Below are 449,599 nucleotides of genomic sequence, written 5' to 3' on the forward strand. Positions count from 1 at the left end.
CGTGGAAGACGCGCGCCGCATTCCACACCATGCCGCAAGCGACGAAGCCCACCGCATTGAGTGCGAGATAAAGGTGCGGGCCGAGCTTGTCGCCGGTCGCAGTCCACAGCGCGACGGAGGCCGCGCCGAGCAGATAGGCGGTGCCCCACCATTTCAGCGCGGGGCTGTTCTCCTGTCTGCCGAAAAACACCATCATGGCGCCGAGCAGTGCAGCGACCATCGTGGCGACCAAATAGAGCGTGATGCTATCGAGCGACATCATGTCGGCCCCCTCTTGAACATAGCAGTTACGCGATCGGCACATCCGATTTGCGCGCCCTTCCAGATGCGACGCTATGTCCCGCGAGTTCCATTCAGGTTTTCATCGGGGCCCAAGTTTTCGGGAAACTCGTCTTCAATTTGCGTACAAACGAACAACAAAAAGGGCGCTGAAATCAGCGCCCTTTTGCCTATCATTGAAGCTGCTTTCGCAGCGAATGTGACCGAAGCGATTAACGCTTCGAGAACTGGAAGGACCGGCGGGCCTTGGCCTTGCCGTACTTCTTACGCTCGACCACACGCGAGTCGCGGGTCAGGAAGCCGCCCTTCTTGAGCACGCTGCGCAGCTCGGGCTCGAAATAGGTGAGCGCCTTGGAGATGCCGTGGCGGACAGCACCGGCCTGACCGGACAGACCGCCGCCGGCGACGGTGCAGACGACGTCGTACTGGCCGGAACGCGCGGCCACGGAGAACGGCTGCTCGATCATCATGCGCAGCACGGGACGAGCGAAATAGACCTCGACCTCGCGCGAGTTGACCGTGACCTTGCCGGCGCCCGGCTTGATCCAGACGCGAGCGACCGCGTCCTTGCGCTTGCCGGTGGCATAGGCGCGGTTGAACTTGTCGACCTTCTTCTCGTGCTTGGGCGCATCGGGCGCCGCCGCGGTCTTGAGCTGCGAGAGCTGGTCGAGCGACTGAATGGATTCGGCCATGATTATGCGGCCCTCGTGTTCTTGCGGTTCAACTTGGCGATGTCGATCTTCTCAGGCGTCTGGGCCTCGTGCGGATGATCAGCGCCGCCATAGACGCGGAGGTTGCCCATCTGGACGCGGCCGAGCGGACCACGGGGGATCATGCGCTCGACGGCCTTCTCGAGCACGCGCTCGGGATGCTTGCCTTCAAGGATCTGGCGCGCGGTGCGCTCCTTGACGTGGCCGACATAGCCGGTGTGCTTGTAGTAGGTCTTCTGCTCGCGCTTGCGGCCGGTGAGGACAGCATGCTGGGCGTTGATGATGATGACGTTGTCGCCGCAATCAACGTGCGGGGTGTAGGTCGGGAGGTGCTTGCCGCGCAGACGCATGGCAACGATGGTGGCGAGACGGCCGACGACCAGACCCTTGGCGTCGATCAGCACCCACTTCTTCGTCACCTCGGCCGGCTTTGCCGAAAAGGTTTTCATGTCAGAGTTTCCGTGGACGGGGAATAGCGGCGCGAACACCGCACCGGACTGGGCGGGTTTCTAGAGAAGAGACATGCAACGGTCAATGCCCGGCAGCGTAAATTACATCAATAAAATCAGTTATTTAAAAATATGGTGTTATATTACCTGCGAAAAGCTCAAACGTTTGGAATGGAATAGGTCGATGTGACATGGGCGATCGGATCGGGCGACGTCCCCGAGAGGAGCTTGACCTCCCCGACCGCGAGGCGCTTGCCAAGCTTAAGCAGCCGAGCCTCCGCCAGCACGTCCTGTCCCGGCTGCCCCTTGCGCAGGAAGTTAATGTTCAGATTGGTGGTCACCGCGAGCCCGATCGGTCCGATCGCCGACAGCAGCACCACGTACATGGCGAAATCAGCCAGAGCCATCAGCGTGGGGCCGGACACGGTTCCACCCGGCCGCAGCATCCGCTCGCTGTAGCTCTGGCGCAAAAGGCACGTCTGGCCGTCCGCGCTCTCGATCGTGATGTCGTCGCCGCCGAACGCTTGGGGAAACTCGGCACGGAGAAACTGCTCGACCTCCGCCACGCTCATTTTCGCTAACGCCATGCTGTTCCCCACCCTCGCTTCACGTGACCTGTTACATTAGGTTATCTGCATCATCCAATTGCAATAATCCAACCGGAAACGCCTTGATGTCCACCCAGGCCGCCCGCGCCCCCTCCCCGCAACCGCCAATTCTGCTGCGCGAAATGGTCGGCCCCATCGCGGTGCTGACCCTCAACCGGCCGGCCGCGCGCAACAGCCTGTCGCGCGCGATGATCGCAAGCCTGCATGCCGCGCTCGATGACATCAGCAACGACAAGTCCATCCGCGGCGTCGTGCTTGCGGCCAACGGTCCCGCCTTCTCGGCCGGTCACGACCTGAAGGAGCTGACCGCGCGCCGCACCGACCCCGATCGCGGCCGCGCCTTCTTCGCCGAGACCATGAATGCCTGCAGCGCGGTGATGCAGGCGATCCTGCACCTGCCGAAGCCGGTGGTCGCTTCCGTCCAGGGCATCGCGACCGCGGCCGGCTGCCAGCTCGTGGCGAGCTGCGACCTTGCGATCGCCTCGGACGCGGCGAGCTTCGCCACCCCCGGCATCGACATCGGCCTGTTCTGCTCGACGCCGATGGTGGCGTTGTCGCGCAACGTGCCGCGCAAGCAGGCAATGGAGATGCTGCTCACCGGCGAGCCGGTCCCGGCTGTGCGGGCCCGCGAGATCGGCCTCGTCAATCGCGTGGTCGCAGCCGGTACCGAGCGTGACGCCGCGATCGCGCTGGCGCAACAGGTCGCGCTGAAGTCGGCCTACACCGTCAAGCTCGGCAAGGAGGCATTCTACCGCCAGGCCGAGATGAGCCTTGCGGATGCCTATCGCTATGCGGCAGAGGTGATGACCGAGAACATGATGGCCCGCGACGCCGAGGAAGGCATCGGCGCCTTCATCGAGAAGCGCACGCCGTCATGGCGGGATGAGTGACAACAAGAAAAGACGCCAGATGAACCACGACGCCTATCCCGACAATTACATCCGCAGCATCCTCAACAGCGTGAAGTCGATCGCGATGGTCGGCGCCTCGCCGGTCAATGTGCGGCCGAGCTATTTCGCGTTCAAATATCTGGCGCAGCGCGGCTACGACATGATCCCGGTCAATCCCGGTCACGTCGGCAAGGAGCTACTCGGAAAGCCCTTCGTCGCCTCGCTCCGCGACATCGGACGTCCCATCGACATGATCGACATCTTCCGCAATTCCAGCCACATCATGCCCGTCGTCGACGAAGCCCTCACGCTCGATCCGCTGCCGAAAGTGATCTGGATGCAGCTTGGCGCGCGTGACGATGCAGCGGCGGAAAAGGCCGAGGCCGCGGGCATCAAGGTCGTGATGAACCGCTGCCCCAAGATCGAATATGGCCGGCTGTCGTCCGAGATTTCCTGGATGGGCGTCAATTCGCGCACGCTCAGCTCCAAACGCCCGCCGGCGCCGACGCAGGGCATGCGTCTATCCCTCAATCGGATGAGTGTCGGCGGTGGCGACACCGCAGCCTCCGATCGCGCCGCGAAGAACAAGACCGAACAAAGCTGACGCAATACATTTCCATTGCACGAACGTGACAATGCGTAGCGCCGACGTGTGAAGCGGCAGCTTGACGGCAGCCGCGACGCCGATCAGCATGCCGCGCGATTTCAGACCACAAGAACAGGACGCCCCAATGAGCGATCGCCTTCCGGGATTTTCGACCCTCGCCGTGCATGCCGGTGCACAGCCCGATCCGACCACCGGTGCGCGCGCGACTCCGATTTATCAGACGACGTCGTTCGTCTTCAACGATGCCGACCACGCCGCCTCGCTGTTCGGCCTGCAGGCATTCGGCAACATCTATACCCGCATCGGAAATCCCACCAATGCGGTACTGGAAGAGCGCGTGGCCGCGCTCGAGGGCGGCACTGCCGCGCTTGCCGTGGCCTCGGGGCATGCTGCACAGGTCGTGGTGCTGCAGCAATTGCTCCAGCCCGGCGACGAATTCATCGCGGCGCGAAAACTCTATGGCGGCTCGATCAACCAGTTCGCGCATGCGTTCAAGAGTTTTGGCTGGAACGTGGTGTGGGCCGATCCCGATGACATCGCCAGCTTCGAGCGCGCGGTGACGCCGCGCACGAAGGCGATCTTCATCGAGTCCATCGCCAATCCCGCCGGCAGCATCACCGATATCGAAGCGATCTCGACGGTGGCGCGCAAGGCCGGCGTGCCCTTGATCGTCGACAACACGCTGGCTTCGCCCTACCTGATCCGCCCGATCGACCACGGCGCCGACATCGTCGTGCACTCACTGACAAAGTTTCTGGGCGGCCACGGCAATTCGCTCGGCGGCATCATCGTCGATGCCGGCACGTTCGACTGGTCGACCGGCGGCAAATATCCGATGCTGTCGGAGCCGCGGCCGGAATATCACGGCATCCGTCTCCAGGAGACGTTTGGCAATTTCGCCTTCGCCATCGCCTGCCGCGTTCTGGGCCTACGCGACCTCGGGCCTGCGCTGTCGCCGTTCAATGCCTTCATGATCCTCACCGGCATCGAGACGCTGCCGCTGCGCATGCAGAAGCACTGCGACAACGCCAAGGCGGTCGCCGAATTCCTCGCCGGCCACCCAGCGGTGTCCTCCGTGAACTATGCCGGTCTTGCCAGCGACAAGTACAACCAGCTCGCGCGCAAATACGCCCCGAAGGGCGCGGGCGCCGTGTTCACCTTCAGCCTGAAGGGCGGCTACGACGCCGGCGTCAGCCTGGTGTCGAAGCTGCAGCTGTTCTCGCATCTGGCCAATGTCGGCGACACCCGCTCGCTGGTCATCCACCCGGCCTCGACCACGCACAGCCAGCTCGACGACGCTGCCAAGGTCAAGTCCGGCGCCGGCCCCGACGTGGTCCGGCTCTCGATCGGCATCGAGGACAAGGAAGATTTGATCGCAGACCTGGAGCAGGCGCTGGCGTAGCGAACTCCAAACCATCCATCCGCACCGGGATCTGGCGCGGCGCCTTGGCGAAGGCTCCGCGCCAGCTTCCGCCGCTATCGTCGATCAACGCTCCTCGGACTCACCGAGCGTCATGATCGCGACTGCACAAGGATGGCCATGAATATCGCCGTGCCGGACATCGGAACGCTTTTCCCAATTCCCTCGCAAACAAGCGCTCACGATAAAAGGTTCTTGTTGCAGACCATCGCTCTCGCCAAGAGAGTTTTGGGGTCGTTTTCTTACGTCGAGATCGGCTCCTATCTCGGCGGCAGCCTGACCCCGTTTCTGCTGGATCCCGCCTGCAAGGCGGTGCTTTCAATTGATGAACGCGGGCGGCAACAGCCGGACGAGAGGGGCGCCAAATACGACTATTCCGGTATCACGCACCAGACCATGATCGACAATCTGGTGTCTCGTGGCATTCCGACGTCCAAGCTGACGACGTTCGACGGCTCGGTCGATTCGGTCCAGGGGGCGGAACACAGCTTCGATATCGCCTTCATCGACGGCGAGCACACCGACATCGCCTGCTTCAGGGACTTCCTGTGGACGCTTCCACTGGTGAAGAGCGACGCCATCGTGCTGTTTCACGACAGCACGCTGGTCTACAAGGCGCTCCGCATGATCGGCCTGTACATGAAGAAGTCGGGACAGAAGCATGTGTTCGCGAAGAACAATGACTCTGACGTCACGGCCCTCTTCCTCGGAAAATTCGCCGAGATCGATTTCGCCAGAGAGTTCGGTCAAGCCGCGAACTGGGATGAGTTTTTCGACAAGTCGGAAACAGAGGTCATCCAGCACGTTCTGAAGAACAGGGTGAGCATTCAATTCGACGCGGTCGTCACCCCCGTCAGGACGTTCCCTGCCTGATCAGGGAGTGCGTGAAAGCGCGCCCCTGAATGGTCGGCGGTTAACAGTCATTAACCACATCTGTCGCATACATCGTCTTTGGATCGCCCCTTTGATTCGGAGCCGACAATGCTGCGCTGGATGGTGCCTGCCCTGGCAGTGATGCTGACGGTTTCAGCCGCCGTTGCCGCCGACCTGCCTGCCACGCCGAAGCGGCGGCCCGCCGCGCCGCCTAAGGATCCTCCCCAAGTCTACGTCGAGACCGATCCGGACGCACTGATCTCGCCGGCCTATGGCATCGGCAGCTATATCAGCAACCTGCCGGGTACGCCGTTGCTGCCGGGCTCGCATACACTGCCGGGCTACTACGGCCGCCCGTGGGACTACGACTATCAGGGCGCGTATTACGGCGGGAAGCAGGTCGATTATTTCTGGCGCCTGCCCTACTCGTGCGGCATCTACGGCTATTGCTGATCATCAGCCGGGCTGATGGCAATCAGCCGGGCTGATGGCAATCAGCCGGGCTGACCGACCGGAATGACGCGCGACTGCACCTCGGCCGATTGCTTCGAAGCGAGCCGTTCCGCCTGCATCACCGCAAGCGTGAGCACCACGATCGCGACCGCCTGGTGCGAGAGCGCGAGATCGATCGGCACCTGGTTGAGCAGCGTGAGGATGCCGAGCACCGCCTGGACGCTCACGGCCGCGAACAGCCAGAGCGCACCGCTCGCCGCCGAGCCCGCGCGGGAACGCACCGCATCAAACGCATGCAGCGCCGCCAGCGTGAAAAGCAGGTAAGCCGTCATGCGATGCTCGAACTGCACCGTCAGCACATTGTCGAACATGTTGCGCCACCAGGGCGTCTCGAACCACAGCCGTTCCGCAGACGGAATGAAGGCGCCGTCGATCTGCGGCCAGGTGTTGTAGGCGCGTCCGGCGCGCAGGCCCGCGACCAGCGCACCGAAATAGATCTGGATGAAGGTCACGATCACCAGCACCGCGCTCGTGAACCGCAGCCGCGCCGGGACCGCTAGCTGCGGCCGATCCGCGAGCCGCCGCACCGTCCAGACGATGCCGGCAAAGATCAGCAGCGCCAGCACCAGATGCGTCGCCAGCCGATATTGCGACACCTCGACCCGCTCGGACAGCCCTGACGCCACCATCCACCAGCCGACGGCGCCCTGGAGACCGCCCAGCGCGAACAGCAGCCACAGCCGCCGCTTCAACTCGCCGGGCAGACCGCCGCGCCACAGAAAGAACAGGAACGGCAGCAGATAGGCGACGCCGATGAAGCGGCCGAGCAGCCGATGGCTCCATTCCCACCAGAAGATCTGCTTGAACTCGGACAGCGACATCCCGGCATTGAGCTCGCGATATTGCGGGATCTTCTTGTAGGCCTCGAAGGCGTCGGTCCATTGCGCCTCCGACAGCGGCGGAACGCTGCCGGTGACGGGCTTCCACTCGACGATCGAGAGACCGGATTCCGTCAGCCGCGTCGCGCCGCCGACCAGCACCATCAGCGCGATCAGGGCGGCCACGGAGATCAGCCACCAGCGTACGGCGCGATGCGGGTTCGTCGGGGCGGAAATCGTCGTCATTTCAGGGGTTAAAACCAAGACTTGAACCGGACTGCGTGCCCCTTATAGTCCCCCGCTCCCGCAGCGCAAGTTACGCGAAAGCCGCAAGTCTCCGCCATGACGATCCGTACCCGCAAGTTCCTCGGCGCCATCCTGCTCCTGGTGCTGGCCACGGTCTGGGCCCTGCTCGGCATGGCCGCGGCGCAGATGCCGTGGATCGCCGAGTCCGGCTGGCGTCAGGCGATCTACTACGTGGTGGTCGGCATGGGCTGGGTGCTGCCCGCCATGCCGATCGTGAGCTGGATGCAGCGGCCGGACCGCGCCAAGACTAGCTCGTAACGCTGCCCGTCGGTTTCACCGGCGCAAAGGCAACGCCGGACACCAGCGCGCGCATCATGCGCAACGAGCGCACCCGTCCGTCCCAGGAAATCCGCGGCAGTGCGCGCAGATTGGTCCGCCCTTCTGCGTCCACAATGCCCGGGATGGTCGATACCGCGCTGGCAAAGCCGGCCTCCTCCGCCATCACGACGTGACTGCGCCGGAACGAGGCGCGGTCGCCGAACGGAAACGCCAGATGCCGGATTTCGCGGCGGAACGACGCTTCGGCCACCGCCTTGCCCATCGTCATCTCACGCAGTGCGGCAGCGTCCTTCATGTTGGCGAGAACGGGATAGTTCACGGTCGCACTGCCGATCGTGACATGCGGATCGGCAGCCAACTTGGCCAGATCCTCCCAATCCATCGACGCCTCGCGCGAGAGTGCAGCGAGATCGATCCGGTGGCGCGTGCAGAGATCGGCGATCGCGGCTGATAGATCCGCCGGCGCCAGCGAGCGCAACCAATTCTCGAGATGCGAAAACAGCGCCTGCTTGCGGGCACGATCCGTGACGGTGAAGCGCTGCTCCTTGTCACCCATCATCAGATTGATGCGGCTCTCGCGCGCGATCACCTGCTCGAGCCCGAGCCACCACGCCTCGCCGACGCCATCGGGAAAGGCGGTGGGAACATAGAGCGTGAACGGCACGGCGTGGCGCGCCAACACCGGATAGGCAAAGCTGATGAAGTCCTTCGGCACACCGTCGAAGGTGAGCGCCACGAAGCGCCGCTTCTCCGGCAGCGTCACCGCGCGCCGGCAGACCTCGTCCATGCCGAGAAAATCATAATTCCAGCGCTTCAGCGCGCGAATGGTGCGATCGAGAAATTGCGGCGTGATCTCGTTCCGGCGCAGCGGCTGGAACGCGCCGCTCCGCCGCGGTCGCACACGTTCGAAACGCAGGATTGCACCTGCGCCACGGCTGCGCAGCAAGGGCTGCCCCGTGAACCAGGCCAGTTCGAGCCGCAACCGCCCCAGCCATCTGTCGTCGGATGCCAATATCCCACCTTCGCGTTCGCCGGCGGCCTGTTCCCTCAGCCATAGTCATTACCCTTTGTTGACATTTATTTGCAAAGGTCGGCCACGGGCCGAAATACGTATTTTTCGTTTTCTCGACAGGTTTCGCGAATGACCATGGCTGCGGCGATGCAAAGCCGGACGGCAGAATCGCCAGCGCGGTCGAAAGCGAGCCGTATCGCGCATGTCGACCTCATCAGCGATATCGCAGAGATCGAGGCGGTCTGGCGCGCCCTCGAGGAGCCCGGTCATCTCTTCACGCCCTATCAGCGGTTCGATCTTTTGGGCTCATGGGCACGATCGGTCGGAGAACGCGAAGGCGCCCGCCCACTCGTCGTGATCGCCCGCGACGCCGAACAGGCCCCGCTCGTGCTGCTTCCGCTCGCGCTGCGCCAGGCCCACGGTGTGCGCACGGCCTGCTTCATGGGCGGCAAGCACACGACGTTCAACATGGGGCTGTGGAACGCCGAGTTCGCTGCACAGGCAGTGACCGCCGATCTCGACGTGCTGTTCGCGCCCTTGCACGACCAGGTCGACGTGCTCGCGCTGACGCAGCAGCCGAAGCGCTGGCACGACCAGCAGAACCCGTTTGCGTTGCTGCCGCAGCAGAGCGCGATCAATGGCTGCCCGCTGCTGGCGATGGAGCCGGGCGGCGCGCCCGCATCCCGCATCAGCAACTCCTTCCGCCGCCGGCTGAAGAGCAAGGAAAAGAAACTCCAGACGCTCGCCGGCTATCGCTACCACCTTGCCACGACGGACGCGGACGTCACCCGCCTGCTCGACTGGTTCTTCCGCGTCAAGCCGGTCCGGATGGCGGAGCAGAAGCTGCCGAACGTCTTCGCCGAGCCAGGTGTCGAACAGTTCATCCGCAGCGCCTGCCTCGCCCCGCGCGGCGAAGGCCGTGTCATCGACATCCACGCGCTCGAATGCGACGACGAGGTGATCGCGATCTTCGCCGGCGTCGCCGACGGCCAGCGCTTCTCGACGATGTTCAACACCTACACGATGTCGGAGCACGCCCGCTACAGCCCGGGCCTGATCCTGATGCGCTACATCATCGACCGCTACGCCGAGCGCGGCTATCGCTCGCTCGACCTCGGCATCGGCACGGACGAGTACAAGCGCATGTTCTGCAAGGACGACGAGGACATCTTTGACAGCTTCGTGCCCCTGACCTCGCGCGGCAAGCTCGCAGCCATGGCAATGTCGTCGCTCAACCACGGCAAGCGCCTGGTCAAGCAGAACCAGATGCTGTTCGACCTGGCGCGACGGCTACGGCAGGCGTTCGGGTAAAATCCACCCACTCGCGAGATGCCGTTCCCTTCTCCTCTCCTCTTGCGGGAGATGAGCGGTGCCCAACCTCGAACTCAAATGCCGTAGGGTGGGCAAAGCGAAGCGTGCCCACCCCCGTCAGACGCAATCATTGAAAGGTGGTGAGCACGGCGCAAATGCGCCTTTGCCCACCCTACGATTCCGAACGCGTGGAGGGAGCAAGAAGTCTACGCCGCCACCACGCGCGGCGGCGTCTCGCCGGCATCGGATGGCTGCACCGGCCGGCTCAGCATTGTCACCTCGCTGAAGCCGACGGCCTTGAGCTGCTCGCACATCAGCATGCGGGCATCCGCGTCCATCGACGGATCCGGCACAACGACGGCGCGGGCATTCGCCGTCAGCAGCTCCGCAGGCAAGTCTTCGGCACTGCCGGCGTCCACGAGCACGTGGTCGTAGGCGCGAAGCAAGGCATCGATCGCCAGCGTCACTCGCGGTGACTGAAGCAGGCTGCGATCGAAGCCGGGCCGGCCGGCCATGACCAGGTGCAGCCGCGAGAGCTTGTCGCGCGTGATAATTTGGGCAAACGAGGCCTGCCCCTGCATCAACTCGGCAAGACCAGGCGCCGTCGGATCGACAGACACCGCGGCAATCGTCGGCGAGGATGCGGCAAGATCGACCACGACGACGCGCGCGTCGCGCGCCAGATGGCGGGCGAGCGTCAGCGTCGACAGCGTGATGGCGTCGCCCGATGCGGTGCCGAGCACGGTGACCTTCTTCGCCCCCGCTCCTGCGGCAATCAGGCTTTCGGCCAGCTGCCCGATCTCGGCGAACTCGCTGACATCGGCATTGGCCGTCATCGATGGCTGGAGCGGCGCCGGCTCGATCTCGACCTGATCGACAACCGGCTCCTGACGAACCACCGCCGGCGCGAGCGTGGCGATGGCGCGCGGCGCGGTTTGGCGCAAGAGCTCACCGGTGACGACGAGGCCGGACGAGAGCAGCAACGTTGCCAGCGTCGCGATCAGCACGATCGGCAGCTTCTTCGGATAGGCCGGCGTGTTGGAAACGATGGCACGCGAGATGATGCGGCCTTCCGCCGGCGCGGAATCGATGCTCTCGCGGGTGCTGGCCTCGCGATATTTGCCGAGATAGGTCTCGAGCAGGTCGCGCTGCGCCTTCGCCTCGCGCTCGAGCGCACGGAGCTGGACGTCCTGACCGTTGGTCGAGGTCGCCTGCTTCTTGAGCTGCTCGAGGCTGGCGGTCAGACCATCGACCCGGCCGCCCGCGATCCGCGCGTCATTTTCAAGCGAGCGCGAGATCTTGGCCGCCTCGTCGCGAATCTGACCATCGAGGTCGCCAAGCTGCGCCTTCAATTCCTTGATGCGCGGGTGATTGCCGAGCAGCGTGGACGACTGTTCGGCGAGCTGGGCGCGCAGCGTCACCCGCTGCTCCGACAAGCGCCGCATCAGCTCCGAGTTCACGACCTCCGAAGCCTCGATCGGCTTGCCGCTCTGGAGCATCTCGCGGATCAGCCGGGCCCTGGACTCGGCGTCAGCCTTCATGGCGCGCGCATTGTTGAGCTGGGTGTTGACCTCACCCATCTGCTGGTTCGACAGCGTGGTGTTGTTGGTACCGACGAACAGCGACGATTTGGAGCGGAAGTCCTCGACCTTGGCTTCGGCGTCAGAGACCTTCTTGCGCAGGTTCTCGATCTCGCCCGAAAGCCACTGGCTGGCGTTGCGGGCCTGGTCCTGCCGCGCGTTCTGCTGCAGCACGAGATAGCCGTCGGCGATCGAATTGGCGACGCGCACGGCGAGCTCGGGATCCTGCGACTGGAATTCGACGACGATCACGCGCGACTTGTCGACGGCGTAGGCCTGCAGGCGATCGTAATAGGCATCCAACACCCGCTCTTCCGGCGTCATCGAGAACGGGTCGCGACCGATGCCGAACATCGCCGCCAGCGATTTCAGCGGCGAAACGCCCTGCAGCACCGGATCGAACTCGGGACGCTCGGCCAGCTTGTTCTTCTTGATGATCTCGCGCGCGAGGTCGCGCGACAGCACGAGTTGCACCTGGCTGGTGACGGCCTCGGGGTCGAGTGCCTGCCGCTCCTCGGTGCTGCGGTCGCTGCTCGGCCGCAGGAAGACGTTCTCGCGACCGTCGATCAGGATGCGCGATTCGGACTTGAAGCGCGGCGTGATGAGATTGACGATGGCGACGGATGCGACGAGCGCCAGCACCGTCGGCACGATGATCCAGCCACGCTTGCGCGCGAGCGCGCCGCCAAGCGCGTGCAGATCGATGTCACCGGATTCGGCTGGCGCGGGTTGCGCAACGACCGGCGCGGGCCTGGCTTCAACCCTGGGCTTGGTCTCAGGCTTGGTCTCAGGCTTGGTCTCAGGCTTGGCTTCGTGCTTGGCCTTCGAAACGGCCCGCTCGATGACGGCCCTGTCCTTGCCGGCACGCCAGAACGCTAAACGCATCGAACACTCCCGCAGGGCAACGCCACTCGTGTACCTCAATGGGGCCGATTACACTCCATTAAGGTTGCCGCTGGGTTAATCGCACCGTCCCGCGGGCAGCGCACGCGCGCTCGTCACCGTTTGTTAACCACGAGGGCCCTTAATCCCTCTCGATATTTCGAGAACATTGTTCGGCATTCGCCGTCGAGCGCTGGTTGTGATCATGCCCCCCTCTCCCGACCAGCCGCTTCGCATCCTGCACGCCGTACGCGCGCCCGTCGGTGGCATTTTCCGGCACATCCTCGACCTCGCCAACGGTCAGGTCGATCGTGGCCATCATGTCGGGATTCTGGCCGACAGCCTCACCGGCGGCGAACGTGCGGACAAAGCGCTGGCCGAACTCGCGCCGCGGCTGAAGCTCGGCGTGCATCGGCTGGCGATCCGCCGCGAGCCCTCGCCGGAGGATTTTCTGGTGTGGCTGCGGATGCGCCGCCTGATCGCCGCACTCAAGCCCGACATCATGCATGGCCACGGCGCCAAGGCCGGCGCCTTCGTGCGCATGCGGCGACGCGCGGACGATACCATCCGCATCTACACCCCGCACGGCGGCTCGCTGCACTATCCCCTCAACACCCTGAAGGGCGAGTTTTACGCGCGGCTCGAGCGTACGCTGATGGAAGCGACGGACCTGTTCCTGTTCGAGAGTGCCTTTGCCCGCGACACCTATCAGCGCATCGTCGGCACGCCCAAGGGCGTGGTGCATTGCGTCTTCAACGGCGTGACGCCGGAGGAGTTCGAGCCCGTCGCCATCACGGACGACGCCACCGATCTCGCCTATGTCGGCGAGTTCCGGCACATCAAGGGCGCCGATCTGCTGATCGATGCGGTGGCCCGGCTGCATGAAGGCGGCAAGAAAGTCACGCTGACGCTCGGCGGCGACGGCGAGGAGACGGCGGCGTTGAAGGCGCAGGTCGAACGGCTGGGCCTGACGGACGCGATCCGCTTCATCGGCCACGTCAAGGCGCGTTACGGCTTTTCCAAGGGACGGCTGCTGGTCGTTCCCTCGCGCGGCGATTCCATGCCCTATGTCGTGATCGAGGCGGGCGCAGCCGGCATCCCCATGATCGCGGCGCGTGTCGGCGGCATTCCCGAGATCTTCGGATCCGAGAGCCCGGCCCTGTTCGCGGCGAGCAACGCCGAAGCCATGGCCGAAGCGATCGCGGCCGCGCTCGACAATCCGCAAGGAACCGCGCAACGCGCGACCTCGCTGCGCGAGCGCATCTCGGCGCATTTCTCCCAGCAGGCGATGGTCGACGGCGTGCTCGCGGGTTACCGCGACGCATTTGCAAATCATTAACTATCCTTAAGCCTGCTTTAGAGAATCTTCCGATTTGTCCGATAATCGAAGTGCCAGGGGATGCTTGCCCGGGGCGCAAAGTCGCGTCCACGGGTCTTTGGAATGGACGTGGACGCCCGTGGAACCGCTCAACGCACGCTCGATGCTCGATGCCGCGGCCAGCGCCGCGGCGAAGCCGGCTGACCAGCCCTTTATCGAACGCCGCCGCCGCCTGACGCCGGCCGCACTCGACGTCGTGAACCAGAAGGTTGCACGCGCCTATTCACCGATCGTGATCGCCGGCTTTGCGCGCGCGATCGATTTCGTGCTGCTGAGCGTGGTCGGCATCGCCGTGTATGTCGGCTACGTCATGCCGGTCGTCGGCTTCAGCTGGGTCTATCCCGCAGAGATCGTTGCCATCGCGGTCGCCGCCGTGGTCTGCTTCCAGGCCGCCGACATCTATCAGGTCCAACTGTTCCGCGGACAGCTTCGGCAGATGACGCGGATGATCTCGTCCTGGTCGTTCGTCTTCCTGGTGTTCATCGGCATTTCCTTCTTCGCCAAGTTCGGCAGCGAGATGTCGCGGCTCTGGCTCGCCGCCTTCTACTTTCTCGGGCTCGCCGCGCTCATCGCCGAACGGCTGGTGCTGCGCTCGCTGGTGCGTGCCTGGGCGCGCGAGGGCCGGCTCGACCGCCGCACCATCATCGTCGGCTCCGACAGCAATGGCGAGCAGCTCGTCGAGGCGCTGAAGGCACAGGAAGATTCCGACATCCACGTGCTCGGCGTGTTCGACGACCGCAACGACAGCCGTGCGCTCGACACCTGCGCCGGCGCGCGCAAGCTCGGCAAGGTCGACGACATCGTCGAATTCGCCCGCCGTACCCGGGTCGATCTGGTGCTGTTCGCACTGCCGATCTCGGCGGAGACGCGCATCCTGGAGATGTTGAAGAAGCTCTGGGTGCTGCCGGTGGACATCCGCCTCTCCGCGCACACCAACAAGCTGCGCTTCCGCCCCCGCTCCTATTCCTATCTCGGCGAGGTGCCGACACTCGACGTGTTCGAGGCGCCGATCACCGACTGGGATCTGGTGATGAAATGGCTGTTCGACCGCGTCGTGGGCAGCGTCGCGCTGCTCGTGGCGCTCCCGGTGATGGCGCTGGTGGCATTGGCCGTAAGGCTCGACAGCCCCGGCCCCGTCCTGTTTCGCCAGAAGCGGTTCGGCTTCAACAACGAGCGCATCGACGTCTACAAATTCCGCTCGATGTATCATCACCAGGCCGACCCGACGGCTTCAAAGGTCGTGACCAAGAACGATCCGCGCGTCACCCGCGTCGGCCGCTTCATCCGCAAGACCAGCCTCGACGAACTGCCGCAGCTGTTCAACGTGGTGTTCTCCGGCAATCTCTCGCTCGTCGGCCCGCGCCCGCATGCGGTGCAGGGCAAGCTCCAGAGCCGCCTGTTCGACGAAGCCGTCGACGGCTATTTCGCCCGCCACCGCGTCAAGCCCGGCATCACCGGCTGGGCCCAGATCAACGGCTGGCGCGGCGAGATCGACAACGAAGAAAAGATCCAGAAGCGCGTCGAATTCGACCTCTATTACATCGAGAACTGGTCGGTGCTGTTCGACCTCGCCATTCTCCTGAAGACGCCGCTCTCGCTGCTGACCAAGAACGAGAACGCGTATTGAGTTGGTGGTTTCGAGAACGCGCTGTCGTCGCCCGGCTTGACCGGGCGATCCAGCAAACGCCGGCGGCGAACGTCGCCACTGACAGCGCGGAGTACTGGATGCCCCGCCTTCGCGGGGCATGACGGCGGAAGTTGTGTGTGCGAGTAGCGTGAGCGTATAATGGCCTATGCGGTGACAGCCGGTGGAATGAAATTGGCCGCACCGGCCGCGCCCGGCGTGCTGGCGCTGCAGCGCGCGCTGGTATGGCTGGTCGGCGCGTCCGGCGCGATCGTCTTCATCGAGCCGAGCCCCTACGAGATCGCGACGCTGCTCGCCACCGTCGCCTTCTTCGCCACCGGCCTGCGGCTCAAGCTCGTGCTGATGCCGCTGGTGCTGGCCCTGGTCCTGCTCAATGTCGGCTACACCATCAGTGCGATTCCGCTGCTCGACCAGTCCGAGGTCGCAAGCTGGATCGCGACCTCCTGGTACATGGCGGTGACCGTGGTGTTCTTCGCCATGGTGACCTCCGAGGACACGTCAGCGCGGCTGGACATGCTGCGCCGCGGCCTCGTGGTTGGCGCGATGATCGCCTCGCTTTCGGCGATCGCCGGCTATTTCAACCTCGTTCCCGGCGGCCACGATCTCCTGACGCTCTACGAGCGCGCACGCGGCACCTTCAAGGACCCGAACGTGCTTGGCGCCTTCCTGATCCTGCCGGCGCTGTTCGCGCTCCAGAGCGTGGTCTCCGACAAGTTCGCCAAGGCGCTCCGCAACGTCGTCGCCTTCGGCATCATGTCGCTGGCGATCCTGCTCGCCTTCTCCCGCGCCGCCTGGGGCGGGCTGGTCCTGACCTCGGCCTTCATGCTGGCGCTGATGGTGCTGACCAGCCGCACCAACGCACAGCGCTCGCGCATCATCATCATGGCCATCGTTGCGGTGGTGCTGGGCCTCGCCCTGATCGCGGTGCTGCTGTCGTTCGATTCCGTCGCCGAGATGTTCAAGCAGCGCGCGAGCTTCGACCAGAGCTACGACGAAGGCCGCTTCGGCCGGTTCGGCCGGCACATTCTCGGCGCGGAGATGGCGCTCGACCTGCCGTTCGGCATCGGTCCTTTGCAATTCCACCGCTTCTTCCCCGAAGACACCCACAATTCCTATCTGAACGCCTTCATGTCCGGCGGCTGGCTCTCCGGCGTGTGCTATCCCGCGCTGGTCTTCACCACCGTCATCACGGGCTTCCGCCACATCTTCGTCCGCGTGCCCTGGCAGCGCGCTTATCTGGCGGTGTTCTCGGCCTTCGTCGGCACCGTCGGCGAAAGTTTCGTGATCGACACCGACCACTGGCGGCACTTCTGGATGATGCTGGGCGCGATGTGGGGCATGATCGCGGCCGCACAGGCCTACAAGATCAGGGACATGACCGTTCCGATGGAATCGGAACGGTAATGTCCTGATTCCATTCTGACGCGTTTTCTTGACGCGAACCGGTATCCACTTCGCTCGAAAATGCTTTAGCGAGGATGCTTCTTCAGCTTGAGCGCGGGCCGCTTCTCCGGCGGCGTATCGAGCAGGCCCTTCAGCGCAGCGGTCGCCGCGAGCACGCCTTTGTAACCCTCATTGGCAAAACGCAGCAGTAGGCGCAGTTCCTCGTCGGAATAGGCGTTCCAGACCTTCTCCATCGCCTGCTGCATCGGCACATAAAGCTCGCCGATTTTCATGGCCGTCTCCGGCACGACGGCGATGAAGACCTTGCGCCGATCGGCCTCGTCCCGCTCGCGGCGCACGAGGCCGGCTTTCTCGAGCCGATCGACCACGCCGGTGATGGCGCCGGTCGTGAGCCCCGTCACCTCGGCGAGCCGGCCCGCGGTCACGCGCCCCTCGAGGTAGAGGATGTCCATGCATTCGAGGTCGGAGTTGGCAATTCCGGCCACGTTCGCAACGGCTTGCCCATAGAGCACGCCCTGCGCCGACGACCGCCGCATCGCCTCTTCCAATTCTCCCAGCAGCGCCGCGCGCGCCTTCGCCCTTGACAAGGCTCACCTCATATCTTAGTCGATATATATCTTAGTCACTAAGAGATTTAGTGACCGTAATTTCTCCTAGCACCACGGAAACGTCGGGAGCAAGCCAATGCCTCATCGTCCCCGCAAAGCCCTGATCATCGGCGCCGGCATCGCCGGGCCCGTTGCCGCGATCCTGCTGCGCCGTGCCGGCATCGAATCCGCGATCTACGAAGCCTGGCCCTACTCCAAAGGCATCGGCGGCGGCCTCCAGATCGCGCCGAACGGCATGCAGGTGATGGACGAGATCGGGCTTGCGGGAGAGCTGATCAGCCGTGGCTCGGTCGCGGAGTCCTTCGACTTCTATTCGCAAGGGGGCGACAGGCTCGGCTCGATCAACCGCGACATGGCGCGCCGCTTCGGCCAGCCCGCGGTCAATGTCTGCCGCTCCACGCTGAACGAGATGCTGATCGACAAGGCCTGGTGCGCCTGCGTCTCGCTCTATTTCGACAAGCGCCTGATCAAGATCGAGGATCGCGGCGACCAGCCGATCATCGCCTATTTCGCCGACGGCACCACCGCCGAGGGCGATTTCCTGATCGGCGCCGACGGCGTGCACTCGATCACGCGACGCCAGGTGGTGCCCGACGGGCCAACGCCCTTCAACACGGGCCTGCTCGGGTTCGGCGGTTTCGTGCCCCACGCGATCCTCGACGGCCGAACGATCGGCCGGCATGTCGAAACGACGTTCGGGCAGAGCGGCTTCTTCGGCTATGGCTATTGCAGCCCCGACCCGAAGGACGGCGTGATGTGGTGGAGCACGCAGCCGGCACACGGCATGGATGCCGCGATGTTCCGCGCGCTCGACCAGCAGACGCTGAAGCAGCATCTGCGCGGCTTCCATCACGGCTGGCATGATCCGATCCCTGATATCATCGAGGCGGCCGAGAACATCGTAATCACCGACACGCTCGACGTCGCGACCTTGCCGACCTGGTCACGCAAGCGCTCGCTGCTGATCGGCGATGCCGCGCATGCAACCAGCCCCCATGCCGGCCAGGGCGCCTCGCTTGCGCTGGAGGATGCGATGCGGCTCGCCCGCCTGATGCAGGAGGGCCAGGAGCTGACCGCCACCTTCCAGGCCTTCGAGGCCGAACGGCGCCCCCGCGCCGAGAAGATCGTCGCCATCGCCCGCCGCAACGGCAACAACAAGCGCGAATTCAGCGCCACCGGTGCCTGGGTCCGCAATCAGATGATGAAATGGCTGTTGCCGCTGGGCTCGAAGAGCATGGATTTCATGTACGCGTATGACGCGCGGGCGGCGTAGCGACACGAGCAGTGCCGTAGGATGGGCAAAGGCGCGTTCTTCGCGCGTCGTGCCCACCATCTCTCTCGAATCGCGACAATGGTGGGCACGCTTCGCTTTGCCCACCCTACGGAAGCTATGCCTGGGCTTCGACCTCAAACCTCAGCCCGGCGTGATCGACCAACCGCTTGATCAGCTTGCCCTGCATCGCTGCGCCCGGCGTCCAGAGTCCGGCCGGCACGTCCTGCGCGTCGCGCAGCAGGCAGATCGCGCATTCGGAAATCATCTTCGCCGTTGACGCATAGCCGGGATCGAGATCGCCCTTCACGGCCGCGCGAACCTGACGGCCATCGGGTGCGATCGCGACGTAGAGCAGGTCGTAGTGACCGTTCTCCCGCTCCTCCTTCGACGGTCCTTCGCCCGGCTTGAGCGCCTCGGGGCCGGTCTTTTCGCTGTTGGCGGCCATCACGAGCCTGGCGTTGGCCTGGCCTTCATCCCCCGGTCCCGTCAGCACCATCTCGTCGTAGACAAAGTCCCTGCCATACGGAAATCCCATCAGCATGTTGGAGCGATGGACGTTGCGCGTATTGAGCGTCGCCATCGCGAACGGAGCGGACCAGGACTGCAGGTCTTCCTCGAAAACAGGCTTGTTGCCGCGTGGTTGCTTGGGCCCCTCGAAGCCGGGCGTGAAGGCGAAGGGGTTCTTGAGGATCGACACCAAGCTGAGATCCTGCGCCACTGCTGCGAAGGTGACCCGTGCGCTCGCCGAGGTGCCGCCGGAGAACTTCCAGCTGAGATCGCGGACCCGCCCCTTGACGCGGGGCGCCGGCGATCCGAACACGCGCCTGGCTTCCTCCTGAACAAAGAACGCACCCAGCTCGAACGGAATGGAATCGAAGCCGCAAGAGAATATGATGCGCGCGCCGCTCGCCTTGGCGGCCGCCTCATGCCTGTCGATCATCTGCTTCAGCCAGATCGGCTCGCCGCAGAGATCGATGTAGTCGGTGCCAGATGCGACGCAGGCGGCAAGCAGATCGGACCCGTAAAGCTGGTACGGACCGACGGTGGTGACGATCAGTTTCGCCTGATCGACCATCGCGCGTAACGATGCAGGATCGGCGGCGTCGGCCACAATGAGCGGCGTGTCCCTGGGTGCGCCGATCGCGTCGCGAACAGATGCGAGCTTGTCTCTGCCGCGCCCGGCCATCGCCCATGTCGGCGCCCCCTGACCGACATAGTGCGAGGCGAGGTACTCGGCCACGAGCTGGCCGGTGTAGCCCGTTGCGCCATAGAGGACGATATCGAACGTCGCCGACATGGATCACGCTCACTCAGGCGTCGCAGGCCTCATGCTTCCACGGCGAACGTCAGCCCCGCATTGTCTTGAAGCCGCTTGATCAGCTTGTGCTGCATCGCTGCGCCCGGCGTCCAGAAGCCGGCGGCGACGTCGGTGACGTCGCGCAGCATGCAGATCGCGCATTCGGAGATCATCTTCGAGGTCGAACCGTAGCCGGGATCGCGGTCGCCGGTGACACCGGCGCGGACCGCACGGCCGTCGGGCGCGATCGCGACATAGAGCAGATTGAAGAGCCCGTTCTCGCGCTCCTCCTTCGAGGGGCCCTCACCCGGCTTCGGCGCGCTCGGGCCGGTCTTCTCGGCGTTGGCCGCCATCACGCGCTTGGCGTTGGCCTCGCCCTTCTCGCCGGGGCCGGTCAAAACCATCTCGTCGTAGACGAAGTCCTGACCGTAGGGGAAGTCCATCAGCAGGTTGGAGCGATGGACATTGCGGGTGTTGATCAGCGCCATCATGAACGGCGCGGCCCAGGATTGCAGATCCTCCTCGAGCAGCGGCCTGTTGCCCTTCGGCTGCTTCGGGCCGGTGAAGCCCGGCGTGAGCGCGAACGGATCGCTCAGGATCGCGACGAGGCTCATGTCCTTGGCGACGGCGTCGAAGGTTGCCTTCGCGCTTGCCGCGGTGCCGCCCGAGAGCGTGCCGCGCATGTCGCGCACACGGCCCTTCACGCGCGCGGCGGGTGCGCCGAACACGCGCCTGGCCTCTTCCTGCACGAAGAACGTACCGAGCTCGAACGGCACGGAATCGAAGCCGCAGGAGAACACGATGCGCGCGCCGCTTTCCTTTGCAGCCGCCTCGTACTTGTCGATCATCTGCCGCATCCAGATCGGCTCGCCACAGAGATCGAAATAATCAGTGCCGGTGGCGACGCAGGCCGCCAGCAGCTCCTCGCCGTAGAGCTGGTACGGGCCGACCGTCGTGATCACCGACATCGTCCGCTCCGCCATCGCTTTCAGCGAGGCCGCATCGGAGGCATCGGCGACGATCAGCGGTGTGTCCGCGGATGCGCCGATCGCGTCGCGCACGGATTTCAGCTTGTCGAGGCTGCGACCCGCCATCGCCCATTTGAGCTGCTTGTCGTTCTTGTAATGCGCCGCCAGATATTCGGCGACGAGCTGACCGGTGAAACCGGTCGCGCCGTAGACGACGATGTCGAATTTCGCAGAGCTCATGACTGGCCTTTTTACTTCTTCGCGTAACTCACGCCCATGCCGGCACGGACGTCGCTTTGAATACCATAGGGCGGGATCGGATAGCGCAGGCCGTTCTTGGCCAGCGCCTTCATGCCCTCGATCGCCTTGGCGAGATCCGCAGGCCTCAAGGCCATCAGCATCTCCTCGTCCGGCACGCCGCCATAGCGCCGTTCGGCATAGCATGGCAAGGACAGGCTGGGCTCGCCACTTTTGAGCGCCCGCCCCCAGGAATCCGCGCACGCGGTCTCGCCGACCACGCCCCATTCGAACTTCTTGTAGCCGGTATATTGCAGCCCGTTGATCAGGATGATCATCTGCCCGGGCGTCGCATAAACGAGGCAGATGTCGGGCGGATCAAGCCGCCCGCTCGCCAGCGGGCTGACCGCGAGTGCCTGATATTGCCCGAACGGAACCACGTCCAGCGCCTCCTGGCGCTTGCGCGCGTCTTCGGCAGTGCCGTGCCAGACGCCGACATAATTTTCGCCGGCGAGCCATTTCTCGTCCTGCGGCGCGAGCCCAATCACCGCGCGGCACTGCGCGCCGACGAGATCATCGCCGGTAATACCGACGGTCCACCCCAGGCGCGAGGCCATGCTGACGATCTGGTCGGTGGTGTGGACTGCATTCGGCCGCCGGATCTTCGGGATCGCCTCCATGTCCGCGGCGTGGGCGAACAGCTTCATGCCGATCACCGTGGTCTTCAGCCGCAACAGGCTGTTGAGATCGGCCACGAGGCCGGCAAGATCGATCTTATCAGCGGCTGGCTGCTGCATGGCGTCCTCCCGGCGCGTCGTTACCGACGCCTATTGTTTGGCCTCTCGGGCCAGTTCTAGTCCTTGGCCGGCCCGGGAAGCAACTCGCTGGTCCTGCCCATCAGGCGGTAGGCCACGAGGCCGATCCATTCGCGCACAGCCACGTTGGTCCTTTCGAGCCCGTCTGCGCCATTGTTCGTGAAGGAGAGAACATCATCAGGCCCGCCGGTCCGCCAGTCTACGGGATAGGCCTCGACGTCGAAGCCCGCCTTGCGGAAGATTCCCATCGAGCGCGGCATGTGGAAGGCAGACGTGACCAGGAGCCACCGCTCGCCCGGTTTTGGCGCAACCAGCTTCTTCGTGAAGATCGCATTCTCCCAGGTGTTGCGGGAATCGCGCTCAAGGATCAGGCGCTCCTTGGATATGCCGAGGTTTTCCAGGATCGGCGCGGAATAGTCGGCCTCCTTGGCGTCGGTCGAGATCAGGTTCGACGTGCCGCCGGTGAAGACGACGCGCGCATTCGGATAGCGACGTGCAAGCTCGGCCGGCGCGAAAAAACGATCGGCCGCGTGCAAGACCACCGGCGTGTGATGTGCGGCCGACAGGTCGGTATCAACCGAGCCGCCCAGCACGATGATGCCGTCAGGCGCGCCGCGCGATGGATCCCACGCGGGAAAGCGTGCCTCCAGTGGATAGAGCAGCAGATTGTTGAGCGGCGAAAACGCGGCGAGCGCGAGCAGGATCAGCGTGGTCGCGGCCAGTTTCCGGCCGAGCCCGGCAAAGCGCGTTGCCATCAGCACGACCGAGATGATCCCGAGCTCGACCAGAAAATTGATCGGCACCACTGCGGCGCCAAACGTCTTGGAAAGAAAGAAGTACAGGGGAAGCCTCGCTGAAATGATCGTGGTGCCCGGGCTTGACCCGCCCGCCCATCTTCAGAAATCTTCTTGGGAGTGGATCGATTGCCGGGTCAAGCCCGGGCATAACAGATCCCATGACAAGTTCTGATGAAACCGATTGGACGCGGCAAATGACCCATCATCACCTGCATTCAAGTCCCGAAACCTGCCATTGGGGCTTCTTTGAAGCCGCGCTCAAGCCCGTGCTCACCGTCGCCAGTGGCGATGAGGTGACCGTCGACACCATCAGCGGCGGCCCGGACATGCTGCCCGACCGCAGCAAGTTTCACATTCCGCCGGAGATGTTCGAGGTTCATGCCAAGAACGAGCGCATGCTCCCCGGCCACATCCTGACGGGCCCGATCGCGGTCGAAGGGGCCGAGCCCGGCGATGTGCTCGCAGTCGAGATCCTCGACGTCCAGCTTCGCCAGGACTGGGGCTGGAACATGATCAAGCCGCTGTCCGGCACCCTGCCCGACGATTTCCACGAGACGCGGATCCTCAACATTCCCCTGGACCGGTCGCGGATGGTCGGCCGGATGCCGTGGGGCCTCGATTTGCCGCTCAAGCCGTTCTTCGGCGTGATGGGCGTTTCGCCGCCGCCGGCCTGGGGCCGAATCTCCTCGCTCGTTCCGCGCGCCATGGGCGGCAATCTCGACAACAAGGAGCTCGGCGCCGGCGCGACATTGTATCTGCCAGTGTTTGTCCCGGGCGCGATGTTCTCCTGCGGCGACGGTCACGGCGTTCAGGGCGACGGCGAGGTCTGCGTCACCGCGATCGAGACGGCATTGCAGGGCCGCTTCCGGCTGACGCTGCGCAAGGATTTGAGATTCGAATATCCGCGCGCGGAAACGCCGACCCACTACATGACCATGGCGATGGACCCCGACCTCGACCAATGCGCGGTGCGAGCACTGCGCGACATGATCGTGCTGCTTGGCGAGACGCGAAACCTGTCGCGCGAGGACGCCTATACACTGTGCAGTCTCGCGGCCGATCTGCGGGTGACCCAGACCGTCAACGGCTCCAAGGGCATCCATTGCATGATCGAAAAGGCGATCGTGCACGGCTGATCGCGCCGGCACCTCCTGACCGTTCCACGCTTCCCCACCGCCCGGACACTCCGGGCGGCGCGCTGAGTCACGCCTGATTTCCTTCACGATTCCAACGGATTAGGCGATGACCTCAGCCGGCATTTGACTTCTGCCCTCGAACCTAAATAGAGTCTTAATCGTTACTTTTATGTACCCGAGTAAGAGGCTAGCGTTCGGGCCATGGCCACCGAAAAAGCCGAGACTGACCGCATTCCCGTAACCTTGGCGCTCTCGACCATCACCTACCTGGAGAAGTTGGTGAGACAGGGCACCCACGGCACCAGCGTTCCCGGCGTCGCACGTACCTTGATCGAGGAAGGCATCCGTCTCGCCATCAAGGACGGGCTTTTGTCGATTCGCGACAATGGCAGGACGTGAGCACGCCAGGTACGTGAAGCGGACGGATCTCGCGAAGCGGATGGCCGACATCTGCAACCTGGGACCGTTACAATGCCTGTTCTCTCACCAACCTGGACCAACGAACGAATTGAACTTCTGAAGCTGCATTTCGAAGCCGGCCTCTCCTGCCGCGAGATCGCCGCCGACATCGGCGTCAGCCGCAACGCGGTGATTGGCAAGCTGTCGCGGCTCAATCTGACGCGCAGCCGCGCGGTCGAAGACCGCAGGCTCGAGCGCAGCCTCGCACCGCCGGCGCGCGCGACGCGAACTGTGCCGCGGCTGCAATACGCAATGCTCGCAACGATCTACGGCGAGACCGATGCGCCTGTGGTGGCAGGTCCAATTGATGACGCCAATCGTTGCTCGCTGATGGAGCTCGGCGAAAACCGCTGCCGCTGGCCGATCTCGACGCCCGGTGCAGAGGATTTCTGCTTCTGCGGCAACGCCGCCCACGACGGACAGCCCTATTGCGCCGGCCACAGCCGCCTCGCCTACCGGCCGAACTCGCGTGCGCGTGTCATGCGCGGCTGACACGCGCCATCCCTTGGACCCATAACCCGGCCCCACAACGAAAAACCTCCGGCAGGGCACTACCGGAGGTCTCTGGAGGCTTAGCGTGAAGCTAAGAGCCGTGATCTTTTGAAACCGGCTGACAGCTATATAGCTGAGCAGCTCAGGTAAGTAAATAAGTTTGGTAGCGATCGATACGCATAGCTCGTCTTCGCCGCGCGTGCAGGAGAGTTCGGTTTTTCGAAACCGCCATCACGGCAGAAAAAAGCCCCGGCGGTTTCCCGCCGGGGCTCTCTGATCGATTGACGCGACCGATCTTAGAAGTTGCGCTGAGCGCGCAGCATCATGGTCACCGAGTTCTGGTCCTTCAGCTCGTACACGGCGCCCGGCTTGGCGGCAGTCGAAATGGCCGGGGCAGTGATCGTGCCGGAGTACTTCTGGTCCAGACGCGACCAGCTCAGGTCGGCCGTGAACGCCAGGTTCTTGACCGGGGTCCAGACGGTGTTGACGCCGACGACGCCAAAGTTGAAGTCCGGGTTACAGGTCGCACCGGCCCCTGCGATCGAAGCGAAGTTGGCGCAGATCAGGGCCTTGCCCGTGGTACCGTACTTCAGCTGGGCATAACCGCCGTAGACGGCGCTCGACCAGTTCGGGCTCCAGTTGTGGGTATAGCCACCACGGACGCCCCAGGTCTTGACGGTATCGATGCTGCCGCCAGCGCCGAACACGCCGTCAGCAAGACCGGCAAAGCCGATGCTCTGGTACGCCGCGCTGCTACCGCTGAACATGAAGAAGCTCTGCGGGAACAGGCTCTGGAAGTTGTAGCGCGTTGCACCGTCGGTGTAGACGGCCTGCAAGTTGATAACGTCGCCAGCACCAGTCGGGATGTTCTTGATCGACAACGAACCCTGGACAGCCCAGCCCCACTTGTCCGACGGATGACCGCTGGATTCCGTGGTGCCGTAGTAGCCGGGATGCAGATCCTTCGCAGCAACCGACAGCTGGGCAAGACCCCAAGCCTGGTCGACACGAACCTGACCAATGATATCCGGCGTGCGCGTACCACCCCAGGCCTGGACGCCATAGTTGCCCTGGATCAGAGCAGCGGCAGCGTTTGCAGCAGCAGAGGTGGTGACGATGGCACCCGCGCCGTTAACAGCGCTGGAGGCCGTGAAACCGGTGACGTTCCACAGGTTCGACTGGCCGTTCGACGCCGTCGTTTCTTCTTCCAACGCCAGCGAACCGGTGATGCCCTGGCCGAAGTCAGCCGTATAAGCGAACTGGTTCACGCCGTTGACGTGGTTGGAGCCGCCCGGAATGGAATCGGGACCGCCAGCCGGATAGCTCTGCCACGGGGCGTCGAAGATCGAGACCGTGCGGCCCATGGTGAACCCAGCGAACTGGATGAACGCATGGTAGAGACCGAGCGCAGGCGTGCTGGACGAGATCGTCGACGGGCTGCTGCCGGTGACGTTGGACGTATCATAGGTGAAAACCATGTCGGCGTAGGTGCGAACAACGCCGTACTCGGTCGCCGTGCGGGTGTCGACGTTCAGGTCGAAACGGGCGCGGCTGTAGTAGTAGTTGGTGACGCGGTTGTTTGACCCACCGTTCACGGAGCTCGTGCTGTTATTGAAACCATAGTCGCCGGCGCCGCCAAGAATTGCGTCAGCGCGCAGGTAACCACCCAGCTTGATGCAGGTGTCGGTGCCCGGGATGTAGTAGAAACCCGCACCGTACAGCGAGCAGATCTTCACGTATTCGACCGCCTTGGCCTTAACCGGAAGATCAGCCGCCTGAGCTCCACCGACGGCGATCAGACCCGCCGCAGTGCCGAGCAAAAGGCTCTTCACCACTTTCATATAAAACCTCCAAGTTGCTCATTTAGCGGAGACCGGACCGTGAGGCCCCCCAGATCCCCGTCTCTTCAAATCCGCTCGGCCGCTTAGCGCTTTCGGACACACCCGCATTCGACGCGAGGGACGTGAGCGAACCACCTGCAACGGGACGATCGAGAACCCCCCACCGTCACGGATCAATATGCCTGCGCCGTTCCCTTAATCAAAATAGTTTATTAGCTCAGCTTTGTTGTTTCACTAACTCTGTGTCCGTAGCGCAACACCGGACCTGAGCCAAAATGCTGACCGGATCATATTTGTAATTTCCGTGACACAATTACCCTGCTCTGCACTTGCGTCAGGGCAGACTTGCGTGGACTATCGCCGCCGCGAACACCGGCCAGAAAGAAACCAGCTTGCGGGAGTGACGCTGTGTCAGCGACGAGGAAAGAAGGAGCGCGCCTCCGCTCCATCGGCAATCTGGATCTCATCAGGCGATTCACCTGGGAGATATCGTCGATCAACATGTATCTGGAGGAGCTGCGTCAGTTCTGGGCGAGGACGCTGGGCATCAGTGGCCCGCAATGGCTGATCCTGATGGCGATTTCCGACCTCGACAAGGACGACGGCGTCCCCGTCAACGTGGTCTCCAAGCTGCTTCACGTCGACCCGTCCTTCGTCACCACCCAGTCCAAGCTGCTGGAGAAGAAGGGCCTGCTGCGCCGCCGCCCCTCACCGACCGACGCCCGCGTGGTGCGGCTGTCGCTGGTGGAAAAGACGCAGAAGCACATCGCGAGCCTCAACGAGCAGTACAAGACGATTCGCGAATTCGTCTTCCAGGAGTTCGATGAGAACGAGTTGACCGAATTCACCGCCAAGCTGGCGACGCTGAAGACCCGGCTGGAAAAGGCCTGCGTCAGGATCTCCCTCGACTTCTGAGGCGCATCCGGATGTGAGCCAGGAAGCTGACCGCGCTCAGATCCGTTTGCCGACGGCCCCAAGTCGCGATTCGAGCCAATCGAAGATGTATTCGTTGGCAAGGCTCGGATTGTCGGCATGAGCCTGGGCCGCGCCGGTCTCTGCCGCGGTGAACACTTTCAGCACGATATCCGAGCTGCCGAGCTTGGATTTCTGCACGATCTGGCGCGCCCGGTCGGCCTTGAGCCAGCCGTCCTCGCCGAGCGTGATCAACACCGGACATTCGGCGCCGGAGGCCATCAGCGGCGCATGCGGCACCGGGACGATGCCGAGGTCGCTCACGGCAAAACGGCTTGCGAAGAACGACCGCTCGTGCAGGTCCCACAGGCCGCCGTCGCAGACGGCTGCAGCAAGACGCGGCTCCTGCAACACCGCGCGCGCCACGAACGAAGAGCCCCACCCGTCCGCCACGATCGCAACGCGATCGAAATCGACGTCGTCGCGCTGCTCCAGATAATCCATCGCGCAGCCAACCGAGCTTTCGAGATCCCGGCGCTGCATCAGCATGTCGGCGTAATCGTCGCGCTGATCGCCGAGCAGGTCCAGCGCGAGCATCGACAGCCCACGCTCGCGCGCATGGGGCGCGAGCTTGAACAGGAACTCTTCCTTGCGGTGGCCGGGCTCGCCGATGCAGATCACCGTCGGCGCGCGCCCGTTCCCCGCAGGCGCAGGCAGGAAGTACCCCTGCAACGAATGTCCTTCGACCCACGGGATCGTCACGACCTCGCCGGCCGGCCCGCGCGCGGTGAGGAAACGGCGGGCGCATTCCTGCATCGCCAATACCGCGACCCAGCGGCGCTCGTCGGCGGGATCGAGCGGCATCGCAGCCGCACCGTAGTAGTTCATCGCGCGCAGCCAGTTGCGCTGCGCCGTTGCCATATGGCCTTCCGCGAAGGCGGCCTCGGCACGATGCCGGTTGGCCTGGGCCAGCCTCTTCCACTCGCGATGCCAGGACTGCTCATCGTCGCGCTTCAGTTGCCGCGCGATCATGAGGCATTCAGCGATGGTGGCGCCGCCCTCTTGAGCCGCCGTCAGCAGCCGCGTGAATTCAGCAGAGATATCCTCTCTCTCCGGGCAGAGGATGAAGTCGTCGGAGAGGCATGCGGGTATCATCGGAGCTACGCTTTATGTGGCGCTAGCTTGATTCAGTAAACTATTTCAGTTCACTAACCAAGCAGCCGCGCGCCGAATGAGACCCGTTCGAGATCACCATCGCTTGAACGCACGTGATAAGTCGCATGCGTGACATGCCGTATCGTCATGAGAGGGCGAACGCGCGCGTGGGCAGGCAAATTACTTGGGTAAAATTGCCTGCGCACCTCTTGCAATGATGATCATCATACCCATTTTTGCGCGCTCGTTGACGGTCTCAGCCAAATGGAATCAGCCGAGCCGCCAGCCGACTTCCTGGGTGAAACTTTCGTAGAAGGCGCGGTCATAGGCCTGCTCGGGCGCCGCGCGCACGCGTTCGTCGAGCCGCTGGGCATCCTCGCCGACCAGGATGCGCCAGCGCTCCGCCTTCACGCCGTCGAGGATGATCCGGGCGGCCTGCGCCGCCGTCGTCGGGGCATCCTCGAGGAAGGTGCGGGCGCGTTCGGCGAACGCCGCCTGGATCTCCTCGTCCGATTTTTTGTCAGCATCTGGCACGCCCGCCGCAACCATGCGCTTGCGCGTCAGCTCCACCTCCTCGGCATTGAGACGCTCCGATCCGTCGCCGCTCTGCACCTTGCGTGAGTTGGAGACGATGGAGGTGCCGATATGGCCGGGCATCACCACCGAGCATTTGACGTGCGGGGCGTGCAAGCGCAGGTCGTTGATCAGCGCTTCGCTGAATCCCTTCACCGCGAACTTCGCCGAGCTGTAGGCGGTGTGCGCCTGGCCCATGCCGATCGAGGCCCAGAAGCCGTTGACGCTGGCGGTGTTGATGATGTGGGCTTCGTCGGCCTTGACCAGCATCGGCAGGAAGGTGCGGACGCCGAGATAGACGCCGCCCCAGCAGATGTTGAAGGTGCGCTCCCACTGCTCGCGCGTGTTGGTGAACAGGCTGCCGCCGCCGCCGATACCGGCGTTGTTGAACAGAAGATGGATCTTGTCCGTCTTCTGCTGCTCGGCGAGCTCATCGCGAAAACGCTTGAGATGATCCTCGATCGACACGTCGGCGACATGGGTCGTGACGCGCAGGCCCTGCGGCAGCTTCTCGACCTCGCAGAGCCGCTTGGTCTCCGCCATCGCGGCTTCCGAGACGTCGCACATGGCGACGTTGCAGCCTTCGGCAACAAGCTGCCGGGCGAGCTCGCGCCCCATGCCCGTGCCACCACCGGTGATGACGGCGATCTTTCCAGCAAATTCCTTCATGGGACTTCGGCCCCTCCCCTTATCGGCATGTTTCTTCGTCGTTGGCGCGCCGCGCGTGCGACGCGCGCAAAATGTAGCAGCGCCGCATCCGCAGGTAAAAGCGGATCGGCGCTGCTGTTCGACATCAGTTATTTCGGGCTACGGACTATTCGGCCGCCTCGACGCGCACGCCCTTCAACGCGCCGAGGGCCTCCAGCGCCTTGCGCGTCGCGGCCTGCTGCGCCGGCGAGGCCTCCGGCATCGGCGCACGCGGATAGGTTTTGGGCAGGCCCTGGAGGGTCTGCGCGTAGCGCGTACAGGCCGGCAGATTGTCGGCGATGACGGCGTTCCACAGCGTCAGCAGCTTCTTGTGCAGGTCGAGCGCACGCGGGTGATCGCCAGCCTTCACCGCATCCCACAACGCGACGGAGGCGTGCGGTGCCGCGGTCAGGATCGCGGCGATCGAGCCGTGCGCTCCCAACGTGTAGGACGGATACATCAGCGCATCGACCGCGCTGTAGATCAGCTTGTCCGGCGCCATCATCATGAGGTCCGCGAACAGTTTCAGATCGCCCGCGCTCTGCTTGACGCCGACGACCAGCGGCACCTCGGTCATGATCCGCGTCAGCAATGCCGGTGACAGATACGACCAGGGCACCACGTTGTAGATGATGATGGGCATGCCGGTTTCATCCGCCATGGCGCGAAAATGCGCCACCATCGCCTCGTCATCGGGCTTGAACAGGTAATGCACCGGCGTGACCTGGAGGGCTGCGACATTCATGTCGCGCACCAGCTTGCCGCGGCGGATCGCATCGCGCGTGGAATCGACGATGATGCCGGCGATGACGGGAATGCGTCCCTTCACCGCCTCCACCGTCGCCGCCATCAGGTCGCGATATTCCTCATGGTCGAGCGTGTGGCCCTCGCCGGTCGAGCCGCCGGCCGCGACGCCGTGCGCGCCGGCGCCAATCATCCAGTCGACCTGCGGCGCCACGAGCTTGGTGTCGATCTCGCCGTCTTTCCGGAACGGCGTCGTCATCGGCGGAATCACGCCGGTCGGTCGTACCTTCATGGTCTGCCCTCGCGTTTCCTTCGGTCCTGCGGCGGTCTCGCTCTTTTGACGAGTATCCGCACGCGTCGAAGCCTATCGGCTGCGCCGGCCTTGTGAAGGGCGGATCACGCGGCGCTGCCCCCACAATCGCTCATTCCTGCGCGTATTTGTTGGGGGTTCCCGTAGTTGTCCGGCTTCGGTTTAGGGGCAATTTTTTTACAATCCGAATCGTCAAATGAGGAACGCTGGGGCGAGCAGGCACAGCCGGCGTGTCGTTTCCGACACAGGCTGTGGCACTCGGCTTGCATCCTCCTCGTGGTCGAAACTACCGATGAGGTGACTGGAATGTTCATAACCGTCGTTGCCGTGCTCTGCCGGCTTGGCGCTGCTGCTTCAGGCAGCTGCGTCGAGGAAATCGTGACCGACAGCAACATGACGCCCGATATGTCGATGATGGCGTGTGCGGTCGGTGCGCAGGCACCGCTTGCAAAATGGATGGGCGAGCATCCGATCTATCACACCAACTGGCGCCTCGACCGCTACAAATGCGTGCCGGGTCACTACGAGATCAAGGGCCACGCCTAAGGCCCCGCAAAACTACTGATACCGAGGAAACGCCCGGGGGCCGCCCTTCCCCGCGCGAATTTGCAGCGCCAGACCCGTCACGGTGGCGCCTGCGTGACAACGATCACGCTTTCCCCTCAAGCCACCGCACCCAGAATATCCGCACGCGCCTGCCGCCCCTCGGGCGTCGGCATCAGCGCATAATTGTGCGGCTGGTCACGGAGCAGATGCAGCTCGACCGCCACGCCGGCCGCCCTCGCCCGCGCGGCAAGATCGACGCTATCGGGGTAGAGCAGATCGCGCGCGCCCGAAAAGATCGTCATCGGCGCGAGCGAACGGAAGGCACCGTTCAACGGGCTGACGAAGGGATGGCCGACATCGAGCTCGCCGGCATAGAGCCGCCCGACTTCGATGATTCCCGGAATGTCCTGGATCGGATCGCGCGCCGCGATCTCGACCTGCTCCGGACGGCTGATCGACGCATCGGCCGCCGGCGAGATCAGGATCAGCCGGCTCGGCTGCCGATGTCCGCGATCGCGCAGCCACTGGCATGCGGCGAGCGCGAGGCCCGCGCCGGCCGAATTGCCGACCACGGTGACCTTCGCGGACCCCGCATCCTCCAGCAGCATCCGCAGCAGCTCGGCCGTCCGCGGCACGACATCCTTCGCGGTCGCGCGCGGCGCCAGCGGATAGATCGGCACGACGCAGACCACGCCCGCCTTGCGCGTCATCTGGCCGACGAAGCGCCAATGCGCCGGCACGATCTCGTTGATATAGCCGCCGCCATGCAGGAACATCACGTGATTGCAGCCTTCGTGCCCCGATGACGGCGCCGTGTAATAGACCGGCCAGCCGCCCATCTTCGTCAGCGTCACCTCGACACTGCGGCCCAGATCCGGAGGCTCGAACGAGACCGGCTCCAACGCGAGCTTCTGCACATGCGCCTGCACGGCTTCGGCCGAGGCGAGCTGCTGCTTGTAGGGAAGCAGCCCGAGCAGCAGGTTGAAGGCGCGGCTCTGCAAGCTCGGCGCGGGATCGCTCGAGGACTTGGCCCACGCAAAAGGGCATTCGCACAGCCGCCCGACCGACAGCATCTTCGCAACGCTCATGCTCCTGCCCTCATTTTGCTGCGCCCGGCCGGCACCAACTTGCTTCTATCCATCGGCTGCCGACCCTGCCTATAATGCGAGCATTCACTCGCTTTTCCTACTCGCATTCGGAATGCAGGGATCATGGCGCGCAAGCCACCGACAAAACCCCGGAAAAATGCCCTGCAGGAGCGATCCCGCGCCACCGTCGACGCGCTGGTCGAGGCAACTGCTCGCATTCTGGTTCGCGAAGGTTTTGAGAAGACGAGCACCAACCGGATCGCCGAAATCGCCGGCGTCAGCGTCGGCTCGCTCTATCAGTATTTCCCGAGCAAGGAGGCGCTCGTTGCCGCCGTGATCGCGCGCCACAACGAGGAGATCATGGGCATCGTCCGCACCACGCTCACCGAGGTCATGGACATGCCGCTCGAGAAAGCCGTGCGCCGCCTCGTCACCGTCGCGATCGAGGCGCACCGCATCAACCCCGAGCTGCATCGCGTTCTCGCCGAGCAGATCCCGCGCGCGGGAAAGCTCGACGTCGAAGCCTCCAACCGCGAGATCCACGGTCGCGTCCGCGCCTATTTCGAGAGCCACCGCAAGGAAATGCGCAAGATCGACCTCGACGTCGCAACCTTCATCTGCGTCAGCACGATCGAAGCCGTCGCGCACAACACGGTGCTGAACCAGGCCGAGTTGCTGTCGGAGAAGATGGTGAGGACGCTGGTGGATGAGACGACGCGGATGGTGGTTGGGTTTTTGAGGCCAGCCACGTAGCACTCGTTGTTGGACGCCGCTCTGGCGCTGGACTTGATCGAATCAAAGCCGCAATCAGGTCGCGGCGATCAGTACGACACGCGTCACCTCGCTACAAAACCGTCGTGCTTCAAGAAGGCGTGCGCAAACCGTCCGAGGGGTTGAATCGTACGCAGCAGTACATACATGAGTAAGTCAAATGACTAATTCACCAGAATGGAAGGCGATCGCCATCGCAGTGACGGTTGCGTTCGTGTCGATATCCCTGTTGGCAGTCGACGCGGCGCTGGACCTGAACGTCAACGGGTTGGCCAAACGCCTGGAGAGCGCGCAAGCCTCGTTCGTCGACACGATGGGGCAGCACCAACTTGCCTTCGCCATTCCGACATGGGCCCGCGACAAGTCCCGCGCAGAAGAGAACTGTCAGGAAAGTCGGTGCTGACCGCCGGCCACTGACACCGAATCACTCGGAAGACAGGACATCGCCTGCCGATCCGTGATCGTGCAAACCGCTGGTCGATTTCAGAAGTAAAATGGTCGGAGCGAGAGGATTTGAACCTCCGACCCCTAGTCTCCCAGACTAGTGCGCTAACCGGGCTGCGCCACGCTCCGAACGTCGTTCCATTAGCTAGGATCGCTGCTTTGCGCAAGGCGACCGGCACCATTTTGGTGTCTTCGCCGAAAGCCCCGGGAACGGACCACAAAGTAGACGAAAAGGCCGGTCAGGCGTCCTTCATCGCCTGGTCGAGCATGTCCTTGCAGGCGACGAGGTCGGCAAGCACCCGTTCCAGCCGCTCCCGGTCCAGCGCGCTGGGGCCGGCCGGCGCGGCGGGGGCGCCGCCCTTGCGGAAGGTGGTGAGGATCTCTTCGTCGTCGACCTCCGTGAAGCGGAAGTCGATGCCCTCCTCTTCGTCGCCCTGGTAGTCGTCATCGTCGGCATCGGTGATGCCCTTGATGGGCGGCTCGTCGTCCGGCTCCATCAGGCTCGCGCCGATGGCGTCCTCGATCGCCCCGAACGAGACCGCAGCCGAGCCGTCGGCGAGGCCCTGCACCGACTTGACGCCGTGCTCTTTCAGGATCCGCTGCACCCCGCGGATGGTGTAACCCTCTCCGTAGAGCAGACGGCGGATGCCCTTGAGCAGATCGACGTCGTCGGGGCGGTAATAGCGGCGGCCACCGCTGCGCTTCATCGGCTTGATCTGGGAGAATCGCGTCTCCCAGAACCGCAGCACGTGCTGCGGAATGTCGAGTTCCTGCGCTACTTCGCTGATGGTTCGGAACGCATCCGGCGCCTTGTCCAAATGCCAAATCCTTTCCGAAGACGGTTAGGCCTCGGGTTGAGCCTTGCTGGCATCGCCATTGGTGCGGTGCTGGGAATTGATCCGCTGCTTCAGGATCGCCGACGGCTTGAACACCATCACCCGGCGCGGCGAGATCGGCACCTCGGTGCCGGTCTTCGGATTACGACCGATACGCTGACCCTTCTTCCGGACCATGAAGGAGCCGAACGAGGACAGTTTCACCGTCTCGCCCTTCTCAAGGCAGTCGGTGATCTCCTTCAGCACGAGTTCCACGAAGGCGGACGATTCCGTGCGCGACAGACCCACCTTCTGGTAGACGGCCTCGCAGAGATCAACACGCGTTACGGTTTTACTTGTATCGGTCATCGCCCTGCCCCACATCACGGCGAACAATTGTTGTCTGAAATTATGAGGTTACGATACGACGGTCAACAGCGCTCATCAATGCAGACGCATTGATAATCCGCGCTGATTCGGACAAAATTTTACCGACTGTGGCTTACCAGCGCACCAGCGCCGAGCCCCAGGTGAAGCCGCCGCCCATTGCCTCGAGCAGAACCATGTCGCCGCGCTTGATGCGGCCGTCCTTGCGCGCCACCGACAGCGCCAGCGGAATCGAGGCGGCGGAGGTATTGCCGTGACGATCGACCGTCAGCACCACCTTCTCCGGCGCGATATGGAGCTTGTGGGCGGAGGCGTCGATGATTCGCTTGTTGGCCTGGTGCGGCACGAACCAGTCGATGCTGTCGGCATTGAGCCCGGTTGCCTCGAAGGCGTCGACGATCACATCGGTGATCATGCCGACCGCATGCTTGAAGACCTCGCGGCCCTCCATGCGCAGATGGCCGACCGTCTGGGTCGAGGACGGCCCGCCGTCGACGAACAGCTTTGCCTTGTGGCGGCCGTCGGAGCGCAGATGCGAGGTCACGATGCCGCGGTCGGTTGCGGCCTGGCCCGGCTGCTCCTGCGCGTCCAGCACGACTGCGCCGGCGCCGTCGCCGAACAGCACGCAGGTGCCGCGGTCGTTCCAGTCGAGGATGCGCGAGAAGGTCTCGGCGCCGATCACCAGCGCACGCTTGTAGGCGCCGGTGCGCAGGAAATTATCGGCGGTCGCCAGCGCGAACACGAAGCCCGAGCACACGGCCTGGAGGTCGAAGGCCGCGCCGTGATTGATGCCGAGCGCGTGCTGCACGGCAACCGCGGTCGCAGGGAACGTGTTGTCCGGCGTCGAGGTTGCGAGCACGATCAGCTCGATCGACTGCGCATCAACGCCGGCGTCGGCGAGCGCGGCCTGTGCCGCCTTGATCGCAAGATGCGAGGTGAACTCGCCGTCGGCCGCAATGTGCCGCTCGCGAATGCCGGTGCGCTGCACGATCCACTCGTCGGAGGTGTCGATGCGCGCCGCCAACTGGGCATTGGTCACCACCTGCTCCGGCAAGTAAGAGCCGCAGCCCAGCACGACCGAACGAATCTTGGTCACGAAACATCCTCCGGCGCGGTTGGCGCGGAACTGAGCGCGCCCCCATCGCGGTTGAGCATCTGATTGATCTTGTTCAGAAGATCGAATTTGGCCATCTCATAACCAACATCGATCGCATAGGCAAAGCCTTCGGCGTTGATGCCGCCATGGCTCTTGACCACAAGCCCGTTCAGCCCGAGCAGCACGCCACCATTCGACTTGTTCGGGTCCATCTTGTCCCGCAGGGCCTGGAAGGCATTGCGGGCAAAGAGATAGCCGAGCCTGGACAGCCAGCTCCGCTGAATCTCGTCACGAAGTAAATCCGCCATCTGGCGCGCGGTTCCCTCGGCGGCCTTGAGCGCGATGTTGCCGCTGTACCCCTCGGTCACGATCACATCGGCCATTCCCTTGCCGATACCGTCGCCCTCGACGAAGCCGATATAGTCGAGCTCGGGCAGGTTCCGCGCACGCAGCATCTCGCCGGCTTCGCGTATCTCCTCGTGCCCCTTGACCTCCTCGGTCCCGATATTGAGCAGGCCGACCGTGGGGCGCTTCTTGTTGAACAGCACGCTCGCCTTGGCCGCGCCCATGACCGCCATCGACACCAGATGGTGCGCATCGCCGCCGATGGTGGCGCCGAGGTCGAGCACGACGGACGAGCCGCGCTTGGTCGGCCAGATCGCGGAGATGGCCGGCCGGTCGATGCCCGGCAGCGTGCGCAGATGGAATCGCGACATCGCCATCAGCGCGCCGGTGTTGCCGGCGGAGACCGCGACATCGGCCTCGCCTTTCTTCACGGCGTCGATGGCAAGCCACATCGAGGAGGTCTTGCGGCCGCGCCGCAGCGCCTGGCTCGGCTTGTCCGAGCCGCTGACGGCGATTTCGGTATGGATGATCCGGGAGGCGGCCTTGAGCCTGGGATGGCGATCGAGCTCGGGCTCGATTCTGGCGCGGTCCCCGACCAGCAGGAACTCGGTCTCGGGATGCCGGCCGAGCGAGATGGCCGCGCCTGGTATGACGACAGGGGCGCCGACGTCGCCCCCCATGGCGTCAAGCGCGATACGAACCTTGCTTGGCATCAAAATCCCGGAAACCTGGTCTGGCGCGGTCGTCGATCAGCGGGGCCGCGGAATGGGCTCGCCATGGACATGGCGACCGGCCGAGCGCCACGCCGCGCCCGAACCGGGCGGACAATAGCGTTTTGTTATCCCGAAACAACCTCTTGCCCCCAGCCTTTTGGATTAAGGGCGATCCGCCGGCGGATCCTCAAATTGGCAAGAAAACAATAGAAATCAAAGAGGTAAGACGGCCTTTCAAACCAGTCCCGCAAACACCTCACGCCCCATCACACAGCGGTCTTACGGGGAATGCCCAGCTATTTGCCTTTCTTCTTGCCCTGCTTGTTGTCCTGGAGTGCCTTCAGCGCCGCGAACGGATGATCCTCGGGATCGAGTGCGGTGACCTCCGCCTCGAACACGGCCCCCGGTTTGCGGGGGTAAGGGTCGATCGCCAGGAACACCGCGTCGGTTGCGATACGGCCGAGGTCGATGATCCCGTTGACGATGGCCTCCGGCGGATCGGCGACCTCCGGGGGTTCCTCGTTGTCCTCGCCTTCCTCGATCAGGTCAGCCAGCCGCCGCGCCTCGGCCTCGGGCGCAAAGGTCAGATCGACCTCCTCGTCGATGTCGCTCTCCATCGGATCGAGCGTGACCACGCAGGTCTGGCCGATCCGAGCGCGGACCCGGCCCGTGACCTGGAGCCGGCCGCCGCTCTTGGGCACGACGTCGAGGTCGGCATGGGCCGACAGGACCTCACGCACGCCCGCGAGATCGGCCATGGCCTGACGCTCGGCCGCCGATGCTTCGAGCTCACGATGCAAGCCGGTATCCGGAATATGCGCCACCATCACGGGCACGCGCCAGGGATCAGGTTCGGATCCGGTCATCGGTCGATTCATGACGTTCCATCCTCCCGAAGCGGTGCGGGAAATTTGAAGGATCCGCGCAGCAGCGCAGCATCTTCGGTCTGGCCGAGATCAGCATCCGCCGCCACCGCGTAGGCCGCCAGCCGCCGTGCGTGATCCATCCCGGCGCCATTCAAAATATTCTTGCAGATTGCCTGCGCCAGCGCCTCGGCGCCCGTATCGATTGCCTGGTCGTAAGCCTGGACGCGGCCGTAAAAGGCCTCGCCGAAGGCCCGCATCCGCTTCGGGACGGTCTGATCGCCGATGCCCATCTCGCGCAGATTGTCGTCCATGTCCTCGCAGAAGCGGTCGAACAGGGCCTGCGACAGCTCCACCCCGCCCTGGGCGACAGTCCGCAGCCGCCGCAGCAACAGCCAGAGGTGCAGCAGCAACAGGTCAAAACGGCCATTAACCGTATCAGGCACGCCCAAGTCCCGGTAAAATATGGGTTCTCGCGCCTGCGTCACGATCATGCCATAGATGGCCTCAATGGTGCCGGCCGGGGCTAGCCGGGGTTTCCTGAAGTGATTGAACGGCCAAAGCATTGTGGTTTCCGCAAGCGGGCGCGCGCGAGTTGCATTCAGAGCCTCCGCCCGGTACTTCAGCGCCTCGCGCGACGCAAGGGGACGGAATCAGTTCCACTATGACGATAACGAACCAGACCAGCCTGCGCGCAGACAAGCGGCGCGGCCTTCATGCACGCTGGCGCGGCTTGCGCATGCTCGCGGCCGTGGCTCTGGTCGGTGGCGCCCTTGCGGGATGCACCGGCGAGCAGTTCCAGAAGGGCTACATCCTGCCCCCCGGCGCGCTCGAGCAGATTCCGATCGGTGCGAGCCAGGATCAGGTGCTGATCGTGATGGGCACGCCCTCCACGGTCGCGACGCTGGACGGTGAGGTGTTCTACTACATCTCGCAGCGCTCGGAGCGCATGGTCGCCTTCATGAACCAGAAGGTGGTCGACCAGCGCGTCATCGCCGTCTATTTCGACAAGAACCGGCGCGTGCGCAGGCTTGCGAATTACGGCCTGCAGGACGGCAAGATCTTCGACTCCATCAGCCGGACCACGCCGACCTCGGGTCAGGAGATGAGCTACCTCGCGCCGCTGTTCAAGCTGCTCAGCTTTAACTGAGGCTCAACCCTGCGGCGTCGTGCCACCCTTGGCGCGGCACTTGCGGGCGCGCGCGACTTGCCGTTGCACGCCGGGTTCCATACGCTCTCTGCAAAACAAGAAGCAGGGAGTGGATTCGTGCCCAATCAACTTCAGAACAAGATTCTGTCCCGCCGCCGCGTGCTCGCCGGCGCCGCTGGCCTCTCGGCCGCAGCCATCCTGCCGCGATCGAGCCTTGCGGACTGGAAGCCGACCGAGAACATCCGTGTGATCGTGCCGGCTGCGGCCGGCGGCTCGACCGACGTCATGGGACGGTTGCTCGCAGCCCATCTCCAGTCCGCCTGGGGCCAGACCGCGGTCGTGGAGAATCGATCGGGCGGCGGCGGCACGATCGGCACGGCCGAAGTGGTTCGCTCCAAGGCCGACGGCCACACCATCCTGATCGGCAACCCCGGGCCGAACGCGATCGCCTACAGCATTTTCAAGAACCTCAGCTACAAGCCGGACCAGCTCCAGCCGGTCTCCAACATGATCCGGATTCCGAACATCGTCTCGGCGCACCCGAAGACCGGCATCAAGTCGGTCGCCGAGCTGATCGCGTATCTGAAGGCCAATCCGGACAAGCTCAGCTACGCCTCCTCCGGCGTCGGCCAGAGCCCTCACCTCACCGGCGCCTGGTTCCTCCAGCTCACCGGGCTGAAGATGACGCACATCCCGTTCCGCGGCGCCGGGCCCGCGCTTCAGGCCGCGCTTGCCGGCGACATCCAGATCCTGTTCGACAATCTCTATCCGAGCCTGCCGCAGGTTCAGAACGGCACGCTCAACGGCCTCTGCGTCACCACGACCGAGCGGAGCGATCTCGCGCCGAACCTGCCGACCATGCGCGAGAGCGCGCCGGAGCTTGCGAACTTCGATGTGTCGTCATGGTTCTCGGTGTTTCTGCCGAAGGCCGTCCCTGCTCCCGTGCTGGAAGCGCTCAATCTCCAGGTCAAGGCGATGCTCGAGCGCGACGACATGAAGAAGCAGATCGCCGCCATGGGCGCCCGCGCCGACTACGGCACGCCGCAGCAATTCGCGGACTTCGTGGACGCCGAGACGAAGAAATTCGCCGGCATCATCCAGAAGGAAGGCCTGCAGATGGATGTGCAGTAGGCGCCTCCTCCGTCATCGCGACTCGCAATGACACGGTGACCCGGCAAACAAAAACCCCGCGGCTCACGCCGCGGGGTTTTGTCTTGTGTCATCGACGGATCAGTGCGCCAGGATCGCCAGCAGCAGCAACGCCACGATGTTGGTGATCTTGATCATCGGGTTCACCGCGGGGCCTGCGGTGTCCTTGTAGGGATCGCCGACGGTGTCGCCGGTCACGGCCGACTTGTGGGCATCAGAGCCCTTGCCGCCGAAATGACCGTCCTCGATGTACTTCTTGGCGTTGTCCCAGGCGCCGCCGCCCGAGGTCATCGAGATCGCGACGAACAGGCCCGTCACGATCACGCCGAGCAGCATGGCGCCGACGGCCGAGAACGCCGCCGACTTGCCGGCCACGCCGCCGCCTGCGATGGCGTAGATCAGGAAGTAGACGACGATCGGCGACAGCACCGGCAGCAGCGAGGGGATGATCATCTCCTTGATCGCCGCCTTGGTGAGCAGGTCGACCGCCTTGCCGTAGTCCGGCTTGTCGGTGCCCTGCATGATGCCCGGCTTCTCGCGGAACTGACGACGTACCTCCTCGACGATCGCGCTGGCCGCACGGCCTACGGCCGTCATGCCCATCGCACCGAACAGGTACGGCAGCAGGCCGCCGAACAAGAGGCCCACCACGACGTAGGGATTGTTCAGCGAGAAGTCCGGATTGACCCCGGCGAAGTAGGGATGCTGCGCGGAATCCGCAACGAAGAACTTGAGGTCCTGGTTGTAGGCCGCGAACAGCACCAGGGCACCGAGACCGGCAGAGCCGATCGCATAGCCCTTGGTCACCGCCTTGGTGGTGTTGCCGACCGCGTCGAGTGCGTCGGTCGACTTGCGCACTTCTTTCGGCAGGCCCGCCATCTCGGCGATACCGCCGGCGTTGTCCGTCACCGGGCCGAACGCATCGAGGGCGACGACCATGCCGGCCAGCGCCAGCATGGTGGCGGTCGCGATCGCGATGCCGAACAGACCGGCCAGGCTATAGGTGACCAGGATGCCGGCGATGATCACGATGGCGGGCAGCGCGGTCGCTTCCATCGAGACGGCGAGACCCTGGATCACGTTGGTGCCGTGACCGGTCACCGAGGCCTGGGCGATCGACTTCACCGGACGATAGTCGGTACCGGTGTAGTATTCGGTGATCCAGATGATCAGGCCGGTGACGACGAGGCCGACGATGCCGCATTCGAACAGCGCCATGCCGGTGTAGTCGACGCCGTCGAGCTTGCCGAAGCCGATCAGATAGTAGATCACGCCGGCAACGCCGATCAGCGACAGGACTCCGGTGGCGATCAGGCCCTTGTAGAGCGCGCCCATGATCGACTGGCTCGGCCCGAGCTTCACGAAGAAGGTGCCGATGATCGAGGTGATGATGCAGATGCCGCCGATGGCGAGCGGCAGCGTCATCATGTTGGAGAGGATCGGCGTCTTGGCGAAGAAGATCGCCGCGAGCACCATGGTGGCGACCGCGGTCACCGCATAGGTCTCGAACAGATCGGCGGCCATGCCGGCGCAGTCGCCGACGTTGTCACCGACGTTGTCGGCGATCGTTGCCGGGTTGCGCGGATCGTCCTCCGGGATACCCGCTTCGACCTTGCCGACGAGATCGCCGCCGACGTCCGCACCCTTGGTGAAGATGCCGCCGCCGAGACGGGCGAAGATCGAGATCAGCGAGGCGCCGAAGCCGAGCGCCACCATGGCATCGACCACGGTGCGGCTATCGGGTGCGAGCTTCAGCGAGTGGACCAGGAAGCCGAAATAGAGGGTCACGCCAAGCAGCGCGAGACCCGCCACCAGCATGCCGGTGATCGCGCCCGCCTTGAAGGCGAGTTCGAGGCCGCCGGCGAGCGACGTCGTCGCAGCCTGGGCGGTACGCACGTTGGCGCGAACCGAGACGTTCATGCCGATGAAGCCGGCCGCCCCCGACAGGATGGCGCCGATCAAGAAGCCGATCGCGACATAAAGCCCAAGGAAATAGGCAAGCAGCACGAAGATGACGATGCCGACGATGCCGATCGTGGTGTACTGGCGCCGGAGATACGCTTGTGCGCCTTCACGCACAGCTCCCGCGATCTCCTGCATGCGCGGTGACCCCGCATCTGCACTCAACACCGAAGACGTCGCCCAAATCGCGTAGACGACGGAAAGCACTCCGCAGAGCACTATCAACCATAATGCTGTCATGTGATTTTTGCCTCAGATCCTTGATGTACGTACCCCCGGTGCCTTTTGTTTTTCCGTCAAGCGGTGCGGCACCCTTATGTTGAACAGGGCCGCCCCTTGCACGAAGGGGTGGCCCTAGTCGGTCACAAGCTTGCCAAAATCAAATTGAGGGTGCAACGCCGGATGAGGCCGAAAAAGCCGATCTCGGCAAGTATTTAGACCTAATCCCGAGCGGCTGGCCGCCGGCCTGGCGCATTTCCTAGAAGTGGCTGTAGGACAGCCGCTTCAAGGCCAGCTCCTGCCCCTGCCCGTCAAGGAAGCGCGGCCGCTCAAGGCCCGCGACGATGGTGCCGATCGCCGTGACGGCCAGACCCGCCGCCCGCCCCGCTTCCATCAGCGCATCGCTCTGTGCCGGCGGCACCGTGCACAGCACCTCGTAATCGTCGCCCCCGGCAAGCAGCGTCTCAACGCAAATGGCATTGCGGGCGACCAGGCCTGCCGCCGCGGCCGAGAGCGGCACGCTCGCCACGTTGACCGTGGCGGACACACCGGATGCTGCACAGAGTTTCGTCAGGTCGCCGGCGAGCCCGTCGGAGACGTCCATCGCCGCCGTCGCGTGATCACGCACGGCCTGCGCCAGCACGTTGCGCGGCTGAGGGATCCGATAGCGCGAGATCAGCGCTTCTCTTGCTGCCGGATCGGAGGTCAGCGCCGTGGCCGCCGCGCCGCCGGTCAGCATATCGAGGCCGAGCGCGGCATCGCCGATCGTCCCCGTCACGAGGATAACATCGCCCGGCTTGGCACCGGTGCGGCCGACCATCCGCCCCTTCGGCACACGGCCGAAGGCGGTGATCGAGATCATCTGCGGTCCCGGCGTCGACACCGTGTCACCGCCGAGCAGCGGGCAGGCAAAGGTCTTGGCGTCCTCGCCGAGCGCATCGGCGAACGGCCTGAGCCAGGCGTCTTCCTTGCTCCGTAGCGCCAGCGTCAGCACGAATCCGGCGGGCGCAGCTCCCTTGGCGGCGAGATCGGACAGGTTCACCCGCAGCGCCTTGCGCGCGATGGTGTCGGGGGGATCGGTGGCAAGATAATGCACGCCCTCGACCACGGCGTCGGTGGTGACGACGATATCGTCGCCCGACGAGGACAGGATCGCGGCATCGTCGACGAGGGCGAACGCGCCGGGATCAGTCGCCAGCGGCTTGAAATAGCGCGCGATCAGGGAGTCTTCGGCGGAGGCTTGGTTTTTGTCCTGCGTCACGATAGCAGACCCGTCATCCTGAGGTGCGAGCCCTTGCGAGCCTCGAAGGATGCACGGCCGAGGTGCAGCCCAGTGGCACGCCGCCGCCCTTCGAGGCCTCCGCTTCGCTCCGGCACCTCAGGGTGACGGCTACGGCGGAAGTCGTCGTCTCAATTACCCCCGCCCGAACTCATCACCGCGAAACTGGCGGCCGATCTGGTCGAGCACCGCGTTGACCATGCCGGTCTCCTCGCGGTCGACGAAGGCGTTGGCAACATCAACGTATTCCGAGACGACGACACGGCCCGGCACGTCCTTGCGGTGCTGGAGCTCATAGGCTCCTGCCCGCAGCACCGCGCGCAGGATCGCCTCGATCCGCTTCAGCGGCCATCCCTTCGACAACGCCTCGTCGATCAGAGGATCGAGCTTCTTCTGGTCGCGAACGACACCGGAGACGACGTCGCGGAAGAATGCCGCTTCCGCCGGCAGGTAAGTATCGCCTTCGACCTCGTTGCCGAGCCAGTGGCTCTCGAACTCCGCAAAGATGTCGTTGATGCCGGCACCGGCGATATCCATCTGGTAGAGCGCCTGGACGGCCGCGAGCCGCGCCGCACCGCGCCGGTTCGCTTTCTTCTCCGCAGGTCCCGCCGGTTTTTTCGCGTCAACCATGGCTCAGGCCCGCGCCAGACGGCGTTTGATGCGCAGCATCGCAAGTGCTGCGCGCGCGGCATCGCCGCCCTTGTTGAGCTCGCTGGCGCGTGCCCGCGCCCATGCCTGGTCCTCGTTGTTGACGGTGAGGATGCCGTTGCCGAGCGGCAGCTTGCGCGCCACCGCAAGATCCATCAGCGCGCGCGAGGATTCCTGCGAGACGATCTCGAAATGAATGGTGTCGCCGCGGATCACGCAGCCGAGCGCGATCACGGCGTCATAGGGCTTGCCGTTGGAAGCGGCCGCATCGACCGCGATCGCAATCGCCGCCGGAATCTCCAGCGCGCCGGGAACCGTGATGACGTCATGGGTCAGGCCGGCCGCCTTCAACTCGGTGACCGCGCCATCGAGAAGCGCGTCCTGGAGATCGTCATAGAACCGCGCCTCGACAATCAGCGCACGTGCGCCGGAGATGTCGGTCTGGTCCTTCAGGGGTGCGCGCCGCGCGTCTGCCATCGTCTCAATCCGTTTCGTGAAGTCGTCTTTTGGTCGGTTTCTTGGTCGGTCTCTTGGGTCGCCGCGTTATGTAGTCGCCGCAGGCGGGTAAGCCAAGTTTTAAACCGTCATTTCCGTCAGCCGCGCCGCATAGCGGGCCATCAAATCGACCTCGATATTAACCTCGGTCCCCGCCTTCCAGCCGCCGATCGTCGTGACATCAAGCGTATGCGGGATGATCAGCACCGAAAAGGTCACGTCCTTCACGGTATTGACCGTCAGCGAGACGCCGTCGAGCGTGATCGAGCCCTTGGTGGCGATGAAGCGCGCCAGCTCCCGCGTGGTGGAGAGCTCGAACCGCGCCATATCGGGCAGGTCCTCGCGGCTGACGATGGTTGCGATGCCGTCGGCATGGCCGGCGACGATGTGGCCGCCGAGTTCGTCGCCGATCTTGAGCGCACGCTCGAGATTGAGCTTCGTGCCCAGCTTCCAGTGCTTTGCCGTCGTCAGCGCCAGCGTCTCGGCCGCCGCATCGACGTCATACCAGGTTTTGCCGTCTGCGACGCCGGAAGCAACCACAGTCAGGCACACACCGTTGCTGGCGATCGAGGCGCCGTCGGCGATGGTGGTCTGATCGTAGCTGCAAGCGATACGCAGCCGGTGCAGCTGCCCCTGTGCCACGGGCTTGAAGCTGACGATCTCGCCGATATCGGTGACAATGCCGGTGAACATGTTAGGCGCGCTCGTAGATGGTGAGAGTATCGTGATCGAATGTCTCGCTAGCATGAACCTTGTAGGCCTGCGACTGCGTGATTTTCGACAGGGGCAATGCATCGAGCGCATCGACCCCCCCGGCGCCGACCTCTTCCGCTCCGCGGAACAGCCAGATCTCGTCGACGAGGTCGGCGGAGACGAACGATGCCGCCACACGGCTACCGCCCTCGACCATCAGGCGCGTGATGCCCTTCTCGGCGAGCGCATGCAGCACGGCGGGAAGATCGAGCCCGGATGCGCCTCCCGGTGGCATGCGCATGATTTGCGCACCGGCGGCGCCAAGCCGCGTGGCGGCCGCAGCCTCGGCGAGCTCCGAGCCGATCACCCAGACCGGCGTCTCGCGCGCGGAGCGCACGAGCTGGCTCGAGGCCGGGATGCGCAAATTCTGGTCGAGCACGACGCGCACCGGAGAACGCGCGTCCATACCCGGCAGGCGGCAGTTGAGCTGCGGATCATCCGCCAGCACCGTACCGATACCGACCAGGATGGCGTCGCTCGAGGCGCGGAACAGATGCACGCGGTTGCGCACGGCTTCGCCGGTAATTGCGAGCGGCTTGCCTCCGGCGGCGCCGATCTTGTCGTCGGGCGAGACCGCGAGCTTCAGGATCACATGCGGACGGTGATCGCGGATGCGGCGGAAATGGCCGGCGTGGTCGAACGCGGCCTCTGCCGCACACAGACCCACATCCACGGTGATGCCGGCCGCGCGCAAGCGCGCATGGCCCTGGCCTGCGACGTCCGGATTGGGATCCTCGATCGCTGCGACCACCCGCTTGATGCCGGCGGCGATCACCGCGTCGGCGCAAGGCGGCGACTTGCCGAAATGCGAGCAGGGTTCGAGCGTGACGTAGAGCGTCGCGCCGCGCGCGGCCTCACCAGCCCGTCGCAGTGCTTCAACTTCGGCATGCGGCCGTCCACCGGGCTGGGTCCAGCCGCGGCCGACGATCACTCCGTCCTTGACGATGACGGCACCGACGGCAGGATTGGGCCAGGTGCGCCCCTGCCCGCGCCGGCCCAACGCCAGCGCAAGCTGCATGAACCGGCGATCGGAATCCTTCGTCTCACGGATCTTCTGGGCGAACTGATCCTCCAGGATGCGGAAGATCATTTGCGGATCGCGGCGAGCCGCGCTTCCTCCTCACCGGAGAGCTCGCCGAGCACCTCGGCGAAATCCTTGGCCTCGCGAAAATTGCGATAGACGGAGGCGAAGCGCACATAGGCGACGTCGTCGAGCGTGCGCAGATGCTCCATCACGGTCTCGCCGATCACCTCGGAGGAGATCTCGGCCTCGCCGCCCGTCTCGAGCTCGCGCACGATGGTGGAGACCATCTTCTCCACCCGCTCCGGCTCGACCGGCCGCTTGCGCAGACTGATCGACACCGAGCGCATCAGCTTGTCGCGGTCGAACGGCACGCGGCGGCCGTTGCGCTTGATCACCGTGAGCTCGCGCAATTGCACGCGCTCGAAGGTGGTGAAGCGGAATTCGCAGGCGACGCATACGCGCCGCCTGCGAATGACGGAGGAATCCTCGGTCGGACGCGAGTCCTTTACCTGCGTATCGAGACTGTTGCAGTTCGGGCAGCGCATCCGTGTATCCAGACCTTACTGATAGATCGGGAACCGGTCGGTGAGCGCCTTGACCCGCTCCTTGATCGCGGCCTCGACCAGCGGCGCCTTGCCGTCGTCGGACTGCGCGATCGCGTTCAGGACCTCGGCGATCATGCCGCCAACCTGCTGGAATTCAGCGACACCGAAGCCGCGGGTCGTCGCCGCCGGCGTGCCCAGCCGAATTCCGGAGGTGACGAAAGGCGACTGCGGATCGAAGGGAATGCCGTTCTTGTTGCAGGTGATGGCGGCGCGGACCAGCGCCTTCTCCGAAACGTTGCCCTTCAGGCCCTTCGGCCTGAGGTCAACCAGCATGAGATGGTTATCGGTGCCACCGGAAACAATATCGAAGCCGTGGCTCTTCATCGCCTCGGCCAGCGCCTTGGCGTTCTCGACGACGTTCTTCGCGTAAACCTTGAAGTCCGGACGAAGCGCTTCGCCGAACGCAACCGCCTTCGCCGCGATCACGTGCATCAGCGGGCCGCCCTGCAGGCCCGGGAAGATCGCCGAGTTGAACTTCTTGGTCAGCGCCTCGTCGTTCCACAGCATCAGACCACCGCGCGGACCGCGCAGCGACTTGTGCGTGGTGGTCGTGGTGACGTGGGCATGCGGCACCGGCGAGGCATGCACGCCGCCGGCGACGAGGCCCGCGAAGTGCGCCATGTCGACCAGCAGATACGCACCGACCGAGTCCGCGATCTCGCGGAAACGCTTGAAGTCCCAGGCGCGCGAATAGGCCGAGCCGCCGGCAACGATCAGCTTCGGCTTGACCTCTTCGGCCTGCCTGGCAACCGCGTCCATGTCGATGAGCTGGTCCTCGCGGCGCACGGTGTAGTGCGCGGCCTTGAACCACTTGCCGCTCATGTTGACGGGCGAGCCGTGGGTGAGATGGCCGCCAGCCGCGAGGTCGAGACCCATGAAGGTGTCGCCGGGCTGCAGCAGCGCCAAAAACACCGCCTGGTTCATCTGGCTGCCGGAGTTCGGCTGCACGTTGGCGAAGTTGGCGCCGAACAGCTTCTTGGCGCGATCGATCGCGAGGTTCTCGGCGACGTCGACCCACTCACAACCGCCGTAGTAGCGCGCGCCCGGATAACCCTCTGCGTATTTGTTGGTCATGACCGAACCCTGCGCTTCCAGCACGGCCCGGCTGACGATGTTCTCGGAGGCAATCAGCTCGACCTCATGGCGCTGCCGGCCGAGCTCGCCCTTGATGGCGGCTGCGATTTCCGGGTCGGCCTGCTCGAGCGAGGCGGTGAAAAACGAATCGGGCGCAGAGGCGGACGCTGCAGAGTTCTTGGCGAGGGTCATCTTGCGAATATCTCCACCGCCGCAGCCTTTTGGCGGGCTACGGGGGTCTTGGTGTGGCGATCGGAAGCGGCGAGCGCGATCTACCACATCGCCCGCCCCCGGCCAAGTAGTTGCGGGTCGAGCCTGATATTTATGCAAGATATGGTGGGGATCGGAGGATTTTGGGGATGGAAGACACTCTAGGAACCGCCCCCGATCCAACCCTCCCTGAAGGGTCCGCTTCGGACCCTAAATGGCGCCCCCGGTGCCGGCCGAAATCCCCTACAGCCCGGTATACCCCGCCTTCACGGGGTCCACGCTGCCGTCGAGCTGGCGCAGATAGGTCAGGCCGCAGACCGTCAACCTGTGGGTGTCTTTCTCGCCTGCTTCCATCAACGTATTCAGATAGTTCGTGACCTTCAGGCGCGCCTCCTCGCTCGCCGCCGCCGTCCGGTTGGCGAGCAAGTCATAGGTCTGCATGATGCGGTCGATGGCAGCTTCCATGGCACCCTCTGGTCTTTCGGAATTTTGGGAGTCTTGATCAGGCAACCGCTCTCGCCTCGGCCTGCGCCTCGAAGCGCGCGATCGCCTTGTTGGCGAGCCTGATCTTGTTGAATTCGCCGTGCTGGAGCAGCTTGATGATGATCTCGAGCAGGCGTTCGTTGGTGACGAGCGTGTCGGGGATCGCGCCGGAACGACGGAGGTAGTTCGCGGCGATGGCATAAGCATCGCTCACGAGCTCGACGTTCATTGCCTGCAACCCGCGCTCGACCAGCATTGCATCCTCCGATCCCGAGGAGACAACTGCGACGCGAACAACTGGTTCCACCCGGCCGTCATATTTTTCGCAAGTGCGAAAACGACGACAAAACGCACCGGTCCGGGGCAAGCCGGGCCGGCGCGCTTGGGGAAGCAGGCACGTTCGGGAAGGCTTGCCGGTCTTGTTTTGGGCCGGCTTGGCCAAATCCCTCGGAAAACTCGGAAAACTCAGAGCCGATACAGGATCTGGTCGGTCCAGAACCGCTCGAGGCGGTGCAGCGACTTGTTGAGGGTCGAGAACTCCTCGCCCGAGATGCCGCCGACCTGTTCAACGGTCTTGACGTGCTTCTGGTAGAGGCTGTCGACGATGCGGCGGACTTCCTGGCCCTGCGGCGTCAGGCGAATGCGCACCGAGCGGCGGTCAACGCGCGAGCGCTGATGATCGAGGAAGCCGAGCTCGACGAGCTTCTTCAGATTGTAGGAGACGTTGGAGCCGAGATAGTAACCGCGCGTGCGCAGTTCGCCCGCGGTCAGCTCCTTGTCGCCGATGTTATAGAGCAGGAGCGCCTGCACGGAATTGATGTCGGCGCGGCCACGACGATCGAACTCGTCCTTGATCACGTCGAGGAGACGGCGATGCAGCCGCTCCACCAGAGTCAATGCTTCCAGATAGAGCGACTGCACCGAACCCTGCGGGCCCGAAACGCGCTCTGCGGTATCTGCCGCAGTTGCGACGGCTTTCATCATGACACTTCCCCTGTTGTCGTTTTTATCGACACTTATTCGACGAAACTTGTGTCCCGTCTGATAGGTGCAACTTAAGGGGGGCGTTTGAAGATCGGCTTAAATAAGAGAATAAAGAGATCATGAATTTAAGACAGTGAATTGCGGATTAAGCCTGTGCCACAAGGGCTTTTCGCAACCGTCTGTTGACCTTCGCAAGGTCCTGTTCACCCTCCGTGCGCCCATTCTGTCGCATTCCAGAACAGCCCCGCCCCGTTTCGAAACGCACGCGTAACAGCTGTGGCGGATACCGCTAGGTCAATGAAAAGTTACCTCGAATTTTACGCAACGAGTGGTCAACCAAACGCGCGTGAAATCGCCGGTGTCCCGGAGCTGAACAGATCGTGGGATGGGTACAGCGAAGCGAAACCCATGATCCTCGCGCGGTTGCATCGATGGGGTTCGCTTCGCTCTACCCACCCTGCAAGATGCCTGCGCGCGACCGCTATGGCGGCCGTTCGCGCGCGGCCATCCAGGCGAGTGCGAGATAGGCGGCGAGCATGAAGGCCTCGACGCCGACCACGATCAGGCTGCCGCCATAGATGCCGGGGAACATCAGCTCGATCACCGCCATCGACACCACGGTGGTGAGCCACACCACCGCGCCCCAGGGCGTGGCGAGCCAGAGGCCGACGGCGGCGACGAGCTCGATCACGGCGAAGTAGATGGTCGAGGCCTGCCAGGCCATCGACTGGTTCTCGAACGCCTCGTCCTCGCCGCCGACGAAGCCCGTCACCTGCGCCCAGTGATAGAGGCCCTTGAGGATCGACAGCAGCGCCATCACGCGCAGGAACAGCACCAGCCGCCGCGTCCAGACATTGTCGTCGGACTCGGGGCGCTCCGACGAGATCGCCGCCACCGACATCGCATTGTCGCGGGCGCTGTCTCTGACGGCATCTCTGGCATTGGCGCCGTCGCGGGCCGCATCGCGGGTGGAGATCTCGGACATGGCCCCCTTCTGGCCGGTTCGCCCCGCAAAATCAATCGGCAGCGCAAGCCGGTTCAATTCTGCCTTGCGGCAGGTCAAGCCGCGGTGGCGGGAACCATGCGAGCTGGTATAAGAATAATTCCAGCCGGAGGAAGACTAATGGCGATCAAATACGGACGTCCGATCGAACTGCGCGAGGTTGCGCGCGGGACGGGTGCAGCTGTGCCCCATGCCCTCGATCTGACCGTCCGCCCGCGCCGCAACCGCAAGGCCGAATGGGCCCGGCGGATGGTGCGCGAGAACGTGCTCACCACCGACGATCTGATCTGGCCGCTGTTCCTGATCGACGGCAGCAACAAGCGCGAGGCCATCGCCTCGATGCCCGGCGTCGAGCGCCTCAGCGTCGACCAGGCCGTGCGCGAGGCCGAGCGCGCCATGAAGCTGACGATCCCCTGCCTGGCGCTGTTTCCCTACACCGACCCGTCCTTGCGCGACGAGGAAGGCTCGGAAGCGACCAACCCGAACAATCTGGTCTGCCAGGCGGTGCGCGCGATCAAGAAGGAGTTTCCCGAGATCGGCATCCTCTGCGACGTCGCGCTCGATCCCTTCACCAGCCACGGCCATGATGGCCTGATCGTCGACGGCAAGATTTTGAATGACGAGACGGTCGCGGTGCTGGTGCGCCAGGCGCTGGTGCAGGCCGAGGCCGGCTGCGACATCATCGCGCCCTCCGACATGATGGACGGCCGCGTCGCGGCGATCCGCGAGGGGCTGGACCACTCAGGCCTGCTCGACGTGCAGATCATGGCCTATGCGGCCAAATACGCCTCCGCCTTCTACGGCCCGTTCCGCGACGCCATCGGCTCGGCCAAGACGCTGACCGGCGACAAGCGCACCTATCAGATGGACAGCGCCAATACCGACGAAGCGCTGCGCGAAGTCGAGCTCGACATCTCCGAAGGCGCCGACATGGTGATGGTGAAGCCCGGCATGCCCTATCTCGACGTGGTCCGCCGCGTGAAGGACACGTTTGCGATGCCGACCTTCGCCTACCAGGTCTCAGGCGAATACGCGATGATCGCAGCCGCCGCCAACAACGGCTGGCTCGACGGCGACCGCGCGATGATGGAGAGCCTGCTCGCGTTCAAGCGCGCGGGTGCCGACGGCGTGCTCAGCTATTTTGCGCCGAAGGCGGCGGAGAAGCTGCGCGCGCAGACGTAAGTATCGTAAGTATCGTAGGTGCCGTAGGGTGGGCAAAGGCGCATTTGCGCCGTGCCCACGATTGGTCGCGATCATTACTGGATGGTGGGCACGCTTCGCTTTGCCTACCCTACGAGACTTTCGCTCTCGACCTCCCCCGCCCCCGAATTGCCGGAATATTTCGGCTTGTTGACGCGCGCGCACCCTTGGCAGGGGAATAGCCTGTTCCCATGTCCTGCCACGGGAGTTTTCCCTGGGAGGACGGACAATGTCTTATGACTCGGGTAGTTCAGGCGCCTGGCGCAGTGATGGCGCGGCTCACGCCTACGACCCCTATCTGCATCCGGAACTGTTCCGCGGCGTCGCGACGCGGCGGGTATTCGCGTTCCTGATCGACATGGTCGTGATCTCCGTTCCCGTCATCCTCGGCTACATCTTCATCGCCCTGTTCGGCGTGGTGACGCTCGGCATCGGCTGGGCGCTGTTCTGGCTGGCTTGGCCCGCCTCCGTGATCTGGGCCATCGTCTATTACGGTGCCTGCATCGGCGGTCCCTCGTCCGCGACCATCGGGATGCGGATCATGGATCTTGAGTTGCGCACCTGGTACGGCGCGCCCGGCTACTTTGTCCTCGGCGCCACCCATGCCGTGCTGTTCTGGGTGACGGTCTCGTTCCTGTCGCCCTTCGTCGTGCTGGTCGGCCTGTTCAATGGCCGCCGGCGGCTGCTGCACGATTTCGTGCTGGGAACGGTCGTGATCAACAATTCCGTTCGGGCGCCCGTGCCGCAGACGGCAAGGACCTACTAACCAGGCTCCGCTAGACTGACTGACCTGACCTGCCAAGCGGACCGATTGACCGGGCGCTTTCGTAGCGCGATGCTGATACTCACTTCGGAGGCCCACGACGTCCCTTGACCCAGCACTCGCGCGACACCCCCCAATTTTACCTCACGGCGCCGTCCCCCTGCCCGTATCTGCCGGGCCGGCATGAGCGCAAGGTGTTTACGCACCTCGTGGGTGATCGCGCCGGCGACCTCAACGACCTCCTGACCCATGGCGGTTTCCGCCGCAGCCAGTCGATCGCCTACCGGCCGGCCTGTGACCAGTGCCGGGCCTGTGTCTCGGTGCGCGTGGTCGCCAACGAGTTCCGCCCCTCCCGCAACTTCCGCAAGGTGATGGCGCGCAATTCCGACATCATCGGCGAACAGCGCAGCGCGGTACCGACCTCCGAACAATATTCGGTGTTTCGGGCCTATCTCGACGCCCGCCACCGCCATGGCGGCATGGCCGACATGACCGTGCTCGACTACGCCATGATGGTCGAGGACAGCCATGTCGAAACCCGGATCATCGAGTATCGCAAGCGCGGTCCCGACAGCGGCATCACCGGCCGCGGTGAGGAGCTGATCGCGGTCGCGTTGACCGACGTGCTCAGCGACGGTCTGTCGATGGTCTATTCGTTCTTCGAGCCGAGTCAGGTCAGCCGCTCGATGGGCACCTTCATGATCCTCGACCACATTGCGCGCGCCCGTCGCCAGGGCCTGCCCTACGTCTATCTCGGCTACTGGATCGAGGGCTCCAAGAAGATGGACTACAAGGCCCGCTTCCTGCCGCAGCAGCGCCTCGCCCCCTCAGGCTGGCTGCGCATCGACGCGCAGGGCGATGCGGCGTCCGAGCCGCAGGACTAGCGCCCTCAACCGAACAGCGTATCCACCAACAGCTTCACGTTCAAAACCACGATGACGCCCGCGACGATCCACGCGGTCGCAGCGACATATGGTGCAATCGCAAACTGCCCCATCTTGCGGCGATCCGACACGAAGCGCACCAGCGGGATGACGGCGAACGGCAGTTGCATCGACAGCACGACCTGGCTGAACACCAGCAGGTCCGCGGTGCCGCGCTCGCCGTAGATCGCGGTGACGACGATCACCGGAATGATGGCGATGCCGCGCGTGACGAGGCGGCGCGCCCAGCTCGGCAGGCGCAAATCGAGAAAGCCTTCCATCACGATCTGCCCGGCGAGCGTCGCGGTGACCGTCGAGTTGAGGCCTGACGCCAGCAGCGCCACCGCGAACAACGTCGAGGCGATGCCGAGGCCCAGCAGCGGCGAGAGCAGCTCAAAGGCCTGGCCGATCTCCGCAACATCCGAGTGGCCGCTCTTGTGGAAGGTCGCGGCCGCCACGACGAGGATCGCGGCGTTGATGAACAGCGCCAGCATCAGCGCGACGGTCGAATCCGTCGTCGCCCATTTGATCGCCTCGCGACGGCCTTCGTCGTTGCGCTCATACGCACGCGTCTGCACGATCGAGGAATGCAGGTACAGATTATGCGGCATCACGGTTGCACCGATGATGCCGATCGCGATGTAAAGCATCTCGGAATTGGTGAAGATCTCGCTCTTCGGCACAAAGCCGTGCAGCACCTCGGCGACCGGCGGCGCGGCGGCGACGATCTGGACCGCGAAGCAGACCGCGATGACCGCAAGCAGCGCCATCACGAAGGCTTCGAGGAAGCGGAAGCCCCGGTTCATCAGCACGAGCAACAGGAACGCGTCGAGGGCTGCGAGCAGCGCGCCGCCGACCAGGGGAATGCCGAACAGCAGCTTCAGCGCGATCGCGGTGCCGATGACCTCGGCGAGATCGCAGGCGATGATCGCTGCCTCGCAAGCCAGCCAGAGCAGGAAGTTCACGGCCGGCGAATAGGTCGCGCGACAGGCCTGCGCGAGGTCGCGATCCGTGACGATGCCGAGCCGCGCCGCCAGCGACTGCAGCAGGATCGCCATCAGATTGGAAAGCAGGATGACCGAGAGCAGCGTGTAACCGAACCTGGATCCACCGGCGAGGTCGGTCGCCCAGTTGCCGGGGTCCATGTAGCCGACCGAGACCATGTAGCCTGGGCCGACGAAGGCCAGCAGCCGCCGCCACCACGCCCCCGCTGCGGGGATGGCGACCGTGGCGTTCACCTCGGCCAGGCTCTTCGTGGTCGGCGCGTCGGTGCGCCAGCCGGTACCGGCGGCTTGGGTCAGGTCCTGGGTCAAATCAGGCGATCGGGCATCCATGCTGGCAGAATACCGGGTTTGAGCCTTATTGCAACTAATTTGCAACTGCATCTAGCCGTATCAGTTCCATGCAGCCGGCCCATTTTGCCCGATCCTGTCGGGAAGCGGGTGGGTTTGGCCGTCCCCGGCGCGAATACTGGCCCCAATCCGACTTTGCAGGAAATGAGCCATGTCAAATCCGCCCCGCCTCCCCGAAACCTTCAACCGCCTCGCCTGGTCCAACCTCGCGGCGCAGTCGGCCGAACAGATCGCGCTGGCCGCAGCCCCCATCGTCGCCGTGCTGACGCTGGGCGTGGCGGAGGGCCAGACCGGCCTGCTCCAGACCGCTCTCACTCTGCCCTTCGTCCTGTTCGCCATTCCGGCTGGCCTGCTCGCCGACCGCATCTCCCGCCGCTCGCTGATGGCGGGGGCCGAGGCACTGCGTGCGGTGGCGCTCGCGACCATCGTGCTGCTGCTCGTGCTCGGCGCGCTCAATCTGTCGCTGCTGGCGCTGCTCGGCTTTGCCGCCGTCTGCGGCACCGTCGTCTACAGCGTGGCCGCGCCGGCCCTGGTGCCCTCGCTGGTGAGCGCGGAGCTGTTGCCGGCTGCGAATGCCCGCATCGAGCTCGCGCGCACCATTGCCTTCGCAAGCGGGCCTGCGCTCGGCGGTGCGCTGGTCGGCTGGTGGGGCGCAAGCCTCGCCTTTGGCTTTGCCGCGGCGCTCTCGGCCATCGCCGTCGTGCTGCTCTCCGGCATCTATGAGCCTGCGCGTGCGCCCGTGCCGCGCCGCCACCCGTTCCAGGATATCCGCGAAGGCGCGGCCTTCGTGTTTCACCATGCGCTGCTGCGGCCGGTGTTCATCACGCAGTTCATCTTCAACACCGGCTGGTTCTTGCAGATCGCGGTGTTCGTGCCGTACGCGGTGCGTCATCTCGGCCTGACCGCTGCCGGTGTCGGCACCGTGCTGACGATGTACGGCGTCGGCATGGTGATCGGTGCGCTGTTCGCCACGCGCGTGATGAAGCGCATCGCGTTCGGCACCGTGGTCGGCCTCGGCCCGGTCACCGGCTTCGTCGCCGCCGTCGTGATGGCGCTGACGGTGCTGGTGCCCTCGCCGTGGCTCGCGGGTCTCAGCTTCTTCCTGCTCGGCGTCGGGCCGATCCTGTGGGTGATCTCGACCACGACCTTGCGCCAGTCGGTGACGCCGCCGCGCCTGTTGGGCCGTGTCTCCGCCATCAACATCATGAGCTACGGCGCCCGCCCGCTCGGCTCGGCGCTGGGCGCCATCGTCGGCGGCCTCTACAGCGCGGAAGCGTGCCTCTATCTCGCGGCCGCCGTGTTCGGCGTGCAAGCGCTGATCATTTGGCTCTCGCCTGCGGTCGCGCTGGATCGGCAGCCGGCCATGGTGGGGGACGAAGCGGTGGCGCGTTGCTAGTTCGCCAGATACCGTTCGTAGCTGCCCGTCACCGGTTCGCTCGCGTCGACCTCGGGATCGAGCGTGTAGAGGTCCTGCGCGCGGCCGATGCCGCGCAGGGCATAGCGACCGGTGGAGACGAGATAGCGACGGCCGGCGGCATCCAGGCCCTTGTAAAACTCGGCTGACGCCAGCAGCTCGCGATCGACCGAGCGGCTCATCGAGGCGATCCGGCTGACCTCGTTGACGGTCGGCCCCACCACGGTGAAGTCGAGCCGGTCCTCGCTGCCGATATTGCCGTAGAAGACCTCGCCGACATGCAGGCCGATATAGGCCGACGTGGTCGGGCGGCCGTCGGCCTCGCGCCGCACGTTCAGCGCCGCGACGTTCTGGCGAAACAGGTGCTCGGCGCGCAGCGCGGCGCGGCGGGCATGGGCCATGTCCTCGCCGGTGAACATCGCGAGCACGCCGTCGCCAATCAGCTTCAGCACGTCACCGCCGGCCTCGTGGATCGCGTCGATCACGGCCTGCGCATAATCGTTGAGGAACGGGATGATCTCGTCGGGGCCGATGCTCTCGCTGATTCCGGTCGAGCCGCGCAAATCCGAATACCAGAGCACGGCGTTGATGCGCTCGGTAACGCCGCGCGAGATCCGTCCGCCCAGCACCTGTTCGGAGGCGCCGCGGCCGAGATAGACGCGCCCGAGCGTGCGGGCGATGTCGACCTGCTGCGCCGATTTGATCGCAAGCCCCAGCACCGGCACGAGATCGCGCAACGCGACGAGCTCCGGCTCGGAGAAGCCTTCATCGCGCCGCGTGGTCCAGCAGGAATAGAGGCAGTCCATCAGCCCAAGCGCGCCGTTCTCGCCGAAGCGATGCACGAAGGCGAGATAGTGCTTATGGCCCTTCTCGGCGAGATCGCCGATCTGCGAGAAATCCATCGAGGGCGCATCGGCCAGATCGATCACCATCTCGTCGTGGCCGTGCTCGAGCATGTGGAAGAACACCGAACGGCGCCAGTTCTTGGCGGCGTCGCCCTCGGCGGTCGAGCCGTATTCGAACACGTCCCTCTCGTTGCTGGCCCTGTCGTTCCAGAGGAAGCCGCGGCCCTCATAGATCGGATGCAGCGTGTCGATGACGACGAGCCCGCGCGAGAGTTCCAGCCCCTCGGCGCGGCAGCGCTCGCAAAAACCGCGCAGCAGCTCGTTCTCGGGAAGGCCGGTGAGGCCCTGACCGGTCAGCCAGTTCATCAGCGCAAGGCGGGAGGTGAGTTGCATACGCCATTATGGCGTGCATTCGTGACGAGCGAAAGGCCGCGCACAACCAAGGCTCCCACCCACCGCGGGTCGAATATGTCGCGGACGCTGTTGACGCGCGCGCGCCCCGGGCCGCAAATGCAACCAATGACACCGTCGACCAGAAACACTGGACTATGAGCCAGCGCCAGCTTCCGATCATCCTGGCGCTCGGCACGACGCAGACCCTGGCCTGGGCCTCCAGCTATTATTTGCCGGCCCTGATCGCCGACCCGATGGCGCACGACCTCGGCATCTCCACCAACTGGATCTTCGGCGCGTTCTCGGCCTCGCTGGTGATCTCGGCGATGCTGGGGCCGCGCATCGGCCGGCAGATCGACCTCGTCGGCGGGCGGCAGGTGCTGTCGGCCTCGAACCTGACGATCGCTGCAGGCCTCGTGCTGCTTGGCTTCTCGCAATCGGTCGCGGTGATGGCATTTGCCTGGCTCGTGCTCGGCATCGGCATGGCGATGGGGCTCTATGACGCCGCCTTCGCCGCGCTCGGCCGCATCTACGGCACGGAGGCGCGCGGCTCGATCACCGGCATCACGCTGATGGCGGGCTTTGCCTCGACCGTCGGCTGGCCCCTCACCGCCTGGGGGCTCGCCCATATCGGCTGGCGCGACACCTGTTTCGCCTGGGCCGCCGCCAATATCCTGATCGGCCTGCCGCTCAACTTCTTCATGCTGCCGGCGATCAAGGGGGCGAAGCAAGCCGCGGCAACGGCGGAGAAACCGCACGTCCCGCTCGACCGGACCATGATCCTGCTCGCCTTCGTCTTTGCGGCGGTCTGGACCGTCACCGGCGCCATGGCCGTACATTTCCCGCGCATCCTCGAGGCAACGGGCGCGACCCATGTCGAGGCGATCGCGGCCGGTGCGCTGATCGGCCCGGCGCAGGTGATCGCGCGCATTCTCGAAGCCAGCGTTCTCAGCCGCTTCCATCCGCTGTGGTCGACGCGGCTCGCGTGCCTCACCCACCCGATCGGAGCGGCCGTCGTCGCCATCTTCGGCGCGCCCGCCGCGAGCGCCTTTGCGCTGCTGCACGGCTCCGGCAACGGCATTTTGACGATTGCCCGCGGAACGCTGCCGCTCTCGATCTTCGGCCCGAAAGATTTCGGCTATCGCCTCGGCATCATCGGCGCGCCGGCGCGAATGGCGCAGGCGGTGGCGCCGCTGGCCTTCGGCCTCCTCATCGACGTCATGGGCGCCAAGGTGCTGATGGTCTCGTCCGCGCTCAGCCTGTCAGCGCTGGCTGCGCTGTTCCTGATCCGCGCCGAGAAGCGGGCCGATTGACCGTGCGGTCACTTTCGCGCACAAGCGCAGCATGACCGACGACAAAACCCCGCCTCGCACCTTCAAGGGCCTCCTGCGCTGGGCCATGACGCCGCCGCAGGCCTGGGGCGTCTATCTCCTCGCCATCTTGCTGGTGTGGTTGGTCTCGTTCTATGCCGGAACGCTGAAGCCGAAGAAGACGCCGGATACGAGCCCGCCGCCGGTCACCGCGCCGAAAAGCTAGGCCGGCTTCGGCTGGCTGGTTGCGATCCAGATGCCAGCGAACACGGCAACCAGCCCGATCAGCAGATTTGGCGTGATCGGCTCGCCGATCAGCAGTGCCGCCAGCAAGGTCGCCGCGATCGGATTGACCGTCATCGTATTGGCAACGCGGGTTGGCGTCGCGCGCGCCAGCGCCATGACCCAGAGGATGAAGGCGAGCGCGCCGCCGCCGGCGCCGAGATAGATCCCGGCAATCCATTGCGCCGTCGTGAAATGGTCGAGCGCGGCAAAGCTGCCCTTTGCAAGACCCACGAGCACCAGCACCGCAGCGCCCGCGCCCATGCCGACCGTCAGAAACCCGAGCGCGCTGGAGCGCTGCATCAGCGGCCGTGACAGCACGTTGTAGAAGGCCATGCAGAACACCGCGCCGGTCATGATCAGTTCGCCGCGCCAGGAACCGGGCGGGCTTTGTGCCAGCCCCACGGCCAACGCCGCGGCCACACCGAGCACGGCGATGCCGACGCCGACGATCTTGCGCGCCGTCAATCGTTCGACGCCAAGGATCGCTCCGACCACCATGGTGTGGAGCGGCAGCGTCGCCAGCGCGAGACTGGCACGGGCGGCGGTCGTGTAGGACACCGCGATGTTGTAGAGGATGAAGAATAGGCCGAAGAAGCAGATGCCGAGCGCCATCACGGCCGGCCAGTCCGCCCGCTGCGGCCAGCGGACGCGCAGCAGCAGCGCACACGGCAGCAGACACATGAAACCGATCCCCCAGCGCAGGATCGCCAGCAGGACCGGATCGGCGCCGACGACGAGGTAACGGGTGATCGCGGCAGCAGTGCCGCCGATGCTGCTCGACGCCAGAGCGATCGCGACCCCGAGCCATTCCCCCACAGCGGCCTCCTGATCGGGAGCTTCCGGAGGCGCCTAGCACAGCCCTGCTGCCATCATGGTGGCAACAGGGCGCCGGCGAAGCTAATCATAAAACTCCGGCGACATCTTCTGGCTGTCGCGCTGGGCCTTGTCGTGATTGATCCAGAGCTGCGCCTTCTCCTTGTCGAGCGTTTCGGCGATCTTCTGCATCGAGGCGACCGACTGGTCCTTGCTGACGTTGTTGACGGGAACGCGCCGGTTCTCCCAATTGCTCTTGAAGTGGGCGGCGTCACCGGAAAGCACGACCGCTCCGGTCCTCGGCAATTTCACCAGCAACGACTGGTGCCCCGGCGTGTGACCGGGCGTCGAGAGGATGGTGATGCTGCCATCGCCGAACACGTCCTTGTCGCCGCTGAGCAGCTCGACCGGATGCGCCGGCTTGAAGCGCGGCTCGTTGTTCGCGCCGGGCCAGTCATATTCGGCCTTCTGCACGTAGAGGGTTGCCTGTGGAAACATCTCGACATTGCCGATGTGATCGGGATGCGTATGCGAGACGCCCATGGCCTTGATGTCGGCGGGCTTGACGCCGATCTGCTCGAGTTGGGCGGCGAGCGTCTTCGGCCGCTTCCAGGTCACGGCCTTCGGATCGGCCGGCGCAAGCCCGTTAGGCATCGCCGCGACCGCGTCGGGGATGCCGGTATCCCACAGGAACCAGCCCTGGCTGTGCTTGATGAGATAGCAGGTGTCGACGAAATCCATCGACTGGCCTTCGTTCACCCCGGGCGACCAGCGCCCGATGTCGCCGGCAACCCCCTCCCCGCAATTCATGATGTAGAGTTTCTCGACGCCCGGCTTTTGCGCGAACGCAGCCTGGGCGGACAGCGCGAATGCCGCGACGGCGAGAGCGAGCGTGATCTTGCGTGTCATCCTTGGTCCTTCCCTGCAGCGCCGACTTGCTGCGACCGAGGATCAACCCCGCTTCCGCCGCAGAATTCCGCTTCCACTGAGGACTATAGGCGGCCACAGCATATCTTTCTAACGTTCAATGCGGATCAAACCAGCGATTGACAGTGTCGCGGAGTTTCGTTGTAATCAGCGCCATGGGGATTTGAGCGATCTCCCCACGAGGCGACATGCCCAAGTATCGCGTCCCGTTTGCTTTATGCGAGGACGCATCATGTCAACGTTCACGACCATATCATCCGACAAATTGGCGCGCCTGATCGGCACGGCCAATGCCCCTGCTCTGATCGATGTCCGGACGGAGGCCGATTTTGCCGCCGACCGGCGACTGATCCCCGGCTCTGTCAGGTTCAGCCACGAGACCGTTGCGGAATGGGGCGGCGCATTTGCCGGCCGTTCCGCCATCGTCTCCTGCCTGCGCGGCGGCAAGCTCGCACAGGGCACCGCAGCCTGGCTCCGCCAGCTCGGCGTGGAGGCCGAGACTCTCGACGGCGGCTTTGAGGGTTGGAAGGAAGCGAAGCTGCCATTGCTCGACACCCGCAAGCTACCGCCGCGCGATACCAAGGGACGCACCGTCTGGGTCACGCGGGCGCGGCCCAAGGTCGACCGCATCGCCTGCCCCTGGCTGATCCGCCGCTTCGTCGATCCCAACGCGGTGTTTCTGTATGTGGCACCGTCCGAAGTGGTCGCTGTCGGCGAGCGGTTCAATGCCGCGCCCTTCGACATCGAGAACGTGTTCTGGAGCCACCGCGGCGAGCTCTGCACCTTCGACGTCATGATCGAGGAGTTCGGCGTTGCGACGCCGGCGTTGCTGCGGCTGGCCACGCTGGTGCGCGGCGCCGACACCGCGCGGCCGGATCTCGCACCGGAAGCGCCCGGGCTGCTCGCCGCGTCTCTCGGGCTGTCGCGGATGTACGATGACGACCTCGAACAGCTCGAGGCCGGCATGCTGCTCTACGATTCCTTCTACCGCTGGTGCCGCGACGCCACGGGCGAGACCCACAACTGGCCGACCAACAAGGTGAAGGCGTGATGGATATCCGTAACGCCCAAGCAGGAGCTGATGCCGGTCACGGCATCAGCTTCGGTGAAGCCTTTCGCGTCTGGCTCCGGGTCGCCTGCCTCAGCTTCGGCGGGCCCGCGGGCCAGATCGCGGTGATGCACCGCATCCTGGTCGAGGAGAAGAACTGGATCTCCGAGGGACGTTTCCTGCATGCGCTGAATTACTGCATGCTGCTGCCGGGACCGGAGGCGCAGCAGCTCGCGACCTATGTCGGCTGGCTGATGCATCGCACCGCCGGCGGGCTGATGGCGGGCGGGCTGTTCGTCCTGCCCGGCATCATCGCCATCATGGGCCTGAGCTACATCTATGCGGCCTATGGCAATGTCAGCTTCGTCGAGGCGCTGTTCTTCGGACTGAAGGCCGCGGTGCTCGCCATCGTCATCGAGGCCGTTGTCCGCGTCGGCAAGCGGGCGCTGAAGAACCGCATCATGATCGCGCTGGCCGCAATCGCCTTTGTCGCAATCTTCTTCTTCGCGGTCCCCTTCCCGATCATCATCATTGCCGCCGGCGTGATCGGCTATGCCGGCGCCCGCGCCGGCCGGCCGGAATTTGCGCCTCCCGGTCACGGCCATGGCGGCAGCGGTGCCGTGATCGACAGCATGCTCGGCGAAGCCGTGCCCGAGCATGTCCGTCCCAACACGGCGCGCGCGATCCGCACCGCGGCGCTGTGGCTTTCGCTTTGGCTCGTGCCGGTGATCGCGCTGCTTGCGGTTCTGGGCCAAGCCAGCGTGTTCAGCCAGATCGCGCTGTTCTTCACCAAGATGGCGCTCGTCACCTTTGGTGGCGCCTACGCGGTGCTGGCCTATGTCGCCCAGCAGGCGGTCGAGCATTATCACTGGCTGAAGCCGCACGAGATGCTCGACGGGCTCGGCATGGCCGAGACCACGCCGGGCCCTCTCATCATGGTGCTCCAGTTCGTTGGCTTCATGGCTGCCTATCGCGACCCGAGCGGCCTGTCGCCGATGCTGGCGGCCATGCTCGGCGGCCTGCTTGCGACCTGGGTCACCTTCACGCCCTGCTTCCTCTGGATCTTCGTCGGTGGCCCCTATATCGAGCGGCTGCGCGGCAACACGGGGTTGGCCGGGGCCCTCAGCGCGATCACCGCCGCCGTCGTCGGCGTGATCCTCAACCTCTCGATCTGGTTCGCACTCCACACCCTGTTCCGCGAGACCGTGCCGGTGCATGCCTTCCTGCTGGATTTCGACAGGCCCGTGCTGACGAGCGTCGATATTCCCGCGCTCGTGCTGTCGATTGCGGCTGCGACCGCGATCTTCCGGTTCAAGCTGGGGATGTTGACGGTGCTCGCCGGCAGCTGCGCCGCCGGCGTGGCGTTGCGGCTGGTGGGGGTGATCTAGGACGTCGAGGCTGGAGAGGCGGCGGTGCTGCAATGCCTGCCGACCAGGACAGTCGCGGAACTCCGCGAGCCTTGACTTGGATCAGTACTGCCGACGGTCAGAGTGCCACCGGTGTGTTGGGCCAACGTGGAGGAAGCCACAATGCGCAAATTGGCTTTGACGATTTTGACAGTAGGTATCGCCCTGACAGCGGGGCACGCCCAGGCTCAAAGATATGATCCGGCTTTTCCCGTCTGCTTGTCCGTCGTCTCTTTCGGAACCAGCCCATACTACAGATGCAGCTATACGACGATGGACCAATGCAGGGCGTCGGCCAACGGTCAGATGTGCGTCCTCAATCCGTATTACGTTGGTACGAAGGCCAGAGGGAGCAATCGGCGCAATTCCCGCCAAACATACGCGCCGCCCAGGCCGCCGATCCACTCCCGGGCTGTGCCGTACAATCAATACAATGAACCCTATTATGGAGCTTCCCAAGGTTACGCACCGGGCGAGAAAGAGCGATTTCTCCAAAGCGTGAGACAATACATGTGAAGATGACGGGCCGACCGTGTTCGCGCGCGCATGTCACCTGGGCTGGGGGGCACTGTCTCGAAACGTCCGTCATTCCGAGCGGGTATGCCCCCCGCAGAGCTACCGCATCATCATCCGAGCGATCGCCTCGCCTATCACCACCGTCGTGAAGTGGGTGTTGGCACGGCAGTCGGACGGCATGATGGAGGCATCGGCGACGCGCAGGCCCGAGATGCCCTTCACGGTGCCATCAGGATTGACCACGCCATCGGCATCGTTGACGCCGGTCATGCGGCAACTGCCGGCGGCGTGCTGGATGTCGCCGGTTTCGCGGCGCAACAGCGCGTCGAGTTCATGATCCGGCAGCGCCGCCGCCTGCGGCAGCGTCAGATCGGTGTCGGCCAGCCTGATCCAGTCGGCGATACCGGCAAGCGCGGGCTGGGAGGTGATCACGGCCAGCCGTTTCACCGCATCCATCATGCGCTGCATGTCGCGGGGATCGGCAAGCATGTTCTCCTCGACGATGGGATCGACGGACGGATCGGTGGAGGCGAGCTTGAGCGTGCCGCGCGAATAGGCGTTGAACAGCCCGGCACCGATCGCGCCGGGCACGCCGATGCCGCGATGGTTGAACGCGATCAGGATCATGTCGCGCTTGCCGCCATTGGCAAGACCGGACGAATAGGTCACGCAGCAATTGGTGTGGCGGGTGTCGGGATCGGTGGGCCGCAGGTTTTCCTGCAGCTGGATCGTCGCGCGGAACAGCGGATGATCGAAGAAGTGGCGGCCGACCGGCAGGTCGCGCGCGACCGCGATCCCCATCGCCTTCAGCTCGTCGGCCGGCCCAATGCCCGAGCGCAGCAGGATCGCCGGGCTGTGGATGGCGCCGGCGCAAAGCACGATCTGGCGCGCGCTGATGTCGCTGGTGCCCTGCCCCTCGGTGTGAACGCGCAGACCCGTCGCACGGCCGTCGCTGATCAGAACGCGATCGACCAGCGTCTTGCCGCGGATCTCCAGATTGGCGCGGCCGCGCGCAGGCTCCAGATAGCCCTCATTGGTGGTGATGCGGCGACTGTCGCGGCTGTTGATGGGATAGCAGGCGACGCCCTCGCCGTCAGGGCCGTTGAGATCGGCGCACCAGGGATAGCCGCTTGCCAGCGCCGCATCGCGCAAGCCGCGATCGATCGGGCCCCATTTCTCCGGCGGCGCACGATAGACCGGCAACGGTCCGCCGCGGCCGTGACCTGCGGCATCGCCGAATTCGAGATCGTCCTCGATCACCGAGAACAGCGGCATCACCTCCCTGGCCGACCAGCCGGTGCAGCCATTGGCGGCCCATTCGTCGAACGCATCAGCGACGCCGCGAATGGCGATCTGGCCGTTCATCATCGACGAGCCGCCGAGCCCCTTGCCGCGCCAGTAGAAGCGCGGCTCCTGCCCCGCCACACGGCGCGTCAGGAGATCAGGCCACTGCCATTTCTCCTGATACTCGCGCTTGTGAATGATCGGGATCGGGTTTGGCGTCCTCACCTCCCAGGGCGCTTCATCAGCACGCCAGTCGAGGCCAGCCTCTAACAGCAGCACGCGACGTGCGGGATCCTCGGAGAGCCTCGCGGCCACGGCGGCGCCAGCCGAGCCGCCGCCGACAACAATGACATCGTACATCGCGTTACTTCTCAACGTTCCAGAACACCGGGATGGCGGACGGTATCAGACCGCGCAGAGTGGCGCGATAGGCGGCGGGCTGCGCGAACTGGCCCCACGGAATCGCGGGCGCCTGATCGTACATGACGCTCTGGATCTCGCCGGCAACTGCCTTGCGATCCGCTTCGGCAGGCGCTTTCGCAAAGGCTTCCATCAGCGGCGTGATGCGCGGATCGCACTGCCAGCCGGTGAAGTCGACGCAGTTGAAGGCGACCATAACGTTGGTCAGCGGCGAGCCGAGGTCAAAACCGCCGGCGTGAACGCCGTAGACGCTCCAGCCTTCCTTCTTGGCACGGCGCGCCAGCACGCTCGCCCAGTCCATCACCTGGAGATCGACGTTGAAGCCCGCCGCCTTCAGCCGCTCGGCCAACACCTGCGCCGACACGCGCGGGGCCTCGAGATCGTTGGCCTCCATCACGACCACCGGCTCGCCGGCATATTTCGTCGCCTTCAGCGCCACCTTCGCCGCTTCGATCGAGGGATTTGCCGCAGCCTCAATGCCGGCCTTGCTCTCATAGGCGGTGCCGCAAGTGAAGAACGTCGCACAAGGCGTGGCGTATTTGGCATCGAGCCCGAGCGCATCGAGCACCTCGCGCTGATCGACCAGCTTCCACAGCACGCGTCGGATCGCGGGATCGTCGAACGGTTTTGATGCGGCATTGAGGCGATAGGCGCCCGCGAACATGTTGCCGCCGGTGAAATTGACGACCTTCACGCGTGAGTTCTTCTCGAGCTGAGGCAGCAGATCGAACGGCGCATATTGCATGAAGTCGATTTCGCCGGCTTGCAGCGCGGACGCCGCCGTCGAGCCATCCGGAATAACGCGGATCTCGAGCGTGTCGATGTTGACGCGCTTGCCGCCGGCAAGGAAATCGGCGGGCTCAGGGCGCGGCACGTAGTCGGCGAATTTCTTCAGGATCATGCGGTCGCCGGTACGGTGATCGGCCTTGCTGTAGACAAACGGGCCGGAGCCGATGATCTCGGTGATGCGCTGATCGCCGGGCGTTTTCGCGATGCGCTCGGGCATCATGAAGGCGACGGGGCTGACGGGATTGCCGAGCGCGTCGATGACGAGCCCGGATGGCTCCTTCAGCGTCAGCACGAAGGTTTTTGCATCCGTCGGCTCCAGCGAAGCCGAGATCGCAAAAATGCGGCGGCCGAGCGCGCTGCGGGTGCCCCAGCGGCGCAGCGACGCGACGCAATCGGCCGCGGTGACTGGTTGGCCGTCATGCCATTTCAGGCCGTCACGCAGCGTGAATGTATAAGTCAAGCCGTCCGCGGAGACCTTCCAGTCCTGCACCATCTGCGGCTTGACGTCGCCCTTGGAGTCCTTCGCGAACAGCGTGTCGAACACCATGTAGCCGAAGGTGCGCGAAATATAGGCCGTGGAGAAATGCGGATCGAGCGTGACGATCTCCGCTTCAAGCACCGCGACGAGATTTCCTGCCGCGTGCACGGGCGCCGCAACGAGCGCCAGGCCGAACAGCGCCGGAATGAAGGACTTCAGTTTGAACATTGGTTTCTTTTTGCCTTTTGACTGACACGTTTGCAGTCATCTGGAAAAAGCAATGTTCGTGCCCATACGTATGCGCTCGTGGCTATCTGCCACGCGTTTGCGGAGATGCGCACTTTGAGTTGGAGCGCGATGCTCTCGCATCCCGTCATTGCGAGCGCAGCGAAGCAATCCAGTCTGCCGCCGCGGAAAAAGCCTGGATTGCTTCGCTGCGCTCGCAATGACGATGTGGAGGCAGCGCACCGCTCCACATTGTCATCTGCAGCGAGAGCCTACCCCTACTCGATCACCTTGCCGAACTTGTTCGACTTCGGGAATCCCTTCGGCGGCAGGCGGCCGGCGTCGGCGCGGGTGCCTTGCCACTCGGCAAGCTCCTTCATGGTCGCGGAGAATTCGCGACCGGCGGAATCCTTCCAGGTCAGGCCAGCCTTGGCCTCGAAGACGGCTACGTCCGACAGGCCGCCGTCCTTGTACTTCTGCAGGCGCACGCCGCGGCCGCGCGCCATCTCCGGCACCTGGTCGAGCGGGAAGATCAGCATCTTGCGATTGTCGCCAATGACAGCAACGGTGTCGCCGAGCACCTCGGTCACCGTGCGCGCCTCGTTCGGCATGTCAACGTTGAGGATCTGCTTGCCCTTCTTGGTGGTGCCAACGCAGTCGTCCTCGTTGACGACAAAGCCCTGGCCTTCACTGCTTGCGACCAGGAATTTGCGACCACCCTTGTTGACGAACAGAGCAACGGGCGCCGCTTCCTGTTCGAGTTCGATGAACAGGCGGATCGGCTCACCATGACCGCGACCGCCCGGGAGCTTCGCGACATCGAGCGAGTAAAACTTGCCGTTGGTGGCGAACAACAAGAGCTTCGAGGTCGTCTCCGCGAAGAACGCGAAGCCGAGCTTGTCGTCCTGCTTGAAGGCCAGCCCCGAGAGATCCTCGACATGGCCCTTCATGGTGCGGATCCAGCCCTTGTCGGAGACGACCACCGTCACCGGCTCGCGCTCGACGAGGGCCTCCTCCATCGCGGCGAGATCGTGCTCGGGCGCATCGGCGAAGGTGGTGCGGCGCTTGCCGAGCGGCGTCTTCGGTCCGAACATGTCGCGGACCTTGCCGACCTGCTCGCCGACCTTCTTCCACTGCTCGGGTTCCGAGGCGAGCACCGCGTTGATGCCCTTGAGCTCGGCGCGGAGGTTCTTGTCCTCGGTGCGGATCTCCATCTCTTCGAGCTTGCGCAAGGAGCGCAGGCGCATGTTGAGGATGGCTTCGGCCTGCACCTCGGTGAGCTTGAACGCCTTCATCAAGGCCGGCTTTGGCTCATCCTCGGTCCGGATAATCCTGATCACCTCGTCGAGATTCAGATAGGCGACCAGCAGGCCGCCGAGGACTTCCAGCCGGTGCTCGATCTGCGCCTTGCGGAAGTTGGTCCGCCGGATCAAGACATCGCGCAGATGGTCGAGCCACTCGCGCAGGCACTCCGCGAGCCCCACCACCTTGGGGATGCGGCCCTTGATCAACACGTTGAGGTTCAGCGGAATCTTGTTTTCGAGCTCGGTGAGCCGGAACAGCGATTCCATCATCAGGGCCGGGTCGACGTTCTTCGACTTCGGCTCGATCACGATACGGACGTCTTCGGCCGACTCGTCCCTGATGTCGCCGACCAGCGGCAGCTTCTTCTGGTCCAGCAGCTCGGCGACCTTCTCGATCAGCCGCGACTTCTGCACCAGGAAGGGAATCTCGGTGACGACGACGACCCAGGTGCCACGTGCGCCCTCTTCGTGCGACCACCTGGCGCGGACTCGGAACGAGCCGCGGCCGGTCGTGTAGGCTTCAGCGATGGCCTGCTTGGAATCAACGCAGATGCCGCCGGTCGGGAAATCGGGTCCCTTGACCCACTTCATCAGCGCCTTGGACTTCGCGTCGGGCTTCTCGATCAGATGCAGCGCGGCGTCACAGAGTTCGGCGGCGTTGTGCGGCGGGATCGAGGTCGCCATGCCGACCGCGATGCCCTGCGCACCATTGGCGAGCAGGTTCGGGAAGCCGCCGGGCAGCACGACCGGCTCTTTCGACTGGCCGTCGTAATTGGCGCGGAACTCGACGCCGTCCTCGTCGATGCCCTCGAGCAGAAGCCGCGCGACATCGGTCATGCGCGCTTCGGTGTAGCGGTAGGCGGCCGGATTATCGCCGTCGATATTGCCGAAATTGCCCTGGCCGTCGACCAGCGGATAGCGTGAGGAGAAATCCTGCGCGAGACGCACCATGGCGTCGTAGATCGCCTGATCGCCATGCGGATGGAACGAGCCCATCACGTCGCCGACGATCTTGGCGGACTTCTTGAAGGCCGTGCCGGGGTCGAGCCTGAGCAGGCGCATGCCGTAGAGGATGCGCCGATGGACCGGCTTCAGGCCGTCGCGCGCGTCGGGCAGCGCGCGATGCATGATGGTGGAGAGCGCATACGCGAGATAGCGCTCTTCCAGCGCGTCACGCAGCGGCACCTCATGAATTTCAGCCGGTTCTTCCGGAGGAACGATTCGTTTTCCCATGCCGCCCGGTTAAACCGTGGAAGCGAATCGGGCAAGGATGGATTGTTCCCTGTGGGCTGGCTACTGCCCTCCCCACCCGGCCGTTATGGTTGGCTGGACCTTGGTCGGGGCCGTCGCCGGCATATTGGCGACACAGCGGCGGGCGGCCTCGATTTCGGCTTCGGTGGCGCCGTGGGAGCGTGCCCATGTCTCTGCGGCCGCAGCGGAATATTTCGCCACATAGTACCGGACGACGGTACAGGAGGCCCGGCGAAACACGCCAGGTTGCGGCTCGCCGGCCGTTGCGTCAGGCACAAAAGCAAGCAGCGCCGCGGTCAGCGCAAAACCCCTGATCAACATTTGGGCTGTCCCCGTTGTGGAACCAGCCCGGCCAACGCAGCCAGCCGGACTTGGTTCCCAAGGGAACTTCATATTTTTCCGGCGATGCTGCGGCGCGATCAGCTCATGATGCTGGTCTTGTTGCCTTTTTTGGGTGCAGAAATCTTTAGGGTGCAGGAAGCGCCGCCCTGGCCTGCTGCCGCGTCAGGGCATTGATGAACCCGGCGCGCGCATCGGAATGGACCTGCCCCCGCGGCTCCAGCACATGGCGCAGCAGGAACAGGCCGGTCAGCCGAAAGCCGTCCTGGAGATCCTCGTCGGTGAGGTCGCTCGCGGCTTCGCCATGGCGCAGGAATGGCGGCAGCCGCAACAACCGATCGCGCCACGGCTCGCCCGCGCCGCGCGACACCGCGCCGCCGGATTTGGGCGATACGTAGATCAGATCTGTCGTCTCCCCCGTCACCGCGCAGTTTTCGAGCGCCAGCCCGAAGCCGAGCTCGGAGAGCATCGCCAGCTCGAAATGGATGAGGTGCACGGCAGCGCTGCCGATGTCGTCGAAATCGTCGAGCGAATGCTCGAGCAGCGAGAAGATCTCCTCGTGCGGATCCCGTTCGGGAAGAAGCCGTGCAATCGAGGCCAGATGGGTGACGCCATAGACGCCATGGGACGAGCCCAGCAGCGTTGCCGCCCGCAGCTTCAATCCCTCGATCGCGTAGGTGCCGAGATGCTCGTCGAGCCGCGCCCGCCACACCGCGCTGACGCTGTTGCCGGGCTGAAGCAGCGGCCGCAGCCGCGAGCTGGCACCGCCGCGCACGAGACCGAGATGCCGGCCGTGCTGGCGCGTCAGCAGTTCGACGATGGCGCTACTCTCGCCATGCCGCCGCACGCCCAGCACGATGCCTTCGTCGGTCCATTCCATGGGAGGAAGTCTAGCGGATTTCGAGGTGCCGTAGGGTGGGCAAAGCGAAGCGTGCCCACGATTTTGATCGTCACGCGTTGAACCAGCCCTGCGCGTCGCCCGTGAACGAGAAGTACAGCCCGAACATCGTCAACACGCAGGAGACGATCTCGATGACACTGTCGAGCTCGAGGCCCTTTTCGCCGATGATCTGACCGAGCGAGATCACGGACAGAACCAGCGCAGCCGCCAGCACCCAGCGCGGCCAGTTCTTGCGCCAATGGGCAGCCAGCCAGACGAAATAGACCAGCAGCAGGATCATCCCGCCGGCGAGCAGCGTTGCCGTCATGATCATCTGGTCGGTCATCTCGATGGTGGGCGTGCGGTCCTGCACCGCCACCGACACTGCATCCAGCATCAGCGATGCATAGAGCAACGCTTCAAAGCGCCGGACGTTCGTAGGCACGCTCATCAAATACCGATCTTTTCTTGCTTATTCCTTGGGAAATTCCAGGCCCATCTCGCGGTAACGATCGGGATCGTCACCCCAGTTCTCGCGCACCTTCACGAACAGAAACAGGTGCACCGGCACGCCGAGGATCTCGGCGAGCTCTTTGCGCGAGTCTGCGCCGATCGACTTGATGCTGGCGCCGCCCTTGCCGAGCACGATCTTGCGCTGGCTTTCGCGCTCCACGAAGATCGTCTGCTCGATGCGCACCGACTTGTCCTTGCGCTCCTCCCACTTGTCGGTCTCGACCGTGGACTGGTAGGGCAGTTCCTGGTGCAGCTTGCGATAGATCTTTTCGCGGGTGATCTCGGCCGCCAGATGTCGCATCGGCGCATCCGACATCTGGTCCTCGGGATAGAGGAACGGACCCGGCGCCACCATCTCGGCAAGCGTGCTGCGAATGTCGTCGACACCATCGCCCGAAATCGCCGAGACCATGAAGGTCTTGGTGAAGGGCATGCGCTCGTTGGCGGCCTGCGCCAGCGCCAGCAGCTTCTCGCGCTGGACCAGGTCGACCTTGTTGATCACCAGAATCTTGTCGTGATTGACGCTCGCTACCTTGGTGAGGATCGCCTCGGCCTCCTCGTCGATACCGCTCTTGGCATCGAGCAGCACGCAGACGAGGTCGGCATCATGCGCCCCGCTCCAGGCGGTCGAGACCATGGCGCGGTCGAGCCTGCGCTTGGGCAGGAAGATGCCGGGCGTGTCGACCAGGATGATCTGCGCGTTGTTCTCGATCACGATGCCGCGGATCAGTGCGCGCGTGGTCTGCACCTTGCGCGAGACGATCGTGACCTTGGCCCCGACCAGCGCATTGACCAGCGTGGACTTGCCGACGTTGGGCGCGCCGATCAGCGCGACAAAACCGCAGCGCGTCGTGGCAGGCGTCTCGCCGCTTGTTTCAGCCGTCATTGCCGCCGCCAACACCTTCACGTTCAATCATCACCGAAGCAGCCACCTTCTCGGCCGCGCGCTTGCTGCCGCCGATGCCTTCGGCCGGGGCGAGCCCTGGCAGGTCGACGGCAACGCGGAACTGCGGATCGTGGTGCGGGCCGGTGCGCTCGACCTCGCGATAGACAGGCGTCGGCAGCCCCTTCCCCTGCGCCCATTCCTGCAACACGGTCTTGGGATCGCGCAGCGGCCGCCGCGGCTTGTGCATGCGCTCGGTCCAGTTGCGCTTGACGAACTCGTCCGCCGCTGCATGGCCGCCGTCGAGGAAGATCGCGCCGATCACGGCTTCGCAGATGTCGCCGAGGATGGACTTGCGCAGGCGCGCATCGGCGCTGGAGCCGACCGAACCGAGCTTGATGTCGTCGAGCAGACCGAGCGACTTGGCGACGTCGGCGCAGCTTTCCTTGCGCACGAGCTCGGCAAGCCGCTTGGACAACTCGCCCTCATCGGCATTCGGGAAGGCATGATAGAGCATGTCGGAGACGACGAGCCCGAGCACGTGGTCGCCGAGGAACTCCAGCCGCTGATAGCTATCGCCGCGCTTGCGTCCGGACTTCAGCGCCGAAACGTGCGTGATCGCCTGCATCAGCAGGTTCGGATCAGCGAAGCTGTGGCCGATGCGCGCCTCGAGCGCCGCATTCGCGTCGGCGGCCGCCTTGGCCTTGTCCTTGGCCTTGCTGCTCCGCGTCCGCTTCTTCGCAGGCGTCTTGGTTTCAGCAGCTTTGGTTTCAGCAGTCTTGGTATCAGGCGTCTTGGTCGCAAGCGTCTTTGTTGCAGCTTCGCCCTCAGGAGCGGCTTGCGCCTCGATTGGTTGGGTCGCGATGTCCTTGGCTTCGTCTTTCATCGGACGATTTTGAAGAACCGATTCCAGCGCACCGCCCAGGGCCAGCGCCAGAACATCCAGGCATGCTCGCCTTCGGCGATCGAGAAGAAGATCATCTGGGCGCGGCCGATCAAATTCTCCTGCGGCACGTAGCCGACCTGACCGAGGAAACGGCTATCGGTGGAGTTGTCGCGGTTGTCGCCCATCATGAAGAAATGGCCGGGCGGCACGGTGTAGACGTTGGTGTTGTCCATGTAGCCGTTGTCGGCGCAATCGAGCGTCTCGTAGGAGACACCGTTCGGCAGCGTCTCCTTCCAGCGCTTCACGCGCGAGATGCCGCCGCCTTCGGAGCCGCAGGGATCCTCGCCGACATACTCGCTCATGCGCTGGCGCTCGACCGGGGTGTCGTTGATGTAGAGCAGACCGTCCTTCATCTGGATGTGGTCGCCGGGCAAGCCGATCACGCGCTTGATGTAATCGGTGGTGTCGTCCTTCGGCAGCCGGAACACGACGATGTCGCCGCGGTTCGGATCCGAGCCCCAGATCCGTCCCGAGAACAGCGGCGGCGAGAACGGGATCGAGTAGTGGCTGTAGCCGTAGGAATATTTCGAGACGAACAGGTAATCGCCGACCAGCAGCGTGGCCTTCATCGAGCCGGACGGGATGTTGAACGGCTGGAACAGGAAGGTGCGGATCACCAGCGCGATCAGGAGAGCATGGATTACGACCCGGATCGTTTCGCCGACGCCGCTTTCAGTTTTCGTTCCCGAAGTCACGCTCATTGCTCTCTCAATTCCGGCCGGCGATCACAGAACGCCCTCCTCCCGCGAACGGCCCACCGGTTCGCGGTCCAAGGAGATTGTCCTGATTCTGATAGTGAGGGCCAATTCCGGCGTAAAGCCGAATTCGCCCAGCCTGATTTGCGTCCGCGGACTTTTAGACGGTTGCCGCAGGCCACGCAATCAAGGATCGCATCAAAAACCCGTAAGGCGTTGAATTTCAACACGAATTATAAAATCGCCACCCCACCCAAGAGGAATCGGTCAGGGCTTGGCCAGCGGCACGGCGGAAATGATCACGAAGGCCTGCGCCAACGGCCAGTCGTCGGTGATCGACAGATCGATCTGGGCCTCGAATCCCTCCGGCGTCAGGGCCTGGAGCCGGGCCAGCGCCCCTCCGGTCAGCCGCATCGACGGCCGGCCCCCGGGCAGGTTGACGACCCCCATGTCGCGCCACCAGACGCCCTGCCTGATGCCGGTGCCGAGCGCCTTGGAGCAGGCTTCCTTGGCAGCAAAACGCTTGGCGTAGGTCGCCACCACCATCTTCTCGTTCTTGGCCCGCCGCTCCGCCTTGGCCCGCTCGGCCGCGGTGAAGATGCGGTCGAGGAAGCGCTCGCCGTGGCGCTCCATCACCTTGCCGACGCGGGTGATGTCGATGAGGTCGGAGCCGATGCCGATGATCATGCCCGGCTCCGTCCGACATCCATCGCCGCGCGCATCTTGCGCACCGTCTCGCCGAGACCAACGAAGAGCGCCTCGCCGATCATGTAGTAGCCGATGTTGAGCTCCATGATTTCAGGCAGCGCGGCAATCGTCTCGGCGGTCGCGTAGTCCAACCCGTGGCCGGCATGGACCTCGAGCCCGGCGTCCTTGGCGACCTTCACGCCCGCCACGATCCGCCGCCATTCGGCCTCGGCCTTGTCGGCGTGGCCGTCGACCACGGCGTCGCACCAGGCGCCGGTGTGGATCTCGATCACGGGCGCGCGCAGCCGCGCCGCCATCGCGATTTGCGCGGGGTCCGCAGCGATGAACAGCGAGACACGGATGCCGGCATCGTTGAGCCGCGCGATATAGGGCGCAAGCGCATTGTGCTGGCCGACAACGTCCAACCCGCCTTCGGTCGTCACCTCCTGGCGCCGCTCCGGCACCAGGCACACCGCATGCGGCTTGGTGGCGAGCGAGATGCGCATCATGTCGTCGGTCGCCGCCATCTCGAAATTCAGCGGCTTGGAGATCTCCGCCTTCAGCCGCGCCATGTCCTCGTCGCGGATATGGCGGCGGTCTTCGCGCAGATGCGCGGTGATGCCGTCGGCGCCGGCCTCGATCGCAAGCAGCGCCGCGCGGACCGGATCGGGATGGCGGCCGCCGCGTGCGTTACGGACGGTCGCGACGTGGTCGATATTGACGCCGAGGCGGAGCGGAGGTGCGGGCATTTCAGGACTCACGAGATCGGAGGAACAGGCGACGACAGAGGCCTATCCATTAACACGTTCGACACGGGCGACGACCGCCTTGGCGCGCAGCTGGGCCAGGATCGCGCTCAAATGCTTGAGATCGTAAACTTCGAGATCGATCGTCGTCTCCGTGAAGTCGGGCGAGCGGCGCTGCATGCTGATATTGTCGATATTGCCGTCGTGCTCGGCGATCACGGTCGCGATCTGCGCCAGCGCGCCGGGTTCGTTAACGTTCTCGACCTTGATGCGCGCCGGGAAGCGTTGCGGGGCGGAATCCTCGATGTCCCAGCGGGCGTCGAGCCAGCGCTCCGGCTCCTCCTCGAAATCCTTCAGCGCCGGCGACTGGATCGGATAGATCGTGATCCCCTCGCCCGGCGTGACGATGCCGACGATGCGATCGCCGGGCACGGCGCCGCCGTTCGGCGCGAACTTCACCGGCAGGTCGGAATTGTTTCCGCCAATAGGGATCGCAACCGGGCTGCGCGACGGCTCCAGCGACTTCTCCTTGAGCTTGGCGGCAAGCCCCTGCCCCTTCTTGACGCCGTAGCGCGCAACGCGCTCCTCCTTGTAGTCGGGATACATCGCGCGCGCGACGTGGGACGCCTTGATCTCGCCCCGGCCGACCGCCGCCATGACGTCCTCGATCGAGGTGCGCGCCAGCCGCGGCAGCGCGCCCTTGAGCTTGTCGTCGGCATATTCGATCTTGGCGCGCTCGAACAGGCGCTCGACGATGCGCCGGCCGAGGCCGACATATTGATCGCGCACGGCGGTGCGGGTGGCACGGCGGATCGCAGCGCGCGCCTTGCCGGTGACCGCGAGCGTCTCCCAGGCCGAGGGCGGCGCTGACTGCGCTTCCGAGGTCAGCACCTCGACCTCATCGCCGTTCTGGAGCTCGGACGACAGCGGCGCGAACTGGCCGTTGATCTTGCAGCCGACCGCGCTGTTGCCGACGTCGGTATGCACGGCATAGGCGAAGTCGATCACATTGGCGTGGCGCGGCAGCGCGATCAGCTTGCCCTTCGGAGTGAAGCAGAACACCTGGTCGTGGAACAGCTCGAGCTTGGTGTGCTCGAGGAATTCCTCGGGGTTGGCGCTCTCCGAGAGGATGCCGATGGTATGGCGCAGCCAGGCGAACGCGGTGGACTCGCGCTTGAGGAACTCGGTCGGCGAGCCCACGCCTTCTTTGTAAAACACGTGCGCGGCGATGCCACGCTCGGCGATCTGGTCCATCGCCTCGGTGCGGATCTGGAGCTCGACGCGCTGGTTGCCGGGGCCGATCACGGTGGTGTGGATCGAGCGGTAGTCGTTCTGCTTCGGCGTCGAGATGTAGTCCTTGAAACGCCCCGGCACGACCGGCCAGGTGGTGTGGACGATGCCGAGCGCGCGATAGCAGGCCTCGATGTCGTTGACGACGACACGGAAGCCGAAAATGTCGGACAGCTGCTCGAAGCCGACCGACTTCCGCTCCATCTTGGTCCAGATCGAAAACGGCTTCTTGCTGCGGCCATAGACCCGCGCACCAAGGCCCTTGTGGCGCAGATTGTTGGAAAGCTGCGCCTCGATCTCGCCGATCAGATTGCGATTGCGTTCGGCGAGCGCGTCGAGCCGCTGCATCACCACCGAATAAGCATCAGGATCGAGGGTGCGGAAGGACAGATCCTCGAGCTCCTCGCGCATCTGCTGCATGCCCATGCGTCCGGCCAACGGCGCATAGATGTCGAGCGTCTCCTCGGCAATGCGCCGGCGCGATTCGGTCGGCACGAAGTCGAGCGTGCGCATGTTGTGCAGGCGGTCGGCGAGCTTGACCAAGAGCACGCGAACATCGTCGGCAATGGCCAGCAACAATTTGCGCAGGTTCTCGGCCTGCTTCGCCTCGCGCGACACCAGCTCGAGTCGCTTCAGCTTGGTCAGGCCCTCGACCAGCGCGCCGATCTCGGGGCCGAACAGCTGGTCGATCTCCGCCCGCGTCGCCTCGGTGTCCTCGATCGTGTCGTGCAGCAGCGCGGCGACGATGGTGGCGTCGTCGAGCTTGAGGTCGGTGAGAATCGCCGCCACTTCGAGCGGGTGTGAGAAATACGGATCGCCCGAAGCGCGCGTCTGCGAGCCGTGCGCCTTCATGGCGTAGACATAGGCGCGGTTCAGCAGGTCTTCGTCGGTGTTGGGATTGTAGGATCGCACGCGTTCGACGAGGTCATATTGACGCATCATCCGCGCGCGCGGCTTCGCTGGCCGTGCCACCGGCGCAGTCGGGGCCACGGCAACCGATTCGGTTGCGCCCTGCATCTGCGTGGATCTGCGGCGTCGATACACCATTCCGTCCTGCCTTCAAACGGACCACGAAACGGCCCGTTGTATACATCCTAAGCTCCGATCGCGGGCGCGGCCGATCAATTCGATGACAGGCACACGGTGCAAACCGGCAACGCTATGGTAACCACGAAAACGCCAACAAAAGCAAAGGCCCGAACGCGGGTTCGGGCCTTTGATAAGATCACAAGAAGTCGACGATCGCGAGTAAGACGATTACTCGTCCTCCTCGGGCTGCTCTTCCGGCGGCGCGAGGCCTTCGAGGCCCTTCAGGAGCTCCTCTTCGGTCATGCGCTCAACAGCAACTTCGGTATCGTCGGCATCGACGCTGGCGCCGGCGGAACCGATCAACGGCACCGTATCCGGCTCGGGCTCGTCCACCTCGACGAACTTCTGGAGGGAGTGCACCAGCTCCTCGCGGAGATCCTCCGGCGAGATGGTCTCGTCGGCAATTTCGCGCAAAGATACAACAGGGTTCTTGTCGTTATCGCGGTCAACCGTTAGTTGTGAACCGGACGAAATCATGCGGGCACGGTGGGCGGCCAGCAGGACCAGGTCAAACCGGTTGTCGACCTTGTCGATACAATCTTCTACGGTGACGCGAGCCATAGACTGTCGCTCCGTTGTGGGTGGGACGAAATATGTGGATGATCGGGGCTAGTTATAGGGGCCGGGGCGGTTTCGCAAGGCAAATTTGTGATTTGGCCTCGCCAAACGCCTCTGATACCTCCACATTGGGGCTGGGACGGGTGGTTTCCCGGGTTGCCATTGAGGGCAGCGCCGGGTGTAGGAAAGTCCGCCATAACTATACCTTGATTGCCCCGACTTCTCCGGATTTGCGGTTTCGACGGGTTTCGGCAGCACTTTGAACTGCGCGGTAGGCTGCCGTCGCGCCAACAATAAAACGATCAATCACGAACACACTACGCGAGCAAACTGAATGTCACCTTCCCCTACCAACAAGATCGCGCTCTTCATCGACGGGGCCAATCTTTACGCAACGGCGAAAACTCTAGGCTTCGACATCGATTACAAGCGCCTTCTGAAGGAATTTCAGAGCCGGGGGACGCTGCTGCGGGCGTTCTACTACACCGCGATCATCGAGGATCAGGAATATTCGTCGATCCGTCCCCTGATCGACTGGCTCGACTACAACGGCTACACCGTCGTCACCAAGGCGACCAAGGAATTCATCGACGCCTCCGGCCGCCGCAAGGTCAAGGGCAACATGGACATCGAGCTCGCGGTCGATGCCATGGAGCTCGCCGAGCACATCGACCAGATGGTGCTGTTCTCGGGCGACGGCGACTTCCGCTCGCTGGTCGAGGCCGTGCAGCGCCGCGGCGTGCGGGTGACCGTGGTCTCCACCATCGCCAGCCAGCCGCCGATGATCGCCGACGAGCTGCGCCGCCAGGCCGACGTCTTCACCGATCTCGTCGAGTTGCAGTCCAAGCTTGGCCGCGACCCGTCCGAGCGCCCCGCCCCGCGTGATCGCGGCGAGCGCGAGGCACGCCACCACGCCCCGCAGTTCCTCCAGCGCGCGACCACGATGGCGCCGAGGGGCGATGACGACTTCGAGGAGTGAGGCGGCCCGGTCCAGCCGCCAGGCCCCCACCCTCGTTCCCGACCGTGACTGCCCGCTCTGTCCGCGCCTGGTCGCCTTTCGCGAGGCGAACCGCGCGCGCGAGCCGCTGTGGCACAACGCGCCGGTGCCGCCGTTCGGCGATATCAAGGCGCGCCTGTTGATCGTCGGCCTTGCACCGGGAATGCAGGGCGCCAACCGCACCGGCCGCCCGTTCACCGGCGATTATGCGGGCGACCTGCTCTACGCCACGCTGCTCGAATACGGTTTCGCCAAGGGCACCTATCAGGCGCGTCCCGACGACGGGCTGAAGCTTGTCGACTGCCGGATCGCCAATGCCGTGCATTGCGTTCCGCCACAGAACAAGCCGCTGCCGATCGAGATCAACACCTGTCGCCCGTTTCTCGTCGCCAACCTCGAGACGATGCCGAACTTGCGCGCGATCGTGGCGCTCGGACGCATTGCGCACGACACTGTGCTCAAGCCGCTGAAGCTGAAGGCCTCGCAAGCGCCCTTCGGCCACGGCGCCGAGCACCAGGCAGGCCGGTTCAAGCTCTACGACAGCTATCACTGCTCCCGCTACAACACGAACACGGGCGTGCTGACGACGGACATGTTCCGCAGCGTGTTCGCGAAGATAAAGGCCGACCTCGACTAGGTCTTTGCCGGAGTCTTTGCGGGATTGGCCTTCAGCCAGTCCAGCACATCGCCGGCGTTCCGATCGGGAGGGAACACCGGATAGAACACATGCGTGATCCTGGCGTCGTCGACGATCAGCGCGAGGCGCTTGATCAGCGTCAGGCCGGCGACCTCCATGGTCGGCAGATTCAGCGCGCGCGTGAGCGCAAGCTTCTCGTCCGAGAGCACCGGGAACGGCAGATGCAGCCGCGACGCCATCTCGGTCTGATAGGCGTTGCTCTGGGTCGAAAGGCCGTACACCTGGCCGGCGCCCGCGGCTTTCAGATCGGCAAACAGGTCGCGAAACGCACACGTCTGCGGCGTGCAGCCTCGCGCACCCGGGATCATGTCCCAATCGTCGACCAGCGCGATCTTGCCGGGCTCGCCGGTGCGCGGATAGGCGAACACCACGGTGCGGCCCGGAAGCGCCGACAGATCGACCGAATTGTCATCGGTCGCTCGCAGGCCGATCGCAGGCAGCGTCAGCCCCTTCAGATGCGCGGCACCGCCATCGTCGGCGGGTGCCGGGATCTGGCTCCAGTCGACCTCGAGCAGGTTTTTCTGAGACATCCCGTCCTCTACCCCCTCGCCCGCATCAGCCGGCCCTTCTCCCGGCTCCAGTCGCGCTTCTTCTCGCTCTCGCGCTTGTCGTGCAGCTTCTTGCCCTTTGCTACCGCGAGCTGCAGCTTGGCCCGCCCGCGCTCATTGAAATAGAGCTTGAGCGGGATCAGCGTCATGCCTTCACGGTCGACCGCGCCCATCAGCTTGTTGATCTGCCGTCGGTGCAGCAGCAGCTTTCGCGGCCGCTTGGGCTCGTGGTTGAAGCGGTTGCCCTGGAGATATTCGGGAATGGTGGCGTTGATCAGCCAGATCTCGCCGTCCTTGGAATCGGCGTAGGACTCCGCAATCGTGCTCTTGCCGTTGCGGATCGACTTCACCTCGGTTCCGGTCAGCGCAATGCCCGCCTCGATCGTATCCTCGATCGCATAGTTGAAGCGGGCCTTGCGATTTTCCGCCATGACCTTGATAGGACGTTCGTTCTTATCGGCCATGGCACAGAAACCTGATCGAGATACGCAGCGACGCTAACAGATTGGATGAAGCGCGCGCGTCACTTCTTGAGGAGATCGCGGATCTCGGTCAGCAGCGCGACTTCGGCCGACGGCTTCGCCGGCTCCGCGGGCTTGACCTCTTCCTTGCGCTTGAACTGGTTCATGGTGCGGATGACCATGAACAGCACGAAGGCGACGATGGCAAAGTTCACGACCAACGTGAAGAAGCTGCCGTAAGCCAACACGGCCCCCTGCTTCTTGGCATCGGCGAGATTGTGCTCCGTGACCTTGCTCGAGAGTCCGACGAAATAATTGGAGAAATCCAGGCCGCCGGTGATCGCGCCTATGATCGGCATGATGATGTCGTTGACCATCGACGTCACGATGGCGCCGAAGGCGGCGCCGATGATGACCGCAACGGCGAGATCGACGACATTGCCTTTCATTGCGAAATCGCGAAATTCCTTGAGCATGCGCATCCCCTATGTTTCGACGCCTTGCATTGAATTCGCTACGGCAGCCCCCGATGGCCTCAGTTGATCAGTCCGGCGTGCACCATGGCGCTGCGCACGGCAACGCGCGTCGGTTCGGACACCGGCACCATCGGCAGCCGCAGCGTCTCGTCGAACTTGCCGAGCAGCGACATCGCGTACTTGATCGGCGCCGGATTGCTCTCGATGAAAAGGTTGTTATGCAGCGGCATCAGCTTGTCATGGATCGCGAGCGCCGCCTTGGCGTCGCCCTTCTGCCAGGCGGCGTGGAACTCGGCGCACAGACGCGGCGCGACGTTCGAGGTCACCGAGATGCAGCCGTGGCCGCCATGCGCCATGTAGCCGATGATGGTGGCGTCTTCGCCAGAGAGCTGGTTGAAATCCTCGCCGAGTGCCGCGCGCTGTTGCGACACGCGCACCATGCTGGCGGTGGCGTCCTTGACGCCGGCAATGTTCTTCAGCTCCCACAGACGCTTCATGGTGTCGACCGACATGTCGATCACCGAGCGCGGCGGGATGTTGTAGATGATGATCGGAATCCCGATCGCATCGTTGATCGCCTTGAAGTGCTGATACATGCCTTCCTGGGTCGGCTTGTTGTAGTAAGGCGTCACCACCAGCACGGCGTTGGCGCCCGCCTTCTCGGCGTGCTGGGCCAGCTCGACTGCTTCCTTGGTGGAGTTGGAGCCGGCGCCGGCAATCACGGGCACCCGGCCCTTGGCTTCCTCGATGCACCATTCGACGACCTTCTTGTGCTCGTCGTGGGAAAGCGTCGGGCTCTCGCCGGTGGTGCCGACGGGGACCAGGCCGTTGGTGCCCTCGGAGATCTGCCAGTTGACCAGGGAGCGGAACGCCGCTTCGTCCAGCGAGCCGTTTTTGAAGGGCGTGACCAAGGCGGTGAACGACCCCCGGAATTTCGTCTTGGCTGCCATGGACTTCCTCCGTACGCGGCGAGATTTTAGAGCAAGCCCCATTCTTATCGGGTCTATCCGGCCGGTAAAAGACCTGCTGCCGACTGACGCACCGTTTAGGCCGCGATTTTGCCGCGGTAGTGGTGCAAACCGGGCGAAGGTAAGCGGCTGTTGGTATTTTGTCCGCATATTCAATCAAATACAGCCAGATCTTGTACAGACAGGTCTTGAGCCAATTGACTGATTCGGGGCGACGAACCTCCGTGACCTCCTTTCCGCGTGCCGCATGGCGATCCGCCGGTCTGGCCATAGGCCTGATGGCCGGCCTGTCGATCGGCTGCGTCGCCCTCGCCAAGTCGAATGAGACCGCCGACGACACCGCGAAGGAACCGGCCAAGCAGGCCGCCACGGGAACTAATAAGGGAACTGACAAGGGAACTGCGAAGCCGGCTGCCAAACCGCCCGCGAAGGACGCTTCGAAGCGATCGGCCAAGGAAACAGCCAAGGGCGCAAGCAAGGGAGCAGCGGCGCCCGCCCCGGCCAAGAATGGCGCGACGGAAGCGGCGAAGAAATCCGCCAAGGATTCCGGGAAGGATGCTGGCAAGACCGCCAGCAAGGATGCCGCGAAGGACAAGCCGAAGCCCGCCGCTGCAGCCACCGCGCCCAAATCACGTCCAGCCGCCAGTGCTCCCGCCTCCCACGCCGCGCCGGCGGTGACGGCCACCGTCAGACCTTCCGGGCCCGCCCCCGCCTCCGCGAGACCGGTCGCAGCGCCGGTGCTGGCACCGGCGACCCGCCAGCACGCCGCCCCGCGCAAGCCGGTGACGCCGGCCGCCGTTGCGGCGACATCGTCGACGTCGCAAGCCGATAAGGACACGCTGGAAAACGTCATTGAGCTCGTGCGCAAGCGCAAGCCGGGCGATGCCAGCAGTTACGCGGATTCGATTTCGGACCCCGTTGCGCGAAAGCTCGCGGAATGGATCATCCTGCGCAGCGAGGACAATGGCGCGAGCGTTGAGCGCTACCGCGCCTTCCTCTCGGCCAATCCGAGCTGGCCGTCGCAGACCTTCCTGCGCCGGCGCCTGGAGGCCGCGATGTGGGACGACAGGCGCGACGATTCCGTCGGCTGGTCGTGGTTCGAGAACGAATCCCCCGTTTCGGCCAAGGGCCGCTTCGTGCTGGCCAAGGCGATGCTGGCACGCGGCGACCGCGCCAATGCCGAGCGCCTCGTGCGCGAAGCCTGGCGCAGCGATCCGATGTCGGAGGATACCGAGAACAACGCGCTCGACCAGTTCGGCGCCCTGCTCACGCCGGGCGACCAGAAGGCGCGGATGGACACGCTGCTCTATGGCAGCGAGACCGAGGCAGCACTGCGCGCCGCGAGGCGCCTTGGCGCCGGCTATGTCGCGCTCGCCAAGGCCCGCATCGCCTCCTTCAAGAAGGCGCCGAACACGCGCGCTCTGCTCGAAGAGGTGCCGCGCGAGCTGCACAGCGATCCCGGTTTCATCTTCAGCAAGATCCAGCTGCTGCGCCGCGAAGAGAAGTTTCCTGAGGCGGCCCAGCTCATGCTGGCGGCGCCGAAGGATCCGAACCGGCTCTACAATCTCGACGAATGGTGGATCGAGCGGCGCCTCCTGGCGCGCAAGATGATCGACACCGAGGACTTCCGCAGCGCCTATCTGATCGCACGCGACGCGGCGCTCCCCTCACGCGACATCTACAAGACCGAGCAGGAATTCACGGCGGGCTGGATCGCGCTGCGCTTCCTCAATGATCCCGCGGCAGCCGCCCAGCACTTTGCCCGCATCGGCGTCGGCAGCGTCAATCCGACCACGCTGGCGCGTGCCGGTTACTGGCAGGGCCGCGCCGCGGAAGCCGCGGGCCGCCAGCAGGAGGCGCGCAACGCCTATGCCCGCGCCGCCGAGCAGTCGACGAGCTATTACGGCCAGCTCGCGCGTGCAAAGCTCGGCTTGCCGCAGATCGAGCTGAACAGCCAGCCACGCGGCCGCGGCGCCGAACGGCTGGAGATCGTGCGCGCGGCGCAACTGCTTTACGAACTCGACGAGCGCGAGATGGCGGTGCCGATGCTTGCCGATATGGGCGAGAACGGCGATCCCGAGGCGCTCACCGGCCTCGGCGAGCTCACCCAGCGCTACAGCGACGCGCGTGGCATGCTGCTGGTCGGCAAGGCCGCGCTCAACCGCGGCCTGCCGTTCGACTTCTACGCCTACCCCGTCAACGGCATTCCGCAGTTCACGCAGATCGGTCCCGAGGTCGAGCGCAGCATCGTCTACGCGATCGCGCGGCAGGAAAGCGCGTTCAATCCGGCCGTGGTCTCGCCCGCGCAGGCCTACGGCCTGATGCAGGTGACACCGGACGCCGCGCGTTACGTCTGCAAACGGCACGGCGCGACCTATGACCTGTCGCGGCTGAGGAACGATTCGTCCTACAACGCCACGCTCGGGGCAGCGGAGCTCGGCGGCCTGCTCGAGGATTATCGCGGCTCCTACATCATGACCTTTGCGGCCTACAACGCGGGCCGCGGCAGCGTGAAGAAATGGATCGACCGTTACGGTGACCCGCGCGAATCCAAGATCGACGCGGTCGACTGGGTCGAGCTGATCCCGTTCTCCGAAACACGCAATTACGTGCAGCGGATCATGGAGAACCTCCAAGTCTACCGCGCTCGCTTTGGCGGTGGCACGCGGCTCCAGATCGAGGCCGATTTGCGCCGCGGCGCCGGCAGCGTGGAATAACCGGCCTTCTCTCTCGCGCGTAAGAGGCTGCTCCCGCGACAACGGACGTGCGCCTCGCTCAGGCCGAAACGATCGTCGCCTTCGCAGCAACGAGGGTGAAGACCCGTGCCGCCGCACTCTTACCGCGCCTTAGCCTCCAGGCCTGCGAGCTCTCCAGAACGATCTCGAGATTCTCATCCTCGGACCGGCGCCGCCCGCCGGCTCGTGTCCGCCATGTCGAGCCGCTCGACTTGGGCTCTCTTGTTCGGTGTTTGAACCCGCTCGCTTGACTGACGCCGCGAGCCCACAATGGTGCCGGTTGATGGACCACGCTTGAAGGATAGACCTTCAGGCTTCCGAAACTCGCTCGACGACAGGCGAGTGTCGGACCAGGCTCTGCCCCAGGCACGCCACATCGCCCAACAGAAAAAGCCCCCGGCGGTTTCCCGCCGGGGGCTCTCTACCGATCGTTAGATCGATATTAGAAGGTGCGCTGAGCGCGGAGCAGCAGGGTCAGGGAGTTCTGATCCTTCAGCTCGTACGTCGCAGCCGGCTTCGCGAAGGCCGAGATGGCCGGGATCGCGATCGTGCCCGAGTACTTCTGATCCAGGCGCGACCAGCTCAGGTCAGCCGTGAAGGCCAGGTTCTTGACCGGGGTCCACACGGTGTTGACGCCGATAACGCCGAAGTTGAAGTCGGGGTTACAGGTTGCGGTGGCGGCACCGTAAGCGGCAACGAAGTTGGCGCAGATCAGAGCCTTGCCCGTATCACCGTACTTCAGCTGAGCGTAGCCACCGTAAATGGCGCTCGCCCAGTAGGGGCTCCAGTTGTGGGTGTAGCCACCACGAACGCCCCAGGTCTTGACGGTATCGATACCGGTACCGGCACCGAAGACGCCATCAGCAAGACCCGCGAAACCGAGGCTCTGATAGGCGCCGACGCCCGAGCCGCTGTACATCGAGAACTGCTGCGGGAACAGAACCTGGAAGTTCTGGCGCGTGTCGCCATCGGTGTAGACGGCCTGCAAGTTGATCGAGTCACCCGCACCAGTCGGGATGTTCTTGATCGACAACGAACCCTGGACAGCCCAACCCCACTTGTCGGAGGGATGACCGGTCGGTTCGGTGGTGCCGTAGTAGCCGGGATGCAGGTCATGCGCGGCGACCGAAATCTGGGCAAGACCCCAGGCCTGGTCAACACGAACAGCACCGACGATGTCGGGCGAGCGCGTGCCACCCCAAGCGTTGACACCGTACTGGCCCTGGACCAGCGCGTTGCCAGCGTTCGTAGCAGCCGAGGTCGTCACGATCGCGCCAGCGCCGCTAACAGCACTGGAGGCCACGAAGCCGTTGACGTTCCACAGGTTGCCCGCACCGTTGGACTGGGTGTCGGGGCTTTCCAACGCCAGCGAACCGGTGATGCCCTGACCGAAGTCCGCGGTGTAGGCGAACTGGTTGATACCGGTCACGTGGTTGGAGCCGCCCGGAATGGTGTCGGGACCGCCAGCCGGATAGCTGTTCCACGGAGCGTCGAAGATCGAGACGGTACGGCCCATGGTGAACCCAGCGAACTGGATGAACGCATGGTAGAGGCCGAGGCCGGGGTTGGTGCCGTTGAACGTCGCCGGGCTGCTGCCGGTGACCTGGCTCGTATCATAGCTGAAGATCATGTCAGCGTAGGTACGGACAACGCCGTATTCAGTCGCCGTGCGGGTATCGACGTTGAGGTCCATACGAGCGCGGGTGTAGTAGTAGTTCGTCAGACGGTTGTTCGAACCACCGTTCGCGGTCGACTGGCTGTTGTTGAAGCCGTAGTCGTTGGCGCCACCGGCAACCATGTCAGCACGGACGTAACCACCCAGCTTGATGCAGGTGTCGGTGCCCGGGATGTAGTAGAAACCCGCACCATACAGGGAGCAGATCTTCACGTATTCGACCGCCTTGGCCTTCACGGGGAGATCGGCTGCCTGAGCTCCGCCCACGGCGATCAGACCCGCCGCTGAGCCGAGCAAAAGGCTCTTAACCAACTTCATGTTAAACCTCCAAGTTGCTCTTCAGGGAAGGTCACTGACCCGAATGGCCAATTCCCCAACCCCCTTTAAATCCCCGCCTTGGTCACCTTCGCGTCTTCGGACACACCCGCATGAACGCGAGGGACTTAAGCGAAAGACCTAAACGGGACGACCTTGGGATGCCCCCCTCCGTCGCCCGATCACAATTACCGAACGTCCTTGCACACACAACAAGAGAACGCTCCGAAACGGCCCTACGACGTGTGTTTTCCGATGGGTGTTGCACAAATAACACGCAGATGTGATCGGAAGGCGCCTGCAACATATTGTTTTTACTATATTTTTTTGAGCGGTTCCATTTGCCGCCGAAATTCCCGATCCGAGGACGCGCGCGTCGGCTTACACACAGAGGCGGCTCTGACGCGCGCGAATCGTGGAATCGGGGCGCAGACTCAGGGGATGTGTAACGCGCCGTAACTCTCGGTGATCCCCGGCAGTTCAGCCCACTTTATGGTGCTGAAGTCACTTGGCCGATTGGGGAATCGGGCCGGCATCCCCGCTGGCGAAGACCAAAGGTTCGCCGTCGATGCCTTATATAAGTGACGAACGGCGCGGCGAGCCGGCCCCTTGCCTCGCAGCGCCGGCCGCCGCAGGAAACTTCGAGTGAATTCAATTGCTTGATGGCGCAGACGCGGCGTCGCCCGCCGACGCTGTCTCTGTCACCCCTGCTCAACGCTTTGGTCCTGCCCCCGCTCTTCCGGCGTGAAGTGTCTCGACCGGAAAGCAAACCATCGTTATCGGCGCGCAGCGCTGCGGAAATCGTTGGGAATTCGAGCAAAAACACACGCTTCGAAATTGACCGGCCCAAGCAATTAGATGCATAAGGCTCGCACCGGAGAGGTGGCCGAGTGGCTGAAGGCAACGCTTTGCTAAAGCGTCATACGGTCTCAAGCTGTATCGAGGGTTCGAATCCCTCCCTCTCCGCCACCCAGCAGAATCCAGATCCATTCATCTGAAAGCGATCGTCGCACGGCTGCGACAGCCTGGCGCAAGGCTTCGCGCAGCCGAGCCCAGCCCGATTCGCGCGCTCCTTATATATGTGTGCCCGCGCCTAGACGCCGGATCGCCAGATCCGCCAATGCGAGGGTGATATCAGCACGGCCTCGCCGGCCCAGACATAGAACCAGACGCCGGCCCTGCGCCGACACGGAAAGGTCAGCGGAAGAATGCCGGTCTTGTGCGGCCGTCCGAGTTCCAGATCGCAATCGTCGGGCGCGATCTGAATCGGCAGCCATTCGTCGTGCTTGTCGATGTCGCTCATGCCGCGGGTCTAGGCGGCGGCGCGACTCATTGGCTTGATCCAGCGCAATCGCGTCGACCCATGAAAACACGGGCCAGTTGCGCGATTAGATTGGCCCCAGTGCCCGCTCAGTGCGCGGACACCCACGCCCTCGCGTCACGCTGCGCGGCCGAGATCTCGGACTCCGACATCTGGCCGGCCACTTCCTGGCGCAGCGCGACGGCGTCCTTGCGGCCCTTCAGCGCAGCGAGGTTGAACCATTTGTGCGCGGCGACGAGGTCGACCAGGCCCGAGCGGCCGCTCGCCCAATAGATCCCACGCTCGAACAGAACGTCCGACAGCGCGCTTGCATCGATCGGCGTTGCCGCATCGAGATCGAAAGTACCCTGAAACATAACGCATCCCCTTTTTTCTTATGCCGCCTCGTTCCCCCGAGCGCGGCTCCCGTCCAACTCTGATTTGCCTGACCCCTTCTGGGATCGTGCGCTGTTCAACTCTTCCCCAATGCCGTTTGCCGGCTTGTTGGAGGCGATGATGGCGGGCAAATTTGAATGGCAGTTTAAGTATCGCGATGAAGCAGACGTAAACGGAAGCGCCTGCCGCGCGCGCAGGGAATTCAAGAAGTCCCTGATTTGCAGGCACTTCTGCGATTCGTCAGATTTGGTTTACCGTGCGATTTTTGGACATCGATAACCATCGCGCGCAGTGGCGCGTGTCCTGTGGTTACAATTTGTGGGAGCGGCGGCGCTGGCGTGACCGCAGCCGTCTGTCGTTCCCCGCGCAGGCGGGGTGATCCAAGCGGACTCCTACAAGGACTATGAGGCGCTGCGCCGGATCGGGCAGCTCCATGACGTAAAGGCCGCCATCACCGGCATGGCGGCTAACGGCGTGTGGCAGCTCGCCTGGAACACGCCGCCCCGATCCTCGCCGATCTCAAGAATGGTTCGAGGTGCAGCAGCGGCCGCTTTCCTCGAAGACCGCGCTCTACAAGGCGATTGGATATGCGGTGACGCCTTGGGATTCGCTCATCCTCCACGTCGCCGGCGGGCACGTCAGCATCGACAACAATTTGGCCGAACGGTCCCTGCGCGGGATCGCGCTCACCAGAAAGAATTTCCTGCTCCTGGCTCCGAGGGCGATGGCGATCGGACGGCCGTCCTGTACACCGTGCTGGAGACGGCGAAGCTCAACGGGCTCGCCCCGGAGGTCTATCTGGCCGATGTCATCGACCGCATGGCCAAGGGACATCCGATCAATCGGCCGGCGGAGCTTCTCCCCTGGAACTGGACGCAGCAGGCTGTAAAACTGGCGGCATGATAAACGGGCCGCCATAGCGCATCGCGTCCAATGGAAGGAGCGGTTCGATCTGCTCGTGAGGGATTTTGGAGCGCCGCGCGGTACAGCGGTTTGCACGAGTTACGAATCCATTCGACCCGTACATCGGCCAAATGCGTGAGGCCGGCTACACGTTCTCTTCCTTTGGCCCTGGAAGAGAGGGATATGAGTGTTCTTGCGCTGACTTGATTGAGGTCTTGAGCGAATGGGGTTGGTGCGGGGATGGTCCAGCCCCGATATGGATCGCCCCTGCAGACGCTGAAGGCGAAGCCTAATCTCCACCACCAAATCAGGTCTGTCCCGCTGACCGTGGACCCTGGCTGACGCTTGGCGTCATTGTCAGATCAGCAATGTAGGAAAAGGGAATGCCGGCAATACCCCGGCCTCAGGGAACGAGGGCGTCGGCGAACACGTCAGGACCAAATTCCAAATAAGCCCGAAGGCCGTCTGTGGAATTGCGGGGCCCTTGTTCAGGGAGCCGCACTGAACGAAGAAAACTTGTTTCTTCTGCCGGACCGGGCTTTGACGAGCGAGCCCGTGAAAGCTGACGATCCGACCGTTGACCTGATGTCTCGCCGACACCCTCTATCGTCGACCAGAACCTCTAGGAGGCGCTGATGACGTGCCGGCTGCGAGAGCCGGCAACTTCAGAAGCGAAGTTACTTCTTCTTCTTCGCGACCTTGCGGGTCTTCTTCGCAGTCTTCTTCACTGCGCTCTTCGCCTTCTTCGCCTTCTTCGCTTTCTTGGCCATGTTGCCCTCCGATGTGTGAGATGGCTTTAATCGCTGCGCGCATTCGGGGATCGAATGTGCACTCACCCCGAATACACCAACACGACGAAAAAAACATCTTCTCACTTAAGGAAGTGTTGACGACGCAGCGCGCGTGCGCCAGCCGCGCTTGATTTGCCGACGCGCAGAGACAAGCGTCTGCAGTTGCAAATGCTTCTCGCAACATCGACGTCGGCAACAGCCGCGATTGCAAGAATATCCTATGCAGCAAGTATTATTCTGCGCGCACACATCACGCGCGATCAACGTGATGACGTACGCTGCAATGCGCGCGAGCGCCTCGCGGAGGCGAGTCGCGGACTCTGAGTCGCGAATTTTGGCAACGAAATTATTTTCATGCTTAACGGCGGAAGCGCTCATCGGAGCGCGTGTAAGTCGCCGCTTTGTGCGAATCGCGCCCCCGCGATTCGCAACTGCATCGTGACCTCAACGGGGTGAAGTTTGCCATCTGCGATGCGTGCGCGCGTCTCGTCTCGACGTCGCGCGAGGTGACGGCGAGCGTCTCGCCGTCTCGTCCGAACGCGTGACGTCAGACGCCGAGCTTGGACTTGAGCAGCTCGTTGACCGCTTGCGGGTTCGCCTTGCCGCCGGATGACTTCATCACCTGGCCGACGAACCAGCCGAGCGACTGCGGCTTGTCCTTCACCTGCGCGGCCTTGTCGGGATTGGCCGCGATGATGTCGTCGACAACCTTTTCGATCGCCGAAAGATCCGTGACCTGCTTCATGCCGCGGCTTTCGACCAGCGCACGGGGATCGCCGCCCTCCTGCCAGACAATCTCGAACAGATCCTTGGCGATCTTGCCGCTGATCGTGCCCTCGCCGATCAGGTCGACGATTGCAGCAAGCTGCTCGGAGGTAACAGGAGAGCCCGTAATATCCCGGCCTTCCTTGTTGAGACGACCGAACAGCTCGTTGATCACCCAGTTCGCCGCCATCTTGCCGTCGCGGGCGCGGTTGGCGAGCCTGTCGAGCACAGTTTCGTAGAACACCGCGCTCTCACGCTCGGCGACCAGCACGCTCGCGTCATAGGCCGACAGGCCGAAGTCGGCGACGAAGCGCGTCTTCTTCTGATCCGGCAGCTCCGGCAGCTTCGCCTTCAGCTCGTCGACGAAGTCTTGCGAGAACTCCAGCGGCAGCAAATCCGGATCGGGGAAGTAGCGGTAGTCGTGCGCCTCTTCCTTCGAGCGCATCGAGCGCGTCTCGCCCTTGTTGGGGTCGTAGAGCCGCGTCTCCTGGTCGATCTGGCCGCCATCCTCGAGGATCTCGATCTGGCGGCGCGCTTCGTACTCGATCGCCTGGCCGATGAAGGTGATCGAGTTCATGTTCTTGATCTCGCAGCGGGTGCCGAGCGGCGCGCCCGGCTTGCGCACGGAGACGTTGACGTCGGCGCGCAAGGACCCCTTCTCCATGTCGCCGTCGCAGGTGCCGAGATAGCGCAGGATCGAGCGCAGCTTGGTCACGTAGGCCTTGGCCTGCTCGGCATCGCGGATGTCCGGTTTTGATACGATCTCCATCAGCGCCACGCCGGAGCGGTTGAGGTCGACATTCGACATCGTCGGCGACCGGTCGTGCAGCAACTTGCCGGCATCCTGCTCCAGATGCAGCCGCTCGATGCCGATGGAGACACTGCGGCCACCGTCGAGCTCGACGACCACTTCGCCCTCGCCCACCACGGGCGATTTGTACTGGCTGATCTGGTAGCCCTGCGGCAGGTCCGGATAGAAATAGTTTTTCCGATCGAACACCGAACGCAGGTTGATCCTTGCGTTGAGGCCAAGCCCGGTCCGGACAGCCTGCCTGACGCATTCCTCGTTGATCACGGGCAGCATGCCCGGCATCGCGGCATCGACCAGCGACACATGGCTGTTCGGCTCTCCGCCGAACGCCGTCGATGCGCCCGAGAACAGCTTCGAGTTCGACGTCACCTGGGCATGGATCTCCATGCCGATGACCATCTCCCAGTCGCCGGTCGAGCCCTTCAGAAGCTTGTGCGTGGCCGTGCTCATGTCTTGCTCCCGAGCAGCGTGGCAGCGATCCGCTCCCACTCCGCTTCCAATGAATCCTTTGCCGCAGGCTGGCCGGCCTGGCGGTACCAATAGCCGGCATTGCCGAGATCGCCTTCGACGCGGTGCAAGTATGCGTGCACCCAGGCGGCGTCGCGGCCATTGTCGTCCTGGACGATCTTGTGCGCCTCGTCCCAATCGCCCTTCGCCGCCCACCAGAGACCGGCGAGCGGCGCGCTCAGGCCAGGCGCGGGCGCCGCGCCGCCGAGGCTCGCGATGAAATCAGCGACATTCACCACCACCTCGCGGGCGTGAAGCGGCCGGCAGCCTGCTCGATCACCTCGCCGAGCGAGAACAGCGTCTCCTCGTCGAAGGGTCGGCCGATCAGCTGAAGGCCGAGCGGCAGGCCCTGCGCGTCCTTGCCGGCGGGCACCGCAATGCCCGGCAGGCCCGCCATGTTCACGGTCACCGTGAAGATGTCGTTGAGATACATCTCGACGGGATCGGCGCCGCCCTTCTCGCCGATGCCGAAGGCCGCCGACGGCGTCGCCGGCGTCAGGATCGCGTTGACGCCCTTGGCGAAGCAATCCTCAAAGTCCTTCTTGATCAGCGTGCGCACCTTCTGGGCGCGCAGATAATAGGCGTCGTAATAGCCGGCCGAGAGAACATAGGTGCCGATCATGACGCGGCGGCGCACCTCCGCGCCAAAACCTTCGGCGCGGGTGTTCTCATATTGCTCGATGATGTTCTTGCCCTGCTCGCGCAGGCCGTAGCGGACGCCGTCATAGCGCGCGAGGTTGGAGGACGCCTCCGCCGGCGCCACGATGTAATAGGCCGGCAGCGCGTACTTGGTGTGCGGCAGCGACACTTCGACGAGCTCGGCGCCGGCCGCCTTCAGCCAGGCCGCGCCCTCGCTCCAGAGTTTCTCGATCTCGGCCGGCATACCGTCGAGACGATACTCCTTGGGAATGCCGATCTTGAGACCCTTCACGGACCTGCCGATCGCAGCCTCGTAATCCGGCACGGCAACATCGACCGACGTCGTGTCCTTCGGATCGTGCCCGGCCATCGAGCGCAGCAGCATCGCGGCATCGCGCGTGGTGCGTGCGATCGGGCCGGCCTGGTCGAGCGAGGAGGCAAAGGCGACTATGCCCCAGCGCGAGCAGCGGCCATAGGTCGGCTTGATGCCGACGGTCGCGGTGAACGCGGCCGGCTGGCGGATCGAGCCGCCAGTGTCGGTCGCGGTCGCGCCCATGCACAGCAGCGCCGCCACGGCCGAGGCCGAGCCGCCGGACGAGCCGCCCGGCACCAGCGTCGTATTGCTGCCATCGCGCCGCCAGGGATTGCCGACGGGGCCGAAACACGAGGTCTCGTTCGCCGAGCCCATCGCGAACTCGTCATTGTTGAGCTTGCCAAGCATCACGGCACCGTCGCGCCAGAGCTGCGAGGTGATGGTGGACTCGTAGGTCGGCACGAAATTGCCGAGGATCTTCGAGCACGCCGTGGTGCGCACGCCCTTGGTCGCGAACAGATCCTTGACGCCGAGCGGGATGCCCGCGAGCGGGCCGCCCTCACCCTTGGCGATCTTCTCGTCCACGGCCTTCGCCATGGCGCGCGCCTGGTCGGGCGTCTCCATCACGAAGGCGTTGAGCACGCGCGCGGCTTCGATCGCGTTGAGATGCGCGTCGGTCAGCTCGAGCGACGTGAAAGTCTTGTCGGCGAGACCCTTGCGGGCCTCGGCGAGCGTCAGCGATGTCAAATCGGTCATTTATTGATCGGGCTGCAGAAGAACGGAGACAGGGTCTTGTCGGTGGCCGGGTCGTCTTTCTTGGCAGCGGCATTCGCGGCGGCCTGAAGCTCGTCGAGCACGGCATTGACGGCGACATTGGGGTCGGCAGCCTTGCCCTGCCGCTCCATCTTGTCGAGGTAGTTCATGTAGGCCTGATAGGCCTTCTCATCGTCGCAAAGCATGCACATCGGACAGCGTCCTGAGACTCTTTAGTTTGACGCGTTTTCTTTACGCGAACCGGTATCCACTTCGCTCGAAAACGCTCTGAAAACTATTCAACAACCTTGGGCACCAGGAAGAAGTGACCTTCGGTCGCAGGCGCGTTGGCAACGATATCGTCGGCGATCTCGCCGTCATTGACCACGTCTTGCCGCTTCTTCATCTGCATCGGGGTCACCGAGGTCATGGGCTCCACGCCCTCGACATTGACCTCCGAGAGCTGCTCGACAAAGGCGAGCATGGCGTTGAGCTCGCCCTGCAGATGCGGAACTTCGTCCTCAGACACCGCAATGCGCGCCAGATGCGCGATGCGGCGGACGGTAGTGGCGTCGACGGACATTATATAAGGCCTCTCACGGCAAAACCTATGTGCCGTATAGCAGAGGCCGGTTTTGCGCCGCAACCGGCGCTGGGACCTACCCCGCCATCTGGCGGAGGCGTGCCAAGGCCGATTTCGCGAGATCCCGGGTCAATTCGGCGGCGGGAAGCTCCCTCCCCATGCCAATGGCCTGTCCGGCCCAGAGATTGGTGAAATCCACCCTGCCCTGCTTTTCGGCAGCCGTCTTCAGCGGCCCCAGCGCGGTCGCCGCATGGGGAAATGGCGGCGCATCCGGCGAGATCGGGCCCGCCTCGCGCATCAGGCGGTTCTGGACGCCACGCGCCGGGCGGCCAGTCATGACATTGGTGATGACGGTGGAATCGTCCCGCGCCTCGGCAAGCGCCTTGCGGCCACCGGCGCTGACCTTGGACTCCGGACAGCGCAAATAGGCGCTGCCGATCTGCACGCCGGAGGCGCCGAGCGCGAAGGCGGCCGCAATGCCGCGCCCATCGGCGATGCCGCCGGCCGCGATCACCGGTACCTTCACGGCATCGGCGACCTGCGGCACCAGCGCAAACGTGCCGGGCTGCTCGGCAATCTTGTCGGTCAGGAACATGCCGCGATGGCCGCCGGCCTCGGCGCCTTGCGCGATGACGGCATCGGCGCCGCGCTGTTCGAGCCAGACCGCTTCCTTCACCGTGGTGGCCGACGAAATGACGAGACAGCCCGCCGCCTTGACGCGCTTGAGCAGCGCCGCCTCCGGCAGACCGAAATGGAAGCTGACGACCTCCGGCTTCAGCTCCTCGACGACCTCGCAGAAAGAGGCATCGAACGGCGCGCGGTTCGCCGCATTGATCGGTGCCGACGGATCGAGGCCATGCTCGGTATAGTAGCCCGTGAGCCGCTGCTTCCAGCGCGCTTCGGCTTCCGCCGTGAGCGCGATCGGCGTGTGGCAGAAGAAGTTCATGTTGACCGGCGCCTTCACACGCTGGCGAATGATGTTGACCTGCTCGCGCGCCTTCTCCGGCGACAGCATCGCACTCGGCAACGAGCCAAGTCCGCCGCCTTCCGCCACGGCGATCACCAGCTCCGCATCCATCACGCCGGCCATCGGCGCCAGCACGATCGGGAATTCGGTCTTGAAGAGATCGATCAGTCGACGGTCAGGCCACATGGTGTGTCTCTCCTGGTTCAGGCGAGCGATGCAATGGAGTTGCGCCGGCCGGCAAGCAACTGCTCGGCTTCGGTCGCAATCCGTTCGACGATCTCGGCCGCCGGTGGAATATCATGGATCAGGCCGACCGCTTCTCCCGCAAAGACGGCCGCGATTTCGAAATCGCCCGCCATTTTTGCCGAGGCATAGTCCTTGGCAATCTCGTCAGCGCGCTGCAGCAGCTCGACCTCGCGGCCGGTCCAGCTCTTGATATGGGTGTTGATCAGCGTGCGTGCGGTGAACGGCGCCGGCCAGAACAGTTTTCGCGACCAGTCGGGAACGACGCCACGCACCGTGTTGTTTGCATCGGCCGTGCGGATGCGCTCCTTCGCTTCCGCAGCGCCATTGGCCTCGACGCTTGCGTAGAAGCGCGTGCCGATCAGCACGCCGGATGCACCTAACATCATCATTGCGGCCAGGCCCCGGCCATCGGCAATGCCGCCGGCCGCGACGACCGGCACGCGCCCGGCGGCGAGATCGACGATCGCGGGCACGATATCGACGGTGGTGCGCGATGCGCCGTGGCCGCCGGCTTCCGTCCCCTGCGCGATCAAGATCTCCGCGCCGGCATCGAGCGCCTGTTTCGCCATGTCCTCGCTCTGCACCTGGCAGATCAATCGCGCGCCGCTCGCCTTGATGCGCGGCGCGAACGGCGCGGGATCGCCAAAGGACAGCATGACCGCCTGTGGGCGGGCATCGAGCGCGATGTCGAGAAGCTCGGGCTGCTTTGCCAGGCTCCAGGTGATGAATCCGATCCCGAACGGCGCAAAGCCCTTCAGCTCGGCCGCCTCGGCCTGAAGCCGGGTCCGGTCGCCGTAGCCGCCACCGAGAATCCCAAACCCCCCGGCCTCGCTGATGGCGCGCGTCAGCCGGCTGCCCGCGATCGTGTCCATGGGCGCCGACAGGATCGGATGCCTGGTCCCGAGAAGCTCCGTCAGCGGCGTGGTGATCGGCATGGGGTCTTCCACTCTGGACAGGAACATTAGGCGCAACTAGCATTCTCGAAAAATGAATTGTTGCGAACGCTGCCATCACAAAAGCGAAACGACGCCATGGAACTGAGCGACATCCAGACCTTTGCCGCGGTGGCCCGGACCGGCGGCATCACCCGCGCCGCCGAAGAGCTCAACACGGTGCAATCCAATGTCACCCAGCGCATCAAGGCCCTGGAGGCCGAGATCGGCACACCGCTGTTCGAGCGTCACAGCCGAGGCATGGCGCTGACCGGCGCCGGCAAGCGCCTTTTGCCTTACGCCCAGCGAATGGCCGCGCTGTCGCACGAGGCGGTGCTCGCGGCGCGAGACGATGGCGAACCCAAGGGGCCGCTGTCGATCGGCTCGATGGAGACGACGGCAGCCGTGCGGCTGCCGCCGCTGCTCGCCGACTTTCATCGCCGCTTCCCCGCCGTGCGGCTGAGCCTGCGCACGTCACCTACAGCCGATCTCGTCGCCGGCGTGCTCGAAGGCACGCTCGATGGTGCCTTTGTCGCAGGTCCCATCGCGCATGCCGATCTCAGCGCGACCAGCGCCTTCCGCGAAGAGCTGGTGCTGGTCAGCGCACGGCGCTGGGCCTCGCTCGCCGAGCTGCGCGCCGGCACGCCAGAGTCAGGCCCGACCGCGCTGGTGTTCCGCACCGGTTGCACCTATCGGCAGCGCCTCGAGCAGATCTTTGTCGAGTTCGGTTGGCCCTCGGCCGCGCGCTTCGAGCTCGGCACCCTCGACGGCATGATCGGCTGCGTCGCCGCCGACATGGGCGTGACGCTGTTGCCGCGCGCGGTGGTCGAGCGCAGCGCGATGAACGGCAGCGTGACGATGCACACGCTCAATCCGCTGCATGCACGCGTCGAGACGCTGTTCATCCAGCGGCGCGCCGGCCATCAAACCAGCGCGCTGAGTGGCTTCTTGTCGTGCCTGACCAAGGACGACGAAATCATAGCGGCCTGATCCACCATCGCCGCAGCGCAACCAAGGCCCAGATCGCCTCGACCAGACCGAACGGCCAGGCGCCCTGCAGGAAGCCGTAGGTCGAGCCGAGCGCGCAGGAGGCCGCGAACAGCAGCACGAACCAGTGACTGCGGTCTTCGAGAGCATAGCAGACCAGCATCGCGCTGACGGCAAACAAGCCGAATAACGTCAGTGCATCCATTGTTCCGGGTTCACTCCGCTGCGCGACGCGTGATATGCGCTACACCATGCCGGCTCTTATCCTGCCTCTCGTCGATGCTGCAACCCACTGGCCCGAACGCGGCGGGCTGATCGGCCTTGACCTCGGCACCAAGACCATCGGCGTTGCCGTATCCAATCCGGACCGCAGGCTCGCCACGGGCGTCGAGACCATCCAGCGCAAGCAGTTCAAGCAGGACGCCGCCCGCCTCCTTGCGATCGCCACGGAGCGCAAGGTCGTCGGCTTCGTGCTCGGCCTGCCCATCAACATGGACGGCAGCGAGGGCCCGCGCGCCCAGTCGACCCGCGCCTTCGCCCGCAATCTGGCCAATCTGACCGCGCTTCCCATCGGCCTCTGGGACGAGCGCCTCTCGACCGCCGCCGTCGAGCGCGAGCTGATCGGCATGGACGTCAGCCGCGCCAAGCGCGCCGAGGTGATCGACGAGCACGCCGCCATCTTCATCCTGCAGGGCGCACTCGACCGGCTCGCCAATCTTCGACAAGGCTGATTGGAAGCGACGAATGCAATTGCCGGCAAGAACAAGAATATCGATCGGCGCCCTTCTCCTTGCTCTGCTCGCCGTCCAGGCTTCCTTTGCCACGGAAGATCATGCCGCCTCGGAGCTCAAGGGCATCTGGTCCGGGACGTTCAATCAATATTCGCACGACATCAACGACAGCTTCGCCGTCAAAGTGACCATCGACGCGATCTCGGGCAATGAATTCACCGGCATGATGGAGTGGCCGACCTTCGACACGACGACAAAAGTGAAGGGAGCGGTCGAGGGCTCGCTGATCAAGTGGACCGAAACTGGATACATCAAGGGCGATGACGCCGTCCTCAATGGGCTCTATGTCGCCCACTTCACCGCCGCGGACGAGATCACCGGCGACTGGATGGACCCGAAGCACACCATCACGCCAAAGGGCCCCCGCTTCGGGACGCGCGGAGCCGATTTCGTGTTGAAAAAGGAATAGGCGCATGGCCGTCGTGATCGCGGCTCTGCTGCCGGTCTTCGTCCTCATCGTGCTCGGCGTGGTGCTGCGGCACAGCCTGATGCGGCTCGACACGCAATGGCACGGGCTGGAGCGGCTGACCTATTTCGTGCTGTTTCCGATGCTGCTGATCCAGACGCTGGTGAAGGCGGACCTCTCACAGGTGCCGGTCGCCGGCGTCGGCGGCGCGCTGCTGCTGTCGGCGCTCGCGATGTCGCTGCTCTGCCTCGCGCTCCGCCCTGCCCTGTCGCGACTGAACATCGACGGCCCCGCCTTCACCTCGATCTTCCAGGGCGCAACGCGCTGGCAGACCTATGTGGCGCTGTCCGTCTCCGCCAATTTGTATGGCGACGTCGGGCTGGCGCTGGCCTCGGTCGCGATGGTCGCGATCATCCCGCTGGTGAACGTGTTCAGCGTCGCCGTGCTGGCGCACTACGCTTCCCCCGAGAAGCAGTCCACGCGCGCGATCATCATGACGGTAGTCCGCAATCCCCTGATCTGGGCGTGCGTCATAGGTCTCGTCATCAATGTCATCCATCTGCCGCTGCCAAGGATCTGGCACGAGGTTGCGGACGCGCTCGGCCGCTCCTCGCTCGCCATCGGCCTGCTCGTCACCGGCGCCGGCCTCCAGCTCAAGGGCCTGCTTCGCCCGAGCCTCGGCGTAACCCTCGGCGTGGCGTTCAAACTGGCGCTGATGCCGGTGCTCGCGCTGGCGCTCGCCGTCTGGTTCGGGCTGACCGGCACCAACCTCGCGATCGTCGCGATCTGCGCCGCCGTGCCGACCTCGCCGAGCGCTTATGTGCTCGCCCGCCAGATGGGCGGCGACGCGCCGCTACTGGCACAGATCATCACGCTGCAGACGATTTTGGCGGCGATCACGATGCCGATCGCGATCGCGCTGGTGGCGACGGGAAGCTAGGTGTAAGGCCCGCCGAGGAAGACGATCGCCATGTTCATGCCCGAATGGAGCATGACGGTCAGCCAAGTCGAATTGGCTCGCAGGCGAAAATAGCCAAGCGTGAGACCGGTGACAAAAATCCAAGAGCGCTCATACCAGCCGTACTGCGTATGGTTGAGCGCCCACAGTGCCGCTGTCAGCACGATGGCACCGTACGGCCCCAGAAACGACTGAGACCACCCTCGAAACATAAATCCTCGGAAGAGGAACTCCTCCAGTACCGGCGCCCCAACGCACATTCCGATCGCGAAAGTGAGCAATCCTGCCGCCCCTCCAACGACGAGATCGGAACTGGTTTGTGGCCTCGCCAGACCGAGCTTGATCGTGACAAAAGCTTCGATGGTTATCAGAATGATCATGACGCCGAACCCGCAGACCACCACGTCGCGACTCGGCCAGTTCAGCGCCAGATAATCAGCGAAGCCTCTCCCGGCTATCCGGACGGCCGCCCACAGCACTGCGATCGCAGCTGGCGTTCCCAAGATGATGCCGGAGGCCTGCCAGCGGCCCTGCTCCCATACAGCCTGAAACTCGGCCGTCGTCAGGTTCTTCGTTCCACCATAGGCGGCGAGCAAGAGCATCAGCGCGACGCTACCCGTCAGCACGAATGCGCCGTCAGCAAGCAACGCGACAAACAGCGTCTCCATGAAATCCCAGGTGCGGGAATTCGGCGCTGAGCCAGCTGCCGGCGGGACGGCACTTTGGAGATCAGACATGCGGGCTTTCCGCGACAACGTCGCAGCGAAGGCGGGAGATGGTTCTACCTAACCTATCCGAGGATCATCAGGCCGGCAATTGCGACCGGCCTTGGCAGAAGCCTTCTCTAACCGTCGCCCTACTCTCCCAGCCACATCGTCAGCACCACCGCCGTCATGTTGTTCAGCGCGTGCAGCACGATGGTGAGCCAGAGCGAGTTGGCGCGATGGCGCATGTAGCCGAACCAGAGGCCGATGGAGAACACCTCGGCGAGGAAGTACAGATCGTATTGCAGATGCACCGCCGTCCACACCAGTGACGACAGGATGATCGCGCCGGGCACGCGCAGGAAGCTCGCCGACCAGCCGCGGAAAAGGAAGCCGCGCGCGAGCACCTCCTCCGACATCGGTGCCGCCACGCTGAAGGCGAACAGCAGCAACAGCGCCGCGCCCTTGTCGCGGCCCGATTTCAGGAGATCGGTCATGAAGCCCGGCGTGGCCTCGCGGCCGAGCGATCGCGAGACGATTTCCCAGGCCATCACGACCAGGATGAGGCCGGCGGCGCCGAGCAGGAGCTGCCTCCAGGCAGGCCAGCGCAGCGCGAGATAGTCGACGAAGGATGCTTTCTTGATGCGGATGGCGAGCCACACCGCAGCTAACGTCGCAGGCAGGCCCATGATGACGGACAGCGCCAGTGCCTGCGGCTCATGACCGACCGACTGGATCGAGGCCATGTCGAGCGGCAGGGCGCGCAGCGCGACCAGCAGCAGGATCGCCCCGACCTGACCAACGAACATCGCGACGAAGACGAGCAGGCCCCACAGCGCCGTGCCCCAGAACTTCCAGACGCGCAGCGGCGCCTGCTCCGCCGATGTTGCGGTGAGCGCCGGATGGACGGGATCGAGGGAATTGACGTCGTCGGTCGTGATCGCGGGCTCTGTCATGGTGCTTCCTGCGGCCGGAATCAGTTCCGCCGCGGCTGGATCGGGAAATCATAGGCCGCCCCGCCCGCCCCTGGCAGGGAAAAATGCCACCACTCCTTCGAATAGTTCACAAAGCCTTGCTTCGCCATCGCAGCCACCAGCCGCCTGCGCCAGGCGCGCTGATCCTGTGTGATCGACGGTGCTGCGGTATGCCCCATCGCATCGGTGCAATCATAGCCGGTGCCCATGTCGACGCTGCCTTCCGGCAACCGCGCCGCGACCGGCGCCGTGCAGTCGGCGTAGGATTTTGACGGATCGATCCTGGCGGAATTGTCGGCCTTGAGATCGACCAGTGTCAGATCCAGCGCCGCACCCGTAGAGTGCTGCGAGCGGCTCGCGATATAGCCGAGGCGAAACAGCTCGGTCTTGGCGATGCGCGGATTGTAGCGCCGGTCGGCGGCGGTCTCGTGGCCGTTCTGCGACCATTTCACCATATCGAGCGAGGCGCGCGCCGGCCGGTAGCAGTCGAACATCTTGAGCGACAGATTCTGTGCCGCCAGATCCTGCTGCACGGCTTTCAGCCGCAGCCCGACTTCGCGCTTCACCACGCATTCGCCTGCGCCGTAGCCGGCGATCGGGCGGCCGATGAAATTGTTGGAGCTCGCGTAGCGGATGTCCTGGATGATGGTGGGATCGACGTCGCGCAAATAGACGAAGCCGCCGGGAAGCGATTGGGCGTGGGCGAACGGGACTGCAATTGTTGCAATGGCCGCAATCAGGAGTGATCTCACAAGCTGCCTCCGCATCCGTCATGGCCGGGCTTGTCCCGGCCATCCACGTTCTTTTGCGTTAAATTCGATAGAAGATCGTGGATGCCCGGGACATGGGCTAGCGGAAGCGACGCCGTCCTTCGAACGGCTATGCCCGGGCATGACGGAGAGAGTGCGGCAGACATCAGGGGATAACTCCCCGCCCCGGCATTGGCCCTTGCTCCCCCCGCCATCCACGCCTATAGCTCTCGCTTTAATGACATCGAAATCGACCTTCGTCCTCGGCCACCGGCATTTGCTGGGCATCGAGGGCCTTTCCGCGGCCGACATCAGCGGCCTCCTCGACCTGTCCGAAGAATATGTCGAGCTCAACCGCCAGGTTGACAAGAAGCGCACCGTCCTGCGTGGACGGACGCAGGTAAACCTCTTCTTCGAGGCTTCGACCCGGACGCAGTCCTCGTTCGAGCTCGCCGGCAAACGCCTCGGCGCCGACGTCATGAACATGTCGGTGTCCTCCTCGTCCATCAAGAAGGGCGAGACGCTGGTCGACACCGCGATGACGCTGAACGCCATGCACCCGGATATATTGGTGGTGCGCCATCACGCCTCCGGTGCGGTGGAACTGCTGGCCCGCAAGGTTGACGGTTCCGTGATCAATGCCGGCGACGGCGCACACGAGCACCCGACCCAGGCTCTGCTCGACGCGCTCACCATCCGCCGCAACAAGGGCCGGATCGAGGGCCTCGTGGTCGCGATCTGCGGCGACGTGCTGCATTCGCGCGTCGCGCGCTCCAACATCATCCTGCTCAACACCATGGGCGCTCGCGTCCGCGTTGTCGGCCCCTCCACGCTGCTGCCGCCCGGCATCGAGCGGATGGGCGTCGAGGTCGCACGCGATATGCGCGAAGGGCTCAACGGCGCGGATATCGTCATGATGCTGCGGCTGCAGCGCGAGCGCATGAACGGCTCCTTCGTGCCGTCGACCTCCGAATATTTCCACTACTTCGGGCTCGACCAGAAGAAGCTCGGCTACGCCAAGCCGGATGCACTCGTGATGCATCCAGGCCCCATGAACCGCGGCGTCGAGATCGACACGGCCGTGGCCGACGGCGCGCAGTCCCTGATCCGCGAACAGGTGGAGATGGGCGTCGCCGTGCGCATGGCCGTGCTGGAAGCGCTCGCCCGTAACCTGCCGAACGCGTGATGCCCATGCTGACCGACCGCCGCCCGATCCTGCTCGCCAACGCCCGCGTCGTCGATCCCTCCCGCGATTTCGACGGAACCGGCGACGTCCTGATTGCCGACGGCATCATCCGCGAGACCCGCCGCGGCATTGGTGCGGCCGGCGTCCCCGAGGGCACCGACGTCGTCAACTGCTCCGGCAAGATCGTGGCCCCCGGCCTGATCGACATGCGCGCCTTCGTCGGCGAGCCCGGCTTCAGCCATCGCGAGACCTTTGCCTCCGCGAGCCAGGCGGCCGCGACAGGTGGCATCACCACCATCATCTGCCAGCCCGACACCTCGCCCGTCATCGACAACTCCGCCACCGTCGATTTCGTGATGCGCCGCGCGCGCGACACCGCGATCGTCAACATCCAGCCGATGGCGGCGCTCACGAAGGGCATGCGCGGCGAGGAGATGACCGAGTTCGGCCTGCTCAAGGCCGCCGGCGCCGTCGCCTTCAGCGACGGCGACCGCAGCGTCACCAATTCGCAGGTGATGCGGCGCGCGCTGACCTACGCGCGCGATTTCGACGCGCTGATCGTGCATCACACCGAGGACCCCGATCTCGTGGGCGAAGGCGTGATGAACGAGGGCGAGTTCGCCTCGCGCCTCGGCCTGATGGGCATCCCGAAGGCCGCCGAGGCCGTGATCCTCGAACGCGACATGCGTTTGGTCGCGCTGACCGGCGGCCGCTATCACGCCGCGGCGCTGTCCTGCATCGAGTCGCTCGAGATCCTGAAGCGCGCCCGCGACGCCGGCCTTGCCGTCAGCGCCTCGGTCTCGATCAATCATCTGGCGCTGAACGAGAACGATATCGGCCCCTACCGGTCCTTCCTGAAGGTGTCGCCGCCGCTGCGCACCGAGGACGATCGTCGCGCGCTGGTGGAGGCGGTGGCCTCGGCCCTCGTCGACGTCATCATGTCCGACCACAATCCGCAGGACGTCGAGGTCAAGCGCCTGCCGTTCGCGGAAGCAGCTCCCGGCGCGATCGGTCTGGAGACCATGCTGCCGGCAGGCCTGCGGCTGGTCCACAATGACGAGCTCGACCTCAAGACGCTGATCCGGGCGATGTCGACCCGGCCGGCCGAACTGCTCGGCCTGCCCGGCGGAACCCTGCGCACCGGCGCCCCGGCCGACGTCATCGTGATCGACCCGGACGTGCCTTGGGTGGTCGATCCCGCCGACCTCAAGTCGCCCTGCAAGAACACCCCGTTCGACGAAGCCCGCTTTACAGGCCGCGCTATCAGGACCATCGTTGGTGGGCGAACGGTTTTCGAGCATGTCTGACGTGCGGAGGGACAGACATGGGCGCTGGCTATGTCAGCCATGGAGACACCGCCATGGCGCTTGATGCATTCCTGCCGGTGGCCTTCGTCATCGGCTATCTGCTCGGCTCCGTCCCGTTCGGGCTGGTGCTGACCCGGCTTGCCGGCACCCAGGATCTGCGCTCGATCGGCTCCGGCAATATCGGCGCCACCAATGTGCTGCGCACCGGCCGCAAGGGCCTCGCCGCCGCCACCCTGCTGCTCGACGCGCTCAAGGGCACCGTAGCCGTGGTGATCGCAGGCTACATCGGCGGCCCCAATGCCGCGATGCTGGCCGGCCTCGGCGCCTTCCTCGGCCACCTCTTCCCGGTCTGGCTCAAGTTCAAGGGCGGCAAAGGTGTTGCGGTCTATATCGGCATCATGCTCGGCCTGTTCTGGCCCGGCGCGGTGGTGTTCTGCCTGATCTGGCTCGCGACCGCCTTCACCACCCGCTATTCCTCGCTCTCGGCGCTGGTGGCGGCCTTCATCACGCCGCTGTTCCTGTGGTGGTTCGGCCAGCTCGCGCTCGCAGCGCTCGGCGCGGTGCTGACCATGCTGCTGTTCTACATGCATCGCGAGAACATCAAGCGATTGCAATCGGGAAAAGAAGGCCGGATCGGCGAGAAGGCGTAATTCCGGAAAAAGTACGGATACCGCCGCAAGGCCTCCGCATTATATGCCAAATCCTGTTCGCAACTCGTCGCCGGCTCGCCGGCGATAGTGGCGAACGGGTTCCATGCCTGTCATCCTGACAGCGGAGATGGCGTTACGCGGTTGCTCAGAATGAGCGAGAAGATTGACGGCACGCATGACGACGGCGGCTCGCAGGGCACTGCGGCAAGCCGGCTGCTCTCGTCGACCAACATCTGGTCTGATGCGCCCTCGCCGCCGCCCACACCAAAACTGGTCGCCGTTTCGACGCCACCCGCGCCCGTCTCGCAGGCTCCTGTCCCGCTTGAGATCGTCACCGCCCCCGCGCATGCTGCGCCTGCTCAGCCGCACGCCGATCAATGGCCACCGCGACGATTGTCGCTGGCGCTTCAGGGCGGCGGGACTTTTGCCGCCTTCACCTGGGGCGTGCTGGAGCGGTTCCTGGAAGAGCCGTCCATTGAATTCGACACGATCAGCGGCGCCAGCGCCGGCGCCATCAACGCGCTGCTGCTCGCGGGCGGTCTTGCCGAAGGCGGCCGCGAAGCGGCACGCGCGCGGCTGAACCGGTTCTGGCTCCGGCTGATGCACGAGGCCTCGTTCCGCTCGCTGATGCTGATCGGCGGCTTTTCGCCGGCGGGAAGCTCGGTCGCGTTCGGGCCGACGCTGCGCTCCGGCCAGTTCGATCCGTTCGATCTCGATCCGCTGCGGCAGGCGCTGTCGCGCGACATCAATTTCGCCGGCTTGCGTGATGCCAAATGCCCAAGGCTTCTGATCGCGGCGACGCGGATCCGCGACGGCCAGCAGCTGATTTTTGGCAATGACGCGATCACTGCCGACGTCGCTCTCGCCTCGACCTGCCCGCCGCTGGTTCACTGCGCCGTCGAGATCGACGGTGAAGCCTATTGGGATGGCGGCCTTGGCGGCAATCCGCCGCTGATAGCACTGGCGCAGCAATCGACCACCGCCGACCTGCTGCTCGTCCAGGTCACGCCCACGCGCGACAGCTACGTGCCGATCACGCTCGCTGCGATCGATCGCCGCCTCGACCAGATCGCGTCCAACGCCGCGCTCAAAGCCGAGATCGCGGCGATCGCATGGGCGCAGTCGCACGCAGCCCCCGCGCTGAGGCTCTCGACGATCGCCGCGGAAGACTCGATCGAGGGCCTTGCACAGCGCTCATCGACCGATCTCGGCCGCGGCTTCATTCGCCTGCTGCACCGGAGCGGCCGCGAGGCTGCCGAGCGCTGGCTCGGGCAAGGCGCCGGCGTCTCGCAGCCGGCGCGCGCACGCGCCGCCGAGCCCGTGCTAGCCTGATTTCGCCAGCGCGTTCTCCAAGAACCACGCCGCCGCCAACGCAACGGGATCGTTGCCGAAGCGCGCGATCACCTGCACCCCGATCGGCAGGCCACCGACCTTCATCACCGGCACGTTGACGCAGGGATTGCCCATCAGCGTCCACAGCCGGTTGTAGCGGGGCGAGCCGGTCGAGGCGAGCTCCTTGGCCGGCGCTACGCCCGGCGCCGAATAGGTGAGCAGCACGTCGAAACCTTCGAACAGCTCGCCGAGCTCGCGACGGCCGCGGCGCGCGATCCGGCGCGCGTCGTCATATTCCTTCGGCGTCAGTCCGACGGTGGCATCGAGGCTTTCGCGCAGCATCGGCGCGATCTCGTCGTGATGCTGGTCGAATTCCCAGGCCAGCGCGCGATGCGCCTCGAAGTCCTGGATGATGGGATGGATGCGCCAGGCCTCCTTGACGGACTCGGGCAGATCGATGGTCTGCACGCTGGCGCCGGCCTTCTCGGCCGCCTTGATCGCGGCCTGCAAGCCCTCTTCGGCTGCCGGCTCCACGGCCTCGGCAAATTCCTGCCGGACCACGCCGATGCGCGGCGCCTTCGCGGGCGTAATGCCGTCGAATTCGGTGCGCCCGGTGATCCCCAAAAGTCCGCGCGCGAGATCCTCCGCGCGGGATCCGAACAGGCCGACCGTGTCGAGCGCCCACGAATAGCATTTCACGCCGATGGTCGGCAGCATCCGGAACGACGGCTTGATCGCAGCAGCGCCGCAATAGGCGGCGGGCCGGATCACCGAGCCGCCGGTCTGGGTGCCGAGCGCCAGCGGGATCATGCCGGCGCCGACGGCCGCCGCCGAACCCGAGGACGAGCCGCCCGGCGTATGGCCCAGATTATGCGGATTAAGCGTCGGCGTGGGATCGCGCGAGGCGAACGCCGTGGTCGTGGTCTTGCCGATGATAGTGGCGCCTGCCCGCTTCAGCATCATCACGACCGGCGCGTCCGCGCGCGGCTGCCAGCCGCGATAGATCTCCGAGCCCATCTCGGTCGGCATATTGGCGGTGTCGATGATGTCCTTGATGCCGACCGCGATGCCCCGCAACGGGCCGGTGGCCTGGGCTTTCGCCGACTTGTCGTGACGGACGAAGGCACGGACGTCCTTCTCGCGTGCCTCGATCGCCGCGTGCGACTGGGCGACCGCGTCATCCGGCGAAAGCTCGCCGCTCGCGATGCGGCGCTGGAGGTCGGCAAGTGAGATCATGGCAAAATCCTTCTTATTGGGACCGCTTTTAGCATCGCGACGAGGCCGTGCAAGCGCACGCTGCTGTTGCCCACGCCCTCAGGTTGTTCCATGCTGGCGCCACAAGGAGACGCCGTGGACGCCATCAACCAAAGCGTGGAGCTGACCGAGGCTGAACGGATCGACCACCTGCGGCTGATCCGCTCCGACAATGTCGGGCCGCGCACCTTCCGTTCGCTGGTCGATCACTTCGGCAACGTCCGCGCCGCGCTGGAGCGGCTGCCGGATCTGGCGCGCCGCGGCGGTGCGTCGCGATCCGGGCGCATCTGCAGTGTGGACGAAGCAAGCACCGAGCTCGCCGCGAGCCGCAAGTTCGGCATCGCCTGGCGCGCGCCCGGCGAGGACGGCTATCCGGCACGGCTCGCGACACTCGACGATGCGCCGCCGCTGCTCGCCGTGCGCGGCGACAACGCAACGCTGATGCGCCCGATGATCGCCATCGTCGGCTCGCGCAATGCCTCCGGCGCCGGCTTGAAATTCGCCGGCCAGCTCGCGCGCGAGCTTGGAGAGGCCGGCTTCATCATCATCTCGGGACTTGCCCGCGGCGTCGATCAGGCCGCGCATCGTGCCAGCGTCGAAAGCGGCACGATCGCGGTGCTCGCCGGCGGACATGATTGCATCTATCCGCCCGAACATGGCGATCTGCTCACCGCGATCCTCGACCACCAGGGCGCGGCGATCTCCGAAATGCCGCTCGGCCACGAGCCGCGCGCCCGCGACTTCCCTCGCCGCAACCGGCTGATCTCGGGTGCTTCGCTCGGCGTCGTCATCGTGGAGGCCGCGCACCGCTCGGGCTCGCTGATCACCGCGCGCATGGCGGCCGAACAGGGCCGCGAAGTGTTCGCCGTCCCCGGCTCGCCGCTCGATCCGCGCGCCGCCGGCACCAACGATCTGATCAAGCAGGGCGCGACCCTCGTGACCGAGGCGGCCGACATCGTCAACGCCGTCGCACCGATCATGGAGCGGCCGCTGATGCATCCGATCAGCGAGCCGGACAGCGAGCCGTTCGAGAACGATCCGCAAGGCCACGACCGCGACCAGATCACGGGCCTGCTCGGTCCCACGCCGATCTCGATCGACGATCTCGTGCGGATGTCCGGCGCCTCGCCCGCGATCGTGCGCACGGTGCTGCTGGAGCTCGAGCTCGCCGGCCGGCTCGAACGCCACGGCGGCGGTCTCGTCTCGTTGCTCTAGCCGCCGTTGCGCTCGTCGAAGCGCGTGCGTGCAGCCTCAATTTGCATCAGATGGCCCATCGCCCACTCGCCGAGTGCCTTCACCGGCTCCTGGAGTCCACGGCCGAGATCGGTCAGCTCGTAATCGACGCGCGGCGGAATGGTCGGGAAGATCGTGCGCGTGACGAGGCCGTCGCGCTCCAGCCCGCGTAACGTCAGGGTCAGCATCCGCTGCGAGATGCCGTTGATCATCCGCTTCAGCTCATTGAAGCGCTTCGGTCCGTCGCTCAAGTTCATGATGACGAACACGCTCCATTTGTCGCCGACACGCGACAGCACCGAGGCCACGCCGCGGCAGTCGGAATGGTCGGGATTCGGCCTCCGTTCGGCAGGCAAATCAGTGTGTGCAGGTCTCAAAGATGTGCCCATGGCTCAAAAAAGTGCGTTCTTGCGGGGGTTTTGATAGTCACTCATGTAGTGCGGGTTACAAATCTATACCATGGGTGACCCCAAATGAAACTCCTCCATATCGACTCCAGCGTGCTCGGCCCCCACTCCGTCTCCCGGCAGGTATCCGCCGCCATCGTCGACCGGCTCAGACAGGCGACGCCCTCGCTCGAAGTGGTCTACCGCGATGTGACCCAGGTCCCGCTCGCCCACCTCTCAGGACCTCACCTGGCCGTCGCACAGGGCGCTCCCGCGCCTGCCGAACTCGGCCCTGACCTCGCTGCCGGCGCTGCCGCGCTGGACGAGTTCCTGGCGGCCGACATCGTCGTGATCGGCGCGCCCATGTACAATTTTACGATTCCGAGCCAGCTCAAGGCGTGGATCGACCGTGCCGTCGTCGTCGCAGGAAAGACGTTCAGCTATGGCGCGAACGGACCGCAGGGCCTTGCCGGCGGCAAGCGCGTGATCCTGGCGATCTCACGCGGCGGCTACTATGGCGCGGATACGCCGATGGCCGCGCTCGAGCATCTCGAAACCTATCTGCGTGGGGTGTTCGGCTTCATCGGCATCAATCCTGAATTCATCGTCGCAGACGGAATCCAGGTCGGTCCCGATCATCGCGAAAAGGCGCTGGCCGGCGCGCTCCAGGCGGCCACCAGCTTGCGCGCGGCGTAAGGTAACGCCGACGACAGCCGCTGCCGGACTCCGGCGGCGGCTGACAGTTCGAATGGACTAAAACCAGGCGCCCTGCACGCCCAGGATCACGGCGAGAAGCGAAATGAAAAGCCCGATGCCGGAGAAGATGGCGACCCCGATGAACTCGGACGTGTCGGAGTGCTTGGCGGGAACTGCTGAACGTTCTGTGTAAATACGCGGTGCTGAAATCGGAGAATAAATGCGTGCTGCTTTTGGCATAACGGGCTCCCTTAAATGGGTCTTATGACCCTGCCCGTAAAAAGGTCTTGGCAACCTGCGCGAAGGTTCAACGCATCACGCAAGCTTCAGAAAATACGTCTCGCAAGATGTGGGAACCGGCCGACGCAACCGCACCTCGCGCGCCGGCCGATTCAATTTTCGCAAACGTCGATCAACCGCGATAGATCGGTGCGCCGCTCGGCGACGCAACCGCGCCGCCATCGACGAAGATCTCCTGGCCCTGAATGTGACCGGCATCGTCGGAGGCGAGGAACAACACCGTCTTCGAAATGTGATCCGGTTCACCAATTCGCCCGAGCGGCGTCGACAGCCCGATGCGCTTCTCGAAGGCCTTCTCCGCTTCGGGCGTCGCGATCGCAGCGCCCCAGATCGGCGTGCGGATCGCACCGGGCGCAACGACATTCACGCGGATGCCGCGCGGCGACAGTTCCGAGGCCATGATCCGCGCCATCGCCCGCACGCCGGCCTTCGCCGCGCCGTAAGCCGAATAGCCGGGAATGCCGAGCACGGAGATCACCGAGCCGTTGAGGATGATCGAGGCGTTGTCGTTGAGATAAGGCAGCGCCGACTGCACGGTGAAGAATACGCCGGTGAGATTGGTGCTGATGACTTTCTCGAACACATCGAGCGTCGCCGATCCCAGCGGCGTGCCGCCGGGAATGCCGGCATTGGCAAACAGGATGTCGAGCTTGCCGAACTTTTCGGTGCCCTGCTTGATCGCGGCCTCGGTCGCGGCGATGTCGGTGGCATCGGCAACGAGTGCGATCGCATTCGGGCCGAGTTCCTTCGCTGCGGCCTCCAGCGTCTCCTTGTTGCGCCCGGTGATGATGACCTTGGCGCCCTCGGCCACGAACAGCTTTGCCGTCGCCAGTCCAATGCCGCTGTTGCCGCCGGTAATCAGCGCCGTCTTGTTCTTCAGCCTCATGGTCGTCTCCAGTGGTTGCATTATGAAACTATGTTGCCATCTAGGCCAAATGGTTTTATGATGCAACCACACAAGCGCGTGATCGGCGCCGAAATCGGGCGAACGCGACAGGACCAGGACGATGGTGAAACGAACGAGTTTTGAGGGCGACGGTTGCCCGGTCGCGCGGTCGCTGGAGGTGATCGGCGACTGGTGGACGCTCCTGATCATCCGCGAAGCGATGCTGGGCCTGCGCCGCTTCGGCGAGTTTCAGAGCAAGCTCGGCATGGCCAAGAACATCCTGTCGGTGCGGCTGCGATCGATGCTCGACCACGGCATCCTGGCGATGACCCCCGCCTCCGACGGCAGCGCCTATCAAGAGTACGTGCTGACGCCGAAGGGACGCGGCCTCTTCCCGATCCTGGTCGCGCTCCGGCAGTGGAGCGAGGAGTTCGACGACAGCCCCGAGGAGATCGACACCATCATGGTCGATCGCGCCAAGGGCCGTCCGGTGAAGAAGCTCGAACTGCACGCCGAGGACGGCCGCTTGCTCAGCCTGGCCGACATCACCTTGAAGCCGCGACCAGCACCGCGGCGTCGGTCGGCGTAACGAAGGCAAAGTGCTCGCAGTGACGACGCGGAGGGACTTGTACAAAAGATAGACGGCGTCGAAGATGACCCGACACCCAAAGTGGCGCCACCATGCCCCTGCTCGCCGTCGTCTACTTCTCCATCTCCGGCACCACCGAGAAGCTGGCGCATGCAGTGGCGCACGGCGCGAACGGGATGGCGGAGGTCGCGCTGTGTCGGATCGCCGGCGACGACATCGTGTCGGGCCGCTTCCGGAATGGTCGATTGCTGGAGACGATCGACCGCGCCGACGCGGTCGCGTTTGGCAGCCCGACCTACATGGGCGGACCATCGGCGCAGTTCAAAGCCTTCGCGGACGCTTCAAGCGATCGATGGAGCGAGCAGCGATGGGCCAACAAGATCGCAGGCGGCTTCACGACGGGCGCATGTGCAAGCGGCGATCAACTGCACACGCTGACGTATTTTTCCATTCTGGCGGCCCAGCACGGCATGCTCTGGTGCGGGCTGGATGTCCCGGGCGGAGAGGATCCGGGCGGTCGCAATCGCCTCGGCAGCCAGCTCGGACTGGCGACGCATTTGATCGACGATGCCTTGCCGCAGAGTGATGTGAGCACGGCCGAATACCTCGGCCAGCGCTTGGCCAGGATGGCTGGGCGCAACGGCTAATCCCACTCCGTCATTGCGAGCGGTGCGCTCAACTCCATCCCCGTCATCCTGAGGTGCTCGCCTCTTCGGCGAGCCTCGAAGGACGACGGCCCGGCTGTTGCGGCGGGGAGAGCGCCGAAGCATCTCGGCCACGCATCCTTCGAGGCTCCCCATGGGACGCGATGCGTCCCATGCCTCGCGCCTCAGGATGACGGGTCTGATAAAAGCACCAGCCCCTCACGACAGCTTGCGCTTGCTCCGCAGCCGCAAATGCTCGTCGGCCTCGAGCTTGGTCATCCCCAGGAGATAATGCAGCACGTCGAGCTTGTGCCGCTCGGCGAGCTTGCGCAATGCGCCCACCTGCTCGGCGATGAAGCCCACGGCCTCATCGACCCCGCCCTCCCCCGGTTCCTCGTTGCGCGAGCCTCCCCGCACGCCCGTTGCGGCGCGCGCCCGTTTCTTTCCTGGCTTTGCCACCAGCCCCACCCGAATCCATGCCCCGCGGAAACATTACGCCGACACCGGCCACAACTCCAAGGTGGTATTTCGCAACTTTCTCGATATGAAACTTTTCCCATTTGGCGGGCTTTCAACACCCTTCGATTTGACAGCGAGGGCCTCACCACCCATGTTCGGGTCGAAAGGGCCGATCCGAATCTCGTCGATTTCGGCCCCATATTTCCCCGTAAGTTACTGGAACTACATGAATATCGTCATTGTGGAGTCGCCGGCGAAAGCCAAGACGATCAACAAGTATTTGGGCTCGTCCTACGAGGTTCTGGCCTCATTCGGGCATGTCCGCGACCTGCCGGCGAAGAACGGTTCCGTCGATCCCGAGGCCAATTTCAAGATGATCTGGGAGGTCGACCCCAAGGCGGCCTCCAGGCTCAACGATATCGCCAAGTCCCTGAAGGGTGCCGACCGCCTGATTCTGGCGACCGACCCTGATCGCGAGGGCGAAGCCATCTCCTGGCACGTGCTGGAGGTGATGAAAGAGAAGCGCGCGCTGAAGGATCAGAAGATCGAGCGCGTGGTGTTCAACGCTATCACCAAGCAGGCCGTCACGGACGCTATGAAGCATCCGCGCGAGATCGACGGTGCGCTGGTCGACGCCTATATGGCGCGCCGCGCACTCGACTATCTGGTCGGCTTCACCCTCTCCCCCGTGCTGTGGCGCAAGCTGCCGGGCGCCCGCTCGGCCGGCCGCGTGCAGTCGGTCGCGCTGCGGCTGGTCTGCGACCGCGAGCTCGAGATCGAGAAATTCGTCCCGCGCGAATATTGGTCGCTGATTGCAACGCTGCTGACGCCGCGCGGCGACGCCTTCGAGGCGCGTCTGGTCGGCGCCGACGGCAAGAAGATCCAGCGCCTCGACATCGGTACCGGCGCGGAAGCCGAAGACTTCAAGAAGGCCCTGGAACTCGCGACCTACGCGGTGACGTCGGTCGACGCAAAGCCCGCGCGCCGCAATCCGCAGGCGCCCTTCACCACCTCGACCTTGCAGCAGGAAGCCAGCCGCAAATACGGCTTTGCGCCCGCGCACACCATGCGCATCGCCCAGCGCCTGTATGAAGGCATCGACATCGGCGGCGAGACCACCGGACTCATTACTTATATGCGTACCGACGGCGTGCAGATCGCCCCCGAGGCGATCACCCAGGCGCGCAAGGTGATCGGCGAGGATTACGGCAACGCCTACGTGCCGGACGCGCCGCGCCAGTACCAGGCCAAGGCCAAGAACGCCCAGGAAGCGCACGAAGCGATCCGCCCGACCGACATGTCGCGGCGCCCCGACAGCATGAGCCGCAAGCTCGATGCCGATCAGGCGCGGCTCTATGAACTGATCTGGAAGCGCACCATCGCCAGCCAGATGGAATCGGCCGAGCTGGAGCGCACCACCGTCGACATCACGGCGAAGGCAGGTGCGCGCACGCTAGAGCTGCGCGCCACGGGCCAGGTCGTCAAGTTCGACGGTTTCCTCGCGCTCTACCAGGAAGGCCGTGACGACGAGGAGGACGAGGATTCCCGCCGTCTGCCCGCCATGAGCCAGGGCGAGACGATCAAGCGGGACTCGCTCTCCGTCACCCAGCATTTCACCGAGCCGCCGCCGCGCTTCTCCGAAGCGTCGCTGGTCAAACGCATGGAAGAGCTCGGCATCGGCCGGCCCTCCACCTATGCCTCGATCCTCCAGGTGCTGAAGGACCGCGGCTACGTCAAGCTGGAGAAGAAGCGCCTGCACGGCGAAGACAAGGGCCGCGTCGTCGTCGCGTTCCTCGAAAGCTTCTTCAACCGCTACGTCGAATACGATTTCACGGCCAATCTGGAGGAGCAGCTCGACCGCATCTCCAACAACGAGATCTCCTGGCAGCAGGTGCTGAAGGATTTCTGGACCGGCTTCATCGGCGCCGTCGACGAGATCAAGGATCTGCGCGTCGCCCAGGTGCTGGACGTGCTCGACGACATGCTGGGCCAGCACATCTATCCGCCGCGCGCCGATGGCGGCGACATCAGGCAGTGCCCGAGCTGCGGCAATGGCCGGCTGAACCTCAAGGCCGGCAAGTTCGGCGCCTTCGTCGGCTGCTCGAACTATCCGGAATGCCGCTACACCCGTCAGCTCGCCGCCGACAGCGAGACCACCGCGGACCGTTCGCTCGGCCAGGACCCCGATACGGGTCGCGATGTCTGGGTCAAGGCCGGCCGCTTTGGCCCCTACATCCAGCTCGGCGAGCAGAAGGATTATGAGGAAGGCGAGAAGCCGAAGCGCGCGGGCATCCCGAAGGGCACCTCGCCCAGCGATGTCGAGCTCGAGCTTGCGCTGAAGCTGTTGTCGCTCCCGCGCGAGATCGGCAAGCATCCCGAGACCGGTGAGCCGATCACCGCGGGCCTCGGCCGCTTCGGGCCGTTCGTGAAGCACGAGAAGACCTATGCCAGCCTCGAGGCCGGCGACGAGGTCTTCGACATCGGCCTCAATCGCGCCGTGACGCTGATTGCCGAGAAGGTCGCCAAGGGGCCGAGCCGCCGCTTCGGCGCCGATCCCGGCAAGGCGCTGGGCGATCATCCGACGCTCGGCACCGTCACCGTGAAGAGCGGCCGCTACGGCGCCTATGTCACCGCCGGCGGCGTCAACGCGACCATTCCCGCAGAGTTCGAAAAGGACACCGTGACGATTGCACAGGCGATCGCGCTGATCGACGAGCGCGCGGCCAAGGGCGGCGGCAAGACCAAGGCGAAGAAGGCGGCGAAGCCGGCCAAGGCCAAGAAGGCCGCGGTGAAGGCCGCCGACGGCGACGACGCGCCGAAGAAGAAACCGGCCGCGAAGAAAGCGGCCAAGACCAAATCCCATTCCACCAGCAAGGCACGCGCAGCCGTGTCGTCGACCGCCAAGACTTCAGCAGTCAAGACGTCGCCGACCAAGGCGTCCGCCGCCAAAGCTCCGGCCAAGAAGAGTGCCGGCACGACTTAAGAGGTTAAGTGAAACGCAAGAATGACCATGGCTTTCCCGACAGGCAAGCCATCGTCGCCTTCATCAAGGCACATCCAGGAAAGGTCGGGACCCGCGACATCGCGCGCGAGTTCGGCCTGAAGAACGCCGATCGCATCGAGCTCAAGCGCCTGCTGCGCGAGCTCGCCGACGACGGCACCATCAAGAAAAAACGCCACACGGTCTCGGAGCCGGACGCTCTCCCGGCGACGCTGGTCGCCGACATTACCGGTCGCGACGCCGACGGCGAGCTGATCGCCTCTCCTGCCGAATGGGACGAGGTCGAGAGCGGCGAGCCGCCGAAGATCCTCATCACCCTACCGCGCCGGCCGAAGCCCGGCACCGCAGCCGGCGTCGGCGACCGCGCGCTGCTGCGGGTCGAGCCGACCAACGAGAGCGAAGGCCCGGCCTATCGCGGCCACATCATCAAGGTCTTCGACAAGACCAAGAGCCGCATCCTCGGCGTGTTCCGTGAGCTGCCCGACGGCGGCGGACGGCTGATCCCGGTCGACAAGAAGTCTGCCGACCGCGAGCTGAACATCGCCGCCGCCGATACGAAAGGCGCGCAGGACGGCGACCTCGTCAGCGTCGACATCGTCCGCACCCGCAGCTTTGGCCTCGCTTCAGGCCGGGTGAAAGAGAAGCTCGGCTCGGTCAAGTCCGAGAAGGCGATCAGCCTGATCGCGATCTACGCCCACGACATCCCGCTGCAATTCTCCTCCGCCGCCGAGCGCGAAGCGGAGGCCGCAGAGCCGGCGAACCTCAGGGGTCGCGAAGACTGGCGCGACGTCCCCCTCGTCACCATCGATCCGCCGGATGCGAAGGATCACGACGACGCGGTGCACGCGCAGCCGGATCCCGACCCGAACAACAAGGGTGGCTTCATCGTCGATGTCGCGATCGCCGATGTGAGCTTCTACGTCCAGCCAGGCACCGCGCTCGACCGCGCCGCGCTCGACCGCGGCAACTCGGTCTACTTCCCCGACCGCGTCGTGCCGATGCTGCCCGAGCGCATCTCCAACAATCTCTGCTCGCTGGTGCCGGGCGAGCCGCGCGGCGCGCTCGCGGTGCGGATGATCATTGCCCCGGACGGGCGCAAGCGTTCGCACTCGTTCCATCGCATCCTGATGCGCTCGGCCGCCAAGCTGAGCTACGCCCAGGCGCAGGCCGCGATCGACGGACGGCCGGATGACACCACCGGCCCTCTGCTCGATCCGATCCTGAAGCCGCTCTATGCAGCCTACGCCTGCGTCAAGCGCGCCCGCGACGAGCGCGATCCGCTCAATCTCGATTTGCCCGAGCGCAAGATCCTCCTGAAGAGCGACGGCACCGTCGATCGTGTCGTCATTCCGGAAAGGCTCGATGCGCACAAGCTGATCGAGGAGTTCATGATCCTCGCCAACGTCGCGGCGGCCGAGATGCTGGAGAAGAAGTCGCTCCCGCTGATCTACCGCGTGCACGACGAGCCGACGCTGGAGAAGGTCCACGCGCTCCAGGAATTTCTGAAGACGCTCGACGTCCCCTTCGCGAAGGGCGGCGCACTGCGCCCCGCGCTGTTCAATCGCGTGCTGGCCCAGCTCGAAGGCCACGACCACTTCCCGCTGGTCAGCGAAGTCGTGCTGCGCGCGCAGGCGCAGGCCGAATATTCGTCGGAGAATTACGGGCATTTCGGCCTGAATCTGCGCCGCTACGCGCATTTCACCTCGCCGATCCGCCGCTATGCCGACCTCGTCGTGCATCGCGCGCTGGTCCGCGCGCTCGGGCTTGGCGAAGGCGCCCTGCCCGACAGCGAGACGGCGGAAACCCTCGGCGAAGTCGCCGCCCATATTTCGCTGACCGAGCGGCGCGCGATGAAGGCCGAGCGCGAGACGGTCGACCGCCTGATCGCGCATCACCTCGCCGACCGCATCGGCGCGAGTTTCCAGGGCCGCGTCTCCGGCGTCACCCGCGCCGGTCTGTTCGTGAAGCTGAGCGAGACCGGTGCCGACGGCTTGATTCCGATCCGATCCCTCGGCACGGAATATTTCAACTATGACGAGGGCCGTCACGCGCTGGTCGGCACGCGCAGCCGCACCATGTACCAGCTCGGCGATGTCGTCGACGTCCGCCTGATCGAAGCGGCCCCCGTCGCGGGTGCGCTTCGTTTTGAGCTGCTGTCGTCGGATAGCGCAACTGCGCCGCGCGACCGCAGGCAGGCTGGCCCGCAACGCCGTCCCTCGCTCAAGGCGCACCCCGGACGCAGCCCGGACAGAAAACGCAAGCCGCCGAAGCCAAAATCCGGCAAGGCGAAGAAGGGCAAAGGCAAGAACAAGGGCAAGAGCAAGAAGGGCAAGGCATGGTGACCATGAGCACAGCCCCGAAGATCTGGACGCGCGAGACCGGCCTCGTCGAGAAGCGCGATGTCTGGGCAGCGATGAAGCGCGGTTTTCGCAGCCGCTGCCCGCGCTGCGGTGAAGGCAAACTGTTCCGCGCCTTCCTGAAGACCGCGGACAACTGTGCGACATGCGGCCTCGACTTCACGCCGCATCGCGCCGACGATCTCCCGGCCTATCTCGTGATCGTCATCGTCGGCCACATCACCGTGCCTGCGATCCTCTGGATCGAGACCAATTACACGACGCCGGGCTGGCTGACCTTTGCGGCCTATCTGCCCTTCACCTTCTTCGCCTCCCTCGGACTGTTGCAGCCGGTGAAGGGAGCTGTGGTCGGCTTGCAATGGGCTCTGCGCATGCACGGGTTTGACGAGAACCCGCCGGATGGTATTCCGCCTGTGTAAGCAAAATAAGCAAAAAGCGGTTTGGGTGAGGATATGAGCGATACGGCGCAGACGGCCGAGAAGGCCAAGGTCCACGAGGAAAAGGAAGCCGACCACCATCCCTATTTCCGTCCCCGGGATGCGGCGACACTGATCCTGGTCGATCGCAGCGGCGCCGTTCCGAAGGTGCTGGTCGGCAAACGCCACGACAAGGTGGTGTTCATGCCCGGCAAGTTCGTCTTCCCCGGCGGCCGCGTCGACAAGGACGATTATCGCGTGCCGGTTGCAGCCCCGATCACCACGGAGCTGGAGGCCAATCTCGCCAAGGGCAGCCCGAAGACCCCGGCCTCGCGCGCGAAATCGCTGGCGATCGCCGCAATCCGCGAGGCCTGCGAGGAAACCGGTCTCTGCCTCGGGCGCAAGTCGGAGGGAAAGGCCAGGCTCGAAGGCCCCTGGAAGCCGTTCGCGGACGCAGGCCTCTTGCCTGATCCCTCCAGCCTGTTCCTGATCGCGCGCGCGATCACGCCGCCCGGCCGCGTCAAGCGGTTCGATACGCGCTTCTTCACCGCGGATGCATCCGCGATCACCCATCACGTCGAGGGCGTGATCCATGCCGATGCGGAGCTGGTCGAACTGGTCTGGGTCGAGCTCGGCTCAAAGCCGCTCGCCGATCTGCATCCCATGACGCGGAATGTGCTCAACGAGCTCGACACCCGCCTTGCCACCGGCCCCTTACGCCACGACGCACCGGTTCCGTTCTTCCATTTCTATGGCGGCAAGATGCAGAAGGATATTTTGAGCTGACGTCGCAGCACGCCGCCATCAATTCCCGTCTGACGCGATGAGGACGCTCAGCGCAGCGCCTCTGAAGGCACGGTCTTCGCGGCCCCCTTGTCCGTGGCCAATCGCCCAATGCCGGGGCCATGACAGCTGCTCCAGCCCCTGCGCCGTCGCAGAGGTGAAGGACGACCAGCGCGCGGAGTCGTGACGGCGATACAACAAACCGCCCGGACCCATGTCCGGGTACATCGTGACGGAAATATCGAAGTCCTCGCCCGGCGAAAGATCCGGTCCGAACCAATAGGTCGGGCTTCGCCCCGGCTGACGACCCACGATGGCTGTCAGCGTTTGCCGCGGTCCGCGCGTGCCAAGCCAGAACGGCGCGATCGAGCCGGGTTCGAAAGCCGTGAAGATCGTCTGCGCCGTTGCAACATCGGCCGCAGCGCTTTGCCCCATGAGCCTCAGCTCGATCCGGCGCCCGCTTTTCACCTCGCCGCTGAAAGGCGCTTCGACATTTCCGGGCTGTAGCTCTCTCCACCCGGCGGGATCAGCATCGGGCAGCGGCCATTCCAGCCTCTCCCTGACGACGCCGTCGGTATCAAGCACCTGGTAGCGCAGGCCTTCGTCGTCGAGCGCGGCCTGAATGCAGTGCAGATACTCCACGCCTTCCGGCATCCTGTGCGCCGTTCCCGCGCCTGCAGTACAAATCTGGAGAACGCCGCGATGTGCCTGCACGTCGAAGGCGAGGATGTGGCTGCACAGATAGGCCAGCACATTTTCGTTCACGAGGATGTCCCAGAACGGGCGGGAATATTCGTGGCCGATCTCGCGCTGATACGTCCCGGTAAAGCCATTGATGGGAAACACCGGATGATGGCCCAGAACGAGCTTATGCCGGGCATCGCGATGGTCTCGAAGCGTGGCCTCGAGCCACGCGAGTTCGACATGGCCCTCACCGCCAAGGCCGCTCCAGAGCGTGTGGACGAACACCATCAGGAGGTCGCCACGCCGCACGAAGTACGAAAGACCGGTCTGCCCCGGTGGCCCATTGTCCGGCAGGTCGAGCACGTCGCGAAACATCGCCTCGCTCATCACATCGTAGGTCGTGTGATTGCCGGTGGTGTGCCACATCGGAATGGCGGCACGGTCGAGCCAGGCCATTTCCGTGTCCAGCCAATATCGCCACTGCGCACGCAGGGCGTCCGGATCAGGCGTAAGTCCGATGATCTCGTCGCCCGGAAAGAGAATGAAGTCAGGCTGCGGCCTCAGGCGCTGTACGACTGCGTTGACCGAGGCGAAGGTCTTTTCGTGCAAGGCGCCAGGCACGCCCGAACAGGCATCGCCGTACAACAAAAACTGGTGGCCCTTGCCGCGCGGCAGCAGCGCGGAAATGAAATTTTTGGCGGAGGTCATGGTCTTCCATCGCGGATTCTGCCGCGAGGATGACAATTTTCGGAATGGGTCGCAACCCGGCCTTGATCACTCCGCGTCCGGCTCGGTGCCGACATAGTCGCGCGCCGGCAGTTTTAAGACGCGGCCGATCTCGCTCGCGAGCTTGTCCGCCTCCTCGCGCTTGGTAAAACTCTGAAGCGTGATCGGCTCGGTGCCCTTGTTGCCGCAGAGATTGACGTCGTAGGTCGTCAGCTCGGGATCGTAGTCGTCGGTGATGCTGATGAAGTGATAGTCGGCGAGATCGCGCTGCTTGCGAATATTCAGCGGCCCGAACTGCCGCGTGATGACGATCTGGCGCAGCGCCTCGTTGAGCATGACGTAGGTCCGGAACGTGAGCAGGATCACGCCGGGGATGCCGACGAGCAGCCCGAGCCCCGTGAACACCAGCACCGGCACGAGGTCGTCGGCGAGCCTGCCGAATCCGGAGAAATCCTGGCGCAGGCCGAGCCCGACATTCCACAGCAGATAGGCGCTCGCCGCCAGCAGCGGCAGCGACAGCAGCCGGCCGAACCAGGGCATCGGCCGGTCGATCCGGACGATGCCGTCCACGGTCATTGCAACTGCCATTGAAGTCTCCTCACGGGTCATGGCTTGGTCGGGCTGAGCGGCGGGATGGTTCGACCGCCACCGCCGCACGCCGCCCCGGAATGACGCGATTGTGCTGAGCCTGTCGCGAAAAACAAAAAATTCTTCCCGCCTCCCCCGATGGCGGAGTTCCCCAGCGTGCCTATGTCTTTGTCCAACGACACCAGAACGGGATTTTGGGCGCGATGGCACAACGGCAACTCAAGCTCGGCGCGTTCATGCGCCCGATCAGCATCCATACCGGCGCCTGGCGCTATCCCGGGGCCTGGCCCGACGCCAATTTCAACTTCGGCCACATCAAGACGCTGATCCAGAAGCTCGAGGCCGGCAAGTTCGACGCCTTCTTCATGGCCGATCACCTCGCCGTGCTGAACATGCCGGTCAACGCGCTCAAGCGCAGCCACACCGTGACTTCGTTCGAGCCGTTCACGCTGCTGTCGGCGCTGTCCGCCGTCACCGAGCGCATCGGCCTGATCGCGACGGGATCGACCACGTTCGACGAGCCCTATCACGTCGCCCGCCGCTTCGCTTCCCTCGACCATCTCAGCGGCGGTCGCGCGGGCTGGAACATCGTCACCACCTCGAACCCGGATGCGGCGCTGAATTTCGGCCTCGACGACCATATGGAGCACGCCGAGCGCTACAAGCGCGCCCGCGAGTTCTACGACGTCGTTACGGGCCTGTGGGATTCCTTCGCCGATGACGCCTTCGTCCGCGACGTCGAGAGCGGCTTGTTCTTCGATCCCGCGAAGATGCATGTGCTCGACCACAACGGCAAATATCTGAAGGTCCGGGGCCCCCTCAACATTGCCCGCCCCGTTCAGGGCTGGCCGCTGATCGTGCAGGCCGGCGCCTCCGAGGACGGCAGGCAGCTCGCCGCCGAGACCGCGGAAGCCGTCTTCACCGGCGGCGGCAGCCTCGCCGACGGACAAAAGCTCTATGCCGACATCAAGGGCCGCATGGAGAAGGTCGGCCGCGATCCCGAGCACCTGAAGATCCTGCCCGGCGCCTTCGTCGTGGTCGGCGACAGCGTCGATGAGGCCAAGGAGAAGCGCGCCCTCCTCGACAGCCGCGTGCATTACGACAGCGCCATCGCCTCGCTCTCGGTGATCCTCGGCACCGACGCCTCCGGCTTCGATCCGGATGGACAGCTGCCTGACATCCCCGAGACCAACGCCAGCAAGAGCGGCCGGCAGCGCATGGTCGACCTCGCCAAACGCGACAAGCTCACCGTGCGCCAGCTCGCCCAGCGCGTCGGAGGCTATGGTGGGCTGTCCTTCGTCGGCACCGCCAAAACCATCGCCGACCAGATGGAGGAATGGCTGGTCGGCCGCGGCTCGGACGGATTCAACATCATGTTCCCGTTCCTGCCGGCCGGGCTCGATGATTTCGTCGACAAGGTCGTCCCGGAGCTGCAGCGGCGCGGGATTTTCCGGAAAGAGTATGAAGGGGCCACTTTGAGGGAGAATCTGGGCCTTCCCCGGCCGAAAAACCGCTTCTTCGAGGCCTGATGAGCCCGATTTGAGTGGTTTTCAGGGTGTAAAACCTTGACATCAGGCGGTTTCTGGCTAGGTTGCCGGCCAACGCGGGCCGTTTGGCCGGCTCCAGATTCCCCAATATTCTGAGGTTCAGAACATGGCCAAAGCGGTCACCATCAAGGTCAAGCTCGTGTCCTCGGCCGACACCGGCTTCTACTACGTCGCCAAGAAGAATTCGCGCACCATGACCGACAAGCTGGTCAAGAAGAAGTACGACCCGGTCGCGCGCAAGCACGTCGAATTCAAGGAAGCCAAGATCAAGTAAGATCTCGGTACACTGAAGACTTTTGCGGGGCCCTCTGGGCCCCGTTTTCGTTTGGGCCCCTCTCTCTCCACGCCGTCATTCCGAGGAGCTCTCCGCGCGCTGCGGGCTCGACGACGCACCGCCGTCAGCCTCGCGAAATCCTGGCGTGGTTAGAGGGAAGAGCCTCGCTGGCTTCAATTGCGAGGTTGCCTCGGATCAATCCCCAGCCGTTCATGAATCTCAGAGAGCGCCCCGCCGCGGCCACACCATCCGGACAGGTGACGCCCGCCGCGCTGTGCCAGGCGGGCCTCGCACATCTTCAATCGGGACGGATCGCCGAGGCCGAGCTGTGCTGCCAGCAGGCGCTGACGCTGGACGAGCAGCACCCGGATGCCCTCCACCTGCTCGGCATGCTGTGTCTTCACGCGCAGCAGCCCGACGCCGCCGTGGAATGGATCGGGCGCGCCGTCCAGCAGTCGCCGAAGGCAGAATACCTCCTGAGCCTCGCCACGGTGCTGGAGCGGCAAGGTAAGCTCGAGGACGCACGGCAGCATTACGCCCAGGCGTTGAGCCTCAGGCCAGATGATGCGGTCCTCCAAAATCACCTCGGCAATCTGCTCTGGCAACTGGGGCAGAACGACGAGGCCGTGCTGCACTACCAGCAGGCCCTGAAACTCGATCCGCAATATTGGGAGCCGGCGCAAAACTGCGGCATGCTGCTGCTTGAGCTCGGCCGGCATGCGGAAGCCCTGGAATGCTTCGACATCGCCGAGCGGCTCAATCGAAATTCCGCAGCCCTGTACCAGATGCGGGCCGTCTGCCTCTCGAAGGTCGACCGCTTCGAGGACGCGCAAGTCGACTACGAAAAATCCATCGCGCTGGACCCGAGCCTCGCCGAGACGCACAACAATCTCGGCCTGCTGCATTGGCGATTTGGCCGATTGGAGCAGGCCTTTGCCTGCTTCGATTCCGCGCTGGCGCTTCGCCCCGATTTTCATGCCGTGCTCAACAACAAGGCCGTGGTGTTGCTGCATCTGCAATTGCTGGATGAAGCGTTCGCGACCCTGCACAGGTCGCTCGCGGCCGCTCCCAACGACGCGCAGACGCTGTTCTATCTGGCGACGCTGCAGCTCTTGACCGGCGACTTCGCGCGCGGCTGGCTCGCGCGCGAGGCGCGGTGGCGGCTTGCCTCGGTCGGCCTGGTCGATCGCGGCTTTTCAAAACCGCTCTGGCGTGGCGACCTGCCGATCGCAGGCAAGACCATTTTGTTGCACTCCGACGAGGGACTGGGCGATGCGATCCAGTTCGCGCGCTACGTGCCGATGGTCGCGGCGCTCGGCGCCAAGGTCATCCTGGAGGTCGAGCCGCCGATCCAGCAGTGCCTCGGCGGCATCATCGGGGTCGCAGAGTGTATCGGCCGATCGTCGACGCCGGCGTTCGACCTGCACTGCCCTCTGGGAACGCTGCCGTTGGCGTTCGGGACCCGGCTCGATACGATCCCTTATGCGCACGGCTATGTGCCTGCGCCCCCGGCGGCGCGCGTGAAGGCGTGGCAAGAGCGGCTTGAAGATCGGCTTGGCCCTCGCCCCCGCTTCCTCGTCGGCCTGGTCTGGGCGGGCAATCCCGATCACAAGAACGACCACAACCGATCGATGGCGCTGCGCACGCTTGCGCCGCTGCTCGATTGCGACGTCCAGTTCGTCTCCTTGCAAAAAGGCGTCCGGGATCAGGACCGGGCCTTCCTCAGCGAACGCCCCGACATCGTCGACCTCACGCAACATCTGACGGATTTCAGCGAAACGGCCGCGCTGATGTCGTGCCTCGATCTGGTGATCTCGGTCGACACCAGCGTTGCCCACCTCGCCGGCGCGCTTGCAGCGCCCGTCTGGACGCTGGTGCCGTTCAATCCGGACTGGCGCTGGCTGCTCAATCGCGACGACAGCCCGTGGTACCGGTCAATGCGGCTGTTCAGGCAACCCGAGCGCGGCGACTGGGCCAGCGTCGTGGACGACGTTCGCGTCGAACTCGAGAAGCAGGTCGCCGCGTGGCGGGCCAGGCAGGATCGATCGTCGCTCCTGACAGCCTGATCCGGATGCGGGCTGCGCTCGTGTCCCGGACGCGCTGCAGCGTGCAACGCTGCTGCGCAGAGCAAAACGGCGCTGCGCCGCGGTATTATGGCGCAAAAGCCACCTCGCGGGCTTAGCTCTCTCTAGATGATGAAATGCTGCCGTTCATTCCAGAAGAAGGAATGAACGATGGGGGAAACCCCGGATTGCATACATTCAAGGTTGCTAGATCTAGGATACGGTGCATAGGAAAGGATGGCCCATGCGCGAATGGATCAAGGCACTCCCTCTTGGCTTAGGACTTCCGGTCCTGATCGGGGCAGCCTCGGTCAAGCCAGAAGATGCGGCCTCCAACATCGCTGCGTGGGCAGAAATATTTGGCTTCCACAATCTGCCACATTGGCTAACCAGCCCCAACGCGGACCTGCACGTAATCGCCGCCACATGCTTTGCCGCAGCCGTCTATTCTTTCGCAGCCTGGGGACCAATTAGGAAACGGAGAATGGGCATGCATTTGTGGGGTCCATGGGTTTTGATAATTGGAGGCCCTCTTTTAGGGATTGTCTGGCTCGTTCTTGTGCCTCAGTTCGAGTTAGCACCAGCGAAACCAAAGGTAGCCGAGGTTTCTGCCGGGGCCCCGATGGCCGAGCCAGCTAATGGAAAAATTGATCAGGCCTCACCGCCTGAAAAAACGGAGACCGGACACGTCTCCGAAGTATCACCAAAACCGCCCGACAAAGGCGGAAACGAAGCTCCAGCAGCTATTGATATCGACGATTCCAAATTAAAGTTCAGCGGGAACACTGTTCTTGGCAACATCGACAGGGTTGTTCGGGCGCGGAATAAAGCTGACGCCATCGTCGAAAACAATGTTTTCGCGCGTTCGGACGCCGTTGTCGATTTGCCTTCTCCTACCGGAGATTTCTCCAACCTTTCCAACGCCCAGCTGCGCGCCAAATGTCTGGCGACAATCCGCGTTCTAGAATCTCAACAGAGATTCTCTGATGATCAGTGGCGCCGAATTAGAGGGGAGGCACTTTCCTTGAGCAGCGAGATAGGAAAGCGAGCTAAGGAGTCAATTACGGTACCGGCCGATCCTGAATACTTTGTCTTCCGTTATGGGCGTAATGTCGTCGTTACTGGAAATCAGATGGGCGCTTCCGCCCCCCAAGCTGCGGCTAGTTACATGAAATTCCTGCTCTCAAAGCTAGGTACTTAAATTCAGAAGTTGGATTTCTTCCAACGCACCCCCTTCCAGCTCCAACGCTGCGATGCTCGCAACGAAGAATGGTTCATTTGCGCGAGGATCGAGCCAGCTCGTAGGAAGGGCTGAGCCTTCGAACCCATCATGCTTCGCCATCGCCGCACGGATTGATGGGTTTCGCTTACGCTCTACCCATCCTACGAACTGCAGCCTTCTCGGTTGAAGGCAGTTTTTTAAGAATAGGCAACAGAGACACTTCTGGGATTATCTGACATGAAGTCACTTCAGAGAGAAGACATCAGATCACGCGAAAAGTTCGCCCTGACTTCTGCGATGAACCTGAGCAGTCTTTACGTCCAGGGTCGACCAGATCGACAAGGACACCGTCAACTTCTCATCGATCGAGTAATCTTGCCCTATCTAGCTGCTGGGCCTGTGTTAGTGGCTGAATTGGCCAATTTCGAGAGTATGAACGGCGGCGGCGAGAATTTTTTGACGAACGACCTTGCCTATGCTCGAAGCAAAGGAATTTGTTTCGATCTGAACGAGATATATTCGGAAGAGGAGTTAGACGGTGGCAGACGTGCACCTCTAAATCAAACTATGGAGGTTGGTCAGCTGAACGAGCTATTTCAAACAGCAGATTTCAATGCCTGCGCGATGGCCGCCGAGGCGATAATTCGGACTGATTGCAAAGACCTCTCAGATGCTGATTGGGGTCGACGGTGGATCGAACAGCTCAGGCTCGTATCCACGCAATTTGGTTTGCGGGAATATGTAGTCAAAACCCCGATGACGAGTTTGCGAAAAATGACCGACGATCAAATTCTGATGCTCCATAATCGGGCAAGGATGCACACAACCGCATTTCAACTTGAATCTGAGCGCCGGGCGCTCTTAGCGCTAGGCAAAAGACCGATTGCTACTCACCTCGATCTTGATTTACCGGGCCTAATCGATGGTGCGCCTGAGATCAAAATCATTGAGATAGCCATCCCCGAGGTTGTTATTCCAAGGTTAAGCACCATCAAAGATCTTATCGATTTCGTCAGCCGAGATGAGTATGCCGCCCCCATAAGAAGGCTTCGAGCTCACGTGCAGGATTTGGCTACGAGCACGAAGAGTATCGCTGAAATCAGCGAAGAAATGTTTGACGACTTACACGAGCTTGACCGGCAAGTTCAAAAGGAGAAACTGGAAAGATATTTCGGAATTTGCCAATTTGTATTCGGGACCGCGTTTGGACTCGTCGAAGACATTTTAAAAGTCCGCCTGGAGAGCGCCGCTAAACGGCCGTTCGAAATCGGCGAGAAGATTGCTGAGCAGCGGTTCTACGCCCCGTCGTACGGAAAAGATCCGCTATTCATGGTTTGGGCGGTAAACGACAAATATGGCCCACCAAGATGATCAAGAATCGCGAAGCACGAATAGTTGTCGCTAATCGACTCGGCTATGACTCGTTTGCCGCTTAACATCAGATAGATGATGGCGCCCCCACGCCGCCTGGATGTCTGACTTGGGTCACAAGCAGCCCATTGCGGCCAAGCAGGTGGCGTCCGGTGTACCCTCCTCAGCGGGCGCTCGAAGGCTACGTGTGGCTACGCCGCCTTCAACACCGGCGTCGGCGGCTGCGCCGGCCGGATCAGTGCGAAGGCGACCTGGATGATGCCGCCGGCAAGACCGAGCGCGACGCCGATGCGCCAGGCCATATTGTACGAGCCGAGTGCGTCGTAGATCACCCCGCCGCCATAGGCGCCGAGGAAGCTGCCGATCTGGTGGCTCATGAAGGCGAGGCCCTGGATCATGGCCTGCCAGCGCAGGCCGAACATCTCGGCGACAGCGCCGGCGACCAGCGGGCCGACGCCCATCCAGAGGAAGCCCATGATGGCGCCGAACAGCAGCGTCGAGAATGGCGTTGCCGGCAGCATGAAGTACCAGGCCAGCGCGAGCGAGCGCAGGATGTAGATGCCGCCGAGCAGCGCGAGCTTGTTCCAGCGCTGGCCGGCCCATCCGAAGAACAGCGAGCCCAGCACGTTGAAGCCGCCGATCATGCCGAGCGTCTGCGCGCTCAGCATCGGATCGAGGCCGCAGATCGCCAGGTATGACGGCAGATGCGTGGTGAGGAACACCAGCTGCATGCCGCAGACGAGATAGGCACAGGTCATCACCACGAAGGAGGCATTGCCGAATGCTGCCTTTGTCACGGACGCGGCCGTGGCGTCGCCGATGTCGTCGGCGGCCGGCTTCGGCAGCGGAACGGCGTCGACGCGGCCGGCATACCATGCGGCCGGAATCATCAGCACCGACATGACGACGAAGCCGGCGAGCCCGATGCGCCAGCCAAAGCCCTCGTTGAGCATCTGCCCGATCGGCGCCGACAGCAGCGCGCCGAGCGAGCCCGCGCCGGAGACGATGCCGAGCACGGTGGAGCGCACCGTTGCCGGCACCGCACGCGCCGCCACCGACATCGCGATCGCGGCCGCGGTACAGGCCAGCGAGGTGCCGATCAGCACGCCGGCGCCGATCATGATGCTGACGAGCCCGTTCGCGGTCGCCATCAGGATGAGGCCGACGATATACATCAGCGCGCCCACGATCATGATGGGACGGAAGCCGTAACGGACCGTCATCGCGCCGGCGAGCGGCTGCAGAAAGCCCCAGGCGAGGTTTTGGACGGCCAGCGCCAGCGTGAAGTCCGACACCGAGAGGTGGATGTCGTGCGTCAGCGGCTGCATGAAGATGCCGAGCGATTGCCGCAGGCCCATGCTCAGCGTCAGCATGATCGAGGCGCCGATCAGGATCGGCAATGTCGGGCGCAGGACCTGCAACAGGGGCATTTTTCTTCTCCCTCATGGGCGCTGGACGCGCGCCGGCATCTGCAATTGACGTTGATTTTGATTACACAGACCTGTGTAATTAGTCTATAGATGGCGGACGCTGTCAAGCCGAGAGAACGTAAAGAGGATGTTCGTCGCCGCATGGCTCCCCCGCCCGCCCCACAGACGATGAAAGAGCGGATCCTTCAGACCGCCGACAAGCTGTTCTATCTGCAGGGCATTCGCGCCATCGGCGTCGACACCATCGCGGCCGAGATCGGCATCTCCAAGCGGACGCTCTACAACCACTTCCCGTCCAAGGACGCACTGATCGCGGCCTATCTTGAGCGCCGCTTCGTGCATGCCCGCCCCTCCGACAAGCCGCCGGCCGAGCAGATTCTCGGCACCTTCGATTCGCTGGAGCGGCGCTTTGCAGCGAAGGATTTTCGCGGCTGCCCGTTCGTCAATGCCATCGCCGAACTCGGGCCGACCGACCGCGCGGTGAAGAAGATCGCCATCGCCTTCAAGGAAAGCCGCCGCGTCTGGTTTCGCGAGCGGCTGACCGAGCTCGGCGTCACGGAAGCGGACGCGCTCGCCACACAGCTCGTGCTGCTGGTCGACGGCTCGATCGCGCAGGATCTCGTCCGCGACGACCCCGCGATGGCGCGCGCGGCGAAGGAAGCGGCGAAGGTGCTGCTGCGGAATGCGGGGGTCGATGTGGAAGGTGATGCGAAGCCGATGAAAGGCAAACCGCCGCGGCAATCATAATTGTCGTCCCGGCGAAGGCCGGGACCCATACGCCGCAGCAACAGTTTGGCGAAGACTTGGAGTTACCACTTCGCGCGATATTGCGCCCAATGGTTATGGGTCCCCGCGTTCGCGGGGAATGACAGCCGAGTGAGTGCAATAGTGCATCGTGTCGCGATGGGCCGCCTGGGGGGCGCGTTTAACGCTACGCCAGCAAGCCGAAAGTCCTTGACGCAACAGAAGAGCGTCGATTTGGATCAGTCGGGAGACCTTGATTGGTCGATAGACGGAGCCGACCCGTGAGATTTTTACTGAGAATTGTGCTCGCAACCGCTCTCGTGAACATTGCTCCAGCCGTCGCTCAGGCGCCAAAGAAAGCCGTCGCTTCTCCTGCCTTGCAAAAGGAATTCGATGGCTTCATCGAGAAGTTTCGCGCGGCGCTGAAAGCAAATGATTCCGCCGCCGTCGCTAGTATGAGCCGATTGCCGTTCATGAACGACAAGGAAATTCGCGACGCCGCGCAATTTCGCGCCAAGATCTATCAGACCGACTTCACGGCAAAAAATCGCGCGTGTATCCAGCGTGGCAAAGCGGTCTACGATCGCGATCAAGAGAACAACGACAATTACGGCATCTTCTGCGGCGACACCATCTTCGTCTTTACCAAGACGCCGGCGGGATTCCTCTTTACGGACATCGGCGTGAATGACTGATCGGGCGGCTATGCACTGACGCCGCATGTATGGAAAGCTTTCGCGTGAAAGCGGGGTGACGCGAAGCCGACGCCGATGAAAGGCAAACGCTCGCCTAACCCGGAACTGTCGTCCCGGCGAAGGCCGGGACCCATACGCCGCAGCAGCAGTTTTGCGAAGACTCGGAGTTACCACGTCACGCAATAACTGCGCTATGTGGTTATGGGTCCCGGCCTTCGCCGGGACGACGGCTGAATATGAGGCGCAATCAGCGCGCCAGCCTCACGCCGCCTGCGACACCACGCGATTGCGTCCGTCGTGCTTGGCGCGGTAGAGCGCGGTGTCGGCGCGCTTGAGGACGTCGGCCACCGCCTCGCCCTTCTGCTCCAGCGTGGTGAGCCCGATCGAGATCGTGACCTCGATGCGCTTGGTGCCCTTGTGGACGGCGAACGGCTCGCCCGCGATCGAGCGGCGCAAACGCTCGGCGACCATGCCGGCGACGTGCAGATCGGTCTCCGGCATCACGATCACGAACTCCTCGCCGCCGTAGCGGCAGGCGAGATCGATGCCACGGATCGACTTGCGGACGCGCACGGCGAACTCGCGCAGCACGTCGTCGCCGGCATCATGCCCGTAATTGTCGTTGATCGACTTGAAATAGTCGATGTCCAGAATCATCAGCGCCAACGGCTTGCCCCGCGTCGAGGCCTGTTCGGCGAGCGTTGCCAGATGGCTCTCCATGTAGCGGCGATTGTGCAGGCCGGTGAGCGCATCGGTGATCGCCATCTCGATCGAGTTCTGCACGTTGTCGCGCAGATGATCGGTGTAGCGGCGGCGGCGGATCTGGGTGCGGGCGCGCGCCAGGAGCTCGGTCCTGTCGATCGGGCGCAGCAGGTAGTCGTTGACGCCGATCTCGAGGCCGCGCAGCAGCCGTGTGGCGTTTTCCGCTTCCGCGATCGCCAGGATCGGAACGTGGCGCGTGCGCTCCAGCGAGCGCGCCTGGCTGCAGAGCCGCAAGCCATCGAAATTGTTCAAATCGAGCGAGACGATCAGCAGATCGTAATTGCCCTCGGCGGCGTGGAACAGCGCTTCGGTCGGATTCGGCTCGACGTCGATGGTGTGCTCGGCGGCGAGGATCGTCGCCAGCCGCTCGTAGGACGATGGCCGGTCGTCGACCAGCAGGATGCGGCCGCCCTTGCCCGCATCGGCGATGGCGCTGCGCTCGGGCGCCTGCATGCCGATCTCGAGCGAGGTGATGGCGCGCATGCGCAGCTCGTCCGTCATCATCTTCAGCCGCGTCAGCGAGCGCACGCGCGCGATCAGCACGACGTCGGAGACGGGTTTTGTCAGGAAATCATCGGCGCCGGCTTCCAGTCCGCGATTGCGGTCTGACGGGCTGTCGAGCGCGGTGACCATCACGACGGGAATGTGGTGCGTGGCCGGATCGGTCTTGAGGCGGCGGCAGACTTCAAAGCCGTCCATGTCGGGCATCATCACGTCGAGCAGGATGATGTCGCATTCGGCGCGGCTGGCCAGCGCCAGCGCCTCGGTGCCGTTCGAAGCGGTCATCACGTCGAAATATTCGGCGGAGAGACGGGCCTCTAACAGTTTGACGTTGGCGGGAACGTCATCGACAACCAGGATACGCGCGGACACTGTGAACTCACTTCCTATCCGATAAAACGCCGGACCGTCTCAATGAATTTTCCGACCGAGATCGGCTTGGACAAATAGGCTTCGCAGCCGCCCTCGCGGATGCGCTCTTCGTCGCCCTTCATCGCGAAGGCCGTGACCGCGACGACGGGAATGGCGCGCAACTCCGGATCGTCCTTGATCCAGCGCGTCACCTCCAGGCCAGAGACCTGCGGCAATTGGATGTCCATCAGCACGAGGTCAGGCCGCATCTTGCGCACGAGGTCGAGCGCCTCGTAGCCGTTGCTGGTTCCCGAGGTCTGGTAGCCGTGCGCCTCCAACAGGTCGCGGAAGAGCTTCATGTTGAGCTCGTTGTCTTCCACGATCAGGACGGTCTTAGCCATCCCGCCCTCCTGTTTGGTCCTGAAGACCGATGCATGTGACGCCTGAGGCGCCGCTTTCCGGCGCTTCGAAAACTGGATTCAAACTAGCCTCAGATTCGCTCTAGTTTCGTTAAACCCGAGGGGCCACTTTCTGCGATGTGGTTTCCAGTTGCTTGTCCGGGGCCGCAAGATTCAAGCCCAAAACTCGATCCAAGACTCAATCGAAGACTCAGTCCCAAGACTCGGGCATATTCCAAAGTAGACACCGAAAGTTAACGGAAAGGCAAACCGGGCCCGTGAAAAAGCCTGTTCACAACCCTCGCGAAGTCGCTGAAATCGTTGCGATTCAGGCGCTCTCCTTCGTGGCCGGCGAGCCTGAGCGGCTGGGCCTGTTCCTGGCTGAGACAGGGGTCGGCCCGGAGACGCTCCGGAACGCCGCCTCGAACCCGAATTTCCTGCTCAGCGTGCTCGATTTCGTGCTGCGCGATGACGACACCGTGAAGGCTTTTGCCAAGGTTTCGGAACTGCACCCGACCAACGTTGCCGCAGCGCGGCAGGTGCTGGGCGATGCGCTCGGCGACCGGACCTGGGAGCGCGACGTGCCGTGAGCGCCGCCGACCCGGCCGGGCCCCGCTGCTTCTGCCGGGATTGTCTGGCCGACCTGGATGTGGCCGTGCGGCGCTGTTCCGCCTGCGGCTCCCCTCGCCTTGTCCGCCATCGCGCGCTCGCGAACCTGACCATCGCCCATGTCGATTGCGACGCCTTCTATGCGACGGTCGAGAAGCGCGACAACCCTGATATCGCCGACAAGCCCGTCATCATCGGCGGCGGCAAGCGCGGCGTGGTGTCGGCGGCCTGCTACATCGCACGCACCTATGGCGTGCGCTCGGCGATGCCGATGTTCAAAGCGCTGGAGGCCTGCCCGCACGCGACCGTGATCCCGCCTGACATGGCGAAATATGTCCGGGTCGGCCGCGAGGTGCGCCAGGCCATGCAGGCGCTGACGCCGCTGGTCGAGCCGCTCTCGATCGACGAGGCCTTTCTCGATCTCTCCGGCACCGAGCGCGTGCACGGCATGATCCCGGCAAAGGTGCTGGCGCGCTTTGCGCGCAACGTCGAGCGCGACGTCGGTATCTCCGTCTCGGTCGGGCTGTCCTGCAACAAGTTTCTGGCCAAGATCGCCTCCGATCTCGACAAGCCGCGCGGCTTTGCGGCGCTCGATCAGGAGGAAGCGCGCGAGATGCTGGCTTCGAGACCGGTCGGCTTCATTTTTGGCGTCGGACCTGCAACGCAGGAGCGCCTCATGCAGCGCGGCTTCCGCATCATCGCCGATTTGCAAAAGGCCGATGAGATCGAGCTGATGCGGCAATTTCCGAGCGACGGCCGCCGGCTGTGGCGGCTCGCCCGCGGCATCGACGACCGCCGTGTCGAGGCCGATCGCGGCGCCAAGACGATTTCGAGCGAGACCACGTTCGAGACCGACATCCGCGATTTCGCGTCGCTGGAGAAGATCTTGTGGCGGCTGTGCGAGAAGACGTCGTCGCGGCTCAAGAGCAGCGAGCTCGCCGGCTCGACCGTGACGCTGAAGCTGAAGACCGCGGACTTCCGCCAGCGCACCCGCTCGCAATCGATCGCGGCTCCGACGCAGCTTGCAGCAAAAATCTTCTCGATCTGCCGCGAGATGCTGGCGAAGGAAATCGACGGCACCGCCTTCCGCCTGATGGGCGCCGGCGTCAGCGCGCTGCGCGACGGCTCCCCCGCCGACGACACCGACATGCTCGACCGCCGCGCCGCCCATGCCGAGCGTGCCGTGGACACCCTGCGCAAGAAGTTCGGCAGCGCCGCCGTGATCCGTGGCATCGCCTATGAGGGGCCGGAGAAGGCCGAGGAGTGATGGCCTCCTGCTCAAGTCAGTCGCGTTCGAAGATCAGCGCACCTGGATAGGCGCGCCGGGCATATTGAACGACCAACTGGCGATCCTGAGTTTCGAGGAACGGAGTCCGGATATGACAGGACCCGACGACGAGGTGCCACAAGCCGTTGAGCTTTCGAATGACGACGTTCATTTGAGCTTCCTCGCAGTGACCCGCGTGGACTCAGATTGTCAGAATCTCCCGCCGTCGCTCAATTGTACCAGCGTAAGATCAGCGCATCAGAAGGATTACAGAGGATATACAAAGGTATGTTGCTTCTCGCTTCAACGGCCGCTGGCGCCAATGGCTTCGCAGGGGCTCAAACGATCTTGCCGATCTGGAGGCTGGCACCGTGACGGGCGAACGCGATCTCGACGCGCTGCTGAACACCATGAAGCCGGAGCTGCAGCCGGGCACATTCGTCTTCTGCTCGATCGCGCCGAACGCCCCCATTGCCGCAGCACTCAATCCGCGGCTGACGTTCCGCGAGCAGGAAGGGACGACGCTGGTCGTTCTGCGTGAAGAAGCCGAAGCGGCCGGATTGCCTTACGCATTCCCCTCCAGACTGATCACGCTCACGGTTCACTCCGCACTCGATGCCGTGGGATTTCTAGCGGCGATCACGGCGCGCCTGGCCAAGGCCGGCATCAGCGTGAATGCGGTTTCGGCGTTCCATCACGACCATCTCTTCGTGCCCGTGGATCGCGCCGACGAGGCGATGACCATTCTGCAAGCGATATCCGGGAACGCTTCGTAGCCCGGGTTCTCACCGCTTTCGGAAAAATGCCAGCATGACATCATGCCCCTGTTTTGCCCGACGCGTCAAATAGAATTCGCCAAACACGAAATCCGCGCCGGACCGCGCCTCTACTGTGCATGGGGTTGTTTTCCAGTTTTTGCTGGAGCGGAGGCTACGGGGCCGGCCGCGCGCACAGCGGGAGCAGCTTGTCGCGTGTCAGCGGTGCGAGCTTGACCGATCCCGGCGCGTTGGGGTCCAGCCAGAGAATTTCCTCGATCTCCGCGCCGGGATTGACCGACCGCGCGATGGCGATGCGAAAGATTTCCGCATCGACCAACCGGCCAGGCTCGTGCGCGGCAGGCGCGGAATATCGTCCGACATAGGTCATCTCGCTCGGATCGACCTCGATCCCGAGCTCCTCGGACAATTCCCGCCTGAGCGCGGCCTGCGGATGCTCGCCGGCCTCGATCTTTCCACCCGGCTGCATGAAGCTTTCCGTGGCACGCTTCCTGACCAGCAGGACATGCCCATCGCTCCGGCTCATCAGCGCTGCCGCGATCCGGATGGAATCTTTCGACGTCATGGTCTTCCCACTCAATCCGCGACTGCGATCGCCTCGATCTCGATCAGCCACTCCGGCGCCGCAAGCGCGGAGACGCCGACGAGCGTCGAGGCCGGCGGCTCCATGCCTTCGAAGAAGACCGAGCGGGCCTTGCCGATGATCGGGCGCAGCTCCGGCTTGTAGCCGACGACGAAGGTCGTGATCTTCACGATGTTGGCATAGCTCGCGCCGGCCGCCTTCAATGCATGACCGAGATTCTGCATCACCTGCGTGGTCTGCGCGGCGATATCGCCCTCGCCGACGATCCGCCCCTCCTCGTCCACCGACACCTGGCCGGAGATGTAGATCGTGCGCGCGCCGGACGCGGTGACGACGTGGGAGTAAGCGGGATTGTGGTGCAGGCCGCTGGGGCGGAGATGGTCGAGCTTCGGCATGGGCTGGCTCCCTGAGTTTGTCGTTAGGGGGAGCGTAGCTGGAGACGCTGTCGAGGGCTAGCCTCGGCGCTCAATTGCAGGGCTTGCTGTCCTTGACGTCGAACTTGCCCATCGCACCGGAAATGACGAAATCGTTGTAGTCGAGCACGAGCTGGCGGGAGACGCCGTTTTCATAGAGCTCGAACGACATCGCATAGACCGGCGTCTGCTCGCCTTCCTTCTGCTGAACCTCGCGGTCGAAATAGCTGACGGTGACCGGCCAGCGCTTCAGCGATTTCATGTGCTCGTCCGACGTCGACGGATCGGGTGACGCGGCGCGGTCGGCGGGGATCGCCTGACCGATCACGGTCAGTGTGTTGTAAACCTTCTGGCCATCGTCGGAGCCGTCATAGACGGAGAGCTCGAGGAGCGATTTGCCTTCCTTGGCGGCTGCAATGATGTGCTGGATCTGCTCGGTCGGAAACACGATCTTGCCGTCGAGCGTGAAGTTCTTCGGCGCCGGCAATTTCAGCTTGACGTTGATGTGGTCGCCGTCGCGCTCGGCCGAACCGTCGACCAGGCCGGCCTCGGTCTCGTTCATCCGCGTCTCGATCTTGAAGCGGTAGCTTTTCCCTGTAGCGTCCTCCCAGGAATTCGAGCGAAGATCGCTGAGCGTGATCTTGCCCTCGCCGCTGTCGAGCTCGGAGACCTGGCGGAATTCGGAGGTGTAGCCTTCGCAGCTGCTGCCGGCGAAATTGTAGAGGATGCGGCCGCGCGCGCTGTTGATGGAATTGGAGCGCGATTTGACCAGGCTCAGATCGTAGAGCGCCTGATGCGCGAGGAACGGACCGTTCGCGGCATGGACGCCGCCACTGGGGCCGAGCGCGGCCGCCGCGAGCGCCATCACACCGAGTGAAGTCCGGAAAAGGTGCACCATGTCTGTTCCCTGGGGACGCGCAGATTCGACACTTTAATGACCGTTCCATTGCGTCGCAACTGCGGCGGTTTCACGTAAAGTTGCGCCTCTTCTTTGAACCTCCTGACCTGCCACAAGAAAATGCAATCCACCCCGGCGTCCGACCGCCCCATCGGCTTGCTTGCATGTGGCGGCATGATGGGCGAAACAGGGCGCGCCCGGCCGTCACCAGACGTGCCGGTGCGGATGATTTTTCAGACATCGAGGTCGAGACATGGCGGGCACGGTCGAGCAGAAACTGGCGGAACAGGGCATCAAGCTGCACGAGGCCCCCACCCCCGTCGCCAACTACGTGCCATTCGTTCGCACCGGCAATCTGCTGTTCGTCTCCGGCCAGGTCTGCTTCGATCCCGCCGGCAAGCTGATTGCCAAGGGCAAGCTGGGCGCGGGCGTCTCGATCGAGGAAGGTGCTGCGGCCGCGCGCGGCTGCGCCGTCAACCTGCTCGCACAGGTCAAGGCGGCGCTTGGCGATCTCGACAAGGTTGTGCGCGTGGTGCGCCTCGGCGGCTTCATCAACTCGGCACCGGACTTCGTGGACGGGCCGAAGGTTCTCAACGGCGCCTCCGACCTGATGGTCGCGGCCTTCGGTGACAAGGGCCGCCACGCCCGCACCACCGTCGGCGTCGCTTCGCTGCCCGCTGATGCGGCGGTCGAGGTCGAAGGCGTGTTCGAGGTCGCCTGAGGTCAGCATCGTGCGTGCTCCGGATTGGCTGACAGCGCGGCCGGTCGCCCATCGCGGCCTGCATGACATTTCGCGTGGCATCGTGGAAAACATGCCGGGCGCGGTGCAGGCGGCGATCGCCGGCAACTTCTCGATCGAGGTCGACATCCAGCTCTCCGCCGATGGCGAGGCCATGGTGCACCACGACCATGCGCTCGGCCGCCTCACCGAGGCCAACGGCCCGGTGGTCGCAAAGACCGCGGCCGAGCTGAAGGCCATCACCTTCAGGGATACGGCCGAGCGGATGATGTCGCTCGGCGACCTCTGCGCCATGGTCGCCGGCCGGGTGCCGCTGGTGATCGAGGTGAAGAGCCATTTTGACGGCGACCGCAAGCTGGTGAAGCGGATGGCCGAGGTGCTGGCATCGTATCAGGGGCAAGCGGTCGGGATGTCCTTCGACCCCGACCAGGTGCTGGCGCTGCGCGAGCTGCTGCCCAACCGCCCGCGCGGCATCGTCGCGCAGCGGAGTTATGAGGACGAATACTGGGCCTACCTGACGCAAGCGCAGCGCGACAGCATGCTGTACCTGCGCCACGGCTTCCAGACCCAGCCGCATTTCGTCGCCTTCAAGGTCGACCACCTGCCGGCGCCCGCCCCCTGGATTGCGCGCAACGTCTTCGGCTGCGCTCTGCTCGGCTGGACCGTACGTACGCCGGAGCAGCGGACGCGGGTCGGGCAGTATGCGGACCAGATGATTTTTGAGGGGTTCGTGCCGCAGGCTTGATGTTCCCCACCCTTGAAGTCGCTGCTGCAATGCACGATCTTGGGCGCAATGGCATCATCCGACATCACGCTGGAGGCCGTACCGTCCATTGGCGAGGTATCGCCGGAGGATTGGGACGCCTGCGCCAATCCTGGCAGAGCCTGCAACGGGCATGGCATGGGAACCTCATCCGGGCTCCCAGGCGATTCGCTCGGCATTTTAAGGCCCGCCTATAACCCATTCGTATCCCACGCGTTTCTTTCCGCAATTGAGAAATCGGGTTCAGCCACGATCCGCACTGGCTGGGGACCGCGGCATCTGGTGGCCAAGATCGACGGCCGGGTCGCCGGCGTCGTGCCCTGCTATCTGAAATCGCACAGCCAGGGCGAATATGTCTTCGACCGCGGCTGGGCGGACGCCTATGAGCGTGCCGGCGGGCGTTACTATCCGAAGCTCCAGGTCTCTGTTCCCTTCACGCCGGCAACGGGGCAGCGGCTCCTGGTCCGCGACGGCGTCGACCGCGAGCGCATCACGGAGGCCCTGGCAAGCGGGCTGGTGGCACTGTGCGGCGTCAGCAAGGCCTCCTCTGTCCACGTCACCTTCGCCCGCGAGGCAGAGTGGAAGCTGCTTGCCCAGCACGGATTCCTCCAGCGCACCGACCAGCAGTTCCACTGGCGCAACGAGGGCTTTGCCACCTTCGACGATTTCCTGGCGACGCTGAACTCGCGCCACCGCAAATCGATCAAGCGCGAGCGGCGCGATGCGCTTGCCGCGGGCATCACGATCCACTGGCTCACCGGCAAGGACATCACCGAGGACGCCTGGGACGCGTTCTTCATGTTCTACATGGAGACCGGCTCGCGCAAATGGGGCCGACCTTACCTGACGCGCGAATTCTTCTCGCTGATCGGCGAGACCATGAGCGATGACGTGCTGCTGGTGATGGCCCGCCGCAATGACCGCTGGATCGCGGGCGCGATCAACTTCATCGGTTCGGACACGCTGTTCGGTCGCAACTGGGGTGCTGTCGAGCATCACCCATTCCTGCATTTCGAGGTCTGCTACTATCAGGCGATCGATTTCGCCATCAAGCGCGGCCTCACACATGTCGAGGCCGGCGCTCAGGGCGAGCACAAGATCGCGCGCGGCTACCTGCCGCGGACCACGCACTCCGCCCATTTCATCGCCGATCCCGGCCTGCGTCGCGCCATCGACGATTACCTCAAGCGCGAGCGCGCCTACGTCGCCGAGGCCGGACGCGAACTCGCCGAGCTCGGCCCGTTCCGGAAAGGCATCGACGAGGCGCCTTGACGGTTTGCCTTCGCTGGTGACAGTAAGCGCAAAACTAAGCTCGAAAAATTCCGGGGAGCCGCCACCATGACCGCCTACGACCCGAACAACATCTTCGCAAAGATCCTGCGCGGCGAGTTTCCCTGCCACAAGGTCTACGAGGACGAGCATGTCTTCGCTTTCCTCGACATCATGCCGCGCGTACCCGGCCATACGCTGGTGATCCCGAAGGCGCCTGCCCGCAACATCCTCGACATCAAGGCCGACGATTACGCCCACGTCGCCCGTGGTGCACACAAGATCGCCGCCGCCGCCATGAAGGCCTTCAAGGCCGATGGCATCACCGTGCAGCAGTTCAACGAGGCCGCCGGCGGACAGGTGGTGTTTCATCTCCACATGCATGTGATGCCGCGCCATGACGGCGTGGCGATGCTGCCGCCCGCGAGCCGCAAGGAAGACGTCAAGGTGCTGGAAGAGAATGCGACGAAGCTGATCGCAGCGCTGAAGGCCTGATCGTCACTCCGTCTGAAAATCCCCCGGCTGCGGCGCAGCCAGTGGCGTGAACTCGCAGCGATCGGGCTTGATATCGATCAGCGGCGTGTTGTCGAGGCAATCAAGGCCGCGCACCAGGATCGTGCCGCCCTCGATACCGACGAGCTTCACGATCGAGGTGCCGATCGGATTGGGCCGGACCGGCGAGCGCAGCGAAAACGTGCCGCGGGTCTTCTCGTTGTTCTTCGGGCTTTGCAGCACGATGTCGCGGCGCGACTTGTCGAGCCAGTAGAGCACTTCGAGATTGCTGTAGAAATCGACGCCCTTGATCGCAGGCAGGAAGGGCTCGAAAATCTCGAGGCGACACACCGGACCGTCCGCGCGACCCTGGCGCGGCGTTTCGAGCCGCGAGGTCCAGGGCGTGCGGATGCGGCCGATGAAGACGAGGCCGGCATCCTCCGTCGACGGCAGCTCGATGGCGACCTCGCCCTCGCGGAGTTCGTTTTCGCGAACCATGTGTCCTGTTCCTTGGCTGTTCGGCGGCGGTTTTAGCCCAACCACCACCTGCCGACCAGCAGGAAGACTTCGCCGGCGACAACGCCCGCGAAAATCGATCGGCGGGTCAGCAGGAACACGACGAGGCCGGCAGCGACCGCGCCGTAGCGCAAGCCGTCCGGCACGCTGGCGAGCGCGCCTGGCGGCTCGACCACGATCTGGGCGATGACGCCGGCCAGGATCGCGGTCGCGACCGCCCTCACCCAGACCAGCAGTTCTGAGCCCTCGTCGATGCCGCCGCCAAACCAGAGGCCGAGCATGCGCCATATCTGGTTGGGAATGACACCGGCGACGAACAGCACGACCAGCGCCTGCCAGTCGCCGATGAGTTGCGCGGCACTCATGCGCGCACCTCGCGCCACCAGTGCACGCCATAAGCGATTGTGCCCGCCGCGAGGCCGCTGACGAGGATGTCGAGGCCGGAGTTCATCTTCGCAGCCAGCGGATAGAGCAGGACGCCAAGCGCGAGCGCGACGACGTCGGCGACCTCGCGGCTGTTGCGCGCGGTCGAGAACAGGAAGGACAGCGGCGTCAGCAGCAGGATCGCCGCGCCCAATGTCTGAGTCAGGTTGGCGGCGAGGAAATAGCCGATCGTGTTGGCGGTCAGGCACACCGAGACCAGACCGAAGCCAAGTCCATTGACGAAGGCGATGCGCCGCTCGCGCGGCACCTGCGGCAGGAAGCGATGACATTCGACCCACAGCGTCACGGCCGTCAGATGCGCCGCGAAGAACAGCTCGCGTCGCTTGGTCGTCGGCGTGCGCATCAGCGGCAGCACGGAGACCACCATCGGAAACAGCCGGATCGCGCTGACGGTGACCGCGATCGCCGACTGGATGACCGTCGCGCCCGAACCCAGCGTGGTGATCAAGATGATCTGGGCAGGCCCGGCCCAGACGAACAGCGTCGAGCAGAGCGCCCAGATCAGGCTGAAATGGCTGTCATGGGCAAGCGCGCCGATGCCGAGATAGGTCGCGAACAGGACGAGCGTGAGGATCGTCTGCGTGATCGAGCGCAGCCCCCAGGTGAAGGCACGCCACGGACTTTGCCATTGAGGGGAATCGAGCGGAGGAAGCGCCACGGGACGGCCGGCTGAGGTTTGCGGAATCGTGCCTGCATAACGGGCAATGCGGGCGGCCGCGTCAAGGAAGCGCGCGGCGGGGCTGGCATGCGCGCGCTCCCTACCCGCTCACGCCCCGGTTCTTCAGCACGAAGCACGCCCCACCCGCCTTCCGGATACGGTTACAGAGATCGTCCGCTTCAGGCCGAGTGTCGGTGCCGATGCGCACCTGGTAGAAGGCGTGCGAACCGCGGCTGCGCATCACCGAACTCAACAGGCTGGGATCGCGCTCACCGATCACCGCGCTCAGCCGCGTGACAGCGCGGGAGTACATCGCCAGCGCCTTGTTGCGATCGAATCCGGCCGCGAGCTGCACGCCCCAGATCTTGGCGGCGGCAAGCTCGACATGCTGCTCCAGCTCGGAGACGAACGGATTCGGCGCGCGCTTCAACAGCGCCATCAGGTCGCGGCAGCTTGTCGGCGGTGAGCTCGGCGGCCCCTTGCCGGTGCTGCCGGCCTTGGCCCATGCGTCAACCGTAGCACCGGTGATGGCGTAGACGTAGTTGCGGGTCTGCTCCGGCATGCCGCCGGTGCCGGCGAGCCATTCCTGTACTCGCCGCGGTCCGGCATTGTAGGCGGCAGCGGCGAGGCCGAGATTGCCGAACTGGTTGCGCAGCTCGTTCAAGAACTCGGCCGATTTCGGCAGAGCCTGCACAGGATTGAAGGGATTGAGGAGCCCGCGCTCGCTCGCGGTGCCCGGCATGAACTGCGCGATCCCTTGCGCGTGCTCGCCGCTGCGCGTCATCGGGCCCACCGCATCGGCCTGGAAGCGGCTCTCCTGCCAGATCACGCGGGCGAAGAATTCCAGCGGCAGATTGGCATCGCGCGCGGCCGCCTCAACGATCAGGCAGATCGATTCTCGGGTGTCGCTCTCGCGCGCATCGGGCCTCTCCGGAGGATGTGCGAGCTCCTCCACGCTGGGGACGGCGACATTGGTTTTTGCCGGTGAGCTGTCCCATGCGATCGCCTGCGTCGCGGACACAAGCAGTGCGGGGATGACGCGTGATGCAATTCGCGTCAGCCATGCCCAAGTATCGCCGTGGCACAGGCGGGCGCAGCATGCGACAAGATGATCTGCCATGTCGTGGCGTCGTGCCATGGTTCGACGAGTTGCCAATAAATGCTGCCTGACCTGCTTCTCCCAATGCGCTTCCCCGCCAAACGGATCCGCGCCCTCCTTGCCCTCGCCGCACTCATCCTGTCCGCCGCGCCAGCTGCGGCGCAAGTGAACTGGCGGATGACCACCGAATATCCCGAGAACAACATATCCGGGATCGGGCTCAGCAGTTTCGCCGATCGCGTGGCCGCGCGCACAAACGGTTTCGTGAGCGTGACCAACGCCTTCGACAATCAGCTGAAGATCAGCTCGGGCGAAATGCCGCGCGCGGCGCTGGACGGCCGGATCGCCGGCGGCGACGCCTTTGCGGGCGCGCTTTCGGGCCTCGACCCCGTGCTCGGCCTCTCGACGCTGCCCTTCCTGGTACAATCAGTCGACATCGCTCACGCCGCCAATGCGCGCGCACGACCGCTTTACGAAAAGGCCCTCGCCGCGCGCGGCCTCAAGCTGCTCTATCTGACGATATGGCCGGCCACCGGCCTATGGTCGGACCGGTCGCTTGCAGGCGCCGACGACCTGCCGAAACTCAATTTGCGCGCTTACGATACCAACTCCAGCGAGGTGATGACGGCGGCCGGTGCCAACGCGCAGTTCCTGCCGATGGACAAGGCGCTTGTGGGCCTGAAGGAGCATCAACTGAATTCGTTCCTCACCTCCGGCGACGGCGGCGCGGGGCGTAAGCTCTGGGACTTCCTGCCCTATTTCACGGCCATCAACTACGCGATGCCGGTGTCGATCGCCTTCGTCCGCACCGACGCATTTGCCGCGCTGCCAGAGCCGATGCAGCGCGAGGTGCTGGCGGCTGCAGCCGAGACCGAGCAGAGCCAGTTCGCGCTGCTGGCCCACCGCACGACCGAGAATTATGCGCGGATGCGCGACAACGGCGTCAAGATCGCCGAGCCAGCGCCGCAATCTCTCATCGCGGCGCTGCGAACGGTAGCAACGCCCACAATTGCCGCCTGGGAGGCGCAGGCGGGCGCGGAGGCCACCGCGATCGTCGAATGGGCCAAACAGCAATGAGGCGATGGGTCTTGACTTGAGACCCGATCCGACTAGCAACGGGCCGTCAATTTCAACGCGGGCCGGCTCCTGATGGCGACAATCTTCTTCGATCTCGACGGTACGCTGACCAACCCGAAACCGGGGATCACCCGCTCCATCCAGTACGCCCTGGAGCGGTTGAGCCTCGCGGTGCCGAACGAGGACGAATTGACCTGGTGCATCGGGCCGCCGCTGCATGCCAGCCTGAAGAAGCTCACCGGAACCGACGCGCTGGCCGACCAGGCGCTGCTGCTCTACCGTGAGCGCTTCAGCGACATTGGCCTGTTCGAGAACGAGGCTTATGCCGGCATCATCGACACGCTGACGACGATTGCCGCGACCGACCAGCGCATGTTCGTCGCGACCAGCAAGCCCGCTGTCTACGCCAGTCGCATCGTCGAGCACTTTGGCCTGAAGCCGTATTTCGAGCGCGTGTTCGGCTCCGAGCTCGACGGCACCCGCGTCGACAAGCGCGACCTGCTGCGCTACGCGCTCGATGAGACGGGTGTCGATGCGAGCACGTCCATCATGATCGGCGACCGCAGCCATGACGTCGTCGGCGCGCGCACCAACGGCATGACCGCGATCGGCGTGCTCTATGGCTACGGCAGCGAGGCCGAACTCAGGGACGCCGGCGCGCATCACATCTGCGCCGCGCATCCGGAAGTGCTCCGCCACTGTGTCGCCTAGGCGCTGACGGTCTCTATCGCCGCAAGCATGCCCGTCTTCGGATGGCAGTTCAGATATTCGAAGAACTGCTCATCCGCGGCCGCCACCGTGACCTCGTGATACAGCCGCAGCTTCGCTGACGGCCCCAGCGTCGAGAGATATTTCATCGCCGCACCGAAGATCTTCACGTGGGTCGGATGCGATTCCGCCCAGCGCTCCAGTGCCGCGAGACTTTTCCACCAGCTCTGGCCATAGGATTTTTCACTCGTCTTGCCGTCAGCCGAAAGCACCTGCATGTAGCGGTTGGCATAGCAGCCGATCGCGAGCCCGTCGTCGCGCAGGAAATCCATGCCCTCGCGGAGCACCGGCTCGACGTCGTCCAGATAGAGCTTGCGCTCGGACGCCTCGGTATCGCTCCAGTCTTGCCCGGAGCGGATCAGGCAGAGATTATCGTGCGCCTTCACACGCAGCCTTGCACCGTCGCGGATCAGCTCGGGATTGCCGCCCGGCGACATCGGATCGGTCTGCGACAGCGGAATGCGATCGCGCATGCCGCCCCAATAGGCGTGCTCCTGCACTTCCCCGCTCATCCCATCGGCGATCACGGCGACACCTTCGGGCCTGCCGAGCGAGGAGAACAGCGTCTCGTGCCGCGCCACCGTGGGACGCAGCACCTCGATGAAGGTGCCGATCCCGTCGCGGTGCTTTCCAGTCCACGCCTCGCGTGCCCGCACAAACCAGGCGTCGAAACGCGCGATGTCGTCCCAATACGCGACCGAGACAATGTTCGCGTGGCCGGCTTGATCGACATAGTGCGCACGGTCCCAATGCGAGGGACCACCCTCGCCGGCGAACAGTCCGGCGATATCAGCGAGCGCTTCCGTCGCAGCCGCCGGCGTCGCCCCACGATACTGCACGCCGAAATAGGCCATCACGACACGGCCGACCGCGGGCTTGTAGCGCGCCACGAACGATGGATACGGCGGCTGGTAATCGTCCGGCACGCGCTTGTGGCGCGTGCGCTGGGTTTCGAGATGCAGAGGAATTGCGGACTCCATGATCGTGCCTCCTCTTGATCCCGGCGATCAGCTCGCTGCAGCGTTGATGTCTGTGGGCTCAATGGCGTCCACCGGCAGCGCGAACTGCTCGACGCGCTTGTACGGCTTCTTGTTGAGCAGCAACCGCGTGACGTCGGGCCGCGAATAATGCCCGGCGGGATCGGCAGCATTCTTGGCGACGCCGATGGCGCCGAGGTCGATCTCGGCGATCAGCAGCCCCTCCTGGTCTGGCGCCAGCTTGTCGCCGATCTGACTGCCATCGGGCCCGTAGATCGCCGCAAAACCGCCGCCCACATGCAGCAGCGCGTTCTTGTCAGGCCGGTCGCAGAGCTCGTCGATCATCGCCTGAGAGACCGTCGCGCAAGGTGCGAGCACGAAGCAGGAGCCCTCCACCGCATAGACGCGCGAAGCGGCGTTGTTGACCTCGGCGCCGAGCGCCGGCGCGAAGGGATCGTAAAGCGAGAAACTCGGCCACGCCGCGACATGCACCTGCTCGTTCTGGGCGTACATGGCGTATTTCGACAGCGGCTGGAGATGTTCCCAGCAGCACAGCGCCCCGATACGGCCGATGTCGGGGCGCGCGTGGACCGCAAGATCGCTGCCGTCGCCCTCGCCATAGACGGTGCGCTCGGCATGGGTCGGCCGCAGCTTGCGGCGTTTTGCGATCGTCTCGCCATCCGGCCCGATCAGCCATTGCGCCAGATAGAGGCTGCCGCCGTCGCGCTCGGACAGGCCGATCACGGCCGTAAGCTTGGCTTTCCGCACCGCATCGCGCAGCTTCTCGGCCTGCGGGCTGTCATAGGACAGCGAATTATCGAAATAGCGCTGCACAAAACCGCGGCCGATCGCCCAGGCAGGCGAGTCCATCCAGATGTGCCAGGGGTAACCGGGGATGAAGGCTTCCGGAAAAGCGATCAGCTTGGCGCCTTTCTCGGCCGCTTCCTTGACCAGCGCGACCGACTTGTCGATGGACGCGTCGAGGTCGAGCCAGGCGGGCGCCGCCTGCACCACCGCGACCTTGTATTTCGGATGTTCAATGCCCATTGCCGCCTCCATTGCCGGTTGATCCAGGACCACGTCCGATGCAGTCTATTGGGCCAAGCCGGGCGGCCGCGCGCTCGACCACGGCGGAACAAAAACTCGACTGGAAGGGATCTCGCCCCGGTACGGAACTTGCCTGCGGTCAGGCTGGATCTGCGCCACCATGCGGTTTTGCTGGATGTGAAAGGGAGGCCTGCCGATGACAATCCAGTTCACGACAGACGGCAGCCCCGGTTACCGCCGGCTCGCCCTCTGGCAGGACATCGTCTGCGACGTCTTCGTCGGGCTCGACTGCAAGTCGGACCTCGGCAGCGCCTTTCACGGCTCGGTGACGCAGGCTTCGCTGGGCAAGGCCGTCTGCTCCGAGGTCTGCTCCGACCGTCAGCACGTTTTCCGCACGCCCTCGCGCATCGCGCGCTCGGATCAGGACTATGTTCTCGTTGCGCTCGGCCATCGCGGCGATGGCGGCGTGGTGCAGGATGGCCGGGAGACCGTGATCCATCCCGGCGAGTTCGCGCTCTACGACACTACGCGTCCCTATGAGCTGAAGTTCAAGCACACGTTCTCCCAGACCATCTTCAAGGTGCCCCGCGAGATGTTGCAGCGCCGGCTCGGCGGCACCGAGACACTTACCGCCATCACATTCGGGACCGATCTGCCGCTCGAGCGGCTCGCCTATGACTTCATCTTCCGCCTCTGCCAAAGCGCGGACCGGCTCGCGCCCAACAGCGCCGCTGCCCTGTCCGAGCAAGCCGTCGACCTGCTCGCGATGGCGCTGAGCGAACGGCTTGGCGGAACGTCGCTGCCGTCGTCGACCCATCGTTCCGCCCTGCTCTACCGGCTCAAGGCGCATATCCGCACACGCCTCGCCGACCCCGACCTCTCGCTGGCCGAGACCGCCGCCGCGCTCGGCATCTCCTCGCGCTACGTGAACGATCTCCTTGCCGACGAGGACACCTCGTTCCAGCGCCATGTGCTTGCGGAGCGTCTCGCCCAGTGCAAGCGCGACCTTGCCTCGCCAGTGCTCGCCCAGCGCCACATCAGCGAGATTGCGTTCGCCTGGGGCTTCAACGACCTCTCGCATTTCGGCCGTGTTTTCCGCGAGCATTTCGGAATGTCGCCGCGCGATTTCCGGCAGAGTCAGCTGCGGCACTGAGGCCCGTTCCGGTCAGCCATCATTGCAAGCCTTCGTCCCAGGCGAAGGCATTGCTCGGCAATTCCAGATTGTCAGGTCGTGCAGTCTGCATCAGGCTCGCATGTATGAGGACTCACGCGACGATAAGCGGGTCGGAACTGCTGCTGGGCGTGATCGCAATCCGCCTCGCGGTGCTGGTCCTGGTGGGCTGGGGCCTGACGTTCCTGCCGCGGCAGGCCCGTGAGCCAGTCTGCGTTTCGTCCGCCACGAGGATCGAAACGCCTGCTCCTGCGACGACGATCGGTGCGCGCGTCGCAGATGCAGCATTCGATGACATGCGTCTGCACGACTAGGCCATTTTCCAAGCAAGGCGGGTATGTCAGCGCGCGATAGGACAACGCGGCTGCTTGCATTACGATCTGCCTCCAAGGCCGCGCCAATCAATCAGCGGCCGTGAGGAGCAGTTCGATGGAATACCGACGCTTGGGCCGGTCCGGCCTCATGGTGCCCGCGTTGAGCCTTGGCACAGGCACGTTCGGCGGCGTCGGCCGTCTCGCGGCCTGGGGAACGACCGACGCCACCGAAGCGCGGCGCCTGCTGGACATTTGTCTCGAGGCCGGCGTGTCGATGTTCGACACCGCCGACGTCTATTCGCTCGGTGAATCCGAACGGGTTCTCGGCGAAGCCATCAAGGGCCGCCGCGACAAGGTGCTGGTCTCGACCAAAGCCACCTTCCGCTTCGGCGACGGCCCCAACGACGTCGGCTCGTCACGGCAGCATCTGCTCGCCGCCATCGACGCTTCGCTGAGCCGGCTCGGCACCGACTATATCGACCTGTTCCAGCTCCATGGCTTCGATGCCATGACCCCGCCTGAAGAGGTGCTCAGCACCCTCGATGTGCTCGTGCGCGCCGGCAAGATCCGCTATGTCGGCGTCTCGAATTTCTCGGGCTGGCACCTGATGAAGTCGCTCGGCGTCGCCGACAAGCACGGTTTTCCGCGCTACGTCGCCAACCAGACCTACTATTCGCTGGTCGGACGCGACTATGAGTGGGAGCTGATGCCGCTCGGTCTCGACCAGGGGCTCGGCGCCGTCGTCTGGTCGCCGCTCGGATGGGGCCGTCTCACCGGAAAGATCCGCCGCGGCCAGCCGAAGCCCGAAGTCAGCCGCCTGCCCCAGACCGCCGATTTCGGGCCGCCCGTGCCGGACGAACACGTTTACCGCGTCGTCGACGCCATCGACGAGGTCGCCAAGGAGACCGGCAAGAGCGTCTCCCAGATTGCGCTGAACTGGCTGCTGCAACGTCCGACCGTTTCGACGCTGATCATCGGCGCCCGGAACGAGACACAGTTGCGCGAAAACCTCGGCGCGGTCGGATGGTCCTTGACCAAGGACCAGATCGCGAAGCTCGATGCCGCGAGCAAGGTGACGTTGCCCTATCCGTACTGGCACCAGCGGGGAACCTTCTCCGACCGCAATCCACCGCCGGTGTAAGTGCGCCGCGCCTAGCGCAGATTGGCACGAAGCTCGCGCACGCCTCGCCCGAGCCGCTCGCGCAGCAGCGTGCGTAACGTCGCGCCGTCGACGTAACCGACCTCGGCGGCGATGGCGTCGAGGTCGAGCCCGCTGCCGTGAAGCAGGGACTGGGCGCGCTCGACCCGGAGATCCTGGAAATAGGATAGCGGTGATTTGCCGAGTACGGCCTCGCAGCGCCGCTGCAAGGTGCGTGCGCTCGTCGCCAATGCGTTCGCGGCCTTTTGCAGCGAAAACCCCTCCTTGAGGTGATCGCGCGCCCATCGCTCGAAGCGAAGGATGAGCGGATCGGCCTGCGCCAGATGATTGGGGATGATGTAGGGCGCCTGCGAAGAGCGGATGTCGGCAAGCAGATAGCGCGAGACCAGCGTCGACAGTTCCGGGCTCGCCTTGCGGATCAGCCAAAGCGCCAGATCGAGATGCCCCAGCGCTGCGCCTGCCGTGACGCCCACGTCCGTCGGCACCAGCATTCGGGATTCATCGAGCCTGACGTTCGGATAACGCTGCCGAAACAGTGGCGCGAGCCACCATGTCGTCGTTGCCTCGCGATGATCGAGCAGTCCGGCCTCGGCCAGAAGAAACGTGCCGATGCAGGATGCCGCGATCTGCGCACCTTCGGCGTGCCATTTGCGCAATTGCGCCTGCGCCCGAACGACGTCTCGGCGCTGGAGCGCCGCAATCAGCGGCTCGGGCCTGCCCGTGTTCAACGCCGGCACGACAACCCAGTCCGGCTTCAGGTCCGGCGATACTGGCAGTGTGGGGATCGAGAGACCCTGGCCGGACCGAACCCGCCGCCGCATCCCCACGATCGACACGTCGAAACGCGGTGTGCCGTTCGAGAAATTGTTGGCGAGCGTGAACGCATCGAGCAACACGGTGAGCCCGGTGTCGAACAGATCATCAAGCGCGAGGATCGCAAGACGCATGGCGTGAATGACCTTAAAGTTGGCAATTACGACGATACCGAAATCAGCGCATCGCGCCTACACCAATCCTGCGCAAGGTTGAAACGGCGCAGCTCGACATGGCCGAAACCGCGGCACGATCGCGTGGATAATGCCTGCTTTTCCGCCCGTCCAGCCGTCCAACCTCTCGCGGCGTGAATGACACCAAAATTGTCGTTTCCGCCTCCATCAACGAGTCGATGGATCGGCCCACCCGATCCTCACCCGCACCTGGTCACAGAAGGAGATCACTCATGAAAGTCATGGCTGTCGCATCGATCACCAAGCCGCTCTCGCCGGAGCAGCGGCAGCAGATCATGCCGAGCGAAGTCCCCGCGACCCTCAAGCTCTATCTCGACGGCAAGATCGAACAATTCTGGTATCGCCAGGACGCGCCTGGCGTGATCTTCCTCATGAACGTCGACACGGTCGAGCAAGCCAAAGCGACGATCGAAGCGCTCCCGCTGGTGACCAACGGATTCGCGAAATATGAATTCATGCAGGTCGGCCCCCTCGCCCCGCTCGGTCTGCTCATTCAGGCCAAGTGACCGGCGCCTCGGCGTCACGTCTCAAGGACAACACGCGTCGCCGCTCTTGTTCGGCGGCGACGCGATGACGACGGTCCGAGGACAGGACGGACACGCACACGTGACAGGTTCGAGCGTGGCACGGCCCTAGTCCAGACGTCTCTTGAAAAGCACATCAATGACTCTGAATGCGCGTCCCATCGGGAGGACACATGCAAAAGTCTATCACTTTCGCCTTCATCGGCTTGGTTCTCGGCTTGGCAAGTCCGGCTGCCGGACATGCCCAATCCGCCAATCCACCGACACCGACAACGCATATCCTCGCGATCGGAACGCTGAACCCCGGCGTCGATCCCACGGCTGCGCGCGCGATCCTGCCGACGGAAGTCAAGGAAACGGTGAAGCTCTATCTCGATGGCAAGATCGAGCAGTGGTATTCGCTGCAGGGACGTCCCGGCGTCGCCTTCATCCTGAACGTCACGGACCCCGTGGCGGCACACGAGATGTTGGAGAAGCTACCGCTGGGTCAGGCCCATCTCATGAGCTTCGAGCTTATCCCGCTCGGCCCGCTCAATCCGCTGCGGCAGTTGCAGGGCATGGCGCCGGGCTCGCCGTAGGCAGCTTGAGCTGCATCAAGCCGGCCTCGATGGATCGTGGCATCGTGCGGCCTTGCGAGGCCGCCCGATGCGCCGATTTGCCATGAAGGCCCTGTTCGCCGTTCTCAATCTCGATCGCGCCGAGCGGACGCGGATCGATTGGGATCGCACCGCCATCGTCGTCTCCACAGCGGTGACGCTCGGGCTTGTCGCGCTCTACGTCGTCGGCAAGGCGACCTCACGCTGGTGAGCGTGCGAACGGCCCGCCGATCCATGCCTGTGGCGCCGGGAGGCCTGCTTCCGGCACAGGAACCGCCCGTGTCCTGCCGGGTTGCGGTGGCTAGCGCAATTTCCTAATCCGGAGAGCATTCACGGCTCGAATCAAGCACGCTTTCATTATGTCGTCTGTCCCGATCGAGCATGCCGACGGCTTGCCACAGCCCCAGCGCAATCAGGCGATCCTCACCATTGCGCTCGGCATCCTCATGGCCGTCGTCGACAGCGCCATCGCCAATGTCGCGCTGCCGACGATCGCAACCGACCTGAACGCGAGCCCGGCCTTCTCGATCTGGATCGTCAACGGCTATCAGCTCGCGATCACGATCTCGCTGCTGCCGCTGGCGTCGCTCGGCGAGATCGTCGGCTATCGCCGCGTCTACCTGGTCGGGCTGGCACTGTTCACGCTCGCATCCGCCTTCTGCGCGCTGGCGCATACGCTGCCGTTGCTGACGATCGCGCGCATCATCCAGGGGTTCGGCGCGGCCGGCATCATGAGCGTCAACTCGGCCCTGGTGCGCTTCACCTATCCGCGCAACCTGCTCGGCCGCGGCATCGGGCTCAATGCGCTCGTCGTCGCCTTCTCCGCCGCGGTCGGGCCGACGCTCGCCGCCGGCATCCTCGCAGTCGGCAGCTGGCCCTGGCTGTTTGCCATCAACGTTCCGCTCGGCGTGGTCACGCTCGTCCTCGGCCTGCGCAGCCTGCCGCACACGACGCCCGCGAGCCATTCCTTCGACTGGCAGAGCGCGGGGCTGTCGGCGATCACCTTCGGCGTCGGCATTGCCGCGATCGACAGCGTCGGCCACGGCGAGGCGCCGATCACCTGCCTCGTGCAGTTCGCGATCGCGATCGCCGCCGGCGCGCTGCTCATTTATCGCGAGACGCACATGAAGTCGCCGCTGCTGCCGGTCGACCTGTTGCGCATCCCGGTGTTCGGGCTCTCGATTGCGACCTCGATCGCCTCGTTCTGCGGGCAGATGCTGGCGTTCGTCGCGATCCCCTTCTATCTCCAGAGCCGCTTCGGCTATTCGGCCGTGCATATGGGCCTCTTGATCACACCGTGGCCGATCGCGGTGGCGTTCGCGGCGCCCCTCGCCGGCCGCCTGGTCGAGCACTATCCCGCCGGCCTGCTCGGGGGCATCGGGCTGACGCTGTTTGCCGGTGGCCTCGCCGGTCTCGCCTTCCTGCCCGCAAGCCCGACACCGCTCGACGTGGTCTGGCGGATGGCGCTCGCGGGCTTTGGCTTCGGCCTGTTCCAGACGCCCAACAACCGAACCATGATCGCAGCCGCCCCGCGAGAGCGCTCCGGCGGCGCCAGCGGCATGCTGGGCACCGCGCGCCTGCTGGGCCAGACCACCGGTGCTGCGCTGGTGGCGCTGTTCCTCGGCCGCTATCCGGTCGAGGGAACCCGGATCGCGCTCCTCACCGGCGTTGGATTTGCGCTCTGCGGCGCCATGCTGAGCATGCTGCGGCTGTCGCCTGCGGGTGCACGCGGTGCAGAGCACGTCCGCGTGCAGGACGACCAGCGCCTGCGGGGCGAATAGCGGCACCGACCCTGGTTACCACGCCCCCAACGCGCAACCTGTGCGTGGCTTAACTATCTGTACGAATGACGTATTGCCCTCCCGCTCCGGTTGCGCTTGATTGGCGGCGGGGAACCAGGGGCATTTCATGCGTTTATTTGGAATAGCGGCGCTCAGCGTCATGCTGGGCGGCTGCGCGTCTGTCACGCGCGGGACAACCGAGAATATCAGCATCTCGTCGACACCTTCAGGCGTTGAGGCTGTCGTCAGCGGGATGGAGGTGCCAACCACCTGCACGACGCCTTGCTCGGTGGTCGTCAAGCGCAACGCCGACCTCTCCATCACCTTCCAGAAGGAAGGCTATGAACCACAGATCGTGCCGCTCAGCCGGGACATCCAGACCGGAGGGGCCGCGGGCTTCGCCGGCAATCTTCTGCTTGGCGGTGTCGTCGGCATGGGCGTCGATGCCGCGACGGGCGCGGCAACCGACCACAAACCAAATCCGGTCATCGTCACGATGCAGCCGTCGGCCCCTCCCCGCGCGCGACCGCCCGCCCCAAGGAAGCCGCGACCGCCGGCTGCGGCGGCTCCCGAAGCCGGCACCTAGAAGTCGGCACCGCGACGCAAACAAAAAGGCCGGCTTTTCAGCCGGCCTTTTCGATTCATGATGCGCCGATCAAGCCTTGACCAGCGGGCCCTTCGAGGTCGGCCCCTTGGAGCCGCCGGGGCCGCCCGGCTTGTTGGGCTTGCCCGGCGGGCGCTTGCGCGCTGGCAGCTTTTCCTGCTTCGGCGTGACCGGGCCCTCGACGAACTCGAAACCGATCTTCTCCTTGGTCTCGTCAGCCTCGTCCTTGACCAGGACGACGCGGACATGACCGCCGCCCTTGAGCTTGCCGAACAGCACCTCGTCAGCCAGCGGCTTCTTGATGTGCTCCTGGATAACGCGGGCCATCGGCCGCGCACCCATCTGCTCGTCATAGCCGTGCTGGACCAGCCAGGTCTTGGCGGGCTCCGACAGCTCGATGGTGACGTCGCGGTCGCCAAGCTGCGCTTCGAGCTGAAGCACGAACTTCTCGACCACGGTGCCGATGACCTCGACGCTGAGATGGCCGAACGAGACGATGGCATCGAGACGGTTGCGGAATTCCGGCGCGAACTGCCGGTTGATCGCCTCGTGGTCGTCGCCTTCCCGCTTCGAGCGCGTGAAGCCGAACGCCTGCTTGGCGAGATCCGAAGCACCCGCATTCGTGGTCATGATCAGGATCACGTTGCGGAAGTTGACCTGCTTGCCGTTGTGGTCGGTGAGCCGGCCATGATCCATGATCTGGAGCAGCACGTTGTAGAGGTCGGGATGCGCCTTCTCGATTTCGTCGAGCAGCACCACGCAGTGCGGATGCTGGTCGACGCCGTCGGTCAGGAGACCGCCCTGGTCGAAGCCGACATAACCGGGAGGCGCACCGATCAGGCGCGACACGGTGTGACGCTCCATGTACTCCGACATGTCGAAGCGCAGCAGCTCGACGCCGAGTGTCGCCGCGAGTTGCTTGGCAACCTCGGTCTTGCCGACGCCGGTCGGGCCCGAGAACAGGTAGCAACCGATCGGCTTCTCCGGCTCGCGCAGGCCCGCGCGTGCGAGCTTGATCGAAGCGGCAAGCGACTCGATCGCCTTGTCCTGGCCGAACACGGTGCGCTTCAGGGTCTGCTCGAGATGCTTGAGCACCTCGGCGTCGTCCTTCGACACGCTCTTCGGCGGAATCCGCGCCATCGAGGCGATCGTGGTCTCGATCTCCTTGATGCCGATGGTCTTCTTGCGCTTGTTCTCGGCGACCAGCATCTGCGCCGCGCCGGACTCGTCGATCACGTCGATCGCCTTGTCGGGCAGCTTGCGGTCGTGGATGTAGCGCGAGGAGAGCTGCACCGCGGCCTCGATCGCCTCATTTGTGTACTTCAGCCGGTGGTAGTCCTCGAAGTACGGTTTGAGGCCCTTGAGGATCGCGATCGCGTCCTCGACGGTTGGCTCGTTGATGTCGATCTTCTGGAAGCGCCGCACCAGCGCGCGGTCCTTCTCGAAGTGCTGGCGGTATTCCTTGTAGGTGGTCGAGCCCATGCAGCGGATCGTGCCAGAGGCAAGCGCCGGCTTGAGCAGGTTCGAGGCATCCATCGCCCCGCCCGACGTCGCACCCGCACCGATCACGGTGTGGATCTCGTCGATGAACAGGATGGCGTTGGGATGGGCTTCGAGCTCCTTGAGCACCTGCTTCAGGCGCTCCTCGAAGTCGCCGCGATAGCGCGTGCCGGCGAGCAGCGTGCCCATGTCGAGCGAGAACACGGTCGCAGCCGCCAGGACCTCCGGCACCTCGCTGTCGACGATGCGCTTGGCCAGGCCCTCCGCGATCGCGGTCTTGCCGACACCGGCCTCGCCCACGAACAGCGGATTGTTCTTCTGCCTGCGGCACAGCACCTGGATCGCGCGGTTGATCTCGGAATTGCGTCCGATCACCGGATCGATCTTGCCGTCACGCGCCTTCTTGTTGAGGTTGACGCAATAGGTCTCGAGCGCCTCGCCCTTCTTCTTGGCGTCCTCGGCACCCTTGGTCTCAGTCTCCTCGTCGACGCCGCGCACCGGCCGCGCCTCGGAGACGCCCGGCCGCTTGGCAATGCCGTGGCTGATATAGTTGACGGCGTCGTAGCGCGTCATGTCCTGCTCCTGCAGGAAGTACGCGGCATGACTCTCGCGCTCGGCGAAGATTGCGATCAACACGTTCGCACCGGTCACCTCTTCGCGACCGGAAGATTGCACGTGGATCACCGCGCGCTGGATCACGCGCTGGAAACCGGCAGTCGGCTTGGCGTCGTCGGCGCCGTCCGTCACCAGATTTTCGAATTCGGTCTCAAGATAATTGACGAGGCTCGTGCGGAGCTTGTCGAGATCGACGCTACAGGCACGCATGACGGCGGCTGCATCGGAGTCATCGATCAAGGAGAGCAGGAGATGCTCGAGCGTCGCATACTGGTGATGACGCTCGTTGGCGATCGCCAGTGCACGATGCAGGGATTGTTCAAGGCTTTGGGAAAAAGTCGGCATTCGCGTCCTCTATGGCCCCCACCATCATGATCGCCATCGCCCGGTCAGGCAACAACAACCTTTGTCACATATAGTTATACAAGACCGCGGCAAAAGACCGGTTCCGCGACTCGATAGGCATTACGCGCCCACCGCATTCTCGATGCAAAACCCGTTCCGATTTGGGCAAAACTACCCATTTGAGCAGGATCGGCGTCGGCGCTGATTTTCGCCGGATCGCGCAGCGGTATCCGCCGGCATCACACACGCACGATCAGAACCGATCTAAAGAACGCGGGACTCGAATGCGCAGTTACTTCTTTTCCATCACGCATTGCAGCGGGTGCTGGTGCTTGCGGGCGAAATCCATCACCTGCGTCACCTTGGTCTCGGCAATCTCGTAGGTGAACACGCCGCACTCGCCGATCCCGTGATGATGGACGTGCAGCATGATCTTGGTCGCGGCCTCGACATCCTTCTGGAAGAACTTTTCCAGGACGTGGACGACGAATTCCATCGGAGTGTAGTCGTCGTTGAGGATCAGCACGCGATAGAGGTTGGGCCGCTTGGTCTTTGGCTTGACCTTGGTGATGACGGACGTGTTCGGACCCGTCGGGCCACCGGAACGGTTCTCATCATTGCTCATCCGGGGAGCGTGGGCGGCGGCAGCCGCGGACAGGTCGAGTCTGGAAGTCAGTTGCGGCATGGCTCAGGCGTTCAAATTCCCCACGGAAGCGTATGACGGTTTACCGCGCGGTCCCGCACCGGGAGCCTCGCACGGACGCGCCGCCTTGTTGGATCGCCGCTTCCAACCGGCCCGGTCGAAGCCGGATCGATTTCAGGGAATATGGGCCCGCCCCCGGCCCGCCGCAAGCATGCAGGGGCTCAGCCGATGCGGCCGCGACGGTCCCGATTCCCGCCCGGACGATCCGGGCCAAGGTTAACCAATCCAGACTGATTTGCCAAAAATTTCCCGCTCGCCCGTTCAGAAGGTGTTGACCAGGAACCTGACGCGGGCGTGACCGCGGCGGTTTGGCGCGGGATTTCCCCGTTTTTCTACGGCCTAATTTACCCGACATTCAAAGCTGTGGCGTGAAATCGGGCAAAACCACAGATCTCGGGGCTCGTCATGTTTCGCCTACCCGCCGACTCCCGCTTCCGCCGATTGCTTGCCGGCTTTGTGTCCGCCGAGCAAGGCAACATCGCCGTCATTTTCGCCATCACCCTGCTCCCGATCCTCTGCATGGTCGGCGCCGCCGTCGACTACTCTCGCGCATCGCGCGCACGCTCGTCGATGCAGGCCGCCCTCGACTCCACCGCGCTGATGCTGTCGAAGGATTTGACGGCGGGAACGATCACGACTTCCGACATTAGCACGAAGGCGCTGAGCTACTTCTCGGGTCTCTATACCGATACCGAGGCCAAAGGCGTCAACATCACCCCCACCTACACGGCCGCGACCACGAGTGCGGCAGCCACCCTGCTGCTGACTGGCACCGGCTATATCACCTCCGATTTCATGCAGATTGCCGGCTTTCCGACGCTCGGCTTCAATACCACCTCGACCTCCACCTGGGGCAACGCGAAAATGCGCGTTGCGCTTGTGCTCGACAACACGGGATCGATGGCACAGGACGGCAAGATCACGGCACTGAGAAACGCCGTGGCCGGATCCGGCGGCCTCATCGACCAGCTCAGCGCCCTCAGCAAGAACAGCGGCGACGTCTATATTTCGGTTATCCCGTTTGCCAAGGACGTGAATGTTGGATCCAGCAATTACACGCAGAGCTGGATCGATTGGACGAGCTGGGAAGCGGAGGCACCGGACCTCGTGTCGTCTAAGCCCTCGAATTGGGCGAACATCGGACCGGGCTCCAACTGCCCGTGGTCGATGTCAAATAACGGCTTCACTTGCGTGAATGGTCCGGGCAGCACATCGGCGGTCAGTACCATCCCGAATTCGGGCTCGAACAAAGGGCTGATCTGCCCCGGGACCAATGGCAGTGGCTCGTACAAGTACCACTATTTGATCAATGGCTGCTATAACAGCGTGGCATCGGGCTCGACGTATACGCACACGTGGCAGCCGAATTCCCACTCGACGTGGAGCGGATGCATTACGGATCGGACCCAGCCGTACGACGCGCAGTCCACGGCGCCGAACTCAAGCACTGTCGCCACCTTGTTCCCGGCAGAGCAATACTACGAGAACAGCACTTCCTTTTGCAGCAGCAGCGCTTCGACCCAGCTCGAGCCGATCATCCCGCTGAGCTATAATTGGAGCACACTCAAGACCGCGGTCAACGCAATGCAGCCAACCGGCGGCACCAACCAGGTGGTGGGTCTGGCCTGGGGATGGCTGTCGCTCTTGCAGAGCGCTCCGTTGAACGCGCCGGCGGAAAGCGGCACCAACGGCACCACCTACAACAGGGTCATCATCCTGCTATCCGACGGCCTGAACACCGAGAACCGCTGGCCGGCCTACGGCGACGGCAGCAGCCAGACCACCACCTACGGCAACAGCACCTTCCCCGGTTCGATCGACGCCAGGCAGCAAGTTCTGTGCGACAACCTGCACAACGCCAGGGACTCCGGCGGCGCACCGATGTACACGATCTACACGATCCAGGTGAACACGAGCTCGCCCGCCGATCCCACGTCGGCGATCCTGAAATACTGCGCGAGCAGTCCGGACAAGTTCTACATGCTCACCAGCTCGAGCCAGATCGTGACCACGTTCAACACGATCGGGACTGCTCTCAGCAAGCTGCGGCTGGCGAGATAGTCCTGCACAATTTGCAAAGAGAAATCCGGTTTGCAAAGAGAAAGCCGGGCTGAAACAGCCCGGCTTTCTTGATTCCAAAACCTGTCGCGCGAATTACTGGGCGGCCGGGGTGAACTTCGACACGACCGTTTCGACCGGCTTGAACGCCTGCTTGGCGAGGTCGCTGTAGAGGCCGGCGATCTTCTGCGATTCCGCGACGAAGGTCTCGTAGGCGGAACGGGCGAAATCGGTCTGGGCTTCCATCGCCTTGTCCAGCGACTTCACGCCGGAAAGCTTCTCGACGAAGGACTTGGTGTCTTCAAAAGACTTCTTGGTGTAGTCGCCATAAGCGCTGGCGATCGCCTGGAGGCCGTGCTGCACCGAGGTCGCGGAAGCAACGCACGTCTCGAAATGCTCTTTCCCGTAGTTCTGAAAGTCTTCAACCTTGAACATCTTGGAATCCTTTTCCCTGGCTCGCGTCCGGAAGCCCCGGCTCCCTGACTCTGCCCACAATTAGTGCAACGCACAAAAAAGTCAAGAATCTTGTGCGACGCACAAAAGTCGGTGCAAGTTACGGAAATTCCCGGGCTTTCCCGCAAGGGTTTCTTAAGCTTTTGGAAACCGCGGCGCCCTACCTTGATTCCCTGGACGTGTTCACTTCCGCAGACGGTCAAAAGCCGTTTGAGAACATCACCTTAGCCAGAACAGCGGCTCAGGCCCAACGTCTCCGGCGGCGATCACCAGCGGAGAGACAGCCTGAGCAGGTAATGATCCCGGGTCCGCAGGGCACAATTTCGCCTCACGAGCCGGTGATCAAGTCACAAACGGGGACGGGGTTCCATGCTTCGTAACAACTGGTCTTCCTCGCGCTTGGCGCGGGTTGGCGTTTTCGGGCTTCTTACGGTCACCACAGCCGTCATCTTCACGACCGACGCTGCCGATGCGCGGCGCCATCGGCGCCACTATGCGCACCACCGGGTGCAGCGTGAAGCGTCCGAGAGCTCCAGCCCGAAATTCGCGTCGATCATCGTCGACGGCAATTCAGGCACGGTGCTTCAGTCGAACAGCCCCGACGGACTGCGCCATCCCGCCTCGCTCACCAAGATCATGACGCTTTATCTGCTGTTCGAACGTCTCGAGTCCGGCAAGATGAAGCTCGATACCGAGATGCCGGTATCGCAGCACGCCGCCGACCAGGATCCGACCAAACTCAACCTGCGTGCCGGCCAGACCATCCGCGTCGAGGACGCGATCAAGGGTCTCGTCACCCGCTCCGCCAATGATGCTGCCGTTGTGATCGCCGAAGCGATCGGCGGCGACGAGGACGATTTCGCCGCGATGATGACGCGCAAGGCGCGCGCGCTCGGCATGTCCAAGACAGTCTACCGCAATGCCAACGGCCTTCCCAACGACGAGCAGGTGACCACTGCGCGCGACCAGGCCACGCTCGGCCGTGCCATCCAGGAGCGCTTCCCGCGCTACTATCGCTTTTTCTCGACCACCTCGTTCACCTGGCGCGGCGAACAGATCCGCAACCACAATCATTTGCTCGGCAGCGTCGAGGGCGTCGACGGCATCAAGACCGGCTACACCCGCGCCTCCGGCTTCAACCTCGTGACCTCGATGCGCCGCGGCAACCGCCACCTGATCGGCGTGGTGCTCGGCGGCCGCAGCGGCGGCTCGCGCGACGCCATCATGCGCAATCTGCTGGCGGAGAACCTCGAGAAAGGCGCGACCACCCACACGGTCGTGGCGGTGACCGAGCGCAATAGCGCCGACACCAGCACCGACGTTGCCGACGCTTCGGATACCCCGGCCCGTCCGGCTGCGCCGGTTCAGGTCGCGGCGGCCCCTGCTCCCGAGGCACCCGCACCGCGTCCCGCCTCGCGCCTGTCGGCCCTGGCAGCTGCGACCGCCGCAATGCCGCCGGTCCAGCCCAAGCCCGAAGCCAGGCCCATCGAGTCCAAGATCGAGCCCGCGCCGCTCACCAATGGCGTGATCTCGAGCCAGCCGCTCGCCCTCATTCCAGGCTCGTCCGAGCCGATGAAGCCGGTCCGGGTCAAGACGGTTCAGGTCAAGGCCGGCGCGGTCAAGGTCGCCTCCGCCGCCCCCGCCCAGGTAGCGCCCCAGGTCACCAACACGATTTCGTCCCGCTCCGACGTCGCCGAGACCTCCGGCGCCGTCGTCGCCAGGGCCGACATCATCAACAAGCCGGAGCCCGCCCGGGCCGAGGTCGCCCGGACCGAGATGCCGCAGCAGCCGGCGGGCTTCGGCACCGGCAACGGCATCCTCGGCGTGCTGCCGGCGACCAGTGCCGCTGCCCCGGCGCCCGCCCCGGTCGCCAAGCTCGCCTCCGCCGATCCGTCACCGCAGCCGATCCAGATGAGCGCCGCCACCAAACCGGTCGCTACCCATAGCGGCTGGATCGTCCAGGTCGGCGCGCTCGAGAGCGAGAGCGAGGCCCAGCAGCGCATTGAAGCCGCGCGCAGCTCGGCCCGCGGCCTGCTCAGCAAAGCCGATCCGTTCACCGAGCCTGTTGTCGCCAGGGACAATCGCAAGCTCTACCGCGCCCGCTTCGCCGGGCTCGAGCGCGACCAGGCCGAAGCGGTGTGCAAGGCGCTCAAGCGCGCCGACATCTCCTGCATGACCGTCCGCAACTGATCTTCCTGCCGCTCCAAGCAAAATGCCCGCGCCCTGCGCGGGCATTTTTGTTTTTGGGATACGGTGGCGCTCGAGGCTGTTCCGCGACAACCTCTCGTCAAGGATTTACGGTTAAAACTTTACTCAAGGGATCGACCACGCCGACAATGGCGGGCATCGGGCGACGGCAGACAGAGCAAGCGGAGCTTACGCGGTACGGGCGTTTGTGGCGTGGTGCCGGAGTTAGCCGTTATGCGTACGAAGCAGAGTATCCTTGGCCTCGTTTACACGGGCAGCGAGGTACGTCGAGCCCCCCTGGTCGGGATGCAGTTTCTTCATGAGGGATTTGTGCGCCCGGCTGATGTCGTCGCGCCCCGCTCCCGGCTGCAAGCCAAGGATCTGATAGGCTTCCTCCGCCGTCATTTTGCCGCTCGACGCCGTGCGGCGCTGCCCCCCTGCCGCGTTGCCCTGCGCGTTCTGACGCCAAGCGGGAAACCGGCGGTCCAGATAGCTTTCAAGTAAGGCCACGCTCTCGGCGTCGAACGCCGGGACCATCGCCAGCAGGCTTGCAAGATCGAACTCGTCGAGGCCGCGCCCGGCGTGAGGCCCGGCGACGATCTGGCCTGAGAGCTGGCCGGACTCGTGATCGAGCCGCATGTCCAGGAATTGCGAGCGTACGCGCGAGCTCTGGTTGGGCGAGCGCGCAGCGCCGCCGCCAAACATGCCCCCGATATTGCCGAAGCCGGCGTTTGCCAACGGCGTCCAGCCGAGCAGTCCGGCGCCAAATATCCCGAGCGGGATCGCAACCGCCAGTTCGCCCTTCAAGCCCGTGAAGGCCGCCACCGCGAGCGCGACCACGCCGCCCCCGACCTTGATGGCGCGCGCCAGCACGGCTGGATTGGCGGCGCGGAACATCTGGAGCAACAGATAAAGCGTGATGATAGCGACAAGGCCGGCAATCAGGGTCATGGCGGGAATATAGTCGCCCTCTTGTCAAAAAGCATGGTGTCCTTCCTTCCCGCCACGATCGGAAGATGACACGCCGGGCCGTTTTGCCGATAAGCAATCTGCCGCCATCTCTCCGGCACGCGCAGCCGTAACGACGATCGCGCCATCATCGTAGGAGCGATGGCAAGGGTTGGGGAGAGACGATGAGCAGCGGATTCAAGCCACCGATCGTGCCGGCCGGTTTCTTCGGCATCGTCCTTGGCCTTGCGGGTCTCGGCAATGCCTGGCGCGCCGCACACCAGGTCTGGCACTTGCCGGCGATCGTCGGCGAGATCATCTTCGCCTTCACCTCGATCGTCTGGGCGGTGCTGATCGCGCTGTTCGCGCTGCGCTGGATTTTCGCGCGCGCGGAGTCGCTCAGCGAAGCCCATCACCCGGTCCAGTGCTGCTTCATCGGCCTCGCCGGCGTCTCCACCATGCTGATCGCGATTGCCGCAGAGCCCTATTCGCACCTCGCCGCCATCGTCCTGTTCGGCCTCGGCGCCGCATTCACGCTCGGTTTCGCACTGTGGCGGACGGGACTGTTGTGGCGCGGCAATCGCGACCACACGGCGACGACGCCGGTCCTTTATTTGCCGACCGTTGCGGGCGGCTTCGTCACGGCTGGCGTTTCGGCGGCGCTCGGCTACCCCGATTGGGGACAGCTCGCGTTCGGCGTGGCGCTGTTCTCCTGGTTCGCGATCGAATCCGTGCTGTTGCACCGGCTCTATACCGTCGAGACCCTTCCCACCGCGCTGCGTCCGACGCTCGGCATTCAACTCGCACCGCCCGTGGTCGGTGCGGTCGCCTATCTCGCGATCAATGGCGGTGTCCCCGACATGTTCGCGCATATCATGGTCGGTTACGGGCTGATGATGGCGCTGCTGCTGCTTCGGCTGCTGCCCTGGATCATGGAGCAGCCATTCTCGGTGTCCTATTGGGGCTTCACCTTCGGTGCGACCGCACTTGCGATCGCGCCGATCCGCATGGTCGGGCACGGTGATACCGGCGCGATCGCAATGCTCGCGCCCTATCTGTTCGCGGCCGCCAATATCGTGGTTGGACTGATCGCGCTTGGCACGCTGCGCCTGATCGTGCAGGGTCGATTGCTGCCGCCTGTCGCCGCACCGCCCGCGGCGCAGGCCGCACGGGGCTGACCTGCTACTTCATCTGTCCGATCAGCTGCGCCGCGCCGCTCGCCGTCTTCGCCAGCTTCAACAATGCGTCGCGACCGCCGGCGGCATAGGCCGCAGCGGCCCGCAACAGCTCGCGCAGCTGCGCCGCCGCGCCCGGATCGAACCGGCACCAGGCGCCGCCGGTCAGGCGCGCGATCTCGCGAAACGCCTGTTCGGCGATCGCATCATGGCCTTCCTGAAACAGGAACACCGGCACCTTCAGCATGCCGAGCTCGCCGGCCTTGGCGCAAAGTGCGTCGACCTTCTCCTCCATGGCGTCGCCGACGAAGACCACGGCCCGCACACCCGATGCAACCGCCTCGCGCCGGGCGTCGGTCAGCACCCTGCCGATCTGGGTGTCGCCGCCACGGCAATCGATCTTGCTCATCAGCGTCGCAAGCTTGCTGCTGTCCGAAATCCACCCGCTGGCACGGCATTCGTTGAAGCCGCGATAGTAGACGAGCCTGATGTCGAGGCTGCCGAGCGATGCGGCCTCGCGAAACATATCCGCCTGAAGCGCACAGGCCATGTCCCAGGTCGGCTGCCGGCTCATTGTCGCATCCAGCGCGAAGATCAGGCGGCCCTTTGCGCCGGGTGCATGCGGCGACAGCGCACGCGCCTTGGCGACGAAGGCGGCGACGTCGTCCGCGGTCGAGGTCTTCGCCTGCGGCAACGCGCCGTCGCCTTCGGCTCGCGCCGAGACGGCATCGCTACCACGCGGTTTAATGGGGTCGCCGGACATCTGGGGTCGCACTCGGTCTCACACCACCAATGTGGATAGCGTGCCCTGCCCGGTCAATGCACAAAGCCTCCGCAGGCCGAAGGCCAACGGAGGCTTTGAAAGTAGTTCCAGCGATCGTCTGGCTGATCAGCTCTTGGCCGGCGACATCAGGGCCACGGGACCCGGCTCGAGCACCTTCGGCGGCGACGTCGAGGTATCGACCGGCGCGATGGCGCTGTCGGTGTCGCTCAGGAATTTATCGAGCATGCCCTGGATCGAGTTCTTGGCCGCATCCGGACCGGTGTCGCGCATGTCGTTGTGCTGGAATTCGGTCTTCACGACCTGAATGCCTGCCTTCTCGCACTCCTCATCGGTCGGGATCACGCCCGCGTCAGTCTTGAACTGCGGATCCTGCGAACGGAACGACAGGATCTTGAACTTGCCGGCGGTGACGAAGGGCACGCGGAGATTGTCCAGCGTCACGACCTTCTTGACCTCGTCCGGATACTGCTTGGCGAAGTACATCGTGATGTCGCCGCCCATCGAATGGCCGACCATCGTCACCCGCGAATAGTCGGCGTTGGGCTGGACCTTCTTCATCTCCTGCATCGCCAGATGGATATTGGCGACACCGCGCAAGATCTGCGGCAGGCGGCCGACATAGATTTCGCCGGGCTTGGTCACCATCGGCGGATCAGTCGGCAAATCATGCTGCGGGCTGACGACGAGATAGCCGCGCGCGGCGAAGATGTTGGCGAGGAAGCCGTACTCGGTGTTCTTGACGGTGTTGCCGTGATTGATCACTGCGACCGGCATGGTGATCAAGCCGGCATCGGCCTGCATTTCCTTGTCGCGGCGAATTGCGATGTCGACAGGCACGGGACGGTTGTCGCGGGACGCGTCGTAGAAGGTGATGGTCTCGTGCTTGATGGCCCACTTGCTCGCCGTGAAATAGGCGATGCCGCAGAGGGCTCCGACAGAAACCAGAACGGCAATTCCACGCTTCATTTTCGTCCTCAGCCTCAGGTCTTGCGACCTGATCCCTGTTGAAAATCGTGTTGTTCGAGGAGCTCTTCGGCCCCTTCGCGCCTATTCCCTAATATATGTCACAGCCGCGTGACAGGAAGGCCAAATATTGTGAACTGGCAGCCCTTTCATTGTGCGGCGCACACGTTTCTTGGGCATCCCGTTCTCACAAGGCTACGTCAGGGTGCAGGTCACCATCCGACGCAACCGGTCTAGATTGGGTTCAATTTCGCGGTAAACGTGGGATGAAAACGGCCGAACACGGCCGCAGTTCCCGCGGGAACCGGCGACTTTGATCGACTGGAAGTAGCGCTATACCGCTTGGGTCAGGCGCCGAGGATGTCGTGGACCTCGAGCGGCTTGTCGACCTGGCTGAACCACTCGGCGCGATTTGCCGCACGGCGACGGCCGCGCTCGTCGAGCGGCAGCTTGAGCTGGCGGAGCAGGCTCGTCACCTCTTCCCGCGCGGTGAGATGTCCGAGATTGGGCCGCATCCCGAGCGTGGCCTCGTCGATCTCGTCGAGCGCCGTCAGGCCGCGCGGGAAAAACTCGCGATAGACGACGCGCTCGGCGAAGCCGTCGACGTAGCGGAAGCCGAGCCGCAGTGACAGATCCTTCAGCCCCTCGGCGACGAGCTGCTTGTTGCGGGAGCCGAGCATCGACAGGCGGTTGCGCACCACGATCCAGTCGGTGGTCGAACCGTCGAGCTGGCGGCGCTTGCGCCTGACGTCGCGCACCATCTCGGCGTAATGGCTTTCCCCCGTGACCGCGTAATTGGCGGGGTCGACGGTGCCGAGCACGTCGAAATCGAGGAAGCTGTCGTTGATCGGCGTGACCAACGTGTCGGCCATCGAATGGGCGAGCCGCATCAGGTAGCTGTCGGTGCCGGGCGTATCGATGACGATGAAGTCGAAGCTGCTCTCGACCGCCGAGACTGCCTCCATGAATTGAAGGAACTCGGAGTTCTCGTTCTCGGCGACCTGCATCGTCTCGCCGAGCTTGATGCAGCGATGCATCGGCAACTCGAGGTCGAGCTTGGTACGGCGCGCCCAGGCGGAGCGGTTGTTGATGTAGCGGGTGAAGCTTTGCTGGCGGCAGTCGAGATCGATGGTGGCGACGCGCTGGCCGGCCTTCAGGAGCGCAACTGCGATGTGCAGGGCGGTGGTCGATTTGCCGGAGCCGCCCTTTTCATTGCCGAGCACGACGACATGCGCCGAGCCGGATTGGCTTTGGCTAGCCTGCACAAGCATAGCGATCCTCAACACCCCTGAACAATATCTTCGAGTTGGCCGCGTCTGCGGTCAAGTGAAATGCGTGACAGGATGACGAAATCAATGTGCACTGGTCGTCATCATGAATCGCATCGCGGTGTCGCCTCTGTAATCCGACCGCAATGGCGCGACATCCTCGCTGCGGAGGGTGCTGTGCCGCATGTCGATGCATGGCGTCCACGACCGCCGCTTGTTAAGGTTAGCCGCAAGCGCGGCAGACCGCGCCCACCCCCAACGATTCCCGAGTCTTGATGTCACGAAGCCCCTTGATCACCCGCACGGTGCCCACCCTGCGACGCGCCGTCGACAATCTCCGCAAGCGAAAGGCCACGGTCGCGCTGGTTCCGACCATGGGCGCCCTCCATGACGGGCATGTGTCGCTGGTGCGCCTGGCCAAGCGACGCGCGAGCCGCGTCATTGTGTCGATCTTCGTCAATCCAACCCAGTTCGCCCCGACCGAGGATTTCGGCGCTTATCCGCGAACCTGGAAGGCCGACATCGCCAAGCTCGCGGCCGAGGATGTCGACATCGTCTGGCACCCCGGCGTCGAGGCGATGTATCCGGAGGGCTTTGCGACGCGCGTCGTTCCGGAGGGACCGGCACTGGCCGGCCTCGAGGACCGCTTCCGCCCGCACTTCTTCGGCGGCGTCGCCACGGTCGTCGGCAAGCTGTTCACGCAGTGTCGGCCGGATGTCGCGATCTTCGGCGAGAAGGACTTTCAGCAATTGCGCGTGGTGACGCAGATGGCGCGCGATCTCGACCTTGGCGTGAAGGTGATCGGCTCCCGCACGGTGCGCGAACGCGACGGGCTCGCGATGTCCTCGCGCAATGTGTACCTCTCACCTGAGGAGCGGCAGACCGCCACCACCCTCTACCGCGCCATGAAGGACAGCGCTCGCCGGATCCAGGCCGGCGAGACGATCGCGAACGCGATGGCGCGCGGCGCCGAGATGATCGAGGCGACCGGCTTTGCGCTCGACTATTTCGAAGCGCGTCATGCCGAGACGCTGGCGCCTGTCACCTCGCGCAAGGACGGGCCGTTGCGGATTCTGGTGGCAGCCAAGCTCGGCACGACGCGGCTGATCGACAATATCGCGGTGCGATAGCCGAGGTTGATCTTGAACCTCGTCTCAACCCTATGGATGATCGTGGCGAGGGAACAAGCCAAGCGACAGGTCCATGTCATCGATCCGCGCCATCATCGTCGGCTGCCTATGGGCGCTGATTGCCGCCACCGCTGCGCAGGCGCAGGAGCGGCCGCCGATCGGCGTGTACGGCTCCCCGCAGGACGCGATGATCTTCTATGTCGCCCACGGCCCCACCGGTGCCTGCGGTCCGGGCTGCTCCGACTGGATTGCAGCCGAAGGCACCGTGCAATGGGACAGCTGGAAGCGGTTGATTGCGATCCTCGACCGTCAGCAGGGACGCAAGCTGCCGCTGCTCATCCATAGCTGGGGCCCTTCCAACCTCAACGTCGCGACCAGCATGGGCCGCATCCTGCGCGAGCACGGCCTGGATGCGACGGCGGGCGCGACCGAGGTCGAGGCCTGCGCCGGCCGGTCGGAGGCGGATTGTTTTGCCGTGAAGCGTCCGGGCGGCCCGCTCGACGCCACGGTGTCGGTGCCGGACCCGGCTTGCGATCTGGCCTGCGTCCTGGTGCTGGCCGGCGGCGTGCATCGCAGCCTGCCCGAGGGCGCCAAGGTGGTGCTGACCGGCCGCTCCATCCACAACCGCCGCGCGCCCAACGTCTCGGCCGAGCAGCGCGAGAGCCTGACGGTGATCTTTGGCGAGCGCTACCGGAAATACCTGCTCGAGATGGGCGTCGAGCCCGGGCTGGTCGACATCGTCGACAGTCTCGACGAAGGCAGCCGCCCGTTCATAGTGCCGCCCGCCGAAGTGGCGCGGTTGCACATCGTCACGCCGCCCTGAGCGGCATTCCTCAGAGCAATCCGAGATCGCGCAGCTCGCGCCGCATCGGCTCCGGCATCGCCGCGATGGTGCCTGCGGCGGACTTGCCGAGATCCGGCGGCACGGAATCGTCGGTGAGATAACGCCAGCCCTGGAACGGGCGCATCGGCCGCGGCGACACCGAGATCACTTTCGGCTGCATCACGATCCGGCAACGCCCGATACCGTCCTTGTCGCGGAACGGCTCGATGCCGATGATCTTTTCGCGCGCCGCGATCTCGCCCTTGATGACCCAATAGAGCGATCCGCCCGACAGAATCTCGGCGTCGCGCTTGGGCACCATGCGGGTGACGTGGATGTGGTGTTGCGGCAGGCCTTTTTTCTTGGCCGTCTGCATCCGCTCGGCGATCCACCCCTTCAATTCCTTGACGGAGTCGCAGCCGACGGCAAGCTTGATCAGATGAAGTGGCATGGCCCAGCATTAGCGGGCCGGCCGCAGGTTTTCAAAGCCGAACTAGTCGTTATCCGCAGCCGCGGGAGCCGAGCCCGGCGGCGGCGCGAGCGGAACCGGCGCCGGCGGCGCGGCAGCGGGTGCGCGCGCAGCCTTCGGCGCCGGCGGCTTCTTCGCAGCCGGTGCCGCAGGTGCTGCGGCCTGTGCCGAGGTCGCAGCCGGGGCACGTGGCGCCGGCGCCGCAGCCGCATTGGCGGCCGGTGACTGGCGCGCGGCCGGCTCAGGATTCATGATGCTCACCGGCGGCGTCGAAGAGGCGCTCGGGAACTCCGCATTGGTCGGTTTGCCCGTCGGCATCGACGGCGGCAGCCCGGCGATCGCACCCAGGGGTGCAGTCCCCGCCGGCGCCGCGGCGGGCGCGTTCCAGGTCGGCGCATAGCGCGCGACCAGCATGTCGTAGAGATGGGAGTCCATGTTGGCGGCGACCTGCTGCTGATCGGTCAGCGAGCGGAAGGTGGCACAGTCGAACTGGGTGCAGCCGTCGCGCACGACCAGCACCTGGGCAACGAGGCCGTAACGATCGCGCTCCAGCGACTTGCGCAGCACCTTCGTGTCCACCGTCATGCTCTTGTCGGCGGTCGCGGCGTCGCCGAGCGCAGTCAGCCGATCGATCCGGGCTGCCGTGTAAGCGACGGCGGCAGCCGCCGCGTCAGGCGCACCGAACAGCGCCTTCTCGCAGCCAGCGGCGACGGCATCGCCGGCGAGGTCGTCGAGGCAGGACAGCGCCGGCAGGCTTGTATTCGCCACGGCCAGCGCACGCGCTTCACTCGGCGCGGCCTGCCCTGCGGGTCCGTAGACGCGCATGGTGGCGGCCACCGCAATGCTGATCGAGAGTAGCGTGATTACGGTGAGCGCACCGTTGGCGACCGATCTTTCGGCCCGCAGCAACGTGATCAGCAGGATCAATCCGAAGAAGCCGGCAGCCGCCAGCGTCATCCACATCGGAAAGGCCGGCGAGCGCCAGATTTGGTCGAGCGACGAGGCCGATGCCCAGTCCATGCGCGATGTCCCCTCACGCGAGCCGAGTGCGAATGGTCAAGCGAGCACCGCGAGTCGGCAACTGCCCCCGCCCACCTTGTCGAGGCGAAGCGGGCCTTTTAACGGCGGGCGAGCGAATTCGCCCGCAATATCAATGCGTGGTGCCGTCAGCGCATTACGAGAGTGCGAGCTGGCTTTCCTTCGCGACTCGTTCGAAGGCCTCGGTCGAGCTCTTGATCCGGTACTGGCAGTCGTCACCTTCCGTCGGCAGCAGGCGAATGACCTCGTACGAACCACTCGCAGCCGGGCGCGCGACGTTGCTGGCAGTGAACAGTACGCGCGTTCCAATCGGGAATTTGTGCTTCAACACCCTCTCCATCACTCAAACAACGCCTGCCTCGCCCGTGGTCCCACTGCAAGGCCGGCTGGAAACCCAGCCGCTGTATAGCACGCATGCGGCGTTTTTGACCAGCCTCATGCGAGCATGGCAAATGTGCCAATTTTGAAGTCTTTTCAGGACGATAACGGGAACAGAGCCGGCCTGGACGACCGCTGGAACGAGGCCTCAGGCGCCATGAGGCAGATGGCCCTGCGGGCTTGCCTGATCCACCGCCTTGGGCAGCTCCTGGGCCAGGATCTCGCCCAGCTGGTCGACCGGAATGTTGTAGCGCGCGGCAAGCTGGCGGACGGTGTCGTTGCCGAGCACGGCACGGAGCTGGTCGGCGGAGATCGGCAGGTTCTGGCCGTTACCGAGCCAGGATTTGACCTGGTCGCCGAAGCCCGCTTGCTGGAGCTTTGCGACGATCGCGCCCAAGCCGCCCTGGTTGTTGCTGCCGAACACCTCGTTCATCACGGCCGGCAGGACGGCGGCGCCGAGCTGGCCAAGCGCGCTGCGCAGCGCGGGATTGTTCTCCAGCGAGTCCAGAATTCCCATGGCCGTCCCCTCTTTCGTTGTTCCCTGTGATTGAGCGCCGCGAGCGGCCGTGCCGTCAAGCTGCGCCCATTCACATTTTCAAGTGAGCACGATCTCGCCGGAGAACCGGTGTCCGCTTCTCCGGATCACGCCCGCAATTACACAGTCTCGAACTTTTCGATGACAAGCGTTTCGGCGAGGCCATCGCGTGTCCACTCCTGGAACGCCGGCATCGCGAGCATCGTGTCCATGTAGGCCTTGGTCTCCGGCGTGACCTCGATGGCGTAGGTCCGGAAGCGATGCACGACCGGCGCATACATCGCATCGGCCGCGCCGAAGCGGCCGAACAGGAACGGGCCGCCGGCACCGTAGCGGGTCCGGCACGTGCGCCAGATCTCCTGCACGCGCGCGACGTTGGCCTTGGCATCCGCCGACAGCGTCACGGGACGCACGGGACGGTGCAGGTTCATGCCGCATTCGCTGCGCAGGGCCATGAAGCCGGAATGCATCTCGGCGCACACCGAACGGGCAAACGCGCGGGCCGCGACGTCATCGGGCCACAGCTTCACTTCCGGATAGCACTCGGCGACATACTCGATGATGCTCAGCGAATCCCACACCGTGATGTCGCCGTCGACCAGCACCGGCACCTTGCCGGCGCGGCTGAAGGACAGGATCTGCTCCTTGTCCGCGGGATTGTCGGTGTAGAGCGGGATCACGGTCTCCACGAACGGGATGTCGTTGGCGCGCAGCGCAAGCCAGGGCCGCATCGACCATGACGAGTAGTTCTTGTTGCCGATCGCGAGCTTGAGCGCTGCCATGTCACGGGTCCTTCGTTAAGTCCTCTGGATACGGCTGCTTTTAACGCCATCGCCTGCCGCCAATCAATCGTTGCCGCGACCCATCATGCATGGCAATCGTTGCGACCTCGCGAGGAGAGAGACATGAGCAGGCATTGGGTCGACATCACCGCCGTCGGCTTCTTCATCATCGAATGGCTGGCCTATGCCGCAACCCTCGAGCACTCCGCCTATGGCCGCGACAGCCTGTCGGCGCGGATGAATCGCTACCGCGAGGTCTGGGTCCGCCGGCTGCTCGATCGCGAGGCACGCATGGTCGACATGCAGATCATGGCCTCGCTCCAGAACGGCACCGCCTTCTTCGCCTCCACCAGCCTGTTCGCGCTTGGCGGCGCGCTGGCGCTGCTGCACGCCACCAACGACGCCATCACCATTCTGGGCAAGCTGCCGATCGACCTCAGCACCTCGCCCGCAATGTGGGAGCTGAAATGCGTCGGGCTGGTGTTGATCTGCGTCTATGCGTTTTTCAAATTCGCCTGGGCCTATCGCCTGTTCAACTATGTCGCGATCCTCTACGGCGGCATGCCGCCGGCTGCGCTGCGCGACACGCCGGAGGCCGAAGCCCACGTCATCCGCACCACGCGCGTGTTCGAGTCCGCCGGCCGCCATTTCAACCGCGGCCAGCGCGCCTTCTTCTTCGCGCTCGGCTATCTCGGCTGGTTCGTGAGCCCCTGGGTGCTGTTCGTGACCACGGCCGCCGTGGTGATCGTGACCTGGCGACGCCAATTTGCGTCCAGCGCATGGGCGGCGATGGCGCCGGATGTGGTGGATGACGACAAGGTGACGAAGCGCGGTCATTGAGGACCTCATGTGAAGGTGCGAGCGACGCGGCGCGGTGCCGTAGGTTGGGCAAAGCCGCAACGCGCACGCGCCGCTTGACATGGCGTGCACGTTTCCTCGACAACTCACGCCGTGATCAGTTTTCCAAGAATTGCCGACCTGCCGACCACGCCCTTCTCCGGGGTCGATGTGGTTCGGGGCGTCGAATGCGCGGCGTCCGATGGCGACGGCGCGGGACGCGTTTTGGTCGAGGTCGACGGCAAGCCCGACGTCATCGCGTTCTATGGCGCGGCGCCGGAAGGCGCGCCGGCCGATCCCGTCATCTTCCTGCGTGGCGATGCCGTCGAGAAACGCGATGACGACGTCGTGGTGGCCAACGAGTGGTACGTCGCGGCGACGGCTTACGACGTGCAGGCGCTGGCTGAACAGTTCAGCGCCAGCTTCCATCGCCCCTATGTCCACCTGGCGCGCCCGGGTATCCTCGGTTCGACGGGGCACCATCTCGACCGGCGCCGGCCGCGCGAAGTTGCACTGGTCGATGCGGCGCTGACCCGGCTCAAGGCGCATTTCGGCTGGCGCCGCCTCAATCTCGTCGGCCAGTCCGGCGGCGGCCATCTCGTGGCTGCGCTGATCGCGCGCCGCGACGATATCGGTTGCGCGGTGATCACCTCGGGGAATACGGCGGTGGCCCAGCGCAATCGCGAGAACGGCTGGGCCGCCGACATCACCGGACACAGCGACTTCCTCGACCCGATCGACCATGTCGCCGAGGTCGCGCGCCATCCGCCGGAGAAGATCATCGTGCTGACGGACCCACAGGACCGGCGCGTGTCGGCGTCCGTCCAGACCGCCTATGTCGAGGCACTGCGCCGCGCCGGCGCCGCCGTGGACCACCGCCTCCTGCCGGCCTCCGGCAAGCTTCGCCACGATCTGCAACTGCCGGGAATTTTGGCAGCCTTCACCTGGCTCGCGAACCAAAGCACCTAGCCCGGACATACCGGTCGCTATTGACGCGGGAAAATTTCCCACATATCCCTGCCGTCGCGAATTCAGCGGCAGCCGGACGTAGATGCATCCTGACCTTCGGCCGGCACCGGCACACACCGCAATCGAGCCGAAACGATCGGGAAACGCCGCCTACGCCGGGCTGCTGGCATCGATCATCGCCATGGTTGCAGCCGGCCTCCTGGTGCGGCTGAATTCATTCCCCGGCTTGCACGGTGACGAAGCCTGGGTCGGACTGCGCGCGCTGGAGCAGCAGGCCCGCGGAATGTTCACACTTCGCGGCATGAACGGCTATACCGGATCACTGTTCCCCGAAATTACGAGCCTGGTCTTTTCGATCATCCCGGCGAGCGTCGGCAGCCTGCGACTGGCGGGCGCGATCTTGAATGGCCTCGCCCTGGGCTTGACCGCGCTCGCCCTCTGGAAGCGCGGCGCGGCCGCGCTCTATTTCGCGCTGGCGATGGGATCCTCGCTGCTGTTCCTGTTCTACAGCCGGGTCGCCTGGGAGGTGAACGCGCTGCAGAACTTCCTGCTGGCGCTCGTGCTGCTCGCACTCCCGCATCTGCTGGAGCGAGGTCGAAGCCTTCATAGCTGGCTTTTCCTTCTCCTGCTCGCCTTCTCATTGGGGTGCTGGAGTCACGCCATCTTCATTGCCGCAGCGCTGTCCTTTGCTGCCGCGACGCTCCTCGTCGCGCTCACATGGCCTGGCGAAAGCAGCGCAAGGCTGCTGCTGATCAGCCAGCTGAACCTTCTGGTCCAGATCGTCCTGTGCGGACGGCATTTTGTCGGCGACGGCGCATTCGCGACCCGGGCCTTGCCGGCGATGCTGGCCGGCCTCGGCCTGATCGCGCTCGCAACCCGTGCCTATGTCCATGTCGAGGGCCATCTGCTTCCGCACACGATCAGAGCCTTGACCGATCGGCGTGTCGCAAGGCTTGCAAATGTCGTCCTCGTCGGCTTCGTGGTGCTCTCGCTCGCAGCGTCGCCGATCGGCGATGTCAGCTTTTTCGGCACGGTCTCAGGCGTGATCCTGCTCGAGCGTGTCGTCTCCTACCTGCCCGGCCCGATCGAAATGATCGCGCTGCACATGCGCATGGCGCTGCTGCTCGCATTGTTTGCGGCGGCTGCACTGCGATCCCTCCGCGCCAAACCGGGCACGCCGGAGCAGCTCCTGCTGCCGCTGTTCTGTCTGTGGACGATCGCCTATTTCCCGGCGCTGCGGCTTTCGATCGCGAGCGTTGCCGATCGCTACTACATCATCCCGCAGTTCCTCTTTTTCGTTTCGATCGCGCTCGCCATCGACGGCCTTCGCGCGAGCTGGAAATTGCCTGCCTTAACGCTGCTGCTCGCCGGTTTCATCCACGCGCAAGTGACGATGGCGCGCGAAGCCTTTCGCGACGAGGACCGGCCGCCGTTCGAGCTGTTCGACTATGCCGGCTATACCGACACCTCTCGCCATTTCATGAAGCTCCATGCGCTCACGAATGAGCTGAAGTCACGCGCCACCTGCCGGGTGGAGTCATCCAGCTTCTTCATCGCGCAGCCGATGCGCTTCCTGATGGCGGTGGGTCAGCCCTGCACGGGCAATGCCGGGGTGCGGGTGGAATATTGTGCTGCGTGTCTCGCACCGGTTCGTGGATTCGAGCTGCAATTGCAGGAGTAGCCGGTCATCGACGCGCAACGCGGCACGGACGCCGCTACCCGCCAAAATCCTGCGGCGCGAACGACAGGTCCATCACCTTCCATTCGTCGTACTTGTCGACGGGCAACATCTTGTAGGGCTGGCAAGCCTGCAGCGCGCTCATCGCTGATTGCACGATGGCCACGCCCTTGGTCGACGGCGGCGCCTCGATCAGGATCGGCGGCCGCGCCAGCGTGCCGTCGGTGGCGAGCACCGCACGCAGCCTGATGTGAACGGCATCGGTCGGTGCAACCCCGGCCGGAAGTTTCGAACAGCTCCTCAAATGCCGGCGAAGCTCGGCAATGACCTCGGGCGGCAACTTGGCCCCGATCGAGTCCTTGGCATCGCCGCCGTCATCCTTGGGCGCGTCTTTCGGCACGGGCGGCAATGCCGGCGGCAGGCCAAGCATCACGCCGTATTTGACGGTGACATCAGGCTCCGGCGTCCGATAAGCGGGGGGCGCGGCCTGCGGCTGCGGCATCGCCGGAGGTGGCGGCTGCGCCGCCTGAGGCTGAGGCGGCGGCTGTTGCGGTGGCGCTTGCGATGGCTGGGGCTGCGGCTGCTTCTGCTGCGGTTCCTGCGCGGCCTGCTGCGCCGCCTTCTCTGCTGCCTTCTCCCTGGCCGCAGGCTTGGGCGCTGCATCCGCCTTGTCCTTGTCGGTGAAGTCCAGCTTCGGCAGCTTCAGGTCAGGGAGCTGCTCCGGCGGCTTCTCCTTCGCCTCCTGTTGGGCCTTTCCCTCCGCCTTGGCCTCCTCCTGCTTCACCTGCTCCGGCGTGACGATATCGACCGCGACGGTCTCGGGCGGTGCGGAATGAAACGGATGGACCTCGCTGATCACGATGATCAGCGCCACCAGCGTCAGATGCGCGATGGCTGACGCCGCAATGTCCGTCCGTATGATCTTCCGCCGTTCCATCGCCCGATCTTGGGTTGCCGACCTGCTCCTAGCATACCGGAACAGCCCCTCAATCCCATTTCGGCGCGAAGCCAAAATCGGTCAGGCGGCCCCTGGGGCTGGCAAGCGCGGCGACCTCCGCCATCTCGTCGTCCGAGAGTTTGAAATCGAAGATCTCGATGTTCTCCGACAGCCGCTCGACACGCGACGTTCTGGGAATCGCGGACACATTCTGCTGCACCAGCCAACGTAGGCAGATCTGTGCCGGTGTCTTGTGATGGGCGCGACCGATTCCCGCGAGTGTCGGGTCGGCCTTGATGCGTCCCTTGGCGATCGGGCTGTAGGCAACGAGAGCCATCCCATGCCGGTCGCAGGCCGCCCTCACCTTCGCCTGATCGAGGTAGGGGTGAAATTCGACCTGGTTGCAGACGAGCGGCTCGGGTGACAGCGCGACCGCCTGCTCGATCAGCGCCACCGTGAAATTGGAGACGCCGATGTGGCGTGTCAGGCCCATCCGCTTGGCGTGCGCCAGCGCGCCCAGCGTCTCCTCCAGCGGCACATGCGAATTGGGCCAGTGCAGCAGCACCAGGTCGACGGCGGGAAGCCGCAACCGCACCAGGCTCTCCTTGACCGATCGCTCGAGATCGTGGGGTGCGAAATGGTTGGTCCAGACTTTTGTCGTGACGAAGATGTCGTCGCGACGGACACCGGAAGCGCGCAATCCGTCGCCGACCTCGCGTTCATTGTCGTAGACCTGGGCGGTGTCGATGTGGCGGTAGCCGAGCCGCAACGCCTGCTCGACCACGCGCGCGCAAGTCCGGCCGCTCAGCTCCCAGGTCCCCAGCCCGACCGCCGGAATTTTCGCGCCATTGGCCTCGACGAACAGCATGAGGAATCCTCTCTGTTGCGGCAGCCCCAAATGTCATCACCGGCGTCATTATGGACCCGGTCCGCCAGAGTGCAACGAAGGATGCTAACGTGAGGTTCGTGTCAGGCGTTCAGGCTTTGGCGAGCGCCTGGAACACCGTGTCGGGCGCATGCGCGATCACGGCCAGCAATGCGCGAGCGGGTCCGCGCGGGGCGCGCTTGCCCTGCTCCCAGTTGCGGATGGTCTCGACGGGCACGCCGAGCTTGGCGGCGAACTCCATCTGGGTGAGACAGGCGCGCCGGCGCAAATCGCGCACCGCGAGCGAACCGGCCTCCGCCGCCGGAGTCTCGGCTGCAGACGCGACCGGCTGGACGGGAAACTCTTGCCCGTCCCGCAACTCAACGACCCGTCCGTCCGCCTTCAGCCGCAACCGCATGCTCATTCCCCCAAGCGGGAGGGATCATGCGGCAGCACGCTTAAGGTGGGATTAAAGATGGTCTCGTGCCCCGGACGCTGCGCAGCACGAAGTGATGCGCTGCAGAGCCGGGGCCCATCGGACCGCGGAGTTTGTCGCCTCATGGGTCCCGGTTCTGCGCAGCAACGCAAAGAGCGTTGCAGCGCGCCCGGGACACGAGAGCGTGGTTCGCGCCCCCTACTTCAACCCGAACCACAGCGTGGCGATGCCGAGGAAGGAGAAGAAGCCGACGACATCCGTCACCGTCGTCACAAACGTGCCCGACGCCACCGCCGGATCGGCCCTGACGCGTTCGAGCGCCATCGGGATCAGGATGCCGCCGAGCGCGCCGGCGACGAGGTTCACGATGATCGCGAGCCCGATGACGACACCGAGGCCGGGGATCTTGAACCAGGCCACCGCGGCGACACCGGTGATCACGGCGAAGGCCACGCCGTTGATGAGACCGACCAGCGTCTCGCGGATGACCACGCGCCAGGCGTTGGAGGAGCCGAGCTCGCGGGTCGCGAGCGCCCTCACCGCGACCGTCATGGTCTGGGTCGCGGCATTGCCGCCCTGGCTCGCGACGATCGGCGCCAGCACGGCGAGCGCCACCATCTGTTCGAGCTGGCCCTCGAACAGGCCGAGCACGGAGGACGCCAGGAAGGCCGTGGCCAGATTGATCAACAGCCAGTTGAAGCGGCCGCGCGCGATGGTGAGAAACGTGTCCGACAGCTCTTCGTCGCTGGTGACACCGCCGAGCGCCTTGAGGTCCTCGTCCGCCTCTTCCTCGATGACGTCGACGACGTCGTCGACGGTGATGACGCCGACGAGGCGGTCCTGGGTATCGAGCACGGGTGCCGCGACGAGGTTGTACTTGCCGAACATGCGCGCCACCTCCTCCTGATCCTCCAGGACGGAGACGCGGCGACGATCCTCGTCGGTCAGCTCGGTGAGAGGCACCGGGCGGCGCGCCCGCAGCAGCACATCCAAGGGAACCGCGCCCTGCCAGTGCCGGTCCTTGTCGACGACATAGATCTCGTAGAAGCGGTCCGGCAGATCGGGCGTGTCGCGCATATAGTCGATCGCCTGCCCGACCGTGAAATCCTGCGGCACCGCGATGAACTCGGTCTGCATGCGCCGTCCGGCAGAGTTTTCCGGATATAGCAGGCTGCGTTCGAGGGCGACGCGCTCCTGCAGCGGCAGCTTCTCGAGGATCTCCTCCTGCTCCTCCTCGTCGAGGGTTTCGAGCAGTTCGACCGCATCGTCGGATTCCAGCTCGCGGACGCCCTCGGCGACCGTCTCGGGCGGCAGCTCGTCGAGGATCTCCTCGCGGACGGTCTCGTCGACCTCGTTCAGTGCGGAAAAGTCGAAATCGGCTCCCGTCAGCTCGACCAGGCGGACGCGGTCGTCGGGCGCGAGCGCCGCGATGAGATCGCCGAGATCGGCCTCGTGCAGGTCGGCGACGCAGGCCCGCAGCGCAGCGCTGTCGCCGGCCTCGATCGCATGGGCGATTTCCTCGACGAATTCGTGCCGAATTTCGCCCTCTTCATTGCGCATCGGGACGTGGTCGAGTACCAATGTCTCGGCGGGCGCAGCACCATCGATATGTTCATCCATGGAACGCCTCGCCGTTGAACAGGTTGGTCATTTTGGGCTGACGGTCAGCCAATACCCTCAACGTAATCGGGAGCGCAATGGCAAAGATGCAGCGGCCGAAATGGACCTCGATCACGATGGGCGTAGCTCTTGCCGCCCTCACCGCGATCGGCTCAATCAAGGCCGCGGACTGCCCGCGGAGCGATGCGCTCGGCACTTCGCGGATCCTGAGCGTCGATGCCAAGACCACGCCGCGTGTCGGCCTGAAGAGTTTTCCGCAGACGCTGCCGCTCGCTGATCATGAGGTGGTGCTGACCTTCGACGACGGCCCGCGTCCGCAGACCACCTCGAAGGTGTTGGCCGCGCTGGCGCAGGAATGCGTGCGCGCGACCTTCTTCCTGGTCGGCCGGAGCGCCGCCGAACATCCCGACATGGTCAAACGCATAGCCCGCGAGGGTCACACCATCGGCCACCACACCTGGTCGCATCCATACATGGGCCGGATCCCGGCCGATGCGGCCAAATACGAAATCGACCACGGCATCGCCACCGACGAGATGGCGCTGCACGGGGTCGCAACGACGACGCCGTCGACGCCGTTCTTCCGCTTCCCCTATTTCGAGTCCACGCCGGCCCAGCTCGATCTGCTACAGTCGCGCGGCATCGTCGTGTTCGGTGCCGATCTCTGGGCCAGCGACTGGAACGACATGACGCCGGAGCAGGAATTGAAGCTGATCAGCGACCGCATCACCGCTGCCGGCAAGGGCATCATCCTGTTCCACGATGCCCAGGCGCGTACCGCGGCGATGATGCCGGCCTTCCTGCGGTTTTTGCGGGAAAACGGCTTTCACATCGTCCATATCGTCCCGGCGGATACACCACAGAAGAACGCCGACGCGCATTGATGCCGGAATGTCACGCCGGTGCAAAATGGGGTGATTTGAGCCCTATTAACACTCTGTTCATGCTACCCTATGCAAAGATTGGAGGGTGTTGCGCCTGAACCGTTTCCGGGCGTCTCCGACCTACGGATATGGGCGCAATCGCAGACGAGGACTTACGAGCTTCATGATCGGCAGTAGCGTTGTTTTTCGGACGCGATCGTGGACCGTCCTGTTTCTGGGGTTCCTGACCACGGCATCGCCCGCGGCTTTCGCTGCCGAATGCCCCGGCCATCCGGACGCGCTCGGCACCTCCCGCACGCTCGTCGTCGATCCGCATGAGCATCCGCGCATCGGCACCATGCAGTACCGCGAGACGCTGCCGCTGAAGGACCACGAGGTGGTGCTGACCTTCGACGACGGCCCGCTGCCGAAGTATTCCAATCAGGTGCTCCAGATCCTCGCCGACGAGTGCATCAAGGCGACCTTCTTCATCATCGGCGAACAGGCCAAGGCGAACCCGGAAGGCGTGCGCAAGCTTGTCGCGGCGGGCCACACCGTCGGCACCCACAGCATGAACCATCCGCTGACAATGGACCGGATGCCGCTCGACAAGGCCGAGGCGCAGATCAACGGCGGCATCGAGTGGACGTCGGCTGCGATGAGCGATCCGTCCAAGCTCGCGCCGTTCTTCCGCATTCCCGGCCTGATGCGCGCCGATGGCGTCGAAAACCTCCTGATCTCGCGCGGCATCCAGGTCTGGAGCGCCGACTTCCCGGCCGACGACTGGCGCCACATCTCGTCCGATCGCGTCTACCAGCTCGCGATCCAGCGGCTGGAGGCCAAGGGCAAGGGCATCCTGCTGCTGCACGACATCCAGGCGCGCACCGTGGCGGCGCTGCCCAAGATCATCCGTGACCTGAAGGCACGCGGCTATCGCATCGTCCATGTGGTGCCAGCGACCGCCGACCGGCCGGCGACGCCGACCACGGCCGTGGAGTGGCTGCTGCATCCGCCGACGGAAACGACGCCGATCGCACGCTGGCCCGCCGTGCCGAACTTCGTGTTCGCGCAGACCGCGACGCTGCCCGCGCCTGGCCTCGCCGATCTCAACACTCAGACCGCGCTTCAGCCGCAGGTGTTGCCGCACAAGACCAGGGCGCAGGACGATGTCGCCGCCACGCTGCCCGCGCCCGGACGCGATCTCTTCGCGATCCCCGAGGGCTCGGTCGAGGTGCTGCTGTCGACGACCTTGTCGCGGCGGGCCGCAACCCGGCTTGCGATGGCAGCCGAAGCACCGCGTGCGGGCAAAGGCAAGGCGGCCAAGATGCAGGCCCGGCGAACCGCGCATGCTGCACACGCAGCGCCGAAGCGCGCCGCTCAGGCCAAAACCACGGCGCCCCGCCCGACTCGCGTCGCCACCAGCGTGAAGAAGCGCGCCTGAAGCGCGACGAGATCATCGCGCCTCAGGTTGTTGTTTCGAGCATGATCTCCGCGCAAACGCGTTCCGGGTTTGTCGCGAGGGAAAACCGCGGCACACTTGTCCGGATCAAGCTTCAGGCTGTCACTGCCGCATGATGTTGGCGACGCAGAGCAGCACGATCAACGCCAGGAAGAACAAATCCATATAGGATTTGAGTTCGCCGTCACGGCGCAGCCGCGCGACATCCATCACGATCTGCTTGCGCCCGCTGGTTCCGCCCGAGCCGTCATTGATCGGCGCCTGCAGGCGCTTGGTCTCGGCTTCCAGCTTCTCGATCTTCTGGAAGAAGTAGAAGGCGCGGAGCGTCGAGGCCGCGCGCATGCCGCTATAGACCAGCACCAGGATCGCGAGGACCGCGCGGTTCTGATACTTTTCCATGAAGTTCAGACTGAAATAGACCAGCGCCATGAATGCGAAGTTGGTCAGGAAGCGGTAGACGAAGCTTAGAAAGACCATGCTGGCTCCAGCCCGAGAGAGGTCGTGCGAGGCCCGTCTACGCCGATTTTGTTTCAACAAAGATACCAGCGCCCGCGTGCCGCCGCCTTTTAGCCACGCGCCGCCATAATGCAAGCGAGAGCGGGGCTGCCCGTCCGCGCAGTCCGCGGCTCGATGGAGATTCGACCGAAGCTACGGTAGACTGCTGCCGCTGCCATATCTGAGGTTTGCGGATTGGGGTCTGCCGATGCCGAAGAAGGGAATCACGGGCCACGACGACTGGGTCCTGACCGAGGCGCTCGCAACCGCGCTGGTCGCGCTGGAGCAGCTTGAGGCCAAGCACCAGCCGAGCGCGCATATGGACGACATCCGCAAGCTGCTCTCGAACGGCAAGGAGCCGTCCGCGGTGAGCCTGCATCTCGCCCAGGCCAAATGCCGCCTGTTCCCGGAGACGGATCCGCTCGAGATCTACAAGGAATACGGGATCGGCGAGGAATATGGCTAGCCGCCCATTGAGCGGTGCCATCCAGCGCGATTTCAACGAGTTGCCGACGGTCCTTCAGGCTCAGGCTTCACCTGAGCCGCGACCGGCGCCGCCATGCCGCGCGGAGAATCGAATTGAAAGCCTTCAGGACCACGATCGCAAAGAGGCAGACCGCTTTCAGCAAGGCGAGCTAAGCATCCCGGCTTGCACGGCTACTTGGCCGCCGACGTGATATCGCCCGCCGTCAGCCGCTTCGGACTCGTCCTGGAAAAGCCGTTCATGGGCACCCGCCTCAAAGCGCCGAAATGTGACGGTGTGGGCACGGGCCGTCAGGATCCCCGGCCGGCGAACGCGATGGCATTCCACCCTTCGCGATTCCTGCCCCTTCGGCAGTCCGACCGGCGGCGGCCCTGTGCGCCAAGCCGGTATATCCCTGTGGATAGCCTGTGGAGAGGTCGCGCCAAAGCGCGCCCTACGGACCGCAAAACTTCAACAATTTCAGGAGAGTGTGGTGCGCTCGGAGGGACTCGAACCCCCACGATTTTACTCACTGCCACCTCAAGGCAGCGCGTCTACCAATTCCGCCACGAGCGCTTTGGGGATGCCGGCTTAGGGCTTGAGGCCTGCCGGATCAACGGCGCCGATCTAACAAATCCATCAGTGGGGTACAAGCCTGCTAAGGCCCCGAATTCCACAAGCTTGGCAGGAAAATTCCTGCCCCGCCCCCTATCGGCCTTATCTCGTGCCTTGCGTCCGCGGCAGCATCTGCTTGACCTCGACCGCGATCCGGTTGCGGTCGACCAGCACGACGCCGGAGGCCACGGGCAGATTGTTGGCGAGAACCTTGACCTCGTCGGCCTCGGTTGCGTCCAGCTCGATGATGGCGCCGCGGGAAAGACGTAATACTTGATGGATGGGCATGGTGGTCGTCCCGAGGACGACCATGAGATCCACGGTGACTTTGTCGAGAGTAGGCACTGTCAGCACCACCGCAACTGGAGACTTACGCCAAAGGACTTGGCATTTGCGCCTGCAATCATCACCACGTTATGGTTAGCCAATGGTTAATTCGCCCCAAAACCCCCGCCAAGCGCTCGATTTGACGTCGTTTTCCGCCGCAGGCGGCGAACCCGTCGAATGGCGAATCTCGGACGCGCCCGTGCCCTATCCGGAGGCCGTGGCCGCCATGGAGGCCCGCGTCGCCGCCATTGCGGCGGGCGAGGCGCCGGAGCTGGTCTGGTTGCTCGAACACCCCCCGCTCTACACCTCCGGAACCTCCGGCAAGGCTTCCGACCTGCTCGATCCCCGATTCCCGACCTTTGCCACCGGGCGCGGTGGCCAGCTCACCTATCACGGCCCGGGCCAGCGGGTGGCCTACATCATGCTCGACCTCAAGCGGCGCCGGCCGGACGTCCGGGCCTATGTCGCGAGCCTGGAGGAACTGATCCTGAAGACGCTGGCCGCCTTCAACGTCCGCGGCGAGCGGCGCGAGGACCGGGTCGGCGTCTGGGTGAAGCGGCCCGACAAGGGGCCTGAGCACGAGGACAAGATCGCGGCGATCGGCGTGCGGCTGAAGCGCTGGGTCTCGTTCCACGGCATCGCCATCAATGTCGAGCCGGAGCTTTCGCATTTCGCCGGCATCGTCCCCTGTGGTGTTGCCGATCCCCGTTACGGCGTCACCTCACTGGTCGATCTCGGCCAGCTCGTGACGCTGGCCGATGTCGACGTCGCGCTTCGGCAGGCTTTTGAAGAGCTGTTCGGGCCGACCCGTGCCCTGCTGCCGGAGGTGGCGGTCTAACTCATTCCTGTTGGACGCACACCGATCGCGTCTCGATGAGCGCGAATCGGTTACGCTTGGTTCAGGTGCCGCCCACACCTCCCCCCTCCGCCGGGAAAGCAGACCTCATGCCGGGCGACTAAACCATCGGACCGACTGTTCGAGCACTGGGCATAAGGAGGGATTGCGTTATCTGCTCGCAATGGGAGGTTTGACGATGAAATTGTCTGCGCCGATCTATCACCTGAAGCGAAAAGCAAAGCGCCTCTCCCGCGAGGAAGGAATTCCGCTCCACGACGCGCTTGATCGCGTTGCCACGACGGAAGGGTTTTCCGCCTGGAGCATGCTTGCTGCGAAAGCCGCCGCACTGACGCCTGCCAACAGACTGTTCCCGCAATTCAGGCCGGGCGATCTGGTGCTGGTCGGCGCGCGCCCTGGTCAGGGCAAGACCTTGATGAGCCTCGAACTCGCCGTGGAGGCCATGAAGTCCGGTCATCGTGCCGCGTTCTTCTCGCTCGAATACACCGAGAAAGACGTGCTGGACCGCTTGCGTGCGATCGGCGTGGAGCCGGCGGAGTTCGACAAGCTCTTCGAGGTCGATTGCTCCGACGCCATCAGCGCCGACTACATCGTCAAGCAAATGGCCACGGTCCCCCGCGGGACGGTCGTGGTGATCGATTATCTGCAACTGCTCGACCAGCGGCGGGAAAACCCCGATCTGACCGTTCAGGTGCGCGCGCTCAAATCCTTCGCGCAAGACAGGGGGCTGATCGTCGTCTTCATCTCCCAGATCGATCGCTCCTATGATCCTTCGATCAAGCCCTGCCCCGATCTCGGCGATGTCAGACTGCCGAACCCGCTGGATCTAGGGTTGTTCGACAAGACGTGCTTCCTGAACAATTCCGAGGTTCAGTTCCGCGCGGCAAGCTGACAAGAAATGCCGCGGGTGAGATCCCTCACCCGCGGCTCGCATCCTCACGCCGCCTTCAGCGACACCTCGAGCTTGCCGGCGATGTAGCGGCGCTCCTGGGTCAGGCCGCCGAAGCCGTAGGCATCGCCCTTGACCTCGTCGACGTGCAGGTAGGTCTCGGGATGCAGCGGGCCAAGAATCTCGGCCATGCGCTTGAACATTGCGGCGAGATAGGCGGCCTTCTCGTCCTTGGTGTTGGTGCCTTCGGTGATGTGGATGTCGATCCAGTAGCTCGCGAGCTTCTCGTCGGCGAGCGACTTGCCGCCGGCGAACCAGTCACCCGGATCGACCGACTTCACGATGATGGCGGTGACCTTGGGATCCTTGTGCAGGATCTTTGCGGTGAGCTCGGACACGGCGCTCGCGATGTCGGCCTTCAGCGACGGCGACTGGCGGGACGAAGTATAGGACACGGTGATCAGGGGCATTGTCGTTCTCCTCAAGAAGCTGCGCTGTTTGCGCGGCGTTGGTGAGAAGCTAGACCTTGCCTCATCATTTTGGTATCTTATCTATTCTGATACCAGTGATAAACGTTCATAATGACAGCCACACTCGACATTGCGACCGTCCAGGCCTTCCTGCTGGTCGCCGACCTCCAGAGCTTTACCCGCGCCGCCGAGGCACTCGGCACGACGCAGGCGGCCGTCAGCCTCAAGCTGCAACGGCTCGAGACCTTGCTGGGCAAGCGTCTCGTCGAACGCTCGCCGCGCGCCGTCCGCCTCACCGCCGAGGGCGCGACGTTCCTCGATCGCGCCCGCGCGCTGATGGCGGCGCATGACCGCGCGCTGTCGGGCGAGGCACCGGCCGCGCAATCGCTCTCGCTCGGCATCTCCGATCATGCCGCCGGCCCGGAGCTCGTGCCGCTACTCGAACGCCTGCACGCGATGTCATCGAACCTGACGCTGGCCGTCACCATCGGCTTCTCGCGCGAGATGCAGGATGCCTATGACGCCGGCGAGCTGGATGCGGTGATCGTCCGTCAGGAAGGCAGCCGCCGCGGCGGCGAAAAACTCACCGAGGACGAGTTCGGCTGGTTCGCATCGCGAGGCTTCGCGCTACCGAAGGGCGAAGCGCTGCCACTTGCGACGCTCGCCCCGCCCTGCGGTGTCCGCGCCGTCGCCGTGCGCGCGCTCGACAAGGCCGGCGTCGCCTGGCGCGAGCGCTTTGTCGGCGGCGGCGTGACAGCGGTGGTCGCGGCCGCGATCGCGGGACTTGCGATCGCGCCGCTAGCGCGCCGGATTGCGCCTCCTGGGCTCATCGACATCGGGCCTGCGCACAAGCTGCCAAAACTCGGCAGCTCCAAGGTGATGCTGCATTCGAAGGTCAGCGATCCGGCAAAACTGGCGGCTCTTCGTGCGGTAGCGGCGACGTTCCGGAGCGCAGCGACTTAATGCCTCGACCCTCCACGCTCTTCGCCGGCGTATCGGCCTGCGATGGACCAATAGACCGTTCCGGCGATTGCCCCCACCACGACAAACAAAGCACTCAGCTGGGGGAGGATTCGAAATATAAGCGCGCCGCTCATCGCTCCAATCGCGGCACCACCTGAGATATAGAACAGCCTCGAGCGTACTCGCAGAGCTTCAGCGAAACTGATCAAGAGCGCGGCGGGAAGCCCTGTGAACAAACACACGAGAACGAGGGTGAACGGGAACCCCACAACCATGGAAGGAACAGCGCTTAGGGATTGCTCCAACCAGAGCCGGACTGCGAGCATAACCGAGTCCAATGCAAAAGTTGCCGTCAAGCATCCACGAAACCAGCCGCTCGTAACACGGGGACATGCAGCGCAGGCCATGACGTTACCTCACAGGATCGCCTCGAACGCGCTGCGCAGTGTCTCGTGCCGAAACACAAAGCCGCGGCTCAGCGCCTTGTTCGGCAGCACGCGCTGACCGCCGAGCAGGAGCTCGTCGGCAAAGCCGCCGCCGATCCGGCGCAGCAGGCCGCCGGGAATGCGGAACACCGCGGGCCGGTGCAAACGGCGACCGAGTTCTTCCGTGAACTTTGCGTTGGTGACGGGGATCGGCGCGGTGGCGTTGACGGGACCGGCGAGATCGGGCGTTGCCATCACATAGGCGATCAGCCTGATCAGATCGTCGCGCTCGATCCAGGACATCCACTGCCGCCCGGTGCCGATGGGACCACCGAGGCCGAACTCGAACGGCGTCAGCATACGCGTGATGAAGCCGCCTTCCGTGCCCAGCACGAGGCCGATACGCAAATTGACCACGCGCACGCCGAGCTCTTCCGCCGGCCGCGCCGCACTCTCCCAGGCTGCGCACAGCTCGTGGCTGAAGCAGGCGTGAGATTTCGCCGACTCCGTCAGCACCTGGTCGGCCCACAGGCCATACCAGCCGATCGCAGAGCCGCTGACGAGCACCTCGGGCTTGCGCTCGAGTCGCGCTATCAGCTTGACGACATCACCGGTCATGTCGACGCGTGAGCCGATGATCTTGGCGCGCTTCGCCTCGGTCCACAGGCCGTTGCCGATCGGCTCGCCGGCGAGATTGACGATGGCGTCGATTGGCGTGTCCGGCGCAAGCTGATTGAGGCTGGTGATCAGCGTCACCGGCGGCGGCAGCATCTCGGCCTTGGCGGGGTTGCGGATCAGCGCGATGACGTGATGCCCTGCCCCACCGAGACTCGCCGCGAGGCGGCTGCCGATGAACCCGGTGGCGCCGGTGATCAGCACGGTCTTGCGGCCGGAGATCTTCTCAACGAGTCCTTGCGCAGGCACGCTCTTCATCCGGCTGAGCCGACGCATCGCGGCAAAATCCCTGACGCCGCAGAGCGCTGCACCAACCGCGCAGGCAGTCGCGGCGAAGCTGAGCAAGCCCTGATGCACGACCTTCACGCCGAACGGCTGCATCGCCCAATCGATCAGCACGGGCAGCAGCAGCACGAGAATCGCACCGTAATTGATCGCGAGCAGCGTGTGATTGATCCGTTCGCTCGGCGGCAGTTTCCGGCTCAGATCCTCCTCGACGAAATCCATCAGCGTGATGACGATCTCGGCGACGAGCACCGCGACGATCGCCAGCGCCAGCACGCCGTAGACCTCGAGCCACCCGAGCAGCAGGAACAGCAGCGCGTAGAGCATATTGCGGATGCCGTGCAGCTTCAGCTCGAAGCGCTGCGACGGACGCCAGGCGAGGCGCTCGGTGAATTCGTGATGATAGAAGGTGTCGAACACACCCATCACGATCTGGATGGCGATGAGCGTCCACAAGAGCGGGGTCATGACACGGCCTCCCTGAACACGGCGGACTGGTGGATCAGCGCGCCGTAACGCGGATGAATGACATCGAGGGTGAAGCGGAACGCGCCCTCGCCGAGATCGGAATGCGTCACCGTGAGGTCGCCCGGCGTGAGCCATTGGGGCAGCGGAATCCACAGCCTTCCGAGTTGCAGTCCATAAGCAGCGCTGCGGAAAGTCAGCGCCTCGCCTTCAACCGCGATACGCAGCGCCATCGAGACGCCGAAGCCGACATATTCCTCGAGCCCGGTCGGGCCGGCGAAACGCTTGGCGGAATGGATCACCTGCGGAAAGCCGCGCTTGCGCGCGCAAATGCGGGTCCAGGTCTGGCCGCCGGTGGCGCCATCCTCGGTCACGGTCACGATCATCGGCACGCCGATGTCGCGGCCGGTCGGCAATGGCCCGCCGATCAGGCGCGCGGCCTGCGCAAACCACCAGCCGATGTCGCTGAAGGAGACCTCGTCGACGACCCCGACATAGACCACGCTGTCGCCGTCAGCGACGCGCTTGGAAAAGCGCCGCCAGGTTGCGAGCGGCAGCCGGCCCCAATCCTCATCCGACAACAGCGCGCGGAAACGGCGGTCGTCGAGCAGTTTGATGTGAGCGGAGGGAGTTGCGTTGGAGCCTGATAATCTCGCCGACGTCATCACACCCTCCTCGGAACTATTTGGCCTTGCCCAGCGGCAGCAGGTTGGCGATCTTCTCGCCAAGCCGCATCAGGGCCACCAGCCGCGGCCGCGGCACTTTCAGCATCTGCATGAACCAGTGGTCGGCGAGCTCGGTGAAGGCGAGCATCTCCTTCAGCCGTTTGCTCGCGACCGGATTGATGGTTGGATCGTCGGCAGCATCGGTCACGCAGGCCCGCAGCGCCGTGATCGCCGGATCGAGCTCCCGCTCCTTGCGCCGCGCCGCAATCCTCGCCGCAACCTCCCAGATGTCGGTCTCGGCCTCGTAATGATCGCGGCGATCGCCGAGGATCGGCACCCGCCGGATCAGGTTCCAGGCGAGCAACTCCTTCAGCGAATTGGAGACGTTGGAGCGCGCCATGCCGAGCGTTTCGGCAATGTCCTCGGCCGTCATCGGCGCTTCGGCAAGATAGAGCAGCCCGTGGATCTGGCTGACCGAGCGGTTGACGCCCCACTGATCCCCCATGTCGCCCCAATGCAGGATGAAGCGCTCGACGGCGGCTGGGAGTTTCTTCTTTCCGGTTATTTCTGTCATAACAGAAATATCTGACGAATGCGATTGCGTGTCAAGTGCCGAACGACGGCTTGCAACGTGCATACCGGTGGTCGTATTTGCCTAAAAAACATCCGAGCAACGGGAACCAAACGCCTTCTGGAGCGTTTGCACCCGTTAAGGCGGGGTCCGGAATGTTCAAAAAGTCCAGTCAACAGAGAGACTTGTTCGAGAGCGAGCGGAGTTTCCGGCTGTTGGTGGAAGGAGTCGCGGATTACGCGCTCTACATGCTCGACCCCACCGGCATCATCACCAGCTGGAACATCGGCGGCGAGCGAATCAAGGGCTATTCGCCCGAGGAGATCCTCGGACAGCATTTCTCGCGCTTCTATACCGAGACCGACCGTGCCAACGGCAAGCCTGCCCGTGCGCTCGGCATCGCGCGGGACCAGGGCCGCTACGAGGAGGAAGGCTGGCGGGTCCGCAAGGACGGCACCTTTTTCTGGGCGAGCGTCGTGATCGACCCGATCTATGAGGACGGCAACCTCGTCGGCTTCGCCAAGATCACCCGCGACATCACCGAGCGCCGCAACACGCAGGTCAAGCTCGAGGCAATGCAGACGCAGCTCGCCGAGTCGCAGAAGTTCGATGCGCTCGGCCAGCTCACCGGCGGGGTCGCACACGACTTCAACAATCTGCTGATGATCATCAGCGGCAGCCTTCACATTCTGAAGAAGGGCGACCCCGACGATTCCAAGTTTCAGCGCGCAGTCCTGGCGATCGAGACCGCCACCAAGCGCGGCGCCGCGCTGACCGGACAGCTTTTGACTTTCGCAAGACGCCAGAGCGTCAACCCGCAGGCAATCCATTTCGGCGACCGCATCGAGGCGATCCGCGAGGTTCTCAGCGCCGGCCTTGGCAGCGCGGTTCGTCTCGCCTTCGACATCGATCGCGAGGTCTGGCCAGTCCGGGCCGACGTCTCCGAACTCGAGACGGGGCTGCTCAATCTCGTCATCAACGCCCGCGATGCCATGCCCGACGGCGGCACGGTGACGATCGGCGCGCACAACGTCGTGCTGAACGATCCGCTCCACAGCGGCGAATTCGTCGCGATCACGGTTGCCGACACCGGGCTCGGCATCCCCTCCGACGTCGTCGACAAGATCTTCGAACCGTTCTTCACGACCAAACCGGTCGGGAAAGGAACGGGCCTCGGCCTGTCACAAGTGCACGGCTTTGCGCATCAGGCCGGCGGCACGGTCAAGGTCGCAAGCGAGCTCGGCAAGGGCACGACCTTCACCATCCTGCTGCCGCGAGAGACCGGAGCCACACCGCGCGAGGCGCCTGAGCCCGCGCCGATGCGCGGCAGCGGCACGGTGCTGCTGGTCGAGGACAATCCTGATGTCGCCATCGTCAGCATCGGCTTGCTGGAGCAGCTCGGCTACCGCGTGCGCCGGGTTGCCGACGCAGAGGCCGCGCTGCGCGAGCTCGAGCACAACGGCGTCGACTTCGTATTCTCCGACATCGTCATGCCGGGCAAGATGGATGGGCTCGGCCTTGCCCATCACCTCCGCGAGGTCCACCCCGAACTGCCTATCCTGCTCGCCAGCGGCTACAGCGAAGCTGCCGCCGGTGTGCGCGGCGATTTCCCGATCCTGCGCAAACCGTACGAGATTCACGAGCTCAGCGAGGCGATCTCGAAGCTGCCAAGGTAATGGACGGCTACACCGTCGCCAGAACCGAAAACGATTCCCCTGCCCTGCGCAGATTCAATTCATCCACACTGGCCGTTTCACTCGTCACGCTGTCCACCCGCGATGACGGCGGACCGTGGCGGCACAGCGCCACCATGTCGGCAACGTGCGTCGGCGCTCCCGCGAACAGCGCTTCCACGCTGCCATCGCGGCGGTTGCGGACCCAGCCTTCGAGGCCGCTCGCCGTCGCCTGGTATTCGACCCAGGCCCGGTAACCGACGCCCTGCACGCGGCCGCGGATCATGACCTGGAGAATCGCCCGGCTCATTTTTTCAATCCGAGAAGGTCGGCGCTACGCGCTTTTACCTCGGCTTCTCGCGTGACGCGATTGGTCAGCTCCGCTGACGGCAGTCCCTTCAGCGCTTTCGGCGCCGTGCCCTCTCGCAATGCCTTCTGGACGTCGTAGACGGCTTGCGTTGCGGCCGCGATCGGCGCGTGGCCCTGAAGGGCGATGCGGACGCGTTGGCTGGCAAGATAGTCGACCGCGTTCAATTCGTCCGGCGCCCCGCCAAGCACGATCGGCAGGCGCGTTGCGGATACGATGGCTTCGAGCTCGGCGCGCGACTTGATGCCAGTGAAGAACAGCGCATCGACGCCGGTGGCTTCATAGGCCCTGGCGCGGCGGATCGCGTCCTCGATCGAGGTAATCGAGGCAGCTCCGGTGCGGCCCATGATGACCAGTGTGGGATCGCCACGGCCATCGAGCGCAGCCTTCATCTTGCCGACCCCCTCCTCCAGGGAGATCAGCTGCGCCTTCGCTTCACCGAAAGCTGCGGGCAGCAACGTGTCCTCGATGGTGAGACCGGCCGCCCCTGCCGTCTCGAGCTCCTGCACCGTGCGGCGCACGTTGAGCGCATTGCCATAGCCGTGATCGGCATCGACCAGCACCGGCAGCGCGGCGGCACGCGACATCCGCCGCATCTGCTCGGCGAGCTCTGTGAGCGTGATCAGGGTGACATCGGGATCGCCGAGCACGGCAAGCGAGGCCACCGAACCGCCGAACATGCCGAGCGGAAAACCGAGATCCTCGGCAATGCGGATCGAGATCGCGTCATAGACCGAGCCGGGATGGACGCAAGCCGTGCCGGACAGGATGGAACGAAGTTTCTCGCGGCGGGAACGAAAGGCCATGGTGCTGTCTCTCTCAGTCGGAATGCATCCCCAGCGTCGTCCCGGCGAAGGCCGGGACCCATAGCCCCAGGAAGGAGTTCGGCGAAGGCTGGTCGCCAGAGATATTCCAACGCCGCTGACACCGCACTTTACCGATAGATCACGCGGTATGGGTCCCGGCCTTCGCCGGGACGACACAGAGACCCTTACGCAAACTCCAAAATCAGCGCGTCCACCGCGAGCGTCGCGCCGGCGCTGGCGTGGATCTTCTTCACGGTGCCGTCCTGCTCGGCGCGGAGCACGTTCTGCATCTTCATGGCTTCGACCACGGCCAGCGTCTCGCCGGCCTTGACCTCCTGCCCTTCGGTCACTGCGATCGAGACGATGAGGCCGGGCATCGGACACAGCAGCTTCTTGCCGCTGTCGGACGCCGTCGTCACCGGCATCAGCCGCGCCGAGGCCGCTTCCGCTTCGGTCCAGACATAGACCGGCACCTCGACGCCCTGATGTGCGAGACGGATGCCGTTGGCGATCGGGCGCGCCTGTACCGCGATGAAGTGGCCGTCGATGGTGCCCTGCCAGACCGGATCGCCCGGCTTCCACGCCGACTGCAGCAGATGCGCATTGCCGGCTTTGCCATCGGCGTCGATGAAGCGGATCGCGATCGCGTCGCCCTCGCGGGCAACCTCGAGCAAGATCTCCTGGCGGTCGAGCCACACCGCGCGACGACGCTCGCGCTGCACGATCCGTCCGCCCATCTGGCCGGAGATCTGCCGCTTCCGCTCACCGAGCACGTGATCGATGGCGGCGCCGACCGCGGCGATGCGACGCGCAACCTCGCCTTCGGGCACGCGCACGGAAAAGCCCTTGGGGAACTCTTCCGCGATGAAACCAGTCGACAAATTGCCCTCGCGCCAGCGCGGATGATGCATCAGCGCCGACAGGAACGGAATGTTGTGGCGGATGCCGTCGACATAGAACGAATCCAGCGCGGTCGCCTGCGCCTCGATCGCCGCGGCGCGCGACGGCGCATGCGTGACGAGCTTGGCGATCATCGGATCGTAATGGATCGAGATCTCGCCGCCTTCCTGCACGCCGGTGTCGTTGCGCACGGTGATGCCGTCCTTGCTTAGCTCCGCCGGCGGGCGATATTTCACCAGCCGCCCGATCGAGGGCAGGAAGTTGCGGAACGGGTCCTCGGCGTAGAGACGCGATTCCACCGCCCAGCCGGTGAGCGTGACGTCCTTCTGGGTGAGCGCAAGCTTCTCGCCGGCGGCCACGCGGATCATCTGCTCGACGAGATCGACGCCGGTGACGAGCTCGGTGACGGGATGCTCGACCTGGAGGCGCGTGTTCATCTCCAGGAAGTAGAAGCTCTTGTCCTGGCCTGCGACGAACTCGACAGTGCCGGCGGAATCGTAGTTCACGGCCTTGGCCAGCGCGACCGCCTGCTCGCCCATCTTGCGGCGGGTGGCTTCGTCGAGCAGCGGCGACGGCGCCTCCTCGATGACCTTCTGGTTGCGACGCTGGATCGAGCATTCGCGCTCGCCGAGATAGATCACGTTGCCGTGCTTGTCGCCCAGCACCTGGATCTCGATGTGGCGGGGATCGACGATGAACTTCTCGACGAAGACGCGGTCATCGCCGAACGAGGCCTTGGCTTCGGCCTTGGCGAGATTGAAACCTTCCGCGACCTCGGCCTTCGAATGGGCGATGCGCATGCCCTTGCCGCCACCGCCGGCGGAGGCCTTGATCATCACGGGATAGCCGATCTCGTCGGCGATCTTGACCGCGTGCTTGTCGTCCTCGATGACGCCGAGATATCCAGGCACGGTCGAGACCTTGGCTTTCGCAGCCGCCTTCTTGGATTCGATCTTGTCGCCCATCGCGGCGATCGCGCCGGGGTTCGGGCCGATGAAGACGATGCCGGCGGCCTCCAGCGCGCGCGGAAACGCCTCGCGCTCGGACAGGAAGCCGTAGCCGGGATGCACGGCCTCGGCGCCGGTCTTTTTGCACGCCTCGACGATCTTCTCGATCACCAGATAGCTCTCGGCCGCGGCCGGCGGGCCGATCAGCACGGCCTCGTCGGCCATCTCGACATGGAGGGCGTCGCGGTCGGCCTCGGAATAGACGGCAACCGTCTGAATTCCCATCTTGCGGGCGGACTTGATGACCCGGCAGGCGATTTCGCCGCGGTTGGCGATCAGAATGCGTTTGAACATGCTTTTCTTGAGTCTCGACCTTGGGCGGGACCCATCCCTGGCCGTTGGGGCCTATGGAACGGGCCGTGTGGCTCCCGTGGTACATCAAAATGGGCCGGAGGCAACGGTCTAAATCCGGCCCCGCTGGCGTACCAGCGCAAGACCGATCGGGCCTGGCGAACCCCTTGGATGACCTAGGGCTTCCCGGCCTTGGCCCTATCCTTGGCCACGTCCCGGACAAGGCTGTGAATGAAGCCCAGTTTCGTCACCACCGCGGGCGAGAGAATGAAGGGATAAAGGTCGTGCAGGCCCATGGCGCGGTTGACGCTGTTCATGGCGAAGGTGAAGGGCAGCCATGCGTCGACGATCGCCTCGACGCCTCTCGCCTCGTAGGGGTTGAACCGGATCCGCGTCGACAACTCCCCGTCACGATCGACCTTGGGCCGCACCTCCATGCCGAACTCTGAAGCCATCTCCAGCGTATCGATGATGTGGAGGTAATGCGCCCAGGTCTCGGCGAAATCTTCCCAGGGGTGCATCGTCGCATAGGCCGAGACGAAATTCTGCTGCCAGTCCGGCGGCGCGCCTTCGGCATAGTGGCGCTGCAGGGCCTCGCCGTAGTCAACGGAATCGTCGCCGAACACCGCGCGGCACTCATCCAGTTTGCCGCCGTCGCGCACCAGTACGTCCCAGAAATAGTGACCGACCTCGTGCCGGAAATGCCCGAGCAGCGTGCGATAGGGCTCGCCCATTTCCAGCCTGCGCCGCTCACGCTCGATCGTATCGGTCTCGGTCAGCGCGATCGTGATCAGGCCATTATCATGGCCGGTCAGGATTTTCTGGCCGCTGTTGGGATCATCGGCGAGGAAATTGAAGATCAGGCCGTGCTCGGGGTTCTCCTGCCGGGTCTGGAGCGGCAGCTTCCACCGGATCAGGGAATAGAATAGCCGGTGCTTCGCCACCTCCAGCTCGCGCCAGCCGACGAGCTGCACGGGATCTGACAGATCGGGCACGATGCCGTTGTGGCGGCAGGCGCGGCAATAGCCGGTGGTATCGCCGGCATCGGTCAGCCAGTTGCAGGCGTCATACTCGGCATTGCTGCAGAGCATGCGGCGTTCGCCCTTGTCGGCCAGCGTCTTCCAGCCCTCGCCGTCCGGCTCGATCGCCGACATCGTCTCCTTCTCCGGCAGGAAGGCGACCCGGTGACCGCAACGTTCGCAGGCGCGGTTCTCGAAATAGAGAACATTGCCGCAGGCCTGGCAGACAAAGAGCTTCAAGGTTTAGCCTCTCGGGAAAGGGAGCCTTACGAATATCAGTTGTGACGCCTCGCAGATACGCGGGCCGACGGCCGGTCGTTCCAATATCAGGAACAAATAACCAGACCCCGCGTTCGTTCATACCCGCCAAACATCGTTCGGTGGGCGTTTCCCGATCAATTCCCTTTTGAGCAATGGCTATCGCGCTTTGTCTGTGTGAATATCGGCTCGGCACGCGCGCTCCCGCATCACAACGGCCGACGCCTTGAACGATCCTTTGCCCGAGACCCTTGCTGCCGAAAGGCTGCGCCAGCACCTCCAAGACATCGCGCGGGAGCGCGATGAAGCCTATCGCGCGCTTCAGGAGCGCGAGGCCGAACTTGCGCGCATTCAGCGCATCGGCAAGGTCGGTGGCCTCGAGGTCGACTTCCGCGAAGGCTTCAAGAACCGCCGCTCGCCGGAATATCTGATGATCCACGGGCTGCCGCCCGAGGCTGCGGACGAAACGCACGAAGACTGGGTCAGCCGCATCCATCCCGATGACCGCGACGCGACCGTCAAACACTTCTTCGAGGCGCTGGCCGGGACCAGCGAGGACTATACCGCCGAATACCGCATCATCCGCCCCAGCGACCGCGAGACCCGCTGGATCCGCGTCGTCGCCAAGATCGAGCGTGACGGCGACGGACGCGCCATCCGCCTCGTCGGCGCCCATATCGACGTCACCGACCAGATGCTGGTGCGCGAGACCTTGCGCGAGAGCGAGGAGCGCTTCCGGCTGATCGCCGACAGCGCGCCGGTGCCGATCTGGGTGACCAAGCTCGACCGCACGCGTTCCTTCGCCAACCAGGCCTATGTCGATTTCGTCGGCCTGCCCTACGATCAGGCCATCGCCTTCGACTGGCGCAAGGTGCTGCATCCGGACGACCTGCCGCATGTGCTGCAGCAATCGGTCCAGGGCGAAGCCTCGCTCAAGCCGTTCGTGCTGGAGGCGCGCTACAAGGATGCGTCCGGAAGATGGCGCTGGCTGCGCTCGGAATCGCAGCCGCGCTGGGACCCGACCGGCAAGCATATCGGCTTCATCGGCGTTGCCCACGACATCACGGTCGCCAAGCAGGCCGAGATCGAGCTGCGGAGCCTCAACGAGACGCTGGAAGAGCGCATCGCGCAGCGTACCGCCGAGCTCGAATCCAACGAGGCGCGGCTGCGCGCGATCTTGGAGACCAGCAACCAGTATCAGGGGCTGGTCAACCTTAGGGGTGAATTGCTCTACGCCAACAAGACTGCGCTCGACGGCATCAGGGCGAACTCCTCCGACGTCATCGGAAAGCCGTTCTGGGATACACCCTGGTTCACCGGCACCCACGGCATGAGCGCAACCGTGCGCGAGGCCTTCGACACCGTGCTCAAGGGCGAAGCGGTGCGGATGGAGATGCGGCTGCGGCTGCCCATCGGCGAGCGCGATTTCGAGTTCGGCATGCGCCCGGTGCTCGACCGCCACGGCAACATCACCGGCGCGGTGCCGGAAGCCGTCGACATCACCGAGCGCCGCCGCGGCGAGGACGCGCTGCGGCAATCGCAGAAGATGGAGGCGATCGGCCAGCTCACCGGCGGCGTCGCGCACGATTTCAACAACCTCCTCACCATCATCCGCTCGGCGACCGACTTCCTGCGCCGGCGCGAGCTGCCGGAAGAGCGCCGCCGCCGCTATGTCGATGCCATCTCCGATACTGTCGAGCGCGCCTCGAAACTGACCGCACAGCTGTTGGCCTTCGCGCGACGGCAGCCGCTCAAGCCGCAGATATTCAATGTCGGCAGCCAGGTCGAGGGCGTGGCGCAGCTGGTCCGGCCGCTGGTCGGTGGCCGCATCGAGATCAAGGTCGAGATCGACGACGCCGATTGCTTCACGGTCGCCGACATCGCGCAATTCGAGACTGCGCTGATCAACCTCGCCATCAACGCCCGCGACGCCATGGATGGCGAAGGCCGCCTCACCATCGCCGTCCGCAAGGTTCAGGGCATCCCGAACCTGCGTGCGCAGTCGGCGCGTGGCGGCGATTATGTCGCAATCTCGGTGGCGGATACCGGCACCGGCATCGCGCTCGAAAATATCGACGCCATCTTCGAGCCGTTCTTCACCACCAAGGAGGTCGGCAAGGGCACCGGCCTCGGCCTCAGCCAGGCGTTTGGCTTCGCCAAACAGTCTGAAGGCGACATCGCCGTGACGAGCACGCACGGCCAGGGCGCGACCTTCACGATCTACCTGCCGCAGGCGCAGAGCCCTGCCGCCGAGAAGGAATCCGCATCACTCACCAGCGAAAGCGCGACCACCGGGCGCGGCTACCGCGTGCTCGTGGTCGAGGACAATGACGATGTCGGCCAGTTCTCGACCGAGCTTCTTGAGGACCTCGGCTATGTCGTCCGCCGCGTCGCCAACGCCAATGCCGCGCTCTCCATCCTCGGCGAGAACGAGTTCGCGGTCGATCTGGTGTTCTCCGACGTCATCATGCCCGGCATGAACGGCGTCGAGCTCGCCGGCATCATCCGCGAGCGCTATCCGGGCCTGCCGGTGGTGCTCACCAGCGGCTACAGCAACGTGCTCGCCGAGAACGCCCATCGCGGATTCGAGCTGATCCAGAAACCGTACTCGGTGGAGTCGCTCTCGCGCATTCTGCGCAAGGCGATCACGGAGAAGCTGTCGGTGGCAAGGTGAGTGTTGGGCCACGCAACGCGATGTCGTCCCGGACAAGCGAAGCACGGCGGCGCGCCGATCCGGGACCCATAACCACAGGATCGTGTTTGGCGAAGAACGACGACCAGTATGCCTCAAGATAGCTTCCGCGGTATGGGTCCCGGATCTGCGCTTCGCTTGTCCGGGACGACAGCGGAGTATTGGGCTGCAATCCACGCCACGACCAGATGAAAGCAATATCCCGATGAAACCCGCCCTCTTCTCCGCCTGGCAGACCTGGGCGCTTCTCTCCGCCTGCTTCGCCGCGCTGACCGCGATCTTCGCCAAGGTCGGCGTCGAGAACATCAATCCCGATCTCGCCACCTTCATCCGCACCATCGTGGTGCTGCTGGCCTTCTCGGTGCTGCTGTTCTTCACCGGCCAGTTCGCCGTTCCCTCGGCGGTCTCGTCGCGAACATGGCTGTTCCTGGTGCTGTCGGGGCTCGCGACCGGCGCGTCGTGGCTGTGTTACTTCCGCGCGCTGAAACTCGGGCCCGCAACATTGGTGGCGCCGATCGACAAGCTCAGCGTCGTACTGGTCGCCCTGTTCGCATTCGCTTTTCTCGGCGAGCGCCCGACAGCGCAGGGCTGGGTCGGCATCGCCATGATCGGCGCCGGCGCAGTTCTCCTGGCCGTGAAGTTTTAGGACGGAACAAAGCTGGCCTGAGATCGGTTTCTGCCGGGGCGCTTCCCAGCCTCGATCGAGAGACCGATGTCGCGCGAAAACCCCGATCAGGCAAAGCAGGCCGGCCGCGCGCTGGACGCGGCGAACTTCTTCCTCGCCGACGTCCGCGACGGGCTCGGCCCCTATCTCGCCGTCTATCTCCTCACCGAGCAGCACTGGGACGAGGCGCGGATCGGTCTCGTGATGTCGATTGCGACCATTGCCGGCATCGTGGCGCAGACGCCGGCCGGCGCGCTGGTCGACGCGACGCGAGCGAACCGGATGGTGATGGCGATTGCCGCCGTGATGGTCACCCTTGCCTCGCTGTCGCTACCGCTGTTTCCGACCTTCGGACCCGTTGCAATCTCGCAAGGCATCGCCCAGGCCGCCGCAGTCATCTTTCCGCCGGCCATCGCCGCCGTCTCACTCGGCATCTTCGGCCATGCCGCCTTCACCCGGCGGATCGGCCGCAACGAAACCTTCAATCACGCCGGCAATGCGGTTGCGGCCGGTCTCGCCGGGCTCTCCGCCTATTGGTTCGGTCCCACCGTCGTGTTCTACCTTCTCGGCGCCATGGCGGTCGCGAGCCTCGCCAGCATCCTCGCAATTCCCGAACGCGCCATCGACCACGACCTTGCGCGCGGGTTGGACGACGCCGATGCACAGAGCGAGCAGCCATCCGGCCTCGCCGTGCTGCTGACCTGTCGCCCGCTGCTCGTCTTCGCGATCTGCACCGCTCTGTTCCACCTCTCCAACGCGGCAATGCTGCCTCTGGTCGGGCAAAAGCTCGCTCTCCAGGACAAGAACATGGGCACCAGCCTGATGTCAGCCTGCATCGTGGCAGCCCAAATCGTGATGGTGCCCTTCGCAATGCTGGTCGGGGCCAAGGCCGACCATTGGGGCCACAAGCGCTTCTTTCTCGCCGCGCTCCTGATCCTGCCCATTCGCGGCGGGCTCTATACGCTCTCGGACAATCCGTTCTGGCTGGTCGGCGTGCAGTTGCTCGACGGCGTCGGTGCTGGCATTTTTGGCGCGATCTTCCCTGTGATCGTCGCCGACCTCATGCGCAACACCGGCCGCTTCAACGTCGCGCAGGGCGCCGTCATCACCGCCCAGAGCATTGGCGCGGCGCTGTCGACGACCCTCGCCGGCTTCGTCGTGGTCGGTGCTGGTTACAGCGCAGCCTTTGTCACGCTCGGCGCGGTCGCCGCGATCGGCGCCGTGATCTGCCTCCTCGCCCTCCCCGAGACGCGGCGCAGCGCAGACGGCGGTCCGCGCCCACAGGGGAAGACAGCGGCTTCGGCTTCCGCTATCGCTGCCAAATGAACTCACGCCACAAGGATTGAACGTGCCGTCTGACGCCATCTGGGCCTGGAGCATCATCGTCGCCGCGACCGCGGGCGTCATCATCCGCCCCTTTCGACTGCCCGAGGCGATCTGGGCCGTGCTCGGTGCCGGCGCCCTGGTGCTGCTCGGCTTCCTGCCATGGCAGGACGCCCTCACCGGCATCGAGAAAGGCATCGACGTCTATCTCTTCCTGATCGGCATGATGCTGATCGCCGAGCTAGCCCGGCTCGAAGGCCTGTTCGATTACCTCGCAGCGCTTGCGGTCGAATATGCCGCGGGCTCACCACAGCGGCTGTTCCTGCTGATCTATGTCGTCGGCACGGTCGTGACCGTGCTGCTCTCAAACGACGCGACGGCGATCGTGCTGACGCCGGCCGTCTATGCCGCCACGCGCGCGGCGGGCGCAAAACCGCTGCCTTATCTGTTCGTCTGCGCTTTCATTGCGAACGCCGCAAGCTTCGTGCTGCCGATCTCGAACCCCGCCAACCTCGTCGTGTTCGGCGCGCGCATGCCGCAGCTTGTCGAGTGGCTGCGCCTGTTCGCCCTGCCCTCGGCCGCCTCGATCCTGCTCACCTATATCGTGCTACGCCTGACCCAGCATCGCGCGCTGAAAGACGAGACCATCGCGCGCAGCGTGCCGCATCCCAAGCTCGGCCGCGGCGGCAAGCTGACGGCCGTCGGCATCATTGCCATCGGCGCCGTACTGGTCACGGCATCGGCGCTCGACAAGCAACTGGGCCTGCCGACCTTCATCTGCGGCGTGGTGACGGCCGCCATCGTGCTGCTGATCAGCCGCCAGTCGCCGCTCCCCGTGCTCAGGGGCGTGTCCTGGAGCGTGCTGCCGCTGGTCGGCGGTCTGTTCGTGATGGTGGAGGCGCTGGTGAAGACCGGCGTGATCGGCCAGCTCAGTGCGCTCTTGCACGAAGCCGTCGCACAATCAGTAACGCACGCCGCCTGGAGCGTCGGCATCGCGACAGCGCTGGCCACCAATATTGCCAACAATCTGCCCGTCGGCCTTGTCGCGGGCTCGGTCGCCGCCAGCGATCATCTGCCGGCCCCTGTCGTCAGCGCCATCCTGATCGGCGTCGATCTCGGACCCAATTTGTCGGTCACCGGCTCGCTCGCGACCATCCTCTGGCTGGTCGCGCTGCGGCGGGAGAAGATCGAGGTCGGCGCCTGGCCGTTCCTCAAGCTCGGCATTTTGGTGACACCGCCCGCCCTGATCGCGGCGCTGGCGGCCGCGATCAGGTGAGCGTGCTCAGTCGATCTCAAAAATATCGAAAACAACCCCATGCAAAGTAGCCGACCACCGTCCGCGCGTCGCCATGCGCATTTTCCGAACCCGTTTGACACGTCGGGCAAAACAGGGGCACAATGTCATCGTCGGCGACACGACACTGCGGCCCATTGGAGGGCCGTCAGTATCCCAACGCCCTCGGCAGGGCCGTGCTGATCTCCGGGACAAAGGCGATCAGGATCAGGCAAAGGAAGAGTATCCCGAGATACTTCAAGATCGGCACGATGGTGTCCTCGAGCCGCACACCGCCGATGAGGCACGCACCATAGAGGCCGAGACCGAGCGGAGGTGCAAATAGCCCGATCCCCATGCCCACGACAAGGATGACCCCGTAATGGAGGGGATCGACGCCGAGTTGCCGTGCCACCGGCATCAGCAGCGGCGCGAAGATGATCAGTGCAGCGGCTCCCTCCAGAACGGATCCCATCACGATCAGGATCAGGACAGAGAGAAGAAGAAAGACCCAACGCCCGTGCTGGGCGGTCAAAGCCACCAAGACATCCGCAATCGCGTGCGGGATCTGTTGCAGCGTCAGGACATAAGCCAGGCTCTGGGCGGCCGCTACGATGAAAAGAACCATCCCTGAGCGCACGGCCGCGTGCCGCATGACCGAGCCGACTGCCGTCCAGGTCATCTCCCGGAATAAGACCCACCCGACGGCCAGTGCATAGACAACCGCAAAAGCAGAAATCTCCGTCGCAGTTGCAAAGCCCGATCGATAGCCGCCGAAAATCAGCACGATCAGGCCGAACGCCGCGACGCCGCTGGTCGCCATGCTCGTCATGGATTCGCCGGCGCCGCCGACAATCGCGGCCTGCGTGGTGCGACGCCCCGCGACCACAGCCGTGAGAATGAGGGCGAGTGCCATCAGCGCCGAAGGGAGCAGACCCGCCATGAACAGGCCGCCGATCGACAAGTTCGCGACAAAGCCAAGGATGATGAGATTCACGCAGGGAGGAATAGTCTCTGCCATGACCGCCGAGGCCGCGAGCAGCGCGACCGCGTCTCCCGGCTTCTGTCCGGATTTGCGGGCCGCTGGCACCAACACGGAGCCGACGGCCGCGATGTCAGCCATCTTCGAACCGGAGATGCCGGAAAAGATCACCATCGCGAGGACCATCACGACGTCGAGGCCCCCGCGAATCCGGCCAGCACCTCGTTGCAGAAGTGAGATCAGACGGACGGACATGCCGTTCGCCTCCATCAGATAGCCGACCAGGATGAAGAACGGCACGGCAAGCAGCACAAAGTTATCGATGCCGCGCGCCATCTGCTGCGCAAGGAACTGGCCCGGCAACATGTCGCCGCACCAGACAAAAACCAGCGCGGAAAGCGCCAGAACGAAGGCGATCGCGACACCGGCCACCAAGGACGCGACAAAGACGAGACCCATGATCCACGGCAGTCCCGGCGTGGTGTCTGGCGAGAGCGACAGCCAGGCCGTCCAGAGGGCGGCCAGGATCGCATAGCCGGCGACCGCCGCGACGGTATCCCGCCGGCGGAAACGCAGGCAGGTATCGATCGCAAAAAGCGTCATGGCAGCGGTCGCAACGCACAGGGGAGCAAAGAAGACTTCCTGTGGCACCCCGGCCCCGACCGTTTGCCCCGACGTTTCAACCAGCAACTGGGTTGCGTAGTAGAACGACCCAGCCGTGATGATCACAACAAGCGCAGCCACCGCGGCATCGAGTTGCTCGCGCCGGCGCGGCGCAATTCGATCGACAAAGAACGTCACGCCGGCATTGTCGCCGCGCGCCAATGCCGCAGCCGCGCCGAGAAAGGTCACGGCAAGGAGCAGCGCGCGAGCAACATCGTCGCTCCACTCCACCGGCGTGTCGAACAAATGCCGGCCGAGGACCGATCCGATGACGACAAGAAGATCAGCCGCGAGCAGAGCCGTTGCCGTCCACTCGAGAACAAGCAGCAGGCCCTTCAGGAAAGCCGGCCAGATGCCTTCGACCGCCAGTTGTCCGGTTCGCGCCACGGTGACGGGCGTCGTCATCGATCTAGCCGTTTTCGGTCTGGCGGATCGCATCCAGCAGCGGCTTCGCGGCGGGTGTGCGCTCGGCGAAGCGATCCCACATCGGTCGAACGTGCTCCCGGAACGCGCCACGATTGCATTCAGAAATGGTCACGCCGAGCTTCTTCAATTCCGCCGTCGCGTCCGCCTCGATCTGACCGGCTTTGGCAAAGTGTTCATCCGTGGCCTGCTGGATGGCCTTGATCAGGCCGTCGCGCTGCGCCGCAGGCAGTCTCGTCATGGTGCGGTCGCTGATGAAAGCGCCGAAGGGCGTGTGAATATGCTTGGTCAGCGTGAAATTCTTGGCCGTTTCATAGAATTTCGCCGAAATGATCGTCGGGGCGTCGTGCTCCAGCCCGTCGATCACACCAGCCTGAAGTCCGGTGTAGATCTCGCCGAACGCCATCGGCGTTGCAGCGGCACCCATCAGCTTGACGGTCTCCGTCACCACCGGATTCGGCAGGCAGCGAATCTTCTTGCCGGCGAGCTCGGCGGGCTCCTTGAACGCGAACTTTGTCATGAAATTGCGGGCGCCGAGATTGCGCCCCCAGGCAGGGAAATGCACACCGGCCTTTTTCACCAGGAGCTGTCGCACGGCCTCGCCCCCTGGTGAGGATGCAACTCTTCGCATGTGATCATAGTCCGCGAAGATGTAGCCGAGATCGAACGCGCCGATCTCGGGCACGACGTTGGTCCAGATCGACGTGCCGACAAGCATCATGTCGACGACGCCCAACTTGACCTGGTTGACGACATCGGCCTCCTGGCCGAGCTGATTGTCCGGGAAGAATTGTGTCGCAACCTGCCCGTCGGTCGCCTCCTTCAGCCGCGGCAGAAAGAGATCATACCAGATCCGGGCCGTCGAAAATTTCGGGTCATTCGGAAACGACGTCGAGACTTTGAGCGTCGTGGCAGCGGCAGCCGGCCTGATCAGGGCCGGAGCTGCAAGCCCTCCTGCGATACCCGCCAACATCGCGCGGCGCGAAAACTTCGTCATGATGCCTCCCCTTCGGTTTGTTGCTTTGGCGTTATCCGTCAGTCGTTCTCGTAGCCGTAGACTTCCGGCAGGATGAAGATTGCGGCTAGCAATCCGATCAGCGGGAAGATCGCGACCATCAGGGTGGCATTGGCCTGCCCGACTGCAGCGAACACCGTCGGGAACAGGAAGATCGCCAGGAACGACGGCAGCTTCACGAACATGTAGGCGAAGCCGCTCGCCGTGCCGCGGTACTTCGGCTTGGCGACCATGGTCGGAATCGTCATGCAGTTCGACGCGTCCCAATAGTGGCCCCACAACATGGCGGCCGCCGCGAACGGCAGCAGGATCTTGTTGTCGGTGTAGAGCGCGAAGGCGGCGACCAGCAGCGAGGCCAGCACGATCGAGAAGCCGGCGATCGCGATGCCACGGTGGCCGATCTTCGGCGTCAGCAACGGGCCGACCCAGCCGGACAGAGCCGCGAAGCAGAACAGCGCCATGGTCACCAGGTTGATGCCGAGCACGCTCGACACGCCGACCATCACGAACAGCACGGGCAAGTAGAATGCGAAGGTCGAGAACTCGCTGCCTTGGGCGAAGCAGGCGATCCAGCCGTAGACCGTCGCGCGCCAGCGGATCGGGTCCTGCTTGAGGTCGGCGAGGAAGGCACGAGTCGAGACCTTCGGCACCGGAACGTCCTGGTCCGGCAGCATGGCGAGGTCGTCGTTGAACATCTCGCGCGCGACCTGCTTGGCCTCACGATAACGCCCCTTCTGCACCAGCCACACCGCCGTCTCCGGCACGTCGTGGCGCATGATCAGGATGATCAGCGCCGGTACCGCACCGAGGCCGAGCGTCACGCGCCACAGCATCTCGTGCTGAATGTCGAGCAGCAGGAAGATCACGATGACGCCGATGGTCAGCACTTCGCCGACGGCGAACATGAACTGCCAGCGATTGCCCATCACCTCGCGCTCACCTTTCGCCATGGATTCCATGATGTAGGTGTAGCCGGTCGAGATATCGGAGCCGAGCGGAATGCCGAGCAGGAAGCGGATCACGACGAGCCAGGCGACGCTCGGCACAAAAGCCTGCGCCAGCGCCAGCACGATGAACATCACCATCGTCACCAGGAACATCACGCGGCGGCCGATCTTGTCGGACAGCCAGCCGCCGAGCAGCGCGCCGATCAGCGCACCGCCTTGCGTGCCGGCCGCGGCAAGGCCGAGCATCAACGGATCGGGATTGTACTGCTCCTTGATGAAGATCAGCACGAAGGCGATCGAATAGAGATCCCAGGCCTCGACCAGGATCGAGGCCATCATCAGCCAGCCGACCTTGTTGCCCTTTGGACTGTAATTGGTGATGAGATAGCGGACCGCGGCTTCGCTCGCGGTCGGTTGTGGCACGGCCATCGTTGACATGTTGGTCCTCTCTTCGAAATTTTTCTACGCGTCGAGCAGCGGCTCGATGCTGCAATCGAGCAGGCGCGGATCGATCCCCGCCTCCATGCCGACGAATATCGTATCCATGAAGTCGATCAGCGCGTCGCTCGCATTCACGGCAGCATCAACGCGGCGTGTGGCGATCGCATTCAAAATGTCGAGATGGCGATCGATGGTGCTCGACAAGTCGGTCCGCCCCGGCATGTGGCGGTGATGGATGAAGCCGATGCGCCGGTAGAGCGTGTGCAGTGGCCGCATCGTATGCGCGAGGAAGGGCTCGCCGCCGGCCTCGAGGATCAGCGCGTCGATACGGCGGTCGAGGTTGTTGAACTCGTCGAGCGTCAGGTTGGCGCGTCGCTCGCGCAGCACGCGCTCGATATGCAGGGCTTGGTTGCGATGCGAGAGGCTGGCGCGATCAGCAGCCAAGCGGATCACGAAGCGTTCCATGTCGCGGCGCAGGCCCAGCAGCATGCGCTCGCGCGCCAGATCGATCGGGGCGACCTGCAAACCATGGCGCGGACGGATAATGATCAGCGTGTCGGCGGCAAGCGTGTTGACGGCATGGTGTACCGGTGTGCGGCCAAATCCCGTGATGTGCTGCAGCTCCAGCATGGTCAGGAACTGACCCGGCCTCAGCTCGCAACTGACAAGAAGATCCTCGATCTTCTGATAGGCAAGCTCGACGAAATTGACGCGGTTGCGCCTGCTGATGGCGCCTTCGCTCTCCGCGTTGACCAACTCGAGCGCGCGTTTGCGCCGCACCATGCTGTCCTCCCCATCGCCCTCGCCTCGTCTTGGGCCAGGTCGCATCATTGTTGTGACATGCTTAAAACATGTTGTGATATATTACAAGTGCGCGTATGACGGCGTCTCCAAGGCTGCGGAGCGGCCAAGGAAGAACGACCAAGGAAGAACAACAAGACGGGCGCTAGCCGCGCTCACGATGGGAGGACAATTGCCGTGAAGATCACGTCGATCGAGACGCTGCGCACCGAGGAATTCTCCAACGTCATCTGGGTGCGCGTCCACACCGATGCCGGCGTCATCGGCTTGGGTGAGACCTTCTATGGCGCGGGCGCGGTCGAAGCGCAGATCCACGACACCTTCGCCGGCCGCCTGCTCGGCCGCAATCCGCTCCACATCGAGGCGATCCATCGCGACATGCTGAACCTGCCGATGGCGCAGTCATCGACCGGCGTCGAATATCGCGCAGCATCGGCGATCGACATCGCGCTGTGGGATCTGTTCGGCAAGGTCTGCAATCAGCCGGTGCATCAGATGCTAGGCGGCCTCTGCCGCGACAAGCAGCGCATCTACAACACCTGCGCCGGCACGCAATATGTGCGCTCCACCAATATCAGCCCGGTCTCCAACTGGAATCTCGGCGCCTCCAAGGGCCCCTATGAAGACCTCGACGGCTTCATGAACCGCGCCGATGCGCTCGCCGAAAGCCTCCTGGAAAGCGGCATCTCGGCGATGAAGATCTGGCCGTTCGATCCGGCAGCGCAGGAGAACAAGGGTCTCTACATCACGGCCGCCCAGATGAAGCAGGCGATCGAGCCGTTCGAAAAAATCCGCAAGGCCGTCGGCGACAAGATGGAGATCATGGTCGAACTCCATTCGCTGTGGAATCTGCCGACCGCAAAGCAGATCGCCCGCGCGCTCGAGCCCTACAAGCCGACCTGGTACGAAGACCCGATCCGCATGAACTCACCGCAGGCGCTCGCCGAATACGCCCGCTCGACCGACGTCTGGGTCTGCGCCAGCGAGACGCTGGGCTCGCGCTTCCCTTACAAGGACATGCTCGACCGCGACGCCATGCATGTGGTGATGGCCGATCTGTGCTGGACCGGCGGCCTCACCGAGGGCCGCAAGATCGCGGCGATGGCCGAGACCTATCACCGCCCCTTCGCGCCGCATGACTGCATCGGCCCGATCGGCTTCATCGCCGCCATCCACATGTCGTTCAGCCAGCCCAACACGCTGATCCAGGAATCCGTGCGCGCCTTCTACAAGGGCTGGTACAATGAGCTCGTCACCACGATGCCCACGATCAAGGACGGCTATGTCTTTCCGATGGAAGGCCCCGGCCTAGGCGTCGACCTTCTGCCCGCCGTATTTGAGCGCTCCGATCTGACCGTGCGCCGCTCCAACGTCTGAGGATCTTTTGAGATGAGCACCGCCCTCTTCGACCTTTCCGGCCGCACCGCGCTGGTAACCGGCTCCTCGCGCGGGCTTGGCCGCGCCATTGCCGAGGGCATGGCCAAGGCCGGCGCCAAGATCATCATCAATGGCGTCGATCCGAAGCGTGTCGAGCAGGCTGTCGCCGAGTTTCGCGCCGCCGGACACCAGGCCGAGGGCGCGGCGTTCAACGTCACCGATGAGCCCGCGATCGTGGCGGCCTTCAACGACTTCGACAAAAAGGGCATTGCGGTCGACATTCTCGTCAACAATGCCGGCATCCAGCACCGCAAGCCGCTGGTGGAATTCACCACCGACGAATGGCGCAAAGTGATCGAGACCGACCTCACCAGCGCCTTCGTGATCGGCCGCGAAGCCGGCAAGCGCATGATCCCGCGCAAGCGCGGCAAGATCATCAACATCGGCTCGCTCGGCAGCGAGCTGGCGCGGCCCACGATTGCGCCCTACACCGCGGCCAAGGGCGGCATCAAGAACCTGACCCGCTCGATGGCGGTGGAATGGGCCCAGCACGGCATCCAGGCCAATGCGATCGGCCCCGGCTACATGCTGACCGACATGAACGAGGCGCTGGTCAACAACACCGATTTCAACAACTGGCTGATGGGCCGCATCCCCTCCAAGCGCTGGGGCAAGCCGGACGAGCTGGTGGGCGCGGCGATCTTCCTCGCCTCGGACGCCTCAACTTATGTCAATGGCCAGATCATCTATGTCGATGGCGGCATGATCGCCGCGATGTAATCGCGAAACAGGGAACGAAACCATGCGCGCTGTCGTCATTCACGCCCCGAAAGACCTGCGGATCGACAACTATCCCGATCCGGCGCCCGCCCCGGGTGAAGTCCGCGTCAAGATCGCCAACGGCGGCATCTGCGGCTCCGATCTGCACTATTACCACCACGGCGGTTTCGGCGTCGTCCGCATCCAGCAGCCGATGGCGCTGGGGCACGAGATCGCCGGCGTGGTCGCGGCCGTCGGCGACGGCGTCACCAGCGTGAAGGTCGGGACGCGCGTTGCGGTCAATCCGAGCAAGCCGTGCGGCCAATGCCTGCATTGCCAGGAGGGCATGCGCAACCAGTGCCTCGACATGCGCTTCCTCGGCAGCGCGATGCGCTTTCCCCACGTGCAGGGCGGGTTTCGCGAGTTCATCTCGGTCGACGCGACGCAGGCCGTGCCGATCTCCGACAAGCTGTCGCTCGCCGAAGCCGCGGTCGCCGAGCCGCTCGCGGTGTGTCTCCACGCCGGCAAGCAGGCTGGCCCCCTCCTCGGCAAGCGCGTGCTGATCACCGGCTGCGGCCCGATCGGTGCGCTGATGATCCTGGTGTCGCGCTTCGGCGGTGCGTCCGAGATCGTCGTGACCGATGTTGCCGACGCGCCGCTCGCGGTCGCCAAAAAACTCGGCGCAACGCATGCGATCAATGTCGCGACCAATGCGTCCGCACTCGATCCCTGGCGCACCGGCAAGGGCGTATTCGACACGCTGTTCGAGGCTTCCGGCAATCAGGCCGCCCTGCGCACCGCGCTCGACGTGCTCCGTCCCGGCGCGACGCTGGTACAGCTCGGCCTCGGCGGCGAGATGACGCTGCCGATCAACTCCATCGTCGCCAAGGAATTGCAGCTCCGCGGCACCTTCCGCTTCGATCCCGAGTTCGAGCTCGCAGTGCGGCTGATGGGCGAAGGCCTGATCGACGTAAAGCCGCTGATCACGGCGACCATGCCGTTCGAGAACGCAGTCGCCGCGTTCGAGCTCGCCAGCGACCGCTCGCAATCGATGAAGGTGCAGCTGACGTTCTAAGCCCGGCCTCAGGGCTGCGCCAGTGCGGCCATGACCTCGCGGGAGACGAAGATTTCGGCACGCTCCCACGATTCGTCGTTGTCGCCGCGGAAAGTGTAGAGCTTGTCCATCACGACCTTCCTGGCGCCAACGTCGATCACCGCGACCTTGGCCCATTGCACCAGCGTGCTCGTCTTCTGGATGCCGCCGATGACCTTGAACGCCGCCCCCTCCTGCACGGACGGCGCAAGCCGGTAGCGCGGGTCGGCGGCGATGTCCCGCCGGAGCGCGACCATGAACGCCTGCAGCCGCCGCTCGTGGGCGGCACTCTGGTCGTTCGGCTCGGCCGAGGTGTCGGTGTAGCTGAAATCGTCGAGCGCAATGGCGGTGGCCTCGGCGGCCAGGGCCCGGCCATCCGGCCCGGCCGCGAGAACAACAAGGAAAGACAGCAACGACAGGGCACGGCGCATCGCGAACCTCGCATGATGGAAAGGCCACAAGCTAGGCGGACGTTTCCCGCACCGCAGCCGGGGCGATCCCGACCAGTTCCGGGAAAATTTCACGACGTTGCACCGCGGTAAGGGTGTCGCTTTGCGTCGGTCCCGTTCTGCCCTTTAATGCAGAGGCGACAATTCCGTTCGCGCCAGGTGCCCGCCGATGTGGAACCGCCCGAGATTCGATCTCAAGGTCCGCCTGACCTTGCGCGTGGCCGCCATATCGGCCGCCTGCTTCGCCGCGATCTCCGCCTATTTCCTGATCACGGCCGACCGCGCGGCCCATGCGCGCATCGACGGTATCGCCGCCATCGTGGCGAAGACGCTGGAGCTGCAACAGGGCAAAGTGCTGTGGGCTGCGAGCCCCCGCTCCGACTTTCCCAACCTCGACCCCGTTTCGGCCTATGTGATGACGCCCGGCCTGTGCCTGGCCTTCCGTGGTGTCGGCGGCGAGATGCTGCAGCGCTTCTGCAGCGGCGCGCCGATTCCGGAGGACCCGCCGCCGCAGATTTTTACGGCGTTCTATCATGGCCTGTTCGACCCCGGTCGCGAAGCGGCCCGGCCCGTGATCCTGCGCGGCACCAAGCTTGGTGAAGCGGTGGTCTCGGTCGATCCGGCCGTGCAGACGGCCGAGGCCTGGCATGAGGCCGGCCGCCTGATGCTCGCGCTCGCGATCGCCCTGCCGCTGTTGTGTGTCCTGGTCTATGCCGCGCTGGCCCGCGCGCTGCGCCCGACCCGCATGATCCGCGCCGGCCTCGAGCGGGTTGCCGCCGGCGACCTCACCGCGCGGCTGCCGCCGTTCGATCTTGCCGAGCTGTCCGCGGTGCGCGACGTCTTCAACCATCTCGCCGAGAGCCTCGATACGGCGTTGGCCGAGCGCGCCGAGCTGACGCGAAAACTGATCGCGCTCCAGGACGAGGAGCGCCGCCATCTCGCGCGCGAGCTGCACGACGAGTTCGGCCAGTCGCTGGCCGCGATCCGGGCGCTCGCCTCCTCCGCACGCCAGACGGCCGCGCAGGACTGCCCCTCCTTGCTTGGCGAGTGCGACGGCATCGCGCGAACCGCAACCGGCATGATGGAGACATTGCGCGGCGCGCTGTTCCGGCTGCGTCCGCCGGATGTCGAGGAGCTTGGGCTTGTGGCCAGTCTTGAAGGCCTGGTTGCGGGCTGGAATGGACGCAGCCGCGGCGAGACCCGTTTTTCGATCCGGTTCGACGGCACGTTCGAAACCCTGCCCGCCACGATCAGCGCCAATCTCTATCGCATCGTGCAGGAAGCGCTCACCAATGCCGCCAAGCACGCCGGCGCCACCAAGGTCAGCATGGAATTGGCGATGCATGCCGGCGAGATCGCGCTCGCCATCGACGATGACGGGCGCTCGACCGATCCCGCGGCAAAATCCGGCATGGGCCTGCTCGGCATGCGCGAGCGCGTGGCGGCGCTACGCGGCCGTCTGAGTTTTGAACCCGGCCCCGCCGGTGGCTCCGCGCTGCGCGTCGTCATTCCGCTCGCAGCCGCCGCTCCGCAAGCGCTGGAGCACGCGGCATGACCGCAACCATTTTGCTGGTCGACGACCATTCCGTCGTCCGCGAAGGCTATCGCTCCGTGCTCGAGAAGCAGCCGGGCCTGCGCGTCATCGCCGAAGCCGGCGACGGCGCTGAGGCCTATCGCCTGTTCAAATCCGAGACGCCCGATCTCGTCATCATGGATCTCAGCATGCCCGGCATCGGCGGCGTCGAGGCCGTCAGGCGGATCAGGCAATGGGACAAGGGAGCAAAGATCCTGGTCTTCACCATGCACGAGAATGCCGGTTTCGCCGTGCAGGCGATCCGCGCCGGCGCGAGGGGCTACGTCACCAAGACCAGCCCGCCGGAGACGCTGGTGCGCGCGGTGATGGACGTGCTCGCCGGCAAGATCGCGATCAGTCCCGATATCGACCACGAGCTGGCCCTGAGCCGGATCAGCGGCGAGAGCTCGGCCGCCGACGTGCTGACGCCGCGCGAGTTCGAGGTGCTGCGGCTGCTGCTCGCCGAGAACACGACGGAGGAGATCGCCGAGACGCTCCACGTCAGCCCGAAGACCGTGGCCAACCTGCATTCGCTGATCAAGGACAAGCTCGGCGTCGGCTCCGACATCGAGCTGGTCCGGCTGGCGCTGCGCCAGGGCATCTTGACCGAGCCCAATCTCGGCGACGCGTGAAGCCGACGCCGATCATTCGCGCGCGACCACCTGGTCCAGCCACGCGCAATTCAGCGGCGGCACGCGCGGATCGGCGACCCGCACGCCGCGCGCGGCCGCATCCATCCGCATGTCGCGCAGGCGCTTGCGCTGCTCTTCGGGCATGTTGAGCCGTTCGTGCCCCCACAGCGACGGACCGTCAAAGGTCTCGTGCGGCTGCCAGGTCTGGGGATCGATGATGCGCCCGCCCCAGCCATATTCGATGAAGAAGCCGGACGGCGTGTTCACATAGAACGACGTCATGTGGTCGTTGGTGTGCCGGCCCAGCGTATAGACGACGCGGCCGTCTTCGAGCTGCGCGAGATCGTAACCCTGCCCGACATCGTCGAGACTGCCGAGCTCCACCATGAAATGATGCAGCGCCTTGCGTCCCGAGCCGACCATCGCAAAGGAATGATGCCGGCCGTTGACGTGGAAGAAATAGAGCCCGTAGGGCTTCAGCCCGAAATCGGAGACGTGAAAGCCGAGCACATCGCGATAGAACGGCACCAGCGGCTCGACATCCTCGACATTCAGCACGACGTGCCCCATGCCGAGCGCGCCTGTGCGAAAGCCCGAGATCGGGCGGCCCGGTTTGAAAGGCTCGGTCGCGAGCTCCGGTTTGCAGAAGGCTTCGAGCCGGTTGCCAGCAGGATCGGCAAACGTGATAAGTTCGGCGACATGCCGTTCATCGGCCAGCGCGCGCGATCCGCGCGTCACCTTGACGCCGTGGCTTTCCAGTCGTCCGGCCAGTTGGTCCAGTTCGGCAGTCGAGGGAACTTCCCATCCCATCACCGCAAGGCCGGCGTCGCTGCTGCCGTCGACGATCAGGCGCTGCTTGCGATCGTCCATGCGAAAGGCGCGCATCCTGCCGCCGCGATCGACCTGCTGCATGCCGAGTAGTCCGGTCGCCATCTGGCCCCACTGATCGAGCTGTGATGAATTGATCCCGATATAGCCGAGCGCGGTGATTTCCATCGACGTTCTCCCAAGGGCCTCGCATCCGTTGCACTGCGGCGAACTTGATACCGGCCGCGCACGATCCTACGGTGTCGTCCCGCAATCGCCTCGCGTTCGCAGAGACGATAGTCGACGGGCCATGCGCCACAAGGGAGGAAATACGAAGTGTCCAAGGAGCGGACGCGGAACGGCCAGCCGCGGCAGTCGGAGGGCGTCCGCGCCTTCAAGCGTGGGCTGGACGTGCTGCAGGAGGTCAACCGCTCCGGTGGCATCCGCGCCGGCGACGTCGCCCGCGCGCTCGACCTGCCCCGCCCGACCGTCTATCGCCTGCTCGAGACGCTGGAGGAACTCGGCTATGTCGCCCGCAGCGCTAGCGACGACCGTTTTCGCGTCACCCGCCTCGCCCTGAGCCTCGGCGATGGCTACGACCCCGGCGTAGTGATCTGCCAGGCGGCCGCGCCTTATCTCGCCGAACTCAGCAAGACCCTGGTCTGGCCGGTCGATCTCTCCACCTACGAGAATGCCGCGATGGTGGTCCAGGAAACCACCCATTCCCGCAGCCCGCTCTCGATTGACCGCGGCATGATCGGCAAGCGCCTGCCGATGCTGCGCACGTCGGCGGGCCGCGCCTATCTCGCCGCCTGCCCCGCACGCGAGCGCGACCTCATCGTCGGCCATCTCCGCCGCATCGACGAGGCCGACGACCGCCCCTTCCTCGACCAGGGTCGGCTGGACCAGATGATCGCCGAGACGGCCACGCGGGGTTACGCCATCCGCAGCGAAGGCGAGTACAATCCGAAGACGGCCTCGATCGCCGTGCCGATCGTCCGCGACGGTGCCGTCTACGGCTGCATCTCCATCATCTGGATCCGCTCAGCGCTGGCGATCGAAGACGCCATGGCTCAGTTCGTCGGCCCGTTGCGCGATACGGCCGAAGCGATCCCGGTCAGCCCCTAGCTCACTCTTACGGGCAACGATGCAAGGCCTCGCAGAACGTTGTTGAGCGCCAGCACGGGCTCGCCGATCTCGAAGCGAACCACCTTCTCGACCAACACTTCCAACAGTGCGGTCATCTCCAGCCGGGCCAAATGCAGGCCGGCGCACATATGCGTCCCGTTGCCGAAGCCGAGGTGGTCGCTGGCGCGCCGGCGCACGTCGAAACGTTCAGCGTCTTGCCATTTCCGCTCGTCGCGATTGGCCGAGGCATAGAGCAGCAGCACCCGGCTTCCGCCCGGAATTCGCACGTCGCCGATCGTCGCTTCCGTGGCAAGATGGCGGGTGAAGCCGCGAATGGGCGATTCCAGCCGAAGCGACTCATTGATGGCGTTGGGGATCAGCGTGGGGTCGCCTCGAACCAGATCCCATTGCGCGGGATATTTGCCGAACAGCATGATCAGGTTCGCGGTCGCAAAGATCGTGGTGTCGAGGCTTGGACCGAGATAATCGCGCATCAATACCGGACAACGATTTGGCTCGACCTCACCGCGTTCTCCGGTCTGGAAAATACGATCTCCCCAACTGCCCGGCCGCAAATGCTCGCGAATGCTCGTGCCGCCGAGATAGCCGCGCATTTCCTGTACGTCGGTCATGGCGGCACAACCACGTGCGTTCATCGTCCCGAGCACGTTGAACGTGGCCGAGGCCCAACGCAGCATGCTGCCGCGGCCATAGTCTTCCAGCCCCACCAGCTTGGACACGATCGTGAGCGGCAGGTGCTGCGCAAGATCCGTCACTGCATCGAATTGTCCGCGCATCACGAGGTCATCAACCAGCCGCCGCGCCTCAGCGCGAATCTGCGGGCCGATCTCTTCGAGCGCGCGCGGCAGCAGCGGCGCGGCAATGATCGCACGCAACCGGTCATGTAAAGGTGCATCGCTCGCGAGTGTTGTGCCACGCGACATCTCGTTGACGTGATCGTTGGCGGCAACCCCTTGCGCGGATGAAAACACACCGGGGTTGCGCAAGGCGGCGCGGACGTCCTCGAAGCGGCTGACCGCATAGAGCCCGTTGTGCGGCAGCCACACCGCTGCGCCCAGATCGCGCAGCGCCCGGTAGTGCGGATAGGGATCGTGCAGGACATCGTCGCCGTAGAGATCGACGTCGTAGACCGGGCACTCCGCTATCGCCGGCATGACCGCTGCTCCGTTCTGCTGCTCAGCGCACGGCAATCCATTCACCCTTGTCAAGCTTGCCGAGCGTCAGCGCGCTCTGGTCCAGTCCTGTGTGGTCGTTCGGCCCGTAATTGTAGACACCGCGCGACCCGGCGATGCCCTTGAGCCCCTCGATCGCGCTGCGCAGACCCTCACGAAATTCCGCGGTTCCGGGCTCTCCCGCCTTCAATGCCGCGGGCACCGCACGCTCGATCAAGATCACTGCGTCGTAGGCCGAGCCTGCAAAGATGTTGCGGCTCCCGGGTCCGAACTTGGCCTCGTAGCGCTGGATGAACTCAAGCGCTGCCTTCTTCGCGGGATAGTCGTCCGGGAAGGACGCGGCGCCGACCGCCGGGCTCAGCGGCACGAAAATGCCCTCGCCCTGCGCGCCGGTCAGCTTGCGGAAATCGCCGAATGTGGCGCCGAGCGTGCCGTAGATCTGGCCCTCATAGCCCTTCTCCCGCAATTGCAACAACGGAAGGGCCGCCGGTGCGCCCGAGGCAGCAATCAGAACCGCATCCGGCCCAGCCGCCATGATCTTCAGGATCTGCCCAACCACCGTGGTGTCCGTCCGCGCATATTTCTCGTCGGCGACGAGCTCGATCCCTGCGGCCTTGCACATATCGGCGCTGACCCTGCTCCAGGCATCGCCATAGGAGTCGCCAAAGCCGATCAGCGCGAGCTTCTTCACGCCGGTCTTCTTCATATTCGCAAACAGCGGCGTCGCCTCGTGATCGTCATTGGTCGTGGTCTTGAAGATCCAGCGCCGCCTGGCATCGACCGGGGCGACCAGCGCGTTGACAGGCGCGAGCGTGATCACCGGCAGTTTGTACTCGACCGCCGGATCGATCGCGGCAAATGAACCTGGAGTCGAGGTCGGCCCGACCAGGATGTCGATCTTGCTCTCCTGATATAGCTTACGCAGCGCAGCAACCGCCGCCGTGCTGTCGGAAGCCTCGTCGAGGAAGAGATAGTTGACCTTTTTGCCGGCAATCTCTGTCGGGCCGAAAATCGTGCCGTTCCGCTCGGCGTTGCCAATTGCGGCGGCAGGTCCCGTCGCCGACAGGATGATCCCGACATTGATATCGGCGGCAAAGCCTGGTGCCACAAACAATTGCATCGCAAGGCACACGCCCAGCACAGATCGCGGCATGGCTCTCTCCTCCCGCCGGCCGCCTGGTGGGCAGCCTGCATTTTATTGCCTTTGACCCTTCCCTAGCCAAAATGAGCCCGCGGCGCGTAGCGCTATCGCCGAGTTGTCCGGCTGGCGGACAGCAGGCCGACAGTGAGATCTCGTGTCCCGATGATCCCCCATCCTCTGGGCGGACGCTTCGGCCGGCGCCGTTGAAGCGGTGGCATCGTTGCGCGAAACGGTGGCCGCCATCTCGATCGAGTCCCAGCGCGCCTTCTACGGGACCTTGGATCCGGCACGCCGCTGCGAATTCAAGGCCTGGGAGGACGCATCAAAGACAACGCGGCATTGCGGACTGAGCTGATCGCGCTGAGCCGCCATGCAACTCCTGATCTGGGCGCGGTCGGGAACGTAAGCGGCGCAAAGCCGAAGAGCATCTCCCATGCAGGCTTGCCGCTGGTCAGCCTCGCTCGGCCCGGACTGAGCAAGGGCCGGCGTGATCATTGCCGTCAGCAAAGCAAGAACAAGACGAAATTGCATAGGACTCACTCTCAGGTTGGGATTTCAGCGAGGCTGGCGATGCCATCCAGCATCATCGTGGAAGGTGGAGAAACGTCGCGATGGTCGTCTCGATCAGCAGATCGCGAGAGGTTTCCGGATCGATCTCCGGCGCGATGCGATTGAGCAGCATCGGAAACGCAGGCGGCTGGTTCAGCGCGGCGTTGAGCAGAGCGAAAAACAACGCCGGGTGGCGGCTGCGGATGATGCCTGCTTCAATACCTGCGGAAAACAGCTCGCGAACCGTCGCGTAGGCGGGATGCAGAAGCCGATCCAGCACCAGTACGGCCCGCTCCGGCGCGTCCGTGGCATGTCGAAGGACGAAATCCCTGACATCCGGATGCGCAGCATAGAAGGCAGCGATCTCGGTGATCACGCCGCGAAGCCGTTCTCCCAGCGGGCGGGCAGAATCGCAGGCGATCTTCTGCACGCCGGCCATGGCGGGAAGCCCGATCGACACCACCCGATCCAGGCAAGCCTCCCAGAGCGCCGCCTTGTTGCCGAAGTGAACGCGAACCAGATTGGCGCTGACCTTGGCGGCAGCGGCTACGCTGCGCAGATCTGCGCCATCGAAACCATGGCAGGCAAACGCGTGGGTGGCCGCCGCCAGGAGCGCCTGGCGACCATCCGGCATATCCTTGCTCCGCCGCCCTCTCGGGCGCGCCGGCACAGCATTCTTCCTGGCCTTCGCCATCATCACCTGCGTATATGTTCATATGAACATATATTCGTCAGTAGCCCATTGCAAGCCCCAATTCCGCGCACGCTTGTCCCGCTGGGACGTCAGCGAGCCGTGTGTCCGCTGGACGGACACTCGGCGCGGCGCCGTTGAAGAGATGGCACCGCTTGGGGAAGAGATAGCCGCATGCAGGATAAATCAGCCCCCGAGGAATTCGACGTCGTGATCGTCGGCCGTGGCCCGGTCGGCGCGACGCTTGCCAATCTGCTCGGCCTCTGCGGCCTGCGGACGCTGGTGCTGGAGCGCGAGGCGCGGACCTATCATCTGCCGCGCGCGGTGCATTTCGACGACGAATGCATGCGCATATTCCAGACCATCGGTCTTGCGGACGCGATCCTGCCGCACGTCACCCTGAGCCCCGGCATGCTGTTTCTCGACGCCGACGGCAAGATGCTGCTGGACTGGTCGCGGCCGCAGACGCTGACGCCGATGGGCTGGAATCTCAGCTATCGTTTCCATCAACCCACGCTGGAGGACCTCCTGATCGGCGGCCTTGCGCGCTGGCCGCATGTCAGCCTGCGCAGCCGCTGCGATGTCTTCGCGCTGGACCAGGACGAGCGTGGGGTGCGCGTCCGCTACGAGGATCTTTCCAGCGGGAAACTCAGCGAGGTCCGCGCCGGTTATGTGATCGGCTGCGATGGCGCACGCTCTCTCGTTCGCCGCTTCATCGGGTCCGGGATGGACGATCTCGGTTTCCATGAGCGCTGGCTGGTGGTCGACGTGCAACTCAAGCGCGCCCGCGACGACCTCGGCGACTACAGCATCCAGCATTGCGACCAGCACCGGCCGGCGACCTATGTCCGTGGCACCGGCACACGGCGGCGCTGGGAGATCACGGTTCGCCCGGACGAGGATTCGAACGACGTCGCGCAGCCGGCAAAAGTCTGGGAGCTGTTGTCGCGCTGGATCACGCCTGACGATGCGGAGCTCGAGCGCGCCGCGGTCTACACCTTTCATTCCGTCATCGCGCAGCAATGGCGCAACGGCCGGCTGCTGCTTGCCGGCGATTCCGCGCACCAGACCCCGCCCTTCCTCGGCCAGGGCATGTGCGCCGGCATCCGCGATGCCGCCAATCTCGCCTGGAAACTCGCGAGCATCATTCGCGGCGGCGCATCGCCCGATCTGCTCGACACCTATCAGAGCGAGCGCGCGCCGCATGTGCGCGAATTCATCGAGCTCGCCATTCGCCTGGGCGGCGTCATCAACACCAAGGCGATCGAAGCCGGCCTTGCCGCCGGTGAAGCGCGCGAGAATGCGCCGGTCAAGCTTGAGTCGAAAAAGCCCCTGCTCGGCCCCGGGCTCGCACTCGGCGATCTTCCGCTCGCCGGACATCTCGCGCCCCAGTTCAAGCTCAAGAACGGCGGCCGCGGCGACGATCTCATCGGCTACAGCCACGTGCTCCTCGTCGAGAGCGCGGCGCGTCCCGCGCTTTCGCAGGCGGGAATCAAAATCCTGACCAGCGACGATGCCGAAGGCATCGGACCCTGGCTGCGCGAGCACGGCATCACCGCCGCGCTGGTTCGCCCCGACCGCTACATCCGCGGCACCGCCCGCGATGATGCCGAGCTCGACAGGCTCGTCGCCACCATCATGCCTCCAACCCACGTGCCGTCCGCGGCCTGACCGAACAAACCTCAGGGATATCTCATGAAGCTGCTCTCTTTCATCGCCAACGGGCGCGCCTCCTTCGGAGCCGTCAAGGACAACGGCGTCGTCGATCTCGGCACACGCATGGCGCCTTGCACCACGCTGCGTCAGTTGCTCGAAGCCGGTCGCGAGGCCGAGGCGGCAAAGCTGATCGCATCCTCGTCGCCCGATCATCCTCTCGACGCCATCAGCTTCGCCCCCGTCATTCCCGATCCCGGCAAGATCATCTGTGTCGGCCTGAACTATCGAGATCATGTCGCCGAAACCGGCCGCACCGTGACCGAGAAGCCGGCGCTGTTCGTTCGCTTCCCCTGCAGCCAGGTCGGCCATCTTCAGCCCATCTTGAAGCCTGCGGTGAGCGACGACTTCGACTATGAGGGCGAACTCGCGCTCGTCATCGGCAAGCAGGGCCGCCACATTCCAGCGAGCCGTGCGCTCGACCATATCGCCGGCTATGCCTGCTACAACGAGGGCAGCGTCCGCGACTGGCAGCGTCACACCAGCCAGTTCCTCTCCGGCAAGACCTTTGCGGAGAGCGGCAGCTTCGGCCCGTGGCTGGTGACGACGGACGAGATCCCCGATCCGTCGAAGCTCACCCTTCAGACCCGCTTGAACGGCACCGTCGTGCAGAACACGACGACGGATCTGCTGATCACCGCCATCCCCGAGCTCATCGCCTACATCTCGACGATCTGCCCGCTCGTCCCCGGCGACGTCATCGTCACGGGCACACCGGGCGGCGTCGGCCTCAAGCGCACGCCACCACTGTGGATGCGACCCGGCGACACCGTCGAGGTCGAAATCTCCGGCATCGGCATCTTGCGCAACAAGGTCATTGCCGAGGCGGCCTGACCACCGCACCCGATCCACCAACGATAAAATCAGGAAACGCCATGGCCATCATCCGCACGACATCCACCGCCATCCTGCTGACCACGCTGGCGCTCGCGGGCGCCGCGCGCGCCGAGATCAAGGGTGACGCCATTCGCGTCGGTGTCCTCACCGACATGAACGGCATTTTCGCCACCGCGATGGGCCCGGGTTCGGTCGAGGCGGCGCGGATGGCGGCGGAGGAGTTCAGCGGCAAGATCAACGGCAAGCCGATCGAGATCCTGCAGGCCGACCACCAGAACAAGCCGGACCTCGCGGCCTCGCTCGCACGAAAATGGTTCAGCGACGGCGTGCAGGCGATCGCGGATGGCGGCAGCTCCGGTGCGGCACTCGCCGTGCAGGAGCTGGTGCGCGGCAACGGCAAGATCTTCCTGGTCTCCGGCGCCGGGGCCAACCAGCTCACTGACGATGCCTGCGCGCCCAGCAGCGTGCAGTGGACCCAGGACGCTTATTCCACTGCGACTGCGGTTGTCTCCGGCGTCATGCAAACCAGCAAGGAGCCGTGGTTCTTCATCACCGGCGATTACGCCTTCGGCCATTCGATCGAGGCGACCGCCCGCGATCGCATCGCGGCGCTCGGCGGCAAGGTCGCCGGCAGCGTCAAGGCCCAGCTCGGCACGCCAGACTACTCGTCGTTCCTGCTCCAGGCGCAGTCCTCGGGCGCAAAGATCCTCGCGATCAACGTCGCCGGCGATAACGCCACCGCGATCAAGCAGGCCGAGGAATTCGGCCTCGCCGACCAGGGCATCAAGATCGTGCCGATGTCGTTCCAGAACGTCGATATCGAGGCCGTCGGCCTGAAGGCGACGCGCGGCGATCTCATCGTCACCTCGTTCTTCGAGGACGTCTCGCCTGCGGCGCGAAAGTTTTCAGACGCGTTCTACGCGCGCCGCAAGGCGATGCCGTCACAGATCCAGGCCGGCGTCTATTCTGCCGTGCGCCACTATCTGCAAGCCGTGAAGGACACCGGCTCCGATGACAGCGCAACGGTGATGGCGAAGATGAAGGCGACGCAGGTCGCGGACGCCTACACCACCAATGGCCGCATCCGCGAGGACCAGCGCATGGTGCACGATCTCTATCTGGTGCAGGTCAAGACACCGGAGGAATCCAAGGGTCCGTGGGATTTCGTCAAGTTGGTCGCGACCATCCCGCCCGATCAGGCCTTCCGCCCGCTCGACCGCAGCAAGTGCGGCCTGGTTGGGAAGTAAGCAATCAGGCGAGATAGCGCATGAGATAGCCTTCCATGGCGTAGAGCGCGCAGAGCGCGAGGCTCGACCAGACGGCGGCGCTGAAATACAGGAACATCCAGGTCAGCTCGCCCTTCCAGTGCGCGATGTCATGGGTCACCACCCAGCGCGTCGAGACGTCATGCAGGCCTTCGAGGAAGCCGAGGAACCTGCCACCCTCTTCATGTCCGGCCCGCCAGCGGCTGAGATACATCGGCACGTCAACGGTCACGAGGAAGGCGAGGAAGCAGGCGATGCCGACGATGCCGGCGGTCAGCGCCCAGCGCACCGGGCCCTGGAATTCCGGCATCAGGCGGCACAGTGCGATGCCGGCGAGGAAGAACGTCACCGCCCACAGCGAATTCTCGATCGCGTTGAACAGGAAGTTGGTGGTGACCACCGCGTACCAGGAGAAGCACTCCGCGATGATGATGATCGGCACGATCACCAGCGCGATGTTCACCGCGGTCTCCGCGCCGGTCATGCGACCGAGCTGATGCAGGATGATCGCCCACTGCGCGGCGAAGCAGACCTCGGCCACGGTCGCGACCGTGCGGCCGATGAAGACACTCGACAGCCAGGTGTCGAACAGGCAGATGCGCTGTACGTCGGCGCGCGGCAACACCGAGCGGAAGGCGCAGCCGAACACATAGCCCGCGCAAAGCAGGAACATGAGCCCGATATCCGAGCCGCCGCCGACGCTGCCCGCGACGGTCGGGTAGAACTCGCGGTACAGCATGAACCAGACGAGAATGTTCGCCGCACTGACAAGCGTCAGGGACCCCCACCACCACGCAAGGGGATTTGACCTTGCCTGCCACTGCAACATGAATCGCTCCGCTGTAGTCAACATGACATCTAACGGTAGCAATTCTGTCATAAATCAGCAGCACGGCGCGACAAAAATCTGCGTGACGGCACTGTCATAATTCGCCTGCGCACTGTCATAATCCGCAGAAGCGCCAGCGTTTTTCGGGCTGATTTCGGGGACGCCATGTCGAGGGCGCCCCCGAATCACGCAAGGCCCTTATTTCTTCAGCCCGCCGACATAGGCCGCAAGCTTGTCCAGCGTCTGATAGCCGTATTCGACGGCGCCGAAGCCGATCATGCCATCGCGCTGCTCGGTGCTCGCTGCCAGCTGCCGCATCATCAGCACGGTCTTGCCGTTGGCCTGCTCGGCAAAGGTGATGGTGAAGCGGAACATGCCGGGGTCATCGTCCTGGTCATCGCCGTGGTACATCTCCATGAACGACGGCCGCTCGATGCGGAGGAAGCGCATGCGGTTCGGATAGACCGTGCCGTCGGGTCCGATCATGTTGAAGCGCCAGACGCCGCCGACGCGCACGTCGATCTCGAAGGTCTCGATCTTGAATCCCTTCGGCCCGAACCATTGCGGCAGATGCTTGGGATCGGACCACGCCTCGAAGACGAGATCGCGCGGCGCATCGATCACGCGCGACATCACGATCTCGCGGTCCATCGACCATTGCGACAGGGCAGCGTTCAACATCACTCAGTACCTTTCCGTTTGCTTGGTTTGTTGGTGGTCTTCTCGGTCATCTCGGCAGATCTCCTGGACGGCCGCTTGGCGGCCGCCCTCTCCTGCTTGAGCTTCAGCACGTAAGCCTCGAAGCGATCGAGCCGCGCCTCCCAGATCGCGCGCTGGTGCTGGAACCAATCTTCCGCACCGACGAGCGCCTCGGGGCTAAGACGGCAGGTGCGAACGCGACCGGACTTTTCCGACTGCACGAGCCCACTCAGCTCCAGCACGTGGATGTGTTTCATGAAGCTCGGCAGCGCCATCTCGAAGGGCTCCGCGAGCTCGCCGACCGAGGCCTCGCCGGCGCACAGCCGCATCACGATGGCCCGCCGCGTAGGGTCGGCGAGCGCTGCGAAGACCTGATCGAGCTGGGATAATTGGTTAGCCATACAGCTAACTATAGAGACACGCCGGTCCGGCGTCAATGATTGTTAGCCCATAAGCTAAGTAATTCTTCCGACATGGAACCCATCACGCGCAATCGTGAATTGGGAGACCGCCCTCGCCTCACTAAAACAGTCAGCGGGGGCGCACATCATCATCGTCAGAGCACGTGCAGCCTATTGTCATCTCACCACAAATCACCCGGCGGGCCCTCGCCGGCGCCGCGCTGGGCTCCTTTGCGGCCGCGCTCGTCCGGCCACGCGGCGCATTGGCGGACTCCGACATGATCGCACAGATGCGCGACATCGTCGCCGCAGAGCTTGCGCCGACCGCAACGCCAGACCATCCCGGCGGTCTTGTCGCCGCGCTCTACGCCGGCCGGCATGTCGAGTTCTTCACCTACGGCTTCGCAGACGACGCCACCAGGCGGCCGGTGACGCCGGACACGTTGTTCAACCTCGCATCCCTGAGAAAACCGTTCGAGGCGACGTTGGTGGCGCTCGGCACGCTCCGCGGCGAGCTGCGGCTCGACGATCCCCTGCCGAAATATCTGCCGGAGCTCGACGGCGACTATATCCGCCGGGTCACCTTGGGCGAGCTCGCGACGCACACCTCGGGGCTATTGCTACCGACCGATCACCCGCCCTGGCCGAACGAGTCCTACTCGCAGGCGCAATTCATCGCGATGCTCAATGCCTTCGCGCCGCCCGCGGGCGTCGCGCCCGGCAAGCAGCGCATCTACAGTCATGCCGGCTATGTGCTGCTTCAGCTCGTGCTCGAGGGCTGCTATCGCGCGCCGGTCGCAAGATTGATCGAGAGCCGCATCCTCACGCCGCTCGGCATGCACGCCACATCCATTCCCGAACGCGGACCGGACAACCGCGCGATCATGGATGACGCTGCCATGCGACGCGTTGTGCAGGGCTATTCCGACCAGGGCACGGCCATCGGCCCGGTCGGCAACCAACAGAGCTATTTCGACTTCCCCGGCACCGGCCAGATGTTCTCGTCCGCACGGGAGCTTGCGACCTTCGTTGCAGCGAACGCTGATGGCCGCTCAATCGATCCGCACCTGCGCGAGGCGCTGCGCATGACACAGCACGAGAGTTTCCACGTCGACCAAAAGTTCGAGCAGGCCACGTTCGGCCAAGCCATGGCCTGGGAGACCGTGCACCTTCCCGGCGTCACCGTCGTCGACAAGCCCGGTGGCCTCAACAACGCCTCTGGCTATATCGGCCTGGTGCCTGCACACCGGATCGGCATCGTGCTGCTCGCCAATCGCCGCGAATATCCGCACGAGATCGCCCGCTACAAGATCCTGCCTGCGCTGGCGCGTCTGCTCGCCTTGCACGGCGCCTGAGCGTCGAAACAGAAAGCCCCGGCCAGGCCGGGGCTTTCCTCACCAAATCGGAACAAGATTCAGCTCAGTATCTGGCGACAACCGGTCCGCCGAACTTGTAGTTCACGCCGACGCGCACGATGTTCGACTTGATGTCAACCGAGTGCGAGTAGACGTTGGTAGGGAAGGCAATGGCCGGCGTGAAAGCGGCCAAATTGGTGCTTGTCGTGCTGGCGCGGCCGAGATCGACATAGAGATATTCGGCCTTGAACGACCAGCCGCCGCCGAAGGCATATTCGGTGCCGGCACCAGCAGTCCAGCCGACGCGGGTATCGCGGATCGCGGCCGACTCGGTTGCTGTTGCGAATGTGTCGGTGAAGTTGAAGTTGCCCTTCACGTCGGCGATCGCCGCGCCGCCCGTGGCGTAAAGCAGCCAGCTCGGCGTGGCGAGGAAGCCGATGCGGCCGCGGATCGTGGCGAGCCAATCGGCCGAGACCTGCGACGACACGGTAAAGGCGGTCGGAGCGCAGCAGGGATAGACCGCCGAGCCCGACGCACTGCCCTTGAAGCCGAAATAGTTGATGTCGCCTTCGAGGCCGAACACCGCCTGATTGACCTGCCAGTTGTAGCCGGCCGTGAAGCCCCCGGTCACGCTGGAGCTGTTGACATTCTGGGCGCCGACCGCGCCGATCGCGGGAACGCTGCTGGTCGCGAAATAGCCGGTCGGCGAAAATACGGTCGATGTCGTCGGATCGGCACTGCCCCACTGCCCGCCGAGATTGGCGCCGACATAGAAGCCGGTCCAGTTGTAGGCCGGCGCCATCATCGGCGCCTTGGTGTATTGTGCCGCGAGGTCGGCGGCCTGCGCGGACGCGGCGCCCAAAACAACCATCGCTGCCGCCAGCAAAAGCTTCTTCATTGCAGTCTCCTTTGCCCCACGCGATCGAAGCCCGCGTTTTTCGAATGCACCGGCGAGGTGTTTCCGGCACGGGTCAGGCATAGGCGGTACACCGCGCAGCGTCTTGGGCTGCCGCGAAGTTCGCTGGGACTGCGACGTAGTATGCGCGCGACGTCGTGCGAACGCATGAGAAGTGTGACCTGGAGGCCACACACCTTTCTTCATCTGTGACGCGCGATGCAGCGCCGTGTCGCATCAGAACAAGACAACGAGAACGCGACTCGGATGAACGCGCCTCAGACCGAGCGCGTCAGCCCGCCGTCGACGCGGATGTTCTGGCCGGTGATATAGGCGGCGCCGTCGGACGCGAGGAACGAGACCGTCGCGGCGATCTCCTCGACCTTGCCGTAGCGCTTCAGCGGCACGCTGTCGCGGCGCGCATCGGTTTGCGGCAGGCTGTCGATCCAGCCGGGCAGCACGTTGTTCATGCGGATGTTGTCGGCCGCATGGGTATCGGTGAAGATTTTCGTGAAGGCGGCAAGACCTGCGCGGAACACGGCCGAGGTCGGAAACATTGCGCTCGGCTCGAACGCCCAGGCGGTCGAGATGTTGATGATGGCGCCGCCCTTCTGCGCCTGCATCACCGGCATCACCAGCCGGGTCGGACGGATCACGTTCAGCAGATACGTGTCGAGGCCGAGGTGCCATTGCTCGTCGGTGATCTCCGTGATCGCCGCGCGCGGGCCGTGGCCGGCACTGTTGACGAGCACGTCGATGCGTCCCCACTTCGCCAGCGCGCCGTCGACGAAGCGCTTCATGTCGTCATTGGACTTGTTCGAGCCGGTCACGCCGAAGCCGCCGAGCTCGGCCGCGAGCGCCTCGCCCTTGCCGGAGGACGACAGGATACCCACGCGGAAGCCATCGGCTGCGAGCCGCCGCGCGGCCCCTGCCCCCATGCCGCTGCCGCCTGCGGTGACGAGTGCGACCTTCTCTGCTGCCATGACCGATCATCCCTGTGATAGCGTTGTGGCGAGCCAAGATTCAGTCTGCCAAGATTCAGTCTGCCAAGGCTCAGCCTGTCGTCAGGCCTTCTACAACTAGACTTGCCCGCAAACCAGACTTGCCCGCAAACCAGACTTGCCGACAAGCCCGCCGCCACGAGGCCACGCAACATGAGCGATTTGCAGATCCGCAATTTGCAGCCCGACGAGATCTCCATCGCGATCGACTGGGCCGCGGCAGAGGGCTGGAATCCCGGCCTGCGCGACGCCGCCTGCTTCGCCATTCCGGACGCGAACGGTTTCTTCGTCGGCGAAATCGACGGCGAGCCCGTCGCGACCGTCTCCTGCGTCAATTACGACGACCGCTTCGCCTTCCTTGGCTTCTACATCGTGCGCGCAGGTTTTCGCGGCAGAGGTCACGGCCTGCGCATCTGGAACGCCGCGATCACGCATGCGGGCTCGCGCGTGATCGGGCTCGACGGCGTGGTGGCGCAGCAGGACAATTACCGAAAATCCGGCTTCCAGCTTGCTTACGCCAATATCCGCTATGGCGGCACCGTTTCCGCACCACCGAAACCGCCGGCCGATGTCGTCGCGCTCGACACGATCCCGTTTGCGGATGTCGAAGCCGATGACGCCACGGTCTTCCCGGCTCGGCGCAGCGCCTTCCTGCGCGCCTGGATCAACACGCCCGGCCATGTCGGCCGCGCGCTGCTGCGCGACGGAAGGCTCGCCGCATGGGGCGTGATCCGGCCCTGCCGGAGCGGCTGCAAGATCGGCCCGCTGGTAGCAGATAACCGCGCTGCGGCGGACACCATCCTCCAGGCGTTGCTGGCGAGCGGCGGAAGCAGCGAGATTGTGCTCGACATCCCCGCGGTGAACCGCGATGCTGTGGCGCTTGCGGAATCCCTTGGCCTAAAGCCGACATTCGAAACGGCACGAATGTACACTGGAGCAGTCCCGTCACTGCGGCTCGACCGCGTGTTCGGCGTAACCAGCTTTGAACTGGGCTAGTACCGACTCTTAATCCGCCGGCTTGAAATTTGTAATCTGTTTCACGCTCCCGCTGCGACGCAGCGGGTATTGGTGTTGTATCCGGCGATTTTGTCGGGCCGCTCGACGATCATTTTTCTGACCATCGATATTTCATGCGAGAGAGGATTTCATGACCGAAGCCAGAAGCAAGGCACGCGCTTCTCATCACACGGCCGACGAGATGCAGCGCCCCACAGTTGCGGTTGCGCTGGTGCTTGCCGTCGTGACGGCCTTCGCCCTTCACGCGCTCGTCGCGGCGCCCACGCTGCGCCAGGCCGCCGAGGCGGAGCTCGCGCGCGTCATTGCGGATGAGGATCGGGATGTCTGCGGCCAGTTCGGGCTGCGCCCTGGCACGTCGTCATTTGTGGCTTGCAGCCGCGAGCTCGCGAATGTCAGGCGGAAGCAGTCCGACCGCGACCAGGCGGCCGCGGCAGGAATTCTGTAACGCAGTCTCTCGCGCGCTACGCTGCTCAGTAGCAGCGCATGATGTTGACGGTGTGCTCGCCACCGCCGCGGCCGGGCACCGTCACGGATTCCGTCGGACAGCTCGGCACATAGGGCCGGTCGGACGGCACGACGTTCGGCGGGAAGCGATGCGACCAGTCCCAGGGAACGTCATAGGTGTAGGTGTAGCGCACGTCGGTAGAGGCCGGCTGCCCGGCATCGACGAAAGGCGGGCTGTAGCCCGCATTGTCGTAGGCGAACGCGCCGCCGCCCGGCCAATAGACCCAGGGCGTGTTGCGGCCGCGGAACCGCGCGCCCGGCGCGATCGGCGGACGTACGGCGGCCGGCGGTGGAGCTGCGGTCACCATGGCATGCGGGGCGGCACCGCCCGGTCGTGCAAAACTGTCGCCGGGGCTAAGGAGCAGCGCGGCTGCGCTGAGCGAGGCGAGCAACGCCCCATTTGATCTGGACATCATGATACGCACCAACTCGTTTGGCTTCGCGAATAGCGGCTCCCCACCGCACGCTAGGCCGGGCTGTCGCCCACCCGCAAACGTATAATTAATTATTGGTTAAGGCACGGGATTAACGGGGAACCGGCTGCGGCAGAACGCCCGGAATCTTCATCCGGCGTCAGGCCTTCGTTCCCGCGAATGCGGCGCGTCAGCGGCCCTGCTGCTTGCGCAGCCAGTCCAGCATGTCCTGCGCATTTCCGCTGCCCTGCGACACGATGGCGGTATTGCCGCCGCTGCGGCGGTAGACGGTGGTGCGGCCCGGCTCCTTGTCGACCTTGACCTCGGCCTGCGCCGGATCGCCGCTTTGCGTGATGATTGCGGTTCCGTTTTCGTCCTGGACCACGGTGGTGTGGCCGTCGCCGGTCTCCCCGGCGCCGGCTGGCGACATCGCAATTGCACTCATGAGGGTCATTCCGGATGCGAGCAGGAGGAACTTCATGTCACACCTCTTCATCTCGATCATCGCCCGAACTGAAATATCGCCGCCCAGTTGAAGCGTCCGAACTGCCTGACCGTTCCCGTGTTCATGTCGCCGACCTGGAGCAGCAGCGCATTGGTCGAATTGCCGACCTGGGTGATGTCGGCGATGTTGCTGACGCCCGATTGGCCGATCAGCGCATTGGTAGTGTTGCCGACCTGAATCAGATCGACATAGTTGTGCATCCCGTTCTGGACAATCGTCGCATCGACCGTGCCGGTCCCGATTTCGATCACTCGCGCGATGTTGATGAGACTGTTCTCGACGATCGTGACCGGCTGCGGGTTGTTGCCGGATTGCACGACCGTCTCGATGCTCACATTCCTGTTGATCCAGGAGAGCGCGGGGCCGGCAATGTTTGGCGATTGCCTGGATCCTGCGGATGCCTCGGACGCAACGCTGATGGCGGCGAGCAACGCCGCCAAGGCCAGAAACCCTCGACCATATCTCATCGCCCTGCCCCATCAGCTCACGGACCGGTCTGGATCACCGTCGACGAGTTGACCGCGCCGAATTGCGCGATGGCTCCTGTATTCATGGCACCGAGCTGCGACACGATGCTCGTCGCCGATTGGCCCGTCTGGCCGACGAAGGCAAGATTGTTCATGCCTGTCTGGCCAACCGACGCCGATGTCGTTCCACCGAATTGCAGGATGCCGGTGGCGTTGTTGCTGCCGTTCTGGGTGACGGTCGCGCTGGGCGTGCCGCCAATCTGGAATACGCCGACCATGTTGAGCGAGCTGCTCTGGTTCACGACCACGGGCGGCCCGTTGATCGAAACGATCGTCTTGATGTCGGCGCCCTGTGCTCGCGCGGGTCCGTTCGCGGTGAAACAGGAGACGAGAACCGCCGTTGCGACGACCAGAAGATGCTTGTTCATCATATGCCTCCACTATATCTGCCGAGTCACCACACGATCCCAGGTCAAGGAGCCTGCTGCAGAATCGTGGAGCCGTTCAGAATGCCAAGCTGGGATACCCCGGCGGCGTTGTTCAAACCGATTTGGCCAATCAAGCTCGTGTTGGCGCCTCCGACTTGGCCAGCCGTAGCGATATTGGTCGCGGTGGCCGTCGTGCCGCCTTGTCCAATCGTCGCCGAATTGACCGAAGACAATGAACCGAGTTGCATGCTCGATGCCTGGTTGAAGGCCCCGAATTGCAGCGTCGTCGCGGTATTGTTCACCGGGCCGGTCTGCGTTGTGGACGAGAGATTTGTCGTACCGAACTGCAACACGCTGATCGTGTTGGCGGCTTTGGCATCGACAGCGGTCAGCGCGCTCAGCGTGACGACGGCCGTGATGAGAAATTTCGTGCGCATGTCATATCCTCCGTAAAATATCAGCCTTCGACCCGCGGCCCCCGCTCAGGCAATCTGATCGCGGTCATTTCGAGCATGCCGTGTCGAGTATCGCCCGGACGCGCCGCTCGATGGACGCGCCCGGGCCGACACCGGGGCTGGCTTAGTGCTGCGTGATGGTGCTGAGGTTGATGCCGCCACCCAACTGCCCAACGCCAGCGGAGTTGTTCGGCGGGAGGCCGAACAGCGTGGACTGGCTGATCCCGCTCGTGTTGTTGCCGGTGGCAACCTGCCCGGTGGTGGCCGAGTTGCCAAAGACGCCAATCTGGGTCACCGAGCTGACGTTGTTGAGCGACGGAGAGGTCGTGCCCTGCATCGTGCTCGCGCTGTTCACGAGGCCGAGTTGGGACGTGGTCGAGGTGTCATTCACGTGGCCCTGCTGGTTCACGGTGGAGCCGTTTGCGAGACCAATCTGCACAGTGGTCGCGGTGTTGGCAGCCTGAGCGGCAGACGACAGGGCGAACACGGCGACGGAAGCGAGGAGCAATTTGCGCATGGAGTATCCCTTTCGGTTCAAGTTGTCTAACCAGTTTACGGATGCCGTCTTGGAGGAGGTCGACATCGTGGGATGACTCTGAACCGATCGTGCTCCGTGCGACAGACTGCAGTTCATGCTAATCGGTAAGGACTAGACTTTGTGCCGCAAGTCGCCGCGCGAAAGCCTAGCTGTGCGGTTGTCCGGCGGCCGCGCGCGCCGCCGCATCGCGCTCCATGTTGTCGACGAGCCGCACCACTTCGATCGGAGAGCGCAATTCCAACTTGCGCATCATCCTGGCGCGATGAACTTTCGCCGTCACTTCGCTCACGCCAAGCCTTGCCGCGATCTGCTTGGCGACGAGCCCCTCGGCCATCAACAGCAAGATCTCGCGCTCCCGCGCCGTCAGCGCCTCGACGCGCTGCCGCGCATCGCGCACGGCGTCTTCGCGATGCATTCGCTTGCGGTCGCGCTCGATGCCGTGCCTGATCGCGTCGAGGATTTCCTGCTCGCGAAAGGGTTTCGGTAGAAACTCGACTGCACCGCGCTTCATGGCCTCGACCGAGACGCGGACGTCGGAATGGCCGCTGATGAAGACGATCGGAATGGATACGCCGGTCTCGGCCAGCCGGCGCTGAAGCTCGAGGCCGGTGGGCGACGTGCCGGGAAAGCGCACGTCGAGCACGAGACAGGATGGCCCGACGGACAACTCCTCCTCGAGGAACTCGTCTGTCGAGGCAAACAGCCTCACCTGATGTCCGGTCTCCTCGCAGAGATTGCCAATCGCGTTTCGTACCTCAATTTCGTCGTCAACGACATAAACTGTGGCTTGATTTGAAATCATTGCAACAGACTCCCGGACTCAACGCTCGATGATCCAGCAACGAGCCATCCATTGTTCTTGCAAGCGATAACAAGGTGCTTGAATGCATGCGCGATGACCTAGCGAATCTCCTCGGTCCGCAGCTCTCACGTCTTAGGGCCAACAGCCCCTCGAGACGAGTGAAGGCGTTCACATATCTGGTTTCGTGATTGAAAGGACCGGGTACCGCCAAAAGCGGCATCACGCCGAGATACCATGTCAGGGATGTGACAGTCCGGCGCTGCAGCCCTGATATCGCCCACTGCGTCATGGCGTCGCCATCCATGCGCCGACGTGAACGCCAACAGTCCGCAAACAGACGGGACGTTCAGTCAGCTGTCGAGTTTCGATACCGCGCGCATCTTTTTGAATACGCCCGGTATGCGTTCCGCGCAAATCACGAAAGGTCGCAGCCCGCGGACTTTACTTCTGGATCATGGAGCGCGCCCGTCCGTCGCCCTAAGAACAGCGACATACTGCCAAGCCACAGATGTCGAATTCGATGAAATACAACCATTACGAGAATACAACCACTGCACGATTTTGAGCTTCTGCCGCCAACGCAATCATTTTCAAGAAGGCGGGTTTTGATATGCGATTTGTGCCAGTTATTGCCTTGCTGGGAACTGCATGCGGCCTCGCCGCGATCTACGCCACGGGACCGGCCGCTATTGCCGGCGCCGCCGGCAGCGCGGCCGACAAGGCCGCGCGTGCCTATGCCTCGACGAAGCGGCTGCTTGTGCCAGCGACAAGCGAAACCCCGACCTTCGGATCGGACGCCCCATTGTTCCGCTATGCCGCGATCCAGCGCGGCAGCATCGAGCAGACCGTCACCGTCACGGGCGCCTTGCAACCCGTCAAGACGATCGAGGTCGGCTCACAATTGTCCGGGCAACTCGCCCGCGTCTATGTCGACTTCAACGATACCGTCAGCAAGGACCAGCCGCTTGCGCTGATCGATCCCCGCAGCTTCGCGGCCAAGGTCGACGAGGCCAAGGCGGCGCTGGCCGTCGCTGATTCCCTCGTTGACATCGAGCGAGCCAAGCTCGATCGCGCCAGAATCGATCTGCAAAACGCCAAGGGCAGCCGGGACGTGCTGGTCGCCAAGCTCGACAGCGCCCAGGCCGTCAAGGCGTCGGCGCAGAAGACCCTGCAACGCAAGCTGGCGCTTCAGTCGCAGAACGTCGTGGCCACGTCCACCGTCGACGATGCGCAGACGGACTTCGCCGCGCGCGTGGCCCAGGAGCGCGAGGCCGAGGTGATGATGTCTCTCAATGCCTATTCGGTGGAAGGCGCACAGGCCGACGTTCGCCGGATCGAGGCCGAGCTCGACCAGGCCAGGATGGCTGTGCCGGAGAAAGCCGCCGTCCTTGCGGCGGCGCAGGCCGATCTGGACCGCACCGTGATCCGCTCGCCGATCGACGGCGTCGTGGTCGGGCGGTTCGTCAATGAAGGCCAGACACTCGCAGTAGGCCTCGAATCCCGCACGACCTTCGTGGTCGCCCACCGCCTCGAGGACATGGAGATCCACGCGCAGGTCGACGAAGCCGACATCGGGCGCATCGCGCCCGGCCAGCGCGCTCACTTCACGGTCGATTCCTATCCCGACCGCCGCTTCGAAGCCGCGGTGCGGCAGGTCCGCAAGGCGCCGCAGAACCAGCAGCACGTCGTCACCTACACGGTCGTCCTGTCGACCTCCAATCTCGACGGCGCGTTGCTTCCGGGCATGACGGCCCTGGTCAAGATCGTGATCGAGCAGCAGGACAACGTGCTGAAAGTTCCTCTCGCGGCGCTACGGTTCCAGCCTTCGGGCGCGCGGACAGACACAGCCCCCGGACGCAGCGGAGTCTGGGTCCGCACCGCCAGCGGCGCACTCCAGCGGGTCCCCGTGACCGTCGGCGCGGCGGGTACGGAACAGGTTGCGCTCAAGAGCGGAGAGCTCGTCGAGGGCAGCCAGGTTGCGGTCGGACAGGCGATCCGGCCTGCCGGCATGGAATTTCTCGGCATCAGGTTCGGATCATGACAACCACCCTGCCCCTTATCAGCCTCCGATCCGTCGGCAGGACGTATCGCACGGACGGAGTCGCGGTCGCGGCGGTACGCAACGTCAGTTTCGACGTCGATCGGGGCGAGATCCTCGCGGTGATGGGGCCGTCCGGCTCCGGCAAGTCCACCTTGATGAACATGATCGGATTGCTCGACCTCCCGAGCGAGGGATCGATCTATCTCGAGGGCACCAACGTTGCCGATCTTTCGGAAGACCGCCGATCGACCTTGCGCGCCCGCAGTATCGGTTTCGTGTTCCAGTCCTACAATCTGCTCGCGCGCCACAACGCGATCGAGAACGTCGCCCTGCCACTGGTCTATTGCGGCGTGGGCCACAAGGAACGCCTCGGCCGCGCCGAGCAGAGCCTGGCGGCTGTCGGCATGCTGCACCGGGCGCATCACTTCCCGCGGCAATTGTCGGGCGGCGAGCAGCAGCGCGTCGCCATCGCGCGCGCGCTGATCGCCTCTCCGCTGATCATCCTCGCAGATGAACCGACCGGCGCGCTCGATAGCCGCACCGGCGCCGAGATCCTTGCGCTGTTTGCCGCGCTCAACCAGCTCGGTCAGACCATCGTGATGATCACGCACGATCCCGGCATTGCGACCAAGTGTCGCCGCACCATCCGCCTGCACGACGGCGAACTCGTCAGCGACGAGACGGTAGTGCCGTTGCTGCCCAAACGGAGCGTCGGGTCATGACGATGTTTCAGGGCTTTCAGATCGCTCTGCACGCCTTGCGGCTGAACCCGTTGCGCAGCTTCCTCACGATGCTCGGCATCGTGATCGGCGTCGCATCGATCGTGACGGTCTTCGCGATTGGCGCGGGCGCGCAGTTGCGCCTCCAGGAGCAGATCCGCTCGATCGGCGCCAACGTGCTGATGATCATACCCGGCGCGGTCTATCAGGGCGGCGTGCGCCTCAAGGACGGCACCAAGCTGACGATGACCGAGAGCGACGTGCAGGCCATCCTCGAGCAAATTCCGGAAATCCAGGCCGCAGCCGGCTCGATCGCCGGAACGGCGCAGGTCATCCACGAGAGCAAGAACTGGAACACGACGATCAACGGCACGACGACCGGGCACTTCATGGTGCGCGACTGGCAACTTTCCTCCGGGCGCTACTTTTCCAGCGCCGAGGAAGCCGCCGCGGGCAAGGTCGTGATCCTCGGCAGCACCGTTGCGCGCGAGCTGTTTGCGCCGGGCGATGATCCCATCGGCGCGCAGATCAGGATCATGAAGGTCCCGCTCGAAGTGGTCGGCGTTCTCGACGCCAAGGGACCTACGCAGGATGACGTCGCCTTCGTCCCCCTCACCACGGCCAAGCTCCGCTTCCTCGGCAGCGCCAGCAACATCAACCGGGATTCGGTCGCCTACATCATTGCCAAGGTGGCCGCCGACGGTCAGATGGCCGGTGCGCGATCCGAAATCGAAAGCCTGCTGCGGCAGCGGCATCGCGTCCCGGCCGGTCAGGAGGACGACTTCAAGGTCCAGGACCCGGCCGCCGCCATGGAAGCGCAGCAGGGAGCGATCCGCACCGTCGCGCTGCTGCTCGTCGCCATCGCCTCGGTCTCGCTGCTGGTCGGCGGCATCAGCATCATGAATGTCATGATCGTGTCGGTGACCGAGCGCACCCGCGAAATCGGCATCCGCCGCGCGCTCGGCGGGCGGATGCGGGACATCCGTCTCCAGTTCCTCTGCGAAGCGCTCGTGCTCTGCCTGCTCGGCGGCGCCATCGGCGTCCTCAGCGGCGTCACGCTGTCGATGACGGTCGCGCGCATGGCCGGCTGGATCACGTCAATCGACGGCGATGCGATTGCCCTGGCCCTCGCCTTCTCAATCGCGACCGGCCTGATCTTTGGTTTCTATCCTGCACACAAGGCGTCCAAGCTCAGTCCAATCGAGGCGCTCAAGACGGAATGAGAACACGCTGGGTTTGCCGCGACATCAAACCAGAGGCCTGGGAGGAGCAAGTCATGAGCCCGGATTCGACAGATTTGATTACGCCGACGCCGCGTGAGCGTGAGCTGATGATGCTCATTGCGCGCGGACTGCAAAACAAGAACATCGCCTACGAGCTCAAGATCTCGGAGAACACGGTGCGGGCGCATATCGGCAACATCATGCGCAAATACCGCCTCCATAACCGAACCCAGATCGCGATCGTCTATGCCCTCAAGGCGGCCCCGCTTTCACCACGGCGCGATCCAGCCGGGAACGGAGCCAGCCCGACGAAGGTCAAGCCGGTCCAGACGCTCGCACAAGCTCCGCTGGCGCCGACCGTGCCGGAATGACCGTCGCGGCCACAATCCCTTGCGTGACCCGTCGGGCAAGACACCGAAGCCCGGGGTCAAGAGCATGGCGACAAAATATTTCTCTTTATTCGAATTCGGAATTTTGTTAGACAATGATCACTTCGGCCCAAGGAAGAGGGGCGTATCGCGATCGTCACGACGCGGGCACCCGGTCTTCCCTGCGCCCTCTTTCAATGGAGGGTGAGGCGATGAAAGCAAAGCTCGGGCGAACAGCCGCGAGAACGCGAAGGTGTGTCTACGGGGGCGTAGGATGGGTAGAGCACTTGCGAAACCCATCATGTTTCCGCGCGGAGAAAGCGCTGATGGGTTTCGCTTCGCTCTACCCATCCTACACCTCCGTCATTGAGAGGAGCTCTTGCGACGAAGCAATCCAGGATCTGTCCGCGGAAAGACTCTGATTGCTCCGCTACGCTCGCAATGACGATGTTGCGACAGTTGTGCGCCCACACCACCCTTTCTTCACCCCGCAATGACAAATGCGTGGACGCCGGGCCACCTCCCCGTCACTTCTGCATGCCAATCCGCTTCTGTAACAAAACTGTCATACAGCAAAACTAAACGATTGCCGGGGGCCGCGGTTCGGCGGCCAAGCCGCCTTACCGCTAGGAGATTACGATGCGCCGTTCACTGGTGTTGCTGTCAGCCGGACTGACAGTGCTGTCCACCGGATTTGCCTCCGCCCAGAATAACACGCCCCGCAACCTGATCCTGTTCATCCCCGACGGGCTGCGCGCGCTGAAGATCACCCCCGAAACCGCACCGGCAATGGCCGAGGTCCGCGACAAGGGCGTCAATTTCAAGAACTCGCATTCGCTGTTCCCGACCTTCACCATGGCCAATGGCTCGGCGATGTCGACCGGCCATTATCTCGGCGACACCGGCGTGTTCTCCAACACGATCTGGACCAACTACACCTCGGTCCCTGCCGGCGACACCGTGGTCCCCTTCATCGAGAACGACTCCGTGCTCGGCGACATCGACGAGCATTTCAAGGGCGACTATCTCAACGAAGAGACCGTGTTGAAGATGGCCCGCGACAAGGGCCTGAGCACGGCCGCGATCGGCAAGGTCGGCCCGACCTATCAGTGGGACCACACCGACAAGCCCGAGAAGCCGGGCAAGCACTCGATCGTCATCGACGACGCCACCGGCAGCAAGGCCGGCGTGGCGCTCTCGGACGAGATGAAGGACGCGCTGACCAAGGCCGGTCTCGCCCTCACCGCCCCCGGCCGCGGCGACAACGGCAAGGCGGGCGACGCCAAGACGCCCGGCACCACCACGGCCAACGTGGTGCAGCAGGCCTATTTCGCCGACGTCGCCACCAAGGTGGTGCTGCCGATGTTCAAGGCGCGCAACAAGCCGTTCGTGCTGGTGTTCTGGTCGCGCGATCCCGACGGCACCCAGCATAACCAAGGCGACAGCCTCAACCAGATCCTGCCGGGCATCAACGGCCCGAGCACGATGGCGAGCATCAGGAACGTCGACAACAACCTCGCCCAGATCCGCAAGGCACTGGACGAGCTTGGCCTCGCCGCCAACACCAACATCATGATCCAGGCCGACCACGGCTTCTCGACCATCTCCAAGGAGAGCAAGACCAGCCCCTCGGCCAAGCTCAGCTATGACGACACGCCGAAGGACTTTTTGCCGATGGGCTTCCTCGCCCTCGATCTGGCCAAGGCGCTCGACTTGCCGCTGTTCGACCCCAACGACAAGAACGCGGCCGTCACCGGCAATGCCCATCCGAAGGCCGGCAACGGCGTGCTCGGCAAGGATCCGACCAAGCCCGACCTCGTCGTCGCCACCAATGGCGGCTCGGACCTGATCTACCTGCCGAACAAGGACAAGAAGCTGGCGGCCAAGACCATCAAGGCGCTGATGGAGCAGGACTACATCTCCGGCCTGTTCGTCGACGACCAGCTCGGCCGCTTCCCCGGCACGCTGCCGCTGTCGAGCATCAATCTGCGCGGCAAGGCGGCGACACCGACGCCGGCGATCGTGGTCAACTTCCGCTCCTATGCCAGCGAGTGCGGCGAGGCGCCGACCAACTGCTCGGTGCAGGTCGCCGACACCGTGCTGCGTCAGGGTCAGGGCATGCACGGCAGCTTCAGCCGTGGTGACACCTACAACTTCATGGCCGCGATCGGTCCGGACTTCAAAGCCGGCTTCGTCGACGAGCTGCCGGTCAGCAATGCCGACGTCGGCATGACTGCCGCTCAACTCCTCGGCCTGCGCGGCTCGGAGAATGGCGGCCTGGTCGGCCGTGTGATGTCTGAAGCGCTGCCCAACGGCATCGTGCCGAAGGCATTCAAGGCCGTGGAGAAGTCGAAGAAGAAGTCCGAGAATGGTCTCGAGACCGTGCTCAACGTCCAGCGCGTCGGTAGCCAGCGCTATTTCGACGCCGCCGGATTCCCCGGCCGCACGCTGGGCCTCGAGCCGGAAGCCGGCAAACAAAAAACGGCGGGGAAATAACCCCGCCGCTGTCTCTCGCGCCTCGAAAGGGGCGCGAGAATATCTCCGATGTTACGTGCCCGGATCTTTACATTCCGATGTCGAACACGTTCGGCAATTGGCCCGCCAGAGGCAGCGCGGTGGCGCCCAGGAAGGTCGCCACCATCGCCATCAGACGACGGTTGTTGTGGCGCTTGCCGCGCATCTGGCCGGCGATCCACTCCAACATCTCGCTGTTGACCTTGGACGCATAAGACGGCGCCCAGCTCTCGATGTCCTGCGCCAGCGCGACGTTGCGCGGCGGGACCTTCAGGCCGGAGGCGCTCGCGGCGTAATGGGCCACCGCCTTGGTCAGCAAATCGTCGAACCGGCCGCCGTCGGTGCGCTCGGTCGCAGCTTCGTTGATCTCGAACAGCGCTTCGGCTTCGGCGCGGCTGATCGGCTGGTCGTTGACGGCGGTCGCGGTCAGGATACGAGCACACCAGGCGGTGTCATCGGCATCGAGCGAGCGGGAAAAATGCACCCGCCCCTTGGTGGTCGGGCCTTCGCCCGTGATCACGCCATCGCGCACGACAGAGAGTGCATGGGCCGCGGTATCGCGGCAGGACGGTTCGAGGGACGGCGCTTCAACGGACTTTTGAGCGGACTTGGGCAGTGCGGCGGACATAGTTCACTTCCAGATTTCTTCTGATCGACCAGCATTTTCATGCGGGCGTAAAGGGGTGGTTAATGATTCGATATGGGGATCGCGACTTTTCTCAATGGTTGCCGATTAGTCGCTACGAGGACCGTTTCGGTTCCGGAGAGCGTCGGGCGGGCGTGATGCGGGTCATAAAAGGCTTTATCGGGGCAATCCAGACCGTGAAGCCCCGGTGGAGATGTTTCGCCGCAGCTGCCGCCGTAACAAAAATGTGCTGACAAATCAGCCCTTCAGAGGAAGAATTCACATTTTACTTGAAGCAGTTCAGTTGCCGTTCACTTGGGATCATCAAGCCCCTATACTTCCGGCGACGGCCAGGCTGGAATTTCTGTGTAAATTCAACGCGATGAGGTAGAACCATGACACTCCCGATCGGCACCACCGCCCCCGACTTCGAAGCCGAGACCACCGAAGGGAAGATCAAGTTCCACGACTGGATCGGCAACAGCTGGGCTCTGCTGTTCTCGCACCCGAAGGATTTCACGCCGGTTTGCACGACCGAGCTCGGCGCTCTCGCCAAGCTGAAGCCGGAGTTCGACAAGCGCGGCGTCAAGCTGATGGGCCTCTCGGTCGATCCTGTCGACCGCCACTCGAAGTGGTCGGAGGACATCAAGGAGACGCAAGGTGCTGCGCCGAACTACCCGATGATCGGCGACACCGATTTCAACGTCTCGAAGCTCTACGGCATGCTGCCGGCTTCGACCTCGGGTGATCCCCTCACCCGCACGCCGGCCGACAACCAGACCGTCCGCAACGTCTTCATCATCGGGCCGGACAAGAAGATCAAGCTCGTGCTGGTCTATCCGATGACGACGGGTCGGAACTTCCAGGAGATCCTGCGCGTGATCGACTCGCTCCAGCTCACCGCGAAGCATCGCGTCGCGACGCCGGCCGACTGGTCGCAGGGCGAGGACGTGATCATCGCGGGCTCGGTTTCCAACGACGAGGCCAAGACGATCTATCCGCAGGGCTGGAAAGAGCCGAAGCCCTACATCCGCATCGTGCCGCAGCCGAAGTAACGGCTTATCCGGTCACACGATCCGCCACCAACAGACCCGCGGTCGACGAGACCGCGGTCACCACCGCGCCCCAGCCGATGTCGAGGAACGCGACCGGCCAGCTCCAGTGCTTCAGGAGCGCGAGCGCAGTGAGATCGAACGTCGCGTAGCAAAACAGCCCGAACAAGGCGCCATAGAGCAGCGTCGATTGCCACGTTGCGCCAACTGAGCCGCTGACGAAGATCAAAACGCCGCCGACATAGAGCAGATAGAACAGGATCGCCGGCAAAGGCTTCAGCTCGCCCAGCATGTCGCCAACCTCAGCGGTGAAGAAGCCTTTGGCGACCAGCCCCAGGAACAGGAAATCCAGCCCGGTCAGGATGACGAGGGTTGCGAGATAGAGCACGACAAGGCGGTTCACTGGCGGCCTCCCTGCCCGCAGGCCTCGCGGGCAGTCACATCATGCCGTCAGTTACGTCACGGCGGGCCGATGGTTTCAGCCCGCCAGTCCCCGATCAAGCCGCCTGAACGCGATCGAGGAAGCTGTCGACCTCGGCCTTCAGATGCAGGCTCTCACCTGACAGCGCCTGGGCAGAGGCAAACATCCGGCTCGAGGTCTCGCCCGTCTCGCTGGCGCCCTCGGCCGCATGACGGACATTGACGGCAACATCGGCGGTGCCCGAAGCCGCGGCGCGAACGCTGGCGGCGATGTTGTGGGTGGCGCTGCGCTGCTGCTCGACCGCGGCCGAGATCGAGCTCGCGATACCGCTGATGCGCTCGATGGTCTCGGTGATCGCCTTGATCGCGGTCACCGACTCCTCGGTCGCAAGCTGCATGCTCGCGATCTGGGTCGAGATCTCGTCGGTCGCCTTGGCGGTCTGGCCGGCGAGCGTCTTGACCTCCTGGGCCACCACCGCAAAACCGCGCCCCGCATCGCCCGCGCGTGCGGCCTCGATGGTGGCATTCAGTGCCAGCAGATTGGTCTGCTCGGCAATCGACGTGATCAGCTTGACGACGTCGCCGATGCGGGAGCCTGCTTCCGACAGCTGCGCGATGCGCTGGTCGGTGGCCTCGGCCTGCTGCACCGCCTCGGCGGAGATCGCGTTGGATTCCTGCACACGGCGGGTGATCTCGGAGATCGATTGAGACAGTTCGTCGGAGGCGGACGCCGCCGAACGGACGTGGTCGGAGGCCTCCTCGGACGCGCCGGCTGATTTCGCCGAGAGGTCGGCGGTGGACCGGGCGGTGTCGGTCAATTGCCGCGCCACGCGCTCGAATTCGCCCGAGGCGTGCAGCACCTTGTCGAGGATGCCGCCGACACTGCCGCGGAACTCGGCGACGAAGTTGCGCAGATCGGCCTTGCGCTGCTCGGCCGCCGCAGCCGCGGCTTCCGCCTGCTCGCTGCGCATGCGCGCCCGCTCCAGCGAATTGCTCTTGAACACCGCAACCGTGCGGGCGATCTCGCCGATCTCGTCGGCACGGTCGTCGCAATCGATCGCGACGTCGCTCTGGCCGTTGGCGAGCGCCGTCAACGAGCGCGTGACCGAGGTGAGCGGCCGGGTGACGCGGCGGACCACCAGCATGGTCAGGACCAGAACCAGCAACGCGGCGATGCCGGCCGCAACCGCCATGCTCTCGATCGCCTGGGCCAGCATCGCCTCGAACTGCGCCATGGGGATGCCGACATAGAGAATGCCGACGACCTTGCCGGTTGTATCGGCGATCGGAAAATAAGCGGTCATGAAGGACTTGCCGAACAGCGTGGCCGGCCCCTTATAGGCTTCACCACGCCGCAACACGGCCTGCGCCGGATGGTCGGCGGCAAGCTGGGTGCCGACGGCGCGGTCGCCGTTCTCCTTCTTCACATTGGTCGAGCGGCGGACGAACTGCCCGCTCGCATCGTCAAACACGAACAGGGTCGCATTGCCGCCCACATAGGACACCGCACGATCGACGATGGCGTGATCTTTGAAGTCCGGCATCTTGGCGATCTCGGCACGCGCCACCGCGCCATCCCGCATCGTGATCCTGGCATCGGGAACGATCTCGGCGAAGGCCAGGGCCAGCGTGCGCAGGCTGACCTCGATGTCGCGCAGCGCGCGATCGTTGAAAGCGGAGGTGAGCGACCAATAGCCGGCGCCGACCACCAATGCGGTGTTCATCGCAATCAGCAGGACGGCACACAGGACGGCCTTGGTACCCAGCTTGAATTGCGGCACGAACTTCGCCGTTAATGAGTTGGTCATGAATGGAACTACCCCCGGAATTCCTGCATATTCATGCAATCCGCTTACGACCCCATTAACGGCGGTTCACAGCGCCCCGCGCGACACCCTTTCCAGATCGTAAACGAGGACATTCCCTGACCCCGCCAAGCCCCCCGCCTGTCATCGTCTGGTTTCGCGACGACCTCCGTCTGTCCGATCATCCCGCGCTCCACGCCGCCGCCAAGACCGGCGCGCCGGTGGTCTGCCTCTACGTCCTGGACGATGCAGCCGGACGGGCACCCGGCGGCGCAACGCGCTGGTGGCTGGCGCAATCGCTGCGCGCACTCGGCGCCGATATCGCAGCGCGCGGCGGATCGCTGGTTCTGCGCAGGGGACCGGCTGCGAGGGTGATCCCCGACGTGGCACGTGAGAGCCGCGCCGGCGCGGTCTATTGGAATTCGATCGCTCAGGCCCCGCATCAGGCCGTCGAGAAACAGCTCGAAGCAGCGCTGGCAAAGCTCGGCGTGGACTCGCAAAGTTTTCCCGGCGACTTGCTGGTTCCGCCCTCGGCGATCCGCAACAAGGAAGGCCGGGGCCTGCGCGTGTTCACGCCGTTCTGGCGGCGGGTGCTGTCGCTCGGCGATCCACCCAAACCGCTGCCCGCACCGAAGGAGCTTCGCCCAGCCGCGAAGATCGCGAGTGACAGCCTCGAGAGCTGGAAGCTCGAGCCGACCAAGCCAGACTGGGCCGGCGGCCTGCGGGAGAGCTGGACGCCCGGCGAAGCCTCGGCACGTGCAAGATTGCGCGACTTCCTCAAGCACACCGCGCGCACCTATGTCGGCGACCGCGATCGCCCGGATCGCGAGGGCACCTCAGGTCTCTCGCCGCATTTGCGGTTCGGCGAGCTCAGCCCGCGCCAGGTCTTTCACGCCGCGCGGTTTGCCGCGGCGGAGAATCCGGCGATCGGATCCGGCATCGACAAGTTCCTGAGCGAGCTCGGCTGGCGCGAGTTCTGCCGCCACCTGCTCCACGATCATGCGAACCTCGCCACCGAGAACCTGCAAAACAATTTCGACGACTTCCCCTGGAAGTCCGACAAGAAGGCGCTTGCCGCCTGGCAGCACGGCCGCACCGGCTATCCCATCGTCGATGCCGGCATGCGCGAGCTTTGGCACACCGGCGTGATGCACAATCGGGTCCGGATGGTGGTCGCCTCGTTCCTGGTCAAGCATCTCCTGATCGACTGGCGCGACGGCGAGGCATGGTTCTGGGACACGTTGGTCGATGCGGATGCCGGCAGCAATCCGGCCAACTGGCAATGGGTCGCCGGCTGCGGCGCCGACGCCGCGCCCTACTTCCGCGTGTTCAACCCAACGCTCCAGGGCGAGAAGTTCGATCCCGACGGAACCTATGTCCGACGCTGGGTGCCGGAGCTGAAAGACGTGCCGGCAAAGCTGATCCATCAGCCCTGGCAGGCGACACCAATCGAGCTTGCGAGCGCCGGCGTCACGCTCGGCAAGACCTATCCGCAACCGATCGTCGATCATGCCAAAGGACGCGAGCGTGCGCTCGCCGCTTACAACAAGATCCGCAAAGGTTGAGCGTTGCTTTGACACAATGATGAAACCCGCTATCGTCATCGCTCCATACAAACCGTGGGGGACACGATATGGACGACGATAAGCCGATCACCGAGCAGGCGATGGAGACGATCACCAGCGCCGTGGAAGCGACCAAGGACGCAGCGGTCACCGCCGTGAAGAAGGTGAAGAAGGCCGCCAAGAAGGTCGCGAAGAAGGTCGCACCGAAGAAGGCTTCCAAGAAGAAGGCCAAAAAGGCCGCCAAGAAGTCGTCGAAGAAGGCGGCCAAGAAGTCCGCGAAGAAGGCCGCCAAAAAGACCGCTAACAAAAAGACCGCTAAGCTTGACTTTGGCCAATTTTGAACTCGTTCATGGGGTACGCGGACCCCTGAACATGGGATCGTTCTCGACGATTTCATGAGCGCTCGTGAGCATGAGTTTCATGCGCCCCATATTGCCAAACGTTGTCCAGCGCCCCTTCACGTTCGACCAGTAGAAGAGCTCGAAGCGATCGGTATCTGGAATGGGGCGCAGCCGTGCGACCGGATTTGAAGTCCGACGGTTGATAACTAAATAACCGCTACGGCTCTTTTCTATGTCGTGATGCGTGAACTGAGCAGCAATCTGGGCAAGCGTTGGGTCGGATTTTGCCATAGCGCTCAATGTGCTCGATCGGTGCCGCGCGGGCCAGAGTGGATCGGTTTGCCGATTCAATTTGTCGCAGCTGGACGAGGTTGCTGCGATTCAACATGCCGATTCTACCGATGGGATGCAACACGCCCGTCTTCTTCCCCGCTCTTGCGATCCGCTGCCGCCGCGTTTTGCGGCCCGGCTTGCAGTCTTCACCGATCTGTTCACGCGTCCTACCTGGCCGAATGTTCTGATGCTGCTCGCCGGCGTTATCCTGGCGCCCGGCCGGCGCACTGTCACGGCGGCGCTGCGCATCCTCGGGCGAGAGCGCGATCCCGATTTCTGTACTTTCCATCGCGTCCTCAACCGGGCGGCGTGGTCGTCGCGGGCCGCGGCAGGCCGCCTGCTGCTCCTGCTGATCAAGGTCTTCGTGGCGGCCGGCGAGCCAGTGGTGATCGGGCTCGATGACACCATCGAGCGACGCTGGGGACCCAAGATCAGCGCCCGCGGCATCTATCGCGACCCGGTGCGCTCCTCCAAGGGGCACTTCGTCAAAGCCAGCGGTCTGCGCTGGCTTTCCGCCATGTTGTTGGTGCGCGTGCCGTGGGCCGATCGCATCATGGCGCTGCCCTTCCTCACACTGCTCGCCCCCTCCAAACGCTTCTATGACGGCAAATCGCGCTCGCCCAAGACGCTGCTCGATTGGGCCCGCCAGGCTGCTTGGCAAATCCATCGTTGGCTGCCCGATCGATATATTGTCCTGGTCGCCGACAGCGCCTTTGCGGCCATCGAGTTCCTTGCCGCAGTGCGCAAGCATGTCTGCATTGTCACCCGCCTGCGCCTCGATGCCAACCTGTTCGAATTTCCCCGACCAAAGCGCAAAGGTCGTGGCCGCCCTCCAATCCGAGGTAAGCCCCACAAAAAACTCTCTGCCATCCTCAAGGATCGCAACGTGTCCTGGACGCGCTACCGGGTCAGTCTCTGGTACGGCCGAACCAATCGCATTGTCGAGATCGCAACCGGCACCGCGCTGTGGTATCGCGGCGGCGTTCCGCCGGTACCGATCCGCTGGCTTCTCGTCCGCGACCCAACCGGCGAGTTCGACCCGCAGGCCTTCCTGGCGACCGATCTCAACGCTCTTCCCCGCGACATCCTCGCCTGGTTCGTCAGTCGCTGGCAGGTCGAAGTCACCTTCGAGGAAGTTCGCGCTCACCTCGGTGTCGAGACCCAGCGCCAATGGTCGGACAAAGCCATTCTGCGCACTACCCCGATCTTGCTCGGCCTCTACTCCATCGTCACGCTATGGACCCACGACCTCGCCAAGGCACAAAAGCTCAAGCCCAGAACCGCGGCTTGGTATCCAAAAGCCGCGCTGACCTTTAGCGATGCGATCGCATCCGTCCGACGCCAAATATGGGCTCATCAGATTTCTTTCATGTCCCGGCCGCGCCGGAACAGTATAGAAATTCCGCGCCATATCTGGCGCCGGATGGAGAACGCGCTCGCCTACGCCGCATAAATCGGCCAAAGTCGAGCTAAGAAGGCTGCCAAGAAGAAGGCCAAGAAGGCCAGGCGCTGATCGCGGCGCGACGAGGTCTCCGGGTGCGGGCGCCCGGAGATGTCTGCTCTCGAGGCCCTAGCCTCTCCGCTTCGACGCGCGCCGGCCCGGGTGGTGCTTTCCCTTCGGATCGCGAAACTCGCTGCGATGGCCGCGCCGGTCTTCAGTGTTGAAGCGCCGCCGCTTTGCAGGTGAGCCGAACGCCTTGATCACCTTCCTCCCGTTGACCTTCTTGATGACGTAGCCACCCTCGGTCATCGAGAACGGCGCCTTCAGCGTTCCCTTGTGATCGAACTTGGTGCCGCGGGGATGCTTGAATGGCTCGAACCAGGAGGGATAGACGAAGTTCGACATCGGCAAGCCGTCGACGTCGAAGGAGTCCTCCTCCACAGCGTCGCAGACCTCATAGGCATATTGGGTATTCGGATTCTTGTCGGCCCAGAGATTGGCCATGGGGTCGAGCACCATCTCGAACAGCTCGTGCGAGGCCGCCACGCTGATCGGCTCCTCGCCCAACGCCTTGACGAAGATCTTCGAGATCGGCTGGCCGCGGTGGGTCAGTTCGTGCCGCCCGAGCATGTTCTTATGCAAGGCATCGTCGAAATAGACCAGTTGCCAGTCGGTGGCCTTCGGCTTGCGCGTGACATAGAGGTCGACCGGATAGCCCCACACCGGCAGGAAATGCTTGTCGTAGCACCTCTGGAGCGCCGCCGTGAGCCGGCTCATATCGCGATCGCCGATGGACTCCCTGGCGTAGTTGATGCAGGCAATCCGAACCGGCCTCAGGGACTTGCCGAGCAGTGCGCGCTTCGCTTTCTTCATGGAAATCACCGCGTGAAAGGACAACTGAAATGCGGCAAGCCTAGCACGAACGCGACCCGCACGTCAGGGATGTATTCCGGCAACGGGCCTACGCGCCGAAGCGCCGGTTGACCACGAACACCGCGGCCGCGCACATCGCCATGCCGCCGATCGCCAGCGCATCGAGCTTCTCGCCGAACAGCAGATAGGCCATCAGCGCGGTCACCGCAGGCACCAGATAGAACAGGCTCGCAACCGACGTCGCCGCCGCGTGGCGGATCAACCAGTACAACAGCCCAATCGACCCGATCGAGAGCGCGACCGCAAGCCAGCCGAGCGCAAGCACGAACTCCCGCGTCCAGTGCACGACGCGGTCCTCGAACAGGAAGGCGCCGACCGTGAAGAAGATCGTGACGGCCACATACTGGACGAGGTTGCCCGCGCGCCAATCGATGTGATTGCAGTAGCGGCGCTGATAGAGCGTGCCGAGCGTGATGCTGATCAGCGAGACCACCGAAGCGAGCCAGCCGAGCCCCGCCTCGCCGGTCATGGGACGATTGTGCAGGATCAGCGCCACGCCGCCGAGACCGAGCAGCAAACCGCCCCATTGCACCGGCGTCACCTTCTCGCCGAGCCAGCGGTTGGCGATGGTCGAGGTCAGGATCGGCTGCAGGCCGGGAATGAACGCGGAGAGCCCCGCCGGAATCGAATGCGCGATCGCAATCGCGGTGCCGCCGAGATAGAAGCCGTGAACGAGAATGCCGGCGACGGCGCTGTGCGCGATGCCGCTGCGGTCAGGCCATTTCGGGCGGGCAATCGCCGCAATGATCGCCATCAGCACGACCACCACCGCCATGCGGATGGCGAGATAGGTCAAGGGGTCGGCGTTGTTGATGACGTATTTGGTGCCGATGAAGCCGGTGCTCCACAGCAGCACGAACAGCACCGGCGCCGCCCGCGCGGCCAGATTTTCCTGGTTATGATTCATTGCCGCCCTCATTGCCCGAGCGGCGGCGCTGCGGCAATGCGAATTTCGGATGTTGCGCTGCGAGGGAGACGCGGCTCGGATCAGCCGATCACCATTCTTCCGGACAGGGATCGATGATCTTCCAGAGCTCGACCCCGTTCTTGATCTTCTTCATGTCGGTGGTGAGCCCGCCATTGCGGCGGATCCAGTCCTTCACCGTGTCAGGATAGTAGGACATCAGGTCGGACGTCCCCTCCGAGCTCGTGACCTTGATGCCGAAGGTAAAGGCCTTGTCGTAGTAGGCCTGGTGGAAGCCGAGGCTCGCGCGCGGCGTCACGCAGATCTTGTTCATCGGCACGATGCCGAGCACCAGCGTGCAGGCCGAATTGCAGATGCCATCGATGATGACCCGCTCGCCCTTGTCGCGGACGCGCTTGTACTTGACCTTGTACTCCTCGACGTAGCCGCCATGGTCGCGGGTGATGTGCAGTTCCGCGCGCGCTGGCGTGGCAGCAGCGACGAAGAGCAACAGCAGGCTGAGGAGCGTGATGCGCATGGCAGCGTGACGACGAAACCCTTGCAGGAACGAACCGGCCGCGGCGAGCCCCAAAGGAAAACCCCGGGCCGGGAGGAATCTTAAACCGAATTCTCTTTGGCCATACTTGTGTGGGGAATTCGTTAAGCATCCCGAAAAGGCCAAAAATGGGCAGGCTTCGACCCCGGTTCCGGCAATTCTGTCACACCCACCCGGGAATCTGCCTGATCTGCCCCGATTTCCCGGCCTGGGACGGGTGCCCCGGCGGCCCGAAATGGCTATAGATGGGAGAGTTATTCGCGGGTTCCGGAGAATCGAGATGAGCAAGTTGACGCTTGTAGCCGCGGTTGCTGCCCTGTCGGCCGCAATCCTAGCCCCTGGCCTTGCGGAGGCACGGGGACATCACCGGCACCACCGTTACTACGCCAACCCGCTGCCTTACCCGATCAGCTATCTGCACAATTACGGCCCGGGCATCACTCCCGGCACCTTCGCCTTCTATGATGGCCCGTCGACCAACCACTGCTACCAGAGCGCGGCCGCCTATGTCGGCCAGGACCGCCGGCGGCACCCCTGCTTCTGAGGGCGCGACTGCGTTGTCTTGCGGCGGGCGGCCTCACCGGCGGCCCCCGCAGCACCTGCTTCTCGATCTGATAGACCGGCCGCTTGACGAGGTTCTTTCCCACCTCGTCCCGGAGCGCCGAGCGTCCGCTGCACACGACGATCCAATCCTGACAAGCCCACTCTTCGAATTTGGCGGAAGATTGCCCGTGACGACAAGGTTACGGATGAAGCTGCGCCGCCGGATTGCGTAGAAACAAGGATACCAATGGATGTCCTGCGGGCAGTCGAAGCATTGGTCACACGCGAGAACCTGGGATACTCTTGCTGAGTTGAGGTCAGGCCTGCGGCGGGCAAGCTGAAGATTTGTTCATCAGCATTACATTTCGGTTCTGCCACAATTTGATCAGAACAACTTCGATACCCTGTATCGCGTAAGCGGAGGAAGACATTATGAAGCTTAAGATCGGCATCGTCGTCGCGTCCCTTTTCGGTGCCATCGCGGCATCGTCGACGGCGTCAGCCATGCCCGTTGCGCCCGCGCCTGCGGCACCGCAGGTTTCAAACGTCGAGCAGGTCCGTATGGTCTGCGACGCTTGGGGGCGCTGTTTCTGGCGTCCGAATTATTATGGATATTACGGCGCGCCGGCGCCGTATTACGGCCCCCGATATTATGGACCGCCGCGCTATTATGGCCCGCGTGTCTATGGGCCCGGCTATTACGGCTATCGCCGCTGGTGAAATCTGAAGGGGCCCTCCGGGCCCCTTCGCATTTGCGAGATCGCGGTGGCGCTCTCGCCTGGAGCAATTCCAAAACTGATCTAGATCAAAGATGAAATTCGTCGCGCAGCCATTCTGTGCCGATGGCCGATCTGATTGTTTTCCGGTGCCCGCAGACGGGCATGAACGTGCAAACCCATCTCGAGAAGCGGCAGGGACGCGAGGGGCGAAGCTTCGAGTCCTTCGCCTGCCCTGCCTGCACGCGGCTCCATTTCATTGACCTCACATCGGGTCAACCTATGAGCCGAGACCGTTGACGGTGACATCAATCCGATCATCCTCGTGGGATGATGTCCGCAATATTACGGCATGGAATCCTGTTTACTGAATCGTCCTGTTTCGCCATTGATGGCCATGTACTGACGTTCATTTTATTGTCACATTGCAGCATCCGGCCAGACGCATGTTTTTCGACGCTCTCGCCCCATCCTCCGCGCTCCAACTGACCCGGTTCACCGACGTCGACGCGTTTCGACCGGCTGAATCGCTGGAAGACGCCCGGAGCATTCCGCTCGACGTCGCCAATTTCGCCGCGGCGCGAGCGATCGTGAACCTGCCGGCCTGCCGCATCATCGTGGCGCGGTCGTTTGCACGCATCCTGGAGACCACCTATCGCGCACCGGGCGGCATGGTGATCCTGCCGATGAGCGATGATCTGCGCGCCAGTTCGAGCGGCATGGATCTCGACGCGCGCTTTTTCGTCGCCTTGCGCGGCAATCATCACTGCCATTTCGTCGAGCCCAAGATCAATCATCATGCACTGATCATGTTCTCGCCCACGCTCAGGGATCGCGGCTGGTTCGATCGCGCCGACGCATTGTGGGTTCGCATCGCCGACCCGGTTGCGCATCTCTATGCGCGACAGCTTGTGCTCGACATCCTCAGGACCGCGTCGTTCGCGCCGCACATGTTCGAGACCACGGAAGCCGCCAGCCATCTCCAGGAAGGGCTGTTGCTCGCTTTCGACGACCTGTTTCGAACGAACCCATTGTCGGAGCGCAGCGCCCCGAATGTGGGTGCGCGATCCGCCAGGCTCGTGCAGCAGATCGACGACTACGTCGCAGCCTATCCGACCGCCCCGATCTATACGGCCGATCTCGCCGGTGAGTTCGGCGTCTCGATCCGGACCCTCGGCGGTGCCGTAGCCAAGGTGCGCGGGATGAGCCTGCATCAATACATCCGCCTGAAGCGGCTGTGGGCCACCCGCACGCAGCTCCTCAGGAGCGGTGGCGCGTCGGTCGCCTCGTGCGCGCGCGCCCAGGGCTTTCATCACCTCGGCGAGTTTGCCGCAGCATACCGCGCGACCTTCCACGAGGCGCCCTCGGACACGCTGGCGCGGGCCCGCTCGCGCACGGCTGCTCCGGAACAAGTGCTGATGAACCACGTTGCCAGTGCCGGACAGTTTTGAAGCCACGCACGTGCTGCACGGCGTTTCTTCACTGTCAGCAGCCTTGGTTCAAAGGAAACGGATGTCCATTAGCCGCAATCTGTTGTTTCTCATTATTGGCGCATTGGTCGTGACGGCGGAGGTACTTGGCTACAATCTCTATCAGGCGAAGAAGCAGCCTGACGGCCTCCAGATCAACGTTGGCCCCAACGGGCTCAAGATCCAAGGCAAGTAGGCGAGATTTACGGATTGCGTGGTCAGGCCTGAAGGCTGTGGCCTGACAAATGGCGCGCTCGGAGAGATTCGAACTCCCGACCCTCGGAATCGAAATCCGATGCTCTATCCAGCTGAGCTACGAGCGCCCGGGCCCCGGTCTTGGGCCACAAACCGAAGCGCCGCTGACGCTGACTGGCAGGCCAGCTGGCTGCGACGCTCGGATCGGTTCGAATTAGCAGAGAGACCGGACAATAAAAAGCCCTCCCCGCCTTTATCGAGGCGGAGCAGAGGCGCGCTTGTTACCAGGTCGAGTTGAAAAAACCAAAATGCGGCTGCTGTGCCACCAGCATCATCGGCTGGCCGCGCTGCGGCGCCGGACGCGCCCGGGCCACCTTCCGTTTGGGCTGAACGGGGGCCTGAACCTGCGGAGTCTGCGTCGTTTGGGCCTGAGCTTTCGGCGTGAACTGAGCGAAAGTCTCGCGCACCCGCGCCTTTGCCGAGATGTCAGCCAGCGGGTCCGGCTGCGCAGTCGCCTGAGGCGCCGCGGCGGCGGCCGTCTGCACGACCGGCACGGCGACGGTCGGCTGGCTGGTGTCGAGCACGACACGATCAGGCAGATGACGATCGGACCGGATCCGGATCAGCGGCTGGTCATAGCCTGCAGTCGCAACCGCTTGCCCGGCCGGCGACGTCGGCCAAACGAAATCAGCCGCAAACAACAGTGCGAGCAGCGCTCCACCGACGAACATGAAATACCGAAAGATGGGCATTGGCCGCGCTCCGCCCCCCGCAATCCCCGCGTGGGCTCTTCGCCTCAACCGGCGATCCTCTAATTGGTTCCTGCACCCTGCCCTTCGGTTCAAATGGGAACGCCAAGATTCTGGCCAAGGGACTAGGACGGTAACTTTTCCGCTAGCGGAATGTCTGGCCCCTTAGGCGCGCCGCGCCGTGACCAGCGAACATGTCGCCTGATCGGCATTCACGTTGACGAATCCGACCGGGACGCGCGCAAAAGTCTTGCGACTCTTCATGCCGACAATGTCGGCCAGCACGCGGCCGCGGTCGGTCAGATGGCTGCCGTCGCGCCGCGTGAAGGCGCAGACGATCTCGACATCCTTAACGGCATAGTCATTGTCATTTCGCACGGTGAAGGTCACGAGCGCCTTCGAGCCGAGCCCGCCGCGCCGCCAAGTCTGCGATGAAATCTTCATCCGGTCGAGCCCGGCCGGCTCAGCAGCGGAGGTATCTGAGGCGGTTGTCGGAGCAGCTGGATCGATGCTTGCCAGCGCCAATTTGGTCGGCTCGGTTGGCGCGACATTGCCTTCGGAGGGCGGCATCAATAGCCAGACAGCCCCGCCAACCACAAGTGCCGCCAGCAGCCACAACACGGCTCGCTTGAGCCAGACGCTTGCTGGGGAGCGGAGCCGCGGCGGCCCCTCGCCATTCCCGGCGAAGCTTCCCAATCCGATCCGGCCAAACCCTGCGTTCATGGGTGCGTCACTCGCCTCCTTCCTCAATCCGCGAGAGGAACTAAGGTTCCCGCAAGGGCGCGAATCTCGGATAGGAGCCATGGTGGCGATCGTCGGTCGGGATCGCTAACATGCGCTGCAACATCGCGAAGACCCTATCGGGAGGAATTGAAATGCCAGTCGTCGTCACTTGGGATCACATCCATCTGCGCAGCCCTGATCCGGAAGCGACCGCGGCCTGGCTGCGCGACATCCTCGGCGGCGAGATCGTGCGCGCGCCGGGACGCATCGACGTGAACCTGGGCGGCGCCAGGATCTTCATCGCATCGCTGGAAGGCGAGAACGCCGTCAGCGCGCCGCCGCCACACCCTCATCAGGGCCTCGACCATTTCGGGCTCACGGTGAAGGACATCGACGCTGTCGCCGCCGAGCTCAAGGCCAAGGGCGTGACGTTCACCCGCGAGCCGACCACGATCCGGCCCGGCGTCCGCATCTGCTTCATCCGCGGCCCCGAAGGCATTTCCATCGAGCTGCTCGAGCGCGACAAGAAATATACCTGACGCGACTCCGCATCCGACATCGAGGCGAAGCCGGGCGAGCGCTCGCCCCGCTAAGTCATGCTACCGGGCATAAAGCATCGGATCGTGACGCCCGTGTAGCCGTAGATCGGCCAGACCATGGTGCGTCCGACCCGGTTCGGCTCCGAGATCACGGCCTCCTCGGGCACGTCGACCCAGACGAGCTCCTGCTCCCGGCCTTCGATCACGTAGCCGAGGCGCGGGATACGCACGCGATAGTGCCCGTCCTTGCTCTCCCAATCGGAGTCCGAGATCGCCGAACCGTCGGCATCGGAGCAGCATGGCCCCTTGCCGCTGCGCAAGCCGTCGAACCAGGCTTTAAGCTCCGCACTGGTATTGACGAACTGGCCGCGGTCGCGTGCGTGCCCGAACGGGGCAATCAGCGCCAGCGCGCAAGCAAGACTTGCCGCGCTTCGCCACCGTGTGGGACGGCCAATCTGCCATCGTCGTGTTTCGCAGTTCGTGGGACGCGCACTGTACAGACGCGGCTCAGCGCCGCCGGAATCGATCCAGTTGCTCACGTTCGTCTTGCTCCAGCACCCCGCGGCCAGTGCAACAATGGTTATGCATTTCGCGGGCCAACTCTGATTCGCAACGACTGGCCTCGCAGCGTGATGAGACCGTCATAACCGTGTCACACACAAGCCGGGACAATTACGGTTAGCAGTGCCGGCATGGGACACCATCGCTGGCGAAACTGCCGCGTTGCGCGAGTGGTTGCGCTTTGGCATAAAAGCTACACCGGTTACGCCATTGGGCGATGGTGGCCGGCAGACGGGGCGTGATGAAGAACGGCCTCTATTCGATTCACGTGAGCCTGCTCGATGGTCGGGTCGGTAAGGGCAGCGGCGTGATTCTTTTTCGCGACGGCAAGATCCTTGGCGGCGATGCCTACCTCTATTACACCGGCAGTTACGTGGTGAAGGACGACCACACCTTCAAAGGCGAGGTGCTGGTGCAACGGCACACCTCGCCGCGAGGTGATGACAACCCGCTGTTCGGCGGCCCGGCTCCGGTCGGCATCGGTGTCAGCGGGACCTACACGGACACCCGCGCGGAGATGACCGGAACGGCGCTGGTCGGCAAGGCCAGCCTGATTTTCGGCGCCACCCTGCACAAGCTCACAGAAGCTGATTAGCGACTGAACTATTCCGCAGCCTGTTCCAGCGGTGCTGTGCGCGGCAGGATCATCTGGATGCGCGTGCCTTCGCCCGGCTCGGAATCGAGGTCGAGCCGCCCGCCGAGCCGGTTGGTCACGATGCTGTAGACGATGTGCAGCCCAAGACCGGTGCCGCCCTGATCGCGCCGCGTCGTGAAGAACGGATCGAAGGCGCGCCGGCGCACGTCGAGGCTCATGCCGCAACCATTGTCGGCGACGATGATTTCGACATTGTCCTTGCCTGACTCGCGTACCCGGATGTCGATGATCCCCGGACGTCCATCCGGGAAGGCGTGCGCCACCGAATTCAGGAACAGATTGGTCAGCACCTGGCCGTACGGGCCGGGATAGCTGTTCATGGTCAGGTTGGGCTGGCACTCGACGTTGAGCGTCAGGTTCTGCTTGCGCAGGCCCGGACGCAGGCTCATCACCACCTGCTCGGTGAGGTCGGCGAGGTCGAAGCTGCGCTGGTCCGAATAGTTGCGGTCGGCCGCGACCTGCTTGAACGACTGGATCAGCTCGGCTGCGCGGTTGAGATTGGAAACGAGCTGCGAGGACGCATCGCGGCTGGTGTTGAGGTAATCGTTGAGCGTCGAGCGGCGAAGCTCGCCGCGCTCGACGTCGGCGCTGAACATCGCCGTCTTGCGCTCCAGCGCGGAGGCGACCGTGAGGCTGATGCCGACGGGATTGTTGACCTCGTGCGCAACGCCGGCGACGAGGCGTCCGAGGGCCGCGAGCTTCTCTGCTTCGATCAGAGAGGCCTGGGTTTCGCGCAGGTTGCGCAGCGCGGTTTCGGCGGAGTCCTTGGCCTTGCGCATCTCCTGCTCGCCGCGCTTGCGCTCGCCGATGTCGAGCGCCACGGTGACGATCCGCTCGATCTCGCCCTCGGCATCCAGCAGCGGCAGCTTGTTGACCAGCCATTGCCGCATGTTGCCTGAGGAGTCCTTGTACTCCTCCTCGTAGAAGCCGAGCCCCTTGCGGAGCCTGAGCACGTTCTTGTCGTTCTCGTCGGTCTTGGCTGCGCCATAGCGCGACATCAGATCAGCGGTGGTGCGGCCGAGCGCGTCGCCGGGCTCGATGCCGAAGATGCCGGCCATGTAGCGGTTCATCAGCACGTAACGGAGGTCGCGGTCCTTGACGTTGATGACGGCCGGCACGGTGTCGATGACCTGCTGGAGCAGGCGCCGGCCTTCGGCGATGGCGTCTTCCGCCCGCTTCTGGTCGGTGATGTCGCGCAGCGTGCCCTCGTAGCGGACGATCCGGCCCTGCTCGTCCCGTACGCCCGTCGCGCTGTCGGAAAGCCAGAGGATGTTGCCGCTGCGCTGGCGCACCTGATACTCGAACTCACGCACGATGCCGTCACGGTGCATCAGCCGCTGGTACTCCTCGCGCGCCGCGGGATCGACGTAGATGGTGTGGGCGATGTCGTTGATACTGTCGATCAGATGCTGCGGGCTGTCATAGCCCATCATCCGCGCCAGCGCCGGATTGGCGTTGAGGAGATCGCCGGCCGGCGTCGTCACGTAGATGCCGTCGACCGAGCCCTCGAACAGTTTGCGATAGCTTTCCTCGGCCAGCCGCTGCTCGGTGAGCGCCCGCACCGCCGCCTCACGCGCCGTGTCGGCCTCCTCCAACGCACGGCGGAACACCTCTGCCGCGCGCGCGATGTCGCCGATCTCGTTGTCGAGATCGGCCGACGGGATCGACGTCCTTTTCTCACCGGCCGCAAGGGCCCGGATCGAGCGCGCGATCTGGGCCAGCGGTCGCACCGTCCGACGCACCACGAATCCGGCGGCCAGGATGCCGATCAGCACACCCATGCTGCCGAGCACGATGCTCTGCCAGCGCGCCTCGGCAAGCGTCCGGGCAAAATCGCGCGACAGCACATGGCCACGGCGGTCGCTGACGTCGCGGAGCAATTCGGTGACGCGGCCGATCAACCGGCCCTCGGTTCCCAGCACCTCGCGGTCGATATCGGCGATCTGGCGTTCGCGGACGGCGACCGCGATGATAGCATCGGCGTAGCTGTCCACGGCCGACTTCAGCCGAGCATCGCTGATAGCCATCGCTCGCATACCCTGCGCGGCCTGTTCGGCAGCCGACGGATTGCGTGCAAGCAGCCCGAGCGCAATCCGGCTCTGCGCTTCCGACAGGCGGGCGGCGAGATCGCGGTCCCCACTCTCGGAGACCGCTGCATCGAACTGATCGCGCAGCGGCGGCAACCCGGCGAGCAACTCCGCACGGCGATCGATCAGGGTCGAGATCCGCTGCAGCCCGCTGCGGTAAGTCGCAAGCCGTTCGGAGACGCCGTCGATCATATCCTGTTGCTCGGGGGCAAGATCGATACGGGTCTTCTTGAGGATGTCGCTCAGGGTCGAGGCGGCCTCTCCCACCTGCTTGAACTGGATACCGGCGCCGGGATCGGTGACGAAGTCACGCGCGGCGAGCCGCAGATCGTTCATGCGGCGGTCGATATCTTCGGCGAGATCGCCGACGCTCTGGAGCCGCTGCAGCTCGGCGAAGGTGGCGTCGATATGCCGGATCGCGATCACGCTGGCGGTCGAGGTGACGATGATCACCGCCAGCACCAGGATGAAGCTGCCGAACGTCATCTGGCCGATCGACAGCGAGAACGATCGCTTCGGCGGCGAATTCGGTGGCGTTTCGACGGGCATTGGGGCGGAACCGGACTCCATACCCGCCCAATATACGCTGTATCGCCCCTCCGGGGGAACATGCCTCCGGCAGCCGGAAGCGGCTGTTTTTCATGATGGTTTAGCGACAGCCGGGCGCCGGGCCGGGATCGTCATGGCGGCAACGCCGAGGACGACGCAGGCGAGGCCGATCCAGGCGGTCTGGCTCAGGGTTTCCCCCAGGAAGGCGACGCTGATGGCGACCCCGATCGGGACACGGAGATAGGCCTGGGCGGTGGTGCCGACCGAGCCGAGGGTCTGGATCAGGCGGAAATAGATCGCGAACGCCGCCGCGGTCGAGAACACCGCGAGCGCCAGCAGCGCCAGGACCGAGCTCAGCGACGGCGAAAGCGTCCAAGGCTGCTCAAGCACGAGCGAGGCCGGGATCAGCACGGCCGCGCCCGACAGCAGCGACCCGGCAGCCGGCGCCATGGGATCGAGGCCCTTGAAGCTCCGGCCGAAGATGGCCGCGCAGGCATAGCAGATGGTGGCGGCGACGATGGCCGCTTCCGCGACGAGGCCGTTGCCGATGTCGTTGAACGCATCGACGCCGACGATCAGCAGGATGCCGGCCATGCCGGCGACCACGCCGAACAGTTTTCGCGGGGTGGTGGCCTCATGGCGGGTGACGACCACTGTGAGCAGGAAGGTGAAGATCGGCCCGGCCGAGTTGAGGATGGTTGCCAGCGCTGCATCGACATGGCGCTCGCCCCAGGCGATCAGCGTCCAGGGAATGACGCTGTTGAGCACGGCCTGGAAGGCGAAGCGCTGCCAGGTCTGCCCATCCGTTGGCATCCTGATGCCCCTCGCCCACATGACGGCAAGCAGCAACAGGCCCGCGATCGTCGTGCGGGCGGCGATCAGCGTGACCGGCGGGATGGTGGCGACGCCAAGCTTGATGAAGGTGTAGGAGCCGCCCCAGAGCGTTGCGAGCGCGACCAGCAGCGCCAGCTCGACGGCGATATTGGTGTCCTGCCGGTTGTCCATCGGATGCGTTCTATCCATTCGTGATGGACGGAGTTTAGCGCATCCGCGGCCAGCGATACTTCGCTCGATGTCGAACTGTCCTAGCCGACGGCGCCGACCTCGAACACCTCGCCGTCATAGCCGGCCTCGCGGGGAATGCGGAGCTGACGGCCGGTCTCGGTCTTGGTCATGACCGGCATCACCGTGACGATCGACAGGCCCTTCGCATGGTCGAGCGCAGACTTCACCGTCGGCTGCTTCGCCAGCCGGATCAGATTGCGCGTGGTCGGGAATGGCAGCTTGAAGCGGCCGCTGTCACCGCCCTCCACCGCGTCGCGTGCCGACAACCAGATCGAATCTGTCGACTCCCGTCCGTCATGCGCGCCGAGTTGGTCGGGCGGTGCCGCCGCCAGGAAGAACCAGGTGTCGAAGCGTTTTGGCATGCCCTCCGGCGTGATCCAGTGCGCGTAGGGCACGAGCGTATCGAGCGCGAGCTGGAGGCCGTTGTCGGCCAAAATGCTGAGGAAGCTGATCTTGTGCTCGTTGAGCGCGACGCGATGCGCATCGGCGATCTCGCCGGCACGCTTCGCATCGATCGGCGTATTGGTCCCCTTCGCGCGCGCCAGCAGGATGCCGCTTTCCTCAAAGGTCTCGCGGATCGCAGCGATGCGGAAGCCACGGTCCGCCTCGCTGAGACCCTCGCCGCCCGAATACAGGTCGGATCGCTTGACGATCTCCTGATCGCCGGCATCGACGCTGCCGCCCGGAAACACCAGCGCGCCCGAGTTGAACTCGATCTGATGATGGCGGACCATCATGAAGATCTCGACTTCCTTCGCGCCATCGCGCAGCAGGAGGATCGTCGAGGCCGGGCGTGATGCTGATGTCTCGGGCATTCAACTAACCTGCGGCGCTGGATTGCGGACCGAGATTGGCGCGCTTGTCGACGCGGCCAACGCGCGACAGCAGGTAATCGACCTCCGCCTTCGCCGCCGGCGTGATGGTCGCACCGGGCTTGCGCTGGGCGCTGGAGGCGATGATGCCGCGCTTCTGCAGCACGTGCTTGCGCACGGCAAGGCCTGCGCCCGGCTGCTGCTCGTAGCGGATCAGCGGCAGATGGGCGTCGAACAGATCATGCGCGGCGTCGCGCTTGCCGGCCTTGGAGAGATTGACGACGTCGATCAGAAGCTCGGGGAAGGCATAACCGGTCATGGCACCGTTGGCGCCGCGCTCCATCTCGAAATCGAGGAACATGCCGCCATTGCCGCAGAGGATCGAGAGCGGACGGAGCGAACCGTCCTTCTGGAAATTGCGCAGCGTCGAGATCTTTTCGAGGCCCGGCCAGTCCTCGTGCTTGAGCATCACGCAGTTCGCATTGTCCATCACGATCTTGCGGATCACCGCAGGCGTGAAGATCACCGAGAGCGTCAGCGGATAATCCTGGAGGACCCAGGGCACGTCAGGACCGATCGCCTCGGCCGCCTGCTTGTAATAGCCGATGATCTGGTCGTCGGTGCGGAGCGAAGGCGGCGGCGCGATCATGACGCCGGCGGCGCCTGCGTCCATCGAGGCCTTCGCCAGCGAGCGCATGGTGGCAAAGCCCGGCGCGGAGACACCAACGATTACCTGCATCTTCTTGGCGCGCTTGACGAAGCGTACCGCCACCTGCTCGGCCTCGGCTGCGTCCAGCTTCGGCGCCTCACCGAGGATGCCGAGCACCGTGACGCCGTCGCAGCCGACCTCCTCGTAGAAATCGGTCAGGCGGTCGATCGAGCGCTCGTCGATCCGTCCGTCATCGTGGAACGGCGTCGGCGCGATTGCGAAGGTGCCCTTGGCGTCGGCGGTCAGTTTCATCGTCTTTCCTGTCTCTCTCTATTCGTCATTCCGGGATGGCCCGAAGGGACAGGCCCGGAATCCATAGCCACAAGTCGGGGTTATGGATTCCGGGCTCGCGACTTCGTCGCGCCCCGGAATGACAGTTTTGGCTAAAACCGCCGCGCGCCCATCTTGATCTGCTCCTCGGAGAAGAAGATCTCCTTGGCATGCTCAACGACGTCCTGGGCCTTCCAGCCCGTGTGCGGCGGTTTCCAGCCTTCCATCTCCATCATCCGCATTTCGCGCACGCCGCGGGGCCCGGACACGCCCAGCACCTTGCCGGTCTGGTCGCCCGACAAATCGCTGACCATGTATAGCACGGCCGGCGCGATCCCGTCCGGCCCCAGCGCCGCACCGGGGTTCTCCTTATAGCGGGGCAGGTCTGCGGTCATGCGGGTCAGGGCCCCCGGGGCGAGGGTCCAGATCCGGATGTTGTACTTGCGGCCCTCGATCGCCAGCACGTTGGACAGGCCCCAGATGCCGCCCTTGGCCGCGCCGTAATTGGTCTGGCCGAAATTGCCGATCAGGCCCGATGTCGAGGAGGTGTTGACGATGACGCCCCCGCCGTTTTCCCGCATCCAGCGAAACACCGGCATGGTGCAACAAAAGGTGCCCTTCAGATGTACCTTGATCACCTTGTCCCAATCGGACTCAGAGGCCTTGGCGAAGGTCTGGTCGCGCAAAATGCCGGCATTGTTGACCAGGATGTCGGCGCGGCCGAAATGCTTGATGGCGTCGTCGAACACCGACTGGCCGCCCTCCATGGTCGAGATGTCGGCGCCATTGGCGACGGCCTTGCCGCCCTCGGCCTTGATCGCGTCCACCACGAGCTGCGCCATCGACTTGTCGGCGCCGGAGCCGTCGCGGGGCCCGCCGAGATCGTTGACGACGATCGAGGCCCCTTCCCGCGCGAACAGCTTTGCGTAGGCCTCACCGAGGCCCCCGCCCGCGCCGGTGATCAGCGCAACCTTGCCGTCGAGTAGTCCCATGGTGGCTTCTCCCTGTTTTTGTTTTCTTCTCTTACCTCTCTCCGCTTGCGGGGAGAGGTCGGATCGCCCTTGCGATCCGGGTGAGGGGGTACAGGTCTCAATACCGTCACAGCTCGTGGTGAGAGCCCCTCACCCCACCCTCTCCCCGCAAGAGCGGGGCGAGGGAGTGAAACGCCGGTGCCTGCCTAACCCAGCACCGTCTTGCCGTTCTTGATCACCGTGACGCCGCGTGACTTCACCTTGGCTTCGAACGAGATCGTGTTGCCGTCCTTCCAGAGGTCCATGGTCACGGTCTCACCGGGATAGACCGGCGAGGAGAACCGCGCGACGTGCTGGCGGAACGCGCTGGCATCGTAGTCGGCATAGGTCTGGAGCACGCCGCGGCAGGTGATGCCGTAGGTGCACATGCCGTGCAGGATTGGACGCGGGAAGCCGGCCTTCTTCGCAAACTCGGGATCGCTGTGCAGCGGATTGCGGTCGCCGCAGAGGCGATAGACCAGCGCCTGGTCGGGACGCGTGACGATGTCGATGGTCTTGTCCGGCGAGCGCGAGGGGATCTTGTGCGGATCGGGCTGTGTCAGAGCCGGCCCGCCGAAGCCGCCGTCGCCGCGGGCGAAGCGCGAGGCGACGAGAGTTGCGAGCTTCTCGCCCTTCTCGTTCTTCAGCACGGTCTGGTGGCTGATCACCACGCCCTTCCCCTCGCCCTTGTCGTAGACTTCGAGCACGGAAGAATCGGCGGTGATGTTGGCGGCGACCGGCAGCGGCTGATGGAAGGTGATGTCGCGCTCGCCATCGACCACCATCACGCGGTTGAGATTCATCTCGCCGGGTCCCGAGCCCCATGCGGCGACCGAGGCGAAGGTCGGCACCACCTTGAGCGGCCGCGGCGTGAACGTGCCTTCATTGACGAAGGCGAGCTCGTTCTCGTCCATCGGATCGGCGCCGAGGCCGATGCCGTAGGCGTAGAGCATGACCTCGCGATCGCCGTAGGAATATTTCTGGCCGATGTTTTTGAGGGCTTTGAGCTCTTCGTATCTGGCGGACATTTTTCTGGTTTCCTCCCGGTGGTTCTCATCCTCATGGTGAGGAGGCGCTCTTGCGCCGTCTCGAACCATGAGGACGCCCGATACGCTTTCTTTGTCGTGGCCATCCTTCGAGACGCTTGCTTCGCAAGCTCCTCAGGATGAGGACTGCGTCAGGCCGGCGTGAAGAACGGCAGCGGTGCGCCGTCCGTCGGCTTGAACACCACCTTCACCTTCTGGCCGATCTTCAGCTTCTCGAGATCGCAGTCGACGAAATTGGTCTGCACCGACGGTCCCTCCTTCAGCGTCACGTAGCCGATGGCGTAAGGACCGGTCGGCGACTTCCGCATCAAGCTCCAGGTGTAGATCGTGCCCTCGCCTGACGCCTCTTCCCACACCGTCTTGTCGGAGTAGCAGAATGGGCAGATCGAGCGCGGGAAGTAATGCGCTTCACCGCACGCGGTGCAGCGCTTGATCATGAACTTGCCTTGCTTGGCCGCGTCCCAGAACGCTGCGGTCTCCGGATTGGTCACCGGGGCCGGATACTTTTTCGCTTCGCTCATCACACGCGCTCCAGAATGGCCGTCGAGGCGGCGTGGCGAACACCGAGAAGGCCGCCGGTACCGTGGGCGATGGCGAGATCGCAATTCTTGACCTGCACCTTCGGATGCGCCTCGCCGCGCAGCTGCCGGACGGCCTCGATGATCTTGGTCATGCCGCCGCGGTTGACGGGATGGTTGCTGCAGAGACCGCCGCCGTCGGTGTTGAACGGCAGCTTGCCGACGCCCGAGATCAGATTGCCGTCGGCGACGAACTTGCCGCCCTCGCCCTTCTTGCAGAAGCCGAGGTCCTCGAGCTGCATCAGCACCGTGATGGTGAAGCTGTCGTAGATCGAGGCGTATTTGATGTCCTTCGGCGTGATGCCGGCTTCCTCGAACGCACGCGGGCCGGACCAGATGCCGGCGGAGTAAGTGAGATCGAGATCCTTGCCGCCGCGCGGGCCCTTCATCGCCTCACCATGGCCGATCAGCTTGACCAGCGGCTTCTTCAGGCTCTTGGCGATCTCCGGCGTCGTCACGATCAGCGCGCCGCCGCCGTCGGAGACGACGCAGCAATCCATGCGATGCAGGGGATCAGAGATCATCGGCGAGTTCAGCACGTCCTCGACGGTGACGACGTCCTTGAGCATCGCATGCGGATTGTATTGCGCATGGTGCGAGGCCGCGACCTTGATCCAGGCGAGCTGTTCGCTCGTGGTGCCATAGTCGTGCATATGGCGCATGGCACACATGCCATAGGCATTGTGCGTGGTCGCGCCGTAAGCGGACTCGAAATCGACCTCGGCGCCGGCCGCACGCGGCGGCATCACGCCGGTGCGCGGCTTGCCCGCGAGTGTGATCAGCGCGATCGAGCACTTGCCCGCGGCGATCGCCTCGGCGGCATGGCCGAGATGGATGATGTAGGAACAGCCGCCGGTCTCGGTGGAATCGACGTGGCGGAGTTTCTTGGTGTTCAGGCCGAGATAATCGACCATCGGCCAGGCGCCGCCGGGCGCGTCGCCCGCGCAGAAATAGCCGTCGACATCGTCCTTGCTGATCCCGGCATCCTCGATCGCGCCCTTGGCGACCTCGGCGTGAAGCTGGGCGGTGGATTTGTCCGGCGCATGCCGGGTCGGGTGTTCGTAGATCCCGGCGATGTAGGCCTTGCCCTTGATGGTCAAAACAGAGGTCTCCGCTCGCGTTTCTTCTTGGCTCTTTTTTCTGAACCGCACCGGGCTGCTTGGCAAGCGCGGAAATATTCCGTCGGGCGAGAGGGCAGCGGGTTGGCGCAAGTGCCGACGATCATGAGGCGCTCGTCTGCTTCACATCGACGTTGCGAGCGCGGCAACGGAGAAGACGGACAAGATCCTAAAGGTGTTTTGCCCGACGGCACAAGCGGCTTTTCGCTTTATCGAAAGCGTCCGCTTTTACGAAAACAACCCCATGCACAGTAGAACGGTGGTTGATTTCAAAAGAGAATCCGTAGGGTGGGCAAAGCGACTTGTCCGCCGTAGCTCGAAGAGCGAAGGCGGAAGCGTGCCCACGTCTTTTGCGCAATTTCGACGAGATGGTGGGCACTGCGCCTCGCGCCTTTGCCCACCCTACGAGATCACCCTACTCCGCTGCGATCTGCCTTGGCGCCGGCGGCGGGCTGGCGAGGTCGGCGGCGAGCTGGGCGTAGCGGGCCTTGGCGTCCGCGACCGCCTTCTCCTTCACCGGGCCGTAGCCGCGGATGCGGTCGGGCAGCGAGAGCAACTCCACGGCGATGTCGATCGTGACGGGCGACAACAGGCCGAGCACGGTGGCGACGTCCTTCTCGTAGCCGACGATCAAATCGCGCTCGAGCTTGCGGTCGGCGCTGCGACCGAAGACGTCGAGCGGGGTGCCACGCAGGAATTTGAACTTTGCCAGCACGCCGAACACCTTCAGCATCCACGGGCCGAAGGCACGCTTCTTCGGGCGGCCCAGCGCATCGACGCCGGACGCCAAAATCGGCGGAGCCAGGTTGAAGCTGAACTTGAAGTCGCCTTCGAACTGATCCTGGAGCTGCTTTGCGAAGGCGCCGTCGGTGAAGAGACGCGCAACTTCGTACTCGTCCTTGTAGGCGAGCACTTTTGCGTAGTTGATCGCGACCGCGCGCGGCAGCGCATCGCCGTAGCCGCCCTTCACCGCGGCATCGCGGACCTGGTCAACCAGCTTGCGATAACGTTTTGCCAGACGGCCGTTCTGGTAGGCGGTGAGATGCTTGGCGCGATGCTCGATGACCTCGTCGAGCGTCATGACGTCCAGCGTCTTGGGCGCTTCGACCTCGTCCGTTCCCTTCAGCATGTCGGCAAGGCGCGCGGGGTCCGCGACGGCAAGACGCCCGAGGCGGAAGGCCTCCTTGTTCATCTTGATCGAAACGCCATTGACCTCGATCGCCTGCTCAATCGCCTCAGCCGACAGCGGGAACAGCCCCTTCTGATAGGCATAGCCCATCATCATCATGTTGGTGGCGATGCTATCGCCGAGCAGCTGCTCGGCCGGCTTGGTGAAGTCGAAGAACACGGAATCCTTGTGCAGAGCCGTCTCCAGCAGTCCGTTCAACTTGCGGGTCTGGAAATTGAAGTCGCGGTTGAGGACGAAATCGGCGGTGGGAATAACGTGGCTGTTGATGATGCCACGGGTGCGCGTGGAGTCGCACAGCGAGATCGTGTCCTTGGCGACGGCGACCACCTCGTCGGCGGCAAGCACGACGTCGGCCGTGCCGGTGACGATGCGCGAGCACGTCACTTCCGCCGGGTGATCCGACAGGCGCACGTGACTGAGCACCGCCCCGCCCTTCTGCGCCAGACCGGACATATCGAGGATCATCGAGGCCTTGCCCTCGATATGAGCGGCCATGCCGAGCAGCGCGCCGATCGTGAGGACGCCGGTGCCGCCGACACCGCCGACAGCGATGTTGTAGGGCTTGTCGAGCGACGGCCGCGAGGCCGGCTCGGGAATCGCACCGATATCGCCGAGATCGGCAGGCGCACGGTGGCGCGGCTTGCCGCCGTCGACAGTGACGAAGGACGGGCAAAAGCCCTTGAGGCAGGAATAGTCCTTGTTGCAGGCGGACTGGTTGATGGCGCGCTTGCGGCCGAACTCGGTCTCCAGCGGCTCGACCGAGATGCAGTTCGACTGCACCGAGCAGTCGCCGCAGCCTTCGCAGACCGCCGGATTGATCATGACGCGGCGCGCCGGATCTTCCATCAGGCCGCGCTTGCGGCGGCGGCGCTTCTCGGCGGCGCAGGTCTGCACGAATACGATCGCGGACGTGCCCTTGTACTCCCGGCACATCTTCATGACGTTCTGCAGTTCGTCGCGATGATACAGCTTCACGCCCGGCGCGATGGTGTCGGCCGGATAGGCGTCGGGCGCCTCCGAGACCAGATAGATCTCGCGAATGCCTTCGGCGTGGAGCTGGAAAGTGATCTGCTGCGGCGAGAGATCGCCGTCGTGACGCTGGCCGCCGGTCATGGCGACGGCGTCGTTGTAGAGGATCTTGTAGGTGATGTTGGTCTTGGAGGCGACTGCCTGCCGGATGGCGAGAAGGCCGGAATGGAAATAGGTGCCGTCGCCGAGGTTGGCGAAGATGTGGTTCTCGTTGGTGAAGGGCGCGATGCCGACCCACGGCACGCCCTCGCCGCCCATATGCGTGAACGTCTCGGTCGAGCGGTCCATCCACAGCGCCATGAAGTGGCAGCCGATGCCGGCGAGCGCGCGGCTGCCTTCGGGGACCTTCGTCGATGTGTTGTGGGGGCAGCCGGAGCAGAAATACGGGGTGCGGGAGACCGGCGCCGTGGGGATCATCTGGGACGCCTGGCGGCCGTTGAACCAGTCGGCCTTGGCGCGGAGCATCTCCGCAATCTCGGGGTTGAGATTAAGTCGAAGCAGCCGTTCGGTGAGCGAGGTCGCGAGCGAGGCGACGCTGAGCTCGGCGGCGAAGGTCAGGAAGCGCTTGTCGTGCTCGTCCATCTTGCCGACGATGCGCGGGCGCACGTCGTCGCGCCAGTTGAACAGCACCTGCTTGACCTGGTTCTCGACGATCTCGCGGCGCTCCTCGACGATGAAGATCTCTTCAAGGCCGACGGCGAATTCATGCACGCCTTCCGGCTCCAGCGGCCAGGGCATGCCGATCTTGTAGAGGCGGAGGCCGATCTTGGCGGCGACCTCTTCGGTGACCCCAAGCTCGCGCAGCGCCTGGCGCACGTCCTCGTAGCTCTTGCCCGAGGCCATGATGCCGAAACGGGCGTTCGGCGAATCCATGGTGACGCGGTTGACCTTGTTGGCGCGGGCAAAGGCGATCGCTGCAAAGCCCTTGTAATCCTGCAGGCGCCGGTCCTGCTCGAAGCGGTCGTCCGGCCAGCGCAGATTGAGCCCGCCGGGCGGCAGCTCGAAATCCGGTGGGATGATGAAAGGCTTCATCTCGTCGGTGAGGTCGATCTCGGCGGTGGTCTCCACCGTTTCGGTGATCACCTTCATGCCGACCCAGCAGCCTGAATAGCGCGACATCGCGATGCCGAGCAGGCCCATCTCGATCATCTCGTGGATGCTCGAGGGATAGAGATACGGCATCAGCGCCGACATGAAGGCGTGGTCCGACTGATGCGGGACGGTGGAGGATTTGGCGCCATGGTCGTCGCCGGCCAGACACAGCACGCCGCCGTTCTTGGCGGAGCCGGCGGCATTGCCGTGGCGGAAGACGTCGCCGCAGCGATCGACGCCGGGGCCCTTGCCGTACCAGATGCCGACGACGCCGTCGTATTTGGCGCCGGGCGAGAGGTTGAGCTGCTGCGAGCCCCAGACGGCCGTCGCCGCCAGATCCTCGTTCACGCCGGGCTGGAACTTGATGTTGTACTGCTCGAGGTGCTTTCGGGCGGCGAAAAGCTGCTGGTCATAGCCGCCGAGTGGCGAGCCGCGATAGCCGGAGATGAAGCCCGCGGTGTTCAGGCCCGCGGCACGGTCGCGGCGAATCTGGGCCATGGGCAGGCGGACCAGCGCCTGGATGCCCGTCGTGAAAATATGACCGGTGTCCTGGGTGTATTTTTGATCGAGACTGATCGGACCCTGGTTGATTCCCATGTTGTCCTCTTTCGCCCTTTTGAGCGTTTGGCTGCTTAAGCCGTTGCCTGCCCGTTGTTTTTAGCTAGGGCGCGCCGACCACCTGCGCCACTCTATGTCGGATATTTAACGCGGCGCATCACAAATCTGGCGCTTCCGCAGCGGCAGGAAAAAAACGCAATTTCGTGGCCGGAAAGGCATGGGCGATTTTCAATTTGTGTCACCATAGCCCTGCGTCGCGAAATGACGTGACGTCCGTATGATGCGACAGGGCTGATGAGTCGCAGCAAGAAGGGTCGACGATGCGGAGGATTCTGGCTGGCCAGGCTCTGGTAGGTTTGGTCTTGTGCAGTGCGGTTGCGAGCGCGGCCCTCGCCGCCGAGCCGTCGCCCGAGCTGATCGCCTACGGCAAGACGCTGGTCGAGGCCGGCGACTGCGCAGGCTGCCACACCGCCGATCCCGCAAAGCCCTTCGCCGGCGGCAAGCGCATCGACACGCCCTTCGGCGCGATCTATGCGCCGAACCTGACGCCGGACCGCGACACCGGGATCGGTGCATGGACCGACGATAATTTCACCCGCGCCGTGCGCACTGGCACCGCGCCGGACGGCTCGCTTTATTACCCGGCCTTCCCCTACCCCTACTTCACCCGGATGACCAAGGACGACACGCTGGCGATCCGCGCCTATCTCGGCACACTCGCGCCGGTCGCCAGCCGCAACAAGCCGCCGGAGCTGCGTTGGCCATTCGGCTATCGCGGCCTGATGCGAGCCTGGAACTTGCTGTTCTTCACGCCCGGCCTGTTCGAACCGGACCAGAGCAAGAGCGCGGTGTGGAACAGGGGCGGCTATCTCGTCACAGGGCTCGGCCATTGCGGCGCCTGCCACACGCCGAAGAACTATTTTGGTGCCGACAAGGCCGCGCAGGCCTTGTCCGGCGGCGATCTCGGCGGCTGGTATGCGCCGCGGCTCGATGGTGCCGCGCGCACCGGATTGCAATCATGGAGCGCCGACGACATCACCGAATATCTGCAGAGCGGCCGCAACGCCAAAAGCCATGCCGGCGGGCCGATGGCCGAGGTGATCGTCAATTCAACCTCGAAGATGAGCGATGCCGATGTACGTGCGATCGCGGTGTATCTGAAGAGCCTGCCGCCGGTGCGCCGCGAAACCATCGTGACGCCGCCCGACGAGACCGAGATGAAAGCGGGCCAGGCGGTCTACGCAAAACTCTGCATCGCCTGCCATGAAGCCGACGGCTCGGGCGCGCCGCGCATCTATCCGCCGCTGCCGGGCAATGCGCTGCTGCAATCGATCAACCCGTCCTCGACCTTGCGCATCATCCTCGACGGCGCCCATACCGTGACGACGCCGCGGGCGCCGAACACCGGCGAGATGCCCGGCTATGCCAAGCAATTGTCCGATGACGAAATCGCCGCGGTAACGAACTACATCCGCAATTCCTGGGGCAATGCCGGTCCGCTGGTGACGCCGGCGCAGGTGAAGAAGGCAAGGAAGCAGGAGCCGTAGCTACTGCGCCGCCGCAAAGACGGCGCGCTCCCTCGCCCCGTTCTTACGGGGAGAGGGTTGGGGTGAGGGGCTGCTTCGGCAGAGACGGCGTCAGTTAGACTCGCGGAGACTCCCCCTCACCCGGATTGCATCTAACGATGCAATCCGACCTCTCCCCGCAAGCGGGGCGAGGTGAAGAAAGCGCCCTACTGCTCCTCATCTCCCGTGAACACGAACTTCGGCATCTCCCATTTGTAGCGCACCGCGAGCAGGCGGAGGCTGATCCCGAGGACAAACGTCAAAATGGTCCAAAGCTCGGCGTTGAGATTGAGGCCGAAAGCGGTGGCGTAGAACAGCCCCGTCACCACCGAGACGGTGGCATAGAGTTCAGAACGAAACAGCAGCGGTACGTCGTTGCAGAGCACGTCGCGCAACACGCCACCGGCGCAGCCCGTCACCATGCCGGAGACGATCACGATCGGCAGCGAGGCATCCATCTGCCAGGCGACGTCGCAGCCGGTCATAGTGAAGACCACGAGGCCGATGGCATCGAGCACGATGAAAGCGAGCTTGAGCCGATGCACGAGCCGCGCGAACAGAATGGTGAGAAAGGCCGCGCCGCCTGCGAGCGCGAGGTAGATCGGGTTTTGCACCCAGGACAGCGGATAGTGCCCAAGGAAGAGATCGCGCAGCGTGCCACCGCCGAGCGCGGTGATGCAGCCGAGGAAGCAGACGCCAAGCCAGTCCATGCTGCGGCGGCCGGCCGCCAGCGCAGCGGTCATGCCCTGCGCGGCCACCCCGACCAAAGAGAGGAAATGCAGCACGCTATCGCTTGGCGGCAGGCTCCACATCGCTTCTGTTCCCTTCTCCGTGCGATGGAACTTACGCACAAGGTTCCCGCATGAACAGGTTCCCGATTCCTCGCACGAGGGCAACATGCGACGAAAGCATAACGCGCACGGAACAGAATCTCGCAGCTGAGGGTTGTCAGGGGGCAATCAACGAGGAGACCCAATCGATGGCTGACGACCGTTTTCCCAACGATCCGTACCGCCCGAACCTCGCCGACGATGAGTACCTTCGCGCGGCGCGCCGGGATGCCGACCTTCAGGCCGATCCTGAGCTGGGTGAAGGCCCCGCCTCCAGCGGCAAGGTCGCGCTGTTCGCCGTGGCTGTCGCGCTGGTGTTGGGCGCCGTGTTCTATGGCTTGAACAATAGCAGCACGGGCAACCAGGCAAGCAATGCGCCGACCACGCAGACCGCGCAGCAGACGGCTCCGGCCAATCCGGCCGCGCCTCCCGGCATGCGTGACGTGACGCCGCGCAACAACACCGCGCCCGGCGTGACCACGGGTGCTGCCCCGAGCAAGCCGGCCGCTCCGGCGGATATGCCTGCGGCAAAGCCGGATCCGGCTCCGCCGGCTGAGGGCGCGAAGTAACGATTTACAACAGATTGCGACGGCGGCGGGATCGAAAGGTCCCGCCGCTGTTCGTTTGGTCTAGCTGAACATCTTGTTGAGCTCGCCGCCGGAATAGCCGCTGCCGAGTTCGGCGAACGTTCCCTTCTCCGCCATCTCCTTTGCCGCGCGCATGAAGCCGCCCCAGGCGGCGCGGGCGAGCGAGCCGCCGACGCTGATCCGGCGCACGCCGAGATCTTCGGCTTCCTTCAACGACAGGCCGGAGCCGCCGATCAGCAGGTTGAAAGGTCTGGGTGCGACAGCCTTCACCACGGCCGCGATGTCCTCTCGCGTCTTCAGGCCCGGCGCGTAGAGGCAATCGGCGCCGGCGTCCGCATATGCGGTGAGCCGGTCGATGACGAGCTTGAGATCGGTCACGCCCCACAGGAACGCCTCGCAGCGGCCGACCAGCAGGGTGTTGCTGTCGCCGATCGCCTTGCGCGAAGCCTTGATGCGCTCGACCGCCAGCGCGCGGTCATAAAGCGGCTTGTCCTTGTCACCGGTCGAATCCTCGATCGAGAGGCCTGCGACGCCCGTGCGCACGCCGCGCTCGACATTGTCGGCGACCTTGTCCGGTTCGACCGCGAAACCACCTTCGAAATCCGCATTGACGGGAATGTCGACGGACGAGCTCAGTGCTGCCAGATGCTGACAGACGTCCTCGACGGTGACGCGATTGTCGGCCTTGCCGATGGTCCAGGCGAAGCCCGCGCTCGATGACGCCAGCGCCTTGAAACCGAGATGCTGCAACGCCTTGGCGCTGCCGACATCGACCGGATTGGGCAGGATGAAGCAGCCGCTCTCGTGCATCTTCCTGAACGTCGCGCGCTTGTCAGCAGTTGTCACATGCATGTTTCTCTCCCTTGTTGGCCGCGCAGACATAGGCACGCTCTTTCAAGCACGCTAGTGCGCGTCGTGCACGGCGCGGCTGTCCTTCGGCGCCTGTTCGCGATCATTCATGCCGTAGTCCCTGATCACGCTGGCGATGCGCAGGTGATAGTCGGCGAAGATCTTGGCCCTGCCCTTGGCCTGGGTGCGGCGATGCTCCATCGTGTTGCGCCAGGCTTGCACCGCGGCCTCGTCGCGCCAGAACGACAGCGACAGGACCTTGCCCTTCTCGGTCAGGCTTTCAAAACGCTCGACCGAGATGAAGCCGTCGATGGTTTGCAGGATCGGCTTCAGATCGGCCGCGAGGTCGAAATAGTCCTGGCGATGTTCCGGCTTGGGCCAGACTTCGAAGATCACGGCGATCATGGGCGGCTCCTGCTGTTGGTCCGTTACAGTACCACCTTGCGCAGGAAGGTGCGCTCTTCCGCGAGGATGAATTTGTTGTCCTCGGCGAAATGGAAATTGGCCATGCCCTCGGCATCCTGACGCAGCCGCGCGCGATAAGCCTCGTAGGCGGCGAGGCTTTCGAACGTGATCAGCGCGAACGCGATGTTGTTGGTGCCCTCATGCGGCATGAAATAGCCGATCAGGTCGCCGCCGCATTTCGGAATGATGGTGAGCCAGCGCTTCGAATATTCCTCGAACTGCGCGCGCTTGAAGGGATCGAGCTGATAGCGGATGAAGACGGTGACGGACATGCTGGGGTTCTCCTGTGTGTACTCCTCATCCTGAGGAGCGCGGAACGCGCGTCTCGAAGGATGAAGGCCCGGCCGGTGGCCTCGCCCTTCGAGACGCGCGCAAGAGCGCGCTCCTCAGGGTGAGGATCGGGCTTGCTGTTTCGCTTCGCTGTTCGTTCGCAACAACGATGTGAGACAAGCTACGCGCTTGCCCGACCACAATGCTTCGGCTACCATCGAAGCATGAAATCAGGACCCGACATCGCCATGGTCGCCGCGCTGGTCGGCGACCCCGCCCGCGCCAACATGCTCACCGCGCTGATGAACGGACGCGCGCTCACGGCAAGCGAGCTCGCGCAGGAGGCCGGGATCACCCCGCAGACCGCGAGCTCGCATCTGGCAAAGCTCGAGGCCGGCGGGCTGGTCGAGCCGGAGAAGCAGGGCCGCCACCGCTACTACCGCCTCACCGACGACGACGTCGCCGGCGTGCTTGAAGGTCTTGCAGGGCTCGCCGCACGCACCGGCCACATGCGCGTGCGCACCGGGCCGAAAGATCCCGCGCTGCGACGCGCGCGGATCTGCTACGACCACCTCGCCGGCGATCTCGGCGTGCAGATGCTGGATTCCTTGCGCACGCGAAACCTGGTTAGGCAGAAGAAGCAGGACATCGAGCTGACCGCCGAGGGCGAGCGTTTCCTCGCCAAGAATCTGCAGATCTCGCCCGACATGCTCAGCCATCCGCGCCGCCCGGTCTGCAAGGCCTGCCTCGACTGGAGTGAGCGGCGCCACCATCTCGCGGGCACGCTGGGCGCCGCGATGATGCAGCGTTTCGCCGAGCTGAAATGGGCCGCGCGTGACGCCACGCCCGGCAGCCGCGTGGTGAATTTCACCCGCACCGGCGAGAAGCAGTTTGCGGCGCTGTTCGGCGGTGAGAAAGACTGACAACACGTTTGCGTGTGGACACTCACAGTCGTCATGGCCGGGCTTGACCCGGCCATCCACGCGGTTATGCGAACGTCATTCCGTGACCGCCAGAGACCTCCATGATCCGCATCCTCCCGGCCGCCCTCGCCGCCGCCCTGCTCGCTTCTCCGCTAATCGCGCACGCCGCCGACACGCCCCAACGCGAGCCCTATGGCATCGCGCTCGAAGGCTTTGCCTATCCCTATCCCGTGCACCTGCTGCCCGTGGTCAATGACGGCGAGCAGCTCAGCATGGCCTATATGGATGTCGCACCGGCGCAGCCGAACGGCCGCACCGTGGTGCTGCTGCATGGACGCAATTTCCCGTCGAGCTATTGGGCGCCTGTCATCAAGATGCTCACCGACGCCGGCTATCGCGTCGTGGTGCCGGACCAGATCGGCTTCGGCAAATCGTCCAAGCCCACCGGCGAACTGCATTTCGACAATCTGGCGCGCAACACCATCGCGCTGCTCGATCACTTAGAGATCAACAAGGCCGATGTCGTCGCGCATTCGCTCGGCGGCATGCTGGGCGTGCGCATCGCGCGTGCGTATCCTGATCGCGTCGCCCATCTGGTGCTGACCGCGCCGATCGGGCTCGAGGATTATCGCCTCTACGTGCCGCCGACGCCGACCGACAAGATCATCGAGACCGAGGACAAGCTCACCGCCGACGGTTACCGAAAACAGCTCCAGACCAATTACGCGATCAAGCTGCCGTCTGACGCGATCACGCCGTTCATCGACGCCCGCTTCAACATCAAGGGCAGCCCCGATTATCCGCGCTGGCTGCGCGCCTTCGTCTCATCCGGCCAGATGATCTATCGCGAGCCGGTCGCGCATGAGATTCCGCTCATCACCGAGCCGACGCTGTTCATCATGGGCGCCGACGACCACAACGCGCCGGGCCGGCCGAACGCGCCGGAAGCGCTGCGCGCCAAGATGGGGCAGAACGCCGAGCTGGCAAAAGCGTTCGCGGCGAAGATGCCGAATGCGCGGGCTGAAGTCATTCCGGACACGGGCCACCTCGTCTTCCTGGAGGCGCCCGACAAGTACAAGGAGCTGGTGCTGGGATTCCTCGGCCACTAGCGCCATCCATGTCGCGCGAGGCCGTACGCGGACAATGTTCATGCCGCATTCAGGTCATGATTGGCAGGTTTGGATCGCGCCGTGCCGACATGTCGCAAAAATTAACATGTCGAATCGTATGGTTTGATTCATTGTGCGCCGCAAGCGCCAAGCCCCCTAGTCTACCCTCAGAGACTTTGCCCCCAAGGACCAGAAGGAAGATCACATGAAATATCTGTTTGCCGCCGTGATGCTCGCCAGCGCGGTCGTCGGCTTCAGCGAGGCGGCCAGCGCCGCCGGCGGTTGCGGCCCGGGCTGGTACCGCGGCCCCTATGGCGGCTGCCGTCCGATGGGTGGTCCGGTGGTCGTGGCCCCGGCCCCGGTCGTCGTCGCTCCGCCGGTCGTCGTCGTGCGTCCGCGCGTGTGCCCCTATGGCTTCCGCTGGTACGCGGGCCGCTGCCGCCCGTTCTGATCTTTCGCACTTGCGAAATGGCCGCGCGGGATCAGCCTGCGCGGCCATTTTCGTTTTGAGAGGCTTGGCGCATGGAAAACTGGCGCATGAAAAAAGGGGATCGCCATCGCGATCCCCTTTTTCAGTTCAAGCGTGGCGTTACCAGTGACGCCAGTGGTGGCGGTGCCAGCGTCGGCGCCAGCCCCAATGACGGTGGCGCCATCCCCAGTGACGGTGATGCCAGCGACCGCCGCCATGCCAGTGCACCTGCTCGGGCTTGAGCTGGGCTGCTTCCTCGCTGCTGGTGACGGCGGGATGAGCGTCCGGATTGGCGAGCGGCATGCCGCCATTGCCGAGCGGCTGCGGCGCCAGCGGCGCGGCCTGCGCGGCGGCAGAGAATGCGGCCGCACCGGCCGCGACGCCGATGGCGAGTTTCAGAAAATTGCGGCGTTCCATGACTTCTTCCTCTCGGGCGAGCGTTGCATGATGCAAGAGGAAGTCTCGGGCTCGCGACATGAACTGCCGCTGAATCGCGCGTTCAGGTTCATTGCAATGCTGTCAGGGAAGCGCGCTACGTCGCAAATCAGCGCATCGCCTTCCAACATCGCGTCCTGTTGTTTGGCCGCAGCATAGCTGGTTATAGTGCCTGCAACAAAAAGCCAGCGCGACGGAACATGACGAGCGCGCGACATCAGGGAAGGACCGCCATGCGCAGGATCATCACGGGCATCATCGCGATCGCTGGCCTCCTTCCCCTCGCCTCGCGCGCCGAGATCGTCCGCTTCGATATCACCGAGCGCGTGCCCGCCTTCGCCGGGCGCAGCTTTGGCAATGTCGGCACCTATGAGCGCATCACCGCGCGCGCGACCTTCGCGCTCAACCCGGCCGACGACCGCAACGCCATCATCACCGATCTGGCGCTGGCACCGCGTAACGCCGACGGCAAGGTGGAAGCCACCGCCGATGTCGTGATCCTGCGGCCGACCGATCCTGCGCACGGCAACGGCACGCTGCTGCTGGACGTGCCCAATCGCGGCAGAAAACTCGCGCCGCAATTGTTCGACGATTCCGCCCAGCCCGGCGCCAACAACGCCGACAAGGCCGAGGACGCCGGCATCGGATTCCTGCACCGCCAAGGCTTTACGATGGTCTGGGTCGGCTGGCAGGGCGACATCCCCTCCAAGCCGGGACAGCTCGCGATGAGCGCGCCGGTGATCAAGAACATCAGCGGTCCTGCGCGCGAAGAGTTCGTGTTCGACACGACGGCGAGCCCGGCGCGCGCGACGCTGACCTGGCCCGCCGCGGACGCCGCCAACCTCAACGTCACCGTCCGCGCCGCCTGGGCCGATGCGCGGCAGACGCCGCCAGGTCTCTCCGCAAAGCTCGTCGATCCCAACACCGTGGAGATCACCCGGCCCGACGGCTTTGACGCCGGTGCGCTCTACGAGATCACCTACACCGCGCGCGATCCGGTCCCGCTCGGCATGGGCTATGCCGCCGTGCGCGACGTCGTCAGTTTCCTTCGCCACGACGAAACGCAGGCCAACCCGCTGCTCGACGGCCTGCATCCGTCAATCAGCCGCGCCATCGGCTTCGGCGTCTCGCAATCCGGCCGCTTCCTGCGCGACTTCCTCTATCTCGGCTTCAACGAGGATCTTGGGGGACGCATGGTGTTCGACGGCTTGATGCCGCATGTCGCGGGCACGCGGCGCATGGCAACCAATGTCCGCTTCGGCCAGCCCGGCCGCAACCCGCGCCACATGCAGGATCCGGCGTGGCAGGCCGATCTCTTTCCCTTCACCTATGCGACGCTCAGCGATCCCTATTCCGGCAAGACCGACGGCGTGCTGCGCCGCTGCTCGCTCTCCGTCACCTGCCCCAAGGTGATGCAGACCGACAGCGAGCACGAATGGTGGGCCTCGCACGCATCGCTGCTCGTGACTGATCTCGCCGGCAACCACCTCGACCTGCCCGACAACGTCCGCGCCTACATGATCGCGGGCACACCGCATTTCGCGGAAGCCACTGATGTGATGAAGAAGGGCCTGCCGGCGATGTCGCTGCCGCAGAACCCGATGCATGCAGGCGGGCCGATGCGCGCGCTGCTCACCGACCTCAACGCCTGGATCAGCGACGGCACCAGGCCGCCCGCAAGCCGCGTCCCCATGCGCGCGCACGGCACGCTGGTTGCGGCGAAAGGCGCCGTGCCGACGGATATCCCCGGCCTGCCCTATGCCGGCATCCACACGCTCGCCGCCTTCTCCGACCAGAGCGTGCTGCCGCCGAAGGAGATCGGCCGCTATCCCGTGTTCGTGCCCAAAGCCGACGATGACGGCATGGCCATCGCAGGCATTCGCCAGCTCGCGCTCGCCGTGCCGCGCGCGACCTACACCGCCTGGAATCCGCGCGCGATCGGATTTGGCCCGACGGCGCTCTATCCCTTGCAGGGCGCGGTCGTGCCGTTCGCACCGACCGAAGCCGCGCGGAAAGAAGTGCACGATCCCCGGCTGTCGATTGCGGAGCGTTATGCCGACGACGGCGCGTATGTGGCTGCGGTGAAGCGTGAGGCGGCAAGGCAAGTGGCCGAGCGGATATTGCTGCCGGAGGATGCCGAGCGCGCGGTGGAAGCCGCAAAGCAAGGCAAGCTCGCGAAGCTCGGGCCGTACTGACACCCGCCAGCCGGCGCATCACACCAGCTTGATCGGCGCGTTGCCTTGCGGTTCCGCAGCACGCGGCGTAGCCTGCCACCACAGGTAGCGGGTTCGAAGCGGTTCGGCCTAGCGGGAGAGAGCGATGGTGGACCAGGTCTCATCTCAGGTCTCGTCTCAAGTGTCCTGGAATCTTTCTGGTGACTATTTCGAGAACTGCAGTTGCAGCATCGTGTGCCCGTGCCTGGTGTCGGCGGGTCCGCCGCTGACTGCGCGGCCAACCGAAGGTTTTTGCAACGTGCCGCTGGTCTTCCACATCGAGAGCGGCCGCTACGGCGAAACCACTCTCGACGGCCTCAACGTTTTCGTCGTCCTCCATTCACCCGGAATCATGGCCGATGGAAACTGGTCGCAGGCGACCTATGTCGACGAGCGCGCCGATGATCGGCAGACCGAGGCGCTGGCTGCGATCTTCGGCGGCACCGCCGGCGGTCCCATGGCCGCGTTCACGCCGCTGATCAGCAAGAACCTCGGGGTGAAGAAGGCCCCGATCACGTTCCGGATCGACGGCAAGACGCGATCGGCGGAGATCCCGGGCATTTTGCACATGTCTGTCGACCCGCTGCCGACCATGCATCCGAGCGGAGAGATGTGGGCAAACATCGGCCATCCCGTGAGCCCCGACAGGATGGTGATGGCGGTCGGCGCCGCCGGCAACACCTATAGCGACCATGGCATGCGCTGGGACAATTCGGGCAGGAACGGTCTCTATGCGCCGATCCAGTGGTCGAACCAGGCCTGACGCGGCCGTTCGCGCGACGGCCGGTGACGCGCATTACACATGACCAACAGCGCCATCGAAACCGTGCTGCGGCGCGACCGTTGGATCGTCGGCGGCGCGATCGCGATCATCGTCGTGCTGGCATGGGCCTATGTGCTCTGGCTTGCCGACGACATGGACATGGGCGGCATGGACATGACCGGCTACCGCATGATCCCGGCCGGGATCGCAATCATGCTGCCGGCTGACGAGCCATGGAGGACGATCGAGTTCGCCTACGTGTTGCTGATGTGGACGGTGATGATGATCGGCATGATGGCGCCATCGGCCGCGCCCATGATCCTGATGTACGCCCGCGTGGGCCGGCAGTGGCAGACCCAGGGTCGGCCGTTTGTGGCAACCGGATGGTTTGCGGCCGGCTATCTCTTCGCCTGGACCGGGTTTTCGTTGGTCGCGACCTGTCTGCAATGGCTGGTCGAGCGGGCGGCGCTCCTGGATTCCCGGATGACCCTTGCGAACAACCTGATCGGCGCGCTGGTGCTGATCGCGGCCGGCATCTATCAGTGGACGCCGATCAAGGACACCTGCCTCGTCCAGTGCCAGTCGCCGCTGATGTTCCTGATGCGCCACGGCGGCTTTCGCGACAATGCGCGCGGCAGCCTCCTGCTGGGATTTCGGCACGGCGGCTATTGCGTCGGCTGCTGTTGGCTTTTGATGGCGCTCCTGTTCATCGGTGGCGTGATGAACGTGCTCTGGATTGCGCTGCTGGCGCTACTCGTCCTGCTGGAGAAGCTGACGCCGGCCGGACGATGGGTCGCGCGGGCGGCCGGCCTCGCATGTGGTGTCGCGGGCGCCTCGCTACTGGTGTCGTCGCTGCACTGAGCGGCGCGACGAAAAAAATTACGACCATGTCGGATCGCCCGTCCCTCATCCGTCCTTTGCCTGAGACAGCACGGAGACGCCACATGCCCGACCTCACCTTGATCACCTACGACTGGGTTCCGCCGCCGCCGCGCGGCTATGTCCGCGACCTCAGGGTGCGCTGGGCGCTCGAAGAAGGTGCCTTGCCCTATCGCGTCGCCAGCACGCCGTTCGACGACCGCGGGCCCGCGCATCTGGCGCACCAGCCGTTCGGCCAGGCGCCATGGCTGACCGACGGCGATCTCTCGATCTTCGAGACCGGCGCGATCCTGCTGCATCTCGGCGGCCTCAGCACCAAGCTGATGCCATCAGATCCGCGCGGCCGCATCGACGTGACGGAATGGGTGTTCGGCGCGCTCAATTCGGTGGAGATGGCGACCCTGCCCTGGACGATGCTGAAGTTCATGGGCGAGCCGGGATCGAAATTCTTCGACAACTTCATCGAGCTTCGCCTCAAGCGCATGGAAGCGGTGCTGGCCGATCGCGAATGGCTGGTAGGCACCTTCTCCGTCGCCGACATCCTGATGGCGGACGTGCTGCGCATCGTCGAGCGTTTCGACGGGCTCGCCGGCAGTCCGGCCTGTGCCGCTTACGTCGCGCGTGCCACGGGCCGCCCGGCATTCGCCAAGGCGCGGGACGACCAGATGGCGCATTTCGCAGCGGCAGATGCAGCGCGTGCCTAATCCTTAGGGCGGATTAGGCGAAGCCGTGATCCGCCCTTCCTTGTCGGTGTGACCTACCGCACATCAGTAACCCGTGGTTAGCCATAGGCTCACGGCCACTGGAACGAAGCAATTTGCCTCAAATTATCCCGGCGGAAGGTGATACATGGCCCGCATCGATTATCTCAGAGAGCAAGTCGCCCGCGCCGAGCGTCTCGCGAAGGCGATCCTCGACCAGCAAGCCGCCGAACGACTTCAGGCGTTCGCCGCCGAATGCCGCGCGGAAATGCAGGTTCTGTCGCTCAAGACTGCTGCGTAAGGCAGCGCGCTACACCAGCTTCATCGGCGTATCGGCAACCACACGCAAATCGATCCTGCCGATCAACGCCGAACGCCGCGCCTCCGCAGCACCGATCGCATCGTCCGTCTGCCGCAACGTGCTGATGTTCGAGCCGAGCGAGACGATGCCGCCGAGCACCAAGGCGATCGAGCCGAGCGCGGCAGTCTGACCAAAACCAAACAGCCCGAGGATGGTGACCAAGAGCAGCACCGCGCCGCTGCCGATCGCGATCTTGGACGCCAGGATGTACTTCCGGCATCGCTCGGCAATCTCGGCGAGGCGCTCGATCCGGTCTTCGATGTCGGAGATTTCGTCGGTCGGATCGGATTCGGTCATCGGATTTTGGATACCGATTGTAGGGCGGATTAGGCGCAGCCGTAATCCGCCGCGTGCATTATCGAAAAGATGGCGGATTACGCTTCGCTAATCCGCCCTACACGACTACGCCCCCTCACAACGGCAAATTGTCGTGCTTCTTCGCAGGCATCTCGACCTTCTTGTCCTTCAGCATCGCCAGCGCTCTTGCGATCCGCTTGCGGGTCGAGTGCGGCATGATGACGTCGTCGATGTAGCCGCGCTCGGCTGCGATGAAGGGTGACAGGAAGCGGTCTTCGTATTCCTTGGTGCGGGCGGCGATCTTGTCGGGGTCGCCGATATCGGAGCGGAAGATGATCTCGACCGCGCCCTTGGCGCCCATCACCGCGATCTGGGCGGTCGGCCAGGCGTAGTTCATGTCGGCACCGATCTCCTTCGACGCCATGACGTCGAAGGCGCCGCCATAGGCCTTGCGGGTGATGATGGTGACCAGCGGCACGGTGCACTGCGAATAGGCGAACAGCAGTTTCGCGCCGTGCTTGATCAGGCCGCCATATTCCTGCGCGGTGCCGGGCAGGAAGCCCGGCACGTCGACGAAGGTGACGATCGGGATGTTGAAGGCATCGCAGAAGCGCACGAAGCGCGCGGCCTTGCGCGAGGCATCAGAGTCGAGCACCCCGGCCAGCACCATCGGCTGGTTTGCGACGAAGCCCACCGTGCGGCCCGCGATGCGGCCGAAGCCGGTGACGATGTTCTTGGCGAACATGTCGGCGATCTCGAAGAAATCGCCCTCGTCCACGACCTTCAGGATCAGCTCCTTCATATCGTAGGGCTTGTTCGGATTGTCGGGGATCAGCGTATCGAGCGACATGTCGATCCGGCCGATGTCGTCAAAACTCGGCCATTCCGGCACGCCGTCGCTGTTGTTGGACGGCAGGAAGTCGATCAGGCGCCGCATCTGCAGCAGCGTCTCGACGTCGTTCTCGAAGGCACCGTCGGCGATCGAGGAGCGCGTGGCGTGCACCGAGGCGCCGCCGAGCTCTTCGGCCGTGACGACCTCGTTGGTCACCGTCTTCACGACGTCCGGGCCGGTGACGAACATGTAGCTGGTGTTCTTCACCATGAAGATGAAGTCGGTCATCGCCGGCGAATAGACGTCGCCGCCGGCGCAGGGCCCCATGATGACGGAGATCTGCGGGATCACGCCCGAGGCGAGCACGTTGCGGCGGAACACATAGGAATAGCCGGCGAGCGCGGCGACGCCTTCCTGGATGCGGGCGCCGCCCGCGTCATAGAGGCCGATGATGGGCGCCCGCGCCTTCATCGCCATGTCCTGAAGTTTTGTAATTTTCAGCGCGTGCGTCTCCGAGAGAGACCCGCCGAACACGGTAAAATCCTTGGCGAAGACAAACGTCTTGCGGCCGTTGACGGTGCCCCAGCCGGTGACGACGCCGTCGCCGGGCACCTTGTTCTTCTCCATGCCGAACTCGGTGGAGCGGTGCTCGACGAACATGTCGAACTCCTCGAACGATCCCTTGTCCAGCAAGAGCTCGATGCGCTCGCGGGCGGTCAGCTTGCCGCGGGCGTGCTGCGCCTCGATGCGCTTCTCGCCACCGCCGAGCTTTGCGCCGGCACGACGGTCTTCAAGGGCGTCCAGGATATTCTTCATTTGCTCCCGCCAGTTCTTAGCCTAAATGCGATTGCCGGGGGTTCTAACACGGCATTTTGCAGACCGGGAAGCGGCTTTCGGCGCCGCAGGGCTGCCTTGCCGCAGCGTGAAAGCGCAAGGAATTACAAAGTTTTGCCTGGGAGGCGACCATGGACGAGAGAGAGGCAGAGACCGGGGCTGCAACCGGCGGCGTCAACATCATGCTGCGACTGGAGGGCCTGACCCTGTTCGCAGGCATGGTGATGCTCTACGCGACCTGGGGCGGCTCCTGGCTGGTGTTCGCCCTGCTCTTCTTCGTCCCCGATCTGAGCTTCCTGGCCTATCTGTCGGACGCCAAATTCGGCGCGCTGGTCTACAACGCCGCCCACAGCTACATGGCGCCGGTGGCGCTGTTGACGTTCGGTTTCGGCCTCGCCTCGCCGCTCACCCTGTCCATCGCCCTGATCTGGCTTGCCCATATCGGCATCGACCGGGCGCTGGGCTATGGCCTGAAATATTCCGCAGGGTTCGGCTTCACCCATCTGGGGCGCATCGGCCGGCAGAAAAACGCCTGACCCCCGGCACCCGCGGCGGGATGAGCGCGATTTGCCCGTGCTGATCGGTTGACCCGGCGCGGCGATTCAGGCTTGCTCGGGCTTACGATCAGGCGCCGAATGTTGCGTGAGCTCAGTCGGTACGGCGGCGGTCATCACGTCCGGCTGCAAGCATCATCTCATGTCCGCCAAGGTCGTTCCCCTGCCTCCGAACAGCGCGTCCGAGACCACCGACTTCCTGCGGCGGATGGCCAGCATGGTGTCGGGGCGGAACGGCGAGATGCTGCTGCGCGCGGCAAGCCTGATCGAGTCGCTGGCGCAGCGTGCGATGTCGGCCGAGCGGCTCTATCATCAGCAGCAGGAAGAGAACAAGCGCCTGGTGGAGCTGCGCGAGGCCACCGAGCTCGCCTCCGACGCCATGGTCAGCCAGATCGCGGCGCTGCGGGCGCAACTCGCCGAGGTCACGGCGGCTGCGGCCGCCGAACGCACCGCATTCGACAGCGAGCGCGGCAGGCTGCTCGATCTGATGCAGCATGCGGAAAGCCACATCGGCAAGCTCACCACCGAGCTCGACAGCTTGCGCGCCTCCGTCGACGCCTTCAACGAGACCGTGATCTCCGTGCCGATCGAGGTGCTGCGGCTGGCGCGCACCCAGTTTGATTATCTCTCCAGCGGCTTCGCGCGGAAGGGCGACGTGATCTCGCAGGCGATGAGCGAGATCGGCGGCTTCGCCATCGACCAGGCGCTGACGGCAAAGAAGCCCGCCGACAAGGCGTGACGCGCCCGCGCGAAAATTGACAGCGCGCGCTCCGGTTGATCTACTTCCCGAAAATCATAAGGGAGGATCCGATGCCGACGGCATTCCGCGTCGTTGCCACGCTCGTCGCGCTCTGCGTTTCAACCGCGCTTGCCGGTGCTCAATCGCTTCCCAAGGATGCCCCGGCGCGGACCGAGATCTTCCCGATCCCGTCGCTCACCCTTTCCGACCAGCAATTCCTCAGCGGCGATGCCGCGGCCGGCAAGCCCGTCACGGTGGCCGGCGAATTCCGCGTTGCGCAAGGGGCGGGCAAGATGCCGGTCGTGGTGCTGATGCACGGCTCGAGCGGCGTCGGTGCCACCACGGAAGCCTGGGTCCACGAATTCAACGCCATGGGCATCTCGACCTTCGTGATCGACGGCTTTACCGGCCGCGGGCTGACGGTGACCGGGCCGAACCAGGCCCTGCTCGGCCGGCTCAATTTGATCATCGACATCTACCACTCGCTGGAGATTCTGGCGAAGCATCCCCGCGTCGATCCTGACCGCATCGTGCTGATGGGATTTTCGCGCGGCGGCCAGGCGACGCTCTATGCCAGCCTCGATCGCTTCAACAAGCTCTGGAACAAGTCCGGCGTGCAGTTCGCCGCCTACATTCCGTTCTATCCGGATTGCTCGACGACGTATCAGACCGACACCGAGGTCGAGGCGCGCCCGATCCGCATCTTCCACGGCACGCCTGACGATTATAATCCCGTGAAGAGCTGCAAGGCCTTCGTCGAACGGCTCAAGGCCGCCGGGCGCGACGTGGTGCTGACCGAATATCCCGACAGCGCCCATGGTTTTGACAGCGGCCTGCTCGGCGTCAATACGGTCGCGGTGTCCGCCAACGCGCAGACTGTGCGCAACTGCCATATCAAGGAAGGTGACGGCGGCGTGCTGATGAACGGCGATACGAATGCGCCGTTCACCTACAAGGACCCTTGCGTCGAGCTCAACCCGCATGTCGGCGGTAATCCCACAACGGCCGCGGAGTCGCGCAAGGCGGTGGTGGAGTTCTTGCAGGCGCTGTTCAAGCTGGGGTGAGACTGCCTGCTCAGCACGCACTACCGTAGGGTGGGCAAAGGCGCGCAGCGCCGTGCCCACGATCTCTCTCCGTCATCCGCAATTCGTGGGCAACGCTTCGCTTTGCCCACCCTACGAGATCTCGCATGGGGCCTTACGGCTCACCCGGCTTGAACGGCTCCTGCTTGTCGGGCGGCACCGTTTCCTCGGCCATCGCGAGCAGCATCGCCACCATCACGTAATTGCCGGTGAGCGACGTGAGGTCGACGATCTGCTGGTCGTTGAGGATTTTCTTGGCGCGCGCATAGGTTTCGTCGGAGACCTTCTTCGTGGTGGTGAGCTCTGTGACGAAATCGTAGACCATGGCCTCGTCCTCGGCCATGTTGGACGGCCGCTTGTTGGCCTTGAGTTCGGCGATGATGTCCGCCGACAGGCCGGCCTTCGCCGCCAGCGGCGCATGCGCGAACCATTCCACCTGCGAGCGCCATTGCCGGCCGATGATGATGATCGCGAACTCGTTGAGCTTGGTCGGGACCGAGGTTTCCCAACGCAGATAATGCCAGAGGTCGAACAGACGCTGGCCGAGCACCGGGCTGCGGATCAGGGGATTATAGGGTCCGCCGATGCCGACGCTCGACACCTTCATGATCTGCTCGCCGAGCGGCTTCTGCGTGGCGTCGAGCTGGTCCATGGTGAGCTGCGGAAAGCGCGGCTCCTTGCTGGTGGCGGGTGCTGCAAACATCGTCGCGGCGAACCAGCCGCCGGCCGCGGCCAGCGTGAGCGACGACAGCCAGAGCGGCGTTGATGTCATGAGTGTCCTCCCGACCTTTTCTTGTGCTTGGTCGGAGGATGCTAGTCGAGCCGTACGTTGCGCGCCAGCTTGATGCGCTACCGCGCCCGGCCCGACAGCCGCAGCACGAAGACGAGGACCTCGGCCACGGCCTTGTAGAGATCAGGCGGAATCTCCTCGCCTAGCTCGACCTTGGAGAGCGCGCCGGCCAGAATCTCGTTCTCCTCGATCGGGATGTCGTTGGCCTTGGCGATCTCGACGATCTTTTCGCCGATCGTACCCTTGCCCTTGGCGACGACGACGGGCGCATTGGTGCCCTTCTCGTAATGCAGCGCAATGGCAAGCTTTGATGGATCGCTCATGTGGCGCGATCCAGGAAATGACCGGCGCGGGCCGGCGGTGCCTGCGGCGGCGTGCCGTCGCGCACGATGATGTCACCGGGCTTGAGCTCGGCCCTGGTCAGCGCCTGATTGAGCTCACCGATCCCGGCGCGGAGCTGCTGCGCGGTCGCCGGCCGCTCGGCCCACATCCGCACAAAGGTCTTGTCGCCGTTGAGCGTGATCAGCGCGTGTACAGGCCCGCTCGGCTCGACATTGAGCGTAAAGCGCGCGCGCCAGGCGCGCTTGGCGGGATCGGCTTGCTCGTTGCCGCCGTCGCGCGAGATCTCGAACTGTGCCATCGCGGTGCCCTGCTGGGTCGCGAACGGAATCTCGAAATTCCACTGCGGCACGCTCGGATCGATCCGATGGCCGCTGGCATCGGCGCGGTCGGGCAGCGAGGCGACCTGCAGCAGCGTCTGCCGCGCAATCGCGGCATCGGTATCGTCGAGCAGGCGATGCACGGTCGCGGCGAGCGGCGTGTCCGGCGTCAGCGATGGCGAGGCGATCGCTTGCGGCGACGGCAATGCGCCACGAAACGGCGGTGGCGCGGTCGCGCGCGCGGCCGCTTCGAAGGCGTGGCCGTCAGGCACGGCCTTGGTGCCGCCCGGAACATTGCCGGTCAGGCGCGGCAGGTTTTGCGTGACCTCTTGCAGCAGGGTCGCGGCCAGACTTGGAGAAATCGTCCGCGGCAGCGCCGCCTGCGGCGTTTCGCCGGCTATGTCCGCGAGCACAGCAGCCACGACATTGGCGTTACGCCGCATTTGCGGCGATGGGGCCATCTCTGCGTCAGGCACCGGCGCTTGCACTGCGTTGCCGGCAGCTTGAGCCGGCGAGCTTGCGGCCTGCGGCGTGGCGACGGCGGTCGTTGCAACCGCAACGGCCGGCGTCGGCGGGGCGGCAGTTTCAAGCGTGCCTGACGTTGCTGCCAGGGTCTGACGCAGCACCAGTAGCGCGGCCTTCAAATCCGGCACTGCGCCTGACGGCGGCGTCGTGCCTGAGGCAAGCGAGGCCTCGAGAAACAGGCCGGACTTCTGGAAGGCGGATTCGATATCGCCGCCATCGAGAGCGGTATTGAGCGGTGTCTGTTGCGCCAGCACGTCCAGCACGGCCTGCTTCAAGCCGGCCGGCAAATCGCTGCCGGTCACGACGGACGCCAGGTTGGCGAACAGCGGCGCCTGGCTGCCTTGCTTGGTCACGGCTTCGGCCGAAGCCACGGTGACGGCGATCTGCTCCGTCGGCGTCAGCGGATTACGCGCCGTGGCCGCAGTTGGCGCAAGCGACGGGCTGTCGACCAGCGACGCGGCGGTCGGCGTCAGCGTGACCTGATCCGCGCTCGCCCCGCCTGCCCCGTTGACGACGGCCAGCCGGATGGTGCCGTCGTTCTGCGATACCGCGAGCTGGAGATTTTGCCCTGGCGTCAACGACACCTCGGACATGACGTCCATCGAGAGGTTGGCGATTGCGATCCGCACCAGATTGTCGGCGAGCACGCTCACGACCCTGGCGTCGACCACGCTGCCGGCCTGGAGCACAAGATCTGATGTCGCCGCATCAGCCACGGGGCTGGCGGCACTGACGGGTATGATCGAGCTTATCGGCGTCGGCATCTTAGGGCAGCCCGGGGAGCGCTACCCCCACACTAGGGTCCCGTCGTAAACCTCTCGTTAAGGACCTTCGGCCCCGGGCGGATTAACCGCCGCCAGGACCGCCACGGCAGCGTTGAAATCCCGCAACCGGGTCACCCGGCGGGCAGCCGCCTCCTCGTCCACGCCCCATTGGTCGATGTTCCAGTCCTCGTCGACATGGGCGGCGGCCCAGACCTGGCCGGCGTCACGGACGCCATGGGCCAGCGCCAGCGCCAGCAGCGCCGAGCCGGTCAGGGTCGTGACGATATGGAGGGCGGCGACCGACCAGGGATCCCCCGGCAGCGCAGCGCGGGCGGCCCGGAGCGCCTCGTCCGGCTGCTTCACATGCATGATGCCCTCGGACAGGATGAAATGCGCCCCCAGCGCCTCCGCGGCCCAGAACAGCACCGGGTCCCAATGCGCGGCCTCGCGAGCGACCAGCCCTTCGGGATGGCCGGCGCGATAGAACAGCAGGTCGGTCTCGAAATATTTTGCGAGGTCATCCGTGACGAGTTCGACCCGGTCGACCACCCCCTCGACCACGCTGTTGGCGATCCGCGTCAGCGGCATGGTCACGGGATCGATCGCCTCGCCCTGCGCCGCCCATTCCGCGGCCACGGCATCGGCGAGCGCCCGCACCGGGATCACCACCTGACGGGCAGAGGGCGTGCGGATCGGCTTGCCGTCGAGCGTGATGGCAAAGCCGCCTTCGGCCTCGGCCACGCCGGCCTCCTTGTAGAAGCGCTTGCGCAGCGGCGTCCGTGCCGACGCACGCGCCGATTCCCGCGGATCCGGCGGGGGTTGGCCTGCTGCTTCTTCGAACAATTCGCGCATGTGAGTTTTCGGTCTCCGCCGCGAGTGCAGCCTTTTAGAGTAAGATCGGCTTTTAAGGTAAGATCGGCGGCCGATAAAGCGAGCGGGCATGAGGGAACTTGCGGGCATTGCGGCCCTGTTCGCCGGGCTTTGGCTGGCCGCGGCCGAGGCCGGCTTTCGCACCCCGGAATCGCTGGTCCGCAACATCTACGCCTATTATGGCGAGGGCGCGCCGGAGCTGTCCAAGGGGCTGCCGCGGGATGAGGCAACCTCCCGGCAGTTCTTCGACCCCTCCTTGCGCAAGGCGTGGTCCGCCCCGCGCACCGAGCCCTACGATTTCCTGGTGCAGAGCCAAAGCTGGAAGCTCGGCCCGGTCGCAATCGCAATCATCCGCAGGCAATACGACAAGACCTATGTTGCGGCGAACTTCGACAATCTCGGCCGGCCGGTGACGTTGAACTTCATCCTGGTCAACGGGCCCGAGGGCTGGCTGATCACGGATGTCGAGAGCCCGCACGACAGTTTGCGGATGTTTCTGGAGCAGTTTCGGAATTAGGCTGGCACTGCGCCCCCAACCACCGCTGTCATGTCCCGGCTTGACCGGGGCATCCAGTACGCCGCGGCTTCTCGGTTCGATCACGGCTGTCTCTGGAATACTGGGTCGACCGGTCAAGCCGGGCGACGACAGTGGAGTGCCTACTCCTCCGGCGCGTTCTCGATCGGATCGAACCGGCTCGCGTCCAGCCCGAGCAGATTCCACGACTGCTGCATGTGCGGCGGCAGCGGCGCGGTGGCGTCGATCACGCCGCCGCGCGGATGCGGGATGACGATGCGGCGCGCCAGCAGATGCAGGCGGTTTTGCAGGCCGCCCGGCAACTGCCAGTTCTCGATGTTGAAATATTTGGGATCGCCGACGATGGGATGGCCGATATGCTCCATATGGGCGCGCAGCTGATGGGTGCGCCCCGTCACCGGCTTCAGCGACACCCAGGTCAGCTTGTTGCCGGCGGTCTCGACCACCGCGTAATACGTCACCGCGTGGCTGGCGCCCTCGTCGCCATGCTGCGCGATGCGCATGATGGTGTCGTCCTCGCTCTCCTCCTTGGCGAGGAAGGTCGAGATGCGACCCTGCTTCGGCTTCGGCAGGCCCGGCACCAGCGCCCAATAGGTTTTCCGTGCCGAGCGGGAGCGGAAGGCGCCGGTCAGATGCGAGGCGGCAAATCGCGTCTTGGCGATCAGGAGACAGCCCGATGTCTCCCGGTCGATACGATGCACGAGGCGCGGCTTCTGGCCCTTGGAATCGCGCATTACCTCCAGCATCTGGTCGACGTGGCGCGTCATGCCCGAGCCGCCCTGCACGGCGAGGCCAGCCGGCTTGTTCAGCACGAGGACGTCGTCATCCTCGTAGATCGTCATTTCCTTCAGCGTGGCGAGCGTCTTTTGCGCGCCTTCCGACAGCTCGCCGACAGCCTTCGGCGTGTCGAGCTTCAGCGGCGGGATGCGGACACTTTGCCCCTCCTCCAGCCGGTCCTTGCTGTCGACGCGTTTGCCGTCGACGCGCAGCTCGCCTTTGCGGACGACGCGCTGGATGTGGGAGAACGACAGGCCGGGAAAGCGCGCTTCGAGGAAACGATCGACACGCATGTTGTTCTCGTCGGCCGTGACCTTGACGGTCTGCACCTTGGTCGGCAGCAGCGCCTCGACCGGCTTTGCCGGCGCGGCCTTCTCCAGCTCCGCTCTGGGCGGACGCCGTTCAGCGCGCTCGGCCGCAAAGCGCGGCGGCTTACTACCGGGCTTACCGCCCGGACGCGGCCCGGCCTTCTTCGCGGTCCGTGCCTTGAACGGACGCGATTCCTTGCGCTCATCGCGCGAACGGGGCTCTTGATTGGTTCTTTTGATGCGGCGGCTCATGCTTGCCTGCCTACCCTAAAAGCCGGCTCCCGTCACGGCGAAATGGCCGATTCTAGCGCGAACCGCCCCGCTCCTTGCGCAGCTTGGCCCAGTACTCCAGCCGCTTGCGGATCTCCCGCTCGAAACCGCGCTCCGGCGGGTCGTAGAAGGTCTGGCGGCCCAGCGCTTCCGGGAAATAGTCCTGGCCGGAGAAGGCGTCGGGCGCGTCGTGGTCGTATTCGTAGGCTGCGCCGTAGCCCTCCGACTTCATCAGCTTGGTCGGCGAGTTCAGGATATGCTTCGGCGGCAGCAGCGAGCCGGCCTGTTTGGCGACCTGCATCGCCGTGCCGAACGCCGTGTAGACCGCATTCGATTTCGGCGCGGTGGCGAGATAGACGACCGCTTGCGCGATCGCGAGCTCGCCTTCGGGATGGCCGAGGAAGTCGAAGGCATCTTTCGCCGCATTGGCGATCACGAGCGCCTGCGGATCGGCGAGCCCGATGTCCTCGACCGCCATGCGCACGACGCGGCGCGCGAGGAACAGCGGATCCTCACCGGCATCGAGCATGCGGGCAAGGTAGTACAGCGCCGCATCGGGATCGGAGCCGCGCACCGATTTATGCAGCGCCGAGATCAGATTGTAATGACCGTCGGCCGATTTGTCGTAGATCGGTGCGCGGCGTTGCAGGATGTCCTGCAACTGTGCGGCGTTGAAAATCTCATCCGCCCGCGCCGAACGCCACACCTCTTCGGCGAGCGTCAACGACGCACGGCCATCACCATCGGCCATGCGCACCAGCACGGCGCGCGCCTCCTCGTCGAGCGGGAGTTTGCGACCCTCGACCTCCTCGGCATGCGCGAACAGTTTTTCGATCGCGGCGGCATCGAGCGAACGAAACACCAGCACGCGCGCGCGGGACAAAAGCGCCGCGTTGAGCTCGAAGGACGGGTTCTCGGTGGTGGCGCCGACCATGACGACGGTGCCGTCCTCCATCACCGGCAGAAACGAATCCTGCTGGGCGCGGTTGAAGCGATGCACCTCGTCGACGAACAGCAGCGTGCCCTTGCCCATCTCGCGGCGGGCACGCGCGGCGTCGAATGCCTTCTTCAGGTCAGCGACGCCGGAGAACACCGCGGAGATCTGCTCGAAATGCAGGTCGGTCGCATCCGCCAACAGCCGCGCCACCGTGGTCTTGCCGGTGCCGGGCGGCCCCCAGAACACCAGCGAACCAAGCGTGCGCGTCTCCAGCATGCGCGTCAGCGCACCGTCGGGGCCCAGGATGTGATCCTGGCCGACGACCTCCGAGAGCGCACGCGGCCGCAGCCGGTCCGGCAGCGGATGCGGGGCCTCGTGATCGAGCCCCGCCGCGGCAAAGAGAGTTGGCGTCTCCTGTGGTCGCTTCGGACTCATCCGCCCAGCGTGACGTTGATCTGCTGGCCGCCGCGCACCAGCGTGATGCGCCAGAGCCGCTGGCTCACGCCTGCCGCCTTCTCGAGGTCGCCGGTCTTGCCGATCTTCTGGTTGTTGACGGCCAGGATGATGTCGCCCTTCTGGAAGCCGACCTGAGCGGCCGGCGAGTCATCACCGAGCTCGGTGATGACGACACCTTCGGTATCGGCATCGAGATGCAGCTCATCGGCCACCGCGGGCGTGATGCTCGCGACCTTCGCGCCCTGGAACGGCGAGCGCGCGGTGACGACGAGTTCGTTGCGGCCGGTATCGGGCGCGGTCTCGAGCGCGATCGTCAGCTTGAGCGGCTTGCCGCTGCGCTGCACGTCGATCTGCGCACTGCCACCGAGCGGACGGGTGGCGAAGCGGTAGTCGAACGCATTGGGATCGTCCACGGCCTGGCCGTCGATCCCGGTGATGAGGTCGGAGGATTTCAAGCCCGCCTTCGCGGCCGGCCCGTTGGCGACGACGCTCGCGACCAGCGCGCCAGACGGCGAGCGCAGGCCGAGGCTCTCGGCAATCTCGGGGGTCACTGCCTGCAGCTTTGCCCCCAACCACGGCCGCTTCACCGCCTTGCCGCCGCTCTTGGCGGAGGCGACGACGACGCGCACCATGTTGGCCGGGATCGCAAAGCCGATGCCTTGCGAGCCGCCGGAACGCGAATAGATCGCGGTGTTGATGCCGGCGAGCCGACCGTTCATGTCGACCAGCGCGCCGCCGGAATTGCCGGGATTGATCGCGGCGTCGGTCTGGATGAAGAACTGGTAGTCGGTGATGCCGACCTGCGTGCGCGCCAGCGCCGAGATGATGCCGTGGGTCACGGTCTGGCCGACGCCGAAGGGGTTGCCGATCGCCATGACGACGTCACCCACCATCAGCTCATCCGAATTGGTGAATTCGAGCGCCGGAAATTTCTCCTTGGTATCTTTCAGACGCAGCACCGCGAGATCGCTGCGGGAGTCCTTCAGCACGATTTCGGCCTCGAACTCGCGCTTGTCCGACAGCGACACCTTCACCTGGTCGGCGCCCTCGATGACGTGGACGTTGGTGACGACGAGCCCGGAGGCATCGACGATGACGCCCGAACCGAGCGACCGCTGCACCTGCTCCTGCTGCTGGCCGCCGCCGAAGAAGCGGCGGAAGATCGGGTCGTCCAGCAGCGGATTGCGGTTCTGCACCACCTTGGCGGCATAGACATTGACGACGGCCGGCTGCACCCGCTGCACGATCGGTGCATAGGACAGCCGGAGCTCGGCCGGCGACGACGGGACGCGACGGTCCTGCGCCGCAGCAGGATTGAAGTGGGCCGAAAAGGCTATGCACAATGCCGTGACGATGGCGGTCCAGTTCGCTCGAAACATTCCTACCTCTTGGAAAAGACGCCGGAATATAGGCGTGTTCGCCCCCCAATAGAAGGGCGCCGGGCGGCAATATTCAGCCCCTTACCAGTGTGGCCGGGACGCAAGCTCCGCGTGCAAAATGACAATTTGGGAGGCGCCGCACATTGGCATGATGCACGTCATCTTGCATGCTGCCCAATGGCGGATTCGGCTGCGGCGAATTTGCATCAGGCGGAACCATTGCAGCCGTGGCGCGCCGTCGCGGGACAGTCATCGATCCTTCTTAGGCTCTCCCGTTACGACTTGGGGAAGTTGGTCTAACCGATGGAGTGGTGACGTGAGCAGGACAAGAATGACAGCCGCCGCGATTGGTCTCGCGGGCGCGCTGGCGGCCTCGCAGGCCCAGGCACAATCAGCAAGCAACAGCGATCAGGAGATCGCGCTTCTGAAGCAGCAACTGAAGATGCTGGAGCAGAAGCTCGACAAGCTCCAGAACCAGACCGCCGCGAATACGGCGGCCGCGGCAAAGACGAGGGCAGAGGCGAAGGCTGAAGCAAAGGCCGAGGCGCGCTCGGAGGCGAAGGCGGTCGTCGCCAACGCAAATGCAGCCATTCCGGTCAAGGGGCCAGTCGCTCCGTCCGGCGTCGTTGTGACGATGCCGAACAACCGCCCGACTATCTGCACCGCAGACGAGCAGAACTGCGTGGCCATCACGAGCCGTGTGCACTGGGATGTCGGCGGTTACAACTACCGTCCCAACACGGCAGCGACGACGCCGCAACAGCTCGACAACGGCGAGAACCTCCGCCGTGCGCGCATCGGCGTCGTCGGCAAGTTCTTCGGCGACTGGAACTATGCCCTGATCTACGACTTCGGCGGCTCGGCCGACGGCTTCGGCGGCGCGGCGGCCGGCTCACTGCCAGGCGGAGGGACATCGGGCGTCGAAAATGCCTATCTGAGCTACACCGGTCTCAAGCCGTTCGGCGGCAAGATGGCGATCGAAGCCGGTATCATGGATATCGCCTGGACGATGGACGAATCCACCAGCTCGAACGACATCATGTTCATGGAACGTGCGTCGGCCGGCATCATCGCGCAAAACATCGCAGCCGGTGACTTCCGTTCCGCCGTCGGCACCCGCTGGTGGAATGACCAGCTCTGGATGGGCGCCTATGTCACCGGACCGACCACGGGCCAGATCCACTCTGCGTCGAGCGTCACTCCGCCCGGCTCCAGTGAGCAATATGGCGCGGTCGCGCGCATCGCCGGCAACCCGATCAATGGCAACGGCTACTCGGTGCATATCGGCGCGGACGCGGAATGGCTGATCCAGCCGCCGCGCAATCTGGTGACGCAAGCGCAGACGCTCACGCTCAGTGACCGGCCGGAGCTTAGGATCGATCCGACCACGCTGATCTCGACCGGCGCGATCGCCAACGTCTCCGGGGCTCAGGTCTACGGCGTCGAGGCGGCTGCGACCTATGGCTCGTTCATCGCACAGGGCGAATATTACTGGTTCAACGTCGACCGCACCGCCAATACGGGCCTGCCGCCGTTCGGCGCGTCGAGCCTGAAATTCGACGGCGGCTACGCGCAGGTCGGCTACGTCCTGACCGGCGAGAGCCGTGCCTACAATGCCGCGAACGCCGCCTATGGCGGGATCAAACCGGCCAATCCCTTCTCACTGGCCGGCGGCGGCTGGGGTGCCTGGGAAATCGCCGGACGCGTGAGCACGATGAACCTGAACGATCAGCTCGCGACCGCAGCCGGCATCGCGGGTGGACGCCAGACCATCTACACCGCCGCGCTGAACTGGTACGTCAACAACAACGTCCGCTTCATGCTCGACTATCTGCATGGCGACATCTCCAAGCAGGCGAGCGCCGTCTCCGCGGTAAACACGGGCTCGACGTTCAACGCGATCGCAATGCGTACGCAGGTCGCATTCTGACCTGACGTGACGTTCTGACGAAAAGCGCCGGGAGCGGCACAGGCCGCTCCCGGCGTAATAGTATCCAACCGGATACTATGTTCCCGAACTTGCAGTACTTGCCAAACAGGAGCCGGGGCGACAGTTAGAGCGGCAGGCGAATACGCCATCTGATGGAGACAAGCCATGAAGGCCGTCGGCTACAAAAAATCGCTTCCGATCGAGGATCAGGACGCGCTGATCGATTTCGAGACCACCAAACCCGAGCCCAAGGGGCGCGATATCCGCGTCGCGGTGAAGGCGATCTCGGCCAATCCGGTCGATTACAAGGTGCGCAAGCGCGCCGCCCCGCCCGAGGGCGAGACCAAGATCCTGGGTTATGACGCGGCCGGCGTGGTCGATGCGGTCGGGCCCGAGGTCACGCTGTTCAAGCCCGGCGACGAGGTGTTTTACGCGGGCTCGATCCTGCGCCAGGGCACCAATTCCGAATTCCACCTGGTCGACGAGCGCATCGTCGGCAACAAGCCGAAATCGCTCTCGTTCGCCCAAGCCGCCGCCCTTCCCCTCACCTCCATCACCGCCTGGGAGTTGCTGTTCGACCGGCTCGGCGCGGTTCCCGGCAAGAGCGTCGATCCACGCACGCTTCTCATCACCGGCGGCGCCGGCGGCGTCGGCTCGATCCTGATCCAGCTCGCGCGCCGCCTCACCGGCCTCACGGTGGTCGCGACCGCGACCCGACCGGACTCACAGAAATGGTGTCTCGATCTCGGCGCGCATGCGGTGATCGACCACGGCAAGCCGATGAAGGAACAGATCGAAAAGCTCAAGCTGCCGCCGGTCGCGCTGGTGGCGAGCCTCACCTTCACCGACCAGCACTACAAGAGCATCGCCGAGTTCATGGCGCCGCAGGGCCGGTTCGGCCTGATCGACGATCCACCCGAGTTCACTATGGGCACGTTCAAGGGCAAGGCGATCTCGGTGCACTGGGAATCGATGTTCACGCGCTCCTCGTTCCAGACACCCGACATGATTGCGCAGCATCATCTGCTCAACGACGTCGCCGATCTCATCGACAAGGGCGTGCTGCGCACCACGCTCGACCAGACCTTCGGCACGATCAACGCAGCCAACCTCAAGCGTGCGCACGCGTTGCTCGAGAGTGGCAAGTCGCGTGGCAAGATCGTGCTGGAGGGGTGGTAGCGACGGTCTCGTAGGTCGAGTTCCCGTAGGGTGGGCAAAGCAAAGCGTGCCCACGCACTGCAACATTCGGTCAGAGATGGTGGGCACGGCGCAAGCGCGCCTTTGCCCACCCTACGATTTCTATTGTTGTCTCACGATCCCGGACAACGCCGACAACAGCCGGTCGATCTGCTCATCCGTACCCACGGTGATCCGCAGATAATCCGAGATGCGCGCTGCGGAAAAATGGCGGACGATCACCGCCTGCTCCCGCAGCGCCGCCGCAAGCGCGGCACCCTGATGCGCGGGATGGCGCGCGAAGACGAAGTTCGCCAGCGACGGTAGCACCTCGAAGCCGGCAGCCTTCAGTCCGCGGGTCAGCCGCTCCCTGCCCTCGATCACGCGACCGCGGCTCTGCTGGAAATAGACGTCGTCCTCCAGCGAGGCGATCGCGCCCGCCTGGGCAGGCCGGCCGAGCGGATAGGAATTGAAGCTGTCCTTCACACGCGTCAGCCCACCGATCAGATCGGCGTCGCCGATCGCATATCCGACCCGAAGCCCGGCCAGCGCGCGCGATTTGGACATGGTCTGCACGACCAAGAGATTCCGATGCGACGCCACCAACGGAATTGCGGTCTCGGCGCCGAAATCGACATAGGCCTCGTCGACGACCACAGGCACATCCGGATGCTGCTCCAGCAGTGTCGTGATCTCGGCGCGAGACAGCGCGATTCCCGTCGGCGCGTTCGGATTGGGGACGATGATCGCGCCGGCCGGCCTGCGATAATCGGCGATGCGGATCTGCATGGCCTGGTCGAGCGGCACGGCCTCGTAGGCGATGCCGAACAGGCCGCAATAGACGGGATAGAAACTGTAGGTGATATCGGGAAACAGCAGCGGCGCATCATGCTTCAGCAGCGCGACGAAGGCATGCGCCAGCACCTCGTCCGAGCCATTGCCGACGAACACCTGCTCGGGTCTCACGCCATGATACCCGGCCAGGGCGGCCCGCAGCGCGGTCGCCTGCGGGTCCGGATAAAGACGCAGCGTGTCGGCTGCCACGTCGCGGATCGCCTCCAGCGCACGCGGAGACGGACCGAGCGGGTTCTCATTGGTGTTCAGCTTGACCAGATCCGCCATGCGCGGCTGTTCGCCCGGCACATAGGGCTTCAAATCGTGCGTCAAGCTGCTCCAGAAACGGCTCATTTTCCTTCCTCCTCACGCGGACGCGTCGCCCGCTCGACGAAGCCTTTTGCGAGCGCGTGATAGATACCTTCCTCGCAGATCATTCGCGAGACGAAATGCGCGATCAGCGCGGCCGCCATCAACGGCACGACCATGCCGTGATTGTCGGTCATCTCGGTCACGATCACGAAGGCGGTGATCGGCGCCTGCACCACGCCGGCAAAATACGAGACCATGCCGAGCAGCATGATCGCACCGAGCGGCGCGTCGTGGAACAACGCCGCGATGTTGCAGCCGATGCCGGCTCCGATGGCCAGCGAGGGCGCGAAGATGCCGCCCGGTATGCCGCTGATCGCAGCAAAGGTGGTGGCCAGAAGCTTGAGCACGCCAAAATCTCCCGGCAGTGACGAGCCGTGCTCCAGCGCCATCTTCACCTGTTCATAGCCGGTGCCGTAGATCGTATCGCCGGACACCAGGCCGCAGATCGCGACAGCCAGGCCGCAGGCGAATGCAAACCACAGCGGGTGGCCCTTGATCGCGCGGCCGAGCGGGTTCTTGAAGCCGCGCGCCATGGCGATAACGACGCGGCTGAACAGGCCGCCCGCGAGGCCACCGGCCACGCCACAGAGCGGAACGGCCAGCCAGTCGGCGCCGCGCGCCAGCGACATCGCGCTGCTGCCGAAATAGGCGTAATTGCCGGCCAGCGCGAGCGAGGTCAGGCCGGCCGCGATGACGGCCGCAATGATGAGGCTGGACGTGCGGGTCTCGAAGGCGCGGCTCATCTCCTCGATGCCGAAGACGATGCCGGCGAGCGGCGTGTTGAAGGCCGCGGCCACGCCTGCGGCGGCGCCGGCCAGGATCAAGCCGGGCTGACGGCGTGGCGAGACGCGGCCAAGCGCGAACATGATGGAGGCGCCGACCTGAACGGTCGGCCCTTCCCGCCCGACCGAGGCGCCGCAGAGGAGCCCGAACAGAGTGAGGATCATCTTGCCGATCGCGATCCGGATCGAGACCAGGCTTTCGCGCGCCGCCTGATCGGTCAGGTGCCGCGCGGCAATGGCCTGCGGGATGCCGCTGCCCTGGGCATTCGGAAACAGGCGGATGGTCAGGTAGGCCGAGAGCATAAAGCCGAGCGGCGTCACCGCCAGCACGGCATAACGCGATTTGGCCAGGAGCAGCGTAAAGGCGTGTTGAGCGAGGTCGGCCAGCTGTGCCAGCGCCACCGCCGCGGCGCCGATCCCGATCCCGCCAAGCAGAAAGATCGCCCGCCGCTGCCATCGCGCGGATGTCAGTCTGAACAGGCGTTTGTGGCGGGTCGAGAGGGGCCAGAGCATGGAGCCCCCGTTTTAGCCTGTCCGGACCCGAATTGAAGCGGCAAGTGGGCAGACCAGCTAGGTCGGAACCACGCCCTCGACGAACAGCAGTCGCCGTTCCAGCGCACCGGCGCGGATCTTCAACGCCTCGGCATATTCCGGCGAAGTGTACCATTCCTTCAGCCGCGCCATCGACGGAAATTCGACGATGACGATGGCCTTCGACGGATGGTTGCCCTCCGCCAGTTCCGCCCTGCCGCCGCGGACGAGGTAATGCCCGCCATACTGCGCAATCGTCTCTGCAGCGAGCGCGCGATAGGCTTCGAAGCCATCGGGATCGCGCATCTCGACCTCGGAGATCACATAAGCCGTCATGCGCGCAGGCTCTTCTTTTTGAGCATGATCTTGTCGGACAACCGCTTCACACTTTGCGCTAACGCGGCCCTTCGGGTCCGGATCATGCTCTTACGCAATCGTATTGACGATGCCGCCCTCGGCCCGCAATGCCGCGCCATTGGTTGCGGACGCCTCCTTCGAGGCGACGTAGACCACCATGTTGGCGATCTCGTCGACGCTGGCAAAGCGCTGGATCAGCGAGCTCGGACGATGCTGCTTGACGAAATTGGCGGCCGCCTCGTCGACCGATTGACCGTTCTGCTTGGCGAGATCCTTCACAAAAGTCTCGACGCCCTCGGACATGGTCGGACCCGGAAGCACCGAGTTCACGGTCACGCCGCTCCCCCGGGTCAGCTGCGCCAGCCCGCGCGCGACTGAGAGCTGGGCCGTCTTGCTCATGCCGTAGTGGATCATCTCGACGGGAATGTTGAGCCCGGACTCCGACGAGATGAAGACGATGCGGCCCCAGTTGCGCTTGAGCATGCCCTTTATGTACGCGCGCGACAGCCGCACGCCGCTCATGACGTTGACCTCGAAGAAGCGGCTCCAGTCCTCGTCCGGAATCTCGAAAAAGTCCTTCGGCTCGAAGATGCCGGCATTGTTGATGAGGATGTCGACCTCGGGCAGATCAGCAACGAGGGCCTTGCAGCCGGCAGCGGTCGAGACGTCTGCGGCGATGCCGCGCACCTTGGCCCCCGTTCCTTCCAGCTTGCGCACGGCCGCATCGACCTTGTCCTGGCCGCGCCCGTTGATCACCACGCTCGCGCCCGAGCCGGCGAGGCCCCTGGCGATGGCGTGGCCGATGCCGGCGGTCGAGCCGGTCACGAGGGCGGTCTTTCCGGAAAGGTCGATCTTCATGAATCGTCTCCATTGATGTCAGAGCGGATATCGTGCGCTGCACAGGCGCGTGCAATCGCCGCTCACCGACGCGTGAGGATCAACCGCGTGAGTTTGGGGATGGTGGGCACGGCACGCGAACAACGCGCCTTGGCCTACCCTACGATTTCGGCGGCAACGTCCGGACGAACGCGACGATGGCATCGAGATCCTGCGGCGACATGGTGGCGTACCCAGCATAAGCCATCGGCGGCTTCAGCTTGTGACCGTCGCGCGCGATACCTTGCGTAATCGCACGTTTGATTTCGTCGTCGCTCCACTGCCCGAGACCAGCCACGGGATCCCCGGTGATGTTGGGAGAGACGGACTCGCCCCACGGTCCCCGAAAGGTCCGGCCGCCCTTGCCGCTGGCGCCCGCGAAATCGTGCACTGCGGATGGCCCTTCCGGCGTATGGCATTCCAGACAATGGGCGATGGTCAGGAGATAGCGGCCACGAGCGAGCTTGTCGGACAGTTCCGCCTCGGTTGCCTGCTTGCCGGCATAGGTCGGCATCTCCGGCTTCAGCGCGACCTTGTATTCTGGCGCCGGCGTCTCGTGGCGCACGGACGGCACGGAACGCAAGTAAGCCGTGAGCGCATCGAGATCGCGCCCCGTAAGCACCGTGTAGAAGACGGTCGGCATGATCGGCGCCACGGCCGATCCGTTCGGCCTGATGCCGCTGACAAGGAAATGCTTCAGCTCGGCATCGCTCCAATTGCCGATGCCGGTTTCCTTGTCGGGCGTGATGTTGGAAGCGGTGACCTTGAAGGCGGGTTCGTCAAAGGTCTGCCCGCCCGAGAGCATGCGCGTCATATCGAGGCCCTGCGGCCCGCGCGGGGTATGGCAGTTGTTGCAGACCATCACGCTGTTGACGAGATAGGCGCCGCGCTCCACCAGCGTCTCGGCGGCGGCCGGCGACAACAGCAGCGCCAGCACGATCCCAAACACAATCCTCATCAGAGCCCCCCGGCCAGAATCGCGTTTCACCACAACGATGCGCGGCATGAGATATCGCCGACGCATACAAAAAAGCGGCGCCCAGGGGCGCCGCTTTCGAAGATCTCTGTACCGGCCGGCTTACGCCGCCTCGGCTTCCTTCGCCTGCACCGGACCGGAGTCCTGGCCCTTGGCATCGACGTCGCGATCGACGAACTCGATCACGGCCATCGCCGCGTTGTCGCCGTAGCGGAAGCCCGCCTTGATGATGCGGGTGTAGCCGCCCTGGCGATCCTTGTAGCGGGGCGCCAGCACGTCAAACAGCTTCTTGACCTGGTCCTTGTCGCGCATCTCGGAGATGGCCTGGCGGCGCAGGGACAGTCCACCCTTCTTGCCGAGGGTCACGAGCTTCTCGACGATCGGACGAAGCTCCTTGGCCTTGGGCAGCGTGGTGACGATCTGCTCGTGCTTGATCAGCGCGGCGCACATGTTGGCGAACATCGCGCGGCGATGCTCGGCCGTGCGGTTGAGCTTCCGATGAACCTTGCCGTGACGCATATGTCTATTCCTTACGTATGAACTGCCGCGACGGTTCGTCGGATCAGTTGCTCAGGTGGGCTGCCTGCGTTCGCCCATAAAAATGACGGCCGGAAACCCCGGCCGTCACGGTGAAGTACGGATCAGTAGTGATCCTCGAAGCGCTTGGCGAGCTCGTCGATGTTCTCCGGCGGCCAGCCCGGCACTTCCATGCCGAGGTGCAGACCCATCTGGGCCAGCACTTCCTTGATTTCGTTCAGCGACTTGCGGCCGAAGTTCGGGGTACGGAGCATTTCCGCTTCCGACTTCTGCACGAGGTCGCCGATGTAGACGATGTTGTCGTTCTTCAAGCAGTTGGCCGAACGCACCGACAGCTCGAGCTCGTCCACCTTCTTGAGGAAGGCCGGGTTGAAGGCGAGGTCCGGGATGATCTCCTGGGCGACTTCCTTGCGCGGCTCTTCGAAGTTGACGAACACGTTGAGCTGATCCTGCAGGATGCGGGCGGCGTAAGCCACCGAGTCATCCGGCGAGATCGCGCCGTTGGTCTCGATCGTCATGGTCAGCTTGTCGTAGTCGAGGATCTGGCCCTCGCGGGTGTTCTCGACCTTGTAGGAGACCTTGCGGACCGGCGAGTACAGGCTGTCGACCGGGATCAGGCCGATCGGCGCGTCCTCGGGGCGGTTGCGCTCGGCGGGCACGTAGCCCTTGCCGGTGGAGACCGTGAACTCCATGCGGATCTCGGCGCCCTCGTCGAGGGTGCAGATCTGGAGGTCCGGGTTGAGCACGGTGACGTCGCCAACCGTCTGGATGTCGCCGGCGGTGACAGTGCCCGGGCCCTGCTTCTTCACGACCATGCGCTTGGGGCCTTCGCCCTGCATCTTGATCGCGATATCCTTGATGTTCAGCACGATGTCGGTGACGTCCTCACGGACGCCAGCGATCGAGGAGAACTCGTGCAGCACGCCGTCGATGTGCACCGACTGCACCGCCGCGCCCTGAAGCGAGGAGAGCAGGATGCGACGCAGCGCGTTGCCGAGCGTCTGGCCGAAACCGCGCTCGAGCGGCTCGGCGACGATGGTCGCGAAACGCGAGGGGTCGCTGCCGGGCTGCACCTGGAGCTTGTTCGGCCGAATCAGTTCTTGCCAATTTTTCTGGATCGTCACTGTTTCACCCATACAGGCCAGTCGATTTGAAAGTTCAAATACTGGCGTTGGAGAAAGGCCGCAGATCAAACCCGCGGCTTCTTAAAAAAAGCATCGCGGGCGACGATGCGCCCGCAACTTCGTATCAGACGCGCCGACGCTTGCGCGGACGGCAGCCGTTGTGCGGGATCGTGGTCACGTCGCGGATCGAGGTGACGGTGAAGCCCGCGGCCTGCAGCGCGCGGAGCGCCGACTCACGGCCCGAACCGGGACCGGCGACTTCGACTTCGAGCGTGCGCATGCCGTGTTCCTGCGCCTTCTTGGACACGTCTTCGGCGGCGACCTGCGCGGCATACGGGGTCGACTTGCGCGAGCCCTTGAAGCCCATCGTGCCGGCGGAGGACCAGGCAATCGTGTTGCCCTGCGCGTCGGTGATGGTGATGGTCGTGTTGTTGAACGACGAGTTCACGTGCGCGACGCCGGAGGCGATGTTCTTGCGCTCACGACGACGAACGCGGGTGGCTTCCTTGCCCATAGACTACCTTTCCTGGAGATCTCAAACGCCGCCGTAATGCCAGCGGCTACACCTGATGGAACGAAAGGCGCGTGGCGAACGGGTTTCCCCGCTTCGCCACACGCCGCGATTGGATTCGAAAACTTACTTCTTCTTGCCGGCGATGGCCTTGGCCGGGCCCTTGCGCGTACGCGCATTGGTGTGGGTCCGCTGACCGCGCACCGGCAGACCGCGACGATGACGCAGGCCGCGATAGCAGCCGAGGTCCATCAGACGCTTGATGTTGATACCGACCTCACGACGCAGATCGCCCTCGACGAGATAGTCGCGGTCGATCACTTCGCGGATCTGGAGCACTTCAGCATCGCTGAGCTGATTGACGCGACGATCCTCGGGGATCTTCACCTTTTCGAGGATCTCACCAGCGATCTTCTGGCCGATGCCATGGATGTACTGGAGCGCGATCAGCACGCGCTTGTTGGTCGGAATGTTCACGCCGGCAATACGGGCCACGGCCTTCTCTCCTGTTGCCGATCCCTCGTCAGGAATCGGGCTTTAAGTGCTTATGTTTCTCGGGCAGGTGTTCACAAACGCGAACACGACGCCCACCCCTGGTCTTCCTGGGGCCCGGCATCGTTTGAAACTATCCGACTTGGATGCGGGGCTTATTAAGGGATTCAGGGGGCTTTCGTCAACCGCCGCTAGCGCTTGGCTCGCTTTTTCGTGACCTTTTTTGGACCCTTCTTCGAACCTTTTTTGACGGCCTTTTTAGCGGTCTTTTTGACCGTTTTCTTGACGGTCTTCTTGGCTGCCTTTTTGGCGCCCTTCACGGCCTTTTTGGCGGATTTGGCCGATTTGGCAGCCTTTTTGGCCGCTTTCGCCGGCTTTTTGGCCGTTTTCTTCGCGGCCTTGGCCTTCGCCTTAGCCTTCTTGGCCCCCGTCTTGGCCGGCGCCGCCTTGGCCGCACTGCGGGCATGGGTCTTCGGCTCGACCGCGCCGAGCGCCAGGAGCTGGCGGTGGATGGCGCGGGTGACCTCGTCGATGGCCATCATGCCGTCGATGGTCGAGAGCTTCCGACGCTCGGAGTAGTAGTGAATCAGCGGTTCCGTCTGGCTGCGGTAGCTGGCGAGCCGCTTGGTCAGGACCTCGGGCGTGTCGTCGACCCGGACCTCCTCCCCGCGCTCCCGCATCTGGGCGACACGGGTCTCGACGCGACTCAGCAGCGCGCTCTCGTTGACGCGGAGCTCGATCACGGCGTCGAGCTTGAGATGCTTGTGCCGGAGCAGATCGTCCAGCGCTTCGGCCTGCGGCACGGTGCGCGGGAAACCGTCGAGGATGAAACCGTTCTTCGCGTCCGGCTGGTCGATGCGATCGGAGATGATCCCCACCACGACCTCGTCGGGCACGAGCCCGCCACCGGCCATGATCTCCTTGGCTTTCAGCCCGACCGGCGTTCCGGCCGCGACGGCTGCGCGCAACATCTCACCGGTCGAGAGCTGGACGATGCCATAGCGCTGCACCAGCAGCTGCGCCTGGGTCCCCTTGCCCGATCCTGGCGGTCCCAGAAGTATAATTCTCATTGGCGTACGCCCCCCGGATTGGTGAGCGATACGTCGCGCACCTGTGTTTGAAAGTTCAGTAACAGTGCAAATCATAATCGGCGCCGCACCGCTACCCATATCATAGGGGAGCAAATGCCCGGACGCCAAGAAGGCCTTTGAAATCAGTGATTGCGCTGCAGTGAGAGCAGCTCTGCCGCCGCGGCCGAATGACCGGCTGATCGCTTCAGTGGGCGCCGCGCGTCACTCGCGCGGCGAATCGGCGGCACGGGCGCGCCGCCGGAAGAGGACGCCGCGTCTTAGCGGCGGCGGCCCCGGAGCTTCGACTTGCGGATCAGGCCTTCATACTGATGGGCCAGCAGATAGCCCTGCACCTGCGCAACCGTATCCATCGTGACGCTGACGACGATCAGCAGCGAGGTGCCGCCGAAATAGAACGGCACCGAGGCGTAGGAGATCAGGATCTCAGGGATCAAGCAGACGATCGCCAGATAGATCGCGCCGAGCACGGTGATGCGCGACAGCACGTAGTCGATATATTCCGCCGTGCGCTCGCCCGGACGGATGCCCGGGATGAACCCGCCATGCTTCTTCAGGTTGTCCGCGGTCTCGGTCGGGTTGAACACGATCGCGGTGTAGAAGAACGCGAAGAACACGATCAACGCGAGATAGAGGATCAGGAACAGCGGGCGGCCGTGGCCGAGCTGGGTCGTGATCCACTGGAACCATTCAGGCCCACTGCCCGCGTTGAAGTTGGCAACCGTGGTCGGCAGCAACAGCAGCGAGGACGCGAAGATCGGCGGAATCACGCCGGAGGTGTTGAGCTTGAGCGGCAGATGCGAGGACTGGCCCTCGAACATCTTGTTGCCGACCTGGCGCTTCGGATACTGGATCAGCAGCCGGCGCTGGGCGCGCTCCATGAACACGATGAAGGCGATCACGGCGACCGCCATCACGATCACGACCAGGATCAGGCCGGTCGACATCGCACCCTGTCGGCCGAGCTCGAGCATGTTGGCGAGCGCCGCCGGCAGCTCGGCGACGATGCCGGAGAGAATGATCAGCGAGATACCGTTGCCGATGCCGCGCGAGGTGATCTGCTCGCCCAGCCACATCAGGAACATGGTGCCGCCGGTCAGCGTGATCGCGGTGGAGAGACGGAAGAACATGCCGGGGTCGCTGACGACATTGCCGGCGCCTTCGAGGCCGACCGCGATGCCGTAGGACTGGAACGCGGCCAGGATCACCGTGAGATAGCGCGTGTACTGGTTCAGCGTCTTGCGGCCCGCCTCGCCTTCCTTCTTCAGCGCCTCGAGCTGCGGCGAGACGGTGGTCAGAAGCTGGATGATGATCGAGGCCGAGATGTACGGCATGATGTTCAGCGCAAAGATCGCCATGCGGTGGATGCCACCGCCGGCGAACATGTTGAACATGCCGAGGATGCCGCCCGCCTGCGACTTGAACACCTGCTCCCAGATGTTGGGATCGATGCCGGGCAGCGGGATGTAGGTCCCGAGCCGATAAACGAGCAGCGCACCCAGGGTGAACCAGATGCGCTTCTTCAGTTCGTCGGCCTTGGCAAACGCGCCGAAATTGAGGTTGGCTGCCAGTTGTTCCGCTGCTGAGGCCATATTGGACTTTCTCCCGCCGCCTATTGCGCCGTCATACCCGCGGCCGGGCTATACTAGCGGACGCCGGACATTATCTGGGGCTTCGGCTTCGATAAGTCCATCGTCCCGCATGCGTAAAGGCCCGCGAGCCGCGGGCCAATGACGCAGTTGTTACGCCGCCTCGCCTTCTTCCTTGGCAGGGGCGAGGATCTTCACCGAACCGCCGGCCTTCTCGACCACTTCGATCGCGGTCTTGGTGGCGCCGTGCACTTCGATGTTGAGCTTGGCCTTGAGCTCGCCGCGGCCGAGCAGCCGCAGGCCGCCCTTGGCGCGGCGCAGCACGCCGGCCTTCACCAGAGCCTCGACGTTCACGACGCTACCGGTCTCGAGCTTCTTGGCATCGACCGCATCCTGGAGCCGGTCGAGATTGATCTCGGCGTACTCGACACGGAAGATGTTGTTGAAGCCGCGCTTGGGCAGACGGCGATGCATCGGCATCTGGCCGCCTTCGAAACCCTTGATGCGCACGCCCGAACGCGCGGTCTGACCCTTGCCGCCGCGGCCGGACTGCTTGCCCTTGCCCGAACCGATGCCACGGCCGACGCGCATGCGCTTCTTGCGCGAGCCGGCGTTGTCGGCGATATCGCTGAGCTTCATCGCCCTGCTCCTTTTACTTCTCGTCGACAATGCGAACGAGATGGTGAACCTTTTCGATCATGCCGCGGACGGCCGGGGTGTCCGGCAGTTCGCTGGTGCGGCCGATCTTGTTGAGCTTGAGCCCGATCAGCGTCGAACGCTGCGAGTGATGGCGGCGGATCGCGCTGCCGGTCTGCTCAAGCTTGATCGTCTTTGCGGCCTTGGCCATCGTGGTCTACTCCGAAAAGCGTTCGTTAGTCCGCAGCCGCCTCGGCATCGCCGCCGACGCGACGACCCTGAAGGGTGGACACCTTGATGTTGCGGCGCGCCGCGACCGAACGCGGGCTGTCCTGATGCTTCAGCGCATCGAAGGTCGCGCGAACCATGTTGTACGGGTTCGACGAGCCGATCGACTTCGCCACCACGTCCTGGACGCCGAGCGTCTCGAACACGGCGCGCATCGGACCACCGGCGATGATGCCGGTACCGGCCGGAGCGGCACGCAGGTAGACACGGCCCGCGCCATGACGGCCGGCGATGTCGTGATGCAGCGTACGGCCCTCGCGCAGCGACACGCGGGTCAGGTTGCGCTTGGCGGACTCGGTGGCCTTGCGAATCGCCTCAGGCACTTCGCGCGCCTTGCCGTGACCGAAGCCGGCGCGGCCCTTCTGATCGCCGATCACGACCAGCGCTGCGAAACCGAAGCGCTTACCGCCCTTGACGACCTTCGCCACGCGATTGATGTGGACGAGCTTGTCGACGAACTCGCTGTCGCGCTCCTCGCGCTCCTTGCGCTCACGTCCGCCGCCGCGCTGATCGCGTCCACCACGCTGTTCGCGTTCTGCCATGGTTTTTCCAATCCTTCAGAGGCTTACGCCTCAATCCTCAAATTCTGTTAGAAGCTCAGCCCGCTCTCACGCGCTGCGTCGGCAAGAGCCTTGACGCGCCCGTGGTAGAGGTAGCTGCCGCGATCGAACACGACTTCCTTGACGCCCTTCTCGGCGGCGCGCTCGGCCAGCAGCTTGCCGACCGCCTTCGCCGCATCGATGTCGGCGCCGGTCTTGCCGCCGTCGCGCATCGACTTCTCGAGCGACGAGGCAGAGGCCAGCGTCTCGCCCTTCAGGTCGTCGATGACCTGGGCGTAGATGTGCTTGGACGAGCGGAACACCGACAGACGCGGACGACCACCACCGGAGCGGCGCAGCTTCAGCCGCACACTCCGCTTGCGCCGGGCATTGGTAACCTTGGCTTTGGACATGACCGGCTCCGTTACTTCTTCTTGCCTTCCTTGCGGAAGATGAATTCGCCAACATACTTCACGCCCTTGCCCTTGTAGGGCTCCGGCGGGCGATAAGAGCGGATCTCAGCGGCGACCTGGCCGACGCGCTGGATGTCGCTGCCCGTCACCGTGATCTCGGTCGGCTTCGGCACGGTGATCGTGATCCCTTCCGGGATCGCATAGACCACATCGTGGCTGTAACCGAGCGCGAGCTGCAGGTTCTTGCCCTGCATCGCGGCGCGGTAACCGACGCCGGTGATTTCGAGCTTCTTCTCGAAGCCCTTGGTGACGCCTTCGACCAGATTCGCGACCTGGGCGCGAGCCGTACCGTACAGCGCGCGCGCGCGGTTGGTCTCAGCCCGCGGCTTGACCTTGACCTGGCCGTTCTCGAGCTTCACCTCGACGTCGTCATGAACGACGAACTGAAGCTGGCCCTTCGGCCCCTTCATCTTGACGGTCTGCCCGTCGACGGTCGCGGTCACCCCCGACGGCACCGCAACCGGCCTTTTGCCAACACGTGACATGGATCAAAAATCCTTCTCAGAACACCGTGAAGAGGACTTCACCGCCCACGTTCGCTTCACGCGCACTGTGGTCGGCCATGATCCCCTTCGGCGTCGACAACACCGAAATACCGAGTCCGTTATTGACCCGCGGCAGAGCCTTCACCGAGGCGTAGACACGACGCCCGGGCTTGGAGACTCGTTCGATCTCGCGGATGACGGGCTCGCCGTCGAAATACTTCAGCTCGATCTCGATCTCGCTGCGGCCCGAGGCGTGCTCGACCGTGGCGAAGCCGCGGATGTAGCCTTCGCTTTTCAGCACTTCGAGCACGTTCTCGCGCATCTTCGAGCCGGGCGTGGAGACCTTGCTCTTGGAACGCAGCTGCGCATTGCGGATGCGGGTGATCAGATCGCTGATTGGATCGTGCGTAGACATCTAAACGACCCTCCTTACCAGCTCGACTTCACGAGGCCCGGGACCATGCCCTTGGAGCCAAGGTCGCGGAGCGCGATACGGGACAGCTTGTTCTTGCGATAGTTCGAGCGCGGGCGGCCCGACAGCTCGCAACGCAGACGGATGCGGGTGGCCGACGAATTGCGCGGCATTTCCGCCAGCTTCAGGGTCGCGGCGAACCGCTCTTCCATCGGCAGCGTCTTGTCGGCGATGATCGCCTTCAACCGCTCGCGCTTCGGGGCGGCGTTCTTCACCATCCGCTTGCGCCGGTTGTTCTTCTCAACTGAACTCTTCTTTGCCATGCTTGGCTCCTGGGTATCCGCGTTTGAGAGGCTTTAGGTCAGCGTCTCACTGCCGGAACGGGAAATTGAAAGCGGTCAACAAGGCCCTCGCCTCTTCGTCGGTCTTGGCCGTGGTGCAGACGGTGATGTCCATACCGCGGGCTTCCGTGACCTTGTCGAAGTCGATCTCGGGGAAAATGATGTGCTCCTTGATGCCGAGCGAGTAGTTGCCGCGGCCGTCAAAGCTCTTCGGGTTCAGGCCGCGGAAGTCGCGGACGCGCGGCAGCGCGACCGTCACCAGGCGATCGATGAACTCGTACATGCGGGCCTTGCGCAGCGTGACCTTGCAGCCGATCGGCTGATTTTCACGCAGCTTGAAGGTCGCGATCGCGATACGCGAGTAGGTCACGATCGCCTTCTGGCCGGCGATCTGGGTCAGCTCGGCAGCGGCGGTCTCGGCCTTCTTGCGGTCGTTGACGGAATCGCCAACGCCCATGTTCAGCACGACCTTGTCCAGGCGCGGAACCTGCATCACGTTCTCATAACCGAACTTCTCGGTCATGGCCGTGCGGATCTTCGCGTCATATTCCGCGCGCAGGCGCGGGGTGTAAGCGGCCTCAGCCATCGATCTCAGCTCCCGAGCTCTTGGCGATGCGGACCTTCTTGCCGTCCGCCAGAATCTTGAATCCGACGCGGGTCGGCTTTCCATCCTTGCCGACATACGCGATGTTGGACAGTTGGATCGGCGCCTCTTTCGAGATGATGCCGCCCTCCTGGGCCTGCGTCTGCTTCTGGTGACGCTTGACCATGTTGATGCCGCGCACGAGGGCCGTGCCGGCCTCGGGGCGCACCTCGAACACTTCGCCGCTGCGACCCTTGTCGCGGCCGGTCAGCACGACGACCTTGTCGCCCTTGCGGATCTTCGCAGCCATCACAGCACCTCCGGCGCGAGCGAAATGATCTTCATGTGGTTCTTGGCGCGCAGCTCGCGCGGCACGGGCCCGAAGATACGGGTGCCGACCGGCTCGGACTGATTGTTGATCAGAACGGCGGCGTTGCGGTCGAAGCGGATGACCGAACCGTCAGCGCGGCGGATGTCCTTGCGGACACGCACCACGACGGCCTTCATCACGTCGCCCTTCTTCACCTTGCCACGCGGAATGGCTTCCTTGATCGAGACGACAATGATGTCGCCGATCGTGGCGTAGCGGCGCTTGGAGCCTCCGAGCACCTTGATACACATGACACGGCGTGCGCCAGAATTATCGGCCACGTCGAGGTTGGTCTGCATCTGAATCATTGATGCACCTCGTCCTCTTTCTCTTTGCGCCAGCCTAGCCGGCGCTCAACATTTCCCTGAAGTCAGTCGGCCAAGGCCAACAGATCAGGCGCTTTTCTTGTGTTCGCCCCGGATCACGATCCAGCACTTCAACTTCGAAATCGGCTTCGTCTCTTCGATCCAAACCATGTCGCCCGGCTTGAACTCGTTGTTCTCGTCGTGCGCGTGGTAGTTCTTCGAACGGCGGATCGTCTTCTTGTAGATCGGATGCGTGAAGCGGCGATCGACGCGCACCACGACGGTCTTGGCAGTCTTGTCGCTGACGACCACGCCTTGCAAAGTACGTTTCGGCATATCCGTTAGCCCCTTACTTCTTCTTCGCGCGCGCTTGCGCGGCGACGGTCTTGATCCGGGCGATGTCACGACGGGCCTCGCGCAGGCGCGAGGTGTTCTCGAGCTGCCCGGTGGCACGCTGGAAGCGCAGGTTGAAGCGCTCCTTCTTCAGGTTCAGGACGGCGTCGTCCTGCTGGTCGGGGCTCATCGCGCGGATGTCTTCGATCTTCATCTGGGCCATGACCATTACTCCGCAATGCGCTCGACGAAGCGCGTCTTGATCGGCAGCTTGGCGGCCGCGAGCGTCAGCGCTTCGCGCGCCGTCTGGGTGTTGACGCCGTCGATCTCGAACAGCACCCGGCCCGGCTTGACGCGGGCGACCCACAGTTCCGGCGAACCCTTGCCGGAGCCCATGCGGACTTCGGCCGGCTTCTTCGACACCGGAACGTCGGGGAACACGCGGATCCAGACGCGGCCGGCGCGCTTCATGTGGCGGGTCAGCGCGCGGCGGGCAGCCTCGATCTGACGCGCAGTGACGCGCTCAGGCTCGGTTGCCTTCAGGCCGAACTGGCCGAATGCCAACGTCGCGCCCGAAGTCGCAACGCCGTGAATCCGGCCCTTATGCGCCTTCCGGAACTTCGTTTTCTTAGGTTGCATCATGGCTTTAAGCCCTCAAATTCTCAGGTCGATCAGGCTGCAGCCGTGTCGCGGCGCCCACGGCCACCACGATCGCTGCTACCACCCGTCTCGCCTTCGGCCATTCTCTTGTCCTGGGCCATCGGATCGTGCTCGAGGATCTCACCCTTGAAGATCCAGACCTTGACGCCGCAGGTGCCGAAGGTCGTGAACGCGGTCGCAACGCCGTAGTCGATGTCGGCGCGCAGCGTGTGCAGCGGCACGCGACCTTCGCGATACCACTCCATGCGCGCGATTTCCGCACCGCCCAGACGACCCGAGCAGTTGATGCGGATGCCTTCCGCGCCGAGACGCATTGCCGACTGAACGGCGCGCTTCATGGCGCGCCGGAACGCCACGCGGCGCTCGAGCTGCTGCGCGATCGACTCGGCCACCAGCGTCGCATCGAGCTCCGGCTTGCGGATTTCGACGATGTTGATGACGACGTCGGACGAGGTGATGTCCGCGACCTTCTTGCGAAGCTTGTCGATGTCGGCGCCCTTCTTGCCGATCACCACGCCCGGACGAGCCGAGTGGATGGTGACGCGGCACTTCTTGTGCGGACGCTCGATCACGATGCGGGCGACGGCCGCCTGCTTGAGCTCCTTGTGCAGGATCTCGCGGATCTTGACGTCCTCGTGCAGCAGCTTGCCGTATTCCTGCTTGCCGGCGAACCAGCGGGAATCCCAGGTCCGGTTGATGCCGAGACGCAGACCGATCGGATTGATCTTTTGACCCATCGTTTTCTCCTGCGACCCTTAAGCCGCTGCTGCTTCGGCTTCGACCTGACGAACAATGATCGTCAGCTGCGAAAATGGTTTGTAGACACGGCCCGAGCGGCCACGGCCGCGGGCGGCAAAGCGCTTCATCACGAGGCCGTTGCCGACGAAGGCCTGTGCCACGACGAGATCGTCAACGTCGAGGTCGTGGTTGTTCTCGGCATTGGCGATAGCCGATTCCAGGCACTTCTTCACGTCAACCGCGATCCGCTTGCGCGAAAACTGCAGGTCGGCGAGCGCAGCGGAAGCCTTCCGGCCGCGAATGAGCTGGGCGACCAGGTTGAGCTTTTGCGGGCTCACCCGCAGCATCCGGGCGACCGCCTTGGCCTCGTTCTCGGCGAGGCTCCGTTCGCGCTTAGGTTTGCTCATCGTTTAATCCTCAAGCCTTCTTGGCTTTCTTGTCGCCGGAGTGGCCATGGAAGGTCCGGGTCGGCGAGAACTCGCCGAACTTGTGACCGACCATTTCCTCGTTGACGGCCACCGGCACGTGCTTCTGACCGTTGTAGACGCCGAAGGTCAGGCCGACGAACTGCGGCAGGATCGTCGAGCGACGGCTCCAGATCTTGATGACGTCGTGACGGCCGGACGCGCGCGCGGCATCTGCCTTCTTGAGCAGAGAACCCTCGACGAACGGGCCTTTCCAGACTGAACGAACCATGTCCGTCGTTCCTTACTTCTTCCGCTTGTGGCGGCTTAGGAGAATGAATTTGTTGGTCGACTTGTTGCTGCGGGTCTTCTTGCCCTTGGTCGGCTTGCCCCACGGAGTAACCGGGTGACGACCGCCCGAGGTACGACCTTCACCACCGCCGTGCGGATGGTCGATCGGGTTCATCGAAACGCCGCGGTTATGCGGCTTGCGGCCCAGCCAGCGGTTGCGGCCGGCCTTGCCGATCGAGGTGTTCATGTGGTCCGGATTCGACACCGCACCGATCGTGCCGCGGCAACGGCCGTGCACCAGGCGCTGCTCACCCGAGTTCAGGCGGATGATGACGTAGTCCTGGTCGCGGCCGACGAGCTGCGCGTAGGTGCCGGCGGAACGGGCGAGCTGGCCGCCCTTCCCGATCTTGACCTCGATGTTATGGATGATCGTGCCGACCGGCATGTTGCCGAGCGGCATGACATTGCCCGGCTTCACGTCGACGTAGTTGCCGGCAATCACGGAATCGCCGACCGCCAGACGCTGCGGCGCCAGGATATAGGCCTGGGTGCCGTCTTCGTACTTGACCAGCGCGATGAACGCGGTGCGGTTCGGATCGTATTCCAGCCGCTCGACGGTCGCCGGCGCATCCACCTTGTCGCGCTTGAAGTCGACGATGCGCAGGGTCTGCTTGTGACCGCCGCCACGGAAGCGCACGGTAATGCGACCGGTGTTGTTGCGACCACCCGAGGAGTGCTTGCCCTCGGTGAGCGCCTTGACCGGCTTGCCCTTGTAGAGGGCCGAACGATCGACCATGACCAGCTGGCGCTGGCCCGGTGTCGTGGGATTGAATTTCTTCAGTGCCATCGTCGTGCGACCTTACAGACCGGTGGTCACGTCGATCCGATGACCCTCTTCGAGGGTCACGATCGCGCGCTTGGTGTTCGACTGCGAGCCGAGATTGCCGCGGAAGACCTTGGTCTTGCCCTTGCGGACCAGCGTGTTGACGCTCTTGACCTTGACGTCAAACAGCTTCTCGATCGCTTCCTTGATCTGCGGCTTGGTCGCCTTCGCGGCCACCTTGAACAGAACCTTGTTGTGCTCGGACGCCAGCGTCGCCTTTTCGGTAACGACCGGGGCGACGATCACGTCGTAATGGCGAGCCTCGATGTTCTTCGTCATTTGAAGCGCGCCTCCAGCGCATCGATGGCGGCCTTGGTCAGAACGAGCTTCTGACGGCGCAGGATGTCATAGACGTTGATGCCCTGGATCGGCAGCACGTCCATGTTCGGGATGTTGCGGGCCGCAGCGGCAAAGCCGTTGTTGAGCTCGGCACCGTCGATGATCAGCGCGTTGGTCAGGCCGAGGCCCGAGAAGTGACCGAGCAGCGCCTTGGTCTTGGCGGCTTCCAGCGCGGCCTTGTCGATCACGAGCAGATCGCCGTCCTTGGCCTTGGCCGAGAGGGCGTGCTTGAGAGCGAGCGCACGGACCTTCTTCGGCAGATCGGTGGCGTGCGAGCGCACCACCGGACCGAAGGCACGACCGCCACCGCGGAACTGCGGCACGCGGGCCGAGCCGTGACGAGCACCGCCGGTGCCCTTCTGCTTGTACATCTTCTTGCCGGTGCGCCAGATTTCGGCGCGGCCCTTGGCCTTGTGGGTACCGGCCTGACGCTTGTTCAGCTGCCACTGCACGCAACGTGCAATGATGTCCTGGCGCGGCTCGAGGCCGAAAATGGCGTCGGAAAGCTGGACCGAGCCGGCTTCCTTACCTTCGAGCGTGGTGACCTTCAATTCCATCTCACGCACCCTCTTGCTGGGCCGCAGCCTCGGCTTCGCCGCCCGCAACCTTGAACTTGCCGGGCTTCGGAGCGTCCTTCGGCAGCGGCTTCTTGACGGCGTCGCGCACGCGGATCCAGCCGCCCTTGGAGCCGGGAACGGCGCCTTCGACGAGGATCAGGCCACGCTCGACGTCGAGCTGAACGACGCGGAGGTTGAGCGTGGTGATGCGATCGACACCCATGTGGCCGGGCATCTTCTTGTTCTTCCAGGTCTTGCCGGGGTCCTGACGACCACCGGTCGAACCGATCGAACGGTGCGAGATCGACACACCGTGCGTGGCGCGCAGACCGCCGAAGTTCCAGCGCTTCATACCGCCGGCGAAGCCCTTACCGACCGAGGTGCCGGTGACGTCGACGAACTGGCCGACGACGAAGTGGTCGGCGAGGATCTCGGCGCCCACGGGGATCATGGCGTCCGCGGACACGCGGAACTCCTCGACCTGCCGCTTCGGCTCGACCTTGGCGACCGCGAACTGGCCGCGTTCTGCCTTGGGCATGTACACGGTCTTGCGGCTGCCAGAACCAAGCTGGAGCGCGACGTAACCGTTCTTCTCTTCAGTGCGGTGGCCTACGACCTGGCAATTGCCGAGCTTCAGCACGGTCACGGGGATATGTTCGCCGGCCTCTGTAAAGACCCGCGTCATCCCGACCTTTTGTGCGATCACTCCGGAGCGCATCGGCGTGCTTCCTGTTCTTTCTGTCCGCTAGGTGCGAACGTGATCCAAAATCTTAGAGCTTGATCTCGACGTCGACACCGGCGGCCAGGTCGAGCTTCATCAAAGCATCGACGGTCTGCGGGGTCGGATCGACGATGTCGAGCAGACGCTTGTGAGTGCGCATCTCGAACTGTTCGCGGCTCTTCTTGTCGACGTGGGGCGAACGGTTGACGGTGAACTTCTCGATGCGGGTGGGCAGCGGAATGGGTCCGCGGACCTGCGCACCGGTGCGCTTCGCCGTGTTCACGATCTCGCGGGTCGACGTATCGAGGATACGATGGTCGAACGCTTTGAGACGGATGCGAATATTTTGGCCGTTCATTGCCGTGGTCTCTCTTCGTTGGGTGGCGAATAGCGAATAGCGAATGTCACCATTCGCTACTCGCCGGTCCCTATTCTCGTAATTACTCGATGATCGAAGCGACGACGCCGGCGCCGACGGTGCGGCCACCTTCGCGGATCGCGAAGCGGAGCTTCTCTTCCATCGCGATCGGCACGATCAGGTGCACTTCCATCGCGATGTTGTCGCCCGGCATCACCATCTCGGTACCTTCCGGCAGATGCACGACACCGGTCACGTCGGTGGTGCGGAAGTAGAACTGCGGACGGTAGTTGGTGAAGAACGGGGTGTGGCGACCGCCCTCTTCCTTGGTGAGGATGTAAGCCTCAGCCTTGAACTTGGTGTGCGGCTTGACCGAACCCGGCTTGCACAGCACCTGGCCGCGCTCGACGTCTTCGCGCTTGGTGCCGCGGAGCAGCGCACCGATGTTGTCGCCGGCCTGGCCCTGATCGAGCAGCTTGCGGAACATTTCGACGCCGGTGACGGTGGTCTTCTGGGTCGCACGGAGACCGACGATCTCGATTTCCTCGCCGACCTTGACGATGCCGCGCTCGACACGGCCGGTCACGACGGTGCCGCGGCCCGAGATCGAGAACACGTCTTCAACCGGCATCAGGAACGGCTGGTCGATCGGACGCTCCGGCTGCGGGATGTAGCTGTCGACGTTCTTCATCAGCTCGATGATGGCGTCGTGGCCGAGCTTCTTGTCCGAATCTTCGAGAGCGGCGAGCGCCGAACCCTTGATGATCGGGATCTTGTCGCCCGGGAAGTCGTACTTCGAGAGCAGCTCGCGGACTTCGAGCTCGACGAGCTCGAGCAGTTCCGGATCGTCGACCATGTCGCACTTGTTGAGGAACACGACGAGCGCGGGAACGCCGACCTGGCGGGCGAGCAGGATGTGCTCGCGGGTCTGCGGCATCGGGCCGTCAGCAGCCGACACGACCAGGATCGCACCGTCCATCTGGGCGGCGCCGGTGATCATGTTCTTCACGTAGTCGGCGTGGCCGGGGCAGTCGACGTGGGCGTAGTGGCGGTTCGGCGTCTCGTACTCGACGTGCGCGGTCGAGATGGTGATGCCGCGCGCCTTCTCTTCCGGCGCCTTGTCGATCTGGTCGTACGCGGTGAACGTCGCACCGCCGGCTTCGGCGAGAACCTTGGTGATCGCCGCGGTCAGCGACGTCTTGCCATGGTCGACGTGACCGATGGTACCGATGTTGCAGTGCGGCTTGTTACGTTCAAACTTAGCTTTGGCCATTTGACTCTCCGTTCAATCGTCAGTTCGTGACCGACGACAATCAGGCAAACTTCTTCTGGACTTCTGCCGACACGTTAGCCGGCGCTTCTGCGTAGTGGTCGAACTGCATGGTGAAGGTCGCGCGCCCCTGGCTCATCGAGCGCAGGTTGTTCACGTAACCGAACATGTTCATGAGCGGCACCATCGCGTTGATGACGTTGGCGTTGCCGCGCATGTCCTGCCCCTGGATCTGACCGCGCCGGGAATTCAGGTCGCCGATGACCGAGCCGGTGTAGTCTTCCGGGGTCACCACTTCGACCTTCATGATCGGCTCGAGCAGGACGGACTTGCCCTTCTGCAGCGCTTCGCGGAAAGCCGCGCGCGATGCGATTTCGAAGGCGAGCGCCGACGAGTCGACGTCGTGATACTTGCCGTCGACGAGCTGAACCTTGACGTCGACCACGGGGAAGCCCGCGACCACGCCAGAGCTCATCACGCTGTTGAGGCCCTTTTCCACGCCGGGGATGTATTCCTTCGGAACCGCACCGCCGACGATCTTGGACTCGAACTCGTAGCCCTTGCCGGGTTCGTTCGGCTCGACCACGATCGACACTTCCGCGAACTGACCGGTACCGCCGGTCTGCTTCTTGTGGGTGTACTTGACCTCGGCCTTCTTGGTGACGCGCTCACGGAACGCAACCTGCGGCGCGCCGATGTTGGCATCGACCTTGTAGGTGCGGCGGAGGATGTCGACTTTGATGTCGAGATGGAGTTCGCCCATGCCCTTGAGGATGGTCTGGCCGGACTCCTGGTCGGTCGAGACGCGGAAGGACGGATCCTCCGCAGCGAGCTTCGCCAGCGCCACGCCCAGCTTTTCCTGGTCGGCCTTGGACTTCGGCTCGATCGCGATCTCGATGACCGGCTCGGGGAATTCCATCTTTTCCAGGATCACCTGCTTGTCGGGATCGCACAGCGTGTCACCGGTGCGCGCTTCCTTCAGGCCGGCCAGCGCGACGATGTCACCGGCATAGGCTTCCTTGATGTCTTCGCGGTTGTTCGCATGCATCAGCAGCATGCGCCCGATACGCTCCTTCTTCTCGCGGGTCGAGTTCACGACGCCGGTGCCGCTCTGCAGAATACCGGAGTAGATGCGGCAGAAGGTGATGGTGCCGACGAACGGGTCGTCCATGATCTTGAACGCGAGCAGCGCGAGCGGCTCCTTGTCGTCCGCCTTGCGCACGACTTCGTTGCCGGAATCATCGGTGCCCTTGATCGCGGGCACGTCGATCGGCGACGGCAGATAGTCGACGACGGCGTCGAGCAGCGGCTGCACGCCCTTGTTCTTGAAGGCCGAGCCGCACAGCACGGGATAGAACGCGCCGGTCAGCACCGCTTTGCGGATCAGCCGCTTCAGCGTCTCTTCATCCGGCTCCTTGCCATCGAGATAGGCAGCCATGGCGTCGTCGTCGAGCTCGACGGCGGCTTCCACCATCTTCTCGCGATATTCCTTGGCCTGCTCGACCAGATCTTCCGGGATGTCGACATAGTCGAACTTCGCGCCGAGCGATTCATCGTTCCAGATGATGCCCTGCATCTTCACGAGGTCGACGAGACCCTTGAAGTTGTTCTCGGCACCGATCGGAAGCTGGATCGCGATCGGCTTGGCGCCGAGGCGGTCGACGATGTCGGCCAGGCACTTGAAGAAGTCGGCGCCGGTCTTGTCCATCTTGTTGGCGAAGACGATGCGCGGAACCTTGTACTTGTCGCCCTGGCGCCAGACGGTCTCGGTCTGGGGCTCGACGCCCTGGTTCGAGTCGAGCACGCAGACGGCACCGTCGAGCACGCGCAGCGAACGCTCGACTTCGATGGTGAAGTCGACGTGGCCGGGGGTGTCGATGATGTTCAGGCGCTTGCCGGCCCAGAAGGCGGTGGTCGCAGCCGAGGTGATCGTGATGCCACGCTCCTGCTCCTGCTCCATCCAGTCCATCGTCGCGGCACCTTCGTGCACTTCGCCGATCTTGTGGCTCTTGCCGGTGTAATAGAGGATGCGCTCGGTGGTCGTGGTCTTGCCGGCATCGATATGCGCCATGATACCGAAATTGCGGTAGTTCTCTATGGCATGAACGCGAGGCATGGGCTGTTCCTTAGATTCCGTGTGTCGCCGTTACCAGCGATAGTGCGAGAAGGCGCGGTTGGCTTCGGCCATCCGGTGCACATCTTCACGCTTCTTGACGGCGTTGCCGCGGTTGTTCGATGCGTCGAGCAGCTCAGCCGAAAGGCGCTCAGTCATCGTCTTCTCGTTGCGCTCGCGCGCAGCCGAGATCAGCCAGCGGATGCCCAGCGCCTGACGGCGCACCGAGCGAACCTCGACCGGAACCTGGTAGGTCGCGCCACCGACGCGGCGGGAGCGCACTTCGATCGTCGGCATGACGTTCTCGAGTGCCTGCTCGAACACACCGAGCGGGTTCTGCTTGGTCTTGCTTTCGATAAGACCGAACGCACCGTAGACGATGCCTTCGGCGACCGACTTCTTGCCGGCGTACATCACCGAGTTCATGAACTTCGTGACGATGATGTTCCCGAACTTCGGATCGGGAAGAACTTCGCGCTTTTCCGCTGAGTGGCGACGAGACATTGAGCTGGTTCCCGCTTACTTCGGACGCTTTGCGCCGTACTTCGAACGACGCTGCTTACGGTTCTTGACGCCCTGGGTATCCAGAACGCCGCGGAGGATGTGGTAACGCACGCCGGGCAAGTCCTTGACGCGACCGCCGCGGATCATGACCACCGAGTGCTCCTGAAGGTTATGACCCTCACCCGGGATGTAGCCGATCACCTCGAACCCGTTGGTCAGGCGCACCTTGGCGACCTTACGAAGCGCCGAGTTCGGCTTCTTCGGGGTCGTGGTGTAGACGCGGGTGCAAACACCACGCTTCTGCGGCGACTGCTGCAGCGCCGGCACCTTCTTGCGCGACTTCTGCACTTCACGCGGTTGAGCGATCAGCTGGTTGATCGTCGGCATCCTGGCCTTACCCTTTGTTATCGCGGTCCCTTGCGGGTCCGCTGTCTTGCCGCGGCCCGTTCCCGGGACCGCAAATTCTTGTCGCACTACCCGTTCGACGGGGCCCACCTCGCACGGAACAATCCGCACAAAGCGAAATCGCGCCAACCGCTCATTGCTGAGTGGAAAGCGCTTCGACGCCACAGAGGACCGCAGTATTGAGGCCGATCAGCGTAAAGCCGCGGCCCGCGCACTGAGGTCATGCATCCGAATTCGGTCTCAGGAGAACATGCTCGAGAGGCCTAAAATCGCACTGGCATTGCCTAGCTATTATCGACAGCGTTTGAGCGGCATTCGTCGAGGTTGGTGCCCGCTTTAGCGACCCCTGGGGATCAACGGGTGGCCCGTTCCGACGTTGGCAATGCTCACCGCCTGTCGTTAAGTGAGGCGCTTTCTATAAGTGAGAATCGCTCAAGTCAAGGCGAAACGACAGTCCGAAAGCGCTTCTCGCGCCTGTCGAAATCGCCTGCCTGGCCCCTCACCGCGCCTCCTGAATATGGGAACAAAGCCCTGGTTCCGCCAGCCCCAAACGCATTTATACCCGGGAGAAATATACTTTTATAACCCGCGCTAAGGCTTTTTTTCCTCTTGATGCGTCAATCTGCCCTCTCCGGCAGAGACAGACGCCATGCGGTACACGGATATTGCCATCATTGGCGGGGGACTTGCCGGTTCGACCGCCGCCGCGATGCTCGGGCGTGCCGGCATTTCGGTGGTGCTGATCGACCCGCATGAGACCTATCCGGCCGATTTTCGCGTCGAAAAGCTGAGCGGTCATGGCCAGGTCGAGCGATTCCAGCGGACCGGAATCGCCGACTCAGTGTTGCGCCGGGCGACCTTCTCCAGTGAGAACTGGATCGCACGGTTCGGGCATCTCCTCGACAAGGCGCCGAGCCGGCAGTTCAACATCCTCTACGATTCCTTGGTCAACGCGATCCGCGACGAGATTCCGGAAACCGTCGAGCGAATCTGGACCAAGGCGGTGTCGGTCGAGACCAGCCCGGAGCGCTCGCGAATCGCGCTCGACAATGACGAGATGATCTCGGCCCGCCTTGTCGTGCTCGCCAACGGCCTGAATGTCGGCCTGCGCCACCAGCTCGGCATCACGCGAAATATCGTCAGCGCCTGCCATTCGATCTCGATCGGGTTCGACGTCGCGCCGGCCGGACGGCATTCGTTCGACTTCCCGGCGCTGACCTATTTCTCGGAGCGGCCGAGCGACCGCATCCCCTACATCACGCTGTTTCCGATCGGCACGCGGATGCGCGCCAATCTGTTCGCGTATCGCGGCTTCGACGATCCCTGGCTGCGCGAGCTGCGCCGCGCGCCGGCCGCGACGCTGGACGCTGCCCTGCCGCGGCTCAAGCACATCACCGGCGCCTTCGACATTTTGGGCGAGCTGAAGATCCGTCCGGTCGATCTCTATGTGAATGACGCCACCCACCAGAGCGGCGTGGTGCTGGTGGGCGATGCCTTCGCGACCTCCTGCCCGGTCGCGGGCACCGGCTGCGACAAGGTGTTCACCGACGTCGAGCGGCTCTGCAACGTCCACATCCCGCAATGGCTGGCGTCCGACGGGATGGATGAGGACAAGATCGCCGCCTTCTACGCCGATCCGGTCAAGCGGGCCTGCGACGAATGGTCGGCGGCAAAAGCCTTCGACTTCCGCTCGGTGTCGATTGCGACGAGCCCCTACTGGACCGCGCAGCGCTGGGCGCGCTTCATGGCGTGGTCAGCCCAGGGATTGTTGCGGCGACTGGGAGGCGTGGTCCACCTGGAGCCGAACTTCCTCGGTCACTCCTCCTCGTCGTCCTCGTCCTCATCATCCTCGTCGAGGTCGTCCTCATCCTCGTCGTCTTCGTCATCATCGTTGTCGTCGTCGGCCTGAGCGACCGCGCCATGCGGCTGGTGGATCTGGTCGTTCCACAGCTTGCGATAGGTGCCATTCTTGGCGAGCAGCTCGGCATGAGAGCCGCGCTCGATCGCCCTGCCCCCTGAAATCACGATGATCTCGTCCATCTCGACCACCGAGGTCAGGCGGTGGGTCGACCAGATCATGGTGCGGCCCTTGGCGACCTTTAGCAACGTGCGGTTGATCGCGGCCTCCGTGGTCTGGTCGAGTGCCGAGGTGGCTTCGTCGAGCAGCAGCACGGAAGGGTTGCGGATGATGGCGCGCGCGATCGCGATGCGCTGGCGCTGGCCGCCCGAGAGCGTGTCGCCGCGCTCGCCGACCGGGGTGTCGTAACGCTGCGGCAGGCCCATGATGTAACGGTGGATCTCGGCCTTCTTGGCGGCCTCCTCCACCTCCTCGTCGGTCGCGCCTTCCTTGCCGAGCCGGATGTTCTCGCGGATCGACATGTTGAACAGCATGTTCTCCTGGAACACCACGGCCATGCTCCGCCGCAGCGAATCCAGCGTCACCTTGCGCACGTCGACACCGTCGATCGAGACGCGGCCCTCATCCGGGACGTAGAGCCGCAGGATCAGGTTGAGCAGCGTGCTCTTGCCTGAGCCGGAGGGGCCTACGATGGCGATGCTCTTGCCGACGTTGAGCTTGAGGCTGAGATTGTCCAGCACCGGCGTCTGGCCGCCATCGTACTGGAACGTGACGTGGTCGAAGGTGATGTCGTGGGTGATGCGCGGCAGGTCGGGCGCACCGGGACGATCGGCGCCGCGCGTGGGCTCGTCCAGCAACTCCTGGATGTGGCGGATCGCGGCAGCCGAGGAGATCGACACCGGGATGAAATGCATCACGTGGGCGATGTTGTAGGAGACCTCCCAGAACGCGCTCTCGAAGGTGACGAAGGTGCCGATGGTGATCTGGCCCTTGGTCGCCAGATAGGCACCGATCGCGAGCACGACGAGGTGCAGCAGCAGCACCGAGATGGTGACCGTCCGCTCCACCATGGTCGACAGGAACGCAGCCGCGGCGATCCTGTTGCGGGTCTCGTCGTTGCGGAAATTGAAGAAGCCGAACATCTTGCGTTGCAGGCTGAACGCCTTGATCACGGCCTGCGCCGCCACGTTCTCCTGCACCATGCCGAGCAGCGCGCTTTCGTTGAGCTTCTGCTCGTAATTGGCCTGCACCGCTTTCGGCGTCAGGATGCGCGGGCCGATCAGGGTGATCGGGAACACCAGCAGCGCGACCACCGCGAGCTGCCAGTTCAGGAACAGCATCAGGATGATGCCGGCGATCAGCTCCAGGAACGGCAGCGCGGCGCTGTTGGCAAAGGTCTTGACCGAGCCTTCGAAGGCCGAGAGATCGACCGAGAAGCGCGACAGGATCTCGCCGCGCTTGGTGCGGCCGAAATAGGCCGCCGGCAGGTCCTGGACGTGCTCGAACAGGCGCTTGCGGACGTCGGAGATGATGCAGGCGGCAAGCCGCGCGTCCCAGCGCTCGTACCAGACCGCGACGATCGAGGTGAAGATGCCGGCGGCCGCGAGCACGCCGAGGATCTTGTAGAGCGCCTGGAAATCCTCCTCGCCGAGCGCGTCGTCGATCAGGTACTTCAAGCTGAGCGGCATGATGACGTTGAACAGCGTCTCGACCAGAACGCCGAACGCCACATAGCCCAGGATGCGCTTGTAGTTGGACAGGAACGGCTTGACGAAGCCCAGGATGGTCGCGAGCGCGCCGGCGGCTTCGCGGGCGGTAAAGACGACGAGCTCCTCGTCATCATCGTCGTCGAGCTCAAGCTCGTCGTCGTCCTCGTCTTCGTCTTCCTCGTCGTCTTCCAGCTCCGGCTTGTGATCCGCGGCGAGCTTGTCCTCGAGCTCGGCCGCCTCGTGCGAGGCGAGCTTCTGTTTGTCGGGAGAAAGAGGCTTGGACGCCATGAAACCAACCGATGCTGACGGCCGGCCTGACCGCAGAGAAACCAGAGAAATAGCGAAACGCCGCTACTGCCATCGATTCTATGCGATCAGGATGAATTCGGCAAAACAATTGGCGAATTCATCCGCCTTGTGAGGCTAGTCGTCGTCTTCGTCCTCGACCTTGTCGAAGAAGGAATAACGCAAGCTATCGGCGTCGGCATACCACTGGCCCGGGCCCTTGTTGGCGGCGAGCGTCGCCGCCCAGAGGGCATCGGTGCAATCCTTGCGGTGCATCGACAGATCAAAGCCGTTGCCGAAGAACAGTTCGGACCATTCCCACCAGGTGCCGAGCTTCTTGACCCCGCGCAGCAGATCATAGCGGTCGATCACGGCTGAGGCCATGTCCGAGGTGATCGAGCCGAACACGAGGCCGGTCTTGACCACGCGGTTCAACTCGCGGATCGCGCGGACCACCTGCTTCGGGGCAACGTGGCAGAGGCTGGTCTCGAACACGTAGTCGAACGCGCCGTCCTTGAACGGCATGTCCAGGATCGATCCCAGCTTGTTGTACTTCTTCAGTGCCTTTGGCGTCCTGGCGTGGATGGCGCGGTTGTTCTCGATGCCCCAGGCATCGATGCCACGATCGCGCAGCGCACCGACCAGCTCGCCGCTGGCCGAGCCCGCGACCAGGAGTTTCGCGCCCTTCGCCTTCCCCCAGACGATGCCGATCAGCTTGGCAAGGTAGTCGGGATCGGTGAACTGCCGCCACGCTTCGCTGTAAGGCCCGACGCCGCGATAGTTCTCGAAATAGTCGCGGTCGATCTTGTCCGAAACCGGCTTGCCGTCCTGGGCGTGCTCGCGGCGCAGCCGCATCATCTCGGTCAGGATGATGTCGGTCGCCGCGTCCGACGAATCGAGCAGGCCGTTCAACGTGGAGTCGAACAGGTAATCGCCGACCACGACGATGCCGGGATGTTCCTTCGGTTCGGGCCGGTGATTGGTCATGACGTCGCGTACGGGCAGACCGCCCGGTATCGCGTTCACCGACGATAGCCAGCGGTGGATCTTGCCTTCCATGAAATGCGCACGCGCATCGCCGAGCGAAGCCGGCAGCGATTTCAGCGCGGCATCGATCAGCTCCTGGTCCGACAGATTGGCGAACGCCAGCGCATCGGAACCGGGAATCAGCCAGTTCAGGACGCCGTGCTTGCCGACGTCATGGCGCGCGCCCTCATTGTAGACGCAGCAGCCGCCGAACGCTTCCGACATGAACCAGGCGCCGGGAATCTTCTCTCCCCAGAACGGGGAATCAAACAGGATCGAGACGCGCAGATAATGCGCCGGACGGTCGAAATAAGAGACGTGCTTGACCATCGACTTGCGCAGCTGCTCGCCTTCCCAGCCGACCGTGGAGAGCCAGGAATGCGGCAGGCAGACCAGCACGAGATCGAAGTCGCGCGTCTCCGGTCCCTTCCCGTTCATCATCTTGAGCTGATAGCGGCCGGTCGGCGCCTTGCCGACGGTGAGCACGCGGTGATTGAGCTGGATGTCGGCGTTGACCTCCGACTGCAGGCATTCGATCAGCTGCTCATTGCCGTTCTGGATGGAATAGAGGCCGATATAGCCGTCGACATCCATCAGATAGTTCTTGAGCGCGTTGAGGCCGTTGGTGTTGTGGCTCTCGGTCGCGATATCGGAGCGCGCCATCACCTTGAAGAAGCGCTTTGCGATCTCGTCCTTGACCTCCTCGTCGAGCACCTGCTCGGCGGTCTTGTAGGCCCAGGGGTTCTCGTTGTCGTGCGCGCCGACGCCCTCGTAATATTCGATCGGCGACATCTCGTCGGCGCAGCGCTTGCGGAACTGTTCGATCGCGGCCGCAGTCTTGGCGCCGTATTTGCGGCGCATGCCGGCGACGTCGTCGAGCAGCTCGCCGCCGAACTGCACCTGCTCGGCGTCCATCGGAATGGTCTGCAGGCCGAAATGCTGGATCAGCTCGCGCAGCGGATCGGGACCCGTCATCGAGTAGTCGTAGATCTCCGCAACGCCCGCCTCGTACATCGCCGGCGCGGAATCGAATTTGCGCGTGACGATCTTGCCGCCGAGGCGGTCGGAGGCTTCATAGATGGTGATGCGGCAGAGGTCGCCGAGCTTGCGCTTCAGGTACCAGGCGCTCATCAGCCCGCCGGGGCCGCCGCCTACGATTGCGAGATCAAGCATGTCAGTTCCGTGGTCTCCGGCCCTGCCCCCGTCACGGGACCACCGGTCTAAGTTCCCTTAGCAGAAGCGCTTTTGCGCCTGAAGGAAAGATGAACAAAGGTTGATCCTGCATCGCAACAGGCAATCAAAGCAGCAAAAAGGCCGGCTTTCGCCGGCCTTTTCATTGTCCTCGGTATTCCTACGGATGAACCATCATTCCGCGGGCGGAAGCGCAGGAAGCTCGGCTTCCGGAGCGGGCGACACGACGGCCGCCTGCTTCTCGCGCTCGTCGAGGATCAGCTTGTCGCGCTTCATCGCGACTTCGCGGATCTTCGCCATGGAGGCGCCGGTGCCCGCCGGGATCAGCCGGCCGACGATGACGTTCTCCTTGAGGCCTTCGAGCGGATCGACCTTGCCGTTGACCGCCGCTTCCGTGAGGACGCGGGTGGTCTCCTGGAACGAGGCCGCCGAGAAGAACGAACGGGTCTGGAGGCTCGCCTTGGTGATGCCGAGCAGAACCGGCGTACCCGTGGCGACCTTCTTGCCCTCTTCCTTGGCCTTCTCGTTCAGCGCGTCGAACTCGATCTTGTCGACCTGCTCGCCGGAGATCATGTCCGTGTCGCCCTGGTCGGTGACTTCCACCTTCTGGAGCATCTGACGGACAATCACCTCGATGTGCTTGTCGTTGATGAGCACGCCCTGGAGCCGGTAGACCTCCTGGATTTCGTTGACCAGGTAGGCCGCGAGCTCCTCGATGCCCTTGACCGCAAGAATGTCGTGCGGCGCCGGGTTGCCTTCCACGATGAAGTCGCCCTTTTCGACGACGTCACCGTCCTGAAGGTGGATGTGCTTGCCCTTCGGGATCAGGTACTCGCGCGGCTCGTCGGTCTTGTCCATCGGCTCGATCGAGATGCGACGCTTGTTCTTGTAGTCGCGTCCAAACCGGATGGTGCCCGCGATTTCGGCGATGATCGCCGCATCCTTCGGACGCCGAGCCTCGAACAGTTCCGCCACCCGCGGCAGACCGCCGGTGATGTCACGCGTCTTGGCGCTTTCGGTCGAGACACGGGCGAGGATGTCACCCGGGTTGACCTTGGCACCGACGTCGACCGACAGAATGCCGTCGACCGACAGCATGTAGCGGGCATCGCCGCCACGGGCGAGCTTGAGCACCTTGCCGTCCTTGCCCTTGACCACGATGGCCGGACGCAGATCCGCGCCGCCGCGGGTCGAGCGCCAGTCGATGACCACGCGCTTGGCGATACCGGTGGCCTCGTCCAGCGTTTCCGAGATCGACTGCCCTTCGACCAGATCCTCGAAGCCGATGGTTCCTTCGACTTCGGTGAGCAGCGGACGGGTGTAGGGATCCCACTCGACGATACGCTGGCCACGCTTGACCATGTCGCCCTCGTCGACGTGCAGGCGCGCGCCGTACTGGACACGGTGCGTCGCACGCTCGGTGCCGTCGGCATCGACGATCGCCACCACCATGTTGCGCACCATCGCGACCAGGTGACCTTCGCTGTTGCGGGCGATGGCCTTGTTCCGGATCACGATCTTGCCGTCGAAATTGGCTTCGACGAAAGACTGCTCGTTGAGCTGCGCCGCACCACCGATGTGGAAGGTGCGCATGGTGAGCTGGGTGCCCGGCTCGCCGATCGACTGCGCCGCGATGACGCCGACCGCTTCGCCGTGGTTGACCGGCGTGCCGCGGGCGAGATCGCGGCCGTAGCACTTGCCGCAGATGCCGTTGACGAGTTCGCAGGTCAGCGCCGAGCGGATCTTCACCTCCTGCACACCACCCTGCTGGATGGCGTCCAGATGGCTCTCTTCCATCAGCGTATCGCGCTTGATGATCACCTTGCCGGAGCTGTCACGGATGTCTTCGCAGGCCGTGCGTCCGAGGATGCGCGAACCGAGCGAAGCGACCACGGTGCCGGCATCGACGATGGCGCGCATCTTGATGCCGAGCTTGGTGCCGCAATCGGACTGCGTGATGATGCAGTCCTGCGCGACGTCGACCAGACGACGGGTCAGGTAACCCGAGTTCGCGGTCTTCAACGCGGTGTCCGCGAGGCCCTTACGGGCACCGTGGGTCGAGTTGAAGTACTCGAGAACCGAGAGGCCTTCCTTGAAGTTCGAGATGATCGGCGTCTCGATGATCTCACCCGACGGCTTGGCCATCAGGCCGCGCATGCCGGCGAGCTGGCGCATCTGGGCCGGCGAACCGCGGGCACCGGAGTGAGCCATCATGTAGATCGAGTTGATGTCGGCATCGGCTCCACTCGCCGTCTTCTTGGTGGAGGAGATCTCCTTCATCATCGCCTTGGCGATTTCTTCGGTCGCCTTCGACCAGGCGTCAACGACCTTGTTGTACTTCTCGCCGTGCGTGATCAGGCCGTCGTTGTACTGCTGCTCGAAATCCTTCGCCAGCGTACGGGTGGTGTCGACGATCTTCCACTTGGAGTGCGGCACGACCATGTCGTCCTTGCCGAACGAGATGCCGGCCTTGAACGCATTGTAGAAGCCGAGCGCCATGATGCGGTCGCAGAAGATCACAGTCTCCTTCTGGCCGCAGTGACGATAGACCTGGTCGATGACGCCGGAGATCTCGCGCTTGGTCATCAGCTTGTTGATGATCTCGTACGAGATGCGCGGGTTCCGCGGCAGCAGGTTGCCCAGCATGACGCGGCCGGCGGTGGTCTCGATCCAGCGCTTGGAGACCTTGCCGGTCTCGTCCATGCCTTCCCACCGATACTTGATCTTGGTGTGGAGGTGGATGACCTTCGCATGCAGGGCGTGCTCGAGCTCGGCCATGTCGCCGAACAGCTTGCCCTCGCCGGGCAGGCCTTCGCGCATGATCGAGACGTAGTAGAGACCCAGCACGATGTCCTGCGACGGCACGATGATCGGCTGGCCGTTCGCCGGATGCAGGATGTTGTTGGTCGACATCATCAGGACGCGCGCTTCCAGCTGCGCTTCGAGCGACAGCGGAACGTGCACGGCCATCTGGTCGCCGTCGAAGTCGGCGTTGAACGCGGAGCAGACCAGCGGGTGAAGCTGGATCGCCTTGCCCTCGATCAGCACCGGCTCGAACGCCTGGATGCCCAGGCGATGCAGCGTCGGCGCGCGGTTGAGCAGCACGGGATGCTCGCGGATCACCTCGTCCAGGATGTCCCAGACCTCGGGCCGCTCCTTCTCGACCAGCTTCTTCGCCTGCTTTACGGTGGTGGACAGGCCCTTGGCGTCAAGCCGCGAATAGATGAACGGCTTGAACAGCTCGAGCGCCATCTTCTTCGGCAGGCCGCACTGATGCAGGCGCAGCTCGGGACCGACCACGATCACCGAACGGCCCGAATAGTCGACGCGCTTGCCGAGCAGGTTCTGGCGGAAACGGCCCTGCTTGCCCTTCAGCATGTCGGCGAGCGACTTCAGCGGGCGCTTGTTGGCACCGGTGATGACGCGGCCGCGGCGGCCGTTGTCGAACAGCGCATCGACCGCTTCCTGAAGCATGCGCTTCTCGTTGCGGATGATGATGTCGGGCGCGCGCAGCTCCATCAGCCGCTTCAAGCGGTTGTTGCGGTTGATGACGCGACGGTAGAGGTCGTTGAGGTCCGAGGTCGCGAAGCGGCCGCCGTCCAGCGGCACCAGCGGACGCAGGTCCGGCGGGATCACGGGAACGACGGTCAGGATCATCCATTCCGGCTTGTTGCCGGAGTGGCGGAACGCTTCGACGATCTTCAGGCGCTTGGCGAGCTTCTTGTGCTTGATGTCGGAGTCGGTCTCCTGCATCTCCGCACGCAAAGTCAGCTCGAGCTTCTCGAGGTCCATGCCCTTGAGCAGCTCGCGGATCGCCTCTGCGCCGATCATGGCGGTGAAGGAATCCTGGCCGTACTCGTCCTGCGCCTTCAGATACTCGTCTTCCGACAGCAGCTGACGGTCCTTCAGCGCGGTGAGACCCGGCTCGAGCACGACGTAATATTCGAAGTAGAGGATCCGCTCGAGGTCCTTCAGCGTCATGTCGAGCAGCAGGCCGATGCGCGACGGCAGCGACTTCAGGAACCAGATGTGGGCGACGGGAGCCGCGAGCTCGATATGGCCCATGCGCTCGCGCCGGACGCGCGACAGCGTGACCTCGACCGAGCACTTCTCGCAGATGATGCCCTTGTACTTCATGCGCTTGTACTTGCCGCACAAGCACTCGTAGTCCTTGATCGGCCCGAAGATGCGGGCGCAGAACAGGCCGTCGCGCTCGGGCTTGAAGGTACGGTAGTTGATGGTCTCCGGCTTCTTGATCTCGCCGTAGGACCAGGACAGAATCTTCTCCGGGGACGCGATCGAGATGCGGATCTGGTCGAAGACCTGAGCCGGCGTCGTCGGATTAAAGAGATTCATAATTTCTTGGTTCATCGTCTTCTCCTCGCGTACCGGTCGCCTCCGGCCGCAAATTCGAAAATCACTCAAGCGGGGCGCCCTGCCCTCAAGGCATCGGGAGGGGCGCCAATGCCCGGCCGCGAAGGCCGGGCATGAAAGGTCGTATTACTCGGCTGCTTCCGACGTCGGCGCCGGTCCCACCTTGGAATTGTGCAGATCGACGTTGAGGCCGAGCGAGCGCATTTCCTTGACCAGCACGTTGAACGATTCCGGAATACCGGCCTCGAAGGTGTCGTCGCCACGCACGATCGCCTCGTACACCTTGGTACGGCCGGCGACGTCGTCCGACTTCACGGTCAGCATTTCCTGAAGCGTGTAGGCCGCGCCGTAAGCTTCGAGCGCCCACACCTCCATTTCGCCGAAACGCTGGCCGCCGAACTGCGCCTTGCCGCCCAGCGGCTGTTGGGTGACGAGCGAGTACGGACCGATCGAACGCGCATGGATCTTGTCGTCGACGAGATGGTGCAGCTTGAGCATGTAGATGTAGCCCACCGTCACCTTGCGATCGAAGGCATCGCCGGTGCGGCCGTCATAGACGGTCGACTGACCCGAAGCGTCGAGACCGGCAAGCTTCAGCATCTCCTCGATGTCGGCTTCCTTGGCACCGTCGAACACCGGCGTCGCGATCGGCACGCCGCGGCTGAGGTTATGGCCGAGTTCAAGCAGCTCGTTGTCGTTGAGCGTCTTGATCGTCTCGTCCTCGCCGTAGACCTTCTTCAAGGTTTCCTTCAGCGGCTTGATGTCCTGCTTCGACAGGTAAGCATCGACCGTCTGGCCGATACGCTTGCCGAGGCCGGCGCAGGCCCAGCCGAGATGGGTCTCGAGAATCTGTCCGACGTTCATGCGCGAGGGCACGCCGAGCGGATTGAGCACGATGTCGGCGTGCGTACCGTCTTCGAGGAACGGCATGTCCTCGATCGGCACGATCTTCGACACCACGCCCTTGTTGCCGTGGCGGCCGGCCATCTTGTCGCCGGGCTGGATCTTGCGCTTCACCGCGACGAAGACCTTGACCATCTTCATCACGCCGGGCGGCAATTCGTCACCGCGCTGAAGCTTCTCGACCTTGTCGAGGAAGCGCTGCTCGAGCCCCTTCTTCGACTCGTCGTACTGCTTCCGCATGGCCTCGATCTCGGCCATCAGCTTGTCGTTCGGCGAAGCGAACAGCCACCACTGCGACTTCGGGTACTCCTCGAGCACCGCACGGGTGATCTTGGTGTCCTTCTTGAAGCCCTTCGGGCCCGCAATGCCCTGCCGTCCCTCGAGGAGCTCGGCAAGACGGTTGTAGACGTTGCGGTCCAGGATCGCCTGCTCGTCGTCGCGGTCCTTGGCCAGACGCTCGATCTCTTCCCGCTCGATCGCCAGCGCACGCTCGTCCTTGTCGACGCCGTGACGGTTGAACACGCGGACTTCCACGATCGTGCCCTGCACGCCCGGGGGAACGCGCAGCGAGGTGTCGCGAACGTCGGAGGCCTTTTCACCGAAGATGGCGCGCAGAAGCTTTTCTTCCGGCGTCATCGGGCTCTCGCCCTTCGGGGTGATCTTGCCGACCAGGATGTCGCCGGCGCGCACTTCCGCACCGATGTAGACGATACCGGCTTCGTCGAGGTTCTTCAGCGCTTCTTCCGAAACGTTCGGAATATCGCGGGTGATTTCCTCAGGTCCGAGCTTGGTGTCGCGGGCCATCACCTCGAATTCCTCGATGTGGATCGAGGTGAAGACGTCTTCCTTCACGATCCGCTCGGAGAGCAGGATCGAGTCTTCGAAGTTGTAGCCGTTCCACGGCATGAACGCGACGAGCACGTTACGGCCGAGCGCGAGTTCGCCGAGATCGGTCGACGGACCGTCAGCGATGATGTCGCCCTTCTTGACGATATCGCCCACCTTCACCAGCGGACGCTGGTTGATGCAGGTCGACTGGTTGGAGCGCTGGTACTTCATCAGCCGGTAGATATCGACGCCCGACTTGGTCGGATCGAGATCTTCGGTGGCGCGGATGACGACGCGGGTCGCGTCAATCTGGTCGATCACGCCCGAACGGCGTGCCGCGATCGCAGCACCCGAGTCACGCGCAACCACGCCTTCCATGCCGGTGCCGACGAACGGCGCCTCGGCGCGAACCAGCGGCACCGCCTGGCGCTGCATGTTCGAGCCCATCAGCGCGCGGTTGGCGTCGTCGTTCTCGAGGAACGGGATCAGCGCCGCGGCGACCGAAACGAGCTGCTTCGGCGACACGTCCATGTAGTCGACCTTGTCCGGCGTCACCGGCAAGACTTCGCCGGCGTGACGGCAGACCACGAGATCTTCGGTGAAGCGGCCCTTCGGATCGAGCGGCACGTTGGCCTGCGCGACCGTGTAGCGGCCCTCTTCCATCGCCGAGAGGTACACGACCTCGTCGGTGACGCGGCCGTCCTTGACCTTGCGATAAGGCGTCTCGACGAAGCCGTACTTGTTCACGCGCGCGAAGGTGGCGAGCGAGTTGATCAGACCGATGTTCGGACCTTCCGGCGTCTCGATCGGGCAGATGCGGCCGTAATGCGTCGGATGCACGTCGCGCACTTCGAAGCCGGCGCGCTCGCGGGTCAGACCGCCCGGTCCAAGTGCCGACAGGCGGCGCTTGTGGGTGATCTCCGACAGCGGGTTGGTCTGGTCCATGAACTGCGAGAGCTGCGAGGAGCCGAAGAACTCGCGCACGGCGGCAGCCGCCGGCTTCGCGTTGATCAGATCCTGCGGCATGACCGTGTCGATGTCGACCGAGGACATGCGCTCCTTGATCGCGCGCTCCATGCGCAGGAGGCCGATGCGGTACTGGTTCTCCATAAGCTCGCCGACCGAGCGCACACGGCGGTTGCCGAGATGGTCGATGTCGTCGATCTCGCCCTTGCCGTCGCGCAGATCCACCAGCGTCTTGATGACGGAGAGGATGTCTTCCTTCCGCAGCGTGCGCTGGGTGTCGGGCGCATCGAGGTCGAGGCGCATGTTCATCTTGACGCGGCCGACCGCGGAGAGGTCGTAACGCTCGGCGTCGAAGAACAGCGACTGGAACATCGCCTGCGCCGAATCCAGCGTCGGCGGCTCGCCCGGGCGCATCACGCGGTAGATGTCGAACAGCGCGTCTTCACGCGTCATGTTCTTGTCGGCCGAGAGCGTGTTGCGGATGTAGGCGCCGACATTGACGTGGTCGATGTCGAGCAGCGGCAGTTCCTTGTAGCCGTGCTCGTTGAGGGCCTTCATCGACTTGTCGGTGATTTCCTCACCGGCTTCGGCGTGGATTTCGCCCGTCTTCGGGTTGACGAGGTCCTCGGCGAGGTAGTTGCCGACGAGTTCCTCATCCGACAGGCGCAGAGCCTTGAGCCCCTTCTCCTGGAGCTGGCGGGCGGCGCGGACAGTGAGCTTCTTGCCGGCCTCGAGCACGACCTTGCCGGTGTCGGCGTCGATCAGGTCGTTGATGGTCGAGTAACCACGGAAACGGTTGGCGTCGAACGGAACGCGCCAGCCTTCCTTGGTCCGCTTGTAGAGGATCTTCTTGTAGAACGTCGACAGGATCGCCTCGCCGTCGAGGCCGAGGGCGAACATCAGCGACGTCACCGGAATCTTGCGGCGACGGTCGATACGCGCATAGACGATGTCCTTGGCGTCGAACTCGATGTCGAGCCAGGAGCCGCGATACGGGATCACGCGGGCAGCGAACAGCAGCTTGCCCGACGAATGGGTCTTGCCCTTGTCGTGGTCGAAGAACACGCCCGGCGAACGGTGCATCTGCGAGACGATGACGCGCTCGGTGCCGTTCACGATGAAGGTGCCGTTCATCGTCATGAGCGGAATGTCGCCCATGTAGACGTCCTGCTCCTTGATGTCCTTGACCGACTTCGCGCCGGTTTCTTCGTCGATATCGAACACGATGAGGCGCAGCGTCACCTTGAGGGGAGCCGCGAAGGTCATGCCGCGCTGGCGGCACTCGTCGACGTCATATTTCGGCTGCTCGAACTCGTAGCGGACGAATTCCAGCATCGAGGTGCCCGAGAAGTCCGAGATCGGGAACACCGAGCGGAACACGGCCTGCAGGCCCTCGTCGAGGCGCCCGCCGACGGGTTCGTCGACCATCAGGAACTGGTCATAGGACGCCTTCTGAACCTCGATGAGGTTCGGCATCTCGGCGACTTCCTTGATGTGTCCGAAGAACTTGCGAACGCGTTTGCGACCGGTGAATGTCTGCTGCGCCATCGTGGCCTCTCATTTCGTCGCCCGCTCTGGGCGCGCCGTCCGGAACGCGGCTGCCACCGCTCCCCGGGTTGAATTTTTCGAACCCGTTTTGGGGGACCGAAAATCCAGTTTCAGGCCGTCATGTCCTGAATCTGTTCTTCAGACCTTCAAAACGCAAAACGACGCGCGGGGCGCATAGGCACGCCCGCCCGTCACAACGATCTTCTTCACGGACTGCAAAAGCCCGAAATAGCCTGCTCTCCCAACGGCTTACAGGGAAATCCGGCATCCCTGCCCACCGCGCTTTCGTGCTGCCGACCCGATATGGGGCGACAATAGTGGAGATTCGAGGGGTATACCCTCAAATCCCCACACATTTTCGTGTTCGGCCTGCGTCGGGACGATCCGTCGCACGCCTTTTGCATCCGGCCCATCCTTTTGAGGGATGAACCAGGGTCCCGAGCCACGGCCCGGAACCCCGCCAGTAAGCGTTGCTTACTTGAGCTCGACCTTCGCGCCAGCCTTCTCGAGCTGGACCTTGATCTTGTCGGCCTCTTCCTTGTTCACGCCTTCCTTGACAGGCTTCGGCGCGCCCTCGACGAGGTCCTTTGCTTCCTTCAGGCCCAGGCCGGTGATGGCGCGGACTTCCTTGATGACCTCGATCTTCTTGTCGCCGGCGCTGGCCAGAACGACCGTGAACTCGGTCTTCTCTTCCGCCGGAGCGGCGGCAGCGCCACCACCAGCCGGGCCGGCCACGGCGACGGCCGCGGCAGCCGAAACGCCCCACTTCTCTTCGAGGAGCTTCGCGAGTTCGGCAGCTTCGAGCACGGTGAGGCTCGAGAGGTCGTCAACGATCTTCTGCAAGTCAGCCATTGTTCAGTTTCCTTGAGTGTAAGTCTGGTTCGGGTTTGAGTTTTGCGAAGGGCGTCAGGCCGCTTCGCCCTTTGAGGCATGAGCCTGGATGACGCGCGCGAGCTTGCCCGCGGGCGCGTTGGCGAGCTGAGCGAGCTTGGTCGCCGGGGCCACAAGCAGGCCGACGATCTTGCCGCGCAGTTCATCAAGCGACGGCAGCGAGGCAAGTGCCTTCACGCCGTCGACATTCAGGACGGTCTTTCCCATCGAGCCGCCGACGATGACGAACTTTTCGTTCGCCTTGGCGAATTCGATGGCGACCTTTGGCGCCGCTACCGGATCGTTCGAAGTGGCGATCACGGTCGGCCCCTTCAGCATGGGGCCGATGGCAACGACGTCAGTGCCTTCAAGAGCAATTTTGGCGAGACGGTTCTTCGAGACCTTCACCGAGGCACCCGCCTGCTTCATCTGCTGGCGCAGCTTCTGCATCTGGGCGACGGTGAGGCCGGAATATTGAGCAACGACCGCGACGCTCGTGGTCTTGAAGACCCCATTGAGCTGTTCGACCGCTTCCTTTTTTGCCGCTCGTTCCACAGCAAGCTCTTTCCGGTTGGCGGTCATCGCGAAAGCGGGACCGCCGGGTTGCACCCATCGTCCCACCCAAAACCTGAACCTCTGGGCCAAAACCCATCGGACACGCGCCGGGCGAGACGACAATTCAAAGCCTGCCCTCCGGGAGCTCGCTGGAGCCCACGGCGTGTCGAGGTCCGAACCAAACTCCTTCCGCGACCACCCTAAAGTGGGAAGCGAAGTGAAATCCGGTCTTCACCCGTCTATGCAGGCCATGCGATTAAGCCGTTGAGAAATCGAAATTTCCCGCGGGCGCCTGCAGTCTTGGACAGGACAAGGCCAGTCGGCGAACCGCCTGACCTCTGCCCGCACCCCCACCGGCCGATGGATTTTCCTTCCTTTTCGGGCAAATCCTTGCGGACGTCCTGAAAAGGAATGATCTCCTGCGTGTCGGGTTTTCGGAATGCGTGCACGAACGCGCCAGCCAAGGCCGGCACGTCCGGAAGCGGTTCTTTAACCGCTCTCTGCCGGCTTGCCAAGAGCAAAATTCACACCAGTTCCAATCCGTTGCCGGCCGGGCCTGAGGCGACCTGACAAGGGCCGATTCAGGCCGATTTGACCCCATAGGGCAGCGGCTTGCCCTCGAAAAATGCGCTGAGATTGGCCAGCACGCAGTTCTGCATGGCGACGTGCGATTCGAGGGTGTGGCCGCCGATATGCGGGGCGAATACCACGTTGGGGAGCGCGGTCAGGGCATCGGGGGCGTGAGGTTCCTTCTCGAAGACATCGAGGCCGGCGCCGGCGATGGTCTTGTCGGAGAGCGCTGCGACCAGGGCCTCCTGGTCGATGACCGAGCCCCGCGAAATGTTGACGACGTAGCCGTCGGCACCGAGGCGCCCCAGGATATCGGCGTTGACGACGTGCTGGGTCTCAGCCCCCGCCCGGACCGCGATCATCAGCACGCTGCACCAATCGGCGAGTGCTTCCAGGGTCGGGAAATACTGATAGGGCAGATCGTATTTGCTGCGGCTGAAATAGCCGACCTCGCTCTCGAAGGCGGCACAGCGCGCGGCGATCTTGCGGCCGATCTCGCCCATGCCGTAGACGCCGATGCGGCGCCCGGGCATCCCCGCCTGCGGGCGCATCATCGGCGACTGCTTCGAGGCCGCCCAATCGCCGCTACGGACATATTGGTCGGCGACCAGGACCCGCCGCGTCGTCGCCAGCATCAGGCTCATCGCGATGTCGGCGACCGAGGCGGCATTGGCGCCGGGGCTGTGGCCGACCGCGATGTTGCGGCTGGCGGCCGCCTTCAAGTCGACGCCGTCATAGCCGGTGCCGTAGCAGACGATCGCGCCGAGCTTTGGAAACAGGTCCATCGCCTCGGCGCCGAGCGGCGAGCCGCCGGCCGTCAGCATCGCGCGGATGCCGCCGAGTTCTTCCGCCGAAAACACCTCCGTGGCCTTCTTGCCGCCGGTGTCGAGCAGCTCGAACCGCTCGGCGAAGCGCGCCATCATCGTCTTGGGAAAGCGCGAATAGATCAGGACCTTGTCAGCCATTGTTCTTGTTTCCGGTGAGTGCCGTCGAAAATGGAAAGGGGCGGAATCGGTCGCCCGATTCCGCCCCTCGCCTCATGCAATTTCCAAACCTCAGCCGAGGCAAGCCTTAGCCAAGGATCGTGCCCGGCTCGACCTTCACGCCCGGGCCCATCGTCGAGGACACCGCAACGCGCTGGATGTAGGTGCCCTTGGAGCCAGCCGGCTTCGCCTTCGAGACAGCATCGGCGAGCGCCTTGATGTTCTCGACCAGCTTCTCCTCGGAGAACGAGGCCTTGCCGACGCCGGCCTGCAGAATGCCGGCCTTCTCGACGCGGAACTCGACCGAGCCGCCCTTGGCACCCTTCACCGCACCGGTGACGTCCATGGTCACGGTGCCGATCTTCGGGTTCGGCATCAGGCCGCGCGGGCCGAGCACCTTACCGAGACGACCGACCAGCGGCATCATGTCGGGGGTCGCAATACAACGATCGAAATCGATCGCGCCGTTCTGCACCTTCTCGACCAGGTCTTCGGCGCCGACGACGTCGGCACCTGCGGCCTTGGCTTCGTCAGCCTTGGCGCCACGGGCGAACACGCCGACGCGGAGCGTACGGCCAGTGCCGTTCGGCAGGGTCACGACGCCGCGGACCATCTGGTCGGCGTGACGCGGATCGACACCGAGATTGATCGCGACCTCGATGGTCTCGTCGAACTTCGCCTTCGCGCGTTCCTTGACCATCTTGATGGCGTCCGCGAGCGGGTAAAGCTTTTCGCGGTCAACACCTTCGCGGGCTTTGTTCAAACGCTTTCCGATTGCCATAGCCGCTTACCCCGCCACTTCCAGACCCATCGAACGGGCAGAGCCCTCGACCATCTTCATGGCCGATTCGATGGTGTCGCAATTGAGATCCTTCATCTTCTTCTCGGCGATCTCGCGCACCTGCGCCTTGGTCACCTTGCCGGCCTTGTCGCGGCCCGGCGCCTTCGAGCCGGACTGGATCTTGGCAGCCTGCTTGAGGAAGAAGGACATCGGCGGCGTCTTCATCTCGAAGGTGAAGGAACGGTCCGCATAGATGGTGATGATCACCGGGATCGGGGTGTTCTTCTCTTCCTTCTGGGTCTGGGCGTTGAACGCCTTGCAGAACTCCATGATGTTGAGACCGCGCTGACCGAGCGCGGGACCGATCGGGGGCGAGGGATTCGCCGCACCGGCCGGGACCTGAAGCTTCAGGTATCCGGTCACTTTCTTTGCCATGTATCACTCCTGTTGTGCCGGCCTGGACCGGCGGTTTCAGGTTCGTGGTCTGGGTCGGATGCGGCTGGCAACCGCCCTCTCCCTCCCACGGCCTCTGCTTGCGCGAAGCCTTTCGACCTCGCGCCTTACCCGATCAGACCTTCTCGACCTGACCGAATTCCAATTCCACTGGCGTGGCGCGGCCGAAGATCGATACCGCGACCTTCACGCGCGAGCGCGCCTCGTCGATTTCCTCGACCACACCCGAGAACGAGGCGAACGGGCCATCGGCCACGCGCACGTTCTCGCCGATCTCGAACGACACCGACGCCTTCGGCCGTTCCACACCCTCCTGCACCTGGTGCAGGATGCGCATGGCTTCGTTCTCCGAGATCGGCATCGGCTTGTTCTCGGCGCCGAGGAAGCCCGTGACCTTCGGCGTGTTCTTGATCAGATGAAACGCCTCGTCGGTCAGCTTCATCTTCACCAGCACGTAGCCCGGGAAGAACTTGCGCTCGGCGTCGATCTTGCGGCCGCGGCGCACTTCCGTGACCTTCTCGGTCGGAACCAGCACCAGCTCGAACAGCTCTTCGAGCCCGCGCTGCTTGGCCTGCTCGCGGATCGATTCGGCGACCTTCTTCTCGAAGTTCGAATAGGCGTGGACGATGTACCAGCGCTTGTCGGACGATTGGGTTGCGGCGGCTGTTGCCATCAGTGAATGCCCAAAAGGAAGGTGATGAGGTAACGGATGATCTGGTCGGCGGCGAAGAAGAAGATCGAGGCCACGGCGACCATCACGAACACCATGATGGTGGTGATCGTGGTCTCACGACGGGTGGGCCAGGTGACCTTGGCGGTCTCCGAGCGCACTTCCTGCAAGAACTTGAACGGGCTGACTGCCATCGTTTGAGACGCCATTAAGAATTTCAGGGATCCGAACAGCCGCCTGTGGCCCAGCCCTCTGTCTCGAAGGATGAGCCGGAAAACCGGGCTCGATTGTTCGGGGGATTTCAAAGCCGCGCCGGAGATCCGCGTCTAACGGGCCGGCTGCGAGTGCCGGGTATCTACTGCGGATGGGGCCAAAGGTCAAGGTGCGGGCGGGCTGGAATCCACGCCGGCCCGGCTGACGGACGTGATGCGGATCAAGGGCTTATGGGCCCGCATGACCCAGCGCCCGAGCTATTCAGCCCGGCGCCGTCCTGCCTTCAATCCGGATTGTGTGGGATTAGCTGGCAGGAGTGGCAGGGCTCGAACCTGCGACCCCCGGTTTTGGAGACCGGTGCTCTACCAATTGAGCTACACTCCTGTGGACCCTTGCGTCGCCGCCGGATCAGGGGCGCTTTCAAGCACAGGGGACGGCCGGATTGCAAGGACGGATTGCAAGGGTGAAGCGCGCTGGCTTCGCTTGTTTGTGCAACGGCTTCTGGGCCACTCTCCGTTCCCGATAATCAAGAACAACCGGGAGCCCCCATGACTACCTTAGCGTCGACAGCCGTCGCCCGCCCCTCGACCGCGCCCAAAACCCCGTCTCTCCCAGAGGCCAAGCCGGAAACTCTGGGCCTGTCGCGACCCCGCCTCCAGGCGATGTCGGACGCGTTCAAGCGCGAGATCGACAAGGGAACCATCCCCGGCGTGACGGTGCTGGTGGCAAGGGGCGGCCAGGTCGGCTGGTTCGAGGCGCTCGGCAAGCAGAGCCCGGCGGGCCCGGCGATGGCGCTTGATTCGATCTTCCGGATCTTCTCGATGACCAAGCCGATCGTCTCGGTCGGCATCATGGCGCTGGTCGAGGACGGCCACCTCCTGCTCGGCGATCCCGTCGCAAAATTCATCCCGGAGTTCGCGGACCAGAAGGTCGGCGTCGTCAGTGGCGGCAAGCTGGAACTGGTTCCGCCGAAGCGGCCGATGACGGTGCAGGATCTGCTCCGCCACACCTCGGGCCTCACCTATGAGCACCAGGGCGACGGCCCGGTGCACAAGCTCTACCAGGAGTCCCGCGTCCGCAGCCGCAAGATCACCAATGCCGAGCACGCCGCGCTGGTGGCGAGCTTCCCGCTGGTCTGCCACCCCGGCGACGAGTTCAACTACAGCCGTTCCACCGACATCCTCGGCCGCATCATCGAGGTCATCAGCGGCAAGTCGCTCGGCACCTATCTCACCGAGCGCATCCTCGCGCCGTTGCAGATGACCGAGACCGGCTTCTCGACCTCAGAGACCAACGCCGGGCGGCTCGCGCAGCCATTCGAAGCCGACCCCTGGACCGGTGACAAGGTCGCGCTGTTCAACATGCTCGAGCAGCCGGTGATGGAATCCGGCGGCGGCGGCCTGGTCTCCACCACGACGGACTACGCCCGCTTCGCGCTGATGCTGCGCAATGGCGGCACCCTCGACGGCAACAGGATCATCGGCCGCAAGACGCTGGAGCTGATGGCGTCCGATCACCTCGGGCCGCACGTCGTGACCAACGGCACGCTTCTTTCGCCCGGCCACGGTTTCGGTCTCGGCTTCGCCGTCCGCCGCGACGCCGGCATCGCGCCCTTCCCCGGCAGCGTCGGCAACTATTTCTGGAGCGGCATTGCCGGCACGTTCTTCTGGATCGATCCGAAGGAGGATCTGTTCACGGTGTTCATGACCCAGGGACCGGGACAACGTGACTTCACACGCACGCTGGTGCGGGATCTGGTTTACGCGGCGGTAGAGTGAGGGCGTTCGCTTAGTCGCGCGAGCCGCGAGGCCGCATCCACACACTCACCGTCATGCCCCGGCTTGACCGGGGCATCCAGTACTCCGTAGCGGCAGTTTGTTCACACCACTTCGGCCGCGGAGTACTGGATCGCCCGCTTTCGCGGACGATGACGCTGATGCTGGAGTGAGCGTAGGTGCCCTTCTCCGCAAACCTCAACTGATCGTCGCGCCGCCGTCGATCACCATGGTCTGACCGGTCATGAAGTCGCCGGCCGCGGATCCCAGGAACACCGCCGCACCCGCGATCTCGTCGGGGATGCCGATGCGCAGCAACGGCGAGCGCGAGGTCGAGGCCTTCAGGTTCTCCGGATTGTCCCACAGCGCTTTCGCGAAATCGGTCTTGATCAGGCCGGGCGCGATGCAGTTCACGCGGATGTTGTGCTTGCCGTATTCGCAGGCGAGGTTGCGTGCGAGCTGCATGTCGGCGGCCTTGGAGATCGCGTAAGCCCCGAGAATGGTCGAGCCCTTGAGGCCGCCGATCGAAGACACGATGATCACCGAGCCGTCCTTGCGCTCGATCATCTGCGGCACCACCATCGAGATCAGCCAGTTGTTGGCGACGATGTTGTTGTCGAGAATCTTCCTGAACTGATCGTCGGAGATGCCGGCGAGCGGACCGTAATACGGATTCGACGCGGCGTTGCACACCAGCACGTCGATCTTGCCGAAGGCGCGGTTACTCTCGTCGACAAGGTTTTGCAGATTTTCCTTCGACGAAATGTTCGCCGCGATCGCGACCGCAGTGCCCTTGCCGAACTTGTCGTTGATGCCCTTGGCGACCTCGTCGCAGACATCGGCCTTGCGCGAGGAGATCACCACCTTGGCGCCGTGCTCGGCCATACGCTCCGCGATGGCAAGCCCGATGCCGCGCGTCGAGCCGGTGATGACGGCAACTTTGCCCTTCATGTCGAACAAGGTCATGTTTCTCTCCCAGATTGATCTTTGTATTCACATCGAGATTCCGGGCTCGGTCCTGCGGACCGCCCCGGAATGACAGCATAACTCAGGCGAGCTTCTTGACCTCAGGTCCCGCCAGCTGATGCATCTCGGCATGCGCATCGTCCGCGATCCACGGCTGCTGGTTCACCATCGGCAGCCGCCAGACCGAACGCTCGGGGCTTGCGAAATAATCGAGCCGTGTGATCGAGACGTTGTCGATGTCGAACGACAGCGCCCGCTCCACCTGGCCGTCGAGTGCGAGACCGATCGCCGCCTTGATGGTGCCGCCATGCGCGACCGCGATCACGTCCTGCCCCGCCGCCTCATTGTTGATCCGCTCGACGGTGCGGCGCGTGCGATTGTAGAGATCCATGAAACTTTCGCCGCCGGGCGCGGGCTCGTTGATGTCAGCAAACCAGCTCGAGCCGACGGGACGGCTGGCGATGAACTCGGCGCGATTCATGCCCTGCCAGCGACCGAGATTCTGCTCGGCGAGGTCCGCCTCCCATTTCATCGACACGGGCCGCGGATAGCCCGCCTCCCAGATCGCTTCAGCCGTTTGATGCGTGCGCATCAGATTGCTCGAATACCACACCGCCTTGCGTGGCAGCACCTTGGCAACAGCATTGAACACGTAGGTGTCGCTGGTGTCGCAGGCCAGATCGCTCTGTCCGTAGATGTTGCCGCCGTCATTGCGCACCGGCGCATGACGAACCCACCACCAGCGTGTCGTGACCACATTCGGCTTGTCTGCGGTTGCCATTGAAGCCCTTCCATCTCGTGTGATGTCGCTGTACGTCAGGTGTGAACGTGTCTCAAGACACTTTACTGTTTCAAATTCTGTTTGAAATTCCGTCGCGCGGCAAGCGTCGCACGGCATACCAAAGGGAGAATCGCATGGGCCGTCTGCAAGGCAAATCCGTCATCATCACCGGCGCGGGCAGCGGCATCGGCCGCGCCGCTGCGCACCTCTTCACCAAGGAAGGCGCCAAGTTGATTGCGGTCGATCGCACCGAAGCCGTGAAGGAGACGGTCGACGAGGTGAAGAAAGCCGGCGGCGTTGCGGAGGCGATGATCGCCGATGCCGGCTCCGAGGCTGATGTCATCGCCGTCATCGACAAGGCAGTGAAGACGCATGGCAGGCTCGACGTCATCTGGGCCAACGCCGGCGTCTCCGGCGGGCTCGTTCCGCTCGGCGAGCAGACCGTCGAACAGTGGCAGGAGGTGCTGCGCGTCAATCTGATCGGACCGTTCCTCGCGGTGAAGCATGCGATGCCGCACATGGTGAAGCAGCAGTCCGGCGCAATCGTGCTCACCGCATCGGTTGCGGGCCTCAAGGCCGGCGCGAGCGGACATCCTTATGCCGCCAGCAAGGCCGGCGTGATCAGCCTCGTGCAGACCACCGCCTATTCGCTCACCGGCACCGGCGTGCGCATCAACGCGGTCTGCCCCGGCCTGATTGAGACCGGCATGACCAAGCCGATCTTCGACCGCGCCAAGGAGCGCGGCACCGCCGACAAGATCGGCCAGCTCAATCCCTTGAAGCGCCCCGGCCAGCCGCACGAGCTCGCCGCGATGGGACTGTTTTTGGCCAGCGACGAAGCCTCGTATGTCAACGGCCAGGCCTTCCCGGTGGACGGCGGCCTCACGGCGTCGATGCCGTATACGGGGAAGCCGGTGTAGCTGGGGTCGCGTGTCCCGGACGCGCTGCAGCGTTCTTACGCTGCTGCGCTGCGTCCGGGGCACGAGATTGCTGCTTTGGCGCACAACTGTATCAACGTCGTCATGGCGAGCGCAGCGAAGCAATCCAGAATCCCGCCGTGGAAAGACTCTGGATTGCTTCGCTGCGCTCGCAATGACGGAATGCGGGGCGGCACGGTCGCTTCATCACTAGCAGCTGCATCACAGACGCGCCTTTGCATCCGGATTTCGCTTCGCTCCATCCGGGCTACGAAGCAAGCGCGACGATAAACAATGCACTCGCCATGAGCGACGCTACCGTCCGCACATGATTCCAGAATACCCAGTCCTTCAAATACGCCGCCCACACTGCGCCCGCCTCTGGCGATGACGGCTGCGCCGCGGCCAGCGCATCGTTGAGCGGCACGTTGAGCGCAACTGTCACGACGAACATGCCGATGACGTAGAGGCCTCCGCCTGCGATCATGCTGACTGCCCCCGGCTCACTGAAGCGCAACGCGCCCAACACGACCAGCGCCGCGCCAGCCACCGTCGTGCCGAGGAACAACGGCATGAACAGCGAGCGCACGATGTCGACATTGATGGCGTTCATCGCCGCGATACCGGCGGCCTGGTCGAGGCGGCCGAGCGAAGTCATGATGAAAGTCGAGAACGCGAAATAGACGCCGGCCATGAGGCCGCAGCCGAGCGCCGCGAACCAGAGCAATCCGCTCGTCAAAACCTGCCGCATGCCACGCCTCCTTAAATACGATAATCTCTCGTATTTGATAAAGGCGATAAACTCTCTTATTTCTGGCGTCAAGCACAGATGGCGGGAACAACGATGCCGGAACGGAAGATCAGGGCGGGCAAAGCGACGCAGGCGGCCGGACGGCGCACGCCGCTGGTTCCGACGCAGGAACGTAGCCGGGAGCGGTTCGATCGCATCCTGACCGCCGCGAGCGAGATATTGACGGAAAAGGGCAGCGACGCCTTCCGGATGAGCGACATCGTCGAGCGCACCGGCATCGCCTTCGGTTCGCTCTACCAATATTTTCCGGACAAGAGTGCCGTGATCGGGACGCTCGCCGAGCGTTGCAACGCCATCGGCCGCGAGTGCGTGGCGCGCGATCTCGCCGAGATGAAGAAGCTGTCAGACCTTCACGCGGCGCTGTGTTGCATCACCGACGGCTATTACCAGATGTTCCGCGATCACCCGGTGATGCATCACATCTGGCAAGCGACGCAAGGCGACCGAACGCTGCAAGAGATCGACAGGGAGGACGTGGCTTTCCTGGCCGGTCTGTTACGCGAGGCACTCAAGCGTGTCGCGCCGAAACAGCCCGCCGCCGCCCTCACCTCCTTTTCGCAACTGGCGATGATCCAGATTGCCGCTGCGGTTCGTCACGCCATCGCCTTGCCGCCGGCCGAGGCGCGGCGTACGCTCGACCTGTTCAAGCGAATGCTGCCGAAGGATCTCTCCGCACTCGGCTGAGTCTCGGCGAAAGCAGCCTTCGCGATCGGGTTTGCCCGAACCGCCACTCCATTGGTATGTTTCGTGCAAGCGGCGATGCCATCCTCCATCTCATGAACGAGACAATGCCCAACCCGATTTTCCCAAGTTCCAGAGCCGATCGCATCCGCAACCTCCTCGCCGACCTGGTCGGCTTCGACACGATCAGCGATCGCACCAACTTGCCCCTGATCGCGCATATCGAGAGCTATCTCGCCTTCCTGGGCGTCAAGGGCGAGCGCATCACCGACGAGACCGGACAGAAGGCTTCGCTCTGGGTCACGATCGGCCCGGAGGACAAGCCCGGTCTCGTGCTGTCGGGACATACCGACGTCGTGCCCGTCGTCGGCCAGGACTGGAGCCACGATCCCTTCAAGCTGATCGAACGTGACGGCAAGCTCTATGGCCGCGGCACCACCGACATGAAGGGCTTTGTCGCCGTGTGCCTCGCCATGGTCCCGGAGATGCTGGAAGCGAAGCTGACGACGCCGATTCATCTCGCCATCTCCTATGACGAGGAGATCGGCTGCATCGGTGTACGGCCGATGCTTGCCGAGGTCGCGAAGAAGAAAGTTCGACCGCTTGGCGCATTCATCGGCGAGCCGACCGAGATGAAGGTCATCATCGGCCACAAGGGCAAGCACGGCGTGCGCGCGACGTTCCACGGACTTGCCCGCCATTCCTCGATCGCGCCCGACGGCGTCAACGCGATCGAATATGCCGCCGAGATGATCGTCGAGATCCGCCGCCGCGCGGTGAAGCTCGCGGCCGAGGTCGAGCGCAACAGTCTCTACGATGTCCCGCACTCGACGCTGTTGACCAGCATCGTGCACGGCGGCGCGGCGCTGAACATCGTGCCCGACACCTGCACCGTGGATTTCGAATGCCGCGGCATCGGCATCACCGAGTCCAAAGAGGTGACGGATGCGATCGTCACCTGGGCCAAGGCCGAGCTCGAGCCCGCGATGAAAGCGAAGAACCCCGAATGCGGCATCGATTTCGAGGAGATACTCGACTATCCCGCGCTCGACACCAAGGCCGACGCGGCGATCGTCACGCTGGCGAAGCAGCTCGCCGGCCGCAACGATCACGCCAAGGTCGCCTTCGGCACCGAGGCGAGCCTGTTTGCCAGCATCGCCGACATCCCGTCAGTGGTGATAGGCCCCGGCTCGATCGCGCAGGCGCATACGCCGGATGAGTTCGTGGCGATGGCGGAGCTGGAGAAGTGTGCGGGGTTCGTCGAGAAGCTGATCGCGCATTGCGCGAAGGGGTAAGAGCGTAGGGCGGATTAGCGCAGCGTAATCCGCCATCTGCCTCGCGTCGTGTGAATGGCGGATTACGCTGCGCTAATCCGCCCTACGAAACTGCGACGGCGAATAGTCCACCGGCACCAGCAGGCGATCCTCGATCTGGCCGACCATCAGGCCGTGCTCCGCGTGGGTCACACGCTTGATCTCGCTCCACTCGGTGTCTGCCATGAAGGCCGCCCACGCGGACGTCTTCGCGGCCTCATCCGGCCACTCCAGAATGTAGGCGAACTCGGTACGCTCGCCGAATTTCGTCTCCCACATCGCCACGATCTGGAAGCCATATCTGGTCCGCATGATGCGCGCGGCGTGGTCGCGGAACCGTGCGTGAAAGGCAGTCTTGTTCTTTTCGAAGATTTCGTAGATGCGCAGTTGCTGGATCATGACCGTCTCCTTGCGGAAGGAGATATGGTCAAGCATGGTGCGTGGACAAGGTACACGCGCTCTTCCTCGTCATTGCAGGAGCGAAGCGCGGCGTGCCAAAACAAAAGGCGCGGCCATGAGCCGCGCCTTCGTTGTTTCTACACCGCGCCGGCCTTCTGGGCGTATTCCCATGACACCTTCGACAGCGGCACGGTGCGCTTGGCGGACTCCAGCGCCTTGGCATTGGCGGCGGTGCCGTCGCGGACGCGGCCGGCGATGCCCTGCGTGATGCCGGCGAGGCGGAACAGGTTGTAGGCGAAGTACCAGTTGAGATCCGGCACCGTCATCTTGGTGACGTTGCAATAGATCTGCGCGGCCTCCTCCACGCTCGGGATGTTGAGTGCCTTGAGGTCGGCACCGTCGAGGCCCGGCATGATCCACTGCATCAGCAGATAGGTGAAGTCTGCCATGGGATCGCCGAGCGTCGACAGCTCCCAATCCAGCACGGCCTGCACGCGAGGTTCCGTCGCGTGGAAAATCATATTGTCGAGGCGGTAGTCGCCGTGGACGATCGAGACGCGCGCCTGCTCCGGCACGGTCTTGGGCAGCCATTCCGCCACCTTTTCGAATTCCGGAATGTGCTGCGTCTCGGACGCGCGATACTGCTTGGTCCAGCGATCGATCTGGCGCGCAAAATAATTGCCGGGCTTGCCGAAATCACCGAGGCCGATCGCAACGGGATCGTACATGTGGAGTTTCGCCAGCGTTTCGATCTTGCTGGTGAAGATCTTGCGGCGCGCATCGTTATCCTGGCTCGGCAGCGTCGGATCCCAGAACACGCGACCGTCTTCCATCGACATGATGTAGAAGGCGGCGCCGATGACGCTGTCGTCCTGGCACAGCGCATAGGCGTGCGCGACCGGAAAACCCTGCTTTCCAAGGGCTGCGATGACGCGATATTCGCGATCGACAGCATGCGCCGAGGGCAGCAATTTGCCGAACGGCTTGCGGCGCATCACGTAGGAGCGCTTCGGCGTGTTCAGCCGGTAGGTCGGATTGGACTGGCCGCCCTTGAACTGCAGGACGACCAGCGGGCCCTCATAGCCTTCGACGTTGTCGCGCATCCAGGCTTCGAGCCGCATCTCGTCGAAGCGATGACGCTCCTCGACCGGCTTGGTGCCCGAGAACTCTTCGTCTTTCCTGACGCCGTCAGCCACGGTGACGCTCCCTCTTCAGTCCGAACATGATCCTAATCGGTAACCGCTGACGCACTTGCGTCAAGCGGTTACCCGGTCACGTCCTGTCGTTTCTTCAAGTCAGGAGCGCCGCTGGGCTCCCCCGCTTAATGCTTGGGAGAGTTGGCATACTTCCGAACTTCGAGCCGTGCAATGGCGCGATTGTGCACCTCGTCCGGACCGTCGGCGAGACGGAGCGTACGGATGTGCGCGTAGTCTTTGGCAAGACCGGCTTCGTCGGAGACGCCCGCGCCACCAAACGACTGGATCGCCTCGTCGATGATCTTCAGCGCCATGTTGGGGGCTGCGACCTTGATCATGGCGATCTCGGCCTGCGCGGTCTTGTTGCCGACCTTGTCCATCATGTCGGCGGCCTTGAGGCACAGAAGACGCGTCATCTCGATGTTGGTGCGGGCATCGCCGATGCGCTGCTCCCACACCGAATGCTCGACGATCTTCTTGCCGAAGGCGGTGCGCGAGGTCAGACGCTTCACCATCTTCTCCAGCGCTTCCTCGGCCTTGCCGATGGTGCGCATGCAGTGGTGAATACGGCCGGGACCGAGACGGCCCTGCGCGATCTCGAAACCGCGGCCCTCGCCGAGCAGGATGTTCTCCTTCGGCACGCGCACGTTCTCGAGCAGCACCTGGGCGTGGCCGTGCGGCGCATCGTCGAAGCCGAACACCGGCAGCATCTTCTCGACCTTGATGCCGGGGGTATCGAGCGGAACCAGGATCTGCGACTGCTGCTGATGTTTTGCGGCGTTGAAATCGGTCTTGCCCATCAGGATCGCGATCTTGCAGCGGGGATCGCCGACGCCCGACGACCACCATTTGCGGCCGTTGATGACGTAATGATCGCCGTCCTTCTCGATGCGAGTCTCGATGTTGGTGGCATCCGACGAGGCCACCGCCGGCTCCGTCATCAGGAAGGCCGAGCGGATCTCGCCGTCCATCAGCGGACGCAGCCATTTGCGCTTCTGCTCCTTGGAGCCGTAGCGAATGAACACTTCCATGTTGCCGGTGTCGGGCGCGGAGCAGTTGAACACTTCCGAGGCCCAGGTGATGCGGCCCATCTCTTCCGAGAGCAGCGCGTATTCGAGATTGGTCAATCCCGCGCCGCGGAATTCGTCATCCTCATGCTCGCTCGGCGGCATGAACATGTTCCAGAGGCCTTCCGCCTTCGCCTTCTTCTTGAGGTCTTCGAGGACCGGGATCACCTTCCAGCGCTCGCCGCTGTGGTCCTGCTCATTGTAGATCGGCACCGCCGGGCGCACGTGCTTGGCCATGAAGGACTGCACGCGGTCGAGCCATTCCTTCTGCTTGGGGGACAGATCGAAATCCATGGGACGCTCCTCGGTCTCGCTTTGAAAGCCTGTTTTGCGCCGGACTGTCCTCCCGCAATGCGCGGCCCGCAAGCGCCATTCGGCGGATCGCGGCTGCGCGGAACTCGCGCCGCTCTCAACAGCGGCGCAATTCCATCATGCGGATTGACTTTCTCCGGCCTTCAAACGATAGTTTCATACAAGTGTTTGAATTGCAACTCCCTCCCTGAGGGCATCCATGGCCAGCGATCATACGAGGTCTGCCATTCTCGCCGCCGCCGAACGGCTCTATGCCGATCGCGGCTTTGGCGACGTCACGCTCCGCGACATCGTCGCGGAGGCCAATGTCAATCTGGCTGCCGTGAACTATCATTTCGGCTCAAAGGACGAGTTGATCGCGGAATTATTTGTCACGCGCTCGATCGCGACCAATCGCGAACGCCTGCGCGAGCTGAAGGCCGCTGAAGAGCAAGGCGGCGGCCGCGCACCGATCGAGGTGATCTTGCGCGCGCTGGTCGGCCCCACCTTGCGCGGCTGCCTGGGCCCGGAAAACCAGCGCTCCACCGCGGCGCGCTTCATGATCCGCGCCTCGATCGAATCCGTGCCGCCGATCCGTCGCATCAAGAACCGCGAGATCGACCACTTGCGGAAATTCGCCGGCGCGATGCGAAGGTCCCTGCCCGACCGCAGCGATGTCGATATCTATTGGGGCCTGAATTTCGCGTTGGCGATGGCGCACCACACCATCCGCGAGAGCGAGCGCCTAACCAAGCTGTCGGAAGGAAAATGCGATCTCGACGACGTCGAGGACGTGGTCGCGCGCGTCGTCAGCGTCGCGACGATGGCACTGACGGCGGGCAAGGCCGAAGCCAGGGCGCCGTCAAAGGTCGCTGCGCGCTAGCGCCTCACATCATTGCGATGCAGTCGATCTCGACGTCGAAGGGGCCGAACCATTCCGGCGTGACGACGAAGATCCGCGCCGGCGGATCGACCGGGAAGTAGCGCGCATAGATCGCGTTGAACGTGGCGAAGTGTTTGGCCGAAGTGCCGTAGACGTTGCACTTCATGACGTTGTCGAGCGAGGCGCCGGCCGTCTCCAGGCAGAGCTTCATCTGCTCCATGATGATTTCGCTCTGTCGCTCGATTCCCATCCCGCCGATCTCGCCCGTCTCGGGGTCGAACGGCGGCAGGCCGGCGACGAAGATCATGTTGCCGGCCCGCGTCACCGGCGAGGTCGGCGCCTTCACGCGATCGAGAAAGGACGAGATCGGTTCGACGCGGAGCGCTTCGCGTTTCATGGGCCACCTTCGGTTCGAGCGAGACTGGCGCCTGACTACATTATTCTGCAGCCGGCATGTTTCGCTTCTGATCGAAGTGTGTTCGCTCCTGCGGGGCTTTTATTTGAGCATGATCTTGCCGGAAAACCGCTGCACACTTTTCCGGATCATGCTCTAGGCCCGCTGCGGCATCTCCTCGGCCTCTTCCTTGGCGAGCAGCAGCAGCATCTCGATGCCCATGTCGCCTTCCTGCGGCGAGCGGATGAACTTTATTTCCTCGGCACTTTGCCGCAGCGCGGCAATGATCGCGACAGCCTGGTTGGCCGTCGCCGCCTCGGTCGCCAGAATTGCCTTCTGGTCTTTCGCTTGGAACCCGATCGTATAGGACATGCACTTGTCTCCCAATCCCAGTGGGAGAGATCGAATCTGAGTCGCGCGCGAAGCGGAAGCCGGATGTACTACGGACCGGGTTTATCTGGGGATTGCGCGCAAGCCCCGCACAAGGCCGCGAGATCGTCATGCTTTCGTCAACAACCGAGCGACGATGGCGTGGCTTCTACGCCAGCCCGAGCATCGCGCGCGCCTCCTGCGCACTCGCAACACCGGCGCCAAGGCTCTTCAGAATGTCCGCCGCATGCGCGACCAGCTCCGCGTTGGTCTTCGCCAGCACGCCCTTGGACATATAGAGATTGTCCTCCATGCCGACGCGAACGTGGCCGCCGAGCAAAAAGGCCTGCGCCACCATCGGGAATTCGGCGCGGCCGATGCCGAAGCCGGACCAGATCGCGCCCGGCGGCAGCAGGCTGCGGGCATAGAACATCGTCTCCGGCGTCGCGGAGAAGCCGTACTTGACGCCAAGCACGAGCGAGAACAGGCCCGGCCCCTTCAGTGAGCCGTCGGCGAGCATGTCGCGCGCCAGATGGCAGTCGCCGGAATCGAACAGCTCGATCTCCGGCAGCACGCCGGCCGCCTTCATCCGCTCGGCCATGATGCGGACATTGCGCGGCGTGTTGATCACGACCTCGCCGCCGGAATTCATGGTGTTGAGGTCGAGCGTGCAGATGTCGGGCTTCAAGAGCTCGATATGCTCGACGCGCTTCTCGGGTTGCAGCAGCGTCGTGCCGGGGCCGGCGATGCGGGGATCCTCGACCGAGGGCACGAAGCGCCCGCCGGGCCCGGTCGTGAGATTGATGACGAGGCTCTTGTTGCGGGCGCGGATGCGCTCCACGACATCGCGGTAGAGGTCGACCGACATCGACGGCCGCCCCGTGGCGGGATCGCGCACATGGATGTGCGCGATCGCAGCACCGGCTTCGGCGGCTTCCAGCGCGGAGGTCGCGATCTGCTCGGGCGTGATCGGCAGATACGGCGACTGCTCGGGCTTTGTCAGGTTGCCCGCGATGGCGCAGGTGATGATGGTCTTGCCGGTGCTCATGCGATGTTGCCTCTGCCCGTCTATCTCAATCCGATCGCGGCCTCTTTCCTTCTCCCCTTGCGGGAGAAGGTGGCGCGAAGCGCCGGATGAGGGGTATCTATCCGCTCGCAAGATCAATCGTGAGGATAGATACCCCTCACCCGTCTCGCCGCCTTGCGGCGATCCACCCTCTCCCGCAAGGGGAGAGGGTAAGAGCGCGCGCCGCTTCGTAAGGCGCTAGATGATCCCCTGCTGCTTCAGCTCCTCGATCTTCCCGGCATCATAGCCGAGCTTGCCGCCGAGGATCTCCTGCGTGTGCTCGCCGAGCAGCGGCGGGGCGCGGTAGGTCTCGACCGGAGTTTCCGAGAAGGTCAGCGCGTTGCGGATCAGCGACAGATTGGGCTCGAAGGGATGGTCGACCTTCACCCGCATGCCGCGCGACTGCACGTGCGGATCGGAAAACACCTGCTCGAAATTGTTGATCGGACCCGACGGCACGCCGGCCTCCTCGAGCTTGTCCAGCCAATAGGCCACCGGCTTCTTCAGGAACAGGCCGGCGAAGATCGCCATGATCTCCTTGCCGTGCACGACGCGATCGTTGTTCTTGACGAAGCGCGGATCGCTCGCAAGCTCCGGCTCGCCGAGCACGGCGCAGGTCTTCCGGAACTGGCCGTCATTGCCGACCACCAGCATCAGCTCGCCGTCGGTGCAGCGGAACACGCCGGCCGGCATGCCGCCATTGCCCCAGGTGCCGCGGCGCGGCGGCATCTTGCCGTTGACGAGGTAGATCTGCAGCCAGTGCGACAGCGAGGCGATGACGGTATCGAACAGGCAGACGTCGATGTGCTGTCCCTGCCCGCCATTGACGTCACGATGGTAGAGCGCCGACAAGAGCCCGATCGAGGTGTTCATGCCGGTCATGTAGTCGACGATCGAGGGCCCGACCTTCATCGGGCCCTCGCCCGGCTCGCCGTCGATATGACCGGTGACGCTCATCAGGCCGCCCATCGCCTGCAGGATGGCATCGTATCCGGCGCGCGGCGCATAGGGGCCGGTCTGGCCGAAACCGGTCACCGAGCAATAGATGATCTTCGGATTGATCGCCTTGATCGTCTCGTAGTCGAGGCCGTAGCGCTTGAGATCGCCGACCTTGTAGTTCTCCATGAAGACGTCGGCGTCCTTCGCGAGCTCGCGGATGATCGCCTGCCCCTCGGGCTTGGCGATGTTGACGGTGACCGACTTCTTGTTGCGGTTGGCGCAGAGATAGAACGAATTGTTGTTGTTGGCCTTGCCCTCGGGATCGGTCAGGTAAGGCGGGCCGAAGGCGCGCGCGTCGTCGCCGGTGCCGGGCCGCTCGATCTTGATCACCTCCGCGCCGAGATCGCCCAGCATCTGGGCCGACAAGGGCCCGGCGAGCACACGCGTGAGATCAAGGATCTTGATGCCTGAGAGCGGCAGGGCCGACATGTCGATTTCCTCCGGGGGAACTGGATCTTGGCGCAGCGGCGATGTCGCGGACCGCGCTTCCTGCGGATACACCATTTTGCGGTCCCGAGCACTGCGCGCTGGGCATACGGCCATCCCCCGCCCCGCAGCAGCGGTAGGCTGCGGCGGCGAATTCCGCGTTGCGAATTACCCGGTCGCAGGTGCTGCGGCCAGATGCGGACGACGCCGGCCCAGCAGGATCAGGATCAGCACGGTCGCACAGGAAAAGGCCAAAGTGAGCCCAAGCGCGCCGCGGCTGCCGAACTGGGTGAGCAGGCCGGCCAGAAGCGGCGGCGAGATCGCGGACGCCAGATTGAGCGGCAGTGCGATCATCGACATTGCCTTCGCGAACTCGGCCTGGTCGTAGAACACGAGCGGGATCGTCGCCCGCGCCACCGCCATCGCGCCGCTGCCGGCGCCATAGAGGAGGATGAAGGTCGCGACCGCCCAGGTCGCGCCCTCGCTCAGCATCAGCAGCACCATGGCGACAGGCAACGCCGTGCCGGCGACGAGCCCAGTGGTGATGCCGTCCCACCGGCCACCGCCGAGAAAATCGAGGCCGCGGGCGCTGACCTGGATCACGCCCAGCATCGAGCCGAATGCAAGCGCCTGCGCCGGCGCAAGGCCCTCCGCCCGCAACAGCTCGATCAGGATGGCGCCGATGCCGAAATTGACGAAGGCGTTCATCGTGATCACGCAGACGACCAGACCGAAAGTGCTTCTCGGAATCGCAGGGGGCGGCTCAGCCTGGGCTGCCTCGCCGCCATCATCCGCCGCAATTTTCCGGCGTGGCGCGATAAACGCATAGAGCGGAAGGTTGATGGCGAGCAGCATCGCCGCGTAGACGAGACAGGTCCCGCGCCAACCGAGCCAACCACTGAGAAACGACGTGGTCGGCCAGAAGATGCTGCTGGAGAGTCCCGTCACCAGCATCAGCCCGCCGATGGCATTCTTGGCGCCCCGTCCGGCGACCTCGTTCAGCATGATATAGGCGCCGGTCGACAGCGTGGCGCTGCCGCCCATGCCGAGAATGACCCAGCCGGCGAAATAGAGCACCGGGTCGCGCGCGAAACACAGAACGATGTAGCCCGGCACGGAGACAACAGTGCCCACCATCATCACCTTGCGGGCACCGTGCCGCGCAAAGGCCTTGGCAAGCCAGGGCGCGCACAGGCCCATGGTGACATAAAGCACTGAGCTGCCCGCAAACACCGCCGGCAAGCTCAGCCCGAGATCGGCCCCGAGGTCGCGGCCGACCACGGCCGGAAGGCCGATCGTCCCCCATCCGATGAGTTGGGTAATTGCCAGCACCAGCAGGACCCCGATGAGCCTGCTGTCAGATTTCAAGAACCGCATTCCACTCGTCGCCTGCCCGGCAGGCGCCGATCACGCCTGTAGGCCTGTCTTACCCGGAGACTCAGCTCACGGGAATGTCGGTTCCGAATGGCAGAAGGCAGCCAGAAGCATGTCAGGAGCAGGCAGTAGCCCTATCCTGCGAGCCCGAGCAGGGACCGCGCCTCGGCCGCGGTTGCAACGCGCCGGCCATGGCGTGTGACGGCCTCGGCGGCGATGGTCACGAGCTCCGCGTTGCTCGCCGCGAGCCGCGTCTTGTCGATCCTGACATTGTCCTCGAGCCCGGTGCGAACCGCGTCGGCGCCTCGCTTGAGCGCCCAGTCCATGACCTCCGCCTGATGGCGTCCAATCCCCGCCGCAGTCCAGGTCGCCCGCGGGATCAGCCGCTTGAGCTCGGCCAGCAGGATGTCGAGGACATGTTCGTCGGCCGGCATCGCGTTCTTGACGCCCATGACGAATTGCACGTGCGGACGCGCATCCATCAGCCCGGCCTCGATCAGGCGGCGCGCGCCATGCAGATGCGACAGATCGAAGATCTCGATTTCCGGGCGGATGCCATTCGTCTTCATCCCGGTCGCGAGCGTGTCGACCAGGGCTGCGCTGTTCTCGTAGACAATCGTCGGAAAGTTCACCGATCCCGTCGAGAGCGAGGCCATGTCGGGCTTGAGATAGAGCGATGATCCCCGCGCCGAGGGATCGCGGCCCCGCCCGCCGGTCGAGAACTGCACGATCATGTCAGGACAATGCTTCCTGATCCCCTGCTGCACCAGGGCAAAGCGCTCCGGGTCGGATGACGGCGTCTCGTCATCGTTGCGGACATGGATATGGGCGAGCGTGGCGCCGGCTTCGAAGGCCCGCTGCGTCGACTCGATCTGTTCGGACGGCAGGATGGGCACCGCCGGATTGTCCTTCTTGCGCGGAACGGAGCCGGTGATGGCGACAGCAACGACGACGGGGTTCATCCCTTGACCTCATGATGATCGCGCTCGCGCGCACAAAGTTCGAATATGTAGTCACATAAGGCCCTGCCGCTGCAACACGATCGATTGCAGCGGCATTGCCTTCAGCCGTTTATCAGGTGGGAACTGCGGTCGCACCGCTCGCGGCTCCCGCACGCTGCCGCTCATAGTCGGCCCGCGGCATCGGAACGGCCTTGGGATTGCCGAGATCGTCGATGCTGATCCGGTAGGTTTCCCGCGCCGAGACGGCCGCCAGCGCCGCGATGACCGTGATGCCGAAGGCGATCGCCCCGACCGTCAACGGAATGTTGGCCGAGCCGGGAGGCGCCACGGTCGCAAACAGGGCCGGAAGCAATGCCGTGATCGTCGTTCCGATGTTCTGCGAGATCGCCATCGCCGACACGCGGGTGCGGGTCGGAAACAGTTCCGGGTAGAAGCTCGGGAAGATCGCGTTGTAGCCCTGATAGACCACGCCCCACATCAACAGCGACAGCAGGATCGCGAGCGGCACGTTCTTGATGCTGATGGCATAGAGATAGCCGAAGGCGAGCAGACCGGAGAGCAGCGCGCCCACGATGATCGGCGGCTTGCGGCCGACCTTGTCGGAGAGATTGCCGACGAAGGGAATGACGAACACGGCCAGCATGTTTCCGAGCACCGGGATCCAGAGATAGACGTCCTTGGCAAAACCGATGCCGTAGGCCGGCTGCACCGCATAGGCCGCGCCGAAGATGGTCGCCACGACCGGAATGACGTTCATCAGCGCCATGCAGATGACCCTGAGCATGTCGCGCCAGCTCAGCGTGATGGCCTGAACAATGGGCGCCCGCGGTGTTTCTCCCCGCTCGCCCTCGCGGGCAAAGGCAGGCGTCTCGTCGACTTCGCGACGGATGATGTAGCCGGCGACGATGACGAAGAAGCTCAGCAGGAACGGAATCCGCCAGCCCCAGCTGTTGAAGGCGTCGTTCGGCATGTAGGCCGCCAGCGGCAGGAAGACGGCGGCTGCGAGGATCTGTCCGGCCTGCACGCCCTGAAGGGCGAAGCTCGCATAGAAGCCGCGCCGGCCGAACGGCGCGTGCTCCAGGATCATCGAGCTTGCGCCGGAGATTTCACCGGCCACGGCAAATCCCTGGATCAGGCGCAGGACGACGAGCAGGATCGGCGCCAGGATGCCGACCTGCTGATAGGTCGGCAGGATACCCACGGCCATGGTCGAGATGCCCATCAGGAACATGCAGACGATGAGAACCGTTTTGCGGCCATGGGTGTCGCCCCAATGCCCGAGGACGAAGGCACCGATCGGGCGAGCCACATAGCCGACGCCATAGGTCGCAAGCGAAGCGACGATCGCGACGGTGGGATTTTCCGATGGGAAGAAGACTTGCGGGAAGACCAGCGACGCGGCGGTCGCGTAGATGAAGAAGTCATAATATTCGAGAGCCGACCCGATCCAGCCGCTCGCAGCGGCCTTCCTGGACTGACTCATGTCTTGGATCGCGGTCATCTCAAAATTCCTCCACTGGTTTGCTGTGTGTCCCTTGGCGGGCTTCTTGGAGAAATTGGGCAGCGCATTCCGCGCGCTCTACGGACTCTCCGCAAGCGTTTGTCACTGCCGATAGCTACTTGATTGAACGCGACAATAGGCTTTCGCCGGGCTAACACAATTACCCAGTTATGCGATAAACCTAACATGATGTTAGCTGTGCCGGAGCACCCGGGCCGCGGCCGTGCGCGCAAACCCTCAGCGCGCTACTCCGGCGGATTGAAGGTCCGCACGAAGTACACGGGCTCCCTGCCCTTCTTCAGGCGATAGAGCTGCGCCGGGCGGTTCGGGCCGCGCCGCATCTTTGCGACGGGCTCGATCATGTCGGCCGACAATATCCGGGTACGGAAGGCGCTCTTTTCGAGCGGACGGTCGAGCACGATCTCGTAGACGCGCTGCAGATCCGGCAGCGTGAACTCGGCAGGCATCAAATAAGCGGGCAGCGAGGTGTATTCCACCTTGTTGCGCAGGCGCTGGATTGCGGTTGCGAGGATGTCGCCGTGGTCGAAGGCGAGCTTCTCCTTGAGCCTGCCGTCTCGAATCGGAAACCAACGCGCATCAGGTGTGAGTACGCCCGCCTCTTCCGGGATGAGCGCGAAATAGGCGTGGGTTGCCGACCAGCCGCGCGGGTCGCGCGCAGCGCTTCCCCAGCTTCCAAGCTGCTCCAGATAAGGGCTCGTGACGCCGGTCTTCTCCTTCAGCTTGCGCGCCGCGCAGGCTGCGAGATCGCGGTCTTTCGCGACGTCGACGAAGCCACCCGGCAGCGCCAGGCTCAGGGGGAACGGTTCACCGTCGCCGGCCGGGCGCTGCACCAGCAGTACCTGGAGTCTGTCGTCGAGAATCGCAAAGATCGCGACGTCGACCGTGGTCAGGGGTCGCGGGAAGTCCAATTGTCCTGCTTTTCCAAGCCCTTCGACCCGAGCTTCACCCGCCATAGGCGACCTCCCCTGTTCCGGCTTGACAGTAGCATACTTAGTTGTACAGTCCAACTTACTTAGTTGCCCAGACCAACTTATAGTCAATGACAGGAGTAAGCCATGTTCGGCCTCAGGTTCGTCAAGGCGCAGCCCACCACCTATCTGATGAAGTACCGCGCCGGCGCAGTCGTCGCCGAGGGCACCGGCCTCTCCACGTTCTACTATGGCCCGGTGACCACGCTCGTCGCCGTGCCCGTCGGCAGTCGCGACGCCTCCTTCATCTTCCAGCAGATCGCGCGCGACTTTCAGACGCTGACCGTGCAGGGCCATGTCACCTATCGCGTCAGCGAGCCGAAGAAGGCGGCTTCGATGCTCAACTTCACCCTGAAGTCCGACGGCAAGACCTATGAGACCGACGATCCGGAAAAGCTGCCGGAACGCATTCTCGGCACGGTCGAGGTGCTCGCGCAGCAGGCGATCAAGGAATTAACGCTGAAGGACGCGCTGCAGGCTTCCGACCACATCGCCGATATCATCGCGGGCGGCTTGCGCGGGCGCGCCGACATCGAAGCGCTCGGCCTCGAAATCCTCGGCGTGTCGATCCGCGGCATCAAGCCGGCGCCTGATACCGCAAAGGCGCTGGAAGCCCAGGCGCGCGAAGCCATCCTGAGGACCGCGGACGAGGCGATCTTCGCCCGGCGCAATTTCGCCGTCGAGCAGGAGCGCGCCATTCGCGAGAGCGAGCTCGACACCGAGATCGCGGTCGAGCAGAAGAAGCGCTCGATCCGCGAGACCCAGATGGATGCCGAGGCGAGCGTCGCCGCCAAGCGCAACGAGCTACGCCAGGCCGGCATGGCCGCGGACATCGTGCTGGAAGGCAAGCGCAAGGATTTCGTCGGCCTCAATGCCGAGAACACCAGGACGCTGGCGGACGCCGAGGCCTATCGCGTCGGCGCGCTGATGAAGATCTTCGAGGGCGTCGACACCCGCGTCATCCAGGCGCTCGCCGCCGCAGGGATGCAGCCGGGACAGCTGATCGCACAAGCCTTCTCCGGCATCGCCGAGAAGGCCGAGAAGATCGGCCAGCTCAACGTCTCGCCGGACCTGCTCAGCCAGCTGATCGAGAAGCCGAAGCCGGAGGCCGCCAATGCCCGCCGCCAATGACCGCAAGATCGTGCTGGTGACGCGCAAGACCAGGTTGGAAGACCTGGTCGCGCGTTACCTGACGGCGGCACAGGCGCGCTTCTACGTCGAGCATCTCGGCGCCGACTTCTCCGACTATGAGCGCGAGCACGAGGTCTATCATGCGCAGCGGCATGCGACGCTGCAGGTGCTGGAGCAATGGGGGCGCTATCAGGTCATCGAGCGCGGCTTCCTGCCGACCTTCATCTTCGCGCCTGACGACATCGTGGTCGCGCTCGGCCAGGACGGCGTCGTCGCCAATACGATGAAATATCTCGACGACCATCCGCTGATCGGGCTCAACCCGGACCCTGCGCGTTACGACGGCATCCTCCTTCCCTTCGCGCCGGGCGACCTCGCGAAACTGCTGCCGGAGGTCGCCGCCGACAGGCGCAACAGCCAGGCCGTGACCATGGCCGAAGCACGGCTCAGCGACGGCCAGGTGCTGCACGCCGTGAACGATCTCTTCATCGGCGCCCGCACGCATGTCTCGGCGATCTACGAGATCGCGGCCGGCGGGACGACGGAGCGTCAATCCTCGAGCGGACTGATCGTGGCAACCGGGCTCGGATCGACCGCGTGGTTCAAGAGCATCGTCACCGGTTCGCTCGCCATCGCCGGCAGCTTCGGCCATCCTCCCCCGCTGGCCGGCTACGACGCCCTGCCCTGGGACGCCCCCGAGCTGCGCTTTGCCGTGCGCGAGCCATTCCCCAGCCGGCACTCGCAGACCAATCTCGTCTGCGGCCGGCTCGCGATTGAGGAGCAGTTGCGCATCCGCTCATTGATGGCGGAGAACGGCGTCATCTTCAGCGACGGCGTCGAGGCCGACCGCCTTGATTTCAACGCGGGCGCCGAGGTCACGATCGGGATCGCCAGGCGGCGCGGACGGCTGATCGTGTGAAGACTATTGCGCGGGAACCGAGGCGGCAGCCTGATACGCCGCATAGGCACGCTTCAGGCCATCTTCGAGCGACGTCGTCGCGCGCCAGCCGAGCCTTTCCAGACGGCCAATATCAAGCAGCTTGCGCGGTGTCCCGTCCGGGCGCGAGGTGTCGTAACTGATCTCGCCGCGATAGCCGACGATCCCGGCGACCACGCGTGCGAACTCTGCAATGGCGATGTCCTCGCCGGTGCCGATGTTGATCAGGTCCGCGCCGGAATAGGTCTTCATCAGGTGCACGCAGGCATCGGCCATGTCGTCGACATAGAGGAATTCGCGCCGCGGCGTGCCGGTGCCCCAGACCACGACGCTGTTCGCACCCGAGACCTTTGCCTCGTGGAAGCGACGGATCAGCGCGGCGACGACGTGGCTCAGCTCAGGGTGATAATTGTCGCCGGGGCCATAGAGATTGGTCGGCATCACGCTGATGAAGTCGGAGCCATACTGACTGCGATAGGCCTCCGCCATCTTGATGCCGGCGATCTTGGCAATGGCGTAGGGTTCGTTGGTCGGCTCCAGCGGGCCCGTCAGCACGGAGTCCTCGCGCAGCGGCTGCGGTGCGAGCTTCGGATAGATGCAGGACGAACCGAGGAACATCAGCTTCTCGGCGTTGTTCTGTTGCGCGGCCTGAATCACGTTCGCCGCAATCGCGATGTTGTCGTAGATGAACTCGGCGCGCAGCGTGTTGTTGGCGACGATGCCGCCGACTTTGGCCGCGGCGAGAAAGATCACTTGCGGCCGCGCCTTCGCAAACCAGTCGAACACTGCGGCCTGGTTGCAGAGATCGACCTCGCGACGGTCCACCGTGACGAGTTTCACGTCCTCCCGCGCCAGCCGGCGCACCAGCGCGGCACCGACCATGCCACGATGGCCGGCGACATAAACGCTTTTGCCCTTCAGCTCAAACGGTACGCTTGCCATTTGCGATGTCCCGTTTGGCCTCGGCCAGATCGCTCGCCACCATCTCTTCGACGAGCTGCGCAAAGGTCCGCTTCGGCTTCCAGCCGAGCACTTTTCGGGCCTTGCTGGCGTCGCCGATGAGAAGATCGACCTCGGTCGGGCGGAAGTAGGTCGGATCGATCTTCACCACCGTCTTGCCGCTCTTGGCATCGATGCCGGTCTCCTCGACGCCGGTGCCGCGCCACTCGACGCGACGACCGACCTGCGCGAAGGAGAGCTCGACCATCTCGCGCACCGAGCGCGTCTCGCCGGTGGCGAGCACGAAATCGTCGGGCTTGTCGGCCTGCAGGATCATGTGCATGCCCTCGATATAGTCCCGGGCATGGCCCCAGTCGCGCTTGGCCTCGAGATTGCCGAGATAGAGCGTCTGCTCGAGGCCGACCTCGATGCGCGCCACGCCGCGCGTGATCTTGCGGGTGACGAAGGTCTCGCCGCGGATCGGGCTCTCATGATTGAACAGGATGCCGTTCGAGGCGAACATGCCGTAGGCTTCACGGTAGTTCACCGTGATCCAGTAGCCGTAGAGCTTTGCGACGCCATAAGGCGAGCGCGGATAGAACGGCGTGGTCTCCTTCTGCGGGACCTCCTGCACCAGGCCGTAGAGCTCGGAGGTCGAGGCCTGGTAGAACCGCGTCTCCTTCTCCATGCCGAGGATGCGGATCGCTTCCAGGAGGCGCAGCACGCCGATGGCGTCGGCGTTGGCGGTGTATTCGGGGCTTTCGAAGCTGACGGCGACGTGGCTTTGGGCGGCGAGGTTGTAGATCTCGGTCGGCCGGATCTGCTGCACCAGGCGGATCAGATTGGTCGAATCCGTCATGTCGCCGTAATGCATCAGGAACGGCACGTTACCGACATGCGGATCCTGGTAGAGATGGTCGACACGCGCGGTGTTGAACGAGGATGAGCGGCGCTTGATGCCGTGGACGACATAGCCGAGCGACAGCAGATGTTCGGCGAGATAGGCGCCGTCCTGGCCGGTCACACCGGTGATGAGAGCGACCCGCTCAGCCATATCAGTAACTGCTCCCAAAATGCCCCGGCGGGGCGCCGGCTTCCAGCTCAGTCCGAGAAGCCGTCCCTCTCTCTGACATATCGTTCGCCGGGGTCAACCCACTATGGCGGTGCACCGTTCTTTTTCCGAGGAATTGGCCCCGCGCGGGCGAGGATGCCGCCGGTCGCTGCAGGGAAACCTTGAGACGCTGGTAACACTTCTGTGGTGAGATTTTCCCGCATGATTTGACGGGTTTTGAGGTTCAAGTGACGTTCCGGGAAACAGCAGCAGTCACCGATCCGCGCGAGGCCAATCCACGCCCCTTTCCCCGTGAGCACGGAGATATCCAGACTGCCGTCGTGAACCTCGTCGACGGCCTGGCCCCCATCGTCCCCGTCGCGCGCCAGGTGGATGTTGCGCGCGAAATCGCAAGCGTGATCGCGCAACTCCCGAGCACGATGCGCAACAACATGTTTCTGCGCCAGAGCATCATTCGCCGCGGCACCGCGACGCCCGATCACGTGATCGACGGCTTGGCGGCCTGGGTCACCGTCCTGTTCGACCTTGCCAATCTGCAGCAGGATCGCGACAGGGCGATGAGCCTTGAAGCGAAGATCCCGAAGGCGGCGCTTGGTCGTCTCGCACGGGCGCTCTCGAAATCCCGCAATGGCTGCATCATTGCCGTGCCCCACATCGGCAGTCTCGAACTGTTCGCGGCCCACCTCAGGGACCGCGGCTTCAACGTCGGCTTCGTCTATTCGATCGGTCGCCAGCCGACGCCGACCGAACGCTGGATCTATGCAGGCCGGAGCGCGACCGCGGCCACGCCGATTGCGTTTGCAAGACGCAATACCGGAGCCGAGATCTCCAGGGTGCTTCAGAACAACGGCGTCGTCTTCATGGTCGTGGACGTCTACCCCAGCGCCAAATATGCCGGCATCACCGTCAAGACCCACGATTCCGACTTCCGCTATCCACCCGGACCGGCGCGCTATGCGCGGACCGGCACGTTGGTCCTGCCCGGCTTCGCCTCACGCCGCGACGCGGCGGGCTTCTCGATGAACATTCTCGCTCCGATCGAGTACCGAACCTGGATGCCGGCCGAGACCGCCGCGTCCGAGTTCACACAAGAGATTGCGGCCCACGTCGATGGCTTCACCGTAGAGCAACCCGCGGCTTACTGGCTCTGGCACCCGATCCCCAACGATCCCTACCTCGCGATCGCGCAACGCCAGCGCCCGGACCTTCTGACCGCGATGGCGCCTGCAGACGACGAGGCCGTCGCTCGAACGGTGGAAGCAGCACACGCCAAATGGGCGGCACCTGATCTAATCGATCCCATCCACCGGACAGAGGCCCCACCGCTTGCACCGTCCGCGCTGGCGGAAGGTGTGTCGGCTGACTGACGGGCGAAAGAATCCCATGAGCCGGCCGCTCGCAGCGATCCTCGCCTGCGCCGCCCTCGAGGCATCAGGCATTGCGCTGATCTTTCCGACGCTGCCAAATCTGCTGCGCGCGATGGCCGACACCGACAACGTGTCCGCGCTCTACGGGACGCTGCTGGCGCTGCACGCGTTCACGCAATTCGTCGTCACCCCGGTGCTCGGCGTCCTGTCGGACCGGCTCGGCCGCCGGCCGGTGCTGCTGCTCGCCCTCGCCGGCTCGACCATCGACTATCTGGTCATGGCCTTCACGCCCTATCTATGGCTCCTGTTCGTCAGCCGCACCATCGCCGGCCTGACGGCGGCGGGCGTCGCGATGATCACCGCGACCATCGCAGACATCACGCCGGAGGCGATGCGCGCCCGCCGCTTCGGCCTGTTCCACGCCTGCTTCGGCGCCGGCTTCGTCATCGGTCCTGTCATCGGCGGCATGCTCGGCGACATCTCGCTGCGCGCACCGTTTCTCGCCGCTGCGGCGTTGAGCGGCGTGAACGTCCTGATCGCGCTGTTCGTTCTCCCGGAGACCCACCGCACCGAGCGCAAGCCGTTCGAATGGCGGACGCTGGACCCGTTCGCCCCGCTGCGCTGGGCGATGAGCTTTCGCACGCTGATCCCGCTGCTGCTCGTGTTTCTTCTCGTCAGTCTCGTCGGCCAGACCTACAGCACGGTCTGGGTGCTCTTCGTCACGGATCGCTTCCAGTGGACCGCGACCGATATCGGCATTTCGCTCGGCATCTTCGGCGCATTGGTTGCCCTGGTGCAGGCCTTCGCCATTGCGCCACTGACGGGATGGCTCGGTGAACGCGGCACATTGCTTCTCGGCATCTGCTGCGAGGCCATCGCCCTCCTCGTGCTCGCCTTCGCGCAAGCGGGCTGGATCGCGTTCGCGCTGATCCCGCTGATCGCGTTCGGCGGCATCAGTGCGCCTGCACTGCGCGCGCTGCAGTCGAAGGCCGTCGATGGCGAGCGCCAGGGCCAATTGCAGGGGGTCGTCGCAAGCTTCGTCAGCCTCGCCGCCATCTTCGGCCCGCTCGCGTTCGGCGGGATTTATGGCCTGTCCCGGCCGGGCTGGACCGGGCTCGTGTGGATCATGGGCGCCGCGATTTTCGCCGTTGCGGTGCCGATGGTCCTGACGGTGCCGAAGCGGGCGATCCAGCGAGGGTAAGTGGACGGCGATCTCGTCGCAAGATCGCCGCCCCTTGCAGCTCGTGTTACTGCGTACGGTCCGAGGTCCAGCCCTTGTAATCCTTGATATTGTCGCGGGTCACGAGCTTCGACGGCAGCAGCTCGACGGTCGAGGCCGGCTTCTGCCCGTTGAGAATGCCGACGCCGACCTGCACGGCGCGCCGCGCCATGAAGAACGGGTCCTGCGACGCCGACGCCTGGACCTGCGGTGACGCCGGATCCTTCAGCGAGGCCTCGATGTCAGGCGCGCCGTCGACCGCGGTGATGATGATGCCGCTGCGGTTTTGCTGTTTCGCTGCAAGGTCGGTGCCGATCGCCTGTGGATCATTGATGGCGAAGATGGCGTCGATCTTGGGGAAGCGGGTCAGATAACCTTGCGCAACCGTGAGGCCGCCTTCACGCGAGCCCTTGCCGTCCTGATCGCTCGACAGCACCTTGATGCCGGGATTCTTGCCGAACACATTCTTGCAGCCGGTGACGCGGTCGATGACGGCGGAGACCTGCGGGCCGTTCTCGATGACGACATCGCCCTTGCCGCCCAGCTTGTCGACGATGTACTGGCAGGAGATCTCGCCGGCCTGGACGTTGTTGGTCGTCACCGTGGCATCGGCGCCCTCGGCCGCGGTGTCGACCGCGACGACGACGATGCCCGCTGCCTGCGCCTTCTTGATGGCCGGCCCGATCGCCTTGGGATCGCCGGGGTTCAGCAGGATCAGGTCGACGCCGGCGGCGATGAAATTGTCGATCTGGGTGACCTGCTTGCCGAGGTCGTATTCAAAGCCGACGGTGGTGATCTTTACATTGGGATTGGTCTTCTTGGCCTCGAACTCGGCGCCCTTCGACAGCGCGACGAAGAACGGATTGCCCATCGAACCGAGCGAAACGCCGATCGACTTGAGCTCCTTGGCAGAGGACGGAACGGTGGTGAGAGCGAGCGCCATCGCGGCGCCGGCAAGCGAAATCGTCTTCAACATTGGCTTCCTCCCTGGTCTGTCTTCATCCCCGGTACGGCAGACCAGTTGCCGCAACCGAATCTCACACCGCGCGCTCAGATGCGCGCAAAGCCGTTTAGGTCCTGGCTGAGCCTTGCAGCCGGTAGCGATCCAGCGCCACGGCGCCGATGATCACGAGACCCTTGATCACATATTGCCAGATGTCGGAGACACCTGTGAGGATCAGGCCGTTCGAGAGCACGGCGATGATCAGCGCGCCGACCAGCGTCCCCCAGATCGAGCCGATACCACCGACGAACGACGTGCCGCCGAGAATGACGGCGGTGATGGCGTCGAGTTCGTAGCTTTGCCCGAGCTGCAGACCGTTGGCCGCGTAGAGCCGCGCGGCCTGCATGGCGCCGCCAAGGCCGGCCAGCAACCCCGACACGCCATAGACGAAGATCACGACGGCCCAGACCTTGATACCGGCAAGCCGTGCCGCGCTCTCGTTGCCGCCCACTGCATAGATATGCACGCCGAGCACGGTCCGGCGCAGCACCAGCCACGAGACCAGGATGACGAGCAACGCGATCACCGAGAGCCATGGGATCGACGCCACGCCGGGGATGAGCGTCAGCGAACCGTTGCCGATGAAGGCGTAGGGAATCGACGGATTGAACACCGTGGTGTCGGCGCCGAGCAGCCGCGCCAGGCCACGCACGGCGGTGAGCGAGCCCAGCGTGACGATGAAGGGCGGCAGGCGCAGCAGCGCAATCAGCGCGCCATTGACGATTCCGAAGCCGAGGCCGGTGAGAACCGCGGCCGGCAGCCACAGCGCACCTAAGTCGGGCAGTTTCGACATCGTCAGGCCAGCCATTGCCGACGCCGCCAGGATCGAGCCGACCGAGAGATCGATGCCGCCGGTCAGGATGACGAAAGTCATACCGGCGGCAAGCACGGTGTTGACGGCAGCCTGCTGCAGGACGATGCCGAGATTCTGTCCGGTGAAGAAACGGCCGTCCGACAGATAGTGAAAGCCGGCGCATAGCAGCAGCAGCACCGGCAGCATGCCGGCCGCGCGGATCAGAAGCCTGATGCGCTGTCGCTTGGTCTCCTGCGCGGCGGCAAGGCCGTTTGCCGTGGCGGCCTTCGCCGGCGTCGATCCGTTGTCAGGCATCGAGATGCTCCGTCCCCGTTGCGAGGGCCATGATGTCTTCCTGGGTTAATGGCGCCGTCTCGGTTCGCCTGACTTCGCCCGCGACATGTCCCGACCGCATCACGATGACCCGGTCGCAGATGCCGATGATTTCAGGCAGATCGGACGAGATGACGAGGATCGCGGTACCGGCCTTGGCAAGATTGTCGATGATCGAATAAATCTCGGACTTGGCGCCGACGTCAACGCCGCGGGTCGGCTCGTCGAGGATCAGGACCTTTGGCGCAATGGCGAGAAGCCGCGACAGCAGCACCTTCTGCTGGTTACCGCCGGAGAGGCCACCGGCGGGCACGCCGACATTGGCGGCGCGGATGCTGAGCCCCGCAAACGCCCTGTCGGCACGCTCGCGCGCCTTGTCGCGATCCAGGAACCAGCCGAGCTTGGCATCGCGCCCAAGCACGGCGAGATTGATGTTGTCCAGACACGACATGTCCAGAAACAGGCCAAGCGCCTTCCGGTCCTCGGTCAGATAGGCGATGCCGGCGTCGAGCGCTTCCCCGGGCGTGCGGATCTCGATGGGCTGGCCTTCGAGTTCGAGACGGCCCGAAAGTCTTGGCGCCGCGCCGATGATGAGATGCGCAAGCTCGGTGCGGCCGGCGCCGATCAGGCCCGCAAGCCCCACCACCTCGCCCGCATGCACGGTGAGCGAGCAGCCCCTGACGCGCAGCCCGTCCGCCATGTCGATGGCGCTGAGCACGGGATGCCCCTTCCCGGCCTCGGGATCATGATCCTTCTTGTAAAACGACGAGACGTCGCGCCCGACCATCATGCGAACGATGGCGTCGGCACGGATGTCCTGCTTGTCGAGCGAGCCGACCAGGCGGCCGTCGCGCAGCACGGTGACGCGGTCACCGAGCGCATAGACCTCGTCCATGCGGTGCGAGATGTAGATGATGGCAAGCCCCTCGGCGCGGAGCTGACGGATCAGCGCAAACAGCCGCTCGCTTTCGCCGGCCGACAGCGCGGTGGTCGGCTCGTCCATGATCAGGATTTTCGAGCGCGCGTGCAGCGCACGCGCGATCTCGACCAGCTGGCGCTGGCCCATGGAAAGATGCGCGACCAGTGTCGACGGCAGGAAGTCCGCCCCCAGCCGCTCCAGGATCGGGCCAACGCCCTCGCGCATGGCACCGCGCGCCAGCAAACCTGAACGCGACATCTCGCGGCCGAGATAAATATTCTCCGCAACGCTCAGATTGGGGGCCAAAGATAGTTCCTGATAGATGATCGAGATGCCCGCGGCACGGCCGCCAAGCGGGCCTTCGATCCGCGCCGGCTTGCCCTCGATGCGGATCTCGCCGCCGGGATCGGGCCGGTAGGCGCCCGACAGGATCTTCATCAGGGTCGATTTGCCGGCGCCGTTCTCGCCCATCAAGGCATGAATCTCGCCGGCATAGACGGTCAGGTCGACCGCACGCAGCGCCTTGATGCCGAAGAAGGATTTTGAGACTCCCCGCATCTCGAGGATCGGATCGTTCATCGTGCCTCCCGGCGCACAATGCGTTTCCTGTCCGCGTTTCGTTTTCGAGCGCGGTTCATCCATTAAACAAAAGCCCGTCGCGCAGGGCAACAGCGAACAGGCCAAAATGCGCAACCAAAGCGATGCTAGTGGCGCGGCCGATACAATTCACGCCAGGCGGGACGCCGTTCGGCGTAGGCCTCGACCAGCACGCGATCAGGCTCGAAAGTCTCGACGCGTTGCGGCGGCGTGCAGACGGTTTCGATTGCCTCGCCCGTGACAGCAAGCCGCCCCAATCTCGCCGCACCGAACGCCGCTCCGGTTTCCCCGTCGGCAAAGCGATGAATCGGAACATCGAGAACATTGGCCAGCACGGACAGCCAGAACCGGGACCGCGAACCGCCGCCGATGACATCGGCCTCCGCAACCGCGATGCCGGCGTCGCTCAGCGCGTCCCGGCAATCGGCGAGCGCGAAGGCCACGCCCTCGAGCACGGCCTGCACGATCGCGGTGCGGTCGGTGCCGTGGCTCAAGCCATCAAGCATGCCGCGCACGACGGGATCGTCATGCGGTGTCCTCTCGCCGGCGAGATAAGGCAGGAAGCTCACGGGAGACGGCGCCCGCGGGCGCGCGCCCAAGGGCGCCAGCAACTCGCCCTCCGCGACGCCGAACAACCGCGACGCCCAGGCCAGACACGAAGCCGCCGAGAGGATCGCACCGGCCTGAATCCACATTCCGGGGATGGCATGGCAGAATGTGTGGACCACGCGGTCCGGATTGGCGGCGATATGGCTGGTCGGCACCAGCAAGGCGCCTGAGGTTCCCAGCGAGATGAACGAGGTTCCGGGCTTGATTGCGCCGATGCCGACGGCACCCGCTGGATTATCGCCGGCGCCGCCCGCGATCATCGGGCACCGCGCCATGCCCCAGCGCTGCGCCAGTTCGCTGCGCAATGTAGCTGCGGGCGCACAACCCTCGACCAGGCGCGGCATGTGCGCGCGCGACAGGCCGGTCGCGGCCAATGCCGCATCCGACCAGTCCCGGCGCGCCGCGTCGAGCCACAGCGATCCCGACGCGTCCGAGACATCCTCGATCGCCTCGCCCGATAGCACCAGCCGCAGATAGGCCTTCGCCATCAGGACCCGTGTGGTCGCCGCAAAAATCTCCGGCTCGTGCGCCGCGATCCAGAGCAGTTTTGGCGCGGTGAACCCGGGCATCGCCTTGTTGCCCGTGATCGCGCGCAAGGCGGGCCAGCGCTGCTCCAGGATGCGGCACTCCTTGGCGGAGCGTCCGTCGTTCCAGAGAATGCAGGGTCGCAACGGCTTGTCGTTCGCATCGAGCAGCGTGGCGCCATGCATCTGCCCGGACAGTCCGATGCCTTCGACCGCCGCCAGCTGTTTTCCGTGCGATGCCCTCAAAGCATCGAGCGTGGCAAACGTCGCCTCGATCCACTGCGCCGGATCCTGTTCGTAATAACCGGGCTGCGGCGAGGCAATCGTCAGCGCCCGGCTCTCGCTCGCAATCACACGCTGCGCGCCATCGACGAGAACGGTCTTGACTGCCGAAGTGCCGAGATCGATGCCGAGATACATGACGGAGGTGGCTCCCGAGGTCGGCGTCGCTGCGGACGCGCACGTCAAACATGACGTGCGTATTTATAAGAACTTTGCGTCCGCGGCCTAGTGCGTCGCGGCTTTGCGCGCAGATGTTACATGAATGCAGCAGTTGACGGTTGCGAGTTCTGGTTGATTGGACCACAGTCCTAGAAAGTGGACGTCGTCTGTTGCGCTTGCGCTGCACAGGCGCAATCCCTTTTGTGCGCCGGAGCAGCCATGCAGCGATCCAGGGCAGTCTTTATCACGGGTCTCGTCTACGCCTTGATCGGCTTGGTCCTCGCGGGAGGCGGCCTCTGGCTCGCCACACTGGGCGGATCCATCTTCTACATCGTTCTCGGCGTCGGCATCATCGCCACCGGCGCGTTGTTGCTGGCGCAGCGCCGTTCGGCGCTGTGGCTGTTTGCGATCGTGCTGGTCGGCACACTGGCGTGGGCCCTCTTCGAGGTGCAATTCGACTGGTGGCCGCTCGCATCGCGCGGCGACATCGTCGTCCCCATGGCGCTCTGGATGCTGACGCCGGTGATCGTTCGCGCCCTGTTGCGAGACGAGCCGGTGTCTTACCTCAGCGCGACGCTGCCACTCTGGATCGGCGTAGCCGCTTCTTCGGTCGTACTCGTCATCGCCCTTCTGTCGAGCTATCACGACATCAACGGTACGATCGCCGCGTCCGGCGCGGCCGTACAGCAAAGCGAAGCCGATCCTCAGCCTGATGCCGATTGGCGGGCGTATGGTCGTACGCAATTCGGACAGCGCTATTCGCCGCTGAAGCAGATCACGCCTGACAATGTCGGCAAGCTCCAGGTCGCCTGGACCTTCCGCACCGGCGACGTCCCGACGCCGGAGGATTCCGGCGAGACCACCTTCGAGGTCACGCCGATCAAGATACGCGACACGCTCTATCTCTGTTCCCAGCACCAGGTGCTGTTTGCGCTCGACGCCAGGACCGGCAAGGAACGTTGGCGATACGATCCCAAGCTGGTGTTCAACAAGACGTTCCAGCATATGACCTGCCGCGGGGTCTCCTACCATGAGACTGCGGCAGGCGCCGTCGACAGCAGCGGCAGTCCCGCGCCCGCCGAATGCCCCCGGCGAATCTTCCTCCCCGTCAATGACGGGCGCATGATCGCGCTCGATGCCGACACCGGCAAGCTCTGTGAGAGTTTCGGCGATCATGGCAGCCTCGACCTCCAGCAGGGCATGGGGATCAAGACGGCGGGCTTCTTCGAGCCGACGTCACCGCCGCTCGTCAGCGACAAGATCCTCGTCGTCGCCGCCGCAGTGATCGACAATTATGCGGTCGAAGTGCCTTCGGGCGTGATCCGCGGTTTCGACGTCTATACCGGCAAGCTGGTTTGGGTCTGGGACTCCGGCGCGGCGGACGAGAATGAGCTGCCGTCGCAGACGCGGCACTACACCAACGGTTCGCCGAATTCATGGATCGCGGCCTCGTTCGATCCGAAATTGAACCTGGTCTACATCCCCACCGGCAACAACGGGCCCGACATCTGGGGAGGCAACCGCAACGCGCTGGTCGAGCGCTATTCGAGCTCGATCGTCGCGCTCGACGTCAACACCGGCAAGCGCGCCTGGTCGTACCAGACGGTGCATCACGACCTCTGGGACATGGACGTGCCCTCACAGCCGAGCCTGGTCGATGTGACCACGGCCAAAGGCGTCGTTCCCGCGATCATCCAGCCGACCAAGGTCGGCAACATCTTTGTGCTCGATCGCAGGACCGGCGAGCTGATCGTACCGGCGCCGGAGCGCCCGGTGCCGCAAGGCGCCGCGCCCGGCGACCGCACCGCGCCGACACAGCCGTTCTCCGAGCTGACATTCCGGCCTGAGGCGAAGCTGACCGGCGCGGACATGTGGGGCGGCACGATCTTCGACCAGCTGCTGTGCCGGATCATGTTCCACCGGCTGCATTACGAGGGCACGTTCACGCCGCCGTCGTTGCAGGGCACGCTGGTCTTTCCGGGCAATCTCGGGATGTTCGAATGGGGCGGCATCGCGGTCGATCCGGTGAGACAGATCGCCATCGCCAATCCGATGTCGTTGCCGTTTGCCTCGAGGCTCATTCCGCGCGGTCCACAAAATCCTCCCGCACCGACGGCCGAGAAGCCGGTCGGCAGCGAGGTCGGGACGCAGCCGATGTATGGCACGCCGTTCGGCGTGGATATCCGGAGCTTCCTCTCGCCGCTCTCCGTGCCGTGCTACCGGCCGCCATGGGGATCCATGGCCGCGATCGATCTGAAGACGATGAAGATCGTCTGGCAGCATCCCAACGGCACGATCAGGGACACCACGCCGCTGCCGCTTCCCTTCAAGATGGGCGTGCCGATGCTGGGTGGGCCGATCACGACCGCCGGCGGGGTCGCGTTCTACACCGGGACCTACGAGTACACGATCCGGGCTTACGACGTGCGCGACGGCAAGGTGATCTGGGAAGACCGCCTGCCGGCCGGCGCCCAATCAACGCCGATGAGCTACGAGGTCGACGGCAAGCAATACGTCGTCACCGCGGCCGGCGGCCACGGCTCGTTCGGCACCAAGCGTGGCGATTACATCATCGCCTATGCGCTGAAGGATTGAAGCGCGGCGAAGTCGACTTTGGGTCATAAGCGGGCTTCGCCGGGTTGCCTCTCAATCGTCCGCTAATGGTTCGAAAGCCGTCACCAACAGAGTCGGATGCGAAGGTCCCCAAGGGCGCAAAATGGTTTCGGGCTGACTGTCGTTATCGACTCTGTTCGTCGCGGATACCGGTAACTTGCAAACGTAGGTTTATGGCGCGCTCGGAGGGCGGTCGGATTTCCAGCGATTTCAATAGGTTGCATAGGTCCGTCAACGCATGAGGTGCCTTTCCAACCCAAAAGTGTCTTAGAAAAGGTGGTGCTTTGAGATCCTCCCATCTCACCTCCGCGCCTACCAATCCGTTCGGAGGTTCCTTGGTTTCGGTCGAATGCCTGGTCGACGGCTCGCCTGGCGAGACTTCAAGCGAGCTTTCGAAGAACAGGTCAGAACGGACGAGACGCGTTCGGCATACCCGAGTGCTCTGGGCATTCCGGCAAATGAGTAGGGTTTGGCGCGCGAAGGACGGTGCGGAATATCCAGCGCCATCCAACACGATAACGCACAACATACTGGACGAGGCACCTACATCACTTCATATCAAACTGTTGCAAAGGTGTATTGTTTGTTCGCTACAGAAGGCAATCAACGTTACGGGGCTGGCGTCACGGCGCAGCGGGCGGTGCTTGGTCACGCCAAGACCATGAGCCGAGATACTCCTAGCCGGTAGAGTTATGCGACTGTCAATGGATATGCCGTCGCACAGAATCCGTATCGGCTACAGCGGTGGGCGGGACGAAGCTTCGTCCTCGATATCGGCCTTGATCGACCAGCCGTCCAGACTGGCTCGGCGGCAATATTGGATCATTCTCATCGTGCCTGCCGCGACAATAGCCATCGGCCTGCTGTACCTGCTCGTCACCCCCTCGCAATACACCGCGACAGCTACGCTTTTGATCGACGGCAGCACGCTGCGCGTCATGCAGAACCAATTGCAGCCGCAGGCGGATATTCCGCTCGACACGCTTCAGGCGGGCTCGCTTCGGCGGGAGCGAGCTGTAGGATGAATAAACCTATCGCGCTCATCACCGGTATCACCGGGCAGGACGGCGCCTATCTCGCCGAACATCTGCTGTCGCTCGGCTATGTCGTGCACGGCATCAAGCGGCGCTCGTCCTCGTTCAACACCGCGCGGGTCGATCATCTCTATCGGGATCCGCATGCCGGCAACGTGCCGTTCCTGATGCATTACGGCGACATGACAGATTCGACCAATCTGATCCGCCTGATGCAGCAAATCCGGCCGACCGAGATCTACAATCTCGCCGCCCAAAGCCACGTCGCCGTCAGCTTCGAGAGCCCGGAATACACGGCGAACGCCGACGGCATCGGCGTGCTGCGGTTGCTGGAAGCGATCCGCATCCTCGGCATGGAGAAGGAGACGCGGTTCTACCAGGCCTCGACCTCCGAGCTCTACGGCCTGGTGCAGGAGATTCCACAGAAGGAGACCACGCCGTTCTATCCGCGCTCGCCCTATGGCGTCGCCAAACTCTACGGCTACTGGATCACGGTGAACTACCGCGAAGCCTATGGCATGTTCGCGAGCAACGGCATCCTCTTCAACCATGAGAGCCCGATCCGCGGCGAGACCTTTGTCACCCGCAAGATCACCCGCGGCGTGGCGCGCATCGAAGTCGGGCTCGAGCAGACGCTCTATCTCGGCAATCTCGAGGCCAAGCGCGACTGGGGCCATGCCCGGGACTATATCGAGGGCATGCACATGATCCTGCAGGCCGACAAGCCCGACGATTTCGTGCTCGCCACCGGCGAGACGCGCTCGGTGCGCGAGATGGTCGAGCTCTCCTTCGCGCAGGTCGGCCGCCGCGTCGAATGGCGCGGCACAGGCGTCGACGAGACTGGCGTCGATGCCAAGAGCGGCAAGACGGTGGTGAAGATCGATCCGACCTACTTCCGCCCGACCGAGGTCGATCTGCTGATCGGCGATGCCAGCAAGGCGCGTCAGGTGCTGGGCTGGAAGCCGAAGCGGACCTTTGCGCAACTCGTCGAAGAGATGATGGCAAGCGATCTGGCCGAGGCCAAACGGGACGTCGCAAGTGGTAAGCGCACCGTTTGAGCTGACAGGCAAAAGCGTCTACGTCGCCGGCCATCGCGGCATGGTCGGTGCCGCGCTGGTGCGCCGGCTGGCGCGGGAGGACGTGAAACTCGTCACCGTGGACCGGCGCGAGGTCGATCTCTGCGATCAGGCCGCGGTGTTCGACTGGTTCGCGCGCGTGCGTCCCCAGGTCATCTTCATGGCCGCGGCTAAGGTCGGCGGCATCGTCGCCAACAACACGCTGCGCGCCGAGTTCATCTACGACAACATCGCGATCGCGGCGAACGTGATCCAGGCCGCGCACGTCAATGGCGCCGAGAAGCTGATGTTCCTCGGCTCGTCCTGCATCTATCCGAAGCTCGCAGCGCAGCCGCTGCGCGAGGATGCTGTGCTGACCGGCCCGCTGGAGCCGACGAACGAGCCTTACGCCATTGCCAAGATCGCCGGCATCAAGATGGCGGAAGCCTATCGCAGCCAGTATGGCAGCGACTTCATCAGCGTGATGCCGACCAATCTCTACGGTCCCGGCGACAATTATCACCCTGAACTGAGCCACGTCGTTGCCGCGTTGATCCGGCGCTTCCACGAGGCCAAGGTCTCCGGCGCAAAGAGCGTCGTCGTGTGGGGCACCGGCACGCCGCGGCGCGAGTTCCTCTATGTCGACGACATGGCCGATGCCTGCGTGCACCTGATGAAGACCTATTCGCAAGCCGAGCTGGTCAACATCGGCACCGGCGAGGACAACACCATCGCCGAGTTCGCGCGCGTGGTGGCCGAAATCGTCGGCTATCGCGGCGAAATCACCTACGATACCTCGCGTCCCGACGGCACGCCGCGCAAGCTGCTCGACGTCTGCCGTCTCGCCAAGCTCGGCTGGCGCGCGACGACGTCGCTTCACGATGGCCTGAAGCAGGCATACGCGGCGTATCTGTCGGATCATCCAGCCGCGACACGTCTAACCGTCTCAAGTCTTGCGCTGGACTAGTGAGGAAGAGGGCAGCCTGGAGGGGCCGGTTCTGGCGCTCGCCGCGGCGTCACGGTCCGCATCAATAGGCGTTACGTGGCTAGCCCTCTGGAAGCCGTGCTGCGGCGCGATCGCTGGGTCGTCGGCGACGCGATCGACATCATTGTCACGCGGACATGGAGCTATGTGCTCTGGCTCGCCAACGACATGGACATGGGCGGCATGGACATGAGCGAGTTCCGCATGATCCCCGCGGTGAGCTGCTGGTGTCCTTGCCGCGGTGATGGGCGACCCGCTTCATGTTCAGTTCGGATTGCCTTCAGGAACACCGCAAGCGTAACTTTGCCGACACCGTCCGCACCTTAACTGAAATCACACCATGGCGCCCCCGCGAGGCTGCTTTCGCGGAGATCCATTCAATTTGAAGCAATCGCTTAGCGGGATCGCGAGCTGTCTCTGCCAGCCTTCCATTCGGAATCTGATGGGGAACGGGCATGACGAGATTCTGCATGAACGGGCGGACCGCCGCCACACGGCTTCGCGCATGGACACTTGCCGCGATTGCCGTAGCCGCCGTCTTCGCGTTGGATGCTCTCCCGGCTCGCGCCTTCCTTGCCCGTCCGGCGCTGTTCGCCGCGATCGGCGGGCCGACGAAGGCGCCCGGCGGATGGTTGCAGCTCTGCGCCGCAGATACCGACGAATGCAAGCCCTTGGCCGATCAGGCGCGCGAGGTGACCCTCACGCCGGATCTGCTCCAGCAGCTTTACGAGATCAACAAATACGTCAACGACCGTGTGACCTGGACTAGCGATTCCGAGCTCTACGGAAAAGCTGAACGTTGGGCCTACCCGCTCGACCGAGGCGATTGCGAGGACATGGTTCTGCTCAAACGCCGGCTGCTCGCCAAGGCCGGTTGGCCACAGGGCGCCTTGCTGATCACCATCGTCGAGGAGCGCGGCCAGGAGAAGACGCGTCACGCGGTGCTGACCGTCCGGTCCGACCGCGGCGAAATGATCCTCGACAACCAGACCCCGGAAATCCTGTTCTGGTACGAGACCAGCTACCGTTATCTGTCACGGCAGAGCGCCGACGACCCGAATGTCTGGGTGTCCTACGGCGCCGGCCAGACCAAGCCGGCGACCGCGGTAGCGAGTCCGGTTGCGCCCTCGCCCTACCCCCTGCCTCCCCCGTTGGGGATCAAGCCCTAAAGCGCGAACGCGGCCCTCCAGGTGCGGATCAAGTTTCAGCCCTTCTCGGGACGCCGAGGCCGCGGCTCATGCCGTGCACGAAGTTCCTCTTCGTACTTCAGCTTCTCCAGCAACATGTCAGTAACAAGACGTCGCAATTGGGCGTTTTCGAGCTCCAGCCGCTTGATCGTATCGCCAGACGAGGCATCGCGCGGTCCACCCACGCTGCTCATGATGTCGATGTCTGCGTCATCCGCCCCCGCATCAGGAGATTTGATCATCTTCTTCCAGCGGTGATAGGTCATGACACTCACGCCAAGAGCTTTCGATATTTCGCGCTGAGTCTTGCCTCTGGCCACGAGTTGATCTGCCTGGGCCAGCTTGGCCGAAATCTCCTCCGAGGCATGCCTTTTGCCAACCATATAGTGGCCCTCTCCGGCCGATTCTTGCCCACCAAGAGCTAGTAATCGCAAATCGTAAACCTTTTCAATAGGCCGACGATACCCCTGGACCAGCTATTCGTCGCATGGCGACCTTGGCGCTGCGATCGCTCGCACGGGGTACATGAGGCGACAAGCCGAGCAACCAGGGTCAAAATGCCAGACAGGCCACTTAAAACCGTTGCGAGCCCGTTTCGCGACGCATGCTCGCCTCGATATGCGTCGGGCGATCACATCAACTATCAGTACGATATCGAGCGTCAGGCTCCGGGCATACCATAGCATAGACCGAGCGCGGTCACGCCGGCATCGATTATCCGCGCCGGCCAAGCGGGCAAGATGAGCCACGGCTAATCAGCCGTCTCGGGCGCTGTCGGAACGGCGCTACTAACGCTCAGAACATCGTCAGCGATCAATAACATCCAAGCCGATCATATTCGGCGTGGTGGATTCATGACGTCGAAATTCGTAGAGATCAACCTTGGCAGGAACGTTGACCTTGGGCAGATCGTAAAATTTCAGCGCGTCGCTCTCAGCACTTCCTGACCCGAGATCATAGCGGTCACCACGCTGGCAACGACAAGCCCCCAAACGACTCCGGTCAACCCTGACTCCCATTGCAGGATCAACGCCGAGCCGAGGAATGCGATCAAGCCTGCGGCCCGGACAAACATAATAGCGCGCGTCCGGTTCAGCGCCAGCAGCGCTCCCGCCATGCCCTGGTTGACGGCTTCGGTCACGACCAAGATTGCAAACGGCCACATCAAAGGAGCAGCGGCGACGATCTCGGCTCTCCTGTAGAAGAATTCCAGGACCTGGACAGGCCATCCGACAAGAATGATCGAAAATCCGGATGCGAGAAGCACGAACACTGCCGTCACGGCCGATACGCGCTTGCGCATGGCGTGGCCATCCGATCGGGTCGCAGCTTCGGCAAGCCGCGGCACGGTCAACTGATTTATGGCAACGTTGATCTGACTGACCGGTGTGACGATGTTGAACAGCGCACGCAGGGCTCCTCCAGCGGCTGGCCCGGCAAACGTCGCCACAAGCGGAATGACACCCTGGCTGCCGACCCAGGAGATCAAAGACGCGCCCAGCAACCAACGGCTGGACCGAAACACGTCGCGAGCCACCTCATAGATGGCTGCACGCGAGACGACATCGACCGGCGATATCCGGGCCGCGACACCAAAAATCACAGCTGGAATGCTGGCCGCCGCCCAAACGAAAATCGCCATCACCGGCGTAAGCCGGTCAAGCAGAACGAGACATGCGAGGAGCCCGAAAATCGTTAACGCGTAACTCACGCCGCTCAGTGCGGCGATGTCAACGCGATCTTCGATGTAGCAGAGACGACGAACAAATGATTGGAAGCGCTGAACCGGATTTACGACGGCCAGGCAAAGCAGAATTGCGCCGAGCTCCGGCGACCAATACAAGATCGTGATGCCCGCGGCGGCGACGGCAACGCTCGTCAATCCGCCCAATGCTATGCTGATCCACGCGACCGCGCTCCTGAAGTCCCCACGCGGGCCACGCACCCGCGTACTGGCGAATGCCGGCAAGGCGTCGTTAATCAGCGCGCCCGTCACGGTCTCGGCCAATATCGAGGTCGTCCAGGCAATGCTGTAGTAGCCAAAACTTTCCAAGGAAACGTGGTTGGCCAGCACGATCGTGAAGAGGAAATTCGACAGGCTCACACAGCCCTGATCAACGAGCGCGAACAGCGCGCGGCCTTTCCATCGACCGGCGACGCGCAAGGCACTCGTCAGCATCATTGCTCCCCCACGACCGCGTTGGCCGATGAGGCAGTCCTTAACCGGCCTTTGGAACAGGTATGCGACAAGCCGGGCTGCTTTCCGGAGAACCGTGTCAGAGTTCGATATTGGCGAGACACAAAGCGCTCGAACGAGCAACGCAGCGACGGGCGCGATCGGTTGATTTGCGTACAGCGACTGCTGTGCTTCAATGTGACGCTACTCGATCGTCGGTTGCTCAGTGGGCGTAGTCGGATTGCGCGTAGTACCCGACCACGTGATGTTCGTGGCGGCGAAATGCGTTCATGTCGACCTTGTTGAGAACCGCTCCCAGCAGCCGGTCGTGAACCTCGGGCGCCGCCAACATCTGCTGTCGAACGGCCACCAGGCTGGTCCGTCCCCACTCTATTACGTAGACATAGGAGTCGACGAGGCTGGCGCTCGCGCGCACTTCCGTGACAGGCCCCAGCGGAGGCAGGTCGACGATAATGGTATCGAACTGCTCCCGCAGGCGTGCAATCAGCATCCTGAACGACTCCGAGGCGAGAACCTCCCGCGACGGCGCGAGCGGGGAGCCAACAATGGCCGGGAGAAACGCCAGCCCAGTCGTTGCATCGGTGCGCACCGCATCGTCGAGCTCGACCCTTCCGTCCAGGACCTCCAGCAGTCCGTTCCCCTCCTGTGCACCGGCGACGCGGCTCAACGACGGGTTGCGCACATCGATATCTATCAAAATGACCTTCTTACCAGCCTGGGCGATCAGTTCGGCAAGATTGCTCGCCACCGTCGACTTTCCTTCCGCCGCGTAGGTCGACGTGACACCGATGACCTTGCAGGGCTGGCCGCGTCTGCCGATATCCGCTGCCACCTTGATCGATCTGATCGCGTTCGCAAATGGCGACAACGGCGCAAAGACGACGAACCGGAAAAATTCGCCTCGTCGGGGCGGCGGATGATTTCCCGCTTCTGCGGCCTTGGGCCATGGCACGCGCCAGCGCCGACGCGGGTGCGGCTGCACACCGGGCATCAACCGCGGCACGACGGCGAGGCAGCTCGTCTGCAAGATCTCATGCACCTGCCGGGTCGTACGAAATACGCGATCAAGCACTTCCCATACAACGGCAACGATGACGCTCAACCAGAGCCCAACGAGGATAGAGCCCCCCAGCACGGAGAACGTCTTCGGCCCGCTTTTTGGCGCTCGCGGGTTCGCCGGGCTGACGAGGCGGGCCTCGGTGATCGGGAACGACTGCTGTTGAATCGCTTCCATGTAGCGCGTCAGAAAGTTGTCGTAGATGCTGTGATAGGCTTGAGCGTTGGTTTCGAGCTCCCGTAGACCGATCCGCTCGCGACTGGTCGTGCGGGCGTCCGACACCATGTCGGCGAGCTTGGTCTTGAGCGTTTCCTCCCGAGCCTTTGCGATCTCGTAATCGCTCGTGTTGCTCTCCGCGATGCGGCGAAGCTCGGCCCCGATCGACTGGCGGATCTGGTACATTTGTTCGCGTAGATTGATCGTGGCCTGATGGTCATTGCCATAACGGGTCGACAAGAGTCCCTCCCGCGCGGCGAGGTCGAGGTACTGGTTGCGCAACCGGATGACGACTTCGCTCTTGATCGATTCCGCCACCCCCGCGTCAGGGATATCCTGCTTCAATATCTCCTGGATGCGATCGACCCGCGTCTTCGCATCGCTGCTCGCCACGCGAGCGGCGCTCAGCTGGCTTGCCAGGTCCCCCAGCTGCTGCTCCTCGAGGGCGCGCATGCTTGTGCTCGCGCCGCCTGGCGAGGAGGCGATCCCAATGTCGACGATATTGTTGTTTTGCTTGTAGTCGAGAACCGCGCGATCGACGGCGGTGGCCTGCGTCCGGAGCTCAGTCATTCGCTCTTCGAGCCATTTACTGGCTCGTCGCGTCGCCTCGTATTTCGCGTCAAGCTGATCGACGATGTAGGCCTCAACAATGGCATTGGCAATCTCGGCTGCCTGGGCCGGGCGCCGCGAGGTGAAGGCAACGTCCAGCGCGTAGCTCCGCCCGACACGGGTGATAGCACGCCGACGAAGGAAGCTGTCGAGAGCAACCGCAATGCGCTCGTCTTCCGAATGGTCCGGGCCCCGCATGTCGTCGCCGCCGAACAGCCAAATGGAGGGCGTCAAGAGCGGGCGCCAGAGCCCTGCCCGCACGAATTCAGGATCGTCCATGAGGTGCAGGTCCCTGACGACGGACTTGGCGACCTTGTCGGACTTGAGCAACTCGACCTGGGATTCCACCTGGGCGGTGTCAAGCGGGACATCGGCCGGTGAGGGCTGCAGCGCCCGCAGCTTGCTGGAGTCGATCATCAGCACCGCATGGGCGGTGTACTCGGCCGGAGCCGTCAACAGATAGACAAGACCAATGCCGGTAGCGAGCCCGGTCACGATCGCGAATATCATGTAGCGGCGCCGGAGAAAGCCGCTGATCCGCTCGACGAGGTCGGAAATGGACACGGATAGGCCCGCCAGCTCGCGCTCGGACAGATCAGCCCCTCTCTCGTGCAAGTGCGTTCGGGTATCCATGTTTGCAGAGTCCAGATTCCGTTGCGCTCGCAGGGAACCACTCGCAGTCACCCCTCCCCCCACTGACATGATAGCTTTACAGTATCATGACGTTATATCTTATCACCATGATAGGGCTTCAAACGCGCACGGCGGGTCATCATGTTGATAACATTACCGACTACGCTCGCCGGCGCTCGATCAAGCCTGATGGAAACCCAGAACAGGCGCCGAAACGATGCTGAAAGGCGACCATGCCTGCGAGTGGGAATTTGCTGGAAACAACCGGATGAGAGGCCGCGACCAAGCATCCAGGCTCGAGATGTATTTCGCCACTGCCCTGCTCGTCTTTTCTTCCGGAGTGGTATACGTCGCATTCTTGCCGGACCCTGCTGGCGAAACATTCGTCGCAGCCGGCGAGTCCGTTGTGTACGGGGCGTTATGGGCAGCTGGATACCTGGTATTGGCCTTGTTCGTCGGCATGCACTTCCGCGGTGTTCTAACGGTATTCACGACGCATTGGCCGATGCTGGTCTTACTCTTTGCGCACCTGCTGCCCGAACTCATCGAATCTCATTCCTGGCCACGTCTCGTGCTGCTGTTTGCCACCGTAACGTTTTGCGCATGGATGGCGTCTCGCTTTTCTCCGCGCCAGATGATTGTCACGCTAACCTACGTCTTGCCCATCGTGATCATCATCCATTCCTTGAGCCCAATCGTGAATACGACTTACGAAGCTGATCTGGCCGAACGGGAAACCCTTATCGGCTCTATAGCCTACGCCGGCCTGTTTTCACACAAACAGCAGGCGGCAATGACATTCAGCATCTCATTCATTTTCTACACGTTGCTGATCTTTGCATCGCGGGTTTCCTGGCAATGGAACTTGCTGGGCGCTGCGACGAGCCTTCTTTTTCTCCTTCTCAGCGGATCGGCGAACGGGATCGTGGTGACCTTGGTGACGCTCGACGTCTCGCTGTGTCTGTGGGCGCTCATAAGAAACAGGACATACCTCTTCTATCTCAGCGCGTTCACTTCCATCGTCATGGCGACGTTGCTGTATGTCCAATCAGACCTGCTGTTCGGAGCGCTGGACCGCTCGTCTGATCTGACCGGGCGGACGACCCTGTGGGAGCAATGGCCTGGATTCTTCTATGACCGCCTGCTCACCGGGTACGGCTACTCCGGCTTCTTTGTAGAAGACGGCCCGGCCGAACGGTTGTGGGCCCTGGATGACTACTTCCGTGCCCCGAACTTCCACAATTCATTTCTCGATGTCGGCATAGCGGCGGGCGCACCCGGTTTGCTTTCGCTGCTGCTGATTGTGTTGTTCGGTCTCATCGGCACCTGCTCGGCGGCCTGCAGGTCTCGCCGGTCGTTCGTCGTGATCTTTTTTGCACTGTTCCTGGCGGCCTGCCTGTTCGGAATAGGCGATGGCTCGCTGTTGGTTCACAATAACTTCGTTACGATCTGTTTCGTTACGATCTATTTCAAGTTCGGGATCAAGTTGCGCGCGCGGATCACCCCTGAATTTGCAATTCCACTTCGACGAGAGGACGCATGGCCGCTTCCGCGCGCGGCGGAGTGAAGCAGCACGACATCGCGGACGAGGCCAACGACGGATTGATTGTCCGCGAAGAGCGAGCGCTTTCAGGCTGGGATGAGCCACATTTCGAGGCCAAGCCGAGTGAAGCATGGATGTAGGGACTAGAGCGTGCGCCGGCAGCAGTTCGTAGTAGTGGGCGGAGGATTCTTCGGTTTGTATCTATCCGAATTTCTTGCCCTAAATGGCCATGCGGTCCTGCTTTGCGAGCGCGAGCCCGATTTCATGCGGCGAGCGTCACATAACAACCAGGCCAGGGTTCACAACGGCTACCATTATCCGCGAAGCGTTCTGACCGCGCTGAGATCTCGTGTATCGTTCCCTCGTTTCGTGGCCGAGTTTCGGGATTGTGTTGTTTCCGATTTTCACTCGTTCTATCTGATCGGCTCGAAACTCGGCAAAGTGACCCCAGCGCAGTTCGCGAAATTTTGCGAGAGGATCGGGGCACCATACGAAGTTGCTCCGAACTGGCTGCGGAGCCTGACCAATCCGAATTTCATCGAGGCATGTTTCTCTGCTGTGGAATACGCCTTCAACGCCGACGCTCTGCGGTCAGTCATGCACCGCCGCATCGCGTCGGCCGGCGTCGAATGGCGGCTGCAGACCACAGTCGAGAAGGTGCGCATCGAAAGGGACCGCCTGGCAGCGACCATTCGAAATGCCGATGGCTCGACCGAGGACGTCATAGCCGATCAGATATTCAATTGCGCTTATTCCAACATCAATCATTTGCTGACTAATTCTGCGCTTCCCGCGATCGCACTCAAGCACGAAATGACCGAGATGTGCATCGTTCAGGTTCCCGAGGTGCTCCAGAACGTCGGGGTCACCGTGATGTGTGGTCCATTCTTCTCGGTGATGCCGTTTCCTCCGCTGGCGCGGCATTCATTCAGTCACGTGCGATACACGCCTCGCTACGAGTGCTTCGAGGAACCAGGTGGTGATCCGACCAGGCTCTGGACCGCGAAGCCGTCTGCTAGCTCCTGGGAATTCATGCGCCGCGACGCCGCTCGGCACATGCCCATCCTCGGTGACTGCCGCCATGAAGACTCGCTGTGGGAAGTCAAGACCGTGTTGCCCCGGAGTGAAACCGATGACTCCAGGCCAATCCTCTTCCGTCCCAATCACGGCCTCCCGGGGTTGCACAGCATACTCGGGGGCAAGATCGACAATGTCTACGATGTGATTTCAGTCATTGAAGCGCAGGGCCTCGTGACACGAACCGGGAGCACGCAGCGGTGAAAAGTGACGCCTTCGTTTCCGTCATCATCATCGTCGAGCGCCCGGATGACTCTTTGAGGAGCGGCGTGGCGGCGGTATGGGACGAACTTAATACGCGGTATTCGGATTATGAGCTCATCCTGATCGTACAAGGACCGGCGCGGCGTCTCGTCGACGCCCGCCTCGCCGATATTCTTGCCACAACACCGGGACTTCGCCTCATTCAACTGGCCTACGCGGTGGACTACGAAGTCGCCTGCAGCGCTGGGATCGACAACGCCATCGGCGATTTCGTTGTCATTTTTGATCCGATCGTCGACCGCCTGCAGTCGATCAGCGATGGGGTCGTCGCCTGTCAGAAGGGGACCGACATCATCATTGGCGTCAACAGCCGCCCGCTGCCGCCGCTCTATGGTTTGACGCGCAGCTTGGCCAGCCGACTGCTCGCCGCAATCGATTACCAAATCCCGGCGAATGCGACTGGATTTCGTTGCGTGAGCCGGCGAGCGATCAACGCTGTCATCGAAACCGGTCGGTTCCACCATCAATTTGCCCAACGCCTCCAGAAGACCGGCTACTCGTCAGAAGCGCTGGTTTATGAAACCAAAGTCGACGTGCATCGGCAGCGATCGCTGTTCCGCGCGGCCAGGAGATTTCTGCGCCTGCTCGTCTTCAATTCGTCACGACCTCTGCGGTGGATGTCGGGCGTCGGGCTGCTAGGAAGCTTTCTGGGCTTTTCCTTTGCTGTCTACGTTTTGCTCGTCCGCCTCTTGAAGCGCGGCGTGGTCGAAGGTTGGACGACGACGGTCCTCTTCTTGTCAGTGCAGTTCATGCTGTTGTTCGTCATTCTCGCTTTCATCAGCGAATACCTCAGTCGTTTGCTCGAGGAGCAACGGGGGACGAGCGACTACGCCGTCATATATGAGAAGCACAGTCCGGTTGGGCTCGGCGACGCACGGGTAAACGTCCTGTCGCAATCGACGTCTACGGAAATCAACGAGGTTCAGACGGCAATCGGTGCATAGCTCGTTTGGACAATGTGAGGTCCTGGCTTGCGGATCTGGATTTGAAAGCGGCGCAAGGCGCGGAGAGCGAATGGCAAACGCACTAATTGGTCATACCGGGTTCGTCGGAACAAATCTCCTTCTGGCCCACGAGTTCTCGGCCCGCTTCAACTCGCAAAATATCTCCGATATCGAGGGCAAGCGGTACGAACTGGTAGTCTGCGCCGCCGCGCCCGCGTCGATGTGGGCCGCCAACAAGGACCCGGACGGCGACCTGGCCAATATCCGCAGGCTGCTGTCCCATCTTGAGAAAGTCACCGCCGAGCGTTTCGTGCTGATTTCGACCATCGCCACGCTCGCCGAGCCAACCGGCCTCGATGAAGACGCCAACCGCTTCGAGGCGAACAAAGCCTACGGCTCCAATCGTCGTTTCCTTGAAGAAGCGGCGGCGGCGCTGTTTCCAAAGATACACATCCTGCGCCTGCCGGCACTCTACGGCGTCGGCCTGAAAAAGAATTTCATCTTCGACATCGCCAACCCAATCCCCTCGTTCCTCACCGAAGCGAAATTCGCCGAACTGAGCGATCGCCTTCCCGGGCCGGCAGCTGCGGTTCTGCGCGCCGTCTATCACCACGATGCAGCATTGGGAATGCTGCGCTGCGACCGCAAGCCGCTCGTCGGCACCGGCCGGATCGCGTTGACGGACGCCCTCTTCGACGCCGGCTTCACCGCGGTACACTTCACCCATGCCGACAGCACCTTCCAGTACTACGGCCTCGATCGCCTTTGGCGGGACATCGAAGTCGTCGTCGCGAACGAATTGCCAATCGTCCATCTCGCTCCAGAGCCGTTGCGGGCCCGCGACATCCACCAGACGCTGACCGGGCGCCCCTTCGACGGCAGAACCGCTCCTCTCCATCATGAGGACATGCGAACGCGTCACGCGACCTTGTGGGACTCGAAGGACCCATACCTCGTCAACTCCGCGGGTGTGCTGCGCGATCTCAAAATCTTCTTCGAGAAAGGCGCGGTGTCGTGAAGTTTGCCGTTTCCAACATCGCTTGGCTCTACGCCGAGCGATTAGACGCTTACGCGGTCCTTCGCGACCACGGCTTCTCCGGCCTCGAAATTGCGCCGAGCCTGCTGTTCGCCGAAGAGAAAGATCCCTTTGCCCCGTCCGTGCAGGCGGTGAGCTCGCGCGTCGCCGAATTCGAACGGTTCGGTCTGGAGTTGGTTTCCGCCCAGTCGCTGCTTTTCGGTGTCGATGGCGCGGATCTGTTCGGCTCTCCGTCAGGTCGGGAACGTTTCGATACCGGCCTTGCACGCGCGATCGAGTTCGCCGGACGCCTCGGCATCCCCAATCTCGTCGTCGGATCACCGAAACAGCGCATCGTGCCCCCAGGCCTCTCGGAGGACGACGTGACGGGCCGCGTGAGGGACGCGTTCTGCCCGCTGGGCGATCTCGCAGCCGCAAACGGAACGCGGCTGGCGATGGAACCCAACGCTGTGGGCTACGGCACGAACTTCATGACCACCGTCGACGAGACGATCGCCGCAGTTCGCAAGATTGGTCATCCGGCAGTGACGCTGAACTTCGACACGGGCGCACTGTACATGACGGATGGCTACGACGACGTCGCCGCCAGCGTTGCTGAAGCCGCGGCCTACATATCCCACGTCCACGTCTCTGCTGCGAATCTAGCGCCCTCACCGGTAAGTGAAGCCGACGCACACTCCCTGCTCGATGCCCTCGCCGACATTGAGTACGATCGCGCCGTATCGATCGAAATGAAAGCCGTTGCGGATGGTCTTAAGACACTGAAGGCGTGTGTCGTCCGCCTGCGCGCCGCGGCCGAAAGCTGGTCATGAAGATCCTGGCGTTTCCATCTTGGGAAATGCTGCGTTTCGCGGCCGTGATCGTCACTGGACTAGCCGTGGACCTAACGACGGCCTTCGGCGTCACCGCGGCTCTCGGCCTGCCCATGGCGGCGGGAGTGGCCGCTGGCTTCTTCGTCGGAGCGTTGTTCAACTATGTCTGCCACGAGCTCTGGACGTTCCGCGAGAAAGGACGCGCGCTCTCGGCGCATCGAGCGTCGCTCTACCTGATGTCGGCCGTCCTCGTCCTCTGCGTACGCGTTCTCGTCGCCTCTTCGCTATCGCCGTGGGCGGCGAGCCTAGCGTCGCGCTTTGCCGTGCTGATCGCGGCGGCCGGCGTCTCATTTGTTGTGAATTATCTACTTAGCCGTTTCATGGTGTATCGCCGCGTGTCGTCACGCTGCTGGACAGTCTGATGGAACGCGGCGCTCAGGTTCCAGCACGGTGTCGAGAGGTCCAAAACGGAATGGAAGTCATTACGCAGGAGCCATCGACGGCTCGCCAAGTTCCCGCCTTCGACATCCATCTCTACAATCCCAAGCGAAGCCGCCACGCGCTGGTCATTCCCGTGATCAACGAGGGCGAACGAATACGCCGCCAGCTACGGATGATCGCGGACGTCGCTCCCCCCGTCGATGTGATCGTTGCCGATGGAGGCTCCACGGACAGTTCGGTCAATGCGGAATTTGTTTCGGCCCTTCCCGTCCGCGCCGTGTTGGTCAAGACTGGGCCGGGTAAACTCAGCGCACAGTTGAGAATGGCTTACGCTTGGTGCCTCGACGAAGGTTACGAGGGAATCATCACGATGGATGGCAACGGCAAGGATGGCGCGGAAGCGATCGCCTCGATGTGCACCAAACTCGCCGAGGGTTACGATTATGTCCAGGGCTCTCGATATCTTCCAGGCGGCAAGGCAGAGAATACGCCCCTGGAACGCACCCTCGCGAACCGCTGCATCCACGCGCCACTGCTGAGCTTCGCCGGACGGCATTGGTATACTGACACGACCAACGGCTTCCGCGGTTACTCCCGTCGTTATCTTCTGGATTCCAGGGTCGCGCCCTTCCGGGATGTATTCCAGCGGTACGAGTTGCTGTTTTATCTCACGGCACGGGCCGGTCAGTTGGGGATGAAAGTCTGCGAGGTACCGGTCCGCCGCAGCTATCCCCTCGGCGAAGCGCCCCCCACGAAGATCGCCGGCTTCAAGGGCAAGCTTGCCATGCTCGGCGAGTTATTCGACGTCGTCAGGGGCGTCTACGTCCCGTGAAGCAACGCGTCTCCCTGTTCACTCGTGCAGAGCGTTCACAGCGATCCGAGAGGCAGCTTGCCGCTCGATACCTCCGCAGGTTTTTCACCCCAATTTGCGGACAGACGACATTTTGAATCGACGATGCTCGCCAGTCCGAGAGGAATGTATAGCAAGTACCACAAAACGAAATCGATATGCGTATGAATGTATGAATGGCCTTTAGCCAAGACGAACCAGGAGGCAGAACATAGGAAGCTTGCCAAGGTAACTGCGGAGAGGCTCGATCGACGCTTCACCAAGGTATGAAAGACCGCGAGGTTGAACGCCAGAAACGCGAGCACGCTGATCCCGGCTGAGGCGATGGACACTATCAAGGATCGGTTCATGCCGTCCGCGATGCGCACCACGCCTTGCATGCTGTGAGATGCGATTGCAATCTTAAGCTCGTGCGCGAGCGCACTGATCTCGCTCTTTTTTTCCTCGGACATGTCAGAAAAATAATCGATCCACGGCACAAAATGCTGCATCAGCAAATACCTTGGGATTATCTTGTAAACGGATGCGCTGAGAGATGCCCGTAGTCGTCCGACACAGATCCCTGTCTTCTCTTCGGCGGATTTGGCACCCTCGAATTCCGTTGCGCATGCGGCCTTGATACATGCCTCGTCGCAATACTTGGCCGACAAGCGTTTCGCGGCGACTTCGGTGACCTGGCCCAAGCCGGACGCCATGTCGGGTCCGATCACTCGCGCATGAAGCATGACCGCCGTCGCGAACGCCAGCAACGATATGCACCCGACTGCAACAACGAGCGCCAGAATGCGCCACGCCGAAACGCGCTCTCGAAGGCCGTGCAGGAGCAAGAATACGAAACTTGCGAGAACGACCGTGGAGGCGAACTCGTAGCCGCTCAAGAGCCTTAACAGGAAGCTCGCGAACATAAGGATGCAGAGCAGCGCGAACCAACGTAGAGAGAGGCACGCTCGGCCGCCCATCAAGAGCGCGATCAACGCCGGAAGAAACCACGTGAATTCGACCCAGTATAGGTTTGCTGCGAATGCCGCGACCCATGGGGAAATCAACAACGGTAATGCAAACGCAAGCCCGAGCGTATCGGTTGAGATCGACGCGATGCCGACAAAGAAGCCGCAGACGACCGCTGCCATGAGAGCGGAAGCCACCAATTGCATGACCCGGTAGTCACGGCTGACATATTTTGAGAAATGGAAGAAGAAATAATACTGCATTCCGAATTGCGACGTGTATCGGCGGAATTCTCCAGACGTATCCCGATCAACATAAAGCTTCCGCTCGATACCGGGCGAAATGTCGATTAGCCTGTTATACCGCCCAATCATCGGGGTACCATTTTCACCGTGCAGAATTCCATCCAGAATCAACTCCTCTGAATCAGCATTCGTTTGCGCGAAGAACGATGGATCCGCGACGCGGAACAAATTCCAATTGTACGAGGCGATTCCGGCGGAGAAGATCAAGAGCACGAGCAATGTTCTGCGCATGGCCATAGACAGGATCAAAACGTCCTCCATTTCTTCATTGTCGTGAGTACTTTGCATAGTGCCGCGACAATATGGTGAATCGGGAACTTCCACCGAGCGCGCGTGCGGACGGCTTTGCACGACCAAGCCATCTCCGAGGACGTGACCTCATGCGACAGTTGCCGCCGGACGCATACTGTCGCAAGGCGTCTTCCGCGGTGGGCACTCGCGCGGGGGCATGGACCAGCGGCAGCACGTCAACGATTTCGTTGATCGGCTGATCACGCCAATGATTTAGGAGGCCTCAGCACCGTAACCATCCCGGTTCGATTGTTGCCAGCGCCAATGGTCGATGCACATTTCCATGATCGACCGTTTTGCTTTCCAGCCGAGCAGCCATTCGGCGACGGTGGCATCTGCATAGGAGGATGCGACGTCACCGGGGCGGCGCGGACCAAACATCACGGGAATATCCCGGCCGCTTGCTTTCGAAAAGGCCTCCACGATCTCCAAGACGCTTGTCCCCGTCCCGGTTCCCAGGTTCACCGTCGTGATTTGTGGAGACTGCAACTTGTTCAACGCCATGAGATGGCCAACCGCAAGATCGACCACGTGAATGTAGTCGCGGACCCCCGTGCCATCCGGCGTCGCGTAATCCTTTCCCCAGACGTTGAGGTACTCTCTGCGACCGACGGCGACTTGGGCTACGTAAGGCAGCAGATTGTTCGGCACCCCCACGGGACTCTCCCCAATCAACCCGCTCTCGTGCGCACCGACTGGATTGAAATAGCGCAGGATTGCGATCGACCAGTCGGGCGTCGCGACAAACTGATCGCGCAGTATCTCCTCGATCATCAGCTTGCTGCGACCATAGGGATTCGTGGCCGACAACGGGTGATCCTCACCGAGTGGCAGCCTGTTTGGCTCGCCGTAGACGGTGGCCGACGAACTGAAGACGATCTTCTTCACGCCGACCTCCTGCATCGCTGCGAGGAGCTGAAGGGTACCGCCGACATTGTTATCGTAGTAGGCCACCGGCTCCTGGACGGAATCGCCGACCGCCTTCAAACCTGCAAAATGGATCACTGCGCTGACCTTATGGGTCCGCATCAAGTCCTTCAGCAAAGCGCGGTCCCGAATGTCACCTTCCCGAAACTGCAACGACCGGCCGCATATCTGTTCGACCCGGCGGAGAGAAACTTGACTCGAGTTGCTCAGGTTATCGACCACGATGATGTCTCGGCCGGCTTTCAGGAGCTCGACGCATGTGTGCGAACCAATATAACCTGCGCCGCCTGTTACCAGTATCATAATCGCTCCAACGATCGACCAAGCACCATCAGAGTGGCGAGCTGAACCGGTTGATTTGGTATCATCAAATCCAAATGTTATTATGATACTACGATTTCATTTCTGGATTGAAATGGATCCCGATCTTGAGCGCTATGACCGTGGCGCAGCACGACGCTCGCCATCGTCCGCGACGTCAGTCGCAAGATGGCGTTTGAGTTTTCCTTGGCCGAACCAGCCAGATCCGCTCACGGCGGCATCACCAGCATGGAATGGAAGAGACTCTCGAGTCATCCTCGTCCGCAAACGCTACTGACCCTGGCGCTTGGTATTCTCCTCAGGATTCGCACTCTCCCCGGAGTTCGTGCTCGCTCCAGAAGGAGTAGCTTCGGAACTGCCGTCGCCGCCGCCGTAGCCGACCACTTCCACGATGAAGACCGAGGCCCGGTCCCCCCCGCCCGAGGCAGTCGGCGTTTCCGCGCTCTTCGCCGCGGCACCCGCTGTATTCGAAGCCGCGCTGAGCGCGCCCACGTTCGGGACGGAGGTAATCTGAACGCCCGTCGTCGAGCCTCCGACCTTGACGTTGAACGCATTGACCACCTGAACGGCGGCAACGATCAAATTGCCAGAAACCCGGATTCCCGCGGTCCCCGCATCCACGGTCCCACGCGGCGCAAGAAGATAAAGGTTCGAGGTCGTCGCAGCGCTGGAGGTCTGGAGCACCGCGATGCCGGCGCCGGTCACCAGACCCCCGAGATCAGTCGACGCGTAATCATCCTGGTCGAAATGAACCTGAATCGGCGGCAGCGAGAGAGTCGTCTTGGCACCCCGGCCAGCATCGAGATCGCCGTTCGAACTCCACATCAGGATATCGCCGCCCTGCTCCGTGAACACGCGGCTCGAATTGACGCGAACGCTCTGATCCGTGAACGTGTCGATGGACCCGCCCGCAAGCGTCATGATGCCGAGGTCGTTGAGCTTCAGAAGCTGGTTCGGCTCGGTCGCCAAAGAGCCGACCCGAATGTTTCCACCCGGGCCCATGATGGAGACATTGCCTCCCTGCTGAGTCTGGATGGTCGCATGCAGCATGTCGAGATCACCGGTCGCGATCAATTGATTGGCGCCATTCGATCCGCCACCCAGCGCGTTCGCCGTGTAGCCGAGGCCGGCCGGGAAGAGAGTGTTGATCGCCTGGTAACCGCGCTGGTAATTGCCGGATGAATTCGTTTGAGCTTGTCCGACCACCTTGAGCTCGACGTAGAAGATCTGGTCGGCGAACACGTGCTGCAGATCCTTCGAGAGGCCCTGGAACGTGGTCCAAGCCGAACTTGCATCGGCCGCTGGGTGACCGATGCGAGCCAGGAAGGATTGAAGTTCGCTCGTGTAATTATGCGCGGCCGGCGTCGTCGAAGCCGCCTGATAAGTACCCAGCGCTGCAGTTTGCGTCGTGCCCGGATTCGCAGCCAGAAACTGCTTCAACTGGACCGATAGCTCCGAATAGTCTCCCGAAACAATCGGATCGATCGAGCCCCGCGCCGGATTCAGATATGCGTCGATGACGCCCGGATAGTAGACGGGTTGATTGGTCAGCGGGTCGAGTTTCCAGAACCCGTCATAGTTGATTCCGTTGGCCACCCCGAACTGCACGATCAAGTCAGCACCCGACTGGGCGAGTAAGGGATTGCGTTGTTTCGGCGTCTGTCCGGTAGGTCCGAGCAGCAACGGATCATACATTCCGGAACTCGCTTGAACGACATAGCGATTTCCAACCGGCGTGAAGCTGGCGTTGCCGACAGCGGTGATGCCCTGCTGCATGACGGCTTCGCTGGCGTTGTCGTGGACCGCCGGAAGCAACGGCCCGAGGTCTCGTCCGGCCTGCACGACGAAGAACCCGGGACCCGCAACCTGCAAACCGCCGGCCAGATTGAAACCTGTGTAGTAGATGTCGCGACCGGCATCGACTTTGCTGACGTCCGACTCGGAGATATTCTGCACGATCAGGTTCAGGTCCACGATGTCGCGGCCGGCATGGACCTCTGCCGGACTGTTGATCTCCACTCTCTGGATGTCGGAGATGCTGACCTGATTGTTGCTGATGCTGGACTTGACGGTGCCGACGCCGACGATATCTCCGGTCATCGCGTAGATGTGAGCGACCTCGGTGTCGTCCTGATGCGCGAGCACTTCGCTGCTCAGCCTGTCGCCAAACCCGTTGTTCGGCCGGAAGGGATTGAAGGCCGTATCCAGCAATGACGGCCCGGCGGAGAAGGTCGGTCGATTGAGGCCGGACGTCGGGGTGTAGCCGCCCGTCAGGTCGATCGATCCCTGCGCCAGCAACTGGAATGAGCCGCTGGTCGAGCCGCTCAGCATGATGCCCGAGTTTTGGACGGACGTCATGCCGGTGGTCTTGATGTCGCCGCTCAGCGCGACGGCCTCGAAGCTCGACGGATAGGCCAAGTCACGACCGCCATAGAACACTCCAATCGGAGCGACGCCGATCGTTAGGTCGCCCCCGACCGCCAGGATCGAAGCCGCACTGTTCGGTCCATAAGTATCCATGAAAACAGCAGCAGAGCGTCCAAGCGGGTCGCCATAACTTCCGGATTGAGAGTGAATGGCGGCGGGATTGATCACACCGGCAGTGGTGACGGATCCAGTTGCGGCAAGCGCGATTTGCCCGGAGTCGACGGCGAGCAGCGGATAATTGACGGACGATCCGTTGCTGGCGACCAGGTTTCCGGCTTGCCCGACGGAGCCGCGCACCACGACGCTCGCGTGACCGGAACCCTCATACAGGGCGCCGCCAAGCAGGTTGCGTCCCACCTGAACGCTCAAATTCCCGCTGCCATAGACATGGGTCTGCGGCGTGCTGGCAGTGGAGAGGCCGCCACTCACCCGCCCGGTCGTCGGGAGGGAGACGGAGACGTCCACCATATCCCGACCGACCGTCAGCGTGACATCGCCGCCCGCGCTCAGGACGCCTTGCTGAAAGCTGCCATACTGGATCCACCACGCGGATTGCGAGGCGATGCTCGTGCCCGTCGGTGCGAAAACGCCAGCCCCCATCAGGCGGGTGCCGGTGTTAACGGGGACGGGAGTCAACTCCGCCTGCGCCAGCAGCCACGGCGCGAAGTACTGGAAGCTCGTCTGGTTGCCCGATGTCGTCGTGGTGTTGAAGCCGATGAAATCGCGTTGCGCCACGATGTCCACGTTCCCACCGTTCTCCGGGAAGGCCGCGGCAGTGGGCGGACCGTAAAGGGTCGTATTGGCGACCCTGACATTACCATTGTACGCTAGAACTTGCGGCTCGAAAAAGCCGTCCGGATTTTGGGCGCTCACCGTCGTCCCGCTCAACTGGTATTGCGGGTCGGCAAGCCGCGCCGTGTTCACGCCGGCCGAATAGATCGTTCCGGGAGCTGTCGTGTCATTCAGGACGACGTCGCGGGCAGCGGCGATGCTGATGTCGCCTGTCCCGGTCCGCACCATCGTCGCAAGATTGACTGAACTGACAGCGCCCGATTGGGACTTCGGCTGGTTGTACGTCGTATGATGATCGATGATCACGCTGCCGCTGACAACGGTCGCGAGCGACTGCATGGCGATGGGATTGGCGCTCGCCACGTCGGCGCCTGCCGTGAAGCGGTACGTCCATGACCCGGGGTCGACCACCGAAACCTTGGTGCCCCAGCCATTCCCGCAGTAAGTCTGACACGTCAACAGGCTGTGCGGGAACAAATCCGCGGCAGCAAGCGCATCCGAGCCGGGGCTGATGCCGTTCGCCGCCTGGTTGTAGGGAGCGATCGGCACCTTGGATTGTGGGTTGAATCCGTTCAGTAGATACAGATAAACATTTTGCCCGGTGCCGCTGAGACTTCCGTCCATCCCGCGGACCTGGCCTGAGCTTGCGAGATTTGCAAGATAGGTCGCGACTTGGCTGACGTACGTCGGATCCAAATAGTTGCTGAACTGGAAGAAGCCATCGGAGATCGACGCATTGACGTTGATGTTCCCGCTGGTCCGCAGCGTCAGCGCGCCCGGGCTGCTGACGCCGAACAGCGCACCAACATTGGCACCATACACGTACGGCGAAAGACGATAGTCGAACTTCACGGAACTGCTGTTGTAGTCGAAGTAAGTCACGCCCCCGCTCGTTTTCAGGTCATAGGCGGTGCCGGAGGCCAGGTTCCAGTTGCTGGCAATCGTGATGTCGCCGTTGTTGACGGACTTGTTGTTATTGATCAGCTCGAGCCCGGGCTGGACAGTGACCATGCCCGCCCCGAGCTGTTGCGCCAACGGGGTGAGCCGGGCGAAGGTGCCGGCGAAACCGTAAATCGTCTGGCCCTGCACATACGACGCGATGAGGTTGTAGAGGAACGGGTCGTTGGCCGGATCGATGATGCCGTTCCAGTGGTACCAGCTTCCATTCAGGCCGATGCTGCCATCGGAGGAAAGAGTGACGTACGGCTCCACGGTCACTGCGCGCATGCCGGTCATGCTGGAGTTGAGGGCGGCAATTCTGACGTCACCTTGTCCAAGGGCATTGCCCATGATGATCGGTGCACGCAAATGAATGGTGCCGCCCACTCCTCCCTTCGGACCGGAGACGTTGATGCCGCCTCCTCGAAGATCAATATAGCCGGCTGCATTCGTGCCGATGCCAAGCACGACGTCCCCACCCCGCTCGTTGCTGTGCGCGGTTGAAGCGTCGATATTCGCGCCCGCAGTCAGCACGACGGCATTGTATCCGTAGAGGGACGCCTGCCCGCCTGCCTGGCCAGATCCGTCGATCGTATCGGTGGCGGAGCCGCTTGCGTCAATCTTGCCAGAGATGATCACCTGGCCGTTGTATCCGTCGGTGCCATTCCAGCGCTGATCATCGGCCGTGAGCACGACACTGTTGGCCTTCAGCGTGGATCCCGCGGAGAGAACCAGATTGCCCGTGCGCGTGTGAATGTCCACCGAGCCATTGAGGCCGCCGGCACCAAGCGTGCTCGCCAAGGTGTCAAGATTGGCCGCGCCCAGGATATCGAGCTTGAAGGTGCCACCAATCCCGGTCCCTCCGGAGCCCATCAGCGCGCCCGCGACGACGGCGTTGCCGCTCCGCGCCGTCACGTCGATCTCGCCGCCGTGGCCGAGACCTCCGACGGGCTGCCCGACGTCCACAACGCTATTCTGGCGCATGTTGACGTTGCCGGCATCGGACTGGAGAACGACCTTGCCACCTGGAGCATATGTGGTCACGTCGATGAAGGTCTTTTCGTAGCCTCCGGCAGCGATATACGCGCCCGGATTGAGGGTGACGTCGCCACTGGTGGCGTGCAGCGTGATGTTGCCGGCCTGCGCCTGAATGATGCCGCCAGCCAGCACCGGCTGGCCGTTCGCATCGACTTCGCCGAGGCGAATGCTCGCCGCCGTGACTGCGAAATTGCCGCCGAGCTCGCTGCTGTCGTCCGGTCGGGACACGGAGGCCTTCGGGTCGCCGGGCCGAGTGAACGTGACCGTGCCGTTCGTCGTGAGAGCGAATTGCGCGCCGGTTGCGGCTCCGGTCTGACTGCTCACCTGAACGAGCGGTGTGTTGATGTTGATGTCGACGGCGGCGGCCTGGCCCGTGGCACCCAGAGCAAGCGAGCCGGGACCGGCAATGTTGAGCTGCTTGGCAGCCGTCAAGTTGATGTTCGAGAAGCCCGCGATTGTCTGCGTCCCGCCTCCAAGGACGATCTTGCCGGCGTCGAGTTCGAAGGTTCCTGAGGTCGATGTGATCGCAGACTCGCTCGCCGACGAACTGCTGACCAACGTAGCGGTGCCGCCGATGGCAAGCCTGACGTCGCCACCGGTTCCGGCGATCGTGCGAGCGTCCAACGTCAGGTTCTGCATCGCTCCGCCGGGTGTGAAGGCAACATCGCCATAGAACGTCACCGGGCCGGAGAGCGCCTTTAGCGTCAGGCTCTGCGCGCCGGCGAGCTGGCCGAAATTGGTCTGCGAGAGCAGCAGCGACTCCGTCCGGCCCGGGCTCAGGTTGCTCTCGAACCCGATGCTGCGCGCGGTGATGTTGATCTGTTTGGCGTCCAGCACCGCGGGCGGCGCGGCGGGATGGGCCGTCGTCGAGGCGTTGAGGACGACCGCGTTGGTGTTGCTGGTCGCCTGCAACGACAGGTTCTGGGTCGAGATCCGGCTACCGGCCTCGACCAGGACCTGGCCCGCGAATGGCAGGTTGACCGTACCGGTCACGGCGGCGCCTCCCGCCGCTGCGACGGGCGCGAAGCTGATCGTCAGGTCCGGCCGGTTCGCGGCTGGACCTGTTACCGTCAGGCTGGAATCGTTCGAGGCGACAAACAGCGCACCTTGGCCGATTGCGAGCGCCGCCAGTTGGCTGGGTCCCACCGCTCGGCCGTCGGGAAGGGTCAGGGGGAGTCTCGTGAGATCGGCGTTGCTGATCTGCGTCCCGTTCAGCGTGCCTCCCAGAGCAGTCGCGAGTTGTTGCGCCGTGACAGGAGTTGATGGCGCAAACACATAGTGACGACCGAAGCCCGACTGAATGGCGCCGGTGGTCTCGATCACGCTGCCAGAGGCAATCGTGACCCCGCCGCCGCCAGCCGGGAGCGTGACCTTGACGTCGCCGAGGCCGGCGACGTTCACGGTCTGCACAAGAGAATTCGCGGGTTGCGCCGCGAGCACGAGCTCTGGAGCCGTCAGCGCCGCGCCCCTTGTGTCGATCGTGACCTGGCCAGCGGTCGGTGTGATCAATGTGTCGCCGCTGGCCGTGTCCGTGCGCAGCCCGCCGAGCAGCATGCTCTCCAATCCGAGCGCGTTGAGCTGATCGACCGAAAGCCAGACCCAACCATCGCTTGACGCATAGGTTGGTTCAACGCCGATCGGATTCGTCTGGCTTACGACCAGCTTGCTCGCGGAAATGTCGAGCTCGCCTCCGCGACCGCCTGGCGCCGCTTGCGCTGCGATCGCGCCAGCCAGGTCAAGCGACTGCGATGCAACCGCAGCAAGCCGTCCGGCATCGATGGGCAATCGGGGCGCCAAGACGCCATCATGTGCGGCCTTGGCGACGAAATAACTGTTCGCCGAACTCAGGGTGTATTCGCTGTACTGCTTCCACACCGCACCGGTCTGCACCGCGAACAGCTCCTGGCCGGCCGACCGCGTTCCCGGTTGCGTCGACGAGGTGTAATAGCCCGTCGTCAACACGGTGCCATCCGGCAGGGTCGTCCCCGACGCGAGGTTCTTGCCGACATTGCTGCCGTAATCGACGACACGCAGCGCGCCCGGAAGCGTGGCGTAATGACCCGGATAGAGCGTGTAGGTTCCCGCCGGGATGCCGTTTCCGCCATCGATGTAGATCTGCTTGCCGGCGAGCGGATAGGCATCGGCGGCGGTGATGGTCTTGCCGCCGTCCAGGCTGCGCGCGGTCGTGAAATGAATGTCGAAGGCCGCGACCCCATCGTTGCGCGACGGCAGCAACGCATACACGGTTTGTCCGGAGGGTGTGGTGGCGAGCACGTCGCGGCTGCCACCCTTGCCCGAGACGAACTCCATGGCCTGCAGATCGCCGCCGCCCCTCAGGTCGATCTTGGCTCCCGACGCCACTGTCACGTTGGCGCTGTCAAGCACCAGTCCCTTCGACGGGAGCACCGGAGACGTGCCGTTCGGCTCAACGACAGCGCTTCCATCTGCGTTGCGCGCCTGGAGCGGATAGAGGCTGGCGTTGTAGTACCAGTTCGTACCGTCTGCGGTCTCGCCGTATGGAACCAGCGTATCGGCGAGCGTCACGGAGGTCAGACTGCCCGGGACGAGATCAATCTTGCCCGTCACGACCCCGCCGGTGTTGCGCGCGGCCGTTCCGTCATCGCCCAACGTGATTTTGCCGAGCGGCGCGAACAGGTTTCCGCCCTGCTCGATGCTCGCCGCATACACCGAGATGCTGCCACCGGCCGAGAGCGGGATCTCGAGATTGCTGCCAGCCGAAGCGCTGAAAGTCACGCTCTTCGGTGTTCGAATGAAGAAGTCGACGGAGGACACCGGATAGATCCGCTGCGCGTCGAGTGTGATATCGCCGGAGCTATCCAGGAAACCGCGATAGGTGGTCGTATCTTGCAGTGCCTGCGGTAGCCCGGATATGAGGCCGTCCGCAACCTTCGGGGTGCTCAGGCGGATGTCACCTGAACTGCTCAGCCTGACCGACGAGAAACCGTTGAAGGCTGCCCCCTCGATGTCGATCGTTTGCGCATTCTTGACATCAAAAGTGCTGGCGCCCGCGCTTGTTGTTCCGTTGCCATTGGGCAATCCACCCGTGAGCAGGACGTAAGGCGCGGCGAGCGTGACCGAGCTCTGCGGCGTCGCGCTGCCAGACGTCACCGACCGGATCGAGCTCGCGGCGATCTCCAACCGACTGGCTATGTGCAAGTCGAGCGTGCCATCGACGACGAGTTCGGACAGGCTCGGGGCGACGATGTTGTAGGTGCTGCCCGACAGATCGGTGAAAATGCGCCCGGGTCCGCCGGCGGATGTCCCGCTGTAGAGGAACACATTGTCGAACGCACCCAATCGGCTCGAGTCGGCGGCGGCGACGATCGACACCGAGTGCCCGGCTGCCGCAGTCAGTTGCGTCAGAAGCGATTGTGACAGGGTGCCCAGATTCGCCAGCGATGCCTGACCAACGTTGGACAGCGCGGCCGTGACGGCGGTCGAGTCCTGCCGCAAGGATATTGCGCCTCCTCCGAGCATGAGGGTCCCACCCTGGGCTCGCGGATCGATCGCGCGCGCCACGAAGGTCCCTCCCCACGCGAACGCGCCGACGTCGATGCTGACGGAGCCAGCGTCGCTCCACGAGCTCATCGAGGTGAATGTCGACGGACGCGTGCTTCCTGAATTCGCCACCTGGAGCGTGCCGGCGGCGCCGGATACGTCGACCTTGGCGCCTGTCATCGCAACAAGTGCGGTTCCCGACAAATTGGGATTCGTGCCTTTGACACTCGGATCCGCCGCCTCGACAATCAGGTTACCCCCGGCCAGAACCGTGCCGCTCACGGCAGGCCCGCCGCGGCTGCCGAACAGAGCGTTCGTTTGCAGGATTCCCGACAAGTCGATCAAAGCGTTCTGATCGAGCCAGGTTAGCGCGGCGTTCACCGACACCGTTCCCGAATGGTCGATGATCGAACCGCGCAACAGCACGTTCGCTGCCCGCTGCGGCGTCTCCCCTGACGTTCCCTGCTGTGCGGGTGTCCCGGCGATCGTGATCACGGCCCCGGGATCGGTTTGGATCGTTGCTCCTGCGTCGAGCAGAATGTTGTCCGACTTGAGCGTCAGGTTGACGGGCGTACGCTGACCGTCCGGCACGGTCACCACGGGCGCGATCGCGGCGATCTTGGTGCCGGTCGCCACCGCGCTGTAATCGGCAAGACTGCTCAAGCTTTGCTTTTGCAGCTTGAGAGAGGTCCCGGCCGCAACAACGATCGTCCCGGGCAATACGACCTGGGCGTTGGGTGCCCAACCACTTGGCGCGGACTGGATCACGAAGGCGCCGAATCCATTGTTCGCGAACAACGAAACCGGGAGCGTCGCCAGCCTCCCCCCGATCCGTATCCCCGACGCGCTGTCCGGCTGAGACGTATTGCCGATCGTGATCGTTCCCGCGGCTGCGAGCGTGAGGGTGCCGCTGTCGGCGAACCCATACCCCCGCATAGCGCCATCGAGCTGAAGGACGGCGGTGCTTCCCGACGTTGGGGGGACGGGGGCGCCCACTGCGTTCGGATCGAAATTCGCGCCTTGGTAGACCTTCAGAGAAATGCTGCCAGCGGCGCCGGCCATCAGGCCGCTCGAGACCGTCTTCGGCGTTCCCTTCGCCGAGATGTATCCTCCACTGGAGACGTCGAGCAAACTCCCCGACGCGAGCAGAATGCTTCCCGTGGTGTCCAGACCGTTGCTGCTGTTCTTGTTCGTGGAAATCGTGATGGTGCCGCCGTTGATATTGCCCGGACCCGACGCATCGTTGCCGAAGCGACCCGTGTCGTTTGTCCATTGCCCGCTGACATCAAGGACGCCTGAAACGAACACGTTGGCAGGCATGGCGGCGCCCGAGAGCGTCACGGACGGCTTGAAAAGATTTTGCAGCGGTGACTTGGTGCCAACTACATAGCCATCTGTATTCAGATTGACCTTGCCGCCGGCTGCCTGAACCGTTCCGGCAACGTCGATCGCGCCACCCGTCGTGACCGACAACTGCCCGCCCGCCGCCAGACGGAGCGTGCTGCCCTTGGTCACGACCAGATCGTTGGACGTGATCGAAAGCGCGCTGAGCCCGTAGCCCGAAAGCTCGTCTGCCGACAGGAACGTCTGGTAAGCGCTCGTCGACGCGAAATTATCCGAGGACACGAGATCTGTCGCGTTGGTCGGATTCGGCGGGAGCAGCGCTGTCCCCTTGCCGATCAGCGTTCCATTGGCCGAATAGATATTCTGGTTGTATCTGGAATCGAAATCGGCAGGCAGCGACGTCGCGTTCGCCCCGATCACGACGGTCGATGGCGTGGTGAGCGTCAGGTAGCCCTGCGAGGGCAAACTGCCGGACGCGATCTGGCGCTCGCCGGCGACCGAGCCGAACAGCAGCGTCCCCGCCAGCACCGGGTTCACCGTGCTGACGGCAACGCCGCCCGCACCCTGCCCGTCGGTATACCCCGAGACCTGCATCGTGGTGTTGGTGTTCCAGATCTGCTTGTACGTGTCCCCCCAATGCGAATGAGCGGAAGTGAACACGCCGGCAATCCCGACATAGGTCATGTCGGGACTGGCATTTTGCATGCTGTATCTGCGGCCGTCGCTGCCCAGAAGGATTGTAACCGGAACCGTTCCGGGCAGATAACGAATGCTGCCGCCTGCCGTGTTGATCACAGACCCGGACTGAAGCACCACCTCCTGGCCCGCAGCATTGAGTTGGGGCGTGGTCAGCGACACATTGCCGCCGGCCGTCATCAACTGGAAGATGCTCCGGCCGACCGCATTGACGACGTCGTTCGCGTTCGCGAGCGGTGTGCCGAGCCACGTCGTGCCGTCGCTGCGCGTTCCGGACGCGCGAATATCGATCCACAGCGGCTGTCCGTACAGCGCGCCGCTGCGCTGAAGCGGCATGTCCGCAAACTCGTTGGTCGGTGTAAAAGAGATGAAATTGTAGCTCGCCGGAAGCTCGACGTTCTGCAATCCGGCCACGTCGATGGTGGCGCCGGGCGCGAGCAGCACGCGTTGCGGGCCCGACAGCGATGCGTTCACCGATACATCGCCGAACAGGGTTCTGCTGCTGCCCTGACTGCCTGTCAGGTCCGCGACATTGATCGAAATCGACGCGGCAGGAGCCGACACGAGGCCGCTCGATTCGACGGTGACCTGACCTTGTGCCGTCGCTTCGACGTAGGCTGGCATGAAGCTCTGGACGTTGCTTCCCGCGCTGCTCGACTGCGGAAGCGTCGCGCCAGTGTCGGACGGGAGCATGCTGATCGTGCCGCTCAGGTCGACACTCGTCGCCGCATGAAGCAGCACCATGCTGGGAAGGCTGATGCTGGTGTCCGCCGAAATGACACCCTGGGCGCCGATGCTGACCCGGTCACCCGCCATCTCGACGATGCCGCTGCGTGTTTCGATCAGCCCGTTATTGGCGACGGAGCCTGTCCCCGACAAATACGGACCACTGGGGGTTCCAGCGAAATTGTATGAGTTTGCATATGGCGAAAGTTGGAACCCGGTCCCGCGGAACGTCACCTTCGCCGGCAGGACAGCAGACGGAAAACTAGCGGCGGCGTCGCTGTTTGGCGTCAGAAAGATAGCACGCGCCGAAATCAGGGCTGCTTCCCCGTTCGGTACACTGATCTCGCCGTAATTCGCGACGTTCGAGCCGAACAGATAGGCGAACCCACCCGGCTTATCCGGGCCCGGATCATCGGTCTGTATCGTGGCGCCGGCCTGAACGACCACGCCACCGCCGATCGCTTTCGTCTGCTTGTCTTCCCCTCCGATCGAAAAGCTTTTGACGGCAAGCGTTCCATTGGCGATGCCGGTGCCGAGGAAGAACTGATCGCGGTCGAACCGCGTCTGCCCGAGCGTCCCGACATCGAGATCAGAAGCCACCAGCGCGTGAACATTGATCTGGGAGCCGCCGCCGAAGATGATGCCGTTCTGGTTGATGATGTAGACGCCCCCCTTCGCGCTGATCTGCCCGAGAATCGTGCTCGGTGAGGCAGACGGGTCCGAGACCCGGTTCAGCACCGTCCAGTCGCTCGCCTGCTGGTCAAAGGTGAGCGTGGTGTTGCGGCCGACATTGAATGTCTTCCAGTTCAGGATCGCCTTTTGCTGTGTCTGTTGAATATCGACCAGCGTCCGGCCATTGGCGACGGTTTGGCTGGGCAGTGAAGCGCCTTGCCACAAGGTCGGGTCACCGGCGATTCCATCGGCCGGCATCAGTCCGTTGGTCGTGATGCCGTCCGGGACCCCACCCTTCAAGGTCGATGCCAGCGATTTTGCCGATTGCTGCGCAGCCCGCGCCGCCTGGAGTGCCGCGGCTGCACGGGCAAGCGATTGCGACGATTGCTGCGCCGCCGCGGCAGCCTGTATCCCCGCAGCCAATTGCGCCGCGCTGGCGGCGTTCGTGAGCGAAATGCTTGACGAGCTGTTGAGGCTGCGCGCGCCGGCGGTACCGCCGCCCGCCAGCAAGGCGACAATGCTGACGCCACGGAGATAGGTCGAAACGGCGGCGGCGCCCTGGCCACGAAACGCTCGAAGGATTGTCACGCGCAACGTCCTGCAGTGAACATATTCAAACTCCTCGGCTTTCACCCGGCGCCTGGCGACGGTTGCCGCGTGGAGCGCCCACGGCTTTCGCCTGGCGCCCCAATTGTCCGCATATCGTTACGCTAACGTTTACACAATGTTAAGCAACATTGATGTGTCAGTTTTGATGTGTTGCCGGCAATTCACCACCTGTGGATCGGGAACCCGCGCGCATCCTTTCGGCGCCAAAAAAAATGTGCACCCGGTTTCCCGGGTGCACACAGGTCTCGCCAGACGAGACGGAGCGTCGTATCAGGCGCCCGACTTGGCGTTGCAGACGCCGCCGTCGCCGGTGTGGCCGAACGGCGAAGTCGTGGTGATCAGCTTCTGGATCTCGTTGACCCAGGGAGCCGGGGGAACCGCCATGCCGTTGTCGGCAAGGACGCTCGCCGACAGCGCGTTCGCGTAGTGGAAGTTGAGATACTGCGGGATGACCGCAGCCACATCCGCGCCGGCGTAGCACTGGTAGAACAGGAACCACGAGAAGCCCGCGATCGGGTAGGAGCCCGGCAGCGCCGGGTTCGGAACCGTACCTTGAGCCGCCCAGTTCAGCGGGTTCGAACGGCTGGTGTCATCAAACACCGGGGTCACCGCAGCCATGGCTGCCTGAGCACCGGCAGCGGTCGGGAGATGATACAGGCCGGTCGAGTTGTCGATGTCATACTGCGACTGCAGCATGGCGACCTGCGGACCAGAGGCAACGATCGGCTGCACCTGGTCGGCCGTGTTGTACCCGATCGCACCGTTGACGGACTTCACAGTGCTCGCAACGCCGCCGTTGCCGTTCTGGCCATTGAACACGCCACCACCCGGGTTGGAAATCGCGTGGCCGCACTGGTCGTTGACGCCTGAATCGGGCCAGTTGTTCTTGTTCGCACCAACAGCCGGCAGCGCCGGGCACTGGGCGACCGCAACACCGTTGTCGGTCCAGGGGAACGAGTACAGCACCAGCGTCGAGTCGGACTCGTTGTTCGTTCCGAACACGGACCGGCACTGGTTGGCCAGCGCGTTCGTCGTCAGGAAGTTGGTGCCGCTGCCGTCCGTACGGTGAACGACAGTGATCTGACCGGTGCCGACGGTGGTGCCGTTGTCCGCGGTGATCGAGGCGTTATCCCACTTCGTGATGTGGCCGGAGAAGATGCCGCAGACCGACTTGCGCGACAGCTTGATGGTGTTGGCAGGCACGGCCCACGCGTTGTTGCTGCCGTCCTTGGTCGGGTTGATCGAGATAGCCACCGGGCCGATGACGGCCGGCATGAACAGGATGTTGCCCCAATTGGCAGGTCCGTTGTTCGTGTTGTAGGCCGAGACGTCGCTCGGGAGCAGAAGGTCGTCCGAGCCAGCGAACTGGATGCTGGCATACGGCCAGGTGGGAGCGAACGTGTTGTCGGCGTACGGGACGTTGCCCGACACCTTGGCAGTCCAGTTGTTGCTGCCGCCGGGGCTGGCGGTGTGAGCCACGAAACCGGCCTTGCCGGCGCCCGAACCAACCGGCGCGTACAGGAAGAGATACGCATCATGCGGGAAGTTCGGGCCAATGCCGACGCACGAAGCCGAGAGCGGCTGCGTCACGCCGGCGGGGGTGCTGAAGCTGGGGCCGAAGGGCTGGAAGGTCGCGCAATCGAACAGATTGCGATAGGCGATTGAAGGGAAAGTAGCGCCGCCGCCCCGGATGACCGTTTGCGCGCTGGCTGCATCGGCGGCGAACATCGCCCCCAAGGCAACCGACGCCAGGACAAGACTCTTTTTCATTTTCCAACTCCAGTTGGGTTCAGTTTGCCGCAACGGCACCTCGCCAATTGCGCGGGGCACTCATAAATGCCGCGAGTGAAGTTTTGATATTAATTATGTGAACTAACATTACGGCGATATCGTTCCGCCGATGATCTGTGGATAAGGATGCGGTCCACCGAAGAACAAGCCCGAATTTCTATCGGTGTGGTTCGCGCAAACCATGCATTCAAGCGAGCGACGACAGCTAGCACAGCCCCTCGAGCGCGCACGTTCTGATGTTCGCCTGAGAGGATGCTACGCCGCGCACAGCACCAACGTCCGGCCTAAAAGCGCTGAAATCGCAGACGGACCCGCAAGCATTGGGGCGAATTTGTCGGCCTCTCGCGACAACCGATCGCTGCGGCGCGGCTGATAAATTCAACCCGGCGGGCTGCTCCATTGACCGTGCGATGCGCTGCATCGAAGCCGGCCGACGCTCTCATTCGAGCATTTCCCGCACGAGCTCACCGCATCGCGCCTGTGAGACGTCATTGCTTCGTCTCACCCCATTCATCATAACGTTAATAACACAACATACCTACACCTATAACATCTTCCTTCGCATAACTCCGAGCTGTGTCCAACCGCTCCGATCGGGCGGCTTTCGTCTTGGGGCCCGAGTATGCGAGCCGCGCGAGATGTTGGGCTTGCAGAGATCAGGATTGTTCAAATGATAGGTCTACCGCGTCTTTCTCCGATTACGCCGATTGCGGCAGCCGGGCGGCGTCGCACAGCAGCTTCGACGACAGCCCTTTCGACGATAGTTCTGTTGGGCTCTTTGGCGATCGCCTGCACGTCGAGTTTCGCGCAGACACCGGCGAGCGACGCCGTCGTCGGCGTCGTCGGAGCGACCGAGCTTCACCAGAGCGATATCCAGTTGGCCGAGGAAGATATGGGCAAGATGCTTGCCGGCCTCGATGAGGAGAGCAAGCGCCTCTATATCGCGACCTATCTCCATGACCTCGTCATCCTTTCCAAGGCCGCCAAGGATAAGGGCCTGGTCGACGAGGCCGATCTGCAAAGACGCATGGCCTACACCCGGAACAAGGCGCTGATGAACCGGATGTTGCAGGTTACGGCGGATAACGTGACCGATGCGGATGTTCGCAAATTCTACGATGACGCGATCCGGAATACAAAACCCGAACGCGAGCTTCATATCCGCGCGATCATCTTCAAGTTCTCCAACCCCAACGACGAGGCGGCGATTGCAGCCGCGGAAGCGAAAGCAAAGAGCGCTCTCGAACGCGTCGCCAAGGAAGATTTCGCCGCGGTCGCCCGAGATATGACCGACGCCGAAAATGAAAAGAAGAACGGTGGAGACCTGGGCTGGCTCTCGGCGGCTCAGATGGGCAAGGAGTACGCTGACGTTGCATTCACCCTCGGCAAGGGCGGCGTTTCGAAGCCGATAAAGACCGAGTTCGGATGGCACATCATCAAGATCGAAGACGAGCGGACTCGCAAGCCCAACGAATTCGCTGCCGTACGCGAACAGGTTGAGAACGTCGTTCGGCGCAAGGCCCAGGTGGAGCTTGTCGACAAATTGCGCGCCGAAACGCCGATCGCGTGGCGCGACGACAAGATCAAACCGCAATAGCCCCGCGAAACACGCCGCCAAAAATCAGCGCCCAATCCTGCGGCGCCGCAGAAGCAAAAATCCGGACGTTTCGCGTATCGGAGGGAGAGCCGACGTCATGTCTGTTGTGTCCGACCAATACGCACCTGTCGTCGGAATGGTCCCCGCGGGGACAGCCATCGCCGAATTAGCAGATCGCCCCAATGACCGGGTGACCGAGCGCTTCTGGATTGTCGGAGCTCCAGTGAGCGTCGTTGACATGGCATCCGCGACAGCGATTGTCCGCGAGTGGATCCAGGAGAAGAAGAGCCGCTACATTTGCGTTACCGATGTGCATAGCATCATGCTCTCTCGGTGGAATCCGGCTCTCAGCCGCGCCCTGAAAGGCGCCGACCTCGTCATCGCGGATGGTACACCTCTGGTTTGGACCGCATGGTCGCGCGGTGTGAAATCGATCGGTCGTGTCCCCGGCCCCGATTTCATGCAGGAGCTTTGTCGTCTGTCTCCCGGGGATTGGAGCCATTTTCTGCTGGGCGGCGCGAAGGGCGTTCCTGATCGGCTGGCCCAGACGCTAACGACACTCAATCCCCGGCTCACGATCTGTGGCACCGAATCGCCGCCGTTCCGGCCGCTCACAGATGACGAGGACAACGAACTGATCGAGCGCATCAACGCATCGAAACCCAACATCGTGTGGATTGGGCTTGGCTGCCCGAAACAAGAGATTTGGATGTCCCAGCACACAGGAGCGATTCCCGGTGCGATCACGATCGGTGTCGGAGCGGCGTTCAATTTTCTGTCCGGAAATACGCCGCGCGCGCCGCTCTGGATGCGGAACAATGGCCTAGAATGGCTTCATCGTCTGGTGACGGAGCCCCGGCGTCTTTGGAGACGCTATCTCGTGATCGCCCCGATATTCGTATTTCTGTCCCTCTTCGAGACGATCTCAATTCGGTTCCGGCAATCTCAAACCCCGAAGAAGCTCCATCACGTTTAGCGCGCCGCGACCGCAGCGCGGCTCACGCGACCGCATCGGGACATTGCGCGATCGAGGTTGGCTTTGAAGATTCTGGTCATTCACAACATCTATCAGGAGGCCGGCGGCGAGGACACGGTCGTCAACCAGGAGATCAATCTTCTCAGACAGCGCGGCCACGACGTGCAGACCGCGTTCTTTGACAATTCGGAGATCAGGAACACCGGCGACCGCATCAGGGTGACGCTGCAGGTTGGACGGAACGGCACCTCGGCCGCCCGCCTCGGCGACATGATTTCGACGTCTCGTCCTGATGTCGTCCATGTGCACAACTTCTTCCCCCTCGTGTCGCCGGGCGGATTGGACGTGATTGCACGCGAAGGCATCCCGGTGGTGCAGACGCTACATAACTTTCGTACGATTTGCCCCGGCGGAATCCTCATGCGCGACGGACAGCCGTGCGAATCCTGTGTCGGCCGCAACCGATGGCCAGCGGTCCGGTGGAGGTGTTATCGGGGATCCGCCATCGGCTCGGCTGCTGCAGCCTATATGGGTCACGTGTTCCGGCGAGTCCTGGATCGCCATCGCGCCCGCATCACGGTCCTGACCATGACGCAGTTCGCAAGGTCGCGATTTCTCGCCGATGGTTTCACGGAGGACCAGATCGTCGTGCGCCCCAACTTCGCGCCGGATATCGGGCCTGGACTGCCATTACGCGACGGGCGCCTGGTCTATATCGGCCGGTTGAGCGAGGAAAAAGGCGCCGATATCGTTGTGAAGGCAGCCGCAAAGGTGCGTGGCGACGTCGAGATCGTGGGCGACGGCCCAGAAACGGATCGCTTGCGGTCGATCGCTCCCCCGAATGTCACCTTTGCCGGACGCATCGCCCGCGAGGAGGTGGCGAGCAGACTGCGGAGCGCGAGCGCGGTCCTCGTTCCGTCGCGCTGTTATGAAGGATTCCCGATGATCGTCGCCGAAGCGATGGCGTGCTCCACCCCGGTCATCGCCAGCAGGATCGGCGCGCTCGCAGAAATCGTGGAGGACCGCAAGACCGGACGATTGATCGCGACCGACGACATCGACGGATGGGTGCACGCCATGAACGAAGCGATCGACGATCCCGGTCAATTGGCGCAATGGGGCCGGTCCGCGCGTCAGGCCTATATTCTCATGTGCAGCGAAGACCGCGGCTACGACAGCCTGATCGGTATCTATCAACGCGCGATCGAAAGGGCTCGCGCCGCCTGATCAAGCGCGCTAATGACGTCGCGAACTGTCCGCGTCAGCCCAGCGAGCTCTTTCTGCCATCACAGCACAGCGTCGGAATACAGCGCGGTAACGCTCGCGGGGGCCGCGCCGGCCGATCTGAAGACATGAGGGCGCGGCTCGGCCAGCCTGACCGCGATCATCGGCCGGCTCGGTAGAAAACGCGGCTGGCAGAGTGACGCCCAGCAGCCGTCGAGTGTGCGGTAGGTCGACAGAAACAGCGTCATCCATCGACGAAAGTGGCCGTAGTCGCTGAGATAGATCGGAATCGAGAGCGCAACGCCCTTGCGCGTTTCGATCGTATGGACCGACAGGCACCATTGGCTTCCGTCCGTCACCAGCACAAATCGGCCACGGCTCCCCCTGCCGTGATCCGACATGATGCGCTTGTGGCGCTCATCGACGATCGCGAATATCTCGTCGAATGAGGTGAGCACGCGCAGCTTGCGTGTCGCGAACGAAACTCCAACGTTGGGAAGCAAGTAGACATGGTCGTCGAGTTTCTTCCAGCCCAGGCCACAGACGATCTTGGCGACCTCCCTGATCGGAGAAAATCCTGTCAGGTTCAACTCCTTCTGCGCCATCATCGCTTTCATGAGACGCAGGCTTTCCCTTCGGTAAGCGGGCTTCACGCACCAATGTGCCAGGTTGGCGAACCGCTCTACCCTGCCCTCGATCATCTGCTCGGAGTGGATGACGATCAGGACGCCGACCACGCCCTCGTTCGGACGAACCAGCGCTATGCCGTAGTCCGAATTCGGTTGCAGCCAGGGATAGCGGAGCATCGATTTCCAGCCTTTGACGGAAATATCACCGTTCAATTCGTGATGGAGGAATTCGCAGGTCGCCGGCAGGAGGTCGTCGGTGATCCGAACCAGTTGCGAGCGCGACGGCGCCGCGGAACCGCTTCCTTTGGCACCATTTGCTGTCGCATTGTCGGCGCCCGCCGGCGCCGCATCGGATATCACGCTGTCAGCCACCTGTCCGTCCTCGCTCGTCGACATCCTGGAATAGTTCATCCTGGCTTTCTCAGTCAGGGGCGACATCGGCACCGCTTCAGGTCGCGGACGCAAGCTTCCTTGCGGCCGGCGGCGGGCCCGCTGCCGCGAAGTTCAACCCGTCAACGTACCTGCGCGCCGATCGATTGAGGTTGAATTGCGATGCGGCCTGGATCGCGGCCTGCGACATCGCCGACCAGCGCGCCGGATCGTCGACCAGCCGCGAAATCGCGGCCGCCCACGGCTCGACCTCGAGCGGGCGCACCAAACCGCAGGCGTCGTCGATCACGAGTTCGTCCGCTGCCCCGACGAATGGAGAGACGATGCATGGCGTGCCGCATTGCATCGCTTCGTTGCAGACCAGTCCCCATGCGTCCGACTTCGACGGCAAGGCGAGCACGCGCGCGGTGGAGAAGACCGACGCAATCTCCTCCGGCGGGACATGCGAAGTATATTCGAATGCGACATCCGCCGCAGAGAGCTGGTCGAGCTCCTCGGGCCTCGACGGGCTATCCGCGATGATGCGCACCGACAAGGCCCGCAGGCGTCCCTTCAGTTCAAGCACGAGCTTGACGAAGAAGGGCCAGTTCTTTCGCTCGTCATTCACCCGTCCGCACCACAGCAGGTCATAGCGGCGCCGGGCGAATTCCGGAATGTCAGCTGGTCCGCCCCAGGCCGGAACGATGTTCGCCACGAAGATCTTCTCCGGGTCCGCGCCCTGCTCCACGAAGAAGTCTCTCCCCTTCGCGCTCGCGCAGATGATCGCCCGGCAACGGTCGACGACCGCCGGTCGCGTCAGGCGATGATAGATGCTTTGCGGCATCATGATCGCCCACCCGTCGGTCAGAAACACCAGCGGTTTCCTGTGGACCCGGCTCCAAGCCGCGGCGACCAGCATCGTCGGATAGACACCGTTGATGGCGACGAGATCGGGAGACAGACGGCACAGCGTGCTCCACATCCCCACATTGATATGCGCCGACCTCGATCCGGGCAGATCGAACTCGATTCCGCGAAGCAGGATGTGGTTATACCGTGCGGCGTACCGTTCCGACCACTGGCGGTTCTTCTCCCGGGCGGCACACGATATCACCGTGAGATCGAGCCCGTGACAATCGATCATGTGATTGAAGAGCCGGTTCGTATACGGCGTGACCATGTTGTTGCAGATCGCGATACCCGGCATTGATTCTGCCCAACAGTCGAACTAACAAAGCCGCCAGATTTCAGCTCGCGCATTGGCCGCCGAAGCGGCCTTCGCCGCAGCCTGGGTGTTCCGGGCCGACGATTTTGAATAGTCAGCAACTATAACGACGTGATGACCAATAACATTTGATCGGCTGCGGCTTATGGCTTCGTTGCCTGTCACAATCAAACGAGATTTCGAATGATAAGAATTTTGTCATGACGTATACTGCAACGCGGCTCCGCGCTTCTATTGGCGCGTTTCACAGAGCGTTCCTGCGCCGGCCTCTTCCGGACAAGCTGGCGCTTTATCTCCATTCTTTGAGCGGACGGGCCTCGGCCGTGGAACAGCTGATGCGGCGATTTGCCGACCTCGGCTACGGCTTCGTCGGCCCGAACGAATTCCTGACCGGATCAGGCCGGATGATCATGCTGACGCTCGATGACAACTACCAGTCATGGTACGCCTGCCTGCCGATGTTCGATCGGCTCGACGCGAAAGCGACCTTCTACGTCAATACCGTTTCGTTTCGTGACCGCGCTGACGAAGCCGAGCTCCGACGGTTCTTCTCAAGTATTTCCGCGGAGCCCGAGCCGACGCTGACTGTCGAGGAATTGAAATGCATTGCCGCGGCGGGACACGTCATCGGCGCGCATACCCACACACACCCGAATTTGGCGGCCATTTCCCTGGAGAAGGCGAAGCACGAGATCAGGACCAGTAAAGCCATCCTGGAAGACATCCTTCTCGAGCCCGTGATCCACTTCGCCTATCCGTTCGGCATGCGCAGGCATTTTTCCTCGCCCTTGAAACAATACTGCTTCGAGATCGGGTTCAAGACCGTCGCAACCGGCCTTCCTGCCCTGCAGTATGTGAAACCGGAGAGTGGCGTTATTCATCGTTCCGTTGTCCAGCTCGATGTGCCGTTCGAGCGATATGTCGAAAACCTTCAAGTCGATGGGCGGATTTTCGAACGGATCACCGGCCGCAACCCCGTCGCGGTGTGAGTGCGACGACTTTCATCATGCACGGACTTGTCCTGGGCATCGACGTCTTTGCATTCTGACAGCCTGGCGAAGACGTGGATGGCCCGGCCATGACGAGAGCTTCATACCGCTATGGCAGCGCGATTATCGATTGCCAAATGCGCGAACCAATCAAGGCTTGAGAATGAATATCGGCGAGTTTGTCAGCGTGACCTGGTTGCCGGTTATCGTAGTGATGCTACCCGACACATCCTGGTATCGGCTATAGCCCGGACTGAGCGGAAGAACCGTCGGGTTTCCGCTCGAGTCCCAGGCCAGTATCACGGAAGATCCGTCCGCGCGCGTATAGGTCCCCTGCCAGGTGGTGCCATTGTCGATGCTCGGCCGGGCCAGTCGGAGGGTGACGTCGACCGGCTGTCCCGCGCTATAGCCGAACGCAACCGTCGGCACCACGAACGCGCAATACGGGCTCTTGGTGATCGCCATGATCGGATTGTGCTGGAGCGCATAGTCCAACGACGTCGCCGGGGCGTTCTGGCCACTGGTGAAGGTTATAGGTTGCTGAGAGCCATTGTACTCGACGAGGCCGGTCCAGACCGTGACATTGTTGTAGGATCCCTCGATCAGGCTCTGGTTGAAGCCGCCGAACCATTGAGTGCCCTGCACGGACGCGATCGTGCCGGGGGTTTCGAATTCGATCCGGGCAAAAGTACGCGTGGTCGTCGGCGTCCCCTGGATGCGGAAGTCGACAGCGTCGCCCGCGACATTGACGACGTTAATCGCGAGGCCATCGGCGGCAATGACCCGCCAGGACGTCGGGGCCGCTCCGGGAGAGCCGACCATGGCTCCGCTCGCGGAGGGGTTGCTGATCCGGTTCGTGGTCGCTTGACGCGCGACCGGTGTGGCCGGCGTCGTACCGACCAACTGGCCCAGCAAGGCGTAGGCTGTTCCCGTCCCGTTGAGGCTCGTTCCCTGCCCACCCCAGAGATAACCGAGGGCGATATTGTCGTAGGCATACCAGTACGAACGCGCCAGCCCGCCGGCCTGCATCAGCATCGTTGTCTTGACAACATACTCGGCGGACAATTGCCGATTTTGCAGATAGATGGGATTCGTCAGGCAATCCACTGCCTGACAGGACGGGAGCTGTCCGTCGATTCCGTAGTTGTTCTTAAGCCAGACACCAAGGCCGCCCTCGGTGCTCCACACGGCTTCGAGGCCGTAGGTTGAGGCAATGTTCTTGTATTTCTGGATGTCAATGATGGCCTGTTCGCCAAGAAGCGGGTAGCTCGCCGGATCGATAACGCCCAGATAGATATTGCCTTCACCAGTCTGGATGGTGCGCTGGCTCATGAGCGTCTGGTCGCCGAGCTCCGCCCAATTCACCGGATAGCCGTGATAGGCTAGAATGTCCGCGCACGGCGGCGCCGTCGTGCTCCCCGCCGGCGGCACGCTGCACTGCCTGAGAAACTCCATCATCCACGCGACGCCGTCGGTCGCAATCGTGCCGCCCGTGGGATCGGAATAAACAGCCGGCGTCAAGACCTTCGCGGTTGGATCGATACTCTTTATCGTCTGATAGGCCTGCCGCGCCAACGCTACCATCGTCGGAATATCGCCCCTCCAAAAGCCGCCGTCGTTCGGCTCGTTCCATATTTCCCAGAATTTCACCCTGCAGGCGGCATGAGTCACCGCCGCTGAGATCCAGGCTGCCCAATATTGCGTCTGGGGCGCCACACAATTTCCATTAAAGCCCCATGCACATGGACCCGCGCTCGGATTGGACGATGCCCATGCCGGGGAGCCTCCCAGATCGAAAACAACGTCGGCACCACTCGTCGTTGATCTCGCCACGATGGCATCGAAAGCTGTCCAATCGTATTGACCAGGGCCAGCGCTGATGTCCCACCAATTCGCATTGACTATCATGCGGCGCGAGCCGATTGGCAGCGCCGGCCATGGATTGGAATCGCTTAGAATGTGCATTCCGAAATAAGAGAGGGGAATCGGTGACTGGGCTGAGGCGGTTGCGCTCAGAAGCGATATCACAAGCAGTAGGCCAAGTCGGATCAGCAAGGTCGACATCGCCAGCTCCGTGCTTCTCGTTGATCCGTTGACGGAATGGGTTCGAATACGTTCGATGACTGTTCTAAAATGCAGCTCAGCTGTTCGCGATTCCCACACCCATTTCCGTTGCCCGTCTCCGTCTATGGCCTTCCGCTATCGGTCCAGGTCGGACTGACCAGCAAGTCCGCGTGACCGACCGTCAACTCGAAATAAAAAACTCGGAAACTCCCGCCGTTTTTCGACCTTGCGGACGGAGGATCACCGATGCGCCCAGCATCGTCGTACGACTCTAGAGTCCGCGACGACGCACTCTACTTAACATTGTATCATGTTAGCATCATGTCGCCGTGCGGTAACGTTGGTCCACCAGCGCTAAATTAGAGGTCAAGATAACTGATCATGGTCACGTCGCGGCCGAGGACGCCTCTCCAGTCGCCCTCGAGCAGACGCGTCTCATCCGTAAACAGTGGACTGCCAGGATGGCACATCAATTCGACCGTGCCGGTCCAGGGGCACCCGGCGACGACCCGCTCATAGAGCGTCGCAAATTCGGTGAAGGCGTTGGTCGTCTGCGTGGGAACGATCGTGGTGAACGCCGCGTTCCACGCCGTTGTGGCCGCTCGTATCGCCGGTCGCCGGCGGCCGATGTTGAAGATGTTGCGCCTCAGGCGCGCCTTGCGAATGTTGAAGCGGAGCTGGACGCGCTTGAACACGGCGAACAGCGCCGGATGGGTATGGACGTGATGGTGCGAGTCGAGATGCGACACCGGTACGCGCAGGTCGAGAGCGCGCTCGACCTGCGCGCACCATTCCTGGAACACCGCGTCCCTCGTTGCTCCGCTCAACGCCAGCTTCTTGACCCAGCCTGTCGCCAGCGCGCCGCTCTCGTCGCACAAAGCGTCGAGCACGGCACCCCGTGTCAATGGCGGAAATTCAGTGACGTTGAGGTGAACCCCGAACGACGCCCGTGGGAAGTCCTGTAGCCGGGCCACCGCCGCCTCAACGGCCGGCCCATTTGTCAGAATGGTCGCTGAGGTCACGCTCCCGGCTTCGATGAACCGGAAAATGTCCTCGTTCACGACGCGGTCGTACCCGAGATCGTCGGCGTTGACGATCAGGCGCCTCATGCAGCGACTTTGTCGCCGGCCAAATCGCTCGCATCCAGAGCAATCACTGCCCCGTCCTCGAGGTCGGCAGTCGCCAGATCAAGCGCCAGCAGGACCCTGCCCGCTTCTTCCTTCTCGGTCGAGAAGCGCATGTCCTCGAACACCTTCAGCAGCGGCTTGTTCTTGGACGTCGGCCGCAGATCGGCCAGCAGCTTCCGATGTCCACGTTCGCGCGCGCGGCGCGCCAACCAGCCGAACACGCTGTGTTCGACACGCTTCTGCGCCACGCGGCAGGACATGACGAAATCCAGCAGCGTGGGTTGCCCGGCGTCTTCGACGACACTGGCAAACCCGACGATCCCGTAGTTGCCGAAGCGGTCTTCGCACTCCATGGCAAGGCAGAGATTGCCGGGAGCGCGGAGCAGCCGGTCGAACGCCTCCGCATCGTAACTCCGGCCGGAAAGGTTGAGCTGATTGGTGCGCTCGATCAGCTCGAGGCAGCGCAAGGTCTCTGCGGCGGTCGATGGCTTGAAGATGCGCAGTTTTATCGCGCATGACCGGAGGAAGTCGAGATAATCGCCCCCGAAGACCTCGCGGGCGCGATCGCGGTGCACCTCGGTGAGATAGGACAGCCGCCGCTGGCGGCTGGCCGACGTCACGGGCACATCGAACTCCGGCCGGTCAAGCACGGATTCGAGGCCCTGCTCCGAATAGACCCGCACCATCGGTAGCGCGGTCCCGACCTCTTGCCTTTCGAAGGGAGAGTCGTCGATCAGCGCGAACGTGTCGATGTTGATGTTGAGGCGATCGGCGATCTGTTGCAGGTTGGCGCTCTTCTGGCCCCAATTGATCGCCGGATAGAGGAAATAGTCGCTCAAACCAAAATTGGCGATGACTGTCATGGCGTCGTCGTGATTGTTCTTGCTGACGACGGTCTGAATGATGCCGCGGGCGTCGAGCTGCTCGATCAACGCGGCGGCCTCCGGTCGCAGCCTGAGCTTGGCAACACCGTCCTCGACGAGGATGCCGTGCCACAGGGTGTTGTCGAGATCCCAGGCGACGCATTTGACCTTGCGTGCCGGGCCGCGCACCTCCCCGCCGACAACCGGGAGGTTCGCACCCTGGCGCAAGGCGACGAAATCAAGCCATGTGAAGATCACCCGAACCTCGTGATCGACTTCAGGCTCAATCGTCAGAAAATACTCCCTTTCGGCGAGATCGTGCGGAAGCGGGACAGGAATGGAGAAGAAGTTCGGTCCCGGCGCCACCTCGACGGCATGGCGAAAGATGGTCGCATCATCGACCCGCAAATTGACCGCCAAGCGAAACGGCGAGCTTTCCGGGCTAAAGCATTCGATGGCGAAGGCGTTGTATTGAGCGTGAGCCCGGCCCAGCCGGCGCAACACCCGGCTGCGCAGCCTGGCCAAGAGGTCATGGGAGACGCTGCGCGTCGAATCGATGTGCCGGATCGCCGCATGGGCCGCGCTCACCGCGCCGCTGGCGGCGGCGTCGAACCGCTCGATCACCTGATGTGACCGGGTCGAGACAAGGCAGCCGGTCAGTTCGGTCTCGAGCTTGGCCCAGCGGCGGAAACGAATGTCGGCGCCGAAGCCGAGCCCGCCAGTCGCGGCGGTGTTACGAACGATACCATAGGCAAATCGCGCACAACGCCCATCGCCGCGGGGAACGTACAGGCGGCACGTCGAATAGCATTGCGGCACGGCGCATTCGACGCAGTGCTCCTGCCAGTGCAGCAGCATCACGCCAGCCACATCCGCCACCGGGAGACGCGAGCGAAATTCCGGGATTGGCGCCTCGGTGCACGCCGAGAGGTCGGCCCGCGCCCATTCAGACTGATACATGCCCTTACTCGACCTCCCCCGAGGCGCGCTGGACGTATCAGCGCCTCAGCGAGGCTTAGTGGAAAAACTTGTCAGCGAGATGACTGTTAACATAACGACTAACACGCTTATCACGAACCGTGATGACCGCCCGTCGACCCGCGTTCCGAGGCCCCGGAAGGCTTACGGCGATCATTCCGCCGGTGGACCGCGACGGCCAGCAATGGATTGCGGCGGGCAGGCCTGCCCGTTTGCTTCGTTCAATTTCTGTGGGGTGGTCAGCACCAGCGCGCGCAACGCCGGATCCTCCAGCACCACGCCTGCGCCACGAACAAATGTGTTTCCGGAAATCAGGTTGTACCTCGGTTGTCCGGGCTGCTCCTGCAGCAGCTCAGCCAGGTGCGGATAGCGCGAGCGGTAGGGCTCACGGTCATAGGGAACAGCGACGAGCCTGCGGCGAATCTCGGATGACGGATCGTTCACCGAGGCTTTGGCCCAGCTCAGGCCGCGCCCGTCGAGCAGGACCCCGAACTGATCTGCATCGGTGATCGTATTTTCCATGACGATATTATCGCGGCCGCCGCCAACCAGGACTCCCCGCCGCAGGCTCACGATTACGTTGCGCCAGACGACGATGCCGCTTGCGGCATCGTCGAGGTAAATGCCGCTCACGTCCCGATCGGGTGCCGGCGTAATTCCGTGGATGACGTTGCCGTCGATACAGGTGCCGCGCGCGCTCCAGTCCCTGCCCGTGTAGATCGCAGCGCAGTCGCCACACTCCGACATGGTGCGCGAGATGTCGTTGTGCCGGATGAGATGATCGTTGCCCTGGAAGCCGATCGCCTGGGACGGCGCGTTGCTGAGGACATTGTCTTCGACGACGATACCGACGCCATCGATCCGGATTCCATCCCGTCCGCTGCGGATGCGCCGCCCAAAGCGAAACAGAGTGTTGGAGAGGATCTTGTGCCCGGCAGAGACGAGGTTCTGCCGGTCCCCACCCGTGACCCAGGCGCCTTCGTCGCCGGTATCGTGGATCACGGAGTTTTGCAGCAGAAAGTCGTGGCCGCCCTCGACAGCGACCCCGCGCATCCCGCTGTCCGCGACCTGGATGCGATCCAATTGCACGTCGTCACTGTTGACGACCCGGATGGCGTCGCCACGCACGCCCAGCACGCTGAGCCCTTCGATCCGCACGTGCCGCGCGCCCGTCATCACGATCGCGTTGGTCAGGATCGAGGCCTGAATGGTTCGCGCGTCGTTGACGGGCGTCCAGACCGCCAGCACGCGATTGGCGCGGTCGAGATAGAACTGGTTGGGTGCGCTGAACAGGCTCGGCGGGCCTTCCAGCGCGGCGAAATCGCGCCATCTCGGTGGGTAGAGGAATGGGCGAACGGCCCGGATGACACCCGAGACGGGATCGACATCAGCGACCTGTACACGCTCGTAACCCCACTCGACGCCGGGAAATCCCGCGAACCAGACGTCGGTGCGACCGGCAACGGCGGAAAGCGGCGCGTCACGGATCACGACCCGCGATCCATCGACGGCGCGCATGATTTCCGAATAGCCTGTGGCGGGCCACCGGGCCGGGCTCAGGGGCGTATCGCCGAGGAAGAATTCCATCTCCGCCGCACGGCGCGGCAGCGAGTGCCCTCGCGGCAGCTCCACCCCGAGATCAGGAAATTCGGATTGCGGCAGAGCGTAATATTTTATCTTGCCGCGCGCGATCGCGGGAAGCTGGTCTTCGATATCCTTCGCCGGAGGAATGATACTCTCGACTTTTTTCCAGCCGACGAGGCGCACGTCTGCACCAGGCCTTGCCTTGAGCGTGATCCCGCCATCGCCTGCGAGGCGCGCATCGATCACGATAGGCTTGTCCAGATCATAGGTTCCAGGCTGCAATTCGAGCTCGAGCGGCGTCGCGGCATCGGCAACGCGCCGCCTGGCGGCTTCCTCCAGCGCGGCGCCCAGGCTCAGGGGTCCATTCGGCGACTGGCGTGTGTCGGTGCCACCGTCGGGAGCAACCAACAGTCGCTGCGGCTGCCGATCGGCCTGGACCGCTTCATCGCCAACCGACGAACCAACGGTCGCGAGCAACGCCCACACCGCAATCGATGGTGCAGCCATGACCAATGGTCGGAATAACATGTGGTCCAAACCTTGGATGTGGTCCCGATCACCGCGCGGCGCGGAGAGCCGTTGCTCGCGAAACTAGCCGGCCGTGGCTACTACATCAAATGAATGACAGTCAGTCATGACGCGCGACTTGAAACCGGTCCGGTCAATACGCATTCTGCGCGCGGACCAGTTCAAAAACCGTCCTCAGGATGATCCGGATATCGAGCACCACGCTCCAATTATCAATATACCAGAGATCCAGCGCAATTCGGCGTTCCATAAGCTCCAGTCGCGGCGTACCACCTCGATATCCGTGCACCTGCGCCCAGCCTGTAATTCCCGGCTTCACGTGGTGGCGAAACGAATAGTTCGCGATCATGCGTCCGTACTCGTAGTCATGGACCAAGGCATGCGGACGCGGCCCGACGACGGACATATGCCCTTGCAGCACGTTCAACAATTGAGGGAGTTCGTCGATGCTGGTCGAGCGGAGCACACGTCCCACGCGGGTGACACGTGGATCGCTTGTCGTGGCCTGCACCACGGCAGCGCCATCCTCCTGGACCTTCATGGTCCGCAGCTTGTAGATGGTGAAGGACCGGCCATTGAAACCATGGCGCTGCTGCCGGAAGATGACTGGCCCACGTGATTCAAGCTTGATCGCAATCGCCGCCGCGAACAACAGCGGCGTCAGCAACATTAGCGACGTCGCAGCGACCGTCACGTCAAGCATCCGCTTCACCCCACGCTCAAGCGTGGTCAGTGGGGTGCGCTGCAACTCGACCATATACAATCGCTGCGGCATCGAGGTCTGGCGCTGAAGCACCGTCGACACCGCGCGATCGGGAAGCAGGCGAACCGGAAGCGGGACCGCCCTCAACTGATCGAGCAGCCACTGAATGTCTTCCGGGCCCGACCACGACAATGCGAGGACGATCTCCTCTGCCGCGGCCTCCCGTACGCGATCCAGCACCGTTTCGGCGTACGCTTTCGATTTCGAGGACGGCGGCAAGAATACGCGCCCGACTTCATCCAGACCGAACCTGACCAGAAGATCGCGCCGCCCGAAACAAGCCAACTCGCCTTTCGTTCCAATCACGATCGCCCGCCGGCCGCGAATGGCGCCTGTCATCAAAGCCGCACGCAGGCGACGCTTGGCCAGCCTCCGTGCGAGAACGAGACCGATCCCTCCAAGAACGGACAGGCAAACGATCGCGCCGCGCGAGGTTTCCGCACTGGACTTGAAGAGAAACAGGATGACGGCGAGAACCGGAATTGCCACGCTCCAGCAGGTCCAGATCCGCCCGCTATCGTGCTCGCGCTGGAGCAAATCGTTCAGCCGATAAAGGCCAAGACAATGCGCCGCGAGCACATAGGCCAAGCTCGCCACCAAACCCAAGCCAGCACAGACGCCGGGATCGCCGGTCCCGGCGCCGAGCACGCCGTGATATAACAGGCCACCCAACGCGCCCGCTGCGACGATGACCAGGACGTCGGCCAACGCGAAAAGCGGCTCGATCAGGCCGAACGGAACGCTGATGCGCGGCCTTGATGCACTCTCGAAGGTTGTCGACGCTTCGATTGCATCGTTTCGGTCGGTTACGTCGGTCACGGCCCACCCGTTTTAATGGCGTTCCCGCGTAACACGTCGTTCATATCATAATTATGATACTTACCCAATTATTAACGCTGTGCACACCAGGGTAATTCCCGCCAACGTCACCCAGAACTGTCGGACCTAGAGCGGATGCCCGGCACAATACGGCCGGGCCCGTTGGATCAAGCCCGGCATGTGTTCTGCCGTGCGCACTAACGCGCCGGCTGCGCCTCTGACTTTGTCTGGAGTAGTTTCGACAGCGCGATTTCGTTCACGACCGGCGGGGTTTGCTTAAGCAATTCCGTCACATAGGCGCGGCGGTTGGCCTCGACGCGTTCAGCCCGCATGCGCTGGATCAACGCGTCCCTCACCTCCGCATACGGCCGGGTGTGGGCTGCCTCGGTATCCAGCAGCTTCACGATGTGCCAGCCGTCGTCGAGCCGGACGGCGTCGGTGATGCCTGACTTCGGCAGTCCCGTGACCTGGCCACGAATTTCGCCGCGCAGATCAGGCTCGTTCACCCAACCGATGTCGCCGTCATGCTCCGCCGACACAGCCTCGTCCGATGAGCTACGCGCAATCGCTGCGAAATCTGCGCCCGGCTGCTTGACCTTCTTCACGACGTCATCGAGCTTCTTCCGCGCGGCGTCCTCGGCGGCCTTGTCCGCATCCTTCGGCACGGCGACCAGGATCTGGGCCAGGCGGAACCGACGCGGGACGAGCAACGCGCTCGCGTTGGCCTCGTACACGCCCTTGATCTCGGCCTCGCTCGGGAAACTGTCCGGCGGCGTTGTCACGGATTGGAGATAGCTCTCGACGATCAGGCTTTCGCGGGCACGAGCCAGCTGGTCGACGACGGCCGGCTGCTGCTCCCATTTCTTGGCCATCGCCTCCTTGAGCACGAGGCGATTGGCGAGGATCGCCCGCACCGTCTGGCTGAGCAGAGCCGGATCGCGTGCCAATGCGGCCTGCTGGCGCGCATCGAGCAGCTGGATCGTCGCACGCACCTGGTCCGCCGTGACGTCGCTGTCACCGACCCGCGCGATGACCTCGCTTGCCTTGGCCACGCCCGAAGTCTCCTCGGCGGCCGCCGGCCGCGTGGGAGCTGCCGAAGCGGGGCGCGCTGGCGTCGGCGTCGGCTGCGGAGCGTTGCGGGTCTGGGCCATGGCCACGGACGAGGTCGCAATGAAGAGCGCGCCCGCAAGCATGGCGGTCTTGAATGCATCATGGGTCATGGCTTGGCCTTCTGTTCGATGATCTTGTCGCGGTAGTCCTGGGCGGCATTCTGATGCTCGACGCGCTTCAAACCAAATACGGGATCGTGGTCGAGAACCTTCTCGAACGGATCCATCGCCTCGTATTTGGTCACGACCTCGTTGGCCGTCTTCACGAGCTGAACGTTCTTGGCCTCGCAGGCCTTGGTGCTTGCCTTGAATGCGGTCGCTTCAGCCTCGAACTTGGCGCGCTCGGCATCCTTGGCGCGCGCCACGCCGGCCGCCTCGGCATAGGCGACCTTCCACTTCTCGAGGGAATCATCACGCTCGGTGAGACGCTCGTTGAAGTCCTTCACGGCCTGGCGATAGGCCTGCTCGGCTTCCTTGACCTGGGCTCGATAGGCCTCGTTCTGCTTACGCAGACGTTCACGTTCCTGCTCGGCTGCCGTCAGCTTGGCCTGGAGAGCGGCACGCTGGTCTTCGGCCGCACGCGCCTGCGCGGTAGCGGATCGCAACGCCTCGCGCAGACGATCGCCTTCCTGATCCGCATGCGCGGTCGAGCAGACCATCAGCCCCAATGCGACCAGGGAGGAAACACGCAACAGCCGCATGATCAGAACCTCGCGTTGAGATCGAGCTGGACGACGTCGACGGCGTAAGGCAGCCCGGCAATGCTGTTGGCGCTCATCCAGCGCACTGAAGCCCAGACATTCTCGGCGAGGCCGACATTGCCGCCGATGAAGTAACCCTTGAGATTGGTGCCGCCGAGCCCGAAATCGGAATCGACGAATGCGTCGACCGTTGCGTCGGACTGGAGATATTTGTAGCCGACATGGGCATTCCAGTCCCAGAGATGCTTGATCTCCTTGTCACCCACGGTGAGACGCGCGAGCCAACCCTGGTTGCCACCGTTGAAAGGGCCAGCCGCGCCGGTCGATGTACCGGCAAAATTGTTCACCGCAACGGCTGCCACGGCTGCGCGATCGAATGCCGTGTTCCAGACGTATTCCGCATCGAGAGTAATGTGGATCGGATTGAACTGGGCGAAGTCGAGCTGGGCACTGGCGACAACCGGCCGGAAGTCGGTAGCCAGCCCATAGAACTGGTAGTCCAGCGTGGTGACGGGCGTCGTCAACGTCGGAATGTCGCGTAGCCGCATGTAGGTGTTGCCCTTCTGCGCGAACAGGGGACGCAACAAATCTGTGTCGCAGCTGTCAATGACGGTAATGACCAGGCAGGAGCTCGACAGCTTGCCGCGCAGGTTGGTGAAGTCGTAATAGGCCACCGCCAGTTTCAGGTTGGTCTCGGGATCAAACCTGGCGCCGAAGCCGGTCTGCGCACCCAACAGCCACCTATCGCGGCTGGGAGACTTGATCGGTCCGTTCAGGTCGACAGTGTTGAGCCCCGCGTTCAAATCTGTGTTGAAGATCGGAAAGGCACCGCCGACAAAGAAGGGTGTGAAGCCCTCGTCGACTTCGTGCTTGGCCTGGATAGCAAATCCGTCGAAACCGAGATCCTTGTACCAGGCGAGATCGGTCGGCGACCAGAACGGGTTGTCGAACCGGCCGACAGTGGCAACGAAATCCTGCACAGGCTGGTACCTGATGAAGGCGCGATCGAGCCAAAGCGCGTATTTGGAGAAATTCCCGCCATTCCCGCCAAACGTCTGGTTGGTGGAGACCGGTGAGCTGCTATCGCCCGTTGCGATCCGCAGGCCCGCCGAGAAGCCGTCGGACAGATCGACGTCGGCGCCAAGACGGGCGCGGAAGCGGAAACGGTTTCGATCCTGGGTCACGTTGTAGAACGGCGGGAAATAGAGATTGGGTGGGAAGTTGCCATTCTCCTCTTGAAACGGGTTTCCCGTGTTGATCGCGTTGTAGTTCTCCTGCGGCAGGTTACCAGCGGGAAAATGATCGCCCTCGTATCGCGCACGGATGTCGCCGTAGAACCGGATCCGCTGTGCCCATTCCGGATATTTGCCTGGAGACGCCCAGTTCTCCTTCTCCGCCTTCGCCATGACTTCGGCGCGAATTTCGTCGCGCAGCTGTTTCTTGACGATCTCGGGGACATAAGTGACACGCTTTATGCCGGGCGGAGAGACCGCGTCCGTCGCGGTCGTGGCTGCCTTCGCGGCACCCTCCGCTTTGGTCGTGGCGTCGCGCGTCGCCTGGCGGGCGACATAGGCCTCGTCGTCAGCCTGCTTGATCAGAGCCGCAGCCTGATCCTCGCTCAGCGTGCCCTGCTTCACCAGGAGGTTGATCAAATTGACGGTCGCATTCGACGACGGCGGTGCGTCGCGCGAAACGGTGGGACGCTTGCCCGTCGGTGTATCGTCCTGGGCCGACGCGGGAACGGAAAGCGCAAGCAGGATAGCTGCGGTTCCCGCAAGCTGTCGCTTTGTCATCTCTGCACGCCACATAGCATCAACCCTTCTTCACTCTTCAACCCGTTTGCGGCGACGGCTCTCGCCGTTCCGCCCTCTTCTCATCCCGGACTATGCGCCGTGACTTGCATCACGATCGGCATCGGCATTTCCTTCGGCGGCGGCTCACGCAACGTCATGCCGTTGAGCACCTGGTCGCGGATCACCGCGTCGAGCTCGCCATTTCCGGTCGAAGACACCAGCTGCACGCGCGTGATCCGGCCGGTCGCATCCGGCCACAACCGGACCCTGACCCGCATCACGGCGTGACGCGTCTTGTCGTTGGCGCGCAGCGCCGCCTCGATCTGGGCCTGCACGATGCTCGCGTACCAACCCCATTTGCTGCTGCCACCACCACCGCCGCCACCTCCGCCGATCAGGCCGCCCTTGCCGCCCTTCAGCGTGCCCGGCCCCGCCGTGTTGGCTTCGAGCGAGGGCGGAGCGTCCATCGGCGTGTCGGGCGCATCCGGCGGCGCATCCTTCGGGATGTCGACCGGCTTCTCCTCGATCATCTCCTGCTTGACAGGAGTCTGCTCGACCACCTTGTCCTCGGGCTGCTTTTCCGGTGGCGGCGGTGGAGGCGGAGGTGGTGGCGGCGGCAAGATCATCGTGACCTGGAGCTCGTTCACCTTGCGCGGCGGATTCTTGTCGCCGCTCATCAGCACCATGATGCCGCCGACCATCAGCGCGATGACGAGCAGACCGCCACCGCCCAGCAGCAAATAGCGCCGCCAGGCCGGTCCTTCGTTTTCCTCGTTGGTGTCGCGCGGGTCCATCGGCGTCACATGCGCTTTCGTTCACCGGGCCACCGGCTTGGTCGCCATGCCGACCTGGGTGAAGTTGAGGCGGCCGAGCATGTCGAGCACGTCGACGACGTTCTGGTACTGGGTCTGGGCGTCGCCGCGCACCACGATCGGAAACTCCGGCGTCAATGCGCGCTGCTGCACCAGCCGCTGCTCGAGCTCGGGCAGCGTGACGGGAATGGTGTCGAGGAACAGCTTGCCGTCATTGGCGACCGTGATCGCCTTGGTGGTCTGCTGTGCGAGCGACGGCGCCGCGCTCGCCTTCGGCAGGTTCACCTTCATGCCTTGTACGGTCGCCGTGGTCATGATGATGAAGATCACCAGGAGCACGTAAGCGAGATCGAGCATCGGCGTGATGTTGATGTCGTCGTACGGCTTGCTCTCGGATTGGACTTGCATGGATCTACTCCGCCGCCTGCTTCACCGGCTCATCCGGCAGCTCGTAGGATTCCGCGATGCGCGTGATGAACTCGTCGACGAAGACCTGCATCTCGCTGGAGACGTCCTTGATGCGGATCGTCAGATAGTTGTAGGCAAACAACGAGGGGATCGCGACGCCGAGGCCGGCGACGGTGGCGACCAGCGCGGCCGCGATGCCCGGCGCAATCGCGTTAACATTGACGTCGCCGCTCGCCGCGATCGCCGCAAAGGTGATCATGACGCCGACCACGGTGCCGAGCAGGCCCAGGAACGGACCGCCCGAGATCGCGATGGTCAGCATCACCATCAGGCGGTTGAGGCGCTGGCTCTCCCGCACGAAGCCGCTGTCGAGCACGGCGCGGATCGACTGGATCGCCTGCGGCGACAGCCGGCGATAACCGCCGCCAGCGAAGCGACGCCGGATCTCCTGCGCACCGGCTGCGAACAGGCGATACAGCGGCGCGCCGTGGACCGCCTTGCGCTGCTTCTTGCCCATCTCACCGCCGAAGCTCGGATCGTTCTCCTCGCTGTCGAGCTGCAGCAGCCCGCCGATATCGGTCGAGGTCTGGCGGAGATGCCCGAGGAACAGCTCGTTGCCGCGTGAGACGCGATTGAGATACGAGATGCGATCGACCATGACGTACCAGCTGATGAAGGCCATGATCGCGAGCAGGCCGATGACGACCCAGCCATCGAGCGTCACCGAGCGCAGGATCACGCCGAAATAGCCGCCGCTGAACCAACCCGACGTCTCCTCGTCGACGCTGAACGAGATCAGCTTGGCTTGATCCGGCCCCTGCCCGATCGCCTCGAGCTTGATGAAGCCGGCAGGACGCGCGACCTTTGCGATCTGGAATTCGTCGACGTCGCCGGCAAAGCCGACGGCCGCACTCGCCGGTGCAGCCGCTGGCGGCGCCGCCGCATCGCCTGCGGCCGGAGCCGCCGCGGCGTCCGCAGCAGGGGCTGCTGGCGCGGCCGCAGCCGCACCGAGTTGGGCCACACCCGTCATGGTCGGCAGGCTTGCCGCCAGCGTTGCGGTCTGGCTGCCGTCAACATAGAGCGCGATCTGTCCGCCCTTGGCCGTAAAGGCGACCTGATGCCAGCCGGCGGCCGCAATCGCCGCGCCGCCGGCGCTGCGCTGCGTGTTGCCGCCATTCGCGACCTCGACAAACGCAACACCGTTGTCCAAGCCGACCGTGAGGGCGTTCGCCCCCTCGGTACGGGAGAACAGCACGGCGCCCGGCTGCGGCGCAGTCATCTTGACCCAGATCGACCAGGTCAGTTCGCCGCCTTCCGCGAGCACGAGCGAGGGAGAGCCGGGAAGCGCGATCGCGGTCTGCCCGTCGAGGCGCGCGCCCTGCCCGATGATCGCACCGTCGGCCGCGGGCACCGCGTTCTGTGCGGAGTTCGCCCAGGCGGTGATGTCCTGCGCCGGCGTGCCGCGGTCGTTGAAATGATAGACCAGCAGAGTGTCGGGATCGTAGGTGCCCTTGGCGTCGACCGCGGCCGGCGCCTTCTGGTTTCCGTAGTAGAGCCAGATGTCGTTCTTCGTGCCCGGCTTCAGATCGGGAACACTGACCCACACCAGCGCCTCGCCGAGCAGAGAGTCGTATTTCTCGACGTGATGCTTGAGCGGCGTCTTGTCGTCCCCGGCGATGAAGCGGAGATCACCGCCATCCTCCTTCGCCGCGCCGAAGCGGAAATTACCGACATGCAGGCGCACCAGCACCGGCGCCGAGCCGATGGCGTCGCTGATGCCGGCGCCGGACTGGCCGGTGTCGATGGTGATCTTCTTGCGCAGCGTCCACTGGTCGTTCCACCACGCGGACGCGGGCTTCGGCCACAACACTGCCATGAGAACGAGAAGCAGCATCACCGGTGCGCTCAGGCCGTATCCACGGCGTGATCCAAAGCGAAGGAGCGACATCTAGAATTCTCCCCAGACCCGAAAGCTGAACCGTGGATGGTTGGCGACGGTGACCTGCTGGCTGGTCAGCGGCATACCGACGAAAATAATGCTGTTGAGATAGCGAAGAGATTTCATCCGCATGCCGACACCATAGCTGGCGAGGTCGAAATGCGACTGCTGGTCGATCAGCGGCTCAAAGATCCGGGCGTTACCGCCGTCGACGAACGCGAAGAAGCGCCATTCGTCGAACGCGTTGTACTTGATGGATTCGCCGAGCGGGTTGGGCAGCTTCTGCTGCATGTATTGCGCGAGGTTGGGCGTGCGCAGCTCCAGCGTCCCGGCGACGCCGTAATCGCCGAGTACCTCGGATTCGAGATAGCCGCGCACCGTGTCCTGTCCGCCGAGGCTGAGCTGCTCGCTCGACACCAGCGGCTGGTCGGCCGCCTGGCCCTGGAGCTTTGCGTAGAGCTGGAAGCCGCCGGCGAAATCCTGGGTGTGCGAGATATCCGCGTGCAACGTGATGAAGCTCGCCGTGGCATCGAAGCGCTTGGCGTCGAACTCATCGCGGCTCGAGCCAACGCCACGCAGACCGGTGGTGACGGTGGCATTAAGCTGCGTCAGATGCCCCTCGCCCTGCCAGGTCGCACCGTAGCTCGCGACCAGCGGCACATAAGTCACCGGCGAGTCGAAGGCGTCGCTGCCAAGCTTCAGCGATTGCTTGAAATCCTTGTAGTCGACGCCGAGTGACAAGGTCTGAAACAGGTCGCCCTTCGTGGGCAGTGTCAGTACCGCGCGTCCGCCGATCACCTGGCCCGGGCCGACCACGTTCGCGCCGCCGACGGTTGCCACCGAACTGTCCGAGACCAGGCCGTAGACGAGAACGCTGAGCCAGTCGATCTCGGTACGCGCCAGATACGAGCCGGAGACCACCATCGCGTCCTTCGGATTCATCGGCGCGACCTGGTAGGTCCAGGTCATGGAATGGCCAAGCTGCCAGAGGTTGTCATAGTGCATCGAGACGCTCGACCGTAGCGGCGTCGTGCTCGGGCTCTGCTTGTTGTTGAGCTCGATGCTGCCATGCAGCGGAAACGTATCCTCGACATTGAGATCGACGTCGACCGTGCCGGGCGCGACACCCGCGCGCAGCGCCGGCGTGATGCGCCGGTCGGCCCAGCGATTGAGCGCGACGATATCCTTCGTCACATCCTGGAAGTTCGGCAGCGTCCCCTCCTTCAGCGAGGGGGCGTTGTCCTTGATGTTCTTGAGGTCGAAATAGCGCGAGTCCTTGACGCGCAGACGCCCGACGCGGCTCTCGGTGACCTTGAGCACGATGAATCCGCGCTGCGCATCCTGCTGCGGGACTCCCACGCTCACGGTCTGCAGACCCTTGTCGTGATAGGCCTTCTCCACCGCGGCGCGTGCCTTCTCGACGTCCTGTGCGCTCTTGTTCGGACCGAGGAAGGGATAGACCGCCGCCTCGACCTCGATCTGCGGCAGATTGTCCGCGCCCTCGACGCGAAACTCGTCGATATCGAAATGAGCCTCCGGAGCCGCCGGTTTGCCTGGCTCCGTGGCATTCTTGGCCGGCGTGCCCTCTGCGGGCTTCGCCGGAGCAGGCTTGGCGGCGCCGGCCTCGGTCTTCGCCACCGCGGGCCTCGCACAGACTGCGCAGATCAACAGACCGCAGAGAACGAGCTGCGAAGCGCATGCGGCGGCCGACCGGCTTCTCCGCACATCGCGCAACCGAAGACGCGCATGGCGACGCGCGCTCCTCTCATACAGACCACGCGAATTCACCACAGCCTCGATATCGTTCTCGCATTGCGGCCAGCCTGTGCCGACCGCAGTGATGTTCGGACAGCCCGAACCAACCGGGATGCACCAGTGTGCCGGGCCTTATCCGGTAGACGTCGCGTTCGCGGCGGTTGCGAAAAGATTCTCGCGCTGCGCGACGCGTCGCGATCATCGGTGTGGTGATTTCACGCAACATAACACGACTATCGTTAGACAACTGTTATTGACTAACAGTTCGTCACATTATCGTTGTGCGCCCTCTCTACCGTCCCGCAAAATTCGGGGTTTAATAAGTGGGGCGTAACATGACGATCGACATCATCTCCAACCTGCGCAGCCTGCTGCTCGCCGAATATGTCGACTTCGACCGGCGACTGACGCGCCGCCTCGGCTCGCCGGACCTCGCCTCCGAGGCCCTCAACGAAACCTATCTCCGTCTCGCCGGCATGCGGGAGATCGGGACCGTGCGCAGCCCCAAGGCTTATTTGTTTCGGATCGCCCTCAATATCGCCACCGACCGCCGCCGCGCCGAGAAGCGCCGCCTGACCTCCGACGAAGTCGATGCCGTGCTCGAGATCCCGGACGATCGGCCGGATGCTGCGCGCGTGATCGAGGATCGTTCAGACGTCGAGCAGCTCAAGCGCGCGATCGCCGAGCTGCCGGAGCGCCGGCGCCGCGTCCTGATGCTCTCGCGCATCGAGGGCCTGCCCAACCGCGAGATCGCGGTCCTCCTCGGCGTCACGGTCCGGACCGTCGAGACCGATCTCAAGCAGGCGGTCGAGCATTGCGCCGAGCGCCTCAAACGACCCGTACGCGGCAAATTCGGTTTTCAGCGCGCCGTATCGTCTCAGATAAAGAGATATGTCGATCGGGGCCATCCGCTCATGACCGGCATGGGCGGGAAAGCGCTGGGTCGTGACGAAGCGAAACCATCAGGTCGATCACTTAGATCCGTTAATCCGTGAGGCATTGTCATGGATCATGCGCCTCAAATCGGGTGAGGCGACGATTGCGGATGCCGAACAGCTGATGGACTGGCGGGGCAGAAGCACCGCCCATGAACATGCGTTCCGCGATGCTGTAAAATGCTGGCGCGCGATTGGCCAAGCGCTATCGACCAGCCGTCCGACGCCTGCGGTGCGGCGTCGGCGTCCGATGGGCGGCAAAAAGCGGGCATGATACCCCGCGCTTGATCCAGGACCGCCAACTTATCTCAGCAGTATGAGATCGATAAACGCCTGATCAACGTAGATCGGAGGGCAATTTTCGCTCGGCTGCGCTGCGCAGACGCGTGTTGAGCTCTGCGAAATTGATCGTACTGCCGACGGCGGTCCGGATCCGGCCACGGGTGGCGCCGCCATTACTCCCACCACCAGCGCTGGCGGACGACCTTCCGAACGTCGGCTGCGGAATAGAGCCGGTGATGGCAACGCCGTTTGCTGCCAGATGCGCGCGAACACGCGTGCAATATTCGACCGACAAATAGGAGAACCGCGTCTCGCCGTGGCCGGCACGATATTTCATCGTCGCCGTGCACAGATCGCCGCCGGCCCTGCGCCAGGCGCCGGCGAGGTATTGGACGCCATAGTGGACGTTGACTTCGGGCGTGGCGAGCTCCGATGGTGTGCCGGCAAATCCCATCATCCGGGCCGTCGGCAGCATCACCTGCATCAATCCGACCTCGCCGTCCAAGCCGACGACGTTCGGATTGTACCTGCTTTCGACGGCCATCACGGCATCAACGAGTGCTGGCGGCAGGCCAAACGCGAGCGATTCACGCTCGATGAGTTGACGATACTCGGCACGGCCGGCGCGCCAGTCGCGACCAAATACTGCGCTGCTTCGGAATGAGTAGTTCGCACGCAGCGGATTGGCCGGCGGAAAATCGGCAGCCGTGAGCGCACGCGGCGCGAACCGCTCGAGCGCCAGTGGTTCGAACGTGCTGTCGTCCGCATCCACCGACGGAGCGCCGCTGATTTCGGTGCCTTGGCCGGCTTCGTCCTGTTGTGCCCTCACCTGCTCGCTCAGGATGGCGAGCAGGCACACCGCGATCGAGGACCACAGCAATTGACGTGCGGGCGTCGCGGCCCCGCTTTGGGGAGGAGATTTCGACATCAGCGATGCGGCAGCACATTAGCGATGGGCGGCGGACGATAGGGAGTGATTGAGCGACCGTAGTTGGACCCTAACTGTTGGCGGACGGACGCCTCGTTGCCAAGGCCCACGCGCACGTCGGACGATCGCGCATCGATCGGAGGCAGGTTGAGCGACGGATTGACCTTGTCCACCTCTCGACGAAGCTTCTCATTCAGACAGCCGAATGCGCTGTCGCCTCCGATCTGAACATCGACGCAACGTTGAACGGTGGAACTGGGGGTCGCGCCACCGACAATCGTGCCCGCCCCAGGTCCAGCCGGCGAATTGGCCGGCAAATTAAACGGACCTGGCGCCTGTGCCATCGCTGGGATCGCCATGGTCGCGACGAGCCAAGCCGCCAGGCCGGCCCGACGGAAGAATCTAAACCTCGACAGAGCATCGCCCATGCCGCGAAGCCTCCATTAGCCAGCGTGCCTGATGCCGGGGAGCCGAGCGATGATATCACCAGCGAACACCGCCCCGGTTGAGACTCTCATGTTAACATGACTCGTCGAAAATGACGCGTTCCCATTTCAGAAAGGCGCGCGCCTTCATCCTTCGGCCTGTTGCGCCAGTCATCACTCAGAGCCTGCTTCGAACCACCTTGATATCGTTGACGAGGAGCGCCCCGTTGTCGGCCGTTCCGACCGCCGTGTTGATGAAATTGAGAACCTTGGTGATGTCGACCTGAGGCGCATTGGCGGCATAAAGCACGTCGAAGGGACGCATCTGCATCTTGGTGGCGACGAAATAGCCCGCAGGGTCCTGGAAATTGACGTTGAAGATAACAGGAACGGTCTCGCCGTCGTATTTTGAACAGTCAATGCCGAGCTGACTTGCGACATCGCGCGGCTCGCGGCGATAGAGAAACACCGAGGCCGGGTCGGCTTGCAGGTCGAGCAGGCCTCCGGCCTTGGCGACGGCCTGCGTCAGATTGATACGCCATGCGTCGAAGTTGAATTCACCTTGCTGGCCGGTCGCGCCAAAGGCGACGAACTTCATCGGCTCACGATAGAGATAGATGCGGTCCCCCGGCTGCACGAAGACGTTGCTTGCGGGGAAATAGACAAGGTTTCCGAACGGTAGCGTAGCGCGCTTACCGCTACGCTCGAGGACAACCCAGGTTTCCCAGCCGGCGCCGCTGATGCCGCCTGCACGGGTGATCGCGTCGGTGATGCGATCCTGCGCGCCGGCAGCCGGCATCGGGAAGCGTACCGGCGTCCTGACCTCGCCAAACACGCTGACCAGCGATGAGCGCTGCTGGCTCGATGTGACGACAACTTGCGGATCGATCGCGCGCTTCTTGATCTGCGCGAGGATGTCATCCTGGATCTGCACGTTGGTACGACCCGCCGCGCGTATCCTGCCGGCATATGGCACCGTGATGTTGCCATCGTTGTCGACGGCCTGATCAGGGAGGTTGACGAAGTTGCCCGGCCGGACGCCGGCTTCGAGCGGGATGTACAGACCGCCGGCCGACGCCTCAAAAATGGTGACGCTAACGATATCGCCGATGCCGAAACGGATGCTGGAGGGAGGACGGGCATCCGTTAGACCGCCAGGCAAACCGCTCGGCTCGAGCTTCTCCAGCTTATGCACGATATCGGGGGTGAGCTTGACCATGGCGAACGGCAGGACGCTCGTATTCTCCGCCTTGACGTCGACGCTCGCCGGCCCTGACATCGAAACAAATCCGCAGCCGCCCAGCAGCGTGGAACAGATCAGATAACACGCGATCGCTAGACCATCTCTCAATCGCATGATCGCTTCGTACTCAGCCTGCGTACCGCTTGCTGAGCCTGCAAGGCGCGGCGCGCGCCTGCACGCTTTCCGCGACCACTTGCGGATCAGCTTGCGTTTCCTGCTTCATAGACGCTGCAGGTGCGGCGACCACGAAAACAAGATGTACGATATTGTTCGGAGAGTGCGCGGGAAACCTTCAGAAAAGCAGCCGCGAAATAGTGAACGATCGACGCACCGGCGGCTCATGGCAACATCGGCCAGCCGAAACGCGCAGCGATCTTCAGGTGCCGGAGAGGAGTTCGCGCAGGCGCTCGACTTCGAGCTGGGTTTGCTCGAACACGAGCGTCAGAAGCGCGTTCTCGCGCTTGAGGTCTTCGATGCGGCGAAGGCGGCTTCTTTCATCCTGTTTCAGGCCGAGATCGTAGACGTTCTCGTTGGGATCTTGCGCCGCGGACTCAAGGCGAGCCAGATCCGTCGCATTTGTCGCGCGCATGTCTACCCCCGAACAAAAACACACGCTCAAAACGTCGAGCGCTCGCGAGGACAGCAGCCCGCTGCCTAGCGACGCATATTTGCCATCGTTGTAAGAATGTTTCTTATCGTTGCTGTGACCGATACTAAAAACAATTTCAGATTTGCGAAGAAAAGCGATCGTTATGTTGGACAAAATGCGGTCATTGCGTGACGACGGTGCAATTTCGATCGATTGTCGCGAATTCCCAGCCCGGAAATAGCGACAGTCCGACCACGTGCGTTCGAGGTACGGCTGTCATCTCTACGGCCGCCGCAACGACGCTCGGGTCTGGCGCGATTATCGCTAGCATTCAGATCAGGCGAATACGCTCGCCCGCCGCCGGTGCGACACGGTTCACTGACTACCGCGGCCACTGCTGCGCGAATGGATTGGCTAAATTGGCCGGAAGCTGTCCGCGCTGCATGTTCGCATTCGTTGGCGTTGGAGGAATACCGGGCGACTTCGCGTTGACGGCGAGCGCCGCCGGCGAAGGTGGCGGCGGCGCCGCAGCGAGCGCCGCTGGGGGGCCCGGCTTCAGGTCGGGAGGCGGCATGTCGAGAACTGTACTGTCCAGCCCCTTGGCCAACTCGACCTGACGGGGCCGCACCTCGTGCAATGTCCATCCCTGATGGTTCTGTCCCCGCTTCAGCCGCAGCACGGCCTTGCTGGTGGGGTCGATGAACAATCCAATCCTCTCACGCGATCCGGCGACCGTGCCCAGCAACGTGAGCTGCGGCTTCTCAGGCTCTTGCCGCGGTGGCGCAGCGACCGGTGCCGGAGCCGGGCGCGCCAGCAGTTCGGGGCGCGGCGCCGGACGGCGCGACGGCGCGAACAGCGGTTGATCGCGGGTCGCGGACAATCGCGCCATGGGAATTGACCAGAGCGGATTTCCGCTGGTGATGTGCTCATTCGATTGCACAGCCGCAGCTGCGGCAGCAGGCACTGCGGGCGGCGTCGCGGCGGGCGACGCAGCCACAGCCGGCGTTGGCTCCACGGACCTAGGCGTGAACAAATCGCCGCCACCGGGATCGACGGCCTGCGCACCCATCGTCAGCGGCGTATTCGCGGCCCGCGCCGAGGCATGGCCGATCAGCAACGAACCAATCAGCAGTGCAAGTGCGCGTATTTCCACGCATTTCCCCGTATCGACTTGACGGTGATCAATAACGTTCGCATCTCTCTGAAATGCGACACTATGATAATATTGATATCGTCGCAACTTGATCAAGCCCGATCTCGTGAACAATGATCGCAACGGACGCCCTACTTCTGGCTTTGCCGCTGCCCGGAGACGCCGAGCACGATGCGTAGCTTTCCACCCTGCGTCGATGCCGACGGCGCCTGGATGACCAGCTCGTCGATGAACAGAAGCGGCATACCCGCCTCGAGGTCGTAGAGAAGCGGTTGAAGCTGGACAGGATCGATTTCCAGGCTTGAGGTTGCCGTGATGAAGCCTGACTTCGACTTCGGCCCAAGGAGATCGACCTGCGACGACAGTGTATTGCCGCTTACCCGCTTCGTCGCGGCCGCTAGGCGCTGGAGCAACGCGGCGCCGGCGAGCGAGGCGCTGTTGCCCTCGAGAAAGGGTGAACCCGGCGGGATATTGACGTTGGCTCGCGCGGCCGGCACCCGCTCCGCGCCCCGCACCTCCAGCCGGTCGAGGATCTCGGCGGCCGCCCCAACTGCACTACGCCGCTCCAATATGTCGAGCGCTGTACCGATCGTGGCAAACAGAAACAGAGCGATCAGAGCGAGATAGGCGGCAGCCGCCGCGATCGGAAACCGTCCGAGGAGTGCCTGGATTTTCTGCATGCCCATCATGTGCCGGACCCGAAATATGCCTTGAGCTTTGTCTCAATGTGAAAGCGGTCGCCCGGCTCATTAGCGGCGTGTGTCGTCGGCGCAAAAAAGCCCGCGCTGGAAAAGTGTGGCGACTGCTCCAGGATCGAGATCAGCGACGGCGCATCGCGGGTAACCCCGACGATCTGCAGTTTGTCCCCTTCGATCCGGACTTCGGTCGCATAAGTATCCTGGGGCAGCAGCGCCGACAGCGCATCAATCACAATCACGCTGGCGCGTGTGCTCTGCTTGCGGCGGATCAATAGCTCGAGCGGGCTGCCGCCCGCGCCGGTCTGATTGCCCCGCATGATCGCGCGCCGCTCCGAAATCCGCTGTTGGATCTGCTGGGCTTGCGTGTCATAGGAATCGGCGACGAACCCGCCGAACCCAAACGACAGCATCGCCAGCACACCGGTCGTCGCGAGCGTTGCGACGAGGCCGGTTCGCAGCCGGCGGTTTTCGGCCTGCTTGCCGCCGCGCTGGTCCAGCACGACGATCCTCCCGTGATCCGATGTCACGGTCGAGATCTCGACAGCGGTGGCGCCCAGATCGGAGAACGCCTGCGCCAGAGAAGCCGCCGCCGCACGCCCGGTCGTCACCACCGTGGTTTCGATGCGATCACCGCCTATGTCACGCGGTGGCGTCCAATGGAAGAGCGCTTCGCTCGCGTTCCAAGGAGTGATGCGATCGATCTGCGCCCGAATGATGCCGTCGAGGAACTCGGCGGCGCGACCGGGCAGCTCGATGGGACGGAACACGAAGCGGGATGGCTGTAACCGCAATTCGACCACACTACCGCGAACCGCGGCGGCCCATAGCGGAGATAGCTCCTTGCCGATGGCACCGTCCGCCATCTCGATCGCAAAGGGAGCAAGATCGCCGTCGGTGGTTTTCGTTCCTGATGAGAGCCGCATTGCGAAGGCGCCGGCCTCATCCTCAGCCACCTCGATGCGACGTACCGGTTTCACATGCGCAAGCCGTGCGCTCACGATGCCGGCGACCGTGTCGATCCACATGGATAGCGCTGCTGTAACATTACTCGCCAGGCTCATCGCTGCGCCGCTCCTGTCGCTGGATCGATTTCGTCCCGCCAGGTGAACACCCGATAGGCAGTCTTCGCGCCGGGTCCGGAAAGCATAATGACGCCTTCCGATATGCTCTTTCGCCCGTCGGGCAAGATGATCTGCATCCGAACGCGATAAGCATCGCTCCCGGCCACCGACGCACCGGCCACCCTGCCGCCGAGCGCACCCAGCACGAATTCCGGATCGGTCGACGGCAATGAGTCGCGCTGATTCAAGAATGCGTCGAGCTTTGTGGAGCTCATCTCGGGCAATGCGGAAATAACTTGCGGAGCGGCGTCCAGCACGTTGATCGCCGCAGTTCCGCTATACACCGTCAAGTATGGCCGTGCCTGCTGCAAAAGCGTCGCAGGCGCACCCAGCACGAGTGCGAGTTCATCGACGCTACTGAAGGGAGCATGGCGTGGCAGGTAGTTCAACCCGGCGGCGACGTACAGCGCGTCTTCGCTGTCCTGCCCGTTGTGCCGGGGCGCGCTCCGCCACGCGACCACTCTGTTGGCAAGTTGACCGGCCGTATCGGCATCTACGCCGAGGGCTGAAAACAGGCCACTGATCATGGACTGAGGAGCCATGTTGAGATTAATGCGTGCCGACTCCGCCTGATACTCGATCGTCACGCTCGCGTTCGCCAGCCGGAAGGCAAATCCGCCATGCGTCGGGCGCGAAACCGCAGCGGGAGCCGAGAGCCTGTAAGCGGTCATTTCGATGCCGGCCGATGATATCATCCCGAGCTGCACGGGCGCATCGAGCGCGGCGAGCGAAATCGCCGACTGCGTCATGTACGCCGAGCTCACCAAGGCAAGCGCTGCCAGCGCAGCGAGCAGCCACAGGGCAGCGACAACAATGAACCCGCGCTGACCGGAGCGCGAACCTTGGATCGTTGCGGAGGTCTTGGTCACCTTGCCTCCGGCGCATTGTTATTCGGTTTGACTTGAGCCTCCGCAGGGGCAGCGTCGTCGGCACGGTCCGGCTGCGGCGCTCCCATCTCAGCGCGTATACGGACGGCGGTCGAAAGTACGATTCCGCGGTCACCGTCACGAATGTCGAAGCGAACTGCGGCAGGCATACTGGCCCAGCTCGGCCACTTGCCGGTCCACCCCCCACCGGGGCCGTCATACGCAAAGGTGACGCGGAATGGCGCGCGCAGCAGCACGACCGGATCCGCGAACGGTATCGGATCAACCAGCGGATCCCCAGTCGGGAGCAGGACGAAAGGTGCGCGCGATCGCACCAGCACCCGACCCTTGCGGTCGCTCGTTTCGGCAATCCGCACGATCTCCAGGCCCGAGCCGTTGTTCGGACCCAGTGCTGAGCGCACGAAGGTGACGGCGGCCTCGTCACCTCGAAACAGCGCCCTGTTGCTGGTTCGATCAGCCGTGACGAACTCGGCCGCGGACAGGTCGGCCGCCAGGCGATCGAGCGTGATCGTCATCTGCTCGTTGCGCTGGGTCTGGAGCAGGCCACGATTCCACGGCGGCAACCACTCGCCCGTCACACTCGCCAGCGCGCCGAGAACCAATCCCATCAAAGCAATGGCGACGAGGGCTTCGAACATGGTGAAACCCGCAGTCAATCTCCACGCTGAGCGCCGGAGCGGCCTCATTGGCGCGGCTCCTCGCGATATTGCAGGCGCACGGTCTCGAGCGAAACGATCGCACCGGTTGGCGACTGCACGCGCAGCTCGATGCGGCGCGGGATGAACGGCGAATCCGGAACCGCTGTCTCGTCATCCACGAATGACGAGATCCGCATCTGCCAACGATAGCCGGCCTCCCTGCCCGCAAGCTCGGTCGGAAGCGGCTGACCGCCCTGCGGCAGACGTGATGCGATCAGCCGCGCCGTCTGCATCAACGCGGTATGCTGCTCGAGCTGCTGCGCGCCGCGCACGTTCCTGGCGACGAGTGAGCCGATCGCGGCCAGCACGATCGACACCAGCGCCAGCGCGACCACCGCCTCGATCATCGTGAAGCCGGCTTCACTGTGACGCCTGGACGATATCCTGCGCGACAATGTCTACCCCTCCCGTCAACCAGTTCACCCTTACATCGAATCCGCTTCCGAGCCGCGTCAGCCGTATCGCTCCGCCGCAGGACATCCCGCTCGGCAGAAACGTGATGGTCGACGGCACGTCGCGCCCGTTGCAGCGCTGCGGCAGCAGCGCGTCGAACTCAACATCGTCAGGCACCCTGACGATGCTCGGGCTTGAGCCCGCCCTGATCGTTCGTCCCGGCGCATCGACGACGGCGCCGACCGCGAGCCGGCGTCCCAGCGCCGCATTGCGGTCGGCCTTGAGCAAGGTCGCGATCTGGATCGCGTAGGCTTCCAGCTTCGGCCGCGACGTCGATATCGGCATGCGCGGCAGCGCGATGGCAACGAGCAGCGCCATGATCGCGAGAACACAGACCATCTCCAGCAGCGTGAAGCCGGCCTCGCCGCTATTTCGCGACTGAAGTGATATCGCCCGCCGTTCCCGTTCCGCCTTCCTGGCCATCCGAACCGAGCGAACGGATTTCGTAAGGATCCTTCTCACCGGGCTGCTTGTAGACATAAGGATTGCCCCATGGATCGTTGGGAACGCTGCCGCCCTTCACATAGGGACCATTCCAGGAGTTCACGCCGCTGATCGGACGCGCGAGCGCAGCCAGACCTTCCGAGCTCGTCGGGAAGCGGCCGGCATCTAGATAGAACAGGTCGAGCGCGCTGCCAAAACTCTGGATCTGGATCTTTGCGGCCTTGACTCGGGACTCGCTGAGATAATTGAGCACGCGCGGGCCGACCAAGGCCATGATCATGCCGATGATGGTGATGACCACCAGCATTTCGACCAGCGTAAAACCTTCCTCCCCGCGACGGCGCCGACGACGCCGCGGCGGAGCGAACAGGCTCCCCCTCGAAAAACGGATCATGCGTGCCCTCCTCTGTTCATCCGACAACTTGCGTAACCGACAACAGCGCCGTCATGACCGAGACGATCAATCCGCCGACGACGACACTGATGAGGATGATCGCCGCGGGGCCAATGATGGCCACGACGCGATCGAGCTGCCGCTGAAGCTTCTCCTCGTAGAATTCCGCGACTCGGCCTGACAGCGTCGGCAGCTGGCCCGTCTCTTCGCCGAGCCGCAGCATGCGCACCGCGACCGGCGGCAACACGGCCGAGGCGGCCAGCGCTTCGGCGAGCCGACCACCGTGACGGACGCGATCCGCCATCGCCGCCCAGGCCGGCACGTCGCCGGTGGCTGTCATGATGTCGATCAGGATGCGCAGCGTCGCCGTCAGCGTCACGCCGCTGCCGAGCAGGATGCCGAGATTGCGCGAGAACAAAGCGGCGCGATGGAATTCCACGACCGTGGAGATCACCGGAAGCCGCGCGAGTTGCGTCACGACACTGGCCCGGACCCCGGGCCTGCGCCAGGCGAGCCAACTGCCGATGACAACGATGCCGACCACGGCGCCAACCTCGAGGCCATGGCCGCGCAGAATATCGGACAGCGTGAGGAACACCTCGATGACCGGGTCCGTCTTCGCATTGAAGTCACGCAGCACGGCGGAGAATTGCGGCAGCACGAACGTGACGAAGAAGATCAAGACGCCGCCGGCCGCGAGCAGCACGAAGGCGGGATATTGCAGGGCGCCGGTGACCTTGCGCCGCAAGGCCTCGGCCCGCGTGCGCTCGATGCCGATCGTCTCCAGGATGTGATCGAGCCCGCCGGACATCTCCCCGACCCTGACGAGGGCGACATACATCGGCGGAAACAGCGTCGGCTCGCGCCCGAGTGCCTCGGCAAAGCTTTCGCCCGACAGGATCGCGTTCTTGATCTCGTTGATGATGGGCCGCAGCCGGCCCACATCCATATCGTTGGCGAGCAGCTCAAGCGCGTCGTTGAGCCGTGCCCCGGCCTTCAGTAGCAGAGCAAGATCGCGGGTGAAGATGGTGACGTCGGCTGGGCCCGGCTTCGACAGCGTCAGAGAGGCCAGCGACAGCGACCAGCCCTTGGCTTCCTCCTCGGGGCCCGCATCGATCGCGACCAGGCCGAGATATTCGATGCGCTGGGCGACCTCGGAGAGATCGGCCGCGGTGATCGAGCCGGAAACGACTTCGCCCTTCTGTGTCAGGGCGCGATAGCGGAAGTTCGGCATCTCGTCACCGCACGGTGGTCACGCGAAGGATCTCCGCCGCCGAGGTCATGCCCGACAGGCATTTTGCAAGGCCGTCCTCGATCATCGTCGTCATGCCGTTGCGGATGGCGACCTTGTCGATAGATTCCCAGTCGGACTGCTCCTCGACCAGCGCGCGGACCTCTTCGTTCATCTCCAGCACCTCGAACACGCCGATACGGCCGCGATAGCCGACGCCGCCGCAACGCTCGCAGCCGGCCGGTTCGAAGATGACGTTACCGACGGACAGACCCACCGCCGTGTAGCGCGGGTCGGCTTCGACGTCGGCATGGGTCAGCGGCCGGCTGGTCTTGCAGCGGTCGCAGAGCTGACGCACCAAACGCTGCGCGATCACCGCGCGCAAGGTCGAGCGCAGCAGGAATGCCTCGACGCCGAGATCGAGGAGACGCGGCACAGCGGCAGCCGCCGTCTCGGTGTGCAGCGTGGTCAGCACGAGATGGCCGGTGAGCGCGGCGTGGATGGCGACATGCGCCGTCTCGGAATCACGGACCTCGCCGACCATGATCACATCAGGGTCCTGACGCACGAAGGAGCGCAGCGCGGTCGCAAAGGTCAGGCCGATCGACGGCTTGGCCTGGGATTGCGAAATGCCGGGGATTTCGTATTCGACGGGATCCTCGATGGTCAGGATCTTCCGTGTCGGCTCGTTGAGCAGCGACAGCACGGTCGCGAGCGTCGTGGTCTTGCCGCTGCCGGTCGGTCCGGTGACGATGATCATGCCGTGCGGCAGGGCCAGCATCCGGCGCAATTTGCCCTGATCGCTCGCCAGAAAGCCCAGCTTGTCGATCGACAGCAGCGCGCGATCCCGCGGCAGCAAACGGATGACGGCGGACTCGCCATGCTGCGTCGGCATGATCGCGACGCGCACGTCGATCTCCGATCGCGCCGCACGTACGCGCGCTCCACCGTCCTGCGGCAAACGGCGCTCGGCAATGTTGAGCCCCGCCAGGATCTTGATGCGGGAGATCACCGCCGCCGGCGGCACGCCGCTCGGCGTTGCCACATTGCGCAGCAGACCATCGACGCGCATACGTATGGTCAGCGACGAGCGACCCGGCTCGATGTGAATGTCGCTGGCCCGCAGCTCCACCGCCGTCTCGAACAAGTCGTTGACGGCCCGGACGACCGGCGCGCCGCTGGCGAGGTCGCGCAAATTGTCGATGTCGTCGTCCTGCACCGTGGCATTTACGGCGTTGTCGGTGGCTGCAGCGTCCTCCTCACCAAGACGCTGATCGAGTACGGTGCCGATATCCTCGAACGAGGCCACTTTAATAATAGGCGCCGTCCCAAGTACGATACCCGCCGCCTGGATCGACGCGCGATCGGTCGGGTCGGCCAGCACAAGCACCGGCGATCCCCCGGCCGGCTGACACGGAAACACCGCCATCTCGCGCAGAAACCGCCGCGAGAACTGCTGCACCCGGGATTCCGCCGCCATCATCTCCTGCAGCGTGACCCGCGGCAGCTCGAAGAACAGCGCGACCTCGTCGGCAAACTCGCTGGCCGACAATTCGCTCATTTCCCAGAGCTTGCGCAGGCCGCCCTCGGCGGGACCGGATCCGTTCAACCTGCCGAGCTTGTCCGCATCCGCCTTCAGGCCGGTTTTCTGGCTGAAACGAGCTGCAAACTCGTGCGCATTCGGGGAAGCCATGAACGTCTACCGGCAAAACTCTGACAGCCGCTCAAAGCGGCGAGCGCGCCGTTTACCTTACTTGTCCGAATGGAAATGTGACGGTGCGATTGCCCGTGCCGGCGCCTCCGGCTCGCGCCATCGGGACGACACTCAAGGACGTTGATATTCCAGCGCGATTTTCTCCGCCACGCGATCACATAACATTTTGATCACATGCGTAGCATCATCGGCAACATTGATAACACATGACTGTCACAGGACAGCGTTAAGCAGTCGCCCATTCGGCCCGCCCCGCCTCGCGGCGGCAACGGGCAGCGCGTGAGTGGGGTCGATTGTGGGCCGAACAGCATTCCGGATCGGCTTCGTCCTTCAATGCGCACTGATGTCCGTGCTGCTCGGGTCGTGCAACACTGTGAGTAACATCGAGGCCGACTACAATAACAACAAGGACCCCGACGTCTTCGACAAGGTCCGCTCAGTCGACCTGATGCCGCGTTATCCGAACCAGTTGCCGCAGCGGCAGCTCAGCACTGGCCCCAAGGCCAAGACTGCGATCTATGCAGCCGATCCCGGCGACGATACGCCGATCGCGACATCGGCGCAGGCCGCCACGGCGAGCACGGACAAGTTCGAGTTGAATTTCGACAATTCGCCGATCGCCTCGGTCGCCAAGATCGTGCTCGGCGACATCCTGGGCGTCGGCTACGTCATCGACCCGCGCGTCCAGGGCAATATCAGCCTGTCATCGGGCCGGCCGATCCCCAAGACGGATGTCGTGTTCGCGCTCGAAAACGCGCTACGCCTGGTCGGTGTTGCGCTGGTGCGCGACGACACCGGTTACCGGTTGATGCCCCAGTCCGACGCGGTCGGGGTCGGCTCGGCGGATGCGGCCGACCGCATGGTCCCCGGCTACGGCATCACGGTCGTGCCGCTGCAATATGTCTCCGCGCAGACGGTCATCAAGCTGGTCGACAGCTTTGCCACCAAGCAGGGCATGATCCGCGCCGACACCAGCCGCAATCTCATCCTGGTTCAGGGCACTGGAAGCGAGCGACGTAACGCGGTCGATCTCGTGCTCTCCTTCGACGCGGACTTCCTGAAGGGACAGTCCGTCGGCATCTTCCCGGTGCAGAACAGCAATCCGGGACCGATCATCGCCGAACTCGACAAGATCGTGGATTCCGGCGAAGGCGGCATGACCCAGGGCGTCATCAAGTTCCAGTCGATCGCCCGCATGAATGCGGTGCTCGCGGTGACGCGGAAGCCGGAATTGCTGAGCCGCGTCGAGACCTGGATTCACCGTCTCGACACCACCAATACCGGACGATCGGCAGTCCACGTCTATCGGGTGAAATTCGGCGATGCCAAGCAGATCGCGCGGGTGCTGAACGACGTGTTCGGCGGCAGCGGCTCTTCAGGCTCCTCCTCGTCGCCGCTCGATAGTCCATCCGGCCAGGTCGCGCCGGGCTCCGGCATGTCGGCGAGCTCGAGCGGCGGCTCGGCACTCAATCGCCTGTCGGCCTCGCCGACCGGCCAATCCGGCTCCGGAGGCTTCGGATCGAGCGGACGCGGCGGCGGCAGCAGCAATGCATCGGCCGACGCCTCCTCCGGCAATCAGGGCGGCTATGGATCGAGCGCCGGCGGCGTCCAGGGCGGCGGTGGCCTGTTCGACAACTCCGCATCCGGCCAGAGCGGCGGACGCTCCGGCCCTGGCGGGGCCGGCGTGCTCGATGGCGTCCGCATCACCGCAGACAGCGTCAACAACACGCTGCTGATCTATGCAAGCCAGGAGCAGTACCGCACTATCGAACAGACCATCAAGGAAGTCGACCAGCCACAGCTCCAGGTCGCGATCGATGCAACGATAGCCGAGGTGACACTGACGGACGACCTACAGTACGGCGTGCAGTCCTACATCATGAGCCGGGATCTCGGGCTCAAGCCTGATACCGGCTCGTTCGGCTACAATGGCGCCACCTCCGTCGTCGCCGCGGCGGCCGACGTCGCGCTCCAGCGCGCCATTCCCGGCTTCAATTTCCTCGTCGGCAGCGCTTCGACGCCGCGGGCCGTGCTCAACGCGCTGCACTCGATCACTGACGTCAAAGTCCTGTCGAACCCCTCCGTCGTCGTGATCGACAACCAGATCGCGACGCTGCAGGTCGGCGACGAAATCCCGATCCAGACCGGAAGCGCAACCGTGCTGACCGGCAGCAACACCATCGCCAACACCACCGATTATCGCAGCACCGGCATCATCCTGCGCGTGGTGCCGCGGATCAACGCCAACGGTAATGTCAGGCTCGACGTCGAGCAGGAGATTTCCAATCCCGTGGCCGCCTCGCCGTCATCGAGCTCGTCCTCGACCTCGACCAACTCGCTCACCCCGACCGTGTCGACCCGCAAGGTGCGCAGCTCCGTTGCGGTCGCGAGCG

At 63.9% G+C, this 449,599-nt stretch carries 437 protein-coding genes, 5 tRNA genes and 3 pseudogenes (2 of these 445 cut by a window edge); 167 read left to right on the forward strand and 278 right to left on the reverse strand.

From position 1 onward, the window contains the following. The 4 genes from NLM32_RS27240 to NLM32_RS27255 form a co-directional block, all read right to left on the reverse strand. Nucleotides 1-262, reverse strand: the beginning of a protein-coding gene (locus NLM32_RS27240) for a GGDEF domain-containing protein (protein ID WP_254131900.1). It extends 959 nt beyond the left edge of the window; 262 of the gene's 1,221 nt are visible here — the first part of the coding sequence; its start codon is at nt 260-262; its stop codon lies off the left edge, out of view. Between the two features lie 229 nt (nt 263-491). After that, nucleotides 492-971: a 30S ribosomal protein S9 gene (gene rpsI, locus NLM32_RS27245; protein ID WP_254131901.1), complete on the reverse strand. Its 480-nt coding sequence runs from the start codon at nt 969-971 to the stop codon at nt 492-494. Between the two features lie 2 nt (nt 972-973). After that, entirely contained in the window at nt 974-1,438 is a 465-nt protein-coding gene (rplM, locus tag NLM32_RS27250; protein ID WP_008137961.1) for a 50S ribosomal protein L13, read from the reverse strand. Between the two features lie 158 nt (nt 1,439-1,596). Next, nucleotides 1,597-2,025 carry a PaaI family thioesterase gene (locus tag NLM32_RS27255; RefSeq protein ID WP_254131902.1) on the reverse strand — a complete coding sequence of 143 codons (429 nt, stop codon included), beginning with the start codon at nt 2,023-2,025 and terminating at the stop codon, nt 1,597-1,599. A gap of 86 nt (nt 2,026-2,111) precedes the next feature. Between NLM32_RS27255 and NLM32_RS27260 the strand changes: the two genes are divergently transcribed. From NLM32_RS27260 to NLM32_RS27280, 5 genes are all read left to right on the forward strand, one after another. Beyond that, nucleotides 2,112-2,936, forward strand: coding sequence for an enoyl-CoA hydratase (locus NLM32_RS27260; RefSeq protein WP_254131903.1), 825 nt, complete (start codon nt 2,112-2,114; stop codon nt 2,934-2,936). Between the two features lie 19 nt (nt 2,937-2,955). Then, complete coding sequence (locus NLM32_RS27265; RefSeq protein WP_254131904.1) at nt 2,956-3,540, forward strand: CoA-binding protein; 585 nt, start codon at nt 2,956-2,958, stop codon at nt 3,538-3,540. Nucleotides 3,541-3,667: 127 nt separating this feature from the next. Next, entirely contained in the window at nt 3,668-4,945 is a 1,278-nt protein-coding gene (locus tag NLM32_RS27270) for an O-acetylhomoserine aminocarboxypropyltransferase (RefSeq protein ID WP_254131905.1), read from the forward strand. Nucleotides 4,946-5,161: 216 nt separating this feature from the next. Beyond that, entirely contained in the window at nt 5,162-5,836 is a 675-nt protein-coding gene (locus NLM32_RS27275) for a class I SAM-dependent methyltransferase (RefSeq protein ID WP_254131906.1), read from the forward strand. A gap of 108 nt (nt 5,837-5,944) precedes the next feature. Then, nucleotides 5,945-6,289, forward strand: coding sequence for a hypothetical protein (locus NLM32_RS27280; RefSeq protein WP_254131907.1), 345 nt, complete (start codon nt 5,945-5,947; stop codon nt 6,287-6,289). 41 nt (nt 6,290-6,330) lie between these two features. Here the strand turns inward: NLM32_RS27280 and NLM32_RS27285 are convergent, their stop codons facing one another. Continuing rightward, nucleotides 6,331-7,413 (reverse strand): COX15/CtaA family protein, encoded by a 1,083-nt coding sequence (locus NLM32_RS27285; protein WP_254131908.1) that lies wholly within the window; start codon nt 7,411-7,413, stop codon nt 6,331-6,333. A gap of 96 nt (nt 7,414-7,509) precedes the next feature. Between NLM32_RS27285 and NLM32_RS27290 the strand changes: the two genes are divergently transcribed. After that, nucleotides 7,510-7,731, forward strand: coding sequence for a DUF2842 domain-containing protein (locus NLM32_RS27290; protein WP_254131909.1), 222 nt, complete (start codon nt 7,510-7,512; stop codon nt 7,729-7,731). On the opposite strand, the gene NLM32_RS27295 is transcribed toward NLM32_RS27290, so the two are convergent. Beyond that, a complete protein-coding gene (locus tag NLM32_RS27295) occupies nt 7,721-8,764 on the reverse strand; it encodes a polysaccharide deacetylase family protein (RefSeq protein ID WP_254131910.1) in 1,044 nt (347 codons plus the stop codon). The genes NLM32_RS27290 and NLM32_RS27295 overlap by 11 nt on opposite strands. A 129-nt stretch (nt 8,765-8,893) precedes the next feature. Here NLM32_RS27295 and NLM32_RS27300 point away from each other — a divergent pair, with 129 nt between their 5' ends. After that, nucleotides 8,894-10,075: a GNAT family N-acetyltransferase gene (locus NLM32_RS27300; protein WP_254131911.1), complete on the forward strand. Its 1,182-nt coding sequence runs from the start codon at nt 8,894-8,896 to the stop codon at nt 10,073-10,075. Nucleotides 10,076-10,281: 206 nt separating this feature from the next. Here the strand turns inward: NLM32_RS27300 and NLM32_RS27305 are convergent, their stop codons facing one another. After that, nucleotides 10,282-12,540: an exopolysaccharide transport family protein gene (locus NLM32_RS27305; RefSeq protein WP_254131912.1), complete on the reverse strand. Its 2,259-nt coding sequence runs from the start codon at nt 12,538-12,540 to the stop codon at nt 10,282-10,284. 202 nt (nt 12,541-12,742) lie between these two features. Between NLM32_RS27305 and NLM32_RS27310 the strand changes: the two genes are divergently transcribed. The 3 genes from NLM32_RS27310 to NLM32_RS27320 all read left to right on the forward strand — a co-directional run bounded on the left by NLM32_RS27310 (nt 12,743) and on the right by NLM32_RS27320 (nt 16,964). Beyond that, nucleotides 12,743-13,876 (forward strand): glycosyltransferase family 4 protein, encoded by a 1,134-nt coding sequence (locus NLM32_RS27310; RefSeq protein WP_254131913.1) that lies wholly within the window; start codon nt 12,743-12,745, stop codon nt 13,874-13,876. 118 nt (nt 13,877-13,994) lie between these two features. Continuing rightward, the gene (locus tag NLM32_RS27315; protein ID WP_254131914.1) at nt 13,995-15,542 is read left to right on the forward strand and encodes an undecaprenyl-phosphate glucose phosphotransferase; all 1,548 of its coding nucleotides are present in this window, start codon (nt 13,995-13,997) and stop codon (nt 15,540-15,542) included. Nucleotides 15,543-15,701: 159 nt separating this feature from the next. Next, on the forward strand, nt 15,702-16,964 hold the full coding sequence (locus NLM32_RS27320; protein ID WP_254131915.1) for an O-antigen ligase: 1,263 nt from the start codon (nt 15,702-15,704) through the stop codon (nt 16,962-16,964). 65 nt (nt 16,965-17,029) lie between these two features. On the opposite strand, the gene NLM32_RS27325 is transcribed toward NLM32_RS27320, so the two are convergent. Continuing rightward, nucleotides 17,030-17,500 (reverse strand): MarR family winged helix-turn-helix transcriptional regulator, encoded by a 471-nt coding sequence (locus NLM32_RS27325; RefSeq protein WP_254135433.1) that lies wholly within the window; start codon nt 17,498-17,500, stop codon nt 17,030-17,032. 148 nt (nt 17,501-17,648) lie between these two features. Here NLM32_RS27325 and NLM32_RS27330 point away from each other — a divergent pair, with 148 nt between their 5' ends. Beyond that, nucleotides 17,649-18,845 carry an FAD-dependent monooxygenase gene (locus tag NLM32_RS27330; RefSeq protein WP_254131916.1) on the forward strand — a complete coding sequence of 399 codons (1,197 nt, stop codon included), beginning with the start codon at nt 17,649-17,651 and terminating at the stop codon, nt 18,843-18,845. Between the two features lie 115 nt (nt 18,846-18,960). Here the strand turns inward: NLM32_RS27330 and NLM32_RS27335 are convergent, their stop codons facing one another. The 4 genes from NLM32_RS27335 to NLM32_RS27350 are packed head-to-tail and all read right to left on the reverse strand — an operon-like array spanning nt 18,961 to nt 22,968. Then, a complete protein-coding gene (locus tag NLM32_RS27335; protein ID WP_254131917.1) occupies nt 18,961-20,142 on the reverse strand; it encodes a trans-acting enoyl reductase family protein in 1,182 nt (393 codons plus the stop codon). Nucleotides 20,143-20,171: 29 nt separating this feature from the next. Then, the gene (locus NLM32_RS27340) at nt 20,172-21,350 is read right to left on the reverse strand and encodes a trans-acting enoyl reductase family protein (protein ID WP_254131918.1); all 1,179 of its coding nucleotides are present in this window, start codon (nt 21,348-21,350) and stop codon (nt 20,172-20,174) included. An 11-nt stretch (nt 21,351-21,361) separates the two neighbouring features. Continuing rightward, a complete protein-coding gene (locus NLM32_RS27345) occupies nt 21,362-22,144 on the reverse strand; it encodes a DUF169 domain-containing protein (protein WP_254131919.1) in 783 nt (260 codons plus the stop codon). A 56-nt stretch (nt 22,145-22,200) separates the two neighbouring features. Continuing rightward, entirely contained in the window at nt 22,201-22,968 is a 768-nt protein-coding gene (locus NLM32_RS27350; protein ID WP_254131920.1) for a YdcF family protein, read from the reverse strand. A 185-nt stretch (nt 22,969-23,153) separates the two neighbouring features. Between NLM32_RS27350 and NLM32_RS27355 the strand changes: the two genes are divergently transcribed. The 3 genes from NLM32_RS27355 to NLM32_RS27365 all read left to right on the forward strand — a co-directional run bounded on the left by NLM32_RS27355 (nt 23,154) and on the right by NLM32_RS27365 (nt 25,046). After that, nucleotides 23,154-24,095: an acetamidase/formamidase family protein gene (locus NLM32_RS27355; RefSeq protein WP_254131921.1), complete on the forward strand. Its 942-nt coding sequence runs from the start codon at nt 23,154-23,156 to the stop codon at nt 24,093-24,095. Nucleotides 24,096-24,296: 201 nt separating this feature from the next. After that, a complete protein-coding gene (locus NLM32_RS27360) occupies nt 24,297-24,494 on the forward strand; it encodes a hypothetical protein (protein WP_007603456.1) in 198 nt (65 codons plus the stop codon). Nucleotides 24,495-24,566: 72 nt separating this feature from the next. Beyond that, nucleotides 24,567-25,046 (forward strand): GcrA family cell cycle regulator, encoded by a 480-nt coding sequence (locus tag NLM32_RS27365; protein WP_254131922.1) that lies wholly within the window; start codon nt 24,567-24,569, stop codon nt 25,044-25,046. Nucleotides 25,047-25,342: 296 nt separating this feature from the next. Here NLM32_RS27365 and NLM32_RS27370 read toward each other — a convergent pair whose 3' ends face one another. Next, nucleotides 25,343-26,887, reverse strand: a complete 1,545-nt coding sequence (locus tag NLM32_RS27370; RefSeq protein ID WP_254131923.1) for a porin — start codon at nt 26,885-26,887, stop codon at nt 25,343-25,345. A gap of 408 nt (nt 26,888-27,295) precedes the next feature. Between NLM32_RS27370 and NLM32_RS27375 the strand changes: the two genes are divergently transcribed. Then, complete coding sequence (locus NLM32_RS27375; RefSeq protein ID WP_254131924.1) at nt 27,296-27,802, forward strand: MarR family winged helix-turn-helix transcriptional regulator; 507 nt, start codon at nt 27,296-27,298, stop codon at nt 27,800-27,802. A gap of 36 nt (nt 27,803-27,838) precedes the next feature. Here the strand turns inward: NLM32_RS27375 and NLM32_RS27380 are convergent, their stop codons facing one another. From NLM32_RS27380 to NLM32_RS27390, 3 genes are all read right to left on the reverse strand, one after another. After that, entirely contained in the window at nt 27,839-28,954 is a 1,116-nt protein-coding gene (locus tag NLM32_RS27380; protein ID WP_254131925.1) for a S9 family peptidase, read from the reverse strand. A 270-nt stretch (nt 28,955-29,224) separates the two neighbouring features. After that, nucleotides 29,225-30,196: an SDR family oxidoreductase gene (locus NLM32_RS27385; RefSeq protein WP_254131926.1), complete on the reverse strand. Its 972-nt coding sequence runs from the start codon at nt 30,194-30,196 to the stop codon at nt 29,225-29,227. Nucleotides 30,197-30,341: 145 nt separating this feature from the next. Beyond that, on the reverse strand, nt 30,342-31,250 hold the full coding sequence (locus NLM32_RS27390) for a dihydrodipicolinate synthase family protein (RefSeq protein WP_254131927.1): 909 nt from the start codon (nt 31,248-31,250) through the stop codon (nt 30,342-30,344). Nucleotides 31,251-31,574: 324 nt separating this feature from the next. Between NLM32_RS27390 and NLM32_RS27395 the strand changes: the two genes are divergently transcribed. Further along, nucleotides 31,575-31,814 (forward strand): hypothetical protein, encoded by a 240-nt coding sequence (locus tag NLM32_RS27395; protein ID WP_254131928.1) that lies wholly within the window; start codon nt 31,575-31,577, stop codon nt 31,812-31,814. Nucleotides 31,815-31,930: 116 nt separating this feature from the next. Here NLM32_RS27395 and NLM32_RS27400 read toward each other — a convergent pair whose 3' ends face one another. Next, nucleotides 31,931-32,902, reverse strand: a complete 972-nt coding sequence (locus NLM32_RS27400) for an alpha/beta hydrolase fold domain-containing protein (protein WP_254131929.1) — start codon at nt 32,900-32,902, stop codon at nt 31,931-31,933. Nucleotides 32,903-33,025: 123 nt separating this feature from the next. Between NLM32_RS27400 and NLM32_RS27405 the strand changes: the two genes are divergently transcribed. Both NLM32_RS27405 and NLM32_RS27410 read left to right on the forward strand, forming a co-directional pair. Further along, entirely contained in the window at nt 33,026-33,655 is a 630-nt protein-coding gene (locus NLM32_RS27405; protein ID WP_254131930.1) for a TetR/AcrR family transcriptional regulator, read from the forward strand. Nucleotides 33,656-33,833: 178 nt separating this feature from the next. After that, nucleotides 33,834-34,076, forward strand: a complete 243-nt coding sequence (locus tag NLM32_RS27410) for a hypothetical protein (RefSeq protein WP_254131931.1) — start codon at nt 33,834-33,836, stop codon at nt 34,074-34,076. Between the two features lie 92 nt (nt 34,077-34,168). Here NLM32_RS27410 and NLM32_RS27415 read toward each other — a convergent pair. The 7 genes from NLM32_RS27415 to NLM32_RS27445 all read right to left on the reverse strand — a co-directional run bounded on the left by NLM32_RS27415 (nt 34,169) and on the right by NLM32_RS27445 (nt 38,902). Beyond that, nucleotides 34,169-34,246 (reverse strand) — tRNA-Pro (locus NLM32_RS27415). A gap of 110 nt (nt 34,247-34,356) precedes the next feature. Next, nucleotides 34,357-34,935, reverse strand: coding sequence for a MerR family transcriptional regulator (locus NLM32_RS27420; protein WP_254131932.1), 579 nt, complete (start codon nt 34,933-34,935; stop codon nt 34,357-34,359). Nucleotides 34,936-34,959: 24 nt separating this feature from the next. Beyond that, nucleotides 34,960-35,301, reverse strand: a complete 342-nt coding sequence (locus NLM32_RS27425; RefSeq protein WP_187436991.1) for an integration host factor subunit alpha — start codon at nt 35,299-35,301, stop codon at nt 34,960-34,962. A gap of 133 nt (nt 35,302-35,434) precedes the next feature. Beyond that, the gene (locus NLM32_RS27430) at nt 35,435-36,415 is read right to left on the reverse strand and encodes a beta-ketoacyl-ACP synthase III (protein ID WP_254131933.1); all 981 of its coding nucleotides are present in this window, start codon (nt 36,413-36,415) and stop codon (nt 35,435-35,437) included. After that, nucleotides 36,412-37,473, reverse strand: a complete 1,062-nt coding sequence (plsX, locus tag NLM32_RS27435; protein ID WP_254131934.1) for a phosphate acyltransferase PlsX — start codon at nt 37,471-37,473, stop codon at nt 36,412-36,414. The genes NLM32_RS27430 and plsX overlap by 4 nt, the downstream gene beginning before the upstream one ends. A gap of 296 nt (nt 37,474-37,769) precedes the next feature. Continuing rightward, nucleotides 37,770-38,351, reverse strand: coding sequence for a DUF177 domain-containing protein (locus tag NLM32_RS27440; protein ID WP_254131935.1), 582 nt, complete (start codon nt 38,349-38,351; stop codon nt 37,770-37,772). Beyond that, nucleotides 38,348-38,902 carry a ubiquinol-cytochrome C chaperone family protein gene (locus NLM32_RS27445; protein WP_254131936.1) on the reverse strand — a complete coding sequence of 185 codons (555 nt, stop codon included), beginning with the start codon at nt 38,900-38,902 and terminating at the stop codon, nt 38,348-38,350. Before NLM32_RS27445 ends, NLM32_RS27440 begins: the two co-directional genes overlap by 4 nt. Nucleotides 38,903-39,000: 98 nt before the next feature. On the opposite strand from NLM32_RS27445, the gene NLM32_RS27450 reads away from it, so the two are divergent. Both NLM32_RS27450 and NLM32_RS27455 read left to right on the forward strand, forming a co-directional pair. Next, on the forward strand, nt 39,001-39,486 hold the full coding sequence (locus NLM32_RS27450) for an outer membrane protein assembly factor BamE (RefSeq protein WP_254131937.1): 486 nt from the start codon (nt 39,001-39,003) through the stop codon (nt 39,484-39,486). Between the two features lie 117 nt (nt 39,487-39,603). Continuing rightward, a complete protein-coding gene (locus NLM32_RS27455) occupies nt 39,604-40,617 on the forward strand; it encodes a tripartite tricarboxylate transporter substrate binding protein (RefSeq protein WP_254131938.1) in 1,014 nt (337 codons plus the stop codon). Nucleotides 40,618-40,716: 99 nt separating this feature from the next. Here the strand turns inward: NLM32_RS27455 and NLM32_RS27460 are convergent, their stop codons facing one another. The 12 genes from NLM32_RS27460 to NLM32_RS27515 form a co-directional block, all read right to left on the reverse strand. Continuing rightward, nucleotides 40,717-42,837 carry a sodium-translocating pyrophosphatase gene (locus tag NLM32_RS27460; RefSeq protein ID WP_254131939.1) on the reverse strand — a complete coding sequence of 707 codons (2,121 nt, stop codon included), beginning with the start codon at nt 42,835-42,837 and terminating at the stop codon, nt 40,717-40,719. A 238-nt stretch (nt 42,838-43,075) separates the two neighbouring features. Then, nucleotides 43,076-44,077: a thiamine-phosphate kinase gene (gene thiL / locus NLM32_RS27465; RefSeq protein WP_254131940.1), complete on the reverse strand. Its 1,002-nt coding sequence runs from the start codon at nt 44,075-44,077 to the stop codon at nt 43,076-43,078. Nucleotides 44,078-44,230: 153 nt separating this feature from the next. After that, nucleotides 44,231-44,725 carry a transcription antitermination factor NusB gene (nusB, locus tag NLM32_RS27470; protein ID WP_254131941.1) on the reverse strand — a complete coding sequence of 165 codons (495 nt, stop codon included), beginning with the start codon at nt 44,723-44,725 and terminating at the stop codon, nt 44,231-44,233. A gap of 3 nt (nt 44,726-44,728) precedes the next feature. Then, complete coding sequence (gene ribH / locus NLM32_RS27475) at nt 44,729-45,220, reverse strand: 6,7-dimethyl-8-ribityllumazine synthase (RefSeq protein ID WP_254131942.1); 492 nt, start codon at nt 45,218-45,220, stop codon at nt 44,729-44,731. Between the two features lie 99 nt (nt 45,221-45,319). Then, a complete protein-coding gene (locus NLM32_RS27480) occupies nt 45,320-45,931 on the reverse strand; it encodes a riboflavin synthase (RefSeq protein WP_254131943.1) in 612 nt (203 codons plus the stop codon). 1 nt (nt 45,932) lies between these two features. Further along, complete coding sequence (ribD, locus tag NLM32_RS27485; protein WP_254131944.1) at nt 45,933-47,081, reverse strand: bifunctional diaminohydroxyphosphoribosylaminopyrimidine deaminase/5-amino-6-(5-phosphoribosylamino)uracil reductase RibD; 1,149 nt, start codon at nt 47,079-47,081, stop codon at nt 45,933-45,935. Beyond that, a complete protein-coding gene (gene nrdR, locus NLM32_RS27490) occupies nt 47,078-47,560 on the reverse strand; it encodes a transcriptional regulator NrdR (protein ID WP_063683081.1) in 483 nt (160 codons plus the stop codon). The genes ribD and nrdR overlap by 4 nt, the downstream gene beginning before the upstream one ends. Before the next feature lie 15 nt (nt 47,561-47,575). Beyond that, nucleotides 47,576-48,886 (reverse strand): serine hydroxymethyltransferase, encoded by a 1,311-nt coding sequence (gene glyA / locus NLM32_RS27495; RefSeq protein WP_254131945.1) that lies wholly within the window; start codon nt 48,884-48,886, stop codon nt 47,576-47,578. Between the two features lie 261 nt (nt 48,887-49,147). Beyond that, nucleotides 49,148-49,369: a hypothetical protein gene (locus NLM32_RS27500; RefSeq protein WP_254131946.1), complete on the reverse strand. Its 222-nt coding sequence runs from the start codon at nt 49,367-49,369 to the stop codon at nt 49,148-49,150. Between the two features lie 37 nt (nt 49,370-49,406). Then, nucleotides 49,407-49,643: a hypothetical protein gene (locus NLM32_RS27505; protein WP_254131947.1), complete on the reverse strand. Its 237-nt coding sequence runs from the start codon at nt 49,641-49,643 to the stop codon at nt 49,407-49,409. A 209-nt stretch (nt 49,644-49,852) separates the two neighbouring features. Beyond that, nucleotides 49,853-50,371 carry a transcriptional regulator LdtR gene (ldtR, locus tag NLM32_RS27510; RefSeq protein WP_027529973.1) on the reverse strand — a complete coding sequence of 173 codons (519 nt, stop codon included), beginning with the start codon at nt 50,369-50,371 and terminating at the stop codon, nt 49,853-49,855. Nucleotides 50,372-50,852: 481 nt separating this feature from the next. Continuing rightward, a complete protein-coding gene (locus NLM32_RS27515) occupies nt 50,853-51,356 on the reverse strand; it encodes a DUF6163 family protein (RefSeq protein WP_254131948.1) in 504 nt (167 codons plus the stop codon). 138 nt (nt 51,357-51,494) lie between these two features. Between NLM32_RS27515 and hemB the strand changes: the two genes are divergently transcribed. The 3 genes from hemB (at nt 51,495) to NLM32_RS27530 (ending at nt 54,221) form a co-directional block, all read left to right on the forward strand. Beyond that, nucleotides 51,495-52,556, forward strand: coding sequence for a porphobilinogen synthase (hemB, locus tag NLM32_RS27520; protein ID WP_254131949.1), 1,062 nt, complete (start codon nt 51,495-51,497; stop codon nt 52,554-52,556). A 247-nt stretch (nt 52,557-52,803) separates the two neighbouring features. Then, nucleotides 52,804-53,340: an RDD family protein gene (locus NLM32_RS27525; protein ID WP_254131950.1), complete on the forward strand. Its 537-nt coding sequence runs from the start codon at nt 52,804-52,806 to the stop codon at nt 53,338-53,340. Nucleotides 53,341-53,444: 104 nt separating this feature from the next. Further along, entirely contained in the window at nt 53,445-54,221 is a 777-nt protein-coding gene (locus NLM32_RS27530; RefSeq protein ID WP_254131951.1) for an arginyltransferase, read from the forward strand. Nucleotides 54,222-54,226: 5 nt separating this feature from the next. Here the strand turns inward: NLM32_RS27530 and NLM32_RS27535 are convergent, their stop codons facing one another. Then, nucleotides 54,227-55,594 (reverse strand): Nramp family divalent metal transporter, encoded by a 1,368-nt coding sequence (locus NLM32_RS27535; protein WP_254131952.1) that lies wholly within the window; start codon nt 55,592-55,594, stop codon nt 54,227-54,229. 169 nt (nt 55,595-55,763) lie between these two features. Here NLM32_RS27535 and NLM32_RS27540 point away from each other — a divergent pair, with 169 nt between their 5' ends. After that, nucleotides 55,764-57,008: an MFS transporter gene (locus NLM32_RS27540; protein ID WP_254131953.1), complete on the forward strand. Its 1,245-nt coding sequence runs from the start codon at nt 55,764-55,766 to the stop codon at nt 57,006-57,008. On the opposite strand, the gene NLM32_RS27545 is transcribed toward NLM32_RS27540, so the two are convergent. Further along, nucleotides 57,005-58,264, reverse strand: a complete 1,260-nt coding sequence (locus NLM32_RS27545; RefSeq protein ID WP_254131954.1) for an adenylate/guanylate cyclase domain-containing protein — start codon at nt 58,262-58,264, stop codon at nt 57,005-57,007. The two genes, NLM32_RS27540 and NLM32_RS27545, sit on opposite strands and share 4 nt — an antisense overlap. Nucleotides 58,265-58,419: 155 nt before the next feature. Between NLM32_RS27545 and NLM32_RS27550 the strand changes: the two genes are divergently transcribed. Further along, entirely contained in the window at nt 58,420-59,577 is a 1,158-nt protein-coding gene (locus tag NLM32_RS27550; protein WP_254131955.1) for an MFS transporter, read from the forward strand. A gap of 31 nt (nt 59,578-59,608) precedes the next feature. Next, nucleotides 59,609-59,800, forward strand: coding sequence for a hypothetical protein (locus tag NLM32_RS27555; RefSeq protein WP_254131956.1), 192 nt, complete (start codon nt 59,609-59,611; stop codon nt 59,798-59,800). On the opposite strand, the gene NLM32_RS27560 is transcribed toward NLM32_RS27555, so the two are convergent. After that, nucleotides 59,797-60,675, reverse strand: a complete 879-nt coding sequence (locus tag NLM32_RS27560) for a DMT family transporter (RefSeq protein WP_254131957.1) — start codon at nt 60,673-60,675, stop codon at nt 59,797-59,799. The genes NLM32_RS27555 and NLM32_RS27560 overlap by 4 nt on opposite strands. A gap of 81 nt (nt 60,676-60,756) precedes the next feature. Next, nucleotides 60,757-61,581 (reverse strand): N-acyl homoserine lactonase family protein, encoded by an 825-nt coding sequence (locus NLM32_RS27565; protein ID WP_254131958.1) that lies wholly within the window; start codon nt 61,579-61,581, stop codon nt 60,757-60,759. A 250-nt stretch (nt 61,582-61,831) separates the two neighbouring features. Between NLM32_RS27565 and NLM32_RS27570 the strand changes: the two genes are divergently transcribed. The 3 genes from NLM32_RS27570 to NLM32_RS46145 all read left to right on the forward strand — a co-directional run bounded on the left by NLM32_RS27570 (nt 61,832) and on the right by NLM32_RS46145 (nt 64,569). Further along, nucleotides 61,832-62,650 (forward strand): chromate resistance protein ChrB domain-containing protein, encoded by an 819-nt coding sequence (locus NLM32_RS27570; RefSeq protein ID WP_254131959.1) that lies wholly within the window; start codon nt 61,832-61,834, stop codon nt 62,648-62,650. Next, complete coding sequence (gene chrA, locus NLM32_RS27575; RefSeq protein ID WP_254131960.1) at nt 62,650-64,035, forward strand: chromate efflux transporter; 1,386 nt, start codon at nt 62,650-62,652, stop codon at nt 64,033-64,035. Before NLM32_RS27570 ends, chrA begins: the two co-directional genes overlap by 1 nt. Nucleotides 64,036-64,176: 141 nt before the next feature. Continuing rightward, the gene (locus NLM32_RS46145) at nt 64,177-64,569 is read left to right on the forward strand and encodes a DUF3551 domain-containing protein (RefSeq protein WP_309144862.1); all 393 of its coding nucleotides are present in this window, start codon (nt 64,177-64,179) and stop codon (nt 64,567-64,569) included. A gap of 99 nt (nt 64,570-64,668) precedes the next feature. On the opposite strand, the gene NLM32_RS27585 is transcribed toward NLM32_RS46145, so the two are convergent. The 13 genes from NLM32_RS27585 to rpoZ all read right to left on the reverse strand — a co-directional run bounded on the left by NLM32_RS27585 (nt 64,669) and on the right by rpoZ (nt 78,949). After that, complete coding sequence (locus NLM32_RS27585; RefSeq protein ID WP_254131961.1) at nt 64,669-66,213, reverse strand: GMC family oxidoreductase; 1,545 nt, start codon at nt 66,211-66,213, stop codon at nt 64,669-64,671. Between the two features lie 4 nt (nt 66,214-66,217). Then, nucleotides 66,218-67,768 carry an ABC transporter substrate-binding protein gene (locus NLM32_RS27590; protein ID WP_254131962.1) on the reverse strand — a complete coding sequence of 517 codons (1,551 nt, stop codon included), beginning with the start codon at nt 67,766-67,768 and terminating at the stop codon, nt 66,218-66,220. A gap of 275 nt (nt 67,769-68,043) precedes the next feature. Beyond that, nucleotides 68,044-70,302: a DNA topoisomerase IV subunit A gene (gene parC / locus NLM32_RS27595; RefSeq protein WP_254131963.1), complete on the reverse strand. Its 2,259-nt coding sequence runs from the start codon at nt 70,300-70,302 to the stop codon at nt 68,044-68,046. Nucleotides 70,303-70,362: 60 nt separating this feature from the next. Further along, on the reverse strand, nt 70,363-70,641 hold the full coding sequence (locus NLM32_RS27600) for a hypothetical protein (RefSeq protein WP_254131964.1): 279 nt from the start codon (nt 70,639-70,641) through the stop codon (nt 70,363-70,365). Nucleotides 70,642-70,786: 145 nt separating this feature from the next. Continuing rightward, on the reverse strand, nt 70,787-71,539 hold the full coding sequence (gene recO, locus NLM32_RS27605; RefSeq protein WP_254131965.1) for a DNA repair protein RecO: 753 nt from the start codon (nt 71,537-71,539) through the stop codon (nt 70,787-70,789). 70 nt (nt 71,540-71,609) lie between these two features. After that, a complete protein-coding gene (locus NLM32_RS27610) occupies nt 71,610-71,990 on the reverse strand; it encodes a hypothetical protein (protein WP_254131966.1) in 381 nt (126 codons plus the stop codon). Between the two features lie 21 nt (nt 71,991-72,011). Further along, complete coding sequence (gene era / locus NLM32_RS27615) at nt 72,012-72,938, reverse strand: GTPase Era (RefSeq protein ID WP_254131967.1); 927 nt, start codon at nt 72,936-72,938, stop codon at nt 72,012-72,014. After that, nucleotides 72,928-73,821 carry a ribonuclease III gene (rnc, locus tag NLM32_RS27620; protein ID WP_254131968.1) on the reverse strand — a complete coding sequence of 298 codons (894 nt, stop codon included), beginning with the start codon at nt 73,819-73,821 and terminating at the stop codon, nt 72,928-72,930. Before rnc ends, era begins: the two co-directional genes overlap by 11 nt. Continuing rightward, nucleotides 73,818-74,582, reverse strand: coding sequence for a signal peptidase I (gene lepB, locus NLM32_RS27625; RefSeq protein WP_254131969.1), 765 nt, complete (start codon nt 74,580-74,582; stop codon nt 73,818-73,820). The genes rnc and lepB overlap by 4 nt, the downstream gene beginning before the upstream one ends. A 261-nt stretch (nt 74,583-74,843) precedes the next feature. Next, nucleotides 74,844-75,263: a holo-ACP synthase gene (gene acpS, locus NLM32_RS27630; RefSeq protein ID WP_254131970.1), complete on the reverse strand. Its 420-nt coding sequence runs from the start codon at nt 75,261-75,263 to the stop codon at nt 74,844-74,846. After that, nucleotides 75,260-76,012 carry a pyridoxine 5'-phosphate synthase gene (locus NLM32_RS27635; RefSeq protein WP_254131971.1) on the reverse strand — a complete coding sequence of 251 codons (753 nt, stop codon included), beginning with the start codon at nt 76,010-76,012 and terminating at the stop codon, nt 75,260-75,262. The genes acpS and NLM32_RS27635 overlap by 4 nt, the downstream gene beginning before the upstream one ends. A 42-nt stretch (nt 76,013-76,054) precedes the next feature. After that, nucleotides 76,055-78,346 (reverse strand): bifunctional (p)ppGpp synthetase/guanosine-3',5'-bis(diphosphate) 3'-pyrophosphohydrolase, encoded by a 2,292-nt coding sequence (locus tag NLM32_RS27640; RefSeq protein ID WP_254131972.1) that lies wholly within the window; start codon nt 78,344-78,346, stop codon nt 76,055-76,057. Between the two features lie 210 nt (nt 78,347-78,556). After that, nucleotides 78,557-78,949, reverse strand: coding sequence for a DNA-directed RNA polymerase subunit omega (rpoZ, locus tag NLM32_RS27645; RefSeq protein WP_014494742.1), 393 nt, complete (start codon nt 78,947-78,949; stop codon nt 78,557-78,559). 331 nt (nt 78,950-79,280) lie between these two features. On the opposite strand from rpoZ, the gene NLM32_RS27650 reads away from it, so the two are divergent. Beyond that, nucleotides 79,281-79,925: an NYN domain-containing protein gene (locus NLM32_RS27650; RefSeq protein WP_011087827.1), complete on the forward strand. Its 645-nt coding sequence runs from the start codon at nt 79,281-79,283 to the stop codon at nt 79,923-79,925. Then, nucleotides 79,906-80,580 (forward strand): uracil-DNA glycosylase, encoded by a 675-nt coding sequence (locus tag NLM32_RS27655; RefSeq protein WP_254131973.1) that lies wholly within the window; start codon nt 79,906-79,908, stop codon nt 80,578-80,580. The genes NLM32_RS27650 and NLM32_RS27655 overlap by 20 nt, the downstream gene beginning before the upstream one ends. On the opposite strand, the gene NLM32_RS27660 is transcribed toward NLM32_RS27655, so the two are convergent. From NLM32_RS27660 to dapA, 4 genes are read right to left on the reverse strand one after another with little or no spacing between them, the layout of a single operon-like run. Further along, a complete protein-coding gene (locus tag NLM32_RS27660) occupies nt 80,577-81,170 on the reverse strand; it encodes a peroxiredoxin (RefSeq protein ID WP_254131974.1) in 594 nt (197 codons plus the stop codon). The two genes, NLM32_RS27655 and NLM32_RS27660, sit on opposite strands and share 4 nt — an antisense overlap. An 8-nt stretch (nt 81,171-81,178) precedes the next feature. Then, nucleotides 81,179-81,652 (reverse strand): SsrA-binding protein SmpB, encoded by a 474-nt coding sequence (smpB, locus tag NLM32_RS27665; protein ID WP_035709956.1) that lies wholly within the window; start codon nt 81,650-81,652, stop codon nt 81,179-81,181. Nucleotides 81,653-81,711: 59 nt separating this feature from the next. Next, on the reverse strand, nt 81,712-82,125 hold the full coding sequence (gene mscL, locus NLM32_RS27670; protein ID WP_254131975.1) for a large conductance mechanosensitive channel protein MscL: 414 nt from the start codon (nt 82,123-82,125) through the stop codon (nt 81,712-81,714). Nucleotides 82,126-82,184: 59 nt separating this feature from the next. After that, nucleotides 82,185-83,075: a 4-hydroxy-tetrahydrodipicolinate synthase gene (gene dapA, locus NLM32_RS27675; RefSeq protein WP_254131976.1), complete on the reverse strand. Its 891-nt coding sequence runs from the start codon at nt 83,073-83,075 to the stop codon at nt 82,185-82,187. A gap of 296 nt (nt 83,076-83,371) precedes the next feature. Between dapA and NLM32_RS27680 the strand changes: the two genes are divergently transcribed. Then, the gene (locus NLM32_RS27680) at nt 83,372-85,810 is read left to right on the forward strand and encodes a lytic transglycosylase domain-containing protein (protein WP_254135434.1); all 2,439 of its coding nucleotides are present in this window, start codon (nt 83,372-83,374) and stop codon (nt 85,808-85,810) included. 460 nt (nt 85,811-86,270) lie between these two features. Here the strand turns inward: NLM32_RS27680 and NLM32_RS27685 are convergent, their stop codons facing one another. Continuing rightward, nucleotides 86,271-87,821: a porin gene (locus tag NLM32_RS27685; protein WP_254131977.1), complete on the reverse strand. Its 1,551-nt coding sequence runs from the start codon at nt 87,819-87,821 to the stop codon at nt 86,271-86,273. A gap of 873 nt (nt 87,822-88,694) precedes the next feature. Here NLM32_RS27685 and NLM32_RS27690 point away from each other — a divergent pair. Next, a tRNA-Ser gene (locus NLM32_RS27690) sits at nt 88,695-88,787 on the forward strand. Between the two features lie 124 nt (nt 88,788-88,911). Here NLM32_RS27690 and NLM32_RS27695 read toward each other — a convergent pair. After that, entirely contained in the window at nt 88,912-89,121 is a 210-nt protein-coding gene (locus tag NLM32_RS27695) for a hypothetical protein (RefSeq protein WP_254131978.1), read from the reverse strand. 107 nt (nt 89,122-89,228) lie between these two features. Then, nucleotides 89,229-89,495 (reverse strand): hypothetical protein, encoded by a 267-nt coding sequence (locus NLM32_RS27700; protein ID WP_234678771.1) that lies wholly within the window; start codon nt 89,493-89,495, stop codon nt 89,229-89,231. Nucleotides 89,496-90,049: 554 nt separating this feature from the next. Here NLM32_RS27700 and NLM32_RS46395 point away from each other — a divergent pair. Together NLM32_RS46395 and NLM32_RS46400 are read left to right on the forward strand one after the other, a co-directional pair. Beyond that, nucleotides 90,050-90,166: pseudogene (locus NLM32_RS46395) on the forward strand (hypothetical protein); the annotation flags it as partial. A 101-nt stretch (nt 90,167-90,267) separates the two neighbouring features. After that, on the forward strand, nt 90,268-90,417 hold the full coding sequence (locus NLM32_RS46400) for a transposase domain-containing protein (protein ID WP_375143574.1): 150 nt from the start codon (nt 90,268-90,270) through the stop codon (nt 90,415-90,417). A 1,338-nt stretch (nt 90,418-91,755) separates the two neighbouring features. On the opposite strand, the gene gatB is transcribed toward NLM32_RS46400, so the two are convergent. The 7 genes from gatB to NLM32_RS27740 all read right to left on the reverse strand — a co-directional run bounded on the left by gatB (nt 91,756) and on the right by NLM32_RS27740 (nt 97,727). Next, nucleotides 91,756-93,234: an Asp-tRNA(Asn)/Glu-tRNA(Gln) amidotransferase subunit GatB gene (gatB, locus tag NLM32_RS27710; RefSeq protein WP_254131980.1), complete on the reverse strand. Its 1,479-nt coding sequence runs from the start codon at nt 93,232-93,234 to the stop codon at nt 91,756-91,758. After that, nucleotides 93,231-93,533 (reverse strand): hypothetical protein, encoded by a 303-nt coding sequence (locus NLM32_RS27715; RefSeq protein ID WP_254131981.1) that lies wholly within the window; start codon nt 93,531-93,533, stop codon nt 93,231-93,233. Before NLM32_RS27715 ends, gatB begins: the two co-directional genes overlap by 4 nt. After that, nucleotides 93,524-94,999: an Asp-tRNA(Asn)/Glu-tRNA(Gln) amidotransferase subunit GatA gene (gatA, locus tag NLM32_RS27720; protein WP_254131982.1), complete on the reverse strand. Its 1,476-nt coding sequence runs from the start codon at nt 94,997-94,999 to the stop codon at nt 93,524-93,526. Before gatA ends, NLM32_RS27715 begins: the two co-directional genes overlap by 10 nt. Next, entirely contained in the window at nt 94,996-95,208 is a 213-nt protein-coding gene (locus NLM32_RS27725) for a hypothetical protein (protein ID WP_254131983.1), read from the reverse strand. Before NLM32_RS27725 ends, gatA begins: the two co-directional genes overlap by 4 nt. Nucleotides 95,209-95,291: 83 nt before the next feature. Continuing rightward, nucleotides 95,292-95,579, reverse strand: a complete 288-nt coding sequence (gatC, locus tag NLM32_RS27730) for an Asp-tRNA(Asn)/Glu-tRNA(Gln) amidotransferase subunit GatC (RefSeq protein ID WP_157330292.1) — start codon at nt 95,577-95,579, stop codon at nt 95,292-95,294. 76 nt (nt 95,580-95,655) lie between these two features. Further along, nucleotides 95,656-96,732, reverse strand: a complete 1,077-nt coding sequence (locus NLM32_RS27735; protein ID WP_254131984.1) for a nitronate monooxygenase family protein — start codon at nt 96,730-96,732, stop codon at nt 95,656-95,658. Between the two features lie 17 nt (nt 96,733-96,749). Continuing rightward, nucleotides 96,750-97,727 (reverse strand): nitronate monooxygenase family protein, encoded by a 978-nt coding sequence (locus NLM32_RS27740; protein WP_254131985.1) that lies wholly within the window; start codon nt 97,725-97,727, stop codon nt 96,750-96,752. Nucleotides 97,728-97,823: 96 nt separating this feature from the next. Between NLM32_RS27740 and NLM32_RS27745 the strand changes: the two genes are divergently transcribed. Continuing rightward, nucleotides 97,824-98,714 carry a LysR family transcriptional regulator gene (locus tag NLM32_RS27745; RefSeq protein ID WP_254131986.1) on the forward strand — a complete coding sequence of 297 codons (891 nt, stop codon included), beginning with the start codon at nt 97,824-97,826 and terminating at the stop codon, nt 98,712-98,714. Here NLM32_RS27745 and NLM32_RS27750 read toward each other — a convergent pair. Continuing rightward, a complete protein-coding gene (locus NLM32_RS27750; RefSeq protein WP_254131987.1) occupies nt 98,701-98,916 on the reverse strand; it encodes a hypothetical protein in 216 nt (71 codons plus the stop codon). The genes NLM32_RS27745 and NLM32_RS27750 overlap by 14 nt on opposite strands. A gap of 46 nt (nt 98,917-98,962) precedes the next feature. Here NLM32_RS27750 and ruvX point away from each other — a divergent pair, with 46 nt between their 5' ends. Genes ruvX through NLM32_RS27765 form a run of 3 tightly spaced genes read left to right on the forward strand, consistent with a single transcriptional unit; the run spans nt 98,963 to nt 100,848 of the window. After that, the gene (gene ruvX / locus NLM32_RS27755; RefSeq protein WP_254135435.1) at nt 98,963-99,442 is read left to right on the forward strand and encodes a Holliday junction resolvase RuvX; all 480 of its coding nucleotides are present in this window, start codon (nt 98,963-98,965) and stop codon (nt 99,440-99,442) included. Between the two features lie 13 nt (nt 99,443-99,455). Then, a complete protein-coding gene (locus NLM32_RS27760) occupies nt 99,456-99,911 on the forward strand; it encodes a hypothetical protein (RefSeq protein WP_254131988.1) in 456 nt (151 codons plus the stop codon). Between the two features lie 4 nt (nt 99,912-99,915). Further along, the gene (locus tag NLM32_RS27765; protein WP_254131989.1) at nt 99,916-100,848 is read left to right on the forward strand and encodes an AEC family transporter; all 933 of its coding nucleotides are present in this window, start codon (nt 99,916-99,918) and stop codon (nt 100,846-100,848) included. Here the strand turns inward: NLM32_RS27765 and NLM32_RS27770 are convergent. From NLM32_RS27770 to NLM32_RS27780, 3 genes are all read right to left on the reverse strand, one after another. After that, nucleotides 100,845-101,603, reverse strand: a complete 759-nt coding sequence (locus NLM32_RS27770; protein WP_254131990.1) for a CPBP family intramembrane glutamic endopeptidase — start codon at nt 101,601-101,603, stop codon at nt 100,845-100,847. The genes NLM32_RS27765 and NLM32_RS27770 overlap by 4 nt on opposite strands. 119 nt (nt 101,604-101,722) lie before the next feature. After that, the gene (locus tag NLM32_RS27775) at nt 101,723-102,526 is read right to left on the reverse strand and encodes a CPBP family intramembrane glutamic endopeptidase (protein ID WP_254131991.1); all 804 of its coding nucleotides are present in this window, start codon (nt 102,524-102,526) and stop codon (nt 101,723-101,725) included. A gap of 20 nt (nt 102,527-102,546) precedes the next feature. After that, nucleotides 102,547-103,296: a M15 family metallopeptidase gene (locus tag NLM32_RS27780; protein ID WP_375143575.1), complete on the reverse strand. Its 750-nt coding sequence runs from the start codon at nt 103,294-103,296 to the stop codon at nt 102,547-102,549. Between the two features lie 235 nt (nt 103,297-103,531). Here NLM32_RS27780 and NLM32_RS27785 point away from each other — a divergent pair, with 235 nt between their 5' ends. The 4 genes from NLM32_RS27785 to NLM32_RS27800 all read left to right on the forward strand — a co-directional run bounded on the left by NLM32_RS27785 (nt 103,532) and on the right by NLM32_RS27800 (nt 107,768). Then, nucleotides 103,532-104,479 (forward strand): aspartate carbamoyltransferase catalytic subunit, encoded by a 948-nt coding sequence (locus NLM32_RS27785; RefSeq protein ID WP_200515468.1) that lies wholly within the window; start codon nt 103,532-103,534, stop codon nt 104,477-104,479. 5 nt (nt 104,480-104,484) lie between these two features. Beyond that, on the forward strand, nt 104,485-105,786 hold the full coding sequence (locus NLM32_RS27790) for a dihydroorotase (protein ID WP_254135436.1): 1,302 nt from the start codon (nt 104,485-104,487) through the stop codon (nt 105,784-105,786). Between the two features lie 53 nt (nt 105,787-105,839). Then, on the forward strand, nt 105,840-106,436 hold the full coding sequence (plsY, locus tag NLM32_RS27795; protein WP_254135437.1) for a glycerol-3-phosphate 1-O-acyltransferase PlsY: 597 nt from the start codon (nt 105,840-105,842) through the stop codon (nt 106,434-106,436). Nucleotides 106,437-106,586: 150 nt separating this feature from the next. Next, nucleotides 106,587-107,768, forward strand: a complete 1,182-nt coding sequence (locus tag NLM32_RS27800) for a patatin-like phospholipase family protein (protein WP_254131993.1) — start codon at nt 106,587-106,589, stop codon at nt 107,766-107,768. Here NLM32_RS27800 and NLM32_RS27805 read toward each other — a convergent pair. Beyond that, a complete protein-coding gene (locus tag NLM32_RS27805; protein WP_254131994.1) occupies nt 107,760-109,004 on the reverse strand; it encodes an amidase in 1,245 nt (414 codons plus the stop codon). The genes NLM32_RS27800 and NLM32_RS27805 overlap by 9 nt on opposite strands. A 90-nt stretch (nt 109,005-109,094) precedes the next feature. Here NLM32_RS27805 and dprA point away from each other — a divergent pair, with 90 nt between their 5' ends. Then, a complete protein-coding gene (gene dprA / locus NLM32_RS27810; RefSeq protein ID WP_254131995.1) occupies nt 109,095-110,237 on the forward strand; it encodes a DNA-processing protein DprA in 1,143 nt (380 codons plus the stop codon). On the opposite strand, the gene NLM32_RS27815 is transcribed toward dprA, so the two are convergent. Further along, entirely contained in the window at nt 110,234-110,644 is a 411-nt protein-coding gene (locus tag NLM32_RS27815) for a helix-turn-helix domain-containing protein (RefSeq protein WP_254131996.1), read from the reverse strand. The genes dprA and NLM32_RS27815 overlap by 4 nt on opposite strands. An 84-nt stretch (nt 110,645-110,728) precedes the next feature. On the opposite strand from NLM32_RS27815, the gene NLM32_RS27820 reads away from it, so the two are divergent. Further along, a complete protein-coding gene (locus tag NLM32_RS27820; RefSeq protein ID WP_254131997.1) occupies nt 110,729-111,337 on the forward strand; it encodes an FMN-dependent NADH-azoreductase in 609 nt (202 codons plus the stop codon). 57 nt (nt 111,338-111,394) lie between these two features. Here the strand turns inward: NLM32_RS27820 and NLM32_RS27825 are convergent, their stop codons facing one another. Beyond that, nucleotides 111,395-111,577 carry a hypothetical protein gene (locus NLM32_RS27825; RefSeq protein WP_254131998.1) on the reverse strand — a complete coding sequence of 61 codons (183 nt, stop codon included), beginning with the start codon at nt 111,575-111,577 and terminating at the stop codon, nt 111,395-111,397. A 172-nt stretch (nt 111,578-111,749) separates the two neighbouring features. Continuing rightward, entirely contained in the window at nt 111,750-112,523 is a 774-nt protein-coding gene (locus tag NLM32_RS27830; protein WP_254131999.1) for an SDR family NAD(P)-dependent oxidoreductase, read from the reverse strand. Between the two features lie 121 nt (nt 112,524-112,644). Here NLM32_RS27830 and NLM32_RS27835 point away from each other — a divergent pair, with 121 nt between their 5' ends. Both NLM32_RS27835 and NLM32_RS27840 read left to right on the forward strand, forming a co-directional pair. Next, the gene (locus tag NLM32_RS27835; protein WP_254132000.1) at nt 112,645-113,112 is read left to right on the forward strand and encodes a helix-turn-helix domain-containing protein; all 468 of its coding nucleotides are present in this window, start codon (nt 112,645-112,647) and stop codon (nt 113,110-113,112) included. A gap of 92 nt (nt 113,113-113,204) precedes the next feature. Next, nucleotides 113,205-113,759, forward strand: a complete 555-nt coding sequence (locus NLM32_RS27840) for a flavodoxin family protein (RefSeq protein WP_254132001.1) — start codon at nt 113,205-113,207, stop codon at nt 113,757-113,759. Between the two features lie 216 nt (nt 113,760-113,975). Here the strand turns inward: NLM32_RS27840 and NLM32_RS27845 are convergent, their stop codons facing one another. Next, the gene (locus NLM32_RS27845; protein WP_254132002.1) at nt 113,976-114,215 is read right to left on the reverse strand and encodes a hypothetical protein; all 240 of its coding nucleotides are present in this window, start codon (nt 114,213-114,215) and stop codon (nt 113,976-113,978) included. A 226-nt stretch (nt 114,216-114,441) separates the two neighbouring features. Here NLM32_RS27845 and topA point away from each other — a divergent pair, with 226 nt between their 5' ends. Genes topA through NLM32_RS27865 form a run of 4 tightly spaced genes read left to right on the forward strand, consistent with a single transcriptional unit; the run spans nt 114,442 to nt 120,775 of the window. Next, the gene (topA, locus tag NLM32_RS27850; protein ID WP_254132003.1) at nt 114,442-117,198 is read left to right on the forward strand and encodes a type I DNA topoisomerase; all 2,757 of its coding nucleotides are present in this window, start codon (nt 114,442-114,444) and stop codon (nt 117,196-117,198) included. Between the two features lie 8 nt (nt 117,199-117,206). Further along, complete coding sequence (gene rnr / locus NLM32_RS27855) at nt 117,207-119,558, forward strand: ribonuclease R (protein WP_254132004.1); 2,352 nt, start codon at nt 117,207-117,209, stop codon at nt 119,556-119,558. After that, nucleotides 119,552-119,992 (forward strand): DUF983 domain-containing protein, encoded by a 441-nt coding sequence (locus NLM32_RS27860; RefSeq protein WP_254132005.1) that lies wholly within the window; start codon nt 119,552-119,554, stop codon nt 119,990-119,992. The genes rnr and NLM32_RS27860 overlap by 7 nt, the downstream gene beginning before the upstream one ends. A gap of 33 nt (nt 119,993-120,025) precedes the next feature. Further along, a complete protein-coding gene (locus NLM32_RS27865) occupies nt 120,026-120,775 on the forward strand; it encodes an NUDIX domain-containing protein (RefSeq protein WP_254132006.1) in 750 nt (249 codons plus the stop codon). Between the two features lie 18 nt (nt 120,776-120,793). On the opposite strand, the gene NLM32_RS27870 is transcribed toward NLM32_RS27865, so the two are convergent. Beyond that, nucleotides 120,794-122,164 (reverse strand): metallophosphoesterase, encoded by a 1,371-nt coding sequence (locus tag NLM32_RS27870; protein WP_254132007.1) that lies wholly within the window; start codon nt 122,162-122,164, stop codon nt 120,794-120,796. 66 nt (nt 122,165-122,230) lie between these two features. After that, nucleotides 122,231-122,770: a hypothetical protein gene (locus NLM32_RS27875; RefSeq protein ID WP_254132008.1), complete on the reverse strand. Its 540-nt coding sequence runs from the start codon at nt 122,768-122,770 to the stop codon at nt 122,231-122,233. 203 nt (nt 122,771-122,973) lie between these two features. Between NLM32_RS27875 and NLM32_RS27880 the strand changes: the two genes are divergently transcribed. From NLM32_RS27880 to NLM32_RS27900, 5 genes are all read left to right on the forward strand, one after another. Beyond that, a complete protein-coding gene (locus tag NLM32_RS27880) occupies nt 122,974-124,299 on the forward strand; it encodes an LLM class flavin-dependent oxidoreductase (protein ID WP_254132009.1) in 1,326 nt (441 codons plus the stop codon). 124 nt (nt 124,300-124,423) lie between these two features. Further along, a complete protein-coding gene (rpmG, locus tag NLM32_RS27885) occupies nt 124,424-124,591 on the forward strand; it encodes a 50S ribosomal protein L33 (protein WP_057756569.1) in 168 nt (55 codons plus the stop codon). A gap of 212 nt (nt 124,592-124,803) precedes the next feature. Next, nucleotides 124,804-126,657 carry a tetratricopeptide repeat protein gene (locus NLM32_RS27890; protein ID WP_254132010.1) on the forward strand — a complete coding sequence of 618 codons (1,854 nt, stop codon included), beginning with the start codon at nt 124,804-124,806 and terminating at the stop codon, nt 126,655-126,657. A gap of 241 nt (nt 126,658-126,898) precedes the next feature. Beyond that, nucleotides 126,899-127,855 carry a hypothetical protein gene (locus tag NLM32_RS27895; protein ID WP_254132011.1) on the forward strand — a complete coding sequence of 319 codons (957 nt, stop codon included), beginning with the start codon at nt 126,899-126,901 and terminating at the stop codon, nt 127,853-127,855. A gap of 258 nt (nt 127,856-128,113) precedes the next feature. Beyond that, nucleotides 128,114-129,247, forward strand: coding sequence for a hypothetical protein (locus NLM32_RS27900; RefSeq protein ID WP_254132012.1), 1,134 nt, complete (start codon nt 128,114-128,116; stop codon nt 129,245-129,247). Nucleotides 129,248-129,438: 191 nt separating this feature from the next. On the opposite strand, the gene NLM32_RS27905 is transcribed toward NLM32_RS27900, so the two are convergent. Next, complete coding sequence (locus NLM32_RS27905; RefSeq protein ID WP_254132013.1) at nt 129,439-130,677, reverse strand: MFS transporter; 1,239 nt, start codon at nt 130,675-130,677, stop codon at nt 129,439-129,441. A 141-nt stretch (nt 130,678-130,818) separates the two neighbouring features. On the opposite strand from NLM32_RS27905, the gene NLM32_RS27910 reads away from it, so the two are divergent. Further along, complete coding sequence (locus NLM32_RS27910; protein ID WP_254132014.1) at nt 130,819-131,424, forward strand: TetR/AcrR family transcriptional regulator; 606 nt, start codon at nt 130,819-130,821, stop codon at nt 131,422-131,424. Nucleotides 131,425-131,678: 254 nt separating this feature from the next. Beyond that, on the forward strand, nt 131,679-132,116 hold the full coding sequence (locus tag NLM32_RS27915) for a hypothetical protein (protein ID WP_254132015.1): 438 nt from the start codon (nt 131,679-131,681) through the stop codon (nt 132,114-132,116). A 261-nt stretch (nt 132,117-132,377) separates the two neighbouring features. On the opposite strand, the gene NLM32_RS27920 is transcribed toward NLM32_RS27915, so the two are convergent. Both NLM32_RS27920 and NLM32_RS27925 read right to left on the reverse strand, forming a co-directional pair. After that, nucleotides 132,378-133,751, reverse strand: a complete 1,374-nt coding sequence (locus NLM32_RS27920; protein WP_254132016.1) for a PleD family two-component system response regulator — start codon at nt 133,749-133,751, stop codon at nt 132,378-132,380. 14 nt (nt 133,752-133,765) lie between these two features. Beyond that, entirely contained in the window at nt 133,766-134,131 is a 366-nt protein-coding gene (locus NLM32_RS27925) for a response regulator (protein ID WP_008566616.1), read from the reverse strand. A gap of 275 nt (nt 134,132-134,406) precedes the next feature. Between NLM32_RS27925 and NLM32_RS27930 the strand changes: the two genes are divergently transcribed. Together NLM32_RS27930 and NLM32_RS27935 are read left to right on the forward strand one after the other, a co-directional pair. After that, entirely contained in the window at nt 134,407-134,718 is a 312-nt protein-coding gene (locus NLM32_RS27930) for a DUF3572 domain-containing protein (RefSeq protein ID WP_254132017.1), read from the forward strand. Continuing rightward, on the forward strand, nt 134,715-136,004 hold the full coding sequence (locus NLM32_RS27935) for a DNA polymerase IV (RefSeq protein ID WP_254132018.1): 1,290 nt from the start codon (nt 134,715-134,717) through the stop codon (nt 136,002-136,004). Before NLM32_RS27930 ends, NLM32_RS27935 begins: the two co-directional genes overlap by 4 nt. Before the next feature lie 16 nt (nt 136,005-136,020). On the opposite strand, the gene NLM32_RS27940 is transcribed toward NLM32_RS27935, so the two are convergent. Next, nucleotides 136,021-136,176, reverse strand: a complete 156-nt coding sequence (locus NLM32_RS27940) for a hypothetical protein (RefSeq protein ID WP_254132019.1) — start codon at nt 136,174-136,176, stop codon at nt 136,021-136,023. Nucleotides 136,177-136,375: 199 nt separating this feature from the next. Here NLM32_RS27940 and NLM32_RS27945 point away from each other — a divergent pair, with 199 nt between their 5' ends. Next, entirely contained in the window at nt 136,376-136,780 is a 405-nt protein-coding gene (locus tag NLM32_RS27945) for an ACT domain-containing protein (protein WP_254132020.1), read from the forward strand. 154 nt (nt 136,781-136,934) lie between these two features. Here the strand turns inward: NLM32_RS27945 and NLM32_RS27950 are convergent, their stop codons facing one another. The 3 genes from NLM32_RS27950 to NLM32_RS27960 all read right to left on the reverse strand — a co-directional run bounded on the left by NLM32_RS27950 (nt 136,935) and on the right by NLM32_RS27960 (nt 138,674). Then, the gene (locus NLM32_RS27950; protein ID WP_254132021.1) at nt 136,935-137,345 is read right to left on the reverse strand and encodes an NUDIX domain-containing protein; all 411 of its coding nucleotides are present in this window, start codon (nt 137,343-137,345) and stop codon (nt 136,935-136,937) included. Nucleotides 137,346-137,356: 11 nt separating this feature from the next. Then, on the reverse strand, nt 137,357-137,758 hold the full coding sequence (locus NLM32_RS27955; protein WP_254132022.1) for a RidA family protein: 402 nt from the start codon (nt 137,756-137,758) through the stop codon (nt 137,357-137,359). A 70-nt stretch (nt 137,759-137,828) separates the two neighbouring features. After that, nucleotides 137,829-138,674 carry a cell envelope integrity EipB family protein gene (locus NLM32_RS27960; protein ID WP_254132023.1) on the reverse strand — a complete coding sequence of 282 codons (846 nt, stop codon included), beginning with the start codon at nt 138,672-138,674 and terminating at the stop codon, nt 137,829-137,831. Nucleotides 138,675-138,927: 253 nt separating this feature from the next. Between NLM32_RS27960 and NLM32_RS27965 the strand changes: the two genes are divergently transcribed. From NLM32_RS27965 to NLM32_RS27980, 4 genes are all read left to right on the forward strand, one after another. Beyond that, a complete protein-coding gene (locus NLM32_RS27965) occupies nt 138,928-139,395 on the forward strand; it encodes a RidA family protein (protein ID WP_254132024.1) in 468 nt (155 codons plus the stop codon). A gap of 10 nt (nt 139,396-139,405) precedes the next feature. Continuing rightward, a complete protein-coding gene (locus NLM32_RS27970) occupies nt 139,406-140,158 on the forward strand; it encodes a glycerophosphodiester phosphodiesterase (RefSeq protein WP_254132025.1) in 753 nt (250 codons plus the stop codon). 48 nt (nt 140,159-140,206) lie between these two features. Next, entirely contained in the window at nt 140,207-141,448 is a 1,242-nt protein-coding gene (locus tag NLM32_RS27975) for a GNAT family N-acetyltransferase (protein ID WP_254132026.1), read from the forward strand. Nucleotides 141,449-141,514: 66 nt separating this feature from the next. Next, entirely contained in the window at nt 141,515-141,940 is a 426-nt protein-coding gene (locus NLM32_RS27980; RefSeq protein ID WP_254132027.1) for an HIT domain-containing protein, read from the forward strand. 3 nt (nt 141,941-141,943) lie between these two features. On the opposite strand, the gene tsaA is transcribed toward NLM32_RS27980, so the two are convergent. The 4 genes from tsaA to NLM32_RS28000 all read right to left on the reverse strand — a co-directional run bounded on the left by tsaA (nt 141,944) and on the right by NLM32_RS28000 (nt 144,675). Continuing rightward, nucleotides 141,944-142,435: a tRNA (N6-threonylcarbamoyladenosine(37)-N6)-methyltransferase TrmO gene (tsaA, locus tag NLM32_RS27985; protein ID WP_254132028.1), complete on the reverse strand. Its 492-nt coding sequence runs from the start codon at nt 142,433-142,435 to the stop codon at nt 141,944-141,946. Between the two features lie 32 nt (nt 142,436-142,467). Beyond that, nucleotides 142,468-142,818, reverse strand: coding sequence for an AzlD domain-containing protein (locus tag NLM32_RS27990; protein WP_254132029.1), 351 nt, complete (start codon nt 142,816-142,818; stop codon nt 142,468-142,470). Continuing rightward, nucleotides 142,815-143,555 (reverse strand): AzlC family ABC transporter permease, encoded by a 741-nt coding sequence (locus NLM32_RS27995; RefSeq protein WP_254132030.1) that lies wholly within the window; start codon nt 143,553-143,555, stop codon nt 142,815-142,817. Before NLM32_RS27995 ends, NLM32_RS27990 begins: the two co-directional genes overlap by 4 nt. 100 nt (nt 143,556-143,655) lie before the next feature. Further along, the gene (locus tag NLM32_RS28000; RefSeq protein WP_254132031.1) at nt 143,656-144,675 is read right to left on the reverse strand and encodes a lytic transglycosylase domain-containing protein; all 1,020 of its coding nucleotides are present in this window, start codon (nt 144,673-144,675) and stop codon (nt 143,656-143,658) included. Nucleotides 144,676-144,714: 39 nt separating this feature from the next. On the opposite strand from NLM32_RS28000, the gene NLM32_RS28005 reads away from it, so the two are divergent. Then, entirely contained in the window at nt 144,715-145,731 is a 1,017-nt protein-coding gene (locus NLM32_RS28005; protein ID WP_254132032.1) for a TRAP transporter substrate-binding protein, read from the forward strand. 72 nt (nt 145,732-145,803) lie between these two features. Then, nucleotides 145,804-146,442: an HAD family hydrolase gene (locus NLM32_RS28010; protein WP_254132033.1), complete on the forward strand. Its 639-nt coding sequence runs from the start codon at nt 145,804-145,806 to the stop codon at nt 146,440-146,442. Here NLM32_RS28010 and NLM32_RS28015 read toward each other — a convergent pair. Together NLM32_RS28015 and NLM32_RS28020 are read right to left on the reverse strand one after the other, a co-directional pair. Next, a complete protein-coding gene (locus NLM32_RS28015) occupies nt 146,439-147,479 on the reverse strand; it encodes a phenylacetaldoxime dehydratase family protein (RefSeq protein WP_254132034.1) in 1,041 nt (346 codons plus the stop codon). The two genes, NLM32_RS28010 and NLM32_RS28015, sit on opposite strands and share 4 nt — an antisense overlap. A 27-nt stretch (nt 147,480-147,506) precedes the next feature. Next, entirely contained in the window at nt 147,507-148,523 is a 1,017-nt protein-coding gene (locus NLM32_RS28020) for a carbon-nitrogen hydrolase family protein (protein WP_254132035.1), read from the reverse strand. A 196-nt stretch (nt 148,524-148,719) separates the two neighbouring features. Here NLM32_RS28020 and NLM32_RS28025 point away from each other — a divergent pair, with 196 nt between their 5' ends. From NLM32_RS28025 to NLM32_RS28035, 3 genes are all read left to right on the forward strand, one after another. Continuing rightward, nucleotides 148,720-149,676, forward strand: a complete 957-nt coding sequence (locus NLM32_RS28025; protein WP_254132036.1) for a helix-turn-helix domain-containing protein — start codon at nt 148,720-148,722, stop codon at nt 149,674-149,676. A gap of 104 nt (nt 149,677-149,780) precedes the next feature. Further along, a complete protein-coding gene (locus NLM32_RS28030; protein WP_254132037.1) occupies nt 149,781-150,008 on the forward strand; it encodes a hypothetical protein in 228 nt (75 codons plus the stop codon). 115 nt (nt 150,009-150,123) lie between these two features. After that, nucleotides 150,124-151,149 (forward strand): aldo/keto reductase, encoded by a 1,026-nt coding sequence (locus NLM32_RS28035; protein ID WP_254132038.1) that lies wholly within the window; start codon nt 150,124-150,126, stop codon nt 151,147-151,149. Between the two features lie 11 nt (nt 151,150-151,160). On the opposite strand, the gene NLM32_RS28040 is transcribed toward NLM32_RS28035, so the two are convergent. After that, nucleotides 151,161-152,114 carry a GlxA family transcriptional regulator gene (locus NLM32_RS28040; protein WP_254132039.1) on the reverse strand — a complete coding sequence of 318 codons (954 nt, stop codon included), beginning with the start codon at nt 152,112-152,114 and terminating at the stop codon, nt 151,161-151,163. A gap of 272 nt (nt 152,115-152,386) precedes the next feature. Here NLM32_RS28040 and NLM32_RS28045 point away from each other — a divergent pair, with 272 nt between their 5' ends. From NLM32_RS28045 to NLM32_RS28065, 5 genes are all read left to right on the forward strand, one after another. Then, nucleotides 152,387-152,680, forward strand: a complete 294-nt coding sequence (locus NLM32_RS28045; RefSeq protein ID WP_254132040.1) for a hypothetical protein — start codon at nt 152,387-152,389, stop codon at nt 152,678-152,680. Nucleotides 152,681-152,871: 191 nt separating this feature from the next. After that, nucleotides 152,872-153,276: a hypothetical protein gene (locus NLM32_RS28050; RefSeq protein WP_254132041.1), complete on the forward strand. Its 405-nt coding sequence runs from the start codon at nt 152,872-152,874 to the stop codon at nt 153,274-153,276. A 67-nt stretch (nt 153,277-153,343) separates the two neighbouring features. Further along, nucleotides 153,344-153,505: a hypothetical protein gene (locus NLM32_RS28055; RefSeq protein WP_254132042.1), complete on the forward strand. Its 162-nt coding sequence runs from the start codon at nt 153,344-153,346 to the stop codon at nt 153,503-153,505. 148 nt (nt 153,506-153,653) lie between these two features. Continuing rightward, the gene (locus tag NLM32_RS28060) at nt 153,654-155,075 is read left to right on the forward strand and encodes an MFS transporter (protein ID WP_254132043.1); all 1,422 of its coding nucleotides are present in this window, start codon (nt 153,654-153,656) and stop codon (nt 155,073-155,075) included. A gap of 127 nt (nt 155,076-155,202) precedes the next feature. Next, nucleotides 155,203-155,661 carry a PEGA domain-containing protein gene (locus NLM32_RS28065; RefSeq protein WP_254132044.1) on the forward strand — a complete coding sequence of 153 codons (459 nt, stop codon included), beginning with the start codon at nt 155,203-155,205 and terminating at the stop codon, nt 155,659-155,661. 69 nt (nt 155,662-155,730) lie between these two features. Here NLM32_RS28065 and clpA read toward each other — a convergent pair whose 3' ends face one another. After that, on the reverse strand, nt 155,731-158,139 hold the full coding sequence (clpA, locus tag NLM32_RS28070; protein ID WP_254132045.1) for an ATP-dependent Clp protease ATP-binding subunit ClpA: 2,409 nt from the start codon (nt 158,137-158,139) through the stop codon (nt 155,731-155,733). A 292-nt stretch (nt 158,140-158,431) separates the two neighbouring features. Next, nucleotides 158,432-158,764 (reverse strand): ATP-dependent Clp protease adapter ClpS, encoded by a 333-nt coding sequence (gene clpS / locus NLM32_RS28075; protein ID WP_015685564.1) that lies wholly within the window; start codon nt 158,762-158,764, stop codon nt 158,432-158,434. A 483-nt stretch (nt 158,765-159,247) separates the two neighbouring features. Here clpS and NLM32_RS28080 point away from each other — a divergent pair, with 483 nt between their 5' ends. After that, on the forward strand, nt 159,248-160,903 hold the full coding sequence (locus tag NLM32_RS28080; protein WP_254132046.1) for a pilus assembly protein: 1,656 nt from the start codon (nt 159,248-159,250) through the stop codon (nt 160,901-160,903). 93 nt (nt 160,904-160,996) lie between these two features. On the opposite strand, the gene NLM32_RS28085 is transcribed toward NLM32_RS28080, so the two are convergent. Then, complete coding sequence (locus NLM32_RS28085; protein WP_148754857.1) at nt 160,997-161,335, reverse strand: phasin family protein; 339 nt, start codon at nt 161,333-161,335, stop codon at nt 160,997-160,999. 387 nt (nt 161,336-161,722) lie between these two features. Here NLM32_RS28085 and NLM32_RS28090 point away from each other — a divergent pair, with 387 nt between their 5' ends. Continuing rightward, nucleotides 161,723-163,543, forward strand: coding sequence for a serine hydrolase (locus tag NLM32_RS28090; protein ID WP_254132047.1), 1,821 nt, complete (start codon nt 161,723-161,725; stop codon nt 163,541-163,543). 222 nt (nt 163,544-163,765) lie between these two features. Here the strand turns inward: NLM32_RS28090 and NLM32_RS28095 are convergent, their stop codons facing one another. Further along, on the reverse strand, nt 163,766-164,491 hold the full coding sequence (locus NLM32_RS28095; RefSeq protein WP_254132048.1) for a DnaJ domain-containing protein: 726 nt from the start codon (nt 164,489-164,491) through the stop codon (nt 163,766-163,768). A 182-nt stretch (nt 164,492-164,673) separates the two neighbouring features. Between NLM32_RS28095 and tehA the strand changes: the two genes are divergently transcribed. After that, nucleotides 164,674-165,666 (forward strand): dicarboxylate transporter/tellurite-resistance protein TehA, encoded by a 993-nt coding sequence (gene tehA / locus NLM32_RS28100; protein ID WP_254132049.1) that lies wholly within the window; start codon nt 164,674-164,676, stop codon nt 165,664-165,666. Between the two features lie 4 nt (nt 165,667-165,670). Here tehA and NLM32_RS28105 read toward each other — a convergent pair whose 3' ends face one another. The 3 genes from NLM32_RS28105 to NLM32_RS28115 form a co-directional block, all read right to left on the reverse strand. Continuing rightward, entirely contained in the window at nt 165,671-166,426 is a 756-nt protein-coding gene (locus tag NLM32_RS28105; protein ID WP_254132050.1) for a VWA domain-containing protein, read from the reverse strand. 126 nt (nt 166,427-166,552) lie between these two features. After that, on the reverse strand, nt 166,553-167,413 hold the full coding sequence (locus NLM32_RS28110) for an alpha/beta fold hydrolase (RefSeq protein ID WP_254132051.1): 861 nt from the start codon (nt 167,411-167,413) through the stop codon (nt 166,553-166,555). Between the two features lie 344 nt (nt 167,414-167,757). Next, nucleotides 167,758-168,681 carry a division plane positioning ATPase MipZ gene (locus NLM32_RS28115; protein ID WP_148754852.1) on the reverse strand — a complete coding sequence of 308 codons (924 nt, stop codon included), beginning with the start codon at nt 168,679-168,681 and terminating at the stop codon, nt 167,758-167,760. A gap of 272 nt (nt 168,682-168,953) precedes the next feature. Between NLM32_RS28115 and panC the strand changes: the two genes are divergently transcribed. Further along, nucleotides 168,954-169,808 carry a pantoate--beta-alanine ligase gene (gene panC, locus NLM32_RS28120; protein ID WP_254132052.1) on the forward strand — a complete coding sequence of 285 codons (855 nt, stop codon included), beginning with the start codon at nt 168,954-168,956 and terminating at the stop codon, nt 169,806-169,808. Nucleotides 169,809-169,881: 73 nt separating this feature from the next. After that, on the forward strand, nt 169,882-170,631 hold the full coding sequence (locus NLM32_RS28125; protein ID WP_254132053.1) for a hypothetical protein: 750 nt from the start codon (nt 169,882-169,884) through the stop codon (nt 170,629-170,631). A 10-nt stretch (nt 170,632-170,641) separates the two neighbouring features. Here NLM32_RS28125 and NLM32_RS28130 read toward each other — a convergent pair whose 3' ends face one another. The 5 genes and pseudogenes from NLM32_RS28130 to NLM32_RS28150 form a co-directional block, all read right to left on the reverse strand. Next, entirely contained in the window at nt 170,642-171,082 is a 441-nt protein-coding gene (locus tag NLM32_RS28130) for a DUF1489 family protein (protein WP_254132054.1), read from the reverse strand. A gap of 42 nt (nt 171,083-171,124) precedes the next feature. Continuing rightward, nucleotides 171,125-172,120: a hypothetical protein gene (locus NLM32_RS28135; protein ID WP_254132055.1), complete on the reverse strand. Its 996-nt coding sequence runs from the start codon at nt 172,118-172,120 to the stop codon at nt 171,125-171,127. Between the two features lie 154 nt (nt 172,121-172,274). After that, nucleotides 172,275-172,478, reverse strand: coding sequence for a hypothetical protein (locus NLM32_RS28140; RefSeq protein WP_148773938.1), 204 nt, complete (start codon nt 172,476-172,478; stop codon nt 172,275-172,277). Nucleotides 172,479-172,664: 186 nt separating this feature from the next. Then, nucleotides 172,665-173,051 (reverse strand): annotated as a pseudogene (locus NLM32_RS28145) (YidB family protein); the annotation flags it as partial. Between the two features lie 119 nt (nt 173,052-173,170). After that, nucleotides 173,171-173,833, reverse strand: coding sequence for a glutathione S-transferase family protein (locus tag NLM32_RS28150; RefSeq protein ID WP_254132057.1), 663 nt, complete (start codon nt 173,831-173,833; stop codon nt 173,171-173,173). A gap of 123 nt (nt 173,834-173,956) precedes the next feature. Between NLM32_RS28150 and NLM32_RS28155 the strand changes: the two genes are divergently transcribed. The 3 genes from NLM32_RS28155 (at nt 173,957) to NLM32_RS28165 (ending at nt 177,320) form a co-directional block, all read left to right on the forward strand. Next, entirely contained in the window at nt 173,957-174,673 is a 717-nt protein-coding gene (locus tag NLM32_RS28155; protein ID WP_254132058.1) for a DUF599 domain-containing protein, read from the forward strand. Nucleotides 174,674-174,784: 111 nt separating this feature from the next. Beyond that, complete coding sequence (locus NLM32_RS28160) at nt 174,785-175,639, forward strand: S9 family peptidase (protein WP_254132059.1); 855 nt, start codon at nt 174,785-174,787, stop codon at nt 175,637-175,639. 82 nt (nt 175,640-175,721) lie between these two features. Further along, complete coding sequence (locus NLM32_RS28165) at nt 175,722-177,320, forward strand: hypothetical protein (RefSeq protein WP_254132060.1); 1,599 nt, start codon at nt 175,722-175,724, stop codon at nt 177,318-177,320. Between the two features lie 34 nt (nt 177,321-177,354). On the opposite strand, the gene NLM32_RS28170 is transcribed toward NLM32_RS28165, so the two are convergent. The 4 genes from NLM32_RS28170 to mgtE all read right to left on the reverse strand — a co-directional run bounded on the left by NLM32_RS28170 (nt 177,355) and on the right by mgtE (nt 181,175). Beyond that, a complete protein-coding gene (locus NLM32_RS28170; RefSeq protein WP_254132061.1) occupies nt 177,355-178,254 on the reverse strand; it encodes a hypothetical protein in 900 nt (299 codons plus the stop codon). 49 nt (nt 178,255-178,303) lie between these two features. Then, on the reverse strand, nt 178,304-179,122 hold the full coding sequence (locus NLM32_RS28175; RefSeq protein WP_254132062.1) for an aldo/keto reductase: 819 nt from the start codon (nt 179,120-179,122) through the stop codon (nt 178,304-178,306). Nucleotides 179,123-179,231: 109 nt separating this feature from the next. Continuing rightward, on the reverse strand, nt 179,232-179,543 hold the full coding sequence (locus tag NLM32_RS28180) for a DNA-binding transcriptional regulator (RefSeq protein ID WP_254132063.1): 312 nt from the start codon (nt 179,541-179,543) through the stop codon (nt 179,232-179,234). Between the two features lie 210 nt (nt 179,544-179,753). Beyond that, nucleotides 179,754-181,175 (reverse strand): magnesium transporter, encoded by a 1,422-nt coding sequence (gene mgtE / locus NLM32_RS28185; RefSeq protein ID WP_254132064.1) that lies wholly within the window; start codon nt 181,173-181,175, stop codon nt 179,754-179,756. Between the two features lie 77 nt (nt 181,176-181,252). On the opposite strand from mgtE, the gene NLM32_RS28190 reads away from it, so the two are divergent. Next, nucleotides 181,253-182,059 carry a polysaccharide deacetylase family protein gene (locus tag NLM32_RS28190; RefSeq protein ID WP_254132065.1) on the forward strand — a complete coding sequence of 269 codons (807 nt, stop codon included), beginning with the start codon at nt 181,253-181,255 and terminating at the stop codon, nt 182,057-182,059. Between the two features lie 163 nt (nt 182,060-182,222). Further along, on the forward strand, nt 182,223-183,479 hold the full coding sequence (locus NLM32_RS28195; protein WP_254132066.1) for a polysaccharide deacetylase family protein: 1,257 nt from the start codon (nt 182,223-182,225) through the stop codon (nt 183,477-183,479). 120 nt (nt 183,480-183,599) lie between these two features. Here NLM32_RS28195 and NLM32_RS28200 read toward each other — a convergent pair whose 3' ends face one another. Beyond that, nucleotides 183,600-183,974, reverse strand: a complete 375-nt coding sequence (locus NLM32_RS28200; protein ID WP_254132067.1) for a hypothetical protein — start codon at nt 183,972-183,974, stop codon at nt 183,600-183,602. 226 nt (nt 183,975-184,200) lie between these two features. Here NLM32_RS28200 and NLM32_RS28205 point away from each other — a divergent pair, with 226 nt between their 5' ends. Next, nucleotides 184,201-184,458, forward strand: a complete 258-nt coding sequence (locus NLM32_RS28205; RefSeq protein ID WP_254132068.1) for a hypothetical protein — start codon at nt 184,201-184,203, stop codon at nt 184,456-184,458. Nucleotides 184,459-184,946: 488 nt separating this feature from the next. Here the strand turns inward: NLM32_RS28205 and NLM32_RS28210 are convergent. Both NLM32_RS28210 and NLM32_RS28215 read right to left on the reverse strand, forming a co-directional pair. Then, nucleotides 184,947-185,031, reverse strand: a tRNA-Leu gene (locus tag NLM32_RS28210). Between the two features lie 141 nt (nt 185,032-185,172). Next, a complete protein-coding gene (locus NLM32_RS28215) occupies nt 185,173-185,415 on the reverse strand; it encodes a FliM/FliN family flagellar motor switch protein (protein ID WP_008141759.1) in 243 nt (80 codons plus the stop codon). A gap of 82 nt (nt 185,416-185,497) precedes the next feature. Between NLM32_RS28215 and lipB the strand changes: the two genes are divergently transcribed. Together lipB and NLM32_RS28225 are read left to right on the forward strand one after the other, a co-directional pair. Next, entirely contained in the window at nt 185,498-186,235 is a 738-nt protein-coding gene (lipB, locus tag NLM32_RS28220; RefSeq protein WP_254132069.1) for a lipoyl(octanoyl) transferase LipB, read from the forward strand. Nucleotides 186,236-186,431: 196 nt separating this feature from the next. Further along, a complete protein-coding gene (locus NLM32_RS28225) occupies nt 186,432-187,145 on the forward strand; it encodes a DNA helicase (RefSeq protein WP_254132070.1) in 714 nt (237 codons plus the stop codon). Between the two features lie 44 nt (nt 187,146-187,189). Here NLM32_RS28225 and NLM32_RS28230 read toward each other — a convergent pair whose 3' ends face one another. After that, nucleotides 187,190-187,612 carry a 4-oxalocrotonate tautomerase family protein gene (locus tag NLM32_RS28230; RefSeq protein ID WP_254132071.1) on the reverse strand — a complete coding sequence of 141 codons (423 nt, stop codon included), beginning with the start codon at nt 187,610-187,612 and terminating at the stop codon, nt 187,190-187,192. A gap of 111 nt (nt 187,613-187,723) precedes the next feature. Between NLM32_RS28230 and NLM32_RS28235 the strand changes: the two genes are divergently transcribed. After that, nucleotides 187,724-188,575 carry a LysR substrate-binding domain-containing protein gene (locus tag NLM32_RS28235; RefSeq protein WP_254132072.1) on the forward strand — a complete coding sequence of 284 codons (852 nt, stop codon included), beginning with the start codon at nt 187,724-187,726 and terminating at the stop codon, nt 188,573-188,575. Nucleotides 188,576-188,991: 416 nt separating this feature from the next. Here NLM32_RS28235 and NLM32_RS28240 read toward each other — a convergent pair whose 3' ends face one another. Genes NLM32_RS28240 through NLM32_RS28250 form a run of 3 tightly spaced genes read right to left on the reverse strand, consistent with a single transcriptional unit; the run spans nt 188,992 to nt 191,664 of the window. After that, nucleotides 188,992-190,428 (reverse strand): TIGR01777 family oxidoreductase, encoded by a 1,437-nt coding sequence (locus tag NLM32_RS28240; RefSeq protein WP_254132073.1) that lies wholly within the window; start codon nt 190,426-190,428, stop codon nt 188,992-188,994. After that, a complete protein-coding gene (locus NLM32_RS28245) occupies nt 190,425-191,090 on the reverse strand; it encodes a DUF4166 domain-containing protein (RefSeq protein WP_254132074.1) in 666 nt (221 codons plus the stop codon). Before NLM32_RS28245 ends, NLM32_RS28240 begins: the two co-directional genes overlap by 4 nt. A gap of 16 nt (nt 191,091-191,106) precedes the next feature. Then, on the reverse strand, nt 191,107-191,664 hold the full coding sequence (locus tag NLM32_RS28250) for a GbsR/MarR family transcriptional regulator (RefSeq protein WP_254132075.1): 558 nt from the start codon (nt 191,662-191,664) through the stop codon (nt 191,107-191,109). Nucleotides 191,665-191,816: 152 nt separating this feature from the next. Here NLM32_RS28250 and NLM32_RS28255 point away from each other — a divergent pair, with 152 nt between their 5' ends. Continuing rightward, on the forward strand, nt 191,817-193,337 hold the full coding sequence (locus tag NLM32_RS28255; RefSeq protein WP_254132076.1) for a PAS domain-containing sensor histidine kinase: 1,521 nt from the start codon (nt 191,817-191,819) through the stop codon (nt 193,335-193,337). Between the two features lie 7 nt (nt 193,338-193,344). Here NLM32_RS28255 and NLM32_RS28260 read toward each other — a convergent pair whose 3' ends face one another. The 4 genes from NLM32_RS28260 to NLM32_RS28275 form a co-directional block, all read right to left on the reverse strand. Further along, a complete protein-coding gene (locus tag NLM32_RS28260; protein WP_254132077.1) occupies nt 193,345-193,644 on the reverse strand; it encodes an acylphosphatase in 300 nt (99 codons plus the stop codon). Then, entirely contained in the window at nt 193,641-194,507 is an 867-nt protein-coding gene (locus NLM32_RS28265) for an oxaloacetate decarboxylase (protein ID WP_254132078.1), read from the reverse strand. The genes NLM32_RS28260 and NLM32_RS28265 overlap by 4 nt, the downstream gene beginning before the upstream one ends. 185 nt (nt 194,508-194,692) lie before the next feature. Continuing rightward, a complete protein-coding gene (locus tag NLM32_RS28270; protein WP_254132079.1) occupies nt 194,693-196,708 on the reverse strand; it encodes an acetyl/propionyl/methylcrotonyl-CoA carboxylase subunit alpha in 2,016 nt (671 codons plus the stop codon). A 173-nt stretch (nt 196,709-196,881) separates the two neighbouring features. Further along, entirely contained in the window at nt 196,882-197,964 is a 1,083-nt protein-coding gene (locus NLM32_RS28275) for a putative zinc-binding metallopeptidase (protein ID WP_254132080.1), read from the reverse strand. A 226-nt stretch (nt 197,965-198,190) separates the two neighbouring features. On the opposite strand from NLM32_RS28275, the gene NLM32_RS28280 reads away from it, so the two are divergent. The 4 genes from NLM32_RS28280 to NLM32_RS28295 all read left to right on the forward strand — a co-directional run bounded on the left by NLM32_RS28280 (nt 198,191) and on the right by NLM32_RS28295 (nt 203,937). Beyond that, a complete protein-coding gene (locus NLM32_RS28280) occupies nt 198,191-200,656 on the forward strand; it encodes a PAS domain S-box protein (protein ID WP_254135438.1) in 2,466 nt (821 codons plus the stop codon). 223 nt (nt 200,657-200,879) lie between these two features. Then, nucleotides 200,880-201,320 carry an EamA family transporter gene (locus NLM32_RS28285; RefSeq protein ID WP_254132081.1) on the forward strand — a complete coding sequence of 147 codons (441 nt, stop codon included), beginning with the start codon at nt 200,880-200,882 and terminating at the stop codon, nt 201,318-201,320. Nucleotides 201,321-201,386: 66 nt separating this feature from the next. Further along, nucleotides 201,387-202,664, forward strand: coding sequence for an MFS transporter (locus NLM32_RS28290; protein ID WP_254132082.1), 1,278 nt, complete (start codon nt 201,387-201,389; stop codon nt 202,662-202,664). A 22-nt stretch (nt 202,665-202,686) separates the two neighbouring features. Further along, a complete protein-coding gene (locus NLM32_RS28295; protein WP_254132083.1) occupies nt 202,687-203,937 on the forward strand; it encodes an arsenic transporter in 1,251 nt (416 codons plus the stop codon). Between the two features lie 166 nt (nt 203,938-204,103). Here NLM32_RS28295 and NLM32_RS28300 read toward each other — a convergent pair whose 3' ends face one another. From NLM32_RS28300 to NLM32_RS28315, 4 genes are read right to left on the reverse strand one after another with little or no spacing between them, the layout of a single operon-like run. Then, a complete protein-coding gene (locus tag NLM32_RS28300; RefSeq protein ID WP_254132084.1) occupies nt 204,104-205,984 on the reverse strand; it encodes a TRAP transporter large permease subunit in 1,881 nt (626 codons plus the stop codon). A 4-nt stretch (nt 205,985-205,988) separates the two neighbouring features. Further along, nucleotides 205,989-206,999 carry a TRAP transporter substrate-binding protein gene (locus NLM32_RS28305; RefSeq protein WP_254132085.1) on the reverse strand — a complete coding sequence of 337 codons (1,011 nt, stop codon included), beginning with the start codon at nt 206,997-206,999 and terminating at the stop codon, nt 205,989-205,991. Between the two features lie 38 nt (nt 207,000-207,037). After that, on the reverse strand, nt 207,038-208,402 hold the full coding sequence (locus NLM32_RS28310; RefSeq protein WP_254132086.1) for an MFS transporter: 1,365 nt from the start codon (nt 208,400-208,402) through the stop codon (nt 207,038-207,040). 24 nt (nt 208,403-208,426) lie between these two features. Further along, on the reverse strand, nt 208,427-209,188 hold the full coding sequence (locus NLM32_RS28315; RefSeq protein WP_254132087.1) for a GntR family transcriptional regulator: 762 nt from the start codon (nt 209,186-209,188) through the stop codon (nt 208,427-208,429). A 195-nt stretch (nt 209,189-209,383) separates the two neighbouring features. On the opposite strand from NLM32_RS28315, the gene NLM32_RS28320 reads away from it, so the two are divergent. The 3 genes from NLM32_RS28320 to NLM32_RS28330 are packed head-to-tail and all read left to right on the forward strand — an operon-like array spanning nt 209,384 to nt 212,417. Further along, nucleotides 209,384-210,583 carry a mandelate racemase/muconate lactonizing enzyme family protein gene (locus NLM32_RS28320; protein ID WP_254132088.1) on the forward strand — a complete coding sequence of 400 codons (1,200 nt, stop codon included), beginning with the start codon at nt 209,384-209,386 and terminating at the stop codon, nt 210,581-210,583. A gap of 12 nt (nt 210,584-210,595) precedes the next feature. After that, the gene (locus tag NLM32_RS28325) at nt 210,596-211,363 is read left to right on the forward strand and encodes an SDR family oxidoreductase (protein ID WP_254132089.1); all 768 of its coding nucleotides are present in this window, start codon (nt 210,596-210,598) and stop codon (nt 211,361-211,363) included. A gap of 22 nt (nt 211,364-211,385) precedes the next feature. Continuing rightward, a complete protein-coding gene (locus NLM32_RS28330; protein ID WP_254132090.1) occupies nt 211,386-212,417 on the forward strand; it encodes an L-idonate 5-dehydrogenase in 1,032 nt (343 codons plus the stop codon). Between the two features lie 11 nt (nt 212,418-212,428). Here the strand turns inward: NLM32_RS28330 and NLM32_RS28335 are convergent. Further along, nucleotides 212,429-212,866, reverse strand: a pseudogene (locus tag NLM32_RS28335) (DUF2380 domain-containing protein); the annotation flags it as partial. Nucleotides 212,867-213,053: 187 nt separating this feature from the next. Between NLM32_RS28335 and NLM32_RS28340 the strand changes: the two are divergent. Together NLM32_RS28340 and NLM32_RS28345 are read left to right on the forward strand one after the other, a co-directional pair. Continuing rightward, nucleotides 213,054-214,439: a HAMP domain-containing sensor histidine kinase gene (locus NLM32_RS28340; RefSeq protein WP_254132091.1), complete on the forward strand. Its 1,386-nt coding sequence runs from the start codon at nt 213,054-213,056 to the stop codon at nt 214,437-214,439. Then, nucleotides 214,436-215,089: a response regulator transcription factor gene (locus tag NLM32_RS28345; protein WP_254132092.1), complete on the forward strand. Its 654-nt coding sequence runs from the start codon at nt 214,436-214,438 to the stop codon at nt 215,087-215,089. Before NLM32_RS28340 ends, NLM32_RS28345 begins: the two co-directional genes overlap by 4 nt. 12 nt (nt 215,090-215,101) lie before the next feature. On the opposite strand, the gene NLM32_RS28350 is transcribed toward NLM32_RS28345, so the two are convergent. Then, nucleotides 215,102-216,085, reverse strand: coding sequence for a VOC family protein (locus tag NLM32_RS28350; RefSeq protein ID WP_254132093.1), 984 nt, complete (start codon nt 216,083-216,085; stop codon nt 215,102-215,104). 147 nt (nt 216,086-216,232) lie between these two features. Here NLM32_RS28350 and NLM32_RS28355 point away from each other — a divergent pair, with 147 nt between their 5' ends. Next, entirely contained in the window at nt 216,233-217,024 is a 792-nt protein-coding gene (locus NLM32_RS28355) for a DNA-binding transcriptional regulator (protein WP_254132094.1), read from the forward strand. On the opposite strand, the gene NLM32_RS28360 is transcribed toward NLM32_RS28355, so the two are convergent. From NLM32_RS28360 to NLM32_RS28370, 3 genes are all read right to left on the reverse strand, one after another. Next, complete coding sequence (locus NLM32_RS28360; protein WP_254132095.1) at nt 217,021-218,199, reverse strand: cytochrome P450; 1,179 nt, start codon at nt 218,197-218,199, stop codon at nt 217,021-217,023. The two genes, NLM32_RS28355 and NLM32_RS28360, sit on opposite strands and share 4 nt — an antisense overlap. 22 nt (nt 218,200-218,221) lie before the next feature. Further along, nucleotides 218,222-219,370: an ABC transporter substrate-binding protein gene (locus NLM32_RS28365; RefSeq protein ID WP_254132096.1), complete on the reverse strand. Its 1,149-nt coding sequence runs from the start codon at nt 219,368-219,370 to the stop codon at nt 218,222-218,224. Between the two features lie 571 nt (nt 219,371-219,941). Further along, complete coding sequence (locus NLM32_RS28370; RefSeq protein WP_254132097.1) at nt 219,942-220,541, reverse strand: TetR/AcrR family transcriptional regulator; 600 nt, start codon at nt 220,539-220,541, stop codon at nt 219,942-219,944. 231 nt (nt 220,542-220,772) lie between these two features. Here NLM32_RS28370 and NLM32_RS28375 point away from each other — a divergent pair, with 231 nt between their 5' ends. The 3 genes from NLM32_RS28375 to NLM32_RS28385 are packed head-to-tail and all read left to right on the forward strand — an operon-like array spanning nt 220,773 to nt 224,395. Further along, nucleotides 220,773-222,269: a bifunctional 3-(3-hydroxy-phenyl)propionate/3-hydroxycinnamic acid hydroxylase gene (locus NLM32_RS28375; protein ID WP_254132098.1), complete on the forward strand. Its 1,497-nt coding sequence runs from the start codon at nt 220,773-220,775 to the stop codon at nt 222,267-222,269. A 24-nt stretch (nt 222,270-222,293) separates the two neighbouring features. Further along, nucleotides 222,294-223,145, forward strand: a complete 852-nt coding sequence (locus NLM32_RS28380; RefSeq protein ID WP_254132099.1) for a fumarylacetoacetate hydrolase family protein — start codon at nt 222,294-222,296, stop codon at nt 223,143-223,145. A 41-nt stretch (nt 223,146-223,186) separates the two neighbouring features. Further along, nucleotides 223,187-224,395 carry an ABC transporter substrate-binding protein gene (locus NLM32_RS28385; RefSeq protein WP_254132100.1) on the forward strand — a complete coding sequence of 403 codons (1,209 nt, stop codon included), beginning with the start codon at nt 223,187-223,189 and terminating at the stop codon, nt 224,393-224,395. Between the two features lie 4 nt (nt 224,396-224,399). On the opposite strand, the gene NLM32_RS28390 is transcribed toward NLM32_RS28385, so the two are convergent. The 3 genes from NLM32_RS28390 to NLM32_RS28400 form a co-directional block, all read right to left on the reverse strand. Next, on the reverse strand, nt 224,400-225,242 hold the full coding sequence (locus tag NLM32_RS28390) for a hypothetical protein (protein ID WP_254132101.1): 843 nt from the start codon (nt 225,240-225,242) through the stop codon (nt 224,400-224,402). A gap of 198 nt (nt 225,243-225,440) precedes the next feature. After that, the gene (locus NLM32_RS28395; RefSeq protein ID WP_254132102.1) at nt 225,441-225,923 is read right to left on the reverse strand and encodes an SRPBCC family protein; all 483 of its coding nucleotides are present in this window, start codon (nt 225,921-225,923) and stop codon (nt 225,441-225,443) included. After that, the gene (locus tag NLM32_RS28400; protein WP_254132103.1) at nt 225,923-226,342 is read right to left on the reverse strand and encodes a helix-turn-helix transcriptional regulator; all 420 of its coding nucleotides are present in this window, start codon (nt 226,340-226,342) and stop codon (nt 225,923-225,925) included. The genes NLM32_RS28395 and NLM32_RS28400 overlap by 1 nt, the downstream gene beginning before the upstream one ends. A 278-nt stretch (nt 226,343-226,620) precedes the next feature. On the opposite strand from NLM32_RS28400, the gene NLM32_RS28405 reads away from it, so the two are divergent. Continuing rightward, on the forward strand, nt 226,621-227,697 hold the full coding sequence (locus NLM32_RS28405; RefSeq protein WP_254135439.1) for a serine hydrolase: 1,077 nt from the start codon (nt 226,621-226,623) through the stop codon (nt 227,695-227,697). A 64-nt stretch (nt 227,698-227,761) separates the two neighbouring features. Here NLM32_RS28405 and NLM32_RS28410 read toward each other — a convergent pair whose 3' ends face one another. After that, nucleotides 227,762-228,595: an outer membrane protein gene (locus NLM32_RS28410; RefSeq protein ID WP_254132104.1), complete on the reverse strand. Its 834-nt coding sequence runs from the start codon at nt 228,593-228,595 to the stop codon at nt 227,762-227,764. 275 nt (nt 228,596-228,870) lie between these two features. After that, nucleotides 228,871-229,575 carry an SDR family oxidoreductase gene (locus NLM32_RS28415; RefSeq protein WP_254132105.1) on the reverse strand — a complete coding sequence of 235 codons (705 nt, stop codon included), beginning with the start codon at nt 229,573-229,575 and terminating at the stop codon, nt 228,871-228,873. 171 nt (nt 229,576-229,746) lie between these two features. On the opposite strand from NLM32_RS28415, the gene NLM32_RS28420 reads away from it, so the two are divergent. Beyond that, on the forward strand, nt 229,747-230,589 hold the full coding sequence (locus tag NLM32_RS28420) for a GNAT family N-acetyltransferase (RefSeq protein ID WP_254132106.1): 843 nt from the start codon (nt 229,747-229,749) through the stop codon (nt 230,587-230,589). A 151-nt stretch (nt 230,590-230,740) separates the two neighbouring features. Continuing rightward, a complete protein-coding gene (locus NLM32_RS28425) occupies nt 230,741-231,055 on the forward strand; it encodes a hypothetical protein (RefSeq protein ID WP_254132107.1) in 315 nt (104 codons plus the stop codon). Nucleotides 231,056-231,080: 25 nt separating this feature from the next. Here NLM32_RS28425 and NLM32_RS28430 read toward each other — a convergent pair whose 3' ends face one another. The 7 genes from NLM32_RS28430 to NLM32_RS28460 form a co-directional block, all read right to left on the reverse strand. Next, nucleotides 231,081-231,530 carry a hypothetical protein gene (locus NLM32_RS28430; RefSeq protein WP_254132108.1) on the reverse strand — a complete coding sequence of 150 codons (450 nt, stop codon included), beginning with the start codon at nt 231,528-231,530 and terminating at the stop codon, nt 231,081-231,083. 187 nt (nt 231,531-231,717) lie between these two features. After that, nucleotides 231,718-232,008 carry a hypothetical protein gene (locus NLM32_RS28435; protein ID WP_254132109.1) on the reverse strand — a complete coding sequence of 97 codons (291 nt, stop codon included), beginning with the start codon at nt 232,006-232,008 and terminating at the stop codon, nt 231,718-231,720. A gap of 20 nt (nt 232,009-232,028) precedes the next feature. Beyond that, complete coding sequence (locus tag NLM32_RS46150) at nt 232,029-232,367, reverse strand: curlin (RefSeq protein WP_254132110.1); 339 nt, start codon at nt 232,365-232,367, stop codon at nt 232,029-232,031. Nucleotides 232,368-232,516: 149 nt separating this feature from the next. Next, nucleotides 232,517-232,927 carry a curlin gene (locus tag NLM32_RS28445; RefSeq protein WP_254132111.1) on the reverse strand — a complete coding sequence of 137 codons (411 nt, stop codon included), beginning with the start codon at nt 232,925-232,927 and terminating at the stop codon, nt 232,517-232,519. A 44-nt stretch (nt 232,928-232,971) separates the two neighbouring features. Further along, nucleotides 232,972-233,364 (reverse strand): curlin, encoded by a 393-nt coding sequence (locus tag NLM32_RS28450; RefSeq protein WP_254132112.1) that lies wholly within the window; start codon nt 233,362-233,364, stop codon nt 232,972-232,974. A gap of 142 nt (nt 233,365-233,506) precedes the next feature. Beyond that, a complete protein-coding gene (locus NLM32_RS28455; protein ID WP_254132113.1) occupies nt 233,507-233,899 on the reverse strand; it encodes a curlin subunit CsgB in 393 nt (130 codons plus the stop codon). Nucleotides 233,900-234,065: 166 nt separating this feature from the next. Next, nucleotides 234,066-234,722: a response regulator transcription factor gene (locus tag NLM32_RS28460; RefSeq protein WP_254132114.1), complete on the reverse strand. Its 657-nt coding sequence runs from the start codon at nt 234,720-234,722 to the stop codon at nt 234,066-234,068. 610 nt (nt 234,723-235,332) lie between these two features. Here NLM32_RS28460 and NLM32_RS28465 point away from each other — a divergent pair. From NLM32_RS28465 to NLM32_RS28485, 5 genes are all read left to right on the forward strand, one after another. Then, the gene (locus NLM32_RS28465; RefSeq protein ID WP_309143704.1) at nt 235,333-236,763 is read left to right on the forward strand and encodes an efflux RND transporter periplasmic adaptor subunit; all 1,431 of its coding nucleotides are present in this window, start codon (nt 235,333-235,335) and stop codon (nt 236,761-236,763) included. Beyond that, complete coding sequence (locus NLM32_RS28470) at nt 236,760-237,485, forward strand: ABC transporter ATP-binding protein (RefSeq protein ID WP_254132116.1); 726 nt, start codon at nt 236,760-236,762, stop codon at nt 237,483-237,485. The genes NLM32_RS28465 and NLM32_RS28470 overlap by 4 nt, the downstream gene beginning before the upstream one ends. After that, nucleotides 237,482-238,705, forward strand: coding sequence for an ABC transporter permease (locus tag NLM32_RS28475; protein WP_254132117.1), 1,224 nt, complete (start codon nt 237,482-237,484; stop codon nt 238,703-238,705). The genes NLM32_RS28470 and NLM32_RS28475 overlap by 4 nt, the downstream gene beginning before the upstream one ends. A 53-nt stretch (nt 238,706-238,758) precedes the next feature. Continuing rightward, entirely contained in the window at nt 238,759-239,076 is a 318-nt protein-coding gene (locus NLM32_RS28480) for a response regulator transcription factor (RefSeq protein WP_254132118.1), read from the forward strand. A 636-nt stretch (nt 239,077-239,712) separates the two neighbouring features. After that, complete coding sequence (locus NLM32_RS28485; RefSeq protein ID WP_254132119.1) at nt 239,713-241,569, forward strand: alkaline phosphatase family protein; 1,857 nt, start codon at nt 239,713-239,715, stop codon at nt 241,567-241,569. Nucleotides 241,570-241,636: 67 nt separating this feature from the next. Here NLM32_RS28485 and NLM32_RS28490 read toward each other — a convergent pair whose 3' ends face one another. Further along, complete coding sequence (locus tag NLM32_RS28490) at nt 241,637-242,215, reverse strand: hypothetical protein (RefSeq protein ID WP_254132120.1); 579 nt, start codon at nt 242,213-242,215, stop codon at nt 241,637-241,639. 392 nt (nt 242,216-242,607) lie between these two features. On the opposite strand from NLM32_RS28490, the gene NLM32_RS28495 reads away from it, so the two are divergent. Continuing rightward, entirely contained in the window at nt 242,608-243,267 is a 660-nt protein-coding gene (locus NLM32_RS28495; RefSeq protein ID WP_148777002.1) for a peroxiredoxin, read from the forward strand. Between the two features lie 4 nt (nt 243,268-243,271). Here the strand turns inward: NLM32_RS28495 and NLM32_RS28500 are convergent, their stop codons facing one another. Both NLM32_RS28500 and NLM32_RS28505 read right to left on the reverse strand, forming a co-directional pair. After that, entirely contained in the window at nt 243,272-243,667 is a 396-nt protein-coding gene (locus NLM32_RS28500; protein WP_254132121.1) for a DUF2177 family protein, read from the reverse strand. Between the two features lie 94 nt (nt 243,668-243,761). Next, on the reverse strand, nt 243,762-245,492 hold the full coding sequence (locus NLM32_RS28505; RefSeq protein WP_254132122.1) for a methyl-accepting chemotaxis protein: 1,731 nt from the start codon (nt 245,490-245,492) through the stop codon (nt 243,762-243,764). 170 nt (nt 245,493-245,662) lie between these two features. Here NLM32_RS28505 and NLM32_RS28510 point away from each other — a divergent pair, with 170 nt between their 5' ends. Continuing rightward, nucleotides 245,663-247,054, forward strand: a complete 1,392-nt coding sequence (locus NLM32_RS28510; RefSeq protein ID WP_254135440.1) for a deoxyribodipyrimidine photo-lyase — start codon at nt 245,663-245,665, stop codon at nt 247,052-247,054. Between the two features lie 68 nt (nt 247,055-247,122). After that, a complete protein-coding gene (locus NLM32_RS28515; protein ID WP_254132123.1) occupies nt 247,123-247,395 on the forward strand; it encodes a histone in 273 nt (90 codons plus the stop codon). Nucleotides 247,396-247,401: 6 nt separating this feature from the next. On the opposite strand, the gene NLM32_RS28520 is transcribed toward NLM32_RS28515, so the two are convergent. Then, a complete protein-coding gene (locus NLM32_RS28520; protein ID WP_254106310.1) occupies nt 247,402-247,686 on the reverse strand; it encodes a hypothetical protein in 285 nt (94 codons plus the stop codon). A gap of 115 nt (nt 247,687-247,801) precedes the next feature. On the opposite strand from NLM32_RS28520, the gene NLM32_RS28525 reads away from it, so the two are divergent. Next, nucleotides 247,802-249,181, forward strand: coding sequence for a transposase (locus tag NLM32_RS28525; protein WP_254128549.1), 1,380 nt, complete (start codon nt 247,802-247,804; stop codon nt 249,179-249,181). Between the two features lie 117 nt (nt 249,182-249,298). Here the strand turns inward: NLM32_RS28525 and NLM32_RS28530 are convergent, their stop codons facing one another. From NLM32_RS28530 to NLM32_RS28540, 3 genes are all read right to left on the reverse strand, one after another. Beyond that, on the reverse strand, nt 249,299-250,042 hold the full coding sequence (locus tag NLM32_RS28530; RefSeq protein WP_254132124.1) for a hypothetical protein: 744 nt from the start codon (nt 250,040-250,042) through the stop codon (nt 249,299-249,301). An 88-nt stretch (nt 250,043-250,130) separates the two neighbouring features. After that, nucleotides 250,131-251,009: a DMT family transporter gene (locus tag NLM32_RS28535; protein WP_254132125.1), complete on the reverse strand. Its 879-nt coding sequence runs from the start codon at nt 251,007-251,009 to the stop codon at nt 250,131-250,133. Nucleotides 251,010-251,097: 88 nt separating this feature from the next. Continuing rightward, complete coding sequence (locus NLM32_RS28540) at nt 251,098-251,544, reverse strand: hypothetical protein (protein WP_254132126.1); 447 nt, start codon at nt 251,542-251,544, stop codon at nt 251,098-251,100. 298 nt (nt 251,545-251,842) lie between these two features. On the opposite strand from NLM32_RS28540, the gene NLM32_RS28545 reads away from it, so the two are divergent. The 4 genes from NLM32_RS28545 (at nt 251,843) to NLM32_RS28560 (ending at nt 254,486) form a co-directional block, all read left to right on the forward strand. Next, on the forward strand, nt 251,843-252,106 hold the full coding sequence (locus NLM32_RS28545) for a hypothetical protein (protein WP_254132127.1): 264 nt from the start codon (nt 251,843-251,845) through the stop codon (nt 252,104-252,106). 431 nt (nt 252,107-252,537) lie between these two features. Further along, nucleotides 252,538-252,825 carry a hypothetical protein gene (locus tag NLM32_RS28550; protein WP_254132128.1) on the forward strand — a complete coding sequence of 96 codons (288 nt, stop codon included), beginning with the start codon at nt 252,538-252,540 and terminating at the stop codon, nt 252,823-252,825. 442 nt (nt 252,826-253,267) lie between these two features. Next, on the forward strand, nt 253,268-254,272 hold the full coding sequence (locus tag NLM32_RS28555) for a helix-turn-helix domain-containing protein (RefSeq protein WP_254132129.1): 1,005 nt from the start codon (nt 253,268-253,270) through the stop codon (nt 254,270-254,272). Between the two features lie 61 nt (nt 254,273-254,333). Then, nucleotides 254,334-254,486, forward strand: coding sequence for a hypothetical protein (locus NLM32_RS28560; protein WP_254132130.1), 153 nt, complete (start codon nt 254,334-254,336; stop codon nt 254,484-254,486). A gap of 50 nt (nt 254,487-254,536) precedes the next feature. On the opposite strand, the gene NLM32_RS28565 is transcribed toward NLM32_RS28560, so the two are convergent. The 3 genes from NLM32_RS28565 to NLM32_RS28575 all read right to left on the reverse strand — a co-directional run bounded on the left by NLM32_RS28565 (nt 254,537) and on the right by NLM32_RS28575 (nt 255,957). Continuing rightward, nucleotides 254,537-254,613, reverse strand: a tRNA-Arg gene (locus NLM32_RS28565). Between the two features lie 153 nt (nt 254,614-254,766). After that, a complete protein-coding gene (locus tag NLM32_RS28570) occupies nt 254,767-255,237 on the reverse strand; it encodes a hypothetical protein (RefSeq protein ID WP_254132131.1) in 471 nt (156 codons plus the stop codon). A 162-nt stretch (nt 255,238-255,399) separates the two neighbouring features. Next, on the reverse strand, nt 255,400-255,957 hold the full coding sequence (locus NLM32_RS28575; RefSeq protein ID WP_254132132.1) for a hypothetical protein: 558 nt from the start codon (nt 255,955-255,957) through the stop codon (nt 255,400-255,402). Nucleotides 255,958-256,109: 152 nt separating this feature from the next. Here NLM32_RS28575 and NLM32_RS28580 point away from each other — a divergent pair, with 152 nt between their 5' ends. Next, on the forward strand, nt 256,110-256,496 hold the full coding sequence (locus NLM32_RS28580; RefSeq protein WP_254132133.1) for a VOC family protein: 387 nt from the start codon (nt 256,110-256,112) through the stop codon (nt 256,494-256,496). Nucleotides 256,497-256,546: 50 nt separating this feature from the next. Here NLM32_RS28580 and NLM32_RS28585 read toward each other — a convergent pair whose 3' ends face one another. Beyond that, nucleotides 256,547-257,035, reverse strand: a complete 489-nt coding sequence (locus NLM32_RS28585; RefSeq protein ID WP_254132134.1) for a hypothetical protein — start codon at nt 257,033-257,035, stop codon at nt 256,547-256,549. A 263-nt stretch (nt 257,036-257,298) separates the two neighbouring features. Between NLM32_RS28585 and NLM32_RS28590 the strand changes: the two genes are divergently transcribed. Then, nucleotides 257,299-257,652, forward strand: coding sequence for a GrlR family regulatory protein (locus NLM32_RS28590; RefSeq protein WP_254132135.1), 354 nt, complete (start codon nt 257,299-257,301; stop codon nt 257,650-257,652). An 8-nt stretch (nt 257,653-257,660) separates the two neighbouring features. On the opposite strand, the gene NLM32_RS28595 is transcribed toward NLM32_RS28590, so the two are convergent. The 9 genes from NLM32_RS28595 to NLM32_RS28635 all read right to left on the reverse strand — a co-directional run bounded on the left by NLM32_RS28595 (nt 257,661) and on the right by NLM32_RS28635 (nt 270,863). Continuing rightward, nucleotides 257,661-260,348 carry a PAS domain S-box protein gene (locus tag NLM32_RS28595; RefSeq protein ID WP_254132136.1) on the reverse strand — a complete coding sequence of 896 codons (2,688 nt, stop codon included), beginning with the start codon at nt 260,346-260,348 and terminating at the stop codon, nt 257,661-257,663. 90 nt (nt 260,349-260,438) lie between these two features. Beyond that, entirely contained in the window at nt 260,439-261,353 is a 915-nt protein-coding gene (locus tag NLM32_RS28600; RefSeq protein WP_254132137.1) for a DMT family transporter, read from the reverse strand. An 80-nt stretch (nt 261,354-261,433) separates the two neighbouring features. Next, on the reverse strand, nt 261,434-262,228 hold the full coding sequence (locus tag NLM32_RS28605) for an NUDIX hydrolase (protein ID WP_254132138.1): 795 nt from the start codon (nt 262,226-262,228) through the stop codon (nt 261,434-261,436). 4 nt (nt 262,229-262,232) lie between these two features. After that, nucleotides 262,233-263,186, reverse strand: coding sequence for a dihydrodipicolinate synthase family protein (locus tag NLM32_RS28610; RefSeq protein WP_254132139.1), 954 nt, complete (start codon nt 263,184-263,186; stop codon nt 262,233-262,235). Between the two features lie 131 nt (nt 263,187-263,317). Continuing rightward, complete coding sequence (locus tag NLM32_RS28615) at nt 263,318-264,196, reverse strand: SDR family oxidoreductase (RefSeq protein ID WP_254132140.1); 879 nt, start codon at nt 264,194-264,196, stop codon at nt 263,318-263,320. Nucleotides 264,197-264,381: 185 nt separating this feature from the next. After that, entirely contained in the window at nt 264,382-265,242 is an 861-nt protein-coding gene (locus tag NLM32_RS28620; protein ID WP_254132141.1) for a MaoC family dehydratase, read from the reverse strand. Nucleotides 265,243-265,391: 149 nt separating this feature from the next. Next, nucleotides 265,392-265,781: a Zn-ribbon domain-containing OB-fold protein gene (locus NLM32_RS28625; RefSeq protein ID WP_028154920.1), complete on the reverse strand. Its 390-nt coding sequence runs from the start codon at nt 265,779-265,781 to the stop codon at nt 265,392-265,394. Further along, nucleotides 265,781-266,938, reverse strand: coding sequence for a thiolase domain-containing protein (locus NLM32_RS28630; protein WP_063682799.1), 1,158 nt, complete (start codon nt 266,936-266,938; stop codon nt 265,781-265,783). The genes NLM32_RS28625 and NLM32_RS28630 overlap by 1 nt, the downstream gene beginning before the upstream one ends. Before the next feature lie 433 nt (nt 266,939-267,371). Further along, complete coding sequence (locus NLM32_RS28635; protein ID WP_254132142.1) at nt 267,372-270,863, reverse strand: indolepyruvate ferredoxin oxidoreductase family protein; 3,492 nt, start codon at nt 270,861-270,863, stop codon at nt 267,372-267,374. A 281-nt stretch (nt 270,864-271,144) separates the two neighbouring features. On the opposite strand from NLM32_RS28635, the gene NLM32_RS28640 reads away from it, so the two are divergent. Beyond that, nucleotides 271,145-272,371, forward strand: coding sequence for a cytochrome c (locus NLM32_RS28640; protein ID WP_254132143.1), 1,227 nt, complete (start codon nt 271,145-271,147; stop codon nt 272,369-272,371). Nucleotides 272,372-272,556: 185 nt separating this feature from the next. Here the strand turns inward: NLM32_RS28640 and NLM32_RS28645 are convergent, their stop codons facing one another. Further along, nucleotides 272,557-273,201 (reverse strand): trimeric intracellular cation channel family protein, encoded by a 645-nt coding sequence (locus tag NLM32_RS28645; protein WP_254135441.1) that lies wholly within the window; start codon nt 273,199-273,201, stop codon nt 272,557-272,559. Nucleotides 273,202-273,368: 167 nt separating this feature from the next. On the opposite strand from NLM32_RS28645, the gene NLM32_RS28650 reads away from it, so the two are divergent. After that, nucleotides 273,369-273,788, forward strand: coding sequence for a hypothetical protein (locus NLM32_RS28650; protein WP_254132144.1), 420 nt, complete (start codon nt 273,369-273,371; stop codon nt 273,786-273,788). A 60-nt stretch (nt 273,789-273,848) separates the two neighbouring features. On the opposite strand, the gene NLM32_RS28655 is transcribed toward NLM32_RS28650, so the two are convergent. The 3 genes from NLM32_RS28655 to NLM32_RS28665 are packed head-to-tail and all read right to left on the reverse strand — an operon-like array spanning nt 273,849 to nt 275,392. Beyond that, a complete protein-coding gene (locus NLM32_RS28655; protein ID WP_254132145.1) occupies nt 273,849-274,658 on the reverse strand; it encodes an oxaloacetate decarboxylase in 810 nt (269 codons plus the stop codon). 51 nt (nt 274,659-274,709) lie between these two features. After that, on the reverse strand, nt 274,710-275,060 hold the full coding sequence (locus tag NLM32_RS28660) for an antibiotic biosynthesis monooxygenase (protein WP_254132146.1): 351 nt from the start codon (nt 275,058-275,060) through the stop codon (nt 274,710-274,712). Between the two features lie 23 nt (nt 275,061-275,083). Beyond that, complete coding sequence (locus tag NLM32_RS28665; RefSeq protein WP_254132147.1) at nt 275,084-275,392, reverse strand: NIPSNAP family protein; 309 nt, start codon at nt 275,390-275,392, stop codon at nt 275,084-275,086. A gap of 222 nt (nt 275,393-275,614) precedes the next feature. Here NLM32_RS28665 and NLM32_RS28670 point away from each other — a divergent pair, with 222 nt between their 5' ends. The 3 genes from NLM32_RS28670 to NLM32_RS28680 all read left to right on the forward strand — a co-directional run bounded on the left by NLM32_RS28670 (nt 275,615) and on the right by NLM32_RS28680 (nt 277,873). Next, nucleotides 275,615-276,313, forward strand: coding sequence for a helix-turn-helix transcriptional regulator (locus NLM32_RS28670; RefSeq protein WP_254132148.1), 699 nt, complete (start codon nt 275,615-275,617; stop codon nt 276,311-276,313). A gap of 101 nt (nt 276,314-276,414) precedes the next feature. Then, nucleotides 276,415-277,422 (forward strand): alpha/beta fold hydrolase, encoded by a 1,008-nt coding sequence (locus tag NLM32_RS28675; protein ID WP_254132149.1) that lies wholly within the window; start codon nt 276,415-276,417, stop codon nt 277,420-277,422. A 205-nt stretch (nt 277,423-277,627) separates the two neighbouring features. After that, entirely contained in the window at nt 277,628-277,873 is a 246-nt protein-coding gene (locus NLM32_RS28680; protein ID WP_254132150.1) for a GCG_CRPN prefix-to-repeats domain-containing protein, read from the forward strand. Nucleotides 277,874-278,011: 138 nt separating this feature from the next. Here NLM32_RS28680 and NLM32_RS28685 read toward each other — a convergent pair whose 3' ends face one another. After that, complete coding sequence (locus tag NLM32_RS28685; protein ID WP_254132151.1) at nt 278,012-278,308, reverse strand: twin-arginine translocation signal domain-containing protein; 297 nt, start codon at nt 278,306-278,308, stop codon at nt 278,012-278,014. Further along, nucleotides 278,287-278,544 (reverse strand): hypothetical protein, encoded by a 258-nt coding sequence (locus tag NLM32_RS28690; RefSeq protein WP_254132152.1) that lies wholly within the window; start codon nt 278,542-278,544, stop codon nt 278,287-278,289. The genes NLM32_RS28685 and NLM32_RS28690 overlap by 22 nt, the downstream gene beginning before the upstream one ends. A 15-nt stretch (nt 278,545-278,559) precedes the next feature. Between NLM32_RS28690 and NLM32_RS28695 the strand changes: the two genes are divergently transcribed. From NLM32_RS28695 to NLM32_RS28715, 5 genes are all read left to right on the forward strand, one after another. Then, nucleotides 278,560-280,521, forward strand: coding sequence for an alpha/beta hydrolase domain-containing protein (locus NLM32_RS28695; protein WP_254132153.1), 1,962 nt, complete (start codon nt 278,560-278,562; stop codon nt 280,519-280,521). A gap of 124 nt (nt 280,522-280,645) precedes the next feature. Further along, nucleotides 280,646-281,302, forward strand: coding sequence for a DUF1326 domain-containing protein (locus tag NLM32_RS28700; RefSeq protein ID WP_254132154.1), 657 nt, complete (start codon nt 280,646-280,648; stop codon nt 281,300-281,302). 39 nt (nt 281,303-281,341) lie between these two features. Further along, nucleotides 281,342-282,163 (forward strand): DUF2182 domain-containing protein, encoded by an 822-nt coding sequence (locus tag NLM32_RS28705; RefSeq protein ID WP_254132155.1) that lies wholly within the window; start codon nt 281,342-281,344, stop codon nt 282,161-282,163. A gap of 83 nt (nt 282,164-282,246) precedes the next feature. Beyond that, on the forward strand, nt 282,247-282,885 hold the full coding sequence (locus tag NLM32_RS28710) for a glutathione S-transferase family protein (RefSeq protein ID WP_254132156.1): 639 nt from the start codon (nt 282,247-282,249) through the stop codon (nt 282,883-282,885). Between the two features lie 145 nt (nt 282,886-283,030). Next, nucleotides 283,031-283,183 carry a hypothetical protein gene (locus NLM32_RS28715; protein WP_254132157.1) on the forward strand — a complete coding sequence of 51 codons (153 nt, stop codon included), beginning with the start codon at nt 283,031-283,033 and terminating at the stop codon, nt 283,181-283,183. 9 nt (nt 283,184-283,192) lie between these two features. On the opposite strand, the gene NLM32_RS28720 is transcribed toward NLM32_RS28715, so the two are convergent. Further along, complete coding sequence (locus NLM32_RS28720) at nt 283,193-283,540, reverse strand: hypothetical protein (protein ID WP_254132158.1); 348 nt, start codon at nt 283,538-283,540, stop codon at nt 283,193-283,195. A 115-nt stretch (nt 283,541-283,655) separates the two neighbouring features. Then, nucleotides 283,656-285,188, reverse strand: coding sequence for an acyl-CoA carboxylase subunit beta (locus NLM32_RS28725; protein ID WP_254132159.1), 1,533 nt, complete (start codon nt 285,186-285,188; stop codon nt 283,656-283,658). Between the two features lie 149 nt (nt 285,189-285,337). Here NLM32_RS28725 and NLM32_RS28730 point away from each other — a divergent pair, with 149 nt between their 5' ends. The 3 genes from NLM32_RS28730 (at nt 285,338) to NLM32_RS28740 (ending at nt 287,563) form a co-directional block, all read left to right on the forward strand. Next, a complete protein-coding gene (locus tag NLM32_RS28730) occupies nt 285,338-285,742 on the forward strand; it encodes a DUF4260 domain-containing protein (RefSeq protein WP_254132160.1) in 405 nt (134 codons plus the stop codon). 160 nt (nt 285,743-285,902) lie between these two features. Next, the gene (locus tag NLM32_RS28735) at nt 285,903-286,499 is read left to right on the forward strand and encodes a hypothetical protein (protein WP_254135442.1); all 597 of its coding nucleotides are present in this window, start codon (nt 285,903-285,905) and stop codon (nt 286,497-286,499) included. Between the two features lie 71 nt (nt 286,500-286,570). Continuing rightward, complete coding sequence (locus tag NLM32_RS28740; protein WP_254132161.1) at nt 286,571-287,563, forward strand: dienelactone hydrolase family protein; 993 nt, start codon at nt 286,571-286,573, stop codon at nt 287,561-287,563. 133 nt (nt 287,564-287,696) lie between these two features. Here the strand turns inward: NLM32_RS28740 and NLM32_RS28745 are convergent, their stop codons facing one another. From NLM32_RS28745 to NLM32_RS28760, 4 genes are all read right to left on the reverse strand, one after another. After that, a complete protein-coding gene (locus tag NLM32_RS28745; protein WP_254132162.1) occupies nt 287,697-288,353 on the reverse strand; it encodes a carboxymuconolactone decarboxylase family protein in 657 nt (218 codons plus the stop codon). Nucleotides 288,354-288,430: 77 nt separating this feature from the next. Then, nucleotides 288,431-288,694: an EscU/YscU/HrcU family type III secretion system export apparatus switch protein gene (locus tag NLM32_RS28750; protein ID WP_254132163.1), complete on the reverse strand. Its 264-nt coding sequence runs from the start codon at nt 288,692-288,694 to the stop codon at nt 288,431-288,433. Beyond that, the gene (locus NLM32_RS28755) at nt 288,691-290,319 is read right to left on the reverse strand and encodes a flagellar hook-length control protein FliK (RefSeq protein WP_254132164.1); all 1,629 of its coding nucleotides are present in this window, start codon (nt 290,317-290,319) and stop codon (nt 288,691-288,693) included. The genes NLM32_RS28750 and NLM32_RS28755 overlap by 4 nt, the downstream gene beginning before the upstream one ends. 57 nt (nt 290,320-290,376) lie before the next feature. Next, a complete protein-coding gene (locus NLM32_RS28760) occupies nt 290,377-291,171 on the reverse strand; it encodes an ATP12 family chaperone protein (protein ID WP_254132165.1) in 795 nt (264 codons plus the stop codon). A gap of 88 nt (nt 291,172-291,259) precedes the next feature. On the opposite strand from NLM32_RS28760, the gene NLM32_RS28765 reads away from it, so the two are divergent. After that, the gene (locus NLM32_RS28765; RefSeq protein WP_254132166.1) at nt 291,260-291,706 is read left to right on the forward strand and encodes a hypothetical protein; all 447 of its coding nucleotides are present in this window, start codon (nt 291,260-291,262) and stop codon (nt 291,704-291,706) included. 140 nt (nt 291,707-291,846) lie between these two features. Here the strand turns inward: NLM32_RS28765 and NLM32_RS28770 are convergent, their stop codons facing one another. The 3 genes from NLM32_RS28770 to NLM32_RS28780 are packed head-to-tail and all read right to left on the reverse strand — an operon-like array spanning nt 291,847 to nt 295,851. Then, nucleotides 291,847-293,061, reverse strand: coding sequence for an RluA family pseudouridine synthase (locus tag NLM32_RS28770; RefSeq protein WP_254132167.1), 1,215 nt, complete (start codon nt 293,059-293,061; stop codon nt 291,847-291,849). A gap of 52 nt (nt 293,062-293,113) precedes the next feature. Next, the gene (locus NLM32_RS28775) at nt 293,114-294,451 is read right to left on the reverse strand and encodes a replication-associated recombination protein A (protein ID WP_254132168.1); all 1,338 of its coding nucleotides are present in this window, start codon (nt 294,449-294,451) and stop codon (nt 293,114-293,116) included. After that, nucleotides 294,448-295,851 (reverse strand): DegQ family serine endoprotease, encoded by a 1,404-nt coding sequence (locus NLM32_RS28780; RefSeq protein ID WP_254132169.1) that lies wholly within the window; start codon nt 295,849-295,851, stop codon nt 294,448-294,450. Before NLM32_RS28780 ends, NLM32_RS28775 begins: the two co-directional genes overlap by 4 nt. A gap of 316 nt (nt 295,852-296,167) precedes the next feature. Between NLM32_RS28780 and NLM32_RS28785 the strand changes: the two genes are divergently transcribed. Both NLM32_RS28785 and NLM32_RS28790 read left to right on the forward strand, forming a co-directional pair. Continuing rightward, nucleotides 296,168-297,781, forward strand: a complete 1,614-nt coding sequence (locus NLM32_RS28785) for an OprO/OprP family phosphate-selective porin (RefSeq protein ID WP_254132170.1) — start codon at nt 296,168-296,170, stop codon at nt 297,779-297,781. Nucleotides 297,782-297,946: 165 nt separating this feature from the next. Next, nucleotides 297,947-298,960: a zinc-binding alcohol dehydrogenase family protein gene (locus NLM32_RS28790; protein ID WP_254132171.1), complete on the forward strand. Its 1,014-nt coding sequence runs from the start codon at nt 297,947-297,949 to the stop codon at nt 298,958-298,960. A 120-nt stretch (nt 298,961-299,080) separates the two neighbouring features. On the opposite strand, the gene hisC is transcribed toward NLM32_RS28790, so the two are convergent. The 36 genes from hisC to rpsL form a co-directional block, all read right to left on the reverse strand. Beyond that, on the reverse strand, nt 299,081-300,145 hold the full coding sequence (gene hisC, locus NLM32_RS28795) for a histidinol-phosphate transaminase (RefSeq protein ID WP_254132172.1): 1,065 nt from the start codon (nt 300,143-300,145) through the stop codon (nt 299,081-299,083). After that, nucleotides 300,142-301,458, reverse strand: coding sequence for a chloride channel protein (locus tag NLM32_RS28800; protein WP_254132173.1), 1,317 nt, complete (start codon nt 301,456-301,458; stop codon nt 300,142-300,144). The genes hisC and NLM32_RS28800 overlap by 4 nt, the downstream gene beginning before the upstream one ends. A gap of 57 nt (nt 301,459-301,515) precedes the next feature. Continuing rightward, a complete protein-coding gene (locus NLM32_RS28805; RefSeq protein ID WP_254132174.1) occupies nt 301,516-301,812 on the reverse strand; it encodes a DUF1330 domain-containing protein in 297 nt (98 codons plus the stop codon). A 90-nt stretch (nt 301,813-301,902) separates the two neighbouring features. Continuing rightward, nucleotides 301,903-302,691, reverse strand: a complete 789-nt coding sequence (locus tag NLM32_RS28810) for an SDR family NAD(P)-dependent oxidoreductase (RefSeq protein WP_254132175.1) — start codon at nt 302,689-302,691, stop codon at nt 301,903-301,905. Nucleotides 302,692-302,830: 139 nt separating this feature from the next. Beyond that, nucleotides 302,831-303,667, reverse strand: a complete 837-nt coding sequence (locus NLM32_RS28815) for a c-type cytochrome (protein WP_254132176.1) — start codon at nt 303,665-303,667, stop codon at nt 302,831-302,833. A gap of 120 nt (nt 303,668-303,787) precedes the next feature. Next, the gene (gene rplQ / locus NLM32_RS28820) at nt 303,788-304,204 is read right to left on the reverse strand and encodes a 50S ribosomal protein L17 (RefSeq protein WP_212324938.1); all 417 of its coding nucleotides are present in this window, start codon (nt 304,202-304,204) and stop codon (nt 303,788-303,790) included. 122 nt (nt 304,205-304,326) lie between these two features. Beyond that, nucleotides 304,327-305,358 (reverse strand): DNA-directed RNA polymerase subunit alpha, encoded by a 1,032-nt coding sequence (locus tag NLM32_RS28825; protein ID WP_254132177.1) that lies wholly within the window; start codon nt 305,356-305,358, stop codon nt 304,327-304,329. Nucleotides 305,359-305,470: 112 nt separating this feature from the next. Next, entirely contained in the window at nt 305,471-305,860 is a 390-nt protein-coding gene (gene rpsK / locus NLM32_RS28830; protein WP_007603045.1) for a 30S ribosomal protein S11, read from the reverse strand. 123 nt (nt 305,861-305,983) lie between these two features. Then, nucleotides 305,984-306,352, reverse strand: a complete 369-nt coding sequence (gene rpsM, locus NLM32_RS28835) for a 30S ribosomal protein S13 (protein WP_014494511.1) — start codon at nt 306,350-306,352, stop codon at nt 305,984-305,986. 188 nt (nt 306,353-306,540) lie between these two features. Further along, nucleotides 306,541-307,419, reverse strand: coding sequence for an adenylate kinase (locus tag NLM32_RS28840; protein ID WP_254132178.1), 879 nt, complete (start codon nt 307,417-307,419; stop codon nt 306,541-306,543). A 278-nt stretch (nt 307,420-307,697) separates the two neighbouring features. Further along, entirely contained in the window at nt 307,698-309,029 is a 1,332-nt protein-coding gene (gene secY / locus NLM32_RS28845; protein WP_254132179.1) for a preprotein translocase subunit SecY, read from the reverse strand. 150 nt (nt 309,030-309,179) lie between these two features. Further along, nucleotides 309,180-309,665, reverse strand: a complete 486-nt coding sequence (gene rplO, locus NLM32_RS28850) for a 50S ribosomal protein L15 (protein ID WP_254132180.1) — start codon at nt 309,663-309,665, stop codon at nt 309,180-309,182. 13 nt (nt 309,666-309,678) lie between these two features. After that, entirely contained in the window at nt 309,679-309,873 is a 195-nt protein-coding gene (rpmD, locus tag NLM32_RS28855) for a 50S ribosomal protein L30 (protein WP_011088137.1), read from the reverse strand. A 25-nt stretch (nt 309,874-309,898) separates the two neighbouring features. Continuing rightward, the gene (gene rpsE / locus NLM32_RS28860) at nt 309,899-310,492 is read right to left on the reverse strand and encodes a 30S ribosomal protein S5 (RefSeq protein ID WP_194482266.1); all 594 of its coding nucleotides are present in this window, start codon (nt 310,490-310,492) and stop codon (nt 309,899-309,901) included. 47 nt (nt 310,493-310,539) lie between these two features. After that, the gene (rplR, locus tag NLM32_RS28865) at nt 310,540-310,902 is read right to left on the reverse strand and encodes a 50S ribosomal protein L18 (protein ID WP_007603036.1); all 363 of its coding nucleotides are present in this window, start codon (nt 310,900-310,902) and stop codon (nt 310,540-310,542) included. Between the two features lie 11 nt (nt 310,903-310,913). After that, on the reverse strand, nt 310,914-311,447 hold the full coding sequence (gene rplF / locus NLM32_RS28870; protein WP_254132181.1) for a 50S ribosomal protein L6: 534 nt from the start codon (nt 311,445-311,447) through the stop codon (nt 310,914-310,916). A gap of 16 nt (nt 311,448-311,463) precedes the next feature. Continuing rightward, the gene (gene rpsH / locus NLM32_RS28875) at nt 311,464-311,862 is read right to left on the reverse strand and encodes a 30S ribosomal protein S8 (RefSeq protein ID WP_254132182.1); all 399 of its coding nucleotides are present in this window, start codon (nt 311,860-311,862) and stop codon (nt 311,464-311,466) included. Between the two features lie 14 nt (nt 311,863-311,876). Then, nucleotides 311,877-312,182 carry a 30S ribosomal protein S14 gene (gene rpsN / locus NLM32_RS28880; protein WP_057745473.1) on the reverse strand — a complete coding sequence of 102 codons (306 nt, stop codon included), beginning with the start codon at nt 312,180-312,182 and terminating at the stop codon, nt 311,877-311,879. A 46-nt stretch (nt 312,183-312,228) separates the two neighbouring features. Continuing rightward, nucleotides 312,229-312,786: a 50S ribosomal protein L5 gene (gene rplE, locus NLM32_RS28885; protein WP_011088141.1), complete on the reverse strand. Its 558-nt coding sequence runs from the start codon at nt 312,784-312,786 to the stop codon at nt 312,229-312,231. Beyond that, nucleotides 312,779-313,093: a 50S ribosomal protein L24 gene (rplX, locus tag NLM32_RS28890; protein ID WP_212235942.1), complete on the reverse strand. Its 315-nt coding sequence runs from the start codon at nt 313,091-313,093 to the stop codon at nt 312,779-312,781. The genes rplE and rplX overlap by 8 nt, the downstream gene beginning before the upstream one ends. Continuing rightward, complete coding sequence (rplN, locus tag NLM32_RS28895; RefSeq protein ID WP_007603030.1) at nt 313,093-313,461, reverse strand: 50S ribosomal protein L14; 369 nt, start codon at nt 313,459-313,461, stop codon at nt 313,093-313,095. Before rplN ends, rplX begins: the two co-directional genes overlap by 1 nt. Before the next feature lie 84 nt (nt 313,462-313,545). Next, entirely contained in the window at nt 313,546-313,794 is a 249-nt protein-coding gene (gene rpsQ, locus NLM32_RS28900; protein WP_057745481.1) for a 30S ribosomal protein S17, read from the reverse strand. Nucleotides 313,795-313,807: 13 nt separating this feature from the next. Continuing rightward, the gene (gene rpmC, locus NLM32_RS28905) at nt 313,808-314,014 is read right to left on the reverse strand and encodes a 50S ribosomal protein L29 (RefSeq protein ID WP_027535297.1); all 207 of its coding nucleotides are present in this window, start codon (nt 314,012-314,014) and stop codon (nt 313,808-313,810) included. A 5-nt stretch (nt 314,015-314,019) separates the two neighbouring features. After that, the gene (rplP, locus tag NLM32_RS28910; protein WP_027535296.1) at nt 314,020-314,433 is read right to left on the reverse strand and encodes a 50S ribosomal protein L16; all 414 of its coding nucleotides are present in this window, start codon (nt 314,431-314,433) and stop codon (nt 314,020-314,022) included. Between the two features lie 29 nt (nt 314,434-314,462). Continuing rightward, the gene (gene rpsC / locus NLM32_RS28915) at nt 314,463-315,188 is read right to left on the reverse strand and encodes a 30S ribosomal protein S3 (RefSeq protein WP_254132183.1); all 726 of its coding nucleotides are present in this window, start codon (nt 315,186-315,188) and stop codon (nt 314,463-314,465) included. Nucleotides 315,189-315,206: 18 nt separating this feature from the next. After that, a complete protein-coding gene (rplV, locus tag NLM32_RS28920) occupies nt 315,207-315,596 on the reverse strand; it encodes a 50S ribosomal protein L22 (protein WP_057745488.1) in 390 nt (129 codons plus the stop codon). 10 nt (nt 315,597-315,606) lie between these two features. After that, complete coding sequence (rpsS, locus tag NLM32_RS28925) at nt 315,607-315,885, reverse strand: 30S ribosomal protein S19 (RefSeq protein WP_008136357.1); 279 nt, start codon at nt 315,883-315,885, stop codon at nt 315,607-315,609. A gap of 12 nt (nt 315,886-315,897) precedes the next feature. Further along, nucleotides 315,898-316,731 carry a 50S ribosomal protein L2 gene (gene rplB, locus NLM32_RS28930; protein WP_254132184.1) on the reverse strand — a complete coding sequence of 278 codons (834 nt, stop codon included), beginning with the start codon at nt 316,729-316,731 and terminating at the stop codon, nt 315,898-315,900. Between the two features lie 12 nt (nt 316,732-316,743). Then, nucleotides 316,744-317,046 (reverse strand): 50S ribosomal protein L23, encoded by a 303-nt coding sequence (locus NLM32_RS28935; RefSeq protein ID WP_027535292.1) that lies wholly within the window; start codon nt 317,044-317,046, stop codon nt 316,744-316,746. Beyond that, nucleotides 317,043-317,663 carry a 50S ribosomal protein L4 gene (gene rplD / locus NLM32_RS28940; RefSeq protein ID WP_011088150.1) on the reverse strand — a complete coding sequence of 207 codons (621 nt, stop codon included), beginning with the start codon at nt 317,661-317,663 and terminating at the stop codon, nt 317,043-317,045. Before rplD ends, NLM32_RS28935 begins: the two co-directional genes overlap by 4 nt. Before the next feature lies 1 nt (nt 317,664). Continuing rightward, complete coding sequence (rplC, locus tag NLM32_RS28945) at nt 317,665-318,381, reverse strand: 50S ribosomal protein L3 (RefSeq protein WP_254132185.1); 717 nt, start codon at nt 318,379-318,381, stop codon at nt 317,665-317,667. A 52-nt stretch (nt 318,382-318,433) separates the two neighbouring features. Further along, complete coding sequence (gene rpsJ, locus NLM32_RS28950) at nt 318,434-318,742, reverse strand: 30S ribosomal protein S10 (RefSeq protein WP_002712302.1); 309 nt, start codon at nt 318,740-318,742, stop codon at nt 318,434-318,436. Between the two features lie 82 nt (nt 318,743-318,824). Continuing rightward, nucleotides 318,825-320,015 (reverse strand): elongation factor Tu, encoded by a 1,191-nt coding sequence (gene tuf, locus NLM32_RS28955; protein ID WP_212301602.1) that lies wholly within the window; start codon nt 320,013-320,015, stop codon nt 318,825-318,827. 40 nt (nt 320,016-320,055) lie between these two features. Then, the gene (gene fusA / locus NLM32_RS28960; protein WP_254132186.1) at nt 320,056-322,128 is read right to left on the reverse strand and encodes an elongation factor G; all 2,073 of its coding nucleotides are present in this window, start codon (nt 322,126-322,128) and stop codon (nt 320,056-320,058) included. A gap of 30 nt (nt 322,129-322,158) precedes the next feature. Continuing rightward, nucleotides 322,159-322,629, reverse strand: coding sequence for a 30S ribosomal protein S7 (gene rpsG / locus NLM32_RS28965; RefSeq protein ID WP_148750332.1), 471 nt, complete (start codon nt 322,627-322,629; stop codon nt 322,159-322,161). Between the two features lie 15 nt (nt 322,630-322,644). Continuing rightward, on the reverse strand, nt 322,645-323,016 hold the full coding sequence (rpsL, locus tag NLM32_RS28970) for a 30S ribosomal protein S12 (protein ID WP_007603006.1): 372 nt from the start codon (nt 323,014-323,016) through the stop codon (nt 322,645-322,647). Nucleotides 323,017-323,683: 667 nt separating this feature from the next. Here rpsL and NLM32_RS28975 point away from each other — a divergent pair. Continuing rightward, a complete protein-coding gene (locus tag NLM32_RS28975) occupies nt 323,684-324,943 on the forward strand; it encodes an NAD(P)/FAD-dependent oxidoreductase (RefSeq protein WP_254132187.1) in 1,260 nt (419 codons plus the stop codon). On the opposite strand, the gene NLM32_RS28980 is transcribed toward NLM32_RS28975, so the two are convergent. From NLM32_RS28980 to NLM32_RS29035, 12 genes are all read right to left on the reverse strand, one after another. Next, on the reverse strand, nt 324,850-326,889 hold the full coding sequence (locus NLM32_RS28980) for an ABC transporter ATP-binding protein (RefSeq protein ID WP_254132188.1): 2,040 nt from the start codon (nt 326,887-326,889) through the stop codon (nt 324,850-324,852). The genes NLM32_RS28975 and NLM32_RS28980 overlap by 94 nt on opposite strands. Before the next feature lie 135 nt (nt 326,890-327,024). Continuing rightward, complete coding sequence (locus tag NLM32_RS28985) at nt 327,025-329,085, reverse strand: FAD-dependent oxidoreductase (RefSeq protein ID WP_254132189.1); 2,061 nt, start codon at nt 329,083-329,085, stop codon at nt 327,025-327,027. 192 nt (nt 329,086-329,277) lie between these two features. Beyond that, complete coding sequence (rpoC, locus tag NLM32_RS28990; RefSeq protein ID WP_254132190.1) at nt 329,278-333,474, reverse strand: DNA-directed RNA polymerase subunit beta'; 4,197 nt, start codon at nt 333,472-333,474, stop codon at nt 329,278-329,280. Between the two features lie 129 nt (nt 333,475-333,603). Then, the gene (gene rpoB, locus NLM32_RS28995) at nt 333,604-337,722 is read right to left on the reverse strand and encodes a DNA-directed RNA polymerase subunit beta (protein ID WP_254132191.1); all 4,119 of its coding nucleotides are present in this window, start codon (nt 337,720-337,722) and stop codon (nt 333,604-333,606) included. Between the two features lie 474 nt (nt 337,723-338,196). Next, nucleotides 338,197-338,574: a 50S ribosomal protein L7/L12 gene (gene rplL, locus NLM32_RS29000; protein WP_212092210.1), complete on the reverse strand. Its 378-nt coding sequence runs from the start codon at nt 338,572-338,574 to the stop codon at nt 338,197-338,199. A gap of 54 nt (nt 338,575-338,628) precedes the next feature. Then, complete coding sequence (gene rplJ, locus NLM32_RS29005; protein WP_092192758.1) at nt 338,629-339,147, reverse strand: 50S ribosomal protein L10; 519 nt, start codon at nt 339,145-339,147, stop codon at nt 338,629-338,631. A gap of 581 nt (nt 339,148-339,728) precedes the next feature. Next, nucleotides 339,729-340,682 carry a 2-hydroxyacid dehydrogenase gene (locus NLM32_RS29010; RefSeq protein ID WP_254132192.1) on the reverse strand — a complete coding sequence of 318 codons (954 nt, stop codon included), beginning with the start codon at nt 340,680-340,682 and terminating at the stop codon, nt 339,729-339,731. Between the two features lie 106 nt (nt 340,683-340,788). Next, the gene (gene rplA, locus NLM32_RS29015; protein ID WP_063682741.1) at nt 340,789-341,481 is read right to left on the reverse strand and encodes a 50S ribosomal protein L1; all 693 of its coding nucleotides are present in this window, start codon (nt 341,479-341,481) and stop codon (nt 340,789-340,791) included. 6 nt (nt 341,482-341,487) lie between these two features. Continuing rightward, complete coding sequence (rplK, locus tag NLM32_RS29020) at nt 341,488-341,916, reverse strand: 50S ribosomal protein L11 (RefSeq protein ID WP_027554142.1); 429 nt, start codon at nt 341,914-341,916, stop codon at nt 341,488-341,490. A 133-nt stretch (nt 341,917-342,049) separates the two neighbouring features. Then, a complete protein-coding gene (gene nusG, locus NLM32_RS29025; RefSeq protein ID WP_092294124.1) occupies nt 342,050-342,607 on the reverse strand; it encodes a transcription termination/antitermination protein NusG in 558 nt (185 codons plus the stop codon). Continuing rightward, complete coding sequence (secE, locus tag NLM32_RS29030) at nt 342,607-342,798, reverse strand: preprotein translocase subunit SecE (protein WP_007611620.1); 192 nt, start codon at nt 342,796-342,798, stop codon at nt 342,607-342,609. Before secE ends, nusG begins: the two co-directional genes overlap by 1 nt. A gap of 327 nt (nt 342,799-343,125) precedes the next feature. Beyond that, nucleotides 343,126-343,201, reverse strand: a tRNA-Trp gene (locus NLM32_RS29035). Nucleotides 343,202-343,365: 164 nt separating this feature from the next. On the opposite strand from NLM32_RS29035, the gene NLM32_RS29040 reads away from it, so the two are divergent. Further along, nucleotides 343,366-344,595: a serine hydrolase gene (locus NLM32_RS29040; protein WP_254132193.1), complete on the forward strand. Its 1,230-nt coding sequence runs from the start codon at nt 343,366-343,368 to the stop codon at nt 344,593-344,595. A gap of 195 nt (nt 344,596-344,790) precedes the next feature. On the opposite strand, the gene NLM32_RS29045 is transcribed toward NLM32_RS29040, so the two are convergent. Beyond that, on the reverse strand, nt 344,791-345,558 hold the full coding sequence (locus NLM32_RS29045; protein ID WP_254132194.1) for an SDR family NAD(P)-dependent oxidoreductase: 768 nt from the start codon (nt 345,556-345,558) through the stop codon (nt 344,791-344,793). 82 nt (nt 345,559-345,640) lie between these two features. Next, nucleotides 345,641-346,339 carry a histidine phosphatase family protein gene (locus tag NLM32_RS29050; RefSeq protein WP_254132195.1) on the reverse strand — a complete coding sequence of 233 codons (699 nt, stop codon included), beginning with the start codon at nt 346,337-346,339 and terminating at the stop codon, nt 345,641-345,643. A gap of 134 nt (nt 346,340-346,473) precedes the next feature. Between NLM32_RS29050 and NLM32_RS29055 the strand changes: the two genes are divergently transcribed. Continuing rightward, complete coding sequence (locus NLM32_RS29055; protein WP_254132196.1) at nt 346,474-347,259, forward strand: SDR family NAD(P)-dependent oxidoreductase; 786 nt, start codon at nt 346,474-346,476, stop codon at nt 347,257-347,259. Nucleotides 347,260-347,524: 265 nt separating this feature from the next. On the opposite strand, the gene NLM32_RS29060 is transcribed toward NLM32_RS29055, so the two are convergent. Next, nucleotides 347,525-348,007, reverse strand: a complete 483-nt coding sequence (locus NLM32_RS29060) for a DUF1772 domain-containing protein (RefSeq protein ID WP_254132197.1) — start codon at nt 348,005-348,007, stop codon at nt 347,525-347,527. 93 nt (nt 348,008-348,100) lie between these two features. Here NLM32_RS29060 and NLM32_RS29065 point away from each other — a divergent pair, with 93 nt between their 5' ends. Both NLM32_RS29065 and argE read left to right on the forward strand, forming a co-directional pair. After that, nucleotides 348,101-348,751 (forward strand): TetR/AcrR family transcriptional regulator, encoded by a 651-nt coding sequence (locus NLM32_RS29065; RefSeq protein WP_254132198.1) that lies wholly within the window; start codon nt 348,101-348,103, stop codon nt 348,749-348,751. Between the two features lie 104 nt (nt 348,752-348,855). Then, complete coding sequence (gene argE, locus NLM32_RS29070; RefSeq protein ID WP_254132199.1) at nt 348,856-350,043, forward strand: acetylornithine deacetylase; 1,188 nt, start codon at nt 348,856-348,858, stop codon at nt 350,041-350,043. Nucleotides 350,044-350,115: 72 nt separating this feature from the next. On the opposite strand, the gene NLM32_RS29075 is transcribed toward argE, so the two are convergent. The 3 genes from NLM32_RS29075 to NLM32_RS29085 form a co-directional block, all read right to left on the reverse strand. Then, on the reverse strand, nt 350,116-350,460 hold the full coding sequence (locus NLM32_RS29075; RefSeq protein ID WP_254132200.1) for an NIPSNAP family protein: 345 nt from the start codon (nt 350,458-350,460) through the stop codon (nt 350,116-350,118). Between the two features lie 137 nt (nt 350,461-350,597). Continuing rightward, nucleotides 350,598-351,656 (reverse strand): phosphotransferase, encoded by a 1,059-nt coding sequence (locus NLM32_RS29080; RefSeq protein WP_254132201.1) that lies wholly within the window; start codon nt 351,654-351,656, stop codon nt 350,598-350,600. A gap of 125 nt (nt 351,657-351,781) precedes the next feature. Then, nucleotides 351,782-353,017: an acyl-CoA dehydrogenase family protein gene (locus NLM32_RS29085; protein ID WP_254132202.1), complete on the reverse strand. Its 1,236-nt coding sequence runs from the start codon at nt 353,015-353,017 to the stop codon at nt 351,782-351,784. Nucleotides 353,018-353,234: 217 nt separating this feature from the next. Here NLM32_RS29085 and NLM32_RS29090 point away from each other — a divergent pair, with 217 nt between their 5' ends. Continuing rightward, complete coding sequence (locus tag NLM32_RS29090) at nt 353,235-353,897, forward strand: TetR/AcrR family transcriptional regulator (protein ID WP_254132203.1); 663 nt, start codon at nt 353,235-353,237, stop codon at nt 353,895-353,897. Nucleotides 353,898-353,901: 4 nt separating this feature from the next. On the opposite strand, the gene NLM32_RS29095 is transcribed toward NLM32_RS29090, so the two are convergent. From NLM32_RS29095 to NLM32_RS29130, 8 genes are all read right to left on the reverse strand, one after another. Next, a complete protein-coding gene (locus NLM32_RS29095) occupies nt 353,902-354,294 on the reverse strand; it encodes a RidA family protein (protein ID WP_254132204.1) in 393 nt (130 codons plus the stop codon). Nucleotides 354,295-354,447: 153 nt separating this feature from the next. Further along, nucleotides 354,448-354,663, reverse strand: coding sequence for a hypothetical protein (locus NLM32_RS29100; protein ID WP_148778652.1), 216 nt, complete (start codon nt 354,661-354,663; stop codon nt 354,448-354,450). Between the two features lie 166 nt (nt 354,664-354,829). Then, nucleotides 354,830-355,708, reverse strand: coding sequence for a 3-keto-5-aminohexanoate cleavage protein (locus NLM32_RS29105; protein WP_254132205.1), 879 nt, complete (start codon nt 355,706-355,708; stop codon nt 354,830-354,832). A gap of 216 nt (nt 355,709-355,924) precedes the next feature. Further along, nucleotides 355,925-357,154 (reverse strand): CaiB/BaiF CoA-transferase family protein, encoded by a 1,230-nt coding sequence (locus tag NLM32_RS29110; protein ID WP_254132206.1) that lies wholly within the window; start codon nt 357,152-357,154, stop codon nt 355,925-355,927. 165 nt (nt 357,155-357,319) lie between these two features. Then, complete coding sequence (locus NLM32_RS29115; RefSeq protein WP_254132207.1) at nt 357,320-358,528, reverse strand: MFS transporter; 1,209 nt, start codon at nt 358,526-358,528, stop codon at nt 357,320-357,322. 131 nt (nt 358,529-358,659) lie between these two features. Next, nucleotides 358,660-359,487, reverse strand: a complete 828-nt coding sequence (locus tag NLM32_RS29120; RefSeq protein WP_254132208.1) for a 3-keto-5-aminohexanoate cleavage protein — start codon at nt 359,485-359,487, stop codon at nt 358,660-358,662. Between the two features lie 112 nt (nt 359,488-359,599). Continuing rightward, nucleotides 359,600-360,988 carry an MFS transporter gene (locus tag NLM32_RS29125; RefSeq protein ID WP_254132209.1) on the reverse strand — a complete coding sequence of 463 codons (1,389 nt, stop codon included), beginning with the start codon at nt 360,986-360,988 and terminating at the stop codon, nt 359,600-359,602. Between the two features lie 245 nt (nt 360,989-361,233). Further along, on the reverse strand, nt 361,234-361,962 hold the full coding sequence (locus NLM32_RS29130; RefSeq protein WP_254132210.1) for an NUDIX domain-containing protein: 729 nt from the start codon (nt 361,960-361,962) through the stop codon (nt 361,234-361,236). 102 nt (nt 361,963-362,064) lie between these two features. Between NLM32_RS29130 and NLM32_RS29135 the strand changes: the two genes are divergently transcribed. Both NLM32_RS29135 and NLM32_RS29140 read left to right on the forward strand, forming a co-directional pair. After that, nucleotides 362,065-363,108, forward strand: a complete 1,044-nt coding sequence (locus tag NLM32_RS29135) for an SPFH domain-containing protein (RefSeq protein WP_254132211.1) — start codon at nt 362,065-362,067, stop codon at nt 363,106-363,108. Beyond that, nucleotides 363,092-364,027, forward strand: coding sequence for a sugar kinase (locus NLM32_RS29140; RefSeq protein ID WP_254132212.1), 936 nt, complete (start codon nt 363,092-363,094; stop codon nt 364,025-364,027). Before NLM32_RS29135 ends, NLM32_RS29140 begins: the two co-directional genes overlap by 17 nt. A 3-nt stretch (nt 364,028-364,030) precedes the next feature. On the opposite strand, the gene NLM32_RS29145 is transcribed toward NLM32_RS29140, so the two are convergent. Next, nucleotides 364,031-364,987 (reverse strand): GDP-L-fucose synthase, encoded by a 957-nt coding sequence (locus NLM32_RS29145; protein ID WP_305884101.1) that lies wholly within the window; start codon nt 364,985-364,987, stop codon nt 364,031-364,033. Beyond that, nucleotides 364,968-366,038, reverse strand: a complete 1,071-nt coding sequence (gmd, locus tag NLM32_RS29150; RefSeq protein WP_254132213.1) for a GDP-mannose 4,6-dehydratase — start codon at nt 366,036-366,038, stop codon at nt 364,968-364,970. Before gmd (NLM32_RS29150) ends, NLM32_RS29145 begins: the two co-directional genes overlap by 20 nt. 245 nt (nt 366,039-366,283) lie before the next feature. Between gmd (NLM32_RS29150) and NLM32_RS29155 the strand changes: the two genes are divergently transcribed. Together NLM32_RS29155 and NLM32_RS29160 are read left to right on the forward strand one after the other, a co-directional pair. Beyond that, entirely contained in the window at nt 366,284-367,423 is a 1,140-nt protein-coding gene (locus tag NLM32_RS29155; protein ID WP_254132214.1) for a lysophospholipid acyltransferase family protein, read from the forward strand. 16 nt (nt 367,424-367,439) lie between these two features. Further along, the gene (locus NLM32_RS29160; RefSeq protein WP_254132215.1) at nt 367,440-368,624 is read left to right on the forward strand and encodes a TCR/Tet family MFS transporter; all 1,185 of its coding nucleotides are present in this window, start codon (nt 367,440-367,442) and stop codon (nt 368,622-368,624) included. A 46-nt stretch (nt 368,625-368,670) separates the two neighbouring features. Here NLM32_RS29160 and NLM32_RS29165 read toward each other — a convergent pair whose 3' ends face one another. The 4 genes from NLM32_RS29165 to xylB all read right to left on the reverse strand — a co-directional run bounded on the left by NLM32_RS29165 (nt 368,671) and on the right by xylB (nt 373,840). After that, nucleotides 368,671-369,618 carry an ABC transporter substrate-binding protein gene (locus tag NLM32_RS29165; protein ID WP_254132216.1) on the reverse strand — a complete coding sequence of 316 codons (948 nt, stop codon included), beginning with the start codon at nt 369,616-369,618 and terminating at the stop codon, nt 368,671-368,673. Between the two features lie 94 nt (nt 369,619-369,712). Continuing rightward, nucleotides 369,713-370,753 (reverse strand): ribose ABC transporter permease, encoded by a 1,041-nt coding sequence (locus NLM32_RS29170; protein ID WP_254132217.1) that lies wholly within the window; start codon nt 370,751-370,753, stop codon nt 369,713-369,715. Continuing rightward, entirely contained in the window at nt 370,746-372,269 is a 1,524-nt protein-coding gene (locus NLM32_RS29175) for a sugar ABC transporter ATP-binding protein (RefSeq protein ID WP_254132218.1), read from the reverse strand. The genes NLM32_RS29170 and NLM32_RS29175 overlap by 8 nt, the downstream gene beginning before the upstream one ends. A 125-nt stretch (nt 372,270-372,394) precedes the next feature. Then, nucleotides 372,395-373,840 (reverse strand): xylulokinase, encoded by a 1,446-nt coding sequence (gene xylB, locus NLM32_RS29180; RefSeq protein ID WP_254132219.1) that lies wholly within the window; start codon nt 373,838-373,840, stop codon nt 372,395-372,397. Nucleotides 373,841-374,080: 240 nt separating this feature from the next. Here xylB and NLM32_RS29185 point away from each other — a divergent pair, with 240 nt between their 5' ends. The 5 genes from NLM32_RS29185 (at nt 374,081) to NLM32_RS29210 (ending at nt 380,717) form a co-directional block, all read left to right on the forward strand. Further along, nucleotides 374,081-376,456 carry a glucose/quinate/shikimate family membrane-bound PQQ-dependent dehydrogenase gene (locus NLM32_RS29185; protein WP_254132220.1) on the forward strand — a complete coding sequence of 792 codons (2,376 nt, stop codon included), beginning with the start codon at nt 374,081-374,083 and terminating at the stop codon, nt 376,454-376,456. 722 nt (nt 376,457-377,178) lie between these two features. Then, entirely contained in the window at nt 377,179-377,499 is a 321-nt protein-coding gene (locus NLM32_RS29190; protein WP_254132221.1) for a Wzz/FepE/Etk N-terminal domain-containing protein, read from the forward strand. After that, nucleotides 377,496-378,566 (forward strand): GDP-mannose 4,6-dehydratase, encoded by a 1,071-nt coding sequence (gene gmd / locus NLM32_RS29195; protein ID WP_254132222.1) that lies wholly within the window; start codon nt 377,496-377,498, stop codon nt 378,564-378,566. The genes NLM32_RS29190 and gmd (NLM32_RS29195) overlap by 4 nt, the downstream gene beginning before the upstream one ends. After that, on the forward strand, nt 378,547-379,530 hold the full coding sequence (locus NLM32_RS29200) for a GDP-L-fucose synthase (protein ID WP_309144863.1): 984 nt from the start codon (nt 378,547-378,549) through the stop codon (nt 379,528-379,530). Before gmd (NLM32_RS29195) ends, NLM32_RS29200 begins: the two co-directional genes overlap by 20 nt. A 488-nt stretch (nt 379,531-380,018) precedes the next feature. Further along, nucleotides 380,019-380,717 (forward strand): transglutaminase-like cysteine peptidase, encoded by a 699-nt coding sequence (locus NLM32_RS29210; RefSeq protein ID WP_254132223.1) that lies wholly within the window; start codon nt 380,019-380,021, stop codon nt 380,715-380,717. A gap of 35 nt (nt 380,718-380,752) precedes the next feature. Here NLM32_RS29210 and NLM32_RS29215 read toward each other — a convergent pair whose 3' ends face one another. From NLM32_RS29215 to NLM32_RS29225, 3 genes are all read right to left on the reverse strand, one after another. Then, a complete protein-coding gene (locus tag NLM32_RS29215; protein WP_254132224.1) occupies nt 380,753-381,118 on the reverse strand; it encodes a helix-turn-helix domain-containing protein in 366 nt (121 codons plus the stop codon). A 536-nt stretch (nt 381,119-381,654) separates the two neighbouring features. Next, nucleotides 381,655-382,917: a lipopolysaccharide biosynthesis protein gene (locus tag NLM32_RS29220; protein ID WP_254132225.1), complete on the reverse strand. Its 1,263-nt coding sequence runs from the start codon at nt 382,915-382,917 to the stop codon at nt 381,655-381,657. Nucleotides 382,918-383,134: 217 nt separating this feature from the next. Further along, nucleotides 383,135-385,447 (reverse strand): polysaccharide biosynthesis tyrosine autokinase, encoded by a 2,313-nt coding sequence (locus NLM32_RS29225; protein ID WP_254132226.1) that lies wholly within the window; start codon nt 385,445-385,447, stop codon nt 383,135-383,137. A 217-nt stretch (nt 385,448-385,664) separates the two neighbouring features. Between NLM32_RS29225 and NLM32_RS29230 the strand changes: the two genes are divergently transcribed. The 8 genes from NLM32_RS29230 (at nt 385,665) to NLM32_RS29265 (ending at nt 392,396) form a co-directional block, all read left to right on the forward strand. After that, nucleotides 385,665-387,014 carry an O-antigen ligase family protein gene (locus NLM32_RS29230; RefSeq protein ID WP_254132227.1) on the forward strand — a complete coding sequence of 450 codons (1,350 nt, stop codon included), beginning with the start codon at nt 385,665-385,667 and terminating at the stop codon, nt 387,012-387,014. Then, on the forward strand, nt 386,987-387,130 hold the full coding sequence (locus tag NLM32_RS29235; protein WP_254132228.1) for a hypothetical protein: 144 nt from the start codon (nt 386,987-386,989) through the stop codon (nt 387,128-387,130). The genes NLM32_RS29230 and NLM32_RS29235 overlap by 28 nt, the downstream gene beginning before the upstream one ends. 10 nt (nt 387,131-387,140) lie before the next feature. Then, entirely contained in the window at nt 387,141-388,271 is a 1,131-nt protein-coding gene (locus NLM32_RS29240) for an FAD-dependent oxidoreductase (RefSeq protein WP_254132229.1), read from the forward strand. Further along, the gene (locus tag NLM32_RS29245; protein WP_254132230.1) at nt 388,268-389,275 is read left to right on the forward strand and encodes a hypothetical protein; all 1,008 of its coding nucleotides are present in this window, start codon (nt 388,268-388,270) and stop codon (nt 389,273-389,275) included. The genes NLM32_RS29240 and NLM32_RS29245 overlap by 4 nt, the downstream gene beginning before the upstream one ends. A gap of 70 nt (nt 389,276-389,345) precedes the next feature. Further along, nucleotides 389,346-390,293 carry a hypothetical protein gene (locus tag NLM32_RS29250; protein WP_254132231.1) on the forward strand — a complete coding sequence of 316 codons (948 nt, stop codon included), beginning with the start codon at nt 389,346-389,348 and terminating at the stop codon, nt 390,291-390,293. After that, complete coding sequence (locus NLM32_RS29255) at nt 390,290-391,123, forward strand: sugar phosphate isomerase/epimerase (RefSeq protein ID WP_254132232.1); 834 nt, start codon at nt 390,290-390,292, stop codon at nt 391,121-391,123. Before NLM32_RS29250 ends, NLM32_RS29255 begins: the two co-directional genes overlap by 4 nt. Then, the gene (locus tag NLM32_RS29260) at nt 391,120-391,545 is read left to right on the forward strand and encodes a GtrA family protein (protein WP_254132233.1); all 426 of its coding nucleotides are present in this window, start codon (nt 391,120-391,122) and stop codon (nt 391,543-391,545) included. Before NLM32_RS29255 ends, NLM32_RS29260 begins: the two co-directional genes overlap by 4 nt. 50 nt (nt 391,546-391,595) lie before the next feature. Next, on the forward strand, nt 391,596-392,396 hold the full coding sequence (locus NLM32_RS29265; protein WP_254132234.1) for a glycosyltransferase family 2 protein: 801 nt from the start codon (nt 391,596-391,598) through the stop codon (nt 392,394-392,396). Nucleotides 392,397-392,431: 35 nt separating this feature from the next. On the opposite strand, the gene NLM32_RS29270 is transcribed toward NLM32_RS29265, so the two are convergent. The 4 genes from NLM32_RS29270 to NLM32_RS29285 form a co-directional block, all read right to left on the reverse strand. After that, nucleotides 392,432-394,024: a hypothetical protein gene (locus NLM32_RS29270; RefSeq protein WP_254132235.1), complete on the reverse strand. Its 1,593-nt coding sequence runs from the start codon at nt 394,022-394,024 to the stop codon at nt 392,432-392,434. 147 nt (nt 394,025-394,171) lie between these two features. Then, a complete protein-coding gene (galE, locus tag NLM32_RS29275) occupies nt 394,172-395,191 on the reverse strand; it encodes a UDP-glucose 4-epimerase GalE (RefSeq protein WP_254135445.1) in 1,020 nt (339 codons plus the stop codon). 285 nt (nt 395,192-395,476) lie between these two features. After that, nucleotides 395,477-407,947 (reverse strand): filamentous haemagglutinin family protein, encoded by a 12,471-nt coding sequence (locus tag NLM32_RS29280; RefSeq protein ID WP_254132236.1) that lies wholly within the window; start codon nt 407,945-407,947, stop codon nt 395,477-395,479. A gap of 291 nt (nt 407,948-408,238) precedes the next feature. After that, nucleotides 408,239-409,738, reverse strand: coding sequence for a substrate-binding domain-containing protein (locus NLM32_RS29285; RefSeq protein ID WP_254132237.1), 1,500 nt, complete (start codon nt 409,736-409,738; stop codon nt 408,239-408,241). A 799-nt stretch (nt 409,739-410,537) separates the two neighbouring features. On the opposite strand from NLM32_RS29285, the gene NLM32_RS29290 reads away from it, so the two are divergent. From NLM32_RS29290 to NLM32_RS29300, 3 genes are all read left to right on the forward strand, one after another. Then, on the forward strand, nt 410,538-411,356 hold the full coding sequence (locus NLM32_RS29290; protein WP_254132238.1) for a peptidylprolyl isomerase: 819 nt from the start codon (nt 410,538-410,540) through the stop codon (nt 411,354-411,356). Nucleotides 411,357-411,453: 97 nt separating this feature from the next. Continuing rightward, nucleotides 411,454-412,332: a WecB/TagA/CpsF family glycosyltransferase gene (locus NLM32_RS29295; protein WP_254132239.1), complete on the forward strand. Its 879-nt coding sequence runs from the start codon at nt 411,454-411,456 to the stop codon at nt 412,330-412,332. Between the two features lie 63 nt (nt 412,333-412,395). Then, nucleotides 412,396-413,559: a glycosyltransferase family 4 protein gene (locus tag NLM32_RS29300; RefSeq protein WP_256568301.1), complete on the forward strand. Its 1,164-nt coding sequence runs from the start codon at nt 412,396-412,398 to the stop codon at nt 413,557-413,559. Nucleotides 413,560-413,618: 59 nt separating this feature from the next. Here the strand turns inward: NLM32_RS29300 and NLM32_RS29305 are convergent, their stop codons facing one another. Together NLM32_RS29305 and NLM32_RS29310 are read right to left on the reverse strand one after the other, a co-directional pair. Continuing rightward, a complete protein-coding gene (locus NLM32_RS29305; protein ID WP_254132240.1) occupies nt 413,619-414,596 on the reverse strand; it encodes a hypothetical protein in 978 nt (325 codons plus the stop codon). A 37-nt stretch (nt 414,597-414,633) separates the two neighbouring features. Further along, on the reverse strand, nt 414,634-415,761 hold the full coding sequence (locus tag NLM32_RS29310) for a glycosyltransferase family 4 protein (protein ID WP_254132241.1): 1,128 nt from the start codon (nt 415,759-415,761) through the stop codon (nt 414,634-414,636). 341 nt (nt 415,762-416,102) lie between these two features. Between NLM32_RS29310 and NLM32_RS29315 the strand changes: the two genes are divergently transcribed. Beyond that, nucleotides 416,103-416,768 (forward strand): polysaccharide deacetylase family protein, encoded by a 666-nt coding sequence (locus tag NLM32_RS29315; protein ID WP_254132242.1) that lies wholly within the window; start codon nt 416,103-416,105, stop codon nt 416,766-416,768. A gap of 150 nt (nt 416,769-416,918) precedes the next feature. Here NLM32_RS29315 and NLM32_RS29320 read toward each other — a convergent pair whose 3' ends face one another. The 12 genes from NLM32_RS29320 to NLM32_RS29375 form a co-directional block, all read right to left on the reverse strand. After that, entirely contained in the window at nt 416,919-418,832 is a 1,914-nt protein-coding gene (locus tag NLM32_RS29320) for a hypothetical protein (RefSeq protein WP_254132243.1), read from the reverse strand. A gap of 359 nt (nt 418,833-419,191) precedes the next feature. After that, nucleotides 419,192-419,941, reverse strand: coding sequence for a carbohydrate deacetylase (locus NLM32_RS29325; protein WP_254132244.1), 750 nt, complete (start codon nt 419,939-419,941; stop codon nt 419,192-419,194). Beyond that, entirely contained in the window at nt 419,938-421,782 is a 1,845-nt protein-coding gene (locus NLM32_RS29330) for an HAD family hydrolase (protein ID WP_254132245.1), read from the reverse strand. Before NLM32_RS29330 ends, NLM32_RS29325 begins: the two co-directional genes overlap by 4 nt. 171 nt (nt 421,783-421,953) lie before the next feature. After that, the gene (locus tag NLM32_RS29335) at nt 421,954-423,666 is read right to left on the reverse strand and encodes a right-handed parallel beta-helix repeat-containing protein (RefSeq protein ID WP_254132246.1); all 1,713 of its coding nucleotides are present in this window, start codon (nt 423,664-423,666) and stop codon (nt 421,954-421,956) included. Between the two features lie 379 nt (nt 423,667-424,045). Beyond that, on the reverse strand, nt 424,046-425,494 hold the full coding sequence (locus tag NLM32_RS29340) for an undecaprenyl-phosphate glucose phosphotransferase (RefSeq protein WP_254132247.1): 1,449 nt from the start codon (nt 425,492-425,494) through the stop codon (nt 424,046-424,048). A 197-nt stretch (nt 425,495-425,691) separates the two neighbouring features. After that, on the reverse strand, nt 425,692-426,714 hold the full coding sequence (locus tag NLM32_RS29345) for a peptidylprolyl isomerase (protein WP_254132248.1): 1,023 nt from the start codon (nt 426,712-426,714) through the stop codon (nt 425,692-425,694). Further along, nucleotides 426,711-427,304: a hypothetical protein gene (locus NLM32_RS29350; RefSeq protein WP_254132249.1), complete on the reverse strand. Its 594-nt coding sequence runs from the start codon at nt 427,302-427,304 to the stop codon at nt 426,711-426,713. Before NLM32_RS29350 ends, NLM32_RS29345 begins: the two co-directional genes overlap by 4 nt. 2 nt (nt 427,305-427,306) lie before the next feature. Next, on the reverse strand, nt 427,307-429,097 hold the full coding sequence (locus NLM32_RS29355; protein ID WP_254132250.1) for a putative porin: 1,791 nt from the start codon (nt 429,095-429,097) through the stop codon (nt 427,307-427,309). A gap of 80 nt (nt 429,098-429,177) precedes the next feature. Beyond that, entirely contained in the window at nt 429,178-429,891 is a 714-nt protein-coding gene (locus NLM32_RS29360) for an energy transducer TonB (protein ID WP_254135447.1), read from the reverse strand. 21 nt (nt 429,892-429,912) lie between these two features. Then, nucleotides 429,913-430,317, reverse strand: a complete 405-nt coding sequence (locus NLM32_RS29365; RefSeq protein ID WP_027559757.1) for a biopolymer transporter ExbD — start codon at nt 430,315-430,317, stop codon at nt 429,913-429,915. 4 nt (nt 430,318-430,321) lie between these two features. After that, complete coding sequence (locus tag NLM32_RS29370; RefSeq protein ID WP_254132251.1) at nt 430,322-432,265, reverse strand: DUF2341 domain-containing protein; 1,944 nt, start codon at nt 432,263-432,265, stop codon at nt 430,322-430,324. Continuing rightward, nucleotides 432,266-433,894 (reverse strand): ShlB/FhaC/HecB family hemolysin secretion/activation protein, encoded by a 1,629-nt coding sequence (locus NLM32_RS29375; protein ID WP_254132252.1) that lies wholly within the window; start codon nt 433,892-433,894, stop codon nt 432,266-432,268. 452 nt (nt 433,895-434,346) lie between these two features. Between NLM32_RS29375 and NLM32_RS29380 the strand changes: the two genes are divergently transcribed. Together NLM32_RS29380 and NLM32_RS46405 are read left to right on the forward strand one after the other, a co-directional pair. Then, on the forward strand, nt 434,347-435,006 hold the full coding sequence (locus tag NLM32_RS29380) for an RNA polymerase sigma factor (RefSeq protein ID WP_254132253.1): 660 nt from the start codon (nt 434,347-434,349) through the stop codon (nt 435,004-435,006). A gap of 16 nt (nt 435,007-435,022) precedes the next feature. Beyond that, nucleotides 435,023-435,220, forward strand: a complete 198-nt coding sequence (locus NLM32_RS46405; protein WP_375143576.1) for a FecR/PupR family sigma factor regulator — start codon at nt 435,023-435,025, stop codon at nt 435,218-435,220. Between the two features lie 63 nt (nt 435,221-435,283). Here NLM32_RS46405 and NLM32_RS29385 read toward each other — a convergent pair whose 3' ends face one another. From NLM32_RS29385 to NLM32_RS29450, 14 genes are all read right to left on the reverse strand, one after another. After that, nucleotides 435,284-436,156 carry a lytic transglycosylase domain-containing protein gene (locus tag NLM32_RS29385; protein ID WP_254132254.1) on the reverse strand — a complete coding sequence of 291 codons (873 nt, stop codon included), beginning with the start codon at nt 436,154-436,156 and terminating at the stop codon, nt 435,284-435,286. Next, nucleotides 436,156-436,584, reverse strand: a complete 429-nt coding sequence (locus tag NLM32_RS29390) for a hypothetical protein (protein WP_254132255.1) — start codon at nt 436,582-436,584, stop codon at nt 436,156-436,158. Before NLM32_RS29390 ends, NLM32_RS29385 begins: the two co-directional genes overlap by 1 nt. 175 nt (nt 436,585-436,759) lie before the next feature. Next, entirely contained in the window at nt 436,760-437,860 is a 1,101-nt protein-coding gene (locus NLM32_RS29395) for a polysaccharide biosynthesis/export family protein (RefSeq protein ID WP_254132256.1), read from the reverse strand. Between the two features lie 340 nt (nt 437,861-438,200). Then, complete coding sequence (locus NLM32_RS29400) at nt 438,201-438,587, reverse strand: hypothetical protein (protein WP_254132257.1); 387 nt, start codon at nt 438,585-438,587, stop codon at nt 438,201-438,203. A 208-nt stretch (nt 438,588-438,795) separates the two neighbouring features. Next, nucleotides 438,796-439,662: a hypothetical protein gene (locus NLM32_RS29405; RefSeq protein WP_254132258.1), complete on the reverse strand. Its 867-nt coding sequence runs from the start codon at nt 439,660-439,662 to the stop codon at nt 438,796-438,798. 35 nt (nt 439,663-439,697) lie between these two features. After that, complete coding sequence (gene gspM, locus NLM32_RS29410) at nt 439,698-440,246, reverse strand: type II secretion system protein GspM (protein ID WP_254132259.1); 549 nt, start codon at nt 440,244-440,246, stop codon at nt 439,698-439,700. A gap of 5 nt (nt 440,247-440,251) precedes the next feature. After that, nucleotides 440,252-441,289, reverse strand: coding sequence for a PilN domain-containing protein (locus NLM32_RS29415; RefSeq protein WP_254132260.1), 1,038 nt, complete (start codon nt 441,287-441,289; stop codon nt 440,252-440,254). 32 nt (nt 441,290-441,321) lie between these two features. Continuing rightward, on the reverse strand, nt 441,322-442,254 hold the full coding sequence (locus NLM32_RS29420) for a general secretion pathway protein GspK (RefSeq protein WP_254132261.1): 933 nt from the start codon (nt 442,252-442,254) through the stop codon (nt 441,322-441,324). Further along, entirely contained in the window at nt 442,251-442,958 is a 708-nt protein-coding gene (locus NLM32_RS29425) for a type II secretion system protein J (protein ID WP_375143577.1), read from the reverse strand. The genes NLM32_RS29420 and NLM32_RS29425 overlap by 4 nt, the downstream gene beginning before the upstream one ends. Further along, complete coding sequence (locus NLM32_RS29430; RefSeq protein WP_254132263.1) at nt 442,955-443,365, reverse strand: prepilin-type N-terminal cleavage/methylation domain-containing protein; 411 nt, start codon at nt 443,363-443,365, stop codon at nt 442,955-442,957. Before NLM32_RS29430 ends, NLM32_RS29425 begins: the two co-directional genes overlap by 4 nt. Then, nucleotides 443,331-443,846, reverse strand: coding sequence for a prepilin-type N-terminal cleavage/methylation domain-containing protein (locus NLM32_RS29435; RefSeq protein WP_254132264.1), 516 nt, complete (start codon nt 443,844-443,846; stop codon nt 443,331-443,333). The genes NLM32_RS29430 and NLM32_RS29435 overlap by 35 nt, the downstream gene beginning before the upstream one ends. After that, the gene (gene gspG, locus NLM32_RS29440) at nt 443,791-444,261 is read right to left on the reverse strand and encodes a type II secretion system major pseudopilin GspG (RefSeq protein WP_254132265.1); all 471 of its coding nucleotides are present in this window, start codon (nt 444,259-444,261) and stop codon (nt 443,791-443,793) included. The genes NLM32_RS29435 and gspG overlap by 56 nt, the downstream gene beginning before the upstream one ends. Nucleotides 444,262-444,277: 16 nt before the next feature. Next, a complete protein-coding gene (locus NLM32_RS29445; RefSeq protein ID WP_254132266.1) occupies nt 444,278-445,495 on the reverse strand; it encodes a type II secretion system F family protein in 1,218 nt (405 codons plus the stop codon). Between the two features lie 4 nt (nt 445,496-445,499). Further along, a complete protein-coding gene (locus NLM32_RS29450) occupies nt 445,500-447,185 on the reverse strand; it encodes a GspE/PulE family protein (RefSeq protein WP_375143578.1) in 1,686 nt (561 codons plus the stop codon). Between the two features lie 316 nt (nt 447,186-447,501). Here NLM32_RS29450 and gspD point away from each other — a divergent pair, with 316 nt between their 5' ends. Next, nucleotides 447,502-449,599, forward strand: the 5' portion of a protein-coding gene (gspD, locus tag NLM32_RS29455; RefSeq protein ID WP_375143579.1) for a type II secretion system secretin GspD. Its footprint extends 275 nt past the window's final position; 2,098 of the gene's 2,373 nt are visible here — the first part of the coding sequence; the start codon lies at nt 447,502-447,504; its stop codon lies off the right edge, out of view.

It is taken from the genome of Bradyrhizobium sp. CCGUVB14, from assembly GCF_024199935.1.
Lineage (GTDB): Bacteria > Pseudomonadota > Alphaproteobacteria > Rhizobiales > Xanthobacteraceae > Bradyrhizobium.

What these genes read in the sequence shown, in the direction of transcription:
- NLM32_RS27255 (WP_254131902.1), bottom strand. Translation starts at nt 2,025, where the DNA reads ATGGCGTTAGCGAAAATGAGCGTGGCGGAGGTCGAGCAGTTTCTCCGT.
- NLM32_RS28305 (WP_254132085.1), bottom strand. Translation starts at nt 206,999, where the DNA reads ATGACGAAGTTTTCGCGCCGCGCGATGTTGGCGGGTATCGCAGGAGGG.
- NLM32_RS28545 (WP_254132127.1), top strand. Translation starts at nt 251,843, where the DNA reads ATGAGCAAGTTGACGCTTGTAGCCGCGGTTGCTGCCCTGTCGGCCGCA.
- NLM32_RS28465 (WP_309143704.1), top strand. Translation starts at nt 235,333, where the DNA reads ATGCGATTTGTGCCAGTTATTGCCTTGCTGGGAACTGCATGCGGCCTC.
- NLM32_RS28980 (WP_254132188.1), bottom strand. Translation starts at nt 326,889, where the DNA reads ATGGCGTCCAAGCCTCTTTCTCCCGACAAACAGAAGCTCGCCTCGCAC.
- NLM32_RS29115 (WP_254132207.1), bottom strand. Translation starts at nt 358,528, where the DNA reads ATGCGGTTCTTGAAATCTGACAGCAGGCTCATCGGGGTCCTGCTGGTG.
- ribH (WP_254131942.1), bottom strand. Translation starts at nt 45,220, where the DNA reads ATGGCAGACGCGCGGCGCGCACCCCTGAAGGACCAGACCGACATCTCC.
- NLM32_RS27355 (WP_254131921.1), top strand. Translation starts at nt 23,154, where the DNA reads ATGACCCATCATCACCTGCATTCAAGTCCCGAAACCTGCCATTGGGGC.
- NLM32_RS28175 (WP_254132062.1), bottom strand. Translation starts at nt 179,122, where the DNA reads ATGCTGTTCGTCGAGGCCAATGGCGCGAAAATTCCGGCGGTCGGGCTG.
- NLM32_RS27760 (WP_254131988.1), top strand. Translation starts at nt 99,456, where the DNA reads ATGCAATTGCCGGCAAGAACAAGAATATCGATCGGCGCCCTTCTCCTT.
- NLM32_RS27505 (WP_254131947.1), bottom strand. Translation starts at nt 49,643, where the DNA reads ATGCTGGTCGAGCGCGGGTTGCAGGCAATGAACGTCGAGCTCGTGAGC.
- NLM32_RS27310 (WP_254131913.1), top strand. Translation starts at nt 12,743, where the DNA reads ATGCCCCCCTCTCCCGACCAGCCGCTTCGCATCCTGCACGCCGTACGC.
- NLM32_RS27610 (WP_254131966.1), bottom strand. Translation starts at nt 71,990, where the DNA reads ATGAGCGTGCCTACGAACGTCCGGCGCTTTGAAGCGTTGCTCTATGCA.
- NLM32_RS28195 (WP_254132066.1), top strand. Translation starts at nt 182,223, where the DNA reads ATGATCGGCAGTAGCGTTGTTTTTCGGACGCGATCGTGGACCGTCCTG.
- NLM32_RS29165 (WP_254132216.1), bottom strand. Translation starts at nt 369,618, where the DNA reads ATGTTGAAGACGATTTCGCTTGCCGGCGCCGCGATGGCGCTCGCTCTC.
- NLM32_RS28455 (WP_254132113.1), bottom strand. Translation starts at nt 233,899, where the DNA reads ATGCGCAAATTGCTCCTCGCTTCCGTCGCCGTGTTCGCCCTGTCGTCT.
- rplN (WP_007603030.1), bottom strand. Translation starts at nt 313,461, where the DNA reads ATGATTCAGATGCAGACCAACCTCGACGTGGCCGATAATTCTGGCGCA.
- NLM32_RS28390 (WP_254132101.1), bottom strand. Translation starts at nt 225,242, where the DNA reads ATGTTGCAGTGGCAGGCAAGGTCAAATCCCCTTGCGTGGTGGTGGGGG.
- NLM32_RS27680 (WP_254135434.1), top strand. Translation starts at nt 83,372, where the DNA reads ATGGCCGGCCTGTCGATCGGCTGCGTCGCCCTCGCCAAGTCGAATGAG.
- rpsI (WP_254131901.1), bottom strand. Translation starts at nt 971, where the DNA reads ATGGCCGAATCCATTCAGTCGCTCGACCAGCTCTCGCAGCTCAAGACC.
- NLM32_RS29010 (WP_254132192.1), bottom strand. Translation starts at nt 340,682, where the DNA reads ATGGCTGACAAGGTCCTGATCTATTCGCGCTTTCCCAAGACGATGATG.
- NLM32_RS29125 (WP_254132209.1), bottom strand. Translation starts at nt 360,988, where the DNA reads ATGACCGCGATCCAAGACATGAGTCAGTCCAGGAAGGCCGCTGCGAGC.
- rpsS (WP_008136357.1), bottom strand. Translation starts at nt 315,885, where the DNA reads ATGGTTCGTTCAGTCTGGAAAGGCCCGTTCGTCGAGGGTTCTCTGCTC.
- NLM32_RS28530 (WP_254132124.1), bottom strand. Translation starts at nt 250,042, where the DNA reads ATGAAGAAAGCGAAGCGCGCACTGCTCGGCAAGTCCCTGAGGCCGGTT.
- NLM32_RS28400 (WP_254132103.1), bottom strand. Translation starts at nt 226,342, where the DNA reads ATGGCTAACCAATTATCCCAGCTCGATCAGGTCTTCGCAGCGCTCGCC.
- NLM32_RS28745 (WP_254132162.1), bottom strand. Translation starts at nt 288,353, where the DNA reads ATGACATCAACGCCGCTCTGGCTGTCGTCGCTCACGCTGGCCGCGGCC.
- gatB (WP_254131980.1), bottom strand. Translation starts at nt 93,234, where the DNA reads ATGAGCACGGCCACGCACAAGCTTCTGAAGGGCTCGACCGGCGACTGG.
- NLM32_RS29220 (WP_254132225.1), bottom strand. Translation starts at nt 382,917, where the DNA reads ATGATGCTGACGAGTGCCTTGCGCGTCGCCGGTCGATGGAAAGGCCGC.
- NLM32_RS27790 (WP_254135436.1), top strand. Translation starts at nt 104,485, where the DNA reads ATGCTGACCGACCGCCGCCCGATCCTGCTCGCCAACGCCCGCGTCGTC.
- NLM32_RS27565 (WP_254131958.1), bottom strand. Translation starts at nt 61,581, where the DNA reads ATGACACGCAAGATCACGCTCGCTCTCGCCGTCGCGGCATTCGCGCTG.
- NLM32_RS27660 (WP_254131974.1), bottom strand. Translation starts at nt 81,170, where the DNA reads ATGTCTCAGAAAAACCTGCTCGAGGTCGACTGGAGCCAGATCCCGGCA.
- NLM32_RS27280 (WP_254131907.1), top strand. Translation starts at nt 5,945, where the DNA reads ATGCTGCGCTGGATGGTGCCTGCCCTGGCAGTGATGCTGACGGTTTCA.
- NLM32_RS28470 (WP_254132116.1), top strand. Translation starts at nt 236,760, where the DNA reads ATGACAACCACCCTGCCCCTTATCAGCCTCCGATCCGTCGGCAGGACG.
- rpsL (WP_007603006.1), bottom strand. Translation starts at nt 323,016, where the DNA reads ATGCCGACGATCAACCAGCTGATCGCTCAACCGCGTGAAGTGCAGAAG.
- NLM32_RS27980 (WP_254132027.1), top strand. Translation starts at nt 141,515, where the DNA reads ATGACCGCCTACGACCCGAACAACATCTTCGCAAAGATCCTGCGCGGC.
- NLM32_RS29230 (WP_254132227.1), top strand. Translation starts at nt 385,665, where the DNA reads ATGCTGAAAGGCGACCATGCCTGCGAGTGGGAATTTGCTGGAAACAAC.
- NLM32_RS29040 (WP_254132193.1), top strand. Translation starts at nt 343,366, where the DNA reads ATGACTACCTTAGCGTCGACAGCCGTCGCCCGCCCCTCGACCGCGCCC.
- NLM32_RS27840 (WP_254132001.1), top strand. Translation starts at nt 113,205, where the DNA reads ATGCCCCTGCTCGCCGTCGTCTACTTCTCCATCTCCGGCACCACCGAG.
- NLM32_RS28050 (WP_254132041.1), top strand. Translation starts at nt 152,872, where the DNA reads ATGCAAAAGTCTATCACTTTCGCCTTCATCGGCTTGGTTCTCGGCTTG.
- NLM32_RS28570 (WP_254132131.1), bottom strand. Translation starts at nt 255,237, where the DNA reads ATGCCCATCTTTCGGTATTTCATGTTCGTCGGTGGAGCGCTGCTCGCA.
- rplX (WP_212235942.1), bottom strand. Translation starts at nt 313,093, where the DNA reads ATGGCTGCGAAGATCCGCAAGGGCGACAAGGTCGTCGTGCTGACCGGC.
- NLM32_RS28800 (WP_254132173.1), bottom strand. Translation starts at nt 301,458, where the DNA reads ATGCTCTGGCCCCTCTCGACCCGCCACAAACGCCTGTTCAGACTGACA.
- NLM32_RS27345 (WP_254131919.1), bottom strand. Translation starts at nt 22,144, where the DNA reads ATGCAGCAGCCAGCCGCTGATAAGATCGATCTTGCCGGCCTCGTGGCC.
- NLM32_RS28115 (WP_148754852.1), bottom strand. Translation starts at nt 168,681, where the DNA reads ATGCTTGTGCAGGCTAGCCAAAGCCAATCCGGCTCGGCGCATGTCGTC.
- NLM32_RS29380 (WP_254132253.1), top strand. Translation starts at nt 434,347, where the DNA reads ATGACGATCGACATCATCTCCAACCTGCGCAGCCTGCTGCTCGCCGAA.
- NLM32_RS29325 (WP_254132244.1), bottom strand. Translation starts at nt 419,941, where the DNA reads ATGAGGCGCCTGATCGTCAACGCCGACGATCTCGGGTACGACCGCGTC.
- argE (WP_254132199.1), top strand. Translation starts at nt 348,856, where the DNA reads ATGCCCAACCCGATTTTCCCAAGTTCCAGAGCCGATCGCATCCGCAAC.
- NLM32_RS27735 (WP_254131984.1), bottom strand. Translation starts at nt 96,732, where the DNA reads ATGTGGCCTGACCGTCGACTGATCGATCTCTTCAAGACCGAATTCCCG.
- NLM32_RS28660 (WP_254132146.1), bottom strand. Translation starts at nt 275,060, where the DNA reads ATGATCGCCGTGATCTTCGAAGTCTGGCCCAAGCCGGAACATCGCCAG.
- NLM32_RS27395 (WP_254131928.1), top strand. Translation starts at nt 31,575, where the DNA reads ATGTTCATAACCGTCGTTGCCGTGCTCTGCCGGCTTGGCGCTGCTGCT.
- NLM32_RS28625 (WP_028154920.1), bottom strand. Translation starts at nt 265,781, where the DNA reads ATGAGCGAAGCGAAAAAGTATCCGGCCCCGGTGACCAATCCGGAGACC.
- NLM32_RS28515 (WP_254132123.1), top strand. Translation starts at nt 247,123, where the DNA reads ATGGACGACGATAAGCCGATCACCGAGCAGGCGATGGAGACGATCACC.
- NLM32_RS29320 (WP_254132243.1), bottom strand. Translation starts at nt 418,832, where the DNA reads ATGTCGACCTTGCTGATCCGACTTGGCCTACTGCTTGTGATATCGCTT.
- NLM32_RS27700 (WP_234678771.1), bottom strand. Translation starts at nt 89,495, where the DNA reads ATGTTTCAGGGTACTTTCGATCTCGATGCGGCAACGCCGATCGATGCA.
- NLM32_RS28765 (WP_254132166.1), top strand. Translation starts at nt 291,260, where the DNA reads ATGAGGGAACTTGCGGGCATTGCGGCCCTGTTCGCCGGGCTTTGGCTG.
- ribD (WP_254131944.1), bottom strand. Translation starts at nt 47,081, where the DNA reads ATGATCTTCCGCATCCTGGAGGATCAGTTCGCCCAGAAGATCCGTGAG.
- rplF (WP_254132181.1), bottom strand. Translation starts at nt 311,447, where the DNA reads ATGTCACGTGTTGGCAAAAGGCCGGTTGCGGTGCCGTCGGGGGTGACC.
- rplE (WP_011088141.1), bottom strand. Translation starts at nt 312,786, where the DNA reads ATGGCTGAGGCCGCTTACACCCCGCGCCTGCGCGCGGAATATGACGCG.
- NLM32_RS28650 (WP_254132144.1), top strand. Translation starts at nt 273,369, where the DNA reads ATGGCTGACGACCGTTTTCCCAACGATCCGTACCGCCCGAACCTCGCC.
- NLM32_RS28415 (WP_254132105.1), bottom strand. Translation starts at nt 229,575, where the DNA reads ATGGCAGCAGAGAAGGTCGCACTCGTCACCGCAGGCGGCAGCGGCATG.
- NLM32_RS27290 (WP_254131909.1), top strand. Translation starts at nt 7,510, where the DNA reads ATGACGATCCGTACCCGCAAGTTCCTCGGCGCCATCCTGCTCCTGGTG.
- NLM32_RS27745 (WP_254131986.1), top strand. Translation starts at nt 97,824, where the DNA reads ATGGAACTGAGCGACATCCAGACCTTTGCCGCGGTGGCCCGGACCGGC.
- NLM32_RS27500 (WP_254131946.1), bottom strand. Translation starts at nt 49,369, where the DNA reads ATGGAAGCTGCCATCGACCGCATCATGCAGACCTATGACTTGCTCGCC.
- NLM32_RS27265 (WP_254131904.1), top strand. Translation starts at nt 2,956, where the DNA reads ATGAACCACGACGCCTATCCCGACAATTACATCCGCAGCATCCTCAAC.
- NLM32_RS28310 (WP_254132086.1), bottom strand. Translation starts at nt 208,402, where the DNA reads ATGTCAACGATGGCCGTGCCACAACCGACCGCGAGCGAAGCCGCGGTC.
- gatA (WP_254131982.1), bottom strand. Translation starts at nt 94,999, where the DNA reads ATGACCGATTTGACATCGCTGACGCTCGCCGAGGCCCGCAAGGGTCTC.
- NLM32_RS27770 (WP_254131990.1), bottom strand. Translation starts at nt 101,603, where the DNA reads ATGTCTGATCTCCAAAGTGCCGTCCCGCCGGCAGCTGGCTCAGCGCCG.
- glyA (WP_254131945.1), bottom strand. Translation starts at nt 48,886, where the DNA reads ATGACCCTCGCCAAGAACTCTGCAGCGTCCGCCTCTGCGCCCGATTCG.
- NLM32_RS28240 (WP_254132073.1), bottom strand. Translation starts at nt 190,428, where the DNA reads ATGACCCCGCTCTTGTGGACGCTCATCGCCATCCAGATCGTGATGGGT.
- rpsQ (WP_057745481.1), bottom strand. Translation starts at nt 313,794, where the DNA reads ATGCCGAAACGTACTTTGCAAGGCGTGGTCGTCAGCGACAAGACTGCC.
- NLM32_RS27785 (WP_200515468.1), top strand. Translation starts at nt 103,532, where the DNA reads ATGACATCGAAATCGACCTTCGTCCTCGGCCACCGGCATTTGCTGGGC.
- NLM32_RS27320 (WP_254131915.1), top strand. Translation starts at nt 15,702, where the DNA reads ATGGCCTATGCGGTGACAGCCGGTGGAATGAAATTGGCCGCACCGGCC.
- NLM32_RS27260 (WP_254131903.1), top strand. Translation starts at nt 2,112, where the DNA reads ATGTCCACCCAGGCCGCCCGCGCCCCCTCCCCGCAACCGCCAATTCTG.
- NLM32_RS27635 (WP_254131971.1), bottom strand. Translation starts at nt 76,012, where the DNA reads ATGCCCGCACCTCCGCTCCGCCTCGGCGTCAATATCGACCACGTCGCG.
- NLM32_RS27905 (WP_254132013.1), bottom strand. Translation starts at nt 130,677, where the DNA reads ATGCCCCTGTTGCAGGTCCTGCGCCCGACATTGCCGATCCTGATCGGC.
- NLM32_RS28025 (WP_254132036.1), top strand. Translation starts at nt 148,720, where the DNA reads ATGACAATCCAGTTCACGACAGACGGCAGCCCCGGTTACCGCCGGCTC.
- NLM32_RS46145 (WP_309144862.1), top strand. Translation starts at nt 64,177, where the DNA reads ATGCGCAAATTGGCTTTGACGATTTTGACAGTAGGTATCGCCCTGACA.
- NLM32_RS28380 (WP_254132099.1), top strand. Translation starts at nt 222,294, where the DNA reads ATGAAGCTGCTCTCTTTCATCGCCAACGGGCGCGCCTCCTTCGGAGCC.
- NLM32_RS27765 (WP_254131989.1), top strand. Translation starts at nt 99,916, where the DNA reads ATGGCCGTCGTGATCGCGGCTCTGCTGCCGGTCTTCGTCCTCATCGTG.
- NLM32_RS28975 (WP_254132187.1), top strand. Translation starts at nt 323,684, where the DNA reads ATGCGGTACACGGATATTGCCATCATTGGCGGGGGACTTGCCGGTTCG.
- NLM32_RS28250 (WP_254132075.1), bottom strand. Translation starts at nt 191,664, where the DNA reads ATGACAGAAATAACCGGAAAGAAGAAACTCCCAGCCGCCGTCGAGCGC.
- NLM32_RS29330 (WP_254132245.1), bottom strand. Translation starts at nt 421,782, where the DNA reads ATGTATCAGTCTGAATGGGCGCGGGCCGACCTCTCGGCGTGCACCGAG.
- hemB (WP_254131949.1), top strand. Translation starts at nt 51,495, where the DNA reads ATGGCGATCAAATACGGACGTCCGATCGAACTGCGCGAGGTTGCGCGC.
- NLM32_RS27965 (WP_254132024.1), top strand. Translation starts at nt 138,928, where the DNA reads ATGGCGGGCACGGTCGAGCAGAAACTGGCGGAACAGGGCATCAAGCTG.
- NLM32_RS28015 (WP_254132034.1), bottom strand. Translation starts at nt 147,479, where the DNA reads ATGGAGTCCGCAATTCCTCTGCATCTCGAAACCCAGCGCACGCGCCAC.
- NLM32_RS27960 (WP_254132023.1), bottom strand. Translation starts at nt 138,674, where the DNA reads ATGGTGCACCTTTTCCGGACTTCACTCGGTGTGATGGCGCTCGCGGCG.
- lepB (WP_254131969.1), bottom strand. Translation starts at nt 74,582, where the DNA reads ATGAGCGTGACTTCGGGAACGAAAACTGAAAGCGGCGTCGGCGAAACG.
- NLM32_RS27440 (WP_254131935.1), bottom strand. Translation starts at nt 38,351, where the DNA reads ATGAATCGACCGATGACCGGATCCGAACCTGATCCCTGGCGCGTGCCC.
- NLM32_RS28405 (WP_254135439.1), top strand. Translation starts at nt 226,621, where the DNA reads ATGATCGCACAGATGCGCGACATCGTCGCCGCAGAGCTTGCGCCGACC.
- NLM32_RS28450 (WP_254132112.1), bottom strand. Translation starts at nt 233,364, where the DNA reads ATGCGCACGAAATTTCTCATCACGGCCGTCGTCACGCTGAGCGCGCTG.
- NLM32_RS28095 (WP_254132048.1), bottom strand. Translation starts at nt 164,491, where the DNA reads ATGACCCTGATTGCCGGCCTTGTCGCTATCATCACGCTTTATCTGTTG.
- NLM32_RS29295 (WP_254132239.1), top strand. Translation starts at nt 411,454, where the DNA reads ATGTCTGTTGTGTCCGACCAATACGCACCTGTCGTCGGAATGGTCCCC.
- NLM32_RS27535 (WP_254131952.1), bottom strand. Translation starts at nt 55,594, where the DNA reads ATGGATGCCCGATCGCCTGATTTGACCCAGGACCTGACCCAAGCCGCC.
- NLM32_RS28395 (WP_254132102.1), bottom strand. Translation starts at nt 225,923, where the DNA reads ATGTTGAACGCTGCCCTGTCGCAATGGTCGATGGACCGCGAGATCGTG.
- NLM32_RS29235 (WP_254132228.1), top strand. Translation starts at nt 386,987, where the DNA reads ATGGCCGCTTCCGCGCGCGGCGGAGTGAAGCAGCACGACATCGCGGAC.
- NLM32_RS29085 (WP_254132202.1), bottom strand. Translation starts at nt 353,017, where the DNA reads ATGGATTTCGATCTGTCCCCCAAGCAGAAGGAATGGCTCGACCGCGTG.
- NLM32_RS29055 (WP_254132196.1), top strand. Translation starts at nt 346,474, where the DNA reads ATGGGCCGTCTGCAAGGCAAATCCGTCATCATCACCGGCGCGGGCAGC.
- mgtE (WP_254132064.1), bottom strand. Translation starts at nt 181,175, where the DNA reads ATGGATGAACATATCGATGGTGCTGCGCCCGCCGAGACATTGGTACTC.
- NLM32_RS28330 (WP_254132090.1), top strand. Translation starts at nt 211,386, where the DNA reads ATGCGCGCTGTCGTCATTCACGCCCCGAAAGACCTGCGGATCGACAAC.
- NLM32_RS27335 (WP_254131917.1), bottom strand. Translation starts at nt 20,142, where the DNA reads ATGTCGGCGACGTTCGATATCGTCCTCTATGGCGCAACGGGCTACACC.
- rpsH (WP_254132182.1), bottom strand. Translation starts at nt 311,862, where the DNA reads ATGTCTACGCACGATCCAATCAGCGATCTGATCACCCGCATCCGCAAT.
- NLM32_RS28035 (WP_254132038.1), top strand. Translation starts at nt 150,124, where the DNA reads ATGGAATACCGACGCTTGGGCCGGTCCGGCCTCATGGTGCCCGCGTTG.
- NLM32_RS27830 (WP_254131999.1), bottom strand. Translation starts at nt 112,523, where the DNA reads ATGAGGCTGAAGAACAAGACGGCGCTGATTACCGGCGGCAACAGCGGC.
- NLM32_RS27445 (WP_254131936.1), bottom strand. Translation starts at nt 38,902, where the DNA reads ATGCTTTGGCCGTTCAATCACTTCAGGAAACCCCGGCTAGCCCCGGCC.
- NLM32_RS28780 (WP_254132169.1), bottom strand. Translation starts at nt 295,851, where the DNA reads ATGTTTCGAGCGAACTGGACCGCCATCGTCACGGCATTGTGCATAGCC.
- NLM32_RS28300 (WP_254132084.1), bottom strand. Translation starts at nt 205,984, where the DNA reads ATGACGACGCCCGTCACCGTGGCGCGAACCGGACAACTGGCGGTCGAA.
- NLM32_RS27685 (WP_254131977.1), bottom strand. Translation starts at nt 87,821, where the DNA reads ATGAAGTTGGTTAAGAGCCTTTTGCTCGGCTCAGCGGCGGGTCTGATC.
- smpB (WP_035709956.1), bottom strand. Translation starts at nt 81,652, where the DNA reads ATGGCCGATAAGAACGAACGTCCTATCAAGGTCATGGCGGAAAATCGC.
- NLM32_RS29395 (WP_254132256.1), bottom strand. Translation starts at nt 437,860, where the DNA reads ATGTCAGGGCCGGCGAGCGTCGACGTCAAGGCGGAGAATACGAGCGTC.
- NLM32_RS28105 (WP_254132050.1), bottom strand. Translation starts at nt 166,426, where the DNA reads ATGTCCGGCGACCCCATTAAACCGCGTGGTAGCGATGCCGTCTCGGCG.
- NLM32_RS29260 (WP_254132233.1), top strand. Translation starts at nt 391,120, where the DNA reads ATGAAGATCCTGGCGTTTCCATCTTGGGAAATGCTGCGTTTCGCGGCC.
- NLM32_RS27410 (WP_254131931.1), top strand. Translation starts at nt 33,834, where the DNA reads ATGACTAATTCACCAGAATGGAAGGCGATCGCCATCGCAGTGACGGTT.
- NLM32_RS28700 (WP_254132154.1), top strand. Translation starts at nt 280,646, where the DNA reads ATGGTGGACCAGGTCTCATCTCAGGTCTCGTCTCAAGTGTCCTGGAAT.
- NLM32_RS27925 (WP_008566616.1), bottom strand. Translation starts at nt 134,131, where the DNA reads ATGGCTAAGACCGTCCTGATCGTGGAAGACAACGAGCTCAACATGAAG.
- NLM32_RS27480 (WP_254131943.1), bottom strand. Translation starts at nt 45,931, where the DNA reads ATGTTCACCGGCATTGTCACCGATATCGGCGAGATCGTCAGCTTCAAG.
- NLM32_RS28705 (WP_254132155.1), top strand. Translation starts at nt 281,342, where the DNA reads ATGACCAACAGCGCCATCGAAACCGTGCTGCGGCGCGACCGTTGGATC.
- NLM32_RS27545 (WP_254131954.1), bottom strand. Translation starts at nt 58,264, where the DNA reads ATGCAACTCACCTCCCGCCTTGCGCTGATGAACTGGCTGACCGGTCAG.
- NLM32_RS27550 (WP_254131955.1), top strand. Translation starts at nt 58,420, where the DNA reads ATGAGCCAGCGCCAGCTTCCGATCATCCTGGCGCTCGGCACGACGCAG.
- rplM (WP_008137961.1), bottom strand. Translation starts at nt 1,438, where the DNA reads ATGAAAACCTTTTCGGCAAAGCCGGCCGAGGTGACGAAGAAGTGGGTG.
- rplB (WP_254132184.1), bottom strand. Translation starts at nt 316,731, where the DNA reads ATGGCACTGAAGAAATTCAATCCCACGACACCGGGCCAGCGCCAGCTG.
- NLM32_RS27910 (WP_254132014.1), top strand. Translation starts at nt 130,819, where the DNA reads ATGGCTCCCCCGCCCGCCCCACAGACGATGAAAGAGCGGATCCTTCAG.
- NLM32_RS27305 (WP_254131912.1), bottom strand. Translation starts at nt 12,540, where the DNA reads ATGCGTTTAGCGTTCTGGCGTGCCGGCAAGGACAGGGCCGTCATCGAG.
- rpsK (WP_007603045.1), bottom strand. Translation starts at nt 305,860, where the DNA reads ATGGGCAAGGAAGCCACCCGCGTTCGTCGTCGTGAGCGCAAGAACATC.
- NLM32_RS29250 (WP_254132231.1), top strand. Translation starts at nt 389,346, where the DNA reads ATGGCAAACGCACTAATTGGTCATACCGGGTTCGTCGGAACAAATCTC.
- NLM32_RS27975 (WP_254132026.1), top strand. Translation starts at nt 140,207, where the DNA reads ATGGCATCATCCGACATCACGCTGGAGGCCGTACCGTCCATTGGCGAG.
- plsY (WP_254135437.1), top strand. Translation starts at nt 105,840, where the DNA reads ATGGCGCTTGATGCATTCCTGCCGGTGGCCTTCGTCATCGGCTATCTG.
- gmd (WP_254132213.1), bottom strand. Translation starts at nt 366,038, where the DNA reads ATGGCTGAGCGGGTCGCTCTCATCACCGGTGTGACCGGCCAGGACGGC.
- NLM32_RS28725 (WP_254132159.1), bottom strand. Translation starts at nt 285,188, where the DNA reads ATGAAGAATATCCTGGACGCCCTTGAAGACCGTCGTGCCGGCGCAAAG.
- NLM32_RS28055 (WP_254132042.1), top strand. Translation starts at nt 153,344, where the DNA reads ATGCGCCGATTTGCCATGAAGGCCCTGTTCGCCGTTCTCAATCTCGAT.
- rplA (WP_063682741.1), bottom strand. Translation starts at nt 341,481, where the DNA reads ATGGCAATCGGAAAGCGTTTGAACAAAGCCCGCGAAGGTGTTGACCGC.
- rpoZ (WP_014494742.1), bottom strand. Translation starts at nt 78,949, where the DNA reads ATGGCTCGCGTCACCGTAGAAGATTGTATCGACAAGGTCGACAACCGG.
- NLM32_RS27815 (WP_254131996.1), bottom strand. Translation starts at nt 110,644, where the DNA reads ATGGGCACATCTTTGAGACCTGCACACACTGATTTGCCTGCCGAACGG.
- NLM32_RS27400 (WP_254131929.1), bottom strand. Translation starts at nt 32,902, where the DNA reads ATGAGCGTTGCGAAGATGCTGTCGGTCGGGCGGCTGTGCGAATGCCCT.
- NLM32_RS28150 (WP_254132057.1), bottom strand. Translation starts at nt 173,833, where the DNA reads ATGGCAGCGCTCAAGCTCGCGATCGGCAACAAGAACTACTCGTCATGG.
- NLM32_RS28750 (WP_254132163.1), bottom strand. Translation starts at nt 288,694, where the DNA reads ATGAGCGATCCATCAAAGCTTGCCATTGCGCTGCATTACGAGAAGGGC.
- clpS (WP_015685564.1), bottom strand. Translation starts at nt 158,764, where the DNA reads ATGAGCAATGATGAGAACCGTTCCGGTGGCCCGACGGGTCCGAACACG.
- NLM32_RS28265 (WP_254132078.1), bottom strand. Translation starts at nt 194,507, where the DNA reads ATGGCCTTTCGTTCCCGCCGCGAGAAACTTCGTTCCATCCTGTCCGGC.
- NLM32_RS27340 (WP_254131918.1), bottom strand. Translation starts at nt 21,350, where the DNA reads ATGAGCTCTGCGAAATTCGACATCGTCGTCTACGGCGCGACCGGTTTC.
- chrA (WP_254131960.1), top strand. Translation starts at nt 62,650, where the DNA reads ATGGATATCCGTAACGCCCAAGCAGGAGCTGATGCCGGTCACGGCATC.
- secE (WP_007611620.1), bottom strand. Translation starts at nt 342,798, where the DNA reads ATGGCAGTCAGCCCGTTCAAGTTCTTGCAGGAAGTGCGCTCGGAGACC.
- NLM32_RS28685 (WP_254132151.1), bottom strand. Translation starts at nt 278,308, where the DNA reads ATGGAACGCCGCAATTTTCTGAAACTCGCCATCGGCGTCGCGGCCGGT.
- NLM32_RS28670 (WP_254132148.1), top strand. Translation starts at nt 275,615, where the DNA reads ATGAAATCAGGACCCGACATCGCCATGGTCGCCGCGCTGGTCGGCGAC.
- NLM32_RS28005 (WP_254132032.1), top strand. Translation starts at nt 144,715, where the DNA reads ATGCTGCCTGACCTGCTTCTCCCAATGCGCTTCCCCGCCAAACGGATC.
- NLM32_RS29305 (WP_254132240.1), bottom strand. Translation starts at nt 414,596, where the DNA reads ATGAACTATTCCAGGATGTCGACGAGCGAGGACGGACAGGTGGCTGAC.
- NLM32_RS28555 (WP_254132129.1), top strand. Translation starts at nt 253,268, where the DNA reads ATGTTTTTCGACGCTCTCGCCCCATCCTCCGCGCTCCAACTGACCCGG.
- topA (WP_254132003.1), top strand. Translation starts at nt 114,442, where the DNA reads ATGAATATCGTCATTGTGGAGTCGCCGGCGAAAGCCAAGACGATCAAC.
- NLM32_RS29445 (WP_254132266.1), bottom strand. Translation starts at nt 445,495, where the DNA reads ATGCCGAACTTCCGCTATCGCGCCCTGACACAGAAGGGCGAAGTCGTT.
- NLM32_RS27600 (WP_254131964.1), bottom strand. Translation starts at nt 70,641, where the DNA reads ATGTTGATCAGGGGTTTTGCGCTGACCGCGGCGCTGCTTGCTTTTGTG.
- NLM32_RS28655 (WP_254132145.1), bottom strand. Translation starts at nt 274,658, where the DNA reads ATGCATGTGACAACTGCTGACAAGCGCGCGACGTTCAGGAAGATGCAC.
- hisC (WP_254132172.1), bottom strand. Translation starts at nt 300,145, where the DNA reads ATGAGCCGTTTCTGGAGCAGCTTGACGCACGATTTGAAGCCCTATGTG.
- NLM32_RS28020 (WP_254132035.1), bottom strand. Translation starts at nt 148,523, where the DNA reads ATGGGCATTGAACATCCGAAATACAAGGTCGCGGTGGTGCAGGCGGCG.
- NLM32_RS27515 (WP_254131948.1), bottom strand. Translation starts at nt 51,356, where the DNA reads ATGTCCGAGATCTCCACCCGCGATGCGGCCCGCGACGGCGCCAATGCC.
- NLM32_RS28445 (WP_254132111.1), bottom strand. Translation starts at nt 232,927, where the DNA reads ATGAACAAGCATCTTCTGGTCGTCGCAACGGCGGTTCTCGTCTCCTGT.
- NLM32_RS28680 (WP_254132150.1), top strand. Translation starts at nt 277,628, where the DNA reads ATGAAATATCTGTTTGCCGCCGTGATGCTCGCCAGCGCGGTCGTCGGC.
- NLM32_RS29160 (WP_254132215.1), top strand. Translation starts at nt 367,440, where the DNA reads ATGAGCCGGCCGCTCGCAGCGATCCTCGCCTGCGCCGCCCTCGAGGCA.
- NLM32_RS28490 (WP_254132120.1), bottom strand. Translation starts at nt 242,215, where the DNA reads ATGTCCGCCGCACTGCCCAAGTCCGCTCAAAAGTCCGTTGAAGCGCCG.
- tuf (WP_212301602.1), bottom strand. Translation starts at nt 320,015, where the DNA reads ATGGCCAAAGCTAAGTTTGAACGTAACAAGCCGCACTGCAACATCGGT.
- NLM32_RS28345 (WP_254132092.1), top strand. Translation starts at nt 214,436, where the DNA reads ATGACCGCAACCATTTTGCTGGTCGACGACCATTCCGTCGTCCGCGAA.
- NLM32_RS28350 (WP_254132093.1), bottom strand. Translation starts at nt 216,085, where the DNA reads ATGGAAATCACCGCGCTCGGCTATATCGGGATCAATTCATCACAGCTC.
- NLM32_RS29285 (WP_254132237.1), bottom strand. Translation starts at nt 409,738, where the DNA reads ATGAAAAAGAGTCTTGTCCTGGCGTCGGTTGCCTTGGGGGCGATGTTC.
- NLM32_RS28430 (WP_254132108.1), bottom strand. Translation starts at nt 231,530, where the DNA reads ATGATGTCCAGATCAAATGGGGCGTTGCTCGCCTCGCTCAGCGCAGCC.
- dapA (WP_254131976.1), bottom strand. Translation starts at nt 83,075, where the DNA reads ATGGCAGCCAAGACGAAATTCCGGGGGTCGTTCACCGCCTTGGTCACG.
- NLM32_RS28290 (WP_254132082.1), top strand. Translation starts at nt 201,387, where the DNA reads ATGTCGCGCGAAAACCCCGATCAGGCAAAGCAGGCCGGCCGCGCGCTG.
- NLM32_RS28825 (WP_254132177.1), bottom strand. Translation starts at nt 305,358, where the DNA reads ATGGGTGAAACAGTGACGATCCAGAAAAATTGGCAAGAACTGATTCGG.
- NLM32_RS28410 (WP_254132104.1), bottom strand. Translation starts at nt 228,595, where the DNA reads ATGAAGAAGCTTTTGCTGGCGGCAGCGATGGTTGTTTTGGGCGCCGCG.
- NLM32_RS28370 (WP_254132097.1), bottom strand. Translation starts at nt 220,541, where the DNA reads ATGCCGGATGGTCGCCAGGCGCTCCTGGCGGCGGCCACCCACGCGTTT.
- NLM32_RS29100 (WP_148778652.1), bottom strand. Translation starts at nt 354,663, where the DNA reads ATGTCCTATACGATCGGGTTCCAAGCGAAAGACCAGAAGGCAATTCTG.
- NLM32_RS28065 (WP_254132044.1), top strand. Translation starts at nt 155,203, where the DNA reads ATGCGTTTATTTGGAATAGCGGCGCTCAGCGTCATGCTGGGCGGCTGC.
- NLM32_RS28735 (WP_254135442.1), top strand. Translation starts at nt 285,903, where the DNA reads ATGTCCGCCAAGGTCGTTCCCCTGCCTCCGAACAGCGCGTCCGAGACC.
- NLM32_RS27525 (WP_254131950.1), top strand. Translation starts at nt 52,804, where the DNA reads ATGTCTTATGACTCGGGTAGTTCAGGCGCCTGGCGCAGTGATGGCGCG.
- NLM32_RS27450 (WP_254131937.1), top strand. Translation starts at nt 39,001, where the DNA reads ATGACGATAACGAACCAGACCAGCCTGCGCGCAGACAAGCGGCGCGGC.
- NLM32_RS28225 (WP_254132070.1), top strand. Translation starts at nt 186,432, where the DNA reads ATGAAATTGTCTGCGCCGATCTATCACCTGAAGCGAAAAGCAAAGCGC.
- NLM32_RS28315 (WP_254132087.1), bottom strand. Translation starts at nt 209,188, where the DNA reads ATGGTGCGGCGCAAACGCGCGCTCGAGTTGGTCAACGCGGAGAGCGAA.
- NLM32_RS27300 (WP_254131911.1), top strand. Translation starts at nt 8,894, where the DNA reads ATGACCATGGCTGCGGCGATGCAAAGCCGGACGGCAGAATCGCCAGCG.
- NLM32_RS28590 (WP_254132135.1), top strand. Translation starts at nt 257,299, where the DNA reads ATGAAGAACGGCCTCTATTCGATTCACGTGAGCCTGCTCGATGGTCGG.
- rplV (WP_057745488.1), bottom strand. Translation starts at nt 315,596, where the DNA reads ATGAGCAAACCTAAGCGCGAACGGAGCCTCGCCGAGAACGAGGCCAAG.
- NLM32_RS28720 (WP_254132158.1), bottom strand. Translation starts at nt 283,540, where the DNA reads ATGACCGAATCCGATCCGACCGACGAAATCTCCGACATCGAAGACCGG.
- nusG (WP_092294124.1), bottom strand. Translation starts at nt 342,607, where the DNA reads ATGGCAACAGCCGCCGCAACCCAATCGTCCGACAAGCGCTGGTACATC.
- NLM32_RS28495 (WP_148777002.1), top strand. Translation starts at nt 242,608, where the DNA reads ATGACACTCCCGATCGGCACCACCGCCCCCGACTTCGAAGCCGAGACC.
- rpsG (WP_148750332.1), bottom strand. Translation starts at nt 322,629, where the DNA reads ATGTCTCGTCGCCACTCAGCGGAAAAGCGCGAAGTTCTTCCCGATCCG.
- fusA (WP_254132186.1), bottom strand. Translation starts at nt 322,128, where the DNA reads ATGCCTCGCGTTCATGCCATAGAGAACTACCGCAATTTCGGTATCATG.
- NLM32_RS27895 (WP_254132011.1), top strand. Translation starts at nt 126,899, where the DNA reads ATGCGCGAATGGATCAAGGCACTCCCTCTTGGCTTAGGACTTCCGGTC.
- NLM32_RS28505 (WP_254132122.1), bottom strand. Translation starts at nt 245,492, where the DNA reads ATGACCAACTCATTAACGGCGAAGTTCGTGCCGCAATTCAAGCTGGGT.
- gmd (WP_254132222.1), top strand. Translation starts at nt 377,496, where the DNA reads ATGAATAAACCTATCGCGCTCATCACCGGTATCACCGGGCAGGACGGC.
- NLM32_RS29415 (WP_254132260.1), bottom strand. Translation starts at nt 441,289, where the DNA reads ATGTGGATCGACACGGTCGCCGGCATCGTGAGCGCACGGCTTGCGCAT.
- NLM32_RS28130 (WP_254132054.1), bottom strand. Translation starts at nt 171,082, where the DNA reads ATGCCACTTCATCTGATCAAGCTTGCCGTCGGCTGCGACTCCGTCAAG.
- acpS (WP_254131970.1), bottom strand. Translation starts at nt 75,263, where the DNA reads ATGATCATCGGCATCGGCTCCGACCTCATCGACATCACCCGCGTCGGC.
- NLM32_RS28525 (WP_254128549.1), top strand. Translation starts at nt 247,802, where the DNA reads ATGCAACACGCCCGTCTTCTTCCCCGCTCTTGCGATCCGCTGCCGCCG.
- NLM32_RS27360 (WP_007603456.1), top strand. Translation starts at nt 24,297, where the DNA reads ATGGCCACCGAAAAAGCCGAGACTGACCGCATTCCCGTAACCTTGGCG.
- NLM32_RS28540 (WP_254132126.1), bottom strand. Translation starts at nt 251,544, where the DNA reads ATGCGCATCACGCTCCTCAGCCTGCTGTTGCTCTTCGTCGCTGCTGCC.
- NLM32_RS28010 (WP_254132033.1), top strand. Translation starts at nt 145,804, where the DNA reads ATGGCGACAATCTTCTTCGATCTCGACGGTACGCTGACCAACCCGAAA.
- NLM32_RS28600 (WP_254132137.1), bottom strand. Translation starts at nt 261,353, where the DNA reads ATGGACAACCGGCAGGACACCAATATCGCCGTCGAGCTGGCGCTGCTG.
- secY (WP_254132179.1), bottom strand. Translation starts at nt 309,029, where the DNA reads ATGGCCTCAGCAGCGGAACAACTGGCAGCCAACCTCAATTTCGGCGCG.
- NLM32_RS29215 (WP_254132224.1), bottom strand. Translation starts at nt 381,118, where the DNA reads ATGGTTGGCAAAAGGCATGCCTCGGAGGAGATTTCGGCCAAGCTGGCC.
- NLM32_RS29130 (WP_254132210.1), bottom strand. Translation starts at nt 361,962, where the DNA reads ATGGCGGGTGAAGCTCGGGTCGAAGGGCTTGGAAAAGCAGGACAATTG.
- NLM32_RS28730 (WP_254132160.1), top strand. Translation starts at nt 285,338, where the DNA reads ATGGACGAGAGAGAGGCAGAGACCGGGGCTGCAACCGGCGGCGTCAAC.
- NLM32_RS27880 (WP_254132009.1), top strand. Translation starts at nt 122,974, where the DNA reads ATGGCACAACGGCAACTCAAGCTCGGCGCGTTCATGCGCCCGATCAGC.
- rpsE (WP_194482266.1), bottom strand. Translation starts at nt 310,492, where the DNA reads ATGGCAGAACGCGAACAGCGTGGTGGACGCGATCAGCGCGGCGGCGGA.
- NLM32_RS28085 (WP_148754857.1), bottom strand. Translation starts at nt 161,335, where the DNA reads ATGTTCAAGGTTGAAGACTTTCAGAACTACGGGAAAGAGCATTTCGAG.
- NLM32_RS28155 (WP_254132058.1), top strand. Translation starts at nt 173,957, where the DNA reads ATGAGCAGGCATTGGGTCGACATCACCGCCGTCGGCTTCTTCATCATC.
- NLM32_RS28365 (WP_254132096.1), bottom strand. Translation starts at nt 219,370, where the DNA reads ATGCCGCGATCTGTGCTGGGCGTGTGCCTTGCGATGCAATTGTTTGTG.
- NLM32_RS28775 (WP_254132168.1), bottom strand. Translation starts at nt 294,451, where the DNA reads ATGAGTCCGAAGCGACCACAGGAGACGCCAACTCTCTTTGCCGCGGCG.
- NLM32_RS29170 (WP_254132217.1), bottom strand. Translation starts at nt 370,753, where the DNA reads ATGCCTGACAACGGATCGACGCCGGCGAAGGCCGCCACGGCAAACGGC.
- NLM32_RS27820 (WP_254131997.1), top strand. Translation starts at nt 110,729, where the DNA reads ATGAAACTCCTCCATATCGACTCCAGCGTGCTCGGCCCCCACTCCGTC.
- NLM32_RS28635 (WP_254132142.1), bottom strand. Translation starts at nt 270,863, where the DNA reads ATGGGAATCAACCAGGGTCCGATCAGTCTCGATCAAAAATACACCCAG.
- NLM32_RS28165 (WP_254132060.1), top strand. Translation starts at nt 175,722, where the DNA reads ATGCATCCTGACCTTCGGCCGGCACCGGCACACACCGCAATCGAGCCG.
- NLM32_RS28425 (WP_254132107.1), top strand. Translation starts at nt 230,741, where the DNA reads ATGACCGAAGCCAGAAGCAAGGCACGCGCTTCTCATCACACGGCCGAC.
- NLM32_RS28235 (WP_254132072.1), top strand. Translation starts at nt 187,724, where the DNA reads ATGACAGCCACACTCGACATTGCGACCGTCCAGGCCTTCCTGCTGGTC.
- NLM32_RS28435 (WP_254132109.1), bottom strand. Translation starts at nt 232,008, where the DNA reads ATGAAGTTCCTCCTGCTCGCATCCGGAATGACCCTCATGAGTGCAATT.
- NLM32_RS29310 (WP_254132241.1), bottom strand. Translation starts at nt 415,761, where the DNA reads ATGCCGGGTATCGCGATCTGCAACAACATGGTCACGCCGTATACGAAC.
- NLM32_RS28125 (WP_254132053.1), top strand. Translation starts at nt 169,882, where the DNA reads ATGTCATCGATCCGCGCCATCATCGTCGGCTGCCTATGGGCGCTGATT.
- NLM32_RS28755 (WP_254132164.1), bottom strand. Translation starts at nt 290,319, where the DNA reads ATGCCGACGCCGATAAGCTCGATCATACCCGTCAGTGCCGCCAGCCCC.
- NLM32_RS28840 (WP_254132178.1), bottom strand. Translation starts at nt 307,419, where the DNA reads ATGAGAATTATACTTCTGGGACCGCCAGGATCGGGCAAGGGGACCCAG.
- rplD (WP_011088150.1), bottom strand. Translation starts at nt 317,663, where the DNA reads ATGGAATTGAAGGTCACCACGCTCGAAGGTAAGGAAGCCGGCTCGGTC.
- NLM32_RS29120 (WP_254132208.1), bottom strand. Translation starts at nt 359,487, where the DNA reads ATGAACCCCGTCGTCGTTGCTGTCGCCATCACCGGCTCCGTTCCGCGC.
- NLM32_RS27800 (WP_254131993.1), top strand. Translation starts at nt 106,587, where the DNA reads ATGAGCGAGAAGATTGACGGCACGCATGACGACGGCGGCTCGCAGGGC.
- NLM32_RS27650 (WP_011087827.1), top strand. Translation starts at nt 79,281, where the DNA reads ATGTCACCTTCCCCTACCAACAAGATCGCGCTCTTCATCGACGGGGCC.
- NLM32_RS27940 (WP_254132019.1), bottom strand. Translation starts at nt 136,176, where the DNA reads ATGAACGTCGTCATTCGAAAGCTCAACGGCTTGTGGCACCTCGTCGTC.
- xylB (WP_254132219.1), bottom strand. Translation starts at nt 373,840, where the DNA reads ATGTATCTCGGCATCGATCTCGGCACTTCGGCAGTCAAGACCGTTCTC.
- NLM32_RS27640 (WP_254131972.1), bottom strand. Translation starts at nt 78,346, where the DNA reads ATGGTGTATCGACGCCGCAGATCCACGCAGATGCAGGGCGCAACCGAA.
- NLM32_RS27655 (WP_254131973.1), top strand. Translation starts at nt 79,906, where the DNA reads ATGACGACTTCGAGGAGTGAGGCGGCCCGGTCCAGCCGCCAGGCCCCC.
- NLM32_RS29390 (WP_254132255.1), bottom strand. Translation starts at nt 436,584, where the DNA reads ATGGGCGATGCTCTGTCGAGGTTTAGATTCTTCCGTCGGGCCGGCCTG.
- NLM32_RS29050 (WP_254132195.1), bottom strand. Translation starts at nt 346,339, where the DNA reads ATGGCAACCGCAGACAAGCCGAATGTGGTCACGACACGCTGGTGGTGG.
- rplP (WP_027535296.1), bottom strand. Translation starts at nt 314,433, where the DNA reads ATGATGCAACCTAAGAAAACGAAGTTCCGGAAGGCGCATAAGGGCCGG.
- clpA (WP_254132045.1), bottom strand. Translation starts at nt 158,139, where the DNA reads ATGCCGACTTTTTCCCAAAGCCTTGAACAATCCCTGCATCGTGCACTG.
- NLM32_RS27875 (WP_254132008.1), bottom strand. Translation starts at nt 122,770, where the DNA reads ATGGCAGTTGCAATGACCGTGGACGGCATCGTCCGGATCGACCGGCCG.
- gspG (WP_254132265.1), bottom strand. Translation starts at nt 444,261, where the DNA reads ATGATCCGTTTTTCGAGGGGGAGCCTGTTCGCTCCGCCGCGGCGTCGT.
- NLM32_RS29145 (WP_305884101.1), bottom strand. Translation starts at nt 364,987, where the DNA reads ATGGCAAGCGTACCGTTTGAGCTGAAGGGCAAAAGCGTTTATGTCGCC.
- NLM32_RS27955 (WP_254132022.1), bottom strand. Translation starts at nt 137,758, where the DNA reads ATGCCGAAGCTCGACCATCTCCGCCCCAGCGGCCTGCACCACAATCCC.
- NLM32_RS27695 (WP_254131978.1), bottom strand. Translation starts at nt 89,121, where the DNA reads ATGAGCGACATCGACAAGCACGACGAATGGCTGCCGATTCAGATCGCG.
- NLM32_RS28460 (WP_254132114.1), bottom strand. Translation starts at nt 234,722, where the DNA reads ATGATTTCAAATCAAGCCACAGTTTATGTCGTTGACGACGAAATTGAG.
- NLM32_RS28040 (WP_254132039.1), bottom strand. Translation starts at nt 152,114, where the DNA reads ATGCGTCTTGCGATCCTCGCGCTTGATGATCTGTTCGACACCGGGCTC.
- NLM32_RS28255 (WP_254132076.1), top strand. Translation starts at nt 191,817, where the DNA reads ATGTTCAAAAAGTCCAGTCAACAGAGAGACTTGTTCGAGAGCGAGCGG.
- rpsN (WP_057745473.1), bottom strand. Translation starts at nt 312,182, where the DNA reads ATGGCAAAGAAGAGTTCAGTTGAGAAGAACAACCGGCGCAAGCGGATG.
- NLM32_RS28060 (WP_254132043.1), top strand. Translation starts at nt 153,654, where the DNA reads ATGTCGTCTGTCCCGATCGAGCATGCCGACGGCTTGCCACAGCCCCAG.
- NLM32_RS28270 (WP_254132079.1), bottom strand. Translation starts at nt 196,708, where the DNA reads ATGTTCAAACGCATTCTGATCGCCAACCGCGGCGAAATCGCCTGCCGG.
- NLM32_RS27775 (WP_254131991.1), bottom strand. Translation starts at nt 102,526, where the DNA reads ATGACAGAGCCCGCGATCACGACCGACGACGTCAATTCCCTCGATCCC.
- recO (WP_254131965.1), bottom strand. Translation starts at nt 71,539, where the DNA reads ATGGAATGGACCGACGAAGGCATCGTGCTGGGCGTGCGGCGGCATGGC.
- NLM32_RS29365 (WP_027559757.1), bottom strand. Translation starts at nt 430,317, where the DNA reads ATGCAAGTCCAATCCGAGAGCAAGCCGTACGACGACATCAACATCACG.
- NLM32_RS28230 (WP_254132071.1), bottom strand. Translation starts at nt 187,612, where the DNA reads ATGCCCCTGATCACCGTGTCCTATACTTCGTCCCGCCAGTCGCCGTCG.
- NLM32_RS28805 (WP_254132174.1), bottom strand. Translation starts at nt 301,812, where the DNA reads ATGACGGCTTATGTGATCTCCGAGGTCGAGATGCGCGATCCCGATGGC.
- NLM32_RS28615 (WP_254132140.1), bottom strand. Translation starts at nt 264,196, where the DNA reads ATGGGACTACTCGACGGCAAGGTTGCGCTGATCACCGGCGCGGGCGGG.
- NLM32_RS27285 (WP_254131908.1), bottom strand. Translation starts at nt 7,413, where the DNA reads ATGACGACGATTTCCGCCCCGACGAACCCGCATCGCGCCGTACGCTGG.
- NLM32_RS27405 (WP_254131930.1), top strand. Translation starts at nt 33,026, where the DNA reads ATGGCGCGCAAGCCACCGACAAAACCCCGGAAAAATGCCCTGCAGGAG.
- rplQ (WP_212324938.1), bottom strand. Translation starts at nt 304,204, where the DNA reads ATGCGTCACGGCAAGGTTCATCGGAAGCTCAACCGCACGGCCGAGCAT.
- NLM32_RS28245 (WP_254132074.1), bottom strand. Translation starts at nt 191,090, where the DNA reads ATGACGTCGGCGAGATTATCAGGCTCCAACGCAACTCCCTCCGCTCAC.
- NLM32_RS29350 (WP_254132249.1), bottom strand. Translation starts at nt 427,304, where the DNA reads ATGCGGCTGTTGCGTGTTTCCTCCCTGGTCGCATTGGGGCTGATGGTC.
- rplO (WP_254132180.1), bottom strand. Translation starts at nt 309,665, where the DNA reads ATGAAGCTCAGCGATATCGCCGACAACGCCGGCTCGCGCAAGAAGCGC.
- NLM32_RS28260 (WP_254132077.1), bottom strand. Translation starts at nt 193,644, where the DNA reads ATGAGCCGGGCGATTCTCCAGGTCATGATCCGCGGCCGCGTGCAGGGC.
- NLM32_RS28620 (WP_254132141.1), bottom strand. Translation starts at nt 265,242, where the DNA reads ATGTCCGCCAGATACGAAGAGCTCAAAGCCCTCAAAAACATCGGCCAG.
- NLM32_RS27385 (WP_254131926.1), bottom strand. Translation starts at nt 30,196, where the DNA reads ATGAAGGAATTTGCTGGAAAGATCGCCGTCATCACCGGTGGTGGCACG.
- NLM32_RS29425 (WP_375143577.1), bottom strand. Translation starts at nt 442,958, where the DNA reads ATGAGGCCGCTCCGGCGCTCAGCGTGGAGATTGACTGCGGGTTTCACC.
- NLM32_RS28690 (WP_254132152.1), bottom strand. Translation starts at nt 278,544, where the DNA reads ATGTCGCGCGCTCGTCATGTTCCGTCGCGCTGGCTTTTTGTTGCAGGC.
- NLM32_RS28675 (WP_254132149.1), top strand. Translation starts at nt 276,415, where the DNA reads ATGATCCGCATCCTCCCGGCCGCCCTCGCCGCCGCCCTGCTCGCTTCT.
- NLM32_RS29060 (WP_254132197.1), bottom strand. Translation starts at nt 348,007, where the DNA reads ATGCGGCAGGTTTTGACGAGCGGATTGCTCTGGTTCGCGGCGCTCGGC.
- NLM32_RS28385 (WP_254132100.1), top strand. Translation starts at nt 223,187, where the DNA reads ATGGCCATCATCCGCACGACATCCACCGCCATCCTGCTGACCACGCTG.
- NLM32_RS29110 (WP_254132206.1), bottom strand. Translation starts at nt 357,154, where the DNA reads ATGTCGGCCCTGCCGCTCTCAGGCATCAAGATCCTTGATCTCACGCGT.
- NLM32_RS27835 (WP_254132000.1), top strand. Translation starts at nt 112,645, where the DNA reads ATGGTGAAACGAACGAGTTTTGAGGGCGACGGTTGCCCGGTCGCGCGG.
- NLM32_RS28480 (WP_254132118.1), top strand. Translation starts at nt 238,759, where the DNA reads ATGAGCCCGGATTCGACAGATTTGATTACGCCGACGCCGCGTGAGCGT.
- NLM32_RS28420 (WP_254132106.1), top strand. Translation starts at nt 229,747, where the DNA reads ATGAGCGATTTGCAGATCCGCAATTTGCAGCCCGACGAGATCTCCATC.
- NLM32_RS29140 (WP_254132212.1), top strand. Translation starts at nt 363,092, where the DNA reads ATGCCCGCCGCCAATGACCGCAAGATCGTGCTGGTGACGCGCAAGACC.
- NLM32_RS29265 (WP_254132234.1), top strand. Translation starts at nt 391,596, where the DNA reads ATGGAAGTCATTACGCAGGAGCCATCGACGGCTCGCCAAGTTCCCGCC.
- NLM32_RS27900 (WP_254132012.1), top strand. Translation starts at nt 128,114, where the DNA reads ATGAAGTCACTTCAGAGAGAAGACATCAGATCACGCGAAAAGTTCGCC.
- NLM32_RS29225 (WP_254132226.1), bottom strand. Translation starts at nt 385,447, where the DNA reads ATGGATACCCGAACGCACTTGCACGAGAGAGGGGCTGATCTGTCCGAG.
- lipB (WP_254132069.1), top strand. Translation starts at nt 185,498, where the DNA reads ATGGTTAATTCGCCCCAAAACCCCCGCCAAGCGCTCGATTTGACGTCG.
- NLM32_RS29450 (WP_375143578.1), bottom strand. Translation starts at nt 447,185, where the DNA reads ATGGCTTCCCCGAATGCGCACGAGTTTGCAGCTCGTTTCAGCCAGAAA.
- NLM32_RS29435 (WP_254132264.1), bottom strand. Translation starts at nt 443,846, where the DNA reads ATGGCCAGGAAGGCGGAACGGGAACGGCGGGCGATATCACTTCAGTCG.
- NLM32_RS28285 (WP_254132081.1), top strand. Translation starts at nt 200,880, where the DNA reads ATGAAACCCGCCCTCTTCTCCGCCTGGCAGACCTGGGCGCTTCTCTCC.
- NLM32_RS28190 (WP_254132065.1), top strand. Translation starts at nt 181,253, where the DNA reads ATGGCAAAGATGCAGCGGCCGAAATGGACCTCGATCACGATGGGCGTA.
- NLM32_RS28550 (WP_254132128.1), top strand. Translation starts at nt 252,538, where the DNA reads ATGAAGCTTAAGATCGGCATCGTCGTCGCGTCCCTTTTCGGTGCCATC.
- NLM32_RS28715 (WP_254132157.1), top strand. Translation starts at nt 283,031, where the DNA reads ATGGCCCGCATCGATTATCTCAGAGAGCAAGTCGCCCGCGCCGAGCGT.
- NLM32_RS27825 (WP_254131998.1), bottom strand. Translation starts at nt 111,577, where the DNA reads ATGCCAAAAGCAGCACGCATTTATTCTCCGATTTCAGCACCGCGTATT.
- panC (WP_254132052.1), top strand. Translation starts at nt 168,954, where the DNA reads ATGTCACGAAGCCCCTTGATCACCCGCACGGTGCCCACCCTGCGACGC.
- mscL (WP_254131975.1), bottom strand. Translation starts at nt 82,125, where the DNA reads ATGCTCAAGGAATTTCGCGATTTCGCAATGAAAGGCAATGTCGTCGAT.
- ruvX (WP_254135435.1), top strand. Translation starts at nt 98,963, where the DNA reads ATGCCGGCTCTTATCCTGCCTCTCGTCGATGCTGCAACCCACTGGCCC.
- NLM32_RS27750 (WP_254131987.1), bottom strand. Translation starts at nt 98,916, where the DNA reads ATGGATGCACTGACGTTATTCGGCTTGTTTGCCGTCAGCGCGATGCTG.
- plsX (WP_254131934.1), bottom strand. Translation starts at nt 37,473, where the DNA reads ATGCCAAGCAAGGTTCGTATCGCGCTTGACGCCATGGGGGGCGACGTC.
- NLM32_RS46405 (WP_375143576.1), top strand. Translation starts at nt 435,023, where the DNA reads ATGCGCCTCAAATCGGGTGAGGCGACGATTGCGGATGCCGAACAGCTG.
- NLM32_RS27460 (WP_254131939.1), bottom strand. Translation starts at nt 42,837, where the DNA reads ATGACAGCATTATGGTTGATAGTGCTCTGCGGAGTGCTTTCCGTCGTC.
- NLM32_RS28520 (WP_254106310.1), bottom strand. Translation starts at nt 247,686, where the DNA reads ATGGCAAAATCCGACCCAACGCTTGCCCAGATTGCTGCTCAGTTCACG.
- NLM32_RS27740 (WP_254131985.1), bottom strand. Translation starts at nt 97,727, where the DNA reads ATGCCGATCACCACGCCGCTGACGGAGCTTCTCGGGACCAGGCATCCG.
- NLM32_RS28360 (WP_254132095.1), bottom strand. Translation starts at nt 218,199, where the DNA reads ATGCCGGCGATAGCGGAGTGCCCGGTCTACGACGTCGATCTCTACGGC.
- parC (WP_254131963.1), bottom strand. Translation starts at nt 70,302, where the DNA reads ATGGGAAAACGAATCGTTCCTCCGGAAGAACCGGCTGAAATTCATGAG.
- NLM32_RS27890 (WP_254132010.1), top strand. Translation starts at nt 124,804, where the DNA reads ATGAATCTCAGAGAGCGCCCCGCCGCGGCCACACCATCCGGACAGGTG.
- NLM32_RS27805 (WP_254131994.1), bottom strand. Translation starts at nt 109,004, where the DNA reads ATGATCTCACTTGCCGACCTCCAGCGCCGCATCGCGAGCGGCGAGCTT.
- NLM32_RS28665 (WP_254132147.1), bottom strand. Translation starts at nt 275,392, where the DNA reads ATGTCCGTCACCGTCTTCATCCGCTATCAGCTCGATCCCTTCAAGCGC.
- rplC (WP_254132185.1), bottom strand. Translation starts at nt 318,381, where the DNA reads ATGCGCTCCGGAGTGATCGCACAAAAGGTCGGGATGACGCGGGTCTTT.
- NLM32_RS28170 (WP_254132061.1), bottom strand. Translation starts at nt 178,254, where the DNA reads ATGGAACGGCGGAAGATCATACGGACGGACATTGCGGCGTCAGCCATC.
- NLM32_RS29045 (WP_254132194.1), bottom strand. Translation starts at nt 345,558, where the DNA reads ATGACCTTGTTCGACATGAAGGGCAAAGTTGCCGTCATCACCGGCTCG.
- NLM32_RS28595 (WP_254132136.1), bottom strand. Translation starts at nt 260,348, where the DNA reads ATGCCCGTCGAAACGCCACCGAATTCGCCGCCGAAGCGATCGTTCTCG.
- tehA (WP_254132049.1), top strand. Translation starts at nt 164,674, where the DNA reads ATGAGCAGCGGATTCAAGCCACCGATCGTGCCGGCCGGTTTCTTCGGC.
- rpmG (WP_057756569.1), top strand. Translation starts at nt 124,424, where the DNA reads ATGGCCAAAGCGGTCACCATCAAGGTCAAGCTCGTGTCCTCGGCCGAC.
- rpmD (WP_011088137.1), bottom strand. Translation starts at nt 309,873, where the DNA reads ATGGCCAAGGCCGCAAAGACGATCAAGCTTGAGCAGACCGGCAGCGCG.
- gspM (WP_254132259.1), bottom strand. Translation starts at nt 440,246, where the DNA reads ATGCAGAAAATCCAGGCACTCCTCGGACGGTTTCCGATCGCGGCGGCT.
- NLM32_RS28580 (WP_254132133.1), top strand. Translation starts at nt 256,110, where the DNA reads ATGCCAGTCGTCGTCACTTGGGATCACATCCATCTGCGCAGCCCTGAT.
- NLM32_RS28110 (WP_254132051.1), bottom strand. Translation starts at nt 167,413, where the DNA reads ATGAAGCGTGGAATTGCCGTTCTGGTTTCTGTCGGAGCCCTCTGCGGC.
- NLM32_RS27270 (WP_254131905.1), top strand. Translation starts at nt 3,668, where the DNA reads ATGAGCGATCGCCTTCCGGGATTTTCGACCCTCGCCGTGCATGCCGGT.
- NLM32_RS29355 (WP_254132250.1), bottom strand. Translation starts at nt 429,097, where the DNA reads ATGACAAAGCGACAGCTTGCGGGAACCGCAGCTATCCTGCTTGCGCTT.
- era (WP_254131967.1), bottom strand. Translation starts at nt 72,938, where the DNA reads ATGACGGCTGAAACAAGCGGCGAGACGCCTGCCACGACGCGCTGCGGT.
- NLM32_RS29190 (WP_254132221.1), top strand. Translation starts at nt 377,179, where the DNA reads ATGGATATGCCGTCGCACAGAATCCGTATCGGCTACAGCGGTGGGCGG.
- NLM32_RS29210 (WP_254132223.1), top strand. Translation starts at nt 380,019, where the DNA reads ATGAACGGGCGGACCGCCGCCACACGGCTTCGCGCATGGACACTTGCC.
- NLM32_RS28695 (WP_254132153.1), top strand. Translation starts at nt 278,560, where the DNA reads ATGCGCAGGATCATCACGGGCATCATCGCGATCGCTGGCCTCCTTCCC.
- NLM32_RS27370 (WP_254131923.1), bottom strand. Translation starts at nt 26,887, where the DNA reads ATGAAAGTGGTGAAGAGCCTTTTGCTCGGCACTGCGGCGGGTCTGATC.
- NLM32_RS28810 (WP_254132175.1), bottom strand. Translation starts at nt 302,691, where the DNA reads ATGAAGATCGACCTTTCCGGAAAGACCGCCCTCGTGACCGGCTCGACC.
- NLM32_RS29360 (WP_254135447.1), bottom strand. Translation starts at nt 429,891, where the DNA reads ATGGACCCGCGCGACACCAACGAGGAAAACGAAGGACCGGCCTGGCGG.
- rpoB (WP_254132191.1), bottom strand. Translation starts at nt 337,722, where the DNA reads ATGGCGCAGCAGACATTCACCGGTCGCAAACGCGTTCGCAAGTTCTTC.
- NLM32_RS27870 (WP_254132007.1), bottom strand. Translation starts at nt 122,164, where the DNA reads ATGACCTCCGCCAAAAATTTCATTTCCGCGCTGCTGCCGCGCGGCAAG.
- NLM32_RS28935 (WP_027535292.1), bottom strand. Translation starts at nt 317,046, where the DNA reads ATGACGAAGAACATCGAGGCTCGCCATTACGACGTGATCGTCGCCCCG.
- NLM32_RS29175 (WP_254132218.1), bottom strand. Translation starts at nt 372,269, where the DNA reads ATGAACGATCCGATCCTCGAGATGCGGGGAGTCTCAAAATCCTTCTTC.
- NLM32_RS27330 (WP_254131916.1), top strand. Translation starts at nt 17,649, where the DNA reads ATGCCTCATCGTCCCCGCAAAGCCCTGATCATCGGCGCCGGCATCGCC.
- NLM32_RS29385 (WP_254132254.1), bottom strand. Translation starts at nt 436,156, where the DNA reads ATGTCGAAATCTCCTCCCCAAAGCGGGGCCGCGACGCCCGCACGTCAA.
- NLM32_RS28760 (WP_254132165.1), bottom strand. Translation starts at nt 291,171, where the DNA reads ATGCGCGAATTGTTCGAAGAAGCAGCAGGCCAACCCCCGCCGGATCCG.
- nrdR (WP_063683081.1), bottom strand. Translation starts at nt 47,560, where the DNA reads ATGCGCTGCCCGAACTGCAACAGTCTCGATACGCAGGTAAAGGACTCG.
- NLM32_RS28605 (WP_254132138.1), bottom strand. Translation starts at nt 262,228, where the DNA reads ATGCCCGAGACATCAGCATCACGCCCGGCCTCGACGATCCTCCTGCTG.
- NLM32_RS28475 (WP_254132117.1), top strand. Translation starts at nt 237,482, where the DNA reads ATGACGATGTTTCAGGGCTTTCAGATCGCTCTGCACGCCTTGCGGCTG.
- NLM32_RS27590 (WP_254131962.1), bottom strand. Translation starts at nt 67,768, where the DNA reads ATGTTCAAACTGAAGTCCTTCATTCCGGCGCTGTTCGGCCTGGCGCTC.
- NLM32_RS28340 (WP_254132091.1), top strand. Translation starts at nt 213,054, where the DNA reads ATGTGGAACCGCCCGAGATTCGATCTCAAGGTCCGCCTGACCTTGCGC.
- NLM32_RS28180 (WP_254132063.1), bottom strand. Translation starts at nt 179,543, where the DNA reads ATGAGCATGCGGTTGCGGCTGAAGGCGGACGGACGGGTCGTTGAGTTG.
- NLM32_RS28200 (WP_254132067.1), bottom strand. Translation starts at nt 183,974, where the DNA reads ATGGTCTTTCTAAGCTTCGTCTACCGCTTCCTGACCAACTTCGCATTC.
- NLM32_RS29090 (WP_254132203.1), top strand. Translation starts at nt 353,235, where the DNA reads ATGGCCAGCGATCATACGAGGTCTGCCATTCTCGCCGCCGCCGAACGG.
- NLM32_RS29095 (WP_254132204.1), bottom strand. Translation starts at nt 354,294, where the DNA reads ATGAAACGCGAAGCGCTCCGCGTCGAACCGATCTCGTCCTTTCTCGAT.
- NLM32_RS27865 (WP_254132006.1), top strand. Translation starts at nt 120,026, where the DNA reads ATGAGCGATACGGCGCAGACGGCCGAGAAGGCCAAGGTCCACGAGGAA.
- rpmC (WP_027535297.1), bottom strand. Translation starts at nt 314,014, where the DNA reads ATGGCCCAGATGAAGATCGAAGACATCCGCGCGATGAGCCCCGACCAG.
- rplL (WP_212092210.1), bottom strand. Translation starts at nt 338,574, where the DNA reads ATGGCTGACTTGCAGAAGATCGTTGACGACCTCTCGAGCCTCACCGTG.
- NLM32_RS28710 (WP_254132156.1), top strand. Translation starts at nt 282,247, where the DNA reads ATGCCCGACCTCACCTTGATCACCTACGACTGGGTTCCGCCGCCGCCG.
- NLM32_RS28090 (WP_254132047.1), top strand. Translation starts at nt 161,723, where the DNA reads ATGCTTCGTAACAACTGGTCTTCCTCGCGCTTGGCGCGGGTTGGCGTT.
- NLM32_RS28645 (WP_254135441.1), bottom strand. Translation starts at nt 273,201, where the DNA reads ATGTGGAGCCTGCCGCCAAGCGATAGCGTGCTGCATTTCCTCTCTTTG.
- NLM32_RS29185 (WP_254132220.1), top strand. Translation starts at nt 374,081, where the DNA reads ATGCAGCGATCCAGGGCAGTCTTTATCACGGGTCTCGTCTACGCCTTG.
- NLM32_RS27950 (WP_254132021.1), bottom strand. Translation starts at nt 137,345, where the DNA reads ATGACGTCGAAAGATTCCATCCGGATCGCGGCAGCGCTGATGAGCCGG.
- NLM32_RS28375 (WP_254132098.1), top strand. Translation starts at nt 220,773, where the DNA reads ATGCAGGATAAATCAGCCCCCGAGGAATTCGACGTCGTGATCGTCGGC.
- NLM32_RS28485 (WP_254132119.1), top strand. Translation starts at nt 239,713, where the DNA reads ATGCGCCGTTCACTGGTGTTGCTGTCAGCCGGACTGACAGTGCTGTCC.
- NLM32_RS27725 (WP_254131983.1), bottom strand. Translation starts at nt 95,208, where the DNA reads ATGTGCATGCTTTGCGACGATGAGAAGGCCTATCAGGCCTACATGAAC.
- NLM32_RS27570 (WP_254131959.1), top strand. Translation starts at nt 61,832, where the DNA reads ATGTCAACGTTCACGACCATATCATCCGACAAATTGGCGCGCCTGATC.
- NLM32_RS29105 (WP_254132205.1), bottom strand. Translation starts at nt 355,708, where the DNA reads ATGAGCACCGGCAAGACCATCATCACCTGCGCCATCGCGGGCAACCTG.
- NLM32_RS29075 (WP_254132200.1), bottom strand. Translation starts at nt 350,460, where the DNA reads ATGATCCAGCAACTGCGCATCTACGAAATCTTCGAAAAGAACAAGACT.
- NLM32_RS28000 (WP_254132031.1), bottom strand. Translation starts at nt 144,675, where the DNA reads ATGGCAGATCATCTTGTCGCATGCTGCGCCCGCCTGTGCCACGGCGAT.
- gatC (WP_157330292.1), bottom strand. Translation starts at nt 95,579, where the DNA reads ATGTCCGTCGACGCCACTACCGTCCGCCGCATCGCGCATCTGGCGCGC.
- NLM32_RS28135 (WP_254132055.1), bottom strand. Translation starts at nt 172,120, where the DNA reads ATGGACTGGGCATCGGCCTCGTCGCTCGACCAAATCTGGCGCTCGCCG.
- NLM32_RS28815 (WP_254132176.1), bottom strand. Translation starts at nt 303,667, where the DNA reads ATGAGGATTGTGTTTGGGATCGTGCTGGCGCTGCTGTTGTCGCCGGCC.
- NLM32_RS28770 (WP_254132167.1), bottom strand. Translation starts at nt 293,061, where the DNA reads ATGAGCCGCCGCATCAAAAGAACCAATCAAGAGCCCCGTTCGCGCGAT.
- NLM32_RS28575 (WP_254132132.1), bottom strand. Translation starts at nt 255,957, where the DNA reads ATGAACGCAGGGTTTGGCCGGATCGGATTGGGAAGCTTCGCCGGGAAT.
- NLM32_RS27540 (WP_254131953.1), top strand. Translation starts at nt 55,764, where the DNA reads ATGTCAAATCCGCCCCGCCTCCCCGAAACCTTCAACCGCCTCGCCTGG.
- NLM32_RS29345 (WP_254132248.1), bottom strand. Translation starts at nt 426,714, where the DNA reads ATGACCCATGATGCATTCAAGACCGCCATGCTTGCGGGCGCGCTCTTC.
- NLM32_RS27990 (WP_254132029.1), bottom strand. Translation starts at nt 142,818, where the DNA reads ATGAGTGCCGCGCAACTCATCGGCGACTGGCAGGCGCTGGTCGTGCTG.
- dprA (WP_254131995.1), top strand. Translation starts at nt 109,095, where the DNA reads ATGCTGGCGCCACAAGGAGACGCCGTGGACGCCATCAACCAAAGCGTG.
- rplK (WP_027554142.1), bottom strand. Translation starts at nt 341,916, where the DNA reads ATGGCAAAGAAAGTGACCGGATACCTGAAGCTTCAGGTCCCGGCCGGT.
- NLM32_RS27390 (WP_254131927.1), bottom strand. Translation starts at nt 31,250, where the DNA reads ATGAAGGTACGACCGACCGGCGTGATTCCGCCGATGACGACGCCGTTC.
- NLM32_RS28080 (WP_254132046.1), top strand. Translation starts at nt 159,248, where the DNA reads ATGTTTCGCCTACCCGCCGACTCCCGCTTCCGCCGATTGCTTGCCGGC.
- NLM32_RS27585 (WP_254131961.1), bottom strand. Translation starts at nt 66,213, where the DNA reads ATGTACGATGTCATTGTTGTCGGCGGCGGCTCGGCTGGCGCCGCCGTG.
- NLM32_RS28610 (WP_254132139.1), bottom strand. Translation starts at nt 263,186, where the DNA reads ATGAAACTGACCGCCGACGCCAAGGGCACCTTCGCAATCGCGCCGACG.
- NLM32_RS28140 (WP_148773938.1), bottom strand. Translation starts at nt 172,478, where the DNA reads ATGGAGAGGGTGTTGAAGCACAAATTCCCGATTGGAACGCGCGTACTG.
- NLM32_RS28325 (WP_254132089.1), top strand. Translation starts at nt 210,596, where the DNA reads ATGAGCACCGCCCTCTTCGACCTTTCCGGCCGCACCGCGCTGGTAACC.
- nusB (WP_254131941.1), bottom strand. Translation starts at nt 44,725, where the DNA reads ATGGTTGACGCGAAAAAACCGGCGGGACCTGCGGAGAAGAAAGCGAAC.
- NLM32_RS28790 (WP_254132171.1), top strand. Translation starts at nt 297,947, where the DNA reads ATGAAGGCCGTCGGCTACAAAAAATCGCTTCCGATCGAGGATCAGGAC.
- NLM32_RS28045 (WP_254132040.1), top strand. Translation starts at nt 152,387, where the DNA reads ATGAAAGTCATGGCTGTCGCATCGATCACCAAGCCGCTCTCGCCGGAG.
- rpsC (WP_254132183.1), bottom strand. Translation starts at nt 315,188, where the DNA reads ATGGGTCAAAAGATCAATCCGATCGGTCTGCGTCTCGGCATCAACCGG.
- rpsJ (WP_002712302.1), bottom strand. Translation starts at nt 318,742, where the DNA reads ATGAACGGCCAAAATATTCGCATCCGTCTCAAAGCGTTCGACCATCGT.
- NLM32_RS28640 (WP_254132143.1), top strand. Translation starts at nt 271,145, where the DNA reads ATGCGGAGGATTCTGGCTGGCCAGGCTCTGGTAGGTTTGGTCTTGTGC.
- NLM32_RS27325 (WP_254135433.1), bottom strand. Translation starts at nt 17,500, where the DNA reads ATGCGGCGGTCGTCGGCGCAGGGCGTGCTCTATGGGCAAGCCGTTGCG.
- NLM32_RS29370 (WP_254132251.1), bottom strand. Translation starts at nt 432,265, where the DNA reads ATGTCGCTCCTTCGCTTTGGATCACGCCGTGGATACGGCCTGAGCGCA.
- NLM32_RS28205 (WP_254132068.1), top strand. Translation starts at nt 184,201, where the DNA reads ATGCCGAAGAAGGGAATCACGGGCCACGACGACTGGGTCCTGACCGAG.
- NLM32_RS28740 (WP_254132161.1), top strand. Translation starts at nt 286,571, where the DNA reads ATGCCGACGGCATTCCGCGTCGTTGCCACGCTCGTCGCGCTCTGCGTT.
- NLM32_RS28535 (WP_254132125.1), bottom strand. Translation starts at nt 251,009, where the DNA reads ATGAATCATAACCAGGAAAATCTGGCCGCGCGGGCGGCGCCGGTGCTG.
- rplR (WP_007603036.1), bottom strand. Translation starts at nt 310,902, where the DNA reads ATGTCCAAAGCCAAGGTTACCAATGCCCGGCGCAAGCGGAGTGTGCGG.
- rnc (WP_254131968.1), bottom strand. Translation starts at nt 73,821, where the DNA reads ATGAAAGACGAAGCCAAGGACATCGCGACCCAACCAATCGAGGCGCAA.
- NLM32_RS28560 (WP_254132130.1), top strand. Translation starts at nt 254,334, where the DNA reads ATGTCCATTAGCCGCAATCTGTTGTTTCTCATTATTGGCGCATTGGTC.
- NLM32_RS28030 (WP_254132037.1), top strand. Translation starts at nt 149,781, where the DNA reads ATGAGGACTCACGCGACGATAAGCGGGTCGGAACTGCTGCTGGGCGTG.
- NLM32_RS28985 (WP_254132189.1), bottom strand. Translation starts at nt 329,085, where the DNA reads ATGCTTGATCTCGCAATCGTAGGCGGCGGCCCCGGCGGGCTGATGAGC.
- NLM32_RS27425 (WP_187436991.1), bottom strand. Translation starts at nt 35,301, where the DNA reads ATGACCGATACAAGTAAAACCGTAACGCGTGTTGATCTCTGCGAGGCC.
- tsaA (WP_254132028.1), bottom strand. Translation starts at nt 142,435, where the DNA reads ATGGTTCGCGAAAACGAACTCCGCGAGGGCGAGGTCGCCATCGAGCTG.
- ldtR (WP_027529973.1), bottom strand. Translation starts at nt 50,371, where the DNA reads ATGATGAAAGCCGTCGCAACTGCGGCAGATACCGCAGAGCGCGTTTCG.
- NLM32_RS27380 (WP_254131925.1), bottom strand. Translation starts at nt 28,954, where the DNA reads ATGATACCCGCATGCCTCTCCGACGACTTCATCCTCTGCCCGGAGAGA.
- NLM32_RS27365 (WP_254131922.1), top strand. Translation starts at nt 24,567, where the DNA reads ATGCCTGTTCTCTCACCAACCTGGACCAACGAACGAATTGAACTTCTG.
- rpoC (WP_254132190.1), bottom strand. Translation starts at nt 333,474, where the DNA reads ATGAACCAAGAAATTATGAATCTCTTTAATCCGACGACGCCGGCTCAG.
- NLM32_RS27860 (WP_254132005.1), top strand. Translation starts at nt 119,552, where the DNA reads ATGGTGACCATGAGCACAGCCCCGAAGATCTGGACGCGCGAGACCGGC.
- NLM32_RS27555 (WP_254131956.1), top strand. Translation starts at nt 59,609, where the DNA reads ATGACCGACGACAAAACCCCGCCTCGCACCTTCAAGGGCCTCCTGCGC.
- NLM32_RS29065 (WP_254132198.1), top strand. Translation starts at nt 348,101, where the DNA reads ATGCCGGAACGGAAGATCAGGGCGGGCAAAGCGACGCAGGCGGCCGGA.
- NLM32_RS29135 (WP_254132211.1), top strand. Translation starts at nt 362,065, where the DNA reads ATGTTCGGCCTCAGGTTCGTCAAGGCGCAGCCCACCACCTATCTGATG.